Origin of the sequence: Streptomyces sp. SID5469 (assembly GCF_009862865.1) — a bacterium.
GTDB lineage: Bacteria > Actinomycetota > Actinomycetes > Streptomycetales > Streptomycetaceae > Streptomyces > Streptomyces avermitilis.
Genome location: NZ_WWIN01000001.1, coordinates 3,780,050 through 4,238,801 on the forward strand (window position 1 = coordinate 3,780,050; position 458,752 = coordinate 4,238,801).

The 458,752-nt window shown below is 70.9% G+C and carries 401 protein-coding genes, 2 tRNA genes, 8 pseudogenes and 1 riboswitch (1 of these 412 only partly in view); of the genes and pseudogenes, 160 read left to right on the forward strand and 251 right to left on the reverse strand.

From position 1 onward, the window contains the following. Positions 1-54 precede the first annotated feature (54 nt). From GTY58_RS15875 to GTY58_RS15900, 6 genes are all read left to right on the forward strand, one after another. Positions 55-819, forward strand: a complete 765-nt coding sequence (locus tag GTY58_RS15875) for a GntR family transcriptional regulator (RefSeq protein WP_010984453.1) — start codon at positions 55-57, stop codon at positions 817-819. A gap of 236 nt (positions 820-1,055) precedes the next feature. Beyond that, a complete protein-coding gene (locus tag GTY58_RS15880; RefSeq protein ID WP_010984454.1) occupies positions 1,056-1,310 on the forward strand; it encodes a DUF3311 domain-containing protein in 255 nt (84 codons plus the stop codon). Further along, positions 1,307-2,935, forward strand: a complete 1,629-nt coding sequence (locus tag GTY58_RS15885; RefSeq protein WP_037649004.1) for a sodium:solute symporter family protein — start codon at positions 1,307-1,309, stop codon at positions 2,933-2,935. The genes GTY58_RS15880 and GTY58_RS15885 overlap by 4 nt, the downstream gene beginning before the upstream one ends. Before the next feature lie 196 nt (positions 2,936-3,131). Beyond that, positions 3,132-3,225, forward strand: a riboswitch (cobalamin riboswitch). 145 nt (positions 3,226-3,370) lie between these two features. After that, positions 3,371-5,752, forward strand: coding sequence for a ribonucleoside-diphosphate reductase subunit alpha (locus GTY58_RS15890; RefSeq protein ID WP_010984456.1), 2,382 nt, complete (start codon positions 3,371-3,373; stop codon positions 5,750-5,752). Further along, positions 5,752-6,765, forward strand: coding sequence for a ribonucleotide-diphosphate reductase subunit beta (locus tag GTY58_RS15895; protein WP_037649006.1), 1,014 nt, complete (start codon positions 5,752-5,754; stop codon positions 6,763-6,765). Before GTY58_RS15890 ends, GTY58_RS15895 begins: the two co-directional genes overlap by 1 nt. A 148-nt stretch (positions 6,766-6,913) precedes the next feature. Further along, positions 6,914-7,369 (forward strand): hypothetical protein, encoded by a 456-nt coding sequence (locus tag GTY58_RS15900; protein ID WP_037649009.1) that lies wholly within the window; start codon positions 6,914-6,916, stop codon positions 7,367-7,369. Here the strand turns inward: GTY58_RS15900 and GTY58_RS39630 are convergent. After that, positions 7,330-7,536, reverse strand: coding sequence for a hypothetical protein (locus GTY58_RS39630; RefSeq protein WP_042493129.1), 207 nt, complete (start codon positions 7,534-7,536; stop codon positions 7,330-7,332). The two genes, GTY58_RS15900 and GTY58_RS39630, sit on opposite strands and share 40 nt — an antisense overlap. A gap of 94 nt (positions 7,537-7,630) precedes the next feature. Here GTY58_RS39630 and GTY58_RS15905 point away from each other — a divergent pair, with 94 nt between their 5' ends. Beyond that, on the forward strand, positions 7,631-8,611 hold the full coding sequence (locus GTY58_RS15905) for a helix-turn-helix domain-containing protein (RefSeq protein ID WP_010984460.1): 981 nt from the start codon (positions 7,631-7,633) through the stop codon (positions 8,609-8,611). Positions 8,612-8,711: 100 nt separating this feature from the next. On the opposite strand, the gene GTY58_RS15910 is transcribed toward GTY58_RS15905, so the two are convergent. The 10 genes from GTY58_RS15910 to GTY58_RS15955 all read right to left on the reverse strand — a co-directional run bounded on the left by GTY58_RS15910 (position 8,712) and on the right by GTY58_RS15955 (position 19,001). Further along, positions 8,712-10,082: a cytochrome P450 gene (locus tag GTY58_RS15910; protein ID WP_010984461.1), complete on the reverse strand. Its 1,371-nt coding sequence runs from the start codon at positions 10,080-10,082 to the stop codon at positions 8,712-8,714. Beyond that, complete coding sequence (gene cyc1 / locus GTY58_RS15915; protein ID WP_107083301.1) at positions 10,079-11,164, reverse strand: epi-isozizaene synthase; 1,086 nt, start codon at positions 11,162-11,164, stop codon at positions 10,079-10,081. The genes GTY58_RS15910 and cyc1 overlap by 4 nt, the downstream gene beginning before the upstream one ends. A gap of 337 nt (positions 11,165-11,501) precedes the next feature. After that, on the reverse strand, positions 11,502-12,152 hold the full coding sequence (gene def, locus GTY58_RS15920) for a peptide deformylase (RefSeq protein WP_010984463.1): 651 nt from the start codon (positions 12,150-12,152) through the stop codon (positions 11,502-11,504). A gap of 73 nt (positions 12,153-12,225) precedes the next feature. Beyond that, on the reverse strand, positions 12,226-13,206 hold the full coding sequence (locus GTY58_RS15925) for a hypothetical protein (protein ID WP_010984464.1): 981 nt from the start codon (positions 13,204-13,206) through the stop codon (positions 12,226-12,228). Between the two features lie 141 nt (positions 13,207-13,347). Beyond that, the gene (locus GTY58_RS15930) at positions 13,348-14,541 is read right to left on the reverse strand and encodes an HD domain-containing protein (RefSeq protein ID WP_237529343.1); all 1,194 of its coding nucleotides are present in this window, start codon (positions 14,539-14,541) and stop codon (positions 13,348-13,350) included. A gap of 131 nt (positions 14,542-14,672) precedes the next feature. Then, on the reverse strand, positions 14,673-16,094 hold the full coding sequence (locus tag GTY58_RS15935; protein ID WP_037649015.1) for an HD-GYP domain-containing protein: 1,422 nt from the start codon (positions 16,092-16,094) through the stop codon (positions 14,673-14,675). Between the two features lie 193 nt (positions 16,095-16,287). Continuing rightward, a complete protein-coding gene (gene rsrA / locus GTY58_RS15940; protein WP_010984467.1) occupies positions 16,288-16,599 on the reverse strand; it encodes a mycothiol system anti-sigma-R factor in 312 nt (103 codons plus the stop codon). Then, positions 16,596-17,279: an RNA polymerase sigma factor SigR gene (gene sigR / locus GTY58_RS15945; RefSeq protein WP_010984468.1), complete on the reverse strand. Its 684-nt coding sequence runs from the start codon at positions 17,277-17,279 to the stop codon at positions 16,596-16,598. Before sigR ends, rsrA begins: the two co-directional genes overlap by 4 nt. A gap of 245 nt (positions 17,280-17,524) precedes the next feature. Further along, positions 17,525-18,160, reverse strand: coding sequence for an alpha/beta family hydrolase (locus GTY58_RS15950; RefSeq protein WP_010984469.1), 636 nt, complete (start codon positions 18,158-18,160; stop codon positions 17,525-17,527). 1 nt (position 18,161) lies between these two features. Continuing rightward, a complete protein-coding gene (locus tag GTY58_RS15955; RefSeq protein ID WP_010984470.1) occupies positions 18,162-19,001 on the reverse strand; it encodes an SOS response-associated peptidase in 840 nt (279 codons plus the stop codon). Between the two features lie 106 nt (positions 19,002-19,107). Between GTY58_RS15955 and GTY58_RS15960 the strand changes: the two genes are divergently transcribed. The 4 genes from GTY58_RS15960 (at position 19,108) to GTY58_RS15975 (ending at position 22,830) form a co-directional block, all read left to right on the forward strand. Beyond that, on the forward strand, positions 19,108-19,839 hold the full coding sequence (locus GTY58_RS15960) for a M50 family metallopeptidase (RefSeq protein WP_010984471.1): 732 nt from the start codon (positions 19,108-19,110) through the stop codon (positions 19,837-19,839). A gap of 179 nt (positions 19,840-20,018) precedes the next feature. Next, the gene (gene aroA / locus GTY58_RS15965) at positions 20,019-21,359 is read left to right on the forward strand and encodes a 3-phosphoshikimate 1-carboxyvinyltransferase (RefSeq protein WP_010984472.1); all 1,341 of its coding nucleotides are present in this window, start codon (positions 20,019-20,021) and stop codon (positions 21,357-21,359) included. A 16-nt stretch (positions 21,360-21,375) separates the two neighbouring features. Then, on the forward strand, positions 21,376-22,386 hold the full coding sequence (gene rsgA / locus GTY58_RS15970; RefSeq protein ID WP_010984473.1) for a ribosome small subunit-dependent GTPase A: 1,011 nt from the start codon (positions 21,376-21,378) through the stop codon (positions 22,384-22,386). A gap of 120 nt (positions 22,387-22,506) precedes the next feature. Continuing rightward, positions 22,507-22,830: a multidrug efflux SMR transporter gene (locus GTY58_RS15975; protein ID WP_010984474.1), complete on the forward strand. Its 324-nt coding sequence runs from the start codon at positions 22,507-22,509 to the stop codon at positions 22,828-22,830. 22 nt (positions 22,831-22,852) lie between these two features. On the opposite strand, the gene GTY58_RS15980 is transcribed toward GTY58_RS15975, so the two are convergent. The 3 genes from GTY58_RS15980 to GTY58_RS15990 are packed head-to-tail and all read right to left on the reverse strand — an operon-like array spanning position 22,853 to position 26,537. Then, a complete protein-coding gene (locus tag GTY58_RS15980) occupies positions 22,853-24,649 on the reverse strand; it encodes an ABC transporter ATP-binding protein (RefSeq protein WP_037649016.1) in 1,797 nt (598 codons plus the stop codon). After that, entirely contained in the window at positions 24,646-25,554 is a 909-nt protein-coding gene (locus GTY58_RS15985) for an ABC transporter permease (protein WP_010984476.1), read from the reverse strand. The genes GTY58_RS15980 and GTY58_RS15985 overlap by 4 nt, the downstream gene beginning before the upstream one ends. Beyond that, on the reverse strand, positions 25,551-26,537 hold the full coding sequence (locus GTY58_RS15990; RefSeq protein WP_107083285.1) for an ABC transporter permease: 987 nt from the start codon (positions 26,535-26,537) through the stop codon (positions 25,551-25,553). The genes GTY58_RS15985 and GTY58_RS15990 overlap by 4 nt, the downstream gene beginning before the upstream one ends. 162 nt (positions 26,538-26,699) lie before the next feature. Here GTY58_RS15990 and GTY58_RS15995 point away from each other — a divergent pair, with 162 nt between their 5' ends. Then, on the forward strand, positions 26,700-28,388 hold the full coding sequence (locus tag GTY58_RS15995; protein ID WP_010984478.1) for an ABC transporter family substrate-binding protein: 1,689 nt from the start codon (positions 26,700-26,702) through the stop codon (positions 28,386-28,388). On the opposite strand, the gene GTY58_RS16000 is transcribed toward GTY58_RS15995, so the two are convergent. After that, positions 28,375-29,010 (reverse strand): TetR/AcrR family transcriptional regulator, encoded by a 636-nt coding sequence (locus GTY58_RS16000; RefSeq protein WP_037649017.1) that lies wholly within the window; start codon positions 29,008-29,010, stop codon positions 28,375-28,377. The genes GTY58_RS15995 and GTY58_RS16000 overlap by 14 nt on opposite strands. Positions 29,011-29,195: 185 nt before the next feature. On the opposite strand from GTY58_RS16000, the gene hisN reads away from it, so the two are divergent. Both hisN and GTY58_RS16010 read left to right on the forward strand, forming a co-directional pair. Beyond that, a complete protein-coding gene (gene hisN, locus GTY58_RS16005) occupies positions 29,196-29,996 on the forward strand; it encodes a histidinol-phosphatase (protein ID WP_010984480.1) in 801 nt (266 codons plus the stop codon). Between the two features lie 166 nt (positions 29,997-30,162). Next, positions 30,163-30,555: a CBS domain-containing protein gene (locus GTY58_RS16010; RefSeq protein WP_010984481.1), complete on the forward strand. Its 393-nt coding sequence runs from the start codon at positions 30,163-30,165 to the stop codon at positions 30,553-30,555. Between the two features lie 87 nt (positions 30,556-30,642). On the opposite strand, the gene GTY58_RS16015 is transcribed toward GTY58_RS16010, so the two are convergent. Further along, positions 30,643-32,112 carry a catalase gene (locus GTY58_RS16015; protein ID WP_037649019.1) on the reverse strand — a complete coding sequence of 490 codons (1,470 nt, stop codon included), beginning with the start codon at positions 32,110-32,112 and terminating at the stop codon, positions 30,643-30,645. A 125-nt stretch (positions 32,113-32,237) separates the two neighbouring features. Here GTY58_RS16015 and GTY58_RS16020 point away from each other — a divergent pair, with 125 nt between their 5' ends. Together GTY58_RS16020 and GTY58_RS39635 are read left to right on the forward strand one after the other, a co-directional pair. Continuing rightward, positions 32,238-32,654: a Fur family transcriptional regulator gene (locus GTY58_RS16020; RefSeq protein WP_010984483.1), complete on the forward strand. Its 417-nt coding sequence runs from the start codon at positions 32,238-32,240 to the stop codon at positions 32,652-32,654. A 195-nt stretch (positions 32,655-32,849) separates the two neighbouring features. Further along, positions 32,850-33,046, forward strand: a pseudogene (locus GTY58_RS39635) (hypothetical protein); the annotation flags it as partial. Here GTY58_RS39635 and GTY58_RS16025 read toward each other — a convergent pair. From GTY58_RS16025 to GTY58_RS16040, 4 genes are all read right to left on the reverse strand, one after another. Further along, a tRNA-Met gene (locus GTY58_RS16025) sits at positions 33,044-33,117 on the reverse strand. The pseudogene GTY58_RS39635 and the gene GTY58_RS16025 overlap by 3 nt on opposite strands. A 210-nt stretch (positions 33,118-33,327) precedes the next feature. After that, on the reverse strand, positions 33,328-35,178 hold the full coding sequence (locus GTY58_RS16030; protein WP_010984484.1) for an SEL1-like repeat protein: 1,851 nt from the start codon (positions 35,176-35,178) through the stop codon (positions 33,328-33,330). A gap of 229 nt (positions 35,179-35,407) precedes the next feature. Further along, positions 35,408-35,481 (reverse strand) — tRNA-Met (locus GTY58_RS16035). A 44-nt stretch (positions 35,482-35,525) separates the two neighbouring features. Further along, positions 35,526-38,522: a UPF0182 family protein gene (locus GTY58_RS16040; protein ID WP_010984485.1), complete on the reverse strand. Its 2,997-nt coding sequence runs from the start codon at positions 38,520-38,522 to the stop codon at positions 35,526-35,528. Positions 38,523-38,686: 164 nt separating this feature from the next. Here GTY58_RS16040 and GTY58_RS16045 point away from each other — a divergent pair, with 164 nt between their 5' ends. Continuing rightward, complete coding sequence (locus GTY58_RS16045) at positions 38,687-39,229, forward strand: PPA1309 family protein (protein ID WP_037649020.1); 543 nt, start codon at positions 38,687-38,689, stop codon at positions 39,227-39,229. 148 nt (positions 39,230-39,377) lie between these two features. Here GTY58_RS16045 and GTY58_RS16050 read toward each other — a convergent pair whose 3' ends face one another. From GTY58_RS16050 to GTY58_RS16060, 4 genes are all read right to left on the reverse strand, one after another. Then, positions 39,378-40,475, reverse strand: a complete 1,098-nt coding sequence (locus tag GTY58_RS16050) for a PDZ domain-containing protein (RefSeq protein ID WP_010984487.1) — start codon at positions 40,473-40,475, stop codon at positions 39,378-39,380. An 84-nt stretch (positions 40,476-40,559) separates the two neighbouring features. After that, a complete protein-coding gene (locus GTY58_RS39640; RefSeq protein WP_010984488.1) occupies positions 40,560-40,724 on the reverse strand; it encodes a hypothetical protein in 165 nt (54 codons plus the stop codon). 140 nt (positions 40,725-40,864) lie between these two features. Next, complete coding sequence (locus tag GTY58_RS16055; RefSeq protein WP_010984489.1) at positions 40,865-41,326, reverse strand: molybdenum cofactor biosynthesis protein MoaE; 462 nt, start codon at positions 41,324-41,326, stop codon at positions 40,865-40,867. A gap of 203 nt (positions 41,327-41,529) precedes the next feature. Further along, positions 41,530-42,642, reverse strand: a complete 1,113-nt coding sequence (locus tag GTY58_RS16060) for an SDR family oxidoreductase (protein WP_010984490.1) — start codon at positions 42,640-42,642, stop codon at positions 41,530-41,532. Between the two features lie 190 nt (positions 42,643-42,832). Between GTY58_RS16060 and GTY58_RS16065 the strand changes: the two genes are divergently transcribed. Continuing rightward, entirely contained in the window at positions 42,833-44,284 is a 1,452-nt protein-coding gene (locus tag GTY58_RS16065) for a zinc-dependent metalloprotease (RefSeq protein WP_010984491.1), read from the forward strand. Beyond that, positions 44,281-44,802 carry an NUDIX hydrolase gene (locus GTY58_RS16070; protein WP_010984492.1) on the forward strand — a complete coding sequence of 174 codons (522 nt, stop codon included), beginning with the start codon at positions 44,281-44,283 and terminating at the stop codon, positions 44,800-44,802. Before GTY58_RS16065 ends, GTY58_RS16070 begins: the two co-directional genes overlap by 4 nt. An 81-nt stretch (positions 44,803-44,883) precedes the next feature. Here the strand turns inward: GTY58_RS16070 and GTY58_RS16075 are convergent, their stop codons facing one another. The 4 genes from GTY58_RS16075 to GTY58_RS16090 all read right to left on the reverse strand — a co-directional run bounded on the left by GTY58_RS16075 (position 44,884) and on the right by GTY58_RS16090 (position 48,746). Further along, entirely contained in the window at positions 44,884-45,639 is a 756-nt protein-coding gene (locus GTY58_RS16075) for an AIM24 family protein (RefSeq protein WP_010984493.1), read from the reverse strand. 16 nt (positions 45,640-45,655) lie between these two features. Beyond that, positions 45,656-46,336 carry an AIM24 family protein gene (locus GTY58_RS16080; protein ID WP_010984494.1) on the reverse strand — a complete coding sequence of 227 codons (681 nt, stop codon included), beginning with the start codon at positions 46,334-46,336 and terminating at the stop codon, positions 45,656-45,658. 11 nt (positions 46,337-46,347) lie between these two features. After that, on the reverse strand, positions 46,348-48,024 hold the full coding sequence (locus GTY58_RS16085) for a TerD family protein (protein WP_010984495.1): 1,677 nt from the start codon (positions 48,022-48,024) through the stop codon (positions 46,348-46,350). 125 nt (positions 48,025-48,149) lie between these two features. Next, a complete protein-coding gene (locus tag GTY58_RS16090; protein WP_078234440.1) occupies positions 48,150-48,746 on the reverse strand; it encodes a M48 family metallopeptidase in 597 nt (198 codons plus the stop codon). A gap of 217 nt (positions 48,747-48,963) precedes the next feature. On the opposite strand from GTY58_RS16090, the gene GTY58_RS16095 reads away from it, so the two are divergent. Then, entirely contained in the window at positions 48,964-50,187 is a 1,224-nt protein-coding gene (locus GTY58_RS16095; RefSeq protein WP_010984497.1) for a TOMM precursor leader peptide-binding protein, read from the forward strand. Beyond that, the gene (locus GTY58_RS16100; protein WP_010984498.1) at positions 50,180-51,535 is read left to right on the forward strand and encodes an AarF/ABC1/UbiB kinase family protein; all 1,356 of its coding nucleotides are present in this window, start codon (positions 50,180-50,182) and stop codon (positions 51,533-51,535) included. The genes GTY58_RS16095 and GTY58_RS16100 overlap by 8 nt, the downstream gene beginning before the upstream one ends. A gap of 272 nt (positions 51,536-51,807) precedes the next feature. Here GTY58_RS16100 and GTY58_RS16105 read toward each other — a convergent pair whose 3' ends face one another. The 4 genes from GTY58_RS16105 to GTY58_RS16120 all read right to left on the reverse strand — a co-directional run bounded on the left by GTY58_RS16105 (position 51,808) and on the right by GTY58_RS16120 (position 55,360). Continuing rightward, a complete protein-coding gene (locus GTY58_RS16105; protein WP_010984499.1) occupies positions 51,808-52,131 on the reverse strand; it encodes a hypothetical protein in 324 nt (107 codons plus the stop codon). Further along, a complete protein-coding gene (locus GTY58_RS16110) occupies positions 52,128-52,496 on the reverse strand; it encodes a WhiB family transcriptional regulator (RefSeq protein WP_010984500.1) in 369 nt (122 codons plus the stop codon). Before GTY58_RS16110 ends, GTY58_RS16105 begins: the two co-directional genes overlap by 4 nt. A 176-nt stretch (positions 52,497-52,672) precedes the next feature. Then, positions 52,673-52,993, reverse strand: a complete 321-nt coding sequence (locus GTY58_RS16115) for a hypothetical protein (RefSeq protein WP_078234439.1) — start codon at positions 52,991-52,993, stop codon at positions 52,673-52,675. Between the two features lie 165 nt (positions 52,994-53,158). After that, positions 53,159-55,360 (reverse strand): ATP-dependent DNA helicase UvrD2, encoded by a 2,202-nt coding sequence (locus GTY58_RS16120; protein ID WP_242432314.1) that lies wholly within the window; start codon positions 55,358-55,360, stop codon positions 53,159-53,161. A gap of 256 nt (positions 55,361-55,616) precedes the next feature. On the opposite strand from GTY58_RS16120, the gene GTY58_RS16125 reads away from it, so the two are divergent. Then, positions 55,617-55,859: a mycoredoxin gene (locus GTY58_RS16125; protein WP_010984503.1), complete on the forward strand. Its 243-nt coding sequence runs from the start codon at positions 55,617-55,619 to the stop codon at positions 55,857-55,859. Between the two features lie 121 nt (positions 55,860-55,980). Here GTY58_RS16125 and nudC read toward each other — a convergent pair whose 3' ends face one another. From nudC to GTY58_RS16150, 5 genes are all read right to left on the reverse strand, one after another. Beyond that, a complete protein-coding gene (nudC, locus tag GTY58_RS16130) occupies positions 55,981-56,928 on the reverse strand; it encodes an NAD(+) diphosphatase (RefSeq protein ID WP_010984504.1) in 948 nt (315 codons plus the stop codon). A gap of 164 nt (positions 56,929-57,092) precedes the next feature. Then, positions 57,093-58,496 (reverse strand): dipeptidase, encoded by a 1,404-nt coding sequence (locus GTY58_RS16135; RefSeq protein WP_010984505.1) that lies wholly within the window; start codon positions 58,494-58,496, stop codon positions 57,093-57,095. Positions 58,497-58,506: 10 nt separating this feature from the next. Beyond that, positions 58,507-62,049 (reverse strand): ATP-dependent DNA helicase, encoded by a 3,543-nt coding sequence (locus GTY58_RS16140; protein ID WP_037649024.1) that lies wholly within the window; start codon positions 62,047-62,049, stop codon positions 58,507-58,509. A 117-nt stretch (positions 62,050-62,166) separates the two neighbouring features. Beyond that, the gene (locus tag GTY58_RS16145; RefSeq protein WP_010984507.1) at positions 62,167-65,556 is read right to left on the reverse strand and encodes an ATP-dependent DNA helicase; all 3,390 of its coding nucleotides are present in this window, start codon (positions 65,554-65,556) and stop codon (positions 62,167-62,169) included. 266 nt (positions 65,557-65,822) lie between these two features. Next, entirely contained in the window at positions 65,823-66,188 is a 366-nt protein-coding gene (locus tag GTY58_RS16150) for an MGMT family protein (RefSeq protein WP_037649027.1), read from the reverse strand. A gap of 186 nt (positions 66,189-66,374) precedes the next feature. Between GTY58_RS16150 and GTY58_RS16155 the strand changes: the two genes are divergently transcribed. The 3 genes from GTY58_RS16155 to GTY58_RS16165 all read left to right on the forward strand — a co-directional run bounded on the left by GTY58_RS16155 (position 66,375) and on the right by GTY58_RS16165 (position 72,561). Further along, entirely contained in the window at positions 66,375-69,269 is a 2,895-nt protein-coding gene (locus tag GTY58_RS16155) for a lysylphosphatidylglycerol synthase transmembrane domain-containing protein (protein ID WP_010984509.1), read from the forward strand. 68 nt (positions 69,270-69,337) lie between these two features. After that, a complete protein-coding gene (locus GTY58_RS16160; protein WP_010984510.1) occupies positions 69,338-70,888 on the forward strand; it encodes an alpha/beta hydrolase in 1,551 nt (516 codons plus the stop codon). Positions 70,889-71,007: 119 nt separating this feature from the next. Then, the gene (locus GTY58_RS16165; RefSeq protein WP_010984511.1) at positions 71,008-72,561 is read left to right on the forward strand and encodes an alpha/beta hydrolase; all 1,554 of its coding nucleotides are present in this window, start codon (positions 71,008-71,010) and stop codon (positions 72,559-72,561) included. A gap of 62 nt (positions 72,562-72,623) precedes the next feature. Here GTY58_RS16165 and moeZ read toward each other — a convergent pair whose 3' ends face one another. From moeZ to GTY58_RS16220, 12 genes are all read right to left on the reverse strand, one after another. Then, complete coding sequence (gene moeZ, locus GTY58_RS16170; RefSeq protein WP_010984512.1) at positions 72,624-73,802, reverse strand: adenylyltransferase/sulfurtransferase MoeZ; 1,179 nt, start codon at positions 73,800-73,802, stop codon at positions 72,624-72,626. 63 nt (positions 73,803-73,865) lie between these two features. Next, entirely contained in the window at positions 73,866-74,615 is a 750-nt protein-coding gene (locus GTY58_RS16175; RefSeq protein ID WP_010984513.1) for a spherulation-specific family 4 protein, read from the reverse strand. Next, on the reverse strand, positions 74,603-75,562 hold the full coding sequence (locus GTY58_RS16180; RefSeq protein WP_010984514.1) for an NAD-dependent epimerase/dehydratase family protein: 960 nt from the start codon (positions 75,560-75,562) through the stop codon (positions 74,603-74,605). The genes GTY58_RS16175 and GTY58_RS16180 overlap by 13 nt, the downstream gene beginning before the upstream one ends. A gap of 200 nt (positions 75,563-75,762) precedes the next feature. Further along, entirely contained in the window at positions 75,763-77,001 is a 1,239-nt protein-coding gene (locus GTY58_RS16185) for a hypothetical protein (protein WP_107083283.1), read from the reverse strand. After that, positions 76,998-78,926: a DUF3492 domain-containing protein gene (locus GTY58_RS16190; RefSeq protein ID WP_010984516.1), complete on the reverse strand. Its 1,929-nt coding sequence runs from the start codon at positions 78,924-78,926 to the stop codon at positions 76,998-77,000. The genes GTY58_RS16185 and GTY58_RS16190 overlap by 4 nt, the downstream gene beginning before the upstream one ends. 190 nt (positions 78,927-79,116) lie before the next feature. After that, the gene (locus tag GTY58_RS16195) at positions 79,117-80,718 is read right to left on the reverse strand and encodes an ABC transporter ATP-binding protein (RefSeq protein WP_010984517.1); all 1,602 of its coding nucleotides are present in this window, start codon (positions 80,716-80,718) and stop codon (positions 79,117-79,119) included. Next, complete coding sequence (locus GTY58_RS16200) at positions 80,715-81,713, reverse strand: ABC transporter permease (RefSeq protein ID WP_010984518.1); 999 nt, start codon at positions 81,711-81,713, stop codon at positions 80,715-80,717. The genes GTY58_RS16195 and GTY58_RS16200 overlap by 4 nt, the downstream gene beginning before the upstream one ends. Beyond that, on the reverse strand, positions 81,710-82,792 hold the full coding sequence (locus tag GTY58_RS16205) for an ABC transporter permease (RefSeq protein WP_010984519.1): 1,083 nt from the start codon (positions 82,790-82,792) through the stop codon (positions 81,710-81,712). The genes GTY58_RS16200 and GTY58_RS16205 overlap by 4 nt, the downstream gene beginning before the upstream one ends. 4 nt (positions 82,793-82,796) lie before the next feature. Next, positions 82,797-84,515: an ABC transporter substrate-binding protein gene (locus tag GTY58_RS16210; RefSeq protein WP_010984520.1), complete on the reverse strand. Its 1,719-nt coding sequence runs from the start codon at positions 84,513-84,515 to the stop codon at positions 82,797-82,799. A gap of 146 nt (positions 84,516-84,661) precedes the next feature. Further along, on the reverse strand, positions 84,662-84,754 hold the full coding sequence (locus GTY58_RS41630; RefSeq protein ID WP_338058986.1) for an Ms4533A family Cys-rich leader peptide: 93 nt from the start codon (positions 84,752-84,754) through the stop codon (positions 84,662-84,664). A 56-nt stretch (positions 84,755-84,810) separates the two neighbouring features. Then, the gene (locus GTY58_RS16215) at positions 84,811-86,166 is read right to left on the reverse strand and encodes a DUF3152 domain-containing protein (RefSeq protein WP_242432319.1); all 1,356 of its coding nucleotides are present in this window, start codon (positions 86,164-86,166) and stop codon (positions 84,811-84,813) included. Positions 86,167-86,369: 203 nt separating this feature from the next. Then, entirely contained in the window at positions 86,370-87,407 is a 1,038-nt protein-coding gene (locus GTY58_RS16220) for an alpha/beta hydrolase (RefSeq protein ID WP_010984522.1), read from the reverse strand. A gap of 235 nt (positions 87,408-87,642) precedes the next feature. On the opposite strand from GTY58_RS16220, the gene GTY58_RS16225 reads away from it, so the two are divergent. From GTY58_RS16225 to GTY58_RS16240, 4 genes are all read left to right on the forward strand, one after another. Next, entirely contained in the window at positions 87,643-87,864 is a 222-nt protein-coding gene (locus tag GTY58_RS16225) for a hypothetical protein (RefSeq protein ID WP_010984523.1), read from the forward strand. Between the two features lie 309 nt (positions 87,865-88,173). Beyond that, a complete protein-coding gene (locus GTY58_RS16230) occupies positions 88,174-88,815 on the forward strand; it encodes a TetR/AcrR family transcriptional regulator (protein WP_010984524.1) in 642 nt (213 codons plus the stop codon). Between the two features lie 156 nt (positions 88,816-88,971). Further along, positions 88,972-89,199, forward strand: coding sequence for a DUF3107 domain-containing protein (locus GTY58_RS16235; RefSeq protein ID WP_037649029.1), 228 nt, complete (start codon positions 88,972-88,974; stop codon positions 89,197-89,199). Positions 89,200-89,387: 188 nt separating this feature from the next. After that, positions 89,388-89,657: a hypothetical protein gene (locus tag GTY58_RS16240; RefSeq protein ID WP_037649031.1), complete on the forward strand. Its 270-nt coding sequence runs from the start codon at positions 89,388-89,390 to the stop codon at positions 89,655-89,657. A 184-nt stretch (positions 89,658-89,841) separates the two neighbouring features. Here the strand turns inward: GTY58_RS16240 and GTY58_RS16245 are convergent, their stop codons facing one another. Beyond that, a complete protein-coding gene (locus tag GTY58_RS16245; RefSeq protein ID WP_171033189.1) occupies positions 89,842-90,579 on the reverse strand; it encodes a ferritin-like fold-containing protein in 738 nt (245 codons plus the stop codon). 469 nt (positions 90,580-91,048) lie between these two features. On the opposite strand from GTY58_RS16245, the gene GTY58_RS16250 reads away from it, so the two are divergent. After that, positions 91,049-93,328, forward strand: a complete 2,280-nt coding sequence (locus GTY58_RS16250; protein ID WP_010984528.1) for a DEAD/DEAH box helicase — start codon at positions 91,049-91,051, stop codon at positions 93,326-93,328. 245 nt (positions 93,329-93,573) lie between these two features. Then, positions 93,574-94,446 (forward strand): alpha/beta hydrolase, encoded by an 873-nt coding sequence (locus tag GTY58_RS16255; RefSeq protein ID WP_010984529.1) that lies wholly within the window; start codon positions 93,574-93,576, stop codon positions 94,444-94,446. Positions 94,447-94,568: 122 nt separating this feature from the next. On the opposite strand, the gene GTY58_RS16260 is transcribed toward GTY58_RS16255, so the two are convergent. Then, positions 94,569-95,465 carry an NYN domain-containing protein gene (locus GTY58_RS16260; RefSeq protein WP_010984530.1) on the reverse strand — a complete coding sequence of 299 codons (897 nt, stop codon included), beginning with the start codon at positions 95,463-95,465 and terminating at the stop codon, positions 94,569-94,571. Between the two features lie 258 nt (positions 95,466-95,723). Here GTY58_RS16260 and GTY58_RS39645 point away from each other — a divergent pair, with 258 nt between their 5' ends. Next, positions 95,724-95,876: a hypothetical protein gene (locus GTY58_RS39645; RefSeq protein ID WP_107083280.1), complete on the forward strand. Its 153-nt coding sequence runs from the start codon at positions 95,724-95,726 to the stop codon at positions 95,874-95,876. 116 nt (positions 95,877-95,992) lie between these two features. On the opposite strand, the gene GTY58_RS16265 is transcribed toward GTY58_RS39645, so the two are convergent. The 3 genes from GTY58_RS16265 to GTY58_RS16275 all read right to left on the reverse strand — a co-directional run bounded on the left by GTY58_RS16265 (position 95,993) and on the right by GTY58_RS16275 (position 98,468). After that, positions 95,993-96,598, reverse strand: a complete 606-nt coding sequence (locus GTY58_RS16265) for a MarC family protein (protein WP_010984532.1) — start codon at positions 96,596-96,598, stop codon at positions 95,993-95,995. Between the two features lie 159 nt (positions 96,599-96,757). Further along, complete coding sequence (locus GTY58_RS16270) at positions 96,758-97,624, reverse strand: PHP domain-containing protein (protein ID WP_010984533.1); 867 nt, start codon at positions 97,622-97,624, stop codon at positions 96,758-96,760. Between the two features lie 202 nt (positions 97,625-97,826). Beyond that, positions 97,827-98,468, reverse strand: coding sequence for a DUF6758 family protein (locus GTY58_RS16275; protein ID WP_010984534.1), 642 nt, complete (start codon positions 98,466-98,468; stop codon positions 97,827-97,829). 160 nt (positions 98,469-98,628) lie between these two features. On the opposite strand from GTY58_RS16275, the pseudogene GTY58_RS16280 reads away from it, so the two are divergent. Continuing rightward, positions 98,629-98,948 (forward strand): annotated as a pseudogene (locus GTY58_RS16280) (hypothetical protein); the annotation flags it as partial. Positions 98,949-98,976: 28 nt separating this feature from the next. On the opposite strand, the gene GTY58_RS16285 reads toward GTY58_RS16280, so the two are convergent. Beyond that, positions 98,977-99,561: a suppressor of fused domain protein gene (locus tag GTY58_RS16285; RefSeq protein WP_010984536.1), complete on the reverse strand. Its 585-nt coding sequence runs from the start codon at positions 99,559-99,561 to the stop codon at positions 98,977-98,979. Between the two features lie 542 nt (positions 99,562-100,103). On the opposite strand from GTY58_RS16285, the gene GTY58_RS16290 reads away from it, so the two are divergent. Both GTY58_RS16290 and GTY58_RS16295 read left to right on the forward strand, forming a co-directional pair. Continuing rightward, positions 100,104-101,219, forward strand: a complete 1,116-nt coding sequence (locus GTY58_RS16290; RefSeq protein ID WP_010984537.1) for a magnesium and cobalt transport protein CorA — start codon at positions 100,104-100,106, stop codon at positions 101,217-101,219. 23 nt (positions 101,220-101,242) lie between these two features. Next, positions 101,243-101,785, forward strand: a complete 543-nt coding sequence (locus GTY58_RS16295) for a hypothetical protein (protein ID WP_010984538.1) — start codon at positions 101,243-101,245, stop codon at positions 101,783-101,785. 206 nt (positions 101,786-101,991) lie between these two features. Here GTY58_RS16295 and GTY58_RS16300 read toward each other — a convergent pair whose 3' ends face one another. Continuing rightward, positions 101,992-102,756: a hypothetical protein gene (locus GTY58_RS16300; protein WP_010984539.1), complete on the reverse strand. Its 765-nt coding sequence runs from the start codon at positions 102,754-102,756 to the stop codon at positions 101,992-101,994. A 250-nt stretch (positions 102,757-103,006) separates the two neighbouring features. On the opposite strand from GTY58_RS16300, the gene GTY58_RS16305 reads away from it, so the two are divergent. From GTY58_RS16305 to GTY58_RS16315, 3 genes are read left to right on the forward strand one after another with little or no spacing between them, the layout of a single operon-like run. Next, the gene (locus tag GTY58_RS16305; RefSeq protein ID WP_010984540.1) at positions 103,007-104,305 is read left to right on the forward strand and encodes a CBS domain-containing protein; all 1,299 of its coding nucleotides are present in this window, start codon (positions 103,007-103,009) and stop codon (positions 104,303-104,305) included. After that, positions 104,295-104,891 (forward strand): DUF1003 domain-containing protein, encoded by a 597-nt coding sequence (locus tag GTY58_RS16310; protein ID WP_010984541.1) that lies wholly within the window; start codon positions 104,295-104,297, stop codon positions 104,889-104,891. Before GTY58_RS16305 ends, GTY58_RS16310 begins: the two co-directional genes overlap by 11 nt. 43 nt (positions 104,892-104,934) lie before the next feature. After that, entirely contained in the window at positions 104,935-106,068 is a 1,134-nt protein-coding gene (locus GTY58_RS16315) for an Mrp/NBP35 family ATP-binding protein (protein WP_010984542.1), read from the forward strand. Positions 106,069-106,207: 139 nt separating this feature from the next. On the opposite strand, the gene GTY58_RS16320 is transcribed toward GTY58_RS16315, so the two are convergent. The 6 genes and pseudogenes from GTY58_RS16320 to sigE all read right to left on the reverse strand — a co-directional run bounded on the left by GTY58_RS16320 (position 106,208) and on the right by sigE (position 111,875). Then, positions 106,208-106,864 (reverse strand): hypothetical protein, encoded by a 657-nt coding sequence (locus GTY58_RS16320; protein ID WP_037645045.1) that lies wholly within the window; start codon positions 106,862-106,864, stop codon positions 106,208-106,210. 345 nt (positions 106,865-107,209) lie between these two features. Further along, the gene (locus GTY58_RS16325) at positions 107,210-107,656 is read right to left on the reverse strand and encodes a sec-independent translocase (RefSeq protein ID WP_010984544.1); all 447 of its coding nucleotides are present in this window, start codon (positions 107,654-107,656) and stop codon (positions 107,210-107,212) included. A 204-nt stretch (positions 107,657-107,860) separates the two neighbouring features. Further along, a pseudogene (locus GTY58_RS16330) lies at positions 107,861-109,057 on the reverse strand (trypsin-like peptidase domain-containing protein); the annotation flags it as partial. A gap of 115 nt (positions 109,058-109,172) precedes the next feature. Beyond that, positions 109,173-110,033 (reverse strand): hypothetical protein, encoded by an 861-nt coding sequence (locus GTY58_RS39650; RefSeq protein ID WP_042493153.1) that lies wholly within the window; start codon positions 110,031-110,033, stop codon positions 109,173-109,175. A gap of 139 nt (positions 110,034-110,172) precedes the next feature. Continuing rightward, positions 110,173-111,177: an anti-sigma factor gene (locus GTY58_RS16335; RefSeq protein ID WP_010984546.1), complete on the reverse strand. Its 1,005-nt coding sequence runs from the start codon at positions 111,175-111,177 to the stop codon at positions 110,173-110,175. After that, on the reverse strand, positions 111,174-111,875 hold the full coding sequence (gene sigE / locus GTY58_RS16340; protein WP_037645041.1) for an RNA polymerase sigma factor SigE: 702 nt from the start codon (positions 111,873-111,875) through the stop codon (positions 111,174-111,176). The genes GTY58_RS16335 and sigE overlap by 4 nt, the downstream gene beginning before the upstream one ends. Positions 111,876-112,101: 226 nt before the next feature. Between sigE and GTY58_RS16345 the strand changes: the two genes are divergently transcribed. Then, positions 112,102-112,800: an O-methyltransferase gene (locus GTY58_RS16345; protein WP_306292875.1), complete on the forward strand. Its 699-nt coding sequence runs from the start codon at positions 112,102-112,104 to the stop codon at positions 112,798-112,800. 165 nt (positions 112,801-112,965) lie between these two features. On the opposite strand, the gene GTY58_RS16350 is transcribed toward GTY58_RS16345, so the two are convergent. Together GTY58_RS16350 and GTY58_RS16355 are read right to left on the reverse strand one after the other, a co-directional pair. After that, complete coding sequence (locus GTY58_RS16350; protein ID WP_003966491.1) at positions 112,966-113,133, reverse strand: DUF3117 domain-containing protein; 168 nt, start codon at positions 113,131-113,133, stop codon at positions 112,966-112,968. Positions 113,134-113,278: 145 nt separating this feature from the next. Next, the gene (locus GTY58_RS16355; RefSeq protein ID WP_154696725.1) at positions 113,279-113,443 is read right to left on the reverse strand and encodes a hypothetical protein; all 165 of its coding nucleotides are present in this window, start codon (positions 113,441-113,443) and stop codon (positions 113,279-113,281) included. A 66-nt stretch (positions 113,444-113,509) separates the two neighbouring features. Between GTY58_RS16355 and GTY58_RS16360 the strand changes: the two genes are divergently transcribed. Continuing rightward, complete coding sequence (locus GTY58_RS16360) at positions 113,510-114,313, forward strand: enoyl-CoA hydratase-related protein (protein WP_010984550.1); 804 nt, start codon at positions 113,510-113,512, stop codon at positions 114,311-114,313. A 19-nt stretch (positions 114,314-114,332) separates the two neighbouring features. Here the strand turns inward: GTY58_RS16360 and GTY58_RS16365 are convergent, their stop codons facing one another. Then, positions 114,333-114,914 carry a DNA-3-methyladenine glycosylase I gene (locus GTY58_RS16365; protein WP_010984551.1) on the reverse strand — a complete coding sequence of 194 codons (582 nt, stop codon included), beginning with the start codon at positions 114,912-114,914 and terminating at the stop codon, positions 114,333-114,335. Beyond that, entirely contained in the window at positions 114,911-115,267 is a 357-nt protein-coding gene (locus GTY58_RS16370; RefSeq protein WP_010984552.1) for a DivIVA domain-containing protein, read from the reverse strand. The genes GTY58_RS16365 and GTY58_RS16370 overlap by 4 nt, the downstream gene beginning before the upstream one ends. Positions 115,268-115,499: 232 nt before the next feature. Between GTY58_RS16370 and folP the strand changes: the two genes are divergently transcribed. Further along, positions 115,500-116,360 carry a dihydropteroate synthase gene (gene folP, locus GTY58_RS16375; protein ID WP_010984553.1) on the forward strand — a complete coding sequence of 287 codons (861 nt, stop codon included), beginning with the start codon at positions 115,500-115,502 and terminating at the stop codon, positions 116,358-116,360. Positions 116,361-116,405: 45 nt separating this feature from the next. Here folP and GTY58_RS16380 read toward each other — a convergent pair whose 3' ends face one another. After that, entirely contained in the window at positions 116,406-117,164 is a 759-nt protein-coding gene (locus tag GTY58_RS16380) for a TIGR00730 family Rossman fold protein (RefSeq protein ID WP_010984554.1), read from the reverse strand. A gap of 107 nt (positions 117,165-117,271) precedes the next feature. Beyond that, positions 117,272-118,351, reverse strand: coding sequence for a succinyl-diaminopimelate desuccinylase (gene dapE / locus GTY58_RS16385; RefSeq protein WP_010984555.1), 1,080 nt, complete (start codon positions 118,349-118,351; stop codon positions 117,272-117,274). A 97-nt stretch (positions 118,352-118,448) separates the two neighbouring features. Between dapE and GTY58_RS16390 the strand changes: the two genes are divergently transcribed. Together GTY58_RS16390 and GTY58_RS16395 are read left to right on the forward strand one after the other, a co-directional pair. Then, positions 118,449-119,414: a heavy metal transporter gene (locus GTY58_RS16390; protein ID WP_171033188.1), complete on the forward strand. Its 966-nt coding sequence runs from the start codon at positions 118,449-118,451 to the stop codon at positions 119,412-119,414. 340 nt (positions 119,415-119,754) lie between these two features. Then, a complete protein-coding gene (locus GTY58_RS16395; protein WP_010984557.1) occupies positions 119,755-120,204 on the forward strand; it encodes a hypothetical protein in 450 nt (149 codons plus the stop codon). 65 nt (positions 120,205-120,269) lie between these two features. On the opposite strand, the gene GTY58_RS16400 is transcribed toward GTY58_RS16395, so the two are convergent. Then, entirely contained in the window at positions 120,270-121,364 is a 1,095-nt protein-coding gene (locus GTY58_RS16400; protein ID WP_010984558.1) for a bifunctional succinyldiaminopimelate transaminase/glutamate-prephenate aminotransferase, read from the reverse strand. A 228-nt stretch (positions 121,365-121,592) separates the two neighbouring features. Further along, complete coding sequence (gene fdxA, locus GTY58_RS16405; RefSeq protein WP_010984559.1) at positions 121,593-121,913, reverse strand: ferredoxin; 321 nt, start codon at positions 121,911-121,913, stop codon at positions 121,593-121,595. Positions 121,914-122,053: 140 nt separating this feature from the next. Between fdxA and GTY58_RS16410 the strand changes: the two are divergent. Together GTY58_RS16410 and GTY58_RS16415 are read left to right on the forward strand one after the other, a co-directional pair. Continuing rightward, positions 122,054-123,037 (forward strand): annotated as a pseudogene (locus GTY58_RS16410) (GNAT family N-acetyltransferase); the annotation flags it as partial. A 407-nt stretch (positions 123,038-123,444) separates the two neighbouring features. Continuing rightward, positions 123,445-124,296 carry a transglutaminase-like domain-containing protein gene (locus GTY58_RS16415; RefSeq protein ID WP_037645038.1) on the forward strand — a complete coding sequence of 284 codons (852 nt, stop codon included), beginning with the start codon at positions 123,445-123,447 and terminating at the stop codon, positions 124,294-124,296. A gap of 18 nt (positions 124,297-124,314) precedes the next feature. On the opposite strand, the gene GTY58_RS16420 is transcribed toward GTY58_RS16415, so the two are convergent. The 9 genes from GTY58_RS16420 to GTY58_RS16460 all read right to left on the reverse strand — a co-directional run bounded on the left by GTY58_RS16420 (position 124,315) and on the right by GTY58_RS16460 (position 133,609). Then, positions 124,315-124,929, reverse strand: coding sequence for a response regulator transcription factor (locus GTY58_RS16420; RefSeq protein ID WP_010984562.1), 615 nt, complete (start codon positions 124,927-124,929; stop codon positions 124,315-124,317). Positions 124,930-124,939: 10 nt separating this feature from the next. Beyond that, positions 124,940-126,142 carry a histidine kinase gene (locus tag GTY58_RS16425; protein WP_037645035.1) on the reverse strand — a complete coding sequence of 401 codons (1,203 nt, stop codon included), beginning with the start codon at positions 126,140-126,142 and terminating at the stop codon, positions 124,940-124,942. Between the two features lie 5 nt (positions 126,143-126,147). After that, positions 126,148-126,906, reverse strand: a complete 759-nt coding sequence (locus tag GTY58_RS16430; protein ID WP_010984564.1) for an ABC transporter permease — start codon at positions 126,904-126,906, stop codon at positions 126,148-126,150. Further along, positions 126,903-127,826, reverse strand: coding sequence for an ABC transporter ATP-binding protein (locus GTY58_RS16435; RefSeq protein WP_171033186.1), 924 nt, complete (start codon positions 127,824-127,826; stop codon positions 126,903-126,905). The genes GTY58_RS16430 and GTY58_RS16435 overlap by 4 nt, the downstream gene beginning before the upstream one ends. Positions 127,827-128,112: 286 nt before the next feature. Then, positions 128,113-130,392, reverse strand: coding sequence for a membrane protein (locus tag GTY58_RS16440; protein WP_010984566.1), 2,280 nt, complete (start codon positions 130,390-130,392; stop codon positions 128,113-128,115). Between the two features lie 165 nt (positions 130,393-130,557). Further along, complete coding sequence (locus GTY58_RS16445) at positions 130,558-130,977, reverse strand: DUF6113 family protein (RefSeq protein ID WP_010984567.1); 420 nt, start codon at positions 130,975-130,977, stop codon at positions 130,558-130,560. Next, entirely contained in the window at positions 130,977-131,861 is an 885-nt protein-coding gene (gene mshB / locus GTY58_RS16450; RefSeq protein ID WP_010984568.1) for an N-acetyl-1-D-myo-inositol-2-amino-2-deoxy-alpha-D-glucopyranoside deacetylase, read from the reverse strand. Before mshB ends, GTY58_RS16445 begins: the two co-directional genes overlap by 1 nt. A gap of 159 nt (positions 131,862-132,020) precedes the next feature. Beyond that, a complete protein-coding gene (locus GTY58_RS16455) occupies positions 132,021-132,917 on the reverse strand; it encodes a DNA-binding protein (protein ID WP_010984569.1) in 897 nt (298 codons plus the stop codon). Positions 132,918-133,114: 197 nt separating this feature from the next. Next, complete coding sequence (locus tag GTY58_RS16460) at positions 133,115-133,609, reverse strand: ATP-binding protein (RefSeq protein WP_010984570.1); 495 nt, start codon at positions 133,607-133,609, stop codon at positions 133,115-133,117. A 121-nt stretch (positions 133,610-133,730) separates the two neighbouring features. Here GTY58_RS16460 and GTY58_RS16465 point away from each other — a divergent pair, with 121 nt between their 5' ends. Together GTY58_RS16465 and GTY58_RS16470 are read left to right on the forward strand one after the other, a co-directional pair. After that, positions 133,731-134,609 carry a helix-turn-helix transcriptional regulator gene (locus GTY58_RS16465; protein WP_037645030.1) on the forward strand — a complete coding sequence of 293 codons (879 nt, stop codon included), beginning with the start codon at positions 133,731-133,733 and terminating at the stop codon, positions 134,607-134,609. Continuing rightward, positions 134,606-134,818, forward strand: coding sequence for a DUF397 domain-containing protein (locus GTY58_RS16470; protein WP_010984572.1), 213 nt, complete (start codon positions 134,606-134,608; stop codon positions 134,816-134,818). Before GTY58_RS16465 ends, GTY58_RS16470 begins: the two co-directional genes overlap by 4 nt. 110 nt (positions 134,819-134,928) lie before the next feature. Here GTY58_RS16470 and GTY58_RS16475 read toward each other — a convergent pair whose 3' ends face one another. Continuing rightward, positions 134,929-135,123 (reverse strand): hypothetical protein, encoded by a 195-nt coding sequence (locus tag GTY58_RS16475; RefSeq protein ID WP_010984573.1) that lies wholly within the window; start codon positions 135,121-135,123, stop codon positions 134,929-134,931. A gap of 187 nt (positions 135,124-135,310) precedes the next feature. Between GTY58_RS16475 and GTY58_RS16480 the strand changes: the two genes are divergently transcribed. Beyond that, positions 135,311-137,443: a prolyl oligopeptidase family serine peptidase gene (locus tag GTY58_RS16480; protein WP_010984574.1), complete on the forward strand. Its 2,133-nt coding sequence runs from the start codon at positions 135,311-135,313 to the stop codon at positions 137,441-137,443. Between the two features lie 149 nt (positions 137,444-137,592). On the opposite strand, the gene GTY58_RS16485 is transcribed toward GTY58_RS16480, so the two are convergent. The 5 genes from GTY58_RS16485 to GTY58_RS16505 are packed head-to-tail and all read right to left on the reverse strand — an operon-like array spanning position 137,593 to position 143,232. Continuing rightward, positions 137,593-138,678 (reverse strand): dipeptide ABC transporter ATP-binding protein, encoded by a 1,086-nt coding sequence (locus tag GTY58_RS16485; protein WP_010984575.1) that lies wholly within the window; start codon positions 138,676-138,678, stop codon positions 137,593-137,595. Further along, positions 138,671-139,654, reverse strand: a complete 984-nt coding sequence (locus GTY58_RS16490) for an ABC transporter ATP-binding protein (RefSeq protein WP_010984576.1) — start codon at positions 139,652-139,654, stop codon at positions 138,671-138,673. The genes GTY58_RS16485 and GTY58_RS16490 overlap by 8 nt, the downstream gene beginning before the upstream one ends. A 7-nt stretch (positions 139,655-139,661) precedes the next feature. Next, positions 139,662-140,639 (reverse strand): ABC transporter permease, encoded by a 978-nt coding sequence (locus GTY58_RS16495; RefSeq protein WP_037645027.1) that lies wholly within the window; start codon positions 140,637-140,639, stop codon positions 139,662-139,664. Continuing rightward, the gene (locus GTY58_RS16500; RefSeq protein WP_010984578.1) at positions 140,632-141,555 is read right to left on the reverse strand and encodes an ABC transporter permease; all 924 of its coding nucleotides are present in this window, start codon (positions 141,553-141,555) and stop codon (positions 140,632-140,634) included. The genes GTY58_RS16495 and GTY58_RS16500 overlap by 8 nt, the downstream gene beginning before the upstream one ends. 54 nt (positions 141,556-141,609) lie before the next feature. Then, a complete protein-coding gene (locus GTY58_RS16505) occupies positions 141,610-143,232 on the reverse strand; it encodes an ABC transporter substrate-binding protein (protein ID WP_010984579.1) in 1,623 nt (540 codons plus the stop codon). A gap of 455 nt (positions 143,233-143,687) precedes the next feature. Here GTY58_RS16505 and GTY58_RS16510 point away from each other — a divergent pair, with 455 nt between their 5' ends. The 5 genes from GTY58_RS16510 to GTY58_RS16530 all read left to right on the forward strand — a co-directional run bounded on the left by GTY58_RS16510 (position 143,688) and on the right by GTY58_RS16530 (position 149,868). Next, positions 143,688-144,716: an ABC transporter permease gene (locus GTY58_RS16510; protein ID WP_171033185.1), complete on the forward strand. Its 1,029-nt coding sequence runs from the start codon at positions 143,688-143,690 to the stop codon at positions 144,714-144,716. A gap of 81 nt (positions 144,717-144,797) precedes the next feature. Further along, the gene (locus GTY58_RS16515) at positions 144,798-146,561 is read left to right on the forward strand and encodes an ABC transporter substrate-binding protein (protein WP_010984581.1); all 1,764 of its coding nucleotides are present in this window, start codon (positions 144,798-144,800) and stop codon (positions 146,559-146,561) included. Positions 146,562-146,686: 125 nt separating this feature from the next. Then, a complete protein-coding gene (locus GTY58_RS16520; RefSeq protein ID WP_010984582.1) occupies positions 146,687-147,667 on the forward strand; it encodes an ABC transporter permease in 981 nt (326 codons plus the stop codon). A gap of 60 nt (positions 147,668-147,727) precedes the next feature. Then, positions 147,728-148,798 carry an ABC transporter ATP-binding protein gene (locus GTY58_RS16525; protein WP_010984583.1) on the forward strand — a complete coding sequence of 357 codons (1,071 nt, stop codon included), beginning with the start codon at positions 147,728-147,730 and terminating at the stop codon, positions 148,796-148,798. A gap of 23 nt (positions 148,799-148,821) precedes the next feature. Beyond that, complete coding sequence (locus GTY58_RS16530) at positions 148,822-149,868, forward strand: dipeptide ABC transporter ATP-binding protein (RefSeq protein ID WP_010984584.1); 1,047 nt, start codon at positions 148,822-148,824, stop codon at positions 149,866-149,868. A 170-nt stretch (positions 149,869-150,038) separates the two neighbouring features. Here GTY58_RS16530 and GTY58_RS16535 read toward each other — a convergent pair whose 3' ends face one another. The 10 genes from GTY58_RS16535 to GTY58_RS16580 form a co-directional block, all read right to left on the reverse strand. After that, positions 150,039-150,206, reverse strand: coding sequence for an MbtH family protein (locus tag GTY58_RS16535; RefSeq protein WP_010984585.1), 168 nt, complete (start codon positions 150,204-150,206; stop codon positions 150,039-150,041). Positions 150,207-150,256: 50 nt separating this feature from the next. Beyond that, a complete protein-coding gene (locus tag GTY58_RS16540; protein WP_010984586.1) occupies positions 150,257-152,134 on the reverse strand; it encodes an amino acid adenylation domain-containing protein in 1,878 nt (625 codons plus the stop codon). A gap of 77 nt (positions 152,135-152,211) precedes the next feature. Further along, positions 152,212-153,561, reverse strand: coding sequence for an MFS transporter (locus tag GTY58_RS16545; protein ID WP_078234433.1), 1,350 nt, complete (start codon positions 153,559-153,561; stop codon positions 152,212-152,214). A 2-nt stretch (positions 153,562-153,563) separates the two neighbouring features. Further along, positions 153,564-154,397: an alpha/beta fold hydrolase gene (locus tag GTY58_RS16550; protein WP_048894579.1), complete on the reverse strand. Its 834-nt coding sequence runs from the start codon at positions 154,395-154,397 to the stop codon at positions 153,564-153,566. After that, positions 154,390-157,575 carry a non-ribosomal peptide synthetase gene (locus tag GTY58_RS16555; RefSeq protein WP_037645023.1) on the reverse strand — a complete coding sequence of 1,062 codons (3,186 nt, stop codon included), beginning with the start codon at positions 157,573-157,575 and terminating at the stop codon, positions 154,390-154,392. The genes GTY58_RS16550 and GTY58_RS16555 overlap by 8 nt, the downstream gene beginning before the upstream one ends. 2 nt (positions 157,576-157,577) lie before the next feature. After that, positions 157,578-158,681 carry a pyridoxal phosphate-dependent aminotransferase gene (locus GTY58_RS16560; RefSeq protein WP_010984590.1) on the reverse strand — a complete coding sequence of 368 codons (1,104 nt, stop codon included), beginning with the start codon at positions 158,679-158,681 and terminating at the stop codon, positions 157,578-157,580. 34 nt (positions 158,682-158,715) lie between these two features. Further along, complete coding sequence (dapF, locus tag GTY58_RS16565; protein WP_010984591.1) at positions 158,716-159,639, reverse strand: diaminopimelate epimerase; 924 nt, start codon at positions 159,637-159,639, stop codon at positions 158,716-158,718. A 46-nt stretch (positions 159,640-159,685) separates the two neighbouring features. Then, positions 159,686-160,381 (reverse strand): 2OG-Fe dioxygenase family protein, encoded by a 696-nt coding sequence (locus GTY58_RS16570; protein ID WP_010984592.1) that lies wholly within the window; start codon positions 160,379-160,381, stop codon positions 159,686-159,688. 31 nt (positions 160,382-160,412) lie between these two features. Beyond that, complete coding sequence (locus GTY58_RS16575; protein WP_037645021.1) at positions 160,413-161,456, reverse strand: iron-containing redox enzyme family protein; 1,044 nt, start codon at positions 161,454-161,456, stop codon at positions 160,413-160,415. Positions 161,457-161,770: 314 nt separating this feature from the next. Beyond that, on the reverse strand, positions 161,771-161,941 hold the full coding sequence (locus GTY58_RS16580; RefSeq protein ID WP_154696726.1) for a hypothetical protein: 171 nt from the start codon (positions 161,939-161,941) through the stop codon (positions 161,771-161,773). A gap of 130 nt (positions 161,942-162,071) precedes the next feature. Here GTY58_RS16580 and GTY58_RS16585 point away from each other — a divergent pair, with 130 nt between their 5' ends. Then, the gene (locus tag GTY58_RS16585) at positions 162,072-163,112 is read left to right on the forward strand and encodes a LuxR family transcriptional regulator (RefSeq protein WP_010984595.1); all 1,041 of its coding nucleotides are present in this window, start codon (positions 162,072-162,074) and stop codon (positions 163,110-163,112) included. Here the strand turns inward: GTY58_RS16585 and GTY58_RS16590 are convergent. Beyond that, positions 163,040-164,059, reverse strand: a complete 1,020-nt coding sequence (locus GTY58_RS16590) for a helix-turn-helix domain-containing protein (RefSeq protein WP_010984596.1) — start codon at positions 164,057-164,059, stop codon at positions 163,040-163,042. The genes GTY58_RS16585 and GTY58_RS16590 overlap by 73 nt on opposite strands. A gap of 70 nt (positions 164,060-164,129) precedes the next feature. Between GTY58_RS16590 and GTY58_RS16595 the strand changes: the two genes are divergently transcribed. Next, positions 164,130-164,459, forward strand: a complete 330-nt coding sequence (locus GTY58_RS16595) for a cupin domain-containing protein (protein WP_010984597.1) — start codon at positions 164,130-164,132, stop codon at positions 164,457-164,459. Between the two features lie 13 nt (positions 164,460-164,472). On the opposite strand, the gene GTY58_RS16600 is transcribed toward GTY58_RS16595, so the two are convergent. From GTY58_RS16600 to GTY58_RS16610, 3 genes are read right to left on the reverse strand one after another with little or no spacing between them, the layout of a single operon-like run. Continuing rightward, positions 164,473-164,994, reverse strand: coding sequence for a GNAT family N-acetyltransferase (locus GTY58_RS16600; protein WP_010984598.1), 522 nt, complete (start codon positions 164,992-164,994; stop codon positions 164,473-164,475). 5 nt (positions 164,995-164,999) lie between these two features. Beyond that, positions 165,000-165,407 (reverse strand): VOC family protein, encoded by a 408-nt coding sequence (locus GTY58_RS16605; RefSeq protein ID WP_010984599.1) that lies wholly within the window; start codon positions 165,405-165,407, stop codon positions 165,000-165,002. 4 nt (positions 165,408-165,411) lie between these two features. Then, positions 165,412-165,915 (reverse strand): DinB family protein, encoded by a 504-nt coding sequence (locus tag GTY58_RS16610; RefSeq protein WP_010984600.1) that lies wholly within the window; start codon positions 165,913-165,915, stop codon positions 165,412-165,414. Positions 165,916-166,082: 167 nt separating this feature from the next. On the opposite strand from GTY58_RS16610, the gene GTY58_RS16615 reads away from it, so the two are divergent. Continuing rightward, on the forward strand, positions 166,083-166,823 hold the full coding sequence (locus tag GTY58_RS16615; RefSeq protein WP_010984601.1) for a class I SAM-dependent methyltransferase: 741 nt from the start codon (positions 166,083-166,085) through the stop codon (positions 166,821-166,823). Between the two features lie 24 nt (positions 166,824-166,847). Here GTY58_RS16615 and GTY58_RS16620 read toward each other — a convergent pair whose 3' ends face one another. The 7 genes from GTY58_RS16620 to GTY58_RS16650 all read right to left on the reverse strand — a co-directional run bounded on the left by GTY58_RS16620 (position 166,848) and on the right by GTY58_RS16650 (position 178,175). Further along, entirely contained in the window at positions 166,848-167,972 is a 1,125-nt protein-coding gene (locus GTY58_RS16620; protein ID WP_037645265.1) for a dipeptide ABC transporter ATP-binding protein, read from the reverse strand. A gap of 163 nt (positions 167,973-168,135) precedes the next feature. Further along, complete coding sequence (locus GTY58_RS16625) at positions 168,136-169,197, reverse strand: oligopeptide/dipeptide ABC transporter ATP-binding protein (protein WP_010984603.1); 1,062 nt, start codon at positions 169,195-169,197, stop codon at positions 168,136-168,138. A gap of 9 nt (positions 169,198-169,206) precedes the next feature. After that, positions 169,207-170,187, reverse strand: a complete 981-nt coding sequence (locus GTY58_RS16630; protein WP_010984604.1) for an ABC transporter permease — start codon at positions 170,185-170,187, stop codon at positions 169,207-169,209. Between the two features lie 99 nt (positions 170,188-170,286). Beyond that, positions 170,287-172,095, reverse strand: coding sequence for an ABC transporter substrate-binding protein (locus GTY58_RS16635; RefSeq protein WP_037645017.1), 1,809 nt, complete (start codon positions 172,093-172,095; stop codon positions 170,287-170,289). Between the two features lie 119 nt (positions 172,096-172,214). Further along, positions 172,215-173,249, reverse strand: a complete 1,035-nt coding sequence (locus tag GTY58_RS16640; protein WP_010984606.1) for an ABC transporter permease — start codon at positions 173,247-173,249, stop codon at positions 172,215-172,217. Positions 173,250-173,846: 597 nt separating this feature from the next. Continuing rightward, on the reverse strand, positions 173,847-175,754 hold the full coding sequence (typA, locus tag GTY58_RS16645) for a translational GTPase TypA (RefSeq protein WP_010984607.1): 1,908 nt from the start codon (positions 175,752-175,754) through the stop codon (positions 173,847-173,849). Positions 175,755-175,937: 183 nt separating this feature from the next. Further along, positions 175,938-178,175, reverse strand: a complete 2,238-nt coding sequence (locus tag GTY58_RS16650; protein WP_010984608.1) for an ABC transporter family substrate-binding protein — start codon at positions 178,173-178,175, stop codon at positions 175,938-175,940. 409 nt (positions 178,176-178,584) lie between these two features. On the opposite strand from GTY58_RS16650, the gene GTY58_RS16655 reads away from it, so the two are divergent. The 4 genes from GTY58_RS16655 to GTY58_RS16670 are packed head-to-tail and all read left to right on the forward strand — an operon-like array spanning position 178,585 to position 182,543. Next, the gene (locus tag GTY58_RS16655) at positions 178,585-178,872 is read left to right on the forward strand and encodes a hypothetical protein (RefSeq protein WP_010984609.1); all 288 of its coding nucleotides are present in this window, start codon (positions 178,585-178,587) and stop codon (positions 178,870-178,872) included. A gap of 56 nt (positions 178,873-178,928) precedes the next feature. Then, positions 178,929-179,750 carry a hypothetical protein gene (locus tag GTY58_RS16660; protein ID WP_010984610.1) on the forward strand — a complete coding sequence of 274 codons (822 nt, stop codon included), beginning with the start codon at positions 178,929-178,931 and terminating at the stop codon, positions 179,748-179,750. Between the two features lie 16 nt (positions 179,751-179,766). Then, positions 179,767-181,770, forward strand: a complete 2,004-nt coding sequence (locus GTY58_RS16665; protein WP_010984611.1) for a fumarate reductase/succinate dehydrogenase flavoprotein subunit — start codon at positions 179,767-179,769, stop codon at positions 181,768-181,770. After that, positions 181,767-182,543: a succinate dehydrogenase/fumarate reductase iron-sulfur subunit gene (locus tag GTY58_RS16670; RefSeq protein WP_010984612.1), complete on the forward strand. Its 777-nt coding sequence runs from the start codon at positions 181,767-181,769 to the stop codon at positions 182,541-182,543. Before GTY58_RS16665 ends, GTY58_RS16670 begins: the two co-directional genes overlap by 4 nt. Before the next feature lie 95 nt (positions 182,544-182,638). Here GTY58_RS16670 and GTY58_RS16675 read toward each other — a convergent pair whose 3' ends face one another. Further along, positions 182,639-183,802: a glycosyl hydrolase family 18 protein gene (locus GTY58_RS16675; RefSeq protein ID WP_107083279.1), complete on the reverse strand. Its 1,164-nt coding sequence runs from the start codon at positions 183,800-183,802 to the stop codon at positions 182,639-182,641. Between the two features lie 139 nt (positions 183,803-183,941). Here GTY58_RS16675 and GTY58_RS16680 point away from each other — a divergent pair, with 139 nt between their 5' ends. Next, positions 183,942-186,272 (forward strand): hypothetical protein, encoded by a 2,331-nt coding sequence (locus GTY58_RS16680; RefSeq protein ID WP_137865235.1) that lies wholly within the window; start codon positions 183,942-183,944, stop codon positions 186,270-186,272. Between the two features lie 87 nt (positions 186,273-186,359). On the opposite strand, the gene GTY58_RS16685 is transcribed toward GTY58_RS16680, so the two are convergent. From GTY58_RS16685 to GTY58_RS16710, 6 genes are all read right to left on the reverse strand, one after another. Then, on the reverse strand, positions 186,360-189,161 hold the full coding sequence (locus GTY58_RS16685; protein ID WP_037645013.1) for a SpoIIE family protein phosphatase: 2,802 nt from the start codon (positions 189,159-189,161) through the stop codon (positions 186,360-186,362). A gap of 306 nt (positions 189,162-189,467) precedes the next feature. Further along, positions 189,468-189,875: an ATP-binding protein gene (locus tag GTY58_RS16690; RefSeq protein WP_037645012.1), complete on the reverse strand. Its 408-nt coding sequence runs from the start codon at positions 189,873-189,875 to the stop codon at positions 189,468-189,470. 215 nt (positions 189,876-190,090) lie between these two features. After that, complete coding sequence (locus GTY58_RS16695) at positions 190,091-190,483, reverse strand: (deoxy)nucleoside triphosphate pyrophosphohydrolase (protein ID WP_010984617.1); 393 nt, start codon at positions 190,481-190,483, stop codon at positions 190,091-190,093. 73 nt (positions 190,484-190,556) lie between these two features. Then, positions 190,557-190,739 (reverse strand): SPOR domain-containing protein, encoded by a 183-nt coding sequence (locus GTY58_RS16700; protein ID WP_010984618.1) that lies wholly within the window; start codon positions 190,737-190,739, stop codon positions 190,557-190,559. A gap of 327 nt (positions 190,740-191,066) precedes the next feature. Next, positions 191,067-191,819, reverse strand: a complete 753-nt coding sequence (locus tag GTY58_RS16705; protein ID WP_010984619.1) for a GntR family transcriptional regulator — start codon at positions 191,817-191,819, stop codon at positions 191,067-191,069. Positions 191,820-191,966: 147 nt separating this feature from the next. After that, positions 191,967-193,136, reverse strand: coding sequence for a DUF4190 domain-containing protein (locus GTY58_RS16710; RefSeq protein ID WP_010984620.1), 1,170 nt, complete (start codon positions 193,134-193,136; stop codon positions 191,967-191,969). Between the two features lie 248 nt (positions 193,137-193,384). On the opposite strand from GTY58_RS16710, the gene GTY58_RS16715 reads away from it, so the two are divergent. Next, a complete protein-coding gene (locus tag GTY58_RS16715; RefSeq protein ID WP_010984621.1) occupies positions 193,385-194,518 on the forward strand; it encodes a threonine synthase in 1,134 nt (377 codons plus the stop codon). Between the two features lie 233 nt (positions 194,519-194,751). On the opposite strand, the gene GTY58_RS16720 is transcribed toward GTY58_RS16715, so the two are convergent. From GTY58_RS16720 to GTY58_RS16770, 11 genes are all read right to left on the reverse strand, one after another. Next, positions 194,752-197,007 carry a DEAD/DEAH box helicase gene (locus GTY58_RS16720; protein WP_078234431.1) on the reverse strand — a complete coding sequence of 752 codons (2,256 nt, stop codon included), beginning with the start codon at positions 197,005-197,007 and terminating at the stop codon, positions 194,752-194,754. A gap of 174 nt (positions 197,008-197,181) precedes the next feature. Continuing rightward, the gene (locus GTY58_RS16725) at positions 197,182-197,856 is read right to left on the reverse strand and encodes a 4'-phosphopantetheinyl transferase superfamily protein (protein ID WP_010984623.1); all 675 of its coding nucleotides are present in this window, start codon (positions 197,854-197,856) and stop codon (positions 197,182-197,184) included. A 44-nt stretch (positions 197,857-197,900) separates the two neighbouring features. Continuing rightward, a complete protein-coding gene (locus tag GTY58_RS16730) occupies positions 197,901-198,746 on the reverse strand; it encodes a carbon-nitrogen hydrolase family protein (RefSeq protein ID WP_048894578.1) in 846 nt (281 codons plus the stop codon). A 41-nt stretch (positions 198,747-198,787) separates the two neighbouring features. Continuing rightward, positions 198,788-199,108 (reverse strand): AzlD domain-containing protein, encoded by a 321-nt coding sequence (locus GTY58_RS16735; RefSeq protein ID WP_037645006.1) that lies wholly within the window; start codon positions 199,106-199,108, stop codon positions 198,788-198,790. Then, positions 199,105-199,986, reverse strand: coding sequence for an AzlC family ABC transporter permease (locus tag GTY58_RS16740; protein ID WP_078234429.1), 882 nt, complete (start codon positions 199,984-199,986; stop codon positions 199,105-199,107). Before GTY58_RS16740 ends, GTY58_RS16735 begins: the two co-directional genes overlap by 4 nt. 177 nt (positions 199,987-200,163) lie before the next feature. Then, positions 200,164-205,470, reverse strand: a complete 5,307-nt coding sequence (locus tag GTY58_RS16745; RefSeq protein WP_010984627.1) for a non-ribosomal peptide synthetase — start codon at positions 205,468-205,470, stop codon at positions 200,164-200,166. 28 nt (positions 205,471-205,498) lie between these two features. Further along, complete coding sequence (locus GTY58_RS16750; protein ID WP_010984628.1) at positions 205,499-209,290, reverse strand: non-ribosomal peptide synthetase; 3,792 nt, start codon at positions 209,288-209,290, stop codon at positions 205,499-205,501. A gap of 34 nt (positions 209,291-209,324) precedes the next feature. Beyond that, a complete protein-coding gene (locus GTY58_RS16755; RefSeq protein WP_010984629.1) occupies positions 209,325-212,261 on the reverse strand; it encodes an amino acid adenylation domain-containing protein in 2,937 nt (978 codons plus the stop codon). Between the two features lie 153 nt (positions 212,262-212,414). Next, on the reverse strand, positions 212,415-213,245 hold the full coding sequence (locus GTY58_RS16760; RefSeq protein ID WP_010984630.1) for an SDR family oxidoreductase: 831 nt from the start codon (positions 213,243-213,245) through the stop codon (positions 212,415-212,417). Beyond that, positions 213,242-213,955, reverse strand: a complete 714-nt coding sequence (locus GTY58_RS16765; protein WP_010984631.1) for an alpha/beta fold hydrolase — start codon at positions 213,953-213,955, stop codon at positions 213,242-213,244. Before GTY58_RS16765 ends, GTY58_RS16760 begins: the two co-directional genes overlap by 4 nt. A gap of 102 nt (positions 213,956-214,057) precedes the next feature. Then, on the reverse strand, positions 214,058-214,807 hold the full coding sequence (locus GTY58_RS16770; RefSeq protein ID WP_048894575.1) for an alpha/beta fold hydrolase: 750 nt from the start codon (positions 214,805-214,807) through the stop codon (positions 214,058-214,060). 267 nt (positions 214,808-215,074) lie between these two features. On the opposite strand from GTY58_RS16770, the gene GTY58_RS41635 reads away from it, so the two are divergent. Next, positions 215,075-216,142, forward strand: coding sequence for a LuxR C-terminal-related transcriptional regulator (locus GTY58_RS41635; RefSeq protein ID WP_010984633.1), 1,068 nt, complete (start codon positions 215,075-215,077; stop codon positions 216,140-216,142). 686 nt (positions 216,143-216,828) lie between these two features. On the opposite strand, the gene GTY58_RS16780 is transcribed toward GTY58_RS41635, so the two are convergent. Further along, the gene (locus tag GTY58_RS16780; protein WP_010984634.1) at positions 216,829-217,224 is read right to left on the reverse strand and encodes an immunity 7 family protein; all 396 of its coding nucleotides are present in this window, start codon (positions 217,222-217,224) and stop codon (positions 216,829-216,831) included. A gap of 134 nt (positions 217,225-217,358) precedes the next feature. Here GTY58_RS16780 and GTY58_RS16785 point away from each other — a divergent pair, with 134 nt between their 5' ends. Next, complete coding sequence (locus tag GTY58_RS16785; protein ID WP_037645004.1) at positions 217,359-217,634, forward strand: hypothetical protein; 276 nt, start codon at positions 217,359-217,361, stop codon at positions 217,632-217,634. A gap of 157 nt (positions 217,635-217,791) precedes the next feature. On the opposite strand, the gene GTY58_RS16790 is transcribed toward GTY58_RS16785, so the two are convergent. The 3 genes from GTY58_RS16790 to ychF form a co-directional block, all read right to left on the reverse strand. Continuing rightward, positions 217,792-218,046, reverse strand: coding sequence for a Txe/YoeB family addiction module toxin (locus GTY58_RS16790; RefSeq protein ID WP_010984635.1), 255 nt, complete (start codon positions 218,044-218,046; stop codon positions 217,792-217,794). Then, positions 218,043-218,324 (reverse strand): type II toxin-antitoxin system prevent-host-death family antitoxin, encoded by a 282-nt coding sequence (locus GTY58_RS16795; protein WP_010984636.1) that lies wholly within the window; start codon positions 218,322-218,324, stop codon positions 218,043-218,045. Before GTY58_RS16795 ends, GTY58_RS16790 begins: the two co-directional genes overlap by 4 nt. 200 nt (positions 218,325-218,524) lie before the next feature. After that, complete coding sequence (ychF, locus tag GTY58_RS16800; RefSeq protein WP_010984637.1) at positions 218,525-219,613, reverse strand: redox-regulated ATPase YchF; 1,089 nt, start codon at positions 219,611-219,613, stop codon at positions 218,525-218,527. A gap of 215 nt (positions 219,614-219,828) precedes the next feature. Here ychF and GTY58_RS16805 point away from each other — a divergent pair, with 215 nt between their 5' ends. Further along, positions 219,829-220,542 (forward strand): DUF6542 domain-containing protein, encoded by a 714-nt coding sequence (locus GTY58_RS16805; protein WP_010984638.1) that lies wholly within the window; start codon positions 219,829-219,831, stop codon positions 220,540-220,542. A 194-nt stretch (positions 220,543-220,736) separates the two neighbouring features. On the opposite strand, the gene GTY58_RS16810 is transcribed toward GTY58_RS16805, so the two are convergent. Together GTY58_RS16810 and GTY58_RS16815 are read right to left on the reverse strand one after the other, a co-directional pair. Continuing rightward, on the reverse strand, positions 220,737-221,483 hold the full coding sequence (locus GTY58_RS16810; protein WP_010984639.1) for a polyphosphate--glucose phosphotransferase: 747 nt from the start codon (positions 221,481-221,483) through the stop codon (positions 220,737-220,739). A gap of 29 nt (positions 221,484-221,512) precedes the next feature. Continuing rightward, positions 221,513-222,529 carry a 4-hydroxy-3-methylbut-2-enyl diphosphate reductase gene (locus GTY58_RS16815; RefSeq protein ID WP_010984640.1) on the reverse strand — a complete coding sequence of 339 codons (1,017 nt, stop codon included), beginning with the start codon at positions 222,527-222,529 and terminating at the stop codon, positions 221,513-221,515. Positions 222,530-222,786: 257 nt separating this feature from the next. Here GTY58_RS16815 and xseA point away from each other — a divergent pair, with 257 nt between their 5' ends. From xseA to GTY58_RS16830, 3 genes are all read left to right on the forward strand, one after another. Beyond that, a complete protein-coding gene (xseA, locus tag GTY58_RS16820) occupies positions 222,787-223,995 on the forward strand; it encodes an exodeoxyribonuclease VII large subunit (protein WP_010984641.1) in 1,209 nt (402 codons plus the stop codon). Between the two features lie 9 nt (positions 223,996-224,004). Further along, positions 224,005-224,247: an exodeoxyribonuclease VII small subunit gene (locus tag GTY58_RS16825; RefSeq protein ID WP_010984642.1), complete on the forward strand. Its 243-nt coding sequence runs from the start codon at positions 224,005-224,007 to the stop codon at positions 224,245-224,247. Between the two features lie 369 nt (positions 224,248-224,616). Then, positions 224,617-225,207 (forward strand): malonic semialdehyde reductase, encoded by a 591-nt coding sequence (locus GTY58_RS16830; RefSeq protein ID WP_010984643.1) that lies wholly within the window; start codon positions 224,617-224,619, stop codon positions 225,205-225,207. A 201-nt stretch (positions 225,208-225,408) separates the two neighbouring features. Here GTY58_RS16830 and GTY58_RS16835 read toward each other — a convergent pair whose 3' ends face one another. Next, positions 225,409-225,930, reverse strand: a complete 522-nt coding sequence (locus tag GTY58_RS16835) for a DUF4245 domain-containing protein (protein WP_010984644.1) — start codon at positions 225,928-225,930, stop codon at positions 225,409-225,411. Between the two features lie 127 nt (positions 225,931-226,057). On the opposite strand from GTY58_RS16835, the gene glpX reads away from it, so the two are divergent. After that, the gene (gene glpX, locus GTY58_RS16840) at positions 226,058-227,092 is read left to right on the forward strand and encodes a class II fructose-bisphosphatase (protein WP_010984645.1); all 1,035 of its coding nucleotides are present in this window, start codon (positions 226,058-226,060) and stop codon (positions 227,090-227,092) included. A 129-nt stretch (positions 227,093-227,221) separates the two neighbouring features. Here glpX and GTY58_RS16845 read toward each other — a convergent pair whose 3' ends face one another. Then, entirely contained in the window at positions 227,222-227,593 is a 372-nt protein-coding gene (locus GTY58_RS16845; protein WP_010984646.1) for a WhiB family transcriptional regulator, read from the reverse strand. Between the two features lie 174 nt (positions 227,594-227,767). Next, positions 227,768-228,472 (reverse strand): DUF1707 domain-containing protein, encoded by a 705-nt coding sequence (locus GTY58_RS16850; protein ID WP_010984647.1) that lies wholly within the window; start codon positions 228,470-228,472, stop codon positions 227,768-227,770. A gap of 188 nt (positions 228,473-228,660) precedes the next feature. Here GTY58_RS16850 and GTY58_RS16855 point away from each other — a divergent pair, with 188 nt between their 5' ends. The 7 genes from GTY58_RS16855 to GTY58_RS16885 all read left to right on the forward strand — a co-directional run bounded on the left by GTY58_RS16855 (position 228,661) and on the right by GTY58_RS16885 (position 240,489). After that, positions 228,661-230,328 (forward strand): fumarate hydratase, encoded by a 1,668-nt coding sequence (locus GTY58_RS16855; RefSeq protein ID WP_037645252.1) that lies wholly within the window; start codon positions 228,661-228,663, stop codon positions 230,326-230,328. A gap of 202 nt (positions 230,329-230,530) precedes the next feature. Further along, complete coding sequence (locus GTY58_RS16860) at positions 230,531-230,953, forward strand: hypothetical protein (protein ID WP_137865232.1); 423 nt, start codon at positions 230,531-230,533, stop codon at positions 230,951-230,953. Positions 230,954-230,965: 12 nt separating this feature from the next. Beyond that, complete coding sequence (locus GTY58_RS16865) at positions 230,966-234,157, forward strand: hypothetical protein (protein WP_010984650.1); 3,192 nt, start codon at positions 230,966-230,968, stop codon at positions 234,155-234,157. Positions 234,158-234,225: 68 nt separating this feature from the next. After that, on the forward strand, positions 234,226-235,629 hold the full coding sequence (locus GTY58_RS16870) for a class II fumarate hydratase (protein ID WP_010984651.1): 1,404 nt from the start codon (positions 234,226-234,228) through the stop codon (positions 235,627-235,629). Positions 235,630-235,743: 114 nt separating this feature from the next. Next, the gene (locus GTY58_RS16875; protein ID WP_010984652.1) at positions 235,744-236,436 is read left to right on the forward strand and encodes a DUF402 domain-containing protein; all 693 of its coding nucleotides are present in this window, start codon (positions 235,744-235,746) and stop codon (positions 236,434-236,436) included. A gap of 282 nt (positions 236,437-236,718) precedes the next feature. Further along, positions 236,719-238,869: an ATP-binding SpoIIE family protein phosphatase gene (locus GTY58_RS16880; protein ID WP_010984653.1), complete on the forward strand. Its 2,151-nt coding sequence runs from the start codon at positions 236,719-236,721 to the stop codon at positions 238,867-238,869. A 156-nt stretch (positions 238,870-239,025) separates the two neighbouring features. Continuing rightward, on the forward strand, positions 239,026-240,489 hold the full coding sequence (locus tag GTY58_RS16885; protein WP_010984654.1) for a catalase: 1,464 nt from the start codon (positions 239,026-239,028) through the stop codon (positions 240,487-240,489). A 77-nt stretch (positions 240,490-240,566) separates the two neighbouring features. Here GTY58_RS16885 and GTY58_RS16890 read toward each other — a convergent pair whose 3' ends face one another. Beyond that, entirely contained in the window at positions 240,567-242,900 is a 2,334-nt protein-coding gene (locus tag GTY58_RS16890; RefSeq protein ID WP_010984655.1) for a transglycosylase domain-containing protein, read from the reverse strand. Positions 242,901-243,182: 282 nt separating this feature from the next. Here GTY58_RS16890 and GTY58_RS16900 point away from each other — a divergent pair, with 282 nt between their 5' ends. The 5 genes from GTY58_RS16900 (at position 243,183) to GTY58_RS16920 (ending at position 248,082) form a co-directional block, all read left to right on the forward strand. Next, entirely contained in the window at positions 243,183-244,130 is a 948-nt protein-coding gene (locus GTY58_RS16900) for an SPFH domain-containing protein (protein WP_010984656.1), read from the forward strand. Further along, positions 244,127-244,390 (forward strand): hypothetical protein, encoded by a 264-nt coding sequence (locus tag GTY58_RS16905; RefSeq protein ID WP_010984657.1) that lies wholly within the window; start codon positions 244,127-244,129, stop codon positions 244,388-244,390. The genes GTY58_RS16900 and GTY58_RS16905 overlap by 4 nt, the downstream gene beginning before the upstream one ends. Before the next feature lie 148 nt (positions 244,391-244,538). Next, a complete protein-coding gene (locus GTY58_RS16910; RefSeq protein WP_010984658.1) occupies positions 244,539-245,066 on the forward strand; it encodes a PadR family transcriptional regulator in 528 nt (175 codons plus the stop codon). Beyond that, the gene (locus tag GTY58_RS16915) at positions 245,063-245,749 is read left to right on the forward strand and encodes an ABC transporter ATP-binding protein (RefSeq protein WP_010984659.1); all 687 of its coding nucleotides are present in this window, start codon (positions 245,063-245,065) and stop codon (positions 245,747-245,749) included. The genes GTY58_RS16910 and GTY58_RS16915 overlap by 4 nt, the downstream gene beginning before the upstream one ends. Then, entirely contained in the window at positions 245,746-248,082 is a 2,337-nt protein-coding gene (locus GTY58_RS16920; RefSeq protein ID WP_010984660.1) for an ABC transporter permease, read from the forward strand. Before GTY58_RS16915 ends, GTY58_RS16920 begins: the two co-directional genes overlap by 4 nt. A gap of 60 nt (positions 248,083-248,142) precedes the next feature. Here GTY58_RS16920 and GTY58_RS16925 read toward each other — a convergent pair whose 3' ends face one another. Continuing rightward, the gene (locus tag GTY58_RS16925) at positions 248,143-249,153 is read right to left on the reverse strand and encodes a LysR substrate-binding domain-containing protein (RefSeq protein WP_010984661.1); all 1,011 of its coding nucleotides are present in this window, start codon (positions 249,151-249,153) and stop codon (positions 248,143-248,145) included. Between the two features lie 171 nt (positions 249,154-249,324). On the opposite strand from GTY58_RS16925, the gene GTY58_RS16930 reads away from it, so the two are divergent. Beyond that, positions 249,325-249,879: a peroxiredoxin gene (locus GTY58_RS16930; protein WP_010984662.1), complete on the forward strand. Its 555-nt coding sequence runs from the start codon at positions 249,325-249,327 to the stop codon at positions 249,877-249,879. Between the two features lie 6 nt (positions 249,880-249,885). Continuing rightward, entirely contained in the window at positions 249,886-250,419 is a 534-nt protein-coding gene (locus GTY58_RS16935) for an alkyl hydroperoxide reductase (RefSeq protein ID WP_010984663.1), read from the forward strand. Positions 250,420-250,504: 85 nt separating this feature from the next. Here GTY58_RS16935 and GTY58_RS16940 read toward each other — a convergent pair whose 3' ends face one another. The 4 genes from GTY58_RS16940 to GTY58_RS16955 all read right to left on the reverse strand — a co-directional run bounded on the left by GTY58_RS16940 (position 250,505) and on the right by GTY58_RS16955 (position 255,501). Further along, entirely contained in the window at positions 250,505-251,827 is a 1,323-nt protein-coding gene (locus tag GTY58_RS16940; RefSeq protein WP_010984664.1) for an AI-2E family transporter, read from the reverse strand. A 152-nt stretch (positions 251,828-251,979) separates the two neighbouring features. After that, positions 251,980-252,675: a transglycosylase SLT domain-containing protein gene (locus GTY58_RS16945; RefSeq protein ID WP_037644993.1), complete on the reverse strand. Its 696-nt coding sequence runs from the start codon at positions 252,673-252,675 to the stop codon at positions 251,980-251,982. 425 nt (positions 252,676-253,100) lie between these two features. After that, positions 253,101-254,426, reverse strand: coding sequence for a PhoH family protein (locus GTY58_RS16950; protein ID WP_010984666.1), 1,326 nt, complete (start codon positions 254,424-254,426; stop codon positions 253,101-253,103). Positions 254,427-254,727: 301 nt separating this feature from the next. Continuing rightward, positions 254,728-255,501, reverse strand: coding sequence for an isoprenyl transferase (locus tag GTY58_RS16955; RefSeq protein WP_010984667.1), 774 nt, complete (start codon positions 255,499-255,501; stop codon positions 254,728-254,730). A 915-nt stretch (positions 255,502-256,416) separates the two neighbouring features. Here GTY58_RS16955 and GTY58_RS16960 point away from each other — a divergent pair. Continuing rightward, a complete protein-coding gene (locus GTY58_RS16960; protein WP_037644992.1) occupies positions 256,417-256,752 on the forward strand; it encodes a DUF192 domain-containing protein in 336 nt (111 codons plus the stop codon). Between the two features lie 457 nt (positions 256,753-257,209). Beyond that, positions 257,210-258,370: a winged helix DNA-binding domain-containing protein gene (locus GTY58_RS16965; protein WP_010984669.1), complete on the forward strand. Its 1,161-nt coding sequence runs from the start codon at positions 257,210-257,212 to the stop codon at positions 258,368-258,370. A gap of 57 nt (positions 258,371-258,427) precedes the next feature. Here GTY58_RS16965 and GTY58_RS16970 read toward each other — a convergent pair whose 3' ends face one another. Beyond that, positions 258,428-259,288: a class I SAM-dependent methyltransferase gene (locus GTY58_RS16970; protein WP_010984670.1), complete on the reverse strand. Its 861-nt coding sequence runs from the start codon at positions 259,286-259,288 to the stop codon at positions 258,428-258,430. A 75-nt stretch (positions 259,289-259,363) separates the two neighbouring features. On the opposite strand from GTY58_RS16970, the gene GTY58_RS16975 reads away from it, so the two are divergent. After that, on the forward strand, positions 259,364-259,876 hold the full coding sequence (locus GTY58_RS16975; RefSeq protein WP_037644990.1) for a DinB family protein: 513 nt from the start codon (positions 259,364-259,366) through the stop codon (positions 259,874-259,876). A 42-nt stretch (positions 259,877-259,918) separates the two neighbouring features. On the opposite strand, the gene GTY58_RS16980 is transcribed toward GTY58_RS16975, so the two are convergent. The 17 genes and pseudogenes from GTY58_RS16980 to GTY58_RS17055 form a co-directional block, all read right to left on the reverse strand. Further along, entirely contained in the window at positions 259,919-260,407 is a 489-nt protein-coding gene (locus tag GTY58_RS16980; protein WP_037644989.1) for a GNAT family N-acetyltransferase, read from the reverse strand. Positions 260,408-260,455: 48 nt separating this feature from the next. Then, a complete protein-coding gene (locus tag GTY58_RS16985; protein WP_010984673.1) occupies positions 260,456-261,328 on the reverse strand; it encodes an LLM class flavin-dependent oxidoreductase in 873 nt (290 codons plus the stop codon). 41 nt (positions 261,329-261,369) lie between these two features. Further along, entirely contained in the window at positions 261,370-262,017 is a 648-nt protein-coding gene (locus tag GTY58_RS16990; RefSeq protein ID WP_010984674.1) for a dihydrofolate reductase family protein, read from the reverse strand. Between the two features lie 123 nt (positions 262,018-262,140). Continuing rightward, entirely contained in the window at positions 262,141-262,821 is a 681-nt protein-coding gene (locus GTY58_RS16995; RefSeq protein ID WP_010984675.1) for an OmpA family protein, read from the reverse strand. 3 nt (positions 262,822-262,824) lie between these two features. Then, positions 262,825-263,418, reverse strand: a complete 594-nt coding sequence (locus GTY58_RS17000) for a hypothetical protein (protein ID WP_010984676.1) — start codon at positions 263,416-263,418, stop codon at positions 262,825-262,827. A 15-nt stretch (positions 263,419-263,433) separates the two neighbouring features. Further along, the gene (locus tag GTY58_RS17005; RefSeq protein ID WP_261172589.1) at positions 263,434-264,051 is read right to left on the reverse strand and encodes a pilus assembly protein TadG-related protein; all 618 of its coding nucleotides are present in this window, start codon (positions 264,049-264,051) and stop codon (positions 263,434-263,436) included. Further along, positions 264,048-264,263 carry a hypothetical protein gene (locus tag GTY58_RS17010; protein ID WP_010984678.1) on the reverse strand — a complete coding sequence of 72 codons (216 nt, stop codon included), beginning with the start codon at positions 264,261-264,263 and terminating at the stop codon, positions 264,048-264,050. The genes GTY58_RS17005 and GTY58_RS17010 overlap by 4 nt, the downstream gene beginning before the upstream one ends. A gap of 126 nt (positions 264,264-264,389) precedes the next feature. Then, positions 264,390-265,121: a response regulator transcription factor gene (locus tag GTY58_RS17015; protein ID WP_010984679.1), complete on the reverse strand. Its 732-nt coding sequence runs from the start codon at positions 265,119-265,121 to the stop codon at positions 264,390-264,392. Next, a complete protein-coding gene (locus GTY58_RS17020; protein ID WP_010984680.1) occupies positions 265,114-266,532 on the reverse strand; it encodes a histidine kinase in 1,419 nt (472 codons plus the stop codon). The genes GTY58_RS17015 and GTY58_RS17020 overlap by 8 nt, the downstream gene beginning before the upstream one ends. Positions 266,533-266,543: 11 nt before the next feature. Then, positions 266,544-267,449, reverse strand: a complete 906-nt coding sequence (locus GTY58_RS17025; protein WP_010984681.1) for a DUF5936 domain-containing protein — start codon at positions 267,447-267,449, stop codon at positions 266,544-266,546. An 11-nt stretch (positions 267,450-267,460) separates the two neighbouring features. Further along, complete coding sequence (locus GTY58_RS17030; RefSeq protein ID WP_010984682.1) at positions 267,461-268,402, reverse strand: type II secretion system F family protein; 942 nt, start codon at positions 268,400-268,402, stop codon at positions 267,461-267,463. 49 nt (positions 268,403-268,451) lie between these two features. Then, positions 268,452-269,792, reverse strand: a complete 1,341-nt coding sequence (locus tag GTY58_RS17035; RefSeq protein ID WP_010984683.1) for a CpaF family protein — start codon at positions 269,790-269,792, stop codon at positions 268,452-268,454. An 89-nt stretch (positions 269,793-269,881) separates the two neighbouring features. Then, complete coding sequence (locus GTY58_RS40705; RefSeq protein WP_010984684.1) at positions 269,882-270,034, reverse strand: hypothetical protein; 153 nt, start codon at positions 270,032-270,034, stop codon at positions 269,882-269,884. A 109-nt stretch (positions 270,035-270,143) separates the two neighbouring features. Continuing rightward, positions 270,144-270,203: pseudogene (locus GTY58_RS41640) on the reverse strand (hypothetical protein); the annotation flags it as partial. Positions 270,204-270,283: 80 nt separating this feature from the next. After that, on the reverse strand, positions 270,284-271,891 hold the full coding sequence (locus tag GTY58_RS17045) for an AAA family ATPase (RefSeq protein WP_010984685.1): 1,608 nt from the start codon (positions 271,889-271,891) through the stop codon (positions 270,284-270,286). Between the two features lie 68 nt (positions 271,892-271,959). Continuing rightward, a complete protein-coding gene (gene cpaB, locus GTY58_RS17050) occupies positions 271,960-272,673 on the reverse strand; it encodes a Flp pilus assembly protein CpaB (RefSeq protein ID WP_037644987.1) in 714 nt (237 codons plus the stop codon). Positions 272,674-272,751: 78 nt separating this feature from the next. After that, entirely contained in the window at positions 272,752-273,651 is a 900-nt protein-coding gene (locus GTY58_RS17055; RefSeq protein WP_107083299.1) for a hypothetical protein, read from the reverse strand. A gap of 412 nt (positions 273,652-274,063) precedes the next feature. On the opposite strand from GTY58_RS17055, the gene GTY58_RS17060 reads away from it, so the two are divergent. The 6 genes from GTY58_RS17060 to GTY58_RS17080 all read left to right on the forward strand — a co-directional run bounded on the left by GTY58_RS17060 (position 274,064) and on the right by GTY58_RS17080 (position 279,024). Beyond that, complete coding sequence (locus tag GTY58_RS17060; RefSeq protein WP_037645244.1) at positions 274,064-275,710, forward strand: glycoside hydrolase family 18 protein; 1,647 nt, start codon at positions 274,064-274,066, stop codon at positions 275,708-275,710. 152 nt (positions 275,711-275,862) lie between these two features. Next, positions 275,863-276,144, forward strand: a complete 282-nt coding sequence (locus GTY58_RS39655) for a hypothetical protein (RefSeq protein WP_137865231.1) — start codon at positions 275,863-275,865, stop codon at positions 276,142-276,144. Between the two features lie 335 nt (positions 276,145-276,479). Then, positions 276,480-276,833 carry a hypothetical protein gene (locus GTY58_RS17065; protein ID WP_010984689.1) on the forward strand — a complete coding sequence of 118 codons (354 nt, stop codon included), beginning with the start codon at positions 276,480-276,482 and terminating at the stop codon, positions 276,831-276,833. Between the two features lie 145 nt (positions 276,834-276,978). Then, positions 276,979-277,317: a hypothetical protein gene (locus tag GTY58_RS17070; protein ID WP_037644985.1), complete on the forward strand. Its 339-nt coding sequence runs from the start codon at positions 276,979-276,981 to the stop codon at positions 277,315-277,317. A 53-nt stretch (positions 277,318-277,370) separates the two neighbouring features. Continuing rightward, complete coding sequence (locus GTY58_RS17075) at positions 277,371-277,703, forward strand: hypothetical protein (protein ID WP_137865229.1); 333 nt, start codon at positions 277,371-277,373, stop codon at positions 277,701-277,703. Positions 277,704-277,851: 148 nt separating this feature from the next. After that, positions 277,852-279,024 carry a DUF1266 domain-containing protein gene (locus GTY58_RS17080; RefSeq protein ID WP_237528806.1) on the forward strand — a complete coding sequence of 391 codons (1,173 nt, stop codon included), beginning with the start codon at positions 277,852-277,854 and terminating at the stop codon, positions 279,022-279,024. Here the strand turns inward: GTY58_RS17080 and GTY58_RS17085 are convergent. Further along, complete coding sequence (locus tag GTY58_RS17085; protein WP_010984692.1) at positions 279,017-279,541, reverse strand: hypothetical protein; 525 nt, start codon at positions 279,539-279,541, stop codon at positions 279,017-279,019. The two genes, GTY58_RS17080 and GTY58_RS17085, sit on opposite strands and share 8 nt — an antisense overlap. Positions 279,542-279,782: 241 nt before the next feature. Between GTY58_RS17085 and GTY58_RS17090 the strand changes: the two genes are divergently transcribed. Both GTY58_RS17090 and GTY58_RS17095 read left to right on the forward strand, forming a co-directional pair. Continuing rightward, positions 279,783-280,634 carry a helix-turn-helix transcriptional regulator gene (locus GTY58_RS17090; protein WP_010984693.1) on the forward strand — a complete coding sequence of 284 codons (852 nt, stop codon included), beginning with the start codon at positions 279,783-279,785 and terminating at the stop codon, positions 280,632-280,634. 8 nt (positions 280,635-280,642) lie between these two features. Further along, complete coding sequence (locus tag GTY58_RS17095; RefSeq protein ID WP_010984694.1) at positions 280,643-280,837, forward strand: hypothetical protein; 195 nt, start codon at positions 280,643-280,645, stop codon at positions 280,835-280,837. Position 280,838: 1 nt separating this feature from the next. Here GTY58_RS17095 and GTY58_RS17100 read toward each other — a convergent pair whose 3' ends face one another. Next, the gene (locus GTY58_RS17100; RefSeq protein ID WP_037644984.1) at positions 280,839-281,300 is read right to left on the reverse strand and encodes a hypothetical protein; all 462 of its coding nucleotides are present in this window, start codon (positions 281,298-281,300) and stop codon (positions 280,839-280,841) included. Between the two features lie 273 nt (positions 281,301-281,573). Here GTY58_RS17100 and GTY58_RS17105 point away from each other — a divergent pair, with 273 nt between their 5' ends. Further along, entirely contained in the window at positions 281,574-282,926 is a 1,353-nt protein-coding gene (locus GTY58_RS17105; RefSeq protein ID WP_010984696.1) for a M14 family metallopeptidase, read from the forward strand. A gap of 25 nt (positions 282,927-282,951) precedes the next feature. Here the strand turns inward: GTY58_RS17105 and GTY58_RS17110 are convergent, their stop codons facing one another. From GTY58_RS17110 to GTY58_RS17135, 6 genes are all read right to left on the reverse strand, one after another. Then, positions 282,952-283,557, reverse strand: a complete 606-nt coding sequence (locus tag GTY58_RS17110) for a hypothetical protein (RefSeq protein WP_010984697.1) — start codon at positions 283,555-283,557, stop codon at positions 282,952-282,954. Positions 283,558-283,683: 126 nt separating this feature from the next. Next, on the reverse strand, positions 283,684-285,249 hold the full coding sequence (locus GTY58_RS17115; RefSeq protein ID WP_010984698.1) for an AAA family ATPase: 1,566 nt from the start codon (positions 285,247-285,249) through the stop codon (positions 283,684-283,686). A gap of 196 nt (positions 285,250-285,445) precedes the next feature. Next, entirely contained in the window at positions 285,446-286,066 is a 621-nt protein-coding gene (locus GTY58_RS17120; RefSeq protein ID WP_010984699.1) for a hypothetical protein, read from the reverse strand. Then, complete coding sequence (locus tag GTY58_RS17125; protein WP_137865228.1) at positions 286,063-286,293, reverse strand: hypothetical protein; 231 nt, start codon at positions 286,291-286,293, stop codon at positions 286,063-286,065. The genes GTY58_RS17120 and GTY58_RS17125 overlap by 4 nt, the downstream gene beginning before the upstream one ends. Before the next feature lie 127 nt (positions 286,294-286,420). Beyond that, positions 286,421-288,193 (reverse strand): hypothetical protein, encoded by a 1,773-nt coding sequence (locus GTY58_RS17130; protein ID WP_010984700.1) that lies wholly within the window; start codon positions 288,191-288,193, stop codon positions 286,421-286,423. A 72-nt stretch (positions 288,194-288,265) separates the two neighbouring features. Next, positions 288,266-288,775, reverse strand: a complete 510-nt coding sequence (locus GTY58_RS17135; protein WP_202497432.1) for a hypothetical protein — start codon at positions 288,773-288,775, stop codon at positions 288,266-288,268. Positions 288,776-288,972: 197 nt separating this feature from the next. Here GTY58_RS17135 and GTY58_RS17140 point away from each other — a divergent pair, with 197 nt between their 5' ends. Continuing rightward, on the forward strand, positions 288,973-291,003 hold the full coding sequence (locus GTY58_RS17140) for a caspase family protein (RefSeq protein WP_010984702.1): 2,031 nt from the start codon (positions 288,973-288,975) through the stop codon (positions 291,001-291,003). On the opposite strand, the gene GTY58_RS17145 is transcribed toward GTY58_RS17140, so the two are convergent. The 8 genes from GTY58_RS17145 to GTY58_RS17180 all read right to left on the reverse strand — a co-directional run bounded on the left by GTY58_RS17145 (position 290,984) and on the right by GTY58_RS17180 (position 302,056). Next, complete coding sequence (locus GTY58_RS17145; protein WP_010984703.1) at positions 290,984-295,429, reverse strand: CHAT domain-containing protein; 4,446 nt, start codon at positions 295,427-295,429, stop codon at positions 290,984-290,986. The two genes, GTY58_RS17140 and GTY58_RS17145, sit on opposite strands and share 20 nt — an antisense overlap. A gap of 58 nt (positions 295,430-295,487) precedes the next feature. Beyond that, a complete protein-coding gene (locus GTY58_RS17150) occupies positions 295,488-296,141 on the reverse strand; it encodes an RES family NAD+ phosphorylase (RefSeq protein WP_010984704.1) in 654 nt (217 codons plus the stop codon). Between the two features lie 2 nt (positions 296,142-296,143). Then, positions 296,144-296,812, reverse strand: coding sequence for a hypothetical protein (locus GTY58_RS17155; protein ID WP_010984705.1), 669 nt, complete (start codon positions 296,810-296,812; stop codon positions 296,144-296,146). Positions 296,813-296,831: 19 nt separating this feature from the next. Beyond that, a complete protein-coding gene (locus GTY58_RS17160; protein WP_037645237.1) occupies positions 296,832-297,950 on the reverse strand; it encodes a hypothetical protein in 1,119 nt (372 codons plus the stop codon). A gap of 192 nt (positions 297,951-298,142) precedes the next feature. Continuing rightward, positions 298,143-299,627, reverse strand: coding sequence for a gluconate:H+ symporter (locus GTY58_RS17165; RefSeq protein WP_037645236.1), 1,485 nt, complete (start codon positions 299,625-299,627; stop codon positions 298,143-298,145). Positions 299,628-299,750: 123 nt separating this feature from the next. Then, entirely contained in the window at positions 299,751-300,170 is a 420-nt protein-coding gene (locus GTY58_RS17170) for a RidA family protein (protein WP_010984708.1), read from the reverse strand. Positions 300,171-300,179: 9 nt separating this feature from the next. Next, positions 300,180-300,974: an IclR family transcriptional regulator gene (locus GTY58_RS17175; RefSeq protein ID WP_010984709.1), complete on the reverse strand. Its 795-nt coding sequence runs from the start codon at positions 300,972-300,974 to the stop codon at positions 300,180-300,182. Next, positions 300,971-302,056 carry a sugar kinase gene (locus GTY58_RS17180; RefSeq protein WP_010984710.1) on the reverse strand — a complete coding sequence of 362 codons (1,086 nt, stop codon included), beginning with the start codon at positions 302,054-302,056 and terminating at the stop codon, positions 300,971-300,973. Before GTY58_RS17180 ends, GTY58_RS17175 begins: the two co-directional genes overlap by 4 nt. A 134-nt stretch (positions 302,057-302,190) precedes the next feature. On the opposite strand from GTY58_RS17180, the gene GTY58_RS17185 reads away from it, so the two are divergent. Both GTY58_RS17185 and GTY58_RS17190 read left to right on the forward strand, forming a co-directional pair. Next, entirely contained in the window at positions 302,191-303,462 is a 1,272-nt protein-coding gene (locus GTY58_RS17185) for an amino acid deaminase (protein WP_010984711.1), read from the forward strand. Positions 303,463-303,537: 75 nt separating this feature from the next. Next, complete coding sequence (locus tag GTY58_RS17190; protein ID WP_010984712.1) at positions 303,538-305,130, forward strand: D-aminoacylase; 1,593 nt, start codon at positions 303,538-303,540, stop codon at positions 305,128-305,130. Positions 305,131-305,148: 18 nt separating this feature from the next. Here GTY58_RS17190 and GTY58_RS17195 read toward each other — a convergent pair. Further along, a pseudogene (locus tag GTY58_RS17195) lies at positions 305,149-306,058 on the reverse strand (serine protease). Between the two features lie 229 nt (positions 306,059-306,287). Then, positions 306,288-307,016: a hypothetical protein gene (locus GTY58_RS17200; RefSeq protein ID WP_048894573.1), complete on the reverse strand. Its 729-nt coding sequence runs from the start codon at positions 307,014-307,016 to the stop codon at positions 306,288-306,290. 126 nt (positions 307,017-307,142) lie between these two features. Here GTY58_RS17200 and GTY58_RS17205 point away from each other — a divergent pair, with 126 nt between their 5' ends. Both GTY58_RS17205 and GTY58_RS17210 read left to right on the forward strand, forming a co-directional pair. Beyond that, on the forward strand, positions 307,143-308,354 hold the full coding sequence (locus GTY58_RS17205) for a pyridoxal phosphate-dependent aminotransferase (protein ID WP_010984715.1): 1,212 nt from the start codon (positions 307,143-307,145) through the stop codon (positions 308,352-308,354). 137 nt (positions 308,355-308,491) lie between these two features. Then, the gene (locus GTY58_RS17210) at positions 308,492-308,911 is read left to right on the forward strand and encodes a hypothetical protein (protein WP_010984716.1); all 420 of its coding nucleotides are present in this window, start codon (positions 308,492-308,494) and stop codon (positions 308,909-308,911) included. A 534-nt stretch (positions 308,912-309,445) separates the two neighbouring features. Here the strand turns inward: GTY58_RS17210 and GTY58_RS17215 are convergent. Next, the gene (locus GTY58_RS17215; RefSeq protein ID WP_010984717.1) at positions 309,446-311,269 is read right to left on the reverse strand and encodes a phosphoenolpyruvate carboxykinase (GTP); all 1,824 of its coding nucleotides are present in this window, start codon (positions 311,267-311,269) and stop codon (positions 309,446-309,448) included. A 356-nt stretch (positions 311,270-311,625) separates the two neighbouring features. Between GTY58_RS17215 and GTY58_RS17220 the strand changes: the two genes are divergently transcribed. From GTY58_RS17220 to GTY58_RS17235, 4 genes are all read left to right on the forward strand, one after another. Continuing rightward, the gene (locus GTY58_RS17220) at positions 311,626-312,339 is read left to right on the forward strand and encodes a hemolysin III family protein (RefSeq protein WP_010984718.1); all 714 of its coding nucleotides are present in this window, start codon (positions 311,626-311,628) and stop codon (positions 312,337-312,339) included. Positions 312,340-312,500: 161 nt separating this feature from the next. Then, the gene (locus tag GTY58_RS17225; protein WP_010984719.1) at positions 312,501-314,075 is read left to right on the forward strand and encodes an MFS transporter; all 1,575 of its coding nucleotides are present in this window, start codon (positions 312,501-312,503) and stop codon (positions 314,073-314,075) included. Then, entirely contained in the window at positions 314,072-314,743 is a 672-nt protein-coding gene (locus tag GTY58_RS17230; protein ID WP_037644981.1) for a TetR family transcriptional regulator, read from the forward strand. Before GTY58_RS17225 ends, GTY58_RS17230 begins: the two co-directional genes overlap by 4 nt. Positions 314,744-314,747: 4 nt before the next feature. After that, positions 314,748-315,473, forward strand: a complete 726-nt coding sequence (locus GTY58_RS17235) for a Mut7-C RNAse domain-containing protein (protein WP_010984721.1) — start codon at positions 314,748-314,750, stop codon at positions 315,471-315,473. Here the strand turns inward: GTY58_RS17235 and GTY58_RS17240 are convergent. From GTY58_RS17240 to GTY58_RS17260, 5 genes are all read right to left on the reverse strand, one after another. Continuing rightward, positions 315,470-317,899, reverse strand: coding sequence for a galactose oxidase early set domain-containing protein (locus tag GTY58_RS17240; protein WP_078234426.1), 2,430 nt, complete (start codon positions 317,897-317,899; stop codon positions 315,470-315,472). The two genes, GTY58_RS17235 and GTY58_RS17240, sit on opposite strands and share 4 nt — an antisense overlap. Next, the gene (locus GTY58_RS17245; protein ID WP_010984723.1) at positions 317,896-319,098 is read right to left on the reverse strand and encodes a glycosyltransferase family 2 protein; all 1,203 of its coding nucleotides are present in this window, start codon (positions 319,096-319,098) and stop codon (positions 317,896-317,898) included. Before GTY58_RS17245 ends, GTY58_RS17240 begins: the two co-directional genes overlap by 4 nt. Continuing rightward, positions 319,095-320,735, reverse strand: a complete 1,641-nt coding sequence (locus tag GTY58_RS17250) for a phospholipid carrier-dependent glycosyltransferase (RefSeq protein ID WP_010984724.1) — start codon at positions 320,733-320,735, stop codon at positions 319,095-319,097. Before GTY58_RS17250 ends, GTY58_RS17245 begins: the two co-directional genes overlap by 4 nt. Continuing rightward, entirely contained in the window at positions 320,732-321,994 is a 1,263-nt protein-coding gene (locus GTY58_RS17255; protein ID WP_037644980.1) for a glycosyltransferase, read from the reverse strand. Before GTY58_RS17255 ends, GTY58_RS17250 begins: the two co-directional genes overlap by 4 nt. A 203-nt stretch (positions 321,995-322,197) precedes the next feature. After that, positions 322,198-324,225: a thioredoxin domain-containing protein gene (locus tag GTY58_RS17260; RefSeq protein WP_010984726.1), complete on the reverse strand. Its 2,028-nt coding sequence runs from the start codon at positions 324,223-324,225 to the stop codon at positions 322,198-322,200. A 217-nt stretch (positions 324,226-324,442) separates the two neighbouring features. Between GTY58_RS17260 and GTY58_RS17265 the strand changes: the two genes are divergently transcribed. Continuing rightward, positions 324,443-327,643, forward strand: coding sequence for a tetratricopeptide repeat protein (locus tag GTY58_RS17265; protein WP_037644978.1), 3,201 nt, complete (start codon positions 324,443-324,445; stop codon positions 327,641-327,643). 106 nt (positions 327,644-327,749) lie between these two features. Here the strand turns inward: GTY58_RS17265 and GTY58_RS17270 are convergent, their stop codons facing one another. Both GTY58_RS17270 and mca read right to left on the reverse strand, forming a co-directional pair. Next, positions 327,750-328,064 (reverse strand): hypothetical protein, encoded by a 315-nt coding sequence (locus GTY58_RS17270; RefSeq protein WP_010984728.1) that lies wholly within the window; start codon positions 328,062-328,064, stop codon positions 327,750-327,752. A gap of 12 nt (positions 328,065-328,076) precedes the next feature. After that, on the reverse strand, positions 328,077-328,928 hold the full coding sequence (gene mca / locus GTY58_RS17275; protein ID WP_037644974.1) for a mycothiol conjugate amidase Mca: 852 nt from the start codon (positions 328,926-328,928) through the stop codon (positions 328,077-328,079). 176 nt (positions 328,929-329,104) lie between these two features. On the opposite strand from mca, the gene GTY58_RS17280 reads away from it, so the two are divergent. Then, positions 329,105-329,503 (forward strand): DUF4307 domain-containing protein, encoded by a 399-nt coding sequence (locus GTY58_RS17280; RefSeq protein WP_010984730.1) that lies wholly within the window; start codon positions 329,105-329,107, stop codon positions 329,501-329,503. A gap of 168 nt (positions 329,504-329,671) precedes the next feature. Then, on the forward strand, positions 329,672-330,169 hold the full coding sequence (gene greA, locus GTY58_RS17285) for a transcription elongation factor GreA (RefSeq protein ID WP_010984731.1): 498 nt from the start codon (positions 329,672-329,674) through the stop codon (positions 330,167-330,169). Between the two features lie 265 nt (positions 330,170-330,434). Here the strand turns inward: greA and ilvA are convergent, their stop codons facing one another. Further along, on the reverse strand, positions 330,435-331,664 hold the full coding sequence (gene ilvA / locus GTY58_RS17290; protein WP_010984732.1) for a threonine ammonia-lyase: 1,230 nt from the start codon (positions 331,662-331,664) through the stop codon (positions 330,435-330,437). Positions 331,665-331,828: 164 nt separating this feature from the next. On the opposite strand from ilvA, the gene GTY58_RS17295 reads away from it, so the two are divergent. The 3 genes from GTY58_RS17295 (at position 331,829) to GTY58_RS17305 (ending at position 333,449) form a co-directional block, all read left to right on the forward strand. Then, the gene (locus GTY58_RS17295; protein WP_078234425.1) at positions 331,829-332,335 is read left to right on the forward strand and encodes a MarR family transcriptional regulator; all 507 of its coding nucleotides are present in this window, start codon (positions 331,829-331,831) and stop codon (positions 332,333-332,335) included. Positions 332,336-332,703: 368 nt separating this feature from the next. Then, positions 332,704-333,204, forward strand: coding sequence for a sigma factor-like helix-turn-helix DNA-binding protein (locus GTY58_RS17300; RefSeq protein ID WP_010984734.1), 501 nt, complete (start codon positions 332,704-332,706; stop codon positions 333,202-333,204). Beyond that, positions 333,201-333,449, forward strand: a complete 249-nt coding sequence (locus GTY58_RS17305) for a hypothetical protein (RefSeq protein WP_037644971.1) — start codon at positions 333,201-333,203, stop codon at positions 333,447-333,449. The genes GTY58_RS17300 and GTY58_RS17305 overlap by 4 nt, the downstream gene beginning before the upstream one ends. 27 nt (positions 333,450-333,476) lie before the next feature. Here GTY58_RS17305 and GTY58_RS17310 read toward each other — a convergent pair whose 3' ends face one another. Continuing rightward, entirely contained in the window at positions 333,477-334,631 is a 1,155-nt protein-coding gene (locus GTY58_RS17310; RefSeq protein ID WP_010984735.1) for a cystathionine gamma-synthase, read from the reverse strand. A 218-nt stretch (positions 334,632-334,849) separates the two neighbouring features. On the opposite strand from GTY58_RS17310, the gene GTY58_RS17315 reads away from it, so the two are divergent. Then, the gene (locus GTY58_RS17315; protein WP_010984736.1) at positions 334,850-335,968 is read left to right on the forward strand and encodes a hypothetical protein; all 1,119 of its coding nucleotides are present in this window, start codon (positions 334,850-334,852) and stop codon (positions 335,966-335,968) included. A gap of 246 nt (positions 335,969-336,214) precedes the next feature. Here the strand turns inward: GTY58_RS17315 and msrA are convergent, their stop codons facing one another. Continuing rightward, entirely contained in the window at positions 336,215-336,727 is a 513-nt protein-coding gene (gene msrA / locus GTY58_RS17320; protein ID WP_010984737.1) for a peptide-methionine (S)-S-oxide reductase MsrA, read from the reverse strand. A gap of 300 nt (positions 336,728-337,027) precedes the next feature. Here msrA and GTY58_RS17325 point away from each other — a divergent pair, with 300 nt between their 5' ends. Continuing rightward, complete coding sequence (locus GTY58_RS17325; RefSeq protein WP_010984738.1) at positions 337,028-337,621, forward strand: DUF4291 domain-containing protein; 594 nt, start codon at positions 337,028-337,030, stop codon at positions 337,619-337,621. 55 nt (positions 337,622-337,676) lie between these two features. After that, positions 337,677-337,831, forward strand: a pseudogene (locus GTY58_RS40710) (DUF4291 family protein); the annotation flags it as partial. A 50-nt stretch (positions 337,832-337,881) separates the two neighbouring features. Here the strand turns inward: GTY58_RS40710 and GTY58_RS17335 are convergent. Continuing rightward, a complete protein-coding gene (locus GTY58_RS17335) occupies positions 337,882-339,942 on the reverse strand; it encodes a restriction endonuclease (protein WP_010984739.1) in 2,061 nt (686 codons plus the stop codon). A gap of 571 nt (positions 339,943-340,513) precedes the next feature. Between GTY58_RS17335 and GTY58_RS40715 the strand changes: the two genes are divergently transcribed. After that, a complete protein-coding gene (locus GTY58_RS40715; protein ID WP_037644969.1) occupies positions 340,514-340,930 on the forward strand; it encodes a hypothetical protein in 417 nt (138 codons plus the stop codon). Positions 340,931-341,131: 201 nt separating this feature from the next. Further along, positions 341,132-341,794, forward strand: a complete 663-nt coding sequence (locus GTY58_RS17345) for a hypothetical protein (protein ID WP_042493181.1) — start codon at positions 341,132-341,134, stop codon at positions 341,792-341,794. 166 nt (positions 341,795-341,960) lie between these two features. Here GTY58_RS17345 and GTY58_RS17350 read toward each other — a convergent pair whose 3' ends face one another. Then, positions 341,961-343,148, reverse strand: coding sequence for a hypothetical protein (locus tag GTY58_RS17350; protein WP_010984741.1), 1,188 nt, complete (start codon positions 343,146-343,148; stop codon positions 341,961-341,963). Between the two features lie 227 nt (positions 343,149-343,375). On the opposite strand from GTY58_RS17350, the gene GTY58_RS17355 reads away from it, so the two are divergent. Further along, on the forward strand, positions 343,376-344,176 hold the full coding sequence (locus GTY58_RS17355) for a cyanophycinase (RefSeq protein ID WP_037644966.1): 801 nt from the start codon (positions 343,376-343,378) through the stop codon (positions 344,174-344,176). A 48-nt stretch (positions 344,177-344,224) separates the two neighbouring features. Beyond that, positions 344,225-345,049 (forward strand): annotated as a pseudogene (locus tag GTY58_RS17360) (iron ABC transporter permease); the annotation flags it as partial. Between the two features lie 135 nt (positions 345,050-345,184). On the opposite strand, the gene GTY58_RS17365 reads toward GTY58_RS17360, so the two are convergent. Continuing rightward, entirely contained in the window at positions 345,185-346,228 is a 1,044-nt protein-coding gene (locus tag GTY58_RS17365; protein ID WP_010984744.1) for an NAD(P)-dependent alcohol dehydrogenase, read from the reverse strand. Positions 346,229-346,399: 171 nt separating this feature from the next. Here GTY58_RS17365 and GTY58_RS17370 point away from each other — a divergent pair, with 171 nt between their 5' ends. Then, complete coding sequence (locus GTY58_RS17370; RefSeq protein ID WP_010984745.1) at positions 346,400-347,311, forward strand: helix-turn-helix transcriptional regulator; 912 nt, start codon at positions 346,400-346,402, stop codon at positions 347,309-347,311. A gap of 91 nt (positions 347,312-347,402) precedes the next feature. Here the strand turns inward: GTY58_RS17370 and GTY58_RS17375 are convergent, their stop codons facing one another. From GTY58_RS17375 to GTY58_RS17410, 8 genes are all read right to left on the reverse strand, one after another. Further along, positions 347,403-348,173, reverse strand: a complete 771-nt coding sequence (locus GTY58_RS17375; RefSeq protein WP_037644963.1) for an antibiotic biosynthesis monooxygenase — start codon at positions 348,171-348,173, stop codon at positions 347,403-347,405. A gap of 109 nt (positions 348,174-348,282) precedes the next feature. Then, positions 348,283-348,744: a hypothetical protein gene (locus GTY58_RS17380; protein ID WP_042493184.1), complete on the reverse strand. Its 462-nt coding sequence runs from the start codon at positions 348,742-348,744 to the stop codon at positions 348,283-348,285. A 233-nt stretch (positions 348,745-348,977) separates the two neighbouring features. Continuing rightward, positions 348,978-349,496 carry a SigE family RNA polymerase sigma factor gene (locus tag GTY58_RS17385; RefSeq protein ID WP_037644958.1) on the reverse strand — a complete coding sequence of 173 codons (519 nt, stop codon included), beginning with the start codon at positions 349,494-349,496 and terminating at the stop codon, positions 348,978-348,980. A 283-nt stretch (positions 349,497-349,779) separates the two neighbouring features. Continuing rightward, complete coding sequence (locus GTY58_RS17390; RefSeq protein WP_037644955.1) at positions 349,780-353,094, reverse strand: S8 family peptidase; 3,315 nt, start codon at positions 353,092-353,094, stop codon at positions 349,780-349,782. Between the two features lie 209 nt (positions 353,095-353,303). Beyond that, a complete protein-coding gene (locus GTY58_RS17395) occupies positions 353,304-353,987 on the reverse strand; it encodes an ABC transporter ATP-binding protein (RefSeq protein WP_010984750.1) in 684 nt (227 codons plus the stop codon). Between the two features lie 33 nt (positions 353,988-354,020). Continuing rightward, positions 354,021-355,493 carry an ABC transporter permease gene (locus GTY58_RS17400; protein WP_010984751.1) on the reverse strand — a complete coding sequence of 491 codons (1,473 nt, stop codon included), beginning with the start codon at positions 355,491-355,493 and terminating at the stop codon, positions 354,021-354,023. 202 nt (positions 355,494-355,695) lie between these two features. Then, positions 355,696-356,961, reverse strand: coding sequence for an Ig-like domain-containing protein (locus GTY58_RS17405; RefSeq protein ID WP_037644953.1), 1,266 nt, complete (start codon positions 356,959-356,961; stop codon positions 355,696-355,698). Positions 356,962-357,189: 228 nt separating this feature from the next. Beyond that, a complete protein-coding gene (locus GTY58_RS17410; RefSeq protein ID WP_037645229.1) occupies positions 357,190-357,534 on the reverse strand; it encodes a hypothetical protein in 345 nt (114 codons plus the stop codon). A 110-nt stretch (positions 357,535-357,644) separates the two neighbouring features. Between GTY58_RS17410 and GTY58_RS17415 the strand changes: the two genes are divergently transcribed. Beyond that, positions 357,645-357,989 carry an LPXTG cell wall anchor domain-containing protein gene (locus GTY58_RS17415; RefSeq protein ID WP_010984754.1) on the forward strand — a complete coding sequence of 115 codons (345 nt, stop codon included), beginning with the start codon at positions 357,645-357,647 and terminating at the stop codon, positions 357,987-357,989. A 141-nt stretch (positions 357,990-358,130) separates the two neighbouring features. On the opposite strand, the gene hutH is transcribed toward GTY58_RS17415, so the two are convergent. The 3 genes from hutH to GTY58_RS17430 form a co-directional block, all read right to left on the reverse strand. Next, positions 358,131-359,669 carry a histidine ammonia-lyase gene (gene hutH / locus GTY58_RS17420; RefSeq protein ID WP_037644951.1) on the reverse strand — a complete coding sequence of 513 codons (1,539 nt, stop codon included), beginning with the start codon at positions 359,667-359,669 and terminating at the stop codon, positions 358,131-358,133. 137 nt (positions 359,670-359,806) lie between these two features. Further along, positions 359,807-360,946: a sensor domain-containing diguanylate cyclase gene (locus tag GTY58_RS17425; protein WP_037644948.1), complete on the reverse strand. Its 1,140-nt coding sequence runs from the start codon at positions 360,944-360,946 to the stop codon at positions 359,807-359,809. Between the two features lie 85 nt (positions 360,947-361,031). Then, positions 361,032-361,844 carry an enoyl-CoA hydratase-related protein gene (locus GTY58_RS17430; protein ID WP_010984757.1) on the reverse strand — a complete coding sequence of 271 codons (813 nt, stop codon included), beginning with the start codon at positions 361,842-361,844 and terminating at the stop codon, positions 361,032-361,034. A gap of 556 nt (positions 361,845-362,400) precedes the next feature. Here GTY58_RS17430 and GTY58_RS17435 point away from each other — a divergent pair. Further along, complete coding sequence (locus GTY58_RS17435) at positions 362,401-362,919, forward strand: hypothetical protein (protein ID WP_176605154.1); 519 nt, start codon at positions 362,401-362,403, stop codon at positions 362,917-362,919. A 39-nt stretch (positions 362,920-362,958) separates the two neighbouring features. On the opposite strand, the gene GTY58_RS17440 is transcribed toward GTY58_RS17435, so the two are convergent. Further along, positions 362,959-364,035 carry an adenylate/guanylate cyclase domain-containing protein gene (locus GTY58_RS17440; protein WP_078234483.1) on the reverse strand — a complete coding sequence of 359 codons (1,077 nt, stop codon included), beginning with the start codon at positions 364,033-364,035 and terminating at the stop codon, positions 362,959-362,961. Between the two features lie 336 nt (positions 364,036-364,371). Next, entirely contained in the window at positions 364,372-365,247 is an 876-nt protein-coding gene (locus GTY58_RS17445; protein WP_010984760.1) for a biotin--[acetyl-CoA-carboxylase] ligase, read from the reverse strand. A gap of 153 nt (positions 365,248-365,400) precedes the next feature. Between GTY58_RS17445 and GTY58_RS17450 the strand changes: the two genes are divergently transcribed. Then, positions 365,401-366,999 (forward strand): acyl-CoA carboxylase subunit beta, encoded by a 1,599-nt coding sequence (locus GTY58_RS17450; protein ID WP_010984761.1) that lies wholly within the window; start codon positions 365,401-365,403, stop codon positions 366,997-366,999. Positions 367,000-367,015: 16 nt separating this feature from the next. Further along, on the forward strand, positions 367,016-367,225 hold the full coding sequence (locus GTY58_RS17455) for an acyl-CoA carboxylase epsilon subunit (RefSeq protein ID WP_010984762.1): 210 nt from the start codon (positions 367,016-367,018) through the stop codon (positions 367,223-367,225). 20 nt (positions 367,226-367,245) lie between these two features. Here the strand turns inward: GTY58_RS17455 and GTY58_RS17460 are convergent, their stop codons facing one another. Beyond that, positions 367,246-368,373, reverse strand: a complete 1,128-nt coding sequence (locus GTY58_RS17460) for an SGNH/GDSL hydrolase family protein (RefSeq protein ID WP_037644946.1) — start codon at positions 368,371-368,373, stop codon at positions 367,246-367,248. 211 nt (positions 368,374-368,584) lie between these two features. On the opposite strand from GTY58_RS17460, the gene GTY58_RS39665 reads away from it, so the two are divergent. Continuing rightward, positions 368,585-368,731 (forward strand): hypothetical protein, encoded by a 147-nt coding sequence (locus GTY58_RS39665; RefSeq protein WP_010984764.1) that lies wholly within the window; start codon positions 368,585-368,587, stop codon positions 368,729-368,731. 4 nt (positions 368,732-368,735) lie between these two features. After that, positions 368,736-369,356 (forward strand): nucleoside triphosphate pyrophosphatase, encoded by a 621-nt coding sequence (locus GTY58_RS17465; protein WP_010984765.1) that lies wholly within the window; start codon positions 368,736-368,738, stop codon positions 369,354-369,356. Here the strand turns inward: GTY58_RS17465 and GTY58_RS17470 are convergent, their stop codons facing one another. Next, the gene (locus GTY58_RS17470) at positions 369,357-369,872 is read right to left on the reverse strand and encodes a hypothetical protein (protein WP_042493189.1); all 516 of its coding nucleotides are present in this window, start codon (positions 369,870-369,872) and stop codon (positions 369,357-369,359) included. Between the two features lie 401 nt (positions 369,873-370,273). Between GTY58_RS17470 and GTY58_RS17475 the strand changes: the two genes are divergently transcribed. Next, complete coding sequence (locus GTY58_RS17475; RefSeq protein WP_010984767.1) at positions 370,274-372,046, forward strand: biotin carboxylase N-terminal domain-containing protein; 1,773 nt, start codon at positions 370,274-370,276, stop codon at positions 372,044-372,046. 278 nt (positions 372,047-372,324) lie between these two features. Here the strand turns inward: GTY58_RS17475 and GTY58_RS17480 are convergent, their stop codons facing one another. The 3 genes from GTY58_RS17480 to GTY58_RS17490 all read right to left on the reverse strand — a co-directional run bounded on the left by GTY58_RS17480 (position 372,325) and on the right by GTY58_RS17490 (position 376,274). Further along, on the reverse strand, positions 372,325-373,311 hold the full coding sequence (locus GTY58_RS17480) for a helix-turn-helix transcriptional regulator (RefSeq protein ID WP_037644942.1): 987 nt from the start codon (positions 373,309-373,311) through the stop codon (positions 372,325-372,327). A 374-nt stretch (positions 373,312-373,685) separates the two neighbouring features. Then, positions 373,686-374,648 carry a DeoR/GlpR family DNA-binding transcription regulator gene (locus GTY58_RS17485; protein ID WP_078234423.1) on the reverse strand — a complete coding sequence of 321 codons (963 nt, stop codon included), beginning with the start codon at positions 374,646-374,648 and terminating at the stop codon, positions 373,686-373,688. A gap of 177 nt (positions 374,649-374,825) precedes the next feature. Beyond that, entirely contained in the window at positions 374,826-376,274 is a 1,449-nt protein-coding gene (locus tag GTY58_RS17490) for an NAD(P)H-quinone dehydrogenase (RefSeq protein ID WP_037644941.1), read from the reverse strand. A gap of 96 nt (positions 376,275-376,370) precedes the next feature. Here GTY58_RS17490 and GTY58_RS17495 point away from each other — a divergent pair, with 96 nt between their 5' ends. The 3 genes from GTY58_RS17495 (at position 376,371) to GTY58_RS17505 (ending at position 379,767) form a co-directional block, all read left to right on the forward strand. Continuing rightward, entirely contained in the window at positions 376,371-376,808 is a 438-nt protein-coding gene (locus tag GTY58_RS17495) for a gamma-glutamylcyclotransferase (protein ID WP_010984771.1), read from the forward strand. Positions 376,809-377,109: 301 nt separating this feature from the next. Then, on the forward strand, positions 377,110-377,934 hold the full coding sequence (locus tag GTY58_RS17500) for a purine-nucleoside phosphorylase (protein WP_010984772.1): 825 nt from the start codon (positions 377,110-377,112) through the stop codon (positions 377,932-377,934). A gap of 201 nt (positions 377,935-378,135) precedes the next feature. Continuing rightward, a complete protein-coding gene (locus GTY58_RS17505; protein WP_010984773.1) occupies positions 378,136-379,767 on the forward strand; it encodes a phospho-sugar mutase in 1,632 nt (543 codons plus the stop codon). 176 nt (positions 379,768-379,943) lie between these two features. Here GTY58_RS17505 and GTY58_RS17510 read toward each other — a convergent pair whose 3' ends face one another. Continuing rightward, complete coding sequence (locus GTY58_RS17510) at positions 379,944-381,623, reverse strand: hypothetical protein (RefSeq protein ID WP_010984774.1); 1,680 nt, start codon at positions 381,621-381,623, stop codon at positions 379,944-379,946. A gap of 242 nt (positions 381,624-381,865) precedes the next feature. Further along, positions 381,866-382,516 (reverse strand): PH domain-containing protein, encoded by a 651-nt coding sequence (locus GTY58_RS17515; RefSeq protein WP_037645227.1) that lies wholly within the window; start codon positions 382,514-382,516, stop codon positions 381,866-381,868. A 167-nt stretch (positions 382,517-382,683) separates the two neighbouring features. Here GTY58_RS17515 and deoC point away from each other — a divergent pair, with 167 nt between their 5' ends. From deoC to GTY58_RS17530, 3 genes are read left to right on the forward strand one after another with little or no spacing between them, the layout of a single operon-like run. Further along, a complete protein-coding gene (gene deoC, locus GTY58_RS17520) occupies positions 382,684-383,673 on the forward strand; it encodes a deoxyribose-phosphate aldolase (RefSeq protein WP_010984776.1) in 990 nt (329 codons plus the stop codon). Positions 383,674-383,679: 6 nt separating this feature from the next. Further along, positions 383,680-385,116 carry an aldehyde dehydrogenase family protein gene (locus GTY58_RS17525; protein WP_010984777.1) on the forward strand — a complete coding sequence of 479 codons (1,437 nt, stop codon included), beginning with the start codon at positions 383,680-383,682 and terminating at the stop codon, positions 385,114-385,116. Then, positions 385,109-386,017: an aldehyde dehydrogenase family protein gene (locus tag GTY58_RS17530; protein WP_010984778.1), complete on the forward strand. Its 909-nt coding sequence runs from the start codon at positions 385,109-385,111 to the stop codon at positions 386,015-386,017. The genes GTY58_RS17525 and GTY58_RS17530 overlap by 8 nt, the downstream gene beginning before the upstream one ends. 212 nt (positions 386,018-386,229) lie before the next feature. On the opposite strand, the gene GTY58_RS17535 is transcribed toward GTY58_RS17530, so the two are convergent. Then, positions 386,230-386,625 carry a hypothetical protein gene (locus GTY58_RS17535; protein WP_010984779.1) on the reverse strand — a complete coding sequence of 132 codons (396 nt, stop codon included), beginning with the start codon at positions 386,623-386,625 and terminating at the stop codon, positions 386,230-386,232. Positions 386,626-386,753: 128 nt separating this feature from the next. Here GTY58_RS17535 and GTY58_RS17540 point away from each other — a divergent pair, with 128 nt between their 5' ends. Beyond that, positions 386,754-387,383: a uridine kinase gene (locus tag GTY58_RS17540; RefSeq protein ID WP_078234422.1), complete on the forward strand. Its 630-nt coding sequence runs from the start codon at positions 386,754-386,756 to the stop codon at positions 387,381-387,383. 196 nt (positions 387,384-387,579) lie between these two features. On the opposite strand, the gene GTY58_RS17545 is transcribed toward GTY58_RS17540, so the two are convergent. Beyond that, the gene (locus GTY58_RS17545; protein WP_078234421.1) at positions 387,580-388,359 is read right to left on the reverse strand and encodes a SigE family RNA polymerase sigma factor; all 780 of its coding nucleotides are present in this window, start codon (positions 388,357-388,359) and stop codon (positions 387,580-387,582) included. Between the two features lie 321 nt (positions 388,360-388,680). Here GTY58_RS17545 and afsQ1 point away from each other — a divergent pair, with 321 nt between their 5' ends. The 5 genes from afsQ1 (at position 388,681) to GTY58_RS17570 (ending at position 392,553) form a co-directional block, all read left to right on the forward strand. Then, on the forward strand, positions 388,681-389,358 hold the full coding sequence (gene afsQ1, locus GTY58_RS17550) for a two-component system response regulator AfsQ1 (RefSeq protein WP_010984782.1): 678 nt from the start codon (positions 388,681-388,683) through the stop codon (positions 389,356-389,358). Further along, positions 389,355-390,920 carry a HAMP domain-containing sensor histidine kinase gene (locus GTY58_RS17555; RefSeq protein ID WP_010984783.1) on the forward strand — a complete coding sequence of 522 codons (1,566 nt, stop codon included), beginning with the start codon at positions 389,355-389,357 and terminating at the stop codon, positions 390,918-390,920. The genes afsQ1 and GTY58_RS17555 overlap by 4 nt, the downstream gene beginning before the upstream one ends. Beyond that, the gene (locus GTY58_RS17560; RefSeq protein WP_237528808.1) at positions 390,920-391,582 is read left to right on the forward strand and encodes a hypothetical protein; all 663 of its coding nucleotides are present in this window, start codon (positions 390,920-390,922) and stop codon (positions 391,580-391,582) included. The genes GTY58_RS17555 and GTY58_RS17560 overlap by 1 nt, the downstream gene beginning before the upstream one ends. Before the next feature lie 127 nt (positions 391,583-391,709). Beyond that, positions 391,710-392,261, forward strand: coding sequence for a VanZ family protein (locus GTY58_RS17565; protein ID WP_010984785.1), 552 nt, complete (start codon positions 391,710-391,712; stop codon positions 392,259-392,261). A gap of 88 nt (positions 392,262-392,349) precedes the next feature. Then, the gene (locus GTY58_RS17570; RefSeq protein ID WP_010984786.1) at positions 392,350-392,553 is read left to right on the forward strand and encodes a PspC domain-containing protein; all 204 of its coding nucleotides are present in this window, start codon (positions 392,350-392,352) and stop codon (positions 392,551-392,553) included. A 109-nt stretch (positions 392,554-392,662) separates the two neighbouring features. Here the strand turns inward: GTY58_RS17570 and GTY58_RS17575 are convergent, their stop codons facing one another. Next, the gene (locus GTY58_RS17575; protein WP_010984787.1) at positions 392,663-392,995 is read right to left on the reverse strand and encodes a hypothetical protein; all 333 of its coding nucleotides are present in this window, start codon (positions 392,993-392,995) and stop codon (positions 392,663-392,665) included. Positions 392,996-393,125: 130 nt separating this feature from the next. Then, a complete protein-coding gene (locus GTY58_RS17580) occupies positions 393,126-394,280 on the reverse strand; it encodes an adenosine deaminase (RefSeq protein WP_037644938.1) in 1,155 nt (384 codons plus the stop codon). A gap of 113 nt (positions 394,281-394,393) precedes the next feature. Here GTY58_RS17580 and GTY58_RS17585 point away from each other — a divergent pair, with 113 nt between their 5' ends. Then, entirely contained in the window at positions 394,394-395,158 is a 765-nt protein-coding gene (locus GTY58_RS17585) for a prolyl oligopeptidase family serine peptidase (protein ID WP_010984789.1), read from the forward strand. Positions 395,159-395,245: 87 nt separating this feature from the next. Here the strand turns inward: GTY58_RS17585 and GTY58_RS17590 are convergent, their stop codons facing one another. Next, positions 395,246-396,199 (reverse strand): LysR family transcriptional regulator, encoded by a 954-nt coding sequence (locus tag GTY58_RS17590; protein ID WP_010984790.1) that lies wholly within the window; start codon positions 396,197-396,199, stop codon positions 395,246-395,248. A 63-nt stretch (positions 396,200-396,262) separates the two neighbouring features. On the opposite strand from GTY58_RS17590, the gene GTY58_RS17595 reads away from it, so the two are divergent. From GTY58_RS17595 to GTY58_RS17605, 3 genes are all read left to right on the forward strand, one after another. Continuing rightward, entirely contained in the window at positions 396,263-397,555 is a 1,293-nt protein-coding gene (locus GTY58_RS17595; RefSeq protein ID WP_010984791.1) for an MFS transporter, read from the forward strand. 140 nt (positions 397,556-397,695) lie between these two features. After that, complete coding sequence (gene dnaN, locus GTY58_RS17600; protein WP_010984792.1) at positions 397,696-398,826, forward strand: DNA polymerase III subunit beta; 1,131 nt, start codon at positions 397,696-397,698, stop codon at positions 398,824-398,826. Between the two features lie 138 nt (positions 398,827-398,964). Continuing rightward, complete coding sequence (locus GTY58_RS17605) at positions 398,965-399,969, forward strand: sigma-70 family RNA polymerase sigma factor (RefSeq protein WP_010984793.1); 1,005 nt, start codon at positions 398,965-398,967, stop codon at positions 399,967-399,969. Here GTY58_RS17605 and GTY58_RS17610 read toward each other — a convergent pair. The 13 genes from GTY58_RS17610 to GTY58_RS17670 form a co-directional block, all read right to left on the reverse strand. Further along, complete coding sequence (locus GTY58_RS17610) at positions 399,862-400,206, reverse strand: STAS domain-containing protein (protein WP_037644936.1); 345 nt, start codon at positions 400,204-400,206, stop codon at positions 399,862-399,864. The genes GTY58_RS17605 and GTY58_RS17610 overlap by 108 nt on opposite strands. A gap of 171 nt (positions 400,207-400,377) precedes the next feature. Continuing rightward, positions 400,378-401,661, reverse strand: coding sequence for a thymidine phosphorylase (locus GTY58_RS17615; protein WP_010984795.1), 1,284 nt, complete (start codon positions 401,659-401,661; stop codon positions 400,378-400,380). A gap of 68 nt (positions 401,662-401,729) precedes the next feature. Then, a complete protein-coding gene (locus GTY58_RS40720) occupies positions 401,730-402,146 on the reverse strand; it encodes a cytidine deaminase (RefSeq protein WP_010984796.1) in 417 nt (138 codons plus the stop codon). Then, entirely contained in the window at positions 402,143-403,405 is a 1,263-nt protein-coding gene (locus GTY58_RS40725) for an ABC transporter permease (protein WP_037644934.1), read from the reverse strand. Before GTY58_RS40725 ends, GTY58_RS40720 begins: the two co-directional genes overlap by 4 nt. Then, on the reverse strand, positions 403,402-404,532 hold the full coding sequence (locus GTY58_RS17630) for an ABC transporter permease (RefSeq protein WP_010984798.1): 1,131 nt from the start codon (positions 404,530-404,532) through the stop codon (positions 403,402-403,404). Before GTY58_RS17630 ends, GTY58_RS40725 begins: the two co-directional genes overlap by 4 nt. Then, on the reverse strand, positions 404,529-406,193 hold the full coding sequence (locus GTY58_RS17635; protein WP_042493198.1) for an ABC transporter ATP-binding protein: 1,665 nt from the start codon (positions 406,191-406,193) through the stop codon (positions 404,529-404,531). The genes GTY58_RS17630 and GTY58_RS17635 overlap by 4 nt, the downstream gene beginning before the upstream one ends. 200 nt (positions 406,194-406,393) lie before the next feature. Continuing rightward, entirely contained in the window at positions 406,394-407,449 is a 1,056-nt protein-coding gene (locus GTY58_RS17640) for a BMP family ABC transporter substrate-binding protein (protein ID WP_010984800.1), read from the reverse strand. 282 nt (positions 407,450-407,731) lie between these two features. Continuing rightward, positions 407,732-408,796, reverse strand: a complete 1,065-nt coding sequence (locus GTY58_RS17645) for a BMP family ABC transporter substrate-binding protein (RefSeq protein ID WP_042494420.1) — start codon at positions 408,794-408,796, stop codon at positions 407,732-407,734. Positions 408,797-409,037: 241 nt separating this feature from the next. Next, on the reverse strand, positions 409,038-410,291 hold the full coding sequence (locus GTY58_RS17650; RefSeq protein ID WP_010984802.1) for an amidohydrolase: 1,254 nt from the start codon (positions 410,289-410,291) through the stop codon (positions 409,038-409,040). Positions 410,292-410,663: 372 nt separating this feature from the next. After that, complete coding sequence (locus GTY58_RS17655; protein WP_010984803.1) at positions 410,664-411,737, reverse strand: hypothetical protein; 1,074 nt, start codon at positions 411,735-411,737, stop codon at positions 410,664-410,666. Between the two features lie 26 nt (positions 411,738-411,763). Next, the gene (locus GTY58_RS17660; protein WP_010984804.1) at positions 411,764-412,699 is read right to left on the reverse strand and encodes an N-acetylneuraminate synthase family protein; all 936 of its coding nucleotides are present in this window, start codon (positions 412,697-412,699) and stop codon (positions 411,764-411,766) included. A 13-nt stretch (positions 412,700-412,712) separates the two neighbouring features. Beyond that, positions 412,713-414,011 carry an N-acylneuraminate cytidylyltransferase gene (locus tag GTY58_RS17665; protein ID WP_010984805.1) on the reverse strand — a complete coding sequence of 433 codons (1,299 nt, stop codon included), beginning with the start codon at positions 414,009-414,011 and terminating at the stop codon, positions 412,713-412,715. Between the two features lie 32 nt (positions 414,012-414,043). Then, entirely contained in the window at positions 414,044-415,399 is a 1,356-nt protein-coding gene (locus GTY58_RS17670) for a DUF6716 putative glycosyltransferase (RefSeq protein ID WP_010984806.1), read from the reverse strand. A gap of 198 nt (positions 415,400-415,597) precedes the next feature. Here GTY58_RS17670 and GTY58_RS17675 point away from each other — a divergent pair, with 198 nt between their 5' ends. The 3 genes from GTY58_RS17675 to GTY58_RS17685 all read left to right on the forward strand — a co-directional run bounded on the left by GTY58_RS17675 (position 415,598) and on the right by GTY58_RS17685 (position 419,090). Beyond that, a complete protein-coding gene (locus tag GTY58_RS17675; RefSeq protein ID WP_010984807.1) occupies positions 415,598-416,578 on the forward strand; it encodes a glycosyltransferase family 2 protein in 981 nt (326 codons plus the stop codon). Beyond that, positions 416,575-417,909, forward strand: coding sequence for a polysialyltransferase family glycosyltransferase (locus GTY58_RS17680; RefSeq protein ID WP_010984808.1), 1,335 nt, complete (start codon positions 416,575-416,577; stop codon positions 417,907-417,909). Before GTY58_RS17675 ends, GTY58_RS17680 begins: the two co-directional genes overlap by 4 nt. A 107-nt stretch (positions 417,910-418,016) precedes the next feature. After that, on the forward strand, positions 418,017-419,090 hold the full coding sequence (locus GTY58_RS17685) for an acyltransferase (protein WP_242432318.1): 1,074 nt from the start codon (positions 418,017-418,019) through the stop codon (positions 419,088-419,090). Positions 419,091-419,186: 96 nt separating this feature from the next. Here GTY58_RS17685 and GTY58_RS17690 read toward each other — a convergent pair whose 3' ends face one another. Next, positions 419,187-419,837 carry a TetR/AcrR family transcriptional regulator C-terminal domain-containing protein gene (locus tag GTY58_RS17690; protein WP_010984810.1) on the reverse strand — a complete coding sequence of 217 codons (651 nt, stop codon included), beginning with the start codon at positions 419,835-419,837 and terminating at the stop codon, positions 419,187-419,189. Positions 419,838-419,875: 38 nt separating this feature from the next. On the opposite strand from GTY58_RS17690, the gene GTY58_RS17695 reads away from it, so the two are divergent. Next, on the forward strand, positions 419,876-421,312 hold the full coding sequence (locus GTY58_RS17695; protein WP_010984811.1) for an FAD-dependent oxidoreductase: 1,437 nt from the start codon (positions 419,876-419,878) through the stop codon (positions 421,310-421,312). Here the strand turns inward: GTY58_RS17695 and leuE are convergent. Both leuE and GTY58_RS17705 read right to left on the reverse strand, forming a co-directional pair. Then, a complete protein-coding gene (leuE, locus tag GTY58_RS17700; protein WP_010984812.1) occupies positions 421,309-421,962 on the reverse strand; it encodes a leucine efflux protein LeuE in 654 nt (217 codons plus the stop codon). The two genes, GTY58_RS17695 and leuE, sit on opposite strands and share 4 nt — an antisense overlap. Positions 421,963-422,061: 99 nt before the next feature. Then, positions 422,062-423,642 (reverse strand): methylmalonyl-CoA mutase family protein, encoded by a 1,581-nt coding sequence (locus GTY58_RS17705; RefSeq protein ID WP_010984813.1) that lies wholly within the window; start codon positions 423,640-423,642, stop codon positions 422,062-422,064. A 267-nt stretch (positions 423,643-423,909) separates the two neighbouring features. Here GTY58_RS17705 and GTY58_RS17710 point away from each other — a divergent pair, with 267 nt between their 5' ends. Beyond that, complete coding sequence (locus GTY58_RS17710) at positions 423,910-424,767, forward strand: L,D-transpeptidase family protein (protein WP_010984814.1); 858 nt, start codon at positions 423,910-423,912, stop codon at positions 424,765-424,767. Between the two features lie 455 nt (positions 424,768-425,222). Here GTY58_RS17710 and GTY58_RS17715 read toward each other — a convergent pair whose 3' ends face one another. From GTY58_RS17715 to GTY58_RS17730, 4 genes are all read right to left on the reverse strand, one after another. Beyond that, the gene (locus GTY58_RS17715) at positions 425,223-426,317 is read right to left on the reverse strand and encodes a hypothetical protein (protein ID WP_037644927.1); all 1,095 of its coding nucleotides are present in this window, start codon (positions 426,315-426,317) and stop codon (positions 425,223-425,225) included. Beyond that, complete coding sequence (locus GTY58_RS17720; RefSeq protein ID WP_010984816.1) at positions 426,317-427,030, reverse strand: RNA polymerase sigma factor; 714 nt, start codon at positions 427,028-427,030, stop codon at positions 426,317-426,319. Before GTY58_RS17720 ends, GTY58_RS17715 begins: the two co-directional genes overlap by 1 nt. A gap of 366 nt (positions 427,031-427,396) precedes the next feature. Next, entirely contained in the window at positions 427,397-428,068 is a 672-nt protein-coding gene (locus GTY58_RS17725; RefSeq protein WP_137951353.1) for a hypothetical protein, read from the reverse strand. Positions 428,069-428,104: 36 nt separating this feature from the next. Next, positions 428,105-428,722, reverse strand: coding sequence for an RNA polymerase sigma factor (locus GTY58_RS17730; protein ID WP_037644925.1), 618 nt, complete (start codon positions 428,720-428,722; stop codon positions 428,105-428,107). 333 nt (positions 428,723-429,055) lie between these two features. On the opposite strand from GTY58_RS17730, the gene GTY58_RS17735 reads away from it, so the two are divergent. After that, the gene (locus GTY58_RS17735; RefSeq protein ID WP_237528811.1) at positions 429,056-431,698 is read left to right on the forward strand and encodes an FG-GAP-like repeat-containing protein; all 2,643 of its coding nucleotides are present in this window, start codon (positions 429,056-429,058) and stop codon (positions 431,696-431,698) included. Between the two features lie 76 nt (positions 431,699-431,774). Here GTY58_RS17735 and GTY58_RS40730 read toward each other — a convergent pair whose 3' ends face one another. The 5 genes from GTY58_RS40730 to GTY58_RS17760 form a co-directional block, all read right to left on the reverse strand. Further along, positions 431,775-432,080 (reverse strand): hypothetical protein, encoded by a 306-nt coding sequence (locus tag GTY58_RS40730; RefSeq protein ID WP_237529382.1) that lies wholly within the window; start codon positions 432,078-432,080, stop codon positions 431,775-431,777. 227 nt (positions 432,081-432,307) lie between these two features. Then, entirely contained in the window at positions 432,308-432,868 is a 561-nt protein-coding gene (locus GTY58_RS17745) for a hypothetical protein (protein WP_010984821.1), read from the reverse strand. Positions 432,869-432,952: 84 nt separating this feature from the next. After that, positions 432,953-433,480 carry a hypothetical protein gene (locus GTY58_RS17750; RefSeq protein WP_010984822.1) on the reverse strand — a complete coding sequence of 176 codons (528 nt, stop codon included), beginning with the start codon at positions 433,478-433,480 and terminating at the stop codon, positions 432,953-432,955. A 100-nt stretch (positions 433,481-433,580) separates the two neighbouring features. After that, complete coding sequence (locus GTY58_RS17755; RefSeq protein WP_306292871.1) at positions 433,581-434,591, reverse strand: DUF4328 domain-containing protein; 1,011 nt, start codon at positions 434,589-434,591, stop codon at positions 433,581-433,583. Positions 434,592-434,676: 85 nt separating this feature from the next. Continuing rightward, entirely contained in the window at positions 434,677-436,356 is a 1,680-nt protein-coding gene (locus GTY58_RS17760) for a glycoside hydrolase family 20 protein (RefSeq protein ID WP_171033182.1), read from the reverse strand. A gap of 242 nt (positions 436,357-436,598) precedes the next feature. Between GTY58_RS17760 and GTY58_RS17765 the strand changes: the two genes are divergently transcribed. The 5 genes from GTY58_RS17765 (at position 436,599) to GTY58_RS17785 (ending at position 440,773) form a co-directional block, all read left to right on the forward strand. Then, on the forward strand, positions 436,599-437,156 hold the full coding sequence (locus GTY58_RS17765; RefSeq protein ID WP_237529383.1) for a 2-oxo-4-hydroxy-4-carboxy-5-ureidoimidazoline decarboxylase: 558 nt from the start codon (positions 436,599-436,601) through the stop codon (positions 437,154-437,156). 198 nt (positions 437,157-437,354) lie between these two features. Further along, positions 437,355-437,735, forward strand: a complete 381-nt coding sequence (gene sdhC, locus GTY58_RS17770; protein ID WP_010984826.1) for a succinate dehydrogenase, cytochrome b556 subunit — start codon at positions 437,355-437,357, stop codon at positions 437,733-437,735. Between the two features lie 5 nt (positions 437,736-437,740). Continuing rightward, on the forward strand, positions 437,741-438,223 hold the full coding sequence (locus tag GTY58_RS17775; protein WP_010984827.1) for a succinate dehydrogenase hydrophobic membrane anchor subunit: 483 nt from the start codon (positions 437,741-437,743) through the stop codon (positions 438,221-438,223). 22 nt (positions 438,224-438,245) lie between these two features. Beyond that, entirely contained in the window at positions 438,246-440,000 is a 1,755-nt protein-coding gene (gene sdhA, locus GTY58_RS17780) for a succinate dehydrogenase flavoprotein subunit (protein WP_010984828.1), read from the forward strand. Next, entirely contained in the window at positions 440,000-440,773 is a 774-nt protein-coding gene (locus GTY58_RS17785; RefSeq protein WP_010984829.1) for a succinate dehydrogenase iron-sulfur subunit, read from the forward strand. The genes sdhA and GTY58_RS17785 overlap by 1 nt, the downstream gene beginning before the upstream one ends. A gap of 70 nt (positions 440,774-440,843) precedes the next feature. Here GTY58_RS17785 and GTY58_RS17790 read toward each other — a convergent pair whose 3' ends face one another. From GTY58_RS17790 to GTY58_RS17810, 5 genes are all read right to left on the reverse strand, one after another. Further along, a complete protein-coding gene (locus tag GTY58_RS17790; protein ID WP_010984830.1) occupies positions 440,844-441,107 on the reverse strand; it encodes a TM2 domain-containing protein in 264 nt (87 codons plus the stop codon). A 268-nt stretch (positions 441,108-441,375) separates the two neighbouring features. Continuing rightward, positions 441,376-441,786 carry a DUF2752 domain-containing protein gene (locus tag GTY58_RS17795; protein ID WP_010984831.1) on the reverse strand — a complete coding sequence of 137 codons (411 nt, stop codon included), beginning with the start codon at positions 441,784-441,786 and terminating at the stop codon, positions 441,376-441,378. Beyond that, positions 441,779-442,237: a TM2 domain-containing protein gene (locus GTY58_RS17800; RefSeq protein ID WP_037645220.1), complete on the reverse strand. Its 459-nt coding sequence runs from the start codon at positions 442,235-442,237 to the stop codon at positions 441,779-441,781. The genes GTY58_RS17795 and GTY58_RS17800 overlap by 8 nt, the downstream gene beginning before the upstream one ends. Before the next feature lie 130 nt (positions 442,238-442,367). Continuing rightward, entirely contained in the window at positions 442,368-444,839 is a 2,472-nt protein-coding gene (locus GTY58_RS17805; RefSeq protein ID WP_010984833.1) for a DUF4132 domain-containing protein, read from the reverse strand. A gap of 2 nt (positions 444,840-444,841) precedes the next feature. Continuing rightward, complete coding sequence (locus tag GTY58_RS17810; RefSeq protein WP_037644919.1) at positions 444,842-445,234, reverse strand: hypothetical protein; 393 nt, start codon at positions 445,232-445,234, stop codon at positions 444,842-444,844. 148 nt (positions 445,235-445,382) lie between these two features. Here GTY58_RS17810 and GTY58_RS17815 point away from each other — a divergent pair, with 148 nt between their 5' ends. The 4 genes from GTY58_RS17815 to GTY58_RS17830 all read left to right on the forward strand — a co-directional run bounded on the left by GTY58_RS17815 (position 445,383) and on the right by GTY58_RS17830 (position 447,687). Beyond that, a complete protein-coding gene (locus GTY58_RS17815) occupies positions 445,383-445,796 on the forward strand; it encodes a VOC family protein (protein WP_010984835.1) in 414 nt (137 codons plus the stop codon). Between the two features lie 160 nt (positions 445,797-445,956). After that, a complete protein-coding gene (locus GTY58_RS17820; RefSeq protein WP_010984836.1) occupies positions 445,957-446,364 on the forward strand; it encodes a hypothetical protein in 408 nt (135 codons plus the stop codon). A gap of 5 nt (positions 446,365-446,369) precedes the next feature. After that, positions 446,370-446,879 carry a DCC1-like thiol-disulfide oxidoreductase family protein gene (locus GTY58_RS17825; protein ID WP_037644917.1) on the forward strand — a complete coding sequence of 170 codons (510 nt, stop codon included), beginning with the start codon at positions 446,370-446,372 and terminating at the stop codon, positions 446,877-446,879. 10 nt (positions 446,880-446,889) lie between these two features. Next, positions 446,890-447,687, forward strand: coding sequence for a TetR family transcriptional regulator (locus tag GTY58_RS17830; RefSeq protein WP_010984838.1), 798 nt, complete (start codon positions 446,890-446,892; stop codon positions 447,685-447,687). A 12-nt stretch (positions 447,688-447,699) separates the two neighbouring features. On the opposite strand, the gene GTY58_RS17835 is transcribed toward GTY58_RS17830, so the two are convergent. Next, positions 447,700-450,114: an MMPL family transporter gene (locus GTY58_RS17835; protein WP_037644916.1), complete on the reverse strand. Its 2,415-nt coding sequence runs from the start codon at positions 450,112-450,114 to the stop codon at positions 447,700-447,702. 184 nt (positions 450,115-450,298) lie between these two features. Here GTY58_RS17835 and GTY58_RS17840 point away from each other — a divergent pair, with 184 nt between their 5' ends. Next, entirely contained in the window at positions 450,299-451,030 is a 732-nt protein-coding gene (locus GTY58_RS17840) for a response regulator transcription factor (RefSeq protein ID WP_010984840.1), read from the forward strand. Then, positions 451,027-452,472, forward strand: a complete 1,446-nt coding sequence (locus GTY58_RS17845) for a HAMP domain-containing sensor histidine kinase (RefSeq protein ID WP_010984841.1) — start codon at positions 451,027-451,029, stop codon at positions 452,470-452,472. The genes GTY58_RS17840 and GTY58_RS17845 overlap by 4 nt, the downstream gene beginning before the upstream one ends. Positions 452,473-452,532: 60 nt before the next feature. Here the strand turns inward: GTY58_RS17845 and GTY58_RS17850 are convergent, their stop codons facing one another. Then, positions 452,533-453,822 carry a metallophosphoesterase gene (locus GTY58_RS17850; protein WP_010984842.1) on the reverse strand — a complete coding sequence of 430 codons (1,290 nt, stop codon included), beginning with the start codon at positions 453,820-453,822 and terminating at the stop codon, positions 452,533-452,535. A 32-nt stretch (positions 453,823-453,854) separates the two neighbouring features. Continuing rightward, positions 453,855-454,097, reverse strand: a complete 243-nt coding sequence (locus tag GTY58_RS40735) for a hypothetical protein (RefSeq protein ID WP_010984843.1) — start codon at positions 454,095-454,097, stop codon at positions 453,855-453,857. Between the two features lie 103 nt (positions 454,098-454,200). Here GTY58_RS40735 and GTY58_RS39670 point away from each other — a divergent pair, with 103 nt between their 5' ends. Further along, positions 454,201-455,544, forward strand: coding sequence for a D-alanyl-D-alanine carboxypeptidase (locus GTY58_RS39670; RefSeq protein WP_010984844.1), 1,344 nt, complete (start codon positions 454,201-454,203; stop codon positions 455,542-455,544). Here the strand turns inward: GTY58_RS39670 and GTY58_RS39675 are convergent. After that, positions 455,492-456,409, reverse strand: coding sequence for a YihY/virulence factor BrkB family protein (locus GTY58_RS39675; protein ID WP_037644915.1), 918 nt, complete (start codon positions 456,407-456,409; stop codon positions 455,492-455,494). The two genes, GTY58_RS39670 and GTY58_RS39675, sit on opposite strands and share 53 nt — an antisense overlap. Positions 456,410-456,628: 219 nt before the next feature. On the opposite strand from GTY58_RS39675, the gene GTY58_RS17865 reads away from it, so the two are divergent. Then, positions 456,629-457,384: a decaprenylphospho-beta-D-erythro-pentofuranosid-2-ulose 2-reductase gene (locus GTY58_RS17865; protein ID WP_037644914.1), complete on the forward strand. Its 756-nt coding sequence runs from the start codon at positions 456,629-456,631 to the stop codon at positions 457,382-457,384. A 157-nt stretch (positions 457,385-457,541) separates the two neighbouring features. Here the strand turns inward: GTY58_RS17865 and GTY58_RS39680 are convergent, their stop codons facing one another. From GTY58_RS39680 to trpS, 3 genes are all read right to left on the reverse strand, one after another. Continuing rightward, entirely contained in the window at positions 457,542-457,892 is a 351-nt protein-coding gene (locus GTY58_RS39680) for a hypothetical protein (RefSeq protein WP_037644913.1), read from the reverse strand. Then, the gene (locus tag GTY58_RS17870; RefSeq protein ID WP_010984847.1) at positions 457,799-458,380 is read right to left on the reverse strand and encodes a 2'-5' RNA ligase family protein; all 582 of its coding nucleotides are present in this window, start codon (positions 458,378-458,380) and stop codon (positions 457,799-457,801) included. Before GTY58_RS17870 ends, GTY58_RS39680 begins: the two co-directional genes overlap by 94 nt. Before the next feature lie 136 nt (positions 458,381-458,516). Further along, positions 458,517-458,752 carry the end of a tryptophan--tRNA ligase gene (trpS, locus tag GTY58_RS17875; protein WP_010984848.1) on the reverse strand. 778 nt of this gene lie beyond the right edge of the window, so only the last 236 of its 1,014 coding nucleotides appear in the window; its start codon lies off the right edge, out of view; its stop codon occupies positions 458,517-458,519.

Sequence of the window (458,752 nt, forward strand, 5' to 3'; positions counted from 1 at the left end):
GTGGCCGATCGGACAGGTCGGCCGCTTCGGCACCCGGAGCCGGGAAGGCAGAGCATGAGCACCGACGTCAGCAGTGCGGAGAACGAGGGCGGGGCACCCATCCGTACCGCGCGTGTGCCCAAGTACTACCGCCTGAAGAAGCACCTGCTCGACATGACGGAGACGCTGCCGCCCGGCACACCCGTGCCGCCCGAGCGCACGCTGGCCGCCGAGTTCGACACCTCCCGCACGACCGTCCGCCAGGCCCTCCAGGAGCTGGTCGTCGAGGGCCGCCTGGAGCGCATCCAGGGCAAGGGCACGTTCGTCGCCAAGCCGAAGGTCTCCCAGGCGCTGCAACTCACCTCGTACACCGAGGACATGCGCGCCCAGGGTCTCGAACCGACCTCGCAGCTCCTGGACATCGGCTACATCACCGCGGACGACACCCTCGCCGGGCTGCTCGACATCACCGCGGGCGGCCGCGTGCTGCGCATCGAGCGGCTGCGCCTGGCCAGCGGCGAGCCGATGGCCATCGAGACGACCCATCTGTCCGCCAAGCGCTTCCCCGCGCTGCGCAGGTCGCTGGTCAAGTACACGTCGCTCTACACCGCGCTCGCCGAGGTCTACGACGTCCGTCTCGCCGAGGCCGAGGAGACCATCGAGACCTCGCTGGCCACCCCGCGCGAGGCCGGACTGCTGGGCACCGACGTCGGCCTGCCCATGCTGATGCTCTCGCGGCACTCGCTGGACAAGGACGGCCGGCCGGTGGAGTGGGTGCGGTCGGTGTACCGCGGGGACCGCTACAAGTTCGTGGCGAGACTCAAGCGCCCCCAGGACTGAGGCCGAGGCGCCCGCAGTGCGCACGGGCCGTCAGGAGGCGGTGTCCCGCGCGGTCTTCGGCGCGGCCTTTCGCGCGGCCTTTCGCGCGGCCTTCCCCACGGCCTTTCGCACGGCCTTTCGTTGCCGATGAGCAGTACGTCACATCCGTTATGCGGACGGGGGTTCCATAAAGCGGAACCGTCGCTTAGATTTCCTGCGCGTTGCACAGGTGATCAGCGAAGGGACGGAGCCGTGGCATGTCCGAAACGCCTGAAGTGAAACCACCGGTGGTGACACCGGTCCGGGTGGTCATCGCCCTCTGTCTGATCGCCCCGTTCGTGGCGATGCTGTGGGTCGGTTCCTACGCGAAGGTCGACCCGACCTTCATAGGCATCCCCTTCTTCTACTGGTACCAGATGCTGTGGGTGCTCATCTCCACGGCGCTCACCATGACCGCGTACCAGCTGTGGCAGCGCGACCAGCGCGCCCGCAAGGGAGGTGAGGGGCAGTGAAGGACGGTGTGAACGGAGTCGCCCTCGGCGTCTTCGTCTTCTTCTTCCTGGCCGTCACCGTGCTGGGCTTCCTGGCGGCACGGTGGCGCAAGGCCGAGAACGAGCACAGCCTGGACGAATGGGGTCTGGGCGGCCGGTCGTTCGGCACCTGGGTCACCTGGTTCCTGCTCGGCGGCGACCTCTACACGGCGTACACCTTCGTCGCCGTACCGGCGGCGATCTACGCGGCGGGCGCGGCGGGCTTCTTCGCGGTGCCGTACACGATCCTCGTCTACCCGCTGATCTTCACCTTCCTGCCCCGCCTCTGGTCGGTGTCGCACAAGCACGGATATGTGACGACGTCCGACTTCGTGCGCGGCCGGTTCGGCTCGAAGGGCCTGTCCCTGGCGGTGGCGGTCACCGGCATCCTGGCGACCATGCCGTACATCGCGCTCCAGCTGGTCGGCATCCAGGCCGTCCTCGACGTCATGGGCGTGGGCGGCGGCGAGGGCACCAACTGGTTCGTCAAGGACCTGCCGCTGCTGATCGCCTTCGGCGTCCTGGCCGCGTACACGTACTCCTCGGGGCTGCGCGCCCCCGCCCTCATCGCGTTCGTGAAGGACGGGCTGATCTATCTCGTCATCGCGGTCGCGATCATCTACATCCCGATCAAGCTGGGCGGCTTCGACGACATCTTCGCCAAGGCGGGCGAGGCGTTCTCCCAGACCAACCCGGCGACCGGCAAACCGCGCGGGGCGCTCGCACCGGCCGAGGCGGGCCAGTGGACGTACGCGACGCTGGCGCTGGGCTCCGCCCTGGCGCTGTTCATGTACCCGCACTCGATCACGGCGACGCTGTCCTCGCGCAGCCGTGACGTGATCCGCCGCAACACCACGATCCTGCCGCTCTACTCCCTGATGCTGGGCCTGCTCGCGCTGCTCGGCTTCATGGCCATCGCGGCCGGCATCAAGGTCCAGAACGGGCAGCTGGCCATCCCGCAGCTGTTCGAGACGATGTTCCCGGACTGGTTCGCGGGCGTCGCCTTCGCGGCGATCGGCATCGGCGCGCTGGTCCCGGCGGCGATCATGTCGATCGCGGCCGCGAACCTCTTCACCCGCAACATCTACAAGGACTTCATCAAGCCGGACGCGACCCCGGCGCAGGAGACCAAGGTCTCCAAGCTCGTGTCGCTGCTGGTGAAGGTGGGCGCGCTGGTCTTCGTCCTGACGATGGACAAGACGGTGGCGATCAACTTCCAGCTGCTCGGCGGCATCTGGATCCTGCAGACCTTCCCGGCCCTGGTCGGCGGGCTGTTCACCCGCTGGTTCCACCGCTGGGCGCTGCTCGCGGGCTGGGCGGTCGGCATGGTGTACGGCACGCTGGCCGCGTACGGCGTCGCGTCCCCGACCCAGAAGCACTTCGGCGGCAGCTCGAAGGAGATCCCGGGGATCGGGGAGATCGGCTACATCGGCCTGACGGCGTTCGTGCTGAACGTGGTGGTCACCGTGGTCCTCACCTTCGCCCTGAAGGCCCTCAAGGCCCCCGACGGCATCGACGAGACCTCGCCGGAGGACTACACGGCGGACGCCGGCGACCCGGGCGTCGAGGTGGAACTGCCGCCGGCCACGGCGGGCGCCACGCACTGAGCGCGACGCACCGAGTCGTAGGTGCGTGCGCAGGCGCCTAGATGCGTAGGTATGTAGGTACACGGGCACATGACACGGGCCGCCGGGAAATCCGGCGGCCCGTCGTCGTACCTCTCCGGCACCGACGGGACACAAGATGTGGGGGTGCCACCGGGGCCCGGCACAAGATGTATGCTCATGCTCGCTGTCGCCGCAGGGGAATCCGGTGCGAATCCGGAACTGTCCCGCAACGGTGTACTTGTGCGTGTTCGCGTATTTCGCTGCCACGTGCTCGCTTCAGTCCGAGGACCTGTCGACAGCGCGCCCCGGCCGACCGGCCCGGGTGCCATGACGTCCGGGCCTCGCGGAGTGGGCCGGTGGACGCGCGCGTGCCTGCCGTGCCGTGCGCCCTGCTGCCCTCCAACAGGCCCCGTGCCGAGCGAGGGAGAGCCCCACGTGACCATCGCGCCAGCCGATCCGGCTTCAGTGACAACGTCGGTGACATCGGCGGAGACGGACGGTCCCGGTACCGCGCTGCTGCGGACCCTGACCGACCTCACCGCCGACCTCCCCGACGCCGACCCCGGCCGGGTCGCCGCCGCCGCTCTGCGCGGCCGGTCCGCCCGGGCGGACGAAGCGGAGCTGCGCGAGCTGGCCACCGAGGCGGCCGCGGGTCTCATCTCCGAGGACCCCGCGTACTCGCGGCTGGCCGCCCGGCTGCTGACCATCAGCATCGCCGAGGAGGCCGCCTCACAGGGCGTCACGTCGTTCTCCGCGTCGATCACGGTCGGGCACCGCGAGGGCCTTGTCGCCGACCGCACCGCCGACTTCGTACGGCTGCACACCGCTCGCCTGGACGCGCTGATCGACACCGGCGCCGACGACCGCTTCGGCTACTTCGGGCTGCGCACCCTGCACAGCCGCTATCTGCTGCGGCACCCGATCACCCGGCGCGTGATCGAGACCCCGCAGCACTTCATGCTCAGGGTCGCCTCCGGCCTCGCCGAGGACGACACCTCGCACGCCGTCGACGAAGTGGCCGCCCTGTACGGGCTGATGAGCCGCCTGGACTACCTCCCCTCCTCCCCCACGCTCTTCAACTCCGGTACGCGGCACCCGCAGATGTCGTCCTGCTACCTCCTCGACTCCCCGCTGGACGAGCTGGACTCCATCTACGACCGCTACCACCAGGTGGCCCGGCTCTCCAAGCACGCGGGCGGCATCGGCCTCTCGTACAGCCGGATCCGCTCGCGGGGCTCCCTGATCCGCGGCACGAACGGGCACTCCAACGGCATCGTCCCGTTCCTGAAGACCCTCGACGCCTCGGTCGCCGCGGTGAACCAGGGCGGCCGGCGCAAGGGCGCGGCCGCGGTCTACCTGGAGACCTGGCACTCCGACATCGAGGAGTTCCTGGAGCTGCGCGACAACACCGGTGAGGACGCCCGGCGTACGCACAACCTGAACCTGGCGCACTGGATCCCGGACGAGTTCATGCGCCGGGTCAACGAGAACGGCGTCTGGTCGCTGTTCTCCCCGGCCGACGTGCCCGAGCTGGTCGACCTGTGGGGCGACGAGTTCGACGCCGCGTACCGCAAGGCCGAGGAGGCGGGCCTCGCCAAGAAGACCATCCCGGCCCGCGACCTGTACGGCCGCATGATGCGCACCCTCGCGCAGACCGGCAACGGCTGGATGACCTTCAAGGACGCCGCCAACCGCACCGCCAACCAGACGGCGGAGCCGGGCCACGTCGTCCACTCCTCGAACCTGTGCACCGAGATCCTGGAGGTCACGGACGACGGGGAGACGGCGGTCTGCAACCTCGGTTCGGTGAACCTGGGCGCGTTCGTGGTCGGCCGGGACATCGACTGGGAGCGCCTCGACGCCACCGTCCGCACCGCCGTGACCTTCCTCGACCGGGTCGTCGACATCAACTTCTACCCGACCGAGCAGGCCGGCCGCTCCAACGCCAGGTGGCGTCCGGTGGGCCTGGGCGCGATGGGCCTCCAGGACGTCTTCTTCAAGCTGCGGCTGCCCTTCGACTCGCCCGAGGCCCAGGCGCTCTCCACGCGCATCGCCGAGCGCATCATGCTCGCCGCGTACGAGGCGTCCGCCGACCTCGCCGAGCGCAACGGACCGCTGCCCGCCTGGGAGAAGACCCGTACCGCCCGTGGCGTGCTGCACCCCGACCACTTCGACGTCGAGCTGACCTGGCCCGAGCGCTGGGCGGCCCTGCGGGAACGCATCGCCGCCGTGGGCATGCGCAACTCCCTCCTGCTCGCCATCGCCCCCACCGCCACCATCGCGTCCATCGCGGGTGTCTACGAGTGCATCGAGCCGCAGGTCTCCAACCTGTTCAAGCGCGAGACGCTGTCCGGCGAGTTCCTCCAGGTCAACTCCTACCTGGTGGACGAACTGAAGCAGCTCGGCGTGTGGGACGCGCAGACCCGGGAGGCGCTGCGCGAGTCGGGTGGCTCGGTGCAGGGCTTCACCTGGGTCCCGCAGGACGTCCGCGATCTGTACCGCACGGCGTGGGAGATCCCGCAGCGCGGGCTCATCGACATGGCCGCGGCCCGGACCCCGTTCCTGGACCAGGCCCAGTCGCTGAACCTGTTCCTGGAGACGCCGACCATCGGCAAGCTCTCCTCGATGTACGCGTACGCCTGGAAGTCGGGCCTGAAGACGACGTACTACCTGCGCTCCCGCCCGGCGACCCGCATCGCCCGCGCCGCCCAGGCCCAGGCACAGCCCGAGAAGACCATCCCCGTCCAGCAGGTGTCCGAGCCCGACGCCGTCGCCTGCTCCCTTGAGAACCCCGAGTCCTGCGAGGCCTGCCAGTGATGTCCAGCGAAACCAAGAACCTGCTCGACCCGGGCTTCGAACTCACCCTGCGCCCCATGCGCTACCCGGACTTCTACGAGCGCTACCGGGACGCGATCAAGAACACCTGGACCGTCGAGGAGGTCGACCTCCACTCGGACGTCGCCGACCTCGCGAAGCTGACGCCTGCCGAGCAGCACCTGATCGGCCGCCTGGTCGCGTTCTTCGCGACGGGCGACTCGATCGTCGCGAACAACCTGGTGCTGACGCTGTACAAGCACATCAACTCCCCCGAGGCGCGGCTCTACCTGAGCCGTCAGCTCTTCGAGGAAGCCGTGCACGTTCAGTTCTATCTGACGCTGCTCGACACCTATCTGCCCGACCCCGAGGACAGGACGGCGGCCTTCGCGGCCGTCGAGAACATCCCGTCCATCCGTGAGAAGGCCGAGTTCTGCTTCAAGTGGATCAACGAGGTCGAGAAGCTCGACCGGCTGGAGACGAAGGCCGACCGCCGCCGTTTCCTGCTCAACCTGATCTGCTTCGCCGCGTGCATCGAGGGCCTCTTCTTCTACGGCGCCTTCGCGTACGTCTACTGGTTCCGCAGCCGGGGTCTGCTGCACGGTCTCGCCACCGGCACCAACTGGGTGTTCCGTGACGAGACGATGCACATGTCCTTCGCGTTCGAGGTGGTCGACACCGTCCGCAAGGAGGAGCCGGAGCTCTTCGACGACGAGCTTCAGCAGCAGGTCACCGACATGCTGCGGGAGGCCGTCGAGGCGGAGCTCCAGTTCGGGCGCGACCTGTGCGGCGACGGCCTGCCGGGCATGAACACCGAGTCGATGCGGCAGTACCTGGAGTGCGTCGCCGACCAGCGCCTCCAGCGCCTCGGCTTCGCGCCGGTGTACGGCTCCGAGAACCCGTTCTCCTTCATGGAGCTCCAGGGCGTCCAGGAGCTGACCAACTTCTTCGAGCGGCGCGCGTCCGCGTACCAGGTCGCGGTGGAGGGCACGGTCGACCTCGACGAGGACTTCTGACGGTTCAGCCCGCTCAGCACCGGACGACGCCGGGCCGCACACGCGGCCCGGCGTCGTCATGTCCCGCCCTCCGGCCGCACCCGGAAGACCTTCGGTGAGTGGATCCTGGTGCACGGGTGACACGTCCAAGCGGCAAGGAGGCCACGCCATGCGCCGAACGACCCACCACCGGACGATCGCCCTCGCGACACTGACGCTCGTCCTCGCGGGCTGCGGCACGCAGAACGGAAGCGGCCCGGGCGGCAGCGGCACCGTGTCCCCGTCCCCCTCGACGACCGGCGAAGGCTGTACGGCACAGACGGAGCTGAGCGCCGCCGACAGCGGCCGTACGGTCTGTGTGCCGACGGGCGGTGTGATCCGCCTCAGCCTGGACGGCACCCGCGACAGGCCCTGGCAGCCCGTCGCCGTCAGTGGCGGCGGTCTCGAAGCCACCAACAGCGGCATCGTCCTCCAGCCGGGCGACGCCGTCTCCGCCTTCAGGGCGGTCTCGGCCGGGAAGGCACGGCTCACCTCGTCCCGCCCGCTGTGCGTCACCGACCCGGCCAGGGCGTCGTGCAAGGGCCTTCAGGAGTGGACGGTGACGGTGGTGGTGACGAAGGCCTGAGGCCGCTGCGGCGGACCGGCCTCCCGGTGGGAGCGGCCGGCCGCCTCCCTGAGCTGACGGTCGATCCGCCTTTCGTGGGCGAGGCCGATCAGTGCGGGGAGGGCCAGCACCACGAAGATGACGAGGACGGTCAGTATTCCGGCGAGGTTGTCCATGAGTGCGTTCATGGACACCACTGTCGCGCCGATCACTCCTTACCTGTCAGTGGCAGGACTGCCGTAGACCCTCGAATTACTGCCAGCTCTACGGCACACTGGCAGCATGCTCACCAACGTGGTCGCCGTCCTGCTCGACGGCGTGCATCCCTTCGAACTCGGCGTCGTCTGCGAGGTGTTCGGCATCGACCGCAGCGACGAGGGCCTGCCCGTGTACGAGTTCGCGGTCGCGTCCGCCGAGGGCCCGACCCTGCGCACGCACGCGGGGTTCTCGCTGCGCACGGAGCACGGCCTGGAACGGCTGGAGACGGCCGACCTCATCACCCTGCCCGCCGGGAACTCCTATGTCTCCCGCGGCTATCCACCCGAACTGCTCGACGCCCTGCGCCGCGCGGTCGACCGCGGTGCCCGGCTGCTCAGCGTCTGTTCCGGCGTCTTCGTGCTGGGCGCGGCCGGGCTCCTCGACGGGCGGCGCTGCGCCGTGCACTGGCACCACGCGGACGAACTCGCCCGGCAGTACCCGAAGGCGATCGTCGAGCCGGACGTGCTGTACGTCGACGAGGACCCCGTCATCACCTCGGCCGGTACGGCCGCCGGGATCGACGCCTGCCTCCACATCGTCCGCAAGGAGCAGGGCCCCGAGGTCGCCAACGCCATCGCCCGCCGCATGGTGGTGCCGCCGCACCGCGACGGCGGCCAGGCCCAGTACATCGAGCGGCCGCTGCCCCGCTCCCCCTGCGACACGGTCGGCGAGGTGCTGGTGTGGATGGAGCAGCACCTCGACGAGGAGGTCACCGTCGAACAGCTGGCGGCCCGCGCGCACATGTCCCCGCGCACCTTCGCCCGCCGCTTCCAGCAGGAGACGGGCACGACTCCGTACCGCTGGATCCTGCGCCAACGTGTGCTGCTGGCCCAGCGGTTGCTGGAGGTGACGGACGAGACGATGGACGCGATCGCGGGCCGGACCGGATTCGGGACCGCGGCCGCCCTGCGCCATCAGTTCGTCCGGTCGCTGGGGACGACCCCGAACGCGTACCGGCGTACGTTCCGGGGACCGGCCACGGGGCCGCTCGGTCTCGCCGGGTGACGGTCGGGCAGGACTCCCGGTCGGACGGGTCCGGTCCATGAACGCGGGGTGCGCCCCCGCACACCTCCTGGCGAGGCAACGAGGGTGCACCCCGGGGCGTTCAGCGCGGTATGGCCTTCAGCAGCAGCCGGTGGGGGCGCAGCGTGATGCCGACGCGCGTCGCGTCGCTCGACTCGGACACCTGCTCGAAGCGCCACTTGGCGGCCACCGTCGCCGTGATGAGGGTGAGCTGGGCCATCGAGAAGTGGTCACTCGGGCACTTGCGGTTGCCCAGGCTGAACGGGCGCATCGCGTACTTCGGGAGGTCCTTGGAGCGCTCCGGAAGCCAGCGGTCGGGGTCGAACTCCAGGTGCTCCGCGTACGAGCGGGGGTCGCGCTGGATCGCGTACGGGCTGTACACGATGTCGGCACCGGCCGGAATGCGATACCCGCCGAGTTCGGTTTCGGTCACCGCCCGCCGCGTCAATATCCATACGGCGGGGCGCAGCCGCATCGCCTCCACGACCACATTGTTCGTGTGCGAAAGCTTCCGGACGTCGTCGAATGCAACGGTCCGGTCACCCGTGACGGATTCGACCTCCGCACACACCTTGGCCGCATGTTCCGGGTGTTCCGTGAGGACTTGCAGGAGCCACATGATCGTGGATGCGATGGTTTCACTGCCGGGGGTGAGTATGGCGACGACTTGGTCGTGGATCTCCTGTTCCGTGATGGGGTCGCCATTGTCGTCCTTCGCCTCCAGCAATGCCGTCAGCAAATCGTCCGGCTTTTGACCGGATGCCCGGCGCTCGGCGACGATCTCGTCCACCAGAAGATGCAAATCGGCCAGTGCGCGGTCGAATTTGCGGTTGGCCGGAAGCGGCAGCCGATAGAGCGGCCCGGCCGGGATCACCATGCGCCGGTACATGCCCCGGAACACCGTCGTGAGCGCGATGCTCAGCCGCTCCGCCCGCTCGTCCATGTAATGGCCGCGCAGCAGACAACGGGCCGCGATGCGCACGGCGACCCGGAACGACTCCGATGTGCAGTCGATGATCTCCCCCGGCTGCCAGCGCGCCGCGAACGCCCGCGCCTCCTCCTCCATGATCGGCCCGTACTCGGGGATGATGTCGAGCCGGAACGCGGGCTGGATCGTCCGCCGCTGACGCCGGTGCGTCGGCCCGTTGGCGGTGGCGACCCCGTGCTTGCCGAGCAGCCCTTCGAGGGACTCCCACAGGGGTCCGCCGATCTCGTAGTCGGGGCTCAGCGCGAGCTCCCCGGTGAGCGCCGGCGTGGTGACCGCGTACATCGTCTTGGGGCCCAGTTTGAGCCGGACTATGTCGCCGTGGTCGCGCAGCTGGGCCAGGAAGCCCAGGGGGTCGCGCGCCAGTTTCCAGCCGTGGCCGAGGCCCGGGATGCCGCCCCCGGCGAGGGGCGGGTTGCGCAGCTGTGGTGCCTCCGGTGCTTCGGGTTTCACCGATTCGAGGGTCATTTCTCACCTGCCGCTTCGTTGTTGACGTACGGGGGTGTCGAGCGGTCGTCCCAGCTGTCGACCCGGTACCGGCCGGACTCGTGGTGGAACCAGTACACGGTGCTGAACCAGTTCCGCATATTGGCGACGCACGCCTTCACGGCGTCGCTCAATTCATGGCCCGCCCGGGTTCCGTCGGCGAGGCCGTCGGCGAGGTGCACCGCCTCCTTTTCGGCGACGAGGAATTCCGCAATGCATTCCTCCACTCGTCGCCGGACTTCTGTGACGGCTTCTTCGAGTGTCAGTCCCTCGTGATGAATGAGACTGATGCCGAGATTATGGACCTCGTCACCCGCGATTTCCTTGGGAAGTGAACACAGGTCGTTGTACCAGGCGGCGAATTCCTGGCTCAGCAGCGCGGCCCGCCGATATCCGGGGTGTTCCCGCACGCCGGCCGGAATTTCGTGGCGCGCACTCGGCTCCAGCAGGTCGGTCCAGATCCGGTGCGCGAAGGTGAGCCGCCGCAGTTCGAGGTACTCCTCGACGGTGGGGACGATGCCCCGGGTGCGGTTGTGGAACTCCCGGTCGTACGCCTCGATCACCGCGTGGAAGTGGCACGCGAACCGCGCGTTCCACTTCTTGCCGAGGAACGAGTACAGCCGCACCATACTGTCCGCGAACCCGGCCACCAGGGGATCCCGGTGGTGCAGATGATCCCGGGGGGAGTCGAGTGCCGTGTGCAGCTGGAACCGGAGCTGCCGCCAGGCGGTGGCCCGACGGTGGATGACGTCCCGGTCGTGGCGGTCGTCCCAGACGAAGAACCACGCGCTGTAGTCCGCTATCGCCTGGAGGACCTCGTCGGGGGCGCCGATGTAGTAGCCCGCCATGAGGTCCGTGTAGCACAGTCCGTCGGCATATTCCTCGACCTTGTCCGCCGGCATGAGGCGCTTTTCCAGCAGCCAGGATCGGGTCTTCTCCTGAAGCCGGGGCCAATACGGATGCAGTTGACGGGGAAAATCCGTCTCGATCACCGGTAGAGAGAGCGCCGGTGGAACCGCGATCACGGTCGTTGTCGGTGAAGTGCTGTGTGGGAAAGCAGGCACGAACAAACCCCTCTCAGCCGCCAGTTGGCGCTACACCCCTCCCGCCGTGCCGGGCGCGCGCCGTTGCGTATCCCCGCGCATTCCATTCAGCACTACAACTGACCGTCCTGGGAACGGATTTACTCCAGTCACTACCCTTTGGTGCCGAGAATCCCCCCATCTGTGACTGATTATGGATCATTCAACGAGCACAAGGGATCGAACGTGCGACGCACATACGAACGACGCCTGGTCGGGAGGGCCCCGGCCAGACGCCGTTCGTGCGGGACGCTCAGGCCCCGGCTGTCATTTTCTGTCTCAGTCGTTCGCGACCACGCTCAGCCGTTCGCAACCTCGCTCAGTCGTTCGCGACCACGGGGTAGCGGGGCTCGTTCTCGGCCATCTGCCGCAGGGCGTCCTTGCGTTCGCGCTTGGAGAGCCGGTCGATGTACAGGTAGCCGTACAGGTGGTCCGTCTCGTGCTGGAGGCAGCGCGCGAAGTAGCCGGTGCCCCGCACCTTGATCGGGTTGCCCTTCTCGTCCTGACCGGTGACCTCGGCGTAGTCGGGGCGGGCGAGCGGCGCGTACGCGGTGGGCACGGAGAGGCAGCCCTCGTTGCTGTCGTCCAGGCGGCGCCGGTCGGCGGGCAGGTCGACGAGCTTGGGGTTGCAGACCACACCGACGTGCCGGGTGCCCTCGTCGTCCTGGCAGTCGTAGACGAAGACCTTCAGGTCGACGCCGATCTGGTTGGCGGCCAAGCCCACGCCCTCGGCGGTGCGCTGGCTGGCGAACATGTCGGCCACCAGCTGCTCCAGCTCGGCGCCGAAGTCGGTGACGTCCTTGCACTCCTTGTGCAGCACGGGGTTGCCGACGACCGTGATCGGTCGCGAGGTGCCGCGCTCGCGGTAGGCCGCCTCGCGCTCCTCGCAGTCCTCGGCGTCGATGACGAAGCCGTCGTCGTCCACGGGGAGCACCCCGGTGTGCTGCTGATCGGTGTCCTGCTGCGCCATGACCGACGTACGCCTTCCTGCGAATTCCATGAGAGTGGTGCGCATACAGCCTACGGGGACCGGTGGGGGCCGTTCAGCAGACCTCTTCGAGATCCCGCCAGCCGCGCGAGTCCGGGCTGTCGGCGACCCAGCCGTCGAGCAGGCCGCGCACGAGGGCGGCGGGCGCCGCGATGCCGCACTCCCGCTCGGGCACCCACAGCTGCCCGTCGGTGCGGTGGCCGAGGGGGCCCGGGTGCCCCGGTTCGCTGTGGTCGTGCGGGTCGAGGTGCTCGCCGTCGCCCTCGTCGGACGGCATCCGGGACTCGGAGCACATACGGCACAGCAGCCGCACGGACGAGGACCAGTCCTCGGCGGCGAAGCCCGCGTCGGCCGCGAGCTGCTCCAGTGCGTCCCGGTCGTCCTCGGTGGCCGCTTCCAGCAGCACCACCCAGGTCGGCACGGGCGACGGCGCCCACAGCTCGATCTCGTCGAACACGGGGTACGCGTGCCCGGCGGCGGTCGTCCGCTCCCCGTGCGGCACCCCGTCGTGCAGGACGACCTCGCCCCAGCGCCGCCCGGAGGAGGGCAGCGGAATCGACAGCACCTCGATGCGCGCCGGATCCAGCCTCCGCCCCCAGACGACCTCGGCCTCGCCCTCGGGCGACAGGCGTACGGCCGCACTGCCCAGGTCCATCCCGACGGGTTCGCCGGAGGCGGTGGCGCCGCCCGGCACCCGCAGCCCGTACGCCTGCCAGGCACGGCGGGCCAGCGGCCAGTCCTGGAGGGCGGTCGCGGCGATCCCGACGTTCCACCAGTCAGGTGCGCCGGTCTCGCGGTCGAGGAGCGCCACGGCCCTGAGCCCGGCCGCCCGCGCCTGCTCCCAGTCGTGCCGGAACTTGTGCAGCAGGGCCAGGTTGAACCAGGACTCCGACAGCCACGGCTCCAGGTCGGCCGCACGCGTCAGCAGCGCGCCCGCGTCCTCGTACCGGCCGTCGCCGATCAGTGTGAACGCCCGGTCGGTGGCCTGCCGCCATGAGGCGGAGGGCCGGTGCCGTCCCTTGCCGAAGATCCTCACGATTCCCGCCTGCCAGTTCCTTGCGCTTCCCGCCTGCCGGTCCTTTGAAGTCAGTACGGCCATGGGCCGGCCTGCGCCCCCGAACACGCTCTCCCTCGCATCCAACCACGTCCCGTCGGACGGGCGCTCATTACCCATGGGTTACCCAGCCGAAGGCAAGGTCAGACCGTCTCTCGACAGCACTCTGGCCAGGGATTCCACGACCTCCGGCTGATAGTCGCGGGCGGTGCCCAGCCGCAGTTTCTCCAAGGCCGTGAGCGGCCCTCCGGGACCTGCTGCCCGAACCATCTCCTCGTACGCGTTCACGGCCCGTACGATCCTGGCACTCACCGGCTGCTCCCGGTACGGGTCGGCCTGCCGCTCCACCACCACCGCCACCTCGGCGTTCACCCCGGTCTGCCGCACGACGGCACCGCCGAGGAGCGCGATGCGCCGCTGCTCGTCGGCGGAGAGCACGGCGGTGGCCCCGGCGGGCACCGGATCGACCAGGCTCAGCTGGCCGATGTCGTGCATCAGGGCCGCGTACTCCAGCACGGTCAGTTCCGGCCCGGACAACCCGAGCTCCCGCCCGACCGCCCGGCTGAGCACGGCCACGCGCCGGGCGTGGCCGGCGGGGGTGCAGCCCGCGATCTCGGTCGCGCGTGCGAGGGAGGCGATCGTCTGCGTGTATGTGACCCGGACGGCCGCGTAGCGCCGGAAGGAGAACTGGGTGAGGAGGAGCGGCAGGGAGAAGACGGGCAGGGCCCAGAGACCCACGACGGCGACGGCGAGCGACATCACGGCCCCGGTCGCGCACACGGCGGAGCCGATGCCGAGCATGGCGCGCAGCTCGTCGCGGAGCAGGGGGCCGAACGGCCAGCGGGTGCGGGAGTGTGCCATGACCGCGGCGAGCAGCGCGTCGCACAGAGCGGTGAGCAGCAGCAGGGCGACGAGGAGCAGGGCGTGGGCGGGGCCGCCCCACTCGTGCAACCGGCCCCGCTCGTAGAGGGGTTGGAAGCAGAGGGCGGCGAATCCGACGGTGAGGACGCGGCGGGTGAGGTGGTCGGCGGTGGGGCCGCCCCGGGCCACGTGGGGGACACAGCCGAGGAGGGCCGCGGCGACGACGACGGCGACGACCTGGAGGGCGCCGTGATGGGTCGGGTGCCCGGCGTTCTCCCCGAGCAGTGCGTAGGCGAGCGCCCCGGCCGCGCCGAGCGGCGCCGACGCCCGTTCTCCGGCCCCGCTCCAGCGGGCCAGCTCCCCCACGGCGACGAGCAGCCCGAAGGCGAGGGCGTCACCGGGCCGGTCGACCCCGTGCCAGAGGGTGTCGGCAAGGGCCGCGGCGCCCAGCAGCAGGGCGCCCCCGTGGGCGAGGACGAGAACCCGGGCAGGCCGTCCCCGGACGGCCCCCGGAACGTACGTCTGCCGCTGCCCTGGCAGCCCCTGCCTCTCCGGCCCCTCGGACCCCTCGGACCTCTCCGGCCCGCTCACGCCCCGCCCCCGCCGACGCCGTTTCGGTGGCTCCGGCTTTCCAGTCGGCTGGAAACAGGTGGGGCGGGTGGGCAGACGCCTGGCGGTACGTTCTCGTCCGCGGTCACCGCCGGATGCCACCCCTGCCGCCCCAACGCCCGCACCAACGCCCCCACCATCACCGGATCGAACTGCGCCCCCGCACACCGCTCCAGCTCCTCCAGCGCCGCGGCCACCGGCCGCGCCCGCCGGTACGACCGCGTCGACGTCATCGCGTCGAAGGCGTCCGCCACGGCCACCACCCGGGCGAACTCCGGGATCTGGGCCCCGGTCAACCCGTACGGATACCCGCTTCCGTCCAGCCGCTCATGGTGATGCAGGATCGCGGACCGCGCCTCCCCCAGGAACCCGATCCCGCGCACCATCTCGTGCCCGTACTCGGGATGCAGCTCGATGATCCGCCGCTCCTCGGGCGTCAACGGCCCGTCCTTGCGCAGCAGCCGCGTGGGCACCCCGAGTTTGCCCACGTCGTGCAGGATCCCGGCGAAGCGCAGCACCTCGGCGCGCTCGTCGTCCATGCCCAGCTCGCGCGCGATCATCATCGACGCCTGGCCGACCCGCTCGCTGTGTCCGCGGGTGTACCCGTCCTTGATGTCGACGGCCTGCACCAGCGCGCGGATCGTGGCCTGATGGGCGGCCCGCTCCCGGTGGTACTGCGCGAACACCCAGCAGGACACGTACATCGGCAGCAGCACGAGCAGCGCGGCCACCGGACCGTACGGACTGCGCCACAGCACCGCCATCATCAGCCCGGCAAGGCCGTGCACGGCGACGGGTGCGAGGGAGCGCGGGAACAGGCCCCGCCAGGCACCGCGCACGGGCACCCGCTCGGCCAGGGCCAGGATCCCCCCGTCGAGCGCGGTCAGCACGGCGCAGAACGCCAGCACGGCGGCCCCGGCGGGCACGAGCGCGTACGGGAAGTCGGGGGAGGCGACCGCGGCCCGCCCGCCCAGCGCCCCGTGTGCCCGGGACGCCGCCCAGGTGCAGAGGGCCAGCTGGGCCGCGTGCCAGATCCGGCGCAGCCACCGCGGTCGCCGCTCGACCCGGGCGAGCAGGGCCCCGGGCAGCGGCACCAGTGCGGCGGCCGACGGCGGCAGCAGAAAGGCCCCGGCGAGCAGGACGGGGAAGAGGGTGCCCATACCGGCGGGCACCCGGCGGCCGGCCGGCCGGGAGCCGTCCCCTCCGGTGCCGCCGCTCACCTCCCCGCGACCGGGCCGGACGCGGGGAAACGTGATCTGCTCGCAGCCGGCGTAGAGCCCGGCGAGCAGCGCGACCACCCACCACGGAACGCGGACGGTCGCCGCCGGAGCGAGGCAGGCCAGGGCGGCGACGGCGGTGCAGAGGACGTACACGCGTCCCCGTGCCGGAACCGACCCCATGGCCCGCACAGCCCCCATGGCGCCCCTCCCCGAACCCGTGCCTCGCTTGCCCGGTCATGCCCCTTTCAGGCTCCGGAGCCTAGAGGGGTGGGGGTGGCGCGGGGGCCGCAACCAGCGAATCCGCGGGTCTACGACCCGCGGATTAGCACGTTCGGGTGATGAACCCGGCGCCTGCCCGAACGGGCAGGCGCGTTCACGACTCCTGGGGTGTCGCCGGGGCGGCGGTCACGTCGTGCTCGGGCACCGTCTGTCCGGAGCGGATCAGATCGATCCGGCCCATGACCTTGGCACGCAGGTCGGTCGGCACGTCGTCCTGGCCGCAGCAGCGCTTGACCAGCTTCTTCACGGCCTGCTCGAGCCCGTACTTCTCCAGGCACGGAGAGCACTCCTCGAAATGCACCTCGAACTTGGTGCAGTCCGAGTCCGGCATCTCATGGTCGAGGAACTCGTAGAGATGGTCGAGGACCTCACTGCAATCCGTCTCGTGCGGCTCTCCGCAGCTCATGAGCCCGAGCCTTTCGCTTCGTTCGACTCTCCGGCGCCGGCCGGGACCAGTCCGCGGTCACGGGCGTAGTCCTCGAGCATGCCGCGCAGTTGACGGCGGCCCCGGTGCAGCCGGGACATCACCGTACCGATGGGTGTCCCCATGATGTCCGCGATCTCCTTGTACGCAAAGCCCTCTACATCCGCGAGATAGACGGCGATGCGGAATTCCTCGGGGATCGCCTGCAGCGCTGACTTGACGTCCGAGTCGGGCAGGTGGTCGAGCGCCTGCGACTCCGCGGAGCGCAGACCGGTCGACATGTGCGACTCGGCGCGTGCCAGCTGCCAGTCCTCGATCTCCTCGGCCGCGCTGCGCTGGGGTTCGCGCTGCTTCTTGCGGTACGAGTTGATGAAGGTGTTCGTCAGGATGCGGTACAGCCACGCCTTGAGGTTGGTGCCCTCACGGAACTGGTGGAAGGACGCGTACGCCTTCGCGTACGTCTCCTGCACCAGGTCCTCGGCATCGGCCGGGTTGCGCGTCATGCGCAGGGCGGCCGAGTACATCTGGTCGAGGAATTCGAGCGCATCCCGCTCGAAGCGCGCGCTGCGCTCGGCGGTCGACTCCGTGCTCGTGCCCTGGCCCTCGGGCTGCTCCGCCTGGCCGTTGTCGGTCCCTGCGTCGGTCCCAGTGACCGGACCCACCTCCTCCAGCGATGTGGCAGGACCGAAACCGGTCCCACTCGAATCGGAGGATAGACGACGATCCGGTCCGGCCGCCGCCCGAATCGGGGCGGTCTTCGCCGCGTGCAGCACCGACCACTCCAGGTCACGGGCGCTGCTTCGGCTCGGGCAGAAGGTCGAACCCATGCGGCGGACTTCCTCTCGTACGAACGATGAACACTCTCTGTTCGCCACAACAGCAGTCAGCCACACCGCATTCCCGGGCCCTACCCGAGTGACGCGGTCCACTCCACAACACGGTCCGTGATGATCGCCAGGGCCTGCTCCTGGCCGAGGGGCGCCCGTTTGGGGACGGCGAAACCATGATCGCCGTACGGCACCTCGACCAGTTCGTATGATCCGTTCGGGAACTCCTCCGGCTTCCCGAACGGGTCGTTGCCGCCCTGCACGACGAGTGTGGGCACCCCGGCGCCGAGCAGTTCGTCGGCGCGGGACTTCTCGGGCTTGCCGGGCGGGTGCAGCGGGAAGCTGAGGGCGAGGACGGCGGCGGCGCCGAGTTCCGTCGCGGTCCGGCAGGCGCCCCGGGCACCGGCGCTCCGCCCGCCGGCGATCACGGGCAGCCCGGCCTTCGCGACCGCCGGCCACAGCCCCCGCCACCCCACATCCAGCGTCTTCGGCGCGGGCGCCACCTTCTTCCCGGCCACCCGCCAGGGCTGCTCGACGAGCGCGACGGTCACCCCGTGCCCGGGCAGCACCCGCGCGAGCGCCTGAAGATCACGCGCCTCGATGCCACCGCCGGCCCCATGGCTGACGGCGAGCACGAGGCTGGCCTTCCTCGCCTTGTGCCAGGTGATGCGCGCCGTACCCGCGTCGGTCTCGATGAGCTCGGTGATCTCCGCCATGTCAGAAGAGTGTGCCCTCTTCGGGCCCCTCCAGCTCCTTGAGCAGCTCCGGCCCGTTGTTGCGGACATTGCTGACGGCCGTGGAGACGGGGTACGCGCGCATCAGCCCGGCAGGCGGTGGGGCGAGCAGCTCGCGGAGGTCGTCGGTGTCCGTGCGGGCCGGGTCCAGCCAGGCGTCCCAGCGGTCCGGGGTGAGCATCAGGGGCATGCGCGGGTGGATGTCGGCGAGCGCGTACGGCCCCTCGGCCGGGGCCACCGCCAGGGGGCTGGTCTCCGCCTCCGTCGTGATCACCGAGCACGTCACCCACCAGGCCCCCGGATGGTCGTCGGGCAGGGTCCTGTCCCGCCAGAACTCGTAGATACCGGCCATCGCGAAGACCGACCCGTCGGCGGGGAGCACGAAGTACGGCTGCTTGCGCGGGCGCTTCTTCCTGCCCTCGACCTCCAGCTCGCGCTCCTGCGAACCGGTCACCCACTCGTAATAACCGTCGGCGGGCAGGATGCAGCGCCGGGCGGCGAAGGCGCGCCGGTACGACGGCTTCTCGTGCACGGTCTCCGCGCGCGCGTTGATCATCCGGGCGCCGCCCTCGGGCGTCTTGGACCAGGAGGGGACCAGGCCCCACTTGAGCTTGCGCAGCTGGCGAACCGGCCGGCCCGGGACGGAGGAACTCGTGGACGCGGTGTCGGCGTCCTTGAGGGGGCGGTCGAGGACGGCGTAGACGTCCTTGGTCGGGGCCACATTGAAATCGGGCGCCAGGCTTTCCTCCGGCTCCCACTTCTCGACCTCAAAGACTCCTGCGAGATCCTCGGGCCCACGACTCGCTGCATACCGTCCGCACATACGTGCCAGACTGCCAGGCCCACCCGCCACCCGCCCACCGCTCCTCAACGATTGCGCTACGCGCAAGCCCCTGTCGACTGCCTCCAGAGGGAGCCACCGCAGAACAATGGACAGCACCGCATCGACCTCGCTGAGCTCGTTGACCGACCTCTGGGACCAGGTCTTCGGCAGCCAGCCGGACCCCGACCTGTGGGTCGTGATCGCGACCATGGTCGCCGCGCTCGCCGTGATCGTCCCGCACAACGTCTGGCGCCTCTCCCGCAACGCGATCACCATCGCGCACGAGGGCGGCCACGGTCTGATCGCGCTGCTGACCGGCCGCACCCTCACCGGCATACGGCTGCACTCCGACACCAGCGGCCTCACGGTCAGCCGCGGCAAGCCGCACGGCCTGGGCATGATCCTGACCGCGGCCGCGGGCTACACCGCTCCCCCGCTTCTCGGCCTCGGCGGCGCCGCGCTGCTCGCCGCGGGCCACATCACCGCGCTGCTGTGGCTGGCCACCGTCCTGCTGATAGCGATGCTGGTGATGATCCGCAACGCGTACGGCGCGCTGACGGTGCTGCTGACGGGCGGCACGTTCGTGGTGGTGTCCTGGCTCGCCGGTCCCCAGGTGCAGGCGGCGTTCGCGTACGCGGTGGTGTGGTTCCTGCTGATCGGCGGCGTACGCCCGGCCTTCGAACTCCAGGCCAAGCGGTCGCGCGGCAACGCGGGCGACTCGGACGCGGACCAGCTGTCCCGGCTGACGCGGGTGCCGGCCGGACTGTGGCTGTTCCTGTTCCACGCGGTGTCCCTGTGCTCGCTGATCGGCGGGGGGCGCTGGCTGCTGGAGGTCTGACGGTCCGGCGCGTGTCTCTCCGCTTCTCCGGCGCGCCGCTTTCCGCCCCTTCCCCCTCCTTGCATATATGCACGGCACGTACCCCGGGCCTCTCCACGCCCTATCACCGCACTGTTTCGCTCGGATTTCGCCGCTTTTGATCAAGATCTGCGGTCAGTGCCAGCCACTAAAGTGGACGCATGACCGTTAACCCCGCACACACCGCCCTCTGGCCCGCCCCGCACGCGAGCGGAGCCGTCGACGCGACGGTCCACGTGCCCGGGTCGAAGTCGGTCACCAACCGTGCCCTCGTCCTCGCCGCCCTCGCCTCCGAGCCGGGTTGGCTGCGCCGCCCGCTGCGCTCGCGCGACACCCTGCTGATGGCGGCCGCGCTGCGCGAGATGGGCGTCGGTATCGAGGAAACGGTGTCCTCCAGCTCCTCCGTCGGGGGCGGCTCGGACGGCTCCGGTGAGGCCTGGCGTGTCATCCCCGCCGCGCTGCACGGCCCGGCCACGGTCGACGTCGGCAATGCCGGCACCGTGATGCGTTTCCTGCCCCCGGTGGCCGCGCTCGCCGACGGCCCCATCCGCTTCGACGGCGACCCGCGTTCGTACGAGCGCCCGCTGAACGGTGTGATCGACGCCCTGCGCGCCCTCGGCGCCCGCATCGACGACGACGGCCGCGGCGCGCTGCCGCTGACCGTGCACGGCGGCGGCGCCCTGGACGGCGGGCCGGTCGCCATCGACGCGTCCTCCTCGTCGCAGTTCGTGTCGGCGCTCCTCCTGTCCGGCCCGCGCTTCAACCAGGGCGTCGAGGTCCGGCACACCGGTTCGACCCTGCCCTCGATGCCGCACATCCGCATGACCGTCGACATGCTGCGCGCGGTCGGCGCCCAGGTGGACACCCCGGAGTCGGGCGGCGAGGCGAACGTGTGGCGGGTGACGCCGGGCGCCCTGCTCGGCCGTGACCTGACCGTCGAGCCGGACCTCTCCAACGCCCAGCCGTTCCTGGCGGCGGCGCTGGTGACCGGCGGCAAGGTCGTCATCCCCGACTGGCCCGAGCGCACCACGCAGCCCGGCGACAAGCTGCGTGAGATCTTCACCGAAATGGGCGGTTCCTGTGAACTGACCGAGCAAGGGCTGGAGTTCACCGGTTCGGGTGCCGTCCACGGCATCGACGTGGACCTGAGCGAGGTCGGCGAGCTGACCCCGGGCATCGCGGCGGTCGCGGCCCTCGCGGACTCCCCGTCCACCCTGCGCGGTGTGGCTCACCTCCGCCTGCACGAGACGGACCGTCTGGCCGCGCTCACCAAGGAGATCAACGAGCTGGGCGGCGACGTCACCGAGACCGCCGACGGCCTGTCGATCCGCCCGCGTCGGCTGCACGGCGGGATCTTCCACACGTACGACGACCACCGTATGGCCACCGCGGGCGCGATCATCGGTCTCGCGGTCGACGGCGTACAGATCGAGAACGTGGCGACAACGGCCAAGACGCTGCCGGACTTCCCCGACCTGTGGACCGGGATGCTCGGGAACTGACGGGCGGACCTGGATCATGCGCCGCTACGGCAAGCACACCGACGAGGACGACATCCGCGCCCGCCCCAACCGCAAGGGCAACCGGCCGCGTTCGAACATCCGCCCAAAGCACGAGGACGCGGCGGAGGGCCTCGTCATCACCGTCGACCGGGGCCGGCTGACCTGCCTGGTCGAGGACCGGGTCGTCCTGGCCATGAAGGCCCGCGAACTGGGCCGCAAGGCGGCAGTGGTCGGCGACCGGGTGGCCCTTGTCGGCGACCTGTCCGGCAAGAAGGACACCCTGGCCCGCATCGTCCGCATCGAGCCGCGCACCTCCGTGCTGCGGCGCACGGCCGACGACGACGATCCCTACGAGCGCGTGGTCGTCGCCAACGCCGACCAGCTCGCCATCGTCACCGCCCTCGCGGACCCGGAGCCGCGCCCGCGGCTGATCGACCGCTGTCTGGTGGCCGCTTACGACGGCGGCCTCACCCCGCTCCTCGTCCTCACCAAGTCGGACCTCGCCTCCCCCGACGAACTCCTGGAGATGTACGGGGCGTTGGGTGTCCCGTATGTCGTGACCAGCCGCGAGGAGCTGGAGAGCGGCGAGGCGGTGGAACGCGTGCGCAAGCAGCTGGACGGCAAGATCACGGCCTTCGTCGGGCACTCCGGCGTGGGCAAGACGACCCTGGTCAACGCGCTCGTGTCGGTGGAGCGGCGGCGCAGCACCGGCCATGTCAACGCGGTCACCGGACGTGGCCGGCACACCACGACGTCGGCGCGCGCGGTCCCCCTGCCGGACAGTGCGGGCTGGGTCGTCGACACCCCGGGCGTGCGCTCCTTCGGCCTGCACCATGTGGACCCGTCCCGTGTCATCAAGGCCTTCCCCGACCTCGAACCCGGCACCGAGGGCTGTCCGCGCGCGTGCAGCCACGACGAGCCGGACTGCGCGCTGGACCAGTGGGTGACGGACGGTCACGCGGATCCGCAGCGGCTCTACTCCCTGCGCAGGCTGTTGGCAACGCGTGAGCGGACGGAAGGCGACTGATCCTCGTGTGACCTCCGCGTTGTTTGCACCCGCGGCACGCCGGTAAATGCATAATCGCACCAAGCCGGATCCAAGCCAGAAAAAGCGGTCACGGAACGTGGGGACACGGGAGGACATCACATGGCGTGGCTGCTGGTCGTTGTGGCCGGACTACTGGAGACCGGCTTCGCCGTCTGTCTGAAGCTCTCGCACGGCTTCACCCGACTGTGGCCCACGGTCGCCTTCTGCGTCTTCGCGCTCGGCAGCTTCGGCCTGCTGACCCTGTCCCTGCGGAAGCTCGACGTGGGACCCGCCTACGCCGTCTGGACCGGTATCGGCGCGGCGGGCACCGCGATCTACGGCATGGTGTTCCTCGGTGACGTGGTCTCCGTCCTGAAGCTCGTGTCGATCAGCTTTGTGATCATCGGCGTGATCGGGCTCCAGCTCTCGGGCTCGGCCCACTGAGGCCGCTCTCGCGGCGCGCCTCTCAGATCACCTCGCGCACCCGCGGAAAGTGACAGGCCGCCCCGTCCCCGTCGAGGACCGGCACGTCATGGGCGCACCGCTTGCGCTCCTCCTCGGCGAGTGAGGCGTACAGCGGGCAGCGTGCCCGGAACCGGCAGCCGTCGTACCGCTGTGTCGGGCTGGGCGGGTCCCCGGCGAGCAGGATCCGCGTGCGCCGCCGTTCCCGTTCGCGCTCCGGGTCGGGCAGCGGGACGGCGGACAGCAGGGCCTGGGTGTACGGGTGGCGGGGCCGTTCGAAGACCTCCTCGACCGGGCCCGACTCGACGGTCCGGCCGAGGTAGACCACGCTCACCCGGTCCGCGATGTGCCGGACGACGGACAGATCGTGCGAGACGAACAGATAGGCGAGCCCCAGCTCCGCCTTCAGCCGGTCCAGCAGGTCGAGAACCCCGGCCTGGACGGAGACGTCGAGCGCCGACACGGGTTCGTCGAGCACGAGGAGCTCCGGCTCGACCGACAGCGCCCGCGCGATGCCGATGCGCTGCCGCTGGCCGCCGGAGAACTCGTGCGGGAAGCGTTCCGCGTGCGCCGGGTCGAGCCCGACCCGGGTGAGCAGTTCGGGGACGCGCCGGGCGGCGGTGGCCCGGTCAAAGCCCTGGGTGCGCAACGGCTCGGCGATGATGTCGCCGACCGGCATGCGCGGGTCGAGGGAGGCCATCGGGTCCTGGAAGACGATCTGCACCCGGCGGCGCAGCGCCTTCGACTCGGCTTTGCGCAGGCTCCCGAGCCGCTGCCCGAACAGTTCGACCGACCCGCCCTCGGGAGCGGCGAGTTCGAGCAGCTCGAAAAGGGTCGTCGACTTCCCGGACCCGGACTCCCCCACCAGCGCCAGGGTCTCCCCGCGCCGGATGTCGAGGTCCACGCCGTCGACGGCGTACACACTCCCCACCCGCCGCTTGAACGCGCTCCCTTTGAGAAGGGGAAAGGTCTTGGTGAGTCCGCGCACCCTCAACACTGGTTCGCTGTCCGGGAGTTCGGCGCGCGGGCGCGCGTCGTCGAGACGCGGTACGGCCCCGAGCAGCTTCCGCGTGTACGGCTCCCGCGGCCGTCCGAACACCTCGACGGCCGTTCCCGACTCGACCACCTCCCCCTCGTACATGACCGCCACCCGGTCCGCCATCCCGGCGATCACCCCCAGGTCGTGGCTGACCAGCAGGACAGCGGCGCCGGTCTCCCGCTGGGCCGTGCGCAGCACGTCGAGCACCTGGGCCTGGATGGTGACGTCCAGGGCGGTGGTCGGCTCGTCCGCGAGGATCACGTCCGGCTCGTTCGCCATCGCCATGGCGATCATGGCGCGCTGGCGCATGCCGCCGGAGAACTCGTGCGGGAAGGCCCGCACCCGGGAAGCGGGGATGCCGACGAGGTCGAGCAGTTCGGCGGCGCGTTCGCGGGCCCGCTCCCGGGACACGCCCTGATGGGCCCGTACGGCCTCCGCGATCTGGTCGCCGACGCGGTGGACCGGTGTGAACGCGGAGAGCGGGTCCTGGAAGACCATGGCGACGCGGCTCCCCCGGATCCGGGTCAGCTCCCTTTCGCCCGCGCCGACCAGTTCCTGCCCGTCGAGCCGTACGGACCCTTGGACGGTCGCGTTGTCGGGCAGCAGCCCGAGGACGGCGAGCGCGGTGGCCGACTTCCCGGACCCCGACTCACCGACCAGGCCGAGGACTTCGCCCCGCGAGAGCGAGAGGCTCACGTCGCGGACGGCGGGCCGCCCGTCGAAGTCCACGTTCAGACGGGCCACTTCGAGCACGGGAGTCACCGCGATGCCCCTTTCCTGCTGCGGGAGGTCGGGTCCAGCGCGTCCCGCAGCCCGTCCCCCACCAGGTTCACCGCCAGCACGAAGACCACCAGCAGCCCGGCCGCGTAGAAGAACATCCAGGGGTACGTCACCGCCGCCCCGGTCCCCGAGGCGATCAGCGTGCCGAGCGACACGTCCGGCGTCTGCACCCCGAACCCGAAGTACGACAGGGCGGTCTCGCTCATCACGGCCCCGCCGACCGCGATGGTCGCGTCGATGATCAGGAAGGAGGCGACGTTCGGCAGCACGTGCCGCCAGATGATCCGGAACGGCCCGACGCCCATGAACCGTGCCGCGCGGACGAATTCGCGCTCCTTCAGGGACAGTGTCATCGACCGGACCACCCGCGCGGTGATCATCCACCCGAAGACGGCGAGCAGTCCCGCGAGGACGACCCAGCCGCCGCTGGGCATCCGCGGTGAGACGGCCGCGATGATGAGGAACGACGGGAAGACCAGCAGCAAGTCGACGAAGAACATCAGCGCCCGGTCGGTCCAGCCCCCGAAGTACCCGGCACAGGCGCCGACGAATGCGGCGAGCCCGGTCGAGAAGACCGCCACCAACAGCCCGATCAGCAACGACTTCTGCAGTCCCCGCACGGTCTGCGCGAACACGTCCTGCCCGATCCGGTTGGTCCCCCACCAGTGGTCGGCGCTCGGCCCCGACCGCAACGCGGTGTAGTCGATATGGCTGTACGACCACGGGGTGACGTACGGCCCGACGAAGGCCAGCAGGAACAGCAGTACGAGGACGACGGATCCGGCGAGCGCGCCCCGATTGCGTACGAAGCGGCGCAGGACGACGGTCCCGCGCCCGACCGGACGTACGGCCGCCTCGACCGTCTCGACCACAGGGGTGATCGTCATGACGCCTGCCGGATGCGCGGGTCGAGCGCGGCGTGCAGCACGTCCGCGAGGAAGCCGGACAGCAGCACGGTGACCGCCGCGAAGAGATTGACGGCGACGACCGAGTTGACGTCGTTCTTGCCGATCGAGGAGATGAACCACTCTCCCATGCCGTGCCAGCCGAAGATCGTCTCCGTGAAGATGGCACCGGTGAAGAGCGCGAGGAAGCCGTACGAGAAGTACGTCGACATGGGGATCAGCGCCGTCCGCAGCCCGTGCTTGAGCAGCACCGCCCGGCGGCCGAGACCCTTGGCCCGCGCGGTGCGCAGATAGTCGGAGCCCAGCACGTCGAGCATGGTGCTGCGCTGGTAGCGGCTGTAGCCGGCGATCGCGAAGAGGGCGACGGACAGGGTGGGCAGCAGCAGGTGTACGGCGCGGTCCTGGAGTACGGCCCCGAACCCGCCCGTCAGCCCGGGGCTCTTCTCGCCCGTGAACTGGATCAGATCCGTCCCTGTCGTCCGGTTGAACCAGATCGCTCCGGTCTTGAGAAGGATCGCCAGCAGGAACACGGGGGTGGAGAGCAGTGCGAAGGACGCGAACGTGACCGTCCGGTCGCTGAAGCGGTACTGCCGCACCGCCGTCCAGGCTCCGATCAGCACGCCCGCGACCGTGCCGAGCACGGTTCCGGCGAGCAGCAGCCGCAGGCTGACCCCGATGCGCCGCCCGAACTCCGCGTTGACGCTCGTACCGTCGATCGTCCTGCCGAGGTCTCCGCGGACCGCATGCCCCGCCCAGCGCAGGAAGCGGGCGAGCAGCGACGCGTGGTCGTTGACGCCGATCTCGGTGAGGTGGTGATTCACCGCGCTCGCGGAGACGGGCGGCTGCCGGCCCTCGTAGTACGCGCGCGGGTCGAGCGCGAACGAGGCCAGCAGATAGGAGAGGCAGACGGCGGCCAGGAGCAGGACGGCGTAATAGCCGAGCCGCTTGGCCAGATAGGCAGGCACGTCACGCATCCTTCCGTCCCGCTGTTGCACCAGCATGAAGAGAACATGACAGCAGTCCAGAACCGCTCCCACGACTGCCGTAGCCGTTCTACGTTCGGCGCATTCACGGATGACCACCGGCTCCCGCCGGCCACCGAAGGACACCCCACAAAGGACACCGACATGCGCAGAACCCCCGCCGCAGCCCTGGTCGCCGCCACCGCGGCCACCGCGTTGCTGGTGACCGGCTGCGGTTCGTCCGACGACGACAAGCCGCAGGCGCAGAAGAGCGCCGCCCCGGCCGGCAGCCAGCAGATCAACGCCCACCCGCTCAGCGACATCCAGCAGGGCGGCACCCTCAAGTTCGCGATCTCCCAGTACATCGCGGACTTCAACCGCTACACCGCCAACGGCAACCAGGGTGACGCCGCGACGATCAACGAGCTGGTCGAGCCCAGCCTCTTCACCGCCGACGCGCGCGGCGCGGTCCGGCCGAACGAGAACTTCCTGCTCTCCGCCTCGGTGACCTCCACCAGCCCCCAGGTCGTCACCTACAAGCTCAATCCCAAGGCCAAGTGGTCCGACGGCGCGCCCCTGAGCTGGCGCGACTTCCGTGCCCTGTGGAAGGCCACGAACGGCACGAACAAGGAGTACGAGGCCGCCAACACCTCCGGCTACGACCAGATCAGCGCGGTCGGGCAGGGCACCGACGCCCACCAGGTCAAGGTCACCTTCTCCTCGCCGTACGCCGACTGGAAGCGGCTCTTCGACCCACTGCTGCCCGCCGCGGGGATCGACACCCCGGCCAAGTTCAACAAGGGCTGGACCGAGAAGATCCCGGTCACCGGCGCCGCCTTCAAGATCTCCGCGTACGACAGGACCGCCCAGACCATCACGGCGGTCCCCGACCCCCAGTGGTGGGGTACGAAGCCCAAGCTGGACTCGATCGTCTTCCGCGCCCTGGACTTCAGCGCCTGGACGGACGCGTACCTCAACAAGGAGATCGACTACGCCTCCGCGATCCTCCCCGAGGACTACAAGCGCCTTGCCAAGGCCGCCGGCACGGACATCCGCACCGGCGCCCGCTGGGACGAGGTGCACATCACCCTGAACGGCGCGCGCGGCCCGCTGAAGGACGTCCGGGTCCGCCAAGCCGTCCAGCACGCCATCGACCGCAAGGCCATCGCCACCGCCTTCGGCAAGGACCTCCCGGTCGAGCTGAAGACGTACGGCAGCCACTTCTTCATGCCCAACCAGGCCGGCTACCAGGACAACTCCGGTACGTACGGCACGTACGACGTCGAGGCGGCGGGCGAACTCCTCGACGCGGCCGGCTGGAAGACCAAGGGCGACACGCGCGTGAAGGACGGCAAGCAGCTCGCCCTCACCTACGCACTCAGCGCGGGCAGCACCTCCGCGCAGGAGGACCAGGCCGAGCTGGTGCAGGCGCAGCTCGCGGCCGTCGGGATCAAAGTGTCGATCAAGAAGGTGCCGACGAACGACTACTTCTCCAAGTACGTCACCATCGGCAACTTCGACCTGGTCAGCTTCCGCTGGGTCGACCAGATCTTCCGCTCCGAGGCGTACCCGATCTACCGCCAGACCGCCGGCAAGAACCTGTACGAGAACTACGGCTCGGTCGGCTCCCCGGAGATCGACACCCTGCTGAAGAAGGCGGGTGAGACCACCGACGCCACCGAGCAGGCCAAGATCTACAACGAGGCCGACACGAAGATCTGGGCCCTCGGCCACTCCATCCCGCTCTACCAGCGCCCCCAGGTCCTCGCCGTCCGCTCGAACCTCGCCAACTACGGCGCGGGCGGCCTCGCCGACGACGACTTCACCAAGGTCGGCTGGCTCAAGAAGAAGTGACCGTCCGGACACCCAGCCGGTGGGACGGGGTCAGCGCGGCCTTCACCAGGTCCGGGACCCCGCCCTCGCCGGGCGGCGCCGCCACGCACGACAGCGCGAGCCGGACGACGAGTTCGCAGGAGCGCGCCAGCTCGAAGGCGTCCGACCTGGTGGTGCCGGGTCCGGCGAGCGCGGCGACGGCACGGTCACGGACCAGCGCCACGAAGTCGGCGGGCGAGGGCAGCGCACCGTCGGCCCGGCGCTGCGCGGGCACCGCGGACGCCGAGGGCACCGCCGTGAGCGTCGGCGAGGGCAGCCGCTCGCTCCAGCAGCCGGTGAGCATGGCCCGTACGAGGGCGTTGCCACGGGCGGCGGACGTGGTCCACTCGGCGGTCGCGGCGAGGCGCTCGCGCGGGTCGGCGTGCGTGGCCAGCGCCCGCTCGACACCGGCGAGATAGGCGTCGGCCTCCCTGCGCACCAGCGCCCGCGCCAGGCCCTCCTTGCTGCCGAACTCGTTGTACAGCGTCTGCCGTGACACCCCGGCCACGGCGGCCACGTCCACCATGCGCACGGCGGACCACGGACGGCGCGCGAGCGCCGTGTACGCGGCGTCCAGCAGGGATTCCCGCGCTGCAGGCATCATCGCCTCCCTCGGGCGAGCGGCTCTGACGCTCAGATTTGACGCGCACGACGGCACTGTCAAGGGTTCGCGGCGGTACCGAAGGGCGTGCGCCGGCGAGTGGGCGCCGAAGGGTGCGCCGGCGAAGATCGGCGAAGATCCCGGAGGCCGTGTGGCCCTCCCCGGGAAGGGGCAGATACGGTTCACACATGCCCGACTATCGCGATGACCTGCGCCTCGCCCATGTCCTGGCGGATGCCGCCGACGCCGCGACGATGGAACGGTTCAAGGCGCTCGATCTCAAGGTAGAGACCAAGCCGGACATGACTCCGGTGAGCGAGGCCGACAAGGCCGCCGAGGAGCTGATCCGCGGCCACCTCCAGCGGGCGCGGCCGCGCGACGCGATCCTCGGCGAGGAGTACGGCATCGAGGGCACGGGCCCGCGCCGCTGGGTCGTCGACCCGATCGACGGCACCAAGAACTACGTACGCGGCGTCCCCGTCTGGGCGACCCTGATCTCCCTGACGGAGGCGGGCGAGGGCGGCTACCAGCCGGTCGTCGGCGTGGTCTCCGCGCCCGCGCTCGGCCGGCGCTGGTGGGCCGCGAAGGGCCACGGCGCCTTCTCCGGCCGCAGTCTGTCCTCGGCGTCCCGGCTGCACGTCTCGCGCGTCTCGAAGCTGTCCGACGCCTCGTTCGCGTACTCGTCGCTGAGCGGCTGGGAGGACCAGGGCCGCCTGGACGGCTTCCTGGATCTCACGCGCGCGGTGTGGCGCACCCGGGGATACGGCGATTTCTGGCCGTACATGATGGTCGCCGAGGGCTCGATCGACATCTGCGCGGAGCCCGAGCTGTCGCTGTGGGACATGGCGGCGAACGCGATCGTCGTGACGGAGGCGGGCGGCTCCTTCACGGGCCTCGACGGCCGTCCGGGCCCGCACAGCGGCAACGCGGCCGCGTCGAACGGGGTGCTCCACGACGAGCTGCTGGGGTATCTCAACCAGCGCTACTGAGGAGCCGCCGAAGCCCCCAGTGCGCTCATGTGAGCCATGGGTGCCTCGAAAGTCGCCTCGCGCCCTCTTGTTGACTCTCCCTTTAACTGCGACTCTGAGAGTCCCCCCACTTGTGAACTTGTGAATCGCTTCTCATGTCGGTTCACCAAGGAGGTGGCTCCAGCCCATGCTCGTCCGCGACGCCATGAGCACGGTGGTCCTGACCATCGGCCCGGCACACACCCTCCGCCAGGCGGCCCGCCTGATGTCCGCACGCCGCGTCGGTGCGGCCGTCGTCCTCGACGAGGACTCCTGCGGAGTCGGCATCCTGACCGAGCGCGACATCCTCAACTCACTGGCCCTCGGCCAGAACCCGGATGCCGAGACCGCAGGCAGCCACACCACCACCGACGTCGTCTTCGCCGCCCCGGCCTGGACCCTGGAGGACGCCGCGACGGCCATGTCGCACGGCGGTTTCCGGCATCTGATCGTGCTCGACGGAAGCGGTCCCGTCGGGATCGTCTCGGTCCGCGACATCATCCGCTGCTGGGCCCCGGCCCGGCAGCACATACCGGCCTGAGCGTCCCCTCGGGGCACGCGAGCGGGCCGGACCCCCTGACACAGGGGATCCGGCCCGCTCTCCACGACAAGCGTCCAGTGCTGGCTGTCAGCCGCGCAGGGCCTGGACCGCGGCCTCCAGCCGCTTGCCGAAGTCGCCGTCCGCCTGGCGGAAGTTGTTGATCGCGCGCTCGGCGATGTCGTCGCGCGAGACCTTGGAGATGAAGCCCGCGAGGTTGTCGACCAGGCGGGTCTTCTCGTCCTCCGACATCAGGCGGTAGAGGTTGCCCGCCTGCACGAAGTCGTTGTCCTCGGTGTGGACCGGGGCCTCTGTGTCGCCCGTGACGCCGGTGACCGAGATCGGCTGCCACAGCGGGCGGTCCGTCTGGAACGGGCCGCCGAAGCTGTTCGGCTCGTAGTTCTTCGTGCCCTTGTGGCGGCCGTCGTACAGGAAGCCGTCGCGGGAGTTGGTGCGCGCCTCGGTGGCGTGCGGACGGTTCACCGGCAGGTGGTCGGCGTTGATGCCGACGCGGTAGCGGTGGGCGTCGCCGTACGCGAAGAGGCGGCCCTGGAGCATCTTGTCCGGGGAGGGACCGATGCCGGGAACGAAGTGGGCCGGGCTGAAGATGGACTGCTCGACCTCGGCGAAGATGTTCTCCGGGTTGCGGTTGAGCTCCAGCTTGCCGATCTCGATCGGCGGGTAGTCCTCGTGCGGCCACACCTTGGTGAGGTCGAACGGGTTGAAGCGGTACCCGGCCGCCTCGGCCGCCGGCATGATCTGCACCTGCACGGTCCAGGTCGGGAAGTCACCGCGCTCGATGGACTCACGCAGGTCGCGCTGGTGCGAGTCCGGGTCGAGACCGGAGACGTTCACGGCCTCCTCGGTCGTGAGGTTCTTGATGCCCTGGTCGGTCTTGAAGTGGTACTTGACCCAGAAGACCTCGCCGGCCTCGTTGTTCCACTGGTAGGTGTGCGAGCCGTAGCCGTTCATGTGGCGGTAGGACGCGGGGATGCCGCGGTCGCCGAACAGCCAGGTCACCTGGTGGGTGGACTCGGGCGACAGACCCCAGAAGTCCCAGACGTTGTCCGCCTCCTGCGAGCCCGTGTACGGGTCGCGCTTCTGGGTGTGGATGAAGTCGGGGAACTTGATGGCGTCCTTGATGAAGAACACCGGGGTGTTGTTGCCGACGAGGTCGTAGTTGCCCTCTTCGGTGTAGAACTTCAGCGCCCAGCCGCGCGGGTCACGGACGGCGTCCGCGGAACCCAGGTTCCCGGCCACGGTGGAGAAGCGCAGGAAGGTCTCGGTCTGCTTGCCGACCTCGGAGAGGAATGCGGCGCGCGTCCACTGCGAGACGTCACGGGTCAGCGTGAACGTGCCGTACGCGGCCGCGCCGCGGGCGTGCACGACGCGCTCCGGGATGCGCTCACGGTTGAAGTGGGCAAGCTTCTCCAGCAGGAGCTGGTCCTGCACGAGCACCGGGCCGCCGACGCCCGCGGTCTCGCTGTTCTGATTGTCGGCTACCGGTGCACCGGCCTCCGTCGTGAGCGGTCCCTGCGTCACGTGCGCCTCCTGCGTCATTCCTGCAAGTCCTGTCCCTTGGCCAATGCCGGTCACGATCCTACAATGGACAATGTCTAAGTCAAGTAAAGCTCCAAAGTCACACCCGTTCGGGAACTGGTCCCCCTACTGTTAGGCTTGTCTGTATGAGTGACCTACTGGAACGACTGCGCGGCCGCGGATGGCGGATGACCGCGCAGCGCCGCGTCGTGGCCGAGGTCCTCGACGGCGACCACGTCCACCTGACGGCCGACGAGGTGCACGCCCGCGCCGTCGTGAAGCTGCCCGAGATCTCCCGGGCGACCGTCTACAACACCCTGGGTGAGCTGGTCTCCCTCGGCGAGGTGCTGGAGGTCGCCACGGACAAGCGCGCCAAGCGCTACGACCCGAACGCCCACCGTCCGCACCACCACCTGGTCTGCGCCCGGTGCGGCGCGATCCGCGACGTCCACCCGAGCGGCAACCCGCTCGCCGACCTCCCCGACTCGGAGCGCTTCGGCTTCACGGTCTCGGACGTCGAGGTGACGTACCGGGGCGTGTGCCCCAACTGCGCGGCCGCCTGATCGTTTCCGCGAAGCCCCGGCATCCCAGGGATGCCGGGGCTTCGCGCTGTGCACCGCCTCGCCCCGCTGCCGCATACGGGCTTCCCGAATCTGACGACCCGTCATATGGTCGACGGCACCCACCAGTCCCTTCCACACTCCGCGAGGAGACCCCGTGGGAGAGACCGGTCCACAGCTCAACGCCACCGACCTGACATGGATTGGGAGATCCGCAAGGGCACGACCGGCGGTTGCAGTGGGCGTACGCGGCGGCGGGCGTGGCGAACGGGGATCCGGTCCCGGAGTCGAAGGCGGTGGACCGGGCGCTGTACGCGGAGGCGGTGGGGGCCACGAGCCGTAGAAACACCGAGGGCCGGAATCCCTTAAGGATTCCGGCCCTCGGCCTTCAGTAGCGGGGACAGGATTTGAACCTGCGACCTCTGGGTTATGAGCCCAGCGAGCTACCGAGCTGCTCCACCCCGCGTCGTTGAACTGAACGTTACGTCAGTGGGGCCGACCAGCGCAAATCACTTGAGAACGGCTGAGCGCAAGCAGCCCGTCCGGCGTTTGAGGACGAGGCCGTCCAGGCCGAAAGCGGGGGTCTGGGGGCGGCAGCCCCCAGGGACGGGACGGGTAGGGGCGTCGGGGGCGAACCACCCCCGACGCCGGCGCCCGGCGCAGGACAGGCGACGACTCAGGCCGACAGCTCCTGCCGCAAGGCATCCCGTAGCCGGGCGGCACGCTCGGAGACCTCGGCGGGTCCCAGAGACACCGCTCGGTCCGCCCACCGCTGCCCCTCGACAAGCTCCCCGCGACGCGCGTAGACCAGGGCCAGCCGCAACGCCGCCCGTCCATGCCCGGCATCGGCCGCCCGGGTCCACCACAGCGCGGCCTCCGGCTCACTTCCCTCGCGGGCCAGCAGCAGCCCCAGATTGAACGCCCCGTTCCGGGAGCCCGCTTCCGCCGCCTCCCGGTACCACCGGGCCGCCTCCACCACGTCCCCTCGGGCCGCCGCCAGCATCCCGACCCGCACCTGCGCCCGCCGGTGCCCCTGGGACGCCGCGCGCTCGTACCACTCCTCGCACTCGGTCTTCTCGTGCGCGGGCTCGCCCAGCTCGTGCGCGGGCGCGGGCGGCCGGCGCGCGTCCAGCACGGACGCCAGCCGGTACGCGGCCTCGGCACTGCCCCCGCCCGCCGCGCACCGAAGGTGCCGCTCCGCCGCCTGCTCGTCCCCGTCGCGCAGCAACGCGATGCCGACCTGGAGCGCCGCCTCGGTGTGCCCGGCGGCAGCCGCCCGCTCGTACCAGCGCAGTGCCGCCGCATCGTCTTCCTCGGTGCCGCGCCCGGCGTGCAGGATGCCGAGGTTGAACGCGGCGTCCACGCTCCCCGCCTCCGCGGCCTTGGAGAACCAGGGCTCGGCCCCGGCCGCGTCGCCGACCTGGAGCAGCAGGATGGCGAGCGCGTTGGCCGCCTCCCGGTGTCCGGCGTACGCCGCACGCCGGTACCACTGGTCGGCCTGCGCGGTCCGTCCCTGCTCGGCGCAGAGCAGGCCCAGGTTGTACGCGCCGTTCACATCGCCCGCGTCCATCGCGGCCCGGTACCACCGCTCGGCGGTCTGGGTCTCGCCGCGCTCGGCGTGCAGGGCGCCGAGCGCGTTCGCCGCGTTCCCGTCGCCGTCCTGGGCGGCCCGCAGCCACCACACGGCGGCGCTCTCGCTGTCGCCCGCGTCCCGCAGCAGGAAGCCGAGGGCGCATGCGGCGCGCGCCTCGCCGTCCTTGGCGGACGTCAGATACCACCGCCCGGCCTCCTTGAGCTCGCCCCGCTTCTCCAGGATCGCCCCGAGATGCAGCGCCGCGCGCCGGTGCCCGCGCGCGGCGGCCTGCCGGTACCACTGCGCGGCCTCTTCACCGCCTGCTCCTATGACACCGTTGTCAGCGCCCGGCTCACCCGCGTCCGCGACCTTGCGATCAAGCGCGCGCGCCAGCCGGTAGGCGGCCTCGCGGTGCCCGCGCTCGGCCGCGGCCCGCATCCACTGCTCCGCGCGGGCGTCGTTGCGGTGCTCCAGCAGGTCGGCGAGCGCGTACGCGCCGAGGGCGTGGCCCTGCTCGGCGGACTGGCGCAGCCAGTACTCGGCTGCGGGCTCGTCGCCGCGCTCGCGGTGGTGGCGCCCGAGCGCGTGCGCGGCCGCGGCGGAACCGGCGACGGCGGCGATCCGCCACCAGCCGGCCGCCTCCTCGGCGTATCCACGCTGATGCAGGAGGACACCCAGGTTGTTGGCGGCGGCACGGTCACCGGCGGCGGTCGCGGCGCGCAGCTGGGGCTCCGCGCCGTCGAGATCGCCGCGTCGCAGCAGCATGGCTCCGAGGACGCTCTTCGCCTCCACGTCGCCCGCTTCGGCGGCGAGCCGACGGCGCGCCTCCTCTGCAGCCTCGCCGGTTTCGTCCCGGTCGGAAGGCTGCGCAATGTCGGCAGGCTGCACAAAGTCGGCAGGCTGCGCAAAACGCCCTGTTTCCAACAGAGTTGCCTTGTCCCCCATAACGTCCATCGTCGCACCACCTGCAACCTGGGTACACCTGGTATACCGCAGCCAGTGAGGTCACTTCAGCGTTTTGTCGACATGCCCACAGAGAGACAAGTCAAACACAGATTTCCCAACTCCCCCCGCAGGCGGCACCACTTCGCACGAGTAGCCAGGTCATCGCGGCCACCCTGGCGCGTCGCGGCACACGACGAAGGCCCGGATCCTTGATCAGGATCCGGGCCTTCGTCTTCAGTAGCGGGGACAGGATTTGAACCTGCGACCTCTGGGTTATGAGCCCAGCGAGCTACCGAGCTGCTCCACCCCGCGCCGTTGTGTTGCAACCGTACCACGGCGCGGGAGGGTGCCCTGACTCAGTCGCTGCCGGGGCTCTTGTCGCTGCTCGGGCTCTTGTCGCTGCTCGGACTGCTACTGGGACTGCTACTGGCACTGCCGCTCGGGCTGCTGGTCGGCCCACTGCCCTTGCCGCTGTCACCGCTCTTGCTGCCGCCGCTGGCCTTGTCCGCCTCGGCCTGGGCGTCCTCCGCCCGCTTCAGGGCATCCTCAAGATCCTTCTGCGCCTTGGCGTACGCCTGCCAGTCGGGCTTCTTGAGGGCCTCCTGGCCCGCGTCGAAGGCCTTCTGGGCGTCGTTCAGGGCCTCTTGGACCGTGGGGTTGCTCGACGTCGGCGGCTTCGTGGTGCCCTCGTCCGGTGGCTGCGTGGTCGAATCCGCTCCGAAGACCTTGTTGAGCGCCTCGTCGAGCGTGTCCTCGAAGGCGGTGTTGCCTCCGTAGGTCACCAACACCTTGCGCAACAGCGGGTACTTGAGTCCGCCACCGCGTACGTACACGGGCTCCACGTACAGCAGTCCGCCGTCGAGGGGCACCGTCAGCAGATTGCCGTACTCGACCTCCGAGTCGCCGCCCTTCAGCAGCCTGATGGACTCGGCGATGTCCTGTTCGGAGTTGAACTGGCTCTGGACCTGTTTGGGCCCGTCGACTGTTCTGCTCGTCGGCAGTTTCAGGATTCTGATCTTGCCGTAATCACTCGTGCCCGCTTCGGCGTTGACCGACATGAAGGCACTCAGGTTGTCCCGGCCGTTCGGGGTGAGCGTCGTCGTCAGCGAGAACGTCTGCGCCTGCTGGTCGGGCATCTTCATGCTCAGGTAGTACGGCGGCACCGCGTTGCCCGACTTGTTGGACGGGTCGTCCGGCACCTGCCACACCTCGCTGCCGCTGAGGAACGTCTGCGCGTCCTTCACGTGGTAGCGGGTGAGCAGCTCGCGCTGGACCTTGAACAGGTCCTGCGGGTACCGCAGATGATCTATCAGGGACTTCGGGATGTCGCCCTTCGGCTTCACCGTGCCGGGGAAGGCCTTCTCCCATGTCTTCAGGACCGGGTCCTTGGTGTCCCACTCGAAGAGCGTGACCTTGCCCGTGTACGCGTCGACGGTCGCCTTCACCGAGTTGCGGATGTAGTTGACCTGGTTCTGCTGGGCCACCACCGCGCGCTGGTTGTTGTTGGCGGTCAGCGAGTCGGCCGTCGTGTCACCCAGCGTCGTACGGGAGGCGTACGGGTATCCGTTCGTCGTCGTGTACGCGTCGACGATCCACTGGATCTTGTTGTCGACGACCGCGGGGTAGGCGTCCCCGTCGATGGTCAGCCAGGGCGCCACCGCCTCGACGCGCTCCTTGGGCGTGCGGTTGTACAGGATCCGCGAACCCTCGCCGATCGCCCCGGAGTAGAGGATCTGCGGCTCGCTGAACGCCACCGCGTACGCGGCCCGGTTGATCGGGCTGGAGAGGTTGACCCCGCTCTTGCCCTGGTAGCTGGTGGTCTTCTCACCGCTGTCGTCGGAGTAGTCGATCTCCTTCTGGGGACCGCCGACGATCGAGTACTGGCTGGTCTTCTCGCCGTAGTAGATCCGCTGCTGGTACGCCTTGAGGTCACCCCTGGACGGCAGGTCGGACTCGGTGAACACCGGCCGGCCCTCGGAGTCGGCGGTGGTGCCCTTCGCGGCGACCACACCGAATCCGTGCGTGTAGCGGAAGTGGTCGTTGATCCAGTTGTTCTTCGGAATGCCGTTGAGATTCAGCTCACGCAGACCGATGACCGTGTCCTGGTCCTTGCCGTCCTTGCTGTAGCGGTCGACGTCCAGGTTGGTCGGGAACGCGTAGTAGTTCCGCATCTGCTGGAGCTGCTGGAACGTGGGCGAGACGACGTTCGGGTCGAGCAGACGGACGCTCGCCGTGGCGTCGGCGTCGTCGCGCAGCTTCGTCTTGTCCGTGGTGTCGCTCTTGCCCGGGTACTCGGTGACCTTGGCGCCGTCGATGCCGTACGCCTCACGCGTCGCCTTGAGGTTCTTCTCGACGTACGGGGCTTCCTTGGCCTGCTCGTTCGGCTGGACCTGGAACTTCTGGACGATCGCCGGGTAGAGCCCGCCGATGAGGATCGCCGAGAGCACCATCAGGCCGAATCCGATGACGGGCAGCTGCCAGGTGCGCCGCCACAGGGTGGCGAAGAACAACAGGGCGCAGATCACGGCGATGCAGAACAGGATCGTCTTGGCCGGCAGATAGGCGTTGGCGTCGACGTACCTGAGGCCCGTCCAGTTGCCGGTCGCCTTGAAGTCGCTGGACTTCACCGCGAGCCCGTACCGGTCGAGCCAGTAGGCGACCGCCTTCAGGGCGACGAAGATGCCGAGCAGCACGGACAGGTGCCCGGTGGCCGCGGCCGTGGCGCGCGCGCCCGGAGAGGTGATTCTGAGCCCGCCGTACAGGTAGTGCGTGAGAGCGGCGGCGATCAGGGACAGCACCGCGGCGGCGAAGCCGAAGCCGAGCAGGAAGCGGTACCAGGGCAGGTCGAAGGCGTAGAAGGAGACGTCCAGGTGGAACTGGGGGTCCTTCTGGTGGAAGGGCACCCCGTTGACCCACATCAGCCAGGTCCGCCACTGGCTGGAGGCGGACGCACCCGCGATGAGGCCCACCAGAGAAGTGATCCCGAGCAGCAACCACTTCTTGTACGGCGCGATGCCCATCCGGTAGCGGTCGAGGCTCTGCTGCTCCATCGACATGGCGCTGAGCGGCGGGCGCAGCCGGTGCGCCAGCCAGATGTTCACGCCGACCGCGACCGCCATCAGCAGGCCGAAGACGAAGAAGAGCCCGATCTTGGTCGACAGGGTGGTCGTGAACACGGACGAGTACTTGACCGACCGGTACCAGAGCCAGTCCGTCCAGAACCCCGCAAACATGACGAACGCCATGCCGAGAACGGCAAGAACGCCCAGTGTCATGAGCAGGGTCCGGACCCGCCGGGACGGTCGGCCCACTCTGATCCGTGGCCCCGTCGGGCCTCCGCCGCGGTCCGGCATCTGGAAAGCCAAGGTGCGCACCTCGAAGTTCGCTGTTGATCCGTCAGGCCCCCGGAAACGCGGACCATCCGTCAGGCTCCGTGATCGTGGAGCCTCACCTATGCAACTTACTCACGCTTTACTCGGTTCCCGGTTCGGGGGATTAACGAGGCAGGATTGTGACCATGTCCAACACTCCCATGGCAGCGAGCCCGCTCACCCGGGCCGTACTCGAGATCGACGAGTACGCCTCCACCCTCGGCTGGGACCAGCCCGCTCGCCTCTTCGCCCTCGTAGACACCGCGCGGCTGCGCACTCAGGAACCCTCGCTCGCGGCCCAGCTCGGCCTCGCGGACGCGCCGGAGACCACCGGTCTCACCCCCATCGAGCAGGACGAGATCCCGGCCGGCAAGCCGCTGGACGAGTTCCTCGGCACCATCGCCTGGCCCGACGCGGTGGTCGGCTGCGCGCTCACGGTGGAGCGGCTGATGCTGCCGCCGTCCGCGGAGGCCTCGGTTCCGGAGGGGCTGAGCGAGAAGAAGCTCGCGAAGTGGGTCGCCGAGCACCCGGACCGCCAGGAGGTCCGGATGACGGTGGCGGTGCTGCGGGACGGCGCGCGCGAATCGGCCCTGCGGCTGCGCGAGAAGGACTCGCCGACGGAGGTGCTGACCGGGTCGGACCTGGTGCCGGGTCTGGCGGAGGCCCTGTCGGCGACGTTCGCGGACTGACTTTCCCGTATACGTCGCTGGGGGCGCCCCCGAAGCTCGGGGGCGCCCCCAGCGACGTACGGGCCATGGCGTCGGGCCTGATGGCGCCGCTTACGTACGGGAAATGGCGCCAGGCCTGATGGCGGCGCCTACGTACAGGCGACGGTGGTCAGCCCTTGGTGGTGCACTTCGGCAGGTCGGCCGTCTTGCCGGTGCGGATGTCCTTGAGGGCGTCCAGCGCGTCGTCGATCGTGTTCACCTTGACGAGCGTGAGCCCCTCAGGGGTGTCCTTGGCGGCGGCCGCGCAGTTGTCCTTGGGCGTCAGGAAGTACTGGGCGCCCTTTTCGCGCGCGCCGACCGTCTTCATCTCGATGCCGCCGATCGGGCCGACCTTGCCGTCGTCGTCGATGGTGCCGGTGCCGGCCACGAACTTGCCGCCGGTGAGATCGTCCGGGGTGAGCTTGTCCACGATGCCGAGGGCGAACATCAGACCGGCGCTCGGGCCGCCCACGTCGGCGAGCTTGATGTCGACCGTGAACGGGAACGTGTGATCGGTGCCGGCGGAGATGCCGACTATGGCCCGGGGCGCGCCCGTGTCGTCGGACTTCGCGGTGGTGATCGTCACCTTCTTGGTCCTGGGCACGTACGTCTTCGACTTCTCGGCCGCGGCCTGCTCCTTGGCGGGCAGGATCGTGAAGGCGACGTCGTCCCCGGGCTTGTGCTTGGTGACCAGCTCGGCCACGTCGTCGGGCGCCTTCACCGCCGTACCGTCGACCGCCTTGATCACGTCACCCGCGTGCAGCCGGCCCTCGGCCGGCGAGTCCTTGAGGACGGTGGAGACGATCACCCAGGACTTCACCGGGATGTCCAGCTCCTTGAGGGCGGCCACCTTGGCGCTCTCCTGGGACTGGCTGAACTCCTCGGCGTTCTCCTGCGTCGACTGCTCCTCGGTCTTGCCGTCCGGGTAGAGCGTGTCGTGCGGGACCACCTTGTTGTCGTGCGCAAGCCATCCGTACACGGCCTCTACGAGGTTCATGCGGTAGTCGGCGCTGGTCACCCGGACGGTCGTCATGTTCAGGTGCCCGGTCGTCGCATAGGTCTTGTGCCCGGTGATCTGCAGCACCGGCTCGCCGTCGTGCTCCCCGAGCGTGTTCACCGTCGGGCCCGGTGACATCTCCGCGTAGGGCACTTTGATGAACACTCCCGCGCACAGGAGCGCGATCAACATCAGGGTGGAGGCGAGCATCGTCGCGGTGCGGCGTGGCATGGAACGACAGTACGGGACGGGTCTGTCAACGCACCGTCGGGGCCGTCCGCACAGGGGCGGCCCCGCGGCCTCCGCTGCCCGGTCTCAGGTACCCGAGTGGGACTTCTCCATGGCCTCGCGGAAACGCGCGTACCCGGCGAGTTCCGAACCGTCTCCCGCGGCCTTGCGGTTCCGTCCGGCCCAGCTGCCCCACAGTCCGGCACCGATCGCAGTCAAAAGCGGAATCAGCAACCAGGCGAGCACCGCCATGCCGACCTCCCAACCCCATGAGCGACCGCAACTGACTGATCAGCAGATTAATCATCCGCAGTGTTAACGCTCACGCCGGGGGTGCGGTTACGCAACTGGAGGACGGGTGAGAGGTCGGTGAGCCGGAACGGGTGCCGGTCTCAGCAGGCGCCGACCCATTCCTCCGTGCCGTCGGAGAACTTCTGGTGCTTCCAGATGGGCACCTCGTGCTTGAGGTCGTCGATCAACTTCCGGCAGGCCTCGAAGGCCTCGCCCCGGTGGGGGCACGACACGGCGACGACGACGGCGAGATCACCCACGCGCAGATCACCGATGCGGTGGACGGCGGCCAGGGCCCGCACCGGGTACTCGGCGACGACCTTCTCGGCGACGCGCCGCATCTCGGCCTCGGCGCTGGGGTGACACGAATACCCCAGCTCGTCGACGTCGGCGCCCCCGTCGTGATTCCGCACGGTCCCCACGAACAGTGCGGTCCCACCGGCCGCGTCGTCCCCGACGGCCCGGAAGACCTCGTCGAGGGAGAGCGGCGTCTCACGGATGGCCAGCAGCTTGACGGGCTCCTGGGCGGCCTGCTCGCCGGGGTGGTCGTTCATGGATGCCATGAGCCCATCGTGCCGCACACCACCGACAACGAGGAATGGACGATTCGCCCGGCACGCGCGCGGGGGCGTTTGGAGCGTCCTACAGCATCTGCGGGCGGCAGGCCCCGGGGATGGGACCGATGGGGCTGTCGCGGGGTGACGGGCGGCGGAGGCAGGGGCGAAGCAGTCCCGACCGACGTCGGCCAGGACGCGGGGTGCGCCTCTCAGAACCGCCGTCGAGCCTTCCGCGCCCGGCGCACCAACGCGGCCGTGCCCAGCAGCGCGACCGTCGCTCCCGCGGCCCCGGCCGCCGTCGCGTCCTTGCGCCCGAGCCGCCGCCCGGCCACCGTGTGCCGCCCGGCCACTTCCTCCAGCAGCTCCGCCAGGACCTCCTCGTTGGTCCACTGCGGCCGCCACCCGGCGTCATGGAGCCGGCTTCCGCTCACCACCCAGGGGTACATCGTGTACGCCAGGTCCCCGGCCGGCGACGGAGTGAGCCCGATCCGGTGCAGCCGGGCCGCGGCGCCCAGAGCGACCGCGGACGGCAGCTCCATCCGCCGGATCCCGCTCAGCTCCTCGACCTCCTCCTGCTCCAGCCACCCGTCACAGCCGACGGCGAGCTCTCCGTCGACCTTCTCCAGAACGGCGTACTCCAGAGCACTGCACAGATCCTCGACGTGGCAGAACTGCCAGGCGGGCCGCGAACCGGCCACCACCAGCAGACGGGGCGACTCGAAGTACCTGGTCAGCGCCGTATCCGTGCCACCGACCAGCACGGAGGGGCGTACGACGGTGACGTTGAGCCCCGGGTGCGCCCGGGGCGCGCGCCGCGCGAGCCGCTCGATCTCCAGCAGGTCCCCGACGCCCGTGGCCTCGGCCGTGGCGCGCAGTTCGGCGTCTTCGGAGAGCGGCAGTTCGTTGTCCGGCAGCGCCCCGTAGACCATCGCGGAGGTGCACAGCACGACCCGGTGGACGCCGGCCGCCGCGGCAGCCGTGAGCACGGTCTGCGTCCCCCGGACGTTGTACGCCGTCCGGGCCGCCGCGTCGGACTCCAGATCGAGGTCGAGCGCGAGGTGCACGACGACGTCCGCACCCCGCAGTTTGTCCGCGATGGCCGGATCCCGTACGTCCAGGATGTGCCACTGTGCCGTCGCGCACTCCCCGCGCCGCTCGTCGATGGCGACGACCTGCTTGATCGCGTCGGACGCGGCGAGCCGCTCGGTCAGGAGGGCGCCGACACCGGACGCGGCGCCGGTGACCGCGACGACGGGCCCGCGGACGGCGGGACTGGTTGAATGGTTTCGCGCTGCGCGAACCTGCGGATCTGGGGAACTCACCGGGCGTCTCCAGCGGTTGTCTTCAGTACGAGCGTTGTGACGCGTGCGTACCAGGTGGCATCCATCCTGCCGCAGGCAGCGAGTCGGCGAAGCACCGAGGCCCGAACGGGCTGTGGTGTCTACGCTGGGTGGTGTTGTCGGGCAGCCAGCCGCCGGAGCGAACCGGTGGCCTTACCAGCCGAGGAATCCCGTGAGTGACACCCCATTCGGATTCGGCCTTCCGCCGGAGGAGCCGGAGAACGGCGACGAGGGCAAGAAGAAGGACCAGCAGAGCGGCGGGGGTCAGGGACCGGCCAACCCGTTCGGTTTCGGGTCGCCCGGAGCCGGAGGACCCGGCGCCGACAATCCGCTCGCCGCGATGTTCGGTTCCATCAACCCCAACGACCTGGGGGCCGCCTTCCAGCAGCTCGGCCAGATGCTCTCGTACGAGGGCGGCCCGGTGAACTGGGACATGGCCAAGCAGATCGCCCGCCAGACGGTCGCCCAGGGCACCCAGGACGGCACCAAGGACGCGAGCGTGGGCCCCGGTGAGCGCTCCGCGGTCGAGGAGGCCGTGCGCCTGGCAGACCTGTGGCTGGACGACGCGACGTCGCTGCCGTCCGGCGCCGGCTCCGCCGTGGCCTGGAGCCGCGCGGAGTGGGTCGAAGCCACCCTGCCGGTGTGGAAGGAGCTCGTCGACCCGGTCGCCGAGCGCGTCGGCGCGGCCATGGGCGACGTCCTGCCGGAGGAGATGCAGGCCATGGCGGGCCCGCTCATCGGCATGATGCGCTCCATGGGCGGCGCCATGTTCGGTACGCAGATCGGGCAGGCCGTGGGCGTGCTCGCGGGCGAAGTCGTCGGCTCCACCGACATCGGCCTGCCGCTCGGCCCGGCCGGCAAGGCCGCGCTGCTTCCGTTGAACATGGCGGCGTTCGGCAAGGACCTGGGCATCCCCGAGGAGGAGGTGCGGCTCTACCTGGCCCTGCGCGAGGCCGCCCACCAGCGCCTCTTCGCCCACGTGCCGTGGCTGCGCTCGCACCTGTTCGGTGCGGTCGAGGGCTACGCGCGCGGGATCAAGGTCGACACCGCGAAGCTGGAGGACGTGGTCGGCCAGTTCGACCCGCAGAACCCGGAGGAGCTGCAGCAGGCACTCCAGCAGGGCATGTTCCAGCCGGAGGACACGCCCGAGCAGAAGGCGGCTCTGGCCCGTCTGGAGACTGCGCTGGCGCTCGTGGAGGGCTGGGTGGACGCGGTGGTGCACGCGGCCGCCAAGCCCCGCCTGTCGTCCGCGGACGCGCTGCGTGAGACCCTGCGCCGCCGCCGCGCCACGGGCGGCCCGGCCGAGCAGACGTTCGCCACCCTGATCGGCCTGGAGCTGCGGCCGCGCCGGCTGCGGGACGCCTCGCGTCTGTGGGCCTCGCTCACCGACGCGCGCGGTGTCGACGGCCGCGACGGCCTGTGGGCCCACCCGGACATGCTGCCGACCGCGTCCGACCTGGACGACCCGGACGGCTTCGTGCACCGCGAGCAGCTGGACTTCTCCGAGCTGGACAAGATGCTCGGCGAAGCGGCGAGTGGCGGTCCGGCCGCCGGGAAGCCCGACCTGAAGAAGGACGACGACAACAAGGGCGAGGACGACAGCAAGGGCGACACCGCCGAGTGAGCCTCTTCGACGACACGGTCCTCGTACTCAAGGGCTACGAGGACCAGGAGGAGCTGCGCGAGGCGTACCTGGGCCACCTGGAGGCGCATCCGGACGGCACCTGGAAGTCGTGCCACGCCGGGCACATCACGGCGAGCGCCCTGGTGGTCGACCCCGAGCGCGGCCAGGTACTGCTCACGCTGCACAAGAAGCTGCGGATGTGGCTCCAGATGGGCGGCCACTGCGAGCCGGGCGACGCGACGCTCGCGGCCGCGGCCCTGCGCGAGGCCACGGAGGAGTCGGGCATCCCGGGCCTGACGCTGCTGCCGGGCGGACCGGTGCGCCTCGACCGGCATCCCATCCCAGCACCGTGCCACTGGCACTTCGACGTCCAGTACGCCGTCGTGGCGCCCCCGGGGGCGGTGCACGCGATCAGCGACGAGTCGCTCGACGTGCGCTGGTTCGGCTACGACGAGGTGGCGGACGTGGCCGACGAGTCGGTCGTCCGGCTGCTGGAGGCGACACGCTCACGCCTGTGAGCCTCGCGGGAAGAGTGTGAGGCGAGACGTGTAAGGGGCGGCCGCACTGGCGGCCGCCCCTTACGTCTGCTTTCTGGACGCTCAGCTCCAGACGTTGCCCTGGTTCTGCGCCCGGGCGCCCTGCTGCCCCATGCCGTACTGGGCGCGCAGTCCCTGACCGATCTGCGCGTTCTGCGGCGGCAGCAGCTCGCTGGGCTGGACGAGCGCGTAGCCGTTGCCGAGGAAGCTGAGTTCCCACCCCTCACCGGTGTTGCCGCGGCGCCGCCACACTCCGGAGGAATGCGTCTGGGCCTGCATCTGGACGCGCAGGCTCGTGGACCAGGCGACGATCGCGTCGGCGTCACAGTTGACGTACTTGTCCGGCGTCACCTGCATCAGCAGGGGCATGCCCGAGGTCATCAGCGCGACCTTTCCGCGGCCGGTGATGTTGAGCTGGTACTTGCCGGAGCCGGAAATGCCGTACTGGCTGTCCACGGCGATGACCTCGTGGTGCAGCGAGGAGTCCATCGCCAGGACGTAGCTGCTGTCGACGGTGAGGCCGTCCTGGTCCACGTCCATCACGTGGACGTGCTGGGCGAGGTTCGAGAGATAGACCGTCCCCTGCCCGTGGCAGCGCATCAGGTCGAGGCCCTCGCCGGTGTACGCACGCGCGCGCTGCTGGCTGTTGTTCTGGTACTCGGCGTCGAACTCGATGAGGCCCTGGTAGGCGACCATGGTGCCCTTGCGGGCGAGGATGTCGTCGTGGCCCTCCAGGACGACGCGCAGCATCTGCGAGTTCTGCAGGCTGTAGCGGTCCTGGGTCTGCTGTTCGTTGTAGCCGAAAAGCGGACTCTGCATGGTGTGTCGCTCCCCCTCAGCCCCGGACTCGGAGGCGGTCGGTGCTGTCCTCGCTGGGCTGGACGACGACGATGCCCTGCCCGGAGAACGCCATCTGGTACGCCTCGCCGCTGCCGCGCCCGATGAGCGACTGTGCCTTGAAGCTGCGCTTGCCCTTCACCTTCAGGTTCGGGGACCAGGCGACGAGCGCGTCCGGGTCGACGTACGTCTCGTCCTCGCCGCCGCCGCAGTCGACGACGATCGGCTTGCCCCGGGAGGTCAGCGCGACCCAGCCCTGCCCGGAGATCTTGGTGTTCCACAGGCCCTGGCCGGCGAACTTCGCGAGCCCCTTGACGCGCTCGACACCCCACGTCAGATGTGCGTCGAAGGCGAGCAGGTTGGTGGCGTTGACGGAGATCGCGTCGCCGTTGAGGTTGATGACGACGACGTTCGCCCCGTAGTCGGCGAGGTACAGCAGTCCGTCGCCGGTGCACTTCATGAGGGGCGCGCCCTCGCCGGTCATCCAGTCGCGTGCGATCTGGCGTACGGCGGGCGGGTTGGGCTCGTACTGGACGAACCCTTCGTAGGCGACCATCGAGCCCACGCGCGCGAAGAGGTCGTTTCCGGTCTGCATGGCGACCTTCAGCATGTGGTTGCCGTGGTTCTCCATGCGGGCGGTGACCGGTGCCGGGGCGAAGCCCGCGAGCGGCTGGTTCATGACGGGCTCCCTCAGACCTCGTACGGCTGGACGACGATGAAATTGCCGGGCGCGCCGCGGAACTGGAGGTTCACGCTCTCGCCGGTGTCGCCGGGGTAGGCGTTGCGGCGCATCCGCACCTGGCTGGAGACGATCACCTGGGAGGCCGCGGACCAGGCGACGACGGCGTTGCAGTCGGCGAACGTCGTCGGCGTCACAGGCAGCACGACCGGCGCGCCGTGCGTCTTCACGACGATCGTGCCGGTCCCCTGGAACTGCATCGTGAACAGCGCGCCCCCGGGGATGCCGTGTCCCTCGATGCGACGGACCTCGTACTGGAGGGACTCGTCGAAGGCGAGGACGTTCTCCGCGGAGACGCAGATCGCGTCGCCCTGGAGCTCGATGGGGTGCACATGGGTGGCGTTGTCGGCGAGGAACACCTGGCCCTGGCCGGTACAGCGCATGAGCTGCATCTCCTGGCCGGTGGCATTGCCCGTGATCCGGCCGGCGAAGCCCGCGCCCTTGTAGCTGAACTCGACCTTGCCCTGGTAGAGCACCATGCTGCCCTGCCGCGCCAGCACCGGCTGGCCGCCGATGCCGAGGTCGACGCGGATCAGCTTCTTGTTCTGCTGCGTCCAGCGCTGACCGGTGGGCGTCTCCTTGAAGACCGACAGCGCGGCGGCCACACCGGCACCGCCCTGCGGGGCGCCCTGGGGAACGCCGTACGGGGACGGGGCACCGGACTGACCCGGGTACTGACCGGGCGGCACCTGCCCCGGAACCTGGCCGTACTGCGGCTGCTGGCCGTAGCCGGGGGGCGCGCCCGGGGGTTGCTGGCCGTAGCCGGGCGGCATCGGGGCGGTCTGGCCGGGAGGCTGCTGTCCGTATCCCGGCGGCGGACCCGGCTGCCCGGGAGGCTGTGCGTACGGTGCGGGACCCGGCGGCGGGACAGTGCCGCCCGGCGGGGTGTGCAGGGGCCCGACGATGGTCGGCGCGGCGTGCACGGAGGGTGCGGGCGCCGGGGCGGGAGGCGGCGTGGGCCCCGGGGGCGGCGTGAACCCCTGGGCGGGCTGCGGCGCCGGGGCGGGAGCGGGAGCGGGAGCGGCCGGGGCGCCGAACGCGGGCGGCGCGAACGAAGGCGCGGCACCGGACTGCGTCTGTGCCGGAACAGCCGGCTCCTCCTCGGCGACCTCTCCGCCGAAGTTCTTCAGCAGCGCGTCGAGGCCGCCGTCGAAGCCCTGGCCGACGGCGGCGAACCGCCAGACGTCCTTCAGATAGAAGTCGCCCAGCATCACGGCACGCTCGGTGGAGAACTCCGAACCGGTGAAGGAGTAGCGGGCCACTTCCTCACCGCCCGCGACGATACGGAGGTAACCGGGGGCGACCTGCGACATCTGCCCGGCGCCGTCGAGCGTCGCCGTGAAGGACAGCTTCTGGATCTGCGGCGGGATCCGGTCGAGCGTCACACGGAAGGACTCCGTGTCGCCCGCCTGGGCGCCGAGCAGTTGGATGGACTCCTCGGGGGTCTTCGGCTGGTTGAAGAAGATGAAGTACCGGTCGTCCGAGAGCCGCTCCTCGGCGTCCAGACCGAAGCAGCTGATGTCGAACGTCAGTCCGGGGCCGGTGATCTGCACGCCTACGTACAGATCGGTGCCCGCGGTGAGGTCACTGATCTTGGCCTTGTGGCCGCGTTGGAATTCCCTGGCCATGCGTAACGACCGTCCCCCATCCCGAATGCGAGTGCGTCGCGTCAGGCTAACGGCAAACTCCGGGAGCGGACGAAGCCGGTACAGACCCGGTACACAACCGCCTCTTCACGGGGCGATCGGAGGTCCTACTCGGCGCCCGGGGCGGGCTGGTGCGGCAGCCGGTCGGCGGCGACCACCCCTTCAAGGTAGCCGCGAGCACGCTCCGTACGCGGATACGCCTCCAGCAGCCGCCAGAAACGCGGCCCGTGCCCGGGCACGAGCAGATGTGCGAGCTCGTGCAGCAGGACGTAGTCGACGACGTACTCGGGCATGCCCTGCAAGCGGTGCGAGAGGCGAATGCTGCCCTCGGACGGGGTGCACGAACCCCAGCGCGTGTTCTGATTGGTGACCCAGCGGACCGCGGTGGGCCGGGCGCGGCCGTCGAAGTACTGGAGCGACAGACGCTCGGCCCGCTCGGCCAGCTCGGCGTCGCCGAGCCGCCGCTTGCTCTCCTGGGCGGCCAGCTTGTCGAGCATGACGGTCACCCAGCGCTGTTCCTCCGCCTCGGACATACGGGCGGGGATGAGCACGACGGTGCGATCGCCCTCGCGGTACGCGGAGACCGTTCTGCGACGTCGCGCGCTCCTGCGAACCTCGATCGCGCTCGCCCCCGAGCCGCTTGGCGGCTGGCTCGTCGTGCTGCGCTGTGGTTTTGCGGCGCGGTGCAGTGGGTCGGCGGGCACGCCCCGACGTTACCCGCTGCACACGGGGGAAGTCCCGCCTCTGGGACGGTTCCGTGGCGATCCGCACCCTGTGCGCTCGATTTGTACGACGAACGCCACCGCCTGTGGACAACTTTCGGCACGTCCCGAGCGGGCCGGGCATGCTGGCACTCGTCGGCGGAGCAGCACAGAGCCCCACCGACACACGGGGACGTTCTACGGGCTACGGGGGCCGTTCATGCATCCGATGGTGAAACCCGCGCTGCGGCGCGGCTGGCGGGATCTCAACACCGTGCAGTTCGGGATGGCACCCGCGCACGCCATGGTGCTGGGGCCGATGGACACGGCGACGGGCAGTTTCCTGGCCCTGCTCGACGGCACACGCGGGCTGCCGCTCCTGCGAGAGGAGGGACGCAGGATGGGGCTGCCCGACGGCCATGTCGACGGACTGGTGGAGCGGCTGGCGGCCTCGGGGCTGCTGGACGACGCGACGGGCGGGGGCCCGGGCGCCGACGCCTTGCGCGGAAAGGGGGCCGTCCTGGACCGGCTCCGCCCCGATCTGGCGTCCCTGTCCCTGGTCGCCCGCGCACCGGGGGCGGGGATTCAGCGGCTGGCCGCCCGTCGCTCCCTGCGGGTGCAGGTAAGGGGCGCGGGCCGGGTGGGTGTCGTCCTCGCCTCGCTGCTGGCGGGCGCCGGCGTGGGCGAGGTCGACGTACAGGACACGGGCCGTGTCGAGCCGTGGGACGTGGCCCCTGGCGGACTGCCCGCCGAGTCGATCGGCGAGCGCAGAAACGAGGCGGCCCGGCGGGCCGTGCGGAGTGCGGCACCGGAGCGGCCCCCGCGACAGGAGCGTGCCTCGCGCAGGACCACCGCGGGCGCAGCGGACCCCGGTCTCTCGCTGGTGATCCTCACTCCACGCGACGGCCTGGGCATCCACGCCCCGGACCCGGCCGCCGCCGAGCCACTCATCACTTCGGGCACACCGCATCTCTACGCCGGAGTCGTGGAGGGCACGGGAGTGGTCGGCCCCTTCGTCCTGCCCGGCGAGTCGGGCTGCGCGGGCTGCCTGGACCAGGGGCGCGCCGACCGGGACCGGACGTGGCCGCGCCTGGTCGCCCAGTGGCGCTCCGGACGGCCCCGTCAGGTGCAGGCGTGCGACGTGGCGCTGGCGACCGCTGTCGCGGGTGTCGCCGCCGGGCACGCGCTCGCCTTCCTCGACGGGGAACTGCCGTCGAGCGCGGGCGCGCGCTGGGAGACCTCCGTGCCCCGGCTCGACTGGCACGCCCGGCCCGTGTGGGCGCATCCCGCATGCTCCTGCGGCGCCGCGGAGAAAGGTAACGGAGAACACACCGCAAAGGAGGGGGAGCCGCACGAGACAATGGCGGAGCAACAGCCGTCGGCAGACTTGCCCCGCAAGGCACGCGCCGCACGGCTGTCTGGGACTTGGAGGGCGCATGTCTGATCTTCCCCGGAAGGCGGTCACCCGTACCGCCAAGCTCGCCGCGCTCCCGCTCGGCTTCGCCGGGCGGGCGACCTGGGGGCTTGGCAAACGGATCGGCGGGAAGTCGGCGGAGATCGTCGGCCGGGAGCTCCAACAGCGCACGGCGGAGCAGCTGTTCAAGGTGCTCGGCGAGCTGAAGGGCGGCGCGATGAAGTTCGGGCAGGCGCTGTCCGTCTTCGAGTCGGCACTGCCCGAGGAGGTCGCCGGGCCCTACCGCGCGGCACTGACGAAGCTTCAGGAAGCGGCCCCGCCGATGCCGACCCGCACGGTGCACGCCGTGCTTCAGGAGCGGCTCGGCGAGGACTGGCAGGAGCTGTTCCTGGAGTTCGAGGACAAGCCGTCGGCTGCGGCCTCGATCGGCCAGGTACACCGCGGGGTGTGGCACGACGGCCGTGAGGTCGCGGTCAAGGTCCAGTATCCGGGTGCGGGCGAGGCCCTGCTCTCCGACCTCAACCAACTCAGCCGTTTCGCGCGCCTGTTGGGCCCGTTGATCCCGGGCATGGACATCAAGCCGCTGATCACGGAGCTGCGCGATCGGGTGTCGGAGGAGCTGGACTACGCCCTGGAGGCGCAGGCCCAGCTGGCGCACGCGGAGGAGTTCGCCGACGACCCCGATGTCGTGGTCCCGGCGGTGGTGCACCAGAGCGAGCAGATCCTGGTGACCGAGTGGATCGACGGCATACCGCTGTCGGAGGTGATCGCCGACGGCACCCAGGAGCAACGCGACCGCGCCGGCCAGCTCCTGGCCCGCTTCCTCTTCTCCGGGCCCGCCCGCACGGGACTCCTGCACGCCGATCCGCATCCGGGCAACTTCCGGCTGTTGCCCGACGGCTTCGACGAGAAGGCCGGCTGGCGCCTGGGCGTCCTGGACTTCGGCACGGTCGACCGCCTGCCGGGCGGCCTGCCGACCCCGATCGGCGACTCCCTGCGCATGACCCTGGACGGCGATGCCGAGTCCGTCTACGAGCTGCTCCGCGAGGAGGGCTTCGTCAAGGAGTCCATAGAGCTGGACCCCGACGCCGTCCTGGACTACCTGCTGCCGATCATCGAACCGGCCCAGGCCGACGAGTTCACCTTCACGCGGGGCTGGATGCGCAGCCAGGCGGCCCGGATCGCCGACCCGCGCTCCCCCGCGCACCAGTTGGGAAAGCAGCTGAACCTGCCCCCGGCGTACCTCCTGATACACCGCGTCACCCTCAGCACCATCGGCGTCCTGTGCCAGCTGGGCGCCACCGTGCGGCTGCGGGACGAACTGGAGGAGTGGCTGCCGGGCTTCCTGCTGGAGGAGGAGTCGGCCGCGGAGGCGTGAGCCGGGCGAGGGAGGGGGCCTACCACCGAGCCGAGTCCAGGCGCCCCTCGATCGCTCCGAGGTCGGCACGGGCGCAGCTGTCGTTGCGCGGCGTAGCCGCTGTGGTCACTGTCCCGGGCAAGACTCGTCATCTCGACATCTCGTCGCTCGTCGCCTCGTCGCCTCGTCGACGATGTCTCCGTGACCGGTGGTTCGGGCGGCCGAACGCACGGCGGGGGCCGGTCCGTTCGGGACCGGCCCCCGCGGGGGTTCCTGCTACCGACGTCCGTCGGTTACTGCATGACCGCCATGGCGAGCGCGCGGCGGGCGCGCATCGAGGCGCGCTCGGCCCGGCGCTGCATCCGGCGGGCCGTCGCCAGGCGCGTGGCCCGGCGTTCCTGCTCGGCCTCATGCAGTCGCTCGTGCATATGCGCACGAGCCAGGGCTTCTGGGATGAGTTGCATCTCTCGGGTCCTGTTCTGACGCGAGTCGTTCGCGCCGGTGGTGGTGAAGTCTGGGATCGCGGAGCCTGCGGGCTCGCCGGCGGACGGCTTCATCGGGGCCTGCTTCTTGGGGTCGTGCGTGAGGGGGCGGTCGATCGTTCCTGTGATGTTCATGCGGTGACCGGGTTCTTGCGCGGGCGGCCACGCGGCCGCTTCCGGGCGACGACGACACCCTGGACGAAGAGCTCGCCACCCCAGACGCCCCAGGGCTCACGCCGCTCCTTGGCGCCGGCGAGGCAGGCCTCGATGAGCGGGCAGGTGCGGCAGAGGGACTTGGCGTACTCGACATCGGCCGGCGACTCGGCGAAGAAGACCTCCGGGTCGTACGAGCGGCAGGGGACGGGTACGCCGAGGTTCTCGATGGCGTCGTCGAGCGCGGTGAGCGCGGTGAGCGGGATCAAGGTGGAGTCCTCCGTGAGGCCGGGCGGGGGGATCGTTTCGGAAGGCGGTACGGACGGGGCGTGCGCTTCGAGTTGCACGGTTGGTTTTCCTCGTCTGGTCGTTCCGGCCCTGTTGGGCCGGGTGGCGGCTGGTACCGGGTTCTTTTCTTGTCCCGAGGCCCCTTCGCCCGTCTGTCCCCGGTGTTGGGGACAAACAGAAGGGCCGCGGATCCCGGGTGGGGTTCCGCGGCCCTGAAGGCGCCGGCCTGAGTCGATCAGGCTGGATCACTCCAGGGTTCAGGCCCACGGAAGGCCCACATCGTGTGGTGCTGCGTCGTCTGCTTCAGGGATCCGGCACCGGCCGCAAAGGCATAGGCATGCGCCTGTGCCACTACTGCTGCTTCCAGTGCCTTGGTCGGTCGCTCATTGCGCTCACGGATGGGAAGTTCCGCGAGAGACAGGGAGGACGCCGGCCGGGCGGCACGAATGCCGGACAGACCGGTCCCCAGGTTCGAGACGCCGGACATGCACAGGGAGACGACCGAGCGATCGGTCATTTTGACGGTGCTGATGGAGCTGGTGTTGATGCTGATCACTGGAATCGCCTCCTCTCGGCGTCTCAAGGGACTGGCGGTGAGCCAGTCCGACGGCTATTAAGTACAGCACGGAACCAGGGCTTCGGAGAAGGCCGCTGTTCCCGTGCCTAAGAACCTATGGGGATTGCTGGGGCATGCGCAAACTATTTTTTCGACGAGTTTGCATCAGTCACCCTCGGCGCCCACCTCAACTTCCTGACCTGCGCAGATGCTGAGAACGTCGGCTCCGTAGCGATTGAGCTTGCGCACCCCGACCCCGGGGATCCGCGCCAGATCGCCCTCGTCGTCGGGCACGGCCTCGGCGATCGCCATCAGGGTCTTGTCGGTGAAGACGCAGAACGCGGGCTGCCCGCTGCGCTGCGCCTGCACCGCCCGCCACTCACGCAACCGCTCGTAGAGTCCCTCGTCCATGTCTGAGGGGCAGTCCTCACAGCGCATCAGCTTCATCTCGCCCGCGTCGCTCAACGTGCGGCCGCAGACCCGGCAGCGGGCCGGGATCCTGCTGGTGCGGCGCGGGGCGGGGCTGGTGGCGGAGCCCGCGAAGCCGCGCTCGATGCCTCCCGCGGCGCCGGCCCTGGCGCCGCGGCCCGTGGTGGTGACCGAGCCGGGACGCAGCCCGTCGAGGAAGCGGCTGGGCCGGCGGTTCGGGCGCCCCCCGGGTGAGCGGGACAGTGCCCAGGAGACGGACAGGTGCTGTCTGGCGCGGGTGACGCCGACGTACAGGAGGCGCCGCTCTTCCTCGATCTGTTCGTCGGTCTTGGCGTAGGTGATCGGCATCATGCCCTCGGCGACACCGACCAGGAAGACGACGTCCCACTCCAGGCCCTTGGAGGAGTGCAGTGAGGCGAGGGTGACGCCCTGCACGGTCGGTGCGTGCTGGGCGCTCGCCCGCTCGTCCAGCTCCGCCACGAGGTCGCCGAGGGTGGCGTCGGGCTTGGCGGCGGCGAAGTCCTGGGCGAGGTTCGCCAGGGCGGCCAGCGATTCCCAGCGTTCCCGGACCGCGCCGGAGCCGGCCGGGGGCCGACTGGTCCAGCCCTCTCCGGAGAGCACGGCGCGCACCTGGGAGGGCAGGTCGACGACGTCGTCCAGGAGCGTGTCGTTGCCGCCGAAGCGGGCCGCGCCGCGCAGGGCGACGCCGGCCTTGCGCACCTCGGGGCGGTCGAAGAACCGCTCGGCGCCGCGCAGTTGGTAGGGCACTCCGGCGTCGGCGAGGGCCTGTTCGTAGATTTCCGACTGGGAGTTCGTGCGGAACAGGATGGCGATCTCGGCCGCCGGTACGCCGGAGGCCAGGAGGTCGCGGATGCGGCGGGCAGCGCCTTCGGCCTCGGCCGGCTCGTCGGTGTATTCGGTGTAGACGGGTTCGGGGCCGGGCTCTCTTTGGGAGATCAGCTCCAGGCGGTGCTCCGCGGCACGGCCGCGGGCCTGGGCGAGCAGGCCGTTGGCGAGGTGGACCACCTGGGGCGAGGAGCGGTAGTCGCGCACCAGCTTGACGACCGTGGCTCCGGGGTGGCGGGTGCGGAAGTCGAGCAGGTGGTCGGGGGTCGCTCCGGTGAAGGAGTAGATCGTCTGGCTGGCGTCGCCGACGACGCACAGGCTGTCGCGCTCGCCGAGCCACAGGTCCAGGAGGCGCTGCTGGAGGGGGCTGACGTCCTGGTACTCGTCGACCACGAAGTGCTGGTACTGGGCGCGGACCGCCTCCGCGATGTCCTGCCGGTCCTGGAGGATGCCCACGGTCAGCAGCAGGACGTCCTCGAAGTCGATGACGGCGCGGTCGCGCTTGAGGTCTTCGTACGTTGCGTAGATCTGGGCGATCTCGGCCGGGTCCCGGGGGGCCTCGCGGGCTGCCTTGGCAGCCGCGGCCGCGTAGTCGGCGGGGACGGTCTGGGTGACCTTGGACCATTCGATCTCGGCGGTGACGTCCCGCAGCTCGCCCCGGTCGAGACGGATGCGGCAGGCGGCCGCCGCGTCCGCGACGATCTGGATCTTGCGGTCGACGATTCTGGGGAGTCCGCCACCGACTGCTTTCGGCCAGAAGTACTGGAGCTGGCGCAGCGCGGCGGAGTGGAACGTGCGGGCCTGGACACCGGAGGCGCCGAGCTGGCGGAGTCGGCCGCGCATCTCGCCGGCGGCGCGGTTGGTGAAGGTGACGGCGAGCACGCTGGAGGGCTGGAGGATGCCTGCGCGCACCCCGTAGGCGATGCGGTGGGTGATGGCGCGTGTCTTGCCGGTGCCGGCACCTGCCAGCACGCACACCGGCCCGTGCAGGGCGGTCGCCACCGCGCGCTGCTCGGGGTCGAGCCCGTCGAGCACCGCGTCGGCAGAGTCCGGAACCTGTGGGAAGAGGGTGGAGTGCGTTGCTGCTGTCACCCCGCCATGCTGCCAGGTCGGCGGAGGCGGGTGCGGCGGTTGTCCACAGGGAGGCGCCTGCAGTCGTACTAATGCGGCAGGCTCGCCGCCGCGTCCGGGCGGCAGACGCACCGCCCCACGTGCCCTTGCTCACAGCCCTGGCTCGGAAGCACCGAAACAGCGACGCGTCCGCCCCCGTGCGGGAATGGCGGCTCTCTCCCGTACGTTCGAGTCTCTGCGACCACGCACCCCCGAGCAGCAGAGGAGCGTCCGAGACATGCCGGGCACTGTGACGATGTACAGCACCACGTGGTGCGGCTACTGCAGTCGGTTGAAGAGCCAGATGGACCGTGAGGGCATCACGTACAACGAGATCAACATCGAGCACGACCCGGACTCCGCGGCGTTCGTGGAGAAGGCGAATGGCGGAAACCAGACGGTTCCGACCGTGCTCTTCGCGGACGGTTCGACGCTCACCAACCCTTCGCTGGCCCAGGTCAAGCAGAAGATCGGCGCGTAGCGGGGGCGCTTTCGGTGCGCTGCCGTGCGGGCGGTCCTTGAGGAGACTCGAGGACCGCCTTCTGCTTGCGGTGCCGCCGTGGTCGAGTGGGCGGTCATCCGCGCACCGTGGCCGGTCGGTGTCAGACGGCCGTACCCGGCCTCGGCAGGGGCTTGCCGTACCAGAGCTCGATCAGGCGGGCGGCGATGGAGATGCCGTACGGCGGCAGCACTTCTTCGGACTCGAAGGCGGCCTTCAGGTCCTCACGGGAGAACCAGCGCGCCTCCTGGATCTCGTCGCCGTCGACGTTGATCTCCGTCGAGGTCGCCCGGGCCATGAAGCCCAGCATGAGGCTGGAGGGGAAGGGCCAGGGCTGGCTGGCGACGTACTCGACTTCGCCGACGGTGATCCCCGCCTCCTCGAAGACCTCGCGGCGCACCGACTGCTCGATGGACTCGCCGGGCTCGACGAAGCCGGCGAGCGTCGAGAAGCGGCCCTCCGGCCAGTGCACCTGGCGGCCGAGCAGGATGCGGTCCTCGTCGTCCGTGACCGCCATGATCACTGCCGGGTCGGTGCGCGGGTAGTGCTCGGCGCCGCAGGCCGGGCAGCGGCGGATGTGGCCGGCCGCCGCGATCACCGTGCGCTCGCCGCAGCGCGAGCAGAAGCGGTGCAGACGCTGCCAGTTCTCCAGGGCGACCGCGTGGACCATCAGGCCCGCGTCCCTCGGCGACAACAGCAGGCCCGCCTCGCGCAGGCCCGCCGGCCGCGCGGACTGGTCGATGCGGCCGGGCAGCGCGTCCTTCTGGAGGGCGAAGTAGCTGACGCCGTCGTCGTCCGTGCCCAGGAAGTAGCGGTGCGCCTCGGTGAGGGGGGCCTCGAATGACGGAGTCATGACGAGTTCGGTGGCGCCGTCCGCCGTCTCGTCGATGAGGACCTGGCCGCCGGAGACCACGAAGGCCCGAGTGGTGGGGTGGCTCCACGCGGCCGCGAGCCAGGCCTCGTCGAGCCGGTGGTGGGCGGCCCGATCGATGCCGCTCGGCGCGGTGAGTGAGAGGGGACGGTCGGCGGTACGGTCGGTCCAGGTGGTCACAGGTGCTTCCAACTCCCCCGGTGGAACGGTTATTTCAGCGGGCGGTTCAGCGGGACATACGGCATGGGCGGACCAGGTCCGGCGGGCTCTGGGCGTGCGGGGCGGTCCTTCCAGTGTGCCGGGCCCTGGCCCCCGTGAGGTCGCCGGTCCGGACCGCGAGATGGTCAGTCCCCATGGCGCGGACTCCCTCCCAGGTCGCCCCACAGGTACGCGGTGGTCTCGACGCCCTTGAGGAGCAGATCGAGTTCGACCTTCTCGTTGGGGGCGTGCCAGCCGTCGGACGGGACGGAGATCCCGAGGAAGAGCACGGGTGCCCCGAGGACTTCCTGGAGGTCGGCCGCGGGTCCGGAGCCGCCCTCGCGGGTGAAGCGGACCGGCTGTTCGAAGGCGCGGCCCATGGCGCGTGCGACGGACTGCAGCGCGGGGTGGTCGAGCGGTGTCAGGCACGGGCGGGTGGCGGCCCCGAACGTGATCTCGTGCCGGATCCCGGCGGGCAGCCGATCGGCCGCCCACGCGCGTACGGCCGTCTCGATGTCGTCGGGGTCCTGGCCTGCGACCAGCCGGAAGGAGAGCTTCACCATGGCGGAGGAGGGGATGATCGTCTTGCTGCCGGGGCCCTGGTAGCCCCCGCCGATGCCGTTGACCTCGGCGGTCGGGCGGGCCCAGATGCGCTCCAGGGTGGTGTGACCGGCCTCTCCGTACGTCGCGGCCGACTTGGCCGTGCGCAGCCACTGCGGCTCGTCGAACGGCAGCTCGGCGAAGAGTTCGCGCTCGCGGGCGGTGAGTTCGGCGACGCCTTCGTAGAAGCCGGGGATCGCCACGCGCGCGTGTTCGTCGTGCAGGGCGGCGACCAGGCGGGCCGCCGCGGTGGCCGGGTTGGGCACCGCGCCGCCGAAGGAGCCGGAGTGGATGTCCTGGTCGGGGCCGTGCAGCTCGATCTCGCATTCGGCGAGGCCGCGCATGCCGGTGCACACCGTGGGGGTGTCCTCGGACCACATGCCGGTGTCGGAGACGATCACGGTGTCGGCGGTGAGCCGGTCCGCGTGCTCCTCGACGAGGGCGCGGAAGTGCGGCGAGCCGGACTCCTCCTCGCCCTCGATCAACATCTTCAGGTGCACCGCCGGGGTGGTACGGCCCGTGGTGGCGAGGTGGGCGCGGACACCGAGTGTGTGGAAGAACACCTGGCCCTTGTCGTCCGCGGCCCCGCGCGCGTAGAGGCGGTTGTCTCGAATGACCGGCTCGAAGGGCTCGGTGTCCCAGCCGTCCTCGCGGGCGGCGGGCTGCACGTCGTGGTGGCCGTAGACGAGGACAGTGGGCGCCTGCGGGTCGTCGGAGGGCCATTCGGCGAAGACCGCCGGGGCGCCCGGAGTCGCCCACACCTCGGCGGTCGGGAAGCCGGTCTCCTTGAGCTTGGCGGCGAGCCAGTCGGCGCTGCGCCGTACATCCGCCGCGTGGTCGGGCTGGGCCGACACAGACGGGATGCGCAGCCACTCCGCGAGGTCGTCGAGGAAGACGGCTCGGTGACTGTCGATGTACGTGCGGACGGCGCTGTCCGGGGTCTCGCTCATGGTCAGGAGCCTATCGGCCCTCAGTGACACGCTCGCCCGGCGGTTCACCGGAGGACGGCTCGTCCAGGAGCAGCCGCTCCAGCGCGGCCCGGTCCGGGAGACCGTCGGGCCGTACGACCTCGCCGCTGCGTACGTACAGGAATGTGGTCGTGACGGACTCCAGGGGCACACCCTGCTGCTCGGCCCACGCGAGCCGGTACACGGCGAGCTGGAGGGGGTCCGCGGTGCGGGTGCGGCTGGTCTTCCAGTCGACGATCTCGTACGTCGTCCCGTCGTTCCCCTCTTTCCGGTAGACGGCGTCGATGCGGCCGCGTACGACGCGTCCCGCGATCGCGAGCTGGAAGGGGACCTCCACGCGGTACGGCGTGCGGTGGGCGTAGGGAGTGCGTTCGAAGGCGTCCTTGAGGGCCTCCAGGTCGCGTTCGTCGGCGATCTCGGCTTCGCTGCCGGGCAGCTCGTCCGGCTCCAGCATGGGCAGCCGAAGCTCCTCGAAGCGGGCCTCGACCCAGGCGTGGAAGCGGGTGCCGCGGCGTGCGGCGGGCTGCGGGGGGCGCGGCATGGGGCGCGCGAGCTCCTGGGCGAAGCCGTCCGGGTCGGCGGCCAGCTCCAGGAGCTGCGACGCGGTCAGCGACGCCGGCAGGGGCACGTCGGTGACGCTCGCGCGGGCGCGCAGCAGCTCTCCGGTGAGGGCGTCCAGGTCGCGGTCCCAGGAGGCGATGGTGCGTGCTTCCTCGGGCGTGAGGGGCGGCGGGCCCGCCGGGTGGGGACGAGCCTCCGGAGCCGCTGCTTGGTGGGGCACCGTCGGCCGGTCCGTCGACCAGGACTCCCAGTCGGCGTCGTCGTCGCCGTCGTCTTCGAGGAGGCCTTCCTCCGGGACGTCGTCCTCCCCGTAGGGGGCCTCGTCGTGGGCGAGATCGCCGTAGGCCTCGTCGAAGGGATCTTCGTGGGGGCTTTCGGCGTCCTCCGGTGGCGGCCAGTCCGGGTCGTCGTACGACGTCGGGTCGTGGACGGCCGAGGGCGCCGAGGGGTGGGCGTTCTCGTGCGAGGCGACTCGCTCCAGGTAGGCGAGTACGGTCTCGGCGGCCGCCCGGCGGCGGGCCAGCGCCGTGTCGTCGAGGGGAAGTGGCCAGGCGTGGTCGGCGGCCGCCTCGTGCAGGGCCGGGTTCTCCTCGTTCTCCTCGGGCTCCTCCGCCCACGCCTCGATCTCGCCGTACCCGGCCGCGCAGTGCTCGTACAGGGCGTGCAGGAAGTCCGACGGACCCCGCGGGCGCTTCTGGGACGGGCCCCACCAGTGGCCGGAGCCGAGGAGCAGGGAGCGGGGGCGGGTGAAGGTGACATAGCCGAGGCGGAGCTCCTCGGTGTGCTGGTGCTCCTTCATGGCCTCGTGGAAGGCCTTCATGCCTCTGGAGTCCCAGGCCTCGATGTCGGGCAGCGTGTCGGCGTCGCCGCGCAGCTCGTGCGGGAGGACCTTGCCCTGCGCGGTCCACTTCTCGCGGCCCTGGGTGCTCGGGAACGTCCCGGTGACCAGCCCGGGGACCGCGACGACGTCCCATTCCAGGCCCTTGGACTTGTGCGCGGTGAGCACCTTGACGGTGTTCTCACCGCCCGGCAGCGCGTTGTCGAGACCCTTCTCGTACTGGGCGGCGGTGCGCAGGAAGCCGAGGAAGGCAAGGAGCGTCGCCTCGCCGTCGCTCGCGGCGAAGGATGCGGCGACGTCCAGGAAGTTCGACAGCGTCTCGCGTCGGCGCGCGGCCAGCGCGTGCGGGGACGCGGACAGCTCCACCTCCAGACCGGTGACGGCGAGGACCCGGTGCAGGACGTCCATCAGGGGGTCGGCGAGCGAGCGGCGCAGGTCACGCAGTTCGGCGGCGAGCCGTGCGAACCGTACGCGCGCGTCGGCCGAGAACGGCAGCCCGTCGTCCGCCTCCGCGGGATCTTCGAGGGGCGCTTCCAGGAACGTGTCGAGCGCGTCCGCGAGCGAGATCACCTCGGACGGGTCGACCCCCTCGACGGCCGCGGCGAGCCGGCGGTCGGGGTCGTCGTCGGCCCCCACGCGTGCGTGGGACACGAGCAGGCGGGCGCGCCGTCCCAGAAGAGCGAGGTCGCGCGGGCCGATGCGCCAGCGCGGGCCGGTGAGGAGCCGTACGAGAGAGGCGTTGGCACCGGGGTCCTGGAGGACTTCGCAGACGGCGACGAGATCGGCGACCTCGGGCAGATGGAGCAGTCCGGAGAGGCCGACGACCTCGACGGGGACGTCGCGGGCGACGAGCGCGCCCTGGATCTCGGCGAAGTCCGTCGCGGTGCGGCACAGGACGGCGATCTCGCCGGGCTCCTTCCCGGTGCGCACGAGGTGGGCGAGGGAGTCGGCGATCCAGTCGATCTCCTCGGCGTGGGTGCGCAGCAGCGCGCACCGGACCTGGCCGTCGTGCTCGGCACCCGGGGCCGGGCGCAGGGCCTCCACGCCCGCGTGCAGGGCGCGCAGGGGCTCGGCGAGGCCGTTGGCGAGGTCGAGGAGGCGGCCGCCGCTGCGGCGGTTCTCGCTGAGGGCCTGGCGGGTCGCGAGGCGGCCGTCGGCGTGCGCGAAGTGCTCGGGGAAGTCGTCGAGGTTGGCGACGGAGGCGCCGCGCCAGCCGTAGATCGCCTGGCAGGGGTCGCCGACGGCGGTCACGGGGTGCCCGGTGCCACCGCCGAACAGCCCGGCGAGCAGGACGCGCTGGGCGACCGATGTGTCCTGGTACTCGTCGAGGAGCACTACGCGGAACTCGTCCCGCAGGATGGCTCCGACCTCCGCACGCGTGCGTGCCAGGGTCGCCGAGAGGGCGATCTGGTCACCGAAGTCGAGGAGGTCGCGCTCGCGCTTGGCGGCCCGGTAGCGCACCACCAGGTCGGCCAGCTCACGACGGGCGGCTGCCGTTTCGGGGATCTTGCGCAGCTCGGCGTTGGAGAGCTTGGCGCCCTCCAGTGAGCTCAGCAGCTCGGCGTCGTATGCGCGCAGCTCCTCGGGGCGCACCAGGTGCTCGGCGAGTTCGGAGTCGAGGGTGAGGAGATCGCCGACGAGGTCCGGGAAGGAGCGGGTCAGCGCCGGGTACGGGCCCGGGGCCTCACGCAGCACGCGCGCGGCGAGCTGGTAGCGGGTGGCGTCGGCGAGCAGGCGGGCGGTGGGTTCGAGCCCGATGCGCAGGCCGTGGTCGGTCAGCAGTCGGCCCGCGAAGGCGTGGTACGTGGAGATCACCGGCTCGCCCGGCGGGTTGTCCGGGTCGATCACGTCCGGGTCTGTGATGCCCGCCTTGACGAGTGCCTTGCGGACGCGCTCGGCGAGTTCACCGGCGGCCTTGTTGGTGAACGTCAGGCCCAGCACCTGCTCGGGGGCCACCTGCCCGGTACCGACCAGCCAGACCACGCGTGCCGCCATCACGGTGGTCTTGCCCGATCCGGCTCCGGCCACGATCACCTGCGGGGCGGGCGGTGCGGTGATGCAGGCCGTCTGCTCCGGGGTGAACGGGATGCCGAGGAGCTCCTTGAGCTGCTCGGGGTCGGTGATACGGGCTGGCACGTCAGAGAGGCTAGCGGCGGCCACTGACAGTGGAGGACCAATCAGCCGCATGGCTGGAAGAAGCACAGGTCAGCACGTGTGGTGCAGTGCATCACAGCCGTATCTGCCGAGCCGGGGTCACTCCACCACGTGGCGCCCCTCCGCCCGCGCGCTGCACGACGCCCGGAAGGCGCAGTGGGTGCAGTGCTGGCCGGTGGTCGGAGAGAACCGTTCGTCGAGGACCTTGCCCGCGGCGGTGGCCAGGAGGTCGCCGACCCACTCCCCCTCCAGGGGCTCCTGGGCCTGCACCTTGGGGAGGGCCTCGCCGCCGTCCCGCTTGGCGGCGCCCTGGCGCAGCTGGACGAGTTCGGCGCCGCCCGGCTCGGGACGTACGCCGTCGAACGCCTCGTCGACGGCGCCCTCGCTCACCGCGAGCTGGTAGACGGCGAGCTGCGGATGGCGGCCCACCTCGGCGGCGGTCGGCGCCTGTTTGCCGGTCTTGAAGTCGACCACGTAGGCGCGGCCTTCGCCGTCCGCCTCGACACGGTCCATGGAGCCCCGGATGCGTACCTCGTAGGAGCCCGCTTCGAGGGTCACGTCGAAGTCGTGCTCACTCGCCACCGGCGTACGTCCCGCGCGGTCCATCACATGCCACTGCAGGAAGCGTTCGAGCGCCACGCGCGCGTTCTCCTTCTCCTGCGCCGACTTCCAGGGCGCGTCGAAGGCGAGCGCGTTCCACACGGAGTCGAGGCGCTCCATGAGGACGTCGAGGTCGGCGGGGGTGTGTCCGGAGGCGACCTCGTCGGCGAGGACGTGCACCACGTTGCCGAAGCCCTGGGCGGCGGTCGCCGGGGCGTCGGCCTTCACCTCGCGGCCGAGGAACCACTGGAGGGAACAGGTGTTGGCGAGCTGGTCGAGGGCGCTTCCGGAGAGCACGACGGGCTGGTCGCGGTTGCGCAGCGGCACCTTGCTCTCGGTCGGCTCGTACATGCCCCACCAGCGGTAGGGGTGGGCGGACGGCACGAGGGGGCGGCCGTCCTCGTCGCCGAGCGCGGCGAGCCGGGCCAGCCGGCGGGCGGCGGCCTCTCTGAGGGTGTCCGAGACCCGGGGGTCGACGGTGGTGGCACGCAGTTCGGCGACGAGCGCGGCGACGGACAGGGGGCGGCGGGGGCGCCCGGTGACGTCCTTCGGTTCGACGCCGAGTTCGGTGAGGAAGCGGGAGGGCTGATCGCCGTCGTCGGCCGGAGCCTTCACGGCGGTGACGATCAGGCGTTCACGCGCGCGTGTGGCGGCCACGTAGAACAGGCGTCGCTCCTCCGCCAGGAGGGCGCCCGGGGTGAGCGGCTCGGCCAGGCCGTCGCGCCCGATGCGGTCAGCCTCCAGGAGGGAGCCACGGCGGCGCAGGTCCGGCCACAGGCCCTCCTGGACGCCCGCGACGACGACCAGGCGCCACTCCAGGCCCTTGGAACGGTGCGCGGTCATCAGGCGTACGGCATCGGGGCGCACGGCCCTGCGGGTGAGGGTGTCGGCTGCGATGTCCTGGGCGTCGATCTCCTCCAGGAAGTTGAGCGCGCCACGGCCGCCGGTGCGCTCCTCGGCGCGGGCCGCGGTCGCGAACAGGGCGCACACGGCGTCGAGGTCGCGGTCGGCGTTGCGCCCTGCCGCGCCGCCGCGCCGGGCGGCCCGCGCCAGGCGCTGGGGCCAGGGCGTGCCGTCCCACAGCTCCCAGAGGGCTCTCCTCCGCCGTGCCCGCCCGCCCGCGAGGCGCTCGCGGGCCTTGCGCAGCAGCACGCCGAGGCGCTGGGCTCCGCGCGCGTACGCCGGGTCGTGCGCGACCAGCCGTTCCGGCTCGGCCAGCGCGCGTGCCAGCAGTTCGTCGGAGGGCGGCGGTACGTGGTTGCCGGCCGCCCGCTCCTCCTCGCGCAGGGCGCGGCCGAGCCTCCGCAGGTCGGCGGCGTCCATGCCGGCGAGGGGAGAGGCGAGCAGGGTGAGAGCGGTCTCGGTGTCGAGCCAGGAGCTTTCCCGCGCGGGCTCAACGGGCTCAGCCGATCCAGCGGGTTCAGGGGACGCGGCGGGTCCGGCGGGTCCGGACGATTCGGCGTGCGTGCCGGAGGCGTCCGTGCCGGAGGCATCCGCCTCCGCCTCCGCCACCGCCTTGAGCGCCGTCAGCAAGGGCGTCACCGCCGGTTCGTGACGCAGCGGCAGGTCGTTGCCGTCGATGTCCAGGGGGACCCCGGCCGCCGTCAGGGCGCGGCGGACCGTCGGGATCGTACGGGAGCCGGCGCGCACCAGGACCGCCATCTCGCCCCACGGCACGCCGTCCTCCAGGTGTGCCCGGCGCAGGACGTCCGCGATGTTGTCCAGCTCCGTACCGGGCGTGGGGTACGTGTAGACCTCGGCGTGGCCTCCGTCCCGTACCGGCGCGAGCTCACGGTGGGCGCGTACTTTCTCCGCCGGGAGACGGTTCAGGGGCATGCGCTGGGTCAGCAGCCGGGTCGCGGCCAGCAGGCCGGCGCCCGAGCGGCGGGACGTCCTGAGGACCTCGACCGGCGCCGGCCTTCCGTCCGCGCGCGGGAAGGCGTCGGGGAAGTCCAGGATGCCGTTCACGTCGGCGCCCCGGAATGTGTAGATCGACTGGTCGGGGTCGCCGAAGGCCACCAGGGTCCGGCCGCTGCCGGCGAGGGCGTGCAGCAGCCTTGCCTGGGCCGGATCGGTGTCCTGGTACTCGTCCACGTAGACGGCGTCGTAGTGCGCGGCCAGCCGCTCGGCGACGCCCGGCCGCCGGGCGAGGAGGACGGCGCGGTGGACGAGTTCCGCGTAGTCGAGGACTCCCTGGAGGTCGAGTACGTCGAGGTACTCGGCCAGGAAGGCGGACGCGGCCATCCAGTCGGGACGGCCGATGCGCGCGGCGAAACTGCGCAGGGCGCCCGGGCTCAGTCCGAGTTCGCGGCTGCGGGCCAGTACCGCACGGACCTCGTCGGCGAAGCCCCGGGTGGTGAGGCAGGCGCGCAGTTCGTCCGGCCAGCGCACGTGCGCGAGGCCGAGCCGCTCCAGGTCGGGCTGTCCGGCGAGGAGCCCGCGCACCGCCACGTCCTGCTCGGGGCCCGACAGGAGCCGCAGAGGCTCCACGAACAGCCCGACGTCCTGGTGGGCGCGGACCAGGGCATAGCAGAACGAGTGGAAGGTGGTGGCCTGCGGAGCGCGCGCCGCACCCATGCGCAGCGCCATACGGTCGCGCAGCTCGACGGCGGCCTTGCGGCTGAACGTCAGCACCAGGACCCGCTCCGGGTCCCCGCCACGGGCGATCCGCGCGGCCACCGACTCCACGAGCGTGGTCGTCTTGCCGGTTCCCGGACCTGCGAGAACCAGCAGCGGACCGGACGTGTGGTCAACCACCGCGCGCTGGTTTGCGTCAAGACGGGGGGGATCCACCCGGGCCAACGGGGTACGCACCAGTCGGTAAGCGCCACGGCTCCCCTGTCGCATCCGGGGATGCACAAGGCGCCTGGTGGAGGAAGAGGAGCTCACGTGGTTCGCCGGTCCTGGTGGTCGTACTGGTGGGCGGGCTGCCGCGCGTGCAGAGCGGTGTCCGCGAGATGAACGGGGTGCGCGCCGTCGACGCTACGCCGGTGAATGCCGCGGAAGCAGGGCTTCCCCTTGTTCCGGACACTCCGTCGGGACACTCGTGCCGCAGGCGTCCCCCGCTCCACGAACGTACGGCATCGCCTGCCCGTGCCCTGCTTCCCCCATGTGGACCACAGGTCACCCCTGGTGCGGTCCGATGGCAGAAACTGTCAGACGTGGCCCTCCGCGCGCTCGTCGCCGTCCCATCGCGCCCGCTTCATGTCGACGCGTGGCAGATGGCCTTCGGAGGCTCTGCTCGCCTCCTTCAGAGGTGTGCCCTCGGCGCGGTAGTGGCCGAGGGCCCTGAGTTCGTGGCCCGGGAGCAGCACGCCGTCCGCGCGTATGACGCGCCACCACGGAACCGCTCCTCCGTAGAGGGCCATCACCCGGCCGACCTGGCGCGGGCCTCCCTCTTCCAGCCACTCGGCGACGTCCCCGTACGTCATCACGCGCCCGGGCGGGATCCGCTCGGCGACGTCAAGGACCCGCTCCGCGTACTCCGGCAGGGCGTCCGCCGGAAGGCTCTCCTCGCTCATCCGCCTCATCCTGCCCCACCCCACCGACAATGTGACGCGACGGCGACCGTGCGTATCCCTCGCCCCCGGGCGAGGCTTCGGGCAGACTGTGCGCCCCCGCATTTGCACCCTGATGCCCCCGTGTGTCGGGCGGGCATGCCACCATCGTGCGGGCGGTGACTGGTGATACGAGACCAAGAAGAGACGATGAAACAGCAGGGTGTGCACCCCGATGACGCGGAGGGCACCTCTGGGGTCTCGTCGCGCCCCGACACCGCCGACGCGGCCCCCACGCCGCACGAGGAGGGCCCGAAACCGCAGGAAGCAGCAGCCCCGCAGCAGCACCAGGAAGCATCCCCCGAGCAGCACGAAGAAGCGGCTCCCGAGTCGCACGGAGAAGCGGCTCCCGAGTCGCACGGAGACGAGAAGCGGCAAGCTGTGAGCGAGGAGCAGCGGGCCGAGCCGGACGCCGACCGCGCCGACGACGCCCACAACGAAGAAGTCGAGGGCGACGAACCGCTGCTTCCCGCGCGCGTGCACCGGCCCTCCGACCTGATGCGCCTGCTGGTGGGCGTCCTCGCGATCGCCGTGCTGCTCGCGGTCGCCGCGTTCGCGCACGGCACCACCTCGGGCCTGGAACAGGACATCAACAAGGGCACCGGACAGGCACCCGACCTGCTGATCAAGATCGCGGGGCTGGTGTCGAGCATCGCGATCCTCCTGGTGCCGGTCGCCTTCGCGATCGAACGGCTGATCAAACGGGACGGACTGCGCATCGCGGACGGCGTTCTGGCCGCCGTGCTCGCCCACGGAGTGACACTCGCCACGGACCTCTGGGTCGCCAGGGCGGCTCCGGACTCCATCCAGGAAGCGCTCACCCAGCCCTCGCCCGGCGACATCCACGCCCTCACCGACCCGGTGCACGGCTATCTCGCGCCGGTCATCGCCTACATGACGGCCGTCGGCATGTCGCGCAGACCGCGCTGGCGGGCAGTGCTGTGGGTGGTGCTGCTCCTCGACGCCTTCTCGATGCTCGTCACCGGCTACACCACGCCGTTCTCGATCATCCTGACCGTGCTGATCGGCTGGAGCGTCGCGTACGGAACGCTGTACGCGGTCGGCTCGCCGAACGTGCGCCCCACGGGGCGGACGCTGATGGCCGGCTTGCGGACCGTGGGCTTCCACCCCGTGAGCGCGGCCCGCGAGGAGGCGCCGGACACGACGGAGAACGGCGACCGCGGCCGACGCTACTTCGTCACCCTGGAGGACGGGCCGCCACTGGACGTCACGGTGGTCGACCGCGAGCAGCAGGCACAGGGCTTCTTCTACCGCGTGTGGCGGCGGCTGACGCTGCGCGGGATCACCACCCGCCGCAGCCTCCAGTCGCTGCGCCAGGCGCTGGAACAGGAGGCGCTCCTCGCGTACGCGGCCATCGCCGCCGGAGCCAACGCGCCCAAGCTGATCGCGACCTCCGAACTCGGCCCCGACGCCGTCATGCTCGTCTATGAGCACACCGGTGGTCGCACCCTGGACTCGCTGGACGACGCGGAGATCACCGACGAACTGCTGCGCGAGACCTGGCAGCAGGTGCGAGCGTTGCAGTCACGGCGGATCGCGCACCGCAGGCTCGCGGGCGACGCGATCGTGGTGGATCGTTCCGGCATGGTCATCCTGACCGATCTGCGGGGCGGCGAGATCGCGGCCGGCGATCTGGTGCTGCGCATGGACATCGCCCAGCTCCTGGCCACGCTCGGCCTGCGCGTGGGCGCGGAGCGCTCGGTGGCGTCGGCGGTCGGCGTGCTCGGCCCCGACGCGGTCGCCGACTGTCTGCCGCTGCTCCAGCCGATCGCGCTGACGCGCTCCACGCGCGCGACGCTGCGCAGACTGGCCCGGGAGCGGTCGCAGCGCGAACGCGAGGCCGTACTGGAGGCGTCCCGGCAGTCCAAGCTGGCCCGCCTGGAGGAGGCGCAGCAGGACGCCGGTCCCGTCGTACTCACCAAGCCCGACAAGAAGGCCGACAAGAAGGCCGTACGCGCCGAACAGCGGGCGGAGAAGCGGGCGATAGACGAGGCCCTGGACGAGGCCCGCGAGGAGGATCTGCTCACCCAGATCCGCCATCAGGTGCTGCGGATCCGGCCGCAGGCCCCGGTCGAGCCGGCCCGTCTGGAGCGGGTGCGGCCGCGCACGCTGATCAGTTTCATCGCCGGTGCCATCGGCGCGTACTTCCTGCTCACGCAGCTCACCCATATCGAGTTCGGCACGCTCTTCAGCAACGCCGAGTGGGGCTGGGTCGCCGCGGCCGTCCTCTTCTCGGCGCTGAGCTACTTCGCCGCCGCGATGAGCCTGCTCGGCTTCGTACCGGAACGGGTGCCGTTCCTGCGGACCGTGGCGGCGCAGGTCGCCGGGTCGTTCGTGAAGATCGTGGCGCCGGCCGCGGTCGGCGGCGTCGCCCTGAACACGCGCTTCCTGCAGCGTGCGGGGGTGCGGCCGGGGCTCGCGGTGGCCAGTGTCGGCGCCTCCCAGCTGTTCGGGCTCGGCTGCCACATCCTGATGCTGCTGTCCTTCGGCTATCTGACCGGCACCGAGAAGACACCGTCCCTGTCGCCGTCGCGGACGGTCATCGCGGGTCTGCTGACGGTCGCGGTGCTCGTACTCGTGGTGACCTCGGTGCCGTTCCTGCGGAAATTCGTCGTCACGCGCGTGAGGTCGCTGTTCGCCGGTGTCGTGCCGCGCATGCTCGACGTGCTGCAGCGGCCGCAGAAGCTGGTCACCGGCATCGGCGGCATGCTGCTGCTCACCGCCTGCTTCGTGATGTGCCTGGACGCCTCGATCCGGGCGTTCGGGCACGAGGAGACCACCACGCTGAGCCTCGCCAGCGTCGCGGTCGTCTTCCTCGCCGGCAACGCGCTCGGTTCGGCGGCGCCGACCCCCGGCGGTGTGGGCGCGGTCGAGGCGACCCTCACGGTCGGCCTGATCGCGGTGGGGCTTCCCAAGGAGGTCGCGGCGCCCGCCGTGCTGCTGTACCGGCTCCTGACGCTGTGGCTGCCGGTGCTGCCGGGCTGGCTCTTCTTCAACCATCTGACACGCAAGGGCGCCCTGTAGCCGGCCTGGCGTACCTCGTACGGCCCGCGCCCCGAGCGGCCCACCTCGCGCGACCTCAGGATGGGATCATGCCGAACCCTCCCCGGCTGCGCGCCGCCGTCCTGACCGCCACCGCCGTCCTGCTGTCCTCTTCGGTGACGGGTTGCAGCCACGACAACGACACCAAGGACGAGGACCTGTCGGGCCAGAAGCTGAGCTGGAAGGACTGCCCGGCGCCGTCCGAGTCCGAGGGCGGCGGCAACGCTCCCTCGCCGCTGCCGGACGGCGACGAGTGGCAGTGCGCGACGATGAAGGCGCCGCTCGACTGGGCCAAGCCCAGGGGCGACACCATCGACATCGCGCTCATCCGGGCGAAGACAAGCGGGGAACAGAGCAAGCGGATCGGCTCGCTCATCTTCAACTTCGGCGGCCCGGGCGGCTCCGGCGTCGCCTCGCTGCCCGCCTTCGGCAAGGACTACGAAAAGCTGCGCACCCGCTACGACCTGGTGAGCTTCGACCCGCGCGGGGTCGGCCGCAGCGCCGGCGTGAAGTGCGAGGACGACGCACAACTCGACGAGTACTTCCAGCAGGACGCGACGCCCGACGACACGGCCGAGCAGAAGAATCTCCTGGCCAACACCAAGACCTTCAACTCGGCCTGTGAAAAGCACTCCAGCAGGATCCTGCCGCATGTCCGCACCACCGACGCGGCCCGTGACATGAATCTGATGCGCCAGGTGCTCGGCGACACCAAACTGCACTACTTCGGGATCTCCTACGGCACCGAGCTCGGCGGCGTCTACGCCCACTTGTTCCCCAAGAGCGTCGGGCGGGCCGTCTTCGACGCGGTCGTCGACCCGACCCAGAACCCGGAACAGGGCTCGCTGGGACAGGCTGAGGGCTTCCAGCTCGCGCTCGACAATTTCGCCGAGGACTGCACCTCCAAGACCACGGACTGCCCGATCGGCGACACCGCGCAGGACGTCAAGGACCGGATCGCCACACTGCTCAAGGACCTGGACAGCAAGCCGATCCCGGGGGTCTTCCCGCGCGAGCTGACCCAGACCGCCGCGACCAGCGGCATCGCGCAGGCCCTGTACTCGAAGGACTTCTGGGAGTACCTCACCGAAGGGCTCGAGCAGGCGTACGACGGCGACGGCAAGGTGCTGATGCTGCTGTCCGACTCGATGAACGGGCGCAATGCGAACGGGCAGTACAGCAATCTCGTCGCGGCGAACGTCTCGATCAACTGCGCGGACGACAAGCCGCGTTACACCACCGCCGACGTTCAGGCGAAGCTTCCGCAGTTCAAGGCCGCCTCCCCGCTGTTCGGCGACTATCTGGCCTGGGGCCTGCTCAGCTGTACCGACTGGTCGGTGGCGGGCGCCGCGGACCATCCCGACGTGAGCGCGCCCGGTGCCGCGCCGATCCTCGTCGTCGGGAACACCGGCGACCCGGCCACGCCGTACGAGGGTGCGAAGAAGATGGTGGACGCGCTGGGCAAGGGCGTCGGCGTCGAGATGACGTACAAGGGCCAAGGGCACGGCGCGTACGACAGCAAGAACAAGTGCGTGCAGAGCGCGGTGGACGGCTATCTGCTGGACGGGAAGGTACCGGCGGCCAACACTGTCTGCTCATAAGAAACCGCAGGTAAAAAGGTTATCCACAGGCTGCGGTGGTCGCTCACCGCAGCCCGCCTACTATGGCCTGAGTGTCATCCGCCACGTCCGGCGGACGACTCGGAACGGGGGAAGTACTCATGGCGCGTATCGCACGGTGGACGGCTCTGGCCGCCGCTGCGTTGCTGGTGGCCGGCTGTGGCGGCGGCTCGTCCGACGACGGCAAGGAGACAGGCGAAGCCGATCGGTCGGCCGACTCGTCGACGTCCTCGTCGCCGTCCGGTACGCCGTCGCAGCTGCCCGCCTCGCTCACCTCACAGAAGCTCGGCTGGGGCCGCTGCAAGGCCACCTCGGACTCGCCCGCGCCGGGCGGCGACTGGCAGTGCGCGACGCTCAAAGTGCCGCTGGATTACGCGAAGCCGGACGGCGAGACGATCGGACTTGCGCTGATCCGCTCCAAGGCGACGGGCGGCCGGCGCATCGGCTCGCTGCTGTTCAACTTCGGCGGCCCCGGCGCCAGCGGCGTCTCCTACCTGCCGTCGTACGCGACCACGGTCTCGAAACTGCACGAGCGCTATGACCTCGTGAGCTGGGACCCGCGTGGGGTCGCCGCCAGCGAGGGCGTGCGCTGCCGCAGTGACCGGGCGATCCAGGCTGCCGAGTCGGTCGACTCGACCCCGGACGACTCGACCGAACAGCAGGCGTATCTGAAGGACTCCGCCGATTTCGGCAAGGGGTGCGAGAAGGCCGCCGGAAAGCTGATGTCGCACGTCTCGACGACCGACACCGCGCGCGACATGGACCTGATGCGCCAGGTGCTCGGTGACCGGAAGATGCACTACTTCGGCATCTCGTACGGCACCGAACTGGGCGGGGTCTACGCCCACCTGTTCCCGAAGAACGTGGGGCGTCTGGCGCTGGACGCGGTCGTCGATCCGAGCGCGGACACGGTCGGCCACGCCAAGAACCAGACCCGCGGCTTCCAGCGCGCGTTGGACGACTACCTCAAAGCGACAGGCCAGGATCCGAAGCAGGGCTCCCAGAAGATCGTGGACCTGCTGAAGCGAATCGACGCCAAGCCCCTGCCGACGTCGTCCGGCCGCAAGCTCACACAGACGCTGGCGGTCACCGGGATCGTGCTGCCGCTCTACAGCGAGCAGAGCTGGCCCGTGCTCACCAGCGCTCTCAAGGCGGCCGAGGGCGGGGACGGTTCGGAGCTGCTGTTGCAGGCCGACAGCTACAACGACCGGGACGCGTCGGGGCACTACGGCACGACGACCCACTCGCAACGGGTCATATCGTGCCTGGACGACAGGCAGCGCCCGACGCCCGAGGAGACGAAGAAGCGGCTGCCGGAGTTCGAGAAGATCTCGCCCGTCTTCGGCGACTACATGGGCTGGGACACGGCGGGCTGGTGCCACAACTGGCCGGTGTCCGGTCAGTACGACAATCCGGAGGTCAGCGCGCCCGGGGCGGAGCCCGTCCTGGTGATCGGCAACACCGGGGACCCGGCGACGCCGTACGAGGGTGCCCGCAAGATGGCGGACGAACTGGGCAAGGACGTCGGTGTGGAGCTCACCTGGAAGGGCGAGGGCCATGGGGCGTACGGGAGTGGGAGCGACTGCGTCGACTCGACGGTGGACAGCTACCTGCTGAACGGGACGGTGCCGAAGGACGGCAAGGTCTGTTCGTAGCCCGGGCGACGGAAAGGGGCCCGGCACACGTGGTGCCGAGCCCCTCCGGAAAGGACGTGCGCCTAGTACACCGGCTTGTTCGGCTCGATCTGGTTGACCCAGCCGATCACGCCGCCGCCCACGTGGACGGCGTCCGAGAAGCCCGCCGACTTCAGGACGGCGAGGACTTCCGCACTGCGGACACCCGTCTTGCAGTGCAGGACGATCTTCTTGTCCTGCGGCAGGGCCTCGAGGGCGGTGCCCATGAGGAACTCGTTCTTCGGGATCAGCTTGGCGCCCGGGATCGAGACGATCTCGTACTCGTTGATCTCACGGACGTCGATGATCTCGATGTTCTCGCCGTCGTCGATCCACTCCTTGAGCTGCTTGGGAGTGATCGTCGAGCCGGCGGCCGCCTCCTGGGCCTCCTCGGACACGACGCCGCAGAAGGCCTCGTAGTCGATGAGCTCGGTGACGGTGGGGTTCTCGCCGCAGACCGCGCAGTCCGGGTCCTTGCGGACCTTGACCTGGCGGTACTGCATCTCCAGGGCGTCGTAGATCATCAGGCGGCCGACCAGCGGCTCACCGATGCCCGCGAGGAGCTTGATGGCCTCGTTGACCTGGATGGAACCGATGGACGCGCACAGCACGCCCAGGACGCCGCCCTCGGCGCACGAGGGGACCATGCCCGGCGGCGGGGGCTCCGGGTAGAGGCAGCGGTAGCAGGGACCGTGCTCGGACCAGAAGACCGAGGCCTGGCCGTCGAAGCGGTAGATCGAGCCCCATACGTACGGCTTGTTGAGCAGCACACACGCGTCGTTGACCAGGTAACGGGTCGCGAAGTTGTCCGTGCCGTCGACGATCAGGTCGTACTGGCTGAAGATGTCCATCACGTTCTCGGCCTCGAGCCGCTCTTCGTGAAGGATCACGTTCACATAGGGGTTGATGCCGAGGACGGAGTCCTTCGCCGACTGGGCCTTGGAGCGGCCGATGTCCGACTGGCTGTGGATGATCTGGCGCTGCAGGTTCGACTCGTCGACCTCATCGAACTCCACGATGCCGAGCGTGCCCACGCCGGCGGCGGCCAGGTACATCAGCGCCGGCGATCCGAGGCCGCCGGCGCCCACACAGAGCACCTTGGCGTTCTTCAGCCGCTTCTGCCCGTCCATGCCCACATCGGGGATGATCAGGTGGCGGGAGTACCTGCGGACCTCGTCTACGGTGAGCTCGGCAGCCGGCTCGACCAGGGGTGGCAGCGACACGGGGGCTCCGTTGGTCGGTCAATCACTACAGTTGTTCTCCCCGTAACACTGCCACGCCCTTCTTCATTCCGAGACACCCGTTCCGATCCGCGAGACGATTTCGTCCCAGTAGCCGGGCATGGTCTCCCAGGGATCGTCGCGGCCGCCACGATCGGTGCGGTCGGTGAAGTAGATCGTCGAGGCGCCCTGCCAGCGGGCGATGCGCAGTGCCTCGTCGAGATGTCCGCGCGGGACACCGTGCACGAAGTGGCAGAAGCGCTCGGGTGGGTAGTCGGCGGTCCACTCGGCCACCTGCGACCAGCGGTAGTCGCTCCAGGGGCCGGAGAAGGTGACCAGCTGGTCCGCGCTCTCGGCATAGCCGGGGAACGGGTGGGTGCCGTGGCCGAGGACGATGTGGCTGCCACCGAGGAGTCCGCGCAAGGTGGCGACCGTGCGGCGGATCTCGGGGAGCGCGGCGCGTTCGGTGGGGCAGCGGCTCAGGAAGAAGCCCCCGGTCTGGTACCAGTCGAGATACCGGTGCGCGTCGGAGATCAGCTCACCGAAGGTGCGTACGCCGTAGGTGGTGTCCAGGTGGCCGAGGACGCGGACGCCCGCGTTGCGCAGTCGGCCGACGGCCTCCAGGCAGTGCGGGTCGGGCCGGGCGCCGGGGCCGCCGCTCACATTCAGGACGACCCAGTGCAGGGGGGTGCCGGGGCGGGCCAGCTCGCCCCATTCCATGGGGGCGACGAGGGGGTGCGCATAGCCGGGGATGCCGAAGCCGAGGCCTAAGTCGGTGCTCGCGGTGCCCGTTGCGCTGCTGGTCAGATACGACATGCCGCCTCCATCCAGATGTCGGCCAGGGACTCCTCGAGGTTGATCCGGGGCCGCCAGCCGAGCCGGTCGCGTGCGGTGCGCACATCGGCCTGCTGCCAGCTGCCGCAGCCGTCCGGGTAGGGGTAGGCGGCCGGGGCCGCGTGGTCGGGTTCGGGGCGGGGGTGGCCGATGGAGGGCCGTACGGGGATGTGCGGGCCGTCGAGTTCGTGCAGGGCACCGCCGTAGCCGGCCACGCGGGCGAGGACGGCGGCCGCGTCGCGCAGCCGTACGGCACGGCCGGAACCGATGTTGATCACCCCCTGCGCGGCGGAGAGGGAGGCGGCGTGGACGGCGCGGGCGACGTCGCGGACATCGATGAAGTCGCGCTGGACGCCGAGTCCGCCGAGCTTCAGCTCACCGTCGCCGGACTGCATCGCGCGGCGCATGGCCTCGGCCAGGCGGCCGAGCGGGGAGCCGGCCGGGGTGCCGGGCCCGGCGGGCGAGAACACGCGTAGGACGACGGCGTCCAGGCCGGAGCCGAGGACGAGTTCGGTGGCGGCGAGCTTGCTGACGCCGTACGGGCCGCCGGGGCGCGGCACGGCGTCCTCAGCCGTGGAGGAGCCGGGCTGGCTGGGGCCGTATTCGGCACCGCAGCCGATCTGCACGAGGCGGGCGCCGCAGCCGCTGCGGCGCAGGGCCTCGCAGACGGTGGCGACGGCGACGGTGTTGTGCCGGGTGAGTTCGCGGGCACCCCCGCGGGTGGCTCCGGCACAGTTGACGACGACTCCGGGGTGCACGGCGTCCAGGAAGCGGGTGAGCGCGCCGGGGCTGCCGGAGGCGAGGTCGAAGCGTACGTCGGCGTCGTCGCCGCGGCCGAGCGCGGTGAGCTGCACGGCCGGGTCGGCGAGCAGCCGGTCGGCGACGAAGCGGCCGAGGTATCCGTTGGCTCCGATCAGCAGGACCCTCATCGGGCGGCTCCCGGGGCGGATTCTCCGGTTCGGGAGGTGATCATTTGGGGTTCTCCTTCAGAGGTGGTGCCGTGGGTGATGAGGTGGCCCGCGATGTCGGCCCCGCGGGAGAGAGGGGCGCCAGGAGCGGTTGCCGGCCGCTTCGAGCGCGTTTCCGGTTCATGACGTGCCTGCGGTGAGGCGTTGCCATGGGCCGGGGCTCAGGGTGGTCCGGGCGGCAGGGCGTGCGCCGAGGCCCGGGTCAGGGTGCGGGTCGTGTGGATCAGCAGGCTCAGGGCGGCGGCACCGCAGACGAGGGTCGGGACGGCGCCCGGTCCCCAGGCGCCGACGACCGTGTCGACGGGCGTGGCCAGATACGAGCAGCCGGGGAGGCGGCCCGCGAAGACCGCGGCCAGGGCGGTCGCCTCGGCCGCCGCGGCGACGCCGAGCACGACCGCCGGGGCGTGGGTGAAGCCGCGTGCGGTGAGCAGTCGGGCGAGCAGGAGCAGCGCGCCGAGGGTGCCTGCTCCCGGGTAGTCGGCGCTCTCGTCCAGCAGGGCGGCGCACAGCGCGAGCAGCGCGCCGAGCGAGCAGAGGAACAGGACGAATGTCCCGAGCAGCAGCGGCTTGGCGGAGGCCGCGAACTCCTCCAGACCACGGCTGGCGGTCAGCCGGCGGCGGGCGCGTACGGCGAAGAGGCGGGCGCACCAGGCGGCGGGGGCGCAGGCCAGGGCGAGGGCGAGCACGGGAGCGGTGGCCAGGGGCCAGGGGCCGTCGGGGCCGCCTTCCAGCCCGGCGCTCAGGAGCCCGTCGCCGAGGAGGGCGTACGCGAGCAGCCAGCACGTCCACGCGCGCGTGGCGCCCGTCGTGTGGTGGGAGGGGGCGTGCAGCGGGCCCCGGCCGAGGGCCGCGCGCAGCCCGATCGCCACGGCGAGGGCGCCGGCGGCGGCCACGGCGAGGCGTGGCCGTCCCTCGGTGAGCCGCAGTCCGACGACGGTCGCCGCGCAGAGGGTGCCCGGCAGCAGGGCGAGCACGGCCCATGCGCCGCCCTCGGCGCGCGGGCCGGCGGCGACGGGCTGCGGCGCAGGCTCGGCGTCGCGCGGCACGCGCGCGTACATCTCCTCGGCGAGGGAGAACACATCCCGGTGCCGGAAGCGGGCGGCGGTCCGGTCGGTGACTCCGTGCGCCTCGAGGCCGGCCGCGATCTCCAGGGGATCGACGGCCCGCTCGCAGAGCTCTCGGTGCCGGTGCATCAGCGCCTTGACGGGATCCGCGCCACCACGACGAGCGGACACCTTGCGCCCGGCACCCGGGCCGACACCAGCACCAGCACCCGGATCCGGATCCGCGCCCGCTCCCGCCTCCGTCCCCTCCCCCGCCGGCCACTCCTGCGACCGTGCATCCCCCGCCCCGGGGCTGCCCGGTGTGCCGGGGCGGTCCAGTTCGCCCAGGCCGCTCATCGCGCCCCCTCCCCCGCCACAACCGGCTCCTGAGGCCCGGAAGACGCGGCAGGCACGGCAGACACACCAGGCGCAGCAGGCACAGGACAAGCGGAAGCCACAGCAGGTAACGGAGTGGCCCGCACCGGAGTCGTCCCCCTCACCGGCGCCCCCGGCGCGTCCGCTCCCGCCGTCCACCGCGGCCGACCACCGGCCAGGAGGCTCACCTCGGTCCACCGCCCCGGGACGTGCGCCTCGGCCGGCACGCCGAACGGCAGCGGCTCCCCCGTGTCGTCCACGAACACCCTCCGCACCGGCGAGTGCGAGACGATCTCCAGGTAAATGCCGTGAAATGCCGCGACGTTCTGCTCGACGGTGAACAGTTCGAGCGCGCGGGCGCGGGCCGCCGCTCCCAGGCGCTCACGGCGCTCGGGGTCACGCAGCAGCGTCACGCACGCCTCGGCGAGCGCCCGCGGATTGCGCGGCGGCACCACGAGGCCCGTACCGCCGATGACCTCGACGACCGCGCCCACATCGGTGGAGACCGTGGCGCGTCCGCAGAACATGGCCTCGACCAGGCTGATCGGGAAGCCCTCGACGACGCTCGACAGGACGACGACCGCCCCGGCCGCGTAGGCCTCCGCGAGGTCGGGCACCTCCGGGCCGCCGATCTCCTCGAAGGACACCGGGTTGTCGCCGACGGCGTGCGCGCACTCCGCCTCGTCGGGGAAGAGCTGCGCGGCCAGGGTCCGGCAGTGCCCGAGATAGGCGACGCCCTCGGCGCCCGCCGCCGTGCCGACGATGCGCAGCCGGGTCTTGGGCGCCTGTCTGCGGATCTCCGCGAAGGCGTGGAGGAGGGAGATCAGGTCCTTGGCCGGTTCGATGCGGCCGACCCAGACCAGCGTGTCCGGGTCGCCGCACCCGGTGGACTCGCCGACCTCGGCGAACCGGGACGCCTCCATGCCCGGGTAGACCGTGCGCAGCTTGGCCCGGTCGGCACCGCACCGCTCCTGCCAGCGCCGGGCGTGCGTGTTGCCGGGGGTGATGCAGGCGGCCTGGCGGTAGACCTCCGCCGCCAGCCGGCCGTGGAACGCGGCGAGCAGCGCGCGTACGGGAGCGGACTCGCCGCCCGAGGCCAGGTAGTGCGCCCGCAGTTGCACGCCGTACTCCGTGACCAGCAGCGGTACGCCGGCTAAGTGCCGGGCGAGGAGTCCGGGCAGGGCGGCCGCACCGCCGGCCGCCGCGTGACACAGGTCCACCGAGCCGAGCCCGTCGTCCTCGTACCAGTCGAGGGAGAGGGGGCGCAGGGCGCGTTCCAGACGCGCGGCCACGTCGAGAAGATCGGGTACGCGCGCCGCCCGCGCCTCGCGCAGTGCCCCGCGGGCGCGGCAGGCCCGCTCCAGCGCGCGTACGGCGGTCTCGGAACGCAGCGCGCCGACCAGTCCGCCCTCGTCGCGGGCGAGTTCGGCAAGCGCGTACAGGGCGTTGCCGAAACGGTCCGCCTCAGGCCCGACGGCACCTCCACCGACATCTCCGAGGACATCTCCGACGGCAACGCCGGCGCCCCCTCCGACGTCCCATCCAGCCGCGGGCCCGGCAGCGGCTCCGACGGCCCCGCGGAACGCCCCCGGCCCCCCGGACCCACCCGGCTCCTCCACCGCGCAGACCGCCGCCGCCAGCTCCCCGTACGCCTCGGCGAACCTCCGGCGCGCCCGGCGCCCGTGGCCGACCCCGTCGTCCTCGGCCGTCCACAAGGGTGCGGTCCGCACCCGGCTGACCTGCGGCGGCAGCTGGATCCAGCCCTCGTCCTCCTGCTGCTCGCTGCGGCTGAGCGCGTAGATGTCGAACTCGTGCTGCTCAAGCCCGCGCACGAGCCGGTCGCACCACAGCCTGGCGTCACCGCTCACATACGGATACCCACCCTCCGTAAGCAGTCCGATGCGCACGAGTGCACCCCCGATCTCCCGTATGGGGAGCCGCCGTTGACCCGGCGGCTCGCAGCGGGACGAAGGTACGCGGACATGGCGGTGGTGCGACGGACGGTTGTCCATCGCACCACCAAAAGGGGTGAACGCTCGTAACTTTCCCGCGCGGGCCGCGTTCGGTCCCGCTAGGGGATCAAGGAGTTACAGATCGTCATGCGGAGGCCAGCTCTCGGCGGGCGCTGCGCCGCTCGGCCGCGACCGCCGGGTCCAGGGCGGGGACGGCGGCCAACAGCTGCTGGGTGTAGGGGTCCCGGGGCGACTCGTACACCTCGTCGGCCGGGCCGTACTCGACGATCCGCCCGCGCCGCATCACCGCGACCCGGTCGCTGACCTGGCGTACGACCGCCAGATCGTGTGCCACGAAGACCAGCGCGAGCCCCAGTTCCCGCTGCAACTCGCCGAGCAGGGCGACCACCTGGGCCTGCGTGGTGACGTCGAGCGCCGAGACCGGCTCGTCGCACACGATGGCGCGCGGGTCTGCGGCGAGCGCCCGTGCGATGCCGACGCGCTGGCGCTGTCCGCCGCTGAACTCGTGCGGATAGCGGTCGTAGTGCGCCGGATCGAGTCCCACGCGCTCCAGCAGCTCCCCCACGCGCTCCCGGATGCGCCCCTCGTCGCGTTCCCCACGGGCCCGCAGCGGGTCGGCGATCGACTCGCCCACGCTGCGCCGGGGGTTGAGGGAGGAGACGGGGTCCTGGAAGACCATCTGCACGGCCGGGTTCACCCCGGACAGCACGCGGCCGTCGTGACGGACCTCTCCGGCCGTCGGCTCGAGGAGCCCGACCAGCATCCGTCCGAGCGTCGTCTTGCCGCTGCCGCTCTCGCCCACGATGCCTAGGGTCTCGCCCCGCCGGATCTCGACGGACACGTCGTCGACCGCGGCGAACGCCCCCTTTCCGCGCCCGAACTCGCGCCGCATGCCCACCGCTTCGAGAACGACCTCCGCCGGCTGTGCCCCGGCGCCGGCGGTGGCACGCGGCACGTCCACGCGCGGCACCGCGCCCAGCAGTTCCCGCGTGTACGCGTGTTCCGGCGCCCCCAGCAGCGTGGCGGCCGCCCCGTGCTCGACCGCGCGCCCGTGCCGCATGACGAGGACGTCGTCGACGCTCTCGGCGGCGACACCGACGTCGTGCGTGACGAGCAGCAGCCCCATCCCGGTCTCCTCGCGCAGCGTGTGCAGCAGGTCGAGGATCTGGGCCTGGACGGTCACGTCCAGGGCGGTCGTCGGTTCGTCGGCGATCAGCAGGTCGGGTTCGCAGGCCAGCGCCATGGCGATCAGGGCCCGCTGGCGCATGCCGCCGCTGAACTCGTGCGGGCGGGAGCGAGCGCGGCGGGCCGCGTCCGCGATGCCGACGCGGTTCAGTACGTCGACGGCACGCGCGCGTGCGGCCCGCCGGAACGCGCGCGTGTGCACCCGGTACACCTCGGCGATCTGGTCGCCGACGGCGTAGTACGGGTCGAGGGACGACAGCGGGTCCTGGAAGACCATGGCGGCCTTCCCGCCCCGCAGCCGTCGCAGTTCGTCGTCGGAGGCCTCCTGTACGTCGGTGCCGGCGACCTTGACGGTGCCGCCGACGCGCGCTCCCGTACCGCGGTGCAGCCCCAGCAGGGCGGACGCCACGGTCGACTTGCCGGAGCCGGACTCGCCGACCAGGCCGAGCGCGGCGCCCTTCTCCAGGCGCAGCGACAGTCCGTCCACGGCGCGCACCGTCCCGAACTCCACCGTGAGATCGGTGACTTCCACAAGACTCACGACAGCACCACCCGTCGGTCGGCCACCGCGTACAGCACGTCCGCGAGGGCGTTGGCCAGGACCACGAAGAAGCCGATCACCAGGACCATCCCGACGACCACCGGCAGGTCGACGACCGCCACGGCGTGCACCAGATCCTGGCCGATGCCGGGCAGCCCGAAGAGCGTCTCGGTGAGTACGGCGCCGCCGACCTGCGCGCCGAAGTTGTTGGCGTTCAGCGCGATGACCGGCGACAACGCCCCGCGCAGCGCGTGCCGTCCGATGATCGACCGCTCCCCCACGCCGTACGCCCGGAAGGTCCGTACGTGGTCCTCGGCGAGCGTCTCCAGCATCGCGGCCCGGGTCAGGCGGGCGAACGCGGCGGCCTCGATGAGGGCGAGCGAGAGCCATGGCAGCAGCAGGTTCCACGCCCACTGCTCGGGGTCGTCGGTGAAGGCGACGTACTGCGGGAAGGGCAGCAGTTCCAGCTGTCCGCAGACGACGATCATCAGGATCAGCCCGATGACGAAGACGGGGGTGGCGACGCCCACGAGGGTGATGCCGGTCAGTACCCGTTCGGTGAGCCGGCCGCGCCGCCACGCGGAGAGCACGCCGGTGCCGACCCCGAGGATCAGCCACAGCACCATGGCGCCGAACACGAGCGACAGGCTGACCGGAAGCTTCGTCAAGATCAGCTGGGTGACCTGCTGGTCGGTCCGGTACGACAGGCCGAGGCAGGGCGCCGAGCAGTGCTGCACCGACGTGCCGGTCGAGTAGTCCTGGCCGACGACGATGCCTTCCAGGAAGTGCCAGTAACGCACGTACAGCGGATCGTCGAGCTTCAGCTGCTCGGCGACCTGATGGACCTGTTCCGGGGAGCAGCGCGGACCGCAGGTGATCTGGGCGACGTTGCCGGGGGTGGCGTAGAAGACGACGTAGACGATCACCGAGATGGCGAGCAGGGTGACGACGGCGCCGAGGCCGCGGCGCAGTACGAAGCCGGTGAAGCCGCTCATGCCTTGGCCTCCTTGTTCGCCGAGGCGCCCGCATCGGCCTGCGCCGGGGCGGCCACATCGGCCTTCGCCGGAGCGCCCGCGTCGGCAGCCGCCCTGGCCTCCCGCTTCCGGCCGGTGCCGACCCGCAGCCGCGAGGCCGCGCGCGGGTCGAGGGCCGTACGCACCCCGTCGCCGAGGACGGTCAGCGCGAGGACGGTCACGAACAGCGCGCCCGCGGGGAGCAGCAGGTACTGCGGCGCGGCCTGGTACCAGACGTCGGCGGCGGTGAGCATCTGCCCCCAGGACGGGGTCGGCGGCTTCACACCGACGCCGAGGAAGGACAGGGCCGCCTCGATGGTGATGTTCTGCGGCACCAGGAGCGCGGAGTAGGTGATGACGGGCGCGGCGAGCCCGGGCAGCAGTTCGCGGCGGGCGATCCGCCAGGTGCCCCAGCCGCTGAGCCGGGCGGCGGAGACGTAGTCCAGCTGCTTGAGCGTGAGCGTCTGGGCGCGCACGATCTTCGCGGGTGAGCCCCAGGCGATCAGCCCGATGACGAGCGCGACGAGGACGGGCCGCGGGAAGCTGCTGGGCACGATCGCCAGCAGCGCCAGCGACATGATCATCAGCGGCATGGCGACGATGACGTCGGTGGCCCGGCTCAACAGTTGATCGACCCATCCGTTGCCGAGCGCGGCCGCGATACCCACCACGACCGCGATGAGGACCTGCACCAGCGTCGCGGCGAGCGCCACGCCGAGCGACACCCGGGCCCCGTACACGAGCCGGGCGAAGAGGTCGCGTCCGGTCTGGGGCTCGAGGCCGAGCCAGTGGTCGCCGCTGATGCCCCCGAGGGAGCCGACGGGTACGCCACCGCGCGCGGAGTCGATGAGGGACGGATGGTAGGTGGTCGGGTCCTGGCCCTCCAGGGCCGTCAGCAGCGGCGCGGCGAGCGCGACCAGGACCAGGAGCGCGACGACGGCCGCCGCGACGAGGGCGGCGCGCTGCGCTCGCAGCCGCCGCCAGAACTGACGGGCCCCCGAAACCGCCGGGACGGGCGTACCCGTCCCGGCGGCCTGGGAGGCGACAAGTGCCTCGCTCACGGCGCTACTTCACCGAGACCTGCGAGATGTCCAGCACACCGGTCCAGTCGCTGATCACGATGTTCTTGACGGCGCTGCCGTACAGCCGCTTGTAGACCGGGTGGAACAGCGGCACGGTCAGCGCCTGCTCGCCGATCTTCTGGTCCAGTGCGCCCCACCGCTTGGCGGCGGCGTCAAGGTCCGTCAGCTTGTTGATCGCGTCGATCTCGGCATTGACGGACTTGTCGTCGAGGAAGCCGGTGTTGAAGTTCGCGCCGTCCTTGACGATCTGCCGGCCGTCGAAGATCGGGGCGAGGAACGGACCGCCGGACGGCCAGTCGGCGCCCCAGTGGGCGAGGAAGAAGCCGGGCTCGGTCTTGACGCTGTGGATCTTGTCCTTGTAGTCGTTCTCCTCCAGGCCCTGGAGCTTGACGGTGATCCCGGCCTTCTTCAGGGCGTCCTGGACGGCGGTCGCGATCTCCGGGCTGGTCTCGAAGTCCTTCGAGTTGGAGTGGGTGAGGGAGATCGTGAGCCCGTTCTTGTAACCGGCCTCCTTCAGCAGTTCCTTGGCCTTGGCCGGATTGCCGGACGTGCCCGCCGGGAAGTGGTCGTACGGCGTGTAGCCGAAGGACTTCTGGTTCGGCAGGTAGGTGGTCGCCGCCTCGGCCAGCGACGATCCGCCCGCCGCGTTGATGACCGACGAGCGGTCGATGGCGTACGAGATCGCCTGCCGCACCTTGGCGTTGTTGAACGGCTTCACCTTCGGGTTGAAGGCGATGTAGTCGGTGTAGCCGAAGTGCCCGGTGCCGACACGCGCGGCGAGCGCCTTGTCGCCGGTGACCTTGGCGAGTTCGGCCGGGCCGAGGTTGGTGTCCGTGGTGACGGCGGTGGCGTCCGCGCCCTGGGACGCCGACAGCCGCTGGTTGATCACGGACGAGTCGAGACCCGACCGCACATCGATCTTGGCCGGGTAGGCCTTGCGCTCCGCGTCGGTCGCCGCGGACCAGTACGTGTTGCGCTCCAGCGTCAGCCGCTCGCCGTCGTTCTCGTTCTTGACGACCTTGTACGGGCCCGACGAGATCGGGTGCTCCTCGTACTTCGTGCCGTTGTCCTTGGCCTTCGGGACGGGCGTGAACTGCGTCTGCGTGGCCAGGTAGGGGAACTCGCCCTCGGGCTTGTTGAGGTGGAAGACGATGGTGCGCTCGTCCGGGGTCTCGATCGCCGAGAGGCCCTTCTTGTCCTTGTAGGGCCCCTGGTAGTCGGCCGCGCCGACCAGCCAGTCCCGCAAGTAGGGGGCGCCGCCGGAGAGTTCGGGGGCGAAGGAGCGCTCGATGCCGTACTTGATGTCGGCGGAGGTGATCGCGGCGCCGTCCTCGTACTTGAGGCCCTCCTTCAGGGTGTACGTCCACACGGTCGCGTTCTTGCTCGGACGCCCGGTGTCGGTGGCGAGGTCGGGGACGACCTCGGCGCCGGCGGCACCGTCCTCACGGTTGCGCGTGGTGAGCGTACGGAAGACGAGAGAGGGGACGTTGCCGCCGCCCGAGGTGTAGAGCCGCCCCGGGTCGAAGTCCTCCTGCGGGTTGGAGTTCAGGACGGTGAGCGTCCCGCCCTTCCGCGGCGTGGAGTCGCCACCGGCGCCCTTGGCATCGTTGTCCTCCGGCCCGCAGGCGGCGGCGCCCGCTGCCACGACCAGGCTGACGGATGCCGCGGCCACGCGGCGCGCTATGACGGACGGATGACGCATCGGAAGACGACCTCTCGAATGATGAGACGGATTGACGAGGAGTGAGACGAAAATGAACAGACGTCTGCCCGGGCGTCAGGTCGTCGAAAACCGCGACGAAGTCACGGAGAGAGGGAGAATCGCGACGCGTACGCCAGAGGCGGACGTCAGCGACAGTGAATGTCGGCCACGCAGAGAGCGGTCACGCCGATCAGCGCCAGCTCAATGGCTGCGCGAACGGAGGCGGGACGAGGCGACATGCGGAGAAATATGAACGAACTTTCGCCCCATGTCAATGTGATCTCTGAGCCGCCTGTCAACTCCCGGGGTACGGCCAGGCGTTGGCCCGGCAGTGGATTCCGTCGTGGTCGAGGAACTTGGTCTGCTGCTGCATGACCGGGGCGAGTTCGCCGTCCTTGCCACACGTGACGTGGCCGTAGCCGAGGCGGTGGCCGATCTCGTGATTGATCAGCATCTGCCGGTACGCGTGAATTTGATCACCGAATCCGTAGGTCTTCGACCCCTGCGCCCAGCGATAGGCGTTGATCATCACGCGCTCGGTGGCGGCCGAGTCGCACGACACGTTGTCCTCGGTCGTGTCGAGACCGGATTTGGCGCACCAGTCGGCGGTGGTACCGGGGCTGGCCAGCGTGATCACGAAGTCGGGCTTGCCGGAGGAGATCCGCTCGAAGGTGCGGGCGCCGTTGTGGGCCCAGCTGCGGTCGTCGTTGAGGGTCTTCTGGACGGCCTGCGCGAAGAGTTCGCCGTCGAGCCCGAGCCTCTTCTCCACATCCACGCGGTACGTGTACTTCCGCCCCCCGCCCGGCGCCTTGTCGAACCCGCCGATCGCGTCGAACTTCCCCGCCGCCTTCAGCGTGGCGCCGAGCGGATACACCTTGGCCATCTTCTGGCCGTACGTCAGCGCGGCCACGCTGGGCGATCCGGAGGGGGTGGGCCGGTCGTCACCGCGGGAGGCGGAGTCGCGGGCGTCGCGGGCACTGTCGGTGGCGGACTGCGACTGTACGGCGGCCTTGTCGTCGTGTCCGTCGGCGACCTGACCGGCCACGACGACAGCGAGCACGGTGGTGACGGCGGCGGCCGCGATTCCGGTGAACGTGCGGCCCTTGCCACCCTTCTCCTTGCCCGGCTCCTCGTCGGCCGCGGCCTCGGTGTCGGCCCCGGTCCGGCCGTCGCGGTCGGTGGCGGGGGCATGGGCGTGGGCATGAGGAGCGTGCGGGGAAGGGGGACCGTAGGGGTCCATGCGGTTGCCTGCGCCGCCCCGAGGCGCGAAGACATCGTCCTCGTCCGCGCCGAAAGCGTCGACGTAGTCCTGCCGGGGGCCAAGGCCGCGGTGCCGCCGCTGTCCGGGAAGCCGCGGTCCGGGCGGCGCGGCCTTCGGAGCACCGGCGGGTACGCCTCCGGACTCGCCCCAGCCACCGCCGGGTTCACGCTGCTGGGGGTGACCGCCGCGGACTTGGGGGGTGCCGTGGGCAGGGGTGCCGTCGAACGGACGGGGCGTGCCGTGCGCCGGGGTCCCGTCGAGGAAACGCGGGACACCGCGAGCGGGGGTCCCGTCCGGCAGGCGAGGCCCGGCGGGCACACCACGCGCGGGAGTCCCTTCCGCGAACCGCGGAACACCGTTGGCGGGAGTACCGTCCGCGAACCGCGGCACCGGCCGCTGTGCGGCCCCGCCCGCCGGCTGTCGCTGGACCGACGCCTGCGCACCCGCGGCAACCGACGCCTGTGCGCCGTCCGCACCCGGCGCCTGCACCGGGGTCTGCGCGCGGCCGCGAGCCGGCTCCGGGATCACCGGTACGGAACCGGTGCCGCCCTTGTCGCCCCGCCCCTTGCGGCTGTGCCGTCCCACGCCGCGCCTCAGCTCCCCGCGCCGGCAGTACCGGCCTCGTCCGCCATGGCCGACCCGGCCGCCTCGTCGGAGACCTTCGCCGGCTCGCCCAACTCACCTGTGTCCGCGAGCAGTTCGCGCACCGCCTCCGCCACCAGATCTGGATACTCCATCATCGCCACATGCCCCGCCTCCGGCAGCGAAAGGAGCCGGGAGTCGCGGAAGGTGCGCGCCGCCCGCCGGGCCATGCGATATCCCACGAGCTGGTCGCGTCCACCGTAGACGAGAAGCGTCGGCGCGAGCACTCGCTCGGCCTGGCGCCACAGCCCGTGCTGCCCGCCCAGTGTGTACGCGTTCACGATTCCGCGCGCCGAGCGCGCCATCGCGTCCCAGAAATAGGGGAGCGCGAACCGTCGCTCCATCTCCTCGACCGCGGCCCGGAAACCCTCCGGCGTGACCCGCCCCGGATCCCCGTAACAGAGCGCCATCACCCCACGTACGCGCTGCTCGGCCGTCCAGTCCTTGGTGAGACGGGTGAACAGGGGCGCGACCCCGGGCAGCGCGAGCAGCGCCGTCGGCACCGCGGTGCGCTGCACCCGGATCTCCGGCAGCGCGGGCGAGACCAGCGTGAGCGTACGGACGAGATCGGGGCGTACGGCCGCGACCCGGGTCGTGACCGCCCCGCCCATCGAGTTGCCGATCAGGTGCACGGGGCCGCGTCCGGCGGCGTCGAGATAGCGGATGACCGCGCGCGCGTGCCCGGTCACGGAGTAGTCGCCGTCGTCCGGCGGCGGGGAGTCCCCGAAGCCGGGCAGGTCGAGCGCCTCGCTGTCCACGAGCCCCTCGAGTCGCTGCATCAACGCCGACCAGTTCTGCGAGGAGCCTCCGAGACCGTGCACGCACAGGGCGGGCGGCAGTCCCTCGCGCACCGGCGGTCTCGACCGCACGGTCAGCGTGGCCCCCGGCAGCCCGACCGACCGCAGCCGCTCGCCCTCCGCCACCCGGACGGGCGCCACCCTCGGAAGCACAGTGCTGGCCGGCACGGGCGGCAGCTCGGTCGAAGACATGCGGCAATGTTACGAGACGATCACGCAGTGGCCCGTGTGTTCGCCATCACAGATCGTGGGCACCCGAGAGGCCGGTGGTGCGAGGTGCCGACCGACCGGCACGGCAATCCACCCAACCATCACATAGCGCCCCGATGGGCTGTCTCCTAGGCTCGGGGGCAGGGCACCGGCACCTGGCCCCTGCCTCCTCGCCTCCTTGAGGAGACGTCCCGGAATTCCAGGAAGGGAGCCCACCATGGCCATAGACCCCACCGATCCCGAGACGTTCGAGAACGAGGTCGACGGCGAGGCCGAGCTCGATGTCGAGGCGCCGGAGGGAGACGCCGCAGAGCAGCTCGCGGACATCGCCCCGGAGGAGGACGACCCGCTGACCGACGTGAACCCGGACCGCGCCAACGAGGCCGACCTGGTGGAACAGGCCCGCGTGGTCTCCCTCGACGAGGACGACTACCGGTGACGCACGACCACGGCAACCACGGCAACCACGGGAGGCGCACAGAACTGCCTGACGCATGCAGCTGCTCAAGACGTGCGACCAGATGTACGAACCGGAGAGGCAGGACCACCGGTGACGCCCGAGGACACCTGCCGTTGACCGGCCGCAAGGCACTCATCGGCCCGATCTGGCACATTTTGATGGGCTCCGCGGGGCTTTCATCCCCGTCCGGTCCGTGAAATTCTGCGCTCGCACCGCGCACACCAGGGTTACCGAAAAGTACGATGGCGGCGCGGCGCACACCGCATGTGGACGATATTGGGAGGCGGCGTGACAGCCATCGAGCAGACAGAGGCAGCGCGCCCGCGGGGCACACGCCTGCCGCGCCGTGCCCGACGCAACCAGCTCCTCGGCGCAGCCCAGGAGGTCTTCGTCGCCCAGGGCTACCACTCCGCGGCGATGGACGACATCGCCGAGCGCGCGGGCGTCAGCAAGCCGGTGCTCTACCAGCACTTCCCGGGCAAGCTCGACCTCTACCTCGCCCTGCTGGACCAGCACTGCGAGGCCCTGCTCCAGGCGGTCCGCGCCGCGCTCGCGTCGACCAACGACAACAAGCAGCGCGTACGGGCCACGATGGACGCGTACTTCGCGTACGTGGAGGACGACGGCGGCGCCTTCCGGCTGGTCTTCGAGTCCGACCTGACGAACGAGCCCGCGGTGCGTGAGCGCGTGGACAGGGTCACCGTCCAGTGCGCGGAGGCGATCTGCGAGGTCATCGCGGAGGACACCGGCCTGTCGCGGGCCGAGTCGATGCTGCTGGCCTCCGGTCTCGGCGGCCTGGCCCAGGTGGTGGCGCGCTCGTGGCTGCACAGCGACCGCAGCGTGCCGCGCGACCAGGCGGTGCAGCTGCTGACCTCACTGGCCTGGCGCGGCATCGCGGGCTTCCCGCTGCACGGCACGGACGCCCACTGACAGCCCCGCGACCACCGCTGGCAGCACTTTTGTTCCCGCCCGTTGTTCGCTCCTGGCGTTCTTGAGCGGAGCGTGGACGTCCCCTCACCGGGCTAATGTGTGCTGAGTACGGCGCGGAGGGCCGCGCACATCACTGACCGTCGGAGGGACAAAGTCGTGGAGGTCAAGATCGGCGTGCAGCACGCGCCCCGCGAGATCGTTCTGGAGAGCGGTCAGACCGCCGAGGAGGTCGAGCGCGCGGTGTCAGAGGCGCTGGCCGGCAAGTCGGCACTGCTGAGCCTCGTGGACGACCACGGCCGCAAGGTCCTGGTTCCGGCCGACCGTCTCGCGTACGTGGAGCTCGGCGAGCCCACCACGCGCAAGGTGGGCTTCAGCGCGCTGTAAGCACAGACAGCATGGAAGGGGCCCGGCGACACCAGTCGCCGGGCCCCTTCTTCGCGCCCTGACCAAGGCCTGAACTGCACAGATGGACCACATCTCCCGCACAGATGATGATTGCTTTCCGCACGTCAGGGGTAGACCGGCTACGACCGATTTGCACCTGTGTCTGTCGTGCGGGAGGGACCCCCACCATGTTCTTGGAAGCGCTCGGCTCCGCGATTATCGGTCTCGCCCTGGCCTGGGCGGCCGTGTACCGGATGCCGCATCGCCTGCCCGCCCGCAGCATGGTCCTGTCGACGGGAGTCGCCGGAGCGCTCTTCGGCGCGTTTCTCACGCACAGCGCGCTCGGCCCCGGCCATGTCCTCGTGAGCCTGATCGGCGCGGCGGTCGTGTCCGCCGCCTCGCTGTCGCTGCTGCTCCGCCCGGCGGAGCGTTTTCGCCGCCGCTCAGCGACGGCCTAGCGCCGCGCGCCCGAGGCGCTGGGCACCGCGGCGGCACCGGTTGCGCCGCCGCAGGCACCGTACGAATTCCGTCTAGGGCCTGTTCAAAGCGGGGCCTGTTACGAAAGCGGGGCCTGTCGCGAAAGCGGCAGGCGCCACCTTTCGCAACAGGCCCTCGCCCTGCGGTCTGTCCGCCGGGCAGGCGTCAGGCCGCCAGCCCCAGCGCCGCCATCCGCTTGGTGTGGGCCTCGGTGATCCGCGAGAACATCCGGCCGACCTCGGCGAGGTCGAAGCCGTCCGCGACACCGCCCACGAGCATCGTCGACAGGGCGTCACGGTCGGCGACCACACGCTGCGACTGCGACAGCGCCTCGCCCATCAGCCGGCGCGCCCACAGCGCGAGCCGGCCACCCACACGCGGGTCCGCGTCGATCGCGGCGCGCACCTTCTCGATGGCGAAGCCGGCGTGCCCGGTGTCGTCGAGGACGGCGAGCACGAGCGAGCGCGTGTCCGAGTCGAGGCGGGCCGCCACCTCACGGTAGAAGTCGCTGGCGATGGAGTCACCGACGTAGGCCTTGACGAGGCCCTCCAGCCAGTCCGACGGGGCGGTCTGCCGGTGGAAGCCGTCGAGTGCGGCGACGAACGGGTCCATGGCGGCGGTCGGCTCCGCGCCGATCTCGGTGAGCCGGTCCCTGATCTGCTCGAAGTGATGGAACTCGGCCGACGCCATCTTCGCCAGCTCCGCCTTGTCGGCGAGCGTCGGCGCCAGCTTCGCGTCCTCCGCGAGCCGTTCGAACGCCGCCAGCTCCCCGTAGGCGAGCGCTCCGAGCAGGTCCACGACCGCGGCGCGGTACTGGGGGTCGACGGAGGCCTTGGCCCAGTCCTGGGCGGCGACTCCGGTCGGTTCGGCGGGGGTGTCAGCGGCGTTGTCGGGCGTCGTCATGAAGCGCACAATAGCCCGCTCACCGCAAGGCGGAAGTCCCTGGTCAATGAGTGTGACGACGACTACGTGACCAAATCGGCCATCGCATGTGCGTGATTCCGGGGTATGGTGGTAATGCGCCCGCCGAGTATTCGACGGGCCACATGAATGAGGATGCCCGGTCGGTGGCCCGATCGGCTCCGACCCGACAGCCCTCCTCATCCGTACAGCACTGTGCGTATGGCACCGGAGGGACCCTCAGCGGTACGAGCGCTCGAGCGTCGGCAGTGGTCCCATGCCACTCGGCCCGCCCGTCAAGAGCGGCCGACGTCCCCGGCACGGTCCCGACACGACCCCCGCGCTCGCCTCGCACCGCGTACACAGAAGAGGCAGCACCCTGACTACGACTTTTCGAGAGCTCGGAATCCTTTCCGAGACGGCCGAGGCCCTGGAAGCCGTCGGCATCATCAACCCCTTCCCCATCCAGGAGATGACGCTCCCCGTGGCCCTTTCGGGCTCGGACGTCATCGGCCAGGCCAAGACCGGCACCGGCAAGACGCTGGGCTTCGGCCTTCCGCTCCTCGAGCGCGTCACCGTCCCCGCCGACGTCGAGGCCGGCCGCGCCCGGCCCGAGCAGCTCACCGACGCACCGCAGGCGCTCGTCGTCGTGCCCACGCGCGAGCTGTGCACCCAGGTCACCAACGACCTGCTGACCGCGGGCAAGGTCCGCAATGTGCGCGTGCTCGCCATCTACGGCGGCCGGGCGTACGAGCCGCAGGTCGAGGCCCTGAAGAAGGGCGTCGACGTGATCGTCGGCACCCCGGGCCGCCTGCTGGACCTCGCGGGCCAGAAGAAGCTCGACCTCAAGCACATCAAGGCGCTCGTCCTCGACGAGGCCGACGAGATGCTCGACCTGGGCTTCCTGCCCGACGTCGAGAAGATCATCAACATGCTGCCGGCCCGCCGCCAGACCATGCTGTTCTCGGCGACCATGCCGGGCGCGGTCATCGGCCTCGCGCGCCGCTACATGTCGCAGCCCACGCACATCCGCGCCACGGCGCCGGACGACGAGGGCGCGACGGTCCGCAACACCGCGCAGTTCATCTACCGCGCGCACAACATGGACAAGCCGGAGATGGTCTCGCGCATACTGCAGGCCGACGGCCGCGGTCTCGCGATGGTCTTCTGCCGCACCAAGCGGACGGCGGCGGACCTCGCCGACCAGCTCCAGCAGCGCGGTTTCGCCTCCGGCGCGGTCCACGGCGACCTCGGCCAGGGCGCCCGCGAGCAGGCGCTGCGCGCCTTCCGCAACGGCAAGGTCGACGTCCTCGTCTGCACCGACGTCGCCGCCCGCGGCATCGACGTCGAAGGCGTCACCCACGTCATCAACTACCAGTCCCCCGAGGACGAGAAGACGTACCTGCACCGCATCGGCCGTACGGGCCGCGCGGGCGCCAAGGGCATCGCGATCACCCTCGTCGACTGGGACGACATCCCGCGCTGGCAGCTCATCAACAAGGCGCTGGACCTGGGCTTCAACGACCCGCCGGAGACGTACTCCACGTCCCCGCACCTCTTCGAGGAACTGAACATTCCCGCGGGCACCAAGGGTGTCCTGCCGCGTTCCGAGCGCACGCGCGCTGGTCTGGCGGCGGAGAAGGTCGAGGACCTGGGCGAGACCGGCGGCCGCGGTGCACGCGGTCGCGGCGGCCGGCCCTCGTCCGCCGACCGGGATCGCGACCGCGACCGCGACCGCGACCGTGAGCGCACCCCGCGCCGCCGCCGTCGTACGCGCAACGGCGAGACCGTCGACGCGGCAGCGGTGACCCCGGTCACCCCGGCCGAGGCGCCCGCGGACTCCGCCGATTCCCCCGCGTCCACGGAGCCGCGCACGCCGCGCCGCCGTCGCCGCACGCGTGGCGGAGCGACGGGCGAGCCGGTCGCCTCGGTGAACGGGACCGCCGTGACCGAGGCCGTCGTGACCGAGGCCGCGCGGACGGCCGTGGACACGGCGGAGGGCACGGAGGCCGCGGAGTCCGCGAAGCCGCGCCGCCGTCGCACCCGTAAGACGGCGGAGACCCCCGTCGCAGCGCCCGAGGTCACGCTTGAGGCGCCGGCCACGGACGCCGCCGAGGCTCCGGCCGCGCCGCGTCGCCGTACCCGCAAGGCCGCCGAGACCGTCGTCGACACCGCCGAGGCCGTCGCGACGACGGAGGAGCCCGAGGCCAAGCCGCGACGCCGTACCCGCAAGGCCGCCGAGGCCGCCGTCGACACCGCCGAGGCCGTGGCGACGACGGAGGAGCCCGAGGCCAAGCCGCGCCGACGCACCCGCAAGGCCGCGGAAGCCGCCGTCGACACCGCCGAGGGTGCTGCCGCGGCCGCCCCCGAGGCCGTGGAAGCACCGGCCGCGCCGCGACGCCGTACCCGCAAGACGGCCGAGGCCGCCGTCGACACCGCCGAGGCCGTGGCGACGACGGAGGAGCCCGAGGCCAAGCCGCGCCGACGCACCCGCAAGGCCGCGGAGACCGCCGTCGACACCGCCGAGGGCGTTGCCGCGGAGCCCACCGAGGCCAAGCCGCGCCGCACCCGCAAGACCGCGGTGGCGGCCGACGCGGAGCCCACCGAGGCCAAGCCCCGCCGCACCCGCAAGACGGCCGTGGCAGCCGAGGCCGCGATCCCCGCACAGACGGCCGAGGAAGCGGCGGAGCCCGCGAAGCCGCGCCGCCGTACCCGCAAGGCCACAGCGGCCGCGGAGCCTGCGGAGAGCTGATCCCCGTCCGATGGCCCGGTCCCACTTGGTGTGGGGCCGGGCCATCGGCGTTTCCCGTTCACCATGGGCAGGGTCCGGGCAGGGTCCACGGCCGCCGGTGTGGGCCCGACCCGCACTCACCGGTGCTGACGCGGCCCCGCCCGCACCGGTGTCGGCGGCAGCCCCGCGCCCGTCGGCGCCCGGACAACGGCCCGCAGGCTGGAACCGGCAGCGCGCTCAGCGCACCGGCCCGCTAGCCTCGCACCATGAGCCGTCCTCCCACCTTCGCCCCGCCCCCGGGCGTCCGCGCGTACCATCTCGCCACCGCTCGCGGTGACTTCGCCGTGCTCGACGCGCCGGCGGTCGGCCCTCTCCGGGGAACCGCTCTGCTGCTGCCCGGATTCACCGGCAGCAAGGAGGACTTCATCGCCCTGCACGGCCCCCTCGCCGACGCCGGGTACCGGACCGTCGCCGTGGACGGCCGCGGCCAGTTCGAGTCCCCCGGCCCCCGCGACGACGAAGCCCCGTACGCGCAGGCCGAGTTGGCGCAGGACGTACTCGCGCAGACGCACGCGATCGGCGCCCCCGTACACCTCCTCGGTCACTCGCTCGGCGGCCAGATCGCGCGTGCGGCGGTGCTGCTCGACCCGGCGCCGTTCGTCTCGCTCACGCTCATGGCCTCGGGCCCCGCGCAGATCTCCAGCTCCCAGCAGCAGCGCGTGAAACTGCTGCGCGACGCCCTCGCCGTGATGGACCTGGCCCAGGTGTGGGACGCCATGCAGGCGATGGACGCGCCGGAGGAGACCGACACCGGCGAGCTGGACGAGGGGCTCGACGACCGCGAGGACCTGCGCCGCCGCTGGCTCGGCAACAGCCCCGCCCAGCTCATCGCGACCGGCCGTCAGCTCTGCGTCGAGCCGGACCGCGTCGCCGAACTGGCCGCCGTCGGCCTGCCCGTCCACGTACTGTCCGGCGAGCTCGACGACACCTGGCCGATCACTCTCCTGGACGACATGGCCACCCGGCTGGGGGCCCAGCGCACCGTCGTACGGGACGCCGAGCACTCCCCCAACACGGACCAGCCGCTCACCACGGCCCGCGCCCTCGCCGCCTTCTGGGACCGCAGCCGAACGACGTAGGAGCGACCGGGGGACGCGGGAGCGACCGGGGGACGCGGGAGCGACCGGGGAGCGGCAGGAGCGACCAGGAAGCGCGGGCACGACCGGGGAGCGGCAGGAGCGGCCGGCGGCGCAGGAGCGGCCTAGTACTGCGCCTGAAGGTGCTCCCAGAACCCGTCCCGCAGCGCCCGCCGCAGATCCGCCTGCCCACGGAGCGAGTACTGCAACAGGCCCTCCGCCTCCACCAGCAGGTCCTGGTCCACCGAACCGGGCAGATACGGGTGCCCGGGCAGCAGCTCCACCAGCGCCTCCCGCCCGCGTGCCGCCAGCCACTTCGCGGCAATCTGCGCGCCCACGAAACGCACGTCCTCCCGGGTGGGCCTGATCGCCGCGGACGCGTCGTACGTGGCGGCGGTCCGCCGGGACACATACGGCTTGAAGAAGTCGAGGTCGAAGGTGCGCTGGCTGTCGACCTCCCAGAGGAGGGGCTCCGCCTGGTTGCGGCCCTCCGGGGCCTCGATGCCCCACAGGTGCACACGGGCCCCGTACCCCTGCGCCGCCTCGACCGCCGACACCAGGTCCTCGTCGCCGCCGAGGAGCGCCGCGTCGCTGATGGCACGGTGCCGGGCGAGCGACTCCAGATCCGTACGGATCAGTGAATCGACGCCCTTCTGCTGGTTGTTGGCGTTGAGGTTGCCGAGGCGCACCTTCACGTCCGGCAGTTCCGCGATCGACTGCTGCTCCGCCGTGTGGATGCGGCGCCGCGCGCCGTCGTACCAGTAGACCCGCAGCAGCCGGCTGTCCGCGAAGATCGTGCGCGCCTTGTCGATGAGGGCCTCGATCAGCCCCTCGGCGTCGAGCTCGAACGCCCGGCGGTCCTCGGTCCCGGCGACGAGCCGCCCCGCGGCCGCGTACAGATAGCCGGCGTCAACGAAGATCGCATGAGTCGAGGGCGTCTTCGCCACCTCGGCGAGCATGCGCTGGAGCAGCTCGTTCGTACGGTCGATGCGGGCGCCGAGCGCCGCGTGGTCGTCGTTCATATGCGTCCATTGTCCCGGCGGTCACGCTGCGAACACAACCGGTCCCAATCAGTGCCCTATGAACCAAACCGACCGCACACCGGCCGCACACCAACTGCTTACCCGTCAGTAATTAGGTTCTCGAAAAATTTCCTTAGCGTAGGGAATGTTTGTAACACGCATCCCGTTGTATCCGTATGGAACGCGGGGCACTGCCGCCTCGTGCACCACTCACCAGTAGTTCTCCGCAGGAGGATGACCAGACGAAGGGAGAAGCCCTTGCGCTTCGAAATCATGCGACTCGACGATGTCGACGGTACGCCCGTGGACAGCACTGTCGTAGACGCCGCCTCCGTCAATCGGATCGTTCAGCAGGCCGCCGCCATCGGGCAGCGACTGTGGATCCGCCCGACCGAATCGTCCGCTTCGTAACGCGGACGTCTCACGGGCGCCCGTCGCGAAACGGACGTCTCACAGACTTCAGAGCCCCGTACGACATCACCCGATGTCGTACGGGGCTCTGCGTGCCCCGGGGCCGGTGCGGCCCGTCAGCTCCCCCGAATCACCTGGGTGACCCCGTTGATGATCTGCTGCACGGCGATCGCGGAGAGCATCATGCCCGCGAGCCGCGTCACCAGCACGACGCCGCCGTCCTTGATGACACGGATGATCAGCAGCGAGTACCGCATCACCACCCACAGCACGACATGGATCGCGAGGATCGCGGCCCACACGGACACCTGGGTCGCCACACTGCCGGCCTTCTGGACGGCCAGGATCACGGAGACGATCGCGCCGGGGCCGGCGAGCAGCGGCATGCCCAGCGGTACGAGGGCGACGTTGACGTCCTTGGTCTGCTTGGGCTCGTCCGTCTTGCCGGTCAGCAGGTCGAGGGCGATGAGCAGGAGCAGCAGTCCGCCGGCGATCATCAGCGCGGGCACGGAGACATGCAGGTAGTCGAGGATCTGGTGCCCGAGCAACCCGAAGACGGTGATGACTCCACCGGCCACGCAGACGGCCTGGAACGCCATCCGCTTCTGCACCTTGGCGGGCCGGCCGGCGGTGAGCGCGAGGAAGATCGGGGTGATCCCGGGGGGATCCATGATCACGAAGAGGGTGAGGAAGAGTGAGCCGAAGACGGCGACGTCGAACACGGTTGATGGCCTTGCGGAGGTGATGAGAGCGGGGTTGCCGCCATGGGCAGGCGGTTCCGCGGAACGGAACCGGACGAACAGGTGGGCGCCACGGCATGGCACGCCGTGCGACCCGGCAGGCCGGCCCGGCAGAATCCGGGCCGATCCGGAGGACTCGCCTCAGGCGAAGTGGCTTCCGCCGGTACCCGGCACCGGGAACGCGCCCGTCGCCCGCCGGGTGATCTCCCCGTACACCTCGGGATCCGTGGTGAACTCGCCGAGCACACAGGTCTTGCGGCTGCCGTGGTAGTCGGAGGAGCCGGTGGCGAGGATCCCCAGGTCGGCCGCCAGCCCGCGCAGTCGTGCGCGCGTCGCCGGCTCGTGGTCCATGTGGTCGACCTCGATGCCGTCGAGCCCCGCCGCGGCCAGTTCCCCGATCGCGCTCTCGGGAACGGTCCGCCCGCGCTTCGACGCGGCCGGGTGCGCGAAGACGGTGACCCCGCCCGCGGCCTTGACCAGCCGAATCGCGTCGAACGGGTCCAGCTCGTGCTTCTCGACGTACGCCCGGCCCCCGTCGGCGAGCCACTCGGGCGTGAACGCGTCCGAGACGCTCTCCACGACACCCAGTTCCACCAGCGCGGAGGCGATGTGCGGGCGCCCGACGGAGCCGTCGCCCGCGATGCGCGCCACCTGCTCCCAGGTGACCGGCACGCCCAGCTCCTGAAGCTTGGTGATCATGCCCTGGGCCCGGGGCACCCGGTCGTCCCGCACCAGCTCACGCTCGGCGAGCAGTCCGGGCTCCTCGGGGTCGAAGAGGTAGGCCAGCATGTGCATGCCGATGCCGTCGAGGCGGCAGGAGAGTTCGGCGCCCGTGACGAGGGTCAGCCCCTCGGGAAGCGCCGCGATCGCCTGCGCGTGTCCGCGGGTGCTGTCGTGGTCGGTCAGCGCGACGACGTCCAGACCTGCGGCGCCCGCGTTCCGCACCAGCTCGGCCGGGGTGTCCGTACCGTCGGAGGCGGTGGAGTGGGTGTGCAGATCGATGCGCACGACGCGGACTCCAAGCGGTGACGGGACGGAAGCGGACGCTCAAGGATAACGGGAATTCCAGCTCCCTCGTCACACCCACAGCCCCGATGCGCCCCCTACACACCACCGCCCCCGCAGGGCCTGCGGGGCCCTGCGGGATCCACGGGACCCACAGGTTCCACGGGGTCTACGGAACCCGGGGAACCCACAGGACCCACCGCACCTACGGCTCAAGGAGCCGCGGCGACAGTGCCCCGCACGGCAGCAGATCCATCTCCGCACCCGCGTCCCGCAGATCCGTCAGCACCAGTTCGTCGTACATCAGCAGCCCCGACTGCTCGGGCCACACGACCGCCCACAGCCACAGCCCGAGCGCCTCGCCCGCGAAGACGGCACGGTCGTCGGGGGTGCCGGAGACATGCCACAGCGGGGTCGGCCGACCGGCGGCCAGCACCTTCGCCTGGGGCGGCTTCTCGACATCGATGTACGGGCCCGGATCGGGTCCGTCGATGCCCGCGTACCGCGCGCCGAGGCCGACGCCGAGTTCCTCGGCGACGAGGACCAGCTCCCCTATGCCGCCGAGCGGACCGGGCCCCGAGCAGGCCACGGCCGTCGCACGCCCGCCGCTGCGGTCGTCACCCGCGCAGCCCGCACCCGTGAACAGCCAGCCGACGGGCAGCGGCCAGGGCATCCACACGGGTACCTGGGCACGGTGCACCACGACACCGAGGGCCTCGACGCTGGGCGGGATCACGGGCTGCAACGGATACACGGCGCCATGCACATCACACTGCCAGGAGTCGGCAAAGAGGCCGGGAGCCCTGACCCGGCCACCACACTTCGGGCAACTGGGTTCGCCCCTCATAGAGCCCCACGGTCCTCCCCGTCACCCGCCGCGTCAAGGACGATCACCCGTCCGGCGTGCGTTCCGCGCGTCCCGCCCGGCCAGGAGAAACTAGATGTAGCTGACATTAATCAGATCGACCAGCTTAATGTGTGCATACGTCAACGATCTCGTCGAGGGCTACCGGTCGGGCGCGGTCTTCTTCGCCGGGGGCCTGCTGCTCGCCGTCGACGCACTCGTCCTCGGCTACGGCTACCGCTACGGCAGCCACACCACCGCCGTCGTCTGCACGATCCTGCCCGGTGCCTTCATCGGCGTGAACAACGCGGTCTGCACCGCGCCGGCCCGGGCATCTCGGAAGCACCGCGCCCGGTGGCGAGCGCGGGCTGCAACTTCGTCCGGTGGTTCGCGGTCGCGGCGGCGCCGTACTTCGCGCCGAAGATCAAGGAGCCGGAGCGGCGGCACGCCACGCGGGACGACGTCACGGTCGTCGTCAACTGACCGTTTCCGGCCAGGTGGTGAGCCCGGCTCAGTCCAGCGGAACGGATCTGCGTGACGGATCGCGCAGGTCCGTTCCGCCGGCGAGCCACCGCTCCTGAAGGGCCTGCGCCCCGTGCACACGCTTCCACGCGGCCTCGTTCGGCGTCATCGGGAGCAGCGGCAGGAAACGTACGGGATCGGCGGGCTCGTCCAGCTCCAGATCCTCGACCAGACCGCCGGACTCGGCGACCAGTACGGAGCTGAACGGAGCGCCGGGCCACAGGGGTTCGCCCACGTCGAGCGAGGCGCCGGGGGCCACGACAAGGCCCTCGACCTGCGGGGACGCGGCGAGGACGGCGAGCGGGCGGAGCACCTTGTCGGTGTCGGCGCCGCCTGCGCGTACCGACAGGACGAGCTCCGCGCGCGGGCCCTTCACCTGGTCGGCGACGACCGCCGTGGGGTCCGTCATCGGCTGGGCCGACATACCGAGGGTCGCGTACCGGACGACGTCCCCCGCTGTGAAGCGCAGCACTTCGATGCGGTCCGTGCCGAGGAAGGTGACCGCGGCCCGCGCGTCGGGTTCGCCCAGTGCCGCACGCAACCGGGCCTCGACCAGAGGAAGAACATCAGCCATGAGCCGAGCATAGAACTCGTCAGTAACGGGCAAAGCGGCGGCTTGACGCTTCTGTGCGCTGATAGTGTTGGCCGCTGGTCGGGGCAGCACGCAGAAGCGTCGCTCTCAAGTCTCGGCTCAGGTCTCGACGCACTGAGACTCCCCTACGGGGGCTCCCTACGGGGAATGGATCGTCCCTCACGGGGGACCGGCCGGAGGAGGTGGGGCTGCAATGGACCGAAGTCGACCGTGCAGTACCACCCGCTCTTCCGACCGCTGAGTCACGTAGCTCTCGCTTCGCTTTCGCGCTGTTGCCGGCTGCCGCCTCTCACGTTCGCATCCTGTTCTGCCTGGTGCCCGACGGAAGAGCACTTCGTTACCGCCTGATCTGACTCACCCGAGTTCGCCCGAGTCAGTGCTGATCTGAATCAGTAGTGAAGCAACCACCGCGACGGTGCGGTGCTCCCCGCTTTGTGGACGTGCCAAACATCCGCAGTCAGGACGTCCCCATTCCGGGCAGTTTCAACCGTCGCCGGTTGCCTTCAGTTGCGAAGGAGCCTGCCATGTCGATGATCCGTGACCTCCGTGCCGCGGTCCGCCCGTCCCGTCCCTCGATGCGCAAGGACGGCAGTGCGTACGACACCACGCGTGACCCCTCGACGCCCTCCGCCGTCGTCGACTGCGCCATCTACCGCGACGGCGCCCGCGTCGCGACCGACCGGCCGCTCACCCCGCACGAGGCGATGCGCCAGGTGCGGCGCGACGGGGGCTTCGTGTGGATCGGCCTGCATGAGCCGACGGAAGCCGAATTCGCCGGTATCGCGGGCGAGTTCGGGCTGCACCCGCTGGCCGTCGAGGACGCCGTCCAGGCGCACCAGCGGCCGAAGCTGGAGCGCTACGACGACTCCCTCTTCACCGTCTTCAAGACCATCCACTACGTGGAGCACGACCAGCTGACCGCCAACAGCGAGGTCGTCGAGACCGGCGAGGTCATGTGCTTCACCGGCCGGGACTTCTTCATCACCGTGCGGCACGGCGGGCAGGGCTCGCTGCGGGCGCTGCGGCACCGGCTCCAGGACGACCCCGAGCTGCTCGCGAAGGGGCCCTCGGCGGTGCTCCACGCGATCGCCGACCACGTCGTCGACGGCTACATCGCGGTCGCGGACGCGGTGCAGGACGACATCGACGAGGTGGAGACGGAGGTGTTCTCGCCGGGCCGGAAGGGAACGCCGCGCGGTACGGACGCGGGCCGTATCTACCAACTCAAGCGTGAGGTGCTGGAGTTCAAGCGGGCGGTCTCGCCGCTGCTGAGGCCCATGCAGCTGCTGAGTGAGCGACCGATGCGACTGATCGACCCGGACATCCAGAAGTACTTCCGGGACGTGGCGGACCACCTCGCCCGGGTCCAGGAGCAGGTGCTGGGCTTCGACGAGCTGCTCAACTCGATCCTCCAGGCCAACCTCGCGCAGGCGTCCGTCGCGCAGAACGAGGACATGCGCAAGATCACGTCCTGGGCGGCGATCATCGCCGTACCGACGATGGTGTGCGGGGTGTACGGCATGAACTTCGAGCACATGCCGGAGCTGCACTGGCGGTTCGGGTACCCGGTGATCATGAGCGTCACCGTGGTGCTGTGTCTGGGCATCCACCGCGCCCTGAAGCGCAACGGCTGGCTGTGACGGGGCCTGGTTAGGCTTGCGCCATGACGGAACAGCTGCTCGACCGGGCCCTCGTCGAGGAGGCCACCAAGAAGTCCGGACTCATCTGGGTCCGGGGCGACGGCGCACCGGCTCCCGACGACCGGGCGCACGGTGTGCCGACGCGCCCTCTGTGGCACGCGTGGCACGCGGGTGCGGTGTGCCTGGTCGGCGACGGGCCGGGTGAGCAGCCACTGCCCGGGCTGGTCGACGGCGGGGGCGCGACGGTGACCGTCCGCAGCAAGGACAAGGGTGGCCGGCTCGTCACGTGGTCGGCGAAGGTGGTGGAGCTGGCGCCGGGTTCCCCCGAGTGGGCGGCCGCGGTGGCCGAGCTGAAGGGCAAGCGCCTGAACGCGCCGGACGGCGAGGCGATGCCGGAGCGCTGGGCGCGCGAATGCCGGGTGCTGCGGCTGGAACCGCTCGGCGACACGGCCGAGCTGCCGACGGACTCACTGGCGGCGGCACCGCTGCCGACGCCTGCGACGACCCGCCACCCGATCCCGGCGGCACTCCCCCGGCTGCTCCTGAAGCGGCGCAAGCGCGGCTGAGGGCCGCGGGTGCGGCTCCGGCGGGGCGCACCCGCTTCAGGAACGGTTCGGTGCCGGTGAATAGGATCGTCGCGCGGCAGCCGCCCGACCCGGGAAGCGGGCCGACGTGCGGCAGCGGCTCTCTCCGCCGCGACGGCGCACGGCCACGTCCGCACCGCACCCGCGCCCCGGCCCCGTACGTCCCCTACGACGTCGTACGACGTCGGCTACGACGTCGGCAGCTGTTGCCCGTAGTCCACCGTCTCCTTCTTCGACGGCTCCTTCAGGGCGAAGCCCTTCCCCCAGTCCGTCAGGCTGAGGGTGCCCGCGCCCCCCGCTCGCACCAGGCGCAGCGGATACGGCTTGCCCTCCAGGGAGACGTCCAGCGTGCCGCCGGAGCCCTTCTCGCCGGTGATGCGGATCGTGCGGACGCCGCTCTGATCGTGGTGGCCGTCCGTCGCCAGGGTGCCGTGCAGCGTGAGCAGACCGTCCAGCAGCACGCTCTTGTCCGTGAAGCCGCTGAAGCGCTTGTACGCCGGATCCCCGGTCGGCACCTTCACGTACTTGTCGTCGAGCTTGTCCGCGGCCGCGTCCCCCGCGTCACTGGATCCGCCGCCGCCCTGGCCGCCCTGGTGGCTCCAGAAGTCCGCGCCCGCCTTCAGGAACAGGTGCCGGCCCACCCGCAGCAGCCGGAAGGTCGCTCCCTTCGAGGTGACCGACCCGCTGGCGCCGTCCTCCTTGAGGCGCATGTCGAGCCGGTACGTACGTCCGTTGGTCACCACGGTGCCCGACAGCCGTACCGTGTCCGCGGCCTCCGCGGCCGCACGCGTCCGGCTCTGGATCTTCTCGGCCGGCAGCTTGCCGACCCCGTTCGTGCCCGCGTCCGGATCGCTACTACTGCACCCCGTCAGCCCCGTCCCGGTCACGACCAGTGCGCACGTCGCGCTCACCAGTGCGGCCCTGCGGGTACGACCCTGGGGAATTGCAGTCACAGGTGGGGCTGCCTTTCATGCGGATGTCCTCATCGGCGTACGGCAGCGTACCGGTGCCCGCCACGCCCACCGGAGCCAGTCCGTCCGGACCGCCCACCAGGGCGTATCCGACCGGGACGGGCTAGCCTGAAGCCCATCCGAGCGGACATACGAGCAGGAAACCAACCGGTACGAACCGAAGCGGCCCGAACAGACCCGGCAGGCACGGACCCCGCAGGAAACGGACCCCGTAGGAAGAGGAGGCGCTGGCATGGTGGCAGGCGCCCCCAGGATCTTCGTCTCGCACCTCTCCGGTGTCCCCGTCTTCGACCCGAACGGCGACCAGGTGGGCCGCGTCCGCGATCTTGTCGCCATGCTCCGCGTCGGCCGCCGTCCGCCCCGGCTGCTCGGGCTGGTGGTCGAACTGTCCACCCGGCGCCGCATCTTCCTGCCCATGACCCGTGTGACCGGCATCGAGTCCGGCCAGGTCATCACCACCGGCGTGCTCAACGTGCGCCGCTTCGAACAGCGGCCCACCGAGCGGCTGGTCTTCGGTGAGCTGCTCGACCGGCGCGTCCGGCTCGTGGAGACGGGCGAGGAGGTGACCGTCCTCGACGTGGCCGTCCAGCAGCTTCCGGCCCGGCGGGAATGGGAGATCGACCGGGTCTTCGTGCGGAAGGGCCGGAGCGGGGCCTTCCGGCGCACCAAGGGCGAGACCCTGACCGTCGAATGGTCCGCCGTCACCGGGTTCTCGCTGGAGGAGGACGGGCAGGGCGCGGAGAGCCTGCTGGCCACCTTCGAGCAGCTGCGCGCGGCCGACCTCGCGAACGTCATGCACCACCTGTCCCCGAAGCGGCGCGGAGAGGTGGCGCTCGCACTGGACGACGACCGCCTCGCCGACGTCCTCGAGGAACTCCCCGAGGACGACCAGATCGAGATCCTCAGCAAGCTCAAGGAGGAGCGCGCGGCCGACGTCCTGGAGGCGATGGACCCGGACGACGCGGCCGACCTGCTCGGCGAACTGCCCGAGGAGGACGTGGAGCGGCTGCTGACGCTGATGCGGCCCGACGAAGCGGCGGACGTACGGCGGCTGATGGCGTACGAGGAGCGGACCGCCGGTGGCCTGATGACGACCGAGCCCATCGTGCTGCGGCCCGACGCCACGGTCGCCGACGCGCTCGCCCGGGTCCGCAACGCCGACCTGTCCCCCGCGCTCGCCGCCCAGGTGTACGTGTGCCGCCCGCCGGACGAGACGCCGACCGGCAAGTACCTGGGCACGGCGCACTTCCAGCGGCTGCTGCGCGACCCGCCGTACACACTGGTCAGCTCGATCCTCGACGACGATCTGCAACCGCTCGCCCCGGACGCCGCGCTGCCCGTCGTCGCGGGCTTCTTCGCCACCTACGACATGGTCGCCGCGCCCGTCGTCGACGAGAGCGGCTCGCTGCTCGGCGCGGTGACCGTGGACGACGTACTGGACCACATGCTGCCCGAGGACTGGCGCGAGACGGAGTTCCACCTGGACGACGGGCCCGGCGCCGACGGCTCGGAGGCACCCCATGGCCCCTGAGCGCGAGATCCGCGAACGAACGGCGTCCGGGGCGATCGCCGCCACCCGGCCCCGTACCCGGCTCGACCAGCCGAAGCCGCAACGCCGCAGGCTGCTGCCCGAGTGGGACCCGGAGGCCTTCGGGCGGCTCTCGGAGCGGATCGCGCGGTTCCTGGGCACCGGGCGGTTCATCGTCTGGATGACGGTCGTCATCATCCTGTGGGTGGTGTGGAACGTCGCCGCCCCCGGCGAGTGGCGCTTCGACACCTACCCGTTCATCTTCCTGACGCTGATGCTGTCGCTGCAGGCCTCCTATGCCGCCCCGCTGATCCTGCTCGCGCAGAACCGCCAGGCCGACCGCGACCGGGTCAACCTCGAACAGGACCGCAAACAGAACGAGCGCTCGATCGCCGACACCGAATACCTCACCCGCGAGATCGCCGCGCTGCGCATCGGCCTCGGTGAGGTGGCCACCCGCGACTGGATCCGCTCGGAGCTCCAGGACCTGGTCAAGGAGCTGGAGGAGCGGTACACCGACGGCCACGGGGACGGCCGCGTCGTATTCCCGGCGGAGCGTGCGCACGGACGTGACGTAGACGACCGCTGACGGGTCTTTCCGGGCCCCCTGTGCAGCGCCGTACCATCGTCCTATGGCTACGGAAGACGCGGTGCGTGAAGCACTGGCGACGGTGAACGACCCCGAGATCCAGCGACCCATCACCGAGCTGGGGATGGTCAAATCGGTGGAGATCGGTGCGGACGGAGCGGTCGCGGTCACCGTGTATCTGACCGTCTCCGGCTGCCCGATGCGCGAGACCATCACGACGAACGTGACGAAGGCGGTCTCGGCGGTCGAGGGCGTCACGCGCGTCGACGTGACCCTGGACGTGATGAGCGACGAGCAGCGCCGCGAGCTGGCGACCGCGCTGCGCGGCGGCCAGGCCGAGCGCGAGGTGCCCTTCGCCAAGCCCGGCTCCCTGACCCGGGTGTACGCGGTCGCCTCCGGCAAGGGCGGCGTCGGCAAGTCGTCGGTGACGGTGAACCTGGCGGCGGCGATGGCGGCCGACGGCCTCAAGGTCGGCGTCGTCGACGCGGACATCTACGGCCACTCCGTGCCGCGCATGCTCGGCGCCGACGGCAGGCCCACCCAGGTCGAGAACATGATCATGCCGCCGTCCGCGAACGGCGTGAAGGTCATCTCGATCGGCATGTTCACCCCGGGCAACGCACCGGTCGTATGGCGCGGCCCGATGCTCCACCGCGCCCTCCAGCAGTTCCTCGCGGACGTCTACTGGGGCGACCTGGACGTCCTCCTCCTCGACCTCCCGCCGGGCACGGGCGACATCGCGATCTCCGTCGCGCAGCTCGTCCCGAACGCGGAGATCCTCGTCGTCACGACCCCGCAGCAGGCCGCGGCCGAGGTCGCCGAGCGGGCGGGCTCCATCGCCGTCCAGACCCACCAGAAGATCGTCGGCGTGGTCGAGAACATGGCGGGGCTGCCCTGCCCGCACTGCGACGAGATGGTCGACGTGTTCGGCACGGGCGGCGGCCAGTCGGTGGCCGACGGCCTGACCCGCACGACCGGCGCGACCGTCCCGGTCCTCGGCTCCATCCCGATCGACGTCCGTCTGCGCGAGGGCGGCGACGAGGGCAAGCCGGTCGTCCTGACCGATCCCGACTCCCCGGCCGGCTCGGCCCTGCGCGCGATCGCGGGCAAGCTGGGCGGCCGCCAGCGCGGTCTGTCGGGCATGTCGCTGGGGATCACGCCCCGGAACAAGTTCTAGGCGACCGAGTTCCGCGCGAACGAGTTCCGCGCGGACAGCTTCCGGGAGGACAACTTCCGGGAGGACAACTTCCGGGAGGCCAAGCTCTGGGGCGGACAAGCTCCAGGCCTGCCCGTACGGCAACCCTGCCGCGTCCGCGCTACGCGTACGCCGCGATGTCCTTGATCACCGAGAAGCCCAGCCCGTACGCGCTCATCCCGCGCCCGTACGCGCCCACGTGGACGCCTTCCTGGGTGGAGCCGGCGAGGACCCAGCCGAACTCGGACTCCCGGTAGTGGAAGGACGAGGGGACCCCGTCCACGGGGAGGGACAGCGTGGACCAGTCGGGGCCGGCCAGGTCGTCGGCCAGGACCCACGCCGTCTCGGTCTGCTGGTCCAGCCAGTCGTCCCGCAGGGTGTGGTCCATCTGGCCGGGCCAGGTGACGGACAACAGCCCCACACCCGCGAGCCAGGCCGCGGAGGAGACCGAGGTGGCCTCGAGCAGGCCCGTGCCGTCGGCACTGCGCCTGACGGGGTTGGCCGCGACGGTCACCACGACCGCGAACCGCTCCTTGTCCTCCGTCGACTCACCGCGCACGGTGGGCTCCTCGCCGTGCCCGATCGAACCGTGCTCCACCGCACCGTCGGCCGCGGTGCCCACCTGCATCAGCCAGCGCGGGCCCGTGAACGCCTCGTCGAGGCCGTACCAAGGAAAGGGCGCCAGCAGGTAGCCGTCGACCGTGCGCCGGGCGGAGGGGAACTGCTGTCCGCCCTCCGCGGCCGGCGCCTGCGCGCCCACCCGACTCGTCGTCTCCATACCCGGACGCCTCCTAGCTCTCGTCGGACCCGAGCGGCCCGCCCCCCACGGGCGTCCTCGCTCTCCAACGGTCCGCACAACAACTGGGCAGCATAGCCACAGCGTTCCGAGCTGCCGGGAAACGCCCGGCGCGTACGGCGTCGTACGGGTCGTTTTCAGGCCGCTCGCGCGCTCCTGAGCCTATGGCCTGCGTCACGTTCCAGGCAGAGCGCGGGCCATGTCCGTACGGCCGCGGCGGTATGGCTGTACGGGTCAGCCGGCGCCGCGGGTACGGCTCAGGCGGCGTCCGTGGGACGGGTCAGCCGACGTCACGGGTACGGCTCAGGCGGCGTCCGTCTGGACGAATCAGGTGGCGTCCGCGTCGAAGGGCGGGCGCTCGTCCGCTTCGAGCTGCTCGCGCTTCTTCGTCATGTCGACCGTGCCGCCGGCGGAGCCGTTGGCCGACGAGGAGGAGGCGGAGGTCTCGGACTCACGGCCGTGCACCGCGTCCGTGACCTCGGCCATCTCCTTCTTCAGGTCGAAGCCGTTGCGGATCTCCTTGAGCCCCAGCTCGTCGTTGTCCAGCTGCTTGCGGATGAACGTCTTGGGGTTGAGATCCTCGAACTCGAAGTCCTTGAACTCCGGACCGAGTTCCTCCCGTATGTCCTGCTTGGCGCTCTCCGAGAACTCGCGGATCTTACGGATGGTGCGCGTGACGTCCTGGATCATCTTCGGAAGCTTGTCCGGGCCGAAGACGAGCACAGCAAGGACAACGAGCGTCACCAGCTCAAGCGGTCCTATGTCATTGAACACCTTGCAGCTCCTTGCGATGTCCTCGGCCCTCGGCAGGTCTTTCCGTGGTCCGGGCCGGGTCCACGGTACCCGGGGTTCCCGTCCGACCGGTACTGTCCCGAGGCCTTCGACCGCGTGTACACACCCGGTTTTCCGGGATGTTTGCCTAGTGAGACCCGGTTTCGGGCCGTACCTGTGAAGTTGGTGTCAGTTGCCGCGGCTCCGTCAGGCCCCGGACGCGGAGCCCAGGACGAGGGTGACCGGCTTCTCCTTGCCGTCGCGTTCGACGGTCAGCGCCAGGCGGTCGCCGGGGCGGTGGGCGCGGATCTTGACGATGAGTTCCTCCCCGGAGTGGATGCGCTGCCCGTCGACCTCGGTGATGACGTCCCCGGCCTGGATGCCGGCCCGGTCGCCGGGGCCGCCCCGCGTCACCGGGGACCCGCCGTCGTTGCTCTTCGTGCCGACCCGCGCGCCGTCGCCCGTGTAGTCCATGTCGAGGGTCACGCCGATCACGGGGTGGGTGGCCCTGCCGGTGTTGATCAGCTCCTCCGCGACCCGCTTGGCCTGGTTGACCGGGATGGCGAAGCCGAGCCCGATGGAACCGGCCTGGCCGCTCTGGTCGGAGCTGCTGTCGGCGGAGCGGATGGCGGAGTTGATGCCGACGACCCGGGCCTTGGAGTCGAGGAGAGGGCCGCCCGAGTTGCCGGGGTTGATGGGGGCGTCGGTCTGGAGCGCGTCCACGTACGAGACGTCGCTGCCGTCGCCCTTCTCACCGCCGGCGGTGATGGGCCGCTCCTTGGCGCTGATGATCCCTGAGGTGACGGTGTTCGCGAGGTCGAAGGGCGCGCCGATGGCGACGACCGGGTCGCCGACCTGGACGTTGTCGGAGTTGCCGAGGGGCATGGGCTTGAGCCCGCCGACCCCGCTCACCTTGACGACGGCGAGGTCATAGCCGCTGTCCCGTCCGACGACGGTGGCCTTTGCGGTCTCGCCGCCGCTGAAGGTCACGGATATCTCGCCGCTCGATCCGGCCGGTTCGACGACGTGGTTGTTGGTCAGGATGTGCCCGCGGCCGTCGAGTACGAAGCCGGTGCCGGTGCCCTCCGCGGCGGAGCCCTTGACGTGCAGGGTCACCACGCTGGGCAGCGCGCGGGCGGCGATCCCCGCGACGCTGTCCGCGGCCCGCTCCTCGGACTCCTGGCCGGCCTGCGGCAGCTCCACGTCCGTGACCCCGCCGGTGCGCTCCAGATACACGCCGACGGCTCCGCCGATCCCGCCGGAGACGAGGGCGAGGACCACGGCTCCCAGCACGAGCACCCTGACTCGCGCGCTTGCGCCGCTCCTCCCGGGAGCGCGACTGCGGTGCCTCGTCTGGTGCACGGGGGCGGAGGTGGCGGCCCATGGGTCGTAGTTTTGCCAGGGGGCGGACATGGGGCTGCGGCCGGCGACGCGGGGCCGCCCAGTTGGGCTCGCCATGCGTCGGTGCCCAGGGCGCCGTGCGTCCGGTGTCCCGAGGGCGCGGCATGTGCCTGGGCAGTCATGGGAGGCGCTCTCGGGCGGCGTGCCTGTTGGGCGGGCGTGGTCGCCTGGGCAACTGGACGGGCGGAGCCCGCTGCCCAGGGCCCCCGCATGCCCGTACCGCGTGGGTGCTGTAGGGATCGGGATCGTGCAGCGGCTTGGGCCGGTCGACGGGAACACCGCCCGGGGCATCGGCCGGGGTGCCGGGCACGGCCGCCGCGGGGGCGGCTTCGCCCTCGGCTTCGACGGTCGTGTGGGCAGCACCGGCGGGAGCGTGGGCCGCGGCGGCAGAAGCGTCGGCCGCGTCGACGGACGCGTCGGCCACACCGGCGGACGCGGCGTCGGGCGAAACGCGGGACACCGCCGGCACGGGGGCGACTTCGGCATCGGCAGACGCGGGGCCCGCGGCAACGGCCAGGTCAGCCGCAGCAGACGTCTCCTGGGCCGCTTCGGCCGTCGCGTCCGGCGCCGTCGCGCCGGTGGGTACCTCGTCGGACGGACCGCTCCCCCGGCGCGTCGAAGCCGGGCGCTCCAACTCGAAGTCCCCGTCGCCGACGGGGACTTCACGTACGGGCACCCCGACCGGCCGACTGAGCTCGAAGTCGCCGTCGGACTCAGCCGACTCGGCCACGCCGCTGACCGCCCCACCGGCGCCGGCGCCGGCATCGGCACCCGCACCCGCACCCGCACCCGCACCCGTCACCGCGTCAGTCGGTCCACCGTCCGTGGAAGCCGCCGCGCCGGAGCGTCCCTCGGGCGAACCCACCCCGCCGCTCTCCACCGCGTCCGGCTCCGGCGGGCCCCCGAACGGGTCGGCACCCCCCGCGGGCACCCGCGGGCGGCTCCACCACTTCGGCTTCGTGGGCTTCCCCTCGTTCATGCTCTCCCCACACCCGGCCCGCGGCGCTACGGCGCCCGCGGTCACCGCAGAATCGTCGATTCCGCGCTCGGATCCCTCCCACGAACGCGGCTCACCATGGATTCAACCAGGTTCACGGGCCGCGGCGCAGAGGTCGGGTTCAGGGTGCGGTGGGGGAGGTGGGAGAGGGGAACGAGGTGGCGTCCGGCGCGACGAGCAGGCCGGGTGCGGTGACACCCGCCGCCGTCGACCATGAGGACAGCGCGACCGGTGCCGCCTCGGTGAGCGGACGTATGAGGGGGGACATCACGGCGGCACCGGCCACCACGGGAGCGGTCAGCGTGTGCAGGTCCGGCAGCTTCCGGGCCGCCGGGGTGGGGGCTCCGGGCAGCAGCGGCGCCGACACCTCGGTGGGCGCGACAGCGGTCTCGCCGAGCGAGCGCTGTCCCTGGCCGAGGAGCGGGCCGACGGAGCGACGGCGCTGGGACTCCGGCGCCGTGGCGGCTCCGGCGCCCGGAGTGCGCATCGGTGTCACATTGCTTCCGGAGCCCGATCCGCCCCGCGCGTCGGCCGCGGTGTCGGTCGGCACCCCGGTCGCCGACACTCCGCCGAGCGCGATCGCGGCCAGCGACACCGCTCCGGCGGCGACGAAGGCGAACCGCATGCCGCGCGTGGCCGACCGCTCGGCCTCGTGCCGGCTGACGTCATGGATGCGGAAGCCACGGTCCCCGGACAGGGCCCGGTCCTCGGACGGTGACAGCGCGGTGGCGTGCGGCCCGGAAGGGACGTAGCCGAAAGACGTCTCACCCCTCACTCCGAAGACCCCGGCGCCCCCAGGGACTCCGGGCCTGCCGGACAGTCTTCTGCCGAAGCCTCCCCCGTCGAGCGGCGAACCACTGCCGTCGGAGTCGCCTCCCCCGGGCAGCCCCTGGAGGCGTGCCAGGAAGCTCTCGGAGGGGGGTGGCGGGGCCACTTCCGCAAAGACGTTCTTCAGTCGGCGCTGTGCGTCGGCCTCGGCCTTGCACTTGGCGCAGGTGGCCAGGTGGGCCAGCACACGCTCGCGCGACTCATGACCGAGCTCCCCGTCCACCAGGGCAGAGAGTCGGTCTCCCAGATGCTGATCCGCAATACGCCGCTCAGCGGAGTTCGGCCGTGTTCCACTCACGCGGACGCGCCCCCTCCTCCCAGCACGGGCACACCCGTGACCGCGAAGGAACGGCGTTCCGCGCGGGCCGCGGGCGAGCGGTGCGCAAGGGCCTTGCGCAGCTGCGAACGTCCGCGGTGGATCCGGCTGCGGACCGTGCCGAGCTTGACGCCCAGGGTCGCGGCGATCTCCTCGTACGACAGCCCTTCGATGTCGCACAGGACGACCGCGGCGCGGAACTCGGGCGCCAGCGTGTCGAGGGCCTGCTGGACGTCCGCGTCGAAGTGCGCGTCGTTGAAGACCTGCTGGGGGGACGGCTCGCGGCTGGGCAGGCGCTCGGCCGCGTCGTCACCGAGGGCGTCGAAGCGGATGCGCTGCTTGCGGCGGACCATGTCCAGGAAGAGGTTCGTGGTGATGCGGTGCAGCCAGCCCTCGAACGTGCCGGGCGTGTACGTCGACAGGGAGCGGAAGACCCGGACGAAGACTTCCTGGGTCAGGTCCTCGGCGTCGTGCTGGTTGCCGGTGAGGCGGTACGCCAGGCGGTAGACCCTGCCGCTGTGCGTGCTGACGATCTCCTCCCAGGTGGGCGGAGTCCACGCCTGCGAGTCCGCGTCGGTGGCGAAGGTCGCGGTCTGCGCGGTGGTGGCAGCGTGGTGCTTGTCAGCGATGTCGGTCACGGATTTCGGCTCACCCGCCGACCTGAGGAAGCGCCGCAGCACTCCTCTCCGATCCACAGGCGCAGCCGCACCTCCCCTATCGGCTCTGGTGGTGTCCAGTGGAGCCCCTACCATAGCCACCTCGCCCGTTAGCTCCGGATAAGCGGTTTTACGAGAATTTGATACGCGCTCATATGACCGCGTCAGCATTTGCTCGACGTCCCGTTCGGCATCCTCATCCATCCACTGCCCCCCGCTGCGATCCACACCCTTCTAAACGCCCGGTCCCATCAGCGGGTTCCCGACACCAACGGATACAGTCACGCCCAGGCAACCACGGGGACAGGAGAGGGTCATTACCGGCAACCGGCAGACGAGCTGGGCGTTCGCCGACGCCTTTGTCGCCGAGGAAGAGGCGCTGCGCTGGGCCCGGGACCGGGCTCGGGAAGCAGGGCTGCGCTCGGTGTCGCCGGGCACCGGCGCGGCACTGCGGTTGCTCGCCGCCACCGTGGACGCCAAGGCCGTCGCGGAGATCGGGACCGGCACCGGAGTCTCCGGGATTCATCTGCTGCACGGCATGCGGCCGGACGGCGTGCTGACCACCGTGGACCCGGAGCCGGAGCGCCAGCAGTTCGCCCGGCAGGCCTTCCGCGCGGCCGGCTTCGCCAGCAACCGTGCCCGCTTCATCCCGGGCCGCGCCCTGGACGTGCTGCCCCGGCTCGCGGACTCGGGCTACGACCTCGTCTTCTGTGACGGTGACCGCCTGGAGTGCCTGGACTATCTCGCTGAATCGTTGCGCCTGCTGCGTCCTGGCGGGCTCGTCGTCTTCGAGGGTGTCTTCGCGGACGGTCGCACGGTGGACTCGGGACCGCAGCCCGCTGAGGTCGGGCGGCTGCGGGAGCTGCTGCGCGCGGTGCGCGAGAGCCCGGATCTGGTGCCCTCGCTGCTGCCGGTGGGCGACGGGCTGCTGTGCGCGGTCAAGCGCTGAGCCGGCGAGCCACGGGCACCAGCCGCTGAAGCCTGGGCACCAGCCCCTGAACAGCGGGTACGTGGGGCACGTACTCGGGTACGTGAGGCACGTACTCCTGGAAAAGCAGCGCCCCGGCACCTACGAGGATGCCGGGGCAGCTGAAAGGGTATGGTCGTTTCCGCGTCAGCCGACGACCTTCTTGAGGGCGTCGCCGAGAGCGTCCGCCTCGTCCGGGGTCAGCTCGACGACGAGCCGACCGCCGCCTTCGAGCGGAACTCGCATGACGATGCCCCGCCCCTCCTTGGTCACCTCGAGCGGGCCATCGCCCGTCCGCGGCTTCATGGCCGCCATGCTCGTTCCCCTTCCTGAAACCAGCTCATCGTCGCCGACGGCCCCATGGGAGGGCACGCGCGCCTGTTGGTAGGACACGCGTCACCGGCATCGAACACATTGCTTCCAGGCCATTATCCCGCATCTCAGGACCCGATGACCAACATCAGTCGGCATCGCTTGGGCAACGCGCGCGAGCAAAACCACTCAATTCGGCGATGTGACTGCGATACTGCGCCGCCGCACGGACTTCTGCCGAGCGGAAACGGTCCTGATTTCTTTGACGCAGGTCACATGTCCGGTCCGGTCCGCCGTCGGTGATCTCCGCCATGCTGTCCTTCGGAAGCAGGGCGTACCGACCGGTACGGCCGAGCCGCGACACCTGAGGGGAACCACCATGGCCGACACCGTGCTCTACGAGGTGAGCGACGGGCTCGCGACGATCACGCTGAACCGCCCCGAGGCGATGAACGCGATGAACATCGCGACCAAGGTCGCCTTCCGGGACGCGGCGCGGACAGCCGCCGACGACGAAGCCGTACGGGCGATCCTGCTCACCGCGGCCGGCGACCGGGCGTTCTGCGTGGGCCAGGACCTGAAGGAGCACATCGGGCTGCTGGCCTCGGACAAGCAGTCCGGGTCGGGGCAGACGATGAGCACCGTGCGCGAGCACTACAACCCGATCGTGCGGGCGCTGACCGGCGCGGCGAAGCCGGTGGTGGCGGCGGTGAACGGGGTCGCGGCCGGGGCGGGTTTCGGTTTCGCGCTCGCCGCGGACTACCGGATCGTGGCGGACACGGCGGCCTTCAACACCTCGTTCGCCGGGGTCGCGCTGACCGCCGACTCCGGGATCTCCTGGACCCTGCCGCGCGTCATCGGCCCGAGCCGCGCCGCCGACCTGTTGCTCTTCCCGCGCAGCATCACCGCGCAGGAGGCGTACGAGTGGGGCATCGCGAACCGGGTGGTCCCCGCCGCCGAACTGCGCGCCGAGGCACAGAAGGTGGCGCGGTCCCTGGCCGAAGGCCCGACCGTGGCGTACGCGGCGCTGAAGGAGTCGCTCGCCTACGGGCTCTCCCACACCCTGGACGAGACCCTGGAGAAGGAGGACGAACTCCAGGCCCGCGCGGGCGCGTCCGAGGACCACGGCATCGCGGTGCAGGCGTTCGTGAACAAGGAGAAGCCGAAGTATCTGGGGCGGTGACCCGGGGCGGGGCCCGGGGTCAGTGGCTCCGGGCCACGCAGTCCGCCAGGTGGTCGTCGACCAGCCCGCACGCCTGCATCAGGGCATACGCCGTCGTCGGGCCGATGAAGCGGATGCCGCGCTTCTTGAGGGTCTTGGAGAGGGCCGTCGACTCGTCGGTGACCGCCGGCACGTCGGCGAGGGTCCTCGGGACGGGGCGGGCGGCCGGATCGGGGGCGAAGGACCAGATCAGCTCGTCCAGTTCACCGGCCGGCCAGTCGGCCAGCACGCGCGCGTTGGCGACCGTCGCCTCGATCTTCAACCGGTTGCGGATGATGCCCGGATCGGCGAGCAGGCGCTCCTTGTCGGCGTCCGTGAAGTCCGCCACCTTGCCGATCTCGAAGCCGGCGAAGGCGGCTCTGAACCCCTCCCGCCGACGCAGGATCGTGATCCAGGACAGGCCCGACTGGAAGGCCTCCAGGCACAGCCGCTCGTACAGCGCGTCGTCGCCGTGGACCGGGCGGCCCCACTCCTCGTCGTGATACGCCACGTAGTCCTCGGTCGACAGGGCCCACGGGCAGCGCAGCACGCCGTCCGAGCCGGCCAGGGCACCGCTGCTCACTGGTGGTCCCCCTGGTCCCCCTCGACGGGCTTGTCCATGGAGACCCTGGCCGTCCGAGCCCCGGCGAGGGCGGACTCCAGATCGGCGATGCGGGCGTCCCGCTCGGCGATCTCGGCGCCGAGGCGGCCCAGGGCGTCGTCCACGTCCGCCATGCGGTAGCCGCGGGGGGCGAGCGGGAAGCGCAGGGCCTCCACATCCGCGCGGTTCACGGGCCGGTCCGGAGGCAGGGGGTCGTCGAGCCGCTCGGCGGCCGCCTCGGGCAGCGGGGCGCTCTCGCCGCCGCCCACCACGGCCAGTGTCACCGCGGCGACCACGACGACGAGCGCGACGACCAGGAAAATGAACATGAACATCGCTGGAGTCCCCACGCTCGGGTGCCGACGCGCAGCGCGTCGGCCGGAAGTGTCGAATCTGTCAGGGTCCGATCGTGCCATGCGGGTCTGACAGTTAAGGTCGCAGGCGGCGCGGGCCTGCCTTTCGGATCGGGTCGGCAGCAGCTTACGACGCCCGACAACCCCGCGGCCCGGGCCTGATCCTAAAGAACAGGCCTGCCGCAGCGGGACGTACTAGGAGAGGTCACAGGGGATGCTCAGGCTGGGCAAGCGTGAATTCGGCACTCACGAGCCGGTGATCATGGCGATCGTGAACCGGACCCCGGACTCCTTCTACGACCAGGGGGCGACCTTCCACGACGAGGCCGCCCTCGCGCGCGTGGAGCGGGCGGTGTCGGAGGGTGCCGCGATCATCGACATCGGCGGCGTCAAGGCGGGTCCCGGCGAGGAGGTGACCGCCGAGGAGGAGGCACGGCGGACGGTGGGATTCGTCGCCGAGGTGCGGCGGCGGCACCCGGACGTGATCATCAGCGTCGACACCTGGCGGCACGAGGTCGGTGCGGCGGTCTGCGAGGCGGGCGCGGATCTGCTCAACGACGCGTGGGGCGGGGTGGATCCGCGGCTGGCGGAGGTGGCGGCGCGGTACGGGGTGGGGCTGGTGTGCACGCACGCGGGGGGCTCTCAGCCGCGGACGCGGCCGCACCGGATCGCGTACGACGACGTCATGGCCGACATCCTGGGGGTCACTCTCGGGCTGGCCGAGCGGGCGGTGGAACTGGGCGTGCCGCGTGAGTCGGTGCTCATCGACCCCGGGCACGACTTCGGGAAGAACACGCGGCACAGCCTGGAGGCGACGCGGCGGCTGGGCGAGATGGTCGAGACGGGCTGGCCGGTGCTGGTCTCCCTCTCCAACAAGGACTTCGTGGGCGAGACGCTCGACAAGCCGGTGAAGGAGCGGGTGTTGGGGACGCTGGCGACGACCGCGGTCTCGGCGTGGCTCGGGGCGCAGGTGTACCGGGTGCACGAGGTGGCGGAGACGCGGCAGGTACTGGACATGGTCGCGTCGATCGCGGGGCACCGGCCCCCGGCGGTGGCCCGTCGGGGGCTCGCGTAGCCGTACGGGTGGCTGCGGGGGGGGCTGTGCGGCCCCCCGGCCGGGCTACCTCCCCGCCTCCTTCGACACCAACCCCACCGCCTCGTCCACGTCGTCCGTCAGGTGGAACAGCAGCAGGTCCTTCTCGGCCGCCTTCCCCTGGCCCACCAGCGTGTGCTTCAGCCAGTCCACGAGACCGCCCCAGTACTCCGTACCGAAGAGGACGATCGGGAAGCGCGTGACCTTCTGGGTCTGGACCAGGGTCAGCGCCTCGAAGAACTCGTCCAGGGTGCCGAGGCCGCCCGGCAGGACGACGAAGCCCTGCGCGTACTTCACGAACATCATCTTGCGGACGAAGAAGTACCGGAAGTTCAGGCCGATGTCGACGTACGGGTTCAGCCCCTGCTCGAACGGCAGCTCGATGCCGAGGCCGACCGAGATGCCCTTCGCCTCACAGGCGCCCTTGTTGGCCGCCTCCATGGCGCCGGGCCCGCCGCCCGTGATCACCGCCCAGCCCGCCTCGACCAGGCCGCGGCCGAGACGCACTCCCGCCTCGTACTCGGGAGAGTCCTCCTTCGTGCGCGCCGAGCCGAACACGCTGATCGCGGGCGGGAGTTCGGCCAGTGTGCCGAAGCCCTCGATGAACTCCGACTGGATGCGCAGCACTCGCCAGGGGTCGGTGTGCACCCAGTCCGAGGGGCCGCCCGCGTCGAGCAGCCGCTGGTCCGTCGTGCTCGACTGCACCTGGTCCCGCCTGCGCAGCACGGGGCCCAGCCGCTGCTCCTCCGGTGGCTGCTTCTTGCCCTCCGGGTTGCCAGTAGGCATGTCCGCTCCCTCCGCTTGCGGTCGTTCCACCCCAGCGTAGATCCAGGGGGGTTACGTACGGGGGACGTGAGCATGTCCGCCGTGAACCACCCCGGCGGCCGCGCCGGTCAGGACGTCAGCCAGGCCCGCAGCCGCTCCTCGGCCTGAGGGATCACGGCCGCCTCGACCCGCTCGTCCACCTTGTGGGCCAGCAGTTGGGCGCCGGGACCGTAGTTCACCGCGGGCACGCCGAGCGCGCTGAAGCGGGCGACGTCCGTCCAGCCGAACTTGGGGCGGGCCTCGCCGCCGACGGCCGCCATGAAGGCCGCGGCCGCCGGGTGGGTCAGGCCGGGGCGGGCCCCGCCCGTGTGGTCGTCGACGATGAACTCCGTCACGCCGCAGTCCGCGAAGTACGCGCGTACGAAGGCCTCCGCCTCCTCTTCGGTGCGGTCCGGCGCGTAGCGGAAGTTGACGACGACCGTGCAGGCGTCGGGGATGACGTTGTTGGCCACGCCTCCCTCGATGCGGACGGCGTTGAGGCCCTCGTGGAACTGGAGGCCGTCCACCACCGGCCGGCGCGGCTCGTACGCGGCGAGCCTGGCCAGGATCGGGGCCGCGGCGTGGATCGCGTTCGAGCCCATCCACGCGCGCGCGGAGTGCGCCCGCTCCCCCTCGGTCCTGAGGAACATCCTGAGCGTGCCCTGGCAGCCGCCCTCCACCTGACCGTCCGTGGGCTCCAGGAGGACCGCGAAGTCACCGGCCAGCCACTCGGGGTGAGCCTCGGCCACATGCTTGAGGCCGTTCAGATGTGCCGCCACCTCTTCGTTGTCGTAGAAGACGAAGGTGAGATCGCGGTTGGGGTCGGGGACGGTCGCCGCGATACGGAGCTGCACCGCCACACCCGACTTCATGTCACAGGTGCCGCAGCCCCACAGCACGCCGTTCTCGTCGAGGCGGGAGGGGACGTTGTCCGCGATCGGGACCGTGTCGATGTGGCCGGCCAGGATCACGCGCTCGGCGCGGCCGAGGTTCGTACGGGCCACGACGTTGTTGCCGTACCGGTCGACCGTGAGGTGCGGCAGGGCACGCAGCGCCGCCTCGATGGCGTCCGCGAGCGGCTTCTCGCTGCCGCTCTCCGAGGGGAAGTCGACGAGCCGGGCGGTGAGCTCGGCGGCGTCCAGCGTGAGGTCAAGCGGGGTATCGGCCATACCGCCGACCCTAGCGCCCCGGTCCGCGGCGGGGCCGCCCCACGAGTTGTCCACAACCTCACAGAGCTCCGACAGTCGACTCCAGTACCTTGTACGCGTGTCAGAGCCGACCCCCACTCCCGCTCGGCGCGGCCGCCGCCTCCTCCTGCGCATGGGAGCGGCCACCGCAGTCCTGCTCGCGCTCGCGTGTTACCTCGTCGTGCAGTACGTCACCGGCGGCCCGGGCGCGACGAGCTGCAAGGTCGTCTCGGACGAGCGCGACGGCGCGTCGTACGAGTTCACCCCGGAGCAGGCGGTGAACGCGGCGACGATCTCGGCGGTCGGCGCCACGCGCGGCATGCCGGAGCGCGCCGTCACGATCGCCCTCGCGACCGCGCTCCAGGAGTCGGGGCTGCGCAACATCCGGCATGGCGACCGGGACTCGCTGGGACTGTTCCAGCAGCGGCCCTCGCAGGGCTGGGGCACCAAGAAACAGATCATGGATCCGACGTACGCGGCGGGTGTGTTCTACGAGCACCTGGCCAAGGTGAGCGACTACACACAGCTGCGGCTCACGGTGGCCGCGCAGCGCGTGCAGCGCAGCGGTTACCCGGAGGCGTACGCGAAGCACGAGCCGGACGCCACGCTGCTCGCCGCCGCCCTGACCGGGCACTCGGCGGCCACGCTGACCTGCGAGGGCCGCCCGGCGCCGGCCCGGACGGGCGGCACGGACGCGGTGCGGGCCGCGCTCGTACGGGACTTCGGACGCGATGTGCTGCAGTCGGCCGGCGCGGAGGTGAGCACCGGGACGCCGTCGCCCTCGCCGTCCCCGAAGGCCACGGCGGCCCCCGGCGCCGTCACCGTCCCGGTGCCGAGGAGGACGGCCGCCGAGGGCAGTACCCGGCAGCGCGGCTGGGCGCTGGCGCACTGGGCCGTGGCCAACGCGTCCGCGCTGCACATCGCCCACGTCTCCTATGCGGGCCGCGAGTGGTCGCGTGGCGGTTACGCGAACGAATGGCGTACGGCCGGGGATTCCGGAGCGAAGACGTCCACCGCCGAAGTCCGGATAGTCGCCGGGCAGTAGTACGGGTGCTCACCCTTTGGAGCTAGTCCGGCCGGGTGCCGACGCGGCCGTGCACGGGATGTCGCACGCCCTTAACCGTCCGCCAAATCCCTTGGGCGCAAAGAGCTGTAAGGATTCGGCAGACCTGCCGACCGGGCACCCTTTGCCCGCTTTTATCCACAGCCGATAATGCGACGCATTACCAACTCTTTACCTCGGGTCACCGCAACCTTCGCGGGCTTCGAGCGGTAGTCACTGCGTCCGAGCCCGGACGATCAACTGCCGGATCGGCCGACAGCCAGTCGGTCAACTGCCGGGCGCGGTAGGACACTTCACTGTTCTCTCCCGTCTAAGGAGCATCATGTCCCTCCCCCTGACCCGCCGGATCGCCCGTGCCGCGCTGCTCGTCGCAGCGGGAGCGGCAGCCGGGGTCGGTGCGGCCGGCTCCGCCAGCGCGGCTCCCGAACTGCCGACGGCCCCCAACCTCGGCGGCCTGACCGCATTGGACGGCGCGCACGCCGCCGACACCGTCGACGGTGCGGCTCAGAATGTCACCGGGCTCGCGGGCAGCACCGGCAGCAAGGCGGTCAAGAAGGCGGTCCCGGCCGTGGGCAAGACCGGTGGGAAGGTCGCCAGGACGGCGACGCCGGCCGCCCAGAAGGTGGCCGGGGACGCGGCGGGCCAGGCCGGCGGCCTGCTCGGCGACACCGCGAAGACGGCGTCCGGTGGCGGTCTGCCGACGGACGCGGTCACCAAGGGCGGTCTGCCGACCCAGCAGCTGCCGCTGAAGGGCGGCCTGCCGCTCGGCTGACGCCGGATCCGAACGGCGACGGGGTCCAGGGAGTTCCCTGGACCCCGTCGCCGTGTGCGGGCCCGCTACGCCAGGCGCCGTACCGCCGCCGCCACCCGCTCGTCGGTCGCCGTCAGGGCCACCCGTACGAACTGCTCGCCCGCCGAGCCGTAGAAGTCGCCGGGGGCCACCAGAATGCCCAGGTCGGCCAGGTGCGCCACCGTGTCCCAGCAGGACTCGCCCCGCGTGGCCCACAGGTACAGGCTCGCCTCGCTGTGTTCGATGCGGAAGCCGTGGGACAGGAGCGCGTCGCGCAGGGCCGTGCGCCGGGCCGCGTAGCGCTCGCGCTGTTCGCGGACGTGGGCGTCGTCGCCCAGCGCGGCGACCACGGCCGCCTGCGTCGGCGCCGACGTCATCATGCCGCCGTGCTTGCGGATCTGGAGCAGCGGGCCGAGGACCGCGGGATCACCGGCGAGGAACGCGGCGCGGTAGCCCGCCAGGTTCGACCGCTTCGACAGCGAGTGGACGGAGACGATCCCCTCGTACGAGCCGCCGCACACGTCCGGGTGCAGCACGGAGACCGGGTCGGCCTCCCAGCCCAGCTCGAGGTAGCACTCGTCGGAGAAAACGAGGATGCCGTGCTCACGGGCCCAGGCGACGATCCGGGTGAGTTCCGCCTTCGAGAGGACCTTGCCGGTCGGGTTCGAGGGCGAGTTGAGCCAGAGGAGCTTCAGGCCGGTCGGGTCCAGCTCCGTCGGGTCGTCGTAGACCACGTGGTCCGCGCGGGCGAGGCGGGCGCCGACCTCGTAGGTCGGGTACGCAAGGCGCGGGTGGGCGACCTTGTCCCCGGGGCCCAGGCCCAGCTGGGTCGGGAGCCAGGCGACGAGTTCCTTGGAACCGACGATCGGAAGCACGTGGTGGTGGGTGACGCCGCGCGCGCCCAGCCGGCGCTCCACCCAGCCCGTGAGGGCGTCCCGCAGCTCGGGCGTGCCCCAGACGGTCGGATAGCCCGGGGAGTCGGCCGCGGCCACCAGCGCCTTCTGGATCAGCTCGGGCACCGGGTCGACCGGCGTGCCGACGGACAGGTCGACGATGCCGTCCGGGTGGGCCGCGGCCCTCGCCTTGTACGGCTCCAGCTTGTCCCAGGGAAAGGTCGGAAGGCGGTCGGAGACTGCGGACACGGGGATCGGACTCACTTTCTCGTACTCGTCGCACTGCTCGTACGCGCTCGCACGGGCCGCTCCCGTACGTCTCGTACAGGCGTTCCCATACATGCTCGTACGGGCGTTCTCATACGTGCTCGTACGGGCGCTCCCGTCCGTGCTCGTAGCTCGTACGGGCGCCAAACGCCTCGGTCCCGTGCGGCAGGGGCGCCGAACGGGACCGAGACGGCACGGATGTGCGGGGACTTACTGGTTCATCGGGGGCAGCGCCGCGATGAAGGGGTGGTCGCGCTCGATCAGCCCCAGCTTGCTGGCACCACCGGGCGAGCCGAGCTCGTCGAAGAACTCGACGTTCGCCTTGTAGTAGTCCTTCCACTCTTCGGGAGTGTCGTCCTCGTAGAAGATCGCCTCGACCGGGCACACCGGCTCACAGGCTCCACAGTCGACGCATTCGTCCGGGTGGATGTACAAGGACCGGGAGCCCTCGTAGATGCAGTCGACCGGGCACTCCTCGATGCACGCCTTGTCCTTGACGTCGACACAAGGCTCTGCGATGACGTAGGTCACGCTGTCGTTCCTCCTCGGTAGGGCGCTGGCGGGCCTCCTCAGGCTCCGCCGCCTGGCGCGCGGGAGCGCGGCGTCGTCGATGCCCGCACCTAGTATCTCCGTTCCTGGGCATGATCCATACAGGAGGGGTGAACTGACCTGTGGAAATCTCTGCGGGCGGACAGCTCGAAGTCCGTATCACCACTGCTGACGTGGGAAAACGCGTCTCCGTGCGGCGGTGGAACGAAGATGTCGCGGGGGGTGAGAAGTTCACCGACACGGTCGGAGTTCTCACATCATGGGACAACGGAGTGTTGCTGATCACACGGCGGGGCGGCGAAAGCGTCCGGATAGCGGAGTCCTCGCTGGTCGCGGGCAAGGTCGTACCGGCCGCACCGGCGCGTCGGCGGGGTCCCGCGGCCTCGTACGAGGAGCTGGCGCGGATCGCCGCGCGGGCCTGGCAGCCGGTGGAGCGCGAACGGCTCGGCGACTGGCAGCTGCGGGCGTCCGCCGGCTTCACCCGCCGGGCCAACTCCGTCCTGCCCGTCGGCGAGCCGGGACTGCCGCTGGACGAGGCGCTGACCGTCGTACGGGACTGGTACGCGGGCCGTGAGCTGCCGGCGTACATCCAGACCGCGACCGGGGCCGAGGGCACGCAGGAGCTGCTGTGCGCGGAGCTGGAGGCGCGCGGATGGACGCGTGAGGTGACGGCCGAGCTGTGGATCGGCGCGCTGGCGCCGCTGGCCGACCGGGAGGTGTCCGCCGAGGTGGTGCTGTCCCGCGAGGCGGACGAGGCGTGGCTGAGCCGCTACCAGCGCAAGGGGCTGAACGAGGTCGCGCTGAAGGTGCTGGGCAGCGGGCCCTCCGTCTGGTTCGCGACGGTGCCGGGGGCCGCGGGCCGCGCTCCGGCCGCGATCGGGCGGTGCGTGGTGGACGGGCGCTGGGCGGGTTTCGCGGCGGTCGAGGTGGACCCCGCGCAGCGGCGCCGTGGGCTGGCCACCGCGGTGATGACGGCCCTGGCCCGCCGGGCTCTGGAGGAGGGCGCCTCGGCGGCCTGGCTCCAGGTGGAGACGGACAACGCGGCGGCGCGGGCGTTGTACGCGGGGATGGGATTCGCGACGCATCACGCGTATCACCACTATCGGTGGGCGTCTGAGAGCGATGTGCGGGGCGAGCTCGGGGGCCGGGAGCGTGGTGCGCCGGGTGAGGCCGGTGTGTCGGGTGAGGCTGGTGTGCCAGATGAGGCTGGTGCGCCCAGTGAGGCCGGTGCGCCGAGTGAGAGTGGTGCGCCGAGTGAGGCCGGTGCGCCGAGTGAGAGCAGTACGGCTGGTGAGAGCGGTGCGCTGGGCGGGAGCAGTGCGCCTCGCGGGATCAGTACGCCGGATGTGAGCAGTGCGGCTGGTGAGAGCGGTGACGAGGTGTGTGGCGGTTCGGGGGCCGGGTCGGTCGGCGGGCCGGGCAGTGGTCCGCCTGGCGCATCGGGCGGCGGCTCGGGCGATGCTGTGGACGGCGTCGGAACGTATCGATCGGTATGAACGGGCACGAGGCTGCTATGCGTCCCCCACACCCCCCGGAACCGGAGCGGGCCGCCGAGCTGCGGCGGCGGTTCGCCGATGAGGCACGGTCCGAGCGGCCCGATCTGTCGGCGTTGTGTCTGCTCGTGGGCGCGGCGGCGGACGGGGCGCTGGACGAGGCCGGGATCGACGCGGCACAGATCGACCTCGACCGGCTCGCCGGACAGGTGCCGTTCCGGCCCGGCGGGCCGCGGCCTTGGGCCCTCGCGCTCGCCGAGCTGCTCGGCGGGCGCTGCGGGTTCCGCGGTACGCCCGCGGACTACCAGCGGCTGGAGTCCTCCCTGCTGCACGAGGTGCTGCGGCGCCGGCGCGGCCTGCCCATCCTGCTGTCGGTGGTCTGGATGGAGGTCGCCAGGAGAGCGGGCGCACCCGTGTACGGGGTCGCGCTGCCGGGGCACTTCGTCGTCGGATTCGGGCCCCCCGAGCAGCAGGTGCTGGCCGACCCCTTCGACGGCGGCCGGGTGCTGACCGGCGGCGACGCCGAACTGCTCGTCGCGGGTGCCACGGGCGCCCCGCTCGACCCGTCGATGCTCACGCCGGCCGACCCGCTCGACGTCGTGCTGCGCATCCTCAACAACATCCGCGCGTGGGCGGCCGCACGCCCCGAACGCTCGGACGTCGCGCTCTGGGCCGTCGACCTCTCCCTGCTGCTCCCCTCCCACCCCGCCCGCCTGCGCTACGACCGCGCCCAACTGCTCGTCGAGCGGGGGGACTTCCTGACCGGAGCCATGGAGCTGGACGCCTACGCGGAGGTGGTCGAGGCCGTCGACGGGAGCGCCGCCGACCGGATCCGTCACCAGGCCCGCGCGGCGCGCTCGATGCTCAACTGAGCGCCCTTCGTGGGGTTTCTACAACCAGCCCTTGTCCCGCGCCGTCCGTACCGCCTCTGTCCGGTTGCGGACCGCCAGTTTCTGTATGGCGGTGGACAGGTAGTTGCGGACCGTGCCCTGGGACAGGTGCAGGGCCGTGGCCAGCTCCGCGTTCGTCGCGCCGTCGGCCGCCGCGCGCAGCACCTCGCGCTCGCGGTCGGTCAGCGGATTGGCGCCCCCGGCGAGCGCGGCGGCCGCCAGCGTGGGGTCGATGACCCGCTCCCCGGCCAGCACCTTGCGTACCGCCTCGGCGAGTTGGGCCGCCGGCGCGTCCTTCACCAGGAACGCGTCGGCGCCGGCCTCCATCGCGCTGCGCAGATAGCCGGGGCGGCCGAACGTGGTGAGGACGACCAGTTTCACCGCGGGCAGCTCCCGGTTCACCTGCGCCGCCGCCTCGATCCCCGTGGCACCCGGCATCTCGATGTCCAGGAGTGCCACGTCCACGGCGTGCTCGCGCGCCGCCGCCAGCACCTCGTCGCCGCGCGCGACTTGGGCGACGACCTCGATGTCGGGTTCGAGGCCGAGCAGGGCGGCCAGCGCCTCGCGGACCATCGACTGGTCCTCGGCGAGCAGGACCTTGATCGTGCGGCTCATGCCCCGGATCCTACGGGGTCCCCGCCGTGCCCACGGGCCCCCGGGCGGATGCCATCGGTACCCGCGCGACCAGCCGGAACCCGCGTCGCACGCGGCCGGCGTCCAGCGATCCGCCGGCCTTCTCCAGGCGTTCGGTCAGTCCCGTAAGGCCGTTGCCGGGGGTGCTGCCGGAGCCGCCCGAACCGTCGTCCTCCACGGACAGTTCGAGCACCGGACCGTCCAGCGTCTGACGGTGGACGAGCTCCACCACGCAGCGCCGGGCCCCGCTGTGCCGTACGACGTTGGTGACCGCCTCGCGCAGCGCCCAGGCCAGCGCGGACTCGCTCTCCTCGGGGACGCCGTCGAGGTCCGGTTCAGCCGGCAGGTCGGCGGTGACGCCCGCCGCGGTCAACGCGACCTGCATGCCCGCGAGCTCCCCGGCCAGCCGGGGCCGCCGGTAGCCGGTGACGGCCTCGCGGACGTCGACGAGGGCCTGGCGGCTGACCTGTTCGATGTCGGCGACCTGCTGGGCCGCCTTCTCGGGGTGGTCGGGGAGCATCCGCCCGGCCAGCTCGCTCTTGAGCGTGATCAGGGAGAGCGAGTGACCCAGCAGGTCGTGCAGGTCCCTGGCCAGCCGCAGCCGTTCCTCGTTCGCGGCGAGCTGGGCGACGGTCGCCCGCGCCTTGCGCAACTCCACCGTCGTACGGACCAGTTGCCGTACGCCGGTCATCGCGAAGCCGATGAGGACGACGAGGAGGACGAGGTTGCGCGCGTCCTGCTCACCGCCGTGGAGGCCGACGAGCAGCATCGCGACGGCGGTCAGGGGGATCGTCCAGTACGCCACCCGCAGCGGGAACGTCGTCCCGCAGGCCACGGAGACGTACACGAAGAGGCCCAGCCAGGACGGGCCGAGGGACAGGCACAGCACGACGGCGAGCACGCCGAGGGCGACGACGAGGGCGGCGACGGCCGGGCCGTTCAACGCCCTGCCCATGTTCCGGAAGACCAGCGTCAGATAGATCCCGACGAAGGCCGCGAGGCCGAGCCAGCCGGCCGCGGTGGCGGCGGGCGTGTGGTGGCCGGAGGCCAGGTCGTGGACCGGTGAGCTGAGGAACACCAGCCAGATGACGATCCACATCGCCTTGCGCAGCGCCTCGCGCACGTTGCGCGGTGACTGCCCCGTGCGCACCAGCCATCCCGCCCGGAGGTCGTCGGGCTGCGGGTCTTCCGTCATGGCACTCACGCCTTCAGCGTGTCCTTCCGGTACAGCCACGCCGCTCCGCCCGCGAACAGGACGAAGGAGACGGCGAGGATGGCGATGTCCTTGGCTTGCGGGGCGTTGCCCAGCTCTATGGCCTGTCCGAGGGCAGCGTACGCGTGCGTGGGGAGCCACTTCGCGATGGACTGGAGCCAGTCGGGGAAGGTCGTCGTCGGCATCCACAGGCCGCCGAGCATCGACAGCCCGAAGTAGACGATCATCGTGATCGGGCGGACCGCGTCCCCGGTCGCCAGATAGCCGATGGCGACCCCGAGGGCGGCGAAGACGAGGCTGCCGACCCAGATCGTGCCGGTGAGCGCGAGCCACTGCCAGGCGTCCAGACGGACGTTCTTCACGGCCGCCGCGACCACGAAGACGATCAGGATCGACGGCAGGCTGATCACTGCGGCACTGGCGGTCTTCGCGAGGACATAGCCCCGGCCGGGGAGCGTGGTCAGCCTCAGCTGCCGCACCCAGCCGCTCTCGCGCTCCTTGGCGATGCGCTCGCTGTTGCCCATCAGGACAGCGGTCAGGGCGCCGAAGGACGCCATCGAGACCATGAAGAAGGTCGGGAGGCTGAGGCCCGTGCCCTCCACCTTCGTCGTGCTGTCGGCGCTGCCCGCGATCAGTAGGAACAGGGCCGAGGGGTAGATCACCGAGAAGAACAGGAACTTGCGGTTGCGCAGGGCGCGGACGATCTCCAGTTTGATGAGACCCCACGAAGCGAAGATGTTCGTCACTTGGACTTCGACTCCTCGGCGGCGGTGATGGCGACGAAGGCCTGCTCGAGCCCGAGCCCGGCGACTTCGAGGTTGCGGGGGAAGACCCCGAGCCCGTACAGCGCGTGCACGGTCGCGTCGGCGTCGGTCGACTGGATGCGGATCGTGTGACCCGATATGTCGACGGAGGTCAGGAAGGGCAGGGCACGCAGCGGGGCCTCGTCGATCGGGCCCTCCAGGTCGAAGGAGACCCGGCGGGCGCCGGCCTTCGCCTTGATCTCGGCGGCGGTGCCGTCGGCCAGCAGCCGGCCCCGGTGCAGGACCAGGACGCGGTCCGCGATGGCGTCGGCCTCTTCCAGGTAGTGCGTCGCGAACAGGACCGTACGGCCCTGGTCGGCCTGTTCGCGCATGGTGGCCCAGAAGGCGTGGCGGGTGGTGACGTCCATGCCGGTGGTCGGTTCGTCGAGGACGATCAGGTCGGTGTCCCCGGCCGTGGCGAGCGCGAAGCGGACGCGCTGTTCCTGGCCGCCGGAGAGCTTGTTGACCTTGCGATCCGCGATCTGCGAGACACCGGCGCGGGCAAGCACGTCGGTGACGCGGAACGGCTTGGGGTGCAGGTCGCAGGCGAGCTTCACCAGCTCGCCGACGGTGACCTCGTCCATCAGCCCGCCGCTTTGCAGCATGGCGCCGACGCGCCCGGCGACGATGGCCTCGCGCGGGCTGCCGCCGAAGAGCCGGACCGTGCCGCTGTCCGCGTGCTTGAGCCCGAGGAGGAGGTCCAGCGTGGTCGACTTGCCCGCGCCGTTGGGCCCCAGGAGGGCCACCGTCTCGCCCGGGTGCAGGGCGAGTGTCAGCCCGTCCACGGCCCGGACGTCGCCGTACGTCTTCGTCACCTGGTCGAACGCGACCACCGAGCCGGTGGTCACCGCAGTCGTTGTCATGTGACCCATCGTGGCCGGGCAGGGGGTGTCCCGGGCAGTGCCACCTGTCGTCGGTCCGGGATGACAGATGTCATGGGCGGCACGGTGACACGGCTGCCGCGCACCGGGCGCCGGATACGAGCAAGAGGCACCCGGCCGTCGCCGAATGCGGACGGTACGACGAAGGGGCACCCTGCCGTCGCCGGATGCCCCGGGTACGACGAAGGGGCACCCTGCCGTCGCCGGATGCCCCGGGTACGACGAAGGGGCACCCGGTCGTCGCCGGATGCCCCTGGTCGCGTACGGACTAGCTCGGGTCCGTGTCGATGACCGCGGTCCGCGCGGCGCCGTTCGTGGTGAGCAGGGCCGGACGCAGCGCGCTGATCACGTCCTCCACCGTCACCGCCGTCTTCTTGCCGGTGCCGCGGGTGACGAGGACGCCGTCGAACGTGTTGCCGTAGAGGCTCTTCAGCGCCGCCCTGTCGTACGCCTCGACGAGCTTGCCGTTCACGGCCTTCACGCCGAGGAACTTCCACAGGGAGTTCTGCGGGCTGAACGCGATCGCGTGGGCGGCGTCCGTCTGCACCGTCACGTTGGCGGACATCGCCGGCTTCGCGAACTTCTTCATCATCCGGTCGACCTCGGCGTTCGAGACCGTCGGCTGTTTGGTGGTCGTGGGCACCTTCACGGGCGTGCTGGTGTCGCTCTCCACCTGTGTGCGGTACGCCTGTTCGACGGCCTTCGTGGCCTGGGCGACGTCGATGCCCTTGCCCGCCTTGCCGTACACGGCGACGGCCTTGCCGGACGTGAACTTGATGGTGCCGTCGCTCGCCGAGCCGGCGCCGCCCGCGGCGCGCTCCAGGGCGGCCTGCAGCTTCTCCTCGTCGACGGGCATCACGGGCTCGATGACACGCTGCTGTCCGAAGAGCGAGCCGATCACCGACACCGGGTTGTAGTCGCTGTTCGCGGCGGCGCTGACGGTGGCCTTGCTGTCCAGCTGGAGGCCCGCCTGGTCCGGCTTGAGGGAGACGGTGTCGCCGTCGACCGACAGCTTGAGCGCCTTGCCCGTACGGCCCCCCAGGGCGTCGTCGAGCTTCTTGACGGCCTCGTCGCGGGTGCCGCCGCCGATGTCGACGCCGAGCACGGTGGTGCCCTTCGGCACGTCCGAGTGGTTCATCAGCAGCCCGGCGCCGTAGACGACACCGCCGATGAAGACCACGCCGACGCCCAGCAGGACCAGCTTGCTGCGGCCCTTCTTCTTGGCCGGCTTCGAGGAGGTGGCCGTCTTCGGCTCGGACGGAGCGGGCAGCTTCGGCGGGGTGTGCGGCACCGGTCCGTCGGTGTGCGCGCCCGGTCCGAACGGCGAGTTCTGGCCGCCGGACGGCACCACGGGGATGCCGCTGGTCACGGTGTGCCCGGAGACGTTGTCGCCGGGGCCGCCGTAGCCGGGCATATCCGGGTCGGGCGCAAAGCGCTGCGGGGTGAGGATCGCGGTGTCGTCGCTGAGACCGCCGCTACGGCCGGGGCCGCCAGGGGCTCCGGGGGTGCTCGGGGCGCCGGGTCCGACGGGGCCGCGGGGCCCGGTGCCGGGAGCGGTGAGGCCGGGGCCGCCCGGGCTCGACATCCCCGGGGCGCCGAGACCGGGGCCGCCGGGTCCCCTGGGCGGCACGGCCGGGCCGTCGCCGGTGACGGGACCGCCGGTCGGGCCGGAGGGGCCGCGCCGGTCGTTCTCGGAGAAGTACGGCAGGTTGTCGCGGCGCGGTTCCGCGCCGTTGTCGGAGCCGACAACGGGGAGGGGGAAGGAGCCCGTGGTGGCCGCGACCGCCTCGGACACGTCGAAGGAGCCGGTGCCGCCGCCGTGGCCGGGCGCGACGGGTCCGGCACCGGTGGCACCGGGCAGCCCGGCACCGTTCGTACCGCCCTGGCCGCCCTGGCCGCCCGGGACAGGCCCGTTCGGGCGGGCACCCAGAGGTCCGGAACCACCCGCACCGCCGGGGCGCGGTCCTGACGCACCCGGACGCGGACCGCCGGCTCCCGGACCGCCCGCAGCACCCGGCCGCGGACCGCCGCCGCCCGGCGCTCCCTGGCCGGGCGCGCCCTGCGCACCCGAACCCGTGGGGAGACCGGCGCCGTTGGTCGACCCGCCGCCCGGCTGCCCCTTGGGGGCACCGGACTTGCGCGGCGCGAACCAGTCGCTGGTCTTCTCCTCGGCCGGCGCGGCAGGCCCGGCGGGCGCGGCCGGCCCGGGCGGCGCGGAGGCCTCGGCGGGAACGTCGTAGGTGCTGATCGCGCTCACGGGGCCCGGCGCCGGGGCCTCGGCGGCCGGGGCGTCCTCGGCGGCCTCGGCGTCCACGACGGGCGTGCGCATGACGACCGGCGGGATGGGCCGCGATCCGGGGATGTTGATCCGGATCCGGGTCGTCAGCGTGGTCTCGGTCTTGCGTTCGTCGGACTTTGCGGCCGGACGGCCCGCATCGACACCGTCTTCGGAAGCCATGGGGGTCCCGTACGGCGGCGTCCCGGACGGGTACGCGGCTCCGCCGCGGCCGTTGGGTCCGGCGGACGAACTGTCAGTTTCACGACTCAAGGCAGGTTCTCCCGGTTGGCTCCGCCGCCCGTGTACTCGACTCGACCTCATCTCGGGCGGCTCGGCGGCGCGCACCACCATACTGGCCATATCCGGCCCGCAAACCTCGGCCGTCGAGGAAACCCCCACGGGACCGACACGCGGCGGATACGGCGAAGTGGTACGTCATTTGCCAAGTCGGACGCGGTCGCCGCCCGGTTGCCGCCCTTGAGCAAGGGTGGCGCACATCACAGCCACGGCCATGCCGCCGAGCAGGAAGAGATAGGAGACGACTCCCGCGCCGAACAGGAAGTCCCCTTCCGGACGGCTGGCGGTGAGCAGCACGACGGCGACCATCCATCCGGCGGCGGGCGCGACGGCCCCCGCGCGGGACCCGATCACGTAGGACCCGCCCAGATGGAGCCCGGCCGCGCCGGCCAGCGCGAGCAGCAACCCGCCGGGGAACCAGGCGGCTTGCACCAGTGCCCCGGCCAGGCCGACCAGTACGCCGAGCAGGAAGAGGCCCAGGTAGGCGGCTGCCCGGCCGGCCGAGGGCAACGTCACCGGTTGCGCGAGCGCGCTCTGCTGTCTGCCCGTCGTACTCATCACGGGGCCACCCCTTCGAACAGGTCCGTCTCGCGCGGTGAGCCGCGCTCGCCGCGCACCAACTCGTAGTACTCCGTGGTGAAGAGCGGCTGCGCGAGTTCGTTGGAGAGCGCGAACCACGGCCCGTCGACCTCGACCTGTGTGGCGTGCGCCCGCATCGCGGCGGCCTTGGCGGCGGCGAAGGGCGTGCCGTCGATCTCCGTGGTGATCACCGATTCGTCGACCACGCCGGGTACGTCGTCGACCGCCGCGGACTTGGCGAAACGGGTCCCGGGAAGAGCGAGGCGCAGCCGCGCGAACCCCTCCTCGGCCACCGGCCGGGGCACCCGGTTCCAGTAGACCTTGGCGATCTCCCAGGGCGTGCCAAGCTCCGGACGGAAGGCGGGGTCCGCTGCCAGCTCGGCGGCACGCACGGCGACGCGGTGGGCCTGGATGTGGTCCGGGTGGCCGTAGCCGCCGTCCGGGTCGTAGGTGACGAGGACCTGGGGGCGTACCTCGCGTACGACGGCCACCAGGTGCCCGGCGGCCTCGTCGAGGTCGGCGGCCCAGAAGGCGCCCGCGCGGTGGTTCTGCTCGCCGCCCATCATCCCGGAGTCGCGGTAGCGGCCGGGGCCGCCGAGGAACCGGTGGTCGGTGACCCCGAGTTCCTTCATGGCGGCGGCCAGCTCGCCGACGCGGTACGGGCCCAGCGCGTCGTCCCGGTCGGGCGTGAGGTGGGCGAGAGCTGGCGGGATGACCTCGCCCTCCTCGCCGAGGGTGCAGGTCACCAGCGTCACCTGGGCGCCCTCGGCCGCATACCTGGCCATGGTCGCGCCGTTGTTGATCGACTCGTCGTCCGGGTGCGCGTGCACCAGGAGCAGACGCCGGTCGGGCAGATCCTTCATGGACCCACCCTACGAGGGGTCTCCCCCTCACTTGCCTCGCGGCCTGCTGTCATCTCGTCGTCGAGCACGTGATCGGCCCGAGTGCTCATGGTGTCCTCCCGTGAGTGCCCCGGTCGGCGTATCGGTGGCGGAGCGGGACACGGGTGCGGGAGCTCCGCATCAGGCGGCCGTCCGGAGATCGGATCGGCAGTCCCGGCAGAGACCGGGGTCAGGGGCGCGGAAGGCGCGGTCGCAGCCGTCACAGGTCTGGAGCGGGCTCCGGACGGCCGGGGGCGGAGGTGCAGGCACGCCGAACGGGGGCGGGGGTGGCAGATGGGCGGCGAGGCGGTGGGCGAGGAGGGCGGCCGGGCGCCGCGGTCCTTCGGGGGGCAGGTCGCTGGTGAGTGCGTGCCGTACGGCGCCGGGGCTCACGTCGCGCTCCAGCCACGCGGCGACGCCGGGGACGAGGTGGGCCGTGTCGCAGGCGGACAGGAGCAGGCGGGGGTCGTGGCGGCGGAGGCCTGCGAGGAGGGCCGTGGCGGCCTGGAGGAGGGCGGGGGCCGGCTGGGCGGGGTGCGGTACGGCGGGGAGGGGCTTGGGTGCGCGCTTCTCGCGCCTCTCTGGGGCCGCCACCGGCCGGGCGGGGGCGGAGCAGACGGGCTCGCCCTCGCTACGACGTCCCGGCTGGTTGCAGGAGATCGTGCGGGTGACGATGCGGCCGCCGGGGATGCGTTGACGTTCGCGGCGCAGGTAGCCGTGGGCCTCCAGCTCGCGCAGAGCTGCGGCGATACGGGTCACGCCTTCGGGGAAGCGGGCGGCGAGGGTCTTGATGTCGACACGGGCGCCTGCGGGGAGGGACTGGATGTAGACGGCCAGCCCGATGGCGAGGCCCGACAGCTCCGGGTGCTGGGCCAGGTGGTTGCCGATCACCGTGAAGCGGGTGGTGTGGCGGGCGTTGTCGTGAGTGAGGCCGCCGTGGCCGGAGTCTCCGGTGCGGGAGTGCCGCCGGTTCGGGTGTTTGTCGGCGGGAGGCCGGGACTGGGCGTGCGGGGGCACGCTAAGGTCTCGCGTATCCATCAGGAAGCCCTAACTTCCTCGGTGGTCAGGCCCTCGCACTGGGATTGGCGTCCCGGCGGGGGCCGTCGCATGTCTGCGGTTGTTGCGCTGAGCGTAGGACAGGCAACCAGCTTGGAATCCAGCCGAGTTGGTGACGTTCACTCGGGCGGGTGACTGTGTGCCGCGGGCGGGAGGGGTGGGGCTTGGTGGGGGTTCTTTCACCCTTGTAGTTCTTTGGGAAGAGCGCCCCTGGCACCGGAGCACGTGCGGGCGGGGTCCGGTGCCAGGGGTACGAGGTTCAGTTCCGCCCAGACCGTCTTGCGCGGGCACGGTCCCTGAGCGACGCCCCATCGATCGGCGAACGCCTCGACGAGGACGAGGCCTCGGCCCGACTCGGCGTCGGAGGTGGGGTCTTGGGGGCGGGGCAGGAGGTCGCCGCAGGTGTCGGTCACCTCGATACGCAGGGTGTCACCGACGACGTAGAGGGTGAGCCTGAAGTCCCGGCCAGGGACACGGCTGTGCGTGGCCGCGTTGGCAGCCAGTTCGGCGACGAGTTGGCGTGCCGGGTCCAACGGGAGTTCCCAAGAGCGGAGCTGCTCGGTGGCGAGCAGGCGGGCGAGGCGGGCTCCGCGTGGCGTGGGTGACAGTTGCACGCTGAAGTTGCGGATGGGGTGGTCGAGTCGGGCCTCGGGAGCGGCTGTTTTCTGGATCACGTCACTCAGAGTGGCCGTCCGCGCCTACCGTGAACAGTGATGGAGCCGTTGCGTACGGTGACTGTCCGGTTGTTGTCCGGTCGTGTCGGGGCTGTCGGTTCGGGTGACGGAGGGGTGCGGGATGACGCAGGTGAACGGCAAGGCGGTCCAGCTCAAGGAGGAGGCGGACGAGCCGGGTTGGGAGGTGGACCCGGACGACGAGTGGGGCGTCGCCGTCGTGGAGACGGTGGGACGGCAGCTGAAGCTGCGGCGGGAGGCCCTGGGGATGCGCGCCGCCGACTTCGGGACGGCGGTCGGTTACGGCGAGGACATGGTCTACAAGATCGAGAGCGGGAAGCGGATTCCCCGGCCGGAGTTCCTGGACAGGGCGGACGAGCTGTTGGGGGCGGGTGGGTTGCTCTCGGCAATGAAGGAGGACGTGAAGAAGGTCCGGTACCCGAAGAACGTCCGCGAGATCGCCAAGTTGGAGGCGCAGGCGGTCGAGCTCGGGGTGTATGTCGGGCTCAGCCTGCACGGGTTGTTGCAGACGCCCGAGCATGCGCGGGCACTGTTCGAGGTCTGGCAGCCTGCCTACTCACCGGAGGAGGCGGAGCGGCGCATGGCCGCCCGAATGGCCCGGAAAGCGATCTTCGAGCGGTCGCCTGCCCCCGCCCTTAGCTTCGTTCAGGAAGAGGCAACGTTGCGTCGGCCGGTCGGAGGCACAATGGTGTGGCGTCAGCAGCTCGAACATCTGCTGGAGGTAGGGCAGTTGCGCAACGTCACACTTCAGGTGATGCCGACGAACTCCGAGGCCCACCCCGGACTGAGCGGAAGGATCGAGGTGCTGAAGTTCTCGGACGGCACAGCAGTGGGCCGTTCCGATGGCGCGTACAACGGCCGACCGATCTCAGATCCGAAACAGCTTCGGATCCTTGAGCTGCGGTATGGCACCATCCGGGCCCAGGCACTCCCGCCTCGGGAGTCGCTGGCCTTCATCGAGCAACTGCTGGGAGAAACATGATCCACAACGGTTCCGCCGGAGATACATCCGAGCTGGCGTGGTTCAAGAGCAGCTACAGCGACGGCCCCGACGGCGACTCCTGCGTCGAGATCGCCACCACCCCCGGCACCATCCACGTCCGCGACTCCAAGCACGCCGACAGCAGCCCCCGTCTCGCGCTCTCACCCAAGGCCTGGGCCGCCTTCGTGCCGTACGCATCCGAAGGCTGAAGAACCCGACCCGTAGATGGCTCATGGAGCCGGGCGCTACGGAGGGCCGGAACAGGACGGACAGGAGCGGGCTCCGCACGCTTGCCTCTCGGAGCCCACGTCCCGCGCGATCAGAACTTGATGCTCCCGATCATGCCCGCGATGTTCGTCGTCAGCTCGTTGATGGTCGGGGCGACGGTCGAGGACGCGAGATAGAACCCGAACAGAACGCACACGATCGCGTGTGGTGCCTTCAACCCTGACTTCTTGATCAGGATGAAGACGATGATCGCCAGCAGCACCACCGCCGAAATCGAGAGTGCCACGGCGGCTCACCTCCAAAGATCCCAGGGACATGGGGTCGGACATGGGGGTCGAACTTGGGGTTCGGTAAATCCGTACAGCAGCCAGCAGGTTGATACCCACCCACCGCTAGTGATCATAACTATCCGTACGCGCGCATCGATCGGCGCACAGCCGCACAAGGGGGCGCATGGCCAATATGGTCAGGGCATGACGACCGAGCCTCTCTCCTTCCCACGCCGGCAGGCGCGCACCCAGCGGTTCACGCTCGGCGCGCCACGCGCGTTCACCGTGGCCCCCGACGGTTCCCGAGTGGTGTTCCTGCGTTCCGGGTCCGGCACGGACCGGGCGCAAAAGCTGTGGGTCCTCGATCTGCCGGACGGTCGGGAGCGCCTGGCGGCCGACCCGGGCGCACTGCTCGGGGGCGCCTCCGAGCGCCTGTCGCCGCAGGAGCGGGCGCGCCGCGAACGCAGTCGCGAGGGCGGCGCCGGGATCGTCGCCTACGCCACCGACACGGCGCTGGAGTTGGCCTCTTTCGCGTTGTCAGGGCGGCTTTTCACGGCCGAACTGCGGGCCGGCACGGCACGTGAACTCCGGGTCCCGGGACCGGTGATCGACCCGCGCCCCGCCCCCGACGGACGGCACATCGCGTACGTCGCCGGGGGCGCCCTGCGGGTCGTCGGCGCCGAGGGCGAGGGCGACCGGGCGCTCGCGGAGCCGGAGCCCGCGGCGGACGCGGCGACGGTTTCCTATGGACTCGCCGAGTTCATCGCGGCCGAGGAGATGGGCCGTTCGCGGGGTTTCTGGTGGTCCCCGGACTCCGACCGGCTGCTCGTCGCACGGGTCGACGACGCGCCCGTACGCCGCTGGTGGATCTCGGATCCGGCGCACCCCGAGCGGGAGCCGCAGCGGGTCGCCTACCCGGCGGCGGGCACCGACAACGCGGACGTACGACTGTTCGTCATCGGTCTCGACGGGGTGCGCACCGAGGTCGTCTGGGACCGGGCGCGGTACCCCTATCTGGCGCATGTGCACTGGTCAGAGGCGGGTGCGCCGCTCATTCTGGTGCAGGCCCGGGACCAGCTGAGCCAGCTGTTCCTGGCCGTGGACCCGGACAGCGGGACGACGCGGATGGTGCACGCCGACGAAGATCGACAATGGCTTGATCTTTTCCCCGGTGTGCCGTGCTGGAGCCCCGCCGGACAGCTCGTACGGATCGCCGACGAGGGCGGTGCGCGGGTCCTCGCGGTGGGTGAACGGCCGCTGACAGGACCGCAGTTGCATGTACGGGCGGTGCTCGACGTGACGGCCGACGACGTGCTGGTCGCGGCGTCGGCCGGCGAGGCCGCCCCCTCCCCCGAGATCGGCGAGGTCCATGTGTACCGCGTCAACGAGCTCGGCGTGGAGCGGGTCTCGCAGGAGCCCGGCGTGCACTCCGCGGTGCGCGCCGGGGGCGTGACCGTGCTCGTCTCGGCGGTGCCGGCCCAGCCGGGCACTCAGGTGCAGGTGCTGCGCGAGGGCAAGCGGGCGGCGACCGTGCCCTCGTATGCCGAACATCCTGGTTTGCCCCCGCGCGTGACGCTCACACGAGGGGGCGCACGGAAAATCCCATGCGCCGTGCTTATGCCATCGGACTACCCCGGTGACACGCCCCTACCGGTCCTCATGGACCCCTACGGCGGCCCGCACGGGCAGCGGGTGCTGGCCGCGCACAATCCGCACCTCACCTCGCAGTGGTTCGCCGACCAGGGCTTCGCGGTGGTCGTCGCGGACGGCCGGGGCACTCCGGGCCGCTCCCCGGCCTGGGAGAAGGCGGTCAAGGACGACCTGGCGGCCATCACCCTCCAGGACCAGGTCGACGCGCTGCACGCGCTGGCCGGCGACTTCCCGCTCGACCTCTCCCGCGTCGGCATCCGCGGCTGGTCCTACGGCGGCTATCTGGCGGCGCTCGCGGTGCTGCGCCGTCCGGACGTCTTCCACGCGGGCGTGGTGGGCGCCCCGGTCACCGATCTGCGGCTGTACGACACCCACTACCAGGAGCGCTATCTGGGGCACCCGGTGCGGCAGCCGGAGGTCTACCGGCGGAACTCGGTGATCGACGACGCGGGCCTGGTGGACGCGGCCGAGCCGCACCGACCGATGATGATCATCCACGGTCTGGCGGACGACAATGTGGTGGTCGCACACTCCCTGCGGCTGTCCTCGGCGCTGCTCGCCGCCGGCCGCCCGCACGAGGTGCTGCCGCTGTCCGGGGTGACGCACATGACCCCGCAGGAGACGGTCGCCGAGAACCTGCTGCTGCTCCAGCTGGACTTCCTGAAGCGCTCGCTGGGCGTGGCCTGAGCGTGCGACCGGCCGGGGCGACATGGCGCGCCCCGGCCGGTCTACGGCACCCGCACGGCCGTACGCTGTTCAGCCTGACGCGTCCGTATATCGGTATCGGGTCAGTCAAGTTGCCTGCGTGTTAACGAGATTCGCGGTTGTTTGCGGGGTTATGCCCCCTGTTCCGGATCTTGTTCCGGATCTTGTTCCGGCGGCACCACCCGCCCCGGCGCGGAGTGCCTCATGGGGACGGTCTCCGCGAAGTGACAGGCCGAGTCGTGGGCGGCCGGTCCTGAGGTGAACCGGAACACCGCGGGCACCGCGAGGAGCGGCACCTCGAGGGCGCAGCGCTCCTGCGCCTTCCAGCAGCGGGTGCGAAAGCGGCAGCCGGAGGGGATGTTCGTCGGGGACGGGACATCGCCGACGAGGATGATCCGCTCCCGGTGCTCGCGCGCCTCGGGGTCCGGCACGGGCACGGCGGACAGCAGGGCCTGGGTGTAGGGATGCGTCGGATGGTCGTAGATCTCGGCGTCCTTGCCGGTCTCCACGATCCGCCCCAGATACATGACCCCGACCCGGTCGGAGATGTGCCGCACGATCGACAGGTCGTGCGCGATGAAGACGTAGCTCAGCCGGAACTCGTCCTGGAGCTTGGCGAGCAGGTTGATCACCTGGGCCTGCACGGAGACGTCGAGCGCGGAGACCGGCTCGTCCGCGACGATGATCTCGGGGCGCAGCGCCAGCCCGCGGGCGATGCCGATGCGTTGCCGCTGGCCGCCGGAGAACTGGTGCGGATACCGGTTGATGTACTCGGGGTTGAGCCCGACCACGTCCAGCAGGTCCTGCACCCGCCGGCGCCGGTCCCCCTTGGGAGCCACCTCGGGATGGATCTCGTACGGCTCTCCGATGATGTCGCCCACGGTCATCCGGGGGTTGAGGGAGGTGTACGGGTCCTGGAAGACCATCTGGATGTTGCGCCGTACGGCCTTCAGGGCCTTGCCGGAGAGTCTGGTGACGTCCTCGCCCTTGTACTTGATCGACCCCTCGGTCGGCTTCTCCAGGCTGACCAGCATCTTGGCGACCGTCGACTTGCCGCAGCCGGACTCGCCGACGATGCCGAGGGTCTCGCCGTGCCCGAGGGCGAAGTCGACCCCGTCGACCGCCTTGACGGCACCGACCTGTTTCCTGAAGAGGATGCCCCGGGTGAGCGGGTAGTGCTTGACGAGCCCGCTGACCTCCAGAATCGGCTCAGCCATGCAGGCACTCCCGCCAGAAGTGACAGGCGCTTCCCCGAGCCGCGCCCCCGTCGTCCACCTCGTACAGCGGCGGCACGTCGGTTCGGCACACGTCCTGGGCCATCGGGCAGCGGGGGTTGAAGGCGCAGCCCGGCGGGATGTTCATGAGGTTCGGCGGCAGGCCCTTGATGGCGTAGAGCTCCTTGCCCTTGCGGTCCAGGCGCGGGATGGATTCGAGCAGGCCCTTGGTGTACGGGTGCGCGGGCGCCTTGTAGATCTCGTGCACCGGCGCCGACTCCACGATCCGGCCCGCGTACATCACGGCGATGCGGTCGGCGACGTCCGCGACGACGCCGAGGTCGTGGGTGATGAGGATCAGCCCCATGTTCAGCTCGCGCCGCAGCTCGGCCAGCAGATCCATCACCTGGGCCTGCACGGTGACGTCGAGGGCGGTGGTCGGCTCGTCGGCGATGATCAGCGCCGGTTCCAGCGCGAGCGCCATGGCGATCATGATGCGCTGGCGCATGCCGCCGGAGAACTGGTGCGGATAGTCGCGTACGCGCTCGGCGGCGGCCGGAATGCGGACGCGGTCCATGAGTTCGACCGCCTTGGCCCGCGCGTCCTTCTTCGACATGCCCCGGTGCACGACGAACATCTCGCCGAGCTGGTCGCCCACGCTCAGCACGGGGTTGAGCGAGGAGAGCGCGTCCTGGAAGATCATCGCCATCTCGGCGCCGCGGATCCTCCGCCGCTCCTCCTCCTTCAGCTTGAGCAGGTCCCGGCCCTGGAAGAGGATCTCCCCGCCGGTGATCCTGCCGGGCGGCGTGTCGAGGATGCCCATCACGGCCTGCGCGGTCACCGACTTGCCGGAGCCGGATTCGCCGAGCACGGCGAGGGTCTCGCCGGCGTCCACGCCGTAGTCGACCCCGTTGACGGCCTGGGCGACCCCGTCCCTGGTCCGGAACTCCACCCGCAGGTCGCGTACGTCGAGCAGCATGCGCCGGTCACCTCAGCTTCGGGTCGAGGGCGTCGCGCACCGCGTCGCCGAGCATGATGAACGCGAGCACGGTGACCGCGAGGGCGCCGGCGGGCCACAGCAGGGCGTGCGGCGCCGTACGGATGTACGGGGACGCCGCGGAGATGTCGATGCCCCAGCTCACCGTCGGCGGCTTCAGCCCGACACCGAGGTACGACAGGGTCGCCTCCAGCGCGATGTAGGTACCGAGCGCGATCGTCGCCACGACGATGACCGGCGCGACCGCGTTGGGCGCGATGTGCCGCAGCAGCATCCGGGAGTTGGAGGCGCCGAGGGCGCGCGCCGCCTGGACGTAGTCGTTCTGCTTGGCGGTGATGACGGAGCCGCGTGCGATGCGGGAGATCTGCGGCCAGCCGAGCAGCACCATGAACCCGACGACCGGCCAGACCGTATTGCTGGTCACCACGGAGAGGAGGACGAGCCCGCCGAGGACGACGGGGATCGCGAAGAAGACGTCGGTGACCCGGGAGAGGAACGAGTCCGGGACGCCGCCGAAGAACCCGGCGAGTCCGCCCAGGACACTGCCCAGGATCGCGACGCCGAGCGTGGCGCAGACGCCGACGGTGACCGACACCCGGGCCCCGTACACGGTGCGTGTGTAGACGTTGCAGCCCTGGCCGTCGTATCCGAAGGGATGGCCGGGCGCGGGACCCTCCTGGGCCTTGGCCAGGTCGCACTTGAGGGGGCTGCCTGGGGCGATCAGCGAGGGCCAGACCGAGATGAAGACCAGAAAGAGGATGACGAGCGCGGAGATGATGAAGACGGGGTTGCGGCGCAGGTCGCGCCAGGCGTCGGACCACAGGGAGCGCGGTTTGCCCTGCGGGCCCGTGCCCTCGGGGCCGCCCGGAATCCTCTCCAGCGTGGCCGCCTCGCTCGTGGCGAGGTCCATCGCGCCGCCCATGCCCGTCGCGGCGATGGCGCCTTCCGGCTCCCTCGGTTCAGGCATAGCGGATCCTCGGGTCGAGTACGGCGTACAGCAGGTCGACCAGCAGGTTGGCGACCAGGAAGACGAGGACGAGTACGGTCACGAAGCCGACGACGGTCTGGGTGTTCTGGCGCAGGATCCCCTGGTAGAGCTGGAAGCCGACGCCGTGGATGTTGAAGATCCGCTCGGTGACGATCGCGCCGCCCATGAGGGCGCCGATGTCCGTGCCGATGAAGGTGACCACGGGGATCAGCGAGTTGCGCAGCAGGTGCCGCGTGATCACCCGGCGCCGGGGCAGTCCCTTGGCGACGGCCGTGCGGACGTAGTCGGACCGTTTGTTCTCGGCGATGGAGGTCCGGGTGAGCCGGGTGACGTAGGCGAGCGAGACGGAGGCCAGGACCAGGCCGGGGACGATCAGTTCGCCGAAGGCGGCGTCCGGGGAGACGGACGGTTTGATCCAGCCCCACTCGACGCCGAACAGCAGCTGGAGCAGCAGGCCGGTGACGAAGGTGGGCACCGAGATGACGACGAGGGTGAGCAGGAGGACGCCCGTGTCGACGGGCCGGCCGCGGCGCAGGCCGGTGACGACGCCCAGCGCGATGCCGATGACGATCTCGAAGACGATGGCCACGAGCGTCAGCCGGATGGTGACCGGGAAGGCGTCGGCCATCAGCTCGGTGACCTCCTGCCCGTTGAAGGCGGTGCCGAAGTCGCCGGTGAAGACATGGCCCATGTACGTCAGGTACTGCTGCCACACGGGCTTGTCGAGGCCGAACTCCTTCTTCAGCTGGGCGGCGGTGGCGGGGTCGCACTGCTTGTCGCCGCACAGGCCCGCGATGGGGTCGCCCATCACGTTCACCATCAGGAAGATCAACAGCGTGGCGCCGATGAAGACCGGGATCATCTGCAGCAGACGCCGGATCACGTACCGTCCCATGGGGGCTCCGGAGGTAGGGGGTGCGGGCGCCCGGGGTGCCCGCCGCCGCTCGGCTCAGCTGACCTTGATCTCGTTGTAGACGGGGACGCTGAACTGGTTGAGCGCCACGTCGGAGACGCGGTCCGAGTAGCCGGCGCTGCCGTTCTGGTACCAGAGCGGGATGGCGGCCATGTTGTCGCGCACGACACCCTCGGCCTGCTGGAAGAGCTGCACGGCCTTGGCCCGGTCGGTCTCCGCGTTCGCCCGGTCGACGAGCTTGTCGAAGTCCTTGTCGGACCACTTGCCGTCGTTGGAGGAGGCGTTCGTGTAGTAGAGCGGCTGGAGGAAGTTCTGGATCAGCGGGTAGTCCATCTGCCAGCCGGCCCGGAACGGCCCCGGCATCTTGTGCCGGCCGATCTGGTTGCGGAAGTCGGCGAAGGTGCCGACCGGGTTGCCGACGCAGGCCTTGTCGTTGCCGAGGGCGTTGTTGATGGAGTTGCACACGGCGTCGACCCACACCCGGTGCGAACCGCTGTCCGCGTTGTACGAGATCTTGACCTGTCCGCCGGGCAGGCCGCCGCCCTCGTCGATCATCTTCTTGGCCCGCTGCGGGTCGTACGTGCAGAAGTCGCCGCACAGCCCGTCCTGGAAGCCGCCGTCCTTGCCGAGCACCGGCGAGGTCCAGTCGCCGGCCGGGGTGCGGGTCTTCTGGAAGATCGTGCCGGTGATCCGGTCGCGGTCGATCGCCATGGACAGGCCCTTGCGGACCTTGTCCGAGCCGCTCTGGTTCCACTTGCTGTCGTAGAACGGGAAGGCGAGGGTCTGGATGATCCCGGCCGGGGTGTTGATGTACCGGCCGCCGAGGTCGCTCTTCACGTTCTTCAGCTGTGCGGCCGGGATGTCGTCGGCGAGGTCGAGGTTGCCGGCCATGAGGTCGGTGTAGGCGGTGTTGTTGTCGGTGTAGACCTGGAGGTCCACCCCCTCGTTCCGGGCCTTGTCGTCACCCGGATAGCCGGCCCACTTCCGCAGGGACATCTTCGAACCCTTGGTGTACGAGTCGATGAGGTACGGGCCGTTGCCGACCGGCTTCTTCACCCAGGCCGCGTGGTCGTCGAAGAACGCCTGGGGCAGCGGGGCGAAGGCCGCGTAGCCGAGGGTGTCGGGGAACGTCGAGAACTTCTGCCTGAGCCTGACGGTGAAGGTCCTGTCGTTCTTGACGGCGAGGCCGGAGAGCGTGTCCGCGGTCTGTGTGCCGCCGTCCTCGGGGTGGACCTTGTCGTAGCCGTCGATGTACCCGAAGAAGTACGCGTTCTTCTGGTTGTGCTCGAGGCCGGCGCCGTAGTTCCAGGCGTCGACGAACGACTTCGCCGTGACGGGCTCCCCGTTGCTGAACTTCCATCCGCCCTTGATGGTGATGGTGAAGTTCTGCGAGTCCGAGGTCTCGATCCGGTCGGCGAGCATGTTCTGGGCCGCGCCGGTCCTGGCGTCGTACCGCTTCAGCCCGCGGAAGATCATGTCGAGGACCTTGCCGCCCTGCACCTCATTGGTGTTGGCCGGTTCCAGCGGGTTCTGCGGGTCTCCCCAGGAGGAACTCAGGACCCCGGGGGCGCTGCCACCGCCGCCGCCCCCGCATGCGGTCGCCGCGAGGGCTGCCGCCGCCGCGCATGCGGCCCACTTGGCGTGCGTGGCTCCACGCATGGGAGTGCCTCCTCGGAGTGCGCTGTACCTTCCCGTCAATATCGGGCTATAAGTCGTGTACCGCGCATTCACCCCGCCCTTTCGGCATGTACACCATCCGGATGCACGCACCCGGGGAGCCGCGGAGATGATCTCCAGATGGCCACGCAATGGATCTTTACTCTTCGATGCCGAACCGTTGGAAACAGCACCCGTGATGTACGCATTTCGACACAGGGCAGTCCGCATATCGAACTCATTGACCGTTTCGCGTAGTTGGTCCATTTCAGGACACAGATAGGTCACAACGCGCTACACGCGTAGCTACAGGTCGGTCAAGTTGAGGTAAAGAAGGTAAAGAGAAAACCAAGGCGACCGAGAATTTATTGACCTTGAATGAATTGCGTTGAAAAAGTCCGGCGTAGCCCGTAGGGAGCGCCCTGCGGAGTCCTTGACCGCATCGGGCCTGGAGCACCATGACCCCCCCAACTCCATCTGCGGCTGCCCCGCTTGAGGTGACCGACGAGAGTGTCGAGAAGTCGATCACTTCTCCCACTCCCAAGGCCAACGAGAGCCGGTCCCCCGGACAGCTCGCCTGGCTCCGTTTCAAGCGGGACCGCACGGGCGTCATCTCGGCGCTGGTCGTGATCTTCTTCTTCGTGGTCGCGATCGCCGCTCCGCTGATAGCCACGCTGTACGGCAAGGACCCGACCACGACGTACGGCATCAACACCCCGGGACTGCTGGGTGACAACAGCTTCCCGATCAAGCCGAACGGCGGCATCAGCTCCGACTTCTGGTTCGGCCTCGAACCCGGCCTCGGGCGTGACGTCTTCACCTTCCTCATCTACGGGATCCGCAACTCGCTGCTCATCGCCGCGGCAGTGACCGTCCTCGTCATGATCATCGGCGTCGTGGTGGGCGTCACCGCCGGCTACGTGGGCGGCAAGTCCGACTGGTTCATCGGCCGGGTCATCGACATCCTGCTCGCCTTCCCCTCCCAGCTGTTCTTCGTCGCCTTCACCCCCGTCGTGCTCGCCCTGTTCGTGGCACCCGACGAGAACACGCCGACCTGGCTCACCGTGGTCTCCCTCATCGGCGTCCTCACCGCCTTCGGCTGGGCCTCCATCGCCCGTCTTCTGCGCGGCCAGGTGCTGGCCCTGCGCGAGCGGGAGTTCGTCGAGGCCGCCAAGGTCACGGGGGCGTCTCCGGCGCGAATCATCTTCAAGGAACTGCTGCCCAACCTCTGGACCCCGATCCTGATCCAGGCAACGCTGCTCCTGCCGACCATGGTCACCACGGAAGCGGGACTCGCCTTCCTGGGAGTCGGCGTCAAGGAAACGACTCCGGACTGGGGCGTCATGCTCGGACGCGCCGCCGACGTCTACCAGGACGACATCACCTACCTGCTCTTCCCGGGCATCACGATGGTGATCTTCGTCCTGGCGTTCAACCTCCTCGGCGACTCGATGCGCGACGCGCTCGACCCGAAGACCAAGCGCTGATCTCCGGCCCTTTTCAGGACCACGGCAACGACGCCAGGTGCCGGGCTTCTCTCATCACTCTCACTTCCAAGGCAGGATGCGATGTCTTTTTCGCGCAGAAACTTCCTGATAGCCACCGGCGTTGTCGCCGCGTCGAGCTCGGTGCTGTCCGCGTGCAGCAGCGGTGACTCCAGCGGCGGCTCCGGCGGCGGCAAGCAGGACGCCGCCAAGGCCAAGACGACCACGGTCAAGATCGGCACCGCGGCCGACTCCAAGGGCCCGGCCCCCGAGGTCCCCGGCGCGAAGAAGGGCGGCACCGCCTACCTGCTGAACGACGACGACTTCTCGCACCTCGACCCCCAGCGCATCTACTACGCCTGGAACTCGCTCGCCGCGATCGTCCTCTCCCGCACCCTGACCGGCTACAAGGTCGGCGATGACGGCACCATGACCCTGGTCGGCGACCTCGCCACCGACACGGGCAAGATGTCCGACGGCGGCAAGACCTGGTCCTTCACCCTGAAGGACGGCGTCAAGTGGGAGAACGGCGCCGACGTCACCGTCGACGACGTGCGCCACGGCATCGAGCGCGCCTTCGCCAGCTACATCACCGAGGGCGCCTTCTACGTCCAGGCGTGGCTGACGGGCTCGCAGAACTACCGCAAGTCGTACTCGGGCCCGTACAAGGGCAAGCACCTGAAGTCGATCGAGACCAGCGGCAAGACGATCACCTTCCACCTCTCCGAGGCGCGCCCCGACTTCAACTACGTGGTCGCGATGCACTCCTACGCGCCGACCCCGGTGAAGAAGGACACCAAGGAGGACTACGACAAGAAGCCGGTCTCCAACGGTCCCTACCGGGTGAAGTCCCACGTCACGGACAAGTCGATGGTCCTGGTCCGCAACGAGCACTGGGACGCGGACACCGACCCGATCCGCAACGCCTACCCGGACCAGTTCGACTTCACCTTCGGCATCGAGCAGCTGACGGCCGTCGACCGCCTGATCGCGGACGCCGGCAAGGACAAGTACGCCGTCAGCTGGCGCACGATCCCGCAGGAGCGCATCCAGAAGGCCACGACCGAGGCCAAGGACCGCGTCTTCGAGGAGCTCGGCAGCGGTGTCAGCGTCTACTGGATCAACACGACCCGGGTCAAGGACAAGGCCGTCCGTGAGGCCCTGATCAAGGCGTGGCCGACCGCGCAGATCCGTCAGCTCATGGGCGGCGTCCACCGTGGCGACTACGCCACCGGCATCATGAGCCCGCTCGTGGCCGGCTACGAGTCGCAGGACGTCTGGGGCAAGCTGAAGACCCCCGCGGGCGACCCGAAGGCCGCGAAGAAGATCCTCGACAAGGCCGGCAAGACCAAGCAGAAGATCGTCTACGCCTACCAGCAGGACGACGTCCAGCCGAAGATCGCGGTCGTCATCGAGAACGCCCTCAAGGCGGCGGGCTTCGACGTGGTCACCAAGGCCATCGACTCCACCACCTGGTACGACCAGATCGGCAAGCTGGACAACCCGTTCGACGTCTACTGGGGTGGCTGGTCCTCCGACTGGCCGACCGGTTACTCGGTGTTCCAGCCGCTGTTCGACAGCGCCAACGTCGTCGACCAGGGTCAGAACTACTCGCACCTCAAGGACCCGGCCGTCGACGCCGCCATCAAGGCGGCGACGCTCGAGACCGACCAGACCAAGGCCAACAAGATGTGGGCGGCCCTGGACAAGCAGGTCACGGAGATCGGCGCGTTCATCCCCGATGTGTACATGAAGCGCATCTACCTCCACGGCTCCAAGCTCGGCAACGTGAAGATGGACCCGAACTTCGACGGCTGCATGCTCTACAAGATGTACGTCAAGTCCTGATCCATACCTGAGGAGTGGGGCGGCCCGGGGCCGCCCCACTCCTTCGGCCCGCCTTTCGTGGCCCCTCGTACCTCCCGGTCCGACCACGCTCCGCACGACGGCCCATCCCAGGAAAGCCACTCCCCATGCTTCGCTTCCTCGCCCGCCGGCTCCTCGGCGCCGTGATCACGCTGGTCGTCATCAGCGCGATCACGTTCATGCTCTTCTACGCTGTGCCGCGCGACCCGGCCCGGCTGGCCTGCGGCAAGCTCTGCACCCCGGAGACGCTCGAGGTGATCCGCCACAACATGGGGATCACGGACTCGCTGCCGGTCCAGTACTGGCACTGGCTGACCGGGATCTTCCTCGGCCGGGACTACGGCTCCTACGGCCACTGCGACGCGCCGTGCCTGGGCTACTCGTTCGTCAACCGCGAGTCCGTCCTCGGCACGATCATGGACCGGTTCCCGACCACGGCCTCCCTCGCCCTCGGCTCGTCCGTCGTCTTCCTCATCGGCGGTATCGGCGCGGGCATGATCGCCGCCGTCAAGCAGGGCAAGGCGCTCGACAAGGTCGCGAGCGGCGCGTCGCTGGTCGCCTCGTCGATGCAGATCTACTTCGTCGGCACCCTGGCCCTCTACTGCTTCGTGTACCAGTGGCAGATCCTGGACCAGCCGTCGTACACGGACTTCACCAAGAACCCGGCCTCCTGGGCCAACGGGCTGCTCCTTCCCTGGCTGGTCCTGTCGCTGATCTGGACCGCGAACTACACCCGTATGACGCGCTCCCAACTGGTCGAGCAGCTCAACGAGGACTACGTCCGCACGGCCCGGGCCAAGGGTCTGTCCCGCCGAAACGTCTTCTTCCGCTTCGCCTGGCGCGGCGCGATGGGGCCGATCGTCACCATCTTCGGCATCGACCTCGGCGTCCTTCTCGGCGGCGCGATGATCACCGAGAAGACCTTCAGCCTCCAGGGCATCGGCATGCTCGCCATCAAGGCCGTGACCAACAACGACCTGCCCATGCTGCTCGGCATCATGGTGATCACCGCCTCCTTCGTGGTGATCGCGAACATCGTCGTGGACGCCGTCTACGCCCTGATCGACCCGCGGATCCGGCTCGCCTGACCCCGCTCCCACTCCTGCCCCCAACCGACCTCCCACGCAACACCATCCAGGAGCGCACTCGTGAAGAGCACCGCTACCAAGCCCGCCGGCGAGCGGAACCCTCAGGCCACCGGACCCTTCCTGTCCGTGCAGGACCTGAAGGTGCACTTCTCGACCGAGGACGGCACCGTCAAGGCCGTCGACGGCCTCTCCTTCGACCTCGAGCGCGGCAAGACGCTGGGCATCGTGGGTGAGTCGGGGTCCGGCAAGTCGGTCACCAACCTGACCATCCTGGGCCTGCACAACCCGGACAGCACCGCCGTCGAGGGCTCCATCACCCTCGACGGCGAGGAGCTGAACGGCGCTTCGGAGAAGACTCTGGAGAAGCTGCGCGGCAACAAGATGGCGATGATCTTCCAGGACGCGCTGACCTCCCTGTCGCCGTACCACACCATCGGCAAGCAGATCGGCGAGACGTACCGCAAGCACACCGGCTGCTCCAAGGCGGCGGCCCGGGCGCGGGCCATCGAGATGCTGACCCGGGTCGGCATCCCGCAGCCCGACGTGCGCGTGGACGACTACCCGCACCAGTTCTCGGGCGGTATGCGGCAGCGCGCGATGATCGCGATGGCCCTGGTCTGCGACCCCGAGCTGCTGATCGCGGACGAGCCGACGACGGCTCTGGACGTCACCGTGCAGGCCCAGATCATGGACCTGCTCAAGGACCTCCAGAAGGAGTTCGGCACGGCGATCATCTTCATCACGCACGACCTGGGTGTCATCGCCGACATCGCGGACGACGTGCTGGTGATGTACGGCGGCCGGTGCGTGGAGCGCGGGACGAAGAAGGAGGTGCTGCGTACGCCGCAGCACCCGTACACGTGGGGTCTGCTCGGTTCGATGCCGAGCCTGGAGGGACCGGTCGACGTACCGCTGACGCCGATCCCGGGTTCGCCGCCCTCGCTGCTGAACCCGCCGTCCGGCTGCCGGTTCCACCCCCGGTGCAGCTTCGCCGAGAAGGTCGAGGACGGGCGCTGCTCCTCCGAGCGCCCGCCGCTGGAGATCACGGACGGTCGCGGGGCCGCCTGCCATCTGACCGCCGACCAGCGCCGCGCGTTCTTCGCCGACCTGGCCGCCAGCCCGGCCAACTGACGCAAAGACGGGATTCCACCACCATGAGCACCACCACCCCCCTCCTGGACGTCTCCGGGCTGACCAAGCACTTCCCGATCAAGGGCGGCTTCCCGATCCGGCGGACCGTCGGCGCCGTGCAGGCCGTCGACGGACTGGACTTCCAGGTCGCCGAGGGCGAGAGCCTCGGCCTGGTCGGCGAGTCCGGCTGCGGCAAGTCGACGACGGGCCGGCTGATCACGCGCCTGCTGGAGCCGACGAGCGGCAAGATCTCGTACCGCGGGCAGGACATCACGCACGCGGACCGCAAGAAGCTGGCGCCGGTCCGTTCCGAGATCCAGATGATCTTCCAGGACCCGTACGCGTCCCTGAACCCGCGACACACGGTCGGCAAGATCATCGCGGGTCCGATGGAGATCAACGGGATCCAGCCGAGCGGCGGCCGGGAGAAGCGGGTCCGTGAGCTGCTGGAGATCGTCGGCCTCAACCCCGAGCACTACAACCGCTTCCCGCACGAGTTCTCCGGCGGCCAGCGCCAGCGCATCGGTGTGGCCAGGGCGCTGGCCCTCGAACCGAAGCTGATCGTGGCCGACGAGCCGGTCTCCGCGCTCGACGTGTCGATCCAGGCCCAGGTGGTCAACCTCCTCCAGGACCTTCAGAAGGACCTGGGCATCGCGTTCGTCTTCATCGCCCACGACCTCGCGATCGTGCGTCACTTCTCGCAGCGCGTCGCGGTGATGTACCTCGGCAAGATCGTGGAGATCGCCGACCGTGCGGACCTGTACGAGAACCCGCGCCACCCCTACACCCGCGCCCTGCTCTCCGCGGTCCCCGAGGCCACGGTGGAGGACGGCGAGGCCCGCGAGCGCATCCGGCTCACCGGTGACGTGCCGTCCCCCATCAACCCGCCGTCCGGCTGCCGCTTCCGTACGCGGTGCTGGAAGGCCACGGACAAGTGCGCCTCGGAGGCGCCGCCGCTGGTCCAGGTCGAGGGCAACAACGCCGGCCACCTGACGGCGTGCCACTACCCGGAGACCAAGGAGACCGTCCCGGCTCCCCGTCTCTCCAAGGACCCCAAGGCAGCGGTCTGACACACCCCTAACCGTCGACCGCCGCCGACGGAACCCGACTTTCACCGGCCCATTGACCCGAGCCCGAACGTCCGGTTCCTGGGGAAACAGAAGGCCCGTGTACCCCTTTGGGGCACACGGGCCTTCGCCTTGTGGCGTCACCCGGCCGCCTTCGCGGCCTCGCGTCCGCCTCAGTCGCCTTCGATGTGGGCCACAACCGTCCGGCGGGTGTTCGGCCCGAAGGACACGGTCCAGCCGGCCGGTACGGGCAGGGACGACGGCCACAGGGAGCGCTGGGCCTCGTTGTTGACCAGGACCACGTACGAGGCGGTGTCGTCCTCGAAGGGGTTCGTGTCCATGTTCTGTCCTTTCGTTCGCGTCGTTCGCGTCGTCGTACGCGTCGTACGCGTCAGCGCCCCGCCGACGCGAGGCACGCGGCCAGGGCCGCCACGGTGGGGGTCTTGAAGACCTGGCGGACCTTCAGATCCGTGTCGAAGGCCGCCCTGATGCGGCTGACCAGCCGGATCGCGGAGAGCGAATGGCCGCCCAGTTCGAGGAAGCTGTCCTCGACCCCGACCTGCGTTTCGGACAGGCCCAGCACCTCGGCGAACAGGTCGCACAGCAGGGCCTCCTGCGGGGTGCGCGGGGCGACCCGGGCGGGAGCGGCGGCGGCGTCGGGCGGAGCGGGCAGCGCCTTGCGGTCCAGCTTGCCGTTCGGGGTGAGCGGCAGGCTTTCCAGCACGACCACCGTCGACGGCACCATGTAGTCGGGGAGCGTGGTGGCGGCGAGCGTGCGCAGCTCGGCCGGGTCGACCGTGCCGCCCGGCGCCGGGACCACATAGCCCACCAGCCGCTTGTCGCCCGGCCGGTCCTCCCGGACCAGCACCGCCGCCCCGGAGACCGCCGGATGCCGGGCCAGGGCCGCCTCGATCTCGCCCAGTTCGACGCGCAGGCCCCGGATCTTGACCTGGTGGTCCGCGCGTCCCACGTAGTCCAGCGCGCCGTCCGGGCGGCGGCGGGCCAGGTCCCCGGTGCGGTACATACGGCTGCCCGGCGGCCCGTACGGGTCGGCGACGAAGCGTTCCGCCGTCAGGCCGGGGCGGTTCAGATAGCCGAGCGCCAGCTGCACCCCGGCCAGATACAGCTCGCCGGTCTCCCCCACCGCGGCCGGGCGCAGCGCCGCGTCCAGGACGTACAGGCGGGTGTTCCACACGGGCCGGCCGATCGGCACCGAGGTGGCGCCGGGCTCGGGGGTGTACTCCCAGTACGTGACGTCGACCGATGCCTCGGTCGGGCCGTACAGGTTGTGCAGGGGCACGCCGGGCAGCGACGCCGTGAAGCGGTCGGCGAGTTCGACCGGCAGCGCCTCACCGCTGCACACCACCCGGCGCAGGCCGGTGCAGAGCGCCGCGGCCGGCTCGTCCAGGAACACCTGGAGCATCGACGGGACGAAGTGCACGGTGGTGATCCGCTCGCCCCGGATCAGCTCGGCCAGGTAGGCGGGGTCCTTGTGCCCGCCGGGTTCGGCGACGACCAGGGTGGCGCCGGTGATCAGCGGCCAGAAGAACTCCCACACCGAGACGTCGAAGCCCGAGGGCGTCTTCTGCAGGACGCGGTCGTCGCCGGTCAGCCGGTACTCGTGCTGCATCCAGTGCAGCCGGTTGACTATGCCGGCGTGCGGGACGACCACGCCCTTGGGCCGCCCGGTGGAGCCGGAGGTGTAGATGACGTACGCGGCGTCCTGCGCGGCGGGCGGACGGGCGGGCGCGAAGGGGGCGCGCTCCAGCGGCTCTTCCTGTGCGTCGACGACCAGACGGGGCAGCCCCTCGGGCCGTGCGCCCGGCGGCAGCGTCGCCTCCACGTCGGAGTGGGTGAGCAGCAGGACCGGGGCGGCGTCGGCGAGGAGGTAGCCGATGCGGTCCGCCGGGTAGTCCGGGTCCACCGGGAGGTAGGCGGCGCCCGTCTTGAGTACGGCGAGCAGCGCGACGACGAGTTCCACCGAGCGCGGCACGGTCAGGGCCACGACCCGGTCCGGGGCGGCCCCGTGCCCGGCCAGCAGCCGGGCCAGGCGGTCCGAGCGCTCGTCCAGCTCGGTGTAGCTGAGGCGGGTGTCCCGGAAGACCAGGGCGGTGGCGTCAGGGGTCCGGGACACCTGCGTACGGAACAGCTCGGGCAGGGTGTCGCCACCGCCGGGCAGCTCCCGCGCGGTGTCGTTCCATGCGGCGATCTCGTCCACGTGCGGGCTCACGCCGTTCCATGCGGCGATCTCGTCCACGTCAGGGCTCATGTCTTTCCATGCCTCCTTCGACCCGGCTCGATCGGCGCAATGACCTTGCGTACGGGCGCTGTTGGGGTGGTGCGGATTTACGGAACGGGTGCCGGGGCCGGCATCTCGTGGAGGCGGCTGACCGGGGAGAGTGCGATCGGGACCAGCATCACGGCGGAGAGCACGGCGGCCAGCCACAGGGCCTCGTGCAGTCCGAGCGCACCGGCCAGCAGACCACCGACCGGACCGCCGAGCGCGCCGCCGCCGTGCATCAGCGTGCGCATCGCCGCGGTCATCCGGGCCATCAGCGGGTCCGGCGTGATGGTCTGCCGCAGGCTGACGATCACCACGTTGGCGACGCTGAGCGAGGCGTAGAAGACCAGGAACGAGGCGATGAAGACGCCCGTCACCATCAGCTTGGAGCCGCCCGCGGCCGGGATCAGCAGCGGGGCGACGAAGATCCCGGAGACCGAGACCAGGTAGGCCTTGCCGACGCTCACCCGGCGGATCACCGTGCCCGACAGTGCCGAGCCGGCCAGTCCGCCGACCGCTCCGACGCCGAGGACCAGGCCGATCGTCGCCGCCGACAGATGCTGCCCGCGCACGGCGTAGAGCAGGAACAGCGACAGGATCATCACGCTGAAGAAGTTGCAGGCGCAGCCGACGAGGGCGATGGCCCGCAGCAGCCGGCTGCCGAACACGAAGCGCAGGCCCTCGACGAGATCGGCCCGGATGCTGCGCCGCCGCTCCGGCTTCGCGGGCCGGGGCTCCGGGGTCCTGATGGCCAGCAGCGAGACGATCGACAGCAGGTAGGTGACGGCGTTGACCGCCATGGCCGTCGGCGCGGTCAGCGCGTTCACCAGCACGCCCGCGACACCCGGCCCGGCCACGTCGGCCGAGGACGAGGTGGTGCTGAGCTTGGTGTTGGCCTCCACGAGGTGGCGTCGGTCCTTCACCAGCACCGGCACGTACGACATCCAGCTCACGTCGAACAGCACCTGGGCGACGCCGATGCCGAACGCGACGGCGTACAGGAGCGGCAGGTTGAGCACGTCGGCCGCGGAGAGCGCCGGGACCAGGCCGATCAGCACCATGCGGGCCGCGTTGGCACCGATCATCACCGGGCGCTTGCGGACCCGGTCCACCCAGACGCCGAAGAGCATGGCGAGCCCGAGGAACGGCACGAGCTGGAGGAAGCGCAGCACACCGAGTTCCTCGGCGCTGGCGTCGAAGACCAGCACGGCGGCGAGCGGCAGCGCGAGGGTGGTCACCTGGGTGCCGTACAGGGAGAGGGTCTCCCCGGTCCAGAAGACCAGGAAGTCCCGGTTGCGCCACAGCCCGCCACCGCGGCGGCGGGGGGCCGCCGAGCCCGCCGCCGCCGTGTCCTCCACCGCGTCCGCGGGCTCCGGATCCGGCGCCTGCGTCGTCGTGTCCTCGGGTATCGCCATGCCTATCCCTCCGCCGGGGCGAGAGCGGACCGGGCCTGCGCGAGGCCCTGCCGCACCAGGCCGGCGAGCGTAGCGAACGCCTCGCCGGCCCAGATCGAGTCGTGGTCGCCCGTGATCGTGTGCCGCTCGACGCGGGGGGCGAGCGTCTCCCAGCGCGTGCGCGCGTCCAGGGAGTCGGCCGCCTTGAGGAAGAGCACCCGGCCCGCGTACGGGCCCCGGTGCTCGTACGCGTACAGCGCCTCGGCGTGGGCGCGGAACACGTCGTAGCGCTCCTGGAGGAACTCCTCGTCGAACTCCTCGGGAAGCACCTCGTCCCCGGCCGCGGTGACAGCCGTCCACACCGCCTCGGGGGTGACGTCGTCGGGGTAGGGCGTCAGCAGCGCGTCCAGCGCCTCCGGCGGCTCCCCCATCGCCGTCACGAGGTCCCGCAGGAAGGCGTGCAGCAGCGCCTTCTCCGGCGGCAGCGGGAACGGCTGGGGCACCGTCGCGTCGATGAGGACGAGCAGCGGCACCTCCTCGCCGGCCTCCACGAGCCGCTGGGCCATGTGGTAGGCGACCACACCGCCGAGCGACCAGCCGAGCAGCAGGTACGGTCCCCGCGGCCGGGCCGACCGCAGGGACGCCAGGTGCCGTTCCGCGAGCGCCTCGATCGAGTTGAGGGGCGCCCCGCCGTCGTCGAACCCCGGCGCCTCGAAGCCGTACGACGGCTGCTGAGGGCCGAGGAGTTCGGCGAGCCCCGCGTACACGTAGCCCGAACCGGAGACCGGGTGCACGCAGTACAGCGGCGGGTGGGTGCCGTCCTCGCGGAGCGGCACCAGGGTGGTCGAGTCAGTCACGGCCGGCCTTGGCGGCGAGCAGTTCGTCGATGGCCTCGGCCACGCCGCCCACGGTGGCGCCGCCGTAGAGCATCCGGACGTTGATCTTCACGCCGAAGGCCTTGTTGATCCGGCTGACCGCCCGCATCGCCTGGAGCGAGTTGCCGCCGAGTTCGAAGAAGCTGGCGTCCGCGCTGATCTGATCGGCCTTCAGGACCGTGGCGAAGGCCTCGGCGACCCGCTCCTCGGTGGGCGTGGCGGGGGCGACGTAGGCCCGGCCTTCCGTACCGTCGGCGCCGTACGACGGCTCGGGCAGCGCGTGCCGGTCGATCTTCTTGGCGAGCGTGAGCGGGAACTCGTCCAGCTTCACCCAGGCGGTCGGCACCATGTACTCGGGCATCGACTCGCCGAGGTGGCGGCGGAGTTCGGCGAGGGTCGGGGCCTGGTCGCCGAGCACCGTGTAGTAGCCGACGAGCTGCTTCTCGCCCTGCGGGTCCGCCTTGAGCAGCACCAGGGCCATGCGGATCTGCGGGTGGGCGACCAGCGCGGACTCGATCTCGCCGAGCTCGATGCGCAGGCCGCGCAGCTTGACCTGGTTGTCGATGCGGCCGATGAAGTCGACCTGGTAGTCCGGGGTCCAGCGGACGAGGTCGCCGGTGCGGTAGACCCGGCCGGTGGGCTCGAAAGGGTTGGGCACGAACTTCTCGTCGGTCAGCTCGGGCAGGTTGAGATAGCCGCGGGCCAGGCCGTCCTCGCCGCCGATGAGCAGCTCACCGGGGACACCGACCGGGGCGAGGTTGCCGTGCCGGTCGACCACGTAGTGCAGACGCCCGTACTCGGGGCGGCCGATCGGCGGGGCGGAGCGCCACTCGATGTGCTCGCAGAGGTACTCGGTGCAGGCGATGGCCGCCTCGGTCGGGCCGTACAGGTTCACGAACTTGCGGCCGGGGATGTTCCACTTGTTGACCAGCTCGGCCGGCAGGACCTCGGCGCCGCCCATGATGTATTTCAGGTGCGGGTACGGTCCGCCGTCGAGCAGCGAGAGCAGGGTCGGCGAGAGACCGACATAGGTGACGCGCTGCTCGCGGATGAGGGTGCCGAGCGCCTCGGGCGACGAGGCGTCCTCGGGCGAGACGAGGACCAGCGTGGCGCCGGTGATCAGCGCGGTGTAGATCTCGCCCTGCGACATGTCGAAGATCAGCGACGGCTGCTGGAGCAGCCGGTCCTCGGGGGTGAATTCGCCGAACGTGTGCCGGTACGCCTCGATGAACACGCGCAGGCTGCGGTGCTCGATCATCACGCCCTTGGGGCGGCCGGTGGAGCCCGAGGTGTAGAGGACGTAGGCGAGGGTCTCGCGGTCCGCGAGCTCTTCGAGCGGCTCGGTGTCGGACTCGGCCTCGATGGCCGCCCAGTCCGCGTCGATGAGCACGACCTTCCGGTCCTCGCTCGTCGGGAGCCCGCCCGCCACATCGGCGCGGGTGATGACGACCGGGGCCGCGGTGTCCTGGAGCATGTAGTCGATACGGGCGGCCGGGTGCGAGGGGTCCATGACCGCGTAGGCGCCGCCGGCCCGCATGACGCCCAGCATGGCCACCAGGGCGTCCAGGTCGCGGTCCATGACGATGCCGACGACCTGTCCGGGGCGTATCCCGCGGGCCCGCAGATGGCGGGCGAGCTTGCCGGAGCGGCGCGCCAGTTCGCCGTACGTCATCTCCACCCCGCGGCAGACCGCGGCGACGGCGTGGGGGGTGCGCTCGGCGACCTGGAGGACGGTGGTGTGCACCGGGTCGTGGCTGAAGTCGAAGTCCGGGCCGCGGCCCGCCTCCAGCAGCAGCCGGCGCTCGTCCTCGCCGAGCATCGCCAGCTTGGAGATCGGCTGCTCGGCGTCCTCGACCGCGGCGGCCAGCACGTTCTGGATGTGCCGGGCCATCGCCTCGATGCGGATGCCGTCGAACAGGTCGGTGGTGTACTCGGCGACGAACCGCAGCCGGTCCGCGCTCTCCAGGAACGTCAGCGACAGGTCGTAGCGGGAGCGCGGGACGGCGACGTCCAGCTGTTCGTCGGTGAGCCCGGTCAGGCCCAGGTCGGAACCCCCGGTGCCGCTGCCGAGCAGCTGGGTGCCGATCTGGAACAGCGGGTTGCGGCCCGCCTCACGGGCCGGCTGGACATGGCTGACGATCTGGTCGAACGGCACGTCCTGGTTGTCGTACACGTCCATGTTGGCGTCCGCGACCCGCTCGATCAGCTCGGCGAAGGTGGGGTCGCCGGACAGATCGGTGCGCAGCACCAGCATGTTGATGAACAGGCCGACGACGTCCTCGAGTTCGGGCTCCGTGCGGCCGAGCATGGGGATGCCGAGCGGGATGTCCTCCTGGCCGGTGTAGCGGCCGACCACGACGTTCAGGGCGGTCGTCAGCACCATGAACAGGGAGGCGCCCTCCTGCTGCGCGAGCGCCCGCGCCCCGTGGAGCAGTTCGGCGGGGAAGTCGAAGGTGAGGGTCTCGCCGTTCTGGGTCGGGGTGGCCGGACGCGCGCGGTCGGCGGGCATCTCCACCACCGGCAGCCCGGCGAGCTTCCCCTTCCAGAACTTCAGCTGCTGCTCCCAGGAGTCGCCCCCGTGCTGCTCGCGCTGGGCCCGGACGTGGTCCTCGTACGTCGCCTCCAGCTCGGGGAGCGCGGGCTGCGTGCCCTGGACGAAGGCGTTGTAGGCGCCGGAGATCTCGCGGTTGATCAGGGCCGACGACCAGCCGTCGGTGTTGATGTGGTGGAAGACCAGCACCAGGACGTGGTCCTCGGCGGACAGCCGCAGCAGCGAGAAGCGGTACAGCGGCCCGGCCGCCAGGTCGAAGGGGGCCTCGCTGCGGGCGCGCAGAGTTGCGTCCAGGTCGGCGTCCGCCAGGTCGACGATCTCCAGGTCGACCTCGCCCGCGGGCGCGACGACGCCGTACGGGGTGCCCTCGGCGGAGCGGAAGGTCGTGCGCAGCGCCGTGTTACGGGTGACCAGGGAGGTCAGCGCCCGGTGCAGGGCCCCGACGTCGAGGGTGCCGCGCAGCCGGTACGCCACGGGCACGTTGTAGGTGATCTCGCCGGGGCTGAGCTGGTCGAGGAACCACAGCTGCTCCTGTGCGAAGGAGAGCGGGGTGCGGGTCTCGTCGGTCGGCCTGCTGGCCCGGGTCGCTTCTTCGTTGGGCTGGCTCATGGTCACACTGCTCCACTTGTCATGTTGCGCACGGCCTGGGGCCGCAGGACGGGGTCGAGCCGTCGCAGGCCTTCGGAGATGAGATGGGGGTCCCGTGCGAAGCACAGGCGGAATCCGTCGGGGCCGCCGAGCGTCTCGCCCGGCATGAGCAGAACTCCGGTGTCCAGCACCCGGCGGCACAGGTCGAGCGGCGCCTCGCCGGTGAGCAGCCGGAACCAGGCGAAGGGGGTGCCCCGCGGTTCGGTGAGCCGGACCGCGTCGGTGTTGCGCGCGGCCCAGGCGCGGACCACGGCGAGGCCTTCCCCGGTCAGCGTGCGGTACCGCTCGGTGTAGTGGTCGCGGCGCTCCAGCACGTCGCACGCGAGTGTCTCGCACAGCACGGAATTGCCTATGTTGGAGAGGAACTTGCGCTCCGTGCAGGCCACGACGAGCTCGGGCGGCCCGTACAGCCAGCCGATGCGCAGGCCGGGAAAGCCGTAGACCTTGGAGAGGCTCGACACGGAGATCGTCCGCTCGAGGCGGGTGGCGGCCGAGTCCTTCAGCTCCAGCGCGTAGTCCTCGTCGAGCAGGAGGTACGCGCCCGTGCGGGCGGCCAGGGTGTGCAGCGCGGCCAGGTCGGCGTCGGAGACGCGCTGACCGGTCGGGTTGCAGGGGGTGTTGACGACGATCAGCCGCAGGTCGGGGCCCGCGACGGCGGCCGCGGCCTCGACGTCGACGGTGAGGTCCGGGCGGTGGTCGAGGATGTCGACCCGGCAGCCCAGTTCGGCCGGCATGTCCCAGGACTGCTGCCAGCCGGGCCGGAAGGTGATGACCTGGTCGCCGGGGCGCAGCAGCGCGTTGTAAACGAGGTAGAGCGCCTGCTGGGCGCCGTGGGTGATCAGGACGTGGTCGTCGTCGGTGCCGTAGAGGTCCGCGACCAGGGCGCGCAGCCTGGGTATGCCGCGGTTGTGCCCGTAGTCGAGTTCGAGGCCGCCGAGGGGGGTCAGTTCGTCGAGAGTGCCGCAGGGCAGGTTGCTGTCGCCGAGGTCGATGTCGTAGCGCCCGGCGGCGTCGTCGAACACCCAGCGGCGCATGGGGTACGTGGAGACGGTCGTCGCAGTGGTCATCGGGCGGTCCCCGGGTGGGTCGGGACGGTCGCGGTCATCGTGCGGTCTCCAGCTTGTTCCGGAAGACGGGTGAGAAGCGGCCGCTGCTGATCCGCTCGGCGGTGCCGGTCATGGAGACGGAGCCGTCCGCCGCGATCGAGACGTCGATCCGGCCGCCGGGCATGCGTACTTCCACGTCCGGGCCGGTCAGGCCGAGGGCGTGCGCGGCCGCGGCGGCGGCGCAGGCGCTGCTGCCGGAGGCGAGGGTGTAGCCGGCGCCGCGTTCGTAGACCTCGATGGCGATCGTCCGGCGGTCCACGATCGCCAGGAACTGCACGTTCGTGCGTCCCGGGAAGCGGGTGTGTCCGGCGATCAGGGGCCCCAGTTCGCGGGCGAGGCCGGCGGAGATCTCCGCCAGCGGGACGACCGCGTGCGGGTTCCCGTTGTGCACGGAGGTGACCGCGAGGCGGCGCCCGCCGACGTCGAGGCTCTCGCCCGTCGCCCCGAACTCGGGCCGGCCCATGCCGACCTGGACGGTCCCCGAGGCGAGGTCGAGGATGCGTACCGGTACGTCACCGGCGGCCGTGCGGAGCGGGAACTCCTCGTCCCCGCTCCACGGCTCGCCGTAGGTTTCGGCCAGATGCAGAGCGAACATCCGCAGTCCGTTGCCGCTCTTCTCGCACTCGGTGCCGTCGGAGTTGAACATCCTCAGGCGCACCGGTTCACCGGCTTCCGGTGCCCCGAGCGGTCCGAACAGCACTCCGTCCGCGCCGACCCCGAAGTGCCGGTCGCACAGCAGCCGCACGGCCGCGGGGCCGGGCGTGAAGTCGCTGCCGCGCGGGTCGACGACCACGTAGTCGTTGCCGAGCGCGTGGTAGGTGAAGAACTCCGCGGACTCCTCGAACTCCGCGGGCGGCGAGGACGCCGAAGGCGTCGACGCGGGTGTCACGACCGTCGAGGACGTCGAATGTTCGCCCATGCTCTGTGCCGGCTCCTGTTCCTGCTGTTGTCTGCCGAGGTCCGCGTCAGCTCTCGGCGCCGTCGGCCAGCGCGGCCTCGTCGTGCTCCTCGCCGTACCACTTCTCGGCCCAGCGGGAGAACGCGATGATGACGATGTCGCGGTTGGCGGGGCCGCCGTCGGCCGACTCCACGTCGGTGACGTCGTGGGCGAGGCCGCGGTCGTCGAGGAGCACCGCGTGGCCGGGCTCCAGCGTGCCGGTCCAGAACGGGGCGTCGGCGCCCGGCTCCCACAGCCGGGTCTGCGCGCCGGCCACGTTGTTCTTGTTCAGGACGGCGATCATGACGAACTCGTGTCCGTCGTGGTGCACGCCCTCCGGGGTGAGCGGGCCCGCGTAGTCGCCGTCGGCCCGGGTCCGGTTCTGGTGGACGTTGATCTGCCAGTCCTCGGACCGGTCGAGACCCAGCTCCTCGATGCCGTGCGAGATCAACGGCACGAAGTCGGCCTTGATGGGCTGGTAGACGCGGCGGATGCCGCCACCGACCTTGTTGAACTTGGTGAAGGTGGTGTAGTCGCGGTGGGCCAGCAGCTCGAAGGTCCAGCCCTCGGTGCCCTCGGGGCGCAGCCGGTACTGGGAGAACCGCTTGAAGCGGGTGCCGTTGCCCATGTACTCGTCGACCGGCAGGTCCTCGTAGCTGTCGAGGAGCTCCTGAGAGACCTCCGGCAGCTCGATCAAAGCGAATTTCTGCTCGTTGAGCGGCATGACGGACTCCTTCTGGATCGTGTGACGTGGGTCAGACGGCGACGGCGGGCATGCGCTCGTCGAGGTAGCGGGCGGAGGAGTTGAGCCGCCACAGGGTGCCGCGGGCGATGGCGCGCCGCATGTGCTCCGACTCGGCCGCGGGGATGACCACGTTGTGGAACCAGCCGGCGGCGTGCTGGGAGTCGACCGTGATGTGCAGCCGGTGGTAGACGATGCCGATGTCCGGCAGGCCGAGACGCTCCCAGGCGTGCACGACCTGCACGAAGCGGTCGGGAACCAGCCATTCCGTCATGCCGAGGAAGCCGACGGCCTCCGGGTAGTACTGCCGGTAACGGCACAGCAGGACGGCCAGGTTGCCGGAGAGCAGCGCGTTGGCGGTCAGCGAGCGCTCCAGCTCGTCGGCCGGGATCTCGAAGACCTCGAAGATCTTGTTGAAGAGGTGGGTGTGCACCTCTTCCGGCTTGCCGTTGCCCATCTCGTCCCAGAAGTTCTGGGCGATCTCCATCTTCGCGGCGCCGCTGGTGCCGACCTGCATCATCGCCAGCAGGTCGTCGAACCGCCCGTCGACGACCGACTCCTGCATCACATAGGTGCGCAGGTCGGCGGAGGTCGCCTCGTCGCGGATGAACTCCCGGTAGTAGGGGTGCTTGTAGACGCGGTGTTCGCGGGCCAGCTTCTTCAGCCAGGAGAGGTAGGCGGCGGGCTCGGCGGGCGCCTGGTCGATCAGGCCGGGCTCGATGTAGCCGTCCTCGGCCTCGATGGTGGCCTCTTCGAGCAGGCGGGTGATCGTGTGCAGCAGGACGGACCCCTCGGCGGAGGGGCCCTCGGGTATCAGGGTGTGCAGCCCGTAGATGCGGGCGAGGAGACGCTGCTGCGCATAGAACGCCTCGGAGTCGCCGAGCCGCGCGTCGTCGTTGAGGGAACGGATCGCGTCGAGGATCGCGTCGCGCTCCGCTCCTGTTACAGCCTTGTCAAGTTCGGCCGGATTCCTGGGCAGCCAGGAAGACACCTCGTCGACGATCTGCGCGTAAGTCTTCGGCTGCTGAACGGAGGTGGACTCGTTGAGAGTCTGCATGGGGGCCCCTTCTGAAACGCGCCCATGGCTTAGTGGACGCGCGTTGATTGATCTACGGTGTGCCTGAAGTGCACGAAACCGATACGAACGGAGGCGCGGCGAAGCAGGTGACGCTCAACAGAGTCGAACGGCACCTGGCTGACAGACCGCCGGGCCAGCCGGAGAAAGGGTGTGGACACACCCCTGTGAGTCGAGGCGCCCGACCGGCGCCTTCGCTGAATGGCCGCATCACGGGAGGCGCGGCAGGTCGAGCCCCGCAGCGCGTGCGGGACTCCGGGACTACTGCCGCGCCCGGCCGGACATGGGCGGTGGTGCTAGTTCGCGTGGCGTGCGACCACACCCCAGGCGAGGTCCGCCTGGACGTTCGTCTGCGAGTGCGCGCCGTCGGTGATGTGACAGGACCCCAGGACCGTGACGGTCAGCACACCGGCGGCGACTCCGCACACCAGCGCTCGCAAAGAACGAATGGAAATCTTGTCGTGCACGCTAGTTCCCTCCCCATAACGGTCGGGGATCTTCCCGCCGCTCGGGAAAAGCATGCCTTTTCCGGTGCGCAACAGGAACCGGATCGGAGCGGCACGACTACGCAGTGCAAGATCCTGCAGGACCCAAAAGATGACTGAATACGACGAACAAGACGAACATCACGACCTCGGCCGGGCCGCGCGCCCCGGCGACTTCGAGCTCCCCGACGTCAGCGGTTTCGATCTGCTCCAGTACCGGGAGTCCCTCACGCAGGGCAGGCGCCCGCGGGAGGAGACGTCTCAGGCGCTGCTCCGTCTGCATCTGCTGCACCCCGTGTCCGAGGCGTCGGACGTGTGCGTCCCGGTGTCCCCGAGCGCCGCGGTGGACGCGCTGGTCGCACCGCTGGAAGAAGAGCGGCTGAAGCTGCGCAAGAAGATCAACGACATCCGGTCCGCCATGGCGGCCTTCGACGCGGTGCACTCGGAGGTCCGCAGCAAGGAGGCGGTCCCGCTGACTCTGCTGGTCGGCGGCGCCGCGATCAGCGCCTCGGTGACGAGTTCCGCCCGCGCCAGCGAGCGGGAGATCATCACGGTACAGCCAGGTGGCAGTCGTCCGCCCGAACTTCTGGCCGAGACGATGGAGTTGAACATGTCCCTGCTGGCCCGCGGCGTCCGGCAGCGCACGCTCTACCAGCACTCGATCCGCAAGCACCAGCTCACGATGGACTACAGCCGTCAGGTGGTGGCGGCCGGTGCCGAGATCCGGACAGTGACCGAGATCTTCGAGCGGCTCATCATCTGCGACGACACCGTGGCGTACATCCCCACCAACGACGAGCGCGCCAACGAGGCCCTGGAGATCCGGCACCCCGCACTGATCCGCTATCTGCGGGCCGGTTTCGAGCGGGCCTGGGAGGGGGCGGAACCCATCAGCCCGGCCGATCCGCTGCCGAAGCGGGCCCGCGAGGACGCCATTCTGGTGCGGATCGCCCAACTGCTCGTCGACGGTCACACCGACGAGTCCATCAGTCAGCGGCTCGGCATCGGGGTGCGGACGGTGGCCAAGCGGATCAGCACGCTCTCCGGCCGGCTCGGCAGCCGCAGCCGGGGACAGCTCGGCTATCTGATAGCCCGCTCCGGAATGCTCGACGAGCCCTCTCCCCCTGCCCCGCCGGCTCCTCCCTCGGGCTGAGCCCCGCCGAATATCTGCCGGTACGCGCCGGGTGTGGTGCCGACGGCCGTACGAAAGCGGCGGCGCAGGTTGACGGCGGAGGCGAGGCCGACCCGGGTGGCGACGGTCTCCACCGGCAGGTCGGTCTGCTCCAGCAACACGCGTGCCGCGTCGATGCGTCGGCCCAGCAGCCACTGTCCGGGGCTGGTGCCGAGCTGCTCGGCGAAGCGCCGGGCGAGCGTCCGGCTCGACAGCCCGGCGCGCTCGGCGAGCCGGTCCAGGGTCAGCCGGCCGTCGAGGTGGGCGGTGGCCCACTCCAGCAGCGGTGCCAGCGACTCGTCCGTGCGGGCCGGGGCGGGCCGCACGGCGTACTGGAGCTGACTGCCCTCGCGGTGCGGTGGCAGGACCATGCTGCGGGCCACCTCGGTGGCGTACGCGGCGCCGTGGTCGGAGCGTACGAGGTGCAGGCACAGGTCGATCCCGGCGCCGATGCCGGCGCTGGTCGCCACGTCGCCGTGGTCGACGTAGAGCACGTCCGCCTCGACCCGCACCTCGGGGAAGGCGGCCGCGAGTTGGCCCGTGCGGCGCCAGTGGGTGGTGGCGGCGCGGCCGTCGAGCAGCCCCGCCTGGGCGAGGACGAACGCGCCCGTGCAGATGGAGATGATTCTGGCGCCGCGCCGGTGCGCGGCCCGCAGCGCCGCGAGGACGCGGGCGGGCGCGGGAGTGCCGGGCGGCTGCCAGCCCGGTACGACGACGGTGTCCGCCTCGTCCAGCGCGTCGAGGCCGTCCTCGACGAGCATCGCGTAGCCGACGGTGGTCGGCAGCGGCCCCGGGTGGTCGGCGCAGACCCGGAAGTCGTAGTGGGCCGGGAGCTGCGGGCGGACCGTGCCGAAGACCTCGGCGGCGCAGGCCAGTTCGAAGGGTGACTGCGGTGGGTTCAGCAGGGCCGTCACCCGGTGCCGGTTCATGGCATGAATGTACCCCCTGATGTCTTTCCTGACTCTTGAGCGGGGGATCCGCCTGCGGGAGATTGGCAGCATGAGCAACATCACCGACACCGGGAAGTACGCCGTCCAGGTCGCCGAGGTGCCGCCGGAGGAAGTGACGCCCGGGATCGTGCGCCGTCCGCTGCCGAAGACCGACAACGCCCGCGGCTGGCTGATCGACTTCGCCCCCGGGACCGAGTGGCCGGAAGTCGACGTCCACGCCTCCGAGGAGCGCTACTACGTCCTGAACGGGGAGGTCATCGAGGGCGAGGAACGCCACGGCCCCGGCAGCTACGTCGTGTTCGCCCCGGGCAGCAGCCATCGCCCCCGCAGCGACATCGGCGCCACGATCCTGGGCTGGACGGACCTGCCGGGGGCATGACGGCCCGGCTGTCTCAGGCCCCGGCCAGGTCCAGCTCGCCCACGACCTGGTCCCCGCTGATCTCCCCGGTTCGCCGGAAGCCGAGGCGGAGATAGAACGGCTCGGGGCCGCCCTCGCCCTCCGCCCAGGTGACGGTGACCCGGGACCCGCCGCGGCGGCGGATCTCCGCGCGGACGGCGTCCACGGCGAAGCGGCCGTACCCGCGCCCCTGCCGGCCGTGCCCGATGTTGAGGCGCCAGAGGCCGGACCGGGGGCGGTCGTCCGGGTCGTCGGGGTTGAAGCGGATGTCGAAGAAGGCCATCACGAACCCGACGAGTTCGTCACCGTCGTAAACGAGCCGGGGCCAGGCCGTCGCGGGGTGCACGTACGCCTCGGCGAGCGACTTCACCACCGGGGACACGAACCGCTCCTGGCCGGGCCCGACCTTCAGGGCGATCGCCGCGTCGATGTTGTCCGGGGTCACCTTCTCCAGGCGCAGCCGGTGCGAAGAGCCGCCCGGCCCGTGCGGGTCGGGCGAGCCGGGCGGTGTGGCCATGCCGGTCAGTCCTTCTCCGCGCGTTCGGCGTCCCCGCGTTCCACGCAGAACTCGTTGCCCTCGGGGTCGGCCAGGAGGACCCAGCCGGTGCCGTCGGGACGGGTGTGGTCGGCGACCTTCCGTGCCCCGAGCCCGAGGGCCCGCTCGACCTCTTCGTCCCGGGTGCATCCGCGGGGCCGGAGATCGAAGTGGATCCGGTTCTTCACCGACTTGCCCTCCGGGACGCGCAGGAAGAGCAGGCTCGGGCCGCCGTCGGGGTCGCGGATCAGCGCCGCCGGGTCACCGGGCTTGTCGTCGTCGTCCAGCGGCCGGCCGAGCAGGGCGCTCCAGAAGAGCCCGACGTCGTACGGGTCGCCGGTGCAGTCGAAGGTGATGTTGTGGATGACCGGCGTCAACCGGCTCGTCTCGCCCATGGATTCAGGCTCCCGTCTCGCCGTCGACCAGCTCGCGGATGATGTCCAGGTGGCCGTTGTGGCGGGCCGTTTCCTCGATGAGGTGCAGGATCACCCAGCGCAGGTCGACATGGCGGCCGTCGCGGATGGGGCGCTTGGCGGTGGCGTCCAGGTCATGCTCCGCGACCAGCTCCCGGTAGCGGGCGCACTGTTCCTCGTACTCGGCCAGGACGTCCGCCGGCGGCATGTCCACGGCGATGCGCATCTCGCGGTCGGGGTCCTCGTCCGTCCAGGGACCCTCGTCCTCCTCGCCCAGGAACACCACCTGGAACCACCAGTACTCCACCCAGCGGAGGTGGTTGACCACTCCGCTCAGCGTCATCAGCGGGGAGCCGGGCAACGGTGCCTTGACGGCGTCCTCGGGCGAGACGCCCTCGCACTTGGCCCGGGCGGTGGCACGTACGTAGTCGAGGAAGGTGGCCAGCTGCGTGCGCTCGTCCCAGGCGGGAGGCGTATCGGTTCGTGTCATCGCATGGGAGCATCCCGGACCTCCGCACGCTTGTCGAACGAATAAGTGACTGGACCGTGGTGCGGTTCCCGTCCGCCCCCGCCCCTCGCTCCCGCGTACCACAAAGATCCACAAAGTTCGCTCCGGAGGCCCCACAACCCCACCGCGGACCTGGCAGACTGCCCCGGATGGCCGACCGCTCGTTCTCCGACACCACCCTCGCCGGACTGTACGACGCCCTCAACCCCTGGGGCCCGAGTGAGGACTTCTACCTGGGACTTGTGATGTCCGCGCAGAGCGTGCTGGACGTCGGCTGCGGCACCGGCGCCCTGCTCGGGCGGGCCCGCGGCGCGGGGCATCCAGGACGCCTGTGCGGGCTCGACCCCGCCGCGGCCATGCTCGTCCAGGCCCGCCGGCGCCGCCCCGACGTCGAGTGGGTGCTCGGCGACCTCCGCTCGCAGCGGTGGCAGGGCGCCTTCGACCTGGTCGTGATGACCGGGCATGCGTTTCAAGTGCTGGTCGGGGACACGGAATTGAGGACCTGTCTGGCCGGCGTGCGCGAAGCCCTCGCGGACGGCGGCCGGTTCGTCTTCGAGACCCGGAACCCGGCTGCCCGTGCCTGGGAGTCGTGGACCCCGGACCGGGTGCGTGAGGTCCCGCGGGTCGACGGCGGTGCCGTACGCGTCCGGCACGAGGTCGAACCGCCCGTCACCGGCGATCGCGTGACCTTCACCGAGACCTTCACCAGCCCCGCCTGGGAGCACCCCCGGGTCAGCCGGAGCACCCTGCGCTTCCTCGCACCCGACGCGCTCACCCGCTTCCTGGCGGAAGCCGGCCTGACGGTCGCCGAGCAGTACGGCGACTGGGGGCGGGCACCGCTCACCCCCACCAGCGCGGAGATCATCACCGTGGCCGAAATCGCCCCCTAGCCGCGACTCCCCTCAGCCCTCCCCTCAGCCCTCCGCGCCGCCCTCCTCCAGTGCCACCAGGGCCGGGTCGAGCACGATGTCCTCCTCGCGGGCGCCGGTCGTCGGGTCCTCCGGGAAGTGGCAGGCCGTCAGGTGGCCGTCGCGGTTGCCGGAGATCCGGACCAGCGGCGGCTCCTCGGCCGCGCACTTGTCCTGCGCCTTCCAGCAGCGCGTGCGGAAACGGCAGCCGGACGGCGGGGAGATGGGGGACGGCACATCGCCGGCCAGCCGGATCCGTTCGCGCCGCGTCTCGCCGCCGCCGTCCAGGTCGACCTCGGGGACCGCGGAGAGCAGCGCGTGCGTATAGGGGTGGCGGGGGCGCGCGTAGATCGAGTCGCGGTCGCCGACCTCGATCACCTTGCCGAGGTACATCACGGCGACGCGCTGCGAGAAGTGCCGTACGACGGCCAGGTCGTGGGCGATGAACAGGAACGCGATCCCCAGGTCCTTCTGCACCTGCTGGAGGAGGTTGACCACCTGGGCCTGGATCGACACGTCGAGCGCGGAGACCGGCTCGTCGGCGACGATCAGCTTCGGCTCCAGGGCCAGCGCCCGGGCCACACCGATGCGCTGGCGCTGGCCGCCGGAGAACTCGTGCGGGAAGCGGTTGTAGTGCTCGGGGTTGAGACCGACGATCTCCAGCAGCTCACGGACCCGCTTCTCCCGGCCGCCGCTCGGCCGGATCCCGTTGATCTCCATCGGACCCGCGATGATCTTGCCGACGGTCTGCCGGGGGTTCAGCGAGGAGTACGGGTCCTGGAAGATCATCTGGATCTCGGACCGGATCGGCGCGAGCTGCTTGCGGCTGGCGTGGCTGATGTCCTGGCCGCGGTACGTGATCCTGCCGCTCGTCGGCTCCAGCAGGCGCGTGATCAGCCGGCCGGTCGTCGACTTGCCGCAGCCGGACTCGCCGACCAGGCCGAAGCTCTCGCCGACGTTCACGGTCAGGTCGATGCCGTCCACGGCCTGCACGGCGCCGACGGTCCGCCGGATCGGGAAGCCGCCCTTGACCGGGAAGTGCTTGACGAGGCCTTCCACCACGAGCAACGGCTCCCCCGGGTCGTCGGCGGCGCCCTCGCGCGGGGCGGGCAGGGTGAGGTCGCCCTGCACGGCGTCGGCCTTCACGGCGTCGGCCTTCACGGCGTCACCTTTCGCGGCTGCGCCCTTCGCGGCGTCACCCTTCGTGGCCCCGCCCTTCACGACGTCGACCTTCTCGACGCCGTCCCTCCCGACGTCGCCCTTGATGACGTCTTCCGTCATGACGTGTCTCTCCCTACCGCAGCCGGGGTTTGATCTGCTCGATGAAGATGGTCCGCTTCTGCTCCGCCGTGAGGTGGCAGGCCCCGCCCCGCCCGGGTGGCAGCAGCGGGAGTTCGTCCACGCAACGCGTCCCGCCGACCTCGCCCCGGAAGGTGCACCGGGGGTGGAAACGGCAGCCCGACGGCGGGTTCAGCAGCGAGGGCGGTGCCCCCGGAATCGGCGCGAGGGGTGCGGCGAGGTCCGAGTCGATCCGCGGCATCGAGTTCAGCAGGCCCCAGGTGTAGGGGTGCTGGGGCGAGCGCAGCACCTCCTCGACCGTTCCCCGTTCGACGGCGCCGCCCGCGTACATCACCATGATGTCGTCGGCCATGTCGGCGATGACGCCGAGGTCGTGGGTGATGAAGATGATCGCCGAGCCGAACTCCTGCTGGAGGTCCTTGAGCAGGTCGAGGATCTGGGCCTGCACGGTCACGTCGAGGGCGGTCGTCGGCTCGTCCGCGATCAGCAGATCGGGGTCGCAGACCAGGGCCATCGCGATCATCGCGCGCTGCCGCATACCGCCGGAGAACTGGTGCGGATAGTCCTTCGCCCGGTCCTTGGGCCGGGGAATGCCGACCTTGCCGAGCATCTCCACCGCACGGTCCCAGGCCGTCTTCCTGGAGGCCCCAGTGTGTTTCATGAACGGTTCGGCGATCTGCCGGCCCACGGTGTAGTACGGGGACAGGGCGGTCAGCGGGTCCTGGAAGATCATCGCGACCTTGTTGCCGCGCAGCTTCTCCAGCTCGGACTCGCGGGCGGTGATCAGCTCCTGTCCCTCCAGCACGATCTCGCCGTCGATCTCGGTGAACATCGGGTTGTGCAGTCCGAGGATGGTCAGGTTGGTCACCGACTTGCCGGAGCCCGACTCCCCCACGATGCCGAGGGTCTGCCCGCGTTCGAGGTCGAAGGAGAGGCCGTCGACGGCCTTGACGACCCCGTCCTCCGTCTTGAAGCGGACGTGCAGGTCACGCACCGAGAGGAAGGCGCCCGCGTCCGACGGGGAGGGAACGCCCGATTCCTTGGTCACAGTGGTCACGGAGTGCTCCTAGGACAGCCGCACGCGCGGGTCGATGAAGGCGTAGCAGGCATCCACGATGATGTTGAACAGCAGGATCATGGCGGCGGAGAACAGCATCACCCCGAGCAGCAGCGGCAGATCGCTGAAGAACACCGACTGCACCGCCAGTTGGCCGAGACCCGGCAGACCGAAGGTGTACTCGGTGATGATCGCGCCGCCCAGCAGGGAGCCGAGGTCGATGCCGAAGATGGTGACGATGGGGATCAGCGAACCGCGCCAGGCGTAGCGGAAGAAGACGTACTTGCGCGACATGCCCTTGGCGCGGGCGGTGCGTACGTGCTCCTCCTGGAGCTGCTCGATCATCGACGAGCGCGCCATACGTGTGTACTGCGCGGCGAAGATGGTCGACAGCACGACCCACGGGATGATCAGTCCGGTGAACCAGGTGACCGGGTTCGCGGTGAACTCGTGGTAGGCGGGCTTGTCGAAGAGGTGGGTCTGGTACACGAGAGCGGCCAGCGCCAGCGGGCCCAGGAAGTAGATCTGCATCGAACTGAGCACCATCGACCCGGCCGTGACGGTCTTGTCGATCAGCGTGCCGCGCTTCCAGGCGGCGAGCAGTCCGGTGCCGAGGCCGATGAGCAGGAAGAAGACGCACGCGCCCAGCGTCAGGGAGACGGTGGTCGGCAGGCGGTCCATCAGGGTGCCCCAGACCTCCTCGTTGGTGTGGTACGAGTAGCCGAAGCACGGGGCGGGGCAAGGGCCCTGGGTGAATTCCTCGCTGCCCAGCACGAGGTTGTGCAGGAAGATCCAGTACTGCTCGGGGATCGACTTGTCGAGGCCGAGCACATGGTGGATGTTCGCGAGGTTCGCCGGCGTGCACGTCTTCCCGCACATCAGCAGTCCGGGATCACGCGGCATTCCGAAGAACAGCAGGAACGCGACGATGCTCAGCAGAAAGAGGATGACGCCGGCGCCGAGTGTCCGGCGAATGAGGAAGCGCAGCATGGCAGGGGCAGCTCTCAGACGTCAGCGGGCCCGGCGGGGCCCGGTGCGCCGCCCGCGTCGCTGAGCAGGCGGGCGCACCGGGCTCCGGTGGGGCGGCGGTTACTTGACGAACAGGCGTCGCGGGTCGATGCCGCCGATCACGTCGTCGTAGGCCAGGCCGCCGACCTTCGAGCCGGCGATCTGGATCTGCTTGTAGTAGGCGGTCGGGACGACGTTCACTACTTCCTTGACCAGGTACTGGTCGATCTTCTCCCACCCGGCCGCGGACTTCACCGGGTCGGTGATCTTGTTGACGCGGTCGATCTCGCTGTTGACGTGGGGGTCGTTGACCTGCGAGTAGTTCTGCGCACCGTCGGCGATCGCGCGGCCGTCGAACACCGGCGGGATCACGGTCGAGGCGGACGGCCAGTCGGCACCCCACGCGGTGTGGAAGATGTCGTAGTTGTTGTCGAGCTTGCTGACCTGGTCGTAGTACGTCTCGGCCGGGATCTCCTGGCGCTGGACGTTGAAGCCGGCCTTCTTCAGGCCGGCCGCCATGGCGGTGGAGTACTGCTGGCCCTCGGGCGTGTTGATGTAGCCGAAGGTCAGCTTCATGCCGACCTTGCCGGCCTCCTTCAGCAGCGCCTTGGCCTTGACCGGGTCACCCGCCGGTTTCTTGATCTTGCCGAACGGGTCGAAGGAGGCGTCGTAGCCGCTCACGGTCGGGCTGATCAGACCGCCGGCGACCTGCATCGCGTCGGTGCCGCCGTAGGCCCGGACGAACGGTGTGATCGGCAGGGCGTAGGCGATGGCCTCGCGGATCTTCTTGTCCTTGAGGGCCGGGTGGCTCATGTTGATGTTCATCTGGCCGACGTAGGGCTGGAAGCCGCCGACCGTACGGGACTTCATCTTCGGGTCGCTGAGGACCTTGGAGAGGTTGCCCGCGTCGACCTGGTTGTTGAAGCTGACGCCGGCCTGGTCGGCGCCGCTGTCGGCGAGGAGCGTCTTGGTGGACGTCTCGTACTGCTGGTTGAACGTGAAGTTGAACCGGTCCACGTACTGGTGGCGGATCGGGTCCGTCTTCGGGTCCCAGCTGGTGTTCTTCACCAGCACCATCGACTTGCCGGACTTGAACGACTGGATCTTGTACGGGCCGGCCGCCACGGGCGCCCTGTCGTACTTCTCCTTGGTGTCGCCCTTCTGGGACACGACCGCGTAGCCCGCCATGGCGAGGGCGTACGGCAGGTCGGGGTGCGCCGTCTTGAAGTGGAAGACGACGGTCTTCGCGTCCGGTGTCTCCAGGACACTGTCCGGCAGGTGCTTGCCCTTGTACGGGCCGTCCTTGAGCAGCTTGCGGTAGTCGGCACCCGGGGTGTCGGCGAGCCACTGCTGGAGGTAGGGCGGCCCCTGGTTGATGAAGGGCGCGAAGAGGCGTTCGACGGAATGGCGGACGTCCTTGGAGGTGATCGCCGTGCCGTCCTGGAACTTGATGCCGTCCTTGAGCGTGTACTTCCAGGTCTTGCCGCCGTCCGTGGTCGTACCGGAGTCGGTGGCGAGGTCGCCGACCACCTCGTGCTTGCTGCCGTCGTTGCTGGTGGCCTTGTAGCCGGTCAGGCCGCGGTGGAGCAGCGTGGCGACGGAGCCCTCGTCGGAGACGTAGATCTGGGCCGGGTCGAGGTGGGCGTAGCTGTCACGTTGCAGGACCTCCATCGTGCCGCCGGTCTTGGCGCCCGGTACGGCGGCCGCGGGACCCGTGGAGTCCTTCGCGTCGCCGAACTTGATCGACGCCTGCTGCCGCTGGGCGTTCTCCTTGTCCTTCTTGTCGTTGTTGCCGCTGTCGCTGCCGCCCTTGCTGCAACCGGTGAGCACGAGAGCTCCGGCCGCGAGCACTGAGATTGCGGCATATGCGTGGCGTCCGCCCCTACTCATCACTCAGTTTCCACCCATCTGTGTGTCACCAGTGCGAAGAAAGTGCTTACGACGAAGTGCGGTTGACATGCGATTGAAGTGCGGTCCTGAAGTCAGGGCGAAGGCCCGCGACCTGGCGGTCAGCGCGCCGTCTTGGGATCGAAGGCATCCCTGACCGAGTCCCCGAGCAGGTTGAACGCGACGACGAAGATGATCATCGAGACGCCGGGGAAGAACATGTAGGTGATGTCGTTCTGGAGCACGAGCTCGGTCGACGCCTTGGCGAACATCTGACCCCAGTCGGGCGTCGGTTCGACGATGCCGACGCCGAGGAAGGACAGGCCGGCCTCGATCGTGACGAAGTTCGGGAGCAGATACGTGGACTGCACCAGGAGCGGTGTCACCACGTTGGGCAGGATCTCCTTGCGGATGATGCGCCAGGGGGACGCCCCGCTGACCCGGGCCGCCTCGATGAACTCGCGCTCCCGCAGGGACAGACTCGTGCCGCGCAGGATACGGGCGAGGCTCATCCAGCCCAGGAACCACTGGACCGCGATGAGGGCGACGACCCGCACATACGTCGGTGTCTCGTCGCGCGGGCTCACGAAGAGGGAGACCACCACCGGCATGCTCGCGATGAAGAACAGCTGCGACGGGAAGGCCAGCAGGAAGTCGATCACCCGGCTGATGAAGAAGTCTGCTTTGCCGCCGAGGTAACCCGCCGCGACCCCGAGCAGGATGCCGGTGAGCACGACCGTGATCGTCACCGCGATGGAGATCATCAGCGAGGTGCGGATGCCGTAGATCAGCTTGGTGAAGACGTCGTAGCCGTTGCCGGGTTCGAGCCCGAACCAGAACTCGCCGCTGATACCGCCGTTGGGCTGCACCGGCACGCCGGCACTGTCGAACAGCTCCGGGCGCTCGTCCGCGTACACGGTGTACGGGTTCTTGCCGTACAGCTTGGAGATCAGCGGGGAGAGCAGGCCGAGGAGGAAGAAGAAGCCGACGACGTAGGCGGAGATCACTCCGGCACGGTCGCGTTTGTAGCGGATCCACATCAGCCGGCCAGGCGATCGGCCCACCAACTGCGCGGCCCCCGACCCCTTCTTGGGGTCTTTCTCGTCGTCCGCGACGACCGACGGACCGCCGCCCTCGACCTCAAGAGGACTCGTCATGATTCGTCCAATTCATGGGTACGCCGAGCCGGTGGCCGCCACAGGCGAGGGCGGCCACGGCTTGGACCATGCGGATCGGGAAGACGTATGCCTATCGGTCGCGGAACGCGAGAACTCGCGGATGAACACGCGTAGTTGGCATTGACGGCCTCCTCATGACTCAACCGGTGCACGGACAGGAGGGGTATGTGACAGACCTCCGACACCCCTGACGGAGGGCCAAACACCCCACTGTGCTCGTGAGTCGGCGCTGTCCCCACAGCGCATGACCCATTGACCCGAGCGTTGCGGCTAACTATCTGACATGGGGTAGATACCGACCACAGTCTTTAGGTCTCGGTTCAATCACAGCTGACGCGTACATCTTCCAAAATACGGACAAAGCGTTCGCCGTGAGAAGGCCACGAAACGGACGTGTTACATGTCTATCGGTCGGAACGCTCCGCATTCCGGACGCCACGGCGGGAAAACCGGTTGCGCTACGTGTCCGGAACGGCTAGATGTACCGCCCGTCCCTCAGAAGCGCGGGCGTACCACGGACACACAGAAGCCCGGGTGCCCCCATCGCGGGGGCACCCGGGCTCAAGTGTCAGTGGATCAGCCGTGCTTGGCTCGGCTGGCGGTGCGACCGCGCTCCTTCTGGTCCAGGACGACCTTGCGGATGCGCACGGCCTCCGGAGTCACCTCGACGCACTCGTCGTCGCGGCAGAACTCCAGCGACTGCTCGAGCGAGAGCTTGCGCGGCGGGACGATCGCCTCGAACGAGTCGGCCGAGGAGGAGCGCATGTTGGTGAGCTTCTTCTCCTTGGTGATGTTCACGTCCATGTCGTCGGCGCGCGAGTTCTCGCCGACGATCATGCCCTCGTACACCTCGGTGCCGGGGTCGGTGAACAGCACGCCGCGCTCCTGGAGGTTCGTCATCGCGAAGGCGGTGACGGCGCCCGCGCGGTCGGCGACCAGCGAACCGTTGTTACGGGTCGTCAGGGTGCCGAACCACGGCTCGTGGCCCTCGTGGATGGAGTGGGCGATGCCCGTGCCACGCGTGCCGGTGAGGAACTCCGTACGGAAGCCGATCAGGCCACGGGACGGGACGACGAACTCCATGCGGACCCAGCCGGAGCCGTGGTTGGACATGTTGTCCATCCGGCCCTTGCGGACGCCCATGAGCTGCGTGACCGCGCCCATGTGCTCCTCGGGCACGTCGACCGTGAGGCGCTCGACGGGCTCGTGGACCTTGCCGTCGACCTCCTTGGTGACGACCTGCGGCTTGCCGATGGTGAGCTCGAAGCCCTCGCGGCGCATCTGCTCGACCAGGATGGCGAGCGCGAGCTCACCACGGCCCTGGACCTCCCACGCGTCCGGGCGCTCGGTGTCGAGCACACGGAGCGAGACGTTACCGACCAGCTCGCGGTCCAGACGGTCCTTGACCTGGCGGGCGGTGACCTTGCGGTCCTTGACGGCCGCCTTGGCGGAGGCACCCTTGCCGGTGCCGCCACGGCCGACCAGCGGCGAGGTGTTCGTACCGATGACCATGGAGATCGCGGGCTCGTCGACCGTGATCAGCGGGAGCGCGATCGGGTTCTCGGGGTCGGCGAGGGTCTCACCGATCATGATGTCCGGGATACCGGCGACGGCACAGATGTCACCCGGCCCCGCCATCTCGGCGGGCTTGCGGGTGAGCGCCTCGGTCATCATCAGCTCGGTGATGCGGACGTTGGAGACGGTGCCGTCGCGCTTGATCCACGCGACCGTCTGGCCCTTGCGGAGCTCGCCCTGCTCGACGCGCAGCAGCGCGATACGGCCGAGGAAGTTGTCCGCGTCCAGGTTGGTGACGTGCGCCTGGAGGGGGGCCGCCTCGTCGTACGTCGGGGCCGGGACGTGCTGGAGGATCGTGGAGAAGAACGGCTCCAGGCTGTCGCTGTCGGCCGGGACGGTGCCGTCCTGCGGCTTGGTCAGCGAGGCCACACCGTCACGCGCACACGCGTAGACGATCGGGAACTCGATCTGGTCCTCGTCGGCGTCGAGGTCGAGGAAGAGGTCGTAGGCCTCGTTGACGACCTCGTCGATGCGCGAGTCGGGGCGGTCCGTCTTGTTGATGCACAGGATGACGGGCAGGCGGGCCTGCAGCGCCTTGCGCAGCACGAAGCGGGTCTGCGGCAGCGGGCCCTCGGAGGCGTCGACGAGCAGCACCACCGCGTCCACCATCGACAGGCCGCGCTCGACCTCACCACCGAAGTCGGCGTGGCCGGGGGTGTCGATGATGTTGATCGTGATGACGTCGCCGCCATCCTTCGGGTGGTACTTCACGGCCGTGTTCTTGGCCAGGATCGTGATGCCCTTCTCACGCTCCAGATCGTTCGAGTCCATCATGCGGTCGTCGAGCGATTCGGCGGCGTGCGCCGCGAAGGCACCGGCCTGCTTCAGCATGGCGTCGACGAGGGTCGTCTTCCCGTGGTCGACGTGGGCGACGATGGCGACGTTGCGGATGTCGTGGCGCGTGGCCATATTGCGGCGTACTCCCGGAGTGAGTGGATGGCCTGCGCGTACGTCTGTGTTACGCGGGCTCTGCCGGGCTGGACACGCCACGGCCTCACCCCATGGTACGGGGCCCTGACGGAAACAGCCTCCGCAGGGCCCCGCGGCCCCCGGCGACCCCGGGGCCCCGCCGGCTGATCACGCCGCAGGCCCCTACCCCTGGGACGGGCCGGCCGACGGCTTGGCGCCCTTCTTCAGGAAGCCCATGTCCTCGAAGAGCGGTGTCTGGAAGCCGAAGGAACCCGCGTTCGCCAGGGTGGGGCGGGCGGCCGTCAGCTGGGGGCGCTGATAGAGAGGAATCGATCCTGCTGCGGCCCAGATGCGGGCGTCGGCCTTACGGACCAGGTCGCGCGCCTCGTCCTCGTCCAGCGTGGCGATCGCCTGGTCGAAGAGCTGGTCCACCTGGTCCGTGCCGACCCGCGTGTAGTTCTGCTCGACGCTCAGCGAGCCGTCCGCCGCCGGGACCGGCTTGGCGTAGATCGGCCGGGCGTCGGTGGCCGGGAACGCGGAGGCGGGCCACGAGTAGAGCGCGAGGTCGTACTCGCCGGACGCGATGTGGTCCTTGAAGTAGCTGTCGTCGGACACCTTCGAGATCTCCGTACGGATGCCGACTCTGTCCAGCATCCGCGAGATCCGGGCCCCGACGGCCCGCAGGGACTCCGACCCCGGGCCGGACGGCAGGACGAAGCGCAGCGTCAGCGGCTTGCCGTCCTTGGCCAGCACCCCGGCCGACGTGCCGCCCGGCGCCGCGGTGCCCTTCGGGGCGTACGCGCCCGGCGCCCCGCCCCGCCCGACCTGCTCGTGGACGTACTGCCGGCCGTCGATGTGCTTGCCGACCTGGTCGTCGGCGTGCTTCCCGGGCTGCTCGTTGCCGTGCTGCTTCGTGTGGTCCTTGGGGTCCTTCTTCTCCTTGTCGGTCTCGGACGGCTTGTTGTCCTCGCCGACGACGTACGTCCCGTCGTCCCCGGAACCGTCCCCGGAGCCGTTGGTGGGGCGCGCCTTCTTCCCCTCGGACCCGGCCGTCTTCTTCTGCTCCTTGACGGGTCCGCCGAGCACCCAGCCGGCGTCGGTCAGCAGCGCCTGCGCCTCCGTGGTGTCCTGCCCGCCGAGGGCGCCGCTGTTGTCGGCGTACGCCTCCTGCCCGGACAGCGCGAGATGGCTGCCGACCGGCACGACGGGCAGCCCGAGCGGCTGGAGCACGAGCTTGGCCAGCTCGGTGCGGTCGAGGGCACGCGCCACGGCCCGCCGCACGCGCTCGTCGGCGAGGGGACCCCCGGAGCCGTTCAGGGCGAGCTGCGTGTAGGTGGGCTCCAGGGATTTGCGGACCACGAAACCGCCCAGCGCCGACTGCTGGTCGGCGTACTTGGCGATCGCCTTGGTCCGCTTCTTGCGGGCCGAGATCTCCCGGTCGGCGGCCTTCTCGTCGGAGCCGTGCGCCACGGCCCAGGAGCGCAGCGCCCCGGCGGGCGTCGTCGCGGCGCGGGGCCCCGCCAGCGGCTTACCGCCCTTGTCGCGGGCGGCCAGCGTGATCCGCTCGGCCTCCGCCGGGTCGACCTCCGCGAGGTCGACCTTGTCGGCGGCGAGCGCGGCGGCCCGCTGGTCGCGGGGAACGGCACGCAGCACGATCTCGGAGAGCTTGGCGGGGCGGCCCCACCAGCGCGGATTGCGGGCGAGAGCGACCTCGCCCGCCTTGCGGTCGACCTTCGTGAGCCCGAAGGGCCCGGCGGTGACCTTCAGCTTGGTGCGCGCGCCGTCGTTGAAGGAGTCGGGGGTGCCCATGACGTCCTTCGGGTACAGCGGCGAGAACAGCGACTTCCAGTCGGCGTACGGCCTGCTGAAGGTGACCTTGACCTCCAGGTTGCCCTTGCCGCGCTCGATCTTCTCGATGCGGTCGTAGCCGGCGTTGCGGGCGGTCCAGTACGCGCTGTCCTTGCCGGACAGGGCCCGCCACTGGGCGGCGAAGTCGGCGGCGCCGATCTCGCGGCCGTCGCTCCACACGGCCTGCTGGTGGAGCCGGTAGAGCACGACCTGCTTGGGCTCGGTCTCGACGACCTTGGCGGACTCCAGGAAGTCGGGGTTGCGCTGCGGGCGCCCGGAGGCGTCCAGCCGGAACATCGACGGCAGCACGGCCCCGGCGATCCGCGTGGTCGTGGCGTCGGCGTCGGCCTGGAACGTGTTCAAGGTCTCCGGTACGGCGTCCATGGCCCAGCGCAGGGTGCCCCCGTCGGCGACCAGAGCCCGCTCGGCCGGCGCGATGTCCTGCCCGGCGACCGGCTTGCTCACCTCGTCGTCCGCGCCGCAGCCGGTGAGCGCGGGCACCACGAGCACACCCGCGGTGAGGAACACGACCGAGCGCATCACCGCGCGCGGTCCGACGCCGTCGTGGGACATCACTGCTACCTCCGGGTCTCGCGGAACCGCTCCGCTGGGGAGAACAGGGTCGGCTTTGATCACGTTTGGCGGAATATGCGGCTGATCAGATCTATGGACCCACTGAAGGGGAGCGGAGCCACGTGGGGGCGGCGACACGGCGGAGCGCGCGGTGAAGCCCACCCATGCAGCCCAATGGCGCCCGGCGCCGGGTCCGCCGTGCGGGCCCGGCGAAGCCGCTCATGGAGGCAGCGCCCTGTCGCCGGGGGCGCGCCCAGCGCGCCGGGAGCGCGTGGCGGCGCGTTCGGGATGGTGCCATCCTGGAATCCGTGCAGATCTCTTCACACGGCCCGGTTTGACGCGCAACACTCGCAGGCGCATGAACGTTGCCGCCTTGGGGCCAAAGGGTCCGCGGAAGTGAGGGCAAGTCATGTCCGTGCACGAAGACTTGACGTCCGTACAGCGCTGCCTCGACGACCTTGCGAGGTCCGTGGGACGGCTGGAACAGCAGCTGGGCGCGGGCCTGGAGATGCGCCGGGTGCGGGCCGATGCCGACCACCTGCGCGAGAGCCTCGCGCTGCTGCGCGAGGCCGCCGCCGAGCCGGCCGCGCCACGCCGACCCGACCTGCTCGCCATCCCCGACACCCCGTACGACAAATCCCTGTGGACGGACTCGGACGACGAGGGTCTGGGCGCCCGCGACCGCCACGCCCCGTGAGTACCCCGGCCAGGACAGGTCCTAGGCGAACCGAGCCCTGAAGAGGAGCAGCAGCGTTGGCCACTGGCACGGAACCCCATCCGAACAGCGGCGGCGTACGAACCGGTACGCGCGCCGCGATCGCCGCCCCCCATCTGCGGACCGACCGCTGGTGGCTGGCGCCCGCCGTCACCGCGGCCGGGCTGCTGGCCTTCATCGTGTATTCGACCTGGCGGGCCTTCGCGGACACGGACTACTACGCCGCCCCGTACGTCTCGCCGTTCTACTCGCCCTGTCTGGCGGAGCGGTGCCAGACCATGCACGCGGGCCCGAACGCGGACCTCTTCGGGAGCTGGTGGGGCATCTCCCCCGCCGTCATCATCCTGATCTTCCCGCTCGGCTTCCGGCTGACCTGCTACTACTACCGCAAGGCCTACTACCGGGGTTTCTGGGCCTCACCCCCGGCCTGCGCGGTCCCCGAGCCGCACAAGAAGTACACCGGCGAGACCCGCTTCCCGCTCATTCTCCAGAACGTCCACCGGTACTTCTTCTACGCGGCCATCGTCGTCGCGGGCATCCTCACCTACGACACCGTGCTCTCCTTCCGCGACGAGCACTACCGCTGGGGCCATATGGGCCTGGGCACCCTGGTCTTCCTGCTCAACATCACGCTGATCTGGGCGTACACCGTCTCCTGCCACTCCTGCCGGCACATCGTCGGCGGCAAGCTCAAGCACTTCTCCAAGCATCCCGTGCGCTACCGGATGTGGCAGTGGGTCGGGCGGCTCAACGCCCGTCACATGCTGCTGGCCTGGGCGTCCTTGGTGAGCGTGGCGCTCGCCGACTTCTACGTCTTCCTGGTGGCGTCCGGCGCCTTCGACGATCCGCGCTTCTTCTGATGAGTGAGGCCTACTGATGCCCGTGGTCGACCGCCAGGAATGGGACGTCGTCGTGGTCGGCGCAGGAGGCGCCGGACTGCGCGCCGCCATCGAGGCGCGGGAACGCGGCGCCCGTACCGCCGTGATCTGCAAGTCCCTCTTCGGCAAGGCACACACCGTGATGGCCGAGGGCGGCATCGCGGCCGCGATGGGCAACGTGAACTCCGGCGACAACTGGCAGGTCCACTTCCGCGACACCTTGCGCGGCGGCAAGTTCCTCAACCAGTGGCGGATGGCCGAGCTGCACGCCCAGGAGGCCCCCGACCGCGTCTGGGAGCTGGAGACCTGGGGCGCCCTCTTCGACCGTACGAAGGACGGCCGGATCTCCCAGCGCAACTTCGGCGGTCACGAGTACCCGCGGCTCGCGCACGTCGGCGACCGCACCGGCCTCGAACTGATCCGCACGCTCCAGCAGAAGATCGTGTCGTTGCAGCAGGAGGACGAGCGGGAGACCGGCGACTACGAGTCCCGCCTGAAGGTCTATCAGGAGTGCACGGTCACCCGGGTCCTGAAGGACGGCGCCGCCGTGAGCGGCTCCGCCGGGGGACGGGTCGCCGGCGTCTTCTGCTACGAGCGCGAGTCCGGCCGCTTCTTCGTCCTCGAGGCGCCCTCGGTCGTGATCGCGACCGGCGGCATCGGCAAGTCCTTCAAGGTGACGTCGAACTCGTGGGAGTACACGGGCGACGGGCACGCGCTGGCGCTGCTCGCCGGAGCGCCCCTGCTGAACATGGAGTTCGTGCAGTTCCACCCGACGGGCATGGTCTGGCCGCCGTCGGTGAAGGGCATCCTCGTCACCGAGTCGGTGCGCGGCGACGGCGGCGTGCTCAGGAACTCCGACGGCAAGCGGTTCATGTTCGACTACATCCCCGACGTCTTCAAGGAGAAGTACGCGCAGTCGGAGGAGGAGGGCGACCGCTGGTACGAGGACCCGGACCACAACCGCCGCCCCCCTGAGCTGCTGCCCCGGGACGAGGTCGCGCGCGCCATCAACTCCGAGGTCAAGGCGGGCCGCGGCTCCCCCCACGGCGGCGTCTTCCTGGACGTCTCGACGCGTATGCCGGCCGAGGTGATCCGGCGCCGGCTCCCCTCCATGTACCACCAGTTCAAGGAGCTGGCGGACGTCGACATCACCGCCGAGGCGATGGAGGTCGGCCCGACCTGCCACTACGTGATGGGCGGCATCGCGGTCGACTCGGACACCGCGGCGGCCCGCGGCGTACCGGGTCTGTACGCGGCCGGGGAGGTGGCCGGCGGCATGCACGGCTCCAACCGGCTCGGCGGCAACTCGCTGTCCGACCTGCTGGTCTTCGGCCGGCGGGCGGGGCTGCACGCGGCCCAGTACGCGGCGGGCCTGCCGGCCGGGGACCGCACCGGCGTGGACGACATCCAGGTCGACACGGCGGCCGCCGAGGCACTGCGGCCCTTCTCGGCCGAGGGTCCGGAGCCGGGCGCGGACAGTGCCGGCCTGGGGGACGTACCCCGGCCCCCCGGTGGCCGCCCGCCGGAGAACCCGTACACCCTGCACCAGGAACTCCAGCAGACGATGAACGACCTCGTCGGCATCATCCGCCGCGAGGGCGAGATGGAACAGGCGCTGGAGAAGCTGGCGGACCTGCGGGTACGGGCGGGGCGGGCCGGGGTGGAGGGGCACCGGCAGTTCAACCCCGGCTGGCATCTGGCCCTCGACCTGCGGAACATGCTCCTGGTCAGCGAATGTGTGGCACGCGCGGCTCTGGAGCGCACGGAGTCCCGGGGCGGTCACACACGCGAGGACCACCCGGCGATGGACCGCGCGTGGCGTCGTATCAACCTTCTGTGCCGACTGGCCGACCCTACGGGCGGGTTGGCGGCGATGGACCCCGCCCGCGGCCAGATCGACCTCACCCGGGACACCACCGAACCCGTCCGCCCCGACCTGCTCGCCCTCTTCGAGAAGGAGGAGCTGGTCAAGTACCTGGCCGAAGAGGAGCTGTACGAGTGACCAGCTATGAGGCCCGCTTCAAGGTGTGGCGCGGGGATGTGAAGGGCGGTGGCCTGGAGGACTTCGAGGTCGAGGTGAACGACGGCGAGGTGGTGCTGGACATCATCCACCGCCTCCAGGCGACCCAGGCCCCCGATCTGGCCGTGCGCTGGAACTGCAAGGCGGGCAAGTGCGGTTCGTGCTCGGCTGAGGTCAACGGGCGGCCGCGGCTGATGTGCATGACGCGCATGTCGGTGTTCACCCGGGAGGAGACGATCACCGTCACGCCGCTGCGCGCCTTCCCGGTCGTACGGGACCTGGTGACCGACGTGGGCTTCAACTACGCGAAGGCGCGCGAGGTCCCGGCCTTCGTGCCGCCGGCCGGCCTGGGCCCCGGCGAGTACCGGATGCAGCAGGAGGACGTGGAACGCCCGCAGGAGTTCCGCAAGTGCATCGAGTGCTTCCTGTGCCAGGACACGTGCCATGTCGTCCGCGACCACGAGGAGAACAAACCGGCGTTCGCGGGCCCGCGCTTCCTGATGCGGGTCGCCGAGCTGGACATGCACCCCCTGGACGCCGCCGCCGACACCGGCCTGGACCGTAAGCGCACGGCCCAGGACGACCACGGCCTCGGCTACTGCAACATCACCAAGTGCTGCACGGAGGTCTGCCCCGAGGGCATCAAGATCACGGACAACGCCCTGATTCCCTTGAAAGAAAGGGCGGTCGACCGCAAGTACGACCCGCTGGTGTGGCTGGGATCGAAGATCGGAAGGCGGCCTCGTCCGTCGTAGCGCCGCCCGTCATAGCACCGCCGTCGTAGCGCCGCCCGTCATAGCGCCGCCCGTCCGTCCGTCGTACCGTTCCGGGCCCGTGCGTCCGGGCGGTGCTACGGCAGCCAGCCCTTCCGGTAGGCCGTCCAGTCCGACTCCCTGGCCGCGAAGTCCACGTACAGGGCGACCCCGAAGTTCTCCCGGTCGCGGTCCGTGCGGGACAGGCCGAGGCGGGTGCCGCGTACCGCCGCCGCGACCGTCTCGGCGGAGCCGTGGTGGCTCAGGTTGTCCTCGTAGTAGAACGGCAGGCCCATCAGCAGGTCCGTCGACTCCGGGGTGACCTCGAGGGCGAGGGAGGTCTGCTGGGCGACGTAGCCGCCGTACAGGCTCTCCAGCGGCATGGCCGTGTCGTACGACATCACCGCGATCTGGTCGACCCGGCGGGCGACCTGGCCGAAGTACGACTGGGACCACCACTTGGGGTGACCGGAGAGAGCGCCCCGGATCGCGTTGGCCGCCGGGAGGGGGTCGATCTGGTGGGCTGCGACGGAGAGCTGGACGTGCGCGGAGCGGGTGACGCCGCGCAGATCGTCGAGGAGGGAAAGGTAGTCGCGGTCCCCCGAGTGCAGCGGCTCCAGGTCGAAGTGGACGCCGTCGAAGCCGGCCGCCAGGATCTGCCGGGTCGAGCCGACGACGGCCGTCCGGGTCGCCGCGCGCTCCAGCCGCAGCCCGACCGGTCCCTCGCTCGCCAGTTTGTCGCCGAGCCAGGCCTGGACCCGGACGCCCGGCAGCTCGCGGTGCACGGCGCCGACCAGCCAACGGGCCCTGGGATGAGCCGACCCGGGCAGGGTTCCGTCGTGTTCCAGCGGGCCCGCGTGCACATACAGGTCCCGGATGCCGGTGCCGCGCAGCCGCTTCGCGAGCGCCTTCACGTCCGCGTCCCGCTTCCGCCCGTCGACCCAGGCGTGGCCCATCCAGAGGGCGTCGCGGTTTCTGGTCTGGGTGCCGGCGGCCGGGTCCCCGGCGTAGTTGACGCGCAGGGCGACGCCGGCCGCGAGGAGCGGCAGGAGCAGGACGAGAGCGAGGGCGAGCGCGATGCGTTTGGGCAGGCGCAGGCGCGGGTGCCGCCAGGCGCGGGCCGTGCGGCGGGCCCAGGCGGGGGTGCGGGATGAGGACTCCTCCGAGGTCTCCCGAGGCTCCGGCCCCGACCCCGGCCCCGGCTCCGCTCCCGGCGGGCCCACTCGGCTCTCCCCCTCGGAGTCCGTATGTCTCGTACCCATCCTCCGCGCTCCCTCCCGTACGCCCGTACTACTTCCGCGCCCGCACCCCTGGGCCTCCCTGGGCCTTCCCCGCACCTGGCGCCCCGTCCCGGGCGCACCCCGGTCGCGGGGGCGGGTGAGCGGTCATACCCTCCGAAATGTGACGTCGCCCCTGAGTCGAAGCCGGTCGCGCCGAGCCTCGTCGCACATAGCCGTGCGCCTGGCGCACGGTGTGTCCGGTGGCCTGATGGCCCTGGGGTGGCTGGTGCTGCCCATGGAGATGGCCGGAGTGGATCATTCGGTTCCCCTGATCCCGGCCGAGCAGTTCGTGGCCGCGTCGACGTCCGCCCCCGGCGGGGCCGCGCCGGACGGCGGGGGAACGTCCACCGGGGACCTCGTCCTGCCGGTCGTGGCGGTGGGGGCGGCGGGACTGCTGGCGGTGTACGCGCAGGTACGTCGGCGACGGCGCATGCGGACGCGTACGACCCCCGGCGGCACGAGCGTCGGGGCGGCTTCGGTGGAGGAGATCGAGGCGCGGGCGCGGCGGTCACTGGTCGAGACCGACGACTCCGTACGGACCAGCGCCGAGGAACTGCGGGCGGCAGCGGCACAGTTGGGGGACACGGCCGTACGGCCCTTCCGGGCTGCCCTGGAGTACGCGGAGTCCGAGCTGGCCGCCGCCTTTCGGCTGCGGCACCGCCTGGACGACTCCGTGGCGGGCGGCGGCGCGGACACCCGGGGGATGCTGGAGGAGATCGTCGCGCGCTGCGCGGAGGCGGGGCGGCGGCTGGACGCGGAGGCCGCGGCGTTCGACCAGACGCGGTCGCTCGAGCGGCAGGCGCCGGCCGTGCTGGAGCGGACGGAGGCACGGTTCAGGGAGCTGACCGTGCGGGCCTCGGCCGCGGACACCACGCTTGCCGAGTTGCACGAACGGTATGCCCCCTCGGCCGTCGTGCCGGTGGCGGGCCATGTCGAACAGGCCAAGGACCGGCTGGTGTTCGCCACGAGCAGCCTCAACCGGGCCCGGCAGGCCCTGGACCGGGGTGAGACCGAGCGGGCGGTCGTGCTGCTGCGTGCGGCGGAGGGGGCCGTCGACCAGGCCGCGGCCTTCGTGGACGGCGTCGCGCGGCTCGCCGCGGAGCTGGCCGCCGCGGCGGAGAGACTGCCCGCCGCGGTGGCCGGGACGGAGACCGGCCTCGTGGCGGCACGCGGCCGCACGGACGGCGGGGCCGGCGCCCGGGCGGATCTGCCGGGGCGGATCGCCCGCGGCGAGGCGGTGGTGGCGGAGGTGCGCCGGGAGATGTCCACGGGGGTGTACGACCCGGTCGGCGCCCTCCGCCGGATCGAGCAGGCGCACGCGGGCGTGGACGTCGCCCGGCACCACGAACCCGACGACGACGAGGCCCTCGTCCGCCTGGACCACTCCCGCCTGACGGCACGCAGCGCGACCGCCGCGACGTCGGACTACGTCACGACACATCGGGGCGCGGTGGGCTACGAGGCACGCACCCTGCTGGCGGAGGCGATACGGAGGTTGCACCGGCCCGAAACGGGGTGGCGAGCAAGCGACGGGAACGACGTACGGCCGGAGCCGGAAGGGGGAGGGCACGGGGGCGACGCGGAGGAGACACCCAGGCAGGCTGAGGCAGGCCGGGCACCGGACGGCTCGGAGACGGAAGCGGACGAGGCGGGCGCCGGACCGGGGCTGGGCGAGGCGGGCGCTGAACGGCAGCCGGGCGAGGTGGAGGCTTCGCGGGAGCCGGGCACGGCAGAAGCTGAACGGGTGCCGGGCACGGCAGAAGCTGCACCGGAGCCGGGCACGGCAGAAACCGCGCGCAAGCCGGGCGCGGCAGAGGCTGCGCGGGAGGCCTCTGACGCTGGAGCGGCGCGGGGGCCCGGCGATGGAAAGGCGGCGCGGCATCCGGGCGAAGGCGGAGCCGGGCCCGAAGCCGACACGATCAAGGCTTCGCCGGGACCCGGCAAGACGGCAGCCGCACAGCAATCCGCCGGCGCGGCAGCCGCACGGCAACCCCGCGAAGGCGGGGCCGGGCCGGAAGTCGGCGAGGTGGAGGCCGGGTGGGGGCTCGTTCCGGTCGTGGGCCTCGGGGAGGTGCGGGAGGCCGACGCGCTGGCCCGGCGGGCCCGGCAGGTCGCCGAGCGCGATGTGCGGGCGTACGGGAATCCGTACGGCGCGGGAGCGCCGGCGGGCGACGGGACGGGCGGCGCGGTGCTCGGCGGGATCCTGCTCGGCGGCAGCGCCCGCCATGACGACGCGCACCACGCGCGCCACGGCCCCGCGCACTCCGGCGGGCCGACGAGCGCCGACGGCCCGGCGGCGTACTCGGGCGGCCCTGCGGCGTACTCCGACAGGCCGACGGTGTACTCCGACAGCCCGGCGGCGTATTCCGGCGGCCCCGCGAGTTTCGGCGGTCCGAGGACGCGTGGCCGGAGGGGCGGCGGTGAGCTGTTCCGTCCGCCCGCAGCGGACTGAGCGGCGCCTGCCCTGTCCGGTCGGCCTGGAACGGCCCGCGCAGCGCCTCCCGGGTCCGACCGCCCGCTCGCCCGCTCGCCCGGCCGGCTAGAACAGGCTGAGCAGCGCCTCCGCCGGATCCGTCAGGCCCGTTTCGCCGTCCGGGAGCGGGAGTTCGAACCACACCGTCTTGCCGCGCGGCGTCCGCCGTGAGCCCCACCCGGCCGAGAGCAGCCCGACGAGTTGCAGGCCGCGCCCGCCCTCGTCGGTGTCCCGCGCCCGGCGCCGGCGCGGCTGCACCAGACCCGCGTCCCAGACCTCGCACACCAGCGTGCGGTCGAGGAGCAGACGGAGTCTGATCTCGCCCTCGCCGTAGCGCAGCGCATTGGTCACCAACTCGCTGACCAGGAGCTCCGCCGTGTCCACCAGCGGCTCCAGACCCCAGCTGACCAGTTGTCCGCGCGCGTACTCCCGCGCCCGCCCCACACTGCGCGGCTCCCGCGGCAGCGTCCAGTCGCCGACGGACTCGGCCGGCAGCCCCTGCACACGCGCCATCAGCAACGCGATGTCGTCCTCGCCGTGGTGTGTGTCGAGGGTGTTGAGAACGTGGTCGCACACGTCCTCCAGCGGGCTGGTGGGGTCGGTGAGCGCGCCCACGAACGCTTGCAGCCCCTCATCGAGGGGGTGGTCGCGGGATTCGACCAGGCCGTCCGTGTAGAGCGCCAGCAGAGCCCCTTCCGGCAGCTCCACCTCCACCTCCTCGAACGGCTCGCCGCCCACGCCCAGCGGCATGCCCGGCGGTACGTCGAGCATCAGCGCGGTCTCGCCCGGCTCGACGAGGACGGGCGGCAGGTGGCCGGCGTTGGCGAAGGTGCACCGTCGCGTCACCGAGTCGTAGACCGCGTACACACAGGTCGCGAGGTACACCTCGGACAGGTCCGCGTCGCGCGGCTGGCGGGCCGTGCGGGTGGCCTGCTGGACACCGCCGGGGGTGCCGAGGCCCCGGGCGATCTCGTCCAGCGCCGAGAGGACTTCGGCGGGTTCGAGGTCGAGCAGCGCCAGCGTGCGTACGGCCGTGCGGAGTTCGCCCATGGCGACGGCGGCACGCAGACCGCGGCCCATCACGTCGCCGACGACCAGCGCGGTGCGGTGGCCGGGGAGTTCGATGACGTCGAACCAGTCGCCGCCGACCTCCGTCGCCGCGTTGCCCGGCAGATACCGGCACGCGATGTCCAGACCCGACGCCTCCGGGTCGCCCGGGGGAAGGAGCGAGCGCTGGAGTATCAACGCGCGCTCGTGCTCCCGGCGGTACAGGCGCGCGTTGTCTATACAGACCGCGGCACGCGCGGCCAGCTCCACGGCGAGTGCGCGGTCGCGTTCGCCGAACGGCTCGCTGCCCTTCGTACGGGAGAACTGGGCGAGGCCGACCACCGTGTCGTGCGCGACCATCGGGACGGCGAGCGTGGACTGGATGAGGCCGCCGTCCTCGGGCGGGACGTGCTGCGGGCGGCCGGTGCGCAGGGCGTCGGCGCCGGGCGAGTTGAAGGGGTAGTGGTGCACCGCGCCGACCGTCACCGGGTCGGGTCCACCGGCGAAAGGGGCGTCGGAGACCGCGCTGGAGAAGGCGACCCGGCGCAGCTCGGCACTGCCGTCGGCCCGGCCCGGCGGGGTCTCGTCGCCGGCCAGCAGCCCTTGGTACAGGTCGACGGTGGCGAGGTCGCAGAAGCCGGGGACGACGACGTCGAGAAGTTCGCGTGCCGTGGTCTCCAGGTCGAGGGAGTTGCCTATGCGGGCGCCGGCCTCGTTCAGAAGGGCGAGATTGCGTCGGGCGGCCGCGGCCTCGCGGGCGGCCGCACGGCGGGCGGTGTTGTCGGTTCCGAGCCAGGCGACACCGATGGGGCGGCCGCTGCCGCTGTGCACGCGGTAGAGGTTGATGGACCAGTCGCGGCGCTCGTCGGAGCCGGGGACGAAGCCCGTGACGTGCATGTCCGTGATCGAGTTGCCGGTCTCCAGGACGCGGCGCAGGGTCGCGCTGACGCGCTCGGCCTCCGGGGACGGCAGGTAGTCGTGGACGGAGCGCCCACGGTGGTCGTCCACCTTGCCGCCGAACGTGGAGGCGAAGCGCTGGTTGGCGCGGCGTACCCGCAGATCGGTGTCGATCAGCAGGAATCCGAACGGAGATTGACCGAATATCGCCTGCGAGGCGGCAAGGTCGGTCTCGATCCGGCGCAGGGTGCGGACGTCCACGACGATGCAGACGGCGGCTCGTTCGCCGTCCTCGGTCGTGGTGGGCATCACATAGACCTCGGCGAGCCCTTCGGTCGCTTCCGGAGTGGGCATCCGGAAGGGGACCACGCCGGTCCACTCGCGTCCGTCGAGTATCTCCGCCATCTTGCGCTGTCCGAACTCACGCCGGTCGGGCGCGACGAACGCCGCGATGGGGTCCATGCCGACCGCGCGCTCCGCGGAAATACCGAAGATCTGCTCGGCGCGCAGACTCCACTGCTCGACGAGCCCGTCCGGGCCGATGGAGAAGGAGGCGACCTTGATGTAGTCGTACATGGACCCGGGCGGACTGCTCTGCCACATCATGTCGCCGACCGGCTCACCGGTCCGGGTACCGATCGGTTCATCAGCCCCGTAATCAGCCCGGCCGCCGGACCGGTCATCGGCCCGGCCGCCGGCCAGGGCATCGGCCGTGGCAGCCGGGGAGCCGCTCTCGGCCTCACCCGCGGAGCCGCTCTCAGCGTCGTCCACGGAGCCGTCCGCCGTACCGTCCGCCGCGACGGCTCTGCGGGGGTGGGCCGCGTCGTCGGCCGCGGTGGGCATGGCCGAGTCAGCCACGGCCTTTGCCCTCGCGCCGTCCGACGGGTCCTCGGACTCCGTGGCCTTCGCTGGTATCTCGCTCACGCGAACCGTCCCCTCCAGCTCACCGCGTCCGGCACCGGTCACCGGGGGCGGCTGCCCGCAGTATCCAGCACTACGGCACCGCACAACACGGTGTTCACGATCACAGCACGGTCCCGATGCTTTTTGGACCGGCCGGCACATACTCCCAGTCTTCTAACCAGGTGGCGCCCCGTCGAACCAAAGACTCTCGCAGGCGCCACTGGCCTGAACCAATCGCCCTCCGTGCGCTCCCGGCGCGCCCCTTGCGCCACCCCTCCGCGCCGGCCCCCGGAGCCGCCCCTCGGCATCCGCCCCGAGCGGTACGACTCAGCCGGGCACCGCCAGCTCGAACCACACGGTCTTGCCCGTGTCTCCCGGCCGCGTACCCCAGCGCCGGGAGGAGCATGCGACGAGCTGCAATCCCCGGCCGCTCTCCTCGTCGGAGTCGGCGGCGCGTTCACGGGGCGGGTCCGGAAGCGGGTCGGAGACCTCCACGAGCAGCGTGGGCATCGTTTGGGCGGGGCTCACCAGCCGTACGCCGATGGGGCCGGTGGCATGCCGCAGGGAATTGGTCACCAGCTCGCTGACCAGCAGCGCGGTGATGTCACTGAGCTCGTCGAGCCCCCAGGTGCGCAGCTGGTCCCGGACGACCGCACGCGCAGTCCGTACCGCACCGGGTTCCGCGGGGAACGTCCACTCGGCGCATTCGCCTTCGGTGTCGAGCACGCCGATCACTTCCCAGGCCAGAAGCCCACCAATGTCCGGTTTCGTGGGGTTAAGGGGCACATACCCGGTATCCGGGATGCCTTACCGCACACGCGGGCGCACTGTGGCACGAACGGCGTACCGGGCGCTAGCCCCTGGAACAACACATGCCCCACCGTCCCGCATATTGGGCACGGCACGACCCCGGAGCGTACGGACCGGGCACGCTGCGCCAGGGCCCGGAACTAGGTGTTCCAGACGCCCAGCACGGCCTTGACCGCCGCCACGTCCTGGTCCAGCCAGTCCACGTCCCAGATCTGGCCGGGAGTCAGCCAGCGCAGTTCGTCGTGGTCCTCAAGGGGCTCGGGGGTGCCGGCGAGGAGGCGGGCCGTCCATACCTGTAGGACGTATCCCGGCTTCAGGGACCACTCTCCCGGTACGCGCCCGCCCGGTTCCGCCGTCACGCCCAGTTCCTCGCGCAGCTCGCGCACGAGGGCGTGCTCGGGGGTCTCACCCGGTTCGACCTTGCCGCCGGGTAGCTCCCAGCGTCCGGCCAGCTCGGGGGGCGCGCTGCGGCGCGCGGCGAGGAGGCGTCCGCCGCTCAGCAGGGCAGCCCCCACCACGATCCGTTCCGTCATGGGCCGGAGCCTACGGGAGCGCACCGCGGCCGATCACGCGCCGCCGGCGAGGCTGATCACCGAGGGGCTCGGATCACTTGATGCCGTTCTGCCCGATCCGTTCCACCCAGTAGAGCTGCTTGTGCCCACGGCCGTCGAGGCTGTCCGCGATCTTCTGGGCCTCGGCCCGCGTCGCGTACCTGCCCACGCGATAGCGATTGCCGTTGTCGTCCTGGCGTATGACGAGCCAGGGGAGAGTGATCGTGCCGTCGTTCATCGCGCCCCTCTGCTTCCCGTCCCCGGCTCGCGCCGTGCCCCGCCCACCAAGGAAACCGCAATCCGCATATGCCCGAGCCTACGCCTAACCTTCACTCAGCGAATACGGATTCTCACAAAGAGGTACGCAACCAGCCATGACGGAGCGGGCGCAGCCCGTCGAACGCGCCGTCGAGCGCCCCCCGAGCGCCCGTTAAGCAGCGCGAAGCACGGAGCGGGCGCGGTACACGAGAACGACCGGATTCCAACCGCGCTTCGGAAACAGGTCACTTACCCCTGGACACGAAGCAACCGCAGGGGCGACGGCGCCACTTCACCGGCAGGGGCGTCACTTCACCGGCAAGTGATACGCCACCCGGTACCGGTCCGCGGGCACCACCACGTCCGCCGTCTCCACCGGGCGGCCCGACGCGAAGTACGTCCGCTGAATGACCAGGACGACATGGCCGGGCACACCGCCCAGGGTCAGCAACTCCTCCGCGAGACCGGGGCGGGCGCCGACCTCCTCGGTCACGTTGTCCACGATCACGTCGATGGCCGCCATCCGCTCGACCACGCCCATGCCCCCCACCGGCCCCTCCTCGGGGAGCATCACCGGCGTACGGCCGGTCACGGCGAGCGGCTCCCAGGACGTGGACAGCATCATCACCTCGCCCGCGTCCCGGAACACGTACTTCGTGCACATCACGCGCTCGCCGGGCCGGATGTCGAGCCGCTCCGCGATCGCACCGCTCGCCTCGGCCTGCTCGCTGTGCGACTCCCAGGTGCCGCGCACCGCCCCGTCGGCCTGCTCCTGCCGGAACGGGGTCGCGCCGCTGTCCGGCCGGTACCCGGAGCGGGCGACGCGGCGCGGCACCGGCCGCTCCCGCACATACGTGCCCGACCCGGACCGGCCCTCGACCAGGCCCTCGGCCATCAGCACCTTGCGGGCCTCCAGGGCGACCGTGTCCGAGACGCCGTACTCCTCGCGGATCCTGGCCTGGGACGGGAGGCGGGTGTGCGGTGGCAGCGAACCGTCGACGATCTTCTTGCGGAGATCACCCGCGACGCGCAGATACGCCGGCTGCTCACCGAAAGTCACAGGCCGCTCCCATCAGGTTGTACAGACAGCAACAGCGTGGCAACCGTGGGTTGTGCCATGCAAGCAAAGGCCAGAGAATCACTCGATGTGATGACTTATGGCTGCCGGGGTCTTTACGCAGGCACTTTCTCCCCGCTATGGCCGCCGTCACACCTCGCTGCTGCTGTCCCCGCTCCCCTGTCCGCCTCCGCCGCCGTCCCCGCCGTCCGAAGGCGGGGTCGTGGCGAGACCCAGAGCCTTGCGGGCCGTGACCGCCCTGCTGCCCTCCAGGAGCCTGCTGCCGTTGTCGTAGTGGGTGTAGAAGGCGTCGGCGTCGGCCGCCTTCGCCGCCTGCCCCCACTCCTTCCGTGCCTGGTCCAGGGCCTTTGCCTGGTCCGTCACCGGCTGCTCGTCCGCGGCCGCCCACTGGTGCGCGCGCAGCAGCTCGGTCTGGTCGCCGAGCGCCTTGGCGACCCGGGTCGCCCACTCCTTGTGCCCCGGCAGGTCGTCCTCGACGTACTCCTCGTCGGGGGCGGTGTCCAGCGCGTCGTAGAGGATCCCGTCGGCCTGGAGATAGGCGAGCTGGTCGGCGCCGAGCGTGGTGTCGTCGCAGCGCAGGGTGCCCTTGAGGCTGCCCTTCTCGTCGGTGTTGCCGAACATGCAGGTGACCTCGCGGTCGCCGAGGCTCCAGCTGTCCTCGGTCGGCGTGAAGTAGTAGACGTCGACGTTGTCCGGGACGGCCCATGAGTCCATGGCGTACACGTTCTGCAGCGCGTAGCACTTGTCGTCGGCGGTCTCGGAGATCTTGCCGTCGCCCGGGTAACCGCCTTCCTGGATCTTGAAGTTGGCGAACACCTCGGCCTGGTGGTCGCCGGCGCAGGGCACCTTGTCGACGTCGTACGCCTCGCCCTCGAGGGAGCCGCTGGGCGAGTCGAAGCACTCCCCCTTGCCGACGGAGAAGGTGACGCCGCTGCCGCCGCTGTCCCGCGCCTCGTCCTCGAACCCCTCCCAGAACTCGTGGGCGCCGCCCGTGGCGAGGGAGAGCACCAGCAGGACGGTGCCGAGCGAGGACATGACGATGCCGCCGATCGCGAGCCCCTTGCCGCGCTCACCGCGCCTCTTGATCTGCCCGAGCGCGATCACGCCGAGGATCAGCCCGAGGGCGGGCACGCAGCAGACGACGCCGAGGACGAGAGAGGTGATGGCGAGACCGTTGACGGACGCCGGCCGGTTGAACGGGGAATAGCCCTGCCCCCACTGCTGATAAGGCTGCGGGTACGGGTTCGCGTACGGCTGCTGCTGGTAGGGGCCTTGCGGGTACGGGCTTCCCGGAGGCACGTACTGCGTCCCCGGCGGCGGGTACGGCGTCCCCTGAGGCGGGTACGGGCCCTCGGGCTGCTGGGGCCCGGGGGGCGGAGGTATGGCCACGGGTACCGTGCTCCTCGTCCGGCGTGGATGGAACTGACGTACGAGACGTACGACAGGGCGCATGGTAAGCGCGGCACGGGTGGGGGTGGAACGCGGGTCGCGGACGAGTGCGGGAGAATGATCGCGGGACGCCGCGGGAGTCCATCTAACCTGCGCACATGACTCCTTTGCCGGATTACTTCTGCCCGGCGGACGGCACGCGCGTCCCCGGCGGCTCCCTCGACTGGTGCTGCCCCGCCTGCCGCGGGCCGCTGGACCTGGACTTCGCCCCCACGCCCGGGCCCCTCAAGTCCCTCGGCGGGCGCGTGAACTCGCTGTGGCGGTACGCGGAGTGCCTGCCGCTCGCGGCGCCGACGACGAGTCTCGGTGAGGGCCGTACCCCGCTCGTGTCCCTGACGGACGGCGTCGCGGCCAAGCTCGACTTCCTGATGCCGACCCTGTCGTTCAAGGACCGGGGCGCGGTGCTGCTGGCCGAACTGGCGCTGCAGCTGCGGCCCCGGCAGGTCGTCGCGGACAGCAGCGGCAACGCGGGTACCGCGATCGCCGCGTACTGCGCACGGGCCGCCCTGCCGTGCACGGTCTACGTCCCCGAGGGCACGTCAGCGAAGAAGCTGGAGCAGATCGAGGCGCACGGGGCCCGGCTGCGGGTGGTCGAGGGCGACCGCGAGGCGACGGCGCATGCGGCGCGGGAGGCCGCGGACGAGGCGGGCGTCTTCTACGCGTCGCACGTCTTCAACCCGTACTTCCTGCACGGCACCAAGACCTATGTCCACGAGCTCTGGGAGGACCTCGGCGGACGGCTCCCGGACGCGCTCGTCGTGCCCGTCGGCAACGGCACGCTGCTCCTCGGCGCCGCCCTTGCCGTCGCCGAGCTGCACGCGGCGGGTCTCATCGACCGGCGGCCCGCGCTGTACGCCGTCCAGGCCGCGGCGGTCGCACCGCTGGCCCACGCCTGGGAGCAGGGCGCGGACGACCTGGTCGGGGTCACCCCGGCGGCCCCCACGTTCGCGGAGGGCATCGCGATCCCCCGCCCGCCGCGGGCCCGTCAGATCCTGCGGGCGGTACGCGAGTCCGGTGGCGCCTTCCTGACGGTGACGGAGGATCAGATCAGGCACGCGCAGAGCGACTTGGCGTCGCGGGGACTGTACGTCGAGTCGACGGGCGTGGCGTGCTGGGCGGCCGTGCGCGCGGGCGCGCTGCCCCAGCCCCGGCCGCGTCCGGGCGAGGGAATGCCCGCGGCGGTCGTACCGCTGTGCGGGGCGGGGCTGAAGACGGGACCGGCGCGGGCGTAACCCTGTCCGACGGGACGTGCCGGACGACAGACACGGAACAGGGCGCCGGCCACCAGCCGGAGGTGCGGGCGCCGGCCACGAACCGCGGGTGCGATCGGCACGGGGGGCGCATCGGCGTGAGTACCGCACCGCGGCCGGGGCCCGTCCCCTGGGCGTACGGAGATCGACGCCGGCGTCGTTCAACGCCGGCGTCGACACCACCCGCACCCCGGGACGGGACCGGCGGCGCTCGCTCAACTCGTCGTACGCGCCGGCTGGTCGGCCGGCCGGGCGGCCAGCCGCTGCTGCTCCTCCTCCACGATGCGTCGGGCGAGCGACGCGTCCGACACGTCGACCGCGTCCGGGGTGGCCTCCGCGATGTCGCTGCGGCGGGCGTACGCGTCGAAGAGGCGGTCCTTGTTCTTCAGGATGCGCAGGAGCCGGTCGTCCACGCTGTCGGTCGCGAGGAGACGGTGGACCTGGACCGTACGTATCTGGCCCATGCGGTGGGCGCGGGCCACGGCCTGGTGTTCCATCGTCGGCTTGACCTGCGGCTCGCAGAGGATGACCACGGAGGCGGCCTGGAGGTTGAGGCCGGTGCCGCCCGCCTCGATCTGGGCGAGCAGCACCGCGTGCCCGTCGATCGCCGCGAACGCGTCGACCAGCCGCTGTCTGCGGGCGGCGGGGACGCCGCCCGAGATCGGCCCGAGCACCGGCTCCCCCAGGCACTGTTGCACGGTGGCGAGCACCTCGCGGAAGTACGAGAACACCACGACCTTCAGCCCGTTGTCCGCGGCCTCGGCGACCAGCTCGCGCAGCCGCCCCAGCTTCGCGGACTTCTCGGCGTCGGCGTACGCGGCCCGGCGCATCGCCATGAAGTTCCCCTCGGCGACCGCCTTGCGGTAGGCGTCCCGGTCGGCGGCGCTGAGCTCCTCCCACTCGTCGACCTGCACCAGCGCGGGCAGTTCGGTGAGGACGTCCTGCTGGTTGCGGCGCAGGTAGGCGGGGGCGACGGACTTGCGGAAGGCATGCGGTCCGGCCGCCACGCCGCCGCCCTGGACGGCGGGCAGCAGGGCGGGCTGAAGGTGGCGGACGAGGGCCCGGAACTCCTCGACCCGGTTCTCCATGGGCGTACCGGTGAGGAACAGGACGCGGTCGCAGTGTGCGGTCCAGCCGGTGACGGCCTTGGCGCGGCGGGTGTCGGGGTTCTTCACGTAGTGGGCCTCGTCGACGACGAGCATGCCGGGCTTCTCGGTGTCGGGCACGGGCAGGCTGTGCAGGACGTCGAAGGTGGTCACGGCGACGCCGCCGCGCTCGCGCCACTCCTCGTACGCGTCGCGCCGGTCGGCGCCGTGCACCGGGAGGGCGCGCAGCGTGCTGCGGGCGCGGATCTCGCGGGTCCAGTTGATCAGTACGCTCGCCGGGCAGACGACGAGGAAGTGGCTGTGTCCCTCGGCCGCGAGGTGCGCGAGCGCGGCGATGGCCTGGACCGTCTTGCCGAGCCCCATCTCGTCGCCGAGCACGACCCGGCGCTGGGCGAGCGCGAACCGCGCGCCGAACGACTGGTAGCCGCGAAGGGAGACCCGGCGGTGCGTGTCGTCGAGCGGCTGGGCGTGCACCCGCTCGGCGACCCCGGACGGCAGGAAGCCCTCGCCGGCCTCGGCGTCCGGACGGTGTTCCGAGACCTCGGCGAGCTGGCTGTAGTACTCCGCGGAACGCAGCTCGAAGTCGACCCAGGCCTCGATGTCGGAGGCGGGGTCGCGCAGCAGGTCCGTACTGGCCTGGGCGAGCAGCAGCGGTACGTCCCGGGCGGTGGCCTCCGCGACCAGGTCGCGCGTCTCGGCGGCCGCGGCGAGCGCGTCCTCCCGCCGGTGCCGGCCGGCCAGCGCCAGACGCAGCCGGCCGCCCGCGGGCCGGGCCGCGGGCAGCAGCGCGCCGAGCCGCTCGTCGAGGCGGGTGGCGGCGTCCAGGGCGCGGCGCAGCTCGGGACCGGCCTCGACGAGCCGGTGCAGGGCGACGACCAGCGCGGTGGTCCGTGGTTCGGGGTGGTCGACGTCCAGGCGTACGGAGACGGTCTCCGCCACGGCCCGCGCGATCTGCCGGGCCGCGGCGAGGGCACGGTCGGCGGTCTGCTCCCCCACGCCGGGAAGCTGCCGCAGCTCGTAGCGGCCGGCCTCGTACACCCCGCGCACGGACGTGAACCCGGCCGCCTCGACGGCCCCCAGTCTGAGCCGCCCCTCGGTGACGTCCTTCAGCCGGGAGACGGGGATGGACTCCAGCTCCGCGGCGACGAGTTCGGCCTTGAGGGGCGTCAGGGCCGAGCGCAGGGCGTCGAGGGCACGGGCGTGGTCGGCGAGCACGGTACGCGCGGCGTCGTACAGCTCCGTGCCCTGGGCGAGCAGGTCCCGGGCCCGGCGTCCCACGGGCGGGGCGTCGCTCCCCGGCCGCGACACACCACCACCACGCCGCACCGGTGACCTGTCGGCCACCGCACCCTCGCCACCCGTCATGACGCCCCTCATGTGCCGTTCACCCCGATGCGCGCATCCTGCCACGGGGGACCGACAAACCGGGCCGGCTCCGAACCCGTTGTGGGGCGAGCTTCTCGGACGCAGCCCGACGTGGCCACGCACCCGATCGCGGCCAGGACTTCCCGGTCGCCTCCGGCACCGACCGCGCGGCCTTCAGACGGGCACCGCAACGCACAAAGCCGCCGCGTATCCCGAGGGCACAGGCACGGATGTCAGTTCCGCTCCGGTGACGCCCGTACTTCCCGGCCGCCCTGTTCCCACCCGATCCAGGCGGGTGTCCCGCAGGAGTCCGGAGCCCAGCATCTTCAGATACGCCTCTTTGCGCGTCCATATGTCGGTGAACACGCGAGGTCTTCGGGCCTCGGGGAGCGTGTCCAACTCCTGTCGCTCAGCGGGGTGCAGTGCGTCCCTGGCCTGCTCCACCGCCTGACTCGAGGCGATCTGCTCGATGTCGACTCCCACGGGTTCGGCGGCGAAGGCGACGAGGATCAGGCGTCCGCTGTGCGAGAGAGAGAAATGCAGCCGGCTTCCCCGCACCACCGGCCGGCCGTGAGGTGCGCCGCACCCGTGACAGGCTTCCCTTCCCATCGGCAGATCACCGGGATGACGTTTCAGCAGGGGACCCAGCAGAATGCGCAGGGCGACGTGAGCCGTGACGTACACCTCGCGATCCGGGCCACGGCGGAGCGCGACGGCGCGGGTCCACTCCTCGGGGCCCAGGAGCCGTGGCGCGTGCCGGGCGGCGGCCCGGGAGCTCTCGTCCGCGTCGATGAGCCGGACAACCGGGCGCCCCGCGGCGGGTCGTCGTACCGCGGGCGCACTACTCAAGTCCTCCGGTACGGAAAACGGGGAAGTCAGGTCACCCGTCGGCGTCACACGACACACGAACTCATCGCCGAGGGTGCCGCGGCGTCGTCCAGGTCCCGGAGCATGGTCAGACCACGGCGCGTAGCCACCAGCGCCGCGTCGTCGAGGTCGGCGACGACGAGCTCCGCCTCCCGGGCGCCCGCTTCCGCCAGGGTGCGGCCGTCCGGTCCGTAGACGGCGCTGCGGCCGCAGAAGTCCCACGGTCCCTGCGGCCCGACGAAGTTCGAGAACACCACGTAGAAGGTGTTCTCCAGGGCGCGGGCGGGGAAGTACACCGAACGGCGGTGGTCGGAGTCGCCCCGGACGAACGCCCCGCCGCACAGATAGGCATCGGCGCCGGAGCGCGCCGCGGCCCGGGCGTGCTCGGGGAAACTCGCGTCGTAGCAGGTGCCCAGGGCCAGCCGCCAGCCGTCCACGGTCAGGGTGCAGCACTGGGTGCCCGGCACGAACAGCTGTCGCTCGTGCTCCTCCAGCCGGCTCTTGCGGTAGTCGGCCAGGATCCCGCCGTCTCCGCCGACGGCGATCGCCGAGATCGCCGACTTCGTACCCGCGGAGGTCGGCGCGCCCACGACGGCGGTCACGCCGGTCGCGCGGCACGCCTCGCGGACCGCGGTCAGTTCGGGGCCGTCCGGGGTCAGGGCTCCGGCGGGCAGGTGGGACGTGAGCCAGCCGGGCTCGTATCCGGTGAGGGAGAGCTCGGGGAACTGGACGACCCGGACGCCGGCGTCCGCCGCGCGGGCTATGGTCGCCGCCGCCTCGGTCGCGTTGTGCACGGTGTCACCCGGGCGGGCGACGGTCTGCGCGACCGCCACCCTCAGGGGAGCGCGCAAGGTCGTTTCGGTGGTGAACATGTCCGACTCCATGATGATCGTGGTCGTTGCGGAGGGCTCGGTCAGCCGAGCAGCCAGCGGCTCAGGTAGAAGGCGGCGATGCCGATCGCGGTCACCAGCAGGAACTTCTTCGAGTAGAGACCGGCGACAAAGGTCACGCCACCACCGATGAGATACGGATTCGACGCACTCAGTTGCATGCCGTGTCCGCCGGGCATCAGCATCTCCGGGACGACCAGGGCGGCCAGCACCGCCGGCGGGGTGTAGCTCAGCAGGGACTTGGCCACCGCGGGCATCTCCCGGTCGGCGAGGAGGACCAGGGGCAGATAGCGCGGCAGGAAGCTGCACAGGCCCATGCCCAGAATCAACAGCGCCATCGTCATGCCACGTTCTCCTCGTTCACCTTGTCCGCCTTCGCCGTCTTGTCCTCGGTCGGCGGCTTGCCGTCGTTCGCCGTGTTGTCCTCGCTCGTCGGGTCGCCCTCGTCCGGCGAACTCTCCTCGGACGTCTCGGTGGCGGAGTTCTCCGGGGTCCGGCGCTTCTCCAGGTACTCGCATACGGTGCCCACCGTGGCTCCGACGACGGTGGCGAGCACCACGCCGAGGTTGTACGGCAGGCCGTGGCCGAGCACGACCGTCAGACCGGCGGTCACGATGGCCGCGCCCACCCGCCAGTTGGCCAGCGACCCGGCCAGCATGGCGACGAACATGGCGGTCATCGGGAAGTCGAGACCGAGGTCCGCCAGGTCCGGCACGGCACTGCCCAGCGCCATGCCCACCAGGGTGCACAGCATCCAGGTGACGTACATGACCCCGGACGCGCCGAGGAAGAACAGGTGCTTGCGCTCGGTGAGCTCGCCCTTCTTGAGGCGCTCGATGGCGACGAAGAAGACGGCGTCGATCAGCCCGAAGCCGAGCAGCACCCGCCAGCGCTGCGGGACCTCCCGCACATGCGGGACCAGGATGGCCGAGTAGATCAGCATCCTGAGCCCGAGGATCAGGGTCGTCAGCAGGATGGTCAGCGCGCCCGAGTGGCCCGCGATCAGGGCGAACCCGATGAACTGGGCGGTGCCCGAGTTGACGGCCATCGCCAGCCCCAGCGTGGCCCAGCCGGACAGCCCGTTGGCGGGCCCCAGGATGCCTCCGGCCAAGCCCATGGGGATGGCCGACGCGAGGAACGGCAGCATGCTCATCGCCCCGGCGCGCAGCGTGGATCCGGGACCGGGACGCACCGCTTCTCCCGGGGCCTGCGGATTACTCATGTGACATCGCACCTCGTTCGTGCCTGGGGGGAAAGCCGGCGGGCGGCCGCCGGTGGGGCCGGCCGTGGAGCCGGCGGGAGGCCGGTGGGGCCGGCCGTGGAGCCGGCGGGAGGCCGGTGGGGCCGGCCGTGGAGCCGGCGGGCCGGGTGAGTGTGCACCCGGCCCGCCGGCAGCGGGTCACCCGCGTCCGGAGGCCGCCTGCCAGCGGCTCAGGACCAGGTCGGCGACCGCGGGAGCCGCGGTGCGGCAGAAGTAGTGGCCGCCGTCGGTGAGTTCGACCAGCCGGGGCTGATCGGCGAAGAGCGACCACGCGGTGTAGCGCTCGGCGTGCCCGGGGGTGAGCGGGTCGTCCGCCGTGAAGACCGTGGTCAGCGGTGCGGACAGCCGCGCCTTCGGGCCGTGCTCGTCGGCCGCGAGCAGGTAGCCGTTGGCGGAGCCGGCGTCGTGGCGGAACACCCCGGCCACGAACGCGGCGTGCTCGGGTCGCAGACTGTCGAACCCGGTGAAACCGGTCTCGTCGACGAGCCAGCGCACGATGTCCTCGTCGGCCATCGCCGCCGCCTGCTCGATGCCCTGCCGCGTGGTCGCGGCGTCGTGCAGCAGCTTGCCGCCGACGAAGACCTCCGCCGGAGTCGTGCCCTCGGCTTCCAGCAGCCGCGCCGTCTCCACCGCGAGAGCGGAACCGACGCAGTGGCCCCAGAGCATCAGCGGCCGGTCGCCCGCCTTGTCGCGGATCTCCTCCACCACGCGCCGGGCGGTGTCCTCCAGCGACGAGAACGCCTCGTCCGGACGGCCCGCGTCGTGCCCGGGCAGCTCCACGCCGTACACGGCCACCGCGCCGCCCGCGGCGTCCAGCGCCTGTGCCAGCGGCTCGAAGTTGATCGCGTTGCCACCCGCGTACGGGAAGCAGATCAGCGCGCATTCGGCGGCGCCGCGTTCGGCGGACAGCGACAGCAGCAGCTCCTGCGGGCCCTGTTCGGCCTCGGTCGCCGCCGCGAGGTTGGCGCGGGCGGCCTCGCCCAGCGCCGCCAGGGTGGAGTTGCGCATCAGGTCGGTGAGCGAGACCAGCCCGTCGAGTTCCATGACCACGCGCATCGCGGCGAGCGAGGCACCGCCGAGCAGGAAGAAGTTGTCGTCGAGGGAGATCTCCTCCAGCGGTGTGTCCAGGACCGTGGCCCACACCCGCGCGATACGCCGGTCCACCTCGTCGAGGGGCCGCCGGTCGGCCGGCTGCTCCGGCACCGAGGCGGTCTCGGCCGCGTCGGCCGGGCCGGCGCGGAAGGTGTGCCGCGCCCGCTCCTCTCCCAGCAGACGCAGACCGTCGCGGTCGCGGCGCCCGTACAGGCCGGTCTCGACCGGGTCCCGCCCGTCGGCGAGCAGAACGACCCGGCCGACGGTGGCGAAGGGCACCGCGAGACCGTGCTCGTCGACCACGCGGGCCCGGACAGCGGCACCGGGCTGCGGGAGGAAGGCCGCCAGCTCCGTGGGGAGGGCGTCGGCCCGCTCGGCCCGCTCCAGCTCGGCCAGCTCGTCTTCGGCCAGCAGGTTCGCCAGGTGGTGCGGGGCGCCCGGATCAGCCGTCATCTGCTCGAAGGCGGCGGCGTAGCAGGCACCCATCCGGGCGATCTGCCACGGCTCGAAGAGATGGGCGTGGTAGTGCAGGCTCAGGCGGACCTCGTCGGTGACGAAGTGCCGGGAGAACTCCGCTCGCAGCACGAACTCGGTCTCGGAGTTGGCCCGCACGTCCAGCAGGGAGAAGCCGTCCTGCGCCTCCAGCTGCTTGAGCAGGTAGAAGTGCGTGAAGTTGAAGGCGGTTTCGAAGAGCTCCTTCTGGGTGCCGAGGTCCCGCTTCATCTGCGCCATGGGGTAGCGGCGGGCGGGCAGCAGGTCGGTCTCGGAGCGGTAGACCTGCCGGACCAGCTCCTCCCAGGTCCCCTCGGCGGCGTCCACCCGGAAGGGAACGGTGTTGAGGAAGAGCCCGATGGCACGGGTGGCGTCCTCCGCCTCGGGACGGCCGCTGTGCTCGTAGCCGACCATCACGTCGGGTTCGCCCGAGACGAGCGAGAGCACCTTCGCGTGCGCGGCCATCAGCACGTTCTTGACCGGCACGGACAGCTGGTTGGCGAGCGCCACGATGCGGTCGGAGAGCCCCCGGGCGAACTCCACCTCGTGGAACACCACGGGGAGGACGTCCGCCTCGGCCTCCTGGCGGGTCCGCGGCAGCGCCGTGAAGGTGCTGTCCTCCAGCAGGTCCGCCCAGAAGGCGCGGTGCTCGTCGTCGGCCAGCGAGCGGCGCTCCAGCGCGACGTAGGTGCGGGCGTGGTTGTCCACGGTGGCATCCGGCAGTTCCCGGCCGTCGCGCAGCCGGTGGAACAGGTCGAACAGCGTGGTGTGCACCAGGGTGATGCTCCAGCCGTCCAGCGCGGAGTTGTGCTGGCTCAGGCTGTAGCGGAACAGGTCGTCCGACAGGACGTGCACGTGCAGCCGTACCAGCCCCGGCTCCGTCCAGACGAACTGGTGCGCCTTCTCCCGCACGGCCCAGTCGCGGTACCACTCCTCCTGTTCGGTCTCGCTCATCCCGCGCAGGTCGGCGATGTACAGCGGCAGCGGAGCGTCCTCGTGCACCAGCTGGAGGTACTCGCTGTAGCCGGTCAGGTGGTAGCTGGTCCGGAAGATCGGGTTGCGGCGGACCAGGATGCGTACCGCTTCCTCGAAGCACGTGGCGTCGAAGGAGCTCTGGATCATGTAGCTGAGGATGTCGTGATACTCGGCGGTGCCGTGCGACAGCTCGCTCTGGAAGACCAGGCCGGCCTGGAGCTGCGTCATCGGGTACGCGTCCTCGACGCCGGCGGGGATCAGCGCGCGGTCCTCGGGCTCCAGCAGCTCGAACGGGCTGAGCGCGGCGGGCTGTTCACCCGGCCCGGACCGGGCGAGGCTGCGCGCCAGCTGCGCCACCGTGGGGTTCTGGAAGAACTGCTGGAACGTGAAGTCCAGCCCGCCCGCGCGGGCTTTCGCCAGGACGGTGACGAAGTGGATCGAGTTGCCGCCGAGGGCGAAGAAGTTGTCGTTCACTCCCACGCGCTCATGGCCGAGCACCTCGCCCCAGATGCGGGCCAGCTCGGCCTCCTGCGGCGTGCCGGGGGCCACGTAGGCGGCGCTTTCGGACTCGGCCGGACCGGGCTCGGGAAGGGCACGCCGGTCCAGCTTGCCGTTCGGGGAGAGCGGGAAGGTGTCGAGGGCGACGAGACGCGCCGGGACCATGTAGTCGGGCAGTGTCACACCGAGGTGCCGCTTGAGGTCCTCTTCGGTGAGGGCGTCCGCCGACTGGACGTAGCCGCACAGGTGGGTCTGACCGTCCTCGGCCTTGCGGGCGAGCACCACGGCGTCCTTGACCTGGGGGTGGCGGCGCAGCGACTCCTCGATCTCGCCGAGCTCGATGCGGTAGCCGCGCACCTTGACCTGGTGGTCGATACGGCCCAGGTAGTCGATGCTGCCGTCGGGCAGCCACCGGGCCAGGTCGCCCGTGCGGTAGACGCGCTCCTCACCGGCGGCCGGGGCGGCGACGAACCGCTCGGCGGTCAGTTCCGGCCGGCCGAGGTAGCCGCGGGCCAGACCGACACCGGCGATGCACAGTTCGCCGGGCACACCGACCGGCTGGGGCCGCAGTCCGGAGTCGAGGACGAGGATGCGGGTGTTGTCGATCGGGCGGCCGATCGGGACCCGGTCCACGTCGTCGGGCCCGCACGCGTGGTGGGTCACGTCGACGGTGGCCTCGGTGGGGCCGTACAGGTTGATCAGCCGGGCGGCCGGGCCCGTGGTGGCGGCGGCGACCTCGGCGAAGCGCCGGACGTGGTGCGGCGTGAGCGCCTCACCGCTGGCGAAGACCTGGCGCAGCGACACCAGCCCGGCCTGTACGCCCGCTCCCACGACGAAGTCGAGGAAGGCGCCCAGCATGGACGGCACGAAGTGCATGGTGGTCACGCCGTACCGCTCGATGGCGGTGACCAGCGCCTCCGGGTCGCGTTCCGCGCCGGGGTCGGGCAGGCACACCGCGGCGCCCTCGAACATCCACCAGAACAGCTCCCAGACGGACACGTCGAAGGAGGTGGGCGTCTTCTGCATGATCACGTCGGCGGACGTGACGGGGTAGGCGCGCTGCATCCAGTTGATGCGGTTGACCACCGAGCGGTGCTCGATCTGGACGCCCTTGGGATTGCCGGTCGAGCCCGAGGTGTAGATGACGTACGCCAGGTCGCGGGCGTCGCCGATGACCTCCGGCGCCGTGCTGTCCTTTGCGTACGCGGACTCGTCGGTCAGGTCGAGTACCTCGCGGCCCTCGTGGACCAGGTCGCGGTGGCGGGGCGTGCTGAGGACGAGACGAGCGGCGCTGTCGTCCAGGACGTAGCGGATGCGCTCGACGGGGTAGCCGGGGTCCACCGGCAGATAGGCGGCGCCGGCCTTGAGGACGGCGTAGACGGCGACGAGCAGCTGCGGCGAGCGGTCGGCCAGCACCGCGACGAGGTCGTCGCGGCCCACGCCCCGCTCGCGCAGCGTCCGCGCCAGCCGGTTGGCACGGGCGTCGAGTTCGGCGTAGGTGAGCCGGAAGCCGTCGCCGACCACGGCGGTGGCGTCCGGGGTCAGCCGCGCCTGCCGGGTGAACAGCTCGTCGAGGCGCACGGTGTCCTCGAACGCGGCGTCGGTGCCGTTGGCCCGCGCGAGCACGGCCCGGTCGGCGTCCGCTCGCAGGTCGAGCGCGGCCAGCGGGTCGTCCGGGGCGGCGATGGCTCCGGCCAGCAGCACCGCGCAGTGCGCGAGCAGCCGCCCGGCGGTGTCGGCGCTGTGCTGCCCGGCACGGTGGCGCAGCTCCAGGCGCAGGCCTTCGCCGTCGCGGACGAGGGCGAACACCACCGCGAACCGCGGCCGGGCGGCCGGTGCCTCGTGCTCCTCGCGTACGACGTCGACCAGGACGTCCGCGAAGGGGTGTGTGTCGTGGTCGGCGGCGGCGCCGAACTCCCCGGCGAGGATCTCGACCGGGAAGTCCTGGTGCTCCAGTGCGGCGACCAGCCGGGGCTTGGCGTCGGCGAGGACCGCGCGGAACGTCGACTCGGGCGTGAACGGCAGGCGCAGCACCAGCCCGTCGGCGAGAGCGGGGGCCGCCGCGTCCGCGGACGTGGCGGGGATGGCGACGACGGCCTCCTCACCGCCGGTGTAGCGCTGGAGCAGGGTGCCGACGGCGGCGACGAGCACGGTGTGCAGCGCCATCGGCCGGCCACGGGTCAGCGTGTCCAGTCCGGCGGTCAGTTCGGCGCCGAGGGGCAGCACGGTCGTCGTGTGCGGGCCCGTCCCGGCGAGACGGCCCGGGGCATCGGACGGGAAGCCGGTGCGCTCGGGCAGGGCGGCGAGTGCCGCGCGCCAGAACGCTCCCTCGCGGGGACGTTGCGCCGCGGCAACCTTGAGCCGGCCGAGAGTTTCCAGGGATTGCACGGTACCTTCCAGAAACGAGAGTGCTGGGTCAGAAGTCGAAGTCGAAGTCCGGCACGGCCTGCGTGGTGGCTGCCACCACGTTCATGCTGTGCAGGGCCGTGTCGGGTGCGGTGACGGCCGCGTCGAACAGGGCGAGCAGTTCGTCGCGGAACAGTTCGACGGTCCCCGGCAGGAACAGGTGGGTGCTGTAGGCCCAGTGGGCCGTGAAGCCCTCCGGGGCGTCGTCGATCTGCAGGTTGAGGTCGAAGAGAGTGCGTCCGGTGGCTTCCGGTGTCCAGCGCGGGCGGCCGCCGAGGAAGTCGACCTGGTGCAGTCCGGTGTCCTGGACCGCGAAGAGCGTGTCGAACATGGGGTGCCGGCTGTAGTCCCGCTCCCCCGCGGCGGCCACCAGTTCCCCGAACGGGAAGTCCTGGTGATCGGCGGCCGCCATCGCGTGGTCGGCCACCGCACGCAGGTGGGCGCGGAACGAAAGCTCCGGTCGCGGGTTGAGCCGAAGGCACAGGGTGTTGACGAACATGCCCTGGGTGCGCTCCACGCCGGGCAGGTGGCGCCCGGACACGGGCGTGCCCACGGTGACGTCGTCGCTGCCGCTCATCCGCCCCAGGAACGCCGTGTATCCGGCGAGCAGGACGTGGAAGGGGGTCACCCCCTCCGCGCGCGCCAGCTCACGGATCGCGTGGCTGAGTTCCGCGGCGAGCGGGAACGACAGGTGGGCCCCTTCGGTCCGGCGCACCGGGGGCCGGGGCAGGTCGGTGGGCAGGTCCAGCGGCCGTACCGGCGTGGCATAGGTACGGCGCCAGAACTCCCCCTGGGCCAGGGCGTGTTCCCGTCCCGCGGGCCCCGCGGCCCAGCGGGCGTAGTCGGCGTAGCCGACCTCGGGCCGCGCGGGCTCGGCGCCGCCCAGCTGTCGCGCCCACTCGGTGGCCAGCAGGGTGAGGGAGCAGCCGTCGGTGATCAGGTGGTGGATGTCCATGACGAGCCGGGCCCGGCCCGGCCGGCGCAGCAGCGCCACGCGCCACAGCGGTGCCCGGTGCGGGTCGAAGGCCCTGACCCACCGGGCCGTCCACGCGTCGGGGTCGGCGTCGTCCGGCAGGTCCACCTCCTCGAGTGCCACCGGGAGTTCCGCGTGCACCCGCTGGTGGGGACGGCCGTCCGCGTCCAGGGTGATGTCGGTGCGCAGCACGTCGTGCCGGGCCACGAGAGCGGCCAGGGTGGTGCGCAGGCGCTCGGCCGACGGGACCTCGGGCAGGTCCACGACGAGCGGCAGGTTGTACTCGGTCCCGGTGGGGTCCTTGACCTGCTCGACGTAGATCCCGTGCTGCTGCGGTGACAACGGGGCCGGCCCCTGGGGGCCGTCCGGGTGGGCGTCCGGTGACAGCGGGCCGTGGCCGGAGGGCTCGGCCCCGCGCAGCCGCTCGGCGAGCGCGGCCACCGTCGGGGCGGTCAGCACCAGCGAGACGGGGCAGGCCAGGTGCAGGGTGCGGCGGATCCGGGCGGACAGCCGCGTGGCGGTCAGCGAGCCGGCGCCGTAGGCGCTCAGCAGGTCGTCGACGCCGAGGCCGGCGATGCCGAGGGTGTCCTCCCACAGGTCGATCAGCGCCCGCTCCAGTTCGTCGCGCGGCGGGCGGCCGCCGGGCGCCGTACCGGTCGCGACGGCGGGCTCGGGCAGCGCGGCGCGGTCCACCTTGCCGTTGACGGTGAGCGGCAGCGCGGGCAGCACGATCAGGTGAGCGGGAACCATGTGCGGCGGCAGGGACTCGGCGGCGGCCGAGCGCAGCCGGTCGGTGTCCAGGTCCGGGTCTCCCACGACGTAACCGCACAGATAGCTGTCGGAGGAGCCGGGCAGGCGCCGGGCCAGTACGACGGCGGCCCGCACGCCGGGCAGCGCGGACAGGGTGGTCTCGATCTCGCCCGGCTCCACCCGGAAGCCGCGCACCTTGACCTGGTGGTCGGTCCGGCCGACGAAGTCGACCGCGCCGTCCGGCAGCAGCCGCACCCGGTCCCCCGTGCGGTACAGCTTCTGGCCGGGTGCGAACGGATGCGGTACGAAGGCACGTTCCGTGAGGTCGGGGCGGCCGTGGTAGCCGACGGCCAGGCCGTCGCCGCCCACATGGAGTTCGCCGGGGACGCCGGTGGGCAGCGGCAGTCCGTCCTGGTTGAGGACGTACGCGGTCGCGTTGGGCACCGGGCGGCCGATCGGCACCCGGGCGCCGACGGGTTCGCCGACGATCTGGCAGGTGGAGATCACGGCGTTCTCGGTCGGCCCGTAGGCATTGACCAGCCGCAGGCCGGGGTTGGCGGCCAGCACCTCGCGGGCGTGCCGGGCGGAGAGCACGTCGCCGCCCACCAGCAGGTCGCGCAGCGGACGGAACAGGGTCACGTCCTCGTCGGCGAGCCGGCTGAACAGCGCGGAGGTGAACAGGGCGGTGGTGATGCGCTGTTCGCGCAGGGCCCGGCCGAGTTCCTCGGTGTCGAGCAGGGTCTCGCGGTCCAGGATGCACAGGGTGCCGCCGCCGAGCAGCGCGCCCCACATCTCCCACACGGAGGCGTCGAAACCGGTCGTGCCGACCTGCGCCATCCTGGTCGTCGGGTCCAGGCGTACATAGCCGATCCCGCTGACCAGACGCGTGATGCCCCGATGCGGGACCAGCACGCCCTTGGGCTTGCCGGTCGTACCGGAGGTGTACATCAGGTAGGCCGCGTCACCGGCGTCCCGCGGCGGGGCGTCCGGCGCGCACGGGGGCGTGCCGGGGGTCCGTCGCCAGTCCCAGGTGTCGAGGGCGAGGACCGTGAGGTCATCTGCCGACCGGTCGTGGACGGCCTTGAGTTGCCCGGCCAGGTCGCTGACGGTCAGCACCCGGCGGGCACCGCTGTCCGCCAGGAGATACGCCACCCGGTCGGCGGGGTAGTCGGGGTCGACCGGCAGGTAGACGCCGCCGGCCTTGAGGACCGCGAGCGCGGCGACCACCAGGGTGGGCTCGCGCCGCAGGAGCAGGGCGACCGGTTCGCCCGGCGGCAGCCCCTCCGCGCGCAGGCGGGCCGCGAGCAGCTCCGACCTGTGGTCGAGTTCGGCGTAGCTCAGGACGGTGTCGCCGTGGACCACGGCCGGGTGTCCGGGTGCGGTGCGGGCCCGCTCGGCGAACAGCTCCTCGACGCGGCTGTCCCGCGGGTAGGGGACCGTCGTCCGGTTGAAGTCCACCAGCAGTCGGGTGCGTTCGGCGGGGGTCAGCGGGTCCAGTTCCCGCACCGGCAGCGTCGGATCGTCCGCGAGGGCGGTCAGCGCGCCGCGCAGGTGGACGGCGTGCCGGGCCACCGCGTCCGCGCGGTGCGCGGCAGGGTCGTGCCGCAGCCTCAGGCAGCCACCGCCGGCGGACTCGTCCAGTTCCGCCACGAGCGCGCCGGCGCGCCCGGGCCCGGACGGACCGGCGTCCGTGTGCCGGACCATCCAAGGTGTGGCGGCGGCGGGCTCGCCGGGCGACGGCGAGCGCAGCGCCCGCGCGGCGGCTTCCTCCAGCGCCCCGAGCGATGCGGTCGGCTCGACCCGGAGCCGTACCGTCGCGGGTCGCGCCGCCGCGTCGGCGAAGCCGAAGTCGAGGTCGACCCGGCCGGTGTGGTGGTGGAGGAGCGCCGCCCAGGCCGCGAGCACCCGGGCGGGCGTCGTCCGGGTGGCGAGCACGGAGACGGCACCCGGCTCCGCCCCGGCCATCTTCTCCGCCGGCTCCTCCGGGGCGTACGCGCCGCTCGCGGCCGGATCGGCCGGTGTGGGCAGCCACGCCATCGGCTCGCCGCCCGGTACGGGGGTGTCCACGGGTGCGCTCACGCGGTCACCTCGCGGGTGGGGAAGCAACACTGACTCACGCCTGGTCTCCCGGTGCGAGGACCGCGGCGAGGCGGTTGACGGTCGGGTTCAGGTACAGCTCCCGCATCGGCATCGGGGGCAGGTTCCGCTCGTTCATCGCGGCCGCGAGGCGCACCGCGTACAGGGAGTTGCCGCCCAGCTCGAAGAAGTTGTCGTCCGGGCCGACCGGCACGCCGAGGACGTCCTGCCAGACCTCGACGAGCGCGGCGGCCAGTCCCGTGCCCGAGGCCTCGGTGGAGTCGGGCGACGGCTGTGCGGACGGGGCGGCCACCGCCGCGGGCGCACCGGCCGCGGGAGCGGGCAGCCGACGGGCGTCCAGCTTCCCGTTCGCGGTCAGCGGCAGCGCGGGCAGAGCTGTGACGGTGGCCGGCAGCATGTACTCGGGCAGCACCTTGGCCGCCCGCCGGCGCACCGCGGCGGTGTCGCCGCCGGCGAGGACCACGTAGGCGTCCAGGCGCGCCGCGGCCGCGTCCCCGGCATCGGCGCTGCCGAGGACCACGGCGGCCGCGGTCACCGTGGGGTCGTCCAGCAGGACGTTGCGGATCTCGTCCAGCTCGATCCGGAAGCCGCGCAGCTTGACCTGGGTGTCCAGTCGGCCCAGGTGCTCCAGCCGGCCGTCCGGCCGCAGCCGGCCCTTGTCTCCGCTGCGGTACATCCGGCCGCCGGTGAACGGATCCGTGACGAAGCGCTCGGCGGTCAGCTCGGGACGGCCGAGGTACTCCAGCGCCACGCCCTCGCCACCGACGTAGATCTCACCGGGGACGTTGAGGGGGACGGGTCGCTGCCGTTCGTCGAGCACGTAGAGGTACCAGCCCGGCAGCGCCGGGCCCACGGAACGGGAGCCGGACAGGGCCTCCTTGCGGCCGACCGTCTGGGCGGTGACGTGGACGGTGGTCTCGGTGATGCCGAACATGTTCACCAGGCGGCAGCGGCGCTCCGGGTAACGGTCGAACCAGTCGCGCAGACCACGTGCGTCCAGCGGCTCGCCGCCGAACACCACCAGGCGCACCGCAAGGTCCGGTTCGTGCTGCCGGTCCGCCTCCACCAGCTGGGCGAACGCCGAGGGTGTCTGGTTGAGCACCGTGACCCGCTCGTCCCGCAGCAACGCGCGGAAATCCTGCGGGGAGCGGGAGACCCAGTACGGCACGACGACGAGCCGGGCACCGGTGAGCAGCGGGCCCCAGATCTCCCAGACCGAGAAGTCGAAGGCGGCGGAGTGGAACAGCGTCCAGGTGTCGTCCGGGCAGAGGCCGAAGTCCTCCCGGGTGGCACCGAGCAGGGCGACCACGTTGCGGTGCGGGACGACGACGCCCTTGGGGCGGCCGGTCGAGCCGGACGTGTAGATGACGTACGCGGCCTGCTCGTTGCCCCGTCCGGGTGCGGGCGCGGCCATGGCGGTGCCCGCTGCCAGCTCCTCCGGATGGATCGTGCGGGCCTGTCCGGCGGGGAAGTCCTCCAGCGCGGTGACGACGAGGCGCAGCCCCGCGTCCTCGGCGGTGTAGGCGAGCCGGTCGGCCGGGTAGGCCGGGTCCATCGGCACGTAGACGGCGTCGGCCTTGAGCACGGCCAGCATCGTGACGACCAGGTCCAGGGAGCGGTCCAGGCAGACGCCGACCCGTTCACCGGGCCGGACACCGAGGTTGTGCAGCGCTCCCGCGAAGCGGTCGGCCCGGTTGTTCAGCTCCGCGTACGTCAGCGAGTGGTCCTCGCAGCTGAGGGCGATCGCCTCGGGGCGCTCGGCGGCGCGGTGCGCGAAGACCTCGTCGATGCGCTGCGGCTGCCACTCGAGCGGTCGCGCCGGGCGGCCGAGGGCCACCAGGGCGTCCCGGTCCTCGTCGCCCAGCAGGTCGATGTCCTCGGGGGCCGTCTCCTGCGCGTCGGCGGACAGTTGCTCCAGGCTCCGCGCCAGGTGCCGGGCGAACTGCCGGGCCGCCGCCTCGTCGACGTCGGCGAGACGGTGGTGGATCTCCAGCTCCGGCTCCCCGTCCGTACGGCGGCGCACCATCACGGTGAGGGGGAAGGGGGCCGTCTGGCACGGCAGATAGGTCTCGGTGGGGCCGTCCGCCGGGTGCGCGACCGGATCGAGCACGCCCGCCAGCACGCGGCCGCCCGACTCGGCCACCAGGTCCGCGTAGGTCTGCCGGTCGCACCACGTGGCTGTCAGCGTGTGCGCGGCCTCGCGCAGCAGCTCGGCGGTGGAGCGCGCGCCGGAGAGGTCCAGGGCCAGGAGGGTGCCCGCGTCGGGCCCGAGGGCGTCGGCCGGGCGGCCCGGGTGGCCGGTCAGGGCGCCGACGACAGGGGTGTCCTGGTTCTCGTACCGCCCGAGAACCAGTCCCGTGGCGACCGCGAGCGCGCCCCCCGACGTGTCGGCGGCCGTGTCCCGCAGGGCCTGCCGCACCACGCCGGTGCGGTCCCCGGCGGAACTGTCGCCCGCCGCCCATTCGACCCGGCCGGCGAACTCCGCCACGCTCCACGCCTTGCGCAGCTCCGCGTCGGCAGGCGCGAGCCGCGCGCTCGCCGGCGGGGCGTGCCGCTCGGCCGGCGCGCGATCGAGCAGTACGTCGGCCACGTGCCGCAGCGAGGCCGCGTCCAGGAAGCCGCGGTGGGCGACCAGGATCAGGTCGGCCCGGCCGTCCGCGTAGGCGAGGAGCACCACGCGCAGCGGCGCCTGGCCGGTGCCCAGCGGGCGGTGCAGCTCGGCCCGCAGGCGACGGTCCGCGATGGTGGAGCCGGCGGCCGCGGGGACGGGTTCGCTCCACAGCGTCGGACGTGCGGTGGCCTCGGGCCACCACGGGGCGACCGCGGTGTCGAGCAGGTGGGAAAGGCGGACGGTGTCGGCGCCTTCGGGCAGCCGGACCCGCCAGGCATGGGTGTGGCCCGACGGTGGGCAGTCGGCCGGGATCAGGTGGGCGTGGAGGGGGGAAGGCGGCATGGCGGGTCTCCGGGACGGTGATCAATGGCATGGGCCGGCCGCCACGGGCATCGGTACGTACGGCCCGGCCCGAGTGGAGCGGGCGGCGGGGCGTCGGGCCCGTGGCGGACGGCGGGGCGGCCTGGGTCGGCGGCGGGATCCGCCGGACGGGCCCTAACGGGCGGTGAAGCCGCCGTCCACCGCGAGGACGCTGCCGGTGACCTGGCGGGACTCGTCGGAGGCCAGCCACACGGCTGCCGACGCGATGTCCTCGGGCTCGATCAGGGAGTTCATCGGCTGGGCCTGCACGAAGGTCTCCTCGTGCTCGGCCACCGGCACGTCCAGGCAACGCGCGATTTCGGACAGCATCCGGCCCTCGACCTGCGAGTCGTCCCGGACCGAGCCGGGGCAGAGGGCGTTCACCCGCACCTTGAGCGGTGCGTAGTCGAGCGCGACGGCCTTGGTCAGACCGACCAGGCCGTGCTTGGCGGCCACGTAGCCGGCGAAGTGGCGGTAGCCCACCAGGCCCGCGGTGGAGGCGATGTTGATGATGCTGCCCGAGCGCTGCTCGGCCATGTGACCGCCTACCGCGCGGATGGTCCGCCAGGCTCCGGAGAGGTCGACGTCGATCATCAGCTGCCACTCACGCTCGTCGATCTCATGGGCGGCCTTGCCCGAAGGGGCGGCGATCCCGGCGTTGTTGACGAGTACGTCGATCCGTCCGAACCGCTCGCGGGTGGTGGCCATCGCGGCCTCCACCGCGTCGAGGTCACGCACGTCGAGCCGGGCCGTCGAGGCGGCGACGCCTTGCTCGCGGCACAACTCGGCGGTGTGGGCCAGCTGGCTCTCGGAGCCCAGCGGGTAGGGGACGCCCGGCAGGTCCGCCGCCAGGTCGAGCAGCATCAGGTCGGCACCCTCGCGGGCGAACGCCACCGCGGTGGCGCGTCCCAGACCGCGGGCGGCGCCCGTGATGACAGCGGTCTTGCCGGACAGTCGCGGGGTCATCGGGCGTCCACCGGCCCGAGCTCGCCGGCGATGAGCCGCAGCAGTGCCTCGGCGCCGTCGGCCAGGTACATGTGTCCGCCGTCCAGCTCCGCCGTGCGGAAGTCGGCCGTGGTCGCCTCGCGCCACTGGGCGATCTGCTCGGCGTCGACCAGTTCGTCCTCGCTGCCGCGCAGGGCCGTGACCGCCACGTCCAGGGGCTTGTCGGAGGTCGGGCGGTAGTTCTCGTGCATCTGGACGTCGGCCCGCAGCATGGGCAGCAGGAGCGCGCGCATCTCGGGGTGGGCGAGCGCGGGGTGGTCGTAGCCGGCGAACGCGCGGACCTGTGCCAGGAACGCCTCGTCGTCCAGACCGGTGGCCCGGTGCTCGCGACCGCTCCACGGGCCGGGCGAACCACTGACGAACAGCCGGCTCGGCGGCACCGACTGGGATACGCGGAGCTTGTGCGTCAGCTCGTAGGCCAGCACGGCGCCCAGGCTGTGCCCGAAGACGGCTATGTCTTCGGCGTCGGCCAGCTGGTCGAGCACAGTGGTGTGGATCTCCTCCACGGCCCTGGCGACCTCGGTATGCGGAGCCTCGATGAAGCGTTCCTCACGACCGGGGAGCTGCACGGGGACGATCCGGAGCCCTTCCGGAGCAAGTGATTGCCATTCCTTGAAGAGCGACGCACCGGAACCTGCGAAAGGCAGACATATGAGATGAGTCCTGGGCATGACTGCATTCCCCCTATACGGACGGTTGAGAAGTGAACAGAAAGCGGAGCGAAGCCGCGGGAAATGGACGGGCGCACGTCATGCCGCCCCGTCCGTCGGACGTCAGGGGGCAGCCGTGGCCACCCTCGCGGAGGCCGCGACGGCCTCGGCCACAACCTCGCGGTTCGCATCGTCGAGGAGATAGAAGTGACCGCCGGGGAGAACGCGGGAATCCACCGCGGTGTCCGCCCGCTCGGCCCAGGCGCCCAGCCGCTCCGCGGGGACGAGGAGGTCCTGCTCGCCTCCGAGCACGGTGAGCGGATGCGCCACCCTCATCTGCGCGTTGCGCAGCGCCAGCTGTCCCCCGAGGGTGAGGTCGGCTCGCAGGAGTCGCAGCGTATGGTCACGCCACGCCGGATCGTTCAGCATGTCGGCCGGAGTCCCGCCGCCCCGCTGGAGCACGCGGGTCAGCGCGTCCTCGTCCCACTCCCTCGGCCGCTCGATCTGCGATCCGCAAGGCAGTTGGGCGCTGATGACCAGCGCCGAGCAGCTGCCCGGATCCGTCACGGACAGGGCGAAGGCGATGGATCCGCCGAGACTGTGCCCGAACAGCACGGTGGGAAGGGAAGGCAGCGCGGCCAGTTCACGGGCGATGCCTCCGAGGAGGTCGTCCGGCGAGATCTCGGGCGCTTCGACGAACCGCCGCTCCCGCCCGGGAAGCGTCACTCCAACGACCTCGAACGGTGCGGGAATGTGCTTCACCAGCGGCAGCAGGGCATTGGGGCCGGCACCGGAATGCGGGATGACCACGATCCGCGCCTCGGGGCGCGGAGTCGGCCGCCGCAAGGGGCTGAGCCAGGCTTCGTACGACACTCGACGGCTACCGCCGAACCCGGTGACACGCCATGTGCGATCGCACAGCCTGTCCGAGCACAGCCTGTCCGAGCCGATTGGCACCGAAACAGGCCCGAGAACAAGTGACAAGAATCACGGAACCACATTCCATGCTGAGAAAACTGAGCCGTTGTGAGGCGTGATCAAGCTATCCGGAACATGAACGGGCCGCCAAGATCGTCAAGGTGCCGTTTCCTCGTCGGCGCGAATACGACAGGTACATAAAGGGGACTATGCTCGTTGTATGTGACAGCAATACACAGCGACCCGGCCATCGCCTTGCGGGATCCGGACCCGACCATCGTCTTGCGGGATCTGGAGAAGCGGATTTACGCCCGCGCCTGCGAAGCGGGGCTCGTCACCACCGGTGACGTCGAAGCGGGTACGGGGGCGCCGCAGAGCGAGATCCGCGCGGCCATCCAGAACCTGCGCACCCTTCACCTGGTGCGCGAAACGGAGGACGGGGACGGCCGGTTCGTCGCCGTGTCACCGGAGAGCGCGAAGCTCCAACGTCTTGCGCCGCTGCTCGGCGAACTACGGCGCCTTCAGGCACGGACCGAGACGATGCGCACCGCGTACGACGGCTTCGTCCACGTCTACGAGACGGCCGCGGCCGAACGATCGCGGCGAGCGGGCATCGAGGTCCTTCCGAACCGCGGCGACGTCCGGCGCACCATCAACGGCCTGGCGGCCTCGTCGACCACCGAGGTGCTCACGTCCCACCCGGGCGGTCCACGGCCGCAGGAAGTGCTCCACGAATCGGTCGCCAGGTCGCGTGACCTGCTGGAGCGGGGCGTCGCCATCCGGACTCTCTACCAGCACAGCGCCCACTTCGACGTCGGCACGACCGCCTACGTCGAGCACTTCACCGCCCTGGGCACCCAGTTCCGCACCCTGGCCGACGGGTTCCCGCAGCTGATGATCTTCGATCGGCGCTATGTGCTCGTACCGCTGCGCGACCCGTCCGAGGGCGCGACGCTGGTCAGCGACCCCAGCATCGTCGACTTCGCCACAGCCGCGTTCGAACGCGCCTGGGTTGCCGCCACCCCCTTCCGCATCGCCTACGACCAGCGGAAGGTCCGAGAAACCTCTGAGGACGTCCGGCACAGCATCATGCGTCTCCTGGTCACCGGCGAGGAGGACCGGCGCATCGCCGCGCGCCTCGGGCTGTCCCTGCGCAGTTGCCAGCGCCACGTCGCACAGATCATGAAGCGAATCGGCGCCCGAAACCGGCTCCACGCCGGTTACCTCATCTCCCAGCACGACCTTCTCAACCGGCCGCTCCCCGACTCCCCTCAGGAACTCGCCTCCTGACCCCACACCACGTCGACGGCCCCCGCCGTCCGGCCAACGGGCCACGCCCGTTCGACCGCGGGGCGCTCGACACCTGCGGAGGCCACCGAGGCCGACGGCCGCCCCCCTGGAGCGGGAACTGACGGCCCTCGAACACCACCCCGCCGGCCTGCCGGCGTTCGGGGGTCTCGACCTGCCCGTCACCCTGCGCTGCTGGTCCTGGGCGTGTACGAGGCGCCCCTGACCCCGACCTCGTGACGACGCGGGCGGCCTTGGGGTCTGTCGCGAAAGCAAACCTTGGCCGTAGAGGGCCATGTCCTGCGACGCGTGGGTGATCTGACGAGCAGCCAGTGGGCCGGGCTGAAGCGGTTGTTGGTGAAGAGCATCAGGCCGGGCCGTCCGCCGGTGCGACGGGTCGGCAGCCGACAGACGGCAAACGGTGGCGGGCCCGGACCGGTGCTCCCTGACGTGACATGCCCGGGCGGTAAGGCCCGTGGGACCGGCCGGGACTACGCCCTGTAGTGACGGCCCATCAGGAAACCCAGCATCAGACGCTGAACCGAAATCCTTAGGACAGAGCTGCCGCCTGCGGAAACGTAGTTCTGGAGGGGGTCGTCCCAGCACGATCCCAGCACGGGCGCTCCATCCCCGCCACACAGCTCGGATGCCGGTCGCCCCTTGTACGGCAGCGGCGATCCAGCACTCGGTCAGTCCTCGATGAGCGGCCGTACCGGCGACAGAAACGGATCGAGCCGCTCCGTCACCTCACCACGTGCCAGCACCCGCACCCTGAAGGCGCCCGGCCCCGGCGGTGAGGGAAGGTCGTCCGAGCGCTCGTACAGGAGACCCCACCCGCCGGGGAAGCGCCGTGCGATGAAGGCGACCAGGGCGTCGAGCTCCTCCGCCTCGTCGCGCCGCCGGTTGACCAGCCTGTCGGCGCGTACGAACCACTCCCCGTTGTGAGCGCGCAGCACCGCCTCGCCCGTCGACCAGTCGAGCGCCTCGACCCGTTCGCGCAGCTCGGCGATGCCCTGCTCCAGGGTGCCGGTGTCGGCCTCCTCCGGCGACTCCGCGATGCCGAACCAACCGTGGAACTCGTACATGGTCCTCTTTCGGTGCGTCTTCGGAAGGCACTGCCCATCCGCATGCCCTCGGGTTTCGTCTGGGCCACGTACTCGTCGCTGATCGCGTCGTCGGCGTCGACCGGGTGCCAGGTGACCCGGACACGGCTTTCGGGGTGGGCGTCGAGATACGTACGGATCTCGGCCTCGATGCCGGTGACCGTGGCGGCCAGGGTCGAGGCGAGTACGCGTGGCTGCTCGTGGTCCTCGTGGTGCTCGCCGGGGTAGTGCGGTGGTGGGTGCGCCACCGGACGGAGGAGCGCCGGGAACGGGAGCGCGAGCGGGAGTACACCCGGAGGGTCGAGGCAGCCGTGGCCGGTACGGAGTCCCGCCACCGTGCGGAGATTGTGGCCGCCTGCGATCGTGTCCGAATCGAACAGGTCTTCCGCTGAGGGCTGTCGGATGTTCCGCAGTGGATCATCCAGCGGCGTCGGATACGCGCCGCGCCGCAGGACGGAGGCACGTCCGCGTACTTGGGGTGTACGGACCGGTGAAGACGCCGCGAGGCGGTCACCCCAGTCGCATGCCCTTCGTCCTGCCACTCCACGGTCAGTAGTGGTAGCGAGCGGCAAGGATGACGACCTCTTTGTCGGTGACTAGGTAGACGAGACGGTGCTCGTCATCGATCCGCCTCGACCACACCCCAGGCAAGTGGTACTTGAGCGGCTCGGGCTTGCCGATCCCCGTGAAGGGATCGCGTTTGACGTCCTCGATGAGCCTGTTGATCCGAGCGAGCATCTTGCGGTCGTTCTTGAGCCAGGACGTGTAGTCCTCCCAGCCCTGATCCTCGAAGACAAGCCTCACGCAGCGCCCTCAGCAGGATCCGTCGCATCCGGATCGATCAGCTCGCGCTCCGAGACGTTGATGTTGCCCAGGGCGTTCTCGTACGCCTTGAGCAGTCGCCGTGCGTTCACAGGGGAGCGCAGCAGGTACGAGCCCTCGCGCAGTGCCGCGTAGTCCTCGGCCGAGACGAGCACGGCGTTGCCATGCTTGGAGACGATCTCGATGGCCTCGTGATCGTCGTTGACCTTCTTGATCAGCGGAAAGAGAGCCTTGCGGGCTTCGCTCGCAGTTATCGACATGGATCGACTCCCCGTATCAGATGGTACCGAATAACGTACCACTCGCGAACATCTCAAGCGAAGGCAAAAAAAGTGACGCTCCGTCAGAAAACCCAGCACCATCCCAGCACGGGAGACAGCAAAGGGCCGGCCCCCGGAAGAGCCGACCCCATCTGACCTGTACGTTTACAAGGCAAGCAGCGTGGTGCTAATTCCGCACGTCAGACGTTGAAGCGGAATTCGACCACGTCGCCGTCCTGCATCACGTAGTCCTTGCCCTCCATGCGTGCCTTGCCCTTGGCGCGGGCCTCGGCGACCGAGCCCGTCTCGACCAGGTCCTCGAAGGAGATGACCTCCGCCTTGATGAAGCCCTTCTGGAAGTCGGTGTGGATGACACCGGCGGCCTCGGGGGCGGTGGCGCCCTTCTTGATGGTCCAGGCGCGGGACTCCTTGGGGCCGGCCGTCAGGTACGTCTGGAGGCCGAGGGTGTTGAAGCCGACGCGGGCCAGGGTCGCCATGCCGGGCTCCTCGACGCCGACCGACTCCAGGAGCTCCATCGCTTCCTCCTCGTCGAGCTCGGCGAGGTCCGCCTCCAGCTTGGCGTTGAGGAAGATCGCCTCGGCGGGGGCGACCAGGGCGCGCTGCTCGGCCTTGAAGTCGTCGTCGACCAGCTCGTCCTCGTCGACGTTGAAGACGTACAGGAACGGCTTGGTGGTGAGCAGGTGCAGGTCGTGCAGCAGCTCCTCGTTGCCGGAGCCCTGGACGATGCCCGCGGAGAAGAGGGTCTCGCCCTTCTCCAGGATCGCCTGGGCCGCCTCGACCGCCGCGACCTTCGGGCCGATGTCCTTCTTGATGCGCGACTCCCGCTGCAGGCGCGGCAGGACCTTCTCGATCGTCTGGAGGTCCGCGAGGATCAGCTCGGTGTTGATCGTCTCGATGTCGTCCTTGGGCGAGACCTTGCCGTCGACGTGCACGACGTTCTCGTCGTGGAAGGCGCGGATCACCTGGCAGATCGCGTCGGACTCGCGGATGTTCGCGAGGAACTTGTTGCCCAGGCCCTCGCCCTCGCTGGCGCCGCGCACGATGCCCGCGATGTCCACGAAGTCGACGGTCGCCGGAAGGATCTTCTGCGAACCGAAGATCTCGGCCAGCTTGGCCAGCCGGGCGTCGGGGACACCGACCACGCCCACGTTGGGCTCGATCGTGGCGAACGGGTAGTTGGCCGCGAGCACGTCGTTCTTGGTCAGGGCGTTGAACATGGTCGACTTGCCGACATTGGGCAGACCGACGATTCCGATCGTGAGCGACACGTTGCGACTTCCCGTACGTGAGGATGGTGAGGACGGTGCGGACCGGGCTGCGTGCGCCTGGTCCTTCATGGCTGACATGGCTGATGCGCGGGCCGATCCACCAGTCTACGGCGTGCGCCGCCCCACACCGGCGATGTATCGAACGCTTGGCCAAGCTCTCGCCTACGGCGTGTCTCAGGGGTCATTCGACACATAAAACGACCTAAGTTGGTCCAGTGGAGCAACACAGGACGCGTCCCCCTCAGCACGGACCGCGACGCGGTACGCCCCTGCCCCCGCAGGCCGGGCGGGGCGGAGCCGGCGCCGGACGGCCCGGCAGGCCCGACGAACGGCCTGGCGGGCGGCCCGACGGGAACGGTGAGGCCGCCGACGGCCGGCCGACGCGCGGGCGCGGTCCGGGCGGCGGCGCCGTCGCCGGCGCGGGTCGCCGTCCGCCTGCTCCGGGTCGGTCCGTTCCGCCGGGTCGGTCCGTTCCGCCACGCCGGTCCGTTCCGCCGCGCCGGTCTGCTTCGCCGCTGGTCCAGGCGGTACGGCGGATGCCGAACCCGCGGCTCACAGGGCTCGGCGGGGGGTTGTTCTGCGGGGCGGTGATGTTCGCCCTGGCGTGTGTCGACCAACTGCTGTTCGGGGCGTCGCTCGCGGTGTACGGGGTGCTGTTCCTGCCGGTGTGCGCGCTGACCGCGTGGTGGGTGCGGCGGGGCGACCTGCTGACCGCGCCGGTGGTGGTGCCCCTCGCGTTCGCCTTCGGACTGCTGCCCCTCGCCGACAGCAGCGGGGGGTTCGGGGGGCGCCTGATGGGCCTGGTCACCGCGCTCGCCACGCAGGCGGGCTGGCTGTACGGCGGCACGCTGGTCGCGGGTGTCATCACGGCGGTGCGCAAGATCCGCCAGATGAGCCGCCGAGCCGCGCAGCGCCGCCGACCGGCCTGACCGGGCTGTGCCCCACCGGCCTGACCGGGCCAGGCCCACCGGCCTGACCGGACTGTGCCCACCTGCCCGTCCCGGCCGGTCGGCTGAGAGCTGCGCGCCCCGCGCCCGCCGTCGGTCCCGCGGGCCCGCCCCGGTCCCCGCCCGGAGCGGCCCGGACCCGGCCGGGAGCCGGGCCCGGAGCGGGCCCCGCCGGCCTACGCGCTCTTCGCCGCCGTCATCGCCGCGCCCACGATCCCCGCGTTGTTCTGAAGCGCCGCCGGGACGATCTCCGCCTTGATTCCCTCGATCAGGGGCAGGAACTTGTGCGACTTGCGGCTGACTCCGCCGCCGATGATGAACAGCTCCGGAGAGAAGAGCATCTCCACGTGCGCGAGGTACTTCTGGACGCGGTGCGCCCAGTGCTCCCACGACATGTCGTTGTCCTCTTTGACCTTCGTCGAGGCACGCTTCTCCGCGTCGTGGCCGTGCAGCTCGAGGTGGCCCAGCTCCGTGTTCGGGACGAGGGCGCCGTCGACGAACAGGGCGCTGCCGATCCCCGTGCCGAACGTGAGGACGAGGACCGTGCCCTGGCGGTCGCGCCCCGCGCCGAACTGCATCTCGGCCACACCCGCCGCGTCCGCGTCGTTCAGCACCGTCACCGGGCGCCCGCCCAGCCGGTCGCTCAGCAGGGCGCGCGCGTCCGTGTCGATCCAGCTCTTGTCCACATTGGCCGCCGTACGGATCGTGGCACCGCCGGTGACCACTCCCGGGAACGTGATCCCGACCGGGCCCGTCCAGCCGAAGTGGCCGACGACCTCCTTCACGCCGTCGGCCACCGCGTCCGGCGTCGCCGGGTGCGGAGTCAGCACCTTGAAGCGCTCCTCCGTCAGCTCGCCCCTGTCCAGGTCCACGGGAGCGCCCTTGGTCCCGGATCCACCGATGTCCACACCGAAGATCTGCATGGCTCTACGTTACGGCGTACGACGGACAGTCACTCCGCCGAGGGGCCGTTGCCCGTCCGCTGCTCCACCAGGGCCGCCGCCTCCGCGCGCAGGTCGCGGCGCAGCTCCTTGGGGAGCGAGAAGGTGATGGACTCCTCGGCCGCCTTGACGATCTCGACGTCCTCGAAGCCGCGCTGCGACAGCCACTCCAGGACCTGCTCGACGAGGATCTCCGGCACGGAGGCACCCGACGTGACACCGACCGTCGACACGCCCTCCAGCCACGCCTCGTCGATCTCGTCGGCGAAGTCCACGAGGTACGCGTCACGCGCGCCCGCGAGCTTGGCGACCTCGACGAGGCGAACGGAGTTGGAGGAGTTGCGCGAGCCGACCACGATGACCAGGTCGGCCTCCTCGCCCATCTGCTTCACGGCGAGCTGGCGGTTCTGCGTGGCGTAGCAGATGTCGTCGCTGGGCGGGGAGATGAGCTGGGGGAACTTCTCCTTGAGGGCGTCGACCGTCTCCATCGTCTCGTCGACCGACAGGGTGGTCTGGGAGAGCCAGACGACCTTGGACGGGTCGCGGACCTCTACCTTGGCGACGTCCCCGGGGCCGTCCACGAGGGTGATGTGCTCGGGCGCCTCGCCGGAGGTGCCGATGACCTCCTCGTGGCCCTCGTGCCCGATGAGGAGGATGTCGAAGTCCTCGTTGGCGAAGCGGACGGCTTCCTTGTGGACCTTGGTGACCAGCGGGCAGGTCGCGTCGATCGTGGCGAGCTTGCCGCGGGCCGCCTCTTCGTGGACGACCGGCGCCACGCCGTGCGCCGAGAACATGACGATGGCCCCCTCGGGAACCTCCGCCGTCCGTTCGACGAAGATCGCGCCCTTCCGCTCCAGGGTCTGCACCACGTACTTGTTGTGGACGATCTCGTGGCGGACGTAGATCGGGGCCCCGTACTGCTCGAGGGCCTTCTCGACGGCGATCACGGCACGGTCGACGCCCGCGCAGTAGCCACGGGGGGCGGCGAGCAGGACACGGCGGCCAGACGAAGCAGTCATGGAAACCATCGTAAGGCCGCACCCGGCGGGCCGAAGATCGCCTCCATGGGGAGGCGGCGGAGGCACCGGGAGAGGCGCGGGGCCGGGCGCCACCCTTGGGAGGCCTGGATACCCGATACATCCGATACGTCCGACACATCCGGCCCGCGGACCGCGCTCGCGCTGCTTGCGGTGCTCGCGGTGCCGGCGGTTCGGCGCTTGAGGACGGCACCGGGCACCGACCCGGCATGGGCCGCGTTGTCACAGGCGCCCACTACGCTCGGCGCATGGCTGCGAACACGTCCGCGGAAACGCCTCTGCCCGTAGGTGAGGTGTCGCGGCTCATCGGGGGGTGGATCGACCGGCTCGGCGCGGTGTGGGTCGAGGGGCAGATCACCCAGCTGTCGCGGCGCCCGGGCGCGGGCGTCGTCTTCATGACCCTGCGCGACCCGTCGTACGACATCTCGGTCGGCGTCACCTGCTACCGACAGGTGTTCGACGCGGTGGCGGACGTGGTGAGCGAGGGCGCCCGGGTGGTCGTACACGCGAAGCCCGAGTGGTACGCGCCACGGGGGCAGCTGTCACTGCGGGCCGCCGAGATCAGGCCCATCGGGGTCGGTGAACTCCTCGCCCGTCTTGAGCAGTTGAAGAAGAGCCTCGCCGGCGAGGGCCTGTTCGTCACCGAGCGCAAGAAGGCCCTGCCTTTCCTGCCGCAGCTCATCGGGCTCGTGTGCGGGCGCGCCTCGGCGGCCGAGCGCGACGTCCTGGAGAACGCGCGGCACCGCTGGCCCGCCGTCCGCTTCGAGGTGCGCAACGTGGCGGTGCAGGGCGTGCACGCCGTGCCGCAGGTCGTCCAGGCGGTGAAGGAGCTGGACGCGCGCGACGACGTGGACGTGATCATCGTCGCGCGCGGCGGCGGCAGCGTGGAGGACCTGCTGCCGTTCTCCGACGAGCAGCTCGTCCGAGCGGTGGCGGCCTGCCGTACGCCGGTCGTGTCGGCCATCGGTCACGAACCCGACACCCCGCTCCTCGACTACGTGGCCGACCTGCGCGCCTCCACCCCGACCGACGCGGCCAAGAAGGTCGTGCCGGACGTCGGCGAGGAGGTCGAGCGGGTGCGGGCGCTGCGGGACCGGGCGCGGCGGTGCGTGCGGTCGGTCATCGAGCGGGAGGAGCGGGGGCTCGCGCACACGCTGGCCCGCCCGTCGATAGAGGATCCGCACCGGATGGTCGACGAGCGGGCGGACCAGGTCGCCTCCCTGCTCGACCGTGGCCGGCGCACGCTCGGACATCTGCTGGACCGCGCCGATTCGGAGCTGTCGCACACCCACGCGCGCGTGGTGGCACTGTCACCGGCCGCGACCCTGAAGCGGGGGTACGCGGTGCTCCAGCGAGCCGACGGCCATGCGGTCCGGGCGCCGGACGAGGTGACGGCGGACGAGGTGCTGCGGGCGCGGGTCGCCGAGGGTGAGTTCACGGTACGAGTCGATGTTTAGGGTGGGCGCATGACCAGCAGGACGGACGAGACGGCGAACGCGACGGCGCTCGGGTACGAGCAGGCGCGGGACGAGTTGATCGAGGTCGTACGCCGCCTGGAGGCGGGGGGCACGACCCTGGAGGAGTCGCTCGCCCTGTGGGAGCGGGGCGAGGAGCTGGCCAAGGTGTGCCGGACCTGGCTGGAGGGCGCGCGCAAGCGGCTGGACGCGGCGCTGGCGGAGGAAGAGAACGCGGGCGACGACTCGGAATGAGCCGGGCCAGTGGTGATCCATGGCGGGTGAGCCGGGCCAGTGGTGATCCACGGCGGGTGAGCCGGGCCAGCGGTGCCCCACGGCCGGTGAGCCGGCGCCAGTGGTGACCCCACGGCCGGTGAGCCACGCCCGCACCCACGCCCACCTCCACCCCCACCCCCACCCGTGAGATCGCCGGGTGCCGCCCGCTCGCCTGTCGCCCAGGTGCGGCGCACTCGTCACTCACACCCATCGGCCCTTCGGCCACCCCCTTGCACTGTGAAGCCGATCACCATGGGCCCACTTTGATTGAACCTTGAACTTCTTCTGCGTACTGTCGAAGTCGCCAGCCGATCCCCGGATCCACCGCACTTCCCGAGAAGGTTCACCATGTCTCTCGTCCTTGACCCCGCCGCCCAGGACCTGCTCTTCCGCGAGGCCCGCACCGCCAACACGTTCTCCGACGAGCCCGTGACCGACGAGCAGGTGCAGGCGATCTACGACCTGGTCAAGTACGGCCCGACCGCCTTCAACCAGTCGCCGCTGCGCATCACCCTGGTCCGCTCCGCCGAGGCCCGCGAGCGCCTCGTGCAGCACATGGCCGAGGGCAACCAGCCCAAGACCGCCACCGCCCCGCTGGTCGCGATCCTCTCCGCGGACAACGAGTTCCACGAGGAGCTGCCGGCCCTCTTCCCGCACTTCCCGCAGGCCAAGGACGTCTTCTTCGCGGAGCGCCCGGCCCGTGAGGGGGCCGCCGCGCTGAACGCCGCTCTGCAGGCCGCGTACTTCATCATCGGCGTCCGTGCCGCGGGCCTCGCCGCCGGCCCGATGACCGGTCTCGACTTCGCGGGCGTCCAGAAGGAGTTCCTCGACGACGACCACACCCCGCTGATGGTGGTCAACATCGGCAAGCCGGGCGAGGACGCCTGGTTCCCGCGCTCCCCGCGCCTGGAGTTCGACCAGGTCGTCACCACGGTCTGAGCCGAAACGGCCGAACGAGTCTGAGCCGAACGCATACGTGAAGGGGCCCCCGGTCACACCGGGGGCCCCTTCACGTATTCAGCCTTCGTACCCAGCGACTGTTCGGCCTTCGTACCCAGCGACTGTTCGGCCTTCGTACCCAGCGACTGTTCGGCTTTCACATCCCGCGGAGCGGCTCACGCCGCGTTCAGCGGCGACCGCTCACGCCGTCTTCAGCGCCTGAGCCATCGTCGTCAGCTCCGCGAACGACGCCGAGCCGGTCACCACGGTCGTGGCGCCCTTTTCCTCGAGCACGAGGGCGTCGTACCGCTCACCCTTGTACCGCTGCCACGTCCGGTCGCCGATGCGCTGGGTGGCGTCCGTCTTCCTCGCGCCCTGACTGGCCGAGTCGATGAACGCGGACGCCTTCTGAGTCGACTGCTCGATCGCCACGTATGCACCGTCGGGACCGTGGAACCCGAGATGCCAGGCCTCGAAGGCGTCGCCCGCGTACCGCACCGACGTCGCCTTCCACGAGCCGGACAGACCTTCGGGCGCCGCGACCGGGTAGGACGCCGCGCGGCGCGCCGTCAGCAGTTCGACACGGTAGTCGACCCGCGGAGGCTCATGCGGGGAGTCGTCGTGCGGGATGAAGATGTAGATGACTGCGGCCATCAGCCCGATCAGGCCCAGGGAGAGGATCATGTCCCGGACCGTCTTCTGCTTACCGTTCGTACCTGCCACGCCCCTATCGTCGCAGGTACAGGGGTCCGCTCATCCGTGGGGCCCCCTGCTCATTTTGTCGGTCTGGCGATAGAGTTGTGACCATTACGCTCATCCGGCCGTCGTCGTATCAGAAAGGTGCGCTCCGATGACCGAGAATCATCAGCTGCCGTCCGAACTAGAGGTCCCCTCCGAGGCACCCGACCGGAACCTCGCCCTGGAGCTTGTCCGGGTCACCGAGGCCGCCGCGATGGCCGCGGGCCGCTGGGTCGGCCGCGGGGACAAGAACGGCGCCGACGGCGCGGCCGTCCGCGCCATGCGGACCCTCGTCTCCACCGTGTCGATGAACGGCGTCGTCGTCATCGGCGAAGGGGAGAAGGACGAGGCCCCGATGCTCTTCAACGGGGAGCGCGTCGGCGACGGGACCGGCCCCGAGTGCGACATCGCCGTCGACCCGATCGACGGAACCACGCTCACCGCGAAGGGCATGACCAACGCGATCGCCGTACTGGCGGCCGCCGACCGCGGCACCATGTTCGACCCGTCCGCGGTGTTCTACATGGACAAGCTGGTCACCGGGCCCGAGGCCGCCGACTTCGTCGACATCAACGCCCCGGTCTCGGTGAACATCCGCCGGGTGGCCAAGGCCAAGCGCTCCATGCCCGAGGACGTCACCGTCGTCATCCTCGACCGGCCGCGCCACGACGGCATCATCAAGGAGATCCGGGAGACCGGCGCGCGCATCAAGCTGATCTCCGACGGTGATGTCGCGGGCTCCATCCTGGCCCTGCGCGAGGGCACCGGCATCGACCTGCTGCTCGGCATCGGCGGTACGCCCGAGGGCATCATCTCGGCCTGCGCCGTGAAGTGCCTGGGCGGCACCATCCAGGGCAAGCTGTGGCCCAAGGACGACGAGGAGCGGCAGCGGGCGGTCGACGCGGGCCACGACCTCGACCGCGTGCTGTTCACCGACGACCTGGTCTCCGGCGAGAACGTCTTCTTCGTCGCGACCGGCATCACCGACGGCGAACTGCTGCGCGGCGTGCGCTACCGCGCCGAGACAGCCACGACCGAGTCGATCGTGATGCGCTCCAAGTCCGGCACGGTCCGTCAGATCAGGTCCGAGCACCGGTTGAGCAAGCTGCGCGCGTACAGCCAGATCGACTTCGACCGCGCGAAGTAGGTCACGGAGACGGATCCCGAGGCCGGTCCTCCGAGGCCGGCCTCGGACGTCAGGTCGCGGAAGCCGGCCCTCGTACGGGAGCGGGGCACCCCTTGTGCGGAAGGGGTGCCCCGCTCCCGTACGTACCGGCTATCCCGCCGCCGCTATCGTCCCCCGCGCGGCCTTCTTCAGCTCGACGTCACGGCGCCTGCGCCGGGCCAGCACCACACGGCGCTCGGCGGCGGTGAGGCCGCCCCACACGCCGTACGGCTCGGGCTGAAGCAGCGCGTGCTCCCGGCACTCGACCATCACGGGGCAGCGCGCGCAGACCCGCTTGGCCGCCTCCTCCCGGGACAGCCTGGCCGCGGTGGGTTCCTTGGAGGGTGCGAAGAACAGTCCGGCCTCGTCACGCCGGCACACGGCCTCCGTGTGCCATGGGGCGTCCTGATCCCGGTCCCGCACTGGCGCCCGCTGGGCCGGAACGGCAGCGACCTGCAGGGACTGATGCGGCGGTTGCAGCACGGTCTACTCCTGACGACGGCTTCGCGAGCGAGAGACGATGCAGCAAGGCCTACCCGCTGTGCGCGGGCCTATGCACTGTGTTCCCAACCGCTGGCCTTCGGGCGGCCCGCCCGGCCGGAACCGCACCCTCCAGGCCCGCCCTCCTCGCCGCGGACGCGACCGAGTTCACAAGCGTCAACGGTCCAGGTGTTTGCGCAAACCGTGGTCGAGCTTGCGCGTCACGCGGTCCGACACACGGTCGAGGATGTCCGCGACCAACTTGCCCCGCTTGGGCCTTGCCTCGACGTTTCCGAGTATGGCCAGTCCGTCCACGTAGACCACGGGGGCGTCGGCGTCGCCCGAATCCAGCGTGCTCACCTCGAAGTTGCCGAGCACACCGCCGCCGGTGCCGCGCAGCGAGACGTTCTCCGGGACGCGGATCTCCACGTTGCCGAAGACCGAGATCACCTTGATCACGACCTGCTGGTACTCGAAGATCGCCTCGCTGAGGTCGATCTCGACGCTGCCGAAGATCGCGTACGCGTGCATCCGACGTCCGGCACGCCAGCGGCCCTTGCGCATGGCCGCGCTGAACACCGCCACCACGTTCTCGTCGGGCTCGACGGGTATCGCGCCGGCCGTGGGGCGGTTCGGCGCCGGGGCGTATGCCGGGGTCGCGCGAAGCGGGTGGGCGGCGGGCAGGTCCCGCACCAGAGGCTCCAGCTCGCCGACGGTCCTGGCGCGGTAGACCTCCTCGACGCGCTCGGCGTGCTCCTCGGCGGTGAGGCGGCCCTCGGCGAGGGCTTCGCGCAGGATGTCCGCGATCCGGTCGCGATCGGCGTCCGAGGCCCGCAGTTCGCTCTGCTGCTGCCGGAGTTCAGTCTGCTTCTGAAGGTCCACGGCAGCAGCGTACCCAAACGCGATAGATCGCGACTACCCCTCGTGAGCGCCTGTGGAAAACCCTTTGGAAACCCTTTCCTCGCCGAACTGAGCCTTACCTCACAAGCTCGGTGTCCGCGCCAGGTCCTACGCTGGTGGACGCTGCCAACGGAGGCCAGCCGCTGTCTGTCGAGTGAGGAATGGGCGAGATGCCTGAGTTCGCGTACACCGATCTGCTCCCCCAGGGAGAGGACACCACCCCGTACCGGCTGGTGACCTCCGAGGGTGTCTCCACCTTCGAGGCCGACGGGCGGACGTTCCTCAAGGTCGAGCCGGAGGCGCTGCGCAAGCTCGCCGAGGAGGCCATCCACGACATCCAGCACTACCTGCGCCCCGCCCACCTCGCGCAGCTGCGCCGCATCATCGACGACCCCGAGGCGTCGGGCAACGACAAGTTCGTCGCCCTCGACCTGCTGAAGAACGCGAACATCGCGGCCGCGGGCGTGCTCCCCATGTGCCAGGACACCGGCACGGCGATCGTCATGGGCAAGCGCGGACAGAACGTCCTCACGGAGGGCGGCGACGAGTCGGCCCTCAGCCGCGGCATCTACGACGCGTACAAGAACCTGAACCTGCGCTACTCGCAGATGGCTCCGCTCACCATGTGGGAGGAGAAGAACACCGGCTCGAACCTGCCGGCGCAGATCGAGCTGTACGCGACGGACGGCGGCGCGTACAAGTTCCTCTTCATGGCCAAGGGCGGCGGCTCGGCCAACAAGTCCTTCCTCTACCAGGAGACGAAGGCGGTCCTCAACGAGGGCTCGATGATGAAGTTCCTGGAGGAGAAGATCCGCTCGCTCGGCACGGCGGCCTGCCCGCCGTACCACCTGGCGATCGTGGTCGGCGGCACGAGCGCCGAGTACGCCCTGAAGACCGCGAAGTACGCCTCCGCGCACTACCTGGACGAGATTCCGGCGGAGGGCTCGGAGCTGGGCCACGGCTTCCGCGACAAGGACCTCGAGGAGAAGGTCTTCGAGCTGACGCAGAAGATCGGCATCGGCGCGCAGTTCGGCGGCAAGTACTTCTGCCACGACGTCCGCGTCGTCCGGCTCCCCCGGCACGGCGCGTCCTGCCCCGTCGCGATCGCCGTGTCCTGCTCGGCCGACCGCCAGGCCGTCGCGAAGATCACCGCCGAGGGCGTCTTCCTGGAGCAGCTGGAGACGGACCCGGCGCGCTTCCTGCCGGAGACCACGGACGACCACCTGGACGAGTCGGGTGACGTCGTCAGGATCGACCTCAACCAGCCGATGGACGACATCCTCGCGGAACTCACGAAGTACCCGGTGAAGACCCGGCTGTCCCTGTCCGGCCCGCTGGTCGTGGCGCGCGACATCGCGCACGCCAAGATCAAGGAGCGGCTGGACGCGGGCGAGGAGATGCCGCAGTACCTGAAGGACCACCCGGTGTACTACGCGGGTCCCGCCAAGACCCCCGAGGGCTACGCGTCCGGCTCCTTCGGCCCGACCACGGCCGGCCGTATGGACTCCTACGTCGAGCAGTTCCAGGCGGCGGGCGGCTCCAAGGTGATGCTGGCGAAGGGCAACCGCTCGGCGCAGGTCACGAACGCGTGCGAGGCGCACGGCGGCTTCTACCTCGGCTCGATCGGCGGCCCGGCCGCGCGCCTGGCCCAGGACTGCATCAAGAAGGTCGAGGTCGTCGAGTACGAGGAGCTCGGCATGGAGGCCGTCTGGAAGATCGAGGTCGAGGACTTCCCGGCGTTCGTCGTGGTCGACGACAAGGGCAACGACTTCTTCAAGGACCCCGCACCCGCACCGACGTTCACGAGCATTCCGGTACGGGGGCCGGGGCTGGCGTAGCCGGTTCCGTACCGAGGAGGGCCCTGGCCGGCGTGTCGGCCAGGGCCCTCGTGCGCTCCCGTTCCGACACAAATGAACAAATTGCAATGCCATTCGGTTAGTTGGAAAACATCCCGTCTTGGGCGATGTCAACGGACATGCCCCGGACATATCCTGATGGAGGGTCATACAGGGGGTCGGCGCAGCCATGGGGGAGCGGGACATGGTCTTCAATCAGTCCGGGTGGAATGTCGGCAAGGTCTACAACATCGCGGGCGATCTCCGCCTCACCGACCGGAGCTCCCCCCAGGAGTTCGCCGAGGCGCTGAACGAACTGCGGTCACGTATACGGGCCCTGGAGGACGTTCCCGGCGCCGATCTCGCGGCCATGGACGCGGAGCTGGCCCAGGCGGCACTGGCCGCGGACACCCACGCCGGCGAACACGCCACCGACGCCGCCACCGACGACGCCGCGAGCGGCGAAGACGCCACCGGAGACGGCCCGTCGCCCGGTGACGACATCGTCGCCGGCCGGCTGACGAGGGTCGCGAACCGGCTGCGCGCGCTCGGCACGGCGACCGCGGCGGCCTCCGAACTCGGCACCTCCCTCGACACCATGGCCCAGTGGGTCGGGCACCACCTCTGATCGGCCCGTGCCATGTCAGGCTTCGACATCACAGGTCCCGAGGACCCGGCCGGCGCCCCCGACGGCGCCCCCGGTGAGCGGGAGGCCAGGGTCAACCTGCCGGGCGCCGTGGACGCCGCCGTCACCCATCAGCCCGACTGGGCCGTCGACTCGGTCTACATGGCGAAGGAGATCTCGTTCGTCGACCGCCGGGTCATGGTCAACGAGACACCCGCGCCGGCCCCGGACCCGTCCGGGTCTCCCGCCCCCGCCGACGGGCCCGCGTTCCGCAAGGCCCTCGCGAGAGTGCTGCTGGGCAAGCTGACGTCCACACTCGACGAGACCCACTGGCTGGACCACAAACTGGTCGAGCTGACCGCCATCGTCGAGGACGTGGACGGATACCCGGCCGCGGGCCACCGCAGCCTGTGGCGCAGGCGGGGACGGTACGCCACCCGGCCCCTCACCCAGGTGCTGGCCCGCCCCGAAACGGATCTCATCCTGCTCCAGGGCGCCCCCGGCGCCGGCAAGAGCGTCGCCATGTGGCAGCACGCCGTGGAAGGACTCCGGCAGATCGTGTCCGGACGGAATCCGGACCTGCCCCTGCCCATCTACGTCAACCTGCGGGAACTGAGGGCGAAGCCGGACGAGATCAACACCGATGTGCTGCGGAAGTACATCGCCCAGCAGACGGGCCCCAGGGGAAGCATCGAGATCGCCTCCTACTTCGCCCACTGCTTCACCGAGGATCTGCGCAGACGCCGGGTGACCCTGTTGCTCGACTCCTTCGACGAGATCCCCGCGGTCCTCGGCAGTGCGACCGTGGACAAGGCGGTGTCGCCCTACGTCCAGACGGTCATCGAACTCGTCGGGGGCGGCGGAAGGTGCGTCGTGGCCTCCCGGGAGTACAAGGGGCCGCGCGCCGCGGGCTGGACCCGGCTGCACATCCTGGGACTGTCGTCGGAGCAGCAGGAGTCCTTCCTGCGCGGTCTCGGGCTCGGCCGCGAGGACATCGGTCTCGTCCAGCCCCTCCTCACCGACCCGCGGCACGGGTTCGTGACGGAGCTCCAGAATCCGCTCAGCCTGAAGCTTCTCGCGAGCTATGTGGAGGCGCGGCACACTCTTCCGGAGCGCCCGAGCGCCGTGTTCGAGGAGTATGTGTCGCAGCGCCTGCACGCGGCCGTGGAGACGGCCCGCGACACCGGTGAACTGCGGCGGGTCGAGGACTTCCTCGCGCGGTTCGCCTTCCGGCTGACGTCGACGGACGGCGGGCTCTCGGTGAGCGAACGGGAGTACGGGGAGGAGATCGTGCGGGAGGCGGGTGACGACGCCGCCGTACGCGAGCTGCTGCTGCGCGTCGTGCCGGCGTCCAGGCTCCTCGTCTCCGCGCCGGAGGGCCGGCATGCCGGCCGCCGGGTGTTCTTCGGCCACCGCCGCGTACAGCAGTACTTCGCGAGCCGCCACGTCGCGTCGCGTCCCTCCGCGGTCGCGCCCTTCGAGCTGGTGACCAACGGCCGCTGGCGCGAGACGGCCGTGACCGTGCTCCAGGACGGTTCCCCGGAGATCACCGGCCCCCTGATGGCGGAGCTGGCCGGGGTGCTGACCGCCGAGTGGGGCCGCTACCGGGCCATGGAGGAGGCGAGCCGAAGAGAGTACGTACCCATCGCCGAGGAGTTCACGTGGTCGTCGTACGGGGAGTTGGTCGGCGAGGAGGGCGCCAACCCTCCCCCGCTGCTCACCCCCTTCGCCTGGTCCCCGATGGCCGTGCACTGCCTGGAGCTGCTGACCGCCGCCTACCACGGCCAGTCGCAGTGGCCCCGGGCGGAGATCGAGGGGCTGGTCCAGGCACTGGTGGATGCCGCCTGGAGGCGCGGCAGCGTCAGTGACCGCAAGTTCGCCGTCGACTGTCTGCCCCTGCTGCCGGAGCCGGTCCGCGAGCGGTACATCGACCGCGCGTTCGCCGGTGGCAGCGGCTGGATCCGCACCACGGCGCTGCGCGACTGCGCCACGTTGCCCGCCCTGACCCCCGGCATCCGCCGGTCCATCCGCCGGCTGCTGATCACCATGCTCAGCGAGCGGTCGCTCGCCACGGAGTCCCACGCCGTCGACGTCGACCTGCGGCGCCTGCACGGGGACGACGACCTGGTCCGGGTGCGCCGGATCATCAGCTGGTCGCCGAAGGCGGTCGCCGTCATCTGCGTCCTGCACGCCCTGGTGGCCATGGCGGCACCGGGTGCGTACTGGTGGCGTCTGCGGGACCAGCTGCTGTGGTGGTACGCCGTGCCGCTCTTCTTCTTCTGGTGGTTCCAGTCCACCCAGCCCCTGTCCTACGGCGTCGGAAAGAGCCGGACGCGGCTGTTCTTCGAACGGGTCGTCAACCGCACGGTCGGCGTGGAGATGGACGTCCTGGAGACCGACGTCCTGCTGGGCAGCCTGGTGATGATCGCCGGCTTGCAGGCGGCCCTTCAGGTGGCCCTGGGCTTCTACGAGATCACCGAGGGCCATACGACGTGGGGCCTGCTGGAGATCACGCTCTACGCGCCGCTGAGCGTCTGTGCGCTCCTGTGGGGCCCCAGCCTGCTGTACGCGGTCCGCCAAGGGCGCTCGTCCCGCGAGTTGAGCGCGATCAGGCTGGTTCTGGTCGTTCCCGACACGATGCGCCTCCCGGACCATCCGGCGCGTGCGCTGTCCCGGCAGACCTGGGCGAGGTTCGCCTGGGACTCGCTGTGGGGCCTGCTCAAGATGGCGGTGTTCACCTCCCCCGTCTGGGGCACCTTCGCCCTGCTCTACTACGCGGGAGGACACACCGGACACATCCTGGCGCTCGTCCTGCTGGGCCTGCTCACCGGCTATTTCCCCCTGGTCGTGGTGATCGGCCTGGTCCGTGAGTTCCGGGCGCACCGCCGGGTGCAGCGTGCCGTCCTGCGGGGCTCCAGGGGCGGTGCCGCCTTCGTCGAGGCCATGTTCTCGCTGCGGGACACCGGTGAGGCGGCCGAGTACGTGCGGCGCATCCGCGGCATTCCCGGCATGGACGCCGAGAAGCTGGACCGGCAGGCCGTCCGGGCCTCCATCGCCTACCTCCAGAACCGTCCCGGGGCGAAGCCGTCGGACCCGGCGCCGGCCGGCTTCGCCGTCACCGCCCCGCGCAGGCCCGCCGCCTGGCGGGCGGACGACGCCCTGCTGGACGAACTGGGCCGCCTGGACGAACACCTGCGCGCGCGCTAGGTACCGGACGCTCCCGCGGGGAACAGTGGGCCCGTCGGAAGTGCTGTGTCAGGTGGAGGTGATCGTCGATGACCGACGAGGACGACAAGCAGAACTACCGTGTCGAGCACGACTCCATGGGTGAGGTCCGTGTCCCCGCGGACGCCAAGTGGCGGGCCCAGACCCAGCGTGCCGTGGAGAACTTCCCCATCTCCGGGCAGCGGCTCGAGCGGGCGCACATCGAGGCCCTCGCCCGGATCAAGGGAGCCGCCGCCAAGGTGAACGCCGAGTTGGGCGTGCTCGACAAGGACGTCGCCGAGGCCATTCAGGAGGCGGCCGCCGAGGTCGCGGAGGGGCGTTGGGACGAGCACTTCCCCGTGGACGTGTTCCAGACCGGCTCCGGGACCTCGTCCAACATGAACGCCAACGAGGTCATCGCCACGCTCGCGACCGAACGGCTCGGCAGGGACGTACACCCCAATGACCACGTGAACGCGTCGCAGTCGTCGAACGACGTGTTCCCGTCCAGCATTCACATCGCGGCCACCGCCGCCGTCACCCGCGATCTGGTACCCGCCCTGGAGCACCTGGCCGCCGCGCTGGGCCGCAAGTCCGAGGAGTTCGCGGACGTCGTGAAGGCCGGGCGTACGCATCTCATGGACGCGACGCCCGTGACCCTGGGGCAGGAGTTCGGCGGATACGCGGCCCAGGTGCGGTACGGCGTCGAGCGGCTGGCCGCCTCCCTGCCGCGGCTCGCCGAACTGCCCCTCGGGGGCACCGCGGTCGGGACCGGGATCAACACCCCGCCGGGCTTCTCCGCCGCCGTCATCGCCGAGGTCGCCCGCGTCACCGGGCTGCCGCTCACCGAGGCGCGCGACCACTTCGAGGCGCAGGGTGCGCGGGACGGGATCGTCGAGACCAGCGGGCAGTTGCGGACCATCGCCGTAGGACTGACGAAGATCGCGAACGATCTGCGGTGGATGGCTTCGGGGCCGCGTACCGGGCTCTCCGAGATCAGCCTGCCCGACCTTCAGCCGGGGTCCTCGATCATGCCCGGCAAGGTGAATCCCGTGATTCCCGAGGCCGTGCTGATGGTCGCCGCACAGGTGACGGGCAACGACGCGACCGTCGCCGCCGCCGGAGCCGCCGGCAACTTCGAACTCAATGTGATGCTGCCCGTCATCGCGAAGAACGTGCTGGAGTCCGTCCGGCTGCTCGCCCATGTCTCCCGGCTGCTGGCCGACCGCACCGTCGACGGGATCGTCGCCCATCGCGACCGGGCCCGTGAGTACGCCGAGTCGTCACCGTCCGTCGTCACCCCGCTGAACAAGTACATCGGGTACGAGGAGGCCGCGAAGGTCGCCAAGAAGGCCCTCGCCGAGCGGCAGACGATCCGTCAGGTCGTCCTGGAGAGCGGATACGTGGACCGTGGCGACCTCACCCTGGAGCAGCTCGACGAGGCGCTCGACGTCCTGCGGATGACGCACCCCTGACGGGGCTCACCACCGTGACCCGGGTGTGTCCCGTCGCCGCGCGGACGCCGGGTCATGGCGTGAACCGTGACGGGCATCGCAGCGTCGTATGCCTGTGGCACCTAATATCTGTTCATGGCAGACGGTGGAGCGGTGAGACGAGTGAAAGCGGACGGTTCGACGGCGCACTGGGCCCCGGGCAGCCATATCCTGTGGCGCTACCGGGAGAACGCCGGCGAGCACTTCCACATCGCGCGGCCCGTGACCGTCGTACGGGACGACGACGAACTGCTCGCGGTGTGGCTGGCACCCGGCACCGAATGCATGCGGCCGGTGCTCGCGGACGGCACGCCCGTGCACGTCGAGCCGCTGGAGTCCCGTTACACCAAGCCGCGCACGGTGCAGCTGGACCGCTGGTTCGGCACCGGGGTGCTCAAGCTGGCGCGGCCCGGCGAGCCGTGGTCGGTGTGGCTGTTCTGGGAACCGGGCTGGCTGTTCAAGAACTGGTACGTGAACCTGGAGGAACCGCTGACGCGTTGGGCCGGCGGGGTCGACTCCGAGGACCACTTCCTGGACATCTCCGTGCATCCGGACCGCACTTGGGGCTGGCGTGACGAGGACGAGTTCGCGCAGGCCCAGCGGGACGGTCTGATGGACGCCGAACTCGCCGCTCGGGTGCGAAAAGCGGGACACTCGGCGGTGGAGGTGATCCGCGCCTGGGGCCCGCCGTTCTCGGACGGCTGGCAGCACTGGCGCCCGGATCCCTCCTGGGCCGTACCGCCCCTGCCGGAGGACTGGGACCGTACGCCCGCGCAGATGGCGACGTGAGACCCTTGTCGCGCCCCCGTGGTACAACCGTAGGATCGTCCTCCGCAAGGGCACACGCAGCAGCAACTCCCGCAGTATGTGCTGGGCTTGACCGAACGTCACCGAGGGGCGGCAGGACGTGAGCGAGGGGTACGAGGGCTACACCGGATCGGCTTCCAGGCGGCCGGACGGCGGATCAAGAACAGCCTCTGACCACGCGGGAATTCCGTTCCTGGGGCACGTATTCCGGGTATCGGCATTTCTGCGGGACGAACTGCACGCGCGGCGCGCAGCCCCGGACGGATGGATTCGACACGCGTGACGGAGCACCCCACCTCGCATGAGCGCCGCCAGCCGAGCGCCGGCCGGCCCTCCGCCCCCGCGGACCCCCGCGGGGCGCTCCTGCGTACCCCGGAACCGCTGCAGACGCCGTCGTCGTCGGCGGCCTTACCCGCACAGGCCCGCACCGGCGACGCACCCACCGGACAGGGCACGACGACACCGTGCGGCAAGGGTCCGTCCGGCGGCCAGGGCACTCCCACGCCCCCGGGTGCGGGCGGCGCCAAGCCGTCCACCCCTGGCGCCGAGCACTCGCAGCCCTCGGACGCGGGTCCCGACGCGCACCGCCCGCGCCCCGCTCCCGAGGGCATCCCGGCCCAGCCGGGCGGGGAGCAGGACAGGGTCGCCCCGGCAGCGGGCGGCGGGGACCGGCGCACCGGGCAGGGGCTGCCGCCCGGCGGCCCGATGCCGATGCGGCGCGACGGGGACCGGCTGCGCTTCGTGGGCGCCGCGACCCGGCGGATCGCCCGCGGCATCGACCTCGACGAGATCGTGATGGGCCTGTGCCGGGCCACCGTGCCGACCTTCTCGGACGCGATCCTCGTCTATCTGCGCGATCCGCTGCCGGTCGGCGACGAGCGGCCCATAGGGCCCATGGTGCTGCGGCTGCGGCGCACCGACCGCATCCCCGAGGAGCGGGACACCGACGGCGGCTTCCTGACCGCGTTCCAGCCGGAGCCCGCCTCCGAGCTGTCGGCGGTCACGGCCGAACTGAGCGAGGTGCGGCCGGGCGGCGCGCTCGCCGAGGTGCTGCGCGGAGTACGGCCCGTCTTCGCGGACGCGCCCGCCGCCCGGGCCGCGCTGCCCGAACTCCTCGGCGACGATCTGCCCATGCCCAGCGGGCAGCGCGCGATCCTGGCCCCGCTGCGCGGCCGCCGCCGCGTCATCGGTGCCGCCCTGTTCCTGCGCCGCCCCGAGCGCATGGCGTTCGAGGCGGACGACCTGCTGGTCGCCGCCCAGCTCGCCACGCACAGCGCGCTCGGCATCGACAAGGCGGTGCTGTACGGCCGCGAGGCGTACATCGCCGACGAGCTCCAGCGCACGATGCTGCCCGAGACGCTGCCCCGGCCCACCGGCGTGCGCCTGGCCAGCAGGTATCTTCCGGCCGCCGAGACCGCGCGGGTGGGCGGTGACTGGTACGACGCCATTCCGCTGCCCGGCAGCCGGGTCGCGCTCGTCGTCGGTGACGTCATGGGCCACTCCATGACCTCGGCGGCGATCATGGGCCAGCTGCGGACCACCGCGCAGACCCTGGCCGGGCTGGACCTGCCGCCGCAGGAGGTGCTGCACCACCTCGACGAGCAGGCCCAGCGCCTGGGCACCGACCGCATGGCGACCTGCCTGTACGCCGTCTACGACCCGGTCGCACACCGCATCACCATCGCCAACGCGGGCCATCCGCCGCCGGTGCTGCTGCACCTGGGCGGCCGGGCCGAGGTGCTGCGGGTGCCGCCGGGCGCCCCGATCGGCGTAGGCGGGGTGGACTTCGAGGCGGTCGAGCTGGACGCGCCCGCCGGGGCCACGCTGCTGCTGTACACGGACGGGCTGGTCGAGTCCCGGCTGCGCGACGTGTGGACCGGGATAGAGCAGCTGCGGGAGAAGCTCGCCGCCACCGCCCAGCTGACCGGCCCGGACCATCCGCCGCCGCTCGAGGCCCTGTGCGACGAGGTGCTCGACATGCTGGGCCCCGGCGACCGGGACGACGACATCGCGCTGCTCGCCGCCCGCTTCGACGGGATCGCGCCCAGCGATGTGGCGTACTGGTTCCTGGAGCCCGAGGAGACCGCACCGGGCCGGGCGCGCAAGCTCGCCCGCCGTGCGCTGTCCCGCTGGGGCCTGGAGGAGCTCAGCGACTCCATGGAGCTCCTGGTCAGCGAGGTCGTCACCAATGCCGTGCGCTATTCGACCCGTCCGATCACCTTGCGGCTGCTGCGTACGGACGTGCTGCGCTGCGAGGTCGGCGACGATGTGCCGCAGCTGCCGCGACTGCGACAGGCGCGGGCCACGGACGAGGGCGGACGCGGCCTCTACCTGGTGAACAAGCTGGCCAGGCGGTGGGGCGCGACCCGGCTGAGCACGGGAAAGGTGGTCTGGTTCGAGTTGAACCGGAGCTGAGGGGGTACGCGTCCCGTCTCGCCCCGGGATCACCTCCGCCCAGAACCGAACCGAAGTTGGATCCCGTCCAAATGTTGCCGACGTCCCGTCGGCGGAGTTGACTGCTGGGGTGAGCGAAGCGACCTAACGACCCTCTTCTTTGACGGGAGGACGCTCGTGACCCAGGCACCCCAGAAGGCTCCGTACACCACGAACAACGTCGGAATTCCGGTGGAGAGCGACGAACACTCGCTCACCGTCGGTCCCGATGGCCCGATCCTGCTCCAGGACCACTACCTCATCGAGAAGATGGCCCAGTTCAACCGGGAGCGGGTCCCCGAGCGTGTGGTGCACGCCAAGGGCAGTGGCGCGTACGGATTCTTCGAAGTCACCAATGACGTCAGCCAGTTCACCAAGGCCGACCTGTTCCAGCCGGGCAAGCGCACCGAGATGCTGGCCCGCTTCTCCACCGTCGCCGGCGAGCAGGGCTCGCCCGACACCTGGCGCGACCCCCGCGGCTTCGCGCTGAAGTTCTACACCGAGCACGGCAACTACGACATGGTGGGCAACAACACCCCGGTCTTCTTCGTCCGTGACACGATCAAGTTCCAGGACTTCATCCGCTCGCAGAAGCGCCACCCGGTCACCGGGCTGCGCAGCAACGACATGCAGTGGGACTTCTGGACGCTCTCCCCCGAGTCCGCACACCAGGTGACCTGGCTGATGGGCGACCGGGGCATCCCGAAGACGTACCGCCACATGAACGGCTACAGCTCCCACACCTATATGTGGATCAATGGCGCCGGTGAGCGGTTCTGGGTGAAGTACCACTTCAAGACCGACCAGGGCATCGACTTCCTCACCCAGGCGGAGGCCGACGAGCTGGCCGGTTCGGATGCCGACAAGCACCGCCGGGACCTGTTCGAGTCGATCGAGTCCGGGAACGCGCCGACCTGGACCCTGAAGGTCCAGATCATGCCGTTCGAGGACGCGGCGGACTACCGCTTCAACCCGTTCGACCTGACCAAGGTCTGGCCGCACGGCGACTACCCGCTGATCGACGTCGGCCGGATGGTCCTCAACAAGAACCCCGAGGACTACTTCATCCACATCGAGCAGGCCGCCTTCGAGCCGTCCAACCTGGTGCCGGGCATCGGCCCCTCGCCGGACAAGATGCTGCTCGGCCGGCTGTTCTCGTACCCCGACACACACCGGTACCGGATCGGCCCGAACTATGCGCAGCTGCCGCCCAACCGGCCGCACGCCCCGGTGAACTCGTACGCCAAGGACGGCCCGATGCGGTACGTGCCGTCGAACGCGGCGAGGCCGTACGCGCCCAACTCCTACGGCGGCCCCGCGGCCGACTACGGGCAATTCGGCGACCCGGCGAGCTGGGAGACGGCCGGAGAGCTGGTCCGCGAGGCGACCAAGCCGCACCGCGAGGACGACGACTGGGGCCAGCCGGGCACGATGGTGCGCCAGGTCCTGGACGACGCGGCCCGCGACCGGCTCGTGTCGAACGTCAGCGGCCATCTGAAGGCCGATGTCTCGCGCCCGGTCCTGGACCGCGCGGTGCAGTACTGGCGCAACATCGACAAGGAGATCGGCGACCGGATCGCCAGCAACGTCAACGGAGGCTGAGGACACGAACGCGGGAGGGCGCCCGGTGGATCACCGGGCGCCCTCCTCGTGGGTTCATGTCAGGCAGCCGCCGGGACTCACTGACTCGTCGGATCGTTCTGGTTCCTCAGACCGTTCCGGTCGTTCGGATTGACCGGATCGTCCGGCAGTCCGTCCGTCGGGGTCGTCGTCGTACCCGTCGGCGTGTTGCTCGGCCCCTTGGTCGTCGGCGAGGTCGACGGGCTCGCCGGGGTCGTCGACGTGCTGGGCGGCGTGGTCGTCGGCTTCTTCGTCGTCGGCGACGACGAGGGCGAGTCGCTCGGCGACTGGGTGAGGGTCGGCGTCACGGTGGGCTCGATCGCCGCGCCCTGGGTGGTCTCCAGGTCGAACTTGGTGACCTTGCCCATCGCGCCGAAGGTGTACGCGGCCCAGATCTGCGCCGGATAGCCGCCGCCGTTGATGCGGCCGCTGCCCGGGATGAGACCCGTGGCGCCCTTCAGGGTGACCTGGCTCTGGTTCTTCGCGCTCTCGCCGAACATACCGACCGAGGTGACCAGGTTCGGCGTGTAGCCGGTGAACCAGGCCGACTTGTTGCTGTCGGACGTACCGGTCTTGCCCGCGACCTGCTGGCCGCGCCGGTCCGCCGCCTGGGCCACCGAGGTCTGGGCCGTACCGTCGTCGACCACGCCGGTCAGCACGGACGTGACCGTGTCGGCGGCCTCGCGGGTGATGACCCGGTCGCCGATCGGGTCCGGGAACTTGACCTGACGGTCCTTGTGCTCGGCCGACCTCACGACGGCCGGGGTGACCTTCTTGCCGTGGTTGTCGAGGGTCGCGTAGATCCCCGCCATCTCCAGCGGGCTCGCGCCCATCGAGCCGAGGGTCTGCGCGGGCACCGCCTCGAGACCCTTGGTGTCCATGCCGAGCTTGCCCGCCACCTTCAGCACGTCGTCCATGCCGACGTCGACGCCCATCTGCGCGAAGACGGAGTTGATGGACGCGTTCATGGCCCGCTGGACGGTGACCTTTCCGTAGCTGCGGTTGTCCTCGTTGGGCGGCGCGAACCCGACCTTGTCGCCGTTGTCCAGGACGGGGCGCCTGCTCGTGCCGTCGTAGATCGTGTTGGCGTTGATCGCCTTGCCGTCCTGCGTGCTGGCTCCCTCGTCCAGGGCGGCCGCGAAGATCAGCGGCTTGAAGGTGGAGGCGGGCTGGTAGTCGCGGCGGGTCGCGTTGTTCAGGTAGTGCTTGACGTAGTTCTGGCCGCCGTAGAGCGCGAGGACCTTGCCCGTCTTCGGGTCGACGGACGCGGCGCCGGCCTGGACGTCGCCGTCCACCGGGCGCTTCTTCGCGTTCAGCTTGCTGGTCAGCTTCGCCTTGACGGCCGCCTCCAGCTGGTCCTGCTTCTTCTTGTCGATGTTGAGCGTGAGGGTCCAGCCGCCGGCCTTGACCATCGCCTCGGCGGTGCCCAGGTCGGAGGCGGCGCCCTGGGCGACGAGCTGCTTCATCAGCGCCGCGTTGGCCGCGTCCACCAGATAGCCGGTCTGCCCCTCCATGCCGGGCGCCGCCCTCGGGGGCTTGGGCGTCGGGAACGTCATGCCCTCGCGCTTGCCGGAGTCCAGCCAGTGCTCCTCGACCATGTTGTCCAGCACGTAGTTCCAGCGGTCTTTCACCAGCTTCTTGCCGGTGTCCGTCGCGATGGCCCAGTCGTACTGGTTCGGGGCCTGGAGCAGCGCGGCGAGATACGCGCCCTGCCTTACCGAGAGGTCCTTGGCGTCCACGCGGTAGTACGCCTGGGCGGCGGCCTGGATGCCGTAGGCGCCGCGGCCGTAGTAGCTGGTGTTGATGTAGCCCGCGAGGATCTGGCTCTTGGTCTTCTGGCGGTCGACCTTCAGCGAGATGACCAGTTCCTTCAGCTTGCGCGTGACGGTCTGGTCCTGGCTCAGGTAGAAGTTCTTGACGTACTGCTGGGTGATCGTCGAACCACCCTGCTTGCCCTTGCCGGAGAGGGTGTTGATCAGACCGCGGGCCGTGCCCCTGAAGTCGACGCCGGAGTCCTTGTAGAAGGACTTGTTCTCGGCGGCGACGAAGGTCCGCTGGACGCCCTTGGGCACCTCGGAGAGGTCGACGATCTCACGGTTGCGGGTGCCGGTGCGGGCGAGGGGCGAGCCGTCGCTGTACTCGTAGACGTTGCTCTGGAGCTTGGCGTCCGCGTTGCCCTTGGGGACGCTGATCATCATGTAGAGCACGATGAAGGCGCCCATGCCCAGCAGGCACAGGCCGAACAGCGTGCCGAGGATCTTCTTCCAGGTGAACAGCCTGCGTATCCGGCCCTTGCCGGCGCCGGCGCTCTTGGCAGCCGTCCTCGACGAGCCCTGGGGCGCCGCGCGGCGGCCACCGCGCTGCCGCGCTCGTCTCTCTTCCGCTCGTCCCATGGGTCCGTCCGCTCCGCTTCCTTCTCGCGTGTCACACAGGTTCGTCGCACAGGTCAGCTCAGAAAGCTAACACCGCGCGATATGACAAAGGGCCGTCGATCCCGTCTTTTACGGACGTGAGAATCAGCACCTGCCCCATCAGAACCGACCGCTCTGGGGCGTGGAAGGTTGCCGTGTTGGCTAATGTGATATCACTTAGCTAGATTGAAGCTAAGCGGCACGCACACCGTGCCGCAGCGAACCGCATGCCGAACCGCATGCCGTACGAATCGGGGGACCGCCATGTCCACGCACGACTCCACGCACGACTCCACACCCGCCGCCGACGTACCCGAGATGCCCGCACCGCGCGTGCGGGAGTTCGCCGCGCACAGCATCGGTGGCGGCCTCGCGCTGCTGCTCGGGCTCGTCGGACTGCTCCTCGGCGCCGGGATGATCGCGGGCGCGACGACACTCGCCGCGACCGGCGCCAAGGCCGCACTGATCGTCGGCGGCATCCTGATCGCCATCGCGGCCTTCCTCGCGATGTGCGGTCTGAACACGGTGGCGCCGGGTGAGGCCCGCGTCGTCCAGCTCTTCGGGCGGTACCGGGGGACGATCCGGCAGGACGGCCTGCGCTGGGTGAACCCCTTCACCTCGCGCACGAAGATCTCGACCCGCGTACGCAACCACGAGACCCCCGTCCTCAAGGTCAACGACGCCTACGGCAACCCGATCGAGCTCGCCGCGGTCATGGTCTGGAAGGTCGAGGACACCGCGCAGGCCACCTTCGAGGTGGACGACTTCCGGGAGTTCGTCGCCACTCAGACCGAGGCGGCGGTGCGGCACATCGCCATCGAGTACCCGTACGACTCCCATGACGAGGACGGCCTCTCGCTGCGCGGCAACGCGGAGGAAATCACCGAGAAGCTCGCCATAGAACTGCACGCGCGCGTGGCAGCGGCCGGCGTGCGGATCATCGAGTCCCGCTTCACGCATCTCGCGTACGCTCCCGAGATCGCCTCCGCGATGCTCCAGCGACAGCAGGCCGGGGCGGTCGTCGCGGCGCGGCGGCAGATCGTGGAAGGCGCGGTCGGGATGGTCGAGGCGGCGCTCGCCCGGATCACCGAGCGGGACATCGTGGAGCTGGACTCCGAGCGGAAGGCGGCGATGGTGTCGAATCTGATGGTGGTGCTGTGCGGGGACCGCGCACCGCAGCCCGTCCTGAACACGGGCACCCTCTACCAGTGACGGCTCCTTCGGAGGGCACCCCTTCGCCGGGGCGGCGGCCGCAGCAGCAGCGCAAGCAGGTGCTGCTGCGGCTGGATCCGCTCGTGTACGAGGCGCTGGCGCGGTGGGCCGGGGACGAGTTGCGCTCCACGAACGCGCAGATCGAGTTCCTGCTGCGGCGCGCTCTCGCGGAGGCCGGCCGCCTGCCGGGGGAAGCCGGCCCGATCCCCCGCCGGGGTCGGCCCCCGGGAGGCTCCACCCCCGGACCCTCCTCGACCTGAACGGCCTCCTCCTCATCACCGGGGAGGGGGCCGATGGCGTGTCGCAGAACTGTGACAATCGGCCCCACCTGCACTCTCGTACGCCCCGGCACCACCTAGACACTGCGCGTATACATGCGGCGTATACACCGTGTGTAGTGTGCTCCGCATGTCCATCGGTCACACGCTCCTAGGGCTCCTCGAGTCCGGGCCCTGTCACGGTTACGACCTCAAACGGGCCTTCGACGAAAAGTTCGGTCACGACCGGCCGCTGCATTACGGCCAGGTCTACTCGACCATGTCCCGCCTCCTGAAGAACGGCCTCGTCGAGGTCGACGGGATCGAGGCCGGCGGCGGCCCCGAGCGCAAGCGGTACGCGATCACCGACGCCGGGATCACCGACGTGCAGCAGTGGCTCGCGACCCCGGAGAAGCCCGAGCCGTATCTCCAGTCGACCCTCTACACCAAGGTCGTCCTCGCGCTGCTCACCCACCGCGACGCGTCCGAGATCCTCGACACGCAGCGCTCCGAGCATCTGCGCATGATGCGCATCCTCACCGACCGCAAGCGCAAGGGTGATCTGGCCGACCAGCTCATCTGCGACCATGCCCTCTTCCATCTGGAGGCGGATCTGCGGTGGCTGGAGCTCACCGCGGCGCGCCTCGACAAACTCGCCGAGGCGGTGACGACCCGATGACTCCTGCTGGTTCTCTGCTGGCCGCGACGGATCTGCGGAAGACGTACGGTGCGACGACCGCTCTGGACGGCGCCGAGTTCTCGATCCACCCCGGCGAGGTCGTCGCGGTGATGGGCCCCTCCGGCTCCGGCAAGTCGACCCTGCTGCACTGCCTCGCCGGCATCGTGCCGCCCGACTCCGGCTCGATCACCTACAACGGGCGCGAGATGGCCGGTATGAGCGACACCGAGCGCAGCGCCCTGCGGCGCTCCGAGTTCGGGTTCGTGTTCCAGTTCGGGCAGCTCGTGCCGGAGCTGACGTGCGTGGAGAACGTCGCCCTGCCGCTGCGGCTGAACGGCACCGGCCGCAAGGAGGCCGAGCGGATCTCGCTGTCGTGGATGGAGCGCCTGGAGGTCGACGACCTCCAGGGCAAGCGCCCCGGTGAGGTCTCCGGCGGCCAGGGGCAGCGCGTCGCCGTCGCCCGTTCCCTCGTCACCAGCCCGCGCGTGCTGTTCGCCGACGAGCCCACCGGCGCCCTCGACTCCTTCAACGGCGAACGCGTGATGGAGCTGTTCACCGAGGCCGCCCGCTCCACCAACGCCGCCGTCGTACTCGTGACGCACGAGGCGCGGGTCGCCGCGTACTCGGACCGCGAGATCGTCGTACGCGACGGCAGGTCCCGGGACATGGAGCGCATCGTATGAGGGTGCGTCAGTGGTCCAGAGACCTGGCCATGGGGGCCAGATTCGCCTTCACCGGCGGACGCGAGGGCTGGATGCGGGCCGTGCTCACGGCCGTCGGGGTCGGGCTCGGGGTGGCCCTGCTCCTGATGACGACCGCGATACCGAGCGCGTTGCAGGCCCGGAGCGACCGCGAGACGGCCCGTACGGACATCACCTACGGCAACACACACATACCGAAGGCCTCCGACCGGACCCTGCTGGTCGCGCGCGTCGACGACGAGTACCGCGACAAGGCCATCCGCGGACGGGAGCTGGAGGCCGAAGGGCCCCGGGCGCCGCTGCCGCCGGGTGTGCGGAAGCTGCCGAAGCCGGGTGAGATGGTGGTCTCGCCCGCGCTGGCCGACCTCCTGAAGTCCGGCAACGGGAAACTCCTGCGCGAGCGGCTGCCGTACCGCGTCATCGGCACCATCGGCGAGCCCGGCCTCATCGGCTCGGCCGAACTCTCCTTCTACTCGGGCGCCGATGACCTCGCCCCGCGGATCAACGGCTCCGAGGTCACCCGCATCGACCACTTCGGACAGCCGCTCGGGCCGCCCGACAAGCTGGACCCGGTGCTGCTCCTGCTGATCCTCGTCGTCTTCGTGGTGCTGCTGATGCCGGTCGGCGTCTTCATCGCCGCGGCCGTGCGCTTCGGCGGCGAGCGGCGCGACCGCAGGCTCGCGGCGCTGCGTCTGGTCGGCTCCGACAGTCGGATGACCCGGCGGATCGCCGCCGGCGAGGCGCTCGGGGGCGCCGTGCTCGGGCTCGTCTTCGGCACGGTCTTCTTCCTGCTGGCCCGTGAGGTCGCCGGCTCCGTCGAGGTCTTCGGCCAGAGCGTCTTCCCGAGTTATCTGAACCCGACTCCAGCGCTGGCCGCGCTGATCGCCGTCACGGTGCCCGGCGCCGCGGTGCTCGTCACCCTGTTCGCACTGCGCGGGGTCGTCATCGAGCCGCTCGGTGTGGTGCGTACGGCCAAGCCCGCGCGGCGTCGGCTGTGGTGGCGGCTGCTGCTGCCGGTGGGCGGGCTCGCGATGCTCTACCCGATGATCGGGCAGGGCAACACCAGCGGGAACTTCAACCAGTACCTGGTGATCGGCGGCGTCCTGCTGCTCCTGGTCGGCGTCACGGCGCTGCTGCCCTGGATCGTGGAGACGGTGGTCGGCCGGCTGGGCAGCGGTGGCGTGGCATGGCAACTCGCCGTGCGACGACTGCAGTTGAGCAGCGGCTCGGCGGCCCGCATGGTCAATGGCGTCGCCGTGGCGGTGGCCGGCGCGATCGCCCTGCAGATGCTGTTCGCCGGCGTCGAGGGCGACTACACCAAGGCGTCGACGAACGATGTCATGCGGGCGCAGATGGAGGTGCGCCTGCCGTACGACGTCCCGCTCGACCAGGCGCGCGAGCAGCTCGCCCGGACCAAGGGCGTACAGCGGGTCACCGCGATCGGCTCGGCCTCGACGGGCGACAAGAAGAAGGACGCGGACCTGTCCACGTCGATGACCGTCGGCGACTGCGCGTCGCTGCGCGAGGTGGCCAAGCTGCCGACGTGCCACGACGGTGACGTCTTCGCCGTCACGGACGCCGAGTACGACACGGACCTACGGAAGCTGGCCAGGCCCGGCCGCACCATCTACATCGACCCCTCCTACAGCGGGGCCGTGGCGAACAGGCAGGTCCCCTGGACGGTGCCGCGGGACATCAAGAAGGCCGGGGTCCGCAAGGACCCGACGAACAGCGAGCGCGGCGGCTTCCTGCTCACCCCGGGCGCGGTGCCCGCGAAGGCCGTGCCCGCCATCGAGGGCAGCGCCTTTCTGCAGATCGACCAGTCGGTGCCGGACGTCTACGAACACGTCCGCAACACCACGGCGAAGCTCCACCCGCTCGCCCACGCCTGGACCTGGGCGTCGGCCACGAGGGACACGAGCTACGCGTCCATCCGCACCGGCCTGTCCGTCGGCGCGACCTGCGTGCTGTTCCTGATCGGCGCGAGCCTGCTGGTCTCGCAGCTGGAGCAGCTGCGCGAACGCAAGAAGCTGCTGTCCGCCCTGGTCGCCTTCGGCACCCGGCGCCGCACGCTGAGCCTTTCGGTGCTGTGGCAGACGGCGATCCCGATCGCGCTGGGTCTCGTACTGGCGTCGGTGGTCGGTCTGACTCTGGGCATCGTCCTCCAGCGGATGACGGACGTCTCGGTGCGCGTGGACTGGTCGAGCCTGCTGACGATGACCGGCAGCGGCGCGGGAGTCGTGCTGCTGGTGACCGCCCTGAGCCTGCCGCCGCTGCTGCGGCTGATGCGGCCGGACGGGCTGCGCGCGGAGTAGCGGTCCCGGACATGGCGGTGGGCCCCTCCCGGCCGGAGGGGCCCACCGCCGTGTCCGGACTCAGAAACGCCGTAGTCCCGTACCGGGCAACGGACTCGGGCCGGCCGTCGCGGCTCGGTCGTCGCGGCCCAGGACCCGTACGGGCAGCGGCCGCAGGGCCTCGCGGAGGGCGTCCGCGAGCTCCTCGTACTCCGCGCCCCGCGCGGCGCCCGCCCGCATGGCGAGGGCCACGCGCCGGGTGGGTGCCGGGTCCGCGAAGTACCCGGTGAGGAGTTCCTCGCTGCGGGTCGTCTCGACCTTGACCGCGGTACGCGGCAGCAGGGTCACGCCGAGGCCGCCGGCGACGAGTTGGACGAGGGTGGACAGGCCGGCCGCGGTGGTGGTGACCGGGGCGTCCGCGCGGCCCGCCTCCCGGCAGATGTCGAGGGCCTGGTCGCGCAGGCAGTGGCCCTCGTCGAGCAGCAGGAGGTTGAGCTCACGCAGCGCCTCGCGCGGGATGCCCTCCCGGCCGCCGAGCCAGTGGTCGAGCGGGGTCACGAGCACGAAGTCCTCGTCGAACAGCGGAAGCTCGACGATGCCGGGCACACCGAGGGGCACGGCGAGCAGCAGCAGGTCGAGCCGCCCGACCGCGAGGCCCTCCAGCAGGTTGGCGGTCTGTTCCTCGTGGACCTGGAGGTCGAGGTCGGGGTAGCGGTCGTGGACGAGCCTGAGGACGGTCGGCAGCAGATACGGCGCGACGGTGGGGATCACCCCGAGCCGCAGGGCCCCGGTGAACGGGGCGCGTACCGCCTCGGCCTCCTCCATCAGCGCGCCGACCTCGTCGAGCACCGCCTTGGCGCGTACGGCGAGACGGGCACCGGCGGGCGAGAGCAGGACCTTGCGGGTCGTACGCTCGAGGAGGGTCACCCCGAGTGTCTCCTCCAGGGCGGAGACCGCGCCGGACAGCGCGGGCTGGCTCATGCCGATCGCGGCGGCCGCGTCGCGGAAGTGCAGATGCTCGGCGACGGCGGCGAAGGCCCGCAGCTGGGCGAGGCTGGGCTGGCGCCGCCCGTTCGTCCTGGTCCCGGCCATGGCCGTACCCCTCACGCGTATCCCTCACCCATCGTCACTGATAGCTGTCACCGATCAACACGACCCAGTGTAGCTATTTCACTAATCAATGCGCCTTGTGCCAACATCAACAGCGTCCAACCCATGGGATACACCCTCAAAAGGGGTGTCTCCTCGCTGCAAGGAGAGCGTGTGCTCACTGTCGGTGACAAGTTCCCCGAGTTCGATCTGACCGCCTGTGTCTCGCTGGAGAAGGGCAATGAGTTCCAGCAGATCAACCACAAGACCTACGAGGGTCAGTGGAAGGTCATCTTCGCGTGGCCCAAGGACTTCACCTTCGTGTGCCCGACCGAGATCGCGGCCTTCGGCAAGCTGAACGACGAGTTCGCCGACCGTGACGCCCAGGTGCTCGGCTTCTCCGGCGACTCCGAGTTCGTGCACCACGCCTGGCGCAAGGACCACGACGACCTGCGTGACCTGCCGTTCCCGATGATGGCCGACTCGAAGCACGAGCTGATGCGCGACCTCGGCATCGAGGGCGAGGACGGCTTCGCCAAGCGCGCCGTCTTCATCGTCGACCAGAACAACGAGATCCAGTTCTCCATGGTGACCGCCGGCTCCGTCGGCCGTAACCCCAAGGAGGTCCTGCGGGTCCTCGACGCCCTGCAGACCGACGAGCTGTGCCCGTGCAACTGGACCAAGGGCGAGACCACCCTTGACCCGGTCGCGCTGCTGGCTGGTGAGTGATCTTCCATGGCTCTCGATGAACTGAAGGCCGCCGTACCGGACTACGCCAAGGACCTGCGCCTGAACCTGGGCTCGGTCATCGGCAACTCCGACCTGCCGCAGCAGCAGCTGTGGGGCACGGTGCTGGCGTGCGCGATCGCGTCGCGTTCGCCGCGCGTGCTGCGCGAGCTGGAGCCTCAGGCGAAGGCGAACCTGTCGCCGGAGGCGTACACGGCCGCCAAGTCGGCCGCGGCCATCATGGCGATGAACAACGTCTTCTACCGCACGCGGCACCTGCTGTCCGACCCGGAGTACGGGACGCTGCGCGCCGGGCTGCGGATGAACGTCATCGGCAACCCTGGTGTGGAGAAGGTCGACTTCGAGCTGTGGTCGCTCGCGGTGTCCGCGGTGAACGGCTGCGGTCAGTGCCTCGACTCCCACGAGCAGGTGCTCCGCAAGGCGGGCGTCGACCGGGACACGATCCAGGAGGCGTTCAAGATCGCGGCGGTGATCCAGGCGGTCGGTACGACGCTGGACGCCGAGGCGGTTCTCGCGGAGTAGTTCCTACGCGGCGTGCGGCCCCGTCCACCCTTGTGGTGGGCGGGGCCCATGTGTTTCCCGCCCCCGCCGTGGCGAGGGAAGGCCGCTACGACGCCGGCGCCTCGGACGGCTCGGTCGGGGTCTGCGCCGGTGGGGTCGCCGTCGTGGCCTGGCGTACGGCCCGGTCCTGGGAGTACGAACGCAGGGACCCGACCACCGTGTTCGTCACCGCCACCAACGGCACCGCCACCACCGCACCGCCGATCCCCGCGACCATTCCGCCGGCCGCCACCGACAGCACCACCGCCAGCGGGTGGACACGGACCGCGCGGCCCAGGATGAACGGCTGGAGGATGTGGCCCTCGATCTGCTGGACCGCGAGCACCACCGCCAGCGTCAGCACCGCCGTGAAGACGCCCTGGGTCACCAGCGCCACCACGACCGCCAGCGCGCCCGACACCACCGCGCCCACCAGTGGGATGAACGCGAAGAGGAAGATGAAGACGGCGAGCGGTACGGCCATCGGGACGTCCAGGAAGTAGATTCCCAGGCCGATGAAGATCGCGTCGATCATCGCCACTATCACCGTGCCGCGCACATACGCGGTCAGCGTCCGCCAGGCCCGCGGCCCCGCTCCCGCGACGCCCGGCCGGGCCGCCGACGGCACCAGCTTCAGCGTCCACTCCCAGATGCGCCGGCCGTCGTAGAGCAGGAACAGCGTCGAGAACATGGTGAGCAGGATGCCGGTCAGCGCCTCGACGATGACCGTGACGCCCTCCAGACCCGCGGACGTTATCTGGTCCGTGTTCGCGCCGACGGCCTCGCGCAGGTTCTTCGCGATCTCGTTGATCTGCTTGGGCGTGACGTGGAAGGGGCTGTTCAGCAGCCACTTCCGCAGTTCGTCGATACCGTCCTGGACCTGGTTGGAGAGGTTGTCGATGTTCTCCATGACCTGCCAGGTCACGAACCACCCGATCAGACCCATCACGACGAAGCCGAGGATCGCGGTCAGCGCGGTCGCGAGGCCGCGCGGCACGCCGTGACGGGTCAGGCGTGCCACGGTGGGCTGAAGCAGTGCCGTGATGAGCAGCGCGGCCACGAAGGCCAGCACGACCAGCTGTACGGCGCTGATGACCCGCATCAACACCCAGACGGTGCCCGCGAGTACGAGCAGCCGCCAACCGGCCTCCGCCGCGACCCTCATCCCCCACGGCACGGCCACGGCGGGATCGGGACGGGCGGAGACGGCGGGAGCGTACTCGGGAGGGGGCGGGACGTGGTCCGGGGTCTGAGCGGGAACCGGGGGCGAGCCGTCCGACGGCGCGTCGGACGTCTCCTTCTCCACCTCGGCGCGGCGCTCGTCCAACCGCTCACCCATCTCGGTCAGTCCGGCGCCGAGCCGGCCGATCCACCGTGGCACCTTCGACATGATCCGTCCTCTTCCCCCGTTGCTCCCCACCACTCCCCCCTGGAGTCGTCGGTTCCGACCGTACATGGCCGGGGCTCCCACGACCGAAGCCCCTCACCTTTAGACGGTGAGGGGCTTCGGGAGGTTGAGCGGCGGCCGGGGCCGCGGTCGGCTCAGTACCAGTGGTTGGCCTGCCAGAAGGACCAGGCCTCGCACGGACTGCCGTAGCGGCTGTCCATGTAGTTGAGGCCCCACTTGATCTGGGTGGCCGGGTTGGTCTGCCAGTCGGAACCGACGGACGACATCTTGGAGCCGGGCAGCGCCTGGAAGAGACCGTAGGCGCCGGAAGAGGCGTTGACCGCCTTGTAGTTCCAGCTGGACTCGTGGTCCACGATGTTGCTGAAGCACTGGAACTGGCCGCTCGGCACCATCTGGGTCGCCATCGCCTGGATCTGCGCGATGGTGTACGAGCCCTGGACGGGGAAGCTGGTGGAGCGGACCGAGGCGCGGCTGGCCTTGGTCTCGGCCTCCTTGCGCGCCTTCGCGTCGGCTTCCGCCTTCTTCGCGGCCTTCTGCTTGGCGACCGCGTCCTCGGCTGCCTGCTTGCGGGCCGACGCCTCGGCGTCCTTCTTGGCGCTCGCATCCGCGGCGATGGCCTGTGCGTCGGCCTGCTGCGTCAGGGATGCGGTCTGTACCTGGGCCTGCTGACCCGCGGGGATGTCCGCGAGAAGCGTCGAGTCGCTCGCCAGTGCTTCGGCGTCGCTCGAGGGCTGCCCGGTGCTGCCCGAGGCAACACCAGTCACGGCGCCGACAGCGGTGACCGCGGTGGCCGAAGCCACTGCGAATCCCCGGACCGAAATCCGGCTCACACGGTTTCCTTCCAGCATCGCCCGCCACAGGTGACCCTTGCGGACGCAATCGTGCCCTTGACGCTGGCCTCCCAACTGCTTGGTCACGGGAGGCGCGGGCCCGGTGGGCAACTCCCTTGAGGGGAGCGCCGCGTGGTACTCGGGCGGCATACGACGGCTCTATGGAGTTCTGGTGCTTCTGCTGTGCCGTACCGCTGGGGGTACAGGTGTGTCGTATGCGGGGCCTGACAGGAAGGAGACTCTGCCGCACCCGGATACCGCGAGGCAATTCTGCGTTGCGTGTGAAAGCTCACATGCCGTTTGACCCCAGGGAAATCCGGAAAGCCCCACACGCCGAAGCGCCGCCCAGCTAGGCTCTCTGCCTTTGCTGGACGGCGCCAACTATCGGATAACCGGCCTTAATTGGAAGCCGGTTGTCGAACCCGTCAGACCTGCCCGTCCTCCAGCATTTCGGTCACAAGGGCCGCAATCTGGGACCGTTCGGACCGGGTCAGCGTGACGTGCGCGAAGAGCGGATGTCCCTTCAGCTTCTCCACCACGGCGACGACACCGTCGTACCGCCCCACTCGCAGATTGTCCCTTTGCGCCACGTCATGGGTCAGAACGACCCGCGAATTGGCCCCGATCCGGGACAGAACGGTCAGGAGTACATTCCGTTCGAGCGACTGGGCCTCGTCCACGATCACGAACGCGTCGTGCAGCGAACGGCCGCGGATGTGGGTGAGCGGAAGGACCTCCAGCATCCCGCGCGCGGTGACCTCTTCGATGACCTCGCGGCTGGTGACCGCGGACAGGGTGTCGAAGACCGCCTGCGCCCACGGGCTCATCTTCTCGGACTCGGAACCGGGCAGATAGCCGAGCTCCTGCCCGCCCACCGCGTACAACGGCCGGAAGACCATCACCTTCTGATGCTGACGCCGCTCCAGCACCGCTTCCAGGCCCGCGCACAGCGCGAGCGCGGACTTGCCGGTGCCGGCCCGGCCGCCCATCGACACGATCCCGATGTCCGGGTCGAGGAGAAGATCGAGCGCGATGCGCTGCTCGGCGCTGCGCCCCTTGATCCCGAACGCCTCCCGTTCGCCGCGCACCAGCCGGACGTTCCCCTCCGAGGTGACGCGGCCCAGGGCCTTGCCCCGCTCGGACTGGATCGTCAGGCCCGTGTGCACGGGAAGGTCGGCCGCCTCGGGGACATACACGTGTCCCTCGTCGAAGAGGATGTCCACCTGCTCGCCCGCCAGGGTCAGCTCGGCCATCCCGGTCCAGCCGGAGGAGCCCGTGATGGCGAGTTCCGCGCGGTACTCCTCGGCGAGGAGACCGACGGACGAGGCCTTGATCCTGAGCGGGAGGTCCTTCGACACGACGGTGACGTCGTACCCCTCGGCCTGCAGATTGCGGGCCACCGCGAGGATGCGGGAGTCGTTGTCCCCCAGGCGGTAGCCGCTGGGCAGCACGCTGGGGTCCGAGTGGTTGAGCTCGACGCGTACCGTCCCGCCGAGCTCCCCGATGGGAATGGGGGCGTCGAGGCGACCGTGCCGGACCCGGAACTCGTCGAGGAGGCGCAGGGCCTGCCGGGCGAAGTAGCCGAGTTCGGGATGGTGCCGCTTGGCCTCCAGCTCCGTGACCACGACGATCGGCAGCACTACCTCGTGCTCGTCGAAGCGGTTCAGAGCGTGCGGGTCGGCCAGCAGGACGCTGGTGTCGAGAACATAGGTGCGCCGGTCTGGCTTGTGGCGCTTTGTGCTGGTCACCACGGAAGGACGTACCCCCTCGGATGAGGTCGGGGAGCGACGAAGGAGATCTGGACCGGTCGACGGCCGCGATGCACGGGCCGTGGACCGGCCCTCCGCTTCGTCCGCGCTGTGACCGCACGGTCGGGCTGGTGCAAAGGGCCTCCCGGGCGGACGGCCCCGAGCCGCCCGCTGAGATACGACACCCGTGGTTCGGGTGTCGACCTCCTTGCCTTATGCCCTCGAACAAGCGCTGCCATGCCACGGCATATGACGGCGCACTGATGAACTCCCTATTACTACTGTCCCGGCGGTGGTGTGCGGGTCAGTTCCCGTACCGCCGGTGTCGCGCCGCGTAGTCGCGCAGGGCGCGCAAGAAGTCGACCTTGCGGAAGGCCGGCCAGAAGACCTCACAGAAGTAGTACTCGGAGTGAGCGGTCTGCCACAGCATGAAACCGGACAGCCGCTGCTCGCCGCTCGTCCGGATCACCAGGTCCGGGTCGGGCTGGGCGCCGGTGTAGAGGTGCTTGCCGATGAGGTCGACGTCGACGGCGTCGGCGAGGTCCGGGATCGACGTGCCCTTCTCGTGGGCGTCGAGGAGCATCGAGCGCACGGCGTCGGCGATCTCCTGGCGGCCGCCGTAGCCGATGGCGACGTTGACGAGTATCCCGTCGACGTGCGCGGTGGTCTCCTCGGCCTCCTTGAGCGCGTTCTGCATCTGGGAGGGCAGGATGTCCGGCGTGCCCACGTGGTGCACGCGCCAGCGGCCGTCGGCGGCGAGGGTGCGTACGACCCCCTCGATGATCCCGAGCAGCGGGCCGAGTTCTTCCTGCGGACGGTCGAAGTTGTCCGTCGACAGGAGCCACAGGGTGACGACCCCGACATCGGTCTCCGAGCACCAGCCGAGGAATTCCTCGATCTTGTCGGCCCCGGCCCGGTGTCCCTGGGCGGTGGTGGAGCCCGCCGCCTTCGCCCAGCGGCGGTTGCCGTCCATGATGACCCCGATGTGCTTGGGCACCTGGTCGTGGTCGAGATGGCCTTCCACCCTGCGTGCATAGAACCTGACCAGCAGGCGGCGCAGGTTGTCCCGCAGGTTCACGTGATTGTCAGCCCCTCCGTACGGATCGGACAGGCGCGGCCGAGGGCGATCCCTGTCCGGATGGCGGTCCTCGGGGCCTGTCCGTATGGCGGTCCCCGGGGGCGAAGCCTACCCCCGGGGAGGCGTGGCTCCGCCAAGGGGTGTCACGGGCACGCCAAGGGGTGTGCGGGGCCCTACGTGGTGCCGGCATCGATCCGGACACCCCGCCCGAGGAGGCGACGGGCGGCCTGACGTCGGTGTCCGGCAGGGCAGGGCGCTGTATGCGGACATCCGCTCCTGCACCAGTGAGCGGACCGCCGAAACGCCCGGCCGCTCACCGAAATGGGCGTACGTCCCCTCATCCACCGGTCCTCGCACTCGATGATCAGCGGCTGGGCCGGAGGCGACAGCCGCTCGACGTGCCGGCTCTCCGGGCGGTCCCCGGGTGAGTCCCTGCGTGAGTCCCTGGGCACCGGTCCGGCGGGCGACATGGGGGCGGCAGGCCGACTGAGCGGGCTGAACGACATCACTGCCCGCTGCGACCGGGGCCCTCCGGGCCCGTGGGGGGGGGCGCAGGGGGGCGCTCACCGGCCTGGGGCGGGAGGGAAACAAAAAACGGGCCGGTCCGTGGGGGGGAGACGGACCGGCCCGAGGGGGGGTTTCCACCATAACCCTTCGTAAGTGATGCTGCGTGCATCGGCGTGCCACAACTACTCTCCGAAGTTGCCCGGCGACGCGACGGTGGCCGCGGAGGCGTTCATTCCGGGCGGGATCATGGCCGAATCGCAGCGGATTCCAAGGGAATCGTTCGGAATCAGAAATAATCCGGAGGATTTGCGCACAGTTGTAGATCTTTCGGCGACACGCCCCGGCGTACTCCGGGCGGGTGACACGCGCCGGGAACGCCCGCTTGACGCCGGCGCTAACTTCGCAGCCATGGCCACGTTCACCACCCCCGGGACACCCGAACCGGTCCCGCTGGAGCTCGCGAAGTCGGCCCGCGCCCGGCGGCGCGGGCTGCTGAGGCGCGAGGGGATCGAGGGGGCACTGCTGCTGAGCCCGGCGAACTCGGTGCACACCCTGGGGATGCGGTTCGCGGTCGATGTCGCCTATCTGGACCGCGAGCTGCGGGTCCTGGCGGTGCGGACCATGCGTCCGGGCCGGATCGGACGGCCGCGACCGCGGGCCCGGCATGTCCTGGAGGCGGAGGCCGGGGCGATGGAGCGGTGGGGGGTCCGGCGTGGGGTGCGGGTCGCCGTACGCGGCGGGTGACGCCGCGTCAGCCGGTGCACGCGGCATCGCGCAGCCCCCTCCACTGCGCGATGCCACTCGCGCAGCTTTGCTCACGCGAATTACCTTGGTCTGAACTTACGTGAGGGGGCACGGCGAAGCGAGCCGCCCTCGGTAACGATGCGGAAAACCTGCGGTTCTCGCCGGGATCCGTGGAGAGCAGGGAGGGTTGAACTCGTTCAGGTCGTGCGGACTGTGTGGATCAAGGATGATTTCCAGCGACCTGTTCCGCCATATTCTGATCACCCCATTCACCCCGATGTGCCGGAGCAACTCCCCCGAAGCGCGGGTACCGCGGCGCGTGCGGCACGTGCGGCGCGTGCGGCGCGTGCGGCGCGTGCGGCGCGTGCGGCGCGTGCGGCGCGTGCGGCGCGTGCGGCGCCCGGAAGGATCACCCAAGCGGTCAGGATCTGACCTCATTGCCTTCTAACGTCGCCGCATGACCTTGAAGATCACGTGGGACGAGGCGAGCGCACGGCGGATGCAACGGCAGTTCCTGGCTGATCCCGCGCCGGCCGGCAGCGCCGTCGCGGAGGTGGTCGGCGCGATGCTGGGCGCGCACGCCCAGGTGCTGTCGGCGGCCGAGCTGTCGGTGGGGATACGGGCCGAGGGCGTCACCCGGGCGGACGTACGGGCGGCGCTGTGGGAGGACCGGACGCTCGTGAAGACGTACGGGCCGCGCGGGACCGTCCATCTGCTCCCGAGCGCCGAACTCCCCTTCTGGACTGCGGCGCTCCGCGCGATCCCGTCCCGTCCGAGCCCGTTCGCGCCGGACGTCCGGCTCACCGACGAGCAGGCGGAGCAGGTGGTGACCGCGATCGGCGACGCGCTCGACGGTGCGTTCCTGACCATCGACGAGCTGAACGACGAGGTCGTCGCCCGCACCGGGCCCTGGGCCGGAGACCTGGTGATGCCCGCGTTCCAGGGCATGTGGCCGCGCTGGCGCCAGGTGATGCACCGGGCGGGCCAGTCGGGCGCGCTGTGCTTCGGCCCCCAGCGCGGCCGCAAGGTGACGTACACCCGCCCCGCGCGCATCGGGCCCGACGCGGAAGTCACCGCACAGCAGGCGGTCGCCGCTCTCGTACGGCGTCATCTGCGCGCCTACGGTCCGGCGACGCCCGCGCACTTCGCCAAGTGGGCCGCCACGTCGAAGGGGTGGGCGGACGGCGTGTTCGGTGCGCTGGCCCGGGCCGGGGAGATCGAGGAGGTCCGGTTCGAGGGGGCGAGTGCCTGGGTGGACGCCGGGGACACCCGGTTCCCGGCGGAGGCCGTGCGCGGGGTGCGGCTGCTGCCGTACTTCGACCCGTACGGCATCGCCGCCCAGCCGCGCGAACTGCTGTTCCCGGGCGCGTCGTACCAGCGGGCGCTCGCGCGCGGCCAGGCCGGCAACTATCCGGTGCTCCTCGTCGACGGGGTGGTGGCCGGGGTGTGGCATCAACGGCGTCAGGGGCGGCGTACGACCGTGACGGTGGAGGCGTTGGGCCGGCTGACGGCACGACAGGAACAGGAACTGGGCGAGCAGGTGGAGCGGATGGGCGAGGTGCTGGAGGCGAAGCCCGAGCTGGTGGTGGGGGAGGTGACGACGGGGCCGCATGCGTGAACCGTGGGCCGTGGGCGTGGCCCGCGGTCCCGTGGGCTGTGCGCCGTGGGCCGTGATCTATGCCTGCGGTTTGCGGGCCTCGATCAGGAAGCGGGTGCTGTGCGCGAGGAACGGGCCCTCGCTCCCGATCTTCTCGTGCAGGGAGCGGAGTTGGGGCTCGTACGCCTCGACCGTGAAGTCCGGGACCATCCAGATCACCTTGCGCAGGAAGTGGACGACGGCCCCGATGTCGTGGAACTCCATGCGCAGGCGTACCGGGCGGAGGTCGGTGACCGTCAGGCCGGCCTTCCGGGCGGCGGTCCGCGCGCGCTCCGGGTCGCGGGCCGTGCGGTTCTCCTCGGGCTGCGGGCCGAGGAAGTACTCGACGAGCTCGTAGGCGCTCGCGGGGCCGACCTGCTGGGAGAAGTAGGTGCCGCCGGGGCGCAGGACGCGGGCGATCTCGTCCCAGTACGTGCGCACCGGATGCCTGCTGGTGACGAGGTCGAAGGCGGCGTCCGCGAACGGCAGCGGCGCGTCCTCCGGGGAGGCGACGACCACGGCGCCGCGCGGGTGGAGCAGGGCGGTGGCCTTGGCGACGTTCGGCGGCCAGCCCTCGGTCGCGACCGTGAGCGGGGGCAACTCCGGTGCGCAGGCGAGGACTTCGCCGCCGCCGGTCTGGATGTCGAGCGCGGCGGACGCACCCGCCAGCCGCTCCCCCATGGCCCGCGCGTACCCCCACGGCGGCCGCTCCTCGGTGGCACGGCCCTCGAACCAGGAGAAGTCCCACCCGTCGACGGACGCGGCCGCGGCCTCGGCGACGAGGTCTTCGAAGGTGCGGCCGGTGTGACCGGTACCGCCGGCACCACCGGTACCACCGGCACCACCGGCACCGCCGGTGCGGCTGGTATGGCTGGTGCGGCCCGCTCGGCTCGTGGTCATGGCCGAGATCCTCTCAACGGGGGTGCGGAGGCGCGACCCCATTTCGTTGTCGGTGCCCGCTGCTAGGTTCCGGCCATGACCGCGAATCCAGGAGTAGTCCGGGTGCCGTACACCGGTGGCGAGAAAGAGAGTCTGCACGCCAGTCTCGACCGGCACCGGGACGCCGTGTTGTGGAAGCTGGCGGGGCTGGACGACGAGCAGGGGCGGCGGGTGATGACGCCGTCCGGTACCAGTCTGCTGGGCCTGGTGAAGCATCTCGCGTCCGTGGAGTACGGCTGGTTCTGCCGCACGTTCGGGCGGGAGGTGGAGCCGCTGTGGTTCGACCCGTTCAGCGAGGAGGACATGCGCGCGGGCCCGGACGAGACGACCGACGGGATCATCGAGTTCTACGGCCGCGCCCGCACCGCCGCCGACCGCGCGATCGCGGAGCTGTCCCTGGACGACCTCGGCACGTCGTGGAACGGCACGCGGGTCTCCCTGCGCTGGGTCCTGATCCGCATGGTCGAGGAGACGGCCCGGCACGCCGGGCACATGGACATCCTGCGGGAGCTGATCGACGGGGCGACCGGGGATCACCGGCCCGGGTGATGCCGTGGCAGGTGCGGGAGGACGGGGTGGCGGCGGCCGGGCTCAGGCGTCGTCCAGCACGAGCATGATGTGCTCGTCCTCCCCGTGGCGGACCGTGCCCGTGCGGCGGAAGCCGTGCTTTTCCAGGAGGCGTACGGACGCGGTGTTGCCGTGGAAGGGGTCGGCGTACAACGGGCGGGTCCTTTCGCGGCGCAGGAACAGGCCCAGCGCCCGGCTGCCGATGCCACGGGCCCAGTACGGGCGGCCGAGCCAGTACCCGATGAAGCGGCGCTCGCCCTCCCACCAGGCCACGATGTTGCCGGCCGGGTCGCCGTCCACGGTGACCGTCAGCACGAGACCGGTGTCGTCCCCGAGGACCCTTTCCTTCCAGTGGGTCATGAAGGCCTCGCGCGGCCGGGGCGTGAACCTCGACCGCCGGACGGCCTCCGGATCGTGCTCGTACGCGAGGAAGACCTCGAGGTCGGCCTCGGTCACGTACCGCAGCTGTACGTCTTCCACGTCGCCCGCGTTGTCCACGTTGTCGTCGCTCATGTCGGGTGAGTGTGGCACCGGGCACTGACAACGGCCGGTGAGCTGTGGTTACGGCACGAGCGGGCGTACTTCCCCGGCCGCGAAGCGGATGAAGCCCTCGGGGTCGGACTCGTCGGCCGTGGGCTGGAGGATCACCGTGTCAGCGCCCGCGTCGGCGAGGCGCCGGACGGCCTTGGCGACCTCGGCGGCGTCCCCGGCGACTCCGTGTTCCACGGCCGGGTCCTCACCGTTCGCCTCGATCTCGGCGCGCAGCCGGGCGGCGGCGTCCGGGCCGGTCGCCGTGTGCAGATAGACGACGACCTCGTGCGGGCCGGTACGACCGGCCGACTCCCGTCCCTCGTCGATGAGCCGACGGGCCTGCCGTACGCCCTCCGGGGAGGTGGCGGCGGTGAGGATCGTCCCGTCCGCCGCCTCGCCGGACAGCCGCAGCGAGCGGGGACCGGTGGCACCGGCGAGGACGCGCACGGCGTCCGCCGGCGGCCAGTCCAGGGCGACGCGGTCGAGCGTGACGTACCGGCCGTCCGTGGTGACGCGCTCGCCGCGCAGCAGTGCGCGCAACGCGTCGAGATACTCCCGCAGCAGCGTCAGGGGTGACTCGGCGCGCGCACCGACCTGCCCCATCCACTCCTGCACACCGTGGCCGACGCCGACGACCGCCCGGCCGGGGAACAGCCGGTCGAGCGTGGCGGTCTCCATCGCGGTCACGGCGACGTTCCGCAGCGGCACGGGGAGCAGACCGACGCCCACGCGCAGACGTTCCGTCCAGGCGAGCGCGGCGGAGGCGGCCGAGATCCCCCCTTCCAGGAAGCAGTCCTCCCAGAGCCACAACTCCTCGAGCCCGCAGTCGTCCGCGAGCCGCGCGATCGCGCGCAGCCGCTCGGGGGGCAGTTGGGGACGGAACACGGCGCCGAGTGCAGTCATGCGGACTTCCTATCGAGCGGGGGCGGCACGGGACAACACCTTTATGAGCCGGTGCCGTTCGGGCGGTCTGTGCCAGCTGCGTCGGCTGTGCCCGCTGCGGGGTTCGTGCCGGCTGTGTCGGCTGTGCTCTCGGCGCGTTCGTAGCGGAGGAGTGCGACGCCGTTGCCGAAGGTGCGGGACTCGGTGAGCCGGAGCGGCGTGAGGGTGTCGGTCTCGGGGAAGAGGCGCTTGCCCCGGCCGAGGAGGACGGGATGGACGTACACGCGGTACTCGTCGACGAGGTCGTGCCGCATGAATTCGGCGGCGAGGTCCGCGCCCCCGAGCGCGAGGTCACCGCCCTCCTGGGCCTTGAGGGCGTGGATGTCCTCGACGACCAGGTCCCGCACGATGGTGGTGTGCCACCCGGCGTGCTGCAACGTGCGCGAGAACACGATCTTGGGCATGTCCCGCCAGATCCGGGCGAAGTCGGCCACGGGTCCGGTGCTGGCGGGATCGGCGTCGGCGGTGGGCCAGAAGTCGGCCATGAGCTGGTAGGTGACCCGCCCGCTCAGGAAGGCGCCCATCCCCCTGAGCGTGTCGTTGAAGTGCTGGTGCACCTCGTCGTCGACCAAATGCCAGTCGATCTCGCGGTTCGGTCCTTCGATATAGCCGTCCAGGGACACGGACATCATCAGCACGATCTTTCTCATGACAGCTCCGGCTCCCGGTTCCACGACGACCGACAGGAATCAGCTAGACGACGAGCATCGCGCAGCCCCGCCCCGCAGGCGCGGAGGAACGCCCGGTTTCCGGGCCGAGCACCGTGCCGACGGTCAGCTCGCGCCGGACTTCTGGGACTCGGACGATGCCGTGTCCCTCGGGAACGTCACCTCCACGCGGCGGTTCTTGCGGCGGCCCTGCTCGGAGGTGTTGTCGGCGATGGGGTAGTCCTCGCTGTAGCCGCGGACCTCGAAGGTGACGTCCTGCGAGCCGAGAGCGGAGGCCAGTTGGTCGTGGACGGCTTCCGCGCGCTTCTTGGAGAGGGTCAGGCCGTGGGCGTACGAGCCCAGGTTGTCGGTGAAACCGAAGACGCGGACGTTCGTGGCGTTCTGCTTCTTGATCTCGTCCGCGATGGCGTTGATGCGCGACCGTGCCTCCGGGTTCAGCTTCGGGCTGTCCTTGGGGAAGAGCACCTCCGCCTGGAGCGCGAACGTCACGTCCGCGTTCGTGTCCTCCCGGCGCTCCTCGCCGCCGAGGTCCTCGACGACCGACTTGATGTCCAGGACCTTGGCGGGGGCGAGGGTCGCTCCGTCCGCGAGCTTCAGACCCGGGCTGTTCGCATCCACGTCCGGGGGTGGCGAGGTGGTCACGCTGCCCGGGGGCGCGCTGGGGTCACCGTCGTCGGCGACGGCTGAGGGGACGGTGAGGGTGAGCGTGGCGAGTACGGCCAGTGCGGTGAGTGTGGTCGCGGTGGCGGTCGCGGTCGCGGTGGCGCGGCGGGGGGTGAGGGTCATGGGTTAGCCCTCGGAGATTTCGATTGAGGCGGGGGGCATTCCGCCGACCTGGAAACTGACCTTTGTGGTGCCTTCGGGTGGGGCGGGGAACTGGGCGAACCAGTCTGTCGACTGTCCTTGGAGAAGGCCGCCCGTGAACCTCGTGCACAAGCACCGGCCCTCCGTGTCCCGCAGCACCAGGTACTTCTTCTTGCCGGTCTCGTCGACCAGGCTGGCGCCGGCCATGGAACCGCCGTTCTTGGCCAACTCCCTTTCGTCACCTCGCCAGGACCCCACGGACCAGGCGCGGCCCGTTCCGTTCGCCACCGTGCCCTCGACGGTCACGAACCCGCCCCCGTCGCGCTTGGCGGATTTCACCGTGAGCGTCACACCGCCCTCGCCTTTGACCTCGGCAAGCACCGTGTCCGACTCGGGGGCCTTCGACTGCGCCTTGCTGCCGTCGTCGCCGCTCTTCGCGGGAGCCGTGGAGGACGGGGTTCCCTTGTCGGACTTCCCGTCGTCTCCCCCGCCACAGCCGGCCACCGTGAGAAGCAGCCCGGCCGTGATCGCCACGGCGCTCAGTGCCCGGCGGCCCTTCATGGTGTGCCGATAGTCCATGGGTACGGCTTCCTTTCACTCGGCCAGATGCACAGAGAACAGCACGGATGCGTCAGGAAGGTCGGCCGGATCGAAATCTTCGGGATCGATGTTCACGGTCTGGCCATCACAGCCCAGCTCTACAGGCTTCTTGGGATCCGCGTTCAGATCGAAGTCGCAGCGCGGCTGGACGACTGCAACGGCATGGGCCCTCGCCCGCATGCCCTCCGTGCCGGGAATGATCGAGTCACCGACCGTGTAGTTGGTCTGGATGTCGACCTGAAAGCCGGGATAGCCGTTCCTCACGACCGGTTGGGCTCCGCCCTGCACGGTCGAGTCGTTCGCGGCAGCCAACACCTGAGCCGCGGCGTCGGCTCCGTCGGCCGGGAGCACCGTGTCCTCCGGCAGGTCCAACCAGTCGAGCCAGTTGTCGTCCGTGCCGACGGCGTCCCCGAGGCGCACCAACAGCTCGTCCCGGGCGTCCTGCGCTGCCGCCAACGCCGCAGCGTCCGCCGCGGATTGAGCCCCGTTGCGGGCGGACGCTGCCTGGGCGAACGCGAAACAGGCGAAGGCTGCGAAGAGCAGGATCACCGTCAGCCAGATATAGATGGGGAGGGTTTGCCCCCGATCGCTCAGCAGTCGTACAGCGCTCAGCCGCCGATGACGTCGGTGACCGCGCGCAGGATCGCATCCGAGATCAACCCGTCCAGGCCGAGCCCATCGATCAGCGTGAAGATCCCCGCAATGATGATCATCAACCCCGCATACTCCACAAACCCGGCCCCCGCGTCCCGCCCCGCCCCCCGCATCCGGGAGACCACGGTCGTCCGCCACCCGCTGAGCCTGCGCCTCGTGTTCGTCACCATGACCGCCGCCCTCCCACCCGACACCACCACCAACCCGAGCACCGTACGTGAGAGCGCGCCTACTCCGGGTGGGTCCAGGGGCCCAACTTCTTGCCGGTGAAATCATCGGTGGAGTCATGGGCGGAGTCATCGGCTCCACCCCTCCCGCGCCGTACCCAGCCAGTGGGCGATCGCTTCGCTGCGCGTCGCACTGTGCAGCTTTGCGAAGATGCGATTGATGTGGTTCTTGACCGTCTTCTCGCTGATGAAGCAGGTGGCGGCGATCTGCCGGTTGTTCATGCCGGCCGCGATGAGATCCATGACCTCCACCTCCCTTGAACTCAGACCGAAGTCCAGCCGATTGACGGTCCGGCGGGGCAGGCCCGTCACACGGGTGGGCCAAGCCTTCGACGACTGTGCCACAACTGATTGCAGGTGCGAAGGGTTTCCGTTCGGTTCGTACGAAACGCTGAGCGAAGACGAGACAGTGAGCCGCCCCCTCCGTACATCCCGTACCGCGGTGATCAGTTCGGGCACCGTGAACTCCCCGTGCACCAGGTAACCGGACGCTCCTCTGCGCAGCGCCTCCGCCACCACCTTGGGCTCCCGGCTGTAGGTCAGCATCATCACGGTGGTAAGCCGGACCAGTTCGGGGAGTGCGGTAAGGCCGTCCGTGCCCGGCATCCGCACGTCGAGGAGGACCACATCGGGGCGGTGTTCCCCGGCGAGGGCCTTCGCCTCCTCGCCGTTCGAGGCCTCCGCCACCACCTCTATGTCGGGGTGCGCGGACAGCAGGGCGGACAGGCCCGCCCGTACCACCGGATTGTCGTCGGCCACGAGTACGCGCAGGGGCGGGCCGGAGAGTGCCTGGTCAGGCATGTGCGGCCTCCTCTTGGGGGGTGTGGGGAGTGGAGGGGGTGGCGGGCGTGGAGAGGGGAACCGTCAGGTGGACCTCGGCGCCGCCCAGCGGGGAACGGCCCAGCCGGACCCGGCCGCCGAGGCTCGCGGCCCGCTCCGCCATGCCCAGCAGCCCGAAGTGGCCGGTTTTCGCCGGGCTGTCGGGGGTCGCGGACGGCGGCAGGCCGGCACCGTCGTCCCCCGCCCTCACCGCCAGCCGGTCCTCGGCGACGTCGAGTTCGACCAGTACGCTCGTCGCCCGCGCGTGGCGGTGGGTGTTCTCCAGCGCCTCCGACACGACCGCCAGGACGTGGTGCGCGGTCGCGCAGGGAAGCTGCCGCAGGGCGCGCAGGGCGTCTTCGTCCGTACGCGGAAGTCTCAGCTCTGCCGCCAGGCCCGTACGAGTGCCGAAGTCCCTTACCCGGCAGCCCAGTTCCGCGGTCAGATCGACGTGCGCGGCGGTGAAGTCCGTATGGCGCCGGAGGTCCGACAGCAGGTCCCGGGACTCGGCCGCCGCCCTGCGTGCCGCTCCCGCCACCACCGTCGCCTGGCGCTTGAGGGCGGCGGGGTCGCTGTGGTCCGTGGACGCCGCCAGGGCGTCCGCCGCCAGGGCCAGCCCGTGCAGGGTCTTCGCCACCGAGTCGTGCATCTCGCGGGCCAGCCGCGCGCGCTCCGACTCCACCGCCTCCGCGACCGCCAGCCGGGAGGTCGCCTCCGACAACGCCTGACTGGCCGCGCCGAAGCGGAACATCAGATTGCGCAGGGTGACGCCGATGATCCCGGCGGCGACGCAGAAGCCGGCGACGAGGAGGGTGTTGGCGCCGGCGCCGGGGCGGTGTTCCCAGGCCCTGAACACCGTCAGGAGGACGACGAGTTGGAGGCCGGTGAACACTCCCGAGCCGCGCCAGCCGTAGAGGAGACCGGAGAGGAGCGGGGTGCACACCGTCGCGTACGCCAGGGGGGACGCGGGGGACGCCGTCACGAGCAGGGTCGCCACGAAGAGCAGGTCGAGCGCCATCAGGGTGGGGTGGGCCAGGAGACGGGGGCCGAAGCGGTCCCAGTCGCGGAGCATGGCGTACGAGGCCATGACGCCGAGGACCGCGGCGGCCAGGACGGCGTAGCGGGGGGCGCCGGCCGCGGCGTTGGCCATGGCGAAGGGGGCGCCGAAGGCGATCATCGTCAGGCGGACGGCGATGGTCTGCCGGCAGAGGGCCTGGAGGGCGCTCAGCTGGAGGCGGACGCTGGTGGGGGGCGGGGCGTCGTCCGCCAGGTATCCGGCGTCGGGGCCGGCCGGCGCCGGGGTCCGCCTGGCGGCACGTGCCGGGTGTCGCTGTGCCCACTGTGCCCACTGTGCCCGCTGTGCCCACAGCCCCGCGAGCCGGCCGTCTCCCATGCCGCCTCCCATCATCGCCCCAGGATCGAGCCGAAGTTCGTCCCCGACCCCAGGAACATGCCGGTCGCGATGAGGATCATCGTGGCCGGAAGCATGAAGACCAGGGTCACCATCGTGGCCTTGGGGATGGTCTTCGCCGCGCGGCGGCGGGCGTTCTGGGCGTCGGTGCGGCGCATGTCGGTGGCCAGCTGGATGAGGGTCTCGGCGATCGGGGAGCCCAGCTCCTCGCCCTGTTGCAGGGCGGAGACGAACTGGGCCACCTGCTCGGACGAGTTGCGTTTGCGCAGTTCGTCGAAGGCCTGGCGGCGGCTCACGCCCATGTCCATCTGGCGCAGGGTGATGCGCAGTTCGTCCGCCCAGGGGCCCTCGTACTTCTCGGCCACCCGGTCCAGTGCCTGGCGGAAGCCGAGGCCCGCCGAGACCACGACCGCCAGGACGTCGAGGAAGTCGGGCAGGGTGCGGTCGATGACGTCCTTGCGTTCGCGGACGGCCTGCCAGATCAGCGCGTCGGCGGCGAGCAGGCCGAAGGCGAGGGTGCCCAGCGCGAACAGCGGGTGACCGTTGGTGAGGAAGATCAGGCCGAGTACGACGCCGAAGATGCCGTAGACGGCGCGGCGGGCCGCGTAGCGGTTCAGGGTGAGGCCGCCCGGGTTGCCCGCCATGTCGATGCGGCGCCGCTTGGCGGCGACGCGGCGGGGGCCCATCAGGCGCAGGACGAGAGGGGCGAAGCGCATGCCGAGGCGGTCGACGGCGGAGTCGGCCGTGGAGACGCGGGTGGCGCCGACCTCCAGGGCGAGCACGAGGTCGCTGGGCAGCTTGGCGTCCGCCCTGATCATGCGGATGCCGAGGAGGACACCCGCCACGGCCACGGCCATCAGCGCGGCGAGCAGCAACCCCAGCGACGTAGACGAGGACACCGTGCCTCCCCTCACACTTCGATCTTGCCGAGGCGGCGGATGACGAAGAAGCCGACCGTGTAGAGGCCGAGCGACAGGAGGATCAGGCCCTGGCCGAGCGAGGAGCCGGTCACGCGGGCGAGGGCTCCCTCGTTCGAGGAGTTGATCAGCAGCAGCGAGCCGAGCCCGAGGAGCGGGACCGTGAAGGCGGTCGCGTTGACCTCGGAGAGCATGGTGCGCACCTCGCGCCGGGTCTCCTTGCGGTCCTCCAGGGTCTGGGTGAGGTTGCGCAGCGAGCTGACGACCGAGCCGCCCGCCTTGTTGGCCAGCACCAAGGTGGTCACGAGGACGATCAGTTCGCGGGACGGGAGGCGTTCGGCGAGTTCGTCCAGGGCGTCGTCGACGGACCTGCCGAGCGTCAACTGGTCGGCGACACGCGCCAGCTCCTCGCCCGCGGGTGCCTCCAGTTCCTCCGCCGCCATGGCGAGGGCCGTGCGCAGGGCGAGGCCCGCGGCGGTCGCGTTGGCGAGGAGACGGGCCACGTCGGGCAGTTGGCCGATGAACGCCTCGATGCGTTTCTGGCGCTGCCAGTTGAGGAACACGGCCGCACCCCAGATGCCGACCAGGGCGGCGATCGGGCCGAAGAACGGCGCCAGGGTGGTCGCCGCGATCAGCCACAGCGCGACGACCACCGCGGCGACGTAGGTGGTGAACTCCCCTGCGGTCAGGTCGAGTCCGGTCGTCGTCAGGCGGAGGTGGATGGCGCGGCCGAGGCGGGTGCGGCGCAGTCGGCGGTCGATGCCCGCGAAGCGCCGTACGCGGCCTGCCACCGTACGGATCGGGCCGCCGCCGGCCAGCCGGTCGACCAGGGCCTGGCGCTGGGCGCGGCCCGCCGCGTACACGTGCACGCCCGCGACGGCGAGCGTGCCGCACAGCACGGTGGCGCCGAGGGCGAGGAGAGCGGGATGGTTCACGGCTCGCTCCTCTCGTCGTGGGTGGGGGTCGTCCGATCACGGGTGGGGGTCATCCGATGGCCTGCCTCGTGTCGAGTACGTCGATGGCGTCCGCGACTCTGAAGGCGGCCGGCAGCGGCTCATTGGCGACGTACAGCTTCTCGGCGACCTGGCGTGGCAGCGGGAGGTGCTCGAAGCGGCCGTGGACGACGCGGTCGGCGCCGACGGGGCGCGGCACGAAGCGGGCGACGGGGACGATGCGGAACTGCTCGCGGCCGTGCGAGACGACGAGGGCGATCTCGGTGATCTTGCGGGAGCCGTCGGCGTGCCGGGTGAGCTGGACGACCACGTCCACCGCCGAGTTGATCTGGTCCTTGAGGGCCTCGAACGGGATCAGTACCTCGGACATCGAGCCGAGGGTCTGCAACCGCATCAGCGCGTCCTCGGCCGAGTTCGCGTGCACGGTGGCCAGGGAGCCGTCGTGGCCCGTCGACATCGCCTGGAGCATGTCGAGCGTCTCGCCGCCGCGGACCTCACCGACGATGATGCGGTCGGGGCGCATCCGGAGCGAGTTGCGGACCAGGTCGCGGATGGTGATCTGGCCCTTGCCCTCGACGTTCGGGGGGCGGGATTCGAGGCGGATCACATGCTCCTGCTGGAGCTGGAGTTCGGCGGAGTCCTCGACGGTGATGATGCGCTCGTAGGACGGGATGAGCCCGGAGAGCGCGTTGAGGAGGGTCGTCTTGCCGGTGCCCGTACCGCCGCTGACGATGATGTTGAAGCGGGCCCGGACGAAGGCCGCGAGCAGCAGCAGCATCTGCTCGTCCAGGGAGCCGAGGCCAATGAGTTCCGGCAGCGTGTACGCGCGGGGGAAGCGGCGGATCGTGAGGGTGGGGCCGGTGAGGGCGAGCGGCGGGATGATGACGTTGACGCGTTCGCCGGTGGGGAGGCGGGCGTCGACCATCGGGTTCGACTCGTCCACGCGCCGGTTGACCGTCGAGACGATGCGTTCGATGGTCTGCATCAGCTGCTCGGTGGAGGCGAAGCGGAGCGGGAGCTGTTCGACGCGGCCGGCTCGCTCGACGAAGATCGAGTCCGGGCCGTTGACCATGATCTCCGTGATCGAGGCGTCGGCGAGCAGGGGTTCCAGGACGCCGAGGCCGAGCGCCTCGTCGACGACCCGGCGGATCAGCTGGGACCGCTCGGCGGAGGAGAGGACCGGCCCCTCCCGGCTGATGATGTGGCCGAGTACGCGCTCCAGGCGGATCCGGCGTTCGGCCGCCGCCAGGCTCGACATCTCGGCGAGGTCGATCTCTTCGAGGAGCTTGGCGCGGTAGACGGCGACCAGGTGTCCGTCCTCGCGGGCGGGGCCGCCTTCGTCGGGGGCGGCGATTCGGGAGCGGAGGCTCATGTCCGGGGTCAACTCCTCTCGGGGGCTGGGGGCTTCGGTCGTCTCGGGGGCGGGGGCTGGGGGCTTCGGTCGTCTCGGGGGCGGGGGCGTCAGTCGTCGGTGGGCATGGTGGCGCGGCGGGTCACGTCCCAGCCGGCGCCGAAGAAGGGGATGACGGAGGGGACGTGGACGGTGACGGTGGCGGTGGTGGTGTCGGCGCCCTTCGCCGGCGCGGGGACGTCCGGGTCGAGCCAGGAGCTCACCGAGGCCAGACCCGCGGCCGTGCACGTCGCCGTCCTGGTGCGAGGCGACCCGGGCGGCGGCGCGCGCTCCGGATCCGGCCTGGCTGATGCCGTAGCCGACGAGGCCGAGCTGGATGGCGGCCATGCCGATGACGAGGAGGATGGGGAGGAAACCGGCGAACTCCAGCATGGACACGCCCCGGTCGCCCCATCGCCGCGGCGGCCGGGACCCGGCGGGAGGTAAGCGGGTCGCGCGCCGGTCGAGGAGCCTCACCCGCCGTCCCCCTCCAGCGCCGCCCCCGCCGAGCCGTCGACCGACCAGCCCGGGTTGACCCCGGGGAAGAACAGCGGGACGTCCACCTGGACGGTCGCCTTCATCACCGACCCGTCCTGCCCGCAGCTGATGTCCGCCCCGCTCCAGGAATCCGGCAGATGCTCGGCGCCGGCCGACTGGCACGCCCCTCCCACATCGCCCTTGATCGCGTACGCCGCCGTGGCCGCGCGGGCCGCCTCGTCCGCCGCGTTCCCGGCGAGGGAGTACGTGTAGCCGTACAGCACGCACTCCCACAGGATCGCCATCACGACCAGCAGCAGGGGGAACATCCCGGCGAACTCCAGGGTGACCGCGCCCCGGTCGCCGCCGCGCCGCCGCAGGGAGAGCGCGCCGCGGTCCGAGGACTTCCGGCGCCGTCCACCGCTCTCCTGGACGGCGACCAGCCCCAGCTCCCCCGCCAGCGCCCACAGTGCCTGCTTGACCGTGGAGCGGGCGTCGAGGTCCTGGAGGCGCCCCGCGTCGACCACGGACTGGAGTTCCTTGAAGGCGGCGGGGACGGCGGAGCGGGCCACTTTGGTGCCGGTGACCCGCTCGACCAGGGACGGCTGGATCTCCGTACCGCGTGAGTGGCGGTTGACGACCGTGAGCGTCTCCTCCGCCTTGCGGATCTGGAGGCGGTCCCACATACGGACCATGCGTTTGGCGGCGCGGATCGCGACCACGTCGGGGGTGACCAGGAGCAGCGCCTGGTCGGCCATCTCGACGGCCGCGGCGGTGGCGGAGTTCATCTGGGAGCCGCAGTCGACGATCACCACGTCGTGGCGCGAGCGCAGGGTTCCCACGACCTGCCGGGCGACCCGGTCCGTCACCTCCTCGCCGCGCTCGCCCTCGGCGGGCGCCAGCAGGAGCCCGATGCCGCTGTCGTGGATGTAGACGGCGTCCTGGAGGACGCGCGGGTTGATGTCGGTGATGCCGGCCAGGTCCGCGACCGACCGCCTGAACTGCACGTCCAGGTACGAGGCCACGTCGCCCGACTGGAGGTCGAGGTCGAGCAGCGCGACCGTACGGCCCGACGCCCTGGCCGCGAGCGCGAGCTGGACGGCCGTGACGGTCGCGCCGACGCCGCCCTTGGCGCCGGTCACCGTGACGACCGTGCCGCCGGGGCCCGTGTACAGCTCGGGTGTCCCGCTGCCGAGGTGGCGCCGCATGCCCGTCGACCACGCGGCGGCCGCCTGGACACGTTCGGCGAGGGCGTCGTAACCGAGCGGCAGGCCGATGATGCCGCGGGCGCCCGCGTCCATGGCGGCGGTGAGGACGCCGCTTCCGGTGTCGGCGGTGATGAGGACGACGCCGACCGCCGGGAAGCGCAGCACCAGGTCGCGGATCACGTCGAGCGCCGGTACCGGGCCGATGCGCTCGTGGACCAGGACGACCTCGGGCAGCTCGTCGAGGGACTCGGCGGCGAGCCGGGCCAGGGTGTCCAGGAGCGCGGTGGTGTCGGCGACCGGCGGGGCCGGTTCGGCGTCGGTGAGCTGGCTCAGCAGGGTGGCGAGGGCGCGGGCCGAGTCGATGTCGCCGACGGCGGGGAGGATGCGTACGGTCATCGGCCGGCCCTCGCAGGGGTTGGGTGCCTCGTGGCTGAGCGCATCGCGGCTGAGCGCATCGCGGCCTCCTACTTGTCCTCGTCGAGGGTGTATGAGCGGTCGCCCGGCGGGACCGTGGTCCCCGAGCCGCCCGCGACCAGCGCGAGCCGGACGTGTTCGGCGAACGACTCGGCGTACGCGACCCGTTGGGCGTCCGCCGTGTCGAGCGCGAAGGTGATGGGGACGGCCTCGCTCGCGGTGCGGCGGCGCTGGTCGCTGCTCTGGCCGGGGTCGAGGGCGGTGAGCTTGCCGACGTCGAGGACGCGGGCGTTCTCGACGATCACCTTGGACTGGTCCTTGCCCTTGTCGCTCGGCGCCTTGAAGGTGGCGTAGATGTTGACGCGGGAGCCGGGGTTGATCTTGCCGGCGACACCGGTCGACGCGTCGATCATGATCGCGATCTCCTGTTGCCCCGCCGCCAGCGCGGGCCGGTCCACGATCATGTCGGTCTGGAGCAACGAGCCCTTCTCCAGCTGGGTCACCGCGATCTTCCCGCGGATCTGGGCGAGGTCGGTGACCGCCGTCTTCGACAGCCAGCGCCTGGGCATGGAGACCTTCTCGAACTGGTCGGCCGACAGCTCCTTGTAGGGCGCGATGTCGTTCCTCAGCCGGTACGCCGCCACCTCGGGGCCGACCTTCGAGTTAACGTCACGGATCACCGACAGCACTCCGGCGAAGGCGCCCAGGGCACACAGGACCGAGAGGACCAGCAGGATGACGCCGCGGCGCTGGCGTGAGTTCATGACGCGGACAACCTCGTTCGGAGCGGGGGCGAAGGGGTCGAGCGGCCGTGCTGTGCTGTGGTGCTGCGCCGTGCGCCGTTACGTCCGGCCCCGGGGCAGGGCTCGTACGGCCGCGGGCGCTCTCGCCTGCCCGAGCTCCGGCGGCGGGGGAAGCGGCGCCGCGCAGAACCCGCAGCGGTCGCCGATGAGTTCGAGCCCACACCAGTGGCACTCCTCCCGGCGTACGGACGAGACGAGCTGATAGAGCACGGAGACGTCGAACAGGCCCGCGGCGAACTCGGCGAGCCGTCCCGTGCCCCACCAGCGCGTGGACTGAGCGGGCAGCGGCACGGTCGCCACGCCCTGCACGCGCCACGCGGGAGCGAGTGAGGCCGTGACCCAGTCCGAGGGCGGCTGCCCGGCGGCGACGAGCAGCCGGGTGCCGAACTCGGGGCCCGGTAACTCCTCCTCGCCGACCCGTACGAGCTGCGGCCGGGGATTGGCCAGTACGGCGAACTGGGCGCCCGGCACCCACGACTTGGCGTGGGACTTCATCGAGACGGGCACGCGGTCGAGCCCCGCGACCGAGCCGAGCAGGGCGCCGGCGTAGATGTAGTGGGCGAGCAGGCGCGCGGCGGAGGCGAGTACGCCGGGGCTGAAGTCGCACATCGACAGCTGCCGCAACTGCTGGGCCAGTAAGGCGAGTCCGAGCGGGGGCAGGTCGATGCCGAGCAGCGCGATGCGGTCGCTCTCCAGGACGGAGCGCACGGTACGCAGCCGCCTGACGTCCGGCTGCTCGGCCGCGGCGGGGCCGGTGGCGGGAGCCGGGTACAGGACGACGACGTACCCGTGCTGCTCGATGAGCGCGTGCATCCCGTTCAGGGACTGCTCGAGGGTGTCGAGGGGCTGGACGGCGGCGGGCGGGGTCCCCCGGTCGAGCGGGGGGAGCACCAGGTCGGCGCTGGTGACGGCTATCGCGGTCGGCACGCTGCACACCACCCCGTTCACTGCGGCGGGGTGGTCGACCACCGCCTCAGATCGCCCCTGTGACGTCCTCTTGCATCCTCTTGCCCAGCACCATATCCACGGCATGCCCCGCTCAACACCGAATCAACGAGATCATCTCACCGAAGGTGTGACCTTGATCCACACAGAGTGAGGCGCATATGCCTCAACTCACCCTCCGCGCCCAGGGGTTGAGATCTCCAGAGGTCTTGACAACCAGATTGGTCTGGACCAGTTTGTAGGTCCAACGGTGGCCACCGTTCCGCAACGCTCCCCCTCCCCTCTCCCCCCTTTTCCCTCACCGGAGGCCCCAGTGGACCGCGCACCAGGCACACCCCCACGCAGACGCACCCCCCTACGCACCCCGAGGCGCACCCGCACATGGGCGGGGCTCCTCGCCGCCGTACTGGGTGCGTCCGTCCTCTCCCTCACCGGTGCCGGTCCGGCCTCGGCCGCGGACGTCAACAACGCGAAGAACGGCGGCTACGAGTCGGGCCTCGGCAACTGGACGTGTTCCGCGAGCAGCGGTACGACCGTCTCCTCGCCGGTGCACGGCGGTTCGGCCGCGCTGAAGGCGACGCCGGCCGGCCAGGACAACGCGAAGTGCACCCAGACGGTCGCGGTCAAGCCCAACTCGACGTACACGCTGAGCGCCTGGGTGCAGGGCGGGTACGCCTACCTGGGCGCGAGCGGCACGGGTACGACGGACGTGTCGACGTGGACACCGGACTCGACGTCCTGGAAGCAGCTGACCACCACCTTCACGACCGGCGCCGCGACGACGTCAGTGACGGTCTACACGCACGGCTGGTACGGGCAGGCGGCGTACTACGCCGACGACCTGTCCGTCTTCGGCCCCGACGGCGGCGGCGGTTCGGACCCCGCGCCCACGGTCCCCGCGGCCCCGGCGGGCCTCGCCGTGTCGTCCACCACGTCCTCCTCCGTCTCCCTGTCCTGGAACAGCGTCTCCGGAGCGACGGGCTACAACGTGTACCGGGCCGGTACGAAGGTCCAGTCGGTGACGGGCACGTCGGCGACGGTGTCCTCCCTCGCCGCCTCGACGTCGTACTCCTTCCAGGTCACGGCGACGAACGCGGCGGGTGAGTCGGCGAAGTCGGCGGCGGTGACGGGCACGACGAGCGCCTCCTCGGGCGGGGGCGGGGGTTCCGTGCCGAAGCACGCGGTGACGGGCTACTGGCAGAACTTCAACAACGGGGCGCAGGTCCAGAAGATCTCGGACGTCCAGTCGCAGTACGACATCATCGCGGTGGCCTTCGCGGACGCGACGTCGACGCCGGGCGCCGTGAGCTTCAGCCTCGACTCGGCGGGCCTCGGCGGCTACACGGTCGACCAGTTCAAGGCGGACATCAAGGCGAAGCAGACGGCCGGCAAGAAGGTCATCATCTCCATCGGCGGCCAGAACGGCACGGTGTCGGTGAACGACTCGGCCTCGGCGGCGAACTTCGCGAACTCGGTGTACTCCCTGATGCAGACGTACGGCTTCGACGGCGTCGACATCGACCTGGAGAACGGCCTCAACGCGACGTACATGTCGCAGGCGCTGCGGTCCCTCTCCGCCAAGGCGGGCTCGTCCCTGGTCATCACGATGGCGCCGCAGACGATCGACATGCAGTCCACGTCGAACGGGTACTTCCAGACGGCTCTGAACATCAAGGACATCCTCACCGTCGTCAACATGCAGTACTACAACAGCGGTTCGATGCTCGGCTGCGACGGCAAGGTGTACTCGCAGGGCTCGGTCGACTTCCTCACGGCCCTCGCCTGCATCCAGCTCGAAGGCGGCCTCGCCCCGTCCCAGGTGGGCCTCGGCCTGCCGGCCTCGACGAGCGGCGCCGGCAGCGGCTATGTCTCCCCGACGGTGGTGAACAACGCCCTGGACTGCCTGACCAAGGCCACGAACTGCGGCTCCTTCAAGCCCTCGAAGACGTACCCGGACCTGCGCGGCGCGATGACCTGGTCGACGAACTGGGACGCGTCGGCGGGGAACGCGTGGTCGAACGGGGTGGGGGCGCACGTGCACGCGCTGCCGTAGCGCTCTGCGGTTCCTCGGTAGGTGGAACTGGCAGTGCTCGGCCGGGAACGCGACGGGGGTCCTGGGTTTCCGGGGCTCCCGTCGGCCGGGATCTGCCGGTCGCGGGGGTGCCGCCGTGCGCTGAGCCGCGTGCCGGTGTGATGATTCCGCGCATGGTTGATCACGGAGGAGTGGGCGGGGCGGCGGGAGGCGTACGCCGGTCCAGAATCGCGGAGTACGCCGACACGACGGTCCCGGAAACGACGCCCGCGGGACCCGTGCCGGAGCCGCCGCCCGAGCGTACGGACGCGGACGACCCCGCCCGCCGACGCCGCGAAGCGGCCGCCCTGCTGGGCGAGTTCCGACGTACGGCCGTCCTCCTCCCCCTCTCCGAGGACGGCGCCCCGCTCATCGCCGGCTCCGGCGGGGAGGTGAAGTTGTGTCCTACTTCATGAACAACGTCATGGGGGAATCCATCGACGAAGCGACGATTCGGAGCATCTTGTCAGGCCTGCTGGGATCAGATGACGAGCATTCCGACGTCTCCTTGGTTCACGAGTCAGGATGGTCCCTCAGCGTCCGTCCCGACAAGGTACTGCGGTGGGAGAACGTCGAGGAATCCTCAGTTCCGGCCCGCGAATTGCCTCTTGGTTCTTGGGATGACGTCACGCGAGCCCTGTCTAAGCTGTCGCGTGGGGACGTACAGGCAGTGAGCGCATAGCGGACAAGCGGCTGCGGTGCACGTGGCCGGCACCTTTGAACGGGAACGAAAACGACAAGAATCGGAAAGATGCACCGCGAATTCACCGTGCCAGACGACCATGAAATCCTCGACACACTGGGGGAGTGGCCGGAGACCGACGAGGACGGCAGCGCTCGTCTCCTTAAGCTGTCAGGCGGCGAGGACGGGGACGTGCTCCTCTCCTACGACTCCTTGAGCCAATCCGTGCGGGTGCGTTGGATCAATCCTGCTGGAGAAAAGATCCTCGACCTGTTCCGTGAAGGTGCCATAAAAATGTCCGTAACAGCCACCGCCAACAATACCTCCATTACCCTCGACTTCAGTCTGGGCGAATGCAGCGGGGAGATCAATATTCAGATTTCCCCCCGCCTTGTCATAACCGACCGTATTCTTCTCGTCTGAGGAAATCTCAAGAGGCGCAGACATGTCATTCGGGCCGCCACCCAACACTTTCGACCCTCCCGCTACGTTGACTGATTCAAGAAATTCGAGAAGCAGTCGGGGCCGACGCGAGAGACTCAGGCGCGCCTTGGAAGGATTTGGAAACGTGGTGTGGATGCGCTCACCCATGGAGCGCCACCCGATTTACGGTTATCGACAGGTATCCTTTGCGTCATGGCGCTTCGAGGAGCCGTCAGATTTCCTGAAGACGAAATTCGAGTCCCTCGTTCAGGACACCCCTACGAATCTAGAGTGGAGATTCAAGGCCGCACGCAACTGGATGATTGCTCCCGCCCGGCTCGTCGATCAGGCAGGCCAAGGTGGGGAGTTCTTCAATGAGGCCGTGGTGTCCATCACGGAACATGATCAGGAATTTTGCGCTTCCGCCGAAGAGGATCTCATGCAGATTTTGATCACCCTGGAAGAGGGAGGAGGAAAGAGCTGATCAAACGCGAGTCGGCCAGACCTTATACCACTTCGTCGCGGTTGCCTATAAACGTGAATGAGACCAGCGCAGGAAAAATTCAACTCTATTCCATTGAGGAGCAGGACTCCCAGGTGGCCACTTGTATCGTTCGCTGCGTGGGCGGCGAGGTGCGAACGGGCCAGTTGTTCGACGTCGGCGCCTCAGCCGGTGTACCCACGGGCGAGACTCAAGTCGTTTTGGACTGGATTGAGCGCTACGGGCAACGTGCAGATTTCCTTAGCCCTCCCCACAGCGCGATGATCCATTTGTCTGGGAGAGGCGTGGCACTGCTGACTCGTAACCTCACCATCACGTCCATTGAGAGACCGCACAAGGCTGCACGTAACGCGCAAGGCGCAGCATGAATTCACCGCACCTCGCCGTCACCGACCACACTCTTTGCGTCTGAACTGATAACCAGGGGGAACAGACATGTCATTCGGGCCGCCACCCGACGTCTCTCAGGCTCCGTTTCCGCCTGGCTGGACGCCACCGACGGCTGTCGAGAAGGCTTTGTTCGAGGCCCGGGCGCGGGGGGACTGGGCGGCGTTCCACGACGCGCTCGCTCGGACCGTGCTCTATTTCGAGGTGGGGCGCGACGAGACCGATGCCGATCCCGACGGCATCTTTCCCCGCTTCCATCGCAACCTCCGGACCGGCGCCCGATGGTGGAAGGTGTTCACCATGGGCATGTTGCCCGCTCCGCAGCCCGACCTGGTGTTCGCCCGCAGGTCCCTGCGCTGGTTCGCACGCGCCTGGCAGCCCACCGATCCGCCGACGCTGCTGGTCAATCCCGACAGCCCTTGCGAGGTCGCCCTGCCCTTGGGGCCCGCACATTCCACGGAGTGGTCCCGGGTCGCCGAGCACGTGGGCGAACCGTCCATCGCCATGCAGTTGCGCTCCCTCCACGCCGGCGGTCCGCTCCACGGCCCCGTCGCCCACGGTCTCGCCTGCGGCGCCCTCCTCTGCGTCAACAACGGCTCGCTCTGGAACGCCATGGCCTGGCACGGCACCGGCTACGGCAGCGAGCGCCGGCGGCTGCGTGAGTGGTGGGGCATCACCAGCCGGGAGGAGTGGCAGTACTACCTGCGCAGCCTTCTGGCCTGCGATGCCTCCAGCTCCGTCTGGGAGTTCGCCCTCGGACTGCGCCGCACCATCGCCCGAGATTTCGGCGGGCATGTCGACATCGGGTACTGGCGGCAGGCCGTCGCCAACGTACTGCGCGCCGAAGCCGGCGGCTCGACCGTACTCAGCGCCGACGGCGTCACGAAGAGCGAGCCACGTCCCGAGTCGGAGACCGAAGCGAAGATCGAAGGTGTGCAGCGGCTCATCGGGCGCATCACGCGGTACGAGGCACGCATGCGCGCCGATGGGGTGCTGGACGAGGGCCGGTATGTGACGTCGGTCGAGGCCTGGGACCTCGGGCGAGCCTCGAAGATGGCCCGGTGGGGGCTCGGCGCCCGGTTCGGGACGTTGCAGGAGGCCGAGGCCGCGGTCGTCCAGGCCGGACGCAGCGCCGCTCTCTCCTACCGCTCCTGGCAGGACTTCTCCGCCGCCTACATCCTCGGGCGCTGTCTCCACTTCGACGAGGAGGAGTTCGGGGACTGGTACCAGGACATGGTCTCCGCCCATCGGATCCTGATGTCCGAGCCCGGTAGCCCCTGGCTCAACATTCCGTTCAAGTAGCGGTGGCGCTGGGCACGGCGGCGGAGCCGTACGCCGCCGCGCTCGCCCTCGGCAGGGTCGCCCACATCCGCGTGCCGCCGCCCGGCTCCCGGGACTCGCCGAAGCCCCAGTCGCCTTCGCAGGCCCGGCATACGCAGGCCAGTACGCGGAGGGCTGCCCTGCGGCGGGTGTCGCAGGCCGCGGCCAGGCGGGGTTGTGTGTGGCGGGGGTGGCTGTCGTAGACGATCACTCGGAGGGTGGCGGCTCGGTAGCGGAGGGACAGGTAGTAATCCGGCGCCTGTGTGAACTGGGCTGCGGTTGCGGTGAGTTCGCCGACCGCCTGGAGCGCCGCGTCCATGATGTCCGGCAGGGCGTGCGCCTCCAGGAACGCGCGGGTCGCCGCTCGTGCCACGGCCGGGCTGGAGAGCGCGGCCGGGAGCGTGAGGCTGTAGGCCAGGGTTTCGGGACGGGGTGGGGTGGGGTCCGCCGGGTATGCGGTCGCCAGCGGGCAGCGGGCCGCTGAACGGGTCTCGGGCATCAAGGTGGGGCTCCCTACGGGTGCGGACGGTGACGGCAGCGGTGGCTTGTCTCCCTGGCGCGGGCCCGCCCCTCCCAGGGCAGGAGGTTGCGGGCAGGCTCGCGCGATGCGCTTCCAACTGCCGGGGGTAGCTGACCTGTTACGGAATGTAGAGACACGGGAGTCACTGTGTCCATCGCTCTGGAGATAATTACCCCCTTCGTGCGTGGACCTGGTCGCGCCGGGAGGGCAGACTGTCGCCATGCCAACCAGATCCACTCCGACGGAACGGCAGAAGCGGCTCGGCGCCGAGCTACGAAAGATGAGGCTGGCCGCGGGTGCGCCCACGGAGTACGCCGCGGGGCTCCTGGGCATCGACAGGACACGGCTGTCCAACATGGAGTCGGGTATCCGCCCGTTCTCGCCGGACCGCGTCCGCACACTGGCCTGCAACTACAGCTGCACGGACGACGGTTACATCGAAGCCCTGGTCGCCATGACGTCGACGAAGGAGCGCGGCTGGTGGGAGCGCCATCGAGGAATCCTGCCCTCAGGGCTCTTGGACATCGCCGAGCTCGAATGGCATGCCACCCGCGTCCGGACCGCTCAAGTCATGCATGCACCCGGCCTGCTCCAGACCGAGGACTACGCCCGAGGCGTGTTCACCGCTGTCCTGCCGCCGTTGACCCGACTAGAGGTCGAGCTGCGCGTCGCACATCGCATGGAGCGCCAGCAAGTCCTGGAGCGACCGAGCCCGCTCCCGTACATCGCCTACGTCCACGAAGCCGTTCTGCGCATGCCGTACGGCGGCACGGAAGCCACCCAGCAGCAGCTGAAGCATCTGTGCTCCCAGTCCGAGCGGGAGAACATCGAGGTCCGCGTGATCCCCACGTCCACGGGCGGGTTCCCCGGCGCAGGGCATGCGTTGCTCTACGCGGACGGAGCAGTTCCCCAACTCGACACCGTGCAACTGGACTCGGCTCATGGACCGGAGTTCACCCACGCCGATGCCCAGCTCACGAAGTACCGTTCCCATCTGAACTGGATGGACGGCGCGGCGATGACGTCCGCGGCATCACGCGACCTCATCCGCAAGATCGCCCGCGACCTGTAGGAGACGCCGTGAACGACCGCATCGCTTGGGAAGAACCCTTCTGCGGCGAAGGCAACAACTGCTTCCGCCTCGGCACCGACAACGAGGGCAACGCCTACATAGCCGTAGCCGGCGCCGAGGACTCCTACCTCAGCGACAGTCGCGAAGCACTCCGTACCCTCATCCGCGACATCAAGGCCGGCAAAGCCGACCACCTGCTCTGAGTCAGCCGCCGGGGCGGTAGTAGCGGTAGTGCCCGATCACCAACGCCACTTGGTTGAGCCACTCGTGCAGGCGTTCGCGGCGCTTCGCGTCGACCACGCACTCGTACAGCATGCCGTCGGCGTGGATCACGGCCATCATCAGTGACTTGCCGTTGCCGCTCGGCTGGTGGTGGACGCTGCGGATTTCCGGCCAGGGGAACTCCGCGGTCACGCCGTTGCATTCGAAGGTGACCCCCGTCTCGTCCACGACCACGGAGTTGTGGCGGTCGACGGCGAGGAACTCCGGGGCGGCGGCGGGCGCGGGGTACGGCGCGTACGAAGGTGGGGGCGGGCCGAAGCCCGTGGGCGCCGGGGGCGGTACGGGCTGGCTGTAGCCCGGGTGCGGTACGGGCGGGCCGTAGCCCGGAGGTGCCGTGGGCGGTACGGGTGGTGGGGGCGGGGTGCCGTACGGGGGCTGGTTCATTCTCTTCTCCCCTGTTCGCCTCGGTCGACACCGACCATGTGCCGCTGTCAGTATGCCGTGCGCCCGCATCCCGGGCGCACACCCCCGCTCTCCCCCGCCGCCCCGCAGTCGGCCTTCGCCTACGCCACACGGCTGGTTTTCGATCGGTTTGCGCCAACGGCTCTATGTCGGTACTTGACCTGCTCATGCCACGCACGCACCATGAGCGCCACACCCGCACCACGTACGTCGCACTGAAAGCGCCACCCCCCACCTCCACACCAAGGAGACTTCATGCGACTTCGTATCCGCGGCAGGGGCCCACGAAGCGGCAGACGCACCGCCGCCCTCGCCACCCTGCTGGCCCTCGCCCTCGCGGCGCCGGTCGGCGGCGCCGTCACCGACGCCACCGCGACCGGTGCGAGGGCGAGCGACCCCTCGGCCGATGACGTCCGGCAGTACGAGATCCACCAGAGCACCACCCCCGTGACCCGCACCGCCATCCAGCAGACCGGCGTGACCGTGGACGAGGCCGACGAGGAGACCGTCGTCGTCTCCGGCCGCGCGGCCCAGATCAAGAAGCTGCGCGGGCTCGGTTACGACCTCTCGCCGCTGGGCTCGGCACCGGATCGTTCGAGCGGCTCCGACGTACGGCTGTTCGACTTCCCGTCGGCCGACTCGAAGTACCACAACTACGCCGAGACGAACACCGAGATCGACCAGCGGCTCGCGGCCTACCCGGGCATCATGAGCAAGCGTGTGATCGGCACGTCGTACCAGGGCCGGAACATCGTCGCCATCAAGGTCAGCGACAACGTGGCGACCGACGAGAACGAGCCCGAGGTCATCCTCACCTTCCACCAGCACGCCCGCGAGCACCTGACGGTGGAGATGGCGCTGTATCTGCTGCGTGAGCTCGGGGCCGGATACGGCAGCGACTCCCGCGTCACCAACATGGTGAACAACCGTGAGATCTGGATCGTCCCGGACCTCAACCCGGACGGCGGCGAGTACGACATCGCGACCGGGTCCTATCGGTCATGGCGCAAGAACCGTCAGCCCAACTCCGGTTCCTCGTACGTCGGTACGGACCTGAACCGCAACTGGAACTACAAGTGGGGCTGCTGCGGCGGCTCGTCGGGGTCGACGTCCTCGGAGACCTACCGCGGCACGTCGGCCGAGTCGGCGCCCGAGGTGAAGGTGGTCTCCGACTTCGTACGCAGCCGGGTCGTCGGCGGGAAGCAGCAGATCAAGGCCGGGATCGACTTCCACACCTACAGCGAGCTGGTGCTGTGGCCCTTCGGCTACACCTACTCGGACACCGCGACCGGCATGACGGCGGACGACGCCGCCGCGTTCAAGGCCGTCGGCCAGAAGATGGCCGCCAGCAACGGGTACACGCCGGAGCAGTCCAGCGACCTGTACATCACCGACGGTTCGATCGACGACTACCTCTGGGGCAGCCAGAAGATCTTCGACTACACCTTCGAGATGTACCCGTCGTCCAGCTCCGGCGGCGGCTTCTACCCGCCCGACGAGGTCATCGAGCGGGAGACGTCACGCAACCGGGACGCGGTGCTGCAGTTGCTGGAGAACGCGGACTGCATGTACCGGTCGATCGGCAAGGAAGCGCAGTACTGCACCTGACGGCAGATCACGTCGCGCTGGGCGCCTACTCCTGGAAGTAGGCGTCCAGCACCTCGTCGAGCTTCGTCTCCCACTCCTTGAAGCGAGAGCGGGACGACGCCTCGATCTCGATCGGGTACCAGCGGCGGTCCGGGGTGTGGACCGTGATCGTGAACCGCTTGCCGAAGCGCGGCGACTCGGTCTCCACCGCGCCGATCTCGTCCCAGCGGAACTCCGCCTCCTGGTCGTCCAGGCGCAGTCGTACGCCTCTGCCGTCGGCGACGATGCTCGCTCGCCGGTCGGAGGCCTCGAAGGCGGGGCCCTCGGTGTCGGCCTCGTCGTCGGCTTCCTCTGCGGGTTCCTCCTCGGCCTCGTCGGCGGGCTCGTCGTCGGCCTCGTCGGAGACCTTGCCGGAGGCCTTGCCGAGGGACGGCTTCTGCGCCGCCTTCCCGGCGGGGGCTTCCTCGGAGGTCTTGTCCTCCGGGGAAGCCTCGTCCGCGGCCTCGGCCGCCTTCTCCGGCTCGGCCGCGCCCTCGGGCTCGGCCGTGCTCTTCGGCTCCGCGGACACGGTCGGCGTGAGCCCGGGAATGAACGCCGGATCGACCGCGGCGACGTCCAGGGGCTGGCTGTTCGAACCTATGCGCTGCTCCACAGCGGGAAGTATGGTCGAAGAACCTGTGTCGGCAACAGCCGCCCCGCAAGCCCCGTGTGCCACCAGCGGTGCCGGCCGCCCGTCAGTCGCCCGTCGGACACCCCCAGTCGGCCCGTCAGCCGCCCGTCAGTCGTCCATGAACACGATCCGGCGCGAGGGCTTCGCCCCGCCCGGTGCCGCGCTGACCGTGGAACGCCCGGCGGGCAGCGCGCGTTCGCGGCCCCAGGCCCTGATCTCCTCGATCTGCTCGGGGTTGACCCGGCTCATCGGGACCGTGTTGGCGAAGGTGTCCCGCAGGAACGACGCCTTCAGACCGTCGGCCCCGCCGATGCGGCGCGCCTCCAGGCCCACGTCGTGCAGTGCCGACTCGATGTCCGAGCCGGCGAACCCCTCGGACAGGTCGACGAGCTGGTCCACCTGGTCCCGGTCGGGCTCGCCCTGAAGATAGCGCTGGTAGTACAGCTCGATGATCTCCTTGCGGTCCTGCGCGTCCGGCAGGTCCACGAAGAACAGCTCGTCGAAGCGGCCCTTGCGCAGCAGCTCGGGCGGCAGGCTGCGGATGTCGTTGGCGGTGGCCACGACGAAGGCGCGCGACTGGGACTCCTGGAGCCAGAACAGGAACTGCCCGATGATCCGCTGCGGTACCCCGGAGCCGTCGTCCCGGCCCGCGAGCCCCTTCTCGATCTCGTCGATCCACAGGACGCACGGCGCCACCCGGTCCGCCATCGCGAGCGCCTCCCGGAAACGGCCCTCGGACTCGCCGAGGTACTTGCCGTGGATGGCACCCATGTCGAGCCGGTACAGCGGAAGTTGCCACTCGTGGGCGATCGCCTTCGCCGACAGGGACTTGCCACAGCCCGGCACGCCCACCAGAAGCACCCCGCGCGGTGGGCGCAGCGCGCTGTCGCGCAGGTCCTCGTGCAGCTGCCAGTGCTTGCGCTGGAGCCATTCGCGCAGGCTGCTCAGACCGCCGACCGTGTAGTCGGCCTCCTTGAGCTGCACCCGTTCCAGACCGGTGAGGTCGCTGAAGATGCGGTCCTTGGCCTGGGCGAGCCCGAGGACGTCCGCCTTCTGGATGGAGCCCTTGGCCGCGATGGTCGCCATCAGGTTGATGCACTCGGCCTCGGTGACACCGAGCAGGAACTCGGCGGCCCGCCGGCCGTCGGCCTCGTCCCACTCGATGGGGATGTGCCCGTGGTGGTCGCCGAGGAAGCCGCTGAGGATGCCGTACATCTCGTCGGCGTCCGGCAGGTCGAGGTGCAGGCTCATGCCGAGCCGCTGCAACCCGCTCCAGATGGGGGTGTCCGTGATGAGGACGATGCTGCCCATGTTGCTGTCGGCGAGCCGGGCCAGCTCGGCGATGTGCCGGGTGATCGGGGTGTCTCCGCCCAGGTCGTCGGGGTCGACGAAGACGACCGTGGCGTTCGCCCTGCTGGTGAACTGGGCCGCCGCGAAGTCCATCGCGCCGGTCAGCGAACGGTCGTCCTGCACGGGCGCGTTGGTGCGCAGGTCACGCAGGCCGGTGGCCCGGGTGTAGATCCAGAACGGCATGCTGCTGCGGCGCGGCTGGGTGGCGGCCTCGCGCAGCAGCCGCAGGGCGCGCTGCTGCTCGATGGTGCGCATCCCGATGACCGGGACCCGGGCGGAGATGTAGCTGTCGAGGTACTGGAGGCTCTCGGTGTAGTTCGACATGCGCGATACGGGCCTTCGAAGCGAGGTCGGTGCTGCGGACGGGGCCGGGGCCTCATGTGCGCGGCGCGGGCGGGAACTGCTGTACGGGACGGATGGAGGGCTTCGGCTGTACCGGGACGGGTGGCGGGCTCCGCTGTACCGGGACCGGTGGCGGGCTTCCGCTGTACCGGGACGGGCGGGGCTTCTGTGCGGCGGTTCAGTCGGGCACGATCCGGCGCCGTGGCCGCGCCGCCGGGTCGTACGCCCAGGCGTCGCCGCCCGCCGCCGGTCCGGAAACCGGCGACCGCCTTCCCGCGGACGGGGGCGCGGACGGGGGCGCGAGCGGTGGCGGGGGCGCGGTGAGCACGCTCGTGAGGGCGTTCTCACGCAGGGTGCGGCGGCGCCGCTCCAGCAGCCGGGGGTCGGCGCCCCGGCGGGCCTCGGCGTCCAGGTTGCGCTCCAACTGCGCCTGGAGCTCCGGGATCTGCCGGTCGACGAGCCCGGTCAGCTCCTCGCGCACCTTCGGCGGCAGCCCGGGGTGGCCGGCCAGCGCGCGGACGGTGTTCAGTCCGGCCCTGGCCTGGGCCAGCTCGCGGCCGACCGAGAACTCGTCCGTGCTGTGCGCCATGGCCCGCAGAAGCCGCTCGGCCCAGTCGTTCAGCCGGGCGTCCAGCGCGTCCGTGAGGTGCTGGGTCAGGCGGGCCAGCGTGTCGCCCTGGAAGTCCTCCGGGACGATGGCCGGCAGCGTGCCGGGGTCGACGGGTTCCAGGGCCGCCCAGCGGCGCAGGAAGCCGACCCAGGCCGCGTAGGGGCCGCCGTCGCCCCACAGGCCGCTCATGGGGCGCTGCCCGGGCGGCGTACGACGGTCTCGCCGGGTGGCAGGGGCTCCCAGTCGGGCAGCCCCTCCACCACGCGGCGCAGCCTGCTGGTGACCCGCTCGCCGCCCGGACTGCGGGAGGTGGATCCCCAGGGCGACTCGGACCGCTGCCCGGTGGCCGCGCCCCAGGGCGATTCGCCCGGCGGGCGACGGGGTGGCGGCGGGGTGGGACGGTGGGACGTGCTCATGCTGTCGGGTCCTCCTCGCACACGGTCACACTCATGACGTACGGCGCCATGCAAAGCGACTTGTACGGCGCCTTGCGCAGCGCCTCGCACGGCGCCCTGTACGGCGCCTGCCTGCACAGGTTCGTCCTCATGCGGTCGGCTCCTCCCTGCGCACCGTGCGGCCCTCGAACGGGGAGGCTCCGCCGTCCGCGGTGGACAGCGACGTGATCAGCGCGCGGCACTCCGCGTCGACCAGGTCCGCCGCCCGGAACCGCTCGTTCCAGTCGGTCAGCTCGGCGGCCGAGCCGCGCAGTTGGTGCAGCGAGTCGGTCTTGGCCCGGTCCAGCGCCTGCCGGGCCTGATCCTGGAGACGGTCGGCGGACTGCTTGCGGTTGAGGAGGATCAGGCCCCAGACGGCCGCGGTGATCGCCGCCGCCGTGAACGCGAAACCGATGCTGACCTGGCCGAAGATCAGCAGGATGCCGGCCACCACCGCGATCAGCGGCGCCGCCTTCTTCAGCGTCGGATACGCGAGCGCGTCGATGAACGGCTGCATGTGCCGGTCCCAGTGCGCGCCCAGCGACTGTTCGAGGGCGGCCAGCGGCTGGGTGAACGAGCCCGTCCAGGGCGGCAGCCGGAAGGTCTGCGCGCCCACCGAGTGCGTGGTGTCGAAGTGGGCCTGGACGTCCTGCGGGACGGCGAGCCGGTAGTCGCGCGTGGCGCCGGCCTGCGCGTGCTGGAACCACTCCTGGCAGGCGACGACGGCCAGCCGCTGGGTGGCGGGCGAGGTGCCGATCGCCTGCGGGTTGAGCGCGGCGGTGGTCTGCACGGTCAGGTAGTCGAGGGTCTGTTCGTACGAGGCGGCGTCCGCGTCGGCGGCGCCGCGGGCCGCGAGGACGTCACCGTCGTGTTCCACGACCGCCTGGTTGAAGGCGAGGTCGCGACGGAGGGGCAGCTCCTCGTTGTCGTACTCCTTGACGAGCCGGTCGAGGATGTCGTCGACGGCGTCCTCGATCCGCTCCGACGGCTCGAACTCCCGGTTCAGGAGGGCCCGGTACTTGTTCAGCAGCGCCTGGTGGCCGCGGGCCGCGCCGAGCGCCGCGTCCAGCTGCGGCCACTGCGGGGAGACCTGGGAGAGACGCGGGAACTCGGCCTGGGCGGACGGCGCGCGCAGCGTGTCGATCTCGTCGCGCCACCGCTGGACCTGCTTCGCCTGCGTCTCCGCGCTGTCCATCAGCTGCGCGCGCCAGCCGGCCAGCGTGCGGTCGAGCAGATCACGGCCGACGAGCCCGAAGGCGCCCTGCGCGATGGACTCCAGGATGACCGCGAACTCCCGGCCGAGCGCGGTCGGGTCCTGGGCCAGCAGATAGTGCCGCAGCCAGCGCACGGCCGACTCCTTGCGGTCCTGGCGGCGCAGCACCAGCGCGAAGAAGAGGGCGGTGCGGTCCGGTGAGCGCCGGAAGGCCTCCTCGACGGCGCGCTCGCACAGCTGCGGGTCGTCGGCGGACCAGGACGCGAGCGCCACCAGCGCGGGGGCCAGCCAGTAGCGGGGGGTCTGGATCATCAGCTGGTCGCTGACCATCCGCACGTTGTCCTCGGACACCAGACCCACGTCGAAGGCCTGGAGCATGCCCACCGCGGTGCGCCGGACCGTCTTGTGGTGGCCGAACTCGTGGTCGACCTGGTCCTGGATGACGCCGATGCGGGTCTCGGCGCGCTGCACGTTGGCGGTGAACTCGGCCTGTTTGACGAAGGCGAGGAAGTCGGCGCGCAACTGCTGGAGTTCGGTCCGGGCCTGCTGCTGCTCGGCCTCGACCGCCGAGACCTGGCCGGACACCGAGCCGACCTGTTCGCTGAGCCGGAACACGAGGTTGCTGACCTCCTGCACCTGGCGGCGCAGTACGTGGTCCACCTCGGACATGGGTGTCTCCGTTCACGTGCGACTGCTGCTGTCTTGTCTGCTGGGACGGATTGCTGGGACGTACGGCCGTGTTCAGGGACGTACGACCGTGCCGTCCTCGAGGACGGGGAGGATCAGTCCGCCGGCGTAGACCTCGATGTAGGCGTAGGCGCCGGAGCGGGCCAGCATCCGGGCCCCGTCGAACGGGTCGGGCATCCGCTGGGACGGAGCGAAGTGCTTGACGATCACCTGGAAGAGGTTCAACTGGTGGTCCACGTACGGCGGTCCCAGATAGCACCGGGCGACGAAGCCGAGCGGCACGTCGTCGTACGTGGTCGTGTACTCGTCGCGGATCCGGTCGGCCAGCTGCCGGCAGGCGGCCTCGTCCAGTCCGGCGTCGAGCTGCGCCACGGCGTCGAGCAGCCGGCGGGAGCGGGGCTGGTACAGCTCGCGGCGGATCGTCCGCGCGCCGGGCGTGCTCGCGGTCCGCTGCCGGGTCTCGTTCGCCGCGGCGATCAGGCGACGGCCGGTCCCCGCCTGCGTTCCGGGCGCGGCGGGTGTGCCGCCGGGCACAATGCGTCGTGGGTGCTCAATGGGTCCCATGTGTCCCCCGAGAGTCATGGGCGGCGAGCCGGTCGGCATCGGCCGTGTTCAAGCCATGAAGGTTAGTGACGCTTCATCAATGGTGCGAGCATGTTTGACATTTGCTACCCCCGCAACCCGACTAAGCCCGGAATCCGCCCGGTTCACGCCCAGGTGACGCACCAATCCCGCCGGTCCCTCCTGGCAGACTCTCCGCCATGGGGACCATTCATGCGCTCCTGGTGGGGATCGACGACTATCCGTCGCAGACGGCGACCCCGCTCAGGGGCGCCGTCACCGACGTCGAGGAGGCCGCCCGGCTCGTGACGGAGCTCGTCGGCGAGAGGGCGGACCTGCTCTTCCTGCGCGACGGCGAGGCGACGGTCGCGGCCGTCGAGGACGCGGTCGTACGGCAGTTGGGCGCGGCGGGGCCGGGGGACACGGCGCTGCTGTGGTTCTCCGGGCACGGCACCCAGCAGCGGGCCACGGGCGCGGATCTGCTGATCGAGGCGACGGGGCAGAACCAGGCGCTGGTGTGCGTGGACGGGCCGCTCCTCGACAAACGGCTCGGCGCGCTGCTGGAGCGGGTCGCCGAGGGCGGTGCGCATGTCGTGGCGGTTCTGGACTGCTGCTACGCGGGCGGCGGCACCCGCGCGGGTGTACTGACCCCACGTTTCGCGCCGCCGTCCCCGGACTGGGACTGGGGCGAGGGCGAGGGCGGGGGCGGAGACGGGGGCGAGGGCTGGGATTTCGGGGCGGACGAGCGGGCCCGAGGGGTCGTCGCGGCGGCCGGCTCCGGTACGCCCGCGCCGACCCGTCATGTGCTGCTCGCCGCCAGCCGTCTCGACCAGCAGTCCTTCGAGGGCCACTTCGGCGGCCGGCGGATGGGGGCGTTCACGTACGCACTGCTCGGCGCGGTGCGCGAGGCGGGGCCCGGCCTCGGCTACCGCGAGCTGCTGGCCGCGGCCGACGCCCGGCTGCGCCGCTCCGGGGGCCGTCAGCAGCCGGTGCTGTACCCGGTGACGCCGGGCGGCCCCGCGGACCAGCCGTTCCTGGGCGGCGCGGCGCGCAGACCGAGCCCGCATCTGCTGCGGTTCGGCGCGGACGGCTGGGAGGTGGACTGCGGCAGCGGCCACGGTCTGCGGGACGGCGCGGGAGCGGAGGGCACCGAGTTCACGGTGGTGGACGGGGAGCTGGTCGGGCCCGTGGTGCGGGCGCGGGACGTGCGCACGGAACGTACGCTCGTCGACCCCGTGGAGTGGATGCCGGCCCGGGAGCAGGTGTATCCCGTGACGCTCTCGGCGCTCGCGCTGCCCGCGGCCGGCGTGGCTCTGCTCGGCCCTGCGCGGTCGGAGGAGGTACGGGCGTTGGAGCGGGCGATCGCGTCGGCCGGGCCGGGCGGCGGGCCCTCGCCGCTGCTGCGGCTCGTCGGCAGCCCGCAGGAGGCCGCGGACCTGCACTTCCGGGTCGAGGTGCGGGCGGGTCTCGCGCACGTACTGGGCCGGGACGGTACGCCGTTCGTCGACCCGCTGCCGCTGACGGACCCGGCGGCGCACGCCCGCCGGATCGCGGACTGTCTGGTCCATCTGACGCGCTGGCACCAGCTGCGTGATCTGACGCCCCGCCCCTCCCTCCTGGACGGGCTCGTCCGGATGGAGATCGTGCCGTGGCACGCGGCCCCCGGCCAGGCGCTGACCCCGGACGGCTCCGGGCAGATCACCGTCTCCTACCCGCCGGGAGCCGCCGGGCCAAAGGCGCCGTGGCTCTCGATCCGGCTGCACAACCGCTCCCCCGACCGGAAGCTGTGGTGCCTGCTGCTCGACCTGACCGACAGCTACGCCGCCGACTCGGCGCTCTACCGCGGGCACTTCATCGGCCCCGGCCACACCGGGTACGCGCTCGACGGCGATCCCGTACAGCTGTCGCTGCCGCCGAACCGTGCGGTCGTCCCCGGTGCCGCCGCCCGGGACTGGCTGAAGCTGATCGTGGCCGAGCGCGAGCTGAACACGGTGCCGTTCCAGCTGCCCGCCTGGGATCCGTACGCCGTCGTGGCCCGGGACCGCGTGCCGGGCGACGGTGTCCTGCGGTTCACCGGCCCCGGCCACGCGGCGGACGGCAGCCGTGACCTCGGGCCCGCCTACGGTGCGGCGGCCGGCCGCTGGACGACGGTGACGGTGCCGCTGCGGACGGTCGTACCCGGCGGGGCGGCGCTGCCCGGGCCGGGGGCGTTCACTGGCCCAGGTGGGTGAACCCGGCCCAGGCGCTGAGGTCGTCGGGGTCGATGTGCCGGACGCGGTCGGCGAGTTCGGCGGGCAGTTCGGCCGACCGGTCGCGGTCCGGGTCCAGCATCCACAGCTGGGCCCGGCGCAGCGCCTTGGCGGGCGGTTCACCGCCCGTGCGCAGATAGTGGTGCGTCAGGTACATCAGCACCGAGGTCGCGTCGTCCGGCACCGGCCACAGGGAGCCGATCACGGAGCGGGCGCCGGACACCAGGAAGGCGGTCGCCAGGGTGTAGGCCTCGTTGTGGCCGCGGCCCGAGACATGGCTGCGGCAGGCGGCGAGCAGCACCAGCCCGAGGTGTCCGCGGCTGCCGTCACTGACCGCCTCGGTGAGTTCCTCGGCCGACAACTCCCCTTGGTGCAGGGCGAGATACGCGCTGCGCGGGGCGTTCTCGGCGACCACGGCGTGGCAGGCGAGATGCAGTACTCCGCCCTCGTCCTCGCCGCCCTTGCGCAGCCAGGACAGCACCTCTTGCGGGCTGCCCGCGCCGTCGGCGGGACCGCTGCCGCGCCGCCCCAGGAACTGGCCGCGGGGGTAGAACGCCCGCTGCACGGCGTCGGCCTCCTCGCCCGCGTAGTGCAGGTCGCCCGTGGGGTTGCCCACCACGAGGGCCGCCCCGCTGTGGGCGACCGCGGGGCGGGCGGCCACCTCGCACAGCAGCCGGGCGGAGGCGGCGTACGAGATCTCGGCCGCCTGGAGCGCGTAGCGGCGGCGCCCGTCGTCGCCCTGCTCCCATGCCGCGTGCCACGGTACGAGTCCGAGGGCGCCCATGGGCACGAGGACGAGCCGGGGGACGCGGCCGGCCCGCGGCTCGGGAAACTCGGCGAACAGCGGCCGCATCGCGGCGTACCAGGCCCAGCCGCACAGCCGTTCCAGCTGCTTGCGCAGCGTCGGGGTGTCGACTCGGGCGCCCTGGGACCCGTACTCCCCGGTCGCGAACCCGGGCACGGGCCCGAGGTCACGCTCCGGTCCGCCGTCGCGTCCACCCTCACGTCCGCCGTCACGTCCGCCGGGCGCGGCCGTCTCGCCGCCGGGTCGTGGCCCCGCGTCGCGCGCGTACGTCCCCGCCGGCGCGTACTCCTTGAGCGGTGCGGCGACCTCCGTGAGGTTGGGCAGGGGGACGGCGTGCACGTCGCCGCCGTTGGTGACGACGACCGCCGTGCCGCCGCCGTCCTCCGAGGCGGGCACGAGGTAGACCAGCGCGTCCTTGCGCAGGGCGCGCAGGGCGTCGGCGATCTCCCGTGGGGTGGGCGGGTCGAGGAGCCGTTCCTGTGAGACGTCCCCGGCGGTGAGCGCGGCGAGCACCCGGCGGCGCAGCTCGCTGGGGAGCGTAGGCCCGCCCCCGGCGGCGGAGAGCGGGTCCCCGGCGCCCGCGGCCCGCCACTGCTCGGCGAGGTCGATGTGGCCGGCCGCGACAAGGCGTTCGGGCACGGTCGTCGAGGTGGTGGCCGCGTGCAGGACGAGCCCGCGGCAGGCGTCGAGCGCCTGGACGGCCTCCTCGGGAACGTTGTCGCGCAGACACCACCCGGCGACTTCCAGCGCCGTCGAGGTGGCCTGGGCCGCGGCCTGCGCGGCGTGCGCGGTGCCGGACTGGAGCAGCGCCGCCCAGGCGTGGCCGCGCAGCGCCTCCAGACCGATGCGCCGGCCTTCGGCGCGGTCGCCGCGGCCGAGGTCGTCACGGGTGCGGTAGGCGCGGCCGAGCGACAGCCCGACCGGCGCGTACAGCCGGTGCTCGGGCCCCTTGACCTGCTCGAAGGCCTTCTCGAAGAGGGCGATTCCCTTGGCGAGGTGGCTGCGGCGCAGATGCGGCGTCGGCAGCATCTCGGACAGGACGCAGTGCGCGGAGGCCAGGCAGTGGCCGTAGCGCAGCCGGCTGTCGCTGTCCTCCTCGGCGAGGTCGTGGGCCTCCCGGAGCAGGGTGACGGCGTCGGCGAGCGCGTCCGCGTCCCGGTTCCGCATGGCGCGGCCGAAGCGGGAGATGCCGTTGTCGCCGAGGACCCAGGCGCGGTGGCTGCGGGGCAACCGGGCCGCCTCGCGGCGCAGTGTGTCCACCGTGGGGCGGCCGGGGGGCGGGGGCGCGAGCGGGGCGCCGAGAGACCGGGCCAGCTCGTCGCGGTTCATGAGGGCGTTCTCCAGGGACGTCCACAGCTGGATGCGTGAGGTGTCCTCGGGGTCCAGGGAGGCGTGCGCTTCGAGGACGGTCGCGATGTGGCGGTCCACGGCGGCCAGATCGCCGCGCTGTGCGGCGTTCTGCGCGTCCATGCCGGCCAGTTGCGCGTCCATCATGCGCCGCATGTAGTCGGAGATGTGGGGCATGTCGCGCAGCTGCCGCCAGGCCTCGGCGGCGGCTTCGAGGTCGTCGGCGGCGCCGACGGTCTGTCCCCGGTGGGTACGCGCGAGGAGTCTGGCGAAGGCGACCTCGGGGATCGCGGTGTCACCGGCCCCCGTCGCCGCCGCCCGGTCGAAGTGGGCCAGCACCTCGTCCATCCGCGCGCCGGACCCCGCCATCTCGTCCCGCAGCCGGGCCGCGCCGACCACCGCCTGGGCGTGCCGGTCCCAGTCCGGGTCGACCCGGCCGTGCTCGAGCACGATGTCGAGGAGCCGCTGTTTGCGGTCGGCGCCGACGTCGGTGTTGTTCGGGTCCAGCACCACCAGCTGCGACAGCAGCATGGCGGCGAGCCGGGGCCGGAACTCGTTGTCCGGCGACAGCGCGTCCAGCCTCGCGAAGCCCTCGTCCAGGATGGCCATACGCCGTCTGTCGCCGCCCATGTCCCGGTAGATGCCGGGGAAGTCGGAACGCTCCCCGAGGTCGACCAGGTTGCGATCCTCCTCGGTGACGAACATCGCGGTGAACATGTCGCGGAGTTCCTCGAAGCCGGGCTGCTCGGGCAGCCCCTCGGTCTCGGCGTGGAGTCCCATCTCTTCGAGGCCGTGCCGCGCCCAGGCCAGCATCATCCTGGCCAGCTGCACGCTCTCCGGGTCGAGTTCCTCGTCCGCCATCGCGAGGGACGCGCCCCGGACGATGTCCTGGAGGCGGCTCGGGTCCGGGTCGTCCTGGTGGCGGATCTGCTGGAAGGTGGCGAGGAGCAGGGCGGCCGCGGTGACGTTCCCGTCGTGCTCCGGCCGCCACTCGGCCACCGCGCGCCGCAACAGCATGATGCCGCGGTCCCGGCCCTGCGGGTCGTCGCGGTGTGCGGCCCGCTCGTAGAGCAGCCGTCCGAAGATGTCCAGGTACACGGGGCTGAGCCGGTCCAGGGCGTCCGGTTCGGCGAGCAGTGCGGCCAGTTCGACCTCGGCGGCGGCACCGTGGCCCTGGTCCTGCCACTTGGCCCACAGCACGGCACGGATGTAGGCGCTGCGGATCTCCGCCTCCCAGGCCCACTCGGGACGGTCGCCGCCGGCCCGTCCCGCGTCGAGGAGCGCGGTGCCGAAGGCGTCCCGCGCCTCTTCGAGCACGTCCCGGTCGGAGGTGACCAGCCCGTGCAGCAGCAGGGCGAGGCCGAGGCTGTGCCGCACGAACGGGAGGTCGCTCGCGGGGCGGGGCGCGTCCAGTGCGGCGCGGTAGTGCGCGGCGGACGCGGCGCCGTCCTCCGCGCTGCCGAGCAGGACACCGCGCTCGAAGCGGAGGTAACCGAGCGCCTCGTTCAGGTCGGCGGCGTCGTCCGGGTCACCGGGCGCCAGGTGCTCGTACGCCTCCTCGTGGCGGCGCAGGGCCTCTTCGAACAGCCGGGTGCGCTCCTCGGCCGGGGCATCCTCGGGGCAGTCGAGGCAGCGGACCTTCGTACCGGCGGCGAGGAGACGCAGTCCTAAGCCACGGACGGCCTCGTAGGTGTCGTGACTCTCGTCGGGCTCGCCGGCCTCGTCGGTCACACCAGGCTCGCCGGTCACGCCGGTCCCGCCGGTCCCGCCGAGCTCGTGGGCCCCGCCGAGCTCGTCGCCCGTAGGCAGGCCCGCCAGGCCCTCGGCGACCAGCGCCAGGCACTCGTCCAGGAGTTCGGGGGACGGCTCGGCGTCGAACTGGCAGGCGCGCACATGCCCGTACATGATGCGCCAGGAGTGCCACTCGGCATCGGTGCCGGGCCGGGCGAAGGCGTGCCCGAAGGCCTCGGCCGCCAGCTCCAGGTCCTCCGGCTCCTGCCGCAGCATGTGCAGGCGGATGCTGAGTTCCCCGGCGTACGCGCACAGCCGGGGCACCTCGGGGTCGTCGGCCGGCAGCCCCGACAGCTCTTCGAGCACTTCCTCGCGCTCGGCAAGGAGGTCGAGGGGATCGAGCAGGTCGAGGTGGTCGGAGGAGTCGGCGGGGTCGGCGGGGTCTGTGGAATCGGGAGCGTCGGCGGAATCGGGAGAGTCGACGGGATCGAGCGGGTCGACGGGATCGACGGGCTGGGCCGGCATCAGGTGTTCCTCACGTACGGGATCGCGTGCGGCTCGTGCGGCTCGCGGTCCGGGATGCTCAGGGCGCGAGCTGTGCGTGGTACGGCTGGAGAACGGAGTTGAGCCAGCGTCGTCCCCCGTCGGTGCCGAAGTCCACCGTGTGGCCGTCGACGGCGGCCAGGGCGCCGGGCGGGCAGCGGTCACCGAAGAGAACGACCGCGCGGTCGCCGGGCTCCCGTTTGCTGGCCCAGACGAACCCCTGCGCCCAGGGATCGGTGTGCTCCCGTATCCAGTGGGCCCAGTCGCGGGTGTACGCGTAGTCGGCCGCCTCGGTCTGCACGAGCCAACTGTCCTGGTGGACGGCGGCCAGGTCCTGCCCGGTCATCAGCGAGACGACATCGAGGTCGGTGGTGAGCCGCAGCGCGCTCAGCCCGCGCCGCTCGACGCTCACCCGCGGCAGCAGCCGGGGCCCGCCCGACGGGTCGAACGGCACGGAGCGCAGCAGCGTCTCGCAGACCGCGGCGGCCGGGGTCGAGCCCGCGTAGAGATAGCCGTACGGATGGCAGGAGGTGCCGTCGAAGCGGCCGCCGCCGTACAGGCAGTGCGTGGGGCGCGGGTTGAACGCGGCGGCGTCCCGGTGGACCGAGTGCACCCGGTGCAGCAGGGTGCCCCGGGCGAGGGTGGCCTTGCCGGGGGTGCCGGTCAGGGCGGCGGGCGGCCGGTGGTTCGGCACGGCTACTCCTCTTCCATCAAGAACCGTGCCACGTCGGCCAGGTGGCCGTCGCGGCCGGTGCCGAGCAGCACGACGGGGCGCGCGCCGAGCCAGGCGTTGCCCGACAGCCACCAGTCGGCGGCGCCCCACGGGTCGCGGTCCGCGGCGAGCAGCGCGTTGACCTCCAGGACCACCAGCCAGGGCAGGGTGCCCTCGGAGAACTGGAAGCGGGGCAGCCGGGGCCGGCCGCCCGCGCCGGCCAGCCGGATCAGATCGGGCGCGTACGGGTCGCCGCCTTCGCGCAGCACCGTGTCGGCGTCGAGGGCGGGCGCGGCGAGCAGCCGCTCGCGCACCGGGCCGAGCACCGGGCCGACCATGCGGTGGCCGTCCATGAGCAGCACCGCGAGGTCCTCGGCGTGAAAACCCTGGACGACGGGGCCGGTGGGCGCGCCCTCGTCGAGTACGTCGGGGGCGAGCCGGGCCTGCTGTGCGGCCCCGAACTCGTCGGGCAGCGCCTCGCCCAGCAGCGCGGCGGCCCGTGCGGCGGCGGCCAGCCGCTCCCGCTCGGCGGTGTCCCGGTCGCGTACGACGCGCAGCAGCTCGGTCAGCCCCTCGCGCGCCGCCCGGTCCAGGCGTGCGGCGATCCGGTCCCAGGCGGCGGCGGCCGCGGCCAGCACGGCGTACGGATTCAACGGTTCCCCCTGTCGTGTGTCACCGGGACCCGGTGTCGTGGTCCGCGCGGTCGGACAGCAGCCGCTCGATGAGGTCGGCGCGGGCGTGGCGGCGTACCACGAAGTGGACGTCCCAGGGTGCGCCGCGGGCGAGTTCGGCCTCCACGGCCGCCCAGAGCGCGCCGAAGCTCTCCAGCGGCGACAGTCCGCCGCGGCCCGCGCCCGACAGGGGCAGGCAGACGGAGTTCAGGGGCGGGTCGAAGCGGCGGGACTCCTCGGCGAGGAGGGCGAAGACCCGGGTGACACCGCGGGTGATGTCGGCGGGCTGCACGTCGTAGTCGTTGGTGCCGAAGCGCGGCACGGCGACGGCCATGTGGTAGATCCGCCGGACGCCCTGTGCGGCGAGGGCTCCGGCGGAGGTGGCGGCGACCGTGCCGGGCAGGGCCGCCCGGCCCGGCGCACCGTGCCGGACGGCCCATCCCCGCAGCTCGTCATGGACGCTGTCCTCGACGAGTCCCCCCGTGGGGTCCTTGTGCGCGCCTGCCCGGCGCAGGGTCGCGGCGACCGACGACTTGTACGCGGCCGGCAGCGCGAAGTACGTGTTCGACGGTGAGACGACGACATCGACGTCCCGGAGCAGATCGACCGAGTGCACATGCACCGTGACGGACACGGGCCGGCCGTGGACGTACGGCTTCAGGACGCGGTGTGCGGCGGGGAGCGCCACCGGCCGTCCCGTTGCCGGGACTTCACGCGCCGGGGCGGCCGGGGCGCCGGCGATGCCCAGCACCTGCTCCGTCAACTGCCCCAGCACCATCAGTTCGTGGTGCTTGCGGAAGCGTTCGACGCTGACGCCGTACACCTCCGCGGCCCGTCTGCGCCGGTCCGCGGCCGGCCAGTCCCGGGTGCCCTGGGCGAGGCCCAGGCTGTACTCGGCGGCGGTCTGAAGTGTGCCGCCGCCCAGTCCCGCGACGGCGGTCCGCAGCAGTACCTCGACCGAGCGGCTCGCCAACTCCCCCTGTTGTCCGGGCAGTTCTCGCGCGATGCGGATCAGCTCCGGTGTGTCCAGTCCCCTCAACCGAACGACCCCGGCCCGCCTCACCTTGCGCACCTCCGCGAGAACCGATCCGTGATCGGGCAGGTGAGGGGGCAGCGCCATGGCGGCAAGGATCGCACCGCCGCCACCCCCGTCACAAGCCCGTTCCGTGCTCCCCTGGCTGTTCTCCACGTCCATTCCACACGACGGGCCGGGCGCACTCGGGTCGCTTTCGGGGCGGATCCGGGGCAGGGCCGTACTACCTGTCTGTACTGCCTATCCGTACTGCCCATCCGTACTGCCTATCCGCACTGCCTAGACGAACGTGCTCACCACCGCCGCCACCGCGAACCCGGCGACGGACAGCACCGACTCCAGCACGGTCCACGTCCTGAGTGTGTCCCGCTCGCTGATGCCGAAGTACTTCGACACCATCCAGAAGCCGCCGTCGTTGACGTGCGAGGCGAAGATGGAGCCCGCCGAGATGGCCATGATGACCAGGGCGACGAAGGCCTGGGAGTGGTCGCCCGCGGCGAGCAGGGGCGCCACGATCCCGGCCGTCGTGACGATGGCGACCGTCGCCGAGCCCTGGGCGACCCGCAGGACCACGGAGATCAGGTACGAGAGGACGATCACCGGCAGGCCGACGTCGTTGAAGGTGTCGGAGAGCGCCTGGGCGACGCCGCTGGCCTTCAGGACGGCCCCGAAGATGCCGCCCGCGCCGACCACGAGCAGGATGTTGCCGACCGGCTTGAGGGACGAAGTCGACACCGTCTCCAGGGACTTGCGGGACCAGCCGCGCCGGATGCCGAGCAGGTAGTACGCGAGCAGCAGGGCGATGGTGAGGGCGACGAACGGGCTGCCGAAGAACTCGATGACCGAGCGGAGCGTGGAGGGGTCGAGGGCGATCGAGGAGAAGGTGGCGGCCAGGATCAGCACCAGCGGCGTACCGATGATGCCGAGGACCGTGCCGAGGGGGACGGGCTCCTCACGCGGCTCGACACCCTGCGCGCGCTGTTCCTCGATGACGGCCAGCTTGGCCTCGGCCGCCGCCTCGACCATGTCCTGCGGTACGGCGACGAAGATCCGCCTGCCGATCCAGGCGGAGTAGACCCAGGCGGCGAGCACGGCCGGGATGCCGCAGACGACGCCCATCAGGATGACCCAGCCGAGCTGCACGTGCAGGAGGCCGGCCGCGGCCACCGGGCCGGGGTGCGGCGGCAGGAACGCGTGGGTCATCGACAGGCCGGCCAGCAGCGGCAGGCAGTAGAGGAGGATCGACTTGCCGGAGCGCTTGGCGGCCGCGTACACGATCGGCGCGAGGACGAAGATGCCGACGTCGAAGAAGACCGGGATACCGAAGATCAGGCCGGTCAGGCCCATGGCGAGCGGGGCACGCCGCTCACCGAAGAGGTTCAGCAGCCGGGTCGCCAACACCTCGGCGCCACCGCTGACTTCGAGGATCGCGCCGAGCATCGTGCCCAGGCCGATGATGATCGCCACATGGCCGAGGATGCCGCCCATGCCGCTTTCGACGACCGACACCGCGGTGGACCGCTGGACCGTGCCGAAGAGTTCGGTGACCGACAGTCCGGCCGCGAGGCCGACGGCTATGGAGACGGCGAGCAGGGCGACGAACGGCTGGAGTCTGACCTTGATGATCAGGATCAGGAGGAGGGCGATTCCGAGGGCGGCGACCGTGAGCAGGCCCGCGGTGCCGTCCATGAGCAGGAGCAGGCCGCCGGTGTGGGGTGGCGTCTCGGGGGTGGCCGGGGCCGTCGCTGCGAGCGGATACGAGATCAAGGGGGGCCTCTTCTTGAGGGCATGGTGCTTTCGGGCAGGGGGGATCGCGGCACGGCGCCCCGGGGATGACGGGCGCCGCACCGTGATGACGTACGACGTGCGGGAGTGGGAGGACGGGGCTCAGCTCAGTACGGCGAGCGCGTCGATCTCGATGAGGAGGCCGGCCGGCAGGCCGACGTACACCGTCGTGCGGGCGGCGGGGGGCGCGGTGAGGCCCTGCTCCTCGAAGTAGGTGTTGTAGATCTGGTTCATCTCGGCGAAGTGGTCGACGTCCGTGAGGTAGACGCGGATCATCATCGCGTCGTCCCAGGTGGCGCCGCCCTCTTCGAGGATCGCCCGCACGTTGGCGAGGGTCTGGAGGGTCTGCTCGCGCAGGGTCGGGCCCGCGGGCGTCGGGGGCTTGCCCTCCTCGGCCGGCAGGAAGCCGACCTGCCCGGCGACCTGGAGGATGTTCCCCTTCCTGACGCCGTGCGAGAACTTGGCGGGCGGGGTGGTGTGGGTCTTGGGGGTGAGGGCGGTCTTCTCGGTCTTCTCGGTCATGCGGAGTCCTTAGCCGGGGTCTTTCGGGTGGTCTCTCGGGTGGTCTTTCAGCTGGTCTTTCGGGGGCTTTCCGGAGTAGTCGCGGCTGATGGCGTCGGCGGTGCGGCGGACCAGCGGCAGCAGCGTGAGGAGCTCGTCGGCCGTGACGACGACGTTGGGCGCGGACACCGACATCGCGGCGACGGCCCGTCCGTCGGCGCCGCGGACGGGGGCGGCGACGCAGTTGATGGACTCCTCGTGGCCGCCGAGGTCGGTGGCCCAGCCCTGTTCGCGCACCTTCTCCAACTCACGCAGGAAGGCAGGGGCGTTGGGGATCGAACGGGCCGTGTACATGGGGTAGTCGAGCTTCTCCGCGAGGGCGCGGCGCTCGGGTTCGGGCAGGTCGGCCAGGAGCAGCTTGGCGACGGCGGCGACGGTGATGGCCACCGGCTTCCCGATCCGCGAGTACATGCGCACGGGGTAGCGGCTCTCCACCTTGTCGATGTAGAGGACCTCGTGCTCCTCGTACACCGCGAGGTGGACGGTGTGTCCGCACTGCTCGTTGAGGCGTACGAGGTGGGGGTGGGCGATCTCGCGGACGTCCAGGTTCTCGACGGCTTCCTGGGCGAGGGCGAAGAGCCGGGCGCCGAGGCGGTAGCGCTGGTCGGACTGGCGGTGGACGAGGCCGTGCTCGTGCAGGGTGCGCAGGAGGCGCAGCGCCGTGGACTTGTGCACACCGAGCCGGTCGGCGACCTGGCCGAGGTCGGCGGGGCCTTCGGCGAGCAGCGGCAGGATGCTGAGGGCGCGGTCGACGGTCTGGCTCATGGGGTACGTACCTCCTCCTGGGCCCGATCAACGGCTTGTGTCCAGCCGGGGCCGAGTCGAAGTGTCTCCCACGCGGTGTCGTCGAGGGCGGCCAGGCGGTCGGCGTGGTCGCGGGCGGGCGGCACGGCGAGGTCGCCGGGCACGGTGAGCGCGGCGGCGGCCATGAGGTGTCCGTGCCGGAGGCGGTCGCGGACGGGCAGGCCGCGGAGGGTGGCGGAGAGGAACCCGGCGGCGAAGGCGTCGCCGGCCCCGACGGCGGCGACGACATCGACCTGGAGAGCCCGGACGAAGGTGACCGTGTCCGTTGAGGTGTCGCCCGTGCCCGGCCCGCCGGGCCGCCGCTCGAAGGCGGTCGCTCCTCCCCCGCCCTGCTTGACGACCAGGACCTCGGGCTCCGGGAGCGCGTCCCGGATCGCCCGGGGGCCGTGCAGCCCCCAGGCCGCCCGTGCCTCGTCGTCGCCGACGAACACGAGGTCGGCGCCGCGGGCGAGCTCCAGCAGCACCCGCGGCCCGTCCGTGTCACGCCACAACCCGGGCCGGTGGTTGACGTCGAAGGAGACGAGCGGGCGTGCGGGCCGGCGGGCGGTGAGTTCGCGCAGCAGGCCCAGGCAGCCGTCGGACAGGGCGGCGGTGATGCCGGACAGATGCAGCACCCGGCCCGCGCGGACGGCGTCGAGGTCCATGTTCTCCGCCGTCATCGCGGAGGCGGCGGACCCGGCCCGGTAGTACGCCACCTCGTGGGCGTCGGTGGCCCGGTCGCCCGCCGTGCGGAAGTAGACACCGGTCGGGCGTGCGGGATCGCGTCGCACGGCGGAGGTGTCGACGCCGTACGCCGCGATCGCCTCCACCAGGTGGTCGCCGAACCCGTCGGCGCCGACCCGCCCGGCCCACCGCACGGAGTGCCCCGCGGCGGCGAGCACGCACGCCACGTTCGACTCGGCGCCGCCGATGCCACGCTCGAAGGACGGCACGTCGGCGAGGCGTCCGGGCCGCGTCGGCAGGAACGTGACCATGGACTCGCCGAGCGCGACGACGTCGTGGGCGTCGCGGGGCACGGCACCGGTACGTCCGTCGGTGGTCACGATGGCCGGGCTCCTCGCTGTCGCGCGGCCAACGGCACCGTTGACCCTGTGTTGGCTGGGATGTTAGACAGCAGTACGCGACATACGCAATGACCGTTGCACACCACGCAACGCGCTCTGATCAGGGAGGCTCCATGAGTGCCGAAGCGCTCGCCCGGCTCGCCACGGACCGCGTGGACCACCGCTTCAAGGGCCTCCCGCCGGACGCCGAGGGGCTGACCGTGGGCGAGCTGGCCGCCCAGCGCCGCGACCTCTTCACCGGCGGCTTCACCACCCCGGTCCTCGCCCTCTCCGCCGAACGCCTGACGCACAACCTCGAACTCATGGAGACCTACGCGGCCCGCCACGGCCTCGCCTTCGCCCCGCACGGCAAGACCTCGATGGCGCCGCAGCTCTTCCAGCGCCAGCTCGAACACGGCGCCTGGGGCATCACCCTGGCCGTCCCCCACCAGGTGCGGGTGGCCCGGGAGTTCGGCATCCAGCGGGTGTTCCTCGCGAACGAGCTGGTCGACGCGGCGGCCCTGCGCCACATCGCCGCCGACCTCGCGGCCGACCCCGGCTACCGCTTCATCTGCTACGTCGACTCCGTGCGCGGAGTGGAACTCATGGACGCGGCGCTGCGCGGCACGCCCCGCCCGGTGGACGTCGTCGTCGAGCTCGCCGCCGGAGAGGGCGCCCGTACCGGGGTGCGCACGGAGGAGGAGTGCGCGGCGGTCGCGGACGCGGTGGCCGCGACGCCGACGCTGCGTCTGGTCGGGGTCGCGGGCTACGAGGGCGAGGTGCCGCGGGCGGACTCCGAGCGGGTCCACGCCTGGCTGCGCCGGCTCGTCGCGCTGGCGGTGGACCTCGACCGGGCGGGGCGCTTCAAGGACGCGGGCGAGATCGTGGTCAGCGCGGGCGGCAGCGCCTGGTTCGACGCGGTCGCCGACGTGTTCGCCGGGATCCCCGGCCTCTCCCTGCCCGTGCTGAAGTTGCTGCGCTCGGGCGCGTACGTCTCGCACGACGACGGCCACTACCGCAGGCTCACGCCCTTCACCCGGGTCCCGGAGGAGGGTGCCCTCCACCCCGCCTTCCGTCTCTGGACGCAGATCGTCTCGCGCCCCTCCCCCGGGCAGGCGTTCGCCAACGCGGGCAAGCGGGACGCGGCGTACGACCTGGATCTGCCGCTGGCGCAGGTCGTGCGGGACGCGGGGTCGGGAGAGATCCGCGACGCCGCCGGCATCGAGGTGACGGCCCTCTCGGACCAGCACGCGTGGCTCCGTACGGCCCCGGAGGCGGAGCTGGAGGTCGGCGACTGGGTCGGCCTGGGCCTGTCCCACCCCTGCACGTCCTTCGACAAGTGGCAGCTGATCCCCCTGGTGGAAGCGGACGGGACGGTCGTCGACTACATCCGTACGTTCTTCTAGGGGTTCCCGTGCTTCCAGGAGTCCCCGTGCTCCTAGGAGTCCCCGTGCTTCCAGGAGTCCCCGTAAGGAGCCCCCGTGGATCTCGTCATCCGTGATGTGCGCGTCGTCGACGGCACCGGCGGCGCGTCCTGCCGTGCCGACGTCGGTATCACCGGCGGCCGGATCGCCGAGATCCGCCGCGACGGCCCGGCCCTGGGCGGACGCCGGGTCCTGGACGCCGGCGGCCTCGCCCTGGCCCCCGGCTTCATCGACATGCACGCCCACAGCGACCTCGCCCTGCTGAGGGACCCGGACCACAGTGCCAAGGCGGCCCAGGGGGTGACCCTCGAAGTCGTCGGCCAGGACGGGCTCTCGTACGCACCGGTCGACGACCGTACGCTCGCCGAGGTCCGCAGGGCGATCACCGGCTGGAACGGCCACGGCGACGACATCGACTTCACCTGGCGGTCGGTCGGCGGGTACCTGGACCGGCTGGACCAGGGCATCGCGGTCAACGCGGCGTATCTGATCCCGCAGGGCACCGTCCGTATGCTCGCCGTCGGCTGGGAGGACCGCGCGGCGACGCCCGGCGAGCTGGACCGGATGCGGCGGCTGGTGGCGGACGGCATGCGCGAGGGCGCCGTCGGCATGTCCTCCGGCCTCACCTACACCCCCGGCATGTACGCCGAGGACGCCGAACTCACCGAACTGTGCCGGGTGGTCGCCGAGTACGGCGGCTACTACTGCCCGCACCACCGCTCGTACGGGGCGGGCGCGCTCCAGGCGTACGAGGAGATGGTGGCCCTCACCCGCGAGGCCCGCTGCCCGCTCCATCTCGCCCACGCCACCATGAACTTCGGGGTGAACAAGGGGAGGGCACCGGACCTGCTGGCCCTCCTCGACGGCGCGCTGGCCGAGGGCGCCGACATCACCCTCGACACCTATCCGTACACCCCCGGCTGCACCACGCTCGTGGCCATGCTGCCGAGCTGGGCGGGCGAGGGCGGCCCGGAGGCGGTCCTCGCTCGGCTGCGGGACGACACGGTCGCGGAGCGGATCCGCCACGCCATGGAGGTCGTCGGCGCGGACGGCTGTCACGGCGTGCCCATCGAGTGGGACACGATCGAGATCTCGGGCGTGAGCGACCCGGCACTCGCCCCCTACGTCGGCAGCACCGTCCAGGCCTCGGCCGACCTGCGCGGCGAGGCCCCCTGGACCACCGCCCGCCGGCTGCTCCTCGACGACCGGCTCGGCTGCACGATCCTCCAGCACGTCGGCCACGAGGAGAACGTCCGCGCGATCATGCGCCACCGTGTGCACACCGGCGGCTCCGACGGCATCCTCCAAGGGACGAAACCGCACCCGCGCGCGTACGGGACCTTCCCGCACTACCTCGGCCATTACGTACGCGAGCTGGGGGTCCTCTCGCTGGAGGAGTGCGTCGCCCACCTCACCGGGCGCCCGGCCGCGCGGCTGCGGCTGCCGGACCGGGGGCTCGTCCGCGAGGGATACCGCGCCGACCTGGTCCTGTTCGACCCGTCCACCGTCGCGGCCGGCTCGACCTTCGAGGACCCGCGCAGGCTCCCGGCCGGCCTTCCGCATGTGCTGATCGACGGCCGCTTCGTCGTCGAGGACGGCCGCCGGACGGACGTACTGGCGGGGCGGGCGGTCCGCCGGACTCCTCGCTGACCACCCGCCCCGCGGTGCCTACGGCTTGGGCAGGGTGCAGCCGCTCGCGCTCAGGTTCAGCACGTTGGCGGTCGTGAAGCAGGCCGGGATCTGGTACGTCTCCTGGGCGTAGTTGATGCCCTCGCGGACGGTCACGTTGCCGCTCGCGTCGACCTCACAGGGGTTGTTCTCCGTGCAGGTCTCGCCGTCCTCGTTGCCGGTGTTGTTGACGGCGACGACCTTGCCGGTGGCGTTGTCGATCACCGGCGAGCCGGAGGTGCCGCCGATGGTCTGGCAGGCGGAGGTGTAGCGGAGGGAGTCCTTCCAGGTCCAGTCGCCCTCCTTCAGGCGGTACGCGAACCCGTCGACGTTGCAGCTGTAGAGCCGCTTCCAGTACCCGGAGGCGACGGTGATGGCGGTACCGGCGGTCGGGTGCGTGTCCTGCACGGTGAGCGCGCTGATGCCGTACGCGCTCTTGATCGCCGCATAGGTGGTGGTCAGCTGGTAGATCGAGACGTCCGTGTCGGTCATCGTCGAGTAGACGACCTTGTTCGCGCGCAGCGTCGCCACCCGGGTGGCGGCGGAGTTGAGCAGGCCGAAGGTACGGCTCGACGCCTGGTTGACGATCACCTCGCCGGGCTCCGGGAAGCCGGTCTCCAGGCAGTGGCCGTTGCTGAGCACGAGCGCCGGGGCGGTGTCCGCGGAGTTCGGGAAGCGGATGACCGAGCCGGAGCAGTTGCTGAGCGAGACGGTGCCGGCGAAAGTTCACGGCCCGGAGCGTGGGTGCGGCCGAGGTCTTCGTCCCGCCCGTGGACTTCACCGCGGCTGAGGTCTTCACCGCGGCCGCGGACTTCACCGCGGCCGCCGGCTCGGGTGCCGCGACCGCCGGTGCCGCGCCCGCTCCGGCGATCACCAGAGCGAAGAGCGCGGCAACGAGAGGCTTTCTCATGTGGGGGTCCCCTCTTGCGACATGAGTGACCGGAGATTTTCCGGCCCACAGTCTTGTCATGCGCATTGTGATGGGAGGGGACTGAACGGGACAAGGACTTCTTTCCGGACCGCACGAACCGCTAGGGATAACCCGCTACTTGCGGCTTCCGGGCCGTCACCCGAGGGCCTCTGTGAGCCACTTGGGCCGCTCGCACGCGCCCTTCACTCGGGCCGCTTGCTCGCACCCTTCACTTGGGCCGCTTGCTCGCACCCTTGCCGTGACCGGAGTTGCCCGGCCGGGACGCGGACGCGCTCACGCCGGCGGACGCCGTCGCCGTCACCGCCGCCTCCGTCGAGGGCGCCGAAGTCGTGGGCGCACCGGTTTCCTCCCCGGAGGGGGAAGGAGACACCGAAGCGCCGGCGGAGGAGGACGCGTCGTCGGACGGGCGGGCGGTGACGGGCGGGGCGCCGCCGTCCGACGGCCCGGTGGTGGCCGCGCCGGCCGAGGCGCTCGCGTCCACGGACGGCTGCTCGGACCGCTCGGCCTTCGGCCGCACCCCGTCGCCCTCGACCCGCGGACCGGCCGGGGACCCCGAGCCGGAGAACCCCGCGATCGCGACGGCGGCACCCAGGGCGCAGACCGCGCCGACGGCGACGAGCACCCGGGACGTCGGCCGTCCGCGACCCTTCGGGCGCGCCCGCCGTCGCGGTCCGCCGTCCAGGACCGGGCCGCCGGGCCCCGCCGGTTCGTCCGCGTCCGGAACGGTCACGGGCAGCTCGCGCGTGCTGTCGTAGGCGTTCTCCCACCCGTGGGCGGCCGCGGGGTCCGCGTACTCCTCGTACGCGGGCGCGGCGTCGGCCCGCGGGTGGTAGACGCTCGGCGCGCCGTGCGCGGCATCGGCACCAGACGGGCCGCCCGGCCCGTTCGCGCCATTTGTCCCGGGCGCCCGGTCGGCGGGCTGAAGGTGCCATGACATGGCCGGAAAGTGTAGAGACAAGAAGGGGGTCACGTGTACCCGCGGGTGGCCACCGCTCGACACCCCGTGTCTCACGTGGCGGAAAACACGGCGCGTAAGGCGTTACGCGGCCGTAAGCTCGCGGACATGCAGGTGATCCAGTCCACGAAGCTCGCCAACGTCTGCTACGAGATCCGGGGCCCGGTGCTCGAGGAGGCGATGCGGCTGGAAGCGGCTGGTCATCGGATCCTCAAGCTCAACACGGGCAATCCGGCGGCGTTCGGCTTCGAGTGCCCGCCCGAGATCCTCGAGGACATCCTCCGCAACGTCTCCTCCGCACACGGCTACGGCGACGCGAAGGGCCTGCTGGCCGCCCGCCGCGCCGTCGTCATGCACAACCAGACCCTCGGCATCGAGACGGACGTCGAGCACGTCTTCGTGGGCAACGGCGTCTCCGAGCTGATCGTGATGGCCATGCAGGGCCTGCTGGACGACGGCGACGAGGTGCTCGTACCGGCGCCCGACTACCCGCTGTGGACCGCCTCCGTCTCCCTGTCCGGCGGCACGGCCGTGCACTACCACTGCGACGAGCAGTCGGACTGGATGCCCGACCTCGCCGACGTGGAGCGCAAGGTCACCGACCGCACCAAGGCGATCGTCATCATCAACCCGAACAACCCGACGGGCGCGGTGTACGACGAGGCGATGCTGCGGGGCCTGACGGACATCGCCCGCCGCCACAACCTGCTCGTCTGCTCGGACGAGATCTACGACAAGATCCTCTACGACGGCGCCACGCACACCCCGACCGCCGCGGTCGCCCCCGATCTGCTCACGCTGACGTTCAACGGCATGTCGAAGGCGTACCGCGTGGCCGGCTACCGGGTCGGCTGGATGGCGATCTCCGGGCCGCGCGCGCACGCCGACTCGTACATCGAGGGCCTGACGATCCTGGCGAACATGCGGCTGTGCGCGAACATGCCGGGTCAGCACGGGGTGGTCGCCGCGCTGAGCGGCCGTCAGACGATCAACGAACTGGTGCTGCCGGGCGGACGGCTCAAGGAACAGCGGGACGTGGCGCACGAGCTGCTGACCCAGATCCCCGGCGTGAGCTGTGTGAAGCCGAAGGGCGCGCTCTATCTGTTCCCGCGGCTCGACCCCAAGGTCTTCAAGATCAAGGACGACCGGCAGATGGTGCTCGACCTGCTGCGCCGCGAGAAGATCATGGTGGTCCAGGGCACGGGCTTCAACTGGCCGGACCCCGACCACTTCCGGGTGGTGACCCTGCCGACGGTGGGCGATCTGACCTCGGCGATCACCCGGATCGGGAACTTCCTGGACGGTTACAGCCAGCCGTGACGCCGGGCCTGTCGGCGGGCCTCCGGAGGCCCGCCAGAGGCCTTGCCGCAGGGCCGCCCAAGAGCCTTCCCGACTCCACTCAACTTTAGACGGAATCTAAGCTAGGATGGTTTCCTGAGAACATTGGAGGCCATCCCATGTATGAACCGATCCGGACCAAGTCGGTCCACACGATGGCCGGCACCGCCCCCGACTTTCCTCACCGGTCGCGCGAGGAGGAGCTGGACATCCAGCTCGCGGGTCATCTGGCGGCACTGCTCGCGGTGACCGACGAACTGCGTGCGCTGACGCCCTCCGCGGAGCTGGACACGGCCGCCGAGCGGCTCGCGGAGCAGGTGGCCCGGCTGCGCGGGGGACTGCCGCCCGCCCGGACGTCGGTGGCCGCCGCCCTCCACGAGCCGCATCTCGCGGCACTGCACCGACGGGCGCACGCCCTCGCGGGCCGCGCCCTCGTCGTCGCCGCCTCCCGGGCCGACACGGCGGCCGCCATCCTCGCCGCCGAGCGCATGGACGCCCACGCGGCGGCCGCCGACCCGCGCGAACTCGCGCCCCGCTGAGCCCTCCGAGGGCTTCCCCCGAACGGCCCCGGTCCGCGCGCACCGCAGCGACGCGCGGACCGGGCGCCACACACCATGCGCCACACACCGCGCGCCGGTCATCGCCCCGGCGCCGACGTCACCGTCCAGGGACCGATCACCGAGAGCAGCGCCGGCCGGGTCGGTACGGACCCGCGGGTGGACCCGGCCGACCCTGTGGCAGGAGCCGCCGGGGCGTCATCCGGAGCGGTAGTGACGCTGCTCCGCGAGGAAGCGGACCGGCCTGCGCGAGACGGAGGCGCGGCGGCCCGAGTCGCGCACGCGCCATCTGCGCACACGCGCTGTCCGGAAAAGCGTTCGAAGTGAGCGGGCGTTCACGGGCGAGGGCCTGCCGTCGCCCCTCCGTCGGGGCGGACGGAGCGGTGACGACAGGCCCAGGGCCCCACACGCCGTTGTGCGGAACCTCGCCGGTCCGTGGTGCCGGCACCGCGGCCGGCCGTGACGATGTAGCTGGTCAGGGCAGATCGGAGCCGGCCGCGGAGTAGGGAAAGGGCCTCAGCCCAGGCGCTGCACCAGTGCGCGGTACTCGTCCCACAGCTCCTTCGGTGTGTGCTCGCCGAAGGTGTTGAGGTGCTCGGGCACGAGCGCGGCCTCCTCGCGCCACACCTCCTTGTCGACGGTGAGCAGGAAGTCCAGGTCGGACGCGGACAGGTCGAGGCCGGCCGTGTCCAGGGCCTCCCTGGTCGGCAGGATGCCGATGGGGGTCTCGACGCCCTCGGCCCTGCCCTCGAGACGCTCGACGATCCACTTCAGCACGCGGCTGTTCTCGCCGAAGCCGGGCCACACGAACTTGCCCTCGTCGTTCTTGCGGAACCAGTTGACGTAGTAGATCTTGGGGAGCTTCGCCTGGTCCTTGTCCTTGGCGACGTCGACCCAGTGGCCCATGTAGTCGCCCATGTTGTAGCCGCAGAACGGCAGCATGGCGAACGGGTCGCGGCGCAGCTCACCGACCTTGCCCTCGGCGGCGGCGGTCTTCTCGGAGGCGACGTTCGCGCCGAGGAAGACGCCGTGGTTCCAGTCGAAGGACTCCGTCACCAGCGGGACCGCGGTGGCGCGGCGGCCACCGAAGAGGATCGCCGATATCGGCACGCCCTTGGGGTCCTCCCACTCGGGCGCGATGATCGGGCACTGCGAGGCGGGGACGGTGAAGCGGGCGTTGGGGTGCGCGGCGGGCGTACCGGACTCCGGCGTCCAGTCGTTGCCCTTCCAGTCGGTGAGGTGGGCCGGAGTCTCCTCCGTCATGCCCTCCCACCAGATGTCGTTGTCGTCGGTGAGCGCGACGTTGGTGAAGACGGAGTTGCCCCACAGGGTCTTCATCGCGTTGGCGTTGGTGTGCTCGCCGGTGCCGGGCGCGACGCCGAAGAAACCGGCCTCGGGGTTGATCGCGTACAGCCGGCCGTCCTCGCCGAACCGCATCCACGCGATGTCGTCACCGATCGTCTCGACGGTCCAGCCGCCGACCGTGGGCTCCAGCATGGCGAGGTTCGTCTTGCCGCAGGCGCTCGGGAAAGCCGCGGCGACGTACTTGGACTCGCCCTGCGGCGGCGTGAGCTTGAGGATCAGCATGTGCTCGGCCAGCCAGCCCTCGTCGCGCGCCATGACGGAGGCGATGCGCAGGGCGTAGCACTTCTTGCCGAGCAGCGCGTTGCCGCCGTAGCCCGAGCCGTACGACCAGATCTCGCGGGACTCGGGGAAGTGCGAGATGTACTTCGTGGAGTTGCACGGCCACGGCACGTCCGCCTCGCCCGCCTCCAGCGGCGCTCCGAGCGTGTGCACGGCACGCACGAAGAAGCCGTCGGTGCCGAGCTCGTCCAGGACCGGCTGCCCCATGCGGGTCATGGTGCGCATGGACACGGCGACGTACGCGGAGTCGGTGATCTCCACGCCGATCGCGGAGAGGTCCGAGCCGAGCGGGCCCATGCAGAACGGGACGACGTACATCGTCCGGCCCCTCATCGAGCCGCGGAAGACGCCCTGCTCACCGGCGAAGATCTCCCGCATCTCGGCGGGGTCCTTCCAGTGGTTGGTCGGGCCCGCGTCCTCTTCCTTCTCGGAGCAGATGAACGTCCGGTCCTCGACCCGCGCGACATCGGTCGGGTCGGAGGCGGCGTAGTACGAGTTGGGGCGCTTGATCGGGTCGAGCTTCCTGAAGGTGCCCTTGCGGACGAGCTCCTCGCTCAGTCGCTCGTATTCCGCCTCGGATCCGTCACACCAGACCACACTGTCCGGCTGCGTCAGTTCGGCGATCTCGTTGACCCACGAGATCAGTTCTTTGTGCTGGGTGGGGACGCTGGAGGGAGCCGCGATGTCGCGCGCCACGATTGCTCCTAAATGAGGGGTTTCTGTTGAATGCCCCGTGGGGGCTGCGACCCGGACGCTTCACGATGGTGGATCTTGGCGCTCATCCGGTGCCGACCGCACTCATATGATCATCCGACGGCACCGCCCATATGTCCAGAGGACCGCCCACCTGAGCGGAGTGACCATCACCACTCATCGCCGGGTTTGCTGCGCGTCACCGTCGGTTCACCCCGGGTATCCACTCCGGGGCGCCTCAGACATCCGCCCCGGAGCACCCCGCACGCCAGGTCGCGCCGTGAGATCATGGCCACTCTTGAACTCTCATCCGCGTGGACCGATACGTAAGTTACGGTTCCGTAGGTAGGATCTGGTCCATGACTGCGCCCGTCCCCGACGCGCCCACGGACACGCCGGCCGCAGGCCACGGTCCCGCCGCGCTCTCCTTGTCCGACGAGATCAAGCCGAAGCTCCGCGGCTGGCTGCACCTGGGCATGTTCCCGGCCGCACTCGTCTCGGGCCTGGCACTCACCGCCTTCGCGAGCTCGCCCCGCGCCCGCCTGGCCTGCGGGATCTTCGCTCTGACGGCCTGCCTGCTGTTCGGCGTGAGCGCGCTCTACCACCGCGGCACCTGGAGTCCGCGCATGGACGGCATCCTGCGCAGACTGGATCACGCCAATATCTTCTTGATCATCGCGGGGACGTACACACCACTGACGATGCTGCTGCTGCCGGGGGCCAAGGGCCAGTGGCTGCTGTGGAGCATCTGGGGCGCGGCCGCCGCGGGCATCGCCTTCCGGGTCTTCTGGGTCGGCGCGCCGCGCTGGCTCTACACGCCCTGCTACATCGCGATGGGCTGGGCGGCCGTCTTCTTCCTCCCTGACTTCATGCGCACGGGCGGGATCGCCGTCCTCGTCCTGGTGGTCGTCGGCGGTCTGCTCTACAGCGCGGGCGGCGTGATCTACGGCATCAAGCGCCCGAACCCGTCACCGCAGTGGTTCGGCTTCCACGAGGTCTTCCACTCCCTGACCCTCGCGGCGTTCGTCGTGCACTACGTCGGGATCTCGCTGGTGGCCTATCAGCACGGATGACCCTTCCCCGGCCCTTCCGGCCGGCTCCCCCTCAGTGGCCGCGACGTCGAAGTCGCGGCCACTTTTGCGTGCCGGGAACACGGCACCGCGCCCGCGCCAGGAGCGCAGCACCACCCCCTCCCCATTGACAGTAACCATCTTTTGAGAGCTACTCTCATTTCATGGTTACTGTCACTCAGCAGCACGACCCGCGGCACGACGCCCGCCGCTGGTGGGCCCTCGGAGCCCTGGTCGCGAGCATGCTCGTACTCGGCTTCGACATGACGATCCTCAACGTCGCACTGCCGACCATGGCCCGGGACCTGGGCGCGTCCACCGGCGAGCAGCAGTGGATGGCCGACGCGTACGTCGTCGTCTTCGCGGCCCTGATGCTCCCGGCCGGCCTGCTCGGCGACCGCTTCGGACGGCGCCGGATGCTCATCACCGGACTCGGCGTCTTCCTGGCCGGCTCCCTGGCCGGCGCCCTCGTCGACGACGTCACCCCGGTGATCGTCGCCCGCGCCCTGATGGGGGTCGGCGGCGCGCTCGTGATGCCGCTCGCGATGGCCGTACTGCCCTCGCTGTTCGGACCCGAGGAGCGCACCAGGGCCGTCGGCGCGGTCTCCGCCGCCTCCGCGCTGGGCCTGCCGCTCGGCCCGATCCTCGGCGGCTGGCTGCTCGACCACTTCTGGTGGGGCTCGGTCTTCCTGGTCAACGTGCCGATGGCCGCGATCGGCATCGCCGCCTGCGTCTTCCTGCTCCCCGAGACCCGCGACCCCGCCTCCCCCAAGGTCGACGCCGTCTCCACCGCGCTCACCGCGGCCGGCCTCAGCATCCTGATCTACGCGATCATCGAGGCGCCGGGGCGCGGCTGGGGCGACCCGCTGGTCCTCGGCCTCTTCGCCGCCTCCGTCGTCCTGATCGCCCTGCTCGTCGTCCGCGAACGCCGCAGCGCCCGCCCGATGCTGGACCTCTCCCTGCTCGCCCAGCGCGGCTTCCTGCTCAACACGCTCGCCGCGACCCTCGTCATGTTCGTCCTGTCCGGGCTGATGTTCGTGCTGCCGCCGTACCTCCAGGCGGTGCTCGGGAACGACACGTTCGCCACCGGGGTGCGGATGCTGCCGATGATGGGCGGGCTGCTGATCGCGTCGAGGGGCGCACAGCCGCTGCTGGCGAAGTTCGGGGCGCGGGCGGTGATCAGCGCCGGCCTGGTCACCCTCGCCTTCGCCGCGATCCTCGGCAGCCGCACGTCCGTCGACGACGGCTACGGCTTCACCGCCCTGTGGCTGTCCATCGCCGGCCTCGGCTTCGGCTTCGCCGTGGTGCCCGCGATGTCCGCCGCCCTCGGCGCCCTGCCCCGCGACCGGGCCGGCAGCGGCTCCGGCCTCCTCATGACGGTGCGCCAGGTGGGCGGCGCGATCGGCATCGCCCTGCTCGGCTCGCTCCTCGCGGGCGCATACGGCGACCGGCTCGACACCTCCGGCCTGCCGCACGGGGCCGCCGACGCCGCCTCCGACTCGGTGGTCGGCGCCCATGTGATCGCCGCGCAGCTCGGCGACCGCGCGCTCACCGCCTCCGCGAACGCCGCGTACCTCCACGGCATGGACCTGGTCCTCATGATCAGCGGAATCGCGGCACTCGTCACCGCGCTGCTGGCCGCGGCGCTGCTCCCGAAGCCCGAGACGTCGCCCGCCCCGGCCCCGACCCCCGAGGAGGACACCGCCGTGGCCCCGACGCCCGCCGATGCCGGACAATGAGCACCATGGCCGCCACCGCACACAGCTCCACCCCCGCCGACGGCCCCCAGCTGGGGCTCCGGGAACGGAAGAAGCTCAAGACCCGGATCGCGATCCGCGACGCGACCTACGGACTGATCCAGGAGCAGGGGTACGACGCGACGACCATCGAGCAGATCGCCGAGCGCGCCGAGGTCTCCCCCTCGACGGTCTTCCGCTACTTCCCGACCAAGGAGGACATCGTCCTCACGGACGAGTACGACCCGGTCATGGAGAAGGAGCTGACCGCCCGCCCGGCCGACGAACCGTGGACGGAGTCCCTGCGGTACGCGGTGCACCAGGCCATCGGCTTCGGGTTCACCGAGGAGCCGCACGTGTCCCGGCTGCGGACCCAGCTGATGGTCGACGTGCCCGCGGTGCGCTCCCGGATGATGGAGAGCATGTCGGTCACCGGCCGCATGCTGTGCCGGGTCATCGCGGCGCGCACCGGCCGCGACCCCGACAGCCTGGAAGTGCGGGTGTTCGCGATGTCCCTCATCGGCGGCCTGATGGAGACCTCGCTGTACTGGGCCGAGACCGGCCACCAGGAGGACCTCGGCGACCTCGTCGACCGCGCCCTGGACGTCCTGGAGAACGGTCTGCCACCGAAAAACCCGGAGGCCACGGACGCGTCCGGCGTGACATCCTGATCCGGTGAACGGACCGGAGATCCACGTCGCATTCGCCCCCGAACTGCGCCTGTTCGTCCCGCACGAGCGGCGGTCCGGCACCACGGCGGTCGGCACCGACGGCGCCTCCACCCTCGGGCACGTCGTGGAGTCGCTCGGCGTCCCCCTGCCGGAGGTCGGCGCACTCGTCGTGAACGGCCGCGAGACACCCGTCTCGTACATCCCGGCGGCCGGCGACTCGGTGGAGGTGCGCCCGGTCGAGCGCCCCCAGCGGGTCCCCGGCGCCCCGCTCCGCTTCCTCCTCGATGTGCACCTCGGCACGCTGGCCCGCCGGCTGCGCCTCCTCGGCGTCGACACGGCCTACGAGTCGACGGACCTCGGCGACCCGGCCCTCGCCGCCCTCTCGGCCGCCGAGAAGCGCGTACTGCTCAGCCGCGACCGCGGCCTGCTGCGCCGCCGCGAGCTGTGGGCGGGCGCCTACATCTACAGCACCAGGCCCGACGACCAACTCCGTGACGTCCTGGACCGGTTCGCCCCCGGGCTGGCCCCCTGGACCCGGTGCACGGCGTGCAACGGCGTACTCGAGAAGGCCACCAAGGAGCAGGTCGCCGACCAGCTGGAAGGCGGCACGCAGCGGTCGTACGACGTCTTCGCGCAGTGCGAGGAGTGCGGGCGGGCCTACTGGAAGGGCGCGCACCACGACCGCCTGGAGGCCATCGTGGAGCGCGCCCTCGCGGAGTTCGGCGCCTAACGGCGCTTCAGATCCTTGGTGCCGCAGGCCAGTTTGTCCTTGCTGGGATCGAGCCCCAGCGGATCGTCCTCGCCGTTGACCTTCAGCCGGCCGTAGTCGTTCTTCTCGAGCCAGGCGCACCGGGCGGCCGTCGTCTTCCTCACCTCGCGCGGGAACGCGGTGGGCACGCAGACGTTGACGGTCCCGTAGTGCCGGTCGCATCCGGAGACGGCGGCGCCGACCTTCTGCGAGGCGCGCTTCCTGCCGGGCCCCGTGACCTTGCCGTCCAGGGAGTCGGCGAACGGGTGGACATGCGCCGAAGCCGTGTCCTCGGAGGCGGCGGCGAGCGCGGACGGGCCCTGGAGATGCACCCACTTGGCCACCGACGGCACGCCGTTGGCGTCCACCGCGAAGAGCATGTACCAGCCGGGCGGCGCCAGGTTCGGGTTGCTCGTCACGTTCAGATCGACGTTGTTGCCGCCCACGGACAGCGGCAGATCGACGAACCGCTGGTTCGGGTCCGAGGAGTGCGTCACCGCCGCCGGGCGGATCAGCTCCGCCTTGGCGATGGGACGGTCGACGGTGATGCGCTGGGTGTCGCCGTACACCCACTCGTTGTCGATCACCGAAGTGATCGTCGGGCGGGTGCCCTTGAGCAGATAGGGCGGGGTGTAGAGGGACACGTTGTGGTTCCAGGTGCCGTTGCCCGGGTTGTCGCCGGTCGCCATCACGCGGCCGTCGGGCAGCAGGAAAGCGGACGAGTGGTAGCCGCGGGCCTCCGGGTCGGCGGCCACCGGGTCGAAGGTGGAGCTCGCCGGGTCGAAGATCGACGACTCGTAGACCGGGTCGGCGCGATTGTGCAGGGCGCCGCCGGTCTCCAGGACCTTGCCGTCGGGCAGCAGCACGGCCGAGACGTACATCTTGCCCTGGGTGCCGGTCTCGGCCACCTTGCCGTTGCCGAGGTCGACGGTGCCCTGCGGCAGCGGCGGCCCGGCGGTGTACGCCGGGTTCGCCGACTTGAGGTCGATGATGTCCGTCAGCCGGTTGGCGGCCGGATTCGAGTCGATGTTGCCGCCGCCGATGGTGAGGACCTTCTGGTCCTGCGCCGGAGGCAGCAGCACGCTCGCCGACTGGTCGCGCTCGTCCTTGCTCTGCAGACCCGGGATCGCGGTGGTCGTGTTCGCGTCGTAGTCGTAGACCGCCGAGCCGGTGCCCGGGGTGCCGTTGCCGAAGACATGGCTGCCCGAGTAGAAGAGGCGGCCGTCCTGCATCAGGATCATCGACGGGTACAGACCCCAGTACGACCAGGTCTGGTTGACCTGCCACAGCGGCAGCCACCGCTGCTGCGCGGCCGACCAGCGCTCGGCGGTCACCGAGCCGGTCGAGTCCTCGCGCAGCCCGCCGAACGAGACGATGTCGCCGTTGCCCAGCTCCGTCGCCGACGGATACCAGTGCCCGTCGTTCAGGTCGTTGGTCTTGCTGTAGGTCTCGGTGACCGGGTCGAAGAGATACGAGTCCTTGTACCCCTCGTACCCGTGGCCGCCCACGACCGGGAACGCCTTGTTGCCGCTCATCACGAGCACCCGGCCGTCGGAGAGCTGGACGTGCCCCGCGCAGAACATGTCCTTGGGCGTGGGGATCTGCCGGTACGTGCCCTTCACCGGGTCGTAGACCGCGCTGGTGAACGTGCCCGCGTTGAACTGCTCCTCGCTGTTGCCGGAGCCCGCGATCAGCAGCACCTTGCCGTTGTTGAGGACGACGGAGTGCATGGAGCGGACCGGGTTCTGCGTGGGCAGGACCGTCCACCGGCCGTTCGCGCACTCCTCGGCCGTGCCCGTGCAGGTGGCCGGCGGGAGCGGGTCGGCGACCTGCTCCATCGTGTAGTCGTCGGTGGTCGCGGACCCGGTGCCGTACACCGACACACCCCAGGTGATGCGGTCGGTGCCGGCCGGCACCTCGGGTGTGCGGACCGTCGCCCGGGTCCAACCGCTCTGCATGTCCAGCGTCTTGAGGTCGGTCCAGTACTGCCAGCCCGCCGTCGCGTCATGCCGGAAGAGCGTGATCGCGGCGTCGGGGGTCGTCGTCCTGTACCAGAGGCCGAGGTCGTACTGCTTGCCCGCGGTGACCACCGGCGCGCAGGCGGCGGACTCGGTGATCAGCGCCTTGCGGTCGCCGTCGACACGCCGGGTCAGCGCGACCTTCATGGCCTTGGTGCCGGTGTGCGCGTCACTCGTGGTGGTGAACGTGAAGTCGTTGTCGCCCCAGCCCGACTTCTCCCAGCAGTACGGCATCCCGTCCGTGCCGGCCGTCTCGAAGCCGGGGTTGGTGACCAGGTTGGCGGCCGAGGCGGGCTGTGGTGAGGTGAGCAGCAGGCCCGCGGTGAGACCGGCCACGGCCACCAGTGCGGTTCTGCGTCTGCCGAGCGTGGTGAGGGTACGGATGTTCACATGGCTCTCCTTGCCGTGCGGCTCCCGTCCGGCGCCCCCCGGCCCCGGCGCGGCAGATAGACCAGCGCCTCGGTCCCCACGAAACGCAGGACGAACGTCATCACCAGGGCCACCGCGGTGGCGGGCAGCGACTCCATACCGAACCTGCCGACCAGCAGCGCGATCAGCGGGATGCGCAGCACCAGGTCGGCGTTGGCGAGCAGCGCGAACCGGCCCACCCGGTCCCACCAGGTGCGGTGCCGCCGGCGCTCGCGGAACAGCAGGTGCTCGATGAGCAGGAAGTTCCAGGCCACCCCGAGCTGGTTGGCGAGGATCTCGGCCGGTACGTAGTGCATGCCGAGCGCGGTGAGGGCGTACAGGCCCAGCAGGTTCGGTACGAAACCGGTGGCGCCGATCAGCCCGAAGACGACCATCCGCGCGATCGGCGAGGCGGTGCGCAGTCCGACGAGATGGCGCAGAAAGCGGAAGCCCTCCTGCGCGGTCGACTTGGACTCGCCCGCGAACCGGTCCTGGAAGACGAAGGGCACCTCGGTGACCTCGCGGGGACGGCTGCGTACGGCCAGTTCGAGGAGGATCTTGTAGCCGAGCGGCTGGAGGATCTCCGCGGTGACCGCACTGCGGCGGATCGCGAAGAAGCCGCTCATCGGGTCGCTGATGCCGCGCAGCCGGCGCGGGAACAGCGACTTCGTCAGCCAGGTCGCGCCGCGCGAGACGGCGATGCGGTACCCGCCCGCGAGACCGGCGCGGCTGCCGCCCTTGATGTAGCGGGACGCGACGACGAGCCCGGCGTTCGCCCGCTCACCGGTGCCCACCAGCTCCGGCACCAGGGACGGCGGGTGCTGGAGGTCGCCGTCCATGACGACGATCCAGTCGGAGCCGGCCGCCTTGATGCCCTCGACCACGGCGCCGCCGAGCCCGCCCTCGGGCTCCTCGCGGTGCAGCACGGTGACCGGGAACGGGCAGTCCTGCGCCGCCTGGAAGATCACGTCGGGGGTGTCGTCGGTGGAGTCGTCGACGAAGACGACCTCGCAGGGCAGCCGCGCCGGCACCGACTCGGTGATCCGGTGCAGCAGCTCCCTGATGTTCGCGGACTCGTTGAAGGTCGGTACGACGATGGTGACGGCCCCGGGTTCAGGGACCTCGGCGGCCCGTACGACCGGGTCGCCGAGCTCCTCGGGAACGGTGGACTCGTGACTCATCGGGAACCTCCCACGGTCTGGATCCGACGGATCTCGATCCGGTCCGCGCCGGTGCCGAAGGTGGCGACCGGCTCGGAGTGCTCCATGGCGGCCTTGACGTGCGGCAGGTCGACCGCGTCACGCCGTACCGTCGGGGAGGCGACCACATAGTCCAGGTCGCGCCAGCCGCGCGGCATCGTCTTGGTCACCGCGGGGTCGAGGTCGGCCTTGTAGAACCAGATGACGCCGAGGCCCGGCCGGTAGCCGTCGTGGACGAGGTCGAGCCACAGCGCGTCGTCGACCAGGACCCGGGTGTCCTCCGGGTCCTTCACCTCGGTCTTCAGCCAGGCCGACGCGGCCCGGTAGGGGGCGTTCGCGTCGGCGGTCAGGGCGGTGCGGTCGCCGTCGTACCAGTGCGGCACGACGTACGCCCCGGCGACGGCCGCGAGCAGCGCCGCCACGACGTACCGCGCCCCGGTCACATACGGCTTCTCCGCGCCGCCGCGCCACCTGCGCAGCACCGCGTGGGCGACGCTCGCGGTACCACCGGCCAGGACCAGCGCCAGGAAGGGCAGGGCCTGGATGACGTACATCGCGGGCAGATAGCCGCTCGGGCGCAGGGCGACGAGGGCGAGGATCGCCACGGTGAGCGCGGGTCCGGCCAGCGCCCGCGCGGTCACCGACCAGCGCCAGGTCACCAGGAGCAGCAGCGCCCCGGCGAGACCGCCGAGCGGCAGGACACGGTCGTAGTAGAGCCAGGACTGGAGGACTCCGTACGAGCCGGAGCCCGGGTCGAGGACGAAGCCGGAGCCGGGGCGGCTCATCTGGTAGGTGATGCCGTCCCACAGCGAGACATGGCCCGCACCGGGGAACAACTCGCCCTTGAGCAGGGCGAACAGCGGGTACGAGAGGCCGAGCAGGGTGCATGCGGTGATGGCCCCGGTGAGGGCGAACTTACGGGTGTCGCGGTGGCCGTGCCGCCACATGGTGACCAGCAGGGCGGGCAGGATGACGAGCATCGTCTCCTTGGTGAGGACGGCCGCGGCCGCGGCGATCCCCGCCCCGAAGTGGTGCCAGAGGTGGCGGCTCGGGGAGGCGGCCAGGCAGAACGCGAGCAGCGTCCACATCACCGCGATGTTGTCCAGGAAGATCTCGCGCTGGAGCACGACCGACAGCGGTGAGAGCCCGAAGAGGACCATGGCGAGGCCCGCGGCCCAGCGCGGCAGCGAGAGGCGGCGGGCGAGCACGTACACGAGGACCGTGCTCACCGCGCTGACCACCAGCATCGCCGCACGCATCGAGCCGACCGTCATCGACGAGGGGCTGAAGTGCGCGGGGATCCAGGTCAGCAGGGCTATCTGGATCCAGCCGAGGGGCGGGTGGTCGTACCAGTACGTGTAGTGGGCGAGGCCCTTGCCCTCCTGGACGGCCCAGGCCTGGGAGAGATAGGTGCCCTCGTCGTCGCTGAGCGTCGGGTAGTCGGCGATGTTCCAGCCCTGCACGACCAGGATCGCCACGAGGAGCGCACCGCACAGCAGCAGATCCGAGCGCGAGCTGCGAAAACGCAGGATCCGCGGGGGGCTGGGGACGAATTTGGGTGCACGGGACCGCTGCGCGGGGACCTTGGGTGTGGTCGCCGCGGGAAGAGTGGAGGTCACGCGGGAACGTCCTCTCGGATCACTTCGGTGAGATGCGCGCCGACATGACTGGTCAACTCCCAGTCGTTGCGGCCTCGTTGCTCACGCCACACCGCGCGGATGGCCGCGCCGGCGAGAAGCACCTGGTAGAAGGGGCCGCCGACGATCAGCTTGAGGTAGTGCACGGAGCGGACACGGAGCCCGTACTGCTTGCCGAAGTCGTGCAGTCCCACCACTTCGAACACGAAGGTGACGAACGCGGTGACGGCCGGCAGGAAGGTGATGAAGGCGATGCCGACGGGCACGTCGAGGAAGAGCGCGACGGCCGCGTTGAGCGGAATGATGACGCCGGAGATCGCCTGGAGGAACGGCGTCATGAGCGTGTAGCGGGCGAGCAGCCGCTGGCCGAAGCCCGGCAGCTGCTTCCAGTCCTTCTTCCGGTAGACCTGGAGGAAGCCCTGGTTCCACCGGGTGCGCTGCTTGAGCAGCGACATCAGGCTGCCGGGGGTCTCCTCCCGGGTCACCATGTCGGAGTCGTACGCGACGACGACCTTCTTGCCGACACTGGAGAGACGTACGCCCAGGTCACAGTCCTCCGCCAGGCAGTCGGGATCCCAGCCGTCGGCCTCTTTGAGGACGTCCGTGCGGACGAAGACGGTGTTGCCGCCGAGCGGGATGAACCCTTTCTGCGCGTGCAGATGGAGCCGGGAGCGGAACCAGAAGAAGTACTCCAGGCAGTTGCGCAGGCTGTACCAGCTGGAGTTGAAGTTGATGAGCTGTACGCCGCCCTGGACGACGTCCGCGCCGGTGGAGCGGAAGGCGTGGTCGACGTGGGCGAGCAGCTCGGGATGGACCTGGTCCTCGGCGTCGAAGACCCCCACCACGTCGCCGCGGCAGTGCGGCAGCGCGGTGTTCATGGCCTTCGGCTTGTTCTTCTTCTCGTGGGTGTCGACGACGACGCGCACCCGCTCGTCGCGGGCCGCGGCCTTCCGGGCGACCTCGGTGGTCTCCGGGTCGTCGTGCCCGACGATGACGATGATCTCGAAGTCGGTGTGACTGGACTCCAGCAGGCGCTGGATCGTGTGGTCCAGCACGGCCTGTTCGTGTCGCGCCGGCAGCAGCAGCGAGAAGGACAGGCCCTCACCGCCGTCCGGTCTGCTGAAACGGGTGGAGGCCAGCACCTCGGGCGTACGCCACGCGTGCATCTGCCACCACAGGGTGAAGGCCGCCATCCAGAACAAAGCCAGCGAAACGGCAGCAATGAAGACAGACGTGAGCACCAGATCCCCCCAGATCCCCAAAAGCCCCCTGTCGCGACGATGAGCCACAACCGTCGCGTCACGATGCAGAGACTATGAGTGAACTGTGAAGCGCACAGGCCTTTTTGGTGAAGAGCGTGTTTCCTCACACTCGTGGGACTTACTGAACATTCCGAACGCCTGTCGCGTTTGGACCAGTTGACTACGGCCCGTTCAACCGCGTTTCAGCCGCTCAGAGCCGTGCGGAGCCGGTCCGCGTCCGTGATCGGCGCGTCGCAGGTGAAGTTACGGCAAACATAGGCGGCGGGCCCTCCCCCGACGAGGGGCCGGTCGGCCAGAAGCGGAAACTCGTCGCTCCCGGGAGTCCCCACGGCCACGACGGCGCCCGGCGCGGTGCCCAGAAGCGCCGTGCGGTGCAGGGTCCCTGTCGCCGGGTCGTCGGCCGGGCCCACGACCGAGACCTCGCGCGGCCCGTCGAGCAGCGCCTCCGCGACGGCGAGCCCCCAGCCGACGAAGCGGGGAGCACGCGGGCCGAGCGCCTTCACCACGCCCAACGCCCGCTCGGCGGCGGTGCGATGGGGCTCGGCGCCGGTATGGGCCGCGTAGCTCAGCAGGGCGCCGGCGGCCGCGCTCCAGCCGGACGGGGTCGCGTTGTCGGTGGGGTCCTGGGGGCGGCGGATGAGCTTCTCGGCGTCGGCCGCGGTGTCGTAGAGGGCGCCCGACTCGGGGTCGGTGAACTGGGCGAGGACGTGATCGAGCAGGAACCCGGCGAATTCCAGCCAGACCCCCTCCCCGGTGACGGAGGCGAGGGCGAGGAAGCCCTCGGCGACGTCCCCGTAGTCCTCGAGGACGCCCGCGTGGGCGCCGGCCCGGCCGTCCTTGCTGGTGCGGGCGAGCCGGGCGTGCTCGTCCAGGTGCAGGCGTACGAGGAGGTCGGCGGCGCCGATGGCGGCCTCCACCAGGTCCGGGCGGTCGAAGTACGCGCCGGTCTCGGCGAGGGCGGCGATCGCCAGGCCGTTCCAGGCGGCGACCACCTTGTCGTCGCGGCCGGGGGCGGGACGCTCGGCCCGCCTCCCGAGGAGCCGCGCCCGGACGGAGGCGATCCGCTCCGCGTCGAACACGACGTCCTGCTGCGGGAGCTGGAGGACGGAGGCACCCTCTTCGAAGGTGCCGTCCCGCGTCACCCCGAAGCAGCGGGCGGCGAGTTCCGCGTCCTCGCGGCCGAGGGCCTGCTCCAGCTGCTCGGGCGTCCACACGTAGTACGCCCCCTCGACGTGCCGACCACTGCCGTCATCGCTGTCGGCGTCGAGCGCGGAGGCGAACCCGCCCTCGCCGGTACGCAGCTCGCGCACCATGAAGTCGGCGGTCTCCAGGGCGACACGACGAGCGAGTTCGGAACCGGTGGCACGCCAGAGGTGGGCGTAGACGCGGCAGAGGAGGGCGTTGTCGTAGAGCATCTTCTCGAAGTGGGGTACGACCCAGTCACGGTCGACGGAGTAACGGGCGAAACCGCCGCCGAGCTGGTCGTAGATGCCGCCGCGCGCCATGCGCTCGCAGGTGTCCTGCGCCATCTGGAGGGCGCCCTCGGAGCCGGTGCGGGCGTGGTGGCGCAGCAGGAACTCGACGACCATGGACGGCGGGAACTTGGGCGCCCCGCCGAAGCCGCCGCGCCGGGCGTCGTAGTCGCGGGTGAGACCGAGGAGGGCCTGCGCGAGCTCCTCCTCGCCCGGGGTGCTGCTGTCTCCGTAGGAGATCTCGCGTCCGGCGAGATCCCGCACGATCTTCCCGGCGACCTCGGCGACCTCGTCCCGCCGGTCGGTCCAGGCACTGCGCACGCCCTCCAGGACCTGCCGGAAGGAGGGCATGCCGTGCCGGGGCTCGGGCGGGAAGTACGTGCCGAAGTAGAAGGGCTCGGCGTCCGGCGTGAGGAAGACGGTCATGGGCCAGCCGCCCTGCCCGGTGGCGGCCTGTACGGCCTCCATGTAGACAGCGTCAACGTCGGGGCGCTCCTCGCGGTCGACCTTGACGTTCACGAAGTGCTCGTTGAGATACGCGGCCGTCGTCTCGTCCTCGAAGGACTCGTGGGCCATGACGTGACACCAGTGACAGCTGCTGTAGCCGACGCTCAGCAGGAGGGGTACGCCCCGCTTGCGGGCCTCTTCGAAGGCCTCGGGCGACCAGGGCCACCAGTCGACGGGATTGTCGGCGTGCTGGAGCAGATACGGGGACGTCTCATGGGCCAGTCGGTTCACCCTTCCACTCTCCCACGGCCTCGGGTGTCGCACAGATGCGCTGGTCCACCGGGCGCGCCTCCTCGGGGGCGGCTTCACGAAGGTGGCGGTGCCGGTCGCGGAGTCCAGGCGCCGGAGCTCTCACTCCGCAGGCCCGTGATCGTCGGCCCCCTCGCGCTCGCGTCCCGCTCCAAGGACACTGGTGGGCGGAGGAGTTGCCGCCGGAGGGGGACGTGACATGCGGGACGGTCATCGGGCGGACGCCGAGCGGCTGTTGGCCCGGGCTGTGGAGGAGGAGGTGCGCCGGTCGGGCGGGCGCACCGACGGGGCGCTGCTGCTGTCGCGGGCGCGTGGAGCGCTGGACGGCATGGCGCGGGCGGCCGCGGAGGAGTACGAGGCGTACACGCGGGCCCTCGACGAGACGGAGGCGGGCCGGCTGACGTTCGGTCAGCGCTACGCGCGCGAGGGCGCCGGAACGCCGCTGCTGGTGGCGGCCGTCGCGGCGGTCGCGGCCTGCGTGGCGGACCTGTCCCTCGGCACGGGTGCGGGGACGGCGTTCGGCGCCGGTGCGGCCGTGGGCGTGGTGGGTGCCGCGGCGACCGTGGCGAAGGTGACCGCCTCGCATCTGCCGGCCGCGAGCCGCCGGGCCGGGGCGCTGGGCCAGCCGGGCGGCCCGGAGCAGTTGCGGTTGCAGTGGCTGACGGCGCTCGAAGTACGGGGCATCCGCCCGTTCCTGGACCAGCAGCGGGTGATCACGGCCGCGACGGGCGCGAAGAAGGGTGCGCCCCAGCTGCGGCGCACCGACAAGAGCGCGGCGGCACGGCGGCGCAGCGTCCTGGAGCAGTCCTTCGGTCAACTCCCGGAGCCGGACGGCCCGTTCGCGGGGCGGCGCGCCGAGCTGTCGCGGATCGCGCAGTGGGTGCAGGCGGCCCGGGCGAGCACGGAGACCAAGCCGACGGTGGTGGTGCTGCACGGCGCGCCGGGCGCGGGGCGTACGTCGCTGGCGGTGCGGGCGGCGCACGCGCTGAAGGACCAGTTCCGGGGCGCGTGCGTGGTGGATCTGCGCGGCGACAGCCCCGAGGAGCCGCCGCTGTCCACGCGGGACGCGCTGCTGCATCTGCTCAACCGGCTGGGCGCGCCGCGTGAGCAGCTGCTCTTCCGGGATCGGTCCTCACCGGACCAGCAGGTCAGACGGCTCAGCGAGCTGTACCACCAGCATCTGACGGGGCTGGCGGTCACGATCGTGCTGGACGACGCGTCGGACGCGGAGCAGGTGCGCACGCTGGTGCCCGAGCGGTCGGAGAGTCTGGTCGTGGTGACCGCCCGCAAGCCGCTGGACCTGCCGGCCGACCTGCCCGCCTGGGTGCACCAGCTCCCGGTGGAGGCGCTGGACGCGGCGGGCGCGGAGGAGCTGCTGAACGCGGCGGCGCAGGACAGCTCGGGACCGTACGACGCCGAGTCGGCGGACCGGATCAGGGAGTTGTGCGGCGGTCTGCCGCTGGCGCTGCGTATCGCGGGCTCCTCCCTGGGCCCGCGCACCCCGCGGCAACTGGCCGCCGATCTGGGGGCGTACGGCCCGGTGGAGCCGGTGGAGCGCTGTCTGTGGCTGCGTTACACCGACCAGTCGGATGTCTCCCGGCGTCTGCTGCGCCGGCTGGCCCTGGCGGGCCGGGCGTCCCTGGGCACGGCGGCGGCGGCCTCGCTGCTGGCCACGGACGAGCACGAGGCCGCCCGCCATCTGGACGCGCTCGCCCGGGCGGGCCTGATCGACCACGTCCGCGGCAGCCGCTACCGGCTGCACGACGTCGTGCGGGCCTTCGCGCAGGCCCGTCTGCTGGACGAGGAGGAGCCGGCCGACCGCACGGCCGCGCAGGAACGCCTGATCGTGAACTACGCGGAGCTGGCGGACTCGGTGATCCGTCTGGTCGACGGCAAGACGTCGACCCGCGCGGACCAGTTCGGCCCGCACGGTTTCACGTCCCTGGACACGGCGTTGCGCTGGCTGGACGACGAGTCGAGCTTCATCACGGCGGCTCTGCGGCACGCGGAGGGGGTGAACCAGGCCGCGGTCCTGAATCTTCTCGGCGCTCTGTGCGACTACTGCCTGCTGCGCGGCGACCTGTACCGGCTGGGCGAGATCAGCGAGCTGACCCAAGCCGTGGACCAGGGCCTCCTGGTCCGTTCGGTGCAGTGGCGTACGGGTATCGCGGCCCGTCATCTGGGCGAGCTGGACAAGGCCCGCAGCACCCTGTCGTCCGTCGTGGACCTCTACTTCGAGGCGCACCACGACGCGGGCGCGGCCCGTGCGCTCGGCTCCCTCGGCATCACCCTGCACCACCAGGGCAATCTGACGGAGGCGGCGGCGAAGCTGCGGGAGGCCATGGACCTCCAGGCCGCGCCCGAGCTGGCGGCGGACCGGGCGTGGACGATGCACGCGCTGGCGGCGGTGGAGCGGGACCGGGCCCGGCTGGCGGAGGCGCTCGACCTGCTCACCCAGGCCCTGGTGCTGCACCGCGAGGGCGAGTCGGTGCACGGTGAGGCGTGGGCCCACTTCCAGCTCGGTCAGCTGGCCCTGCGCATGGGCGACGTACCGCGCGCCGACACGGAACTGCGGGAGGCCCTCGATCGGTACGGGCGTACGCGCGACGCCCGCGGTGAGGCCTGGGCCCTGACCCAGCTGGCCCGTGGGCGACTGGTCGCCGGGGACGCGTCCGCGGCGGTCGACGGGCTGCGCCAGGCGGTCTCCCGTCACCGGGACAACGAGGACGCGCGGGGTGAGGCCTGGACGGTGTACTACCTGGGCCAGGCCCTGGAGGAGACGGGCAACCTGGACCAGGCGGTCCGTGAACTGGAGCGTTCCCGCACGATGTTCTCCCGGATGCGGGACGTCTACGGTCTGGCGTGCGCGCGGCACCATTCGGCCCGGGTGACGAGAGACCAGCGAGCGGCGCAGACGGGCTCGCTCCGGAACTCGGGATTCGCCCGCCAGCTCCTGGTCGACGCCCGCTCGGACTTCCAGCGCATCGGCGTGGCCCACGGCGAGGGCTGGACGTGCCTGGAGCTGGCGGTGGTCGACGCGGGCAACGGCCGTACCCAGCAGGCGCTGACGCTGTGCGACGAGGCGCTGGACCTGTTCACCTCGTACGGGGACCGGCGTGGGGAGGACTGGGCCCGTTTCCTGCGCTGCACGCTGCTGCCGTACGCGGCTCCCGGCGGGGTGGAGGTCGGCACGGCGGTGGCCCAGGAGGACCTGCGCCGTCTGTCCCGTACCTCGCACCCGCTCCGGGACACCAAGCTGGTCGACTACGTGGAGGCGTACCAGCTGCTGCTGGAGCGAGGCGTGAACCTGGACTCGGGCTGGCAGGCCTGGCGTCTGCGGATGGTGCCGGACCGGCATGCCCGGGAGGTCATGGGGGTGCCGGTGACCGCTTCCCGCTGACCGTCCCGGGGCGTGGCTCCGCGACACCCGCGTGGCTCCGTGCCCGCGTGGCTCCGTGACACCCGCCGGGTGTCACGGAGTCGTGCGTGCTGTCGGCTCGGCGGGGTCAGCCCTTGGCGGGCGAGGCCTTCCCGCCGGGCGCCTTGGCGGAGGCGGCCGTGCCGGCGGCGACCGGGCCGGAGGAAGGCGTACCGGAGGAGGACGCGTCCGAGGACGGCGTACCGTCCTGCGACTTCTCCTCGAAGTCGACCTTCCTCATGTGCTTGTTCATCGACTTCATCAGGCCCCACACCGCCAGTGCCATCACCGCGAAGACGATGAAGCCGAGGACGCCGGGGGTGACCTTGTTCTGGTCGACCTCCTTGGCGAGGGGGACGAGGTGCGTCATTGCCAGGCTCGCGCTTGCGCTCATGTCAGGCATTGTCCCTCAGGGCTAGCGGATGCCCGCAAAGAGGTCGTCCTCCGGGAGGGAGGTGTCGACCAGGGACTTGGCCAGCTCGTACTCCTCGGTCGGCCAGACCTTCTTCTGGATCTCCATCGGGACCTTGAACCAGCCGCCGTCGGGGTCGATCTGCGTGGCGTGCGCGATCAGCGCCTTGTCGCGGATCTCGTAGAACTCCGCGCAGGGAACGTGGGTGGTGAGCGTGCGCTCCGCACGCTGGAACTCGTCCCAGCGCTTCAGCCACTCCCCGTACGGCGACTCCAGGCCGCGGTCCAGCATCGCGTGGTGCAGCGCCTCGGTGCGCGGGCGGTTGAAGCCCTGGTTGTAGTAGAGCTTCTGCGGCTGGAAGGCCGGACCGTACTCCGACTCCGGGTACTTCTCGGTGTCCGCCGCGCCGTCGAACGCCACCATCGAGATCTGGTGGGTCATGATGTGGTCGGGGTGCGGGTAACCACCGTTCTCGTCGTACGTGGTGATCACCTGCGGGCGGAAGGAGCGGATCTGCTTCACCAGCTCGCCGGCCGCCTTGTCGATGTCCTCCAGGGCGAAGCAGCCCTCGGGCAGGGGAGGCAGCGGGTCGCCCTCCGGGAGGCCCGAGTCCACGAAGCCGAGCCACTCCTGCTTGACGCCGAGGATCTCGCGCGCCTCGTCCATCTCCTTCTTGCGTACCTCGTGGATGTGCTCCTCGATGTACTTGTCGCCCTGGAGCTTCGGATTGAGGATGGAGCCGCGCTCCCCGCCCGTGCAGGTCACGACCAGCACGTCCACCCCCTCGGACACGTACTTCGCCATGGTGGCCGCGCCCTTGCTCGACTCGTCGTCGGGGTGGGCGTGCACGGCCATCAGTCGCAACTGATCAGTCAAGGCTCAATCCTCAGTAAGTCGGCAAGTCGGCGCCCGGTGTGATTCGGCGCGATGAGCGGCTTCTATAGTGACCGAATCGGGGGGCGAATAATTCCGGGCCCCGCCCTGGGCGCCCCTTCCGGGACTTTCGTCCCGGCCCTGCCGAGAGGACGATCATGAGTACGGCGAGCACGCAGCTGCCCGAGGGCCGGTACGGCCGCTCCGCGGACGAGCGTGCCGACCACAAGCTCAAGATCGTCGGCGGCATCCTGGCCGTGGCCCTGCTCGCCCTGTTCGGCTACTTCGCGTACCACTACGTCGTGCAGAACAAGATCAGCGGCGAAGTGATCACCTTCAAGGCCTCGGACGACGTGGTCAAGGTGCATCTGGAAGTGCGCAAGGACGCGGATGCCACCGGCTACTGCACCGTGCGCTCCCAGGCGGCGGACGGTTCCGAGGTGGGCCGCGCGGACTTCCGTTTCACCGGGCACGACACCCGCATCGACAAGGTCGTCACGCTCCGTACGACCGCCCTGGGGACCACGGCGGAGCTGCTCGGCTGTCACGCCGACTGACATCATCCCTGTCACCTGCCCGCTGACCTGCGGTGACGTAATCTTGATGGCTTATGTCCTCCCCCTTCAGCCGCTGAATTGTTAGGCTCGTGGTTTCGCCCATCCGTGAAGGAACATTCTTCTGGGTAGGGCGATGCTTTGTATTCCCAGTACCTACGAGGAGCACCTGTGACCCAGACCAGTGAGAACGTCACCTGGCTGACCCAGGAGGCGTACAACCAGCTGAAGGCCGAGCTGGAGTACCTGTCTGGTCCTGCGCGCACGGAGATCGCTGCCAAGATCGCCGCCGCGCGCGAGGAGGGGGACCTGCGCGAGAACGGCGGGTACCACGCGGCCAAGGAGGAGCAGGGCAAGCAGGAGCTCCGTGTGCGCCAGCTGACCCAGCTCCTGGAGAACGCCAAGGTCGGCGAGGCGCCGGCGGCGGACGGTGCGGTGGCGCCCGGCATGGTCGTGACCATCGCCTTCGACGGCGACGAGGACGACACGCTGGACTTCCTGCTCGCCTCCCGCGAGTACGCGAGCGCCGACATCGAGACGTACTCGCCGCAGTCCCCGCTGGGCTCCGGCGTGAACGGCAAGAAGGTCGGCGAGGACGCGCAGTACGAGCTGCCGAACGGCAAGCTCGCCTCCGTCAAGATCCTCAAGGCCGAGCCCTACCAGGGCTGACGCCTACGACACCAGCCTCGGCATGCCCCCGGCGCTCACCCGCCGGGGGCATCGTCATGCCCGGCGCGGGGGCCTCGTCGTGCCCGCCTCGTCGTAGCCGCTCGTACGCCATAGCCGCTCGTACGCCATAGCCGCTCGTACGCCATGGCCGCTCGCGCGTCATAGCCCCTCGCGCGTCATAGCCGCCTCGTCATGCCCGGCGAGCAGACGCCGAGGCCGCCCGGACCGGGTGCCGCATAGGCCGTACGCCCGACCGCGACGGGCCTCAGTCGATGACCGTGTAGCCCGCCTCGCGCAGCGCCTGCTCCACCTCGGCGCAGTGTTCCGGCCCCTTGGTCTCCAGGTGCAGCTCCACCTCCACCTCCGTGAGCCCGAGCCGCGGGTCGGTCCGTACATGACTCACGTCGAGGACGTTGGCGTCGACCGTCGGCAGCACCCCGAGCAGCGTCGCGAGGGCGCCCGGGCGGTCCGTAAGCCGCAGCCGGACGGCCAGGTAGCGGCCCGCGGCGGCCATGCCGTGCCGCAGGATCCGCTGCATCAGCAGGGGGTCCACATTGCCGCCCGACAGCACCGCGACGACCGGCCCCTCGAAGGCGCCCGGCTCCCGCAGCAGCGCCGCCACCGGGCTCGCGCCGGCCGGCTCGACGACCAGCTTGGCCCGCTCCAGGCAGAGCAGCAGCGCGCTGGACAGGTTGCCCTCGGACACCGTCCGCACCTCGTCGACCAGATCGCCGATGATCCGGAACGGTACGTCGCCGGGCCGGCCGACCTTGATGCCGTCGGCCATCGTCGCCGGGTTCTCGACGGACACCGGGCGCCCGGCCGCCAGCGAGGGCGGGTACGCGGCCGCGCCCGCCGCCTGCACGCCCACGATCCGCACATCGGGGCGCAGCGCCTTCACGGCTGTCGCGATGCCCGCGGCCAGCCCGCCGCCGCCGATCCCGACGACGATCGTGCGCACCTCGGGGCACTGCTCCAGGATCTCCAGGCCGACCGTGCCCTGACCTGCGATGATGTCGGGATGGTCGAAGGGGTGGATGAACACCGCGCCCGTCTCGGCCGCGTACTCCTGCGCGGCGGCCAGCGTCTCGTCGACCACCGTTCCGTGCAGCCGCACCTCGGCGCCGTACTCCCGGGTCGCGCTGATCTTGGGCAGCGGGGCCGCCTTCGGCATGAACACCGTCGAGCGCACGCCGAGCAGCGACGACGCCAGGGCGACACCCTGTGCGTGGTTCCCGGCGCTCGCGGCGACGACCCCGGCGGCGCGCTCCTCGGGCAGCAGTCCCGCGATTCGCACGTACGCACCGCGCAGCTTGAACGAACCCGTCCGCTGGAGGTTCTCGCACTTGAAGTGCACCGGCGCGCCCACCAGCTGGGACAGATGCCTGCTGCCCTCCATGCCGGTCATGCGCGCCACGCCCGCCAGCATCTTCTGGGCGCCCCGTACGTCGTCGAGCGTCACCGCGGGCAAGGAGTCAGCTGTGCTGTAGCTCATGACCACCAGTCTCGCAGCTCACGCCCCGCCACAGCGGGTGTGACCAAGGCCCGAGACGGGATTGCGCAGCGTCGGTACGGCCCGCGCCCCAGCCGCGTACCCTGTCCCCCAACCCAGCTCCCCACGCATGAATTGAGCCCCCGGCCATGCCCACAACACCTGAAATGTCGATGGACATGACGACCGTCGGTGAACCCGGTCTTCTCGACACTCTGCAGCACGAGGTCGCGGTGTTCGCGCGTCGTGCCGAACAGACCCGGCTCGGCGGGGTGGGGCAGGTGCGCAACTCCATGGACCGTGCCGCGTATCTGCTGCTCAACCGCCTCGACAAGGAAGGTCCGATGGGGGTGAAGGCCCTCGCCGCGAGCATGGGGATCGACTCGTCGACGGTCACCCGGCAGGTGGCGCCGCTCGTCGACACCGGCCTCGTCAAGCGGACCTCGCACCCGGAGGACGGGCGCGCCGTGGTGCTCCAGCTGTCCCCGCGCGGCATGTCCCGGCTGGAGGAAGTGCGCTCCTCGAGGCGTCAGTTGATGTCCGAGCTGACACACGACTGGGCGCCGCAGGAGCGCGAGGCGTTCACCGCGCTCCTCACGCGCTTCAACACCGCGCTCTCGGACCGCATGTCCACCCCGGGGATGCCGACCGGGGACTCCCAGCCCGCTTCCTGACCGCCAGGGGCGGCCGTCCCGCACTCCTGGCGCCCGTCCCGCACTCCGCGGCGCCCGTCCCGCACTCCGCGGCGCCCGTCGCGCACTCCGCGGCGCCCGTCGCGCGCGCCAGGAGCCCGCTGTCCCTTGCGCGCGCTCGCGCCAGCAACCCTCCGCCCCTTGCGCGCGTGGAGCCGTTCCACGGGCTCCCCGCGCGCGTCGCCCGGTGTTCGCCCGTGTTCGCCCTCCGCACGCATGTGCGTCGGGCTCTTGACCGCAGGGCCGGGCCTGGCCTCATATGAGACCGGGTCCTTGTCGTACACGGTGCGGTCCGTCGTACGCGGCCGGGGCCCCGTTCCCCTCAGGGTCGCCGTCGGGCGGGAGGCGCGGTGCGAGAACGGCATGCGTCCCAAGGCGCCCGCCGAGCCCGGGAGTTCGAGGCGTTCGTCGCGGGCGCGGCAGGGCGGCTGCTGCACGCCGCCACGCTGCTCACGGCGGAGCCGCCGGGCGCCAACCCACGCGCGCGGCGCCTGCTGACGCTGGCCCTCTCCCACACGTACGCCTCCTGGGACCGGCTGCGCGGCGAGGACCCGTACGACCGGACCCGCCAGTACCTGGCCGTCCGCTTCGCGCGCGGGGCATGGCACCAGTACGGCGGGCTCGGCCGGTCGCGGCCGTCCCCGGACAGTGTGCTGGCCCGGCTGACGCCCCAGGAACGGCTGATCCTCGTCCTGCGGATGTACGAGGGGGTCGCCGAGGAGCAGACGGCGGCGCTGCTCGGGCTGCCCGCCGAACGCGTGGGGGCGATCTGCGCCCGTGCGACGGCGACGCTGCTGCATCCGCCGCGGGGACCGGCACCCGCCGACGTCATGGAGGTGGCCCCGTCGTGAACCGGCTCGAACGGGAGGCGGCCGTACGGCGGCTGCTGGAGCGGACGCCGCCCCCGGTGCCGCCCGATCTGTACGCGGAGGTCGTACGCCGGGGCTCGGGCATGCTGCGCCGCCGTACGGTGGCCCGCCGTCTGATGTGGCTGCTGCTGTTGGCCGCGGCCGTCGCCTTCGTGGTGTGGGCGTCGACGGCACGCCCCTGGGTGGAGCCGCCGTCGCAGACGACTCCACCCCTCACCGGCTGGTGAGGCCCTTTCTCGAGCCCCGTACCGTGTCTAGCCCAGGGCCTGCTGGAGGTCCTGAAGCAGGTCGTCGACGTTCTCGATGCCCACGGAGAGGCGTACGAGGTCGGCGGGGACCTCGAGCGCGGAGCCGGCCGCGGACGCGTGCGTCATCCGCCCGGGGTGCTCGATCAGGGACTCGACGCCGCCCAGGGACTCGCCGAGGGTGAAGACCTTGGCGCGGTTGCAGACCTCGACGGCCGCCTCCTCGCCGCCCTCGACCTGGAAGGAGACCATGCCGCCGAACGCCCGCATTTGCTTGGCGGCGATCTCGTGACCGGGGTGCTCCGGCAGGCCCGGGTACAGAACGCGCGTCACGCGCGCGTGCCGGGTGAGCATCTCCGTGACCTTGGTGGCGTTCTCGCTGTGCCGGTCCATGCGCACGGAGAGCGTCTTGGTGCCGCGCAGTACCAGCCAGGAGTCGAAGGGCCCGGCGACCGCGCCCATCGCGTTCTGGTGGTAGGCGAGCTCCTCGCCCAGCTCCTGGTCACTCACCACGAGCGCACCGCCGACGACGTCCGAGTGGCCGCCCATGTACTTGGTCAGCGAGTGCACGACGACGTCCGCGCCGAGCGCGAGCGGCTGCTGGAGGTAGGGGGTGGCGAAGGTGTTGTCGACGACCAGCTTGGCGCCGGCCTCGCGCGCGATCTGGGCGATCGCGGGGATGTCGGTGATGCCGAGGAGCGGGTTGGACGGGGTCTCCACCCAGATGGCCTTGGTCTTCGGGGTGATCGCGGCCCGGACGGCCTCGGGGTCGCTGGTGTCGGCGACCGACCACTCCACGCCCCACCGGGAGACGACCTTCGCGAAGAGACGGAACGTTCCGCCGTACGCGTCGTTGGGGATGACCACGTGATCGCCGGGGCTGAGCAGCGTACGCAACAGGCAGTCCTCGGCCGCCAGTCCGGACGCGAACGCGAGGCCGCGGCGGCCGCCCTCGAGGGCGGCGAGGTTCTCTTCCAGGGCGGTCCTGGTGGGGTTGGCGCTGCGGCTGTACTCGTAGCCGCCGCGCAGCCCCCCGACGCCGTCCTGTTTGTAGGTCGAGACCTGGTAGATCGGCGGGACGACCGCGCCGGTCAGGGGATCGGCGGTGTTGCCCGCGTGGATCGCGAGGGTCTCGAAGTGCTGACTGATGTGCCTGTCGCTCATGGGAACCGAGCGTAGTCCGCTCGCGGGACTGATGACGGCCTACGGGTGCGGCGCGGGGGCCGGGTCGCCGGGTCGGGGCCGCTTGCGGGGAGGTTTTGCCGCAGGCCGGGCGGTTTTGCCGCATGCGGGAGGGCTGTACGTGCCGCGCGCGGCACGGTTTTCCACAGGACCGCCGACCGGGTTGGCCAATTGTCGGAGCCGTCTGGTTCGCTTGAGGCATGGAGATTCTCTGGGTCCTGATGGCGCTGGCCATGATGAGCATGGTTCTGCTGCCGGTCCTCATGCGCAGGCGGGCCGGTATTCAGCAGGTCGCGCCGGGCGACCCGGACGCCGCGGACCCGGCGAACTACGGCTTCCTGCGGCAGGAGGAGCTGGACATCCGCATGCCCGGCCCGGACGAGGACCTGCTGGACGTCCTGGATGTGGTGCAGCGGACCCAGGACCACCGGGCGGCGTCCCAGCTGCTGGCCGGCACGGAGACGGCGGACGAGACACGCTGGCAGCGGGTGCAGGCCTTCGCGGGCGCGGCCTCGCTGGAGTTGCAGCAGCACCCCGGCGGGGTGAGCGAGACGCCCGGCGGGCAGTGGCTGCGGGTGTGGCGGGCCGAGGCGCCGAAGGACGCGGGCGGCGCGGCGGTGCACGCGGAGTTCCTGGTGCAGCAGGCCTGGCGGACCTCGACGCCGGGGACGGACGAGTTCCGGATCATCATGGAGGAGGCGAAGGTCGCGTGCGGGGAGGCGGCGCTGCTGGCCCCCGGTGACCCGATCCCGTACATCGTCGAGCTGTCGATCGCGCGCGGGCTGGCCTACCCGCAGGCGGAGTTCGAGAAGCTGTGGCTCAAGATCCTGGACCGCGCGCCCGAGCACATGGGAGCGCATCTGGCCGCGCTGCACTACTGGTGCGAGAAGTGGCACGGCTCGCGGGAGGTGGCGTACTCCTTCGCGGAGGCGGCCGCCGCTCGCGCCCCCCGGGGTTCCCTGCTCGCCGCGATGCCCCTCTTCGCGGTCTTCGAGCACCTCCCCGAGGTGAACCTGGTCAGCAGCTTCTACCAGAGCGAGGTCGTGACGAAGGCGGTGCACGGCGCGCTCTACGCGGTGCACTCAGCCCGTCCCGACGACCCGATGCTGGCGCATGTGCGCCACCTCCTGGTGTTCTTCCTGGTCCGCGGCGAGCGCTGGTCGGAGGCGATGAACCAGCTGGTGCACGTCGACGGACACGTCGGCGCACTCCCCTGGACCCTCACGTCCGACCCGGCGTCGGACTACGCGATATACCGGGCACTGGCGGTGGCGGGGTACGAGGCGAACGGGGGAAGCCCGGCGACGCTGCCGCACTGAGCGGCGGGCGTAGCGGCGGGGCGGGGCCCCGGCCTCCCGGCTTCAGGATGGATCGGGATCGCCGGAGCCTTGTTCCGCCCTTCCCTGGCTGGTGCCCCGCCGTCGGCACCCTTCGTCCACAGCGAGGCACCGCCAGTCCCGCAAGCGCCAGCAGGCCCGGCTGTGGAGCAGTCCGGCAAGCGCAGGCAGGCCCGGCGGTGGGGCTTTGGCCAGTCAGCCTCCGCCTTGCGCCGGGCCGCCTCGGGGTCAGCCCTCCGCGCGGGCGGGCAGCCGCCATCCCGGGCGCGGAAAGTGGCAGGTGTAGCCGTCCGGGTAACGCTCCAGGTAGTCCTGATGCTCGGGCTCGGCCTCCCAGAAGGGGCCGACCGGCTCTACCTCGGTGACGACCTTGCCCGGCCACAGTCCGGAGGCGTCCACATCCGCGATCGTGTCCTCGGCGATCCGCTTCTGCTCGTCGTCCACGTAGTAGATCGCCGAGCGGTAGCTGAGGCCGATGTCGTTGCCCTGGCGGTTCTTGGTGCTCGGGTCGTGGATCTGGAAGAAGAACTCCAGGATCGCGCGGAAATCGGTCCTCGCGGGGTCGAAAAGGATCTCAATGGCCTCCGCGTGCGTGCCATGGTTTCGGTACGTCGCGTTCGGCACGTCCCCGCCGGTGTATCCGACCCGGGTCGCCGTCACGCCCGGGAGCCGGCGGATCAGGTCCTCCATCCCCCAGAAGCATCCACCCGCCAGGACGGCCCTTTGCGTCTGCGCAGCCATTGCGGCCCCTCCAATATCTGTCAGCTCGGTCACTCGGGCTACGCGGCTCGCACACACCGGCACCCATGCCCACTCCGCTCAACGCGCGAGGGCTCCAGGCGATTCCGTGCCCGCCCAACCGGCCCTGCGGCCACCGGCCACCGGCCACCGGCCACCGGCCACCGCGAGGAGCGCACCGACCTGCCGACGTGGTGGTGCTGCGGCACTGGGGGCACGCCGCTGCTGCCACCTCGCGCACAAAGGGACCGACCGCCGAAAATCAGTGGTCGCACGCACCGCCCCGGCCTCAGGGTGTAGGCCATGGAAGAAACCCAGCGCAGGATCCGGGCGGTCCACACAACATCCACGATCACCGTCTACCAGGCTTACTCCCCGGAAATCGGCCTGCCTGCGGTCCGAGAGGGCCGGTTCCCCACGGCGTGGAAGCGGGACCGGATGACGTGGATCAAGCCGTCGTTCCTGTGGATGATGTACCGCTGCGGCTGGGGCGCGAAAGCAGGTCAGGAGACCGTCCTGGCCGTTGAGATCACCCGAGACGGTTTCGAGTGGGCCTTGCGCCACGCGTGCCTGTCGAGCTATGTCCGCGGTGTGCACCCCGACCGCGCCACCTGGCAGCGTCAGCTGAAGCACGCACCCACTCGCATCCAGTGGGACCCCGAGCGCGACCTGCACCTTCAAGCCCTGCCGTACCGCTCCCTGCAACTCGGCCTGGCCGGTGAAGCCGCACGACGCTACGCGGACGAATGGACGGTCAGCATCAGCGACGTGACCCCACTCGCCCGCGAGATCCGCACGCTCGTCGGCAACGGCGACCTCGACTCGGCCGCACGGCTACTGCCGCAGGAGCTTCCCTACCTTCCCGCAGACGAACTGCCGGCCCACCTGCGTCCGTGACCACAACCATAAAAGTTCAGTGGCCGCGCCCACTTGCGGCTCCACGCTGTACGCCATGGAAGAACCGCACCACGGGATCCACGCACTCCACACGGCATCCACGATCACCGTCTACCAGGCATACTCCCCCGAATCGGACTGCCCGCCCTCCACGACGACCGCTTTCCCGCCGCGTGGAAGCGGGGCCGCATGACGTGGGTCATCAAGCCGCGTTCACAGCACGATCCCTGGCGCCGGCAGCATGCGGACCTCAGGCGGACCTACGCCACCACGATGCCGAAATCCTGGACGAGTTCCTCCAGACCGCCCGGGTAGCCCTTGCCGCCGAGTACGAAGTCCCAGTCCCCGTTGGACCTTCGGCGGAAGGACCCGAGCACCAAGGCCCTCTCACGGATTCGGCCGTCAGAGACCTCAAGCCGTCCCACCTCGGCCATACCGGGATCGAGCAGCCGGATGCAGGCATCCGTGAAGCCGGAGAGATCGGCGTCCGCGTTGACCTCCGGGTCGATGGCGGCCACGAGTACGAGCCGATCAGCCTCCGACGGCAACCCGTCGAACGAGACGCAGATCGCGGCCTTGTCCGGCGCAGCGGCCGGAAGAGCGCGCACTGAGCCGTCCGGAGTCTGCGGGTTGTTGAAGAAGACGAAGTGATCGTCGCTGAGGACGCGGTTGCCACGGCAGACAAGTGCACACACGTCCAGGGCCACGCTTCCGGTCCACGACATGCCCAGCACGTTGTAGTCGTCGGGCAGCCGAGTGTTCGGATCCGACGGTGTCGGCTGCGCCGCGGCTTGACGACCACCCTCTCCCAGTCGCCCGCGCAGCCCATGTCTGTGCAGCAGGTCGACGAGCTCGGAGCCCGAGACCAGTTCCAGCGGCTTGCCGTTGGCGAACGTGTGTGAGCCAGGGCCGAACCCTGACGTCGTGACGAGGACACCCTTGTTGGCACCGGCGTCCTGCACGGTCCCGTACAAATCGCGTACGGCGGTCGGGGGCACCGTGTTGCGGTAGCGCTTGACCTGCACGACGATCTTGCCGCCTCGGATCGGTGCCGGATCCAGCGCGTCGACGTCCACGCCGCCATCGTTTGAGCGTTGGGTCGTCACCGCCTGCATTCCCATGGCCCGGAAGAGCTCGGCGACAAGGTTCTCGAAGGCGATCGGATCCATGTCGTACAGGTCCGGTTCCTCATCGCTGCCGTGAGCGACGACGCGGTTCCCGACGTCTTGCGGCCGCCGGCTCGGCCGTACCGGTGTGAGTTGGTCCGGCCGGGCCGAGAGCTGCCCTCGCAGTGCGTCAGACAGGCAACTGCCCGCGTCCACCTGTGCCAGGTGCAGGTCACGGAACGAAGAGCGCGGGGACATGACCGTCGCGAGGAAGATATGGCCGGGCCGGCCCGTCGTAGGGTCGTGTCCGTCCACGAACCCGTTCAGGGCCACGGACTCAAGCGCGCCCAGCTCATCTGCGGCGAAGAGTTCGTGCAGCACGAGCAGCAGGCACTGCGCGAGAACCTCCCGGTACAGAGCTCGACGTTGGCCTGCCGGACGGGGGGTCTCCTTGTCCTGATCGACCCCGGACATGTACCGAACGGACTTGACCTCTGGAACGATGCCGTAGGCAGGCAACTCCCAATCGAGAACCAGCTGCCGGGCTGCTGAGTCGTAGGCCGCCGCAACCTGACGTGGGAAACCTTCGGGCCACGCCGTTGAGGCGTAGAGAGCGGCGGAGAAGTACTCGACCACGGAGTCGGGATCTCTACGCCGCACGCCTTCGGTCACCGCGACGACGCCGGCGTTGTGCGCACGTACCTCGGCCAGCTGAGCATCGGCCCACTGCTGGTACTCCCGCTGGTACGACGCCAGCTGCTGCTGTCTGTGGGCCTCTGCGGCCTGGGCGGCGTGCCAGTCCCGCTCGAAGCGCGCCCGCGCTTCGGTCTGCGCCTGAGCACGGCGACTCGCGGTCCAACCACTTTGCGTTTGGTACTGATGGAAATCCGGCATGGGCACGGGCTGCGCCAACGGTCCTGGGGCGAAGGGCTGGACCTCCTCGGGTCGCATGAGCGAGGAAGCCCTGAAAGCCGGAGCCTGACAACCCGCAGCGAGAAGGCCTTGCAGCGACGCGACCTGTGCGTCCAGTTCCTCCGTGCGCCGTAGCGCCTCCGCCTGCCTGTACTCGCGGTGGCTCTGGGCAGCTCGCCGCTGGTAGGCCCGTGCTTGCTGAGCTTCTTGTCTCCGCTGTCTGGCCTCGGCTTCCATCTGGCGCTGCTGCTGCCGTTGCACCTCGGCCCACACGCCGACCAAACCAGTAGAGCGACGACTCATATGCGGCAGGCCCTCCCCAGGACGTCGACAGCCGAAAGGCCTTTGGTTGTCCCCACAACCAGTTGTGACGAGACGACTCTATCCAGCAATCGCCCTCCCGCATATCCACTCGTCAAAGGCAACCCTCTCGGGCCATCTGTGCAGGTCAAGTGACCGGAGGGTAGCTAAGACCGTACCGCGCGGCAGTGCCCGAGCGGTGCGGCCTTGGCAACGTTGATCCTGCGTGGGCGTACCAGCGAGAGGGGGGCTGAGCACGAGGCTTGGCAGGGGCACGAGTGCTGATGGCTCGCGGCGGCACGGTCAGCTGGGGGCGCCTTCTCCGACGGGCGTCGCCCCTGCTCCGGGGTCACGGAGGAGTAGCCCGCCCGAAGCTCAACCCCACCAACCGGCCGTGGCACCGAGCATCGCGATGGGCATCACGGCCGAGTCCGGTGCGGTCTGGGCATCACGGCCTAGTCCGGTGCGGTCTGGGCGATCCGGCTTACAGAAGATCAGCCGTCCTGGGACCCACTTTCGGTCAAGCCAATCCCCAGGGGCATGATTCGCCGGACTCCTCGCCACGATTACAGGCATGGCGACTTCGGGGGCAGGGAGCAGTCGACTCGGTGGATTGGGGCAGTGGTGGGGCGTCGTCGTCGGCGCTCTGCTAATCGCCGCCTGGATCAACAGGGCCGCGGGGCCTGTGGTCGTCGCGACCCTGTCGGCGCTGGTGCTGATCTGGTGCTTCTTCCAAGCACCCGTGACGTGCGGAGCCCCTGTCAGGGGAAGGGAAGACGGTTGCCGGAACAACGCAACCGGTCTCCTCATGGGCTGCCACATCCGCCAACATCGCTGGCAGAAGATGAAGATGCTGATCCTTCGACGCCAAGTACGCGAGTTTTGCTCCGGCCTCTTCTCGGACGGGAAGGCCGCTCTCGTCACACTGGCCGCAATCGGCAGCTTCCTCTCCGGGCTCGTGGCCTTCCTCCCTGGTATGGCTCTCGGATGACCTCCCCACTACTGCCACAAGAGCGCCCATACCCTGCCGCAGACGAACTGCCGGCCCGCCTACGTCCGTGAAAGCACAAGATCGTCAGACAACCAACCGTCGCAATTGGGGGCTTTCATGCCCGAACCGGCGGGCGCCGGCTCATCGATCCGGCCCGCGGGCGGTACGGGAGCGGAGCGGAGTGTGGATCATGGTGGGGTGATGAAGTGGAGCGAGAAGGCAGCGTCATCTGGGCGGGGCGACGGCGAGACGGGGCTCACCGGCTATCAACAGGATCTGCGGGACCGGTTTCTGGCGGCTCCCGTGCTTCCCGCGCCTGAGCCCTGGCGGCCGGTCTTCAAGCCCTTCGCCGCTGTCGGCGGACTTCTCGGGATCGGTTTCGCGTCGCACCCCGACAACGGCAACGACCTGGTGATGGTCGTCTCGCAGGCCGGGCATGGCCTCTTCGACGCCGTCACAGGGGAGAAGATCGCCCGCGACCGGGACCCCGACCCCGAGGACAGCACCCCCGATGCCGTGGCCGATCTGTCGTGCCCAGGGCTGGGGCCGATCGCCGGCAGCAGGGTGCGTATCGCCGGGCTCTTCGGTGGCGGGCTCCACACCGGCACCGAAGACGGCTGGGTGGTGGAGGTCGTCAGCCCGGCCTGGCCGCATGACCGCGTCCTGCTCTCCCGCGGCAGCGGGATGCCTCACCGCGGTCCGCACGGGGAGAAGTGGTGGCACATCTTCCACTCCAACTACTCCGAACTCCGAGCCGCCGGCTTCTCCCCGTCCGGGCAAACCCTCGCCGTCGCCACGAGCAGCGATGTGACTCTGTGGACACGCCGCACCGCTCACACCCCGGGCGGCCCCGCCCGGCGTTGACCGAGTCACGCGTCGTGGGCTCGACAGGCTCGGGGGCTCCATGGGCTCGGCTCCGTGGGCTCGGCGAAAGCCGGCAGGCCGCCGCGGGACCGGCTGCGCGGGTTCCGGTTCGGGCGGTGGCGCCAGGCTCTCCGTGGACGGGGAGGGGGAGACGGTCATACGACGGTCACACCTTTGCCCGCGTCCAGACCCGGCGCCGCCGGTTGTCGGAACCGGCGTGGACGTTGCGTGAGTCACGGCCCGCGTGCGCGTTCATCGCCGACCACAGCCGGTGTCGGAAGGTGAATCCGGGGGTCGGCCCCCGGCCCGCGGGACGCTCCCGGACCGCCGCCTTCGTGCACAGCGCGTCCCACACCGGGTCCGGGCACTCCCCGCGCCGCCACAGGAAGTCGCAGTACGGAACCTGCGCGATCTCCAGATTCAGCCAGCCGTCCTTGGTCAGCACTCCCTTCCACTCGGACATGTGGAGCTTCAGATAGCCGCGCCGCCTGTCGGACTTGTCGACGCTGGTGATGCCGAGCACGCGGACGAAGCCGGGCGTGTGTTCGAGCACCACGACGGGGCGCTCCTTGTAGGTGTTGTCGTCGTGGGTGAGCTCGGCCATCCATACGTCGCCCACCGCGGGCGGCCAGGGAGCCACACCGGGTGGCGCGGGCCGAGCCGGTGGACCGGATCGCAGCCAGCGCACCAGCCGGGCGACCGCGACCAGCGCACATCCACTGGACAGCGCCACCACCGACCACCACAGCAGGGCCAGCACCTGGGCCGTGGTGGTGGAGTCCGCCGGATCGGGGGTGAGGGTGGCGCCGGTGCGGTGCATCCAGTACCAGGTTCCGCCGGCCACGAGTGCCTGCTTCGCTGCCGTCCGCAACAGCACCAGCGGGAAATAGCCGTGGTCCACGACCCGTAGGACGCCCAGCACCGTCGCCGTCGCCGCGAACGAGACCGTCAACAGCGGTCCGACGACGGACAGCGACGGAACCCCTGCGTCGAGCGCCGCCATCTCGACGGCCACCACGGCGGCCATGAGGGCTGCCGCGCGCGCCGCCAGAAGCAGCCGCCTTCGTTTCAGCCGCTGGGGCGCCACCATGCGGACCAGGGCGAAGGCGACGACCGGACTGGCCATGAGCATGGCCACGGCCCACCAGCTGTGCATCAGATCGGCGCGGCCGTCCTCCAGCAACAGGGCCATCGGCACCGGCACGAGCCAGCAGCCGAACGCCACCGCGAACGGCGCGTGCGCCGAACGCTCGGGCGTGCACCGCCTCGACGGCAACCGCGGCCGCTGCGACGCTCCGACCAGCGGCGCGGCCAGACACACCAAAAGTACGGACCCCAGTAAGACGGCTTGCACGTGTCCCCCGCTCTCCTTGTAGGGGCAGCATTCCCCGTGGCCGGTGCCTCTTCTGCCGTTTCAGCCGTTCTGACCGTTCCGACAGGGATCAATCTGGTAGAGCCGCCGCGAAAGAACTCGGTCCCGTCTGACGTGTCCACCGCGATAACTTGCCGTCATGCGTGCCTCCATGGGATGAGCCGGGGGATGAGCAAGGAAATGATCTTGACCTGGAGGGGACGTACGACATGCACACGTATCTGATCGGTGGCGGGTGGGACGAGCGGGGCGCCGAGGCCGTCTACGGCCCCTTCCTGGAGGCCGCTGGGCAGCGGGCGGGCAGGCAGCGGGCGGCGGGTGACGCCGCGGTCGTCGGCTGCCTTCTCGTCGACGAGGGCGACGGGGCCGGGCAGTTCGCCCGGTACGAGGCCGTGCTGCGGAAGGTCGCCGACTGTGCGCCGGTGCCGCTGCTGGTGCCCCTGGGTGAGCGGTTCGACGTGGGTGCGCTCGGGCGCGTCGACGCCCTGTTGGTGTGCGGCGGGCTGACGCCCGCCTATCAGGACGCGTTGGCGGAGGTCCTCGGCCGGCTGCCCCGGGTGCTCGCCGAACGCGGGATCCCGTACGCCGGGTTCTCCGCGGGGGCCGCCGTCGCCGCGCGGCGGGCGGTCGTCGGCGGGTGGCTCGCCGGTGGTGTTCCGGTCTGCCCCGAGGACACCGGGGAGGACCTGGACGAGATCGAGGTGCGGGAAGGGCTCGGGCTCGTCCCGTTCGGGGTCGACGTGCATGCCGCGCAGTGGGGGACGCTGCCCCGGCTGATCGCCGCCGTGGCGGACGGACGGGTCCCTCACGGTGTGGCGATCGACGAGAACACCCTGCTGACCGTCGACGGCCGGACGGCACGCGTCTCCGGCCTCGGGCGCGTGCACACGGTACGACCCGGGACCGACAGCGGGACCGGCACCAGGGCCGACGGCGGAAACGGCGACGGGACCGGCGGTGACGTGCTCGTACGGTCGTACGCGGCCGGGGAGTCCTTCGCCGCCGACTGACCGTCAGCCCCTGACGTATCCCCACCCCCGCTGCCGGTGGCGCACACCATCGTGCTGGGCGCTCTGGTCGGCGCCGCTCTCGGGCTGTCCGGGGCGCTCGTGCAGAGCGTCACCCGCAATCCGCTCGCCAGTCCGGACGTCATCGGCGTCGGACACGGCGCCGCCGCCGCGACCGTACTGGCCCTGGCGACCGGAACCGTCGCCTCGCCCGGCGCCCTTCCGGCGGTGTCCGTCGCGGGCGGGCTCGGGGCCGCGGCGCTCGTGTACGTCCTCGCCTGGCGCCACGGCATGCAGCCGACCCGGTTCGTGCTGACGGGCGTCGGCATCGGCGTCGCCCTCTCCGCGGTCGTCCAGCTCTATCTGACCGAGAGCGAACTCACCGCCGCCGAACAGGTCAAGCTGTGGCTGACGGGCAGTCTCAACGGACGCGGCTGGACGCAGGCCACCCCGCTCGCCTGGGTGCTGCTGCTGAGTCTGCCCGCCCTGGTGCGGGCGAGTAGGGCCCTGCGCCCGCTCGGGCTCGACGCCGACACCGCGTCCGCGCTCGGTGTGCGCGTGCAGCGGACCCGGCTCGGGCTGACGGTCCTCGGCGTGGTTCTCGCCGCGACGGCGACCGGCGCGGCCGGCCCGATCGGCTTCGTCGCGCTCACCGCACCGCAGCTGGCCCGGCGCCTCTCGCGTACCCCTCAACTCCCGCTGGCGGGCTCCGCGTCGACCGGCGCGATCATCGTGGTCGCCGCCGATCTGGTGGCCCGTACGGCGCTGCCGCCGCTGGAGATCCCGGTCGGCGCCCTCACCTCCCTGGTCGGGGGGCCGTATCTGCTCTGGCTGCTGGGGCGGGAACCCGGCAGGGGTGCCCGCGCCTCTCGGTGACCGCGCTCATGAACCGCGACGCCGCGATGCCACGACGCACCGCCCGCCGCACGGGGGGAGCGGCAGACGGTGCGTCGTGGGGATCGGGTGGTGCGTGTCAGATCGCGTGATGCGCGTCTGATCGGATGGTGCGTGTCAGATCGTCGCGGTGTCGATCACGAAGCGGTACCGCACGTCGCTGTTCAGCACCCGCTCGTACGCGTCGTTGATCTCGGACGCGCTGATCAGCTCGATCTCCGCACCGAGGCCGTGCTCGGCGCAGAAGTCCAGCATCTCCTGGGTCTCCTGGATGCCGCCGATGCCGGAGCCCGCGAGGGTCTTGCGGCCGGCGATCACCGAGAAGAGGTTGATGGAGATCGGCTCCTCGGGGGCGCCGACGTTCACCAGGGCGCCGTCCGTCCTCAGCAGCGACAGGAACGCGCCGAAGTCCAGCGGCGCCGAGACCGTCGACAGGATGATGTCGAACGTGCCCGCCAGCTCCTCGAAGGTCTTCGGGTCGCTGGTGGCGTAGTAGTGGTCGGCGCCCAGCTTCAGCCCGTCGTCCTTCTTGCGCAGCGACTGGGACAGCACGGTCACCTCGGCGCCGAGCGCGTGCGCGATCTTGACGCCCATGTGGCCGAGGCCGCCCATGCCGAGCACGGCGACCTTCTTGCCGGGGCCCGCGTTCCAGTGCTTGAGCGGGGAGTACGTGGTGATGCCGGCGCAGAGCAGCGGGGCGGCCACGTCGAGGGCGAGGCCGTCCGGGATGCGGACGGTGTAGTTCTCGTCGACGACGACCTTCTCGGAGTAGCCGCCGTAGGTGGGCTCACCGTTCTTGTCGAGGGCGTTGTACGTGCCGACGTTGCCCCCGACGCAGTACTGCTCCAGGCCCGCCTTGCAGTTCTCGCACTCGCGGCAGGAGTCGACCATGCAGCCGACGCCCACCCGGTCGCCGACCTGGAACTTGGTGACGCCGGAGCCGACCTCGGCGACGATGCCGGCGATCTCGTGGCCCGGAACCATCGGGAATATGCCCTCGCCCCAGCCGTCGCGGGCCTGGTGGATGTCCGAGTGGCAGATACCGGCGAACTTGATGTCGATCAGGACGTCGAACTCGCCGACCTCACGCCGCTCGATGGTGGTGCGCTCCAGGGGAGCCTTGGCGGCCGGGGCGGCGTACGCGGCAACAGTGGTGGTCATGCCGGGGTTCTCCTAGCAGGGGGGGTAGTGCGCCGGCTGCCTTCGGCCGGGCACGACAATCAGCCTGCCCGGTCTTCCGGAGCTCACCCAGACCACGGTCTTGCCTACGTCCAGCGGTCCTACCACTGGCGGGGACAGGTTCACCGTCGTACGACCATGAATACTGGACGCATGGACGAACAGCCCGAACCCGTACAGGGGGCCGGACAGCCGCTGGACCGGCGTGCCGAGCTCAGCGAGTTTCTGCGCACCCGCCGGGCCCGGCTGAAGCCCGAGGACGTGGGCCTGCCGGACTTCGGGCGGCACCGCCGGGTGCCGGGGCTGCGCCGCGAGGAGCTGGCGCAGCTGGCCGGGGTGTCCGTCGCGTACTACACCCGCCTCGAGCAAGGCAACGGACGGAACGTGTCCGCGGAGGTACTCGACGCGATCGCCCGCGCGCTGCGGCTGACGAACGCCGAGCACGCGCACCTCACGCATCTGGCGAAGCCGAAGGCGCACAAGAAGAAGCAGACGGCGCGGCCGCAGCAGGTGCGGGGCGCGCTGCGGCAGCTGCTCGACACGCTGGACGGCGTGCCCGCGTACATCTCCGGGCAGCGCTCGGACGTCCTCGCCTGGAACCGGATGGCCGCGGCCCTCTTCGGTGACTGGGCGGAGCTGCCGCCGCAGGAGCGGAACTGGGCGCGGATGGTGTTCCTGAAGCCCGAGTACCGTGATCTGTTCGTGGACTGGGAGCAGAAGGCGATCGACATCGTCTGCCTTCTGCGCATGGACGCGGGCTGTCACCCCGACGACCCGCGGCTCTCGGCCCTGGTCGGCGAGCTCTCCGTGAAGAGCGAGGACTTCCGCCGGCTGTGGGCCACGCACGACGTGAAGGAGAAGACCCACGGCGTGAAGCTGCTGCGGCATCCGCTGGTGGGTGACCTGGCGCTGCAGTTCGAGTCGTTCCGGCTGCCCGATGACGGTGAGCAGGCGCTGATCACGTACCACGCGGAGCCGGGGTCCGCCTCGGCGGAGGCGCTGCGCCTGCTGGCGAGCTGGGGGACGGACGCGACGCGGGCGGGTACGACGGCGCCTCAGCCGTAGCCCTGTGAGCCGCCCCGGTGAGGCCGCGGCTCACGGCCGGCGGCACCGTAAGGCCGCGTCTCACGGCTTGCCGCGCCGGTGCGGCCGCGTCTCACGGCTGATACGGCGGCATCGCCCCCCACGACCACTGGGGCACCGGCTGCTCGGCCGGAGGCACCGCGTCGGGGCCGGAGAAGTACACGGCGAGCCGCGTGCCCCACTCCGCGTAGGCCAGGAAGGCCGAGCGGAACTCGGCGTCCGTGGGCAGGCCCGCGTCGTCCGCGGCGTCCTGGAGCAGGTTGACCCAGCGGCGGCGCTGCACCTCGGTGATGTTCTTGCCGAGGTGCTTGGCGACCATGTGTCCGTGGCCGCCCTGTGTCTCGGAGTAGGCCGCCGGGCCGCCGAAGACCTCGCCGAGCCAGAGGGCGACATGCGCGGCGTGCTCGGGCGCCATCCCCTCGAACACCGGCGCGAGGACGTCGTCCTTGAGCACCTTCTCGTAGAACACCTCGGTCAGGCGCGCGAAGGCTTCGGCCCCGCCCGCCCAGGCGTAGAGCGTCGGCACGGCCGCGCCCGTGCCGCGTACCGTCGTCGGCTTGTAGTGGCGCATCTCCTCGATGCTGCTGATGTACGGCCGGATCTCGGCGAGGAAGTCGGGGAACAGCTCCGACTTCCGGAAGCCCTCGATGTGGTCCTCGGTCGAGGTCCAGGTGATGCGCAGGACGAAGTGCTCGAAGTCCTCCTCGCAGCGGGCCAGCTCGTAGTCGACGCACTGCGGGGCCGCCGCGAGCTGGGCGGCGGCGCGGGTGTAGGCGGCGAGGAACTCCGCCGACTGCTGCTCGGGGATCCGGTACCGGATGTATTCGACAGTGTGAACGGTCATGTCCCCACACAAACACGGACGGCCCGCCGGAAGCTCCCCTTCCGACGGGCCGCACGCCGTATCAGCGCTGGGCGAAACACATGGCCACGGGGCCCGGGCCGGCCGGTGTTCAGTCGCCGCCGGGCCGGCCGTCCTCCACCTCGGACACGTAGATCCACCGCTTGCCGTGCTCGACGGTGACGCGTACCCGTCGGCCGTCCTCGCTGGCGCCCGCGAAGTGCGTGTCCGCGGCCTTGCCCACGGGCTTGAAACCGCAGGTGGAAAGGGTGGTGTCCAGGTTTTCGACCACTTCGTCGACGCCGGCGGCGTTGTCGAACTCCGCGTAACGCTGCCAGGCCGCCGCGTCGCGGCCGCCCTTGTAGGCAGTGGTGTACAGCATGGAGCCTTGCCGGTTGCCGGTCTGAGACCATCCGTCGCAGGTCTTCAGTTTCACCAGTGCGCTCTCAGCGTCCGTCACCCCACCGGCCGGCTCGTTGGCGGCCGACTTCCAGTGCCACTTCTCGTCCCCCGGCAGCTCCCCCGCCGACAGCAGCTCGATGGTGTCGCCCTTCTTGTACGGGCTGGGGTCCACCTCGGTCGAGGGCGATGCCGTCGGTGTCCCCGACGGTCGCGCGGGCCCCGCGGGCCGCGCGTCGCGCCCGCCGTCGCCCGGCAGCAGACGCCCACGACGCCCCCACCGCGATCGCCGTGACGGCGACCCCCAGCGCGGCCGCCCGGCGCCGAGCGCGACGCCGGCTCCCCTGGGCGCGTACCGCCTCGGCCGTGGGCATCCGCAGCACGACGTCGTCCAGCAGTTCCTCGACCTCAGCCATGCCGGACCACTCCCTCGGTGGTGAAGACGGTGGGCTCGGCGAGGCGCTCGCCGAGGGCCTTGCGGGCCCGGCTCAGCCGGGTGCGGACCGCGCCGCTTGAGGCGCCGGTCTCGCGCGCGACCTGCTCCACGGGCAGGTCGAGGAGGTGGTGCAGGATCACCACTTGGCGCTGGTCCGGGTTCAGTTCGCGCAGGGCGTTCAGCAACGCCACGCGGTCGGCGGACAGTTCGGGCACGTCCGCGTCCGGGCCGTGCCGGAAGTGGGCGAGCAGGCGGCCCCGCGTCCTGCGCCACGTGCTGATCGCCAGCCGCATCGCGACGGTCCGCACCCACGGCAGCGGATCCCCGTCGTCCCGCGTCAGCCTGTCCCATCTCTGCCACGCCCGTACGTACGCCTCCTGCACCGCGTCTTCGGCCTCCACCAGATCTCCGGTCATCGCGTAGACCGTGGCGACCATCCGTTTGTGCGTGGCGGTGTAGAACGCGTCGAAGTCCTCCGACTGCGCCGACATCTGTCCCCGTTTCCCGTTCCGTGTTCGTCTTCGTTCGTCTTCGTTCGTCTTCGTGGTCACTGCTCAGCGGGTGCGGTCAGAGTGCCGGTCATTGTTCCCGCTGCCTTGAACACGCCTGAGAACCCGGGGATGTTACAAGCGACTTTTGTTCGGTGTCCGCGTCATCGGTGCCCGCGTCATCGATGCCCGCGTCATCTCCGCCAACACGAAATCGGGCCCTCCGGGATGCGATCCCGAAGGGCCCGACGCTGCCGAGGCACCGGCCTCAGCTAGTCACGTCCGCTCACTTACCGTAGTACGCGTCGTAGATCGAGATCGTCGACGTGTTGCCCTTCTTGTCGGCGATCTTGGCCCGGAAGGAGATGGACTTGTCCTTCGCCGGGTTCTTGACGCTGATCTTGCCGTTCTTGACGGTGGTCTTCGTCCAGTTCTTGCCACCGTCGTACGACACGTACACCGCCAGCGACTTGAGGTTCTTGCCCGCTGCCGCACCCTGGACGGTCACCGGGACCGAGACCTTCTTGTCGGCGGTGACGCGGCTGTCCAGGCCGGTCGTCGCGGCGAAGCGGGCCGAGGACGTCGGCAGCTTCGTGAAGGAGGCCTTCTTGGACTTGAAGGTCCAGCTGGCGTCGATCCGCGAGGACGCGGTCGCGACGGTGGCGGCACGCTTCACGGACGTCGTCAGCTTGTACGACGCCGAACCGGCCGGCACCTTGAAGTACTTCTCGCCGAACAGCGGGTCGTCGTTCGAGCCGACCTTCGTACCGTTGCGGTAGAGGGTCGTGGTGACCGAGCTGAAGGTCGACGAACCGGTGTGCGTCTTGCCGTCGGCGAACAGCGGCACGTAGCCGTAGATCTGGTTGCCGTCACGGTAGAGGCTGAAGTCACCGCCGGTACGCGGCCCGAACACGGCCGTGTTGAACGTCTTCGCGTAGGTCTTGCCGCCGGTGAGCTTCTGCGAGTCGCCGGTCGAGTAGTACGCCTCGGCGATCGGGAAGCCGTCGGCGTCGAGCCCGCCGGTCTGCTCGAACTCGAAGGTCCAGCGGACCCCGCCCGAGGTGGACAGGTGCAGCGTCCGGGTGCCGGGGAGCGTCTGCTGGATGCCGATCGCGGAGGCGCCGGAGCTGCCGGGCAGCCAGCCCCAGGCCGTGATCGCGCCCTTCTTGCCGGTGACGGAGGAGCCCAGGCCGGCCTTCACCGTGGCCAGCTCGCTCGCCTTGTAGTGCTTGCTGTAGCCGGTGGCGAGCTGCGTGACCTTGGCCCTGGCGGTGGTGTCGTACTCCTCGTCGTCACCCTTGGTCCAGTGCCCCTCCCACTGCTGGGACAGGGAGCCGTCGGTGACCTTCGGGCCGAGGTGCGCGGTGCGGAAGTTGTCGTACGTGTCCAGCCACCAGCCGTACGAGTAGCTGTTGTTGCCGGCCTCGACCGTGTAGTCCGGCGACGCGAAGGCCGACTTGGCGCCCTTGTCGGGCACGGTGATGTCCACCGGCTTCGCCTTGCGGGCGTCGACGGTGACCGTGGTGTTCTTGGTGACGCTCAGCTTGGGCTGGGCGATCCAGTCGGCACCCTTGGTGAAGTCCTCCGGGTCCGCGAAGAGGCTGGCGTTCAGGATGAAGTTGCCCTTGGGGACACGGACCTTGACCGTCCCGGAGGCGTCGTACGGGGCGAACCACTTGTCCGCGGCGAGGCCCGAGACGCCCGTCAGGTCGGTGCTGTAGTTCACGGCCGGCTTGCCGTCACGGTCGATGTGCTTGAGCGTGACGTCGTACGACTCCACCTCGCGCTGCACCGCGGCCGCCGTGCGCACGGTCTGGCCGCCGCCCGTGGCCGTCACGTACGCCGAGTACGCGCCGTCCGTGGTGCCGCCCAGCTTCGTGTTGACCGTGAAGTCGACCGAGGCCTTGCCGCCCGCCGGGACCGTGACCTTCGTCGCGCCGAGCTTGAAGAAGCCCGACGGAGCGGCGACGCCCTTGGGGTTGGTCGCCGTCGACGCGAGGTTCAGCGTGACGTCACTCGTGCCGAGGTTGCGGTAGGTGAGCTGCTGGGTGACCGGCTTGTCGTCGGTGTGCGGCCACTGCTGGATGCCGAAGCTCACCGAGTTCGGGTTGGCGATCACGGACTGCTTGATCGCCTTGTCGACGGCGATACGGCCCGAGCCCTGCTGGAACGGCGTGTACTTGCCGCCCTTCGCGGAGCCGGTCAGCGCGCCCTTGAGCTCGGCGAACGACCAGTTGGGGTGCTGCTGCTTGAGGATCGCGGCGGCGCCCGCGACATGCGGGGTCGCCATCGACGTACCGGAGATGGTGAGGTAGCCGTCCGGCTTCTGGCCGACCTCCTGGTCGATGACGCTGCCCGGCGCCGCGGCGGCGGTGATGTCCACGCCGGGTGCGGTGACGTCGGGCTTGATGGCGCCGTCCAGGCCGGGGCCGCGGCTGGAGAAGGACGCCAGCTTGTCGCTGTCGTTCACGGCGCCGACGGTGAGCGCGTCGGCCGCGCTGCCCGGGGAGCCGATGGTCTGCTCGCCGAACTCGCCTTCGTTGCCGGCGGCGATCGCGAAGAGGATGCCCTTCTCCTCGGAGAGCTTGTTGACCTCCGCTTCCAGCGGGTCGATCTCGGGGGTGTCGCCGCCGCCCAGGCTCAGGTTGACGACGTCGGCGCCCTGCTCGGCCGCCCACTCCATGCCGGCCAGGATGCCGGAGTCGTCGCCGGAGCCGGTGTCGTCGAGGACCTTGCCGTTGAGGATCGTCGCGCCCGGCGCGACACCCTTGTACTTGCCGTTGGACTTGGCGCCGGTGCCCGCCGCGATGGACGCGACGTGCGTGCCGTGACCGAAGTGGTCGGCGGCGTCGGCGGCGGCGGAGAAGTTCTTGGACTCGGCCACCTGGTCCTTGAGGTCCGGGTGGGTCGCGTCGACACCGGTGTCCAGGACGGCGATCTTGACGCCCTTGCCGTCGTACCCGGCCGCCCACGCCGTGGGGGCGCCGATCTGCGGCACGGACTTGTCGAGGCTGGCCTTGCGGGTGCCGTCGAGCCAGACGTGCGCGACGCCGGAGGCGGTCGCGTCACCGTTGGTGACCGCGTCCCACAGCTCGGCGGTGTCCGTCCTGGGCGTCTGTACGGCGTCCGCGTTCAGCGACTTGAGGCTGCGCCGGAGCGTGCCCGCGTCGCGCACGTCGGACTTGGCGGCGCTCGCCGTGCCCTTGTAGCCCACGATCACCTTCAGGCCCTGCTTCTGGGCCTTGCGGGTCGCGGACCGGTTCAACTCGGTGACGTCGAAGAGCCGCTGGTCGAGCTTGCCGGTGGCGATCATGCGGGCCGCGTCGGCCGGCACCACGAGGGTGTGGCCGTCGGCCTTGCGCACCGAGACGGGTATGTGCTCGCGCCCCTTCGCCCGCTCGAGGCCGACAACCCGGCCCTTGGCGTCGACGACGACACGGTCGCCGGTGATCAGGGTGACGCGGTGCTTGGCCGAGAAACCGGCCGATGTGGTGGTGCCGCTCGACGCGACTTCGGGCTTGGCCGACGCCGGGGTGGTCATGCCCGCCGCCAGAACCACAGCGGCCGCCGTGGCGACGGTGGCCGCGCATGCTCTCTTCACTTGTCTGCGCAAGTCTCCCCCTGGAGATGAAGTATCGGGCGAATCCCCGTTCACCCGTCCGAGGGAAATAGCGCACACATGTACGTCACCCCCCGGCGTAAGCAAGTATGCCGAGGGGTGATCACCTGCTCAATAAGTGAGAAGACGGTAAGGAGCTCACCGGGCGAACTGTTACCCGCCCGCGCGAACTCTGTTACACAATCGCTCGGTTACGCCCCCGCGTTCTCCTTGACAGTGATCTTCCCCTTGCGGATCGTCGCGACCCGCGGGGCCTTCTTCGCGAGGGACGAATCGTGGGTGACCATGATGAAAGTGAGCCCGTACTCCTTCCACATGGTCTCCAGCACCTCCATGATCTCGTCGCGCATCGACTCGTCGAGGTTGCCGGTGGGTTCGTCGGCGAGCAGCACCTTGGGCTGCTTCACCAGCGCGCGGGCGATGGCGACGCGCTGCTGCTGACCACCCGACATCTCGGCGGGCAGATGGCCGAGCCGCTCCCCCAGACCCACCGACTTCAGGGCCTCGGCGGCCCGTTCCCGGCGGTCCTTCACCTTCACCCCGAGGGGGACGAGGGCGGTCTCGACGTTCTCCTGCGCGGTGAGCGTCGGGATGAGGTTGAAGCTCTGGAAGACGAAGCCGATGTTCTCGCTGCGCACCTTGGTGAGCTTGGCCTCGGAGAGCCTGGCGAGGTCGGTGCCGTCGAGTTCGATGCTGCCCGCGGTGGGCTTGTCGAGCCCGCCGAGCATCTGGAGCAGGGTGGACTTGCCGCCGCCGGTGGGGCCCTGGATGACGAGCCGGTCGCCGTCGCCGATGGTCAGGTCGATGCCGTCGAGGGCGTTGATGGTGTCCTTGCCCCGCGTATAGCGCTTGCTGACGCCTCTGAGTTCGTACATGGTGCAACTCCTGGAGTGGGTGGGCCGGCTGGGCTATTCGACGCGGCGCAGGGCGTCCGCGGGACGCAGCCGGGAGGCCCGCCAGCCGCCGAAGGCACCCGCGACCAGACCGCCGGTGACGGCCAGGGCGACGGCGATCACGATGGTGGACAGGCTGACCGGCGCGGTCAGCGCCACCTCCAGCGCCTTGGAAGCCGTCTGCCGGCCGGGCCCGCCGAAGCCGCCACCGCCGGGGCCGCCACCGCCGGGACCGCCCGCGTTGCCGCCGGTGGAGCCGATGTCGGCCTGGAGGGTCGGGCTGATCGCGGTGACGACATACGCGCCGCCGAGGCCGAGGGCGATACCGAGGGCGCCGCCGACCAGTCCGTTGACCATGGCCTCGCCGACGACCTGGCGGGTCACGCGGCCGGACTTCCAGCCGAGCGCCTTGAGGGTGCCGAACTCGCGCACGCGGCGGGAGACGGCGGAGGAGGTGAGCAGACCCGCGACCAGGAACGCGGCCACGAGCACCGCGATCGACAGCCACTTTCCGACGTTCTTGGCGAGGCCGGAGGCGGTGGACAGGGAACCGGAGACGGTCTTGGCGAGGTCGGCGGAGGTGGTGACCGTCGTCCCCGAGATGTTCTTCTGGATCGTCGACTTGACGACGTCGATCTGCTGCGAGTCCGACGCCTTGACGTAGATCGTGGTGACCTTGTTCTTGGCGTCGCCGAGCGTCTGCGCCCGCTTGAGCGGGATGTAGAGGTTCGCCGCCGCGTCGCCGCTGTCGGGTGTGGCGATGCCGATGACCTTGAACTTGACGCTCTTGATGGTGACGGTGTCACCGAGGACGAGCTTCTGCTCCTTGGCGTACGACTTGTCGGCGACGACGACCTTGGCGTTCGTCTCGGACGACGTGAAGGTACGGCCGCTGGTGATCTTCGAGGAGGTCAGCGGGCCGAGGGCGGGCTCGGTGACGTCGGTGCCGTAGACGGAGTAGCTGTTGACGCCGAAGTTGGCGCCGCCGCCCTCGACGCGGCCCTGCGGGGACGCCTGGGCGTTCGGGCGGCCACCCTGCTGATTGCCGCCGGCGTTCTGGTCCTGCTGGAACTGGCCCTGCTTGAACTGGCCGCTGACCTTGACGACCTGGAGGCTCAGACCGCCGACGGCGTCGGACACGCCGTGCTGCGCGCCGACCTTGCCGACGGTCGTGGTCGCCAGGGTCTGGAAGCCCTGGACCATGACACGGTCGCTGCTCTGCTCCGCGTCGGAGTCGTCGCCGCGGGCGTCGAAGTTGAAGCGGGGGCGCTGGGAGCTCGCGGCCGAGGCACTGGCCGCCTTGGTGACGGTCATGTCCGTACCGAGGCCGTAGAGCGACTGAAGGACCTTGTCCTGTGCCTTCCCCATGCCGGAGGACACGGAGTTGACCACGATGACCAGTGCGATGCCCAGCGCTAGGCCGGAGGCGACGACGAGGGCCGCCTTTCTGCGGCGGCGCAGTTCGCGCCTCAGGTAGGTGAAGAACATGGCCGCAAGCTAGGTACGGACCGTGATGAAGCGATAAGGCCGACATAAAAGAACGATGAGAAGCCTGTGCAGAGAGGCGAGTTGAGCTGTGCGGAGGCCCTGAGGGGTGGGGGACGGCGGTAAGAGGGGCCTCACGCACGACGACGGCGGCACCGCCCTCAGGGGGCGGTGCCGCCGCCGTCAGAGACGAAACCGGGCCGGATCAGGCCGCGGAACCCGCCTTCCACGCGGCCCAGCCGAGGTTCCAGCCGTTGAGGCCGTTGTCCGGGGCGACCGTCTTGTCGCCGGTGTTCTTGACGACCACGACGTCACCGATCAGCGTGTTGTTGTAGAACCACGCGGCGGGGGTGTTCGGGTCGCCCGCACCCTTCGTGTCGGACAGGCCGACACAGCCGTGGCTCGTGTTCACCGCGCCGAAGATGGACTTGGCGCCCCAGTAGTTGCCGTGGATGAACGTGCCGGAGTTCGACAGGCGCATGGCGTGCGGCACGTCCTTGATGTCGTACTCGCCCTTGCCGTCCTTCTTCGTGAAGCCGACCGTCGAGCCGTCCATCCGGGTCTCCTTGAACTTCTCGGAGATCACCATCTGGCCCTGGTAGGTCTTGTTGTCAGGACCGCCCGCGGAGATCGGGATGGTCTTGACGGTCTTGCCGTCCCGCGTGACCTTCATGGTCTTGGTCCGGGCGTCGACGACGGAGACCTGGTTGCGGCCGACCTTGAAGGTGACCGTCTTCTGCTGGACGCCGTACACACCGTTCGCGCCCTCGACCCCGTCGAGGTTCAGCTTCAGGGTGACGGTGGAGCCGCCCTTCCAGTAGTCCTCGGGGCGGAAGTCCAGGCGGTTGGCGCTGAACCAGTGCCCGACGACCTCCTGACCGCTGCTGGAGGAGACGGTGATCCCCTTCTGCACGGCGGCCTTGTCGGTGATCGCCTTGTCGAAGTTGATCGAGACCGGCATGCCGACGCCGACGGTGGAGCCGTCCTCCGGCGTGAAGTTGCCGATGAAGCTGTTGGCCGGGGAGACCGTCGTGAACGACGCGTTCTCGTGGGCGGTGCGGCCCGCGGAGTCGTCCGCCGTGGCGGTGATCTTGTACGAGGTCGACCGCTCCAGCTGACCGGTGGGCGACCAGCTCTTCTTGTCGGCCGATATCCGGCCGGCGACGGCGGTGCCCGCCGCGGTCTTCATGGTGACGTCCGTGAGCGTGCCCTTGCTCACGGTGACCTTGGCCGCGTTGTTGATGGAGGCGTTGTCGGAGCCGTCCTTGGGCGTGATCTTGATCTGGGCCTCGGAGGCCTTCTTGGCGGCAGCCTCGTCGACCTTGGCCTGCGAGGTGGAGTCGCCACCGCCGCTACTGGCCTCGCTGTCGCCTCCGCTGCACGCAGAGAGCACCAGCACCCCGCCGAGCAGTACGGACGCAGCCCTCAGGCCCTTGCGTCGGTTACTGTCCGTCATCACACGCCTCTCCATCGTTGCCTTATCCCCAACCCCGTGAGTCCCCGTGTCAGCGTTCAACGCTACGACTGGATCGCCTCGTTCCACATCCCGCGAGAATGTGGGGCACACCACGTCGGATCTTCTTGATCGACTGGGGCGGAAGTGGTCACCGCGTCTCGTGAGACGCCAGGGACTCGCCGAGAAGACGCGAGAACCCCGGGCCGCGGTTGCCGCCCGGGGTCACGATTGCCCCGCGCGGCCTCAGCCGAGCACGTCTTCCTCGTCGTCCTCCGCGCCATCATCCTCGCCGAGGTCCCATTCCGGCGAATCGGGATCGTAGGAGATCTGCTCGCTGCTCCAGGAGGCCTGGGCGAGTTCGACCCCCGGCACCTCGCTGACCAGGTCGAACGGGTCGACGAGATACGCGAGGGCTTCGGCAGTGTCTTCCGTCACGGCGCTCTCGGAGTGCCCGCGCTCGTCGTCCGGCATGTCCGGGTCATCCGCGATGCGCTCCAGGGCGGCCTTGGTCACGGCGTCCGCGTCGCCGATCTCCACGACCAGCTCCACGCGAAGCCGGACAAACTGTGATGTCTCAGAAGTGCTCATGGCTGCGAGCGTACGACCCATGGGTTCCGCGACTTTCCCGCGACCCGCGCCTTTCATTAGCATCGCCCCACACGGCCAATTCGCCAGCACCACAAGGGGATAGATATTCCGTGTCCGCCGCACACCGATGGTCGTCCACCGCACGCCGATCCACGCTGACCGCCACCGCCGCGGGAACCCTCCTGTGCGCCCTGTGGTTCGTCCCGTCCGCCAACGCGACCCAGGACACGTCCGGGCAGCAGCAGACGTCGACGACGGTCACACAGACCTCCACGAACACGGACTCGGACTCGGACTCCGGTGCGGGGACCGATTCGACGTCCCTGGACGCCCAACTCGCCGACACCGGAAGCATCGACACCACCCCGTACCTGGTGGGCGGCACCCTCTTCCTCGGCCTGGGCGCGGGCTTCGTGGCGTATTCGGTACGACGGGAACGCATGACGGCGTACTGAGCGGCACCCGGGGCGCGCGCCGAGGAACGGCCGCCCGGGAAGCGGCGGTTGCCGCACCCGCCCGCGCGTCCGGCGGCGCCGCGACGCACCGCGCCCCCGAGCCGACGGGCATCGGGGGCGCCGGGAGTTCGACGACAGGTCCTACGCCAGCGGTCCGGTGACCGTCTCCGCCGCCGTGACCAGGCTGCCGTCACGCACGAAGGCGTCCGCCGCCGCGAGGTCGGGGGCCAGGAAGCGGTCCGGTCCTGGGCCTTCGACGCCCGCCTTGCGGACGGCCGTGATGACCGCCTGCGACGCCGGGGCGGGGGTCAGACCCTCGCGGAGTTCGATGGCGCGGGTGGCGGCGTAGAGCTCGATCGCCACGATGCGCGTGAGGTTGTCGATCGCCGTACGGAGCTTGCGGGCGGCCGACCACCCCATCGAGACGTGGTCCTCCTGCATCGCCGAGGACGGGATCGAGTCCGCGGACGCCGGGACCGCGAGCCGCTTCATCTCGCTGACCAGGGCCGCCTGCGTGTACTGGGCGATCATCAGGCCGGAGTCGACGCCCGCGTCGTCCGCGAGGAACGGCGGCAGCCCGTGCGAGCGGTTCTTGTCGAGAAGCCGGTCGGTGCGGCGCTCGGCGATGGACCCGAGGTCGGCCGCGGCGATCGCGAGGAAGTCGAGGACGTACGCGACCGGGGCACCGTGGAAGTTGCCGTTGGACTCGACGCGCCCGTCGGGGAGCACCACCGGGTTGTCCACCGCCGACGCCAGCTCGCGCTCGGCGACGAGGCGGGCGTGGGCGAGGGTGTCCCGGCCGGCGCCGGCGACCTGCGGGGCGCAGCGCACGGAGTACGCGTCCTGGACGCGCGGCGCGTCGTCCTGGTGGTGGCCGGTGAGCTCGGAACCCGCCAGTACGGCCAGCATGTTGGCGGCCGAGGCGCCCTGACCGGGGTGCGGGCGGATGGCGTGCAGTTCGGGGGCGAGCACCTTGTCGGTGCCGAGGAGTGCCTCGAGGGAGAGGGCCGCCGTGATGTCCGCAGACTTGTAGAGCGCGTCCAGGTCGGCGAGGGCCATGACCAGCATGCCGAGCATGCCGTCGGTGCCGTTGAGGAGGGCCAGGCCCTCCTTCTCGCGCAGCTCGACCGGCGTGATGCCGTGCTCGGCGAGGAGGTCACCGGCCGGACGGACGGTGCCGTCCGGGCCCTCCGCGTCGCCCTCGCCCATCAGCGTCAGGGCGCAGTGGGAGAGCGGGGCGAGGTCGCCGGAGCAGCCGAGCGAGCCGTACTCGTGCACGACCGGGGTGATCCCGGCGTTGAGGATGTCGGCCATCGTCTGCGCGACTTCGGGCCGTACGCCGGTGTGGCCCGAGCAGACGGTTTTCAGTCGCAGGAACATCAGCGCCCGTACGACCTCCCGCTCCACCCTCGGACCCATGCCGGCGGCGTGCGAGCGGACGATGTTGCGCTGGAGCTGCGCCCGCAGCTCCTGGCTGATGTGCCGGGTCGCCAGGGCCCCGAAGCCGGTGCTCACCCCGTACACGGGCTCCGGCTTGGCCGCCAGCGCGTCCACGATGCCGCGGGCCGCGGCGAGGGCGGTCACCGCCTCCCCGGAGAGCTCGATCCGGGCGCCGCCACGCGCCACGGCGAGAACGTCGGACGCGGTCACCCCGGACGTCCCCACCACCACAGTGTGCATATCCATATTCAGGAGCGTACGCAGTGAATTCGATGATGTCACTAGTGGGTGGCCGGTTTACCCCTTACCCGTGCGCCACCCCGGCCGCCGGTGGCCGACGGTTCCCCCGGGCGGGACCGGGCGGCGTGCGGGGGGCCTCATCGGCGGCCCCGGAAGCGGCGGCGCTCCGCCTTGGCCGGCGCCGGCTCGTCCGCGAGCCGGACGACCGGGTCGTCGGGCCCCTCCCGCCCCGCGACCACGGGCTTCGTCGCACGTACGGCCTTGGCGCGGTACTGGGCCGCGTCGGCGAGCCGGAAGAGACGGCGGCCCGAGCGGACCGGACCGATCGGGTCCTGGGTCGAGGCGATCCCGCACGCGACCCCTTCGCCGAGCTCCAAATCGGCCGCGCGACGGCAGAGTTCACCGGCGGCCCGGACCACCTCGTCGGCCGCCGGGCCGACCGCCAGCAGACAGAACTCGTCACCGCCGAGCCGGGCGGCGAGGGCGCCCGGGAGCATCGCGCCGCACAGGGACAGTACGGACCCGAAGCGTTCGAGCAGCTGGTCGCCCACGGCATGCCCGCGCGTGTCGTTGACCCGCTTGAGCCCGTTGAGATCACAGACCACGAGACTGACGACGACCCCGTCCCGCCGATGCTGTTCGATCGCCTCGTCCAGGCGCACGTCGACGGCGCGGCGGTTGGCGAGACCGGTCAGGGCGTCGGTGTACGCGAGCCGCCGGGCCTCCTCCAGCCGCTCGGTCTGGGCGAGGCCGGCGGCCACGACGGAGGCCAGTACGGTGGCGAAGTCGGCGTCGGCGCGGTCGAAGACGGGCTCGCCGGCCGGGCGGGCGACATACAGCTCGCCCCAGGCGCGGCCGTGCAGCACGATCGGGGCGACGACGCAGCAGCCGCGCCCCCTCCTGCGCAGGGCGGCGACGCGCTGGTGGCAGTACCCGGCACGCCCCGCCGTCGACCCCTCGGCCGTCTCCACCCAGGCGTTGGGCTCGCCGCCACGCGCCCAGCGCTCGTGCAGGAATTCGGTGATCTCCGGGAACTGGTGCACGGGGTACGCCTCGTCGTCCGGGAACTCCTCCTCGTCGAAGGCGCGGTCCCCCACGTTGGCGAGGACCCGCAGCCGGCCGCGCTCGCGTTCCCACACGGACAGCGCGGCGAAGTTCCCGGCGAGCGCGCGGCAGGCACCGAGCGCGGCGGCCCGCCAGGACTCCCGCGGGGTGTGCGCCGCCGCCATGCCCTGCGCCAGCGCCACCACGGCCGTCAGCCGTCTGTCCTCACCCATCACCCCAGGCTAGGTATGTTTATGACAATTTGGGACATTGGCGGGGCTACAGGGGTGGGGATGTCGCGGGGGCGGCGCCGGGGCCCTACTCGCCGGGCCACTCCGGCTTGCGCTTCTCGTTGAAGGCCGCCACCCCTTCGGCCCGGTCGCCGGAGAAGGCGACCGAGCGCCAGGCCGCGTCCTCGACCTCCAGGCCCGCCCGCAGGTCGAGCCCGTGGCCGAGGCGCAGGGCGCGCTTCGCGGCGCGCAGGCCGACCGGTGAGTTCGCGGCGATGCGGAAGGCCAGGGCCAGCGCCTCCGTGCGGTCCTGGCCCTCTTCCACCAGCTCGTCGACCAGCCCCAACTCCCTTGCCTCGGCCCCCGTCAGCCGCCGCGCCGAGAAGATCAGCTCGGCCGCGCGGGCGGCACCGACCCGGCGGGGCAGCAGCTGGGTACCGCCGCCGCCGGGGATCACCCCGACGGACACCTCGGGCAGGCCGACCACCGCCGTGCCGTCGGCCACGATCAGATCGCAGGACAGTGCCAGCTCGAAGCCGCCGCCCAGCGCGAAGCCGTGCACGGCGGCGACCGTGGGCATCGGCAGCTCCAGGACACCGGTGTACGCGGCGCGCGCGACCGGGCGCTGGCGCAGCAGGTCGGCGTCCGAGAAGGAGTTCCGCTCCTTCAGGTCGGCGCCGACGCAGAAGGCACGTTCATGGGTGGACGTCAGCACGGCCACGCGTACGTCCGTGTCGTGGGCGAGCGCCTCGCAGGCACCGGCGATCGCGCGGGCCATGTCCGTGGACACGGCGTTCATGGCCTTGGGCCGGTCGAGGACGAGCTCCGCGACCTGCCCCCGCGTGTGCCGCCGTACGACGACGTGGTCCCCGAACCGCCGCTCGTCCGCTCGCTCCGCCATGACACCCTCCCGGTTAACGCGGGTTAACTCCTGACGGCTCGATCATCGCAGCCGGGCCGCCCCGACGAAACCCGACGGAGAAACCGGCCGCGCGTTCCCGTTCGGGTGACACGGAGCGCAACTCCCCCACGACATCCCCAACCGGCGCATAACCTGCGCACCGCCACGGCGGCATCCGGGCGGCGCGGGCACACCGGGGAGGAACGGTCATGACGGACACGGCGGCGACGGAGAAGAAGGCCCCGCGGGAGGCCGCCGGGGCCGACCGCGAGCCACCGGCACGGGACGCCGCCGGGACCGACCGCGAGCCACCGGCACGGGACGCCACCGCGGCGACGGCGACACCGGAGGGGGCGGCGCCGCACGCCGACGCCCGCGGCATCGGCACCGGCACCGTCGCGCACCGCGCCGCTGACGGGCGGGCGGGATCCGGCCCCGGGCCATCCCCGGAACGGCCGCCCCCGCCCCCGAGTCGGTACAGGTCACCTCCGGCCCCGTCTGGTTCCGGCCCATCGGGCGTCACCGCAAGCCGCGGCCGCGGAAGGTGCTGTTCGCCGTGGGCGGGCTCGCACTGGCCGCCGGGGCGTTGAGCTTCGTGCGGCTGGCGCCCGAGTCGGTCGGCGGCGGGCCCGGCACCGCGGAGGCCGCGCCCCCGGTCGAGGCGACCGGCGACCCGGCCGCCAGCGCCGCGGCGGTCGTCGGCGCCACCCCCTCGGGCCGCTCGGGGAGCCCCGGAGGGCGCGGCGCCACCGCCGCGACGGGCGGCGCGAGCGCGACACCGACCTCCCCCGTCGGCTCCGGCCACGCCGCGACATCGCCGTCCGGGGTGGCCCTCCTGCCCGCGGCCCCCGGCAGCGTCTCGACGGCGCCGGGGCAGCGGGGCGCCCCCGCGGCCCGTACCCCTCGATCGAACCCGGCGCCCACCGACGCCACGACTGAGCCCCCGCCCACGGCCACCACGGCGGCCGCGCCCGGTCCCGCCCCGAGTGCCAGCACCCACACGCCACACCCGCCCGGCCTGTGCGTGCCGCTCGTCGGACTGTGCGTCAACCGGGCGGCCGCGGCCGTCCGTTGAGCCACGACGATCCGACCGCCACGACCCGGAACACCCGCTCTAGGACTCCCCGCTCCGCCGAGTGAGCAGCCACGGCTCGACCACACCCAGGCCCCGCACCGGCCGCTGCCACATCGGCTGGAGCGCGAAGCGGTACGTCGGCGGCTCCTCGCCCTCCTTCTCCGCGGCGGCCGCGGCCTCGGCCGCCTCCGCCTCCGAGGCGGGGGCCTCACGCGTACGCGTCAGCTCCTCCGCGAACGCCCCGTCGACCAGGACCGCGTCCCGGGGGGCTATCGAGGTCAGCCGGCTGGCCAGGTTCACCGTCGTACCGAAGACGTCGCCCATGCGGGTCGTCACCGTGCCGAAGGCGATACCCACCCGCAGCTCCGGCATGGTCTCGTCGTTCGCCATCGTCTCGATGAGGCGGAGCGCGATCTCCGCGGCGACACCCGCGTCGTCCGCCGCGTACAGCACCTCGTCGCCCAGCGTCTTGATGAGCCGTCCCCCGTGCGCGGCCACCAGGTCGGCCGCCGTGGTCTCGAAGGCCTCGACGAGCTCGCCGAGTTCCTCCTCCTCCATGCGGCGGGTCAGGCGGGTGAAGCCGACCAGGTCCGCGAAGCCGACGGCGAGCCGGCGGTCGACCATCTCCTCGTCGTCCCCGGCCTGTACGACCCGGCCCGTCGCGGCGGCGAGCTGGCGCCGCCAGACATAGACGAGGAACTCCTCCAGCTCGGGCAGGAGCAGCTCGACGAGGGGGTACGTCACCTCGGTGCGGGTCATGCCCGGCTCCGGCGGCTCCGTCAGCCCCTCCAGGAAGGAGTCGATCTGCCACTCGGCGAGCCGGGCGGTGGTCTGCCCGGTGGAACGGGCGACCTGGACCGCCATGGCCTCGCTCAGCAGCCCCGCCTCGACCAGACCGGCCAGCCGGCGCAGCGCCAGCACGTCCGCCTCCGTCAGCGCCTTGGCCTGCCCTATGTCGGCAAAGCCCATGGCCCGCCAGAAGCGGGACGCCAGCTCCATGGAGACACCCGCGCTGCGGGCCGCCTGGAAGGGGGTGTAGCGGCGCTCCGCCCCGAGGATGAGCTGTTCCAGGCGCAGCGCGAGGGGGTTCTCCTCCGGCTCCTCGTGCCCGTCCACCCGGTCGTGGGCATCGGTACGGCCACCGTGCGCGTCGACCCGCGCGGGCGACGCGTCGCTGACAGGCCTGGCGGTAGGCCCCGGCTCACCGTCGGGGGCGGGGTGTACACCGGTGCCCGAACCCGTGTCGTCGACGGTCACGCCTGCTGCCCTTCCGATCTGCCGCGGTCAGGTATCGACCGCGCTCAACTCTACGGCAGGTGTGCTGTGGCTCACTCCCGAGTCGTACTGTCCAGTCTCGTACGGAACGGCCGTACGCGCCGTTCAACGGCCCGGCCCGGGCGGACCCGCGCGCCGTTCCACCGCCAGACCCGGGTACCCCTCCCGCACCCGGGATCACATCTCTCCCGCTCCCGCCGGTCGCAGATGCACGATGTCGCCCGCCCCCACCGGCTGCTGCACGCCCTCCGCCGTGGCCAGGACCAGCCGGCCGTCCCCGTCCACGGCCACCGCCTCCCCGGTGAGCGACCGGCCGCCGGGCAGCTCGGCCCGTACGGTCCGGCCCAGCGTCGCGCAGCCCGCCGCGTACGCCTCCTGGAGGCCGCTCACCGCCGGATCGCCGTCCGCCTCGCGCCAGGTGCCGTACCAGCGCTCCAGTGAGCGCAGCACGGCCCGCAGCAGCGGGTCACGGTCCGTGCTCACCGCGCCCGCGAGGGTGAGGGAGCCCGCGGCGGGCACGGGCAGTTCGTCCTCGTGGAGCGTGACGTTGACGCCGACGCCGACCACGACCCCGTCCTCGCCCGTGCGCTCGGCGAGGATGCCGCCGGCCTTGCGCTCCTGGCCGCCCACGCTCACCAGCAGGTCGTTGGGCCACTTGAGCGCCGTGTCGGCGCCCGCCGCACGGGAGAGCCCGGTCGCGACCGCGACTCCGGTGAGCAGCGGGATCCAGCCCCAGCGGTGCACGGGCACCTCGGACGGCTTCAGCAGTACCGAGAAGAAGAGGCCGGAGCGGGCCGGAGCCGTCCACTGCCGGTCGAGACGGCCGCGCCCGGCGGTCTGTTCCTCGGCGACGAGGACGGCGCCCTCGTCGAGCGTCCCGGCCCGCGCGGCCAGGTCGGTGTTGGTCGAGCCGGTCACGGGTACGACGTCGAGCGAGGACCACAGGCTCCCCTCCCGCACCAGCGCGCGCCGCAGGGAAGCGGCGTTCAAGGGCGGACGGTCCAGATCGGACCAGCGACCGTCATGGGCGTCAGAAGCATCTTTCGGCGTCATGCAACCCACCCTAGGTGTGGTAAACGCCGCACTGCCGAAAGGTATCGCCGCCACTACCCTACGAGTCAGTAGCAAAACCCTCAGCAGGATCTCGAGCAGGACCGAACACGTCACCCTCACGTCCCCATTGAGCAGGCAGGGAGCCGCATCCCGATGTCCGAGCCGGAAGAGCTGCACCACCCCGATATCCACACCACCGCGGGCAAACTCGCGGATCTGCAGCGCCGCATCCAGGAGGCGACGCACGCCGGCTCGGAGCGCGCCGTCGAAAAGCAGCACGCCAAGGGCAAGCTGACGGCCCGTGAGCGGATCGCGCTGCTGCTCGACGAGGACTCCTTCGTCGAGCTGGACGAGTTCGCGCAGCACCGCTCCACGGACTTCGGCATGGAGAACAACCGCCCGTACGGAGACGGTGTCGTCACCGGGTACGGGACCGTGGACGGCCGCCCCGTCGCCGTGTTCTCGCAGGACTTCACCGTCTTCGGCGGTGCCCTCGGCGAGGTCTTCGGGCAGAAGATCATGAAGGCGATGGACTTCGCCCTGAAGACGGGCTGTCCGGTCATCGGCATCAACGACTCCGGCGGCGCCCGTATCCAGGAGGGCGTCTCGGCCCTCGGCATGTACGGCGAGATCTTCCGCCGCAACACCCATGCCTCGGGCGTGATCCCGCAGATCAGCCTGGTCGTCGGCCCGTGCGCGGGCGGCGCGGTCTACTCCCCCGCGATCACCGACTTCACGGTGATGGTCGACCAGACCTCGCACATGTTCATCACGGGCCCCGACGTCATCAAGACGGTGACGGGCGAGGACGTCGGCTTCGAGGAGCTGGGCGGCGCCCGCACGCACAACGCGGTGTCGGGCGTGGCCCATCACATGGCGGGGGAGGAGAAGGACGCGATCGAGTACGTCAAGCAGCTGCTGTCGTACCTGCCGTCCAACAACCTCAGCGAGCCGCCGGCCTTCCCGGAGGAGGCGGACCTCGCCCTCACCGACGAGGACCGCGAGCTGGACACCCTCGTACCCGACAGTGCGAACCAGCCGTACGACATGCACACGGTGATCGAACACATCCTGGACGACGCCGAGTTCCTGGAGACGCAGCCGCTGTTCGCGCCGAACATCCTCACCGGCTTCGGCCGGGTCGAGGGCCACCCGGTGGGCATCGTCGCCAACCAGCCGATGCAGTTCGCGGGCTGCCTCGACATCGACGCGTCCGAGAAGGCCGCCCGCTTCGTGCGCACCTGCGACGCGTTCAACGTCCCGGTGATCACTTTCGTGGACGTGCCGGGCTTCCTGCCCGGTGTCGGCCAGGAGCACGACGGCATCATCCGCCGCGGCGCCAAGCTGATCTACGCGTACGCCGAGGCGACCGTCCCGCTGATCACCGTCATCACCCGCAAGGCGTTCGGCGGCGCGTACGACGTCATGGGCTCCAAGCACCTGGGCGCCGACCTCAACCTCGCCTGGCCGACCGCCCAGATCGCCGTGATGGGCGCGCAGGGCGCGGTCAACATCCTGCACCGCCGCACCATCGCCGCCACACCCGAGGAGGAGCGCGAGGAGGTCCGCCGGCGGCTCATCCAGGAGTACGAGGACACGCTGCTCAACCCCTACACGGCGGCCGAGCGCGGCTACATCGACGGCGTGATCATGCCGTCCGACACCCGCGCCCATGTCGTACGGGGGCTGCGTCAGCTCCGTACGAAGCGGGAATCCCTGCCTCCGAAGAAGCACGGCAACATCCCCCTCTAGAGCCCTGGGAGCAGTTGTGACGATCAAGGTCATACGGGGCAATCCGACCCCGGAGGAGCTGGCCGCCGCACTGGCGGTGGTGCGGGCGCGCGCCGCGGCGGCGGCTTCGGTGCCGTCCGGCGCGCCCGGACCGCGGGACTCCTGGGCCGACCCGGCCCGCATCGCCGCCGACCGGCTGCCCCAGCCGGGCCCGACGACGTGGAGCCGCACGTACTGGCCCGGCTAGGGCCTGTCGCGAAAGCGGCGTCAGAGCACTCCCGCGACGGCTTCGGCCATCACCTCGTACCCCGCGTCGTTCGGGTGCAGGTGGTCGCCGAAGTCGTACGCCGGGTGCAGCCGGCCCGGGTCCGCCGGGTCGGCCAGCGCGCGGTTGAGGTCCACGACCGCGTCGTACTCGCCGGAGCGGCGGATCCACTCGTTCACCTCGTGGCTCACCTTGGCCGCGTGTTCGCCCCAGTGGTCGGAGCCGCCGAAGGGGAGCAGGGTCGCGCCGACAACCCGTAGCCGTCCGCGGGAGCGGCGGATCAACTCCCGGTGCCCGGCGATCAGTTCGTCCGCCTCGACGACCGGCGCCGGCTTGTACGTCGGCTGTTCGTCCGTCTCGCTGAAGCCGATGTCGTTGAGGCCGAGGAGGACGACGAGGGTGTCGACGCCTTCGTGGCCGAGGACGTCCCGGCGCAGGCGGTGGACGCCCTTCTCGCCGTACCAGGCGGAGTCGTTCAGCAGCAGGTTCCCGCCGATGCCCGCGTTCAGCACGGGCCGTCCGGTGCGCCCGGCGAGAGCGTCGGACCAGCGGCGGTCCGCGCCCGGGGTGGAGCCGAAGCCGTCCGTGACGGAGTCGCCGAGGAGGGCCACGGCGTCGGTGCGGCCGGCGTCGACCTCGACGGCCGTCAGGAAGTACCAGGACTCGGTGGACTCGCCGAAGCCGTCACCCCGTACGTCCTCCAGCCGGTCCCCGGCACCGCGGTAGCTGCTCGTGAACGCCTGGGCGTGGAAGGTCGCCGGACCGGTGACGGCGTCGAGATGCAGCGTGACGGTCACCGCCTCCCCGGCCGCCGACGCGAGTTCGACGGCATCGCTGCGGACCTGACCGCGCGCCGGGATCTCCACGGCGCCCGAGCCGCCGAAGGTGAGCCGCCGCACCGATCCCGGTTCGACGGCGGCACCCGCGGCCGTGCGGGCCACGGTGGCGCCCGCGATCTTCAGCGGCGAGGTCCCGTACGCGTGGGACAGCCGGATCCGGACCCGGCCGCCGCCCGCGGTGAGGCGTACGACCTGGCGCAGGGACTGGCGCCAGAATCCCTCCCTCGACCAGTTGGGGGTGAAGCCCTCGCTGGGGAGCTGGGGCGGGGCGGTCCAGGCGGTGGTGAACACGGCACACACTTCCTTCCACAGGCCCTTCCGAACAGGCCTTTCCGAACAGGCCTTTTCGAACAGGCCTTTTCGACCTAAAGGGAACTGGAGTCCCTTTAGCTGATGTCGTGACGGTAGCAAGTCCAGAGCTTTAATGGAACCTCAGAACCGTTTGGTGAAGTTGAGTACGTGTACTCAGGCGCGCGGACGGTCGGCCGCGCACGCTCGAAGCATGCTGTGGTCCGACCCCGAGAACGAGCCGCCCGAGGAGCTGCGGAAGACGCAGGACATGCTGCGGCGGCTGGGTTTTCTCATGGCGCTGGCCATGCTGCTCGCGATGATCGTCCTCGGCTTCGGATGCGGGGCGCCGATACCCTGAACGCATGACCGATCAGCCGCGCCGCCGCCTCGTGCTCGCCTCACAGTCCCCCGCCCGGCTCAACCTGCTGCGGCAGGCCGGCCTCGACCCCGAAGTGATCGTGAGCGGGTTCGACGAGGACCGCCTGAGCGCACCGACCCCCGCCGAACTCGCCCTCGCGCTGGCCGAGGCGAAGGCCTCCGTCGTGGCGGCGAAGCCCGAGGTCCAGGGCGCACTGGTGATCGGCTGCGACTCGGTGCTCGACCTGGACGGCGAGGCCCTCGGCAAGCCCGCGGACGCCGAGGAGGCCACCGCCCGCTGGAAGGCGATGCGCGGCCGGGCGGGCACCCTCCAGACCGGGCACTGCATCTACGACACGGCGAGCAAGCGCTACGCCTCGGCGACCGCGTCCACCGTCGTCCGCTTCGGCGAGCCGACGGACGAGGAGATCGCCGCGTACGTCGCCTCCGGCGAACCCCTCCACGTGGCCGGGGCGTTCACCCTCGACGGCCGCTCGGCCCCCTTCATCGAGGGCATCGACGGCGACCACGGCAACGTCATCGGCATCTCCCTGCCGACGGTGCGCCGCCTGCTCGGCGAACTGGGCGTCGGCATCACGCAGCTGTGGACGCCCCGGGAGAAGTGATCAGGGGGTGCTGGGAGCCGGGGGTGTGACCGGCGCGGGTCCCGGGCTCACGCTGTCGCCGTCACCCTTGGGGTCGCCGTTCCCCTTGGGGTCGCCGTCGGCGTCCACGGCGTCCGCGGGGCCCTCCCGGCGGTCGTACGTCATCAGCAGCAGCACGATGAGCCCGAGCACCCCCATCATGAACAGGAACGCGCTCCGGCCCACCAGCCCCCACGCGAACGCGCCCAGCAGCCCATGCACCACGGCGACGCTGATCAGCAGGATGCGGCCGAGGCCGGCCGGGGAGCGGTCGCGGACGCCGACCAGCAGCGCGACGAGGCCGCACAGCCCGAAGTAGAGACCGAAGACCACACCGCCGGCCTTCGAGGAAACGGACATCGCGTTCGGATCGAGCCCCGCGAGGGACATGTGCTGGCGGTCGACGATCACCCCGAGGAACCAGTTGAGCAGCGCGATGCCGAGCGCCTCCACGAAGAGGACGACCGCGACCACCCATGCCACCGGTCTACGCACCACCGGCCCCACCCACTTTCGAGCGCGTTTCCTGTTACCCCTAGTACGTTCGATACATCGCGAACGCTACATGGGGGTCCCCCCTGTTCGAACGTAGTTGAGAGCTTGGGGGAGGGTAAACCGCGGGACAAGAGGTCTGCCGGGGGCAAAGAATCGTTGGGCCATTAGTAGGGACTCGACAAAGAAACGCGACCGGGCGCAGCGCGGCCTCACAGAGACCTTGACCACATCGGGGGGCTAGGGTTTTGCGGAGGATTCCCGCGTCCTGCGATGCGACAAGGGTTTTCGCCGGTGGAGTGAGCCTCGACTCACGCTCCGTGTGGGCAAGCTCACCACTGGGGACGGGTCGTAACGTCGTGTCGGCAGTCCCTAAACTCGGCTTGTTTCAAGGAGAGGGAGTCATCGTGCGCAAGGTGTTGATCGCCAACCGTGGCGAAATCGCTGTCCGCGTCGCCCGGGCCTGCCGTGACGCCGGGATCGCGAGCGTGGCCGTGTACGCGGAGCCGGACCGGGACGCGCTGCACGTCCGGGCGGCCGACGAGGCGTTCGCCCTGGGCGGTGACACCCCGGCCACCAGTTACCTGGACATCGCCAAGGTGCTCCAGGCCGCCAAGGATTCCGGTGCGGACGCCATCCACCCGGGTTACGGCTTTCTTTCCGAGAACGCGGAGTTCGCCCAGGCGGTCCTGGACGCGGGCCTCGTCTGGATCGGGCCGCCGCCGCAGGCCATCCGCGACCTCGGCGACAAGGTCGCCGCCCGGCACATCGCGCAGCGCGCGGGTGCCCCCCTCGTGGCGGGCACGCCCGACCCGGTCTCCGGCGCCGACGAGGTCGTCGCGTTCGCCCGGGAGCACGGTCTGCCGATCGCCATCAAGGCCGCCTTCGGTGGCGGCGGGCGCGGTCTGAAGGTGGCCCGCACCCTCGAAGAGGTCCCCGAGCTGTACGACTCGGCGGTCCGCGAGGCGGTCGCCGCGTTCGGCCGCGGCGAGTGCTTCGTCGAGCGGTACCTCGACAAGCCCCGGCACGTCGAGACGCAGTGCCTGGCCGACACCCACGGCAACGTGGTCGTCGTGTCCACCCGCGACTGCTCCCTCCAGCGCCGTCACCAGAAGCTGGTCGAGGAGGCCCCGGCGCCGTTCCTGTCGGACGCCCAGGTCGAGGAGCTGTACTCCTCCTCCAAGGCGATCCTGAAGGAGGCCGGCTACGTCGGCGCGGGCACCGTCGAGTTCCTCGTCGGTGTCGACGGCACCATCTCCTTCCTCGAGGTCAACACCCGCCTCCAGGTCGAACACCCGGTCACCGAGGAGGTCGCCGGCATCGACCTCGTGCGGGAGATGTTCCGCATCGCCGACGGCGAGGAACTCGGCTACGGCGACCCCGAGCTGCGTGGTCATTCCTTCGAGTTCCGTATCAACGGCGAGGACCCGGGCCGCAACTTCCTGCCCGCCCCCGGCACGGTGACGACCTTCGCCCCGCCGTCGGGCCCGGGCGTGCGCCTGGACGCCGGCGTCGAGTCCGGCAGCGTGATCGGCCCCGCCTGGGACTCCCTGCTCGCCAAGCTGATCGTCACCGGCGCCACCCGCGAACAGGCTCTCCAGCGCGCCGCCCGCGCCCTGGCCGAGTTCAACGTCGAGGGCATGGCCACCGCCATCCCGTTCCACCGCGCGGTGGTCAGGGACCCGGCGTTCGCCCCCGAACTCACCGGCTCCGCCGAACCGTTCACGGTCCACACCCGCTGGATCGAGACCGAGTTCGTCAACGAGATCAAGCCGTTCACCGTCCCCACCGACGCGGACGCCGAGGAGGAGCCCGGTCGCGAGACCGTCGTCGTCGAGGTCGGCGGCAAGCGCCTGGAAGTCTCCCTGCCGTCCTCCCTCGGCATGTCGCTGGCCCGCACCGGCCTCGCGGCGGGCGCCAAGCCCAAGCGCCGCGCGGCCAAGAAGTCCGGCCCGGTGGCCTCCGGGGACACCCTCGCCTCCCCGATGCAGGGCACCATCGTCAAGGTCGCCGTCGAGGAGGGCCAGGAGGTCCAGGAAGGCGACCTGGTCGTCGTACTCGAAGCGATGAAGATGGAACAGCCGCTGAACGCGCACAAGTCCGGCACCATCAAGGGTCTGGGCGCCGAGGTCGGCGCGTCCATCACCTCCGGCGCCGCCATCTGCGAGATCAAGGACTGACCGGAGGACCGGCCGGAAGACTGGCCGGAGGACCGGCCGAGAGGTCGTTCGACTCCCCGAAGCGCCCGGCGGACCTGAGCAGTAGGTCCGCCGGGCGCTTCGTCTCCCCCGTCCCCCGTGGGCTCTGTGCGGCTCTGTGCGGCGCCGGGAGGCTCTGTGCGGCTCCCGGGCGGCTCCGGGCGGCGCGCAGCGGCCTGTGCGGCGCTGTACCCCTCCAGTGAACCGGGAGGCCCGGCCGATGGCCATCCGTCAATTCTGACGGGTCGCGACAGATCGTCTCAGTCGGCGAGCAGTCCGAGGTCCCGTCCCCGGCGCAGCAGCGCCGCCGTGTGCCCGGCCTCGAGCTTGCGGTGCAGGGCGGCGATGTAGCCCCGCACGGTGGTCGGCGACAGCCCCATCCGCCGGGCCGTCTCGGTCGCCGTGAGGCCGCTGTCGAGGTGCCGCAGCGTCCGGTGCTCCTGGTCGGTCACGCCGAACAGCCGGGCGACGGCCCGCCCCCGCCCGAGGTCCCGGAGCAGGAGCAGCGCGGGAAGGCCGGGTGCGGCGGGGGCGACGTAGCGCACCTCGACGTCCCGTGCGGTGAACGGTTCGGTGCGGCCGAGCCGGGGATCGTGCCGTACGGCCGGCAGCAGGTGGGCCGCGGCCGCGTTGAGGGGGTACGGGCGGCCGTCGTCGAGTGCGGCGACACCCCGGTCGTGCCCGCCGACCAGTTCCAGGGCGGCGGCGGCCAGCAGCCGCAACCGGGCTCGCTCCCGCAGCGCCCTGTGCACGGCGCGGAGTTGGAGCTGGGCGAAGCCGAGCAGGTCGCGTTCCCGTTCGGTGAAGTCCTGGCCGGAGCGGACCAGTGCGTAGCCCTCGACCACGGACATGTCGGACCCGGCCGACGCCACCAGGTGCCGCCGTAACCCGAAGGGGCGGAAGTCCAGGTTGTAGCAGTGGGTGCGTTCCCACTGCCGGTCGCCGGCCACGTCGCTCACCCGCCATGCCTCCGGGGTCGGCGTCTGGAGCATGACCTCGGTCAGCGGGTGGTCGAGGGGATGGTCGTAGATGACCATCGGGTCCTCGTGGAAGGAGTCCGTCGGCAGCGAGAGGGTGGACAGACCGACGCCGTCGACCGCTATCCGGTAACTCTGCGCCGCGTCGGCCGGGATCAGCTCCATCAGCCCGGGCAGCGCCTGTTCCTGGAACTCCTCGACGGAGTCGGCCTCTTCGATTCCTCGTACCAGTGTCAGTACGCGTTGCGCGTCCGCACCGCTGATCTCCATGCACACTCTCCCGGCGCTGCTCTCGCCATGAGAAGTCCTGAGATGTTCCTCGATGTCCTGAGAAGAAAGTACTGCGCCTGCCCGCACCCCAAACCTCCCCGGCCGGCCCGATGCCCTGCCGCAGGGCAGCCCGGAGGGACGGGAGGGAGCGCGTGGATGCCGTGCGGGGCGCGGGCGTGGGAGAGAGCGCGGGGGCAGGTGCGCCCGCGGAGCGTCCTGGGGGCCCGCGCGCCCTGTGTGCCGACGCGCGGCGCGCGGCGCGCCTGGGAGCGGCGGCCCGGCGGCACGGTCCGTGTGCGCCGCGCCGGGCGCGGCGAGCGGTCCACCCGGCCGCCGAGGACCCCTGAAGGCCCCGTACCGGCCGGGTACGAACGTCAGCGGCGCCGCAGGTCCGCGACCCGCGCCCGCTCTCCCGGCTGCTGCTCGCCCAGGGCCGTGGTGCTGCGCAGCTGCGGCCCGGCGCCCGGGACCTGGCCGCGGCGCGGACCGGGGAGCGGCATGTCCCGGCGTGACTGACGCCCCGCCGGGACCGTATCGCCGCCTCCCGCGCCCGCCGCCGACCCGGCGACCGCGATCTGCACGCCCTGGTCGGCGAGGGCCTGGAGTTCGGTGGCCGCGCGGTCGTCGTGGGCGGGCGGTTCGTCCGTGACCAGGCGCGTGATGACATCGGTCGGCACGGTCTGGAACATCGTGTCGGTGCCGAGCTTGGTGTGGTCGGCGAGCACGACGACCTCGGCGGCGGCCTGCACCAGCGCGCGGTCGACGGACGCCGACAGCATGTTGGAGGTGGACAGGCCGCGCTCGGCGGTGAGGCCGCTCCCGGAGAGGAAGGCCCGGGACACGCGCAGTCCTTGCAGGGACTGCTCGGCTCCGCTGCCGACCAGTGCGTAGTTGGAGCCGCGCAGAGTGCCGCCGGTCATCACGACCTCCACCCGGTTGGCATGGGCCAACGCCTGGGCCACCAGCAGCGAGTTGGTGACGACGGTGAGCCCGGGCACCCGCGCGAGCCGGCGGGCCAGCTCCTGCGTCGTGGTCCCCGCCCCCACCACGATGGCCTCGCCCTCTTCGACGAGACTCGCGGCGAGATCGGCGATGGCCGTCTTCTCGGCGGTCGCGAGATGTGACTTCTGCGGAAAGCCGGACTCCCGCGTGAACCCGCCCGGCAATACCGCACCGCCGTGCCGGCGGTCGAGGAGTCCTTCTGCCTCCAGTGCGCGCACGTCCCGCCGTACGGTCACTTCGGAGGTCTGGACGACGCGGGCGAGCTCACGGAGCGACACGGCCCCATTCGCTCGCACCATTTCGAGGATCAATTGGCGACGTTCTGCAGCGAACACGAAACTGACAGTAACCCCAACGACCGTCTGGTTTCAGCAGTTTGCGCCGAATAACAGAAGTTGTTCGCATGGCAGGGCAGGAAGTGGTATACGCGCCTAATCCGCCTGCCTATGCCGCCCGAATGGTCGACGACTCCCCGTGACCAGCGGGAAGGTGTCCGCGGCGGCTCGGTCGCCTCAGGCGTCGCCGGCCGTCTTTCGGGTGTGCAGCTGTCGCGCCACCTCGGCGATCGAGCCCGAAAGGGAGGGATACACGGTGAACGCGTTCGCGATCTGCTCGACCGTCAGATTGTTGTCGACCGCGATCGAGATGGGGTGGATCAGTTCCGAGGCGCGCGGCGCGACCACCACACCGCCCACCACGATCCCGGTGCCCGGCCGGCAGAAGATCTTGACGAAGCCGTCCCGGATGCCCTGCATCTTGGCGCGCGGGTTGCGCAGCAGCGGCAGCTTCACGACCCGGGCGTCGATCTTGCCCGCGTCGACGTCGGCCTGGCTGTAGCCGACCGTCGCGATCTCGGGGTCGGTGAAGACGTTCGACGACACGGTCTTCAGGTTCAGCGGGGCCACGGCGTCGCCCAGGAAGTGGTACATGGCGATACGCCCCTGCATCGCCGCCACCGAGGCGAGGGCGAAGACACCGGTCACGTCACCGGCGGCGTACACACCCGGAGCCGTGGTCCTGGACACCTTGTCGGTCCAGATGTGACCCGAGTCGCGGAGCTTGACCCCCGCCTCCTCCAGCCCCATCCCACTGCTGTTGGGTATGGCGCCGACGGCCATCAGACAGTGCGAACCGGAGATGACCCGGCCGTCCGACAGGGTGACCTCGACACGGTCGCCGATGCGCTTGGCGGACTCGGCGCGGGAGCGGGCCATGACGTTCATGCCGCGGCGGCGGAAGACGTCCTCGAGGACGGCGGCGGCGTCGGGGTCCTCGCCGGGCAGCACCCGGTCCCGCGACGACACGAGGGTGACCTTGGACCCGAGCGCCTGATAGGCACCGGCGAACTCGGCACCGGTGACACCGGAACCGACCACGATCAGCTCGTCCGGCAGCTCGTCCAGGTCGTACACCTGGGTCCAGTTCAGGATCCGCTCGCCGTCGGGCTGGGCGTCGGGCAGCTCACGGGGGTGACCGCCGGTCGCGATGAGCACGGCGTCGGCGACGAGGGTCTCCTCGGCGCCGTCCGCGGCCCGCACGACGACCTTGCGCGACCCGTCGATGGACTGCATGCCGTCGAGCCGCCCGCGCCCGCGCATGACCCGGGCCCCGGCACGGGTCACCGACGCCGTGATGTCGTGCGACTGGGCGAGCGCGAGCCGCTTCACACGGCGGTTGACCTTGCCGAGGTCGACGCCGACCACCCGGGCCGCCTGCTCCATGGGCGGGGTGTCGTCGGCGACGATGATCCCCAGCTCCTCGTACGACGAGTCGAAGGTGGTCATCACCTCGGCCGTGGCGATGAGGGTCTTGGACGGCACGCAGTCGGTCAGCACCGACGCACCGCCCAGGCCGTCGCAGTCGACGACGGTCACCTCCGCGCCGAGCTGGGCGGCTACCAGCGCCGCTTCATATCCGCCGGGTCCGCCACCGATGATCACGATCCGAGTCACGTACTCCATTGTCCCGCACGCTTCAAGGTGCTTCTCCCCCGGGTGCCACCGGAGGTACATCTGTTACGCAGGAGGCCGCCGTTTCGCTGCCGTACCCTCGAACCCATGTCGCTCTACGCCGCGTACGCCGGCAATCTCGACCCGCGGCTCATGACGCGCCGCGCCCCGCATTCGCCGCTGCGCGCCACCGGCTGGCTCAACGACTGGCGGCTGACGTTCGGCGGCGAGCACATGGGCTGGGAGGGCGCGCTGGCGACGATCGTCGAGGCCCCGCGCTCCCAGGTCTTCGTGGCGCTGTACGACATCGCCCCGATGGACGAGGACTCCATGGACCGCTGGGAGGGTGTCGGCCTCGACATCTACCGGCGCATGCGCGTACGCGTGCACACCCTGGAGGGCGAGGAGGCCGCGTGGGTGTACGTACTGAACGGCTACGAGGGCGGACTGCCCTCGGCACGCTACCTGGGTGAGCTCGCCGACGCGGCCGAGTCGGCGGGGGCACCGCACGATTACGTGATGGAGCTGCGCAAGAGACCGTGCTGAGCGGGTCCTCCCCGGCGTGGGCCGCCTGCTGATCTTCGTCGTCGAGATCTTCAGCGACACGGACGGCTTCGTCCCCGGCTTCGTTCCCGGCTTCCTTCCCGCCGCCTGACCGCCCTCCCGGACGCCCTGCTCCCCGGGCTTCGTCGGGCTTCGCCGCGCTCCGTGGGACTTCTCGCCGGGCTCCGTCGCGCCTCTCGCCGGGCCCCGTCGGGCTTCTCATCGGAAACGACAAGACAACGATCGCAAACCCGTGACCTCTGTCATCTACGCGCGTAGGCCTGGACCAGCTACGCTCATGCGCGTGAACGCATCTCTTCTTCCGGACGACATCCAGGGCGACCCCCACGCCGCCGCCGACGCCGCCGCCGCGCGCCTGCGCGAGCTCACGGGCGCCGAGACCCACGACGTCGCCCTCGTGATGGGCTCCGGCTGGGCACCGGCCGTGGACGCCCTGGGCGCCCCCGAGGCCGAGTTCCAGGTCACCGAGCTGCCCGGCTTCCCGCCGCCGGCGGTCGAGGGACACGGCGGCAAGGTCCGCTCGTACAAGATCGGCGACAAGCGCGCCCTGGTCTTCCTCGGCCGCACCCACTTCTACGAGGGCCGCGGGGTCGCCGCCGTCGCGCACGGCGTACGGACCGCCGTCGCCGCCGGCTGCAAGACCATCGTGCTCACCAACGGCTGCGGCGGCCTGCGCGAGGGCATGCGACCCGGCCAGCCCGTCCTGATCAGCGACCACATCAACCTGACGGCCACCTCGCCGATCATCGGTGCGAACTTCGTCGACCTCACCGACCTGTACTCGCCGCGGCTGCGCGCGCTGTGCAAGGAGGTCGACCCCTCCCTGGAGGAGGGCGTCTACGCGCAGTTCCCCGGCCCGCACTACGAGACGCCGGCCGAGATCCGCATGGCCCGGGTGATCGGCGCGGACCTGGTGGGCATGTCGACGGTCCTGGAAGCGATCGCCGCACGGGAGGCGGGCGCCGAGGTGCTGGGCCTCTCCCTGGTCACCAACCTCGCCGCCGGCATGACGGGCGAACCCCTCAACCACGAGGAGGTCCTCCAGGCGGGCCGCGACTCGGCCACCCGGATGGGCGCGCTGCTGACCCAGGTGCTGAACCGGCTCTAGCCGCCGTGGGACGCGTGCCGCCGCGGGACGCGTGCCGCCGTATGCGTTTTTCGCCGCGCCCCTGAGGGACGGGACGGGTAGGGGCGGAGGGAGCGAAACGACTCCGCCCCGATCCCTGCCGGAAGAACTCACTGCCGGAAGAACCGGAAGAACTCGCGGCCGGAAGAACTCGCGCAGGAACAAGAGAGAGGTTGACCCGACGTGCACGACGAACTCATCGCACGGGCCAAGGCGTGGCTGGCCGAGGACCCCGACGCGGAGACACGTGAGGAACTCGCCAAGCTCATCGACGCCGAGGACGTCACCGAGCTCGCCGCGCGCTTCAGCGGCACCCTCCAGTTCGGCACCGCCGGGCTCCGCGGTGAGCTCGGCGCCGGTCCCATGCGGATGAACCGCGCCGTCGTGATCCGTGCCGCCGCCGGCCTCGCCGCGTACCTCAAGGCCAAGGGCGAGCAGGGCGGCCTCGTCGTCATCGGCTACGACGCCCGCCACAAGTCCGCCGACTTCGCCCGCGACACCGCCGCGGTCATGACCGGCGCGGGCCTGCGCGCGGCGGTCCTCCCCCGCCCGCTCCCCACGCCGGTCCTCGCGTACGCCATAAGGCACCTGGGCGCCGTGGCCGGCGTGGAGGTCACCGCCAGCCACAACCCGCCGCGCGACAACGGCTACAAGGTCTACCTCGGCGACGGCTCCCAGATCGTCCCCCCGGCGGACGCGGAGATCGCCGCGGAGATCGACGCCGTCCGCGCCCTCGCCGACGTCCCCCGCCCGGACTCCGGCTGGGAGACGCTCGACGACAGCGTCCTGAACGCCTACCTGGCGCGCACCGACGCCGTACTGGCCGAGGGCTCCCCCCGCACCGCCCGCACCGTCTACACGGCGATGCACGGCGTCGGCAAGGACGTCCTCCTCGCCGCCTTCGCCCGGGCCGGCTTCCCGGAGCCCGTCCTCGTCGCCGAACAGGCCGAGCCGGATCCGGACTTCCCGACCGTCGCCTTCCCCAACCCGGAAGAGCCCGGCGCGATGGATCTCGCCTTCGCGAAGGCCCGTGAGACCGACCCCGACCTGATCATCGCCAACGACCCGGACGCGGACCGCTGCGCCGTCGCGGTCAAGGGCGGCACCGACTGGCGCATGCTCCGCGGCGACGAGGTCGGCGCGCTGCTCGCCCAGCACCTGGTCAGCCGGGGCGCGCGCGGGACGTTCGCCGAGTCGATCGTCTCCTCCTCCCTGCTCGGCCGGATCGCCGAGAAGGCGGGCGTGCCGTACGAGGAGACCCTCACCGGCTTCAAGTGGATCGCCCGCGTCGAGGGTCTGCGCTACGGCTACGAGGAGGCGCTCGGCTACTGCGTCGACCCCGAGGGCGTACGCGACAAGGACGGCATCACGGCGGCGCTCCTGATCACGGAGCTCGCCTCCGAGCTCAAGGAGCGGGGCCGCACCCTTGTCGACTTCCTCGACGACATCGCCGTGGAGCACGGCCTGCACGCCACGGACCAGCTCTCGGTCCGGGTGGAGGACCTCTCCGTGATCGCGAACGCGATGCGGCGCCTGCGCGAGCAGCCGCCGACGCGGCTCGCGGGCCTGGCGATCACCCGGTCCGAGGACCTGACCAAGGGCACGGACCGGCTGCCGCCGACGGACGGTCTGCGCTACACGCTGGACGGCGCCCGCGTCATCGTCCGCCCCAGCGGTACGGAGCCGAAGCTGAAGTGCTACCTGGAGGTGGTGGTGCCGGTGGGCACCCGCCAGGACCTCCCCGCGGCCCGCACCAAGGCCACGAACCTCCTGGAGACGATCAAGCGGGACCTCTCCGAGGCAGCGGGCATCTGACCGACACGTCGCGGGCCCACCGACACGGTGAGCCCGCGACGTGTCGCGTCCCACGACGCGGCACGTCCCTCCACGCGGGGCCCGCCCCGCACCCCCCGCAGCCGACCCGCACCACGACTGCCGACCCGCGCCCCCACTACCGGCCCGCACCCCAGCCCAGCCCAGCTCAGCTCAGCTCAGGGCAGCAACACCAGCGCCGCCGCCCACGCCACCCCGATCGCCACGGCCACCGGCCACAGTCCACGGCCTCGCTCCGGCCCGCCGCTCTCGGCGGTCGGCCGCAGGGCGGGGTCCTGCCACATGGCGTTGATCTCGGCGGCGACCCGCTCGTACGGGTGGATGAGCCCGAACTTCCGCTCCAGCCAAGGCCATCGCGGCCCGGACACCGACCACTCCTCGAAGCCGGCCCGATAGCTGTCGGCCCTCAGTTCGGTGCCCTTGCACTCGACGACGCGTATGTGGTCCCAGGCGATGTGCCGGGAGCGGCCCAGCCGGCGGAACCACAGCCCGGCCGCGTCGGCGGTGATCCGCCACGCGAGGTGGCCGGGCAGCAGGCACACCCCGAGAAGACCCAGTCCGGCACCGATGACGTACCGCCAGACCCCGCTCTCACCGGCGAGCGCGTAACAGCCCCACAGCACGACGGCCACGACGGTGATCCGGTCCAGCCACCCCGCGCTCCACCGCCGGGCCGGCCCCCCGCCGTCCCGTACCGCCGCCAGGACCGCCACCGCCCGCCGTTCCTCGTACACGGCCTGCCGCCGGGCCTCCCGCCCGGCCTTCGCCTTCCCGGCGGCGATACGACGCCGCGCCGCCCCCTCCGGCAGCGGACGCACCGGCCCCGTCGACCGCTCCACGAGAGGCGGGTCGCCGGCCTCCTGGGCGGCGCTGACCACGACGACCTCGGCACCGTCGTAGGGCGCTCCGTACAGGACGGCCTCGCGCAGCGGACCGGGCACGTCGGTGTCGAGGCCCTTGAGGAGCGCCGCCAGCTCCTCCTCGTCGACGACGCCGTCCCCGTCGACGTCGTCCTCGTCCTCGTCCTCGTCGTCGTCCATGTCCAGCAAGGAGACGGTGAACAGCGGCCGCAGCGCCCCCACGTCGTCCGCGGCGAAGACCTCCGTGTCGGCCGCCGCGTCGTCGCGCACGAGCACCCGCAGCACCGGTGCGGGCGCCCGGCCCAGGGCGGCCGCGCGCCGTCGGCCGAGTACGCCGGAGGCGAGGGCGGTCACACCGAGACCGGCCACGAAGCAGCCGACCGTGGCGGAGCCCAGCCGGTCGTCACCCGACTGCCAGAGCCCGGAGGTCACGACGAGCACCGCGCCGAGCACGGTGAGCACTCCCCCGAGACCGATGAGGAACGCCCCGCGCTCCAGCCGCCGGTCCGCACCCGGCACCCCGGCCGTCACGCCACCGGCGGCGGCGAGCGCGCGCTCCCGTTGCCGGCCGCGGGCGTGCAGCCGCACCGCGGCGGCCACCCAGGTCGCGATCAGCAGCAGTACGGCGGGCCCGGACCAGACCCAGGGCAGCCCGGGCCGTTGCAACAGCAGCACCACGACCAGGACGGGCGCCGAGACCCGTGCGACCTCGGGCCGCCGCAACAGCCACAGGATCTGGAGCGGGAGCAGCGCGGCCACGAACGGCTTCAGATCCGCGAGGGTGGTCAGCCAGAACGCGCCGATCACGCCGAGGCAGGTCCCCCCGAACACCAGTCGCATACGGAGGTGCGCCAGCGTCCACCCGGGCGGCAGCGCGCCCGCCCAGCGGGCCGCCTGCGCACCGTCCCAGGGACGGCACCCGTCGGGCACGGCGGACTCGGGCAGGCGCAGCACGGGCTGCTGTACAGGGTTGTTCATCGTCTCCCAGACTCACGCACCGCGAGGCTCACAGCCCCGCCCTCCCACGGCTCCCGGCTCCCGGCTCCCGGCTCCCGGCTCCCGGCTCCCGGCTCCCGGCTCCCGGCTCCCGGCTCCCGGCTCCCGGCTCAGGGTCACATCACGCCCAGGGGCTCCCGGCTGAGGACCACCACCGTCGCCCCGCCGACTGCCAGCCCACCGCCGGTCACCCCGTCGCCCCTCACCCCGTCACCCGTCACCCGTCACCCCGTCGCGAGCAGGATCACCAGCACCACGGCACCGGCGATCGCCGGCCCCATCACCTCGTACGCCCAGCGCACGCTCGGCTCTCCCTGCGCGCGCTCCGCCGACTCGTGGGCCTCGGCCAGCTCGCGCAGGTCGTCCATGACCTGGTCGGTCTGGGCGCGCCGGGGCCCGGCGTCCAGGGCCGCCGCCGCGCCGGTGCGGGCCTGCGCCGCGGCGCGGTTCTGCTGCCGGGTCGCCTTCTTGCGGGCGCGCAGCGAGACGGGCACCGCCCACAGCTGGTACTTGGTGCCGGACTTGACGACCACCTCGTTGGAGTAGCCGGAGCGCAGCGAGGCGACGCTGCCCCAGGGCAGCGTGATGACGCGGAAGGGGTTGCGGATGCGCAGCCGGTCCTCGTTCGCGAAGACGGCGGGGCGCAGCGTGAAGGCGACCACCAGCGGAACGAGCAGGATCAGCGTGGCGAGGGCCAGCCAGGGCGTGCGCCCGTGGCCCGAGACCAGCGCGTCGACACCGAGCCAGCCCACGAGGGCGAGCAGCAGCACACCGCCCACGATGCCGGAGGGCGACCGGTAGATCCGGTCCCTGGACTGGGATCCCGAAGGTTCCGAGGAGTCCGGCACGGGTGACTGGTGATCCGGGGTCGTCATGGTCACGATTCTGCCCGACGGGTGCGAGGGTGCCCGTACCTGGTACGCAACCGTGCCCTACACGGTGTGCGACCGTGCTCGCCCGCGGCGCCCCGCACTGTGGCACCCTCGAAGAGTCCCCGGGGGTGTACAGCTGCTACGCGCGTAGATATGCTCGGCTGGTGACCATGCCCACCTCCCCCAAGCTCTCGGCTTCGCTCGACCAGGGCGGTGCCCCCTCCCACGCACTCGGCGACGTGGCCGCGTCCGACAGCACGCTGCGCCGCTTCCTCCACGGGCTGCCCGGCGTCGACACGGTCGGCCTCGAGGCGCGCGCCGCCTCGCTCGGCACCCGTTCCATCAAGACGACCGCGAAGGCGTACGCGATCGACCTCGCCATCTCGATGGTCGACCTGACGACGCTGGAAGGTGCGGACACCCCGGGCAAGGTCCGGGCGCTCGGCGCCAAGGCGGTGCACCCCGACCCGACCGACCGCACGACGCCCAGCACGGCCGCCGTCTGCGTCTATCCCGACATGGTGGCCACCGCCAAGGAAGCCGTCGCCGGCTCCGGCGTGAAGGTCGCCTCCGTCGCCACCGCCTTCCCGGCCGGCCGCGCCGCGCTGGACGTGAAGCTGGCCGACGTGCGCGACGCGATCGCCGCGGGCGCCGACGAGATCGACATGGTCATCGACCGCGGGGCGTTCCTCGCGGGCAAGTACATGAAGGTGTACGACGAGATCACCGCCGTGAAGGAGGCCTGCGGGACCAGCGCCCGCCTCAAGGTCATCTTCGAGACCGGCGAGCTCTCGACGTACGACAACATCCGCCGCGCGAGCTGGCTCGGCATGCTGGCCGGGGCGGACTTCATCAAGACCTCGACCGGCAAGGTGGCGGTGAACGCGACGCCCGCGAACACCCTGCTCATGCTGGAGGCGGTGCGCGACTTCCGTGCCCAGACCGGGATCCAGATCGGCGTGAAGCCGGCCGGTGGCATCCGCACCACCAAGGACGCCGTCAAGTTCCTCGTTCTGGTCAACGAGACGGCGGGCGCGGACTGGCTGGACAACCACTGGTTCCGCTTCGGCGCCTCCTCGCTCCTGAACGACCTGCTGATGCAGCGTCAGAAGCTGGCCACCGGCCGCTACTCCGGCCCCGACTACGTGACGGTGGACTGATCCATCATGGCTTCCGCATTCGAATACGCACCGGCGCCCGAGTCCCGCTCCGTCGTCGACATCGCCCCGTCGTACGGGCTCTTCATCGACGGCGAGTTCACCGAGGCCGCCGACGGCAAGGTCTTCAAGACGGTCAGCCCGAGCACCGAAGAGGTCCTCTCCGAGATCGCCCAGGCGGGCGAGGCGGACGTCGACCGGGCCGTGAAGGCCGCCCGCAAGGCCTTCGAGAAGTGGTCGGCGCTGCCCGGCTCCGAGCGCGCCAAGTACCTGTTCCGTATCGCCCGGATCATCCAGGAGCGCTCCCGCGAGCTCGCCGTCCTGGAGACCCTGGACAACGGAAAGCCCATCAAGGAGACGAGGGACGCCGACCTCCCCCTGGTCGCCGCGCACTTCTTCTACTACGCGGGCTGGGCCGACAAGCTCGACCACGCCGGGTTCGGCGCGAACCCGCGCCCGCTGGGCGTGGCCGGCCAGGTCATCCCCTGGAACTTCCCCCTCCTGATGCTGGCGTGGAAGATCGCCCCGGCGCTCGCGACCGGCAACACGGTCGTCCTGAAGCCCGCCGAGACCACGCCCCTGTCGGCGTTGTTCTTCGCGGACATCTGCCGCCAGGCGGGCCTTCCCAAGGGCGTCGTCAACATCATTCCCGGGTACGGCGACGCGGGCGCCGCCCTCGTCGAGCACCCGGACGTCAACAAGGTCGCCTTCACCGGCTCCACGGCCGTCGGCAAGGCCATCGCGCGCCAGGTCGCGGGCACGGAGAAGAAGGTCACCCTCGAACTGGGCGGCAAGGGCGCCAACATCGTCTTCGACGACGCCCCCATCGACCAGGCCGTCGAGGGCATCGTCACCGGCATCTTCTTCAACCAGGGCCAGGTCTGCTGCGCCGGGTCCCGTCTCCTCGTACAGGAGTCGGTCCAGGACGAGCTGCTCGACTCCCTGAAGCGCCGCCTGTCCACCCTCCGCCTCGGCGACCCGCTGGACAAGAACACGGACATCGGCGCGATCAACTCGGCCGAGCAGCTGTCCCGTATCACCTCACTCGTCGACCAGGGCGAGGCGGAGGGCGCCGAGCGCTGGTCCCCGGCCTGCGAACTCCCGTCGTCCGGCTACTGGTTCGCGCCGACGCTGTTCACCAACGTCACCCAGGCGCACACCATCGCCCGCGACGAGATCTTCGGCCCGGTGCTCTCCGTCCTCAGCTTCCGCACCCCGGACGAGGCCGTCGCCAAGGCCAACAACTCCCAGTACGGCCTCTCGGCGGGCATCTGGACCGAGAAGGGCTCCCGGATCCTGGCCGTCGCGAGCAAGCTCCGCGCGGGCGTCATCTGGGCCAACACGTTCAACAAGTTCGACCCGACCTCGCCGTTCGGCGGTTACAAGGAGTCGGGCTTCGGCCGCGAGGGCGGCCGTCACGGCCTGGAGGCGTACCTCGATGTCTGAGAAGACCGACAAGACCGAGCAGCAGCGACTGAGTGTCTTCAAGACCTACAAGCTGTACGTCGGCGGGAAGTTCCCGCGTTCCGAGAGCGGCCGGGTGTACGAGGTGACGGACTCGAAGGGCAAGTGGCTGGCGAACGCGCCCCTTTCCTCCCGCAAGGACGCCCGTGACGCCGTGGTGGCGGCCCGCAAGGCCTTCGGCGGCTGGTCCGGCGCGACCGCGTACAACCGCGGCCAGATCCTCTACCGCGTCGCCGAGATGCTGGAGGGCCGCAAGGACCAGTTCGTGCGCGAGGTCGCGGACGCCGAGGGGCTGTCGAAGTCCAAGGCCGCCGCTGTCGTCGACGCCGCGATCGACCGCTGGGTCTGGTACGCGGGCTGGACCGACAAGATCGCCCAGGTGGTCGGTGGCGGAAACCCGGTGGCGGGCCCGTTCTTCAACCTGTCCACCCCGGAGCCGACCGGCGTGGTCACCGTCCTGGCCCCCCAGGAGTCGTCGTTCCTGGGCCTGGTCTCGGTGATCGCCCCGGTGATCGCGACCGGCAACACGGTGATCGTGATCGCGAGCGAGAAGTCCCCGCTCCCGGCGCTGTCGCTGGGCGAGGTGCTGGCCACGTCCGACCTGCCGGGCGGCGTCGTCAACGTCCTCTCCGGCAAGACGGCGGAGATCGCCGCCCCCCTCGCCGCCCACCAGGACGTCAACGCGATCGACCTCGCGGGCGCCGACGACGAGCTGGCGAAGGAACTGGAGATCGCGGCCGCGGACAACCTGAAGCGGGTTCTCCGTCCACAGCCTGTGGATTATTCGCGGACCCCGGGTACCGAGCGCCTGACGGCCTTCCTGGAGACGAAGACGGTCTGGCACCCGACGGGGTCACTGGGCGCGTCGGGCTCCTCCTACTGAGGTCTCGGACCTGCCGAGCTCTCAGGTCCTACTGAGCTCTCAGGTCCCACTGAGCTCTCAGGTCCCACTGAGGCCTCGGGCCCAACCGAGGTTTCAGGTTCACGTCCTGCCAAGGTCTCGGGACCCCGATCCGTGTCCCCGGGGTCCCGTGCACACGGAGAGCCGCGCTTCCCCTCCGTCCAGGGGGAGCGCGGCTCTCTCCGTGCGTGGCGTCAGTGCAGCAGCCCCGCCGCCCGACCGAGCACCGGGGTGCTTCCGACGGACGGCGCCTGTGCGAGCGGCCCCGTCAGGGCCTTCGACGAGAGCGGCTTGAAGTCGGCGACCTGGGTGCCGACGCCGTTGTCGAGCGGATCGACGCCCGTGCCCGCGAGCGGGTTGGGCTTGAGCCCCTCGACCGGTCCCGTGACGTACCCGACCGTGCCCGTGAGCGGCCGGAGCCCAGCCTGCGAGTCGATGGCGCCCGTCGATGCGGGCCGGTTGTGCGTCGCGTCGACGGCGGGGGCGGCCTGCGCCGACGCCGTGGCCGCGCCCGCCCCGAGTGCCGCGGTCGCGAGAGCGACCAGGGCACGCCGAGCGGTCGGATTCGGGAGGGAGGCGTGTCGTGCCATGGGCTGATGCCACCTTCTGCTGCGCAAGGTAATCAGGTCGGCACCAAGGGTAGTTGAGATGTGATGTGCGCTCCAACGGCGTCCCGCGGGGTCGGCGCCGCCCGCCTGATGCCTCAGACTGGTGTCTCGTGAGTCTCCATCCCCCGATACCTACCCGCGTCGTGCTGCTCTGCGGCCCTTCCGGCTCGGGCAAGTCCCTCGTCGCCGCCCGCTCCGGCCTGCCCGTGCTGCGGCTCGACGACTTCTACAAAGAGGGCGACGACCCGACGCTGCCGCTGGTGGAGGGGAGTTCGGACATCGACTGGGACCATCCGCTGTCGTGGGACGCGGACACCGCCGTCGCGGCGATCGCCGAGCTGTGCGCGACGAGCCGTACGACCGTGCCGGTGTACGACATCGCGCTGAGCGCCCGCACCGGCGCGGAGACGCTGCACATCGAGCGGACGCCGCTGTTCATCGCGGAGGGCATCTTCGCCGCCGAGATCGTGGACCGCTGCCGCGAGCTGGGCCTTCTCGCCGACGCCCTCTGCCTGACCCGCGGCCCGCTCACCACCTTCCGCCGCCGCTTCCTGCGCGACCTCAAGGAAGGCCGCAAGTCCATCCCCTTCCTCCTGCGCCGCGGCTGGCGCCTGATGCGCGCCGAACGCTCGATCGTCACCCGGCAGACGGCCCTCGGCGCCCACCCCTGCGACCGGGACGAGGCACTGGGCCGCATGGCGGCAGCGGCGGCGGGACGCTGCGCGAAGGCGACGGCCTAGGCCCTGGGGCTGCCGCCGGCAACGGCACGAAAAAGCGGGACTGGATGGACCCCCCGGCCCTCCAGTCCCGCTCTCTTCGTGCTCCCCCGTGCTGGTGTTGCATCCCCCGCGGTCCCCCGTGACCCCGTTGGTCCCCCCGGTACCGCTCCCCCGTACTTCCCCCGTGCTCCCCCCGTTACTTGCTCCCCCCAGACCTTCAGGCGACAAGCTCCCCGAAGGACTCCTCCTCGTCACGGCCGAAGCTGAGGACCTCGTCCTCGCGCAGCCGGCGGAGCGACCGCCAGATGCTGGACTTCACCGTGCCGACACTGATGTCGAGGATCTCCGCGATCTCCGGGTCCGTGCGGCCCTCGTAGTAACGGAGGACCAGCATGGTGCGCTGGAGTTCCGGCAGCCGGGCCAGCGCCTGCCACAGGACGGCGCGCAGCTCGGTGCCGCGCATCGCGTCCGTGTCACCGGCGGTCTCCGGCAGTTCCTCGGTCGGGTACTCGTTCAGCTTGCGGCGGCGCCACGCGCTGATGTGCAGGTTGGTCATGGTGCGACGCAGGTAGCCGCCGACGGCCGCCTTGTCGCTGATCCGGTCCCACGCCCGGTACGTCGAGAACAGCGCGCTCTGCAGCAGGTCCTCGGCCTCGAAGCGGTCGCCGGTGAGGTGGTAGGCGGTTGCGTACAGGGAGGCGCGGCGCTCCTGGACGTAGGCGGTGAACTCCGCCTCCGACACCGAGCGACGCTCCCCCGTGTCCTCCCCGTACGCGGCTCCCCCGTGAGCCTGTACCCCCGTACCGCTTCCCCCCGTGAGTGCGTCAACCACCGTCATGTAGGGCGTACGCCCTTGCTGTACGGACCCGGTGTGTTGACGCCCGGTGCCGCGAGCGCACCCCCGCCCGCTCACGGCACCGGACTTCTCGGTGTTCCGGATGACGTCGTGCAGACGCGTGACAACTGCGCCAGTGCTGGTGCTGTGCAGCGTGTTCATCTCGCGCCCCCCGTCGTGGAGTCCGGTATCCCTGCGGTCTTGCCCTGCTGTCCTGCGGTGGTGCTGCCTTGCTTGTGTCGAAAAGCTTGCCGGGGTCACTTCATGGCCGTGTCCGCCGACTGTCACAGACCTGTCACAGGGCCCGCGCACGGGCGCGTCACAGTGCGATCACAGAGAAGAGTCGTATGGCTACGCAGACGACACGGGACCGCTCGCGTGCGACCCGCGCACGGCCCGCGCGCGGGCTCCTTCGTATGCGGGACATGTATGGGAGCGCTCCAACGGTCGAAACCGGCCCTCCCATGGGCCAGAATGACCCCCGTGCCTTCCCTGTTGCTGATCGAGGACGACGACGCCATCCGTACGGCCCTGGAGCTCTCTTTGACTCGCCAGGGACACCGTGTGGCCACCGCTGCCACCGGCGAGGACGGTTTGAAGCTGCTGCGCGAGCAACGGCCGGACCTGATCGTGCTGGACGTGATGCTGCCGGGCATCGACGGGTTCGAGGTGTGCCGGCGCATCCGGCGCACGGACCAGCTGCCGATCATTCTGCTGACCGCGCGCAACGATGACATCGATGTGGTGGTCGGGCTGGAGTCCGGCGCCGACGACTATGTCGTGAAGCCCGTGCAGGGGCGGGTGCTCGACGCCCGGATCCGGGCCGTGCTGCGGCGCGGCGAGCGCGAGGCCAACGACTCGGCGACCTTCGGGTCCCTGGTCATCGACCGGGCGGCCATGACGGTCACCAAGAACGGCGAGGACCTGCAACTGACGCCGACCGAGCTGCGGTTGCTCCTCGAACTGAGCAGGCGGCCCGGCCAGGCGCTGTCCCGTCAGCAGCTGCTGCGGCTCGTCTGGGAGCACGACTACCTCGGCGACTCACGGCTCGTGGACGCGTGTGTGCAGCGGCTGCGGGCCAAGGTCGAGGACGTTCCCTCCTCCCCCACGCTCATCCGTACCGTGCGCGGGGTCGGCTACCGGCTGGACTCTCCTCAGTGACCAAACCGCAGGACAAGCTCCGCGGCTGGGCCGCGGCCCGCAAGGCGATCCTGTCCGGTCTGCGCTTCACCAGCCTGCGGCTGCGTCTCGTCGTCGTCTTCGGCCTGGTGGCGCTCACCGCCGCCGTCTCGGCCTCCGGGATCGCGTACTGGCTCAACCGCGAGGCCGTGCTCACCCGCACCCAGGACGCGGTGCTGCGTGACTTCCAGCAGGAGATGCAGAACCGGGCGAGCGCGCTGCCCGTGCACCCGACGCAGGACGAACTCCAGCACACCGCCGGGCAGATGGGAACCAGCAGCCAGCGCTTCAGCGTGCTGCTGGTCGCCGAGGACGCGAACGGCAAGACCGTCACCGGCAACTCCGACCTGGACACCTTCACGCTGGAGGACGTACCGGAGTCCCTGCGAACGGCGGTGAACAAGAAGCAGTCCGTGTCGGGCGGCAACAAGCACGCGTACCACCTGTACTGGCAGCGGGTCACCGAAGGCGGCAAGCCGTATCTGGTGGGCGGCGCGAAGGTGATCGGCGGCGGCCCGACCGGCTACATGCTCAAGTCACTAGAGCCGGAGGCCAAGGACCTCAACTCCCTCGCCTGGTCGCTGGGCATCGCGACGGGCCTCGCCCTGATCGGTTCGGCGCTGCTCGCGCAGGCCGCCGCGACGACCGTCCTGAAGCCGGTGCACCGCCTCGGCATCGCCGCCCGGCGCCTCGGCGAGGGCAAGCTCGACACCCGTCTGCGGGTGTCCGGCACCGATGAACTGGCCGATCTGTCACGGACGTTCAACCGGACGGCCGAGTCCCTGGAGAAGCGGGTCGCGGACATGAGCGCCCGTGACGAGGCCTCGCGGCGCTTCGTCGCCGACATGTCCCACGAACTCCGTACGCCCCTCACGGCGATCACCGCCGTCACCGAGGTCCTCGAGGAGGAGCTCGACGCCGAGACGGGCAGCGTGGACCCGATGATCGAACCGGCCGTACGGCTGGTGGTCAGCGAGACGCGCCGGCTGAACGACCTGGTCGAGAACCTCATGGAGGTCACCCGCTTCGACGCGGGCACGGCACGGCTCGTCCTCGACCACGTGGACATCGCCGACCAGATCACCGCGTGCATCGACGCGCGCGCCTGGCTGGACGCCGTCGATCTCGACGCCGAGCGCGGCAACATCTGCCGCCTCGACCCGCGCCGCCTCGACGTCATCCTGGCGAACCTGATCGGCAACGCGCTCAAGCACGGCGGCTCGCCGGTCCGCGTGTCCGTCCGTACGGAGGCGGAGGACCTGGTCATCGAGGTGCGGGACCACGGTCCGGGCATCCCCGAGGACGTCCTGCCGCACGTCTTCGACCGCTTCTACAAGGCGAGCGCCTCGCGCCCCCGTTCCGAGGGCAGCGGTCTGGGACTGTCCATCGCGCTGGAGAACGCGCACATCCACGGCGGCGAGATCACGGCCGCCAACTCCCTGAAGGGCGGCGCCGTGTTCACGCTGCGTCTGCCCCGCGACCCGTCACCGCTGATCGCGGAGGACGAGGGGCAGAACGGGCACGGCACGGAGGGCAACGCCTGATGACGGTACGAGGCGTACGCCCCTTCACTGCCGTGGGTTCACGTCCCCGGCCCGCGGCCCGTCCGCGTCCCTGGCTGGCCCTCCCGCTGCTGGCCGCGCTGCTCACCGGTTGCGGTATCCGGGCCACGCAGGTCCCGACCGACTTCGGGCCCGCGCCGTCGCGGGTGCCCTGTGCCCTGTCGGCGCCGGACCTCTCCACCCAGGGCAGTCCCGGCATCCCGGTCCAGGTCTTCCTGCTGTGCGCCTCGCAGTTGGTGACGGTGGACCGTTCGGTGCGCATCCCGGACGGCACGGCGGAGGCCGGGCGCCGGGTGCTGGTGGCCCAGGGGCTGCTCGACGAACTCGCCCGGACCCCGTCGTCCGCCGAGAAGCAGGCGGGCTACACGAGCGACGTGAACGGCGGCATCAAGGTGAGCGGGCCCCGCGCCAAGGACCCCGGGAACACCTTCCGGCTGAGCACGTCGCCCCGGCGGCTCACCTCGTACGCGCTGGCGCAGCTCGTCTGCACGTTCGCCAACTCGGAGGCGACCGCCGCCGACGACGGCGCGGTCATCCTCGGCGGCCCGGACACCGGTTCACCGCGCCGCTACGAGTGCACGACGGAGGTGCGCTCCCGGCCGGGCACCCAGGAGCCACCGTCGACCGAGGTCAAGACAGGCTGAACCGCCGCCGGGGCGCTCGTCCGTCCCGGAGCCGGGCCGGCCCTGGAGACCCCTACGTGTGCTGTGCCACTCACACGCAGGGACGCAACACGGAACCGATCCCGCCGGACCCGGCGTCTTGGGGGGCGTGCAGCGTCAAGGCTCAGGCGGCGGCAGTGCCGTGATCCGCGTCCGTGTGGCAGGAGGTGTCCTCCTGGCCGCACACCTCATGCTCGTCGTCTGGATCACGCTGCGCCCGCTGGACGTTCCCTGGGTGAGCCCCGCCAACCTGCATCCCTTCGCCGGTATCAGGGCCGATCTCGCCCTGGGCCCGCGGGAGGCGGTGCGCCGGATCGGTGAGGGCCTCGGGCTGCTCGCCCCGCTCGGCGTGCTGCTGCCGATGGTGGCGGGGCGGCTCGCCGTCTCCCCGCTCGCCTCGCTGACCCGTACGGTCGCCGCGGGCGCCCTGATCTCGCTGGGCATCGAACTGCTCCAGACCGGGGTGCCGGGACAGGTCGTGGACGTCGACTCCCTGCTGCTCAACACGGTGGGCGTGGCCCTGGCCCATCTGGCGATCGTGCCCGCGGGCCGGGCCCGGCTCCGCCGCCGGGCCGAGACGCGGCGCCGTGCGGCCCTGGGCCGGGAGGAGCTCTCTCAGGGTCTGACCCCGACGATTCCCAGGGTCGGGATCGCACCGTAGAGCGACGCTTCGGCCCGCTTCGTCCCCGTAGCGTCGAGGACATCAAGGCAGACGGACTGCCTGTCCCACGGTTCGCGAAGGAGCCCTCATGACCGCCATTTCCCGCCCCACCGACGGCCGGATGATCGGCGGAGTCTGCGCAGCGCTGGCACGGCGCTTCGGCACCTCCGCGACCACGATGCGCGTGATCTTCCTGCTGTCGTGCCTGCTTCCGGGCCCGCAGTTCCTGCTCTACATCGCGCTGTGGATCCTGTTCCCGTCGGAGCACAAGGCCGGCCGTACGGCCTGGTGACCGCACCGCTCCGCACATGCCGAGGGGCGCACCCGAGCCGGGTGCGCCCCATCGACGTCGTACGAGACGAACGGCCGGGACGAACGGTCTCAGCCGAGCGGAATCGTGGTCACCGCAGTGTCGTGGTGGGCAGCCCCTTCAGCGGCAGCCCGCCCAGCAGTCCGGCGACCGGCGCGGCCGGACCGCCATTGAGGGCCTTGGCCGCGGTGGGCTTGGCCGCGGCCACACCCGCGCCGACCGCGTTCTGACCCTGGCTCAGCGCCTCACGCGAGCCGGGCAGCACCTGGGTGACGTTGTCCGCCGGCAGCGTGCGGGTGACGGTGTCCAGCGCCGAGGAGGCGTCCGGCACGGCCGGGGCCGCACTGGCGACGCCCGCGCCCGCGGCGGCGAAGGCGGCACCGAGCGCGGCGACACCGAGAGTCTTGGCAGCAGACTGCTTCATATGGAATGCGTCCTTGGATCCGTTGACGGGGATGTGAGCGGTCCACGACCGTAAACACGCAAAGCCGCGCTCCGCAAACATCCAAAAGCGGCCGAATCCAGCGGACCCGGCCGCTTCCGTTGCGCTCCACTTACTCCTCGGATGCCGCAGAACTGCTGGTGGAAGCCGTCTGCTTGAACAGCCATTCGGATTTCAGCTCGGCATATCCAGGCTTGATGACGTCATTGATCATGGCCAGTCGTTCATCGAAAGGAATGAATGCGGATTTCATAGCATTGACGGAGAACCAGGCCATGTCATCGAGCGTGTAGCCGAAAGCGTCGACAAGGTGCTCGAATTCGCGGCTCATACTCGTCCCCGACATCAGCCGGTTGTCGGTGTTCACCGTGGCCCTGAAGTGCAGCCGCCGCAGCAGCCCGATGGGGTGGTCGGCGTACGAGGACGCGGCGCCCGTCTGGAGGTTGGAGCTCGGGCACAGCTCCAGCGGGATGCGCTTGTCGCGCACATACGAGGCGAGGCGGCCCAGCTTCACCGAGCCGTCCTCGCGCACCTGGATGTCGTCGATGATGCGCACGCCGTGACCGAGCCGGTCGGCGCCGCACCACTGGAGGGCCTGCCAGATCGACGGAAGACCGAAGGCCTCCCCGGCGTGGATCGTGAAGTGGTTGTTCTCGCGCTTGAGGTACTCGAACGCGTCGAGGTGCCGGGTGGGCGGGAAGCCCGCCTCGGCGCCCGCGATGTCGAATCCGACGACGCCCGCATCCCGGTAGCGGTTGGCGAGTTCGGCGATCTCCAGGGCGCGGGCCGCGTGCCGCATGGCGGTGAGCAGCGCGCCGACCCGGATGCGGTTGCCATCCTCCTTGGCCCGCCGCTCGCCGGCCCGGAAGCCCTCGTTGACGGCCTCGACGACCTCTTCGAGGCTGAGCCCGGCCTCCAGGTGCTGCTCGGGCGCGTACCGCACCTCGGCGTAGACGACCCCGTCCGCGGCGAGGTCCTCGGCGCACTCGGCGGCGACCCGCACGAGCGCCGCACGGGTCTGCATGACGGCGCAGGTGTGGGCGAAGGTCTCCAGATACCGCTCCAGCGAACCGGAGTCGGCGGCCTCGCGGAACCAGATGCCGAGTTTGTCGGGGTCGGTCTCGGGGAGCCCGGAGTACCCGGCGTCGCGGGCGAGTTCGACGATCGTGCCGGGGCGCAGCCCCCCGTCGAGGTGATCGTGGAGCAGGACCTTGGGCGCCCGGCGGATCTGTTCCGAGCTAGGGGTGTTCTGGTGCTGGCTCGTCATTTCCGCACCATAAGCCCTACGCGCGTAGAGCTCCGGGCACGACGAAGCGTCGATATCCAACAGTGACCCGGCGGACGGGTGGCGTACACCGATGCTTCTGACACTGTTCTGTCATGGCACACCAAGCGACGCCGGTTCGCACGGCCCGGCTGGGGAGGACGCTCGGCCCGGAGCCGACGGCGGTGAGCGGAGTGGTGCTACTGCTCCCGGGCGGCGACGAGGCCTCCACCCGCAGACCGTCCCCCGTACTCCCGACCGCTTCCGTACGGGCGCTCGGGCGCCATCTCGCGCGCGCGGGACGCGACGAAGGCCTGGTCACGCATGTGGTGCACTACCGCTATCGCGGCTGGAACGGCAGCGAGGCGCATCTGGCGCACGACGCGTCCTGGGCCGCGGGCGAGGTCGTACGCCGCTACGGGGACGTCCCCGTCTGTCTCGCCGGCGTGGACATGGGCGGGCGGGCGGCGCTGCGCGCGGGCGGGCACACAGCCGTCAACTCGGTGCTGGCGCTCGCTCCCTGGCTGCCGGAGGAGGACGTGGCCGCGCCACCCGAACCGGTGAAGCAGCTCTCCGGACGGCGCGTGCTCCTCGTGCACGGCACGAACGACCAGCGCACCGACCCCGAGCTGTCGTTCCGGCTGGCGTCCCGGGCGAAGAAGACGAACCGCGACATCTGCCGCTTCGAAGTGCACTCCGACGGACACGGGTTGCATCAGCACCGGTCCGAAGTGCTGGCACTGGCCGAGGACTTCGTCATGGGCGTGCTGTTCGGGCACGCCTTCTCCCGCCCGGTGGAGGACGCGCTCGCCGCGCCGCCGCCGCTGGGGCTGCGGATGCCACTGGCGGCCGGGTTCGGGCGGTCGCTGAAGCGGCGTTGAGCGCTCCCGCGCGGGCCGGTCCGGCAGCGGTGGGTGACGGGTGGCCGAAGGGCAGCCGAATCAGCCGGATCAACCGGCTCAGTCGGCTCAGTCGGGCAGCAGATGTCCCCTTCTGGACAGCAGGAACTTCTTGAAGGCGGCCACCGGCGGTGTGTCCGGGTGGCCGTCCAGCCAGGCGACGCCGATCTCGCGGACCGCGCGCGGGGCCGTGACCGTCAGCTCGACAACTCCCGGGCGGGGCACGGCCGGTGGCGGCAGGAGGGCGACCCCGAGCCCGGCGGCGACCAGGCCCCGTAGCGTCTCCGCCTCCTCGCCCTCGAAGGCGATGCGCGGTCTGAAACCGGCCTCCTGGCAGACGTCGTCGGTGATACGGCGCAGCCCGTAACCGGGTTCGAGGGTCACGAAGGTCTCGTCGGCGGCCTCGGCGAGGCGCACGCGCTTGCGTGCGGCGAGGCGGTGGTCGGCCGGGACGACGAGCCGCAGCTTCTGCTCGTCGAGCCGGCGGGCCACCAGGTCGGGCGCGTCCGGCACGGGCGAGGTCAGACAGAGGTCCAACTCCCCGGCCCGCAGCCGCTCGATCATCGCCTCGCCGTAGTTCTGGACGAGGCTGAAGCGGACGCGCGGATGATCGGCGCGGAAGGCTCGGATCAGCCCGGGCACGGTCTCGGAGCCCATGGTGTGCAGAAAGCCGAAGGCGACCTTGCCGGTGGCCGGGTCGGCGTCGGCGCGCACCTCGTCGGCGGCCCGCTCGATCTCGGCGAGCGCGCGCTCGACGGAGGCGAGGAACGTACGGCCGGCCGGGGTGAGCGAGACCGTGCGGCCGCGGCGGGCGAAGAGGTCGACGCCCAGGTCCTGCTCGAGGCGGACCAGGGAGCGGGAGAGGGTGGACTGCGGGACCTGCATCTCCTGCGCGGCCCGGGTGACGTGCTCGGTGCGGGCCACCCCGGCGAAGTACGCAAGGCGTGGAGCGAGCAATGCGACGATGTCTTCTGTGTCACTGGACGGTGACAGGTGGGCCTGTGACCTCTGCTGATGCACCATGGGAACGATTATGGCGGTTTCATGCATTGGACGGATGAGTGGCGGGACTCCTACTTTCGAAGCATGCCTTCCGCCAGTACCGAGGCGCCCGCCACCGTGGGCGCCGTCCCGTCCGTTTCCGCCACCGCCGACCCCGCCGCCGACTCCCGTATGGCCCCGGGCGGGCCCGGTTACCGCCGGATGAGCTTCGCCCTCTTCCTCGCCGGGGTGGCGACCTTCGCGCTCCTCTACTCCACCCAGGCTCTCCTCCCGCTGATCTCCTCCGACCTCGGGGTGACCGCGAGCGAGGCGAGCTGGACGGTGTCGGCCGCGACGGGCGGCCTGGCGCTGTTCGTGCTGCCGATGAGCGCGCTGTCGGAGCGGTTCGGACGGCGTACGTTGATGACGGCGTCGCTGGCGGTCGCGGTCTCGGTGGGTCTGCTGGTCCCCTTCGCCCCGTCGATCGGCGCGCTGATCGCGCTGCGGGCGGTGCAGGGCGCGGCGCTGGCGGGCCTGCCGGCGTCGGCGACGGCGTATCTGGCCGAGGAGGTCCGCCCCAAGGCGCTGATCACCGCGATCGGGCTGTTCGTCGCGGGCAACAGCGTCGGCGGCATGAGCGGCCGGGTCATCACCGGCTGGGTGGCACAGGAGTGGGGCTGGCGGGTCGCCGTCGGCACGATCGGGTTCCTCGCGGTGGCCTGCGCGTTCGCGTTCCGGCTGCTGCTTCCGGCCCCGAAGCACTTCACGCCGGGCTCGCTGCGGCCCCGCGTGCTGGCCCGCACGGTCCGCGACCACCTCGCCGACCCGCTGCTGTGCCGGCTGTACGCGATCGGCGCGCTGTTCATGATGGTGTTCGGCGGGGTCTACACGGTGATCGGCTACCGCCTCACGGAGGCGCCGTTCTCGCTGCCGCAGGGCATCATCGGCTCGGTCTTCCTGGTGTACCTGGTGGGTACGGTCTCGGCGTCGACGGCCGGACGGCTGGTCGACCGCCTCGGTCGGCGGGGCTCGCTGTACCTGGCGGGCGGTACGACCACGGCGGGCCTGCTGCTGTCCCTGGCCGGCTCCCTGGTGTTCGTGCTGCTGGGCCTGGTGCTGATCACGGCGGGCTTCTTCGCGGGGCACGCGGTGGCGTCGTCGGCGGTGAGCCACACGGCGAAGCGGGGCCGCGCCCAGGCCTCCGCCCTGTACCAGTCCGCGTACTACATCGGCTCCAGCGCGGGCAGCACGCTCGGCGCGGTCGCCTTCCACGCGGGCGGCTGGGCGGGCACGGTCACCCTGGGCCTGCTCGCGGTGCTCGGCGTCGTGACGATCACGGTGTTCGGCTCGCACGCGGCACGGGCGCAGGCGCGACGGAGTCCGGTGCCGGCGCACTGAGCTCCGCACTCCCCTCCGCCCCCTTCCCCTGATTCCCCCGGATTCCCTCTGGTTCCCCCTCGTTCCCCCTGGTCGGCGCCCGTTGTCAGTGGTCGCGTGTAGCGTCCGCGCGACAACTGGGCCGAGCAGGGGGATTGTTGATGGAGTTCCAGGTCGAACGCGGGGCGTTCGCCGAGGCGGTGGGCTGGGCGGCCCGCGCACTGCCCGCGCGTTCGCCGGTGCCGGTACTGGGCGGGCTGCTGCTGACGGCGGACGCGGGGCGGCTGAGCGTCTCGGGGTTCGACTTCGAGGCGGCCGCGCGCATCGGGACCGACGCGGAGACAGTGGCGGAAGGGCAGGTGCTCGTCCTCGGGCGCAGGCTGCTGGACATCTGCCGGGTGCTGCCGGACGGTCCGGTGAGCTGTGTGCTGGAGGGGACGCGGTTCACGGTGGAGGCGGGCGGCACCCGGTTCGGCCTGTCGACGCTGCCGCGCGAGGAGTACCCGGCGCTGCCCGTACCGCCCGAGCCGTACGGCAGCGTGGACGCCGACGCGTTCGCGAGCGCCGTCTCCCAGGTCGCCGTCGCCGCCGGACGCGACGACACCCTGCCGGTGCTCACCGGCGTACAGCTGCGCCTGGACGGCGACGCGATGACGCTGGCCGCGTCGGACCGCTACCGCTATGCCGTGCGGACGCTGGGGTGGCAGCCGGAGGCGGCGGCCGACGGAGTCGTGGAGGCGCTGCTGCCCGCGCGGCGGCTGCTCGACATCGCGCGCTCACTGGCCCGCTCCGGTGACGTCCGCATCGGCTTCGACCGGGCGGCCGGCGGGCTGATCGGCTTCGAGGGCGGTCGGATGCGTACGGTCGTACGGCTGCTGGAGGGGCGGCTGCCGAAGTACGGGTCGCTGTTCGCCGTGGCGGGGGCCGCGGTCGCCGAGGTCGAGTGCGGGGCGCTGGCGGAGGCGGTACGGCGGGTCGCGGTGGTGGCGGAGGCGAACAGTCCGGTGCGGCTGGACTTCTCGGCGCCGGACGGGACGGTGCTGCTGGGCGCCGGGTACGGCGACGACGTGGCCGCGCAGCGGCTGCCCGCCGTGCTGAGCGGTGCCGAAGAGGTCACGGCGGCGTTCAACCCGGGGTATCTGCTGGACGCGCTGAACTCCTTCGAGGCGCCCCGGGTGCGGCTGGAGCTGCTGGGGGCCGGACAGCGGACGCTGCTCACGGCGGTGGCGGACGGCGGCGAGCCGGACACCGCGCACCGGCATCTGCTCATGTCCGTGAGGCAACTGGTCTGAGGCAGCCGGGAGCAGTCGTCGACAGCCGGTCCGACCTGGGCATTTTCCCGCTCGGGGGGCCGTTGTCAGTGGGCTGCGGTAGCTTCCGAAGTGCCGGCGCGACGAGGCGACGGGAACGGCCACAGGGGTGGGTTGGCGATGAGTGACGGCACGGCGACGACGGACCTGGACGTCCGGCTGGAGAAGCACCGGGTCGAGCTGACCGGGTACTGCTATCGGATGCTCGGCTCCTCCTTCGAGGCCGAGGACGCGGTGCAGGACACGATGGTCCGCGCCTGGCGGAGCTACGAGAAGTTCGAGGGCCGCTCCAGCCTCCGCTCCTGGCTGTACCGGATCGCGACGAATGTCTGTCTGGACATGCTGACGGCGGGCAACAAGCGCGCCCGGCCCATGGACCTGACCGACTCCACCCCCCTCGCCCAGGCCGCGCTCTCCCCGCGCCCCGACAGCACCTGGCTGGAGCCGATGCCCGACGTGCGCGTGCTGCCGACGGCGAGCGACCCGGCCGAGGCGGCCGTGGCCAAGGAGTCCGTGCGGCTCGCGTTCATGGCCGCGCTCCAGCGACTGCCGCCCAAGCAGCGGGCGGTGCTGATCCTGCGCGAGGTGCTGGCGTGGAAGGCGAGCGAGGTCGCGGAGCTGCTCGACACCTCGGTCGCCTCGGTCAACAGCGCGCTCCAGCGGGCGCGGGCGACGCTCGCCGACAGCGAGGGCGCCGCCGCGGACGCCGCCGTGTCCGACCCGCTCGACGAGGAGCAGCAGAAGCTGCTGGAGCGCTATGTGGCGGCGTTCGAGGGGTACGACATGGCGGCGCTGACGGCGCTGCTGCACGAGGACGCGGTGATGACGATGCCGCCGTTCGACCTGTGGCTGTGCGGCACGCCGGACATCACCGGCTTCATGACCACGCTCGGCGCGGCCTGCGCGGGCTCGCGGCTGCTGCCGGTCCAGGTCAACGGCCTGCCGGGCTTCGCCCAGTACAAGCCGGACCCGGAGGCGGGCGGTTTCACTCCCTGGGCGCTCCAGGTCCTGGAGATCTCAGACGGCCGGCTCACCGGGTTCCACTTCTTCCTCGACACGAAGCGCTGGTTCCCGCTCTTCGGCCTCCCCCTCCACCTCGAAGCGGAGGCCGACGAGATCGAGTAGCGCGCGCAGGGCGGGAGCCGGGGCGCGGACCCTGATCCGGCCCCCGGTCCGGCGGGCGGCCAGCTCCAGGCGGGCCAGCGCGTCGACGGCCGCCAGGCCCGGCGGCCCGAGCGCAGCCGCGTCGCACACGACCACACCCGCGCCGGTGGACTCCAGCAGCGCGCGCACGTCCTCGCACAGCCTCGCCACGGCGTCCTGGCTGACGGCGGCGGGCAGGACCAGTACTGCGGGTGTCATGGCATCCACGTTCGGTAGACCGGGGCGGGCGGTGGAACTCATCGGAGCCCGTTCGCGGCCATCGCCGTCGGCATCGGCATCGTCTCCTGTCGGTGCGTCACCAGTCCCGGCATGCCGAACGGGACCGGTGGAGGTCCACCGATCCCGTTCACCCGGATGAGAGAGTCCAGGTCAGGCGATACGCTCCAGCACCACCGGCGTGGCCTTGAAGTCCGTGCCCGTGGGCGCGATGTCGTACGAGCCGTCCACCGACTCCAGTGCGTACTCGAAACGCTCGGGGGTGTCCGTGTGCAGGGTCAGCAGGGGCTGGCCCGCGGTCACCGTGTCGCCCGGCTTGGCGTGCATCTCGATGCCCGCGCCCGCCTGCACCGGGTCCTCCTTACGGGCGCGTCCGGCGCCCAGACGCCAGGCGGCGACGCCGATGTCGTACGCGTCCAGGCGGGTCAGGACGCCCGAGGACGGGGCCGTCACCACGTGCCGCTCGCGCGCGGTGGGCAGCTGCGCGTCCGGGTCGCCGCCCTGCGCGGCGATCATGCGGCGCCACACGTCCATCGCGGAGCCGTCGGCCAGGGCCTTCGCCGGGTCCGCGTCCTTCACACCGGCCGCGTCCAGCATCTCGCGGGCCAGCGCGACGGTCAGCTCGACGACGTCCGCCGGGCCGCCGCCCGCCAGCACCTCCACCGACTCGCGGACCTCGAGGGCGTTGCCCGCCGTCAGGCCCAGCGGGGTCGACATGTCCGTCAGGAGCGCGACCGTCTTCACGCCGTGATCGGTGCCCAGGCCCACCATCGTGGAGGCCAGTTCGCGGGCGTCCTCGATGGTCTTCATGAAGGCGCCGGAGCCGACCTTCACATCCAGGACCAGCGAGCCGGTGCCCTCCGCGATCTTCTTCGACATGATCGAGGAGGCGATCAGGGGGATCGCCTCGACCGTGCCGGTGACGTCCCGGAGCGCGTACAGCTTCTTGTCGGCCGGGGCCAGGCCGTCGCCCGCCGCGCAGATCACCGCGCCCGTCGTGTCGAGGACGTGCAGCATCTCCTCGTTGGACAGCAGGGCCCGCCAGCCGGGGATCGACTCCAGCTTGTCCAGCGTGCCGCCGGTGTGGCCGAGGCCGCGGCCCGACAGCTGCGGGACGGCCGCGCCGCAGGCCGCGACGAGGGGGGCCAGCGGGAGCGTGATCTTGTCGCCGACGCCGCCCGTCGAGTGCTTGTCGGCGGTCGGGCGGGACAGCGCCGAGAACTCCATGCGCTCGCCCGACGCGATCATCGCGGCGGTCCAGCGGGCGATCTCGCGACGGTTCATGCCGTTGAGCAGGATCGCCATGTTGAGGGCGGCCATCTGGTAGTCGGCGACCTCGCCCCGCGTGTACGCGTCGATGACCCAGTCGATCTGCGCGTCGCTGAGCTCACCGCGGTCACGCTTGGTGCGGATGACGGAGATGGCGTCCATGGCCATGGCTTTCCTTCCGAAGACTTACGAATGTGCGCGGCCCCTCCGAGCCGTTCGAAGGGGCCGCACAGGCGTTACTGGGTGAGATGGCCCGGCCCGAAGGCCTGCGGCAGCATCTCGGAGAGCGGCACGATCCCGGCCGGCGTCTCCAGCAGCAGCTCGGCGCCGCCGAACTCGTACAGCAGCTGGCGGCAGCGACCGCACGGGACGAGGATCTCGCCGCGGCCGTCGACACAGGTGAAGTGCGTCAGCCGGCCGCCCCCGGTGTTCTGGAGCTGTGAGACCAGCCCGCACTCGGCGCACAGGCCGAGCCCGTACGAGGCGTTCTCGACATTGCAGCCGGAGACCGTGCGGCCGTCGTCGACCAGGGCCGCGACCCCGACCGGGTAGCCCGAATACGGCGCGTACGCCCGGGACATGGCGTCCCGTGCCACGGCCCGCAGGGCCTCCCAGTCGACGGCCGCGGACCCGGCGCCGGCGCCGGACGTCACTTGCCCTGTCCCCGGCGGTACGGCATGCCGTCCGCCTTCGGCATCCGCAGACTCTGCGCGGACAGCGACAGGACCAGCAGCGTCACGATGTACGGCGTCGCGCTGACGACCTGCTTGGGCACCTCGTTGGTGGAGGTGTACCAGAGGAACATCAGCGCCGACACCACGGCGGTGACCACGGCCGGGGTGTACCGCTTCTTCCACAGCAGATACGCCGCCCCGAAGACCAGCAGGATCGCCAGCAGCAGGATCAGCGCGTGGACGTTGGTGGTGCCGCCGCGCAGGTTGAGGCTGTCGGTGTAGCCGAACAGGCCGGCGCCGAGCGCGAGTCCGCCCGGCATCCAGTTGCCGAAGATCATCGCGGCGAGGCCGATGTAGCCGCGGCCCGCGGTCTGGCCGTCCAGGTAGACGTTGGAGGCGACGATCGACAGGAAGGCACCGCCGAGGCCGGCGAAGCCGCCGGAGATGATCACGGCCAGGTACTTGTACTTGTAGACGTTGACGCCGAGGGATTCGGCGGCCACCGGGTTCTCACCGCAGGAGCGCAGGCGCAGGCCGAAGGCCGTACGCCACAGCACCCACCAGGTGGCCGGGACGAGCGCGACCGCGACCACGGTGAGCGGCGACAGGTCGGTGACCAGACCGCCGATCAGGCCCGCGATGTCCGAGACCAGGAACCAGTGCTTCTCGTTGAGTGTGTTCAGGCCGCTGGACAGGCCTGGGATGTCGAAGGTGCCCAGCGAGTCGATCCCCGGGGACTGCTTGGAGGAGCCCCCCGGCTCGTTCTCGAAGGTGAACTTGGAGAGGTAGCGGGTGGTGCCGAGCGCCAGGATGTTGATCGCCACACCCGACACGATGTGGTTGACGTTGAACGTCACCGTGGCGATGGCGTGCAGGACGCCGCCGAGCATGCCGCCGATGATGCCGAAGGCGACACCGGTCCACGGACCCCACTGGTAACCGGCCCAGGCGCCGAACCAGGTGCCGAGGATCATCATGCCCTCGAGGCCGATGTTGACGACGCCCGCGCGCTCGGCCCACAGACCGCCGAGGCCCGCGAGGCCGATCGGCACCGCGAGGCGCAGCGCCGTGGACATCTGTCCGGTCGAGGTGATGCCGTCCGCGCCGGTGATCAGGCGGACGACCGAGGTCAGGACCAGCACACCCGCGATGACGAGCAGGAGTACCGGGAGGGACATGCGGCGGCTGCCCTTGCCGGGCTTCTTCGCCTGCGGCTTGGCGACGGTCACGGTGCTCATCGGGCAGCCACCTCCTTCTTCTCGGAGTTGTTGTGGGCGGCGGCCGCGGCCAGCTCGGCGCCGACGCGCTTCTGCTGGCGGCGCAGGCCCCAGACGCGTACGGCCTCGTACGAGATGACGACCGCGAACACGATCAGGCCCTGCATGATCGTGGCGATCTCCTTCTCGTACGCCACCGGGGTGGCGTAGTCGAGGGCCGGGGACGCCTTGTCGAGGAAGGCCCACAGGAGGGCGGCGAGGGCGATGCCGCCCGGGTGGTTGCGGCCGAGCAGCGCGATGCCGATGGCGGTGAAGCCGAGGCCGGCCGGGAAGCTCAGGCTGTAGGTGTGGACGTCGCCGAGCAGCAGCGGCAGACCGGCCAGGCCCGAGACGGCGCCGGAGATCAGCATCGCGATGAGCACCATGCGCTTGGCGTCGACGCCGGAGGCCGCGGCGGCGGACTCGGAGGCGCCGCTGGCGCGCAGGTCGAAGCCGAAGCGGGTGCGGTTGAGCACGATCCAGTACAGGATGCCCAGGACGACCGCGAGGAAGACCAGGCCGTAGATCTCGCCGACGTCCGCGCCGAGGTTGATGCCGGGGATCCAGCCGGACTCCTTCATGATGCCGGTGGTGTTGTTGTTGCCGACCTGCACACCGAAGTTGTCGCTGAGCATGAGGTAGCCGATGAGGCTGGTGGCGATCGCGTTGAGCATGATCGTCGCGACGACCTCGCTCACTCCCCGGGTGACCTTGAGGACACCGGCGATGCCGGCCCAGAAGGCGCCGGTGAGCATGGCGACCAGCATGAGGAGCGGGATCTGGAGGAAGGACGGCAGCGCGATGTGCGCGCCGACCACCGCCGTCATCACCGCGCCGAGGCGGTACTGGCCGTCGACGCCGATGTTGAACAGGTTCATGCGGAAGCCGAGGGCCACCGCGAGCGCGGCGATGTAGTACATCGACGCCTGGTTGATGATCAGCACCTGGACGTCGGAGAACGTCGCCTGCTCGAGCATCAGGGAGTACGGCTCGAACGGGCTGCGGCCCGAGGCGAGCAGCACGATCGATGTCAGGGCGATCGCCGCGACGAGCGCGATGGCCGGGCCGGCCACCGCAAGGAGCACGCGCTCCTTGTCGAACTTCTTCATCGGGTCTCGTCCTCCCCCAAGTCCGCTGCGGACTCGGCGTGCTCAAGGTGGCCGGAGGCGGCGCCGGTCATGGCCGAGCCCAGCTCTTCGGGCGTGATGGTGGCGGGATCGGCGTCGGCGACCAGCCTGCCGTTGTAGATCACCCTGAGGGTGTCCGAGAGGCCGATCAGCTCGTCCAGGTCGGCCGAGATGAGCAGGACGGCCAGGCCCTCGCGGCGGGCCTCGCGGATCTGGTCCCAGATCGCGGCCTGCGCGCCGACGTCCACACCGCGGGTGGGGTGGGCGGCGATCAGGAAGCGCGGGTTGTGGCTCATCTCGCGGCCGACGATCAGCTTCTGCTGGTTGCCGCCGGACAGGGAGGCGGCGGTGACGTCGATGCCCGGGGTACGGACGTCGTACTCCTCGACGATCCGGCGCGTGTCGTCCTGGGCGCCCTTGATGTCGAGCCAGAAGCCCTTCGCGTTGGGCCGCTCGGTGACGTGGCCGAGGATGCGGTTCTCCCAGAGCGGGGACTCCAGGAGCAGGCCGTGGCGGTGGCGGTCCTCGGGGATGTAACCGACGCCCTGCTCGCGGCGCTTGCGGGTGGGCCACGACGTGATGTCCTCGCCCAGGAAGCCGATCGAGCCGGAGTCGGCGTGCTTGAGGCCGATCAGCGCGTCGATGAGCTCGGTCTGGCCGTTGCCCTCGACACCGGCGATGCCCATGACCTCGCCCGCGTGGATGGTGAAGGTGACGTCGTCGAGGACGCGCCGCACCCCGCCGGCGGTCTCGGCCGTGTCCTCCGTGAGCAGACCGGTGGCCGACGGTTCGTCGAACTCGCCGAGGGAGGCGGCACCGCCGGCGAAGACCGTGAGGCCCTTGACCTGGATGACGGGCTTGTCCGTGACGGTGGACTCGGCGGTCTCCGGCGTCGGCAGCTCGCTGCCCACCATCAGCTCGGCGAGCTGGCGGGGGGTGGTCTCGGACGGAACGGCGGTGCCGACCGTCGTGCCGCGGCGGATGACGGTGATGTCGTCGGCGACCGACAGCACCTCGCCCAGCTTGTGCGAGATGAAGATGACGGCGAGGCCCTCGGACTTGAGCTCGCGCAGGTTGTCGAAGAGTGCGTCGACCTCCTGCGGCACGAGTACGGCGGTGGGCTCGTCCAGGATCAGGATGCGGGCGCCGCGGAAGAGGACCTTGAGGATCTCCACGCGCTGGCGGTCGGCGACACCGAGGTCCTCGACGAGGACGTCGGGGCGCACGTTCAGCCCGTAGCGGTCGGAGATCTCGCGGATCTTCTTACGGGCGCCGCCGCCGATGCCGTACAGCTTCTCGCTGCCCAGGACGACGTTCTCCAGGACCGTGAGGTTGTCGGCGAGCATGAAGTGCTGGTGCACCATGCCGATGCCGCGGGCGATGGCGTCGGCGGGGCTGTGGAAGGCGACCTGCTCACCGTCGACGGCGATCGTGCCCTCGTCCGGCTTCTGCATGCCGTAGAGGATCTTCATCAGTGTCGACTTCCCGGCGCCGTTCTCACCGACGAGGGCGTGGACCGTGCCCTTCCGGACAGTCAGGTGGATGTCGTGGTTGGCCACCACACCGGGGAAACGCTTGGTGATCCCCGCCAGCTCGACCGCGGTCGACTGCGCGGTGAGCGGAGGGCTGCTGGACGCGTCGATGGCGCACTCTCCTTGGAAAAGGGGCCGATCTACGCGCGTAGCGCCCCTGCCTTAAATAGTGCTCGGACCTGATCGGTTCCGATCGTTCCGAGCATTGTGCCGCGCGAACGGGGCGCGAAGAGGACATCCTCGCCGCACCCCGTTCCGTGGCCGTAACGCTGCCATTACAGCGCCTCTCAGGCCAAGGCCCGCGACTGAGGTCAGTTGGTCTTGACCTTGATCGAACCGTCCTTGATGCCCGCCTCGGCCTTCTTGAGCGCGGCCTGCAGGGCGGCGTTGTTCTTGAAGGTCGGGTTGGAGTCGGCCAGGCCGACACCGCCGGTGCTGAGGCTGGCGCGGACCACACCGGTCTCCGGCTTGCCGTCGTGCACCGACTTGGCGAGGTTGTACACCGCGCCGGCCACGTCCTTCATCGCCGAGGTGAGGATGGAGTTCTTGTACTTCGCCAGCGCGTCCTGCTTGTACTGGTCGGAGTCGACACCGATCGCCGACACCTTGTGCGCGGCGGCGGCCTTGATGACGCCCTGGCCGGACAGGCCCGCGGCGGCGTAGACGACGTCGGCCTTGGCGCCGATCTGGCCCTCGGCCGCGGCCTCGCCCTTGTCCGGGCTGGAGAACCCGCCCTCGGCGGCGGTCTCGGTCAGGTACTGCGACTTGACCGTGACACCCTTCTTGGTGTCCTTGACGCCCTGCGCGAAGCCCGCCTCGAACTTGTGGATCAGCGGGACGTCCACGCCGCCGATGAAGCCGACGACGTTCGACTTGGTGGTCTTGGCGGCGGTGACGCCGGCGAGGTAGGAGGCCTCCTCCTCGTGGAAGACGAGGTCCGCGACGTTGTCCGCCTTGACCTGCTCGTCGTCGATGATGCCGAAGGTGGTCTTCGGGTACTTCGCGGCGGCTTCCTTGACGGCGGGGGCGTAGGCGAAGCCGACACCGATCACCGGGTTGTAGCCGGACTTGGCGAGCTGCTCCAGACGCTGCACCTTGTCGGCGTCGGACTCGCCGTCCTGCGGCTCGACGGCCGTGGTGGCGGTCTTGAACTCCTTGCCGGCCTTCTCCATACCGGTGGTGGCAGCGTCATTGAAGGACTGGTCGCCCTTGCCGCCGACGTCGTAGGCGAGGGCAACGCCCTTGGCCGTGCCGCCGCTGCTGCTGCTGGACGAGGACTCGCTGGACGAGTTGCCGCAGGCGGCAACAGAGACGGCGAGGGTAGCGGTCGCAACGCCCGCAACCGCGATTCGGGACACCCGGCGCATGGAACGTGACTCCTTTGTGCAAGCGCCCAAACCAGGCGCTGGTTCCGCCGCAGCGTAACGCGCGTAGACGAGACGGAAAACCCCTTCTGTCCGGTCCGTTACCGAGCTGTGGCCACAGATGCCCCACAGATTACGGAACGCTGCGCGCCGCTTGCGGGAGGCAACGGGGACGGGGCGGAACGGCCGCATGGGCGGGGTCGGGAAGAAGTCGCATGGAAGGGCACTAAGTTGGGTAAGTGCGAGGGTTTTCGCACGTCGCTGGTGCTGTATAATAACGGGCAGTCACCTAGTGTGCATGCTGGCAGGTCCGTCCATGATGTCCGCCTTGGCCTTGTTGAGCGCGGCGTGCAGGTCGGTGATGTCCTTGAAGGTCGGGTTGGAGTCGGCCAAGCCGACACCGCCGGTGTTGAGGTTGGCGCGGACCACACCGGTCAGCGGCTTGCCGTCGTGCACCGACTTGGACAGGTTGTACACCGCGCCGGCCACGTCCTTCATCGCCGAGGTGAGGATGGAGTTCTTGTACTTGGCCAGCGCGTCCTGCTTGTACTGGTCGGAGTCGACACCGATCGCCCACACCTTGTGCTCGGCGGCGGCCTGGATGACGCCCTGACCGGACAGGCCCGCGGCGGCGTAGACGACGTCGGCCTTGGCGCCGATCTGGCCCTCGGCCGCGGCCTCGCCCTTGTCCGGGCTGGAGAACCCGCCCTCGGCGGCGGTCTCGGTCAGGTACTGCGACTTGACCGTGACACCCTTCTTGGTGTCCTTGACGCCCTGCGCGAAGCCCGCCTCGAACTTGTGGATCAGCGGGACGTCCACGCCGCCGATGAAGCCGACGACGTTCGACTTGGTGGTCTTGGCGGCGGTGACGCCGGCGAGGTAGGAGGCCTCCTCCTCGTGGAAGACGAGGTCCGCGACGTTGTCCGCCTTGACCTGCTCGTCGTCGATGATGCCGAAGGTGGTCTTCGGGTACTTCGCGGCGGCTTCCTTGACGGCGGGGGCGTAGGCGAAGCCGACACCGATGACCGGGTTGTAGCCGGCCTTGGCGAGCTGCTCCAGACGCTGGACCTTGTCGGCGTTCGACTCGCCGTCCTGCGGCTCGATGTCCCGGCCGCCGATCTTGAACTCCTTCTCGGCCTTCTCGAATCCGGCGTACGCGGCGTCGTTGAAGGACTGGTCGCCTTTGCCGCCGATGTCGTACGCGAGACCGATGCCCTTGCCGGTGTAGCCGGACGAGCTCTTGTCCGAACCGCTGTCGGCCTCGTTGCTGGACTTACCGCAACCGGCTGCCGCGAGGGCGACGACCGCGACGGTCACCGCGGCTCGGGAGAATCTCGTCCTCCGAGATATCAGACGCACAGCTAGCACCCTTCGTCCCCACGGCCCGTCACCGGTCCGCATCCCCAAATGCGCCGCGACCGCAGCGATTTCGGCGCACAGTAACGCGCGTAGAAGGGGAGAGGAACGGGGTTTCTCGTGGCCGTTATCGATTCGTGCCGACACCGGGTTACGTTTGCGCGCCGGTGGTTACGGCGGGGTGACGCAAGCGGACGAAGGGGTACCGAAGGGGGCACCCCTCAGCCTCTCCGCCTTACCGTGCGGCGTCCAGGAGGGCGGCCGCGGTGAAGAGCTCGACGCCGACCGTGATGGCGTGCTCGTCCACGTCGAAGTCGCCCTGGTGGAGATCACGGACGACGCGCTCGCCCGGCTTGCGGACGCCCAGGCGGGCCATGGCGCCGGGCACGTGCTCCAGATACCAGGAGAAGTCCTCGCCGCCGAGGCTCTGCTCGGTGTCCTCGACGGAGTCCGGGCCGCGGCGGGCGGTCATGGCGTCGTGCAGCAGGTCGGAGACGGCCGGGTCGTTGACGACCGGGGGCACCCCGCGGACGTAGTTGATCTCGGTCTTGGCGCGGTAGAGACCGGCGATCTCGTCGATGGCCGCGTGCACGAGGTCGGGTGCCGCCCGCCAGGCGTTGAGGTCCAGGCAGCGCACGGTCCCGGACAGCTCCGCGCGCTGCGGGATGACGTTGCAGGCGTGGCCGGACTCGATACGTCCCCAGGTCAGCGCGAGTCCGCTGCGCGCGTCGACGCGCCGGGCGACCAGGGCCGGCACATCGGTGGCGACGCGGGCGGCGGCGGTGACGAGGTCGGTGGTGAGGTGGGGGCGCGCGGTGTGGCCGCCGGGGCCGTTGAGCGCCACTTCGAGCCGGTCGCAGGCGGAGGTGATGGGGCCGTGCCGCAGCCCGATGCGCCCGGCGTCGACCCGGGGGTCGCAGTGCACGCCGATGATCCGCCCCACACCCTCCAGCGCACCCGACGCGATGGCGTCGACCGCGCCTCCGGGCAGGACCTCCTCGGCGGGCTGGAAGATCAGCCGCACGGGGTACGGGAGACGCCCCTGGCTGTGCAGCTCGGCGAGGACGAGCCCGGCGCCGAGGACCACGGTGGTGTGGACGTCGTGGCCGCAGGCGTGGGCGCGGTCCGGCACCGTGGAGCGGTACGCGCAGTCGACCTTGGCGTCCGGGATGGGGAGGGCGTCGATGTCGGCGCGCAGGGCGAGCATGGGCCTCGGGCCGGCGTCGGCGGCCTGCGCCCCGTCGCCGGTCTCGGCGGTGTTCCCGATGTCACAGATGAGCCCGGTCCCGGTGTCGAGCACGCGGGGGTGGAGGTCGGCCTTCTCCAGGCGTGCCTTGAGGGCCGCGGTGGTGCGGAACTCCTGGTTGCCGAGCTCCGGGTGCATGTGCACGTCGCGGCGGAACGCCACGAGTTCGGCGCGCAGTGCCTCGGGCAGCGCGCCGGGGAGCTCTGCGTCCCCGGGGAAATCGGCCTCGGACTCTCGGGACATCAGTTGGTTCACCCTTTGAAGGGTAGGGCGACGGTGCGGCCACGCGACCCACGATCAACAAAACTTCAGCCCGTTAGGGGAAGAAAACTGGCCGCCCGACGCATACATATCGGTCGGGATGGGTAAGCTCGCCCGCCTTTCCGGACGACGGATCGTGGTCCGGTGTGGTGGCCGGGCTCGTGATCCACGCCGCCGGGGCTGCCGGCGGAACCCATGGGAAGGCCCGGGGTGCCCGAGCGCGTCCGTCGGGGAAACGCTCGGAGTGCCTGAGCCCATTCCCCGCGCTCTACGGTCCCACAAATGGCGGTGGCGGGTTTCCCGACGCACGCACGCGCGTCGGACGGACGGCCGCCCGGAAAGGGGCACCCACCCCTACGCCATGCGCACCGCCGACAGCCGGTGCACGTCCCGCGCCGTCCCCGTCACCCCCGACAGGAACCCCTGTGCCCGCGGTGACGCGTTCTCCGTCAGCCATGTCGGGTCGATGTCGCAGACCGCGACGCGGACCTCCGTGCCGGCCAGCGCCAGCGGCAGCGTGTGGACCACCGTCGAGGGGAAGCTCAGGATCGTACGGCCGATCGGGCCACGGCGGGCGATCAGCTCCAGGGGAAGGTCGGGGCGGACGATCTCCAGGCCTGTCTCCGCGGCCAGTCGGCGGAGTTTGTCCGTGCTCTCGCGGCGGTGGGCGAAGTAGCGCGTCGCGCCGTGCGCCTTGGCCAGGGCCCGTACCGCCTCCAGATAGCGGTCGCCGTCCACCACGCCCGTCTCCACCAGGGACGTGCCCACCAGGTCGGCGCCCTTGGTCAGGCGCGGCGGGCCGAAGCGGACGCGGGTCCAGGAGAAGTCGTTCCGCGTGACCTTGACGCCCTCGGGCGCCGAGTCGATCGGCATCGACGAGAACACCTCGACGGTGCGGTGCGCGCTCGGCGTCAGCCGGCGGCGCGCCGACGACGACACCGGGGCGAAGAGCAGGTCGCGCGGGCCCGGTCGGCCGCCCTTGCGGTGCCAGCGCACCAGACGTTCGCCGCGGGCGAGCTGGGCGACGAACTCCATCGTCGCCGTGCCGTCGTCCACGACGACCAGTTCACGGGCGCGGGTGATCGTCAGCAGCAGTTGTACGTAGCGGGAGAAGGGGTCTCCCATGACGATCCGGTCCGCCCGGCGCAGCACGCCCGCCAGACCGCCGATCGTGTGGAACGGCGCCGTCGGACCGCCCCGCGCCTCCTCCCAGCGGACCTCGTACCCCTCGTCGCGGGCCAGTTCGGCCATACGGCGCAGCTGGCCGCGGGTCATCGGGTCCGTGGGAGAGAGGACGACGAGCGTGAGCCCCGCGCCGGGGTCGTGCAGCGCGTTCGTGTACGCCCATTCGAGGACGTTCAACAGCTGTACCGGACTCTCGACGAAGGCGAGAGTGTGGGGGCCGGCGGATCCGGCGCGGGGGCTCATCGGCGTACGACCGTCCCGTAAGTGGCTCAAACCGCTACCGGCTCGCCCGCCGCCGCCGCGATCTCCGCCTCGGCGACGACGCCCGGGACCCGGCGCAGCTTCTTCATGGGGCCGAGCTCGGACTCGTAGACCTTCTTGACGCCGTCGCCGAGGGAGGCCTCGATGGTGCGGATGTCACGGACCAGGCGCGTGAGGCCCTGCGGCTCGACGGAGGCGGCCTGGTCGGAGCCCCACATGGCGCGGTCGAGGGTGATGTGGCGCTCGACGAACGTGGCGCCGAGGGCGACCGCGGCGAGCGTGGTCTGCAGGCCCGTCTCGTGGCCGGAGTAGCCGATCGGGACGTTCGGGTACTCGGCCTGGAGGGTGTTGATGACGCGGAGGTTGAGCTCCTCGGCCTTCGCCGGGTACGTCGAGGTGGCGTGGCAGAGCAGGATGTTGTCCGAGCCGAGGACCTCTACCGCGTGACGGATCTGCTTCGGGGTCGACATGCCCGTGGAGAGGATGACCGTGCGGCCCGTACCGCGCAGGGCGCGGAGCAGCTCGTCGTCGGTCAGGGACGCGGAGGCCACCTTGTGGGCGGGGATGTCGAACTTCTCCAGGAAGGCGACGGCCTCGGTGTCCCACGGGGAGGCGAACCAGTCGATGTTCTTGCTCTTGGCGTACTCGTCGATCTGGCGGTACTCGTCCTCACCGAACTCCACGCGGTGGCGGTAGTCGATGTAGGTCATGCGGCCCCAGGGGGTGTCGCGCTCGATGTCCCACTGGTCGCGCGGGGTGCAGATCTCCGGGGTGCGCTTCTGGAACTTGACGGCGTCGCAGCCGGCCTCGGCGGCGGCGTCGATCAGCTTGAAGGCGTTCTCGAGCTCACCGTTGTGGTTGATGCCGATCTCGCCGACGACGTAGACGGGGTGGCCCGGGCCGGCGGTCTTGGAACCGAAGCTGCGCAGACGGGAGTTGCTCATGGTGAAACGTTCCTTACTTGTCGAGGGAGTCGAGAGAGGGGCCGAGGATCCAGCTGGCGATCTCTCGGATCGCGCCGTCGCCGCCGGGGACGGTGGTGACCGCGCGTGCGGCGCCGCGCACGACGTCGTGGGCGCTCGCGACCGCCACCGGCCAGCCCACGAGGGCGAAGCACGGGAGGTCGTTGACGTCGTTGCCGACGTAGAGCACGCGCTCGGGCGCGATGCCCTGCTCCTCGCACCACTGCTTCAGTGCGAGGTCTTTCCGGTCGATGCCGTGCAGGACCGGAATCTTGAGCTTCCGGGCCCGGGCGGCGACGACCGGGTTCTGTTCCGTGGACAGGATGAGCATCGTCAGGCCGCTCTTGCGGAGGGCCGCGATACCGAGGCCGTCCCCGCGGTGCACGGAGACGAACTCCCGTCCGTCGGAGTCGATCAGCACCCTGTCGTCGGTCTGGGTGCCGTCGAAGTCGAGGACGACCGCGTCGATGTCTTCGGCGGTCGGGAGGGCGCCGGGCCGGTTCGCGTCGAAGAGCGGCGCGAGGGCCCGGGCGCGGGCGAGGTCGTGGGGGTCGTCGATCTCCAGGACCCGGGCCGGGTCGGTGCGGACCAGCTCGGTGCGGCCGAAGAAGCGGTGCCTGGCCTCGCGGAAGCCCGTCGCGTCCATGCCGTAGACGGCGCCCGTCTCCAGGAGGTCCTGGGGGCGGTCCTGACGGCGCGGGCGGAAGGACTTGTCATGGTTGATGCCGTAGCCGCCGCTGGTGGCGGTGCCGGTGACCAGGGTGTCCGTGCCGCCCTCGACGGCGGCGCGCTCGGCGCCGAGCGCCCCGGGGGCGTCGTCGGCGTCGCGCCACACGAAGCCGTGGAAGGGGGCCACGGTCAGCGCCGTGTCCGCGCCCTTGCCGACGATGGCGTGGACGACTCCGTCCACGTCCTCGCGGACGATGAAGGGGCTGGTGCACTGCACCAGCAGGACCACGTCGACCGCCGCGCCGTGCAGGGCCTCATGGGTGTCCATGGCGTGCAGGACGGCGGCCTCGGAGGTGGCGGTGTCGCCGGCGATGGCGGCGGGCCGCAGCACGACCTCGGCGCCGGCCTCGCGGGCCGCGGCGGCGATGGCGTGGTCGTCCGTGGAGACGACGACGTCCGTGACGAGCCGGGTCGCCCGGCACTCGCGGACGGCGCGGGCCACCAGCGGTACGCCGCCGACCGGCAGCAGGTTCTTCGCGGGCACGCCCTTGGAGCCGCCGCGCGCGGGGATCACCGCGAGCACACGGCGCACCGAAGCCGCTTGGCCCGCTTCCGAGTGGGACATTCGCTGTACTCCTTGGGAAGGGATAGGTGTGCTCACAGCTCCCCCATCCGCCGGATGACGGGCGCCACGCGCTGCACTCCGTGGCGGTAGGCGCCGCGGGCCGCCCGGCGCACCATCTGCCGTACGGGGCTGGGCTCCTTGTCGGCGGCGGGCGCTCCGGGCAGCGGGCTGCCGTCCGGGGCGAGGTGGTGGCGGGCGAGGATGCCGGGGAGGTAGCCGGGCGCGGTGACGGGTGTGTAGTAGGGCGCCAGCGGGGGGAGTTCGCCGGCGGCCAGCAGCCCGGCGATCCGTTCGCGTGCCGCGTCGAAGGCCGTCTCGTACGACCCTCCCCCAGAGGGGGTGCCCCCAGCGGCGACGCCCTGCCGGGCCACCCACGTGGGGTCGGGCAGCGGTCGGTGGCCGGCGTCGAGCTGGTCCCAGGAGGCCAGGCAGCCGGAGCCCACGAAGTGGTGGTTGCCGAGCGCCTCGCGCACCCCGAGGTCCGTCAGGACGACGGTGGGGATGCCGCGGTGCAGGGACTCCAGGGCCGCCGTGGAGCTGACCGTGACGAGCAGGTCGGAGCGGTCGAGGACCTCGCCCATGTTTCCGTACACCAGACGGAAGTTGGCCGGGAGACCGTCGGGAAGCCGCTGCGCCAGCTTCTGGTAGGGCAGCTCCTCGATGTGCGTGGTGTGCTCGCCCGGCTTGGAGCGCAGCTTGAGCAGCACCTCGCGGTCCGGGTGCAGGCGGGCGTGCTGGACCAGCCGGTTCAGCAGGTACGTACGGTCCCCCCGCCTCTCCGGTACGGAGGGCTGCGCGGCGAAGACCACCGTGTAGGGCCTGCTCCCCCGCTGTGCGGACGGGTCGTTCCCGGCGTAGGGCCGCCCGCCGAGGAAGGGCAGCGCCACCTCGGTCACCGCCGAGGCGTCGGCGCCCACTCCCTCGAACACGGCCCTGAAACGCTCCGCGTCCTGACGGGAGTTGGCGAGGACGAGGTCCGCGCCGTGGCGCAGCAGGAGGCCGTCGGCGAGCTTCTCGTAGACGACGCCGACATAGCCGGTGACGACCACGGGCCGCTTCTCGTGTCCCTGCCGGGCGTGCCCGAGTCCGTGCAGCACCGCCTGGACGGCGCCGCCGACGAGGGCGAGCACGACGATGTCGTACGTCTCCCCCTTCATATGGCGCAGGAACTCGACGGCGGTGACCTCGCGCAGGGAGTCCGCGCGGACGCCGACCTCTTCGAGCTGGCGGGGGGTGGGGGTGGCACGGCCCCGCAGCAGGAAGCCGTCGAGCCGAATGTCCGATTCATTCGGTGATACGCGGTTCGCGGTGAGCGCGCCCCATTTCCACCGGGTATCGGAATCGGCCAGGACGGCGACCCGCAGGGACTTCGTAGTACTTGCTGGCACGTCGAAAACGCTAGGAAGTGATTCCGATCCGCGGCCCAACCGGAATGCAACAACGGGTTAACAGCACATCGCCGATTGGGGATTCGGGGCGTGTCGCGCGCGGAAATCGGCTCGGTTCACGGCTTCGCCACGCGTCGTTCACCTGACATCTCACCACCGGTCAAGACGAATGCCGGGCCGCCGCCTAACGTCACTCGGGTGGTCAAGCTCTCCGTCATCGTGCCGTTCTACAACGTGCAGCAATACGCGCCCGACACCCTGAAGAGCCTGCGTGCGAACGCGGGCGACGACTTCGAATTCATTCTCGTCGACGACTGCTCGCGCGACGAAACCCCGGACATCCTCGCGCGTGCGGAGCGCGAGCTCCCGGGCGCGGTGCATGTCAGACACGAGAAGAACGGAGGGCTCGCGACCGCACGCAACACCGGGATAGACACCGCGCGCGGCGAGTACCTGACGTTCCTCGACGGGGACGACTGGCTCGCTCCCGGCTATTTCCCCCAACTCCTGTCCGCCATCGAGGAGTTGGGGTGCGACTTCGTTCGTACTGATCATGTCCAGTGCACCGCGCGGGCCCGCACCGTCAACCGGGTGCCGCACGGCCGGCGCGGTGTGGTGATGAACCCGCGCGACGCGATCCTGCCCGCCGACCGGTCCACCTCCGTCGACTACGCGTACGCCTGGGCGGGCATCTACCACCGCCGGCTCGTCGACCGCGGGCTGCTCCACTTCACCGACGGGCTGCGCACCGCCGAGGACCGGCCGTGGATCTGGAAGCTGCACCGGGAGGCCGAATCCTTCGCCACGGTGGGACTGCTGGGCGTCTTCTACCGGCGCGGTGTCGCCTCCTCGCTGACCCAGATCGGCGACGTACGGCAGCTGGATTTCATTCGCGCGTTCGACCAGGTGGTGGCCGAAACCGCGAAGGACCGTGACGCGGATAAATTGCTCCCCAAGGCAGTTCGCACATATTGCGCAATCATTTCCCACCATCTGGGATCCATCGAAAGGTTCGAGCCACCGGTGGCACGGAAACTGAAGTCGATGAGCGCCGTCGCACTGCGCCGTATGCCGCAGGACGTGCTCGAAGAGGCACTGGACTCGATGGACATCCAGCGCGCCTCACGCCTGCGCCGGCTGCGCCGCCGTCCCGCGACCGCCGCGGGGGTGCCCGCGTGACCACCCAGATCTTCCTCGCGTCGACGCTGTACGGCGCGGCGACGCTCGCCGCGGCGCTGGACACCGAGTGCTTCGCCCCCGCCGACCGCCGTATCCTGCTCGTCTCGAACAACGCGGCGACGCCCGAGACGACGCCCGCCCTGGACGAGATGCCCGGCTTCGACCACCTGCGCGGCCGCTTCGACGACGTGATCTCGTGGAACGAGACCATCTCCCCCTTCCATCCGGGCGGCTGGGCCCCGCGGCTCGATGACGTGCCGCTGTGGGAGCGGCATCTGCGGCTCGCCTGGCGGCTCGGCGACGACGACGTGGCACTGGCCGTCGAGTCGATCCAGGTCAACCCCGCGCTCGGCATCGCGCAGATCTTCACCGGCGCGCCCGTCACCGTCTACGCGGACGGCCTGATGAGCTACGGCCCCACCCGCAACAAGATCGACCCGCTGGTCGGCACGCGGGTGACCCGGCTGCTCCACCTGGACCTGGTGCCGGGCCTCGAGCCCCTGCTGCTCACCGAGTTCGGCGTCGAGCCCGAGATCGTGCCGACGGACGCGTTCTCGAAGGTGCTCGGCGAACTCGTGGACACCGGCGACACCTTGCCGGCCATCGACGAACCCGCCCTCCTGCTCGGCCAGTACCTCTCCGCCCTAGGCATCCTGACCGCCGAGGAGGAGGAGAACCTCCATGTGCGGATGCTGAAGGGCGCGATCGAGCTCGGTCACACGCGGGTGGTCTTCAAGCCGCACCCGACCGCACCGGCCCGCTGGTCGCGTCTGCTGGAGAAGGAGGCCGAGAAGCTGGGCGCCGACCTGACGGTGCTCGACACCCCGGTCCTCGCCGAGGTCCTCTACCAGCGGATGCGCCCCGCGCTGGTCGTCGGCTGCTTCTCCACCGCGCTGCTCACCGCGTCCGCGCTGTACGGCCTGCCGGTCGCCCGCATCGGCACCGAGTCCCTCCTCGACCGGCTGACGCCGTACGAGAACAGCAACCGTGTCCCCGTCACCATCGTCGACGCGCTGCTGCCCCTGCTGACGGACCGCGCGGCGGTGACCGAGCAGCGACAGGGCCTGGACGTCGAGGACCTCACCAGCCTCGTACGAGCCGTCGGCTACGCGATGCAGCCGAAGATCTGCCCCGGCCTGCGCCCGGCGGCGGAGCGCTATCTGACGCGGCAGCTGACCCCGCACACCTGGCGCTACTTCAAGCGGCGTCGCCTCACCTCGCTGGCGCTTCCGGGCGCCGTACCGGCCCAGCTGGCCTTCATCCCGCGCAACGCCACGGTGCGCCGGGTGGCGCGCCGTGCCCGTTCGCTGAAGCGGGCGACGCTCGGATGAACGCGCCCGTGGAGACAGAGCCGAACACGCCGGTGCCCACACCGCTCGAGAAGCCCGCTGCGACGGCGCCCGAGGCCGGGCAGGGCGCCGCGGGTGTCCCCCCGCGGATCGTTCCCAAGGCGCACGCGCCGCGGCTGCGTGCGCTCGACGGGCTGCGGCTCGTCGCCGCGCTGATGGTCGCCGCGTACCACTACGGCGGCCGGGACGGCGACGTCACCGCGGCCTGGGGCGGCTCCCCGCGGCACCAGTTCCCCACCCTGCACTCGTGGTTCGCGTACGGCTGTCTGGGTGTGCAGATCTTCTTCGTGATCAGCGGCTTCGTGATCTGCATGAGCGGCTGGGGCCGGCCGCTGCGCTCGTTCTTCGCCTCGCGCGCGTCCCGCCTGCTGCCCTCCTACTGGGCGGCGGTGATCATCGTGACGGCGGTGTTCGCGCTGCCGACGGTCGCCTACAAGGCGGTGTCGCCGAGCGACGCGCTGGTCAACCTGACGATGCTCCAGCAACCCCTGGGCGTGGACCGGGTGCTGGGGGTCTGCTGGACGCTGTGGGCGGAGATCCGGTTCTACGCGCTGTTCGCCCTGTGCATCGTGCTGCCGGGCGCGACCCGGCAGCGGGTGATCCTGTTCTGCGCGAGCTGGACGATGGCGGCGGCGATCGCGCAGGCGGCGGACGAGCCGCTGCTGAACCTCGTGCTGATGCCGGAGTACGCGCCGTTCTTCGTCGGCGGCATCGGGCTCTACCTGGTCCACCGCGACCGGCGGGACGCGTACGCCTGGGGCATCGTGGGCGTGAGCTGGCTGATCGGGCAGCACTACGCGGTGCGCGGCCTGTGGCACGCGCCGAACCCGGACTTCTTCTCGTACCGGCCGGCGTACGGCATCGTCCTGATCGTCACGCTGGGGTACCTGGCGGTCGCGGCCATCGCGCTCGGCTGGCTGAATCGGGTGAACTGGCGCTGGCTGACGGTGGCGGGCGCCCTGACGTACCCGTTCTACCTGGTGCACGAGCACCTGGGGTGGGTCGCCATCAAGGTCTACCACCGGGACCTGGGGATTCCGTCGTACGGGACGTTCCTGTTGACGGTCGCGACCATGCTGCTGCTGGCCTGGCTGCTGAACCGGTATGTGGAGGAGCGGCTGGCCCCGAAGCTGCGTGGGGCGCTGTCGAGGCCGCGGCCGTAGCACCGGGCGGCGGACGGACCTAGGACCGAGGCTCCCCACCGGACTGGGGGCCGACTCCGTGTCGGAGGCGGCCCCTCCGGATCCGGGGCCCGGCGTTCACCTGATCCCGTACCGCGCCTCGATCCCCGCGATCACCAGGCGCAGCCCTTCCTCGAAGCCCTCCTCGTAGTTCTGGAAGATCTCGGCGCCCGCGGCCGCCGCGAGGGGGAAGTCGGCCATGCGCGCGGCGCGCTCGTCGACGTCGTAGCCCTCGCGGCGCTCCCCCGGCAGCGGCTCGACGCCCTGTTCCTCGGTGACGAAGCCGAGGGTGAAGAAGTAGGCCGTGGAGGTGGCGCGCACGGCCTGGGGGAGGTCGAAGCCCGCTTCGACCAGGGAGCGCAGGCTCGCTTCCAGCTGGACCGCGTGTTCGGTGCCGGTGAAGCGGGAGCCGCTGAAGACCTTGGCACCGTCGCGGTAGCCGAGCAGGGCGGTGCGCAGCGCGCGGTTGCCGTGGAGCAGCCGCTCCTGCCAGGAGGCGCCCGGGGCGAGGTGCGCGCCCTCGGTCATGCGGCGGTACATCTCCGTCGCCATCTCGTCGAGCAGCGCCTGCTTGTTCTTGAAGTGCCAGTACAGGGCCGGTGCCTGGACGTTCAGCTCCTTGGCGATGGCCCGGAGGGTGAGCCCGTCGAGGCCGGCCTCGTTGAGCAGCCGCAGGGCGGTCTCGACGACCTGCTTCTTGTCCAGCTTGGGGGATCTCTGGGTAACCACGCTTGACAGTTTAACGCCGTTAAGGGCATCCTCCGGACATGCGACTTAACGGCGTTAAGGAGACTGTCGTGAACACGGACGTACTGATCGTCGGTGCCGGTCCCACCGGACTCGCCCTCGGCGTCGACCTGGCCCGGCGCGGGGTGCGCGCCCTCGTCGTCGAGCGGGCCGAAGGCCTGTTCCCCGGGTCCCGCGGCAAGGGGATCCAGCCGCGCACGATGGAGGTGTTCGACGATCTCGGTGTGCTGGACGCGATCCGCGCCGCCGGTGGCTCCTACCCCGTCGGGATGATCTGGCAGGACGGCGAGCGCGTGGGTGAGCATCAGCTGTTCGACCCGGCCGAGGCGAGCGACGACTCGCCGTACGCCGAGCCGTGGATGGTCCCGCAGTGGCGCACTCAGGAGATCCTGTTCGCGCGGCTGGAGGAGCTCGGCGGGCGGGTCGGCTTCGGGCGCGAGGTCGTCGGCCTCCGGCAGGACGAGGACGGCGTGACCGCGGAGTTCGCTTCGGGCACCGCTGTCCGCGCCCGGTACGCGGTCGCCGCCGACGGGGGCCGCTCCGCCGTGCGGCGCGCGCTCGGAATCGGCATGACCGGGGAGACGGTGGACCCGAACCCGATGCTGGTGGCGGACGTCCGGATCACCGGTCTGGACCGCGACAACTGGCACATCTTCCCGCCGCGCGAGGACGACGGCTTTCTCGCGATCTGGCCGCTGGCGGGCGCGGAGGACTTCCAGGTCGTGGCCCAGTTCCCGGAGGGCACGGATGCCGACCTGTCCCTCGACGGCATCCGCAAGGTCGTCGCCACGCGCTCGCACCTCGCCCCCGCCGAGGTGACCGAGGTGCGCTGGGCCTCCGACTTCCGGCCGCGGGCCGCGATGGCCGACCGGTTCCGCGCGGGCCGCGTCTTCCTCGCGGGCGACGCCGCGCACGTCCACTCGCCCGCGGGCGGACAGGGCCTCAACACCAGCGTCCAGGACGCGTACAACCTGGGCTGGAAGCTGGGCGCGGTGCTGCGCGGCGGGGCTCCCGTGTCCCTCCTCGACTCGTACGAGGAGGAGCGGCTGCCCGTCGCCGCGGACATGCTCGGGCTGTCCACCCAGGTCCACCGGGGCGAGGTGCGGCGCGGGGAGGCGACCCGGCAGCTCGGGCTCGGCTACCGGGGGTCCTCGCTCGCGGTGGAGACGCGCGCGGGCCTCGCGCGGGACGCGCTGCATGCGGGCGACCGCGCGCCGGACGGGATCCGTGGCGACGTACGGCTGTTCGACGCGTTCAGGGGGCCGCACTGGACGCTGCTGGCGGTCGGCACGGAGGCGGAACTGCCGACGCTCGCCGGTGCCCGCACGGTCCGGATTCCGGCGTACGAGGAGTACGGCGCCGGCGTCTTCCTCGTCCGGCCCGACGGGTATGTGGGCTGGGCGGGCAGGACGGCGGCGGGACTGACGGAGTACGCGGCCCGGGTGGCTGTCGCCTAGGCGCCGGCCAGTGTCAGCTTCACGGCGAAGCCCAGGAAGAGGGCGCCCGCGGCGGTCGTGGCCCCCGCGGAGAGCCGCTTGCGTCGGCGGAAGGCGGCCGCCAGCTTCGTGCCGCTGAAGATCAGCGCGGTGAGGTACAGGAAGCTCGCCAGCTGGGCGAAGGCGCCGAGGACGACGAAGGACAGGGCCGGGTAGGCGTACCCCGGGTCGACGAACTGAACGAAGAAGGCGACGAAGAACAGGATCGCCTTCGGGTTGAAGAGGCTGACGACGAACGCCCGCCGGAAGGGCCGCTCTCCGGCGACCGGCGCGACGGGTGCCCGGGCCGCGTCCGCCCGGTCCCGGCGGGTCCGCCACATCTCCCACGCGGCCCGCAGCATGCCGAACGCGAGCCAGGTCAGATACCCGGCCCCGGCGTACTTCACGATCCCGAACAGCAGGGCGTTCGCCTGGAGCAGCGAGGCGACTCCGGCCGCGGACAGCGTCATCAGCACGGTGTCACCGCACCAGACGCCCGCGGCTGCCGTGTATCCGGCGCGTACGCCCTTGCGGGCGGCGACGGACAACACGTACAGCGAGTTCGGACCGGGGAGCAGGACGATCAGGACAAGGCCTGCGAGGTAGGTGGGGAGATCGGTGACACCAAACATGAAAGGGAGTGTCGCACGCGCGTACGACACTCCGCCTTCGGGTGTCGCGGGTCAGTCCGTTGTCCGCCCCCGATCACCCATAAGGAGAAATTGCGCAGGTCAGAACGCGTCCGACGGCACGTAGGTCCCCCAGACCTCCCGCAGCGCGTTGCACACCTCGCCCACCGTGGCGCGGGCGCGCAGGGCGTCCTTCATCGGGTAGAGGACGTTGTCCGTGCCCTCGGCCGCCTTCTTCAGGTCGGCGAGGGCGGCGTCGACGGCCGACCGGTCGCGCTCGGCGCGGAGTTTGGCGAGGCGTTCCGCCTGCTGGGCCTCGATGGCCGGGTCGACACGGAGGGGCTCGTAGGGCTCTTCCGCCTCGAGCTGGAAGCGGTTGACGCCGACCACCACCCGCTCGCCCGAGTCCGTCTCCTGGGCGATGCGGTACGCGGAGCGCTCGATCTCGCCCTTCTGGAAGCCGCGCTCGATCGCGTTGACCGCGCCGCCCAGCTCCTCCACCTTCGCCATCAGCTCGACCGTCGCGGCCTCCACCTCGTCCGTCATCTTCTCGACGACGTAGCTGCCCGCGAAGGGGTCGACCGTCGCCGTGACGTCCGTCTCGTACGCCAGCACCTGCTGGGTGCGCAGGGCGAGGCGCGCGGACTTGTCCGTGGGCAGCGCGATCGCCTCGTCGAACGAGTTCGTGTGCAGCGACTGCGTACCGCCGAGCACCGCGGCCAGGCCCTGGACCGCCACCCGGACCAGGTTCACCTCCGGCTGCTGGGCCGTCAGCTGCACGCCGGCCGTCTGCGTGTGGAAGCGCAGCATCAGCGACTTGGGGTTCTTGGCGCCGAACTCGTCGCGCATCACGCGGGCCCAGATCCGCCTGGCCGCACGGAACTTGGCGACCTCTTCGAGGATCGTCGTACGGGAGACGAAGAAGAAGGACAGGCGCGGGGCGAAGTCGTCCACGTCCATGCCCGCGGCCACGGCCGTACGGACGTACTCGATGCCGTCCGCCAGCGTGAACGCGATCTCCTGCGCCGGGGACGCGCCCGCCTCCGCCATGTGGTAGCCGGAGATCGAGATCGTGTTCCACTTCGGGATCTCGGTCTTGCAGTACTTGAAGATGTCGGCGATCAGCCGCAGGGAGGGCTTGGGCGGGAAGATGTACGTGCCCCGCGCGATGTACTCCTTGAGGACGTCGTTCTGGATCGTGCCCGTCAGCCGGTCCGCCGGAACGCCCTGTTCCTCGCCGACCAGCTGGTACATGAGCAGGAGCAGCGCGGCCGGAGCGTTGATCGTCATCGACGTCGACACCTTGTCCAGCGGGATCCCGCCGAGGAGCACCCGCATGTCCTCGACCGAGTCGATCGCGACGCCCACCTTGCCGACCTCGCCGTGCGCGATCGGGGCATCGGAGTCGTGGCCCATCTGGGTGGGGAGGTCGAACGCGACCGACAGACCCATCGTGCCGTTCGCGATCAGCTGCTTGTAGCGCGCGTTGGACTCCACCGCCGTGCCGAAGCCGGCGTACTGCCGCATCGTCCAGGGCCGACCCGTGTACATGGACGGGTACACACCACGTGTGAAGGGGTACGCGCCGGGCGTCCCCAGCTTCTGGGCCGGATCCCAGCCCTCCAGCGCCTCAGGCCCGTAGACCGGCTCGATGGGCAGTCCGGACTCCGACTCGCGCGCCATGGTGTGTGCCTCCGTGTTGCTTGCCGACTCGTTGGTTACTCGCCAGTACAGACGACCTCGCGACGGACTGTAGCGGCGCCCGTGCGCCCGGTGGAGGGCCCCACGCTGGGACCTTGCTCACAGCAGCCCTACCACCCTGACCGCACATCTGCCGCTCCTGACCACAACCATGCCGCGTAGTTCGCGACGGGTCACGCGCGGGGAACACTTCAGGGGGCGGAGTAGGGGGCGGTGACCGGCATGACCATTGAGACAGCGGGGGTTGGTATGCGTACCAAGGGCATGGCGGGAAGATCGATGGCCGCCCTCGTGGCGCTCGTCGCGGTCTGCGGCTGCACGGCACAGGGCGTGGACGCGGACGGCAAACACCGCTCACCCGTGCACATCGACCTCCCGCGCACCCCGACGGCGAGCCACCCGCCGACGGCGAGCCGCACACCGGCCGGCGACAAGCCGAGCGGCACCTCCACGCCCGTGCCCGCGCCCGCCCCCGCCAAGGTCCTCTGGTCGGCGGGCGACAAGGGCACGGCCGTACGCGAGTTGCAGGCCCGGCTGCGGCAGGTCGCCTGGCTGTTCGACGGGCCGACGGGGACGTACGACGATCTGACCGTCACCGCGGTCAGGGGCTTCCAGGGCAAACGCGGGCTGCCGCGGACCGGCGAGACGGACGCCGTGACCTGGCAGCGGCTGGTGCGGATGACGCACGAGCCGACGAAGTGGGAGCTGTACGCGCTCGGCGGGCAGCCGGCCGCCGCACCGGACCCGCGCTGCATGACGGGCCGGGCGCTGTGCATCAGCAAGACGAGCCGGACGCTCCGCTGGATGATCGACGGAAAGACCGTCTCGACGATGGCGGTGCGCTTCGGCGCGCAGTACACGCCCACCCGTGAAGGTGTGTTCAGCGTCTACTGGAAGTCCCGTCACCATGTGTCGACGCTCTACGACTCACCCATGCCGTACGCGATGTTCTTCAGCGGCGGCCAGGCCGTGCACTACTCGTACGACTTCGCGGCCCGCGGCTACGCGGGCGGCTCGCACGGCTGCGTCAACGTACGGGACGAGGTGAAGATCGCGGCGCTGTTCGCGCAGGTCCGTACCGGGGACAAGGTCGTCGTCTACTGGTGAGGTGCGGGACGTGGGACTGAGACGAAGCCATTTTGTGTGACCTGCGTCACGCCAGGCATAGAAATGCACGGCCGCACGCGTCTTGGAGAGAGACGGGGGATGCAACGGGGGAGGCGGGGGCGCGGGCGGGACCGGGGGAACGTGTCCCGCCCGCGCCAACATGCACGGAGCCGTGGGTACGGGGGGAACCCCGGCTCCGTGCGACGGCCGATGACCAGTCGGCTCACTCATTACTGCGCCACCGCGGGCGAAAGTGTCACACCCGCGCGGAAGAAAAGTCCGAGGGCAACGAAACCGCAGGTCAACTGGGGTACGGAGCGGGTCTTCGCAGCTCAGGCGGGCGCACTCGCGCGCGGCGGGCCGTACGACGGAGCCGTCACCGTGGGTGCCGACGGCGAACTCGGCGACGTCGGTGACGTCTCGGACTTCTAGGACCTCTGGGACTTCTAGGACTTCTAGGACCTCGGGACCAGCGACGTGAGCGCGTGCCGCGACGGGGACGGGGACGGGGACGGGGTGACGATCAGGCCGTTGCCGCCGGGGGCGCTGCCGCCGGGGAGTATGTGATGGCCATCGCCATCACCTCCCCTGCCTCCGTTGTCCCCGTCGCCCGTGCCGTCTCCGTCGCCCTTGCCGTCCCTGTCACCCCTGCCGCTGCCGCTGTCCCTGCCGGAGCCCTCGTCGTCGCCGGGGTCGATCGCGCCCGAACCCGAACCCGAATGCCCTTCGGCGTAGGCGAGGACGCCCTTGCAGTACTTGTGCACCCGGAGGCCGCCGCCGGCCGCCTCCTCCAGGCTGCGCATCCGCTCGGTGCCCACGTCCTTGCCGCCGCGCACGTCGCGGCAGGACGAGAGCACAGCGCTCCACCATTCGCGTGAACGTGCCGGGTTCCGGCTGCTGTCCGCCCCAGGCCGCCCGCTCGCCGCGGAGCCCTTGTCCGCCTCGTCGTGCGAGGAACCGCCCTGGACCGGCGCGCCGCTGGTGCCGTCGGGCGTCGGCGCCTCGGATCCGCCGCCGTCCCCGATGGCTCCCGGCGACGACGAGCCGAGCGGCCGCTCGGGCGTCACGGCGGCCGACACCGACGCGGTGGGCCCGGGCTCGTCACCGCCGAACGGCGTCGGCAGCACTCCGGTTCCGGCGGCCGCCGCGACACCGCCGATCATCCCGGCGGCCAGCGCCGCCGCCACCCCCAGGCGCACGGGACGGCCCAGCCGACCACGGCGGGCGGCCCGCTCGGGGCGCCCGAGGCGTACGAGCCCGGCGTCGGCGGAGTGCGCGGCGCGGGCGACGGCGTGCGGACGCCCGCGGCCGCCCAGGACCTTCTCCTCGCCGTTCCTGCCCTGACGGGCCGTGCGGAACGCGGCCAACGCGGCGGCCTCGCCCGGGAGTTCCGCGCTGTTCGGGAGGGGGTCGGCGGCCAGTGCGCCCAGCGCCTCGGCGAGCTGTTCGGCCTGCTTCCGGGTGTCGGCGTCGACGGCTTCCAGCGACTCTCCCCGCAGCAGCCGCTCCGCGGCGTCCCGGTCCAGCCACCTGTACTGCTCGTCGGCCATCACATGTCCTTCTGCGTCCGCGAACGCAGATGCGTCACACCGGCGGACGTCACCGCGCGGGTGCGCGGCTCTCTTCGTGGGGGTCTTTGGGGGGCCCGCTGCGGGTCTCTTTGCGGGTCCCTCTGCGGGGGGAGCCCGTCGAGGCCGCCCGGGGATTCCGGGTCGTCGGCGCCGAGCAGCTCGGCGAGGCGCTTCAGACCGCGGTGCGCCGCCGTACGGACGGCTCCGGGGCGCTTGCCGAGCGTGTCCGCGGCGGACTTGGCGTCGAGGCCGACGACCACCCGGAGCACGACGGCCTCCGCCTGGTCCTGCGGGAGCTGGGCTATCAGAGAAAGGGTGCGGTCGGTGGCCAGGGACTCGATCGCCTCGCCCGCGGTGTCGGCCTCGCCGGGTTTGCCGGTCAGCTCGGTCTCGTCGCCGCCGATCGCGGGACGGCGCCCGCGCATGCGTATGTGATCGAGCGCGCGGTTGCGCGCGATCCGGGCCGCCCAGCCCCGGAACCGGTCCGCGTCACCGCTGAACCTCTCCAGGTCCCGGGCGATCTGCAACCAGGCCTCGGAGGTGACGTCCTCCGCGTCCGGGTCGCCGACCAGCGTCCGTACGTATCCGAGCAGCCGTGGATGCACGGCGCGGTACACAGTCCGGAACGCGGTCTCGTCCCCGTCCTGTGCCGCAAGCACCGCGGCGGTCAGCTCCGCGTCGTCCCCCAGCACCCGCGCGCCCCTCTTTGCGCCTGAACCGGCGCCGCTCTCGCGGACCGGGTTGCTCGCCGTTGTGGTTCCTCAATTGGTGGTTGCGGTCCTAGGCCCCTCATGGGTGCGGTCGTCCGTCCTCCGCGCCCCGGCGCGAATGGCACGTTACGGCCTGAAACCGTTCCCCGTCCATGTTCGTACAGCATGCAACTAACCCGTGATGGAGTGAACTAAGCCGTGACGGAGTGAGGTGTGACAGAAAACGCATCCACGGCGCTGTAGAGAGTACGGGCCGCCGCGCGGCCCGTGCCGCGCGACGGCCGGGGCCTCTCCTGTGGGGGGTGGCGGCCCCGGCCGTTGCCATCGGCGGATAGGGGCGGGATCCCGCTACTTCGACTTCGTCGCCTTTTCGGCCTTCGCGGACGCTTCAGCCTTCACGGCTTTCTCCGCCTTGTCGGCTTTGTCGGCCTTGTCGGCCTTTGCTGCCTTCGCGACTTTCTCGACCTTATCGGCCTTATCGGCCTTTTCCGGCTTGTTCGACTTCGTCGATTTCACAGATTTCACAGGCTTTGGCGATGATTTGTCGTCCTTGACCTTCTTGCTCTTCTTCCCTTTATGGCCCAGATCGCCCCGATTGCCCCGATCGCCCTGATTGAGCTGATCGCTCTTCTCGTCCGCCCTCCGCGCGCCCGTGGGCCGAACCCCCGTGTCGGCCCCGGGCGCGGCGGACGAAGCGGCAGGCGCGGCGCTCGAAGGGCGGGGCCGTCCCTCGGGGGCGTCGCCGGGCACCCCGCCGACGGCCGCCACCGCCACGCCGCCGAGCGTCAGGGCGGCCGCCACCACGGCGAACGTGGTCCGCAGCGAACGCCCCGCCCGGCGCTCCCCCTTCGGCCGCCAGTCGTCGCGGCGTCGGATCCGGGCCGCGCGCGTCCCCTGTTCGCGCGCGACCCGGAAGGCTGCGACGGCCCGGGCCTCGGCCTCGGCGTCAAGGGCCTTGGGGCGCATGGCGGCGGCGAGGAACGCGTCGAGGCGTGCCCCGCCGTCCGGTCGCTCACCCATGTCCGCGCCCACCCCTGCCTGCCGGCCCCGTGCCGTTCATCCCGACTCCCCCAGCGTCCGGGAGCCCTCATCCGTCACACCCTCGGCGGCGAGCTGCTGCGCGAGGCGCTTGAGGCCCCGGTGGGCGGCGGTGCGGACCGCGCCCGGACGCTTGCCGAGGACGCGGGCGGCGGCGGGCCCGTCGAGACCGACGACCACGCGCAGCAGCACCGCCTCCGCCTGGTCGCGCGGCAGCCGGACGACCAGTTCGATGGCGTACTCGGTGGAGAGGGACTCCAGGGCCTGGTCGGGGGTGTCGTGCGTGCCGGGCAGTTCCAGTACGTCGTTCTCGAGCGCCGTCGCCTGGGGCCGTACCCGCTGGCGGCGCAGATGATCGAGGGCCCGGTGACGGGCGATGGTGGCGGTCCAGCCGCGGAATCCGGCGCCGTCGCCGCGGAACCGGCCGAGGTCGCGCGCGATCTCCAGCCAGGCGTCGGACGCGACGTCCTCCGCGTCGTTGCCGACAAGCCCGCGCAGATAGCCGAGCATCCCCGGCTGCACCATGCGGTACGCCACCGCGAAGGCGGCCTCGTCCCCCCGCTGGGCCCGCGCGACAGCCGCACCCAGCTCCCCGTCGTTCGCCCGTACCCGGCGGGGTTCCCCTCCCTGGCCCAATACCGTCCTCGCCCGTACCGATTCGTACCGCGTGCACGCCGTGCGACACGATGGCCGTGTCCACGCCCCCAAGGTCATCAGCGTCGGACGGGACGGAAGTGTCACAGTGCGTCAGATGTGCCCAGCGGGAGGCTCATTGGGCCGAGGAGACCTTGAGTGACGCACCACACACATGGTTCGTGTGATGTTCACTGGCCCTTTGTGCGCTGAATAGAGGGCCACCCTTATGTCGGGTGGTTTGTTTGTGGAGTTTTTCTAGGGGTGGGGTATTTGAGTCGCCGTAAGACCCATGCGTACAAGCCGCTGAGTCTGAAGCGAAGGACATGGCTGACGTTGGGGGCCGTTGTCGCGGGCGGGGCGGGTGTCGTGACGTACGCCGTCGCCAGTCCGAGCGGCGACGCGGCCGACGACGTCGCACGCGGCAAGCGGCCCGTCGAGGTGCACGACCTCGCGCTGAAGGCCGGCACGAGCGGCAGCCGGGAGCTGGCGCGGACCACCACCGAGGCCTTCTCGATCGTGGGCGTCTCCTGGACCGGGGCCGCCCGCGAGCTCGACGGGACCGCCCAGGTGCGCACGCGCGGCACCGACACCGGTGAGTGGAGCGGCTGGCGGAACCTGGCTCCCGGGCTCCCCGTCGACCGGACGGAGCCCGGGGCGAAGAACGCCCGCGGCGCATCCGATCCGCTGTGGGTCGGGCCGAGCGACGGCGTCCAGGCGCGCGTGCTCGCGGCCGACGGATCGGCACGTGCCGGGCTGCCCGAGGGACTCGAGGTCAACCTCGTCGACCCGGGCGTCACCACGACGGAGGCCAGGAACAAAGGCCTCGACACCAGCGGCACCGGCACCGGCACCGACCTGAGCAACGCCGCCTTCGTCGCGAAGGATCCGTCCCAGACGCCGACCGGAACCCCGTCCGGGTCCGCCACCGAGACGGGCTCCGAGCCCGCCCCGGCCCCCGGCGACTCCGACTCGGCCTCCGCGACGGCGACCGCGACCTCGACCGCGACGACAACCGCCCCCACCGCCCCCGCCTCGACCGTCGCCCGGCCGTCGATCGTGTCCCGTACCCGATGGGGCGCCGACGAGTCGGCGGTCGCCGGCTCGCCGCAGTACATCGACAGGATCAGCGCCGTCTTCGTGCACCACACGGCCGGCTCGAACGACTACAGCTGCGCCCAGTCCGCGTCGCTCGTGCGCGGCATCATGGCGTACGACATCCAGGTCGCCCAGCGCGGCGACCTCGGCTACAACTTCCTCGTCGACAAGTGCGGCCGGATCTTCGAGGGCCGTGCCGGCGGCGCCGACCTGCCCGTGCGCGGCGACCACACCTACGGCTTCAACGGCGACTCGACCGGCATCGCCGTCCTCGGTGACTTCGAGGGCAGCGCGGCCTCGGCCGCGGCCAAGCCGTCCCGGTCCGCCGTGGAGTCCGTGGCCCGTCTCGCCGCGTGGAAGCTCGGCCAGTACGGCGGCAACCCGAGCGGCACCGTCACGCTGACCGCCGACGCCGACACCGGCGTGTACGCCAAGGACGCCCAGGCCACCCTGAACGTGATCTCGGGCGGGAAGGACGCGGCCACCACCACGTCCCCCGGCAAGAACCTGTACGGCAAGCTGGGCGAGGTCCGGCGGTACGCGTCGAGCCCGGGCCGCAGCTCCGCGATCCCGACCGCCGACTACAACGGCGACGGCGTCAGCGACCTGGTCGCCGCCACGCCCAAGCAGGGCAGCGGCTGGCTCACGCTCGTGCCGGGCGGGATCAGCGGTCCCGTCTCCGCCTCGAAGCTGAAGCTCAACCAGGGCAGCACGGGCGTGCCCGGCGCCGCCGAGTCCGGCGACCAGTGGGGCGCGGCCACGGCCTGGGGCGACATCAACGGCGACGGCTACGCGGACCTCGCGGTCGGCGCGCCCGGCGAGGACGACACCACGCACGCCGACCGCGGCGCGGTGACGATCCTGTACGGCCCGAAGTTCGACACCGGCGCCGACACCATGGCGCTCGGCGACGACTACAACCCCAACAGCGCGCACTTCGGCGCGACCGTCGCGGTCGGCGACTTCAACGCGGACGGCAAGGCGGACGTGTTCACCGCGGCCACCGGCACCGGCGGCAACTGGGTGGCCCGGTTCGCCAACGGCCAGGAGACCGCGGGCGACATCACCACCGTCTCCGGCGCCCTCGCCTACGCGGACGCCGCCTCCGGCGACTTCAACCGGGACGGCTACGCGGACGTCGCCCTCACCTACCGCGACGCGTCCGGCGTCGGCAGGGTCACCTGGTTCAAGGGCTCGAAGGCCCTCGGCCTGTCCAAGGTGTCCACGCTCACCGTCAAGGGCGGCCGCTCCCTCGCGGCCGGTGACGTGAACGGCAACGGCTACGACGACATCGTCATCGGCCAACCGTCCGCGAGCGAGTCCGGCGGCAGCTCCGGCGGCCAGGTCACCCTGGTCCCCGGCGCGTCCACCGGCTTCACCACCACCGGCATGACGACGGTCCACCAGGGCACGACGGGCGTCGAGGGCGCCTCGGAGTCCGGGGACGCCTTCGGCACCTCGGTCTCGGTGGGCGACGTCAACGCCGACGGTTACGCCGACGTGCTGACCGGCGCCCCGAGCGAGGACATCACCCGCGACGCGAAGAACCGCTCCAACGCGGGCTCGGTCTGGCTCCTCAAGGGCGCCTCGTCCGGCCTCACCGGCACGGGCTCGCTCGCCCTGTCCCAGGACACGGCGAACATCCCGGGCTCCACGGAGACCGACGACAAGCTGGGCTCGGCGCTCTCCCTGAGCGACGTCACGGGTGACGGCTACGCCGACCTCACGATCGGCGCGGAGGGCGAGGACACCGGCACCGGCACCCTGCTGTACGTGCCGGTGACCGGCGGCACGGTCACCACGGCCAAGGCCGTCTACTACGGCATCGCTCAGCTGGGCACGTCGACGGGCGGCCGGCTGGGGCAGGTCCTGACGCCGTAGCCGCGTCCGAAACGAGCAGGCGGAGGCCGGGGCCCCACGGGGCCCCGGCCTCCGTGCGCCGGCCCCGCCCGGCGCCTCAGTCCGCCGCGTCGCGGCACAACAGGCGCAGCGAGCCGTCGCCCAGGTAGCAGCGGCGGGCCTCGTCGATCGGGTCCCACAGCCGCCCGTCGGGCGTACGCACCCAGTGGTCGCCGCCGGTCGTCCACCACTCCCCGCCGGTGTGCCGGACCACCACCTCGCCCGTGTACGCGCCGAATCCGCGCAGCACGGCCTCGACGGCGGCGTACGGCGCGCCCTCGCGGCGTATCCCTTCGATCATCCGGTCGACGCGCCACAGGCTCTGCGCCGAGTAGTCGAGCCGCAGCCGGGCGCCCTCGCGCATGGTCGCGACGGCGTCGGCGGCCCAGCGGACGGGCTTCGCCGCGGCCTGGGGCCGGGTCACCTCAGTAACGTTCACACCCGGAAAAGCGCGTTCCGGCCAGGATTCGTCACGCGTTCCGGAGGGGTTCCCGACACCGGCGCAGGACCGCCCCACCCCGACCGCAGGACGGTCACAGGATTCTCCCAGGGGACGGGTTTACGCAGCTGGAAGCACGTGTGCGGTCGCGTTCAGGCCCGGCCGCGCGCCCGTCGGGAGACCACCGCCCGCAGCACGCGCCGCCCCTCCGTCGACACGTCGAGGGCCCGGCGCAGTCCGCCCGCGCCATGGCCCGCGACGAGTTCCAGGACGGTGACCTGGCGGCGCAGTTCGGCGGCGACGAGCGGCGACATGCCCTCCGTACGGCCCTCGCGGCGGGCCGAGACCGGGCCGGGGCCGTCGTCGGCGGCGTCGAGGAGCCGGTGGATCTGGAGGGCTGCGACCGAGCAGGCGTCGGCCCACTCACGCAGGGCGCCGGCCGCGGGCTGCGCGGGGACGGCGTCGAGCATGCGGCGGGCGAGTCCGCAGGCCTCGTCCTCGGCCTCGGTCGGCTCCGCGTCGGCGGCGCCCAGTTCGGCCCGTGCCTTCGTGAGCCGTTCCTCCCACTCGCGGCCCTCCACGAGGCTCGCCCACAGCGGCCGCAGGACCTCGTCGTCACCCCCGAGGAGCGGTACGCAACGATCCAAACAAGCCAACCCGCTCGCCGCGAGCCCCCGTTCATCGGCCTCCGCGATCAGTTCCACCAGGCTCATCGTGACTCCTCGAAACGCCTCGCCGGGGCGCCTTTTCTCACGGAGCCCGCACTTCCCCTTACTGCGTGCGACAGCCCGGGAGTGTCACAGCGGCACCACACCGAGGCGGTCGAGGAATCGAAAGAAGAGGTTTTCGGCCAACGGCTCCGAGGGGTCGGGGTCCACGCCCAGCACCTGCGCGAGCGGCCCGGGGGCCACGGTGTGCCCGGCCTCCGCGGCCCAGGCGACGGCGCGTTCGGCGGCCTCGCCCGGGGTGAGGAAGTAGTCCTCGACACCGAGCCCCTCCTGCTCGCCGTCACCGGGGCCGCCGGCCAGGTACCCGGCCATGGCGCGGCGGGCGAGACAGGTCGTCCAGGCACCGCTCTGCGGCGCGGCGGCCTCTACGGCCACGCAGACGCTGTTCATGACGTATCCGAACAGGGCGGGCGCGCCGGTCTCCCGGGCGAGCGCGTTCATGCTGCCGACGTCGCCGTCGCCGCTCGGGTACTCCCACACCTGCCAGCCGCCGGGCGCCGTCTGCAACAGCGTCATGCCGGACGCCGCGGTCAGGGCGCCCAGCTCCGCGAGCGGCCGCTCGCTTCTGCCCACGACGAAGTATCCCCAGTAGGCCATTCCCGTCCCCCGTCCGCGCGGCTCGGCTGTTCGACCCGCGCCGAATACACCACAGCGGGACGGGAGCGCGCTGCCGGAATCGGGCAATCCGGAGGTGGGCTCACACCTCGACCGATACCGGGCCCCGCCGTGCCTTCTCGTCCTGCATGCGCGTCAGGCGCAGGACGAAGAGAATGGCGAGGACGGCCGCCACCATGTCGACGACGTCGGAGAACAGCATCTGACCTGCGGCCTTATGGATTTCCGGAGCCGTCTCGGCCTTCCGGTAGGCAGTCGACGCGAGGCGGTCGGCGAGCAGCGAGACGACCCACACCGCCCACCAGGCGTTGATGCGGGCGCGCGAGGGGCGCGGCGCGGCGGCGAGGTCGCCGTCCCAGAGGGCGTCGGGGCCGCTCGCGTCCCAGATGTCGAGAGCGATCCGGCGCGGGAACCACAGGTTCACCACCGGTACGAACCAGCCCCCGATGGCCCACCCCCGCGACTTGCTCTGCCGGTCGGGCGCGAACACCTCGGCGTTGACCCGCACACGGTAGAACCAGACCAGGAAGACGATCATGGTCGCGATGAGGGCGGCCACCTGCGCGACCCCGGCCGCCGCGTAGAGCGCGTCCGCGCGGTCGGCCTTGTCCTGCATCCCCGCGCCGAATTCGCCGTCGGCGAGGGCACCCGACACGTCGTACATGTTGAAGTCCGCCACCACGGCGAACACATCGGCGGCGATGACCACCCCGAGCAGCGCCGCGGTGGCCCTCCCGAGCCCGACCGGCGACCGCAGCCAGGACGGCTGCCCGCCCGGCGCGTACAGGGGCGCCGCACCGAGCGGCGGAGCCGTCGGCAGCGCACCGGGCGGCGCGGACCCGGGCCCACCGGGCGGCGCGAACCCGGGCCCGTCGGACTGCGCGAACCCGGGTGCGTCAGGCTTCGGGGACGCGGGTGCGGCCGGCTGCGGTGCCCCGGCGGCGGCGTCCGGTGTCGCGGGCACCGTCGACTCCGTTGTCGTGCCGTTCGCGCAGTTCGTGCAGAGTCCCTCGGGCGTCGACGCGGCGCGGTGCCGGCAGCGCGTGCAGAGCATGGTGGAACGTCCCCCAGGTGTGTGGTCGGTGAAAGCCACACGGGGCTCTCCCCAGAACCTCACGCATGGCACGCGGAACATACGGTCCACGGACCCCGTACGTCCACCGGGTTCCCCCGGGCTGTCAGCCCAACTGCCTCGCCAGCGCCCGGAACTCCGTCCAGGACAGCGTCGGCGTCCGCGGATCCCACAGCTTCTGGGTCATCGCCCGCAGCGGCATCCGGATCCCGGCGGCGACCTGGTCCTGGGTCTGCGAGGCCGCGAGGTCGCACCACACCGCGAAGACCCCGCCGAGGATCTGGGCGTCGTACCGCGCGGGGACGGCCGTGCTGCCGCGCACGACGCGCGGGGTCCACTGCTGGTAGATCCGCTGCCCCGTCGGGTAGACGAAGGTCTGCGGCTGGCCGAGCACGTAGTAGAGGTACTCGTCGTTGTAGTTGATGAGCTTGCGGCCCGCGCTCAGGTACTCGGCCGGCTGCCGGGCGCCGATCTCCTTGCCGGTCCAGTAGGCGACCTGGATGTCCTTGGCCGGCCGGACCGTGCCGGCCGACCGGTAGAAGCCGTCGTTCCACGCCCGCATCGTCCGGTGGTGCGCGCGCATGTTGTCGGCGCGGCCGTTGAGCCAGCCGGTCGTGAGGTCCGCGACGGTGGCGTTCGCCCCGTACTTGTTCCGGGCGGCCGCGGCGAGCTGCGGATAGGAGGCCGACGGATCGGACACCATCAGCGCCTGGTACTCGTCGCCGCCGAGGTGCCAGTACGCGCCGGGGAACAGATCGGCGTACTCGTTCAGCAGGTCGTCGACGATGGTCGCGGCGGCGGGCTTGGAGATGTCGACGGCCCCGCGCGCGGGGACCCCCGAGGCGTTGCGCAGCTGGAGGTCGGGGTGCGCGGCGATCACCGCGCCCAGGTGACCGGGCGAGTCGATCTCGGGCACGACGGCGATGTGCCGGCTCGCCGCCAGGTCGACGATCCCGCGGACCTCCGCCTTGGTCAGGTGCTGCCGGGACACGATCTCCGGATGCGAGGCCGACTCGATACGGAAGCCCTGGTCGTCGGAGAAGTGCAGGCCCAGCTCGTTGTACTTGAGGTCGCCCAGTTCCCGTATGCGGTCCTCGATCCAGCCCGCCGTGAAGTGCTTGCGCGCGATGTCGAGCATGAGGCCGCGTCGGGGCTTGGCCGGCCGGTCGCGTACGACGCCCTCGGGCGCCGTACCGCCGCCGTGCACCGCCTGCTTGAGGGTGCGGGTGCCGTAGAAGACGCCCGCCTCGGCGGGGGCGGCTATCCGCACCCGGCCGCCCCGCACGGTCAGGGTGTACGACTCCGGGCCACCGGTGCCCTTGTCGAGCGCCAGCTCCACGTCTCCCGCCCGGGCACCGGTCCGGCCCGCGTACGCCAGCCCCAGCTCGCCCGCGGTCAGCTTGCCCTCGTCGGCCAGTGCCGCGTCGCCCACGACGACCCGGCCGCCCTTCGCCGGACGCCAGCCCGGCCCCCGGGCGGCCGTGTGCTCCCGTACGGCGGGAATCGTGCGCGGTGCCTTCGACAAGGGGTAGGCGCGGGTCGGTGACGGGGAGGGCGTACGGGTCGCGGCGGCGGCCGAGGAGGCGGTGGACGCCCGCGCACCGGCCGGCTCGCTGCCGCCGGAGGGCCAGAGGACGGCGGTCACCCCGAGGGTGCCCGCGACGATCAGCCCGCCACCCAGCAGCAACCTGTTGCGCCTGACGGGCGTCCTCCCCTCGGGGACGCGCCGCCTGCGGCCGCTCACCACGCCACGTCCCGCACCGCGCCGCGCACCACGTAAGTACATTCGGCACATATTGACCGCACGCCACTCACCTCCACACCGACTCCCCGTTCCGAACCTACGACCTCAGCACGCCGCGTATGCCCTTCAGAGGTTCCGAAACTCTCCCGTCCGGGTGAAATTCGGGCATCCGTCGGACAGCCCACGATCCACCTCGCTAGCGTGGCGCGCATCTCTCACACCCTCCCCTGCCGACACCCACGTGACGTCCACACGACCTCACCGGATCCCGCCGAGGACCCCCGCTGCCTTCGCACCGTCTTCCACGACACGGCCGGCTCACCCTGCCGGCGCAGACCCGCACCCCGGCCGCCATGGGCCTGGAGCGCTTCAACGGCGTCCGCGTCGACGATGCCGAGCGCGCCCTCCTCACCTGCTGCCGCAGTCTGCGCTGGGCCCGCCGCGTCGCCGACCACCGGCCCTATCCGGACCTCGACGCGCTGCTCGCCGCGGCCGACGAGGCGGCGTACGACCTGGCGCCCGCCGATCTCGCCGAGGCGCTCGCGGGCGAGTCGCTGACCCTGCTCCCGGACGACGCGTACTCCGTCGCGCACACCGCGCTGAGCGCCGCGCACGCCGCGTACGAGAGCCGCTTCGGGCATGTGTTCGTGATCTGCCTGGACAACGCCCCGCCCGGGGAAGCACTCGATCAGGTGCTGGCGGGCATCCGGTCACGATTGACAAACGATCGCGAGGAGGAACGCGTCCTGGCGGCGGAGGAGCTGCGGCGACTGGCGCGCGGACGGCTCGCCCGCCTGGTGCGCGACTTTTCCCCGCGGCCCGCACTCCAGCGCACCCCGTGAGGGCGCGGGGCCAGGGCCCCTCCGCCGGGCCCCGCGCAGTAGCCCGTTTGATTGCCAGTTCGATCACATCGGTAGGGCCGCTGTAAGCGTTCCGACAACACGTCGCTACGATGGCCGGGGCCGGTGGACCGTACCCGGCCGGGCCCGACCGACATCGAAGCCGGCAGGCCCCAATCCCCGCTTTCGGAGGGTTCTTCCGTGCCGGCTGGAACGCTGTACCGCGGCCGGGAAGGAATGTGGTCCTGGGTGGCTCATCGAGTCACCGGCGTCCTCATCTTCTTCTTCCTGTTCGTACACGTGCTGGACACCGCTCTTGTCCGTGTCTCCCCCGAGGACTACGACAAGGTCGTGTCCACGTACAAGACGCCGATCGTCGCCGTGCTGGAGTACGGCCTGGTCGCCGCCATCCTCTTCCACGCGCTCAACGGCCTGCGTGTCATCGCCGTCGACTTCTGGTCCAAGGGCCCGCGCTACCAGAAGCAGATGCTCTGGTCCGTGGTCGTCCTGTGGCTCGTGCTGATGATCGGGGCGATCTACCCCGTCCTCGGCCACGCCGCTCGTGAACTGTTCGGGAGCTGACGCAGATGTCCACGACTGATACCGCCGCCTCCGGGATCGGCCCCGTAGAGGGCGCCTCGCTGTACGGCGTCGACAACCCGGCGCCCGTCATCGAGTCGCCGCGCAAGCGGACGAAGAAGACCCCGAAGTCCACCCGTGGCAACTTCGAGATGTACGGCTGGCTGTTCATGCGCCTGTCCGGCATCGTGCTGGTCGTCCTGGTCCTCGGCCACCTGCTGATCCAGCTCGTCCTCGACGGCGGCGTCTCCAAGATCGGCTTCGCCTTCGTGGCAGGCCGCTGGGCGTCCCCGTGGTGGCAGGTCTGGGACCTGGCCATGCTGTGGCTCGCGATGCTGCACGGCGCCAACGGCCTGCGCACGATCATCAACGACTACGCGGAGCGGGCGAACACGCGCCTGTGGCTGAAGGGCCTGCTGTACACCGCCACGGTGTTCACGATTCTGCTGGGCACGCTGGTGATCTTCACCTTCGACCCGAACATCCGCTAGGCACGGGGCTGAGGCAACCACCATGAAGATCCACAAGTACGACACCGTCATCGTCGGCGCCGGCGGCGCCGGTATGCGCGCCGCCATCGAGGCGACGAAGCGCAGCCGCACCGCCGTGCTCACGAAGCTCTACCCCACCCGCTCCCACACGGGCGCCGCGCAGGGCGGCATGGCCGCCGCGCTGGCCAACGTGGAGGAGGACAACTGGGAGTGGCACACCTTCGACACCGTCAAGGGCGGTGACTACCTGGTCGACCAGGACGCCGCCGAGATCCTGGCGAAGGAGGCCATCGACGCCGTCCTCGACCTGGAGAAGATGGGCCTTCCCTTCAACCGGACGCCCGAGGGCAGGATCGACCAGCGCCGCTTCGGCGGTCACTCCCGCAACCACGGCGAGGCGCCGGTCCGCCGGTCCTGCTACGCGGCCGACCGCACCGGTCACATGATCCTCCAGACGCTGTACCAGAACTGCGTGAAGGAGGGCGTGGAGTTCTTCAACGAGTTCTACGTCCTCGACCAGCTCATCGTCGAGGAAGACGGCGTCAAGAAGTCCGCCGGCGTCGTCGCGTACGAGCTGGCGACCGGCGAGATCCACGTCTTCCAGGCGAAGGCCGTGATCTACGCGTCCGGCGGCACCGGCAAGTTCTTCAAGGTGACGTCGAACGCGCACACGCTGACCGGTGACGGCCAGGCCGCCGTCTACCGTCGCGGGCTGCCGCTGGAGGACATGGAGTTCTTCCAGTTCCACCCGACCGGCATCTGGCGCATGGGCATCCTGCTGACGGAGGGCGCCCGCGGTGAGGGCGGCATCCTCCGCAACAAGGACGGCGAGCGCTTCATGGAGAAGTACGCGCCGGTCATGAAGGACCTCGCGTCCCGTGACGTCGTGTCCCGCTCCATCTACACGGAGATCCGTGAGGGCCGCGGCTGCGGTCCCGAGGGCGACCACGTCTACCTCGACCTCACGCACCTCCCGCCGGAGCAGCTGGACGCCAAGCTCCCGGACATCACGGAGTTCGCGCGTACGTACCTCGGCATCGAGCCCTACACGGACCCGATCCCGATCCAGCCCACCGCGCACTACGCCATGGGCGGCATCCCGACGAACGTCGAGGGTGAGGTCCTCTCGGACAACACCACCGTCGTCCCGGGCCTGTACGCGGCCGGCGAGGTCGCCTGTGTCTCCGTGCACGGCGCCAACCGGCTCGGCACCAACTCGCTGCTCGACATCAACGTCTTCGGGCGTCGCGCGGGCATCGCCGCGGCCGAGTACTCGGCGAAGGCCGGCTACCTCGAGCTGCCCGAGGACCCTGCCGCGCAGGTCGTCTCGCAGGTCGAGCGCCTGCGCGCCTCCACGGGCACGGAGCGGGTCGCCACGCTGCGCCTGGAGCTCCAGGAGACCATGGACGCGAACGTCATGGTGTTCCGCACCGAGCAGACGATCAAGACGGCGGTCGAGAAGATCGCGGAGCTGCGCGAGCGGTACCTGAACGTCTCGATCCAGGACAAGGGCAAGCGGTTCAACACGGACCTCCTCGAGGCCATCGAGCTGGGCAACCTGCTCGACCTGGCCGAGGTCATGGCCGTCTCCGCGCTCGCCCGCAAGGAGTCCCGCGGCGGTCACTACCGCGAGGACTACCCGAACCGCGACGACGTCAACTTCATGCGCCACACCATGGCGTACCGCGAGGTCGGCGACGACGGCACCGAGTCCATCCGTCTCGACTACAAGCCGGTCGTCCAGACCCGCTACCAGCCGATGGAGCGTAAGTACTGATGGCTACCCCGACCCTCGACAAGGCGGACAGCAAGCCCGAGGCGGGCTTCGCCGACTCGCCGTACATCACGGTCACCCTCCGGATCCGCCGCTTCAACCCGGAGATCTCGGCCGAGGCCGCCTGGGAAGACTTCCAGCTGGAGATCGACCCGAAGGAACGCGTCCTCGACGCCCTGCACAAGATCAAGTGGGACCAGGACGGAAGCCTCACCTTCCGCCGCTCCTGCGCGCACGGCATCTGCGGCTCGGACGCCATGCGGATCAACGGCAAGAACCGTCTGGCCTGCAAGACGCTGATCAAGGACATCAACCCCGAGAAGCCGATCACGGTCGAGGCCATAAAGGGCCTGACGGTCCTCAAGGACCTGGTCGTCGACATGGAGCCGTTCTTCCAGGCGTACCGGGACGTGATGCCCTTCCTGATCACGAAGGACACCAACGAGCCGACGCGCGAGCGACTTCAGTCCGCCGAGGACCGCGAGCGCTTCGACGACACCACGAAGTGCATCCTGTGCGCCGCGTGCACGTCGTCGTGCCCGGTGTTCTGGAACGACGGCCAGTACTTCGGTCCGGCCGCGATCGTCAACGCCCACCGCTTCATCTTCGACTCGCGTGACGAGGCCGGGGAGCAGCGCCTGGAGATCCTCAACGACAAGGACGGCGTGTGGCGCTGCCGCACGACGTTCAACTGCACGGACGCCTGCCCGCGCGGTATCGAGGTCACGAAGGCGATCCAGGAAGTGAAGCGGGCGCTGATCACGCGCCGCTTCTGACATCCCCTTCCGGTACATCGCCGAGGGCCCCGCTCCTGTCCGGAGCGGGGCCCTCGGTGCGTTCACGCCGTCAGCCGCGCAGGACGCGGCCCTGCTTGTCGGTGCGGTCGTTGCTCGTGAAGAACAGGATCGCGTCGATCAGCGCCCACAGGCCGAGGCCACCGCAGGTGAAGAGCTGGCCGAGGGCCACGCCGGTGGAGCCGACGTAGAACCGGCCGGCGCCGAAGGTGCCCAGGAAGAGCTGGAGGACGCCGGCAACGACCTTGGACTTGTCGGAGTACGGGCGGCCCTGCGGGTCGACGCCGAACGGGGCTTCGGGGGTGGGGACGGTCATGAAAAACGCTCCTGGATGACTGAATGCGACCGGAGCGGACCGCTCCGGGGACTCCCAGGAGGGACCCATGGCAGAGATCGCCAAAGATCGTGTGCACGTCATCCCCCCTGTGACGTGTGGAGCGTACGGAGATCCGTGGGACCAGCGGGAGAGGGATCGCACTATCGTTCCCATCCCGTGATCAAATTCCGGCCAAGTCCTGGCCATGCCCTCACCAAGGGGGCCGGAAGTCCGGACGGGGACGCGGATCACCGGACGGGGACGCCGATCACCGGACGAGGTTGCGGACCACTACCCACGCGACCGCCACCAGCAGCACCACCGCCTGGGTACGCGCGCTCGGTTCGGGCCGCCACCGCCGGCCGCGCACACCCTCGAGGAACCAGCGCGCCAACAGCCCGAGCGCGAACGGGGAGGCGAGCAGCAGCAGCCTGTTGTCGAGCCAGGCCGCGGTGAAGTGACCGTGCATCAGGTCGTACACCATGCGGGTGCCGCCGCAGGCCGGGCAGAGCAGCCCGGTGACGAGCCGCAGCGGGCAGCGGGGCAGCACATGGCCCGGCTCGTGCGGGTCGGTGGTGTAGAGGTAGCAGGCACCGGCGGCCCCGGCGGCGAGCACCGCGAGGGGTGCCGCCGCCGGGTGCCGCAGGAAGCTCAGCGGCGCGCGGGCCGGTTCAGCCACGCAGGATCCGCCCGTGCTGGTCCTTGGCCTCGTTGCCCGCGAGCAGCATGACCCCGTCGATGAGCGCCCAGATGCCGAGGCCCCCGCAGGTGAAGAGCTGGGCTATGCCGATGCCGACACTGCCCATGTAGAAGCGTCCGACGCCGAAGCTGCCCAGGAAGAGCTGGAGGAGACCCGCCACGATCTTCGACTTGTCGGAGTACGGGCGGCCGTAGGGGTCGTAGCCGTAGGGGGCGTTGGGGTCGCCGGTGTACGTGCCCGGCGGGACGGCACCCGGCGGGTATCCGGGCTGCTGGTAGCCGTAGCCGTACTGGCCTCCCGGCTGCTGGTACGAGCCCGGCTGACCGGCCGCGTACGGGTTCGGTCCGCCGGGCGGGGTCGCGCCGGCGTTCGGATAGCCGTACCCGGGCGGCTGGTTGGGGGGCGGGGACTGCGGGGGCTGCTCACTCAAGGCGGTTGACTCCGGGGTTGTGGTGCACAGGACGCCGAACACGGCTGTCGGTCATCTTGCAGGAGTGGTGGGCGGGCCGGGAAGCCGGGGCCGGTCTCGTCCGCCCCCCCCGGTGCGTCCGGACCCGGATTCACAGTTGGCTCAGGATCGTCGGATCCGTGATCTCCGTGTCCTTCGCGAGCATCGTCGCCTTGCTGAGGACGACCGCGAGCGTCCGGTCGCCCTCGAAGGGGAGATAGCCGGTGCCCGGGGCGGCGGCGCTCGCCTTCGGGACGATGCACAGGTACTGGTCGTTCGGGGTCATCAGGATGTTGCCCGAGCCCAGGTGGATCTTGTACGTGTGGCGCTCGCCCTTGACGTGCAGGAACCGGCCCTCGATCGAGCAGCGGTCCGCGATCGCGAGCCGGGGTATCAGGCGTTCCAGCAGGGCACGGCGGGTCTCGGCGCTCTGGTTCAGCTCGCCGAAGCCGTAGGACGTCCAGTACTCCTGGAAGCGGCCGCCGGGGCCGCCGTCCTGCCATGTCGGGTCGTTGCCCACGCTGGCCACGCCGACGAACAGGTCGACGTCGCGCAGGACTTCGGACAGCACGAGGGGCGGGATGTCGGTGAGCGGAACGGGCTCGACGGGGTCCGCCCCGTCGCGCAGCCACATGCGGTACTCGCCTCCGTAGCAGTGCGCCGAGTTCGCCGGGGCGTCGATCGGGTAGAAGCGGACCTGGTCGGTGCGCAGCCGCAGATAGCTGCCGGACTCGGTGGTGTCCTCGCCGTACTCCTCCCCGTCACCCTCGATCCAGTACTCGGCGCGCAGCCCCCACTGGGGCAGCTCGCGGGTGGCGGGCGGTGCCTCGTCGTCGACGCACAGACGCAGCTTGTTGCGCCAGCCCCGGATCGCCGCGAGGGAGTTGAACTGGTGCTGGCGCACGACATGGGCCGCGAACCGGTTCGAGTACGTGCCCGTCGTGCGCTCGGCGTCCGTGAGCAGGTACACCTCGCGGTGGGCCTGCTTGAAGGGCTGGGTGATCGCGTGCCGCTCCAGCCAGTCCCGCCAGGCGACGACCTCGGCGGGCTCGCGTCCGACCGGGTGCCAGAGGGTGACCTCGGAGCCGGCCTTGACGGGGGTGCCGCCGAGCGTGCGCGGCTCACCGTCGGCGAACCCGACGGAGGTGCCGTCGACGCTCCACAGGAGGCGGCGGGCCAGGGTGCCGACCAGCGGGTGGTCGAGGTACCGCTCGCGCCAGACGTCGTACGCCCAGGTGCGCCGGGCGAGGAACTGCCGGTCGAGCCGCTCGCTCTGCGCGCTGAGCATCCGGTCGATGTCCTTGGCCGCGGTCTTGAGTTCCTTGAGCTCCTCGGCGTGGTCGCGGCGCACGGCGGCGGGCACGCTCCTGACCTCCTTGCCCGCGGCGTTGCGCCAGCTGAGCACGGTTTTGGTGCCGTGCACGTCGAGCAGCGCGGTGACCTCGCCGAACCGGTGCTCGGCGTGGCCGACCCCGGTGAGCCCGTACCCGGGCACGGCCAGCTCCTCGATCTCCTCGCGGCTCAGGCCGAGCGCGGTGGCCCGGGTCTGAAGGGCCGTGTCGAGCAGCTTGGCGGTGTTCTTGTACGTCACCCGGGTGGCCAGGCGCGCCAGTTCGGCGAGGGCGGCCTCACTGTCGATGCGGGAGAGCGCGATGACGCCGGCGTTGGCGACCTTGGGGTTGCGGGGGCCGAGCCCGGCGACCTTCCTCAGGGAGGTCTCGACGAGCGCGCCGAGCGTCCTCGGGGTGCCGGGGTGCGGCGGCAGCAGCGAGACCAGCCAGGCGAGCCCGCGCAGGGCGTTGGCGTTGTAGGGGTCGTAGGCGTGGTTGTGGTCCGGCTCGTACGCCGTCCCGCTCTCCAGCGGGAACGTGCGGGGGCGGCCGACGAGGGTGAGCCAGGACAGTACGGCCGCGCGGACGCGGTCCGGGCCGAGCGCCCCGATGATCTCGTGGGCCCGCTTGTCCCACTTGGCGGTGGGCTTGGAGGCGGTGGCGGTGAGCGCGTGCGCGAGCAGGGCCTGCCAGTCGGGGCCGGCGGCGTCCTGGAGGGCGCGCTCGGCCCACTCCTCGCCGACGTTGAGGACGGGTTCGGTGAGCTTCCCGGCCAGCTCGGTGAGGTGGTCGGCGCGGTAGGCGACCAGGGCCGAGCGGCGCAGGACCGCGACGACGGCGGGCGCGAGGGGGCGGCCCGCTGCCAGCTCCGCCTCGGCCAGGACCTCCAGCCGCGATCCGTACCAGAACGAGTGCTGCCGGGCGAGTTGGTCGAGCTGCTTCAGCCGCTCCACGGAGAACAGTTCGTCGGGCAGGTCGCGGGAGACGACCGCCGCCAGGGTCAGCGCGTGGCGCCGGCCGGCGGAGCCCTCGTCGAACTCCTGGCACCGCTGCGCCAGGGCGCCCGCGAGCCGCAGCCGCTCCTGCCTCGGCAGTTCGCGCAGGATCTCCAGTATCTCGGCCCAGCCGCCGCCCCAGTGGCCGCGGTTGTGCTCGGCGGCCTTGAGGACCACGTGGGCGAGCCGGCCCATGTCACCGGCCGCGATCTGGTTGCGCGCGCGTTCCAGGTGGGACGTCGGGGTGTGGTGCGCCATCGTCAGCCACCCACCAGCGCGACGAGCTTCAGGAAGGTGACCTCGGTGCCGAGCGTCAGCTCGATCTCCTCGTCGAGGCCGGTGATCTGACGGTCCCCCACCAGCACCAGGAACCCGTTTCCCGCGAAGGCCTTCAGCGCGAGGCGTGTCTGCGCCTCGGGGTCGATCCGCCGGCCCGGCCGCACCGCGTATCCGTTCAGCACGCGTTCGGTGTCCTCGGGCTGCACGAGCCCCTGGAACACCTGCGGCGTACGCGCGTTGTACTCGGCGACCTCCTGGAAGACCCGCCGCCGGATCAGCTCGCGCAACGCGAGCCGCTCCTCGGCGATCTCAAGTCCCCAGCCCCCGCCACGGTTCCCACTGGTCGTCTCGTCGACGAACGTCACCAATCCCATGCCGCCGACAGTACGAGGCACCACTGACAACGCCCCTGGATCGATCAGAACTGGGGGACCTGGGGGAATGCCCACCGCCTCCCCCCATCGAGTGACCCCCACGGTCAGCCCCCGTCGGCGGTGGCGTGACCGTACCTAATCTGATGGCATGTCAGATGACCAGTCGTACGAGCTGCTCGGTTTCGACAACGTGCTGTTGCCCGTCGGGGATCTCGACGAGGCGGTGGCCTTCTACGAGCTGGCCGGGTTCCCGCTGGCCTTCCGGCTCGACGAGGCCGGGATCGCGCTGCTGAAGGTCGGGGGCGAGACGCCCGGTGTGCTGCTGCGGCAGGAGGACGAGCTGACGCGCCGCCCACCCCTGTGGGCCTCGCCCCGGGTCTGGCTGGAGGTCCGGGACGCCCGGATCGCGGCCCGCACCCTGGCCGGCGCGGGCGTGACGCCCCTCGACGCCCCCTTCCCCGTCGCCACCGGCTGGACGGTCGAGGTCGCCGACCCCTGGGGCAACGTCATCGGCTTCACCGACTACAGCAAGCGCCCCGAGCTCGGCCGCCGTTCGGCGTGACGGTCCGGCGTCACCGTTCGGCGTGACCGCCACGACCGCTCGCCACGGCGGCTGTGACGACCGTCGCATCCACCCCGCCCCCGTCCGCTTGAACGTGTTCAAAAACGGGTCTACATTCGTCTCGACAGCGTTTTGAACGCGTTCAAGAAGGGGTGGGGACATGGACCTCACAGTCGTCGCGTACGTCATCTACCTGCTGGTCAGCATCAGCCTGACCATCTGGGTGGCACGCACGCTGAGCCACAACGGGCGGATATTTCTCGCCGACGTACTGCACGGCAACGAGAAGCTCGCCGACGCCGTCAACCACCTCCTGGTGGTCGGCTTCTACCTCGTCAACCTCGGTTTCGTCGCGCTCTACCTGAACAGTGACGACGAGATCGCCGACGCCCGCGGCATCTTCGAGGCACTGTCGACCAAGCTCGGCGTCGTGCTGCTCGTGCTCGGGGTCATGCACCTCGGCAACGTGTACGTGCTCAACAAGATCCGCCGGCGCGGAGTGATGGAGCGCGAGCAGCTGCCGCCCGTCGCCCCGCAGGGCTGGGTCGCCCCGACGACCGGGGCGTGAGCGGGATGACCTCCCCGGCCACCGCCGGCCCGGACCGGGACGCCGCGCGCGTCCCGGTCCGCGGGCTCACCGTCCTGTACGACGCCCAGTGCTCGCTCTGCACCTTCCTGCGCGACTGGCTCGTCAAGCAGCGTCAGCTCGTGCCCCTCGAACTCCTGCCGGCGGGATCCGACCGGGCCAGGGCGCGCTTCCCCGCGCTCGACCACCGGGCGACCCTCGACGAGATCACCGTGGTCGGCGACAGCGGTCAGGTGTACCGCGGCTCCGCCGCCTGGGTCGTGTGCCTGTGGGCGCTGCGCGAGCAACGGCCGCTCGCCCACCGGCTGAGCACCCCGCGCGGGGCCGTGTTCGCCAGGGGCGCGATGCTCGCCGCCGCCAAGTGGCGCGAGACCCGGCAGGGCGGGCAGTGGGGCGGCGGCTCGTACCACGTGGGCGACGGCTGGACGTACCACCCGGCCTCCGGGTGGACCTACAGCCCTCCCGGCTGTGACAGCGGCACCTGCTCCACTGGTTAGGCTCGTTCCCGTGCCCGCGAAGAACGACAGTCCCGAAACCGGCCCCCCGGCCGAAGAGGGCGCCGCCCTCACCAAGTCCGAGCAGACCCGCGCCCTGATCCTGGAGACCGCGATGCGGCTGTTCCAGGAGCGGGGATACGACAAGACGACCATGCGGGCCATCGCCAAGGAGGCCGGGGTCTCCGTCGGCAACGCGTACTACTACTTCGCCGGCAAGGAACATCTGATCCAGGGCTTCTACGACCGGATCGCCGCCGAGCACCAGGAGGCGGTCCGGGAGGTGCTGGACCGCGAGACCGATCTGGAGGCCCGGATCGGTGGCGTACTGAAGGCCTGGCTGGACATCGCCACGCCGTACCACGAGTTCGCGGTGCAGTTCTTCAAGAACGCCGCCGATCCGGACAGCCCGCTCAGCCCCTTCTCCGCCGAGTCGGAGCACGCGCGCGTGGAGGCCATCAGCGTCCACCGCGAGGTGCTGGCCGGGACCCGGACCAAGGTGCCGGACGAGCTGCGGGACGTGCTGCCCGAGCTGATGTGGCTCTCCCAGATGGGGCTCGTCCTGTACTGGGTCTTCGACCGTACGGAGGGGCGCGAGCGCAGCTACCGGCTCGCCGAGCGCGGCGCCCGCCTCACGGCCCGCGGGGTCTCCCTGGCCCGCTTCCGCGTACTGCGGCCCCTCGTCCGCGAGGTGCACGAGTTGTTCACGGACTTCCTGCCGGGGATGACCAACGCGCTGCCGGATCCGGCCAAGGCCAAAAAGCGGCAGGGGAACCCACCGGGGGCGCCCGCGTCCGCCGACGCCCCCTGACGGGCGCGGTCCTCAGTTCACCGCGTCCACCTCGTCCACCTCGTCCGCCGTCAGCTCCACGTCGTACACCAGCGGTTCGGTGCCCACGGACAGGTGCCGGGCGCGGGCCGCGTACGCGGTGGCCGTCACCGCCAGCAGATACGTTCCCGAAGCGGGCGCCGAGAGGATGTACGAGCCGTCGGCCAGCGACGTCACCCGGTCCGCCTGGCGGCCGCCGGGCGTGAGGAGGGTGAGGATCGCGCTGTCGACGGGCCCGCCCTCCGCGTCACGGACGAAGCCGTGCACCACCGTCGCACCGCCCTCGGCGGCCGGCTCCGCGACGGCGTCCTCCTGCGGCTCCACCGCGAGATGCGGCAACCGCTTCTCCAGACCGGCAGGCAGCCACCAGTTGGCGTTGCCCAGCAGATGCATCGCGGCCGGCACCAGCGCCGTACGCAGGATGAACGCGTCCAGCGCGACCGCCGCCGCGAGGCCGACGCCCGCCATCGCCGCGCCCGAGTCGCCGCTCAGGACGAAGGCCAGGAAGACACAGACCATGATCAGGGCCGCGGAGTTGATCACCCGGCTGGTCTCGGCGAGGCCCACGCGGACCGCGCGCGCGTTGTCCTTCGTGTGGACCCACTCCTCGTGCATCCGGCTCACCAGGAACACCTGGTAGTCCATGGAGAGGCCGAAGAGCAGGGACAGCATGATGACCGGCAGGAACGCGTTGACCGGGCCCTCCTTGCCCAGGCCCAGCAGCTCCAGGCCCCAGCCCCACTGGAAGATCGCGACGAGCACCCCGAAGGACGCGGCGGCCGCGATCAGGTTCATCAGCGCGGCCGTGAGCGGCACGACGAGGGAGCGGAAGGCGAGCATCAGCAGCAGGAAGCCGAGGCCGATGATCGTCGCGATGAAGTAGGGCAGCCGCTCGCCGGTCACGGACGAGAAGTCCTTGGAGATCGCGGTCACGCCACCGACATGGGCGTTCGCGCCGGCGTCCGGGATCACCTTCTCCCGCAGCGTGTCGATGAGCCGGTCCGTCCGCTCGGACTGCGGTGAGGTGGTGGGGACGACCTGGATCACCGTCACGCCCCGCGCGGGCGGCAGCGCGGCCACCCGCGCCACCCCGTCGGTCGCCTCGATGCCCCGCACGAGCGCGTTCGCGTCACCGCCGTCCGAGACCACCTGGAGCGGACCGTTGAAGCCCGGCCCGAACCCCTCGGCGAGCAGGTCGTACGCCTTCCTGGTCGTCGTCGACGCCTGGTCGTTGCCCTGGTCGGTGGCGCCGAGCCGCAGCGACAGCACGGGAATCGCGAGGATGGCCATGACGACGAGAGCCATCACCGCGATCGAGCGCGGGCGCCGCTGGACGTTCGTGGACCAGCGCGCCGCCAGTCCGCTCGCCCGCTCCGGCTCGGGCCCCTCGGCCGCGAGCCTGCGCCGCTGCCGGCGGCTGAGCACCCGGGTGCCGAGGAAACCGAGCAGCGCGGGCAGCAGGGTGACGGCCGCGAGCACGCTCAGGACGACGGTGAGCGAGGTGCCGATGACCACGCCGTCCAGGAAGCGCAGGTTCGTCACGAGCATCCCGGCGAGCGCGATGCACACCGTGCCGCCGGCGAACAGCACCGCCCGTCCCGAGGTGTTGAGGGCGGTGACCACCGACTCCTCCGGTGCCATGCCCCGCAGGATGCCGCGCCGGTGCCGGGTGACGATGAACAGCGCGTAGTCGATGCCGACGCCGAGCCCGATCAGCGTGGCGAGCAGCGGGGCGAGGTCGGGGATGTCCGTGGCGTGGCTGAGCAGCTGCGTCGAGAACAGCCCGGTGCCGACGCCGAAGACCGCGATGCCGATCGGCAGCAGCATCGCGAAGAGCGAGCCGAAGGCGAGGAAGAGGACGACGGCCGCGGCCAGGATGCCGACGATCTCCGCGATGCCGGTGGGCGGCTCCTGCACCCGCTGGATCGCCTGACCGCCCAACTCGACCTGGAGTCCGCCGCGTTCCGCCTTCTGCGCGGTGTCGACGACGTTCTGCACCAGTTCCTTGGGAACGGCGTTCGCCTGCTCGGTGAAGGTGATCTGGGCGTAGGCGATCCGCCCGTTCCCGCTGACCTGGGCGGCCCCCTGGGTGCCCGCGTACGGGCTGGTGACCCCGCCGACGCCCTTCATCCGGCCGATCTCGTCGAGCGCGGGCTGGATCCGGGACCGTACGGACGGGTCCTCGACCGTTCCCCCGTCGACCTTCCACACGACCGTGTCGGTGTCGCCCGCGCTGTCCGGGAACGCCTTCTCCATCAGGTCGTACGCGCGCTTGGAGTCCGTGTTCGGAAGGGAGAAGACGTTCGCGTAGTCCGTGCCCGCGGTGGATGCCGCGAAGCCCAGTCCGAACAGCGCCCCCACCCACAGCAACAGGACCACCAGCCGGTGCCGATAGCACCACCGTGCCAATGCCGTCACGCTCAACGCTCCTTAGTCGACAGTCGAATCGGTCCGTCGGTCCGTCGGTCCCCCGGGGTACTGGACCCACCTTCCGCGACGGCACACGCGGGTGGACACGACCTGCCCATGACTCTCAAGGAACTCCAAGGCGGCAGCCCGCCCACGGCCCCTGCGGCGCACGGATACTGGGGACATGACCGCTCACGAGGGAGCCACCGTCCTCGTCGTCGAGGACGAGCCGAGCATCGCCGACGTCCTCACCATCGCCCTGCGCTACCACCGCTTCGAGGTGCTGACCGCGGGCACCGTCCGCCAGGCCCTCACCCTCGCCGAGCGCACCCGCCCCCGGGCTCCCGGCTCCGCCCGGGCCGGGGGAACCCCCATCGACCTGGCGCTGCTCGACGTGATGCTGCCGGACGGCGACGGCCGGGCGCTGGGCCGTGAACTGCGCCTGCGGCAGCCGGACCTGGCGGTCGTCTTCCTCACCGCCCGGGACGCGCCCGCCGAGATCGTGGGCGCGCTCGGCTTCGGCGACGACTACATCACCAAGCCGTTCAACATCGACGAGGTCGTCGCCCGCATCACGGCCGTACTGCGCCGTACGCGCCCCGCCGACGCCCTGCCGCGGCGCCCGCCCCTGCGCTACGGCGACCTGGAGCTGGACGAGACGACGTACAGCGCGCGCCGCGCCGGCCACACGGTCGAGCTCACCCCGACCGAGTACGCCCTGCTGCGGTTCCTGGTCCGCAACGGCGGGCGGATCGTGACCAAGGAGCAACTCCTGCGCCATGTCTGGCAGTACGAGCACACCCCGGCCGAGTCGACCGTCGTCGAGACGTACATCAGCTATCTGCGGCGCAAGCTCGAACCCCTCGGTCCGCCGGTGATCCAGACCCGGCGGGGCGTCGGATACGGGCTCGCGTGAGCGTCCGGCGGCCGCGCCGCCACCACGGCATCCACTCGCTGCGCGGCCAGCTGACGCTCACGAACGTGGGACTGCTCGCCCTCGGCATCGTCGTGGCGACCGCCGTGAGCATCATGGGCATGCGGCACTATCTGCTCGACCAGATCGACGCGGAGCTGTCCCAGACCCGTGACTCGCTGGGCGGTTCACAGCTCACGTTGCGGCAGATCGACTCGCTGAGCACGCTGGCGTTCGCCCGCGACCTGTTCGTCCCGCACACCGACGAGACACCGAAACCGGACTCGGTCTTCGCGGCCGTCGACGGCCACGGGAAGGCCGTCGCCATCGGCGGCCTCGAGCCGACCGCCACCCAGCGTGCGCTGGCCGAGGCGGTGGACGACCCGCGCGGCCTCGCCGACGACACCGACCCGCACGACGTGACCGTACGCGGCGCCCCCTACCGGGCGACGGCGGTGCGGCTCGCCGACGGCACGTTCGTGCTGCTCGCCACCTCGACCGACGCGCTGCACAAGGGCAACGCGAAGGCGCTCAAGCTCGATATGGCCATCGGGACACTGCTGTTGGCGCTGCTCGCGTGCCTGACGATGTTCAGCGTGCGCCGCCGGATGCGGCCGCTCGAGGACATGGTGGAGACCTCGTCGGCGATCGCCGAGGGTGATCTGACCCGGCGGGTGCCGTCCAGCCACCATCCGACGCAGGAGGTCGAGCAGCTGCGCCTCGCCCTCAACTCCATGCTGCACCAGGTCGAGTCGGCGTACCGGACGCGCGAGCGCAGCGCGTCCCAGCTGCGCCGGTTCGTGGGCGACGCCTCGCACGAGCTGCGTACGCCGCTGTCGGCGATCCGCGGCTATCTCCAGCTGTACGAGAAGGGGATGCTGAGCGATCCCGACGAACGTCGGCGGGCCTGGGACCGGATGAACGGCGAGGTGGACCGCATGGGCCGGCTCGTCGACGAACTGCTCACCCTCGCCCGGCTGGACCAGCGGCCCGAACTCCGTGTCCGCAACGTCGACGTGACCCGTCTGGTGCGGGACGCGGCACAGGATCTGCGGGCCCAGCAGCCGGGCCGTCCGGTGACCGTGGGCGCGGACGGCGCGCTGCTCGTACAGGCCGACGAGTCCGGCCTGCGGCAGGTGCTGGGCAACCTCGTGGGCAACGTACGCACGCATACGGCCGCCGATGTGCCGGTGCGGCTCGGGGTGGAGCGCGCGGACGGGGTCGTACGGCTGTGTGTGGCGGACGAGGGGCCGGGGCTCGCCGAGGACGACGCGGCCCGCATCTTCGACCGGTTCTTCCGGGCGGGCGGTGGCGCGGGCAGTGGTCTGGGGATGGCGATCGTGCAGGGTGTGGTCACGGCCCACGGCGGCGACGTGACGGTCCGCACGGCACCGGGCGAGGGCCTGGCGGTGACGGTGACGCTGCCGACGCGGGGGGAGGAATGAGGCGCCTCGCGGAGGGCCCCGCGCCCCCTCGGACGAGGGTCCCCCTACGCGGGCGCCGGCTCACGCCTGCTTCGACGCCAGTTCGACGACGGTGATGTCCGAAGGCGCGCCCACCCGGGTGGGCGGGCCCCACGCTCCCGCGCCCCGTGACACGTACAGCTGCGTGTCGCCGTAGCGCTCCAGGCCCGCGACCGTCGGGTTGGCGGCGGCCGCGACGAGGCTGCCGGGCCAGAGCTGGCCGCCGTGGGTGTGGCCGGAGAGCTGGAGGTCCACGTCGTGCCGGACGGCCTCGTGGATCTGGACCGGCTGGTGGGCGAGGAGCACGACGGCCCGGGTCGTGTCCCGGTCGCCCAGGGCCCTGTCGAAGTCCGGGCCCTGGCCCTCGCTCTCACCCGCCACGTCGTTGACGCCCGCGAGGTCGAAGGCGGGCAGCTCGGTGCGCGCGTTCTCCAGCGGGTTCAGGCCCAGCCGGCGCACCTCCTCGACCCACTGCCCGGCGCCGGAGAAGTACTCGTGGTTGCCCGTGACGAAGTAGCTCCCGTGCCGCGCCTTCAGCTGGGAGAGCGGTGCCGCCGCCGGGCCCAGGTCCTGCACGCTGCCGTCGACCAGGTCGCCGACCACCGCGATGAGGTCCGGCTGCGTGGAGTTGATCGTGTCGACGACGCGCTGGGCGAAGCCCCGGCCCAGGACCGGGCTCAGGTGGATGTCGCTCACCACCGCGATCCGGAAACCGTGCGCCGAGCGCGGCAGCTTGGCCAGCGGGACCGTGACGCGCTTCACCCGGGGGCCGCGCAGGACGCCGTACGTGCCGTAGCCGACCGTGCCGACCGCCGCCGCGGCGGCGGCTCCGCCGACGACCCGGGAGACGAACAGACGCCGGGAGGGGGCCGCGGCCCGAGGCGGCCCCGCCGGCTCCGGCCGCTTCGGCTCCGGCGCGGACTCCACCTCCGGCTCCGGCTCCGTCGCGGCCGTGCCCGCCGTGCCCGCCGGCACGCGCTCCGGCTGGGGTACGGCGACCTCGGCGGGCGCCTCGCGCTCCACCAGCCGCCGCACCAGCGGCCGTACGAACTCGGCCGCCACCAACGCCAGCAGCAGATACAGGGAGAACGCCATCCACAGGAAGCCCGGCCACGCCAGCACCCGTTGGAGCCAGAAGGGCGCGCCGGTGCGCTCGGCGATCAGGGCCCCGAACATCAGCACGGGACCGGTGACGATCACCACCGTGCCGGTGCGGCGCGCGAGGCCGGGGCCGCGCGTCGTGTCCCGGACCAGCCGGCGCCACGCGTACCAGTGCAGTGCCCCGAACGCGACCAGCACGGCCAGGCCCACCAGCACGAAGACAACGACCACGGCAGCCTCGTATCTCCCGATATGACGTGTGGCTATGACCTGTGGCGCAAGGCGCGCAGTCCGCGCAACCCGATGACCCCGACAACCGTCCCCAAGACAAAGGAGACGACGGCGAGCGTCAGGTGCACCCAGAAGTACGCCGTCGGATCGCCCGCGTCGTCGAACGCGAGCCCGCTGCCGTCCTTCCACAGGTTCTTGACGAAAGTGATCCAGATGACCCAGCTCCACACCCCGAAGGCGAGCAGGAACCAGGAGACGGGGCGGCTGAGCTTCATGGGTTCAGTATCGCTGTCGTCCGACGGCGCACCGCGCCGGGGTGGGGAGCGTCGGCCGGTCCGGGGCGGGACTTCGTGCCCCCCGCCCTGTACGTTCTCGACCGTGCCCGCCTCGAACAGGACCGCCAGGCGCCGCCTGCCGGTCACCTCCGCCGCGCTCCTGTCCTTGCTGACCCTCTCGCTCACCGCGCCCGCGACCGCGTTCGCGGACGGGAGCCCGGCGGCGACCCCCACAGCGACCCCGACAGGGACCCCCACGACGACCCCGACCGGGACCCCGACGGCGACGCTCTCGGCCACGCCCCCGTCCGGCATGTCGACCATCGGTGGCGACCAACTCGGCAGTCCCGGGACCCAGGTGAACCTCGGCAGCGGTGCCCCGGTGATCCCGAAGGACATCACCGCACGCTCCTGGATCGTCGCCGACGCCGAGTCCGGAGACGTCCTGGCCGCCCACAACGCGCACTGGCGGCTGCCCCCGGCGAGCACCCTGAAGATGCTGTTCGCCGACACGCTGCTGCCCAAGTTCCCCAAGAACACCGAGCACAAGGTCGTCCCCTCCGATCTGGCGGGCATGGGCGCGGGCTCCAGCGTGGTCGGCATAAAGGAGAACGAGACGTACACGGTCCACGACCTGTGGCTCGGCGTCTTCCTGCGCTCGGGCAACGACGCCGTGCACGTCCTGTCGGCGATGAACAAGGGCGTCGGCCAGACGGTCGAGGACATGCAGGAGCACGCCAGGGAGCTCCAGGCCCTGGACACGCACGTGGTCAGCCCCGACGGGTACGACGCCCCGAGGCAGGTCTCCTCGGCGTACGACCTGACGCTGTTCGCCCGCTCCGGGCTGCAGAAGAAGGACTTCCGGGAGTACTGCGCGACCGTGCGCGCGCAGTTCCCGGGCGAGACCACGAAGAAGAAGGGCAAGACGACCCGCGGGTCCTTCGAGATCCAGAACACCAACCGGCTGCTGGCCGGCGACAGCGACATCACCCCGTACCAGGGCATCGCGGGTGTGAAGAACGGCAACACCAGCAACGCGGGCGCCACCTTCACCGGAGTCGCCGAGCGGAACGGCAAGGTGCTCCTCGTCACGGTCATGAACCCGGAGAAGAACGAGCACAACGAGGTCTACAAGGAGACCGCCAAGCTGCTGGACTGGGGCTTCGGCGCGGCGGACAAGGTGACGCCGGTGGGCGAGTTGGTGGCCCCGCAGGGCGCGGACACCAGCGCGCAGCCGGGCGCGAACGCGCCCGTCTCCCCAGGTGCCGGCGCGGACAAGGAGTCCGCGAAGCCGGTGGCCGCCGATCTGAAGGACGGCGGTTCGAGCGGAGTCGGGATCGCGCTGGCGGTCACGGGCGGGGTGCTCGTGCTGCTCGTGGCGGGCGGGTTCCTGGTCAACCGCCGCTGGCCGCTGCCCGATCTGGTACGTCGTCGGACGCGCCGCTGACCTCTTCTTCTGCCGGGCCGTCGCTCGGCGTCGCCGTCCAGGCCGCGCAGAACAGCAGCAGCTTCGAGGTGAAGTTGATCCACAGCAGCAGCGCGACGGGCACCCCGAAGGCGCCGTACATGCTCTTCGACGCGACGCCCTGGATATAGCCGCTGAGCAGCAGTTTCAGCAGTTCGAAGCCGACGGCGCCGATCAGCGCGGCCACCACGAGCCGGCGCCGGGTCGGCTCGACGCCGGGCAGCAGCGTCAGGACGTACAGCAGCAGCAGGAAGTCGGCGAGTACGGCGACGAGGAACGCGGTGATGTGCAGCAGGACGCTGCCCCAGCCGTCCCTCTCGATGCCGAGCCGGTCGGCCGTCCAGCCCACCATGGCCGAGGCGACCGTGGACGTGGCGAGGGTGACGAGAACGGCGCCGCCCAGGCCGAGGAGCACACCGCCGTCCTTGAGCTTGCGCAGGAAGGGGTTCTCCTCGTCGTCGTCCAGCTCCCAGACCGCGCGCAGGCAGTCGCGCATCGCACCGACCCAGCCGATGCCGGTGAACAGCAGCACGGCGCCCGCGATCACCCCGACCGTGCCCGCGTTCTGGACCAGCGCGTGGATGTCGAGCTGGTCGGAGATGCCGGGCACCTGCTCGGCGAGCTTGTCCTGGAGCGTCTTCTGCTGCTCTTCGCTGAGCGCGGCGGCGCCGATCGCGGCGGCCACGGTCAGCAGCGGGAAGAGCGCCACGAAACTGATGAAGGTCATCGCGGCGGCGAGCTGGGTCCACTTCACCCGGTCCAGACGCTCGTACGAACGCCACGCGTGAGTGGTCATCAGGCGCGCGATCAACGGCCCGATGCCGGGGAGTGATTTCAGCCAGTCCATGATCCGACTCTTCCCTCGCCTCGAAGATCCCGAACGCCTCGAACCTCTCGGAAAGCCAGGGTCCGGGTACCCCGAAAACGCTGGACAGTGGCGAGCGCCGGGCCGATTCCGGCGCACCCATTTCAGTGAGGAGTCGCGATGAACAGGGAGAGTGTGGGGTTATGACCGTTTTGCGGCGCTACGGTCACCGTCAAGACAGGCCCTAGGAGTGTGGTTTTCATGAAGGACGCCTTCGGCGCCCCGCAGTCCCTGTTGATCCTCGGCGGTACGTCCGAGATCGGGCTGGCCACCGCGCGCCGGATGATCGCCCGGCGCGCCCGCACGGTGTGGCTGGCCGGACGCCCCTCCCCCGCGCTGGAGCAGGCCGCCGAAGCGCTGCGCTCACTGGGCGCGGACGCCCGCACCGTCGCCTTCGACGCGCTCGACCCCGAGTCCCACGAGACCGTGCTCGGCAAGGTCTTCGCGGAGGGCGACATCGACATGGTGCTGTTCGCCTTCGGCGTGCTCGGCGACCAGGCCGACGACGAACGGGACCCGGTGGCCGCGGTGCGGGTCGCGCAGACCAACTACACGGGCGCGGTCTCGGCCGGCCTGGTGTGCGCGCGGGCGCTCCAGACGCAGGGCCACGGCTCGCTGGTGGTGCTCTCCTCGATCGCCGGCGAGCGCGCCTGCCGCTCCGACTTCATCTACGGCTCCAGCAAGGCGGGCCTGGACACGTTCACCCAGGGCCTGGGCGACGCGCTGCACGGCACCGGCGTGCACGTCATGGTCGTACGACCCGGATTCGTCCGTACGCGGATGACGGCCGGCCTGGCCGAGGCGCCGCTGGCCACCACCCCGGAGGCCGTCGCGACGGCGATCGAACTGGGGCTGCGCCGGCGCTCCGAGACGGTGTGGGTGCCGGGGGCGCTGCGGGCGGTGATGTCGGCGCTGCGGCATGTGCCACGACCGGTGTTCCGGCGCCTGCCGGTGTAGGCCCCGGGCCCGGCCGACCACGCGTGCGGACCCCGGCCCCGGCTGACCGCCCGCGCGGACCCCGGCCCCGGCTGACCGCCCGCGCGGACCCCGGCCCCGGTCGACTACCCGTGCGGACCCCGGCACCGGTCGACTACCCGTGCGGGCCCGGCCCCGGTCAGCGCCGGAGGGGGACCACCACGGCCTTCTCCATCGGGTCGCCGGCCTGGTTGACCTGGACGTGGCCCGCGCCGAGCACCGTGTCCGTGCCGGGAAACGGGATCACGCTCGTGAGCCAGAGCAGCTGGGCGGACGAGGGCCGGGCACCGTCCTTGTCCGTCAGCCGGGGCCGCTTGATCTTGACGCAGGTGCCGTCCGCCGCGAGGTACCAGTTGCCGTCGAGGAAGAGGCCGCGCCTGCCGTCGACGGCTCCGGCTAACAGGCCGGAGTCGAGTTCCGCTCCGCGGGGGCGCCCGCCTGCGGGGGCACCACCGGGCCGCCGAAGGTGAACTCCCGGAGTTTGCGCCACACTCCGTCCGGGCCCTGCTCGTAGAGCGCGAAGCCGGTGCACGGCCACTCGGCCCGGTAGTCCGCCAGCTCCTCGTACGCCCGGTCCATCGCCTCGTCCTCGATGCCGTGCGCCACCGTGACGTGCGGGTGGTACGGGAACTGGAGCTCGCGCGCCACCGGCCCGGACGCGTCACGGACCTGCTTCTGCAACCAGGTGCACGCCTCGGCGCCCTCGGCCACCTGGACGAAGACCACCGGCGACAGCGGCCGGAACGTACCCGTCCCGGACAGCTTCATCGGGAACGGCCGCCCGGCGCCCGCGACCTCGAGGAGATGCGCCTCGATCGCGGGCAGCGCCGCGGCGTCGACCTCCGTCGGCGGCAGCAGCGTGACATGCGTGGGGATACCGTGAGCAGCGGCGTCGCCGAAGCCCGCGCGCCGCTCCTGGAGCAGGCTGCCGTGGGGCTCCGGGACCGCGATCGACACACCGATCGTTACGGTCCCCACGTCGTCTCCTGTCGTCGTGTCCTACCCGGGCAGGGGTGGCTGCCGAGGCAGCGTTCAGCTATCGACTGTACGGCTACCGCCGTCGAGTTGGGCGGCGGTGAAGGTGTGCTGTACGGCTCAGTGTGTGCGGTACGGCTCAGTGCTTGGCGGGCAGGAAGCCCACCCGGTCGTACGCCTGGGAGAGCGTCTCCGCGGCCACGGCACGCGCCTTCTCCGCGCCCTTGGCCAGGATCGAGTCGAGGGTCTCCGGGTCGTCCAGGTACTGCTGGGTGCGCTCCCGGAACGGGGTCACGAAGTCGACCATGACCTCGGCGAGGTCCGTCTTCAGCGCACCGTAGCCCTTGCCGGTGTACTTCTCCTCGAGTTCCGGGA

Coding starts and splice junctions, on each gene's coding strand:
- GTY58_RS16825 (WP_010984642.1), top strand. CDS start 224,005: ATGACCAGCAGGACGGACGAGACGGCGAACGCGACGGCGCTCGGGTAC.
- GTY58_RS16295 (WP_010984538.1), top strand. CDS start 101,243: ATGACGGAACAGCTGCTCGACCGGGCCCTCGTCGAGGAGGCCACCAAG.
- GTY58_RS16500 (WP_010984578.1), bottom strand. CDS start 141,555: ATGGGACGGTACGTGATCCGGCGTCTGCTGCAGATGATCCCGGTCTTC.
- GTY58_RS16245 (WP_171033189.1), bottom strand. CDS start 90,579: ATGACGACGCCCGACAACGCCGCTGACACCCCCGCCGAACCGACCGGA.
- GTY58_RS16990 (WP_010984674.1), bottom strand. CDS start 262,017: ATGAGAAAGATCGTGCTGATGATGTCCGTGTCCCTGGACGGCTATATC.
- GTY58_RS17820 (WP_010984836.1), top strand. CDS start 445,957: ATGGACCTCACAGTCGTCGCGTACGTCATCTACCTGCTGGTCAGCATC.
- GTY58_RS17750 (WP_010984822.1), bottom strand. CDS start 433,480: ATGGCCTACTGGGGATACTTCGTCGTGGGCAGAAGCGAGCGGCCGCTC.
- GTY58_RS17085 (WP_010984692.1), bottom strand. CDS start 279,541: ATGCCCGAGACCCGTTCAGCGGCCCGCTGCCCGCTGGCGACCGCATAC.
- GTY58_RS16455 (WP_010984569.1), bottom strand. CDS start 132,917: ATGGATACGCGAGACCTTAGCGTGCCCCCGCACGCCCAGTCCCGGCCT.
- GTY58_RS17200 (WP_048894573.1), bottom strand. CDS start 307,016: ATGTCATGGCACCTTCAGCCCGCCGACCGGGCGCCCGGGACAAATGGC.
- GTY58_RS16180 (WP_010984514.1), bottom strand. CDS start 75,562: ATGAGGGTCCTGCTGATCGGAGCCAACGGATACCTCGGCCGCTTCGTC.
- GTY58_RS15900 (WP_037649009.1), top strand. CDS start 6,914: ATGCGCCGAACGACCCACCACCGGACGATCGCCCTCGCGACACTGACG.
- GTY58_RS16370 (WP_010984552.1), bottom strand. CDS start 115,267: ATGTTCATGTTCATTTTCCTGGTCGTCGCGCTCGTCGTCGTGGTCGCC.
- GTY58_RS16125 (WP_010984503.1), top strand. CDS start 55,617: ATGCCGGGCACTGTGACGATGTACAGCACCACGTGGTGCGGCTACTGC.
- GTY58_RS17210 (WP_010984716.1), top strand. CDS start 308,492: ATGTATGAACCGATCCGGACCAAGTCGGTCCACACGATGGCCGGCACC.
- GTY58_RS17245 (WP_010984723.1), bottom strand. CDS start 319,098: ATGAGTCACGAGTCCACCGTTCCCGAGGAGCTCGGCGACCCGGTCGTA.
- GTY58_RS17130 (WP_010984700.1), bottom strand. CDS start 288,193: ATGTCCGAGGTGGACCACGTACTGCGCCGCCAGGTGCAGGAGGTCAGC.
- GTY58_RS17185 (WP_010984711.1), top strand. CDS start 302,191: ATGAGTGCCGAAGCGCTCGCCCGGCTCGCCACGGACCGCGTGGACCAC.
- GTY58_RS16015 (WP_037649019.1), bottom strand. CDS start 32,112: ATGACGCAGGAGGCGCACGTGACGCAGGGACCGCTCACGACGGAGGCC.
- sdhA (WP_010984828.1), top strand. CDS start 438,246: ATGAAGATCCACAAGTACGACACCGTCATCGTCGGCGCCGGCGGCGCC.
- GTY58_RS17595 (WP_010984791.1), top strand. CDS start 396,263: ATGCCTTCCGCCAGTACCGAGGCGCCCGCCACCGTGGGCGCCGTCCCG.
- GTY58_RS16650 (WP_010984608.1), bottom strand. CDS start 178,175: ATGTCCCACGACGGCGTCGGACCGCGCGCGGTGATGCGCTCGGTCGTG.
- deoC (WP_010984776.1), top strand. CDS start 382,684: ATGCCCACCTCCCCCAAGCTCTCGGCTTCGCTCGACCAGGGCGGTGCC.
- GTY58_RS16640 (WP_010984606.1), bottom strand. CDS start 173,249: ATGACGAGTCCTCTTGAGGTCGAGGGCGGCGGTCCGTCGGTCGTCGCG.
- GTY58_RS17160 (WP_037645237.1), bottom strand. CDS start 297,950: ATGGCGCTGCCCCCTCACCTGCCCGATCACGGATCGGTTCTCGCGGAG.
- GTY58_RS15975 (WP_010984474.1), top strand. CDS start 22,507: ATGGCGTGGCTGCTGGTCGTTGTGGCCGGACTACTGGAGACCGGCTTC.
- hutH (WP_037644951.1), bottom strand. CDS start 359,669: ATGCACACTGTGGTGGTGGGGACGTCCGGGGTGACCGCGTCCGACGTT.
- GTY58_RS17695 (WP_010984811.1), top strand. CDS start 419,876: ATGCGACTTAACGGCGTTAAGGAGACTGTCGTGAACACGGACGTACTG.
- GTY58_RS17715 (WP_037644927.1), bottom strand. CDS start 426,317: ATGGCCGACGAGCAGTACAGGTGGCTGGACCGGGACGCCGCGGAGCGG.
- GTY58_RS17650 (WP_010984802.1), bottom strand. CDS start 410,291: ATGTCCCGAGAGTCCGAGGCCGATTTCCCCGGGGACGCAGAGCTCCCC.
- GTY58_RS39640 (WP_010984488.1), bottom strand. CDS start 40,724: ATGGCGGTGCTCGCCTGGTTGCTGATTCCGCTTTTGACTGCGATCGGT.
- GTY58_RS16515 (WP_010984581.1), top strand. CDS start 144,798: ATGTCTTTTTCGCGCAGAAACTTCCTGATAGCCACCGGCGTTGTCGCC.
- GTY58_RS17790 (WP_010984830.1), bottom strand. CDS start 441,107: ATGACCGTCCCCACCCCCGAAGCCCCGTTCGGCGTCGACCCGCAGGGC.
- GTY58_RS16865 (WP_010984650.1), top strand. CDS start 230,966: ATGTCAGGCTTCGACATCACAGGTCCCGAGGACCCGGCCGGCGCCCCC.
- GTY58_RS17465 (WP_010984765.1), top strand. CDS start 368,736: ATGACCGATCAGCCGCGCCGCCGCCTCGTGCTCGCCTCACAGTCCCCC.
- GTY58_RS17045 (WP_010984685.1), bottom strand. CDS start 271,891: ATGACCGTACGCATCCTCCCCGCCGTCGGCGACATCGACTCGGCCCGC.
- GTY58_RS16135 (WP_010984505.1), bottom strand. CDS start 58,496: ATGAGCGAGACCCCGGACAGCGCCGTCCGCACGTACATCGACAGTCAC.
- GTY58_RS17395 (WP_010984750.1), bottom strand. CDS start 353,987: ATGTACGAACTCAGAGGCGTCAGCAAGCGCTATACGCGGGGCAAGGAC.
- GTY58_RS16040 (WP_010984485.1), bottom strand. CDS start 38,522: ATGCCGGACCGCGGCGGAGGCCCGACGGGGCCACGGATCAGAGTGGGC.
- GTY58_RS17220 (WP_010984718.1), top strand. CDS start 311,626: ATGACTGCGCCCGTCCCCGACGCGCCCACGGACACGCCGGCCGCAGGC.
- GTY58_RS16080 (WP_010984494.1), bottom strand. CDS start 46,336: ATGAACCAGCCGCTCGCGGGCTTCGCCCCGGCACCGGTCACCGCCCGC.
- GTY58_RS16000 (WP_037649017.1), bottom strand. CDS start 29,010: ATGATGCCTGCAGCGCGGGAATCCCTGCTGGACGCCGCGTACACGGCG.
- GTY58_RS17560 (WP_237528808.1), top strand. CDS start 390,920: ATGACGGTACGAGGCGTACGCCCCTTCACTGCCGTGGGTTCACGTCCC.
- GTY58_RS17660 (WP_010984804.1), bottom strand. CDS start 412,699: ATGAGCAACTCCCGTCTGCGCAGCTTCGGTTCCAAGACCGCCGGCCCG.
- GTY58_RS16970 (WP_010984670.1), bottom strand. CDS start 259,288: ATGACCACGAGCCGAGCGGGCCGCACCAGCCATACCAGCCGCACCGGC.
- GTY58_RS17445 (WP_010984760.1), bottom strand. CDS start 365,247: ATGACGCCGAAAGATGCTTCTGACGCCCATGACGGTCGCTGGTCCGAT.
- GTY58_RS17315 (WP_010984736.1), top strand. CDS start 334,850: ATGGAGATTCTCTGGGTCCTGATGGCGCTGGCCATGATGAGCATGGTT.
- GTY58_RS39650 (WP_042493153.1), bottom strand. CDS start 110,033: ATGAACGAGGGGAAGCCCACGAAGCCGAAGTGGTGGAGCCGCCCGCGG.
- GTY58_RS17655 (WP_010984803.1), bottom strand. CDS start 411,737: ATGAGCCCCCGCGCCGGATCCGCCGGCCCCCACACTCTCGCCTTCGTC.
- xseA (WP_010984641.1), top strand. CDS start 222,787: ATGGCTGCGAACACGTCCGCGGAAACGCCTCTGCCCGTAGGTGAGGTG.
- GTY58_RS17115 (WP_010984698.1), bottom strand. CDS start 285,249: ATGTCGAACTACACCGAGAGCCTCCAGTACCTCGACAGCTACATCTCC.
- GTY58_RS17015 (WP_010984679.1), bottom strand. CDS start 265,121: ATGCCTGACCAGGCACTCTCCGGCCCGCCCCTGCGCGTACTCGTGGCC.
- GTY58_RS16960 (WP_037644992.1), top strand. CDS start 256,417: ATGGCCACGTTCACCACCCCCGGGACACCCGAACCGGTCCCGCTGGAG.
- GTY58_RS16105 (WP_010984499.1), bottom strand. CDS start 52,131: ATGAACATCACAGGAACGATCGACCGCCCCCTCACGCACGACCCCAAG.
- GTY58_RS16700 (WP_010984618.1), bottom strand. CDS start 190,739: ATGAACGACGGCACGATCACTCTCCCCTGGCTCGTCATACGCCAGGAC.
- GTY58_RS17310 (WP_010984735.1), bottom strand. CDS start 334,631: ATGAGCGACAGGCACATCAGTCAGCACTTCGAGACCCTCGCGATCCAC.
- GTY58_RS16730 (WP_048894578.1), bottom strand. CDS start 198,746: ATGTTCACCACCGAAACGACCTTGCGCGCTCCCCTGAGGGTGGCGGTC.
- GTY58_RS17280 (WP_010984730.1), top strand. CDS start 329,105: ATGAGTACGGCGAGCACGCAGCTGCCCGAGGGCCGGTACGGCCGCTCC.
- GTY58_RS16075 (WP_010984493.1), bottom strand. CDS start 45,639: ATGCAGAGTCCGCTTTTCGGCTACAACGAACAGCAGACCCAGGACCGC.
- GTY58_RS17840 (WP_010984840.1), top strand. CDS start 450,299: ATGACCGCTCACGAGGGAGCCACCGTCCTCGTCGTCGAGGACGAGCCG.
- GTY58_RS17480 (WP_037644942.1), bottom strand. CDS start 373,311: ATGGAGATCAGCGGTGCGGACGCGCAACGCGTACTGACACTGGTACGA.
- rsrA (WP_010984467.1), bottom strand. CDS start 16,599: ATGAGCTGCGGAGAGCCGCACGAGACGGATTGCAGTGAGGTCCTCGAC.
- GTY58_RS17630 (WP_010984798.1), bottom strand. CDS start 404,532: ATGAAGAAGTTCGACAAGGAGCGCGTGCTCCTTGCGGTGGCCGGCCCG.
- GTY58_RS16315 (WP_010984542.1), top strand. CDS start 104,935: ATGGCTACGGAAGACGCGGTGCGTGAAGCACTGGCGACGGTGAACGAC.
- GTY58_RS16755 (WP_010984629.1), bottom strand. CDS start 212,261: ATGCCGCCTTCCCCCCTCCACGCCCACCTGATCCCGGCCGACTGCCCA.
- GTY58_RS16665 (WP_010984611.1), top strand. CDS start 179,767: ATGCCCGTGGTCGACCGCCAGGAATGGGACGTCGTCGTGGTCGGCGCA.
- GTY58_RS16915 (WP_010984659.1), top strand. CDS start 245,063: ATGACTCCTGCTGGTTCTCTGCTGGCCGCGACGGATCTGCGGAAGACG.
- GTY58_RS17665 (WP_010984805.1), bottom strand. CDS start 414,011: ATGTCCCACTCGGAAGCGGGCCAAGCGGCTTCGGTGCGCCGTGTGCTC.
- GTY58_RS16470 (WP_010984572.1), top strand. CDS start 134,606: ATGATCCACAACGGTTCCGCCGGAGATACATCCGAGCTGGCGTGGTTC.
- GTY58_RS17355 (WP_037644966.1), top strand. CDS start 343,376: ATGCACACGTATCTGATCGGTGGCGGGTGGGACGAGCGGGGCGCCGAG.
- msrA (WP_010984737.1), bottom strand. CDS start 336,727: ATGGCTGCGCAGACGCAAAGGGCCGTCCTGGCGGGTGGATGCTTCTGG.
- GTY58_RS16495 (WP_037645027.1), bottom strand. CDS start 140,639: ATGCCTGAACCGAGGGAGCCGGAAGGCGCCATCGCCGCGACGGGCATG.
- GTY58_RS16505 (WP_010984579.1), bottom strand. CDS start 143,232: ATGCGTGGAGCCACGCACGCCAAGTGGGCCGCATGCGCGGCGGCGGCA.
- GTY58_RS17545 (WP_078234421.1), bottom strand. CDS start 388,359: ATGAACACGCTGCACAGCACCAGCACTGGCGCAGTTGTCACGCGTCTG.
- GTY58_RS16590 (WP_010984596.1), bottom strand. CDS start 164,059: ATGAACCGGCACCGGGTGACGGCCCTGCTGAACCCACCGCAGTCACCC.
- GTY58_RS16210 (WP_010984520.1), bottom strand. CDS start 84,515: ATGCGTCATCCGTCCGTCATAGCGCGCCGCGTGGCCGCGGCATCCGTC.
- GTY58_RS16610 (WP_010984600.1), bottom strand. CDS start 165,915: ATGACACGAACCGATACGCCTCCCGCCTGGGACGAGCGCACGCAGCTG.
- GTY58_RS16545 (WP_078234433.1), bottom strand. CDS start 153,561: ATGGCGATACCCGAGGACACGACGACGCAGGCGCCGGATCCGGAGCCC.
- GTY58_RS16050 (WP_010984487.1), bottom strand. CDS start 40,475: ATGCCACGCCGCACCGCGACGATGCTCGCCTCCACCCTGATGTTGATC.
- leuE (WP_010984812.1), bottom strand. CDS start 421,962: ATGTTTGGTGTCACCGATCTCCCCACCTACCTCGCAGGCCTTGTCCTG.
- GTY58_RS39675 (WP_037644915.1), bottom strand. CDS start 456,409: ATGGACTGGCTGAAATCACTCCCCGGCATCGGGCCGTTGATCGCGCGC.
- GTY58_RS16655 (WP_010984609.1), top strand. CDS start 178,585: ATGTCCGTGCACGAAGACTTGACGTCCGTACAGCGCTGCCTCGACGAC.
- GTY58_RS16240 (WP_037649031.1), top strand. CDS start 89,388: ATGTTCTTGGAAGCGCTCGGCTCCGCGATTATCGGTCTCGCCCTGGCC.
- GTY58_RS40730 (WP_237529382.1), bottom strand. CDS start 432,080: ATGCGCGAGGGCGCCCGGCTGCGGCTCGACTACTCGGCGCAGAGCCTG.
- GTY58_RS15995 (WP_010984478.1), top strand. CDS start 26,700: ATGCGCAGAACCCCCGCCGCAGCCCTGGTCGCCGCCACCGCGGCCACC.
- GTY58_RS17100 (WP_037644984.1), bottom strand. CDS start 281,300: ATGAACCAGCCCCCGTACGGCACCCCGCCCCCACCACCCGTACCGCCC.
- GTY58_RS17525 (WP_010984777.1), top strand. CDS start 383,680: ATGGCTTCCGCATTCGAATACGCACCGGCGCCCGAGTCCCGCTCCGTC.
- GTY58_RS16320 (WP_037645045.1), bottom strand. CDS start 106,864: ATGGAGACGACGAGTCGGGTGGGCGCGCAGGCGCCGGCCGCGGAGGGC.
- GTY58_RS15875 (WP_010984453.1), top strand. CDS start 55: ATGAGCACCGACGTCAGCAGTGCGGAGAACGAGGGCGGGGCACCCATC.
- GTY58_RS16875 (WP_010984652.1), top strand. CDS start 235,744: ATGGCAGACGGTGGAGCGGTGAGACGAGTGAAAGCGGACGGTTCGACG.
- GTY58_RS17495 (WP_010984771.1), top strand. CDS start 376,371: ATGTCGCTCTACGCCGCGTACGCCGGCAATCTCGACCCGCGGCTCATG.
- GTY58_RS16925 (WP_010984661.1), bottom strand. CDS start 249,153: ATGGCCGGGACCAGGACGAACGGGCGGCGCCAGCCCAGCCTCGCCCAG.
- GTY58_RS16350 (WP_003966491.1), bottom strand. CDS start 113,133: ATGGCGGCCATGAAGCCGCGGACGGGCGATGGCCCGCTCGAGGTGACC.
- GTY58_RS39630 (WP_042493129.1), bottom strand. CDS start 7,536: ATGAACGCACTCATGGACAACCTCGCCGGAATACTGACCGTCCTCGTC.
- GTY58_RS16555 (WP_037645023.1), bottom strand. CDS start 157,575: ATGAGCCAGCCCAACGAAGAAGCGACCCGGGCCAGCAGGCCGACCGAC.
- dapE (WP_010984555.1), bottom strand. CDS start 118,351: ATGGCCGATACCCCGCTTGACCTCACGCTGGACGCCGCCGAGCTCACC.
- GTY58_RS16100 (WP_010984498.1), top strand. CDS start 50,180: ATGTCTGATCTTCCCCGGAAGGCGGTCACCCGTACCGCCAAGCTCGCC.
- GTY58_RS16985 (WP_010984673.1), bottom strand. CDS start 261,328: ATGACTGCACTCGGCGCCGTGTTCCGTCCCCAACTGCCCCCCGAGCGG.
- GTY58_RS16220 (WP_010984522.1), bottom strand. CDS start 87,407: ATGTCTTCGACCGAGCTGCCGCCCGTGCCGGCCAGCACTGTGCTTCCG.
- GTY58_RS16395 (WP_010984557.1), top strand. CDS start 119,755: ATGTCCCTCCCCCTGACCCGCCGGATCGCCCGTGCCGCGCTGCTCGTC.
- GTY58_RS15910 (WP_010984461.1), bottom strand. CDS start 10,082: ATGACCCTCGAATCGGTGAAACCCGAAGCACCGGAGGCACCACAGCTG.
- GTY58_RS17580 (WP_037644938.1), bottom strand. CDS start 394,280: ATGACGAGCCAGCACCAGAACACCCCTAGCTCGGAACAGATCCGCCGG.
- GTY58_RS16285 (WP_010984536.1), bottom strand. CDS start 99,561: ATGGCTGATGTTCTTCCTCTGGTCGAGGCCCGGTTGCGTGCGGCACTG.
- GTY58_RS16910 (WP_010984658.1), top strand. CDS start 244,539: ATGTCCATCGGTCACACGCTCCTAGGGCTCCTCGAGTCCGGGCCCTGT.
- hisN (WP_010984480.1), top strand. CDS start 29,196: ATGCCCGACTATCGCGATGACCTGCGCCTCGCCCATGTCCTGGCGGAT.
- GTY58_RS17105 (WP_010984696.1), top strand. CDS start 281,574: ATGCGACTTCGTATCCGCGGCAGGGGCCCACGAAGCGGCAGACGCACC.
- GTY58_RS17425 (WP_037644948.1), bottom strand. CDS start 360,946: ATGGGTGAGGACAGACGGCTGACGGCCGTGGTGGCGCTGGCGCAGGGC.
- GTY58_RS16570 (WP_010984592.1), bottom strand. CDS start 160,381: ATGCCGCTCAACGAGCAGAAATTCGCTTTGATCGAGCTGCCGGAGGTC.
- GTY58_RS16860 (WP_137865232.1), top strand. CDS start 230,531: ATGGTCTTCAATCAGTCCGGGTGGAATGTCGGCAAGGTCTACAACATC.
- GTY58_RS16185 (WP_107083283.1), bottom strand. CDS start 77,001: ATGAGCGGCCTGGGCGAACTGGACCGCCCCGGCACACCGGGCAGCCCC.
- GTY58_RS16940 (WP_010984664.1), bottom strand. CDS start 251,827: ATGTCGAAGGTGCCACGGTGGATCGGCCGGCTCGGCGCCGGACTGACC.
- mshB (WP_010984568.1), bottom strand. CDS start 131,861: ATGAAGGATCTGCCCGACCGGCGTCTGCTCCTGGTGCACGCGCACCCG.
- GTY58_RS17400 (WP_010984751.1), bottom strand. CDS start 355,493: ATGTTCTTCACCTACCTGAGGCGCGAACTGCGCCGCCGCAGAAAGGCG.
- GTY58_RS16290 (WP_010984537.1), top strand. CDS start 100,104: ATGTCGATGATCCGTGACCTCCGTGCCGCGGTCCGCCCGTCCCGTCCC.
- GTY58_RS17775 (WP_010984827.1), top strand. CDS start 437,741: ATGTCCACGACTGATACCGCCGCCTCCGGGATCGGCCCCGTAGAGGGC.
- GTY58_RS16815 (WP_010984640.1), bottom strand. CDS start 222,529: ATGGTTTCCATGACTGCTTCGTCTGGCCGCCGTGTCCTGCTCGCCGCC.
- GTY58_RS16155 (WP_010984509.1), top strand. CDS start 66,375: ATGAAACAGCAGGGTGTGCACCCCGATGACGCGGAGGGCACCTCTGGG.
- GTY58_RS16935 (WP_010984663.1), top strand. CDS start 249,886: ATGGCTCTCGATGAACTGAAGGCCGCCGTACCGGACTACGCCAAGGAC.
- GTY58_RS17405 (WP_037644953.1), bottom strand. CDS start 356,961: ATGGAGAGGCGTGTGATGACGGACAGTAACCGACGCAAGGGCCTGAGG.
- GTY58_RS16635 (WP_037645017.1), bottom strand. CDS start 172,095: ATGAGTAGGGGCGGACGCCACGCATATGCCGCAATCTCAGTGCTCGCG.
- GTY58_RS17490 (WP_037644941.1), bottom strand. CDS start 376,274: ATGGAGTACGTGACTCGGATCGTGATCATCGGTGGCGGACCCGGCGGA.
- GTY58_RS17705 (WP_010984813.1), bottom strand. CDS start 423,642: ATGGCGCGCGAGTCGGAGTCCGGACTGCCCATCGAGCCGGTCTACGGG.
- GTY58_RS17325 (WP_010984738.1), top strand. CDS start 337,028: ATGGAAGAAACCCAGCGCAGGATCCGGGCGGTCCACACAACATCCACG.
- dapF (WP_010984591.1), bottom strand. CDS start 159,639: ATGGGCGAACATTCGACGTCCTCGACGGTCGTGACACCCGCGTCGACG.
- GTY58_RS16225 (WP_010984523.1), top strand. CDS start 87,643: ATGGCCATAGACCCCACCGATCCCGAGACGTTCGAGAACGAGGTCGAC.
- GTY58_RS17725 (WP_137951353.1), bottom strand. CDS start 428,068: ATGGGTGAGCGACCGGACGGCGGGGCACGCCTCGACGCGTTCCTCGCC.
- GTY58_RS16855 (WP_037645252.1), top strand. CDS start 228,661: ATGCCTGAGTTCGCGTACACCGATCTGCTCCCCCAGGGAGAGGACACC.
- mca (WP_037644974.1), bottom strand. CDS start 328,928: ATGGCCGTGCACGCCCACCCCGACGACGAGTCGAGCAAGGGCGCGGCC.
- def (WP_010984463.1), bottom strand. CDS start 12,152: ATGGCGCAGCAGGACACCGATCAGCAGCACACCGGGGTGCTCCCCGTG.
- GTY58_RS16260 (WP_010984530.1), bottom strand. CDS start 95,465: ATGAACGACGACCACGCGGCGCTCGGCGCCCGCATCGACCGTACGAAC.
- GTY58_RS16740 (WP_078234429.1), bottom strand. CDS start 199,986: ATGAGTAATCCGCAGGCCCCGGGAGAAGCGGTGCGTCCCGGTCCCGGA.
- GTY58_RS17010 (WP_010984678.1), bottom strand. CDS start 264,263: ATGGTGACGAACACGAGGCGCAGGCTCAGCGGGTGGCGGACGACCGTG.
- GTY58_RS16585 (WP_010984595.1), top strand. CDS start 162,072: ATGACTGAATACGACGAACAAGACGAACATCACGACCTCGGCCGGGCC.
- GTY58_RS16055 (WP_010984489.1), bottom strand. CDS start 41,326: ATGGCATCCATGAACGACCACCCCGGCGAGCAGGCCGCCCAGGAGCCC.
- GTY58_RS16030 (WP_010984484.1), bottom strand. CDS start 35,178: ATGGACGTTATGGGGGACAAGGCAACTCTGTTGGAAACAGGGCGTTTT.
- GTY58_RS17205 (WP_010984715.1), top strand. CDS start 307,143: ATGCAGGTGATCCAGTCCACGAAGCTCGCCAACGTCTGCTACGAGATC.
- GTY58_RS17295 (WP_078234425.1), top strand. CDS start 331,829: ATGTCGATGGACATGACGACCGTCGGTGAACCCGGTCTTCTCGACACT.
- GTY58_RS17450 (WP_010984761.1), top strand. CDS start 365,401: ATGTCCGAGCCGGAAGAGCTGCACCACCCCGATATCCACACCACCGCG.
- GTY58_RS16255 (WP_010984529.1), top strand. CDS start 93,574: ATGAGCCGTCCTCCCACCTTCGCCCCGCCCCCGGGCGTCCGCGCGTAC.
- GTY58_RS16615 (WP_010984601.1), top strand. CDS start 166,083: ATGGCCGACCGCTCGTTCTCCGACACCACCCTCGCCGGACTGTACGAC.
- GTY58_RS17370 (WP_010984745.1), top strand. CDS start 346,400: ATGGACGAACAGCCCGAACCCGTACAGGGGGCCGGACAGCCGCTGGAC.
- GTY58_RS39655 (WP_137865231.1), top strand. CDS start 275,863: ATGGTTGATCACGGAGGAGTGGGCGGGGCGGCGGGAGGCGTACGCCGG.
- GTY58_RS16250 (WP_010984528.1), top strand. CDS start 91,049: ATGACGCTCCCCGTGGCCCTTTCGGGCTCGGACGTCATCGGCCAGGCC.
- GTY58_RS16445 (WP_010984567.1), bottom strand. CDS start 130,977: ATGAGTACGACGGGCAGACAGCAGAGCGCGCTCGCGCAACCGGTGACG.
- GTY58_RS17535 (WP_010984779.1), bottom strand. CDS start 386,625: ATGGCACGACACGCCTCCCTCCCGAATCCGACCGCTCGGCGTGCCCTG.
- GTY58_RS17270 (WP_010984728.1), bottom strand. CDS start 328,064: ATGCCTGACATGAGCGCAAGCGCGAGCCTGGCAATGACGCACCTCGTC.
- GTY58_RS16435 (WP_171033186.1), bottom strand. CDS start 127,826: ATGACAACGACTGCGGTGACCACCGGCTCGGTGGTCGCGTTCGACCAG.
- GTY58_RS16415 (WP_037645038.1), top strand. CDS start 123,445: ATGCGTCCCCCACACCCCCCGGAACCGGAGCGGGCCGCCGAGCTGCGG.
- GTY58_RS16175 (WP_010984513.1), bottom strand. CDS start 74,615: ATGTCGTATCTGACCAGCAGCGCAACGGGCACCGCGAGCACCGACTTA.
- GTY58_RS16485 (WP_010984575.1), bottom strand. CDS start 138,678: ATGGCTGAGCCGATTCTGGAGGTCAGCGGGCTCGTCAAGCACTACCCG.
- GTY58_RS40735 (WP_010984843.1), bottom strand. CDS start 454,097: ATGAAGCTCAGCCGCCCCGTCTCCTGGTTCCTGCTCGCCTTCGGGGTG.
- GTY58_RS16810 (WP_010984639.1), bottom strand. CDS start 221,483: ATGCAGATCTTCGGTGTGGACATCGGTGGATCCGGGACCAAGGGCGCT.
- GTY58_RS17170 (WP_010984708.1), bottom strand. CDS start 300,170: ATGACCGAGAAGACCGAGAAGACCGCCCTCACCCCCAAGACCCACACC.
- GTY58_RS17090 (WP_010984693.1), top strand. CDS start 279,783: ATGCCAACCAGATCCACTCCGACGGAACGGCAGAAGCGGCTCGGCGCC.
- GTY58_RS16575 (WP_037645021.1), bottom strand. CDS start 161,456: ATGCAGACTCTCAACGAGTCCACCTCCGTTCAGCAGCCGAAGACTTAC.
- GTY58_RS17745 (WP_010984821.1), bottom strand. CDS start 432,868: ATGAGCCTGGTGGAACTGATCGCGGAGGCCGATGAACGGGGGCTCGCG.
- ilvA (WP_010984732.1), bottom strand. CDS start 331,664: ATGAGCTACAGCACAGCTGACTCCTTGCCCGCGGTGACGCTCGACGAC.
- GTY58_RS17530 (WP_010984778.1), top strand. CDS start 385,109: ATGTCTGAGAAGACCGACAAGACCGAGCAGCAGCGACTGAGTGTCTTC.
- GTY58_RS17815 (WP_010984835.1), top strand. CDS start 445,383: ATGTCAGATGACCAGTCGTACGAGCTGCTCGGTTTCGACAACGTGCTG.
- GTY58_RS17225 (WP_010984719.1), top strand. CDS start 312,501: ATGGTTACTGTCACTCAGCAGCACGACCCGCGGCACGACGCCCGCCGC.
- GTY58_RS17345 (WP_042493181.1), top strand. CDS start 341,132: ATGAAGTGGAGCGAGAAGGCAGCGTCATCTGGGCGGGGCGACGGCGAG.
- GTY58_RS40725 (WP_037644934.1), bottom strand. CDS start 403,405: ATGAGCACCGTGACCGTCGCCAAGCCGCAGGCGAAGAAGCCCGGCAAG.
- GTY58_RS16765 (WP_010984631.1), bottom strand. CDS start 213,955: ATGCCCAGGACTCATCTCATATGTCTGCCTTTCGCAGGTTCCGGTGCG.
- GTY58_RS15895 (WP_037649006.1), top strand. CDS start 5,752: ATGTCCAGCGAAACCAAGAACCTGCTCGACCCGGGCTTCGAACTCACC.
- GTY58_RS16490 (WP_010984576.1), bottom strand. CDS start 139,654: ATGCTGCTCGACGTACGCGACCTGCGGGTGGAGTTCCGGACCAGGGAC.
- GTY58_RS16675 (WP_107083279.1), bottom strand. CDS start 183,802: ATGGGTACGAGACATACGGACTCCGAGGGGGAGAGCCGAGTGGGCCCG.
- GTY58_RS17785 (WP_010984829.1), top strand. CDS start 440,000: ATGGCTACCCCGACCCTCGACAAGGCGGACAGCAAGCCCGAGGCGGGC.
- GTY58_RS17135 (WP_202497432.1), bottom strand. CDS start 288,775: ATGGGACCCATTGAGCACCCACGACGCATTGTGCCCGGCGGCACACCC.
- GTY58_RS17020 (WP_010984680.1), bottom strand. CDS start 266,532: ATGGGAGACGGCCGGCTCGCGGGGCTGTGGGCACAGCGGGCACAGTGG.
- GTY58_RS17375 (WP_037644963.1), bottom strand. CDS start 348,173: ATGACCGTTCACACTGTCGAATACATCCGGTACCGGATCCCCGAGCAG.
- GTY58_RS16530 (WP_010984584.1), top strand. CDS start 148,822: ATGAGCACCACCACCCCCCTCCTGGACGTCTCCGGGCTGACCAAGCAC.
- GTY58_RS17805 (WP_010984833.1), bottom strand. CDS start 444,839: ATGGCGCACCACACCCCGACGTCCCACCTGGAACGCGCGCGCAACCAG.
- GTY58_RS17760 (WP_171033182.1), bottom strand. CDS start 436,356: ATGTACTTACGTGGTGCGCGGCGCGGTGCGGGACGTGGCGTGGTGAGC.
- GTY58_RS16425 (WP_037645035.1), bottom strand. CDS start 126,142: ATGACGGAAGACCCGCAGCCCGACGACCTCCGGGCGGGATGGCTGGTG.
- GTY58_RS16420 (WP_010984562.1), bottom strand. CDS start 124,929: ATGAGCCGCACGATCAAGGTCCTGCTCGCCGAGGACCAGTCGATGGTC.
- GTY58_RS16020 (WP_010984483.1), top strand. CDS start 32,238: ATGAGTGACCTACTGGAACGACTGCGCGGCCGCGGATGGCGGATGACC.
- GTY58_RS17610 (WP_037644936.1), bottom strand. CDS start 400,206: ATGACACCCGCAGTACTGGTCCTGCCCGCCGCCGTCAGCCAGGACGCC.
- GTY58_RS17570 (WP_010984786.1), top strand. CDS start 392,350: ATGACCGCCATTTCCCGCCCCACCGACGGCCGGATGATCGGCGGAGTC.
- GTY58_RS16095 (WP_010984497.1), top strand. CDS start 48,964: ATGCATCCGATGGTGAAACCCGCGCTGCGGCGCGGCTGGCGGGATCTC.
- GTY58_RS16795 (WP_010984636.1), bottom strand. CDS start 218,324: ATGTCGATAACTGCGAGCGAAGCCCGCAAGGCTCTCTTTCCGCTGATC.
- GTY58_RS16085 (WP_010984495.1), bottom strand. CDS start 48,024: ATGGCCAGGGAATTCCAACGCGGCCACAAGGCCAAGATCAGTGACCTC.
- folP (WP_010984553.1), top strand. CDS start 115,500: ATGCTCAGGCTGGGCAAGCGTGAATTCGGCACTCACGAGCCGGTGATC.
- GTY58_RS16010 (WP_010984481.1), top strand. CDS start 30,163: ATGCTCGTCCGCGACGCCATGAGCACGGTGGTCCTGACCATCGGCCCG.
- rsgA (WP_010984473.1), top strand. CDS start 21,376: ATGCGCCGCTACGGCAAGCACACCGACGAGGACGACATCCGCGCCCGC.
- GTY58_RS17385 (WP_037644958.1), bottom strand. CDS start 349,496: ATGTCGGCGCAGTCGGAGGACTTCGACGCGTTCTACACCGCCACGCAC.
- GTY58_RS15985 (WP_010984476.1), bottom strand. CDS start 25,554: ATGACGATCACCCCTGTGGTCGAGACGGTCGAGGCGGCCGTACGTCCG.
- GTY58_RS17865 (WP_037644914.1), top strand. CDS start 456,629: ATGAAGGACGCCTTCGGCGCCCCGCAGTCCCTGTTGATCCTCGGCGGT.
- GTY58_RS17615 (WP_010984795.1), bottom strand. CDS start 401,661: ATGGCCATGGACGCCATCTCCGTCATCCGCACCAAGCGTGACCGCGGT.
- GTY58_RS16715 (WP_010984621.1), top strand. CDS start 193,385: ATGACTCCTTTGCCGGATTACTTCTGCCCGGCGGACGGCACGCGCGTC.
- GTY58_RS16275 (WP_010984534.1), bottom strand. CDS start 98,468: ATGAGGGGCGAACCCAGTTGCCCGAAGTGTGGTGGCCGGGTCAGGGCT.
- typA (WP_010984607.1), bottom strand. CDS start 175,754: ATGGCCACGCGCCACGACATCCGCAACGTCGCCATCGTCGCCCACGTC.
- GTY58_RS16595 (WP_010984597.1), top strand. CDS start 164,130: ATGAGCAACATCACCGACACCGGGAAGTACGCCGTCCAGGTCGCCGAG.
- GTY58_RS17810 (WP_037644919.1), bottom strand. CDS start 445,234: ATGGGATTGGTGACGTTCGTCGACGAGACGACCAGTGGGAACCGTGGC.
- GTY58_RS16900 (WP_010984656.1), top strand. CDS start 243,183: ATGTCCACGCACGACTCCACGCACGACTCCACACCCGCCGCCGACGTA.
- GTY58_RS17265 (WP_037644978.1), top strand. CDS start 324,443: ATGCGGGACGGTCATCGGGCGGACGCCGAGCGGCTGTTGGCCCGGGCT.
- GTY58_RS16870 (WP_010984651.1), top strand. CDS start 234,226: ATGACCGACGAGGACGACAAGCAGAACTACCGTGTCGAGCACGACTCC.
- GTY58_RS17000 (WP_010984676.1), bottom strand. CDS start 263,418: ATGGACTATCGGCACACCATGAAGGGCCGCCGGGCACTGAGCGCCGTG.
- GTY58_RS16980 (WP_037644989.1), bottom strand. CDS start 260,407: ATGAGCGACGACAACGTGGACAACGCGGGCGACGTGGAAGACGTACAG.
- GTY58_RS17335 (WP_010984739.1), bottom strand. CDS start 339,942: ATGAGTCGTCGCTCTACTGGTTTGGTCGGCGTGTGGGCCGAGGTGCAA.
- GTY58_RS41630 (WP_338058986.1), bottom strand. CDS start 84,754: ATGTCGCCTCGTCCCGCCTCCGTTCGCGCAGCCATTGAGCTGGCGCTG.
- cpaB (WP_037644987.1), bottom strand. CDS start 272,673: ATGAACTCACGCCAGCGCCGCGGCGTCATCCTGCTGGTCCTCTCGGTC.
- GTY58_RS16165 (WP_010984511.1), top strand. CDS start 71,008: ATGGCGCGTATCGCACGGTGGACGGCTCTGGCCGCCGCTGCGTTGCTG.
- GTY58_RS16890 (WP_010984655.1), bottom strand. CDS start 242,900: ATGGGACGAGCGGAAGAGAGACGAGCGCGGCAGCGCGGTGGCCGCCGC.
- GTY58_RS17230 (WP_037644981.1), top strand. CDS start 314,072: ATGAGCACCATGGCCGCCACCGCACACAGCTCCACCCCCGCCGACGGC.
- GTY58_RS17065 (WP_010984689.1), top strand. CDS start 276,480: ATGCACCGCGAATTCACCGTGCCAGACGACCATGAAATCCTCGACACA.
- GTY58_RS16480 (WP_010984574.1), top strand. CDS start 135,311: ATGACGACCGAGCCTCTCTCCTTCCCACGCCGGCAGGCGCGCACCCAG.
- GTY58_RS16560 (WP_010984590.1), bottom strand. CDS start 158,681: ATGACCACTGCGACGACCGTCTCCACGTACCCCATGCGCCGCTGGGTG.
- GTY58_RS16160 (WP_010984510.1), top strand. CDS start 69,338: ATGCCGAACCCTCCCCGGCTGCGCGCCGCCGTCCTGACCGCCACCGCC.
- GTY58_RS16305 (WP_010984540.1), top strand. CDS start 103,007: ATGGTGGCAGGCGCCCCCAGGATCTTCGTCTCGCACCTCTCCGGTGTC.
- GTY58_RS16310 (WP_010984541.1), top strand. CDS start 104,295: ATGGCCCCTGAGCGCGAGATCCGCGAACGAACGGCGTCCGGGGCGATC.
- GTY58_RS17710 (WP_010984814.1), top strand. CDS start 423,910: ATGCGTACCAAGGGCATGGCGGGAAGATCGATGGCCGCCCTCGTGGCG.
- GTY58_RS16630 (WP_010984604.1), bottom strand. CDS start 170,187: ATGCTGCGCTTCCTCATTCGCCGGACACTCGGCGCCGGCGTCATCCTC.
- GTY58_RS16540 (WP_010984586.1), bottom strand. CDS start 152,134: ATGAGCCCTGACGTGGACGAGATCGCCGCATGGAACGGCGTGAGCCCG.
- dnaN (WP_010984792.1), top strand. CDS start 397,696: ATGGAGTTCCAGGTCGAACGCGGGGCGTTCGCCGAGGCGGTGGGCTGG.
- GTY58_RS17430 (WP_010984757.1), bottom strand. CDS start 361,844: ATGGCGGAGCGAGCGGACGAGCGGCGGTTCGGGGACCACGTCGTCGTA.
- GTY58_RS16780 (WP_010984634.1), bottom strand. CDS start 217,224: ATGTACGAGTTCCACGGTTGGTTCGGCATCGCGGAGTCGCCGGAGGAG.
- GTY58_RS16605 (WP_010984599.1), bottom strand. CDS start 165,407: ATGGGCGAGACGAGCCGGTTGACGCCGGTCATCCACAACATCACCTTC.
- GTY58_RS16355 (WP_154696725.1), bottom strand. CDS start 113,443: ATGGCGGAGATCACCGACGGCGGACCGGACCGGACATGTGACCTGCGT.
- GTY58_RS16150 (WP_037649027.1), bottom strand. CDS start 66,188: ATGAGCGAGGAGAGCCTTCCGGCGGACGCCCTGCCGGAGTACGCGGAG.
- GTY58_RS16600 (WP_010984598.1), bottom strand. CDS start 164,994: ATGGCCACACCGCCCGGCTCGCCCGACCCGCACGGGCCGGGCGGCTCT.
- GTY58_RS17515 (WP_037645227.1), bottom strand. CDS start 382,516: ATGACGACCCCGGATCACCAGTCACCCGTGCCGGACTCCTCGGAACCT.
- GTY58_RS17590 (WP_010984790.1), bottom strand. CDS start 396,199: ATGGTGCATCAGCAGAGGTCACAGGCCCACCTGTCACCGTCCAGTGAC.
- GTY58_RS16965 (WP_010984669.1), top strand. CDS start 257,210: ATGACCTTGAAGATCACGTGGGACGAGGCGAGCGCACGGCGGATGCAA.
- GTY58_RS16975 (WP_037644990.1), top strand. CDS start 259,364: ATGACCGCGAATCCAGGAGTAGTCCGGGTGCCGTACACCGGTGGCGAG.
- GTY58_RS15935 (WP_037649015.1), bottom strand. CDS start 16,094: ATGGGGTCGGTTCCGGCACGGGGACGCGTGTACGTCCTCTGCACCGCC.
- GTY58_RS16535 (WP_010984585.1), bottom strand. CDS start 150,206: ATGGACACGAACCCCTTCGAGGACGACACCGCCTCGTACGTGGTCCTG.
- GTY58_RS17365 (WP_010984744.1), bottom strand. CDS start 346,228: ATGACCACCACTGTTGCCGCGTACGCCGCCCCGGCCGCCAAGGCTCCC.
- GTY58_RS16200 (WP_010984518.1), bottom strand. CDS start 81,713: ATGAGCGGCTTCACCGGCTTCGTACTGCGCCGCGGCCTCGGCGCCGTC.
- GTY58_RS17175 (WP_010984709.1), bottom strand. CDS start 300,974: ATGAGCCAGACCGTCGACCGCGCCCTCAGCATCCTGCCGCTGCTCGCC.
- GTY58_RS16995 (WP_010984675.1), bottom strand. CDS start 262,821: ATGACCCTCACCCCCCGCCGCGCCACCGCGACCGCGACCGCCACCGCG.
- GTY58_RS16520 (WP_010984582.1), top strand. CDS start 146,687: ATGCTTCGCTTCCTCGCCCGCCGGCTCCTCGGCGCCGTGATCACGCTG.
- glpX (WP_010984645.1), top strand. CDS start 226,058: ATGACCGAGAATCATCAGCTGCCGTCCGAACTAGAGGTCCCCTCCGAG.
- GTY58_RS17575 (WP_010984787.1), bottom strand. CDS start 392,995: ATGAAGCAGTCTGCTGCCAAGACTCTCGGTGTCGCCGCGCTCGGTGCC.
- GTY58_RS17585 (WP_010984789.1), top strand. CDS start 394,394: ATGGCACACCAAGCGACGCCGGTTCGCACGGCCCGGCTGGGGAGGACG.
- GTY58_RS15960 (WP_010984471.1), top strand. CDS start 19,108: ATGGACAGCACCGCATCGACCTCGCTGAGCTCGTTGACCGACCTCTGG.
- GTY58_RS16830 (WP_010984643.1), top strand. CDS start 224,617: ATGTCTCTCGTCCTTGACCCCGCCGCCCAGGACCTGCTCTTCCGCGAG.
- GTY58_RS17140 (WP_010984702.1), top strand. CDS start 288,973: ATGGGGACCATTCATGCGCTCCTGGTGGGGATCGACGACTATCCGTCG.
- GTY58_RS16720 (WP_078234431.1), bottom strand. CDS start 197,007: ATGACGGGTGGCGAGGGTGCGGTGGCCGACAGGTCACCGGTGCGGCGT.
- GTY58_RS39665 (WP_010984764.1), top strand. CDS start 368,585: ATGCTGTGGTCCGACCCCGAGAACGAGCCGCCCGAGGAGCTGCGGAAG.
- GTY58_RS17605 (WP_010984793.1), top strand. CDS start 398,965: ATGAGTGACGGCACGGCGACGACGGACCTGGACGTCCGGCTGGAGAAG.
- GTY58_RS16735 (WP_037645006.1), bottom strand. CDS start 199,108: ATGACGATGGCGCTGTTGATTCTGGGCATGGGCCTGTGCAGCTTCCTG.
- GTY58_RS17145 (WP_010984703.1), bottom strand. CDS start 295,429: ATGCCGGCCCAGCCCGTCGATCCCGTCGACCCGCTCGATCCCGTCGAC.
- GTY58_RS15955 (WP_010984470.1), bottom strand. CDS start 19,001: ATGTGCGGACGGTATGCAGCGAGTCGTGGGCCCGAGGATCTCGCAGGA.
- aroA (WP_010984472.1), top strand. CDS start 20,019: ATGACCGTTAACCCCGCACACACCGCCCTCTGGCCCGCCCCGCACGCG.
- GTY58_RS17125 (WP_137865228.1), bottom strand. CDS start 286,293: ATGAGCACGTCCCACCGTCCCACCCCGCCGCCACCCCGTCGCCCGCCG.
- GTY58_RS16920 (WP_010984660.1), top strand. CDS start 245,746: ATGAGGGTGCGTCAGTGGTCCAGAGACCTGGCCATGGGGGCCAGATTC.
- GTY58_RS40715 (WP_037644969.1), top strand. CDS start 340,514: ATGGCGACTTCGGGGGCAGGGAGCAGTCGACTCGGTGGATTGGGGCAG.
- GTY58_RS16360 (WP_010984550.1), top strand. CDS start 113,510: ATGGCCGACACCGTGCTCTACGAGGTGAGCGACGGGCTCGCGACGATC.
- GTY58_RS15950 (WP_010984469.1), bottom strand. CDS start 18,160: ATGGCGGAGATCACCGAGCTCATCGAGACCGACGCGGGTACGGCGCGC.
- GTY58_RS16510 (WP_171033185.1), top strand. CDS start 143,688: ATGACCCCCCCAACTCCATCTGCGGCTGCCCCGCTTGAGGTGACCGAC.
- GTY58_RS17510 (WP_010984774.1), bottom strand. CDS start 381,623: ATGAACAACCCTGTACAGCAGCCCGTGCTGCGCCTGCCCGAGTCCGCC.
- GTY58_RS16880 (WP_010984653.1), top strand. CDS start 236,719: ATGGATTCGACACGCGTGACGGAGCACCCCACCTCGCATGAGCGCCGC.
- GTY58_RS16695 (WP_010984617.1), bottom strand. CDS start 190,483: ATGACGGAACGGATCGTGGTGGGGGCTGCCCTGCTGAGCGGCGGACGC.
- GTY58_RS17825 (WP_037644917.1), top strand. CDS start 446,370: ATGACCTCCCCGGCCACCGCCGGCCCGGACCGGGACGCCGCGCGCGTC.
- GTY58_RS17035 (WP_010984683.1), bottom strand. CDS start 269,792: ATGAGCCTCCGCTCCCGAATCGCCGCCCCCGACGAAGGCGGCCCCGCC.
- GTY58_RS15880 (WP_010984454.1), top strand. CDS start 1,056: ATGTCCGAAACGCCTGAAGTGAAACCACCGGTGGTGACACCGGTCCGG.
- GTY58_RS15905 (WP_010984460.1), top strand. CDS start 7,631: ATGCTCACCAACGTGGTCGCCGTCCTGCTCGACGGCGTGCATCCCTTC.
- GTY58_RS16465 (WP_037645030.1), top strand. CDS start 133,731: ATGACGCAGGTGAACGGCAAGGCGGTCCAGCTCAAGGAGGAGGCGGAC.
- GTY58_RS16380 (WP_010984554.1), bottom strand. CDS start 117,164: ATGCCTACTGGCAACCCGGAGGGCAAGAAGCAGCCACCGGAGGAGCAG.
- GTY58_RS16760 (WP_010984630.1), bottom strand. CDS start 213,245: ATGACCCCGCGACTGTCCGGCAAGACCGCTGTCATCACGGGCGCCGCC.
- GTY58_RS16045 (WP_037649020.1), top strand. CDS start 38,687: ATGTCCAACACTCCCATGGCAGCGAGCCCGCTCACCCGGGCCGTACTC.
- GTY58_RS17410 (WP_037645229.1), bottom strand. CDS start 357,534: ATGAGCACTTCTGAGACATCACAGTTTGTCCGGCTTCGCGTGGAGCTG.
- GTY58_RS17120 (WP_010984699.1), bottom strand. CDS start 286,066: ATGAGCGGCCTGTGGGGCGACGGCGGCCCCTACGCGGCCTGGGTCGGC.
- GTY58_RS17640 (WP_010984800.1), bottom strand. CDS start 407,449: ATGCGCCGGGTGTCCCGAATCGCGGTTGCGGGCGTTGCGACCGCTACC.